The organism is Paenibacillus sp. PSB04 (assembly GCF_025809195.1).
GTDB lineage: Bacteria > Bacillota > Bacilli > Paenibacillales > Paenibacillaceae > Paenibacillus_AQ > Paenibacillus_AQ favisporus.
This window is the reverse complement of record NZ_CP081301.1, coordinates 5,206,938-5,668,310: the sequence shown is the minus strand read 5'-3', so window position 1 is coordinate 5,668,310 and position 461,373 is coordinate 5,206,938. Positions and strand designations below refer to the sequence as shown.

The following is a 461,373-nucleotide window of genomic DNA, read 5'->3' as shown; positions in this document are numbered from 1 at the left end:
GTCGAGAACCGGATGGACAAACCCGTCGTGCTGTATTACCAGTTCACCTATACGCTGACCGAGGTGCCGGAGGATGCGGCCTATTTGCACGCCCAATGGCGCCGGAGCAACCCCTTGCCGTACAAGCAGGACCATGTGCTTCTGGATGGCGTGAAGGGGAGTGGACAGTACGTCGGCACGTACATCGCCTGGCAGGTGAACAACACGGGGTGGTGGGGAGAAGGCGAGATCAAGTTCTATATGGACGGCGACCGCGATTTCCCGACGATTTGCGGCACCGGGACCGAAGACTATTTTGGCGGCGCCTGGAATTTTGAGCATCCACAGGGACAGTACGGTGCGTTTTCCACTGCCTATTTGGGCTTTCACCAGCAAATCAGACCGGACGGCCTGTACCGGAGCCAGCAGCGATTCGGGATGTACCGCTGGCATGTGATGGACCCGATCCGGTTTGAACAGGACTTGAAGGTAACGATCCAGGCGCTCGGATGGCGTTCCGGCGGCCGCTATTTGCCGCTGCAGGACGATATCGCCTCCGTCGCTTTCTGGTATCAATCCGAGCCGCACACCCCGCATCCGCCGCTGCCGGATAACGATGGCCTGGAGGTTATTTAATCCCCGCCCTTTCCGGTTAAAGTATGCATAATGCGGTTTACATTGGCCGAAAATGATGTTAATATGGTCAAAATCAAAACGGAACGAAAACGCGGTGAAGAGAAGAGTAGATGAACGGGCAGCCTTGCAGAGAGCTCCGGCAGCTGTGAAGGAGCAGGCCGCCTGTCATTGAAGCAAGCCTCCGAGCGGCGCATCGGAAGAGGGATCCTCATTCCTCGGATGGTGCGACAGGAGCTCCTGTTACAGAGCTAGGGTATAAACATGCGTGCATGCCGTACCCGAAGAGGCGGATGTAGCGATAGATCCGCGAACCGGGGTGGCACCGCGAAATACAATCTCGTCCCCAAGACGTCAGCGTCTTGGAGGCGGGATTTTTTTGTTTTCTTTTTGATTGATATAAGAGCAGGAGGGGACAGTTGATGGAAGGAAAGGTAAGGAAAGAAGAAGCCGTGGATTTTCTAACGAAAACCGTGATGGAGGATGTGGAGAACGAAACGTATTCTAGACCGATCGCGACCCGGTTTCCGCCGGAGCCGAACGGCTATTTGCACATCGGAAGCGCCTATGCAATTCACGTGAACGCAGCCATTGCCGAAGCATTCCACGGGAAGATGAATCTTCGCTTTGACGATACGAATCCGCTGAAGGAAGACGTAAAATACGTGGAGGCGATCCGGGAGGATGTCCGGTGGCTTGGTCTGGACCTGCCGGTGTACTTTGGCTCGGATTATTCGGATGAGATCTTCGAAGCGGCTTCGAAGCTCATCCGTAAAGGAAAGGCCTATGTCTGCGATTTGTCGGCGGAGGAAATGACGGAATACCGCGGAACGCTCACGGAGTCTGGAAGAAACAGTCCTTATCGCGAACGGACGGTGGAGGAGAATCTATCCCTGTTCCGTCAAATGAAGGAAGGCCGGTTCCCGGACGGCGCCAAGGTGCTGCGGGCCAAAATTGACATGTCTTCGCCCAACATCAACTTGAGGGACCCGGCCTTGTACCGCATCATCCACGCCGAGCATTACCGGACAGGGAGTGAGTGGTGCGTGTATCCGATGTATGATTTTGCCCATCCGATCCAGGATGCGATCGAAGGCATTACGCATTCGCTGTGCTCCGCGGAATTCAGGGATCACCGCCCCTTGTACGAATGGGTGCTGCGCGAGCTGGAAGTAACGGAACCCCCGAAGCAGCGGGAATTCGGACGTCTGAACGTTTCCGGAATGGTCACGAGCAAAAGGTACATCAGGGAGCTGGTCGAAGGCGGATTCGTTGACGGATGGGATGATCCCCGCCTTCCGACCTTGAAGGGACTGCGGCGAAGAGGCGTTACGCCGGAAGGCCTCCGGAGGTTCATGCAGGAAGTGGGCATGCTGAGGGGGAGCAGCACGATGGATGCCGCGATGCTCGACCACTTCATCCGCCAGGACTTAAAGGATAAGTCTGTCGCTGTGATGGCTGTGCTTGATCCGCTTAAAGTCGTCATCACGAATTATCCGAAGGATCAGGTGGAAATACTGCATCTCCACCACAGCGATGCCGATCCGGCGCTTGGCAGCAGGGATGTCCCCTTTTCCGGAGAATTGTATATCGAGCGGGACGATTTTATGGAACATCCGGTATCGGGCTTTCATCGCCTGTTTCCGGGAAGTGAGGTTCGATTGAAGGGGGCGTACTATTTAAAATGCCATCATGCCGTCAAGGATCCGGAGACCGGTGAAGTGATCGAGCTGCACTGCACGTACGATCCCGAGACGAAAAGCGGAACCGGGTTCAGCGGCAGAAAGGTGAAATCGACGATTCATTGGGTGTCCGCCGCACACGGTGTTCCCGCCGAGATCCGCTTGTACGGCAGCCTGCTGAAAGATGCCGCGTCCGTGGCGGAATCGGACAATGATTGGGCAGAGCTGGTGTCTCCCGATTCCCGAATCATTTACAGGCAAGCGATCATGGAGCCATGGATGAAAAAAGCTTCACCGGATGCCAGATACCAGTTTATCCGCCAAGGCTATTTCTGCCTGGATCACAAAGATCTGACCGGTCCGGTACCGGTATTTAACCGGATCGTTTCGCTGAAAGATTCATGGAAGAGGGAAGCATCGCGTTGACCTACGACGTAAGTAGGCCAGGTCATGTTCCCCGCGGTGAACGGGGTATGGCGCATTTTAGAAATGCTGCGTACGCTGCCGCAGAGAAATTCCTTGAAAACCAGAAGCACATGGAGGTCGTTACGATGAAAATCCAACAACTTACGATAAATACCCGGCATTTTGCGGAGATGAAGCAATTTTACGCCGGGAAGCTCGGTCTCCCAGTGGCCGAAGAACAGTCGGATAACGTCACCATTCAAGCCGGCGGCAGCCAGCTCATTCTTCAGAAGGCAGCAGTGCCCGGCGAAAAATCGATGTACCATATTGCTTTTACGATTCCGACGAATCAGCTCGAGTCTACCAAAAAATGGGCAGCTCAGCGTGGAATTACGCTGTTCCGCGATCAGGACGGGGATCAATTTCATTTCGGGAACTGGAATGCCGACGCCCTGTATTTTTACGATCCGGATGAGAATCTGATTGAATTCATTGCCCACCATTCGTTTGATAACGCCGAAAATGAAGACTTCACAAGCAGCCAGCTGCTGCGGATCAGTGAAATCGGGCTCCCTGTTGATGAAGTGGCCGCTGCCGTGGAACAGATTCAAACGACGCTGGGACTGTCCATGTGGAGCGGCGACGGCCGGCAATTTGCGGCGATAGGCGACGCCGAGGGCTTGTTGATCGTGGTAGACCGCGAACGGCCTTGGTTTCCGGACGGAAGAGCGCCGATTGTCAGCGGGACACGGGTTGTCATTCAGGCACAAGGCAGCGAGCAGCTTATGCTGCAGGCAGATCAGTACGACATTCAGTCCCGGGATGAATAATCCGCTGCGGCTGGTCCTCTATCGTAATGAGGCTCGGAGTCTGCGTGATATAATAAAGGAACTATTCGATATGTAAAAAGTCAGAAGGCAGGGAGTTATGGCCAACATTCACGAAATCGCCAGACGAGCCGGTGTTTCGGTATCCACGGTATCCCGGGTTCTCAACCAGCATCCGTACGTTTCCGCTGAGAAAAGAGCCGCCGTGCAGCGAGCCATCGACGAACTGGATTACACGCCAAACCGCAATGCGGTTGATTTGATCCGCGGCCGGACCCGCAGCATCGGCGTGATCATCCCGTACAACAACAACCCGGCTTTCGACCGGATGCTAAGCGGTGTATTGAACAAATCGGTTGAGGAAGATTACACCGTGACTGTGCTTCCAACCCGGTATGATCCGGAGAAAGAGCTGGAGTATTTGACCATGCTGAAAACTAAACTGCTCGACGGCATCATCATTACGTCCCGTGCCAACGATTGGTCGTCCATCGTCCCCTTTGCGGGATATGGTCACATCGTAGCCTGCGAGTATACGGAACTGGAGGAAATCGGCTGCGCCTACATTGACCGGTATGCCGCGACGCTCGAGGTGTTTTCCTTCCTGAAAAGCATGGGACACACAGAGGTTGCGTTCACGACGGCAAGAGGAGAGACCAGCATCAGCACCCGGCTGACGATTCAGGCTTACCGGGACGTTTTTGGGGAAGTCCCGACATGCCGGTGCCTGGATGGCTGCACCACATTGAAGGATGGTATGGATGCAGCCCGCCACTTTCTTGAAGGAAAAGTCCGGCCGACCGCCGTGTATGCCAACGGGGACGAGGTGGCAGCCGGAATCCACCAATTTGTTCTCTCTGCCGGGCTGCGTATTCCGGACGATATCGCCATCATCGGACAGGAAAATCAGCCGATTGGCCAAGTCCTTCAGCTTACCACGGTAGACCATCAGCTCTTCCGGGCAGGTGAGGAGGCTTTAAGGCTTGTGACCCGTAGTTCCAGGGAAAAGGTGCAGATTCCGTACCGGATCATATACCGTTCTTCATCCGGATAAAGCCAACAAAAAAGACCCGCAGGAGAACATCAGCGTTACTCCGGCGGGTCTATATTATGTGATTTTTATGTAATTTAATCCAAAAGGCTAAATTCTATGAAACATATTGAAATGTAAGTGCGTATATGATATTATAATGTGTACTCCAAAATTAATCACATTATTACCATTTATCGTATCACAACGATTGGTGATTGTCAATATTTTTTACACCTCAGAAAGCCGTATCAAGCGATACAGAGAGATTATTTTCAGGGGGAGGAACGTACAGGATGATGGAAGAACGTGAACGCGATGAAGTGATGAGAAATCAAGCCGAGTCGAATCAACAGGAGCAAGACCAGCCCTATGCTGACGTCGAGCTGCTGCCGACGGGCATGAAGAACGATGATTCTGTGCGTATGTACTTGAAGGGAATTGGCCGTGTCGGCCTGCTGAGCACGGAAGAAGAAATCAAACTGGCCAAGCGCGTCGCTGAAGGGGACGAGGAAGCCAAAAAAATTATGGTCGAGGCGAACCTGCGGCTGGTTGTCAGCATTGCCCGGAGATATGCGGGCCGCGGCATGCAGCTCTTGGATCTGATCCAGGAAGGCAACATGGGGCTCATCAAAGCCGTAGATAAATTCGATTACACGAAAGGCTTTAAGTTCAGCACCTATGCTACATGGTGGATCAGACAGGCGATTACGCGGGCCATAGCCGATCAGGGAAGAACGATCCGGATTCCGGTCCATATGATCGAAACGATTAACAAGCTGGCACGTATATCGCGGCAGTTGGTGCAGGAGCTTGGACGCGAACCCGAAGTGGAAGAAATCGCTGCTGCGATGGAGCTCAGCGTAGAGAAGGTCCGTGAAATTATGAAAATTTCGCAGGATCCGGTTTCGCTCGAAACCCCAATCGGGGACGAGCATGATTCCAAGCTGGGTGACTTTATTGAGGATCATGACGCCCCGGCACCGGTTGACTCTGCGGCGTTCACCTTCCTGAAGGAGCAGCTGGGCGATGTGCTCGACACGCTGACAGAGCGGGAAGAGAACGTGCTCCGTCTGCGCTTTGGCCTCGAAGACGGCCGCACGCGCACACTGGAAGAGGTCGGCAAGGTATTCGGCGTAACCCGTGAGCGCATCCGCCAAATTGAAGCGAAAGCGCTGCGGAAGCTGAGACACCCCAGCCGGAGCAAACGCTTGAAGGATTATATCGAGTAAACGATAGAGTCTAAGCGAATTCATTCGATTTGGAATTCATGAATCATTTCATATGTCATCATATTCATTTGAAAGCTGTCTGCAGGTCTAACTGCAGGCAGCTTTTCTCGTTTGGCCGTGGCTTGAAGGTCTGAAAACGATCGGCGCTGGTTACACTGATTTTCATAGAAGGAGGTTGGAAGATTGTGATCATCAGTATATTAATTGTGACCAATGTTTGCTGGCTGCTGCTCTATCTCCGGCAGAAAGGGATGATGATGCATTACCGATCCAGTGCGATCGATACGCTGACCACCCATAACGAGATGAAAGAAACGCTAAAAATCGGCTTATATCATCGATATAAAAAGGAACAGGGTGAAGACAAGGACGAAGGGTCCCTGGAATTTGAGGCGTTTGTCGCCGAAATGATGGAAGCGGTAAGGGGAGGACGGACCTATGTCACCCGAGCATCACGCAATTACGGAATCGATATCGAGGAGCACACCGACCATGGCTTGTACCTGGGGCTTGCCGTTTGTACTGACGACCGGAATCCGGTGGATTTCGGCCCCATTGCCGTGGTCCATTCCCAGATGGTGAAGCGCGGTGCCGTCGGCGGGTATGTAGCAACGACCGGGGAATTCACGGCGGGCGCGTACCAGTATGCCGATGAACTGAACATCGAGCTGTACAATGGAGACAGGCTGGTGGAGCTGTGGGTGGGAAGCGAAGCAGCCGAGGAAGAAGAACGGACGGAGTTCAGCCCGGCAACTTGACCGCTGCCCTTGATCTGACAGAAGGAAACAGTCGAGTGCATGCTGTTGATAAGACCGCCTACCCCAGGCGGTCTTTTTGCTGCTTGTGCCTAAATTCGTAAGGAGTCAAGCCGCATTCCTGCTTGAACAGCCTGGAAAAGTAAGAATCGTTGGCGTAGCCAACCTTTCCGGCGATCATATGAACAGGCATTTGTGATGTGGCGAGCCAATGCTTTGCCATCTGAATTCGGGTTTCGATAATGTAGTTGCCTAACGGCACACCCGTTTCCTTTTTAAACAACCGCGCCAAATAATCCGGATTGAGATAGACGGTTTCGGCAAGGCTGTTCCGCGTCAGATCTTCCCCGATATGCTTGCTGATATACAGCTTGATTTCCTCCACGACCGAGTTGGGCTTTTCCGCAAACGTCCGGTACGCCAGAGCAGTATCGACCAGATAGGCGATATACTGCTCCATATCTTCAATCGATTGGAGCGACTGCTGAAACAATTGATCGTTGGTACTCCCGGAATACAGCTTATGGGCCTGGATTTCCCGCTGCTTCAGAAAAGAGTAAATCATCTGCATCAAATCAAGCCGAAACTGCCGCAGTGCGGACACATTCAGCGCCTGCCGCCCTGTCAATTCATGCAGATACCGGCTTATCTCCGCACAAAATGCGGATGCGTCACCATCGCTCAGCAGTCTTTCCAGCAGCTCCAGGTCGGGCGGGATATAAGCCGCTTCGTCCACCGGCCGTTGATCGATACGGAAGACTTGATTACGGATGTTGATCATTTCTTCATTGAGGTGAATCAGCTGCCGGATCATAGGATGCACCGCCGCCAAGCTCTCAGTAAGTCCCAGATGACAGTATACATCGCACTTCAGGAACCGGTTGGCTTTGGGGATGAGGGAGGCGCATGTGTCTTCAATCTGACCGGTAGAAGGTTCGGCGCTCCATTGTAAAATGACAATCCAGTGGTTCCCCGTGTATTCCAGCACCGTTTCGACCTTGTACAAGGGACTCCGCAGCAGTTCGTTCAGCACGTTGAGCAGGGCGTAATCAAACAGGTCCTTGTCGTTTTTGCCAAGACTCCCGTCATGAGGAAACACCTTGATGATCAGGGGCGTAAACCGGTCGGACAGCTGATAAGGCAAATGCTGCTCCTCCATAACACGCTGAATGGCCTGGGGTTCCGAGGGAAAGCTTTTGCCCGTGATCAGTTTGCGCCAGAACAGCTCCAGCAGGCGGTTCTGGTTTTTTTTCCACAGCAGCCCCTCGCGCGCAGCCTCCTCAATCGACCGTTCCTCGCTCGCTTTGTTTGCCGCCTTGCGGATAATCAGGGCTAATTTGTCAAACTCGATCGGTTTGAGGAAATAGTCGAAGCTCTGCAGTTCGATCGCTTTCTGGGCGTAGTTGAAGTCCGCGTAATTCGTCAGGAATATCGCCTGCACCCGGTAGCGCTCCTCCCGGATCCAGGCCAGCAGCTCCAGGCCGCTGCCTTGCGGCATTTCAATATCGCATATGAGAATGTCTACGGCGTGCTGCTGCAAAATTTCCTTCGCCTGGGAAACGTTATAAGCCGTGTAGATTTGCTCAATGGAGAGTGCCTGCCAGTCGATTTTGCTTTCGAGCGCCGTTACGACAAAATAATCGTCATCCACCAGTAAAACGTTCATGCGATTCCTCCTTAATCAATGGCTTCCGGCGGGGATACGGGGATGATGATGGTTACTTCCGCTCCGCCTCCCTCGCGGTTAGAAAAGGAGACGCTCGCTTGACCCTTGTAGAGCAGCTCAAGGCGCTGTATCGTGTTCATCATACCGATCCGGTTGCCGTTCTCCGCGTTCAGCAGCCCACCATGCATGAGCTGTTCTAAAATGTCCGGAGGAAAGCCCGGTCCCGAATCCGATATGGTGATTTTGGCAAGATCATCCGGCATTTCCCTGCTGACCGATAACGTAATGTTCGCCTCGGTGACGCGTGATACGGCATATTTTACGGCATTTTCAATGAAGGTCTGCAGCACGAGCGGGGGAATGCGGATATCTCCGGTTTCTGCATCTTGGGAAATATGATAGGCGAAGGCGTTCCTGTACCGGTGACGCTGGATGTCGAGATAAATGCGGACATGTTCGATTTCATCCTGCAGCCGCACGAAGTTGTGCCCGTTCTGAAAGATGTAGCGAAAGTATTGGGTCGTCGACATGGCCATTCGCTCGATTTCGCCATACATTTGCATTTGGGCCATGCTGTACATGCTCGTCAGACAGTTGAGAAAAAAGTGCGGGTTGATCTGCAGCTTCATGTAATCCAGCTGGATCCGCTGCTTTTCCAGCTCCTGCTCATACATATCGATCTTGAATCTGCGGATTTGTCCGATCAGATGCTTGAACTGCTGGCTGGCCTGCTCCAGTTCGATAATCTTGCTGTTTTTAAAATCCAATGCGGCGCTCTCCTCGTTCCACCGGGCGAGCGTATCCGAGAAGCTTTGGATCGGCCGCAGCACCCGTTTGTTGAAATAGAGCATGACGATGCAGAGGACGATCGCGATCATCAGCGCCAGCAGAATGATGACCAGCTGGGCGATCATAATTTTTTCGAACGTACCGTATCTGGCGATCATTTGAACGCTGAATGAGGCGTCGGAGAACCGGCTGGTCACGGCGGCCCGGGAGTGGGCGAGGCCGAAGGGAGAAGGCTTGGCGGTATCCAGCGCCTGCGTCTCGTCCACGCGGATTGGTGTGGAAATATTGATCCCCTGTTCATCAACAAGAGAGACGGTGCCGTTCTTCCCCATGTCGATGCTCTGCAGCGGACGGATCAGTTCGTCTGCAGAGATCAGGCAGATCAAATAACGGTCATGATAAGGGACGATATTGACAATATAGTATTTATTCCGGACGAGGACCGGCGTCCAGCGGGAATAAAATTTGTCGTATACATCTTTGTCCTCGGAATAGGAAATGATCTGCCGCTTCAGTTCCAAATAATCGGGATACCCGATGCTTAGGGGAGCGCAGTTCAGGAAAAAATCTTTGTTTTTCAGATAGATGAAAAATTGATATGCCTGGCCGTAATTTCTCTGCAGCTCGGTAAATCGCTGATGAAGCTGGGTGTTGGACTTTAGAAATTCGGCCGAACCTGAAGCGTTCTCATCCATCGTCTCGATGATTTGGTCATTGGCCAGCGACCAGCCCATGTAGTGATTGATGTAGGCGAAATCATGGTTGATCCGGTTGATGTACAGATCTGCTGTGTCCCGCAGACTCCGGCCGGACTGCTGCTTGACGATGGAGATCGAAGCATAGCTGATCAAAAAATCGAGGACCAGCGCCGTAAATAAAATGATAATCAGCATGTTGACATAATGTTTGACCGGGTAAGGTTTGCCGGTACGGTGGATGATTAGCCGCATGAAAATTCTGTTCTGACGCCTCCTCTTATGAATGCGCTTTATTTTTCATTATATATAACCCCGGCCTGTAACAAAATGCGAAATACTGCGCATCCGCTCCAAAAGTCCGGAAAGTGACATCCTTACGTCCGGATCGGACGGTTGGCGTGGCTGCGCGGACAGACTTTTCCGTACCCGGGAGTCCGGATAACGGCGGCAAGAGGTCCGATTAAGCTCCTCAAGTCCATTTATAATGAGTCTTGTTCCGAAAGAAAGGAGAGAGGGGGGACCTGCGTTGAAATCAGAGTCATCCGGCTTCCGGCGAACCTGGGGAAGAATCGAAAGGAATTGGGGGCTGTACGTGCTGCTGCTGCCGGCGGCGATCCTGCTGCTGCTGTTCTCCTACAAGCCGATGTACGGCGTCCTCATTGCGTTCAAGGATTACAGTCCGGCGCTGGGCATTATGGGAAGTCCCTGGGCAGGGATGAAGTATTTCGAGAAATTTTTTCATTCCTACCAATTTAACGTCACGATCAAAAATACGCTGATCATCAGCCTGTACAGCATCGTGACCTTCCCGATCCCGATCGTATTGGCTTTGATGGTCAATCAGATGCGGGCGAACCGGTTTAAACGGTTTTTTCAAACCGTGACGTACATGCCTCATTTTATCTCTACCGTCGTCATGGTCGGCCTGATGCTGATCCTGCTGTCTCCGGGGAGCGGCCTGATCGGCAGCATCTTCCGGCTGTTCGGTGCGGAGGCACCCAATATCATGGGATCGGCCGGGATGTTCAGCAGCGTGTATGTCTGGTCGGATGTGTGGCAGCATGCGGGATGGGACAGCATTATCTACATTGCGGCGCTGTCAGCCGTAGATCCGAGCCTCTATGAAGCGGCAACCGTAGACGGGGCAAGCCGCTGGCAGAAAATCCGTTACATCGATATTCCGATGCTGATCCCGACGGCCGTCACCCTGTTTATTTTGCGGATGGGCGGGCTGCTGGGCGTCGGCTTTGAGAAGGTGTATCTGATGCAGAACAACTTGAACATCTCATCCAGCGAAGTCATTTCCACGTACGTGTACAAAATCGGTCTGCTCAGCAGCCAGTACAGCTTCTCATCGGCCATCAACCTGTTTAATACGCTGATCAACTTTGTGTTGCTGATCCTGGTAAACCAGATTTCCAAAAAGCTCAGCAGCAACAGTCTGTGGTAAGGGAGGGAATAACACCGTGGAAGCCATGCAGGCGGCAAGCACCGCCACCGGAAGGGCCGGCGGCCGGTCATCCGACCGCGTTCTGGAAGTTTTGCTCTACATCGTCGCGGTGCTGCTGCTGATCGTCCTCATCTATCCGCTGTATTTTATCGTCATCGCCTCCTTCAGCGACCCCTCGGCCGTGGGCAACGGCCAGGTATGGCTGTTTCCGCGAGGCTTTACACTCGACGGCTACAAAGAGCTGCTGAAGCATGAGAACATATGGATCGGATACCGCAATACCATTCTCTACACGGTTGTCGGCACAGCGGTCGGTCTGATCGTGAACGTATCGGCCGCTTATGCATTGTCCCGTAAAGACCTGGTCGGCCGTAAGGCGATTTCCCTATTTTTTATTTTCACGATGTTTTTTAGCGGCGGCTTGATTCCGACCTTCCTGACTATCCGGGATTTTCACATGTACAATACTTTCCTGGTAATGGTGCTGCCATTTTCGGTCGTCGTTTACGACATCATCGTAGCGCGGACCTTTTTCCAGACCAGCATTCCGGGGGACCTGTGGGAGGCGGCCCAGATCGACGGGTGCGGCAACTTGCGCTATTATGTCCTGGTCGTGCTGCCGCTGTCCAAGGCGGTCATCTCCGTGCTCGCTTTGTGGATCGCCGTCGGCTACTGGAACTCCTATTTTAATGCTTTGATTTATTTGAAAAATCCTAATTTGTATCCGCTGCAGTTAATTCTGAGAAACATCCTGATCACGAATCAAATGCAGTCGAGCCTCGGCAGCGGGGAAGCGGCCAATATCGCGCTGCGGCTGGCGAACATGATGCGATATTCGGTCATTATCGTATCGACCCTCCCGATTATGTGCCTGTACCCGTTCGTGCAAAAGTACTTCAACCAAGGGGTGATGATCGGAGCGGTCAAGGAATAAACGGCAAGGCCATTTAATAAATATTAGGGGGATTTCTGGAATGGGCAAAAAAAGAGCCGGTAAACTGTTGGTTACCTTGGGGCTGGTGTCCACGCTGCTGGTCGGTATGACGGCGTGCAGCGGCGGCGACTCCGGCGGCAAAACGGCCGAAAGCAGCGACAGCTTCAATCAAACAGGCCTTCCCATCGTGAAGGAGCCGATTACGCTGAACGTGCTGACCGTCCGGTGGGGAAATATGGGCGACACATTCACGAAGAACACCTGGCTGCAAAATTTGGAAAAAGAAACAAATATCAAGATCAACTGGCAGGTCATGTCTTCCAACGATTGGGGTGAGCAGAAATCGATCATGCTGGCCAGCGGCACGCTGCCGGATATTGTCTTTGGGGACATCGCTTTCTCTGACTCGGACATCGTGAATAATCTCAGCCTCTTCCAGCCGCTGGACGATTATATTGACAAGTACATGCCGAATTTGAAAGCGGCCATGGAGGAATCGCCGGAGCTGAAGAAGCTCAGCACTTTCCCGGACGGAAAAATGTACTCCCTGCCCGCAAGGCTGCCGTCCCGTCCGGTGACGCAGAATCAGCCGGTCATCAACAAAGCCTGGCTGGACCGCCTTGGTCTTCAGGTTCCCGGGACGATTGATGAGCTGCATCAAGTGCTGAAGGCTTTTAAAGAAAACGATCCGAACGGAAACGGTAAAAAGGACGAAATTCCGTACAGCGGATCCGGCGACATCAGCATGGACCTGCTCAATCCATTCGGCATTACGGACCTGAATGGTACCGGCATGATGATCAAAGACAGCAAACCGGTGTATTATCCGACGTCCGAAGAATACAAGGAAGCGATCAAGTGGGCGCATCAGCTGTTCTCGGAAGGACTGATCGACCAGGAGCTGTTTACCCAGGACAACACAATGCTGACGGCCAAGCAGCAAAATCCGGACGTATCGCTGGTCGGCTTCACCCATCAGTGGACGCCGGATGCGGTGTTCGGCAAATGGAAGGACGAATATGTCACCATTCCGACGATATCCGGACCGGACGGTAAGCGTTATCAAGTCGGCGATCCGAACGGGCTCAGCTACCGGCGTAACGAGCTGCTGATCACCACGACTTGCAAATATCCGGAAGCGGCAGCGCGCTGGGCAGACCAGTTCTATACGAACGAAGCCAGCATCCAAAACTTCTGGGGCGCCATCGACACCGTCATTAAGAAGAACGACGACGGCACCTATGCCCTGATGAATCCGCCGGCAGGGACCAGTGCGGATGCGTGGTATTGGGAGTCCTCCGTTCGTGATTTTGGCCCGAAATACGTGAGCCCGAGCTTTGAGAAAAATATTATCCTCGACCCGAGCAACGGGGACGGCCTCAAGCTGACCATCGACAAGCTGGGCAAGGATTACGTTACGACCCCGTTCCCGAATGTCATGTATACCGCTGAGGAATTTCAGGAGCTGCCAACGCTCACGACCGATATCGATACGTATGTGCGGACGACCCGCGCACAGTGGATTACAAAGGGCGGTATCGACGAGCAGTGGGACGCTTACATTAAAAAGCTGAATGAGATGGGTCTGGAACGGCTGGTGACGATCCGTACGGATGCCTATGAGCGTTATAACAGCGTAAAATAGCGCGCCGGACGCATCCAGACCGTCGGTATCGGCTTTTCGAAGGAGTGCTGAACATTATGAAAGTTACGGTCTGGAATGAGTTTCGTCATGAGCAGCGGCATGCCGCCGTCCGCGAGATTTATCCGGATGGCATCCATGGCACGATCGCCGGATTTCTGGAGAAAGCCGGATTGACCGTTGCAACGGCGACGCTGGATGAACCGGAGCACGGATTGACCGATGAGGTACTAGCGGAGACGGATGTGCTTGTCTGGTGGGGTCACCTTGCCCACCATGAAGTCCAGGATTCGGTCGTGGACAAAGTGTACCGCCGGGTCATGGACGGGATGGGTCTCATCGTGCTTCACTCCGGCCATGCCTCCAAAATATTCGGGCGGCTGCTCGGAACGCCGACAGGGCAGCTGAAATGGCGCGAAGCGGACGACAAGGAACGGATCTGGGTCATTAACCCGGGTCATCCCATTGCCGCCGGGCTTGGAGAGTATATTGAGCTGCCGAAAGAGGAGATGTACGGGGAGCACTTTAACATCCCGGCGCCCGATGAGCTGGTGTTCGTGTCCTGGTTTGAGGGCGGAGAAGTATTCCGCAGCGGAGCCGTATTCTATCGTGGCCGGGGCAAAATTTTCTACTTCCGTCCGGGTCATGAAACCTATCCGACTTATCATAACGAGGAAATTCAGCGGGTCATCACAAACGCCGTGCAGTGGGCTGTCCCCAGCGGGGCGGCGGCTCCGGTCTACGGCAACCGGGCGCCGCTGGAGCCTATCCAGGTTAAGGGATAAATTGCCCTGCATTACAACCGCACATATTGGCGGGAACCTTCCTCTTAGCCCGCTCCTCTCCCAGAATCAAATCATAGAATGTGATGTATTCCGATACGAAGGAGGGACTCGCACATGAGTGAAGTAGCTGGTGCTGGATACGGCGGCGGAATGTGGGGGAACAGCGTAGCTGCCATTCTCGTTTTGTTTATTCTCCTGGTCATTATCACCAAGGCATTTATCTATTAATCTCTCAAAGGGCTTAGCTATCAGCTAGGCCCTTTGCATTTGTACGGCGGCTGAAATGGAAGCCCGAAGAAAAGTGGGGTATACATAACAAGTGAGTCTGTGCGAACAACCCTGTGTTATTGCCTGATGTTTACATGATCTTCATTACGTAAATTTGCAAACGGATCGCAACTGTTTTCTTTGGACCAAGTGAAGTTTTGGCACCGGGGCCAATCCTATTCAGCTTTTTCTTTCCCTGGTTGGTGTCGTCCCCATGTACTTTTTATAGAGCTTCGTAAAATAATTCGGATTGTCAAGCCCTACAAGCGAAGCGATTTCCGTCACGGATTCGTTGGTTTCGGTCAGGAGCCGCCGGGCTTCCTTAACTCTGCAAATGTTAACGTATTCAACAAAAGTGCGGCCCGTCAGCCGCTTGAACAGCTTGCAGAAATAGTACGGATTCAGACTGACCTGCCTGGCCGCCTGCTCAACGGTCATTTTATCCGAAAAGTTCGATTCGATATGCCGGATCAGCTGTTTAAACCTCTCCCGGTTGGGAAAATAAGCGTTATGTGCCTCTGCTTCGAGCATGCTCGGATTATTCTCCCTGGCCAACAGCGTCAAGAAGAGATGCAGTCTGGATTTCACGGTCAGCTGGTAAGCCGGAGGCTTGGAGCTTAGTTCCCGAATGATCTCCTCCAAGTGGGCCAAATGACCGGGATGCCCTTCTTCAAAACAGCTTATTTTTACAGGGAACCGAAGCCTGCCTTCCAGATAGGGGGCGACGTATTGAATATGTATAGGATCATGCAGCCAGTCATTAAACAGGGAAGCATTGACGACAATGCAGTCATAATGGACGTCGTCTTCGGCGAGGGAGTAGCCTACGTGAAGGCTCCCGCCGGGAATGATGAGGACATCCCCTTCAGCTGCAGCATACGGGCGGCTGTCGATATGGAACACGGCGCTGCCGCGCTTCATGACAAGCAGCTCAAAATGCTCGTGCCAGTGCAGGTACAGAATACAGTGGCCGGCGCGGGCGGCAAGGCAGCGGTTTTGAAAAAGCTGGAACGGATAAGCGGTATTCTCCAGCGCGGTATCTTCCCATAGGTCCCTGGGATAGGTCATTTCCACACCCCCTCAAAATCAGACTAGTATTCAACAAGATCGGTTAGAGAAAACGGCGGTTCTCCCCGCTATAATGGTGATGTTACGAATACTATATGTCAATATAGGAGTGATCACAATATTGGATACCAATTTCATGCGTATCGGAACGCTGGTCGGCGGCTCTGACGCGGTTCGGGTGATCCCGCAGATCGTCAAGCACGGCTTTGAATCGTTTAATCTGACTTTTTGGCAAACCTCGGGGGGCACCGATCTGAAGGAGCTTGCTGCGCGAGTGAGAGAGCTGGCGGATGAACATGATTTTGTCATTTCGGCCATCAGTGTGTTCGGCAATCCTTTAACTGGAGAAGGCAACAATGAGGATACGCTGGCGACGTGGGAGCGGCTGATCGATCATGCCCATTTGTTCGGCACTGAAATTGTATCCGGTTTCACGGGCCGTTTAACGGGACGCCCCATTGACGAATCCATCCCGAAATTTGCAGAGGTATTTGGAGAGCTGGCCCGGCGGGCGGCAGGTCAAGGCGTCAAACTGGCATTTGAGAACTGCGACATGGACGGCACCTGGAAGACCGGGGACTGGAATATCGCCCATGGTCCGGCTGCTTGGGAAATGATGTTCAATGCTGTGCCGGCGGACAATCTCGGACTGGAATGGGAGCCGTGCCACCAAATGGTCAGCCTGATCGATCCGATCCCGCAGCTTCGCAAATGGGCCCCGAAAGTGTTCCATGTGCATGGAAAAGACGCCACGATCGCATGGGATGTCGTCAGAGAGCACGGCGTTCACGGTAATCAGCCGTTCGTCTGGCACCGGACGCCGGGATTCGGCGACAGCAACTGGGCGGACATCATCACCATTTTGCGGCAGAACGGATATCAGGGAACGATCGACATCGAAGGCTGGCATGACCCGGTTTACAGGGGCGAACTGGAGATGACAGGCCAGGTTCACGCATTGAATTATTTAAAACGGTGCCGGGGCGGGGAATTCATCCCGAATCCGGTGTAGGAGGACTAGCGGATGACTGCGAAGTACAAAGTCGTCGTCGCAGGCTGCGGCGGCATGGCGAATACCTGGGTCGATTACGCGGCCGGGCGGGAAGACACCGAGATCGTCGGATTGGTGGACATTAAAAAGGAAGCGGCGCTGGCGATGGCTGAGCGCAAGTCGCTGAACTGCCCGGTATTTACAGATGTCAAGGAAGCGATTCAGGCAACGGAAGCCAATCTCGTTTTTGACGTGACCATTCCTTCAAGCCATCATGGTGTGAGCGCGACGGCCCTGGAGCTGGGCTGCGGCGTATTTGCAGAGAAGCCGCTGGCTGAAACGATGGAGGACTGTCTGGACATTGTCCGGAGATCGGCGCGGACCGGGCGCACGCATGCCGTGATGCAGAATCGTCGTTACGACCCGCGCATCCGGGCCTTCCGCAAGCTGATTGCCGAGGGAACGATCGGACGGACGGGATTTATCGGGGCAGACTTCTTTATCGGCGCCCATTTCGGCGGCTTCCGGGAAGCGATGGCCAGCCCGCTGCTCCTGGACATGGCAATCCATACGTTTGATCAGGCCCGCCTCATTACGGGAGCGAACCCGGTCTCGGTATACTGTCACGAGTTTAATCCTCCGGGATCCTGGTATGAGGGGAATGCCATGGCCATCTGTATCTTTGAGATGTCCGACGGCACGGTGTTCAACTACCGCGGCTCCTGGTGCGCCGAGGGGATGCCGACATCCTGGGAAGCATCCTGGCGTGTCACCGGAGAAAAGGGGACGGCTGTTTGGGACGGGCACGGCGAACCTTATGCTGAAGTCGTAGCCGAAGGGGATCAGGACGGCAAGTTTATCCGCGAATATACGCGCGTGCCCGGCGTGCTTGACTCCATGCGCAACACGTTTCATCACGGCTGCCTGGACGAAATGTTCGCGGCGCTTGAAGCGGGGCGCAAGCCGGAAACGGACTGCAGCGACAACATCTACAGCATGGCCATGGTGCTGGCTGCGCTGGAAAGCGCCAAGACGGGCAGCAAGGTGCTGATCCGGGAAGTGATGCAGGCAGGCCCTGCGGTGCAGGCATAACCCGTTGAATCCAACTTATCAAGGCGGATGAATGTTTATCATCCATTTCGTTTGCTGTTGCATGACGTGACAAGGACTGCAGGCTTTTGCTGCAGTCCTCTTTTGCTGCGTCAAGTGTGGAGTAAGCCTCACCTTTACCGCTTTACTTTACTGAAAATTTAATGAGATTAATGATCCCTTTACATTCCAATGACATGGCGTAAATAAAAACTCACTACACTGAAGTATGCATACATCAGGATGCAGACAACATTTCATGAGTGAAGGAGAGACTTACCCATTGAAGAGGACTAGTAAGCTGCAGCGCAGCGTGTCCGCCGTGATGCTTGGCAGTATGCTGATCAGCGCAGCAGCACCCGTCAGCTATGCAGACGGCCTGGGCGATCAAACGGCACCTGTCGTTACGGCGGAGCCGGTGAACGATCCCACCGTCCCCGCAGCAGACAACAGCACGAACACGGAGACCACGCAGGAGGGTCAGCAGACGCAAAATGCGCTGCAGATCGCTCATCAGGCACCTGCTGAAGTTTCGGCCGATCAGGATTTCACGGTGAGCGCAGTCATCACAGGAACAGCCGCGGCTGGTTGGTCAGGCGTCGTGAATTATGCGGTGGACGGGAACACCGAAGCATCGGTACCGTTGGTACAGGTCGAGGGCAAGCAGGATACATACAACGCAATCATTCCAGCAGAAGCGCTAAAGGGCACGATTCTGAATTATTCGATAACACTGCTGGACGAGCAGTCCAAGGTGCTGCAGACAATCGCTTATAGCGCGCCTATTAAGGGCAGTGAAACAGAATCAGGCACAGGGCAGGATACGGTAGCGAATGTTTCCGCGGCCGGGCTTCCGCTGCTGATTACCGAGATGGTTCCGGATACAGCCAACGTGGCTGGTGTTTCAGCAGATGCTTACGAATATGTCGAAGTTTATAACAACACGGACCAGAACATCAATTTCAAGGACTATTCTTTCTTTTACAATAATAAAGACAACTGGACGCCGGTCAGCGGCGAGGATATGATCATTCCTGCGCACAGCCCGGCAGTATTCTGGATTATGAACGACAGCAACAAAGCCGAGACCGAGGAAGCGTTTAACGAAAATTACGGAACGAGACTGGTGGAGGGACAGAACCTGTTCCGGATCAACGGCGGCGGTGGCATGGCCAATGGCAGTGCCAGAACACTGTCTATTAAGGATAGCACAGGCAGCATCATTGTGACGGCATCTTATGAGGCCCAGCACGTCAAGATGAATCAGGGAATCCTGTTTCAGCACCCGGCGGAAGGCAGCGTGCAAATGGCGGTGATGCCTGCTTCCGGACAAGTCCCGGCGACACCGGGAACGGTGGACTCCGCACAGCTCGTTCCGGTCGAGGTGCCGGAAGGAAGCGAGACGGTCATCACCCATACGCCGCCAACGTCCGTCGAAGTGCAGGACCTCGAGATTCAGGCGCATGTCGAGAATCCGGGCAAGAACAGCGACGGCACTCCGGCTCCTGTGCAGCTGCTCTACAAAACGCCTGGCCAAACGAGATATACGGTGATCCCGATGGCGGACGCTCAAGGTACGGGCGACTATAAGGCGACCATTCCAGCCGCGGCGCTGGTTGAGTCCCAAATCGATTACCGCATCGCAGCCAACCAGACGGAGAAAGCATACTCCGCCAAGGTGAATCTGCCCGAATTTGACCCGGCTAAGGCACCTCCGCTGCTGGTCACGGAGCTTGTCCCGAATACTACGAACGTTTCCGGGACGTCGACAGACGCATATGAAGCGATTGAGGTGTACAACAATACGGACCAGCCGGTATCTTTTAAAAACTATAAGCTGTATTACCGCTACCCGGATAAAGGGGCGGCCGGTGATGTCGTATGGCCGTCGACGAAGGAGGACTTTGTCATCCCAGCCAAGGGAACGGTCGTTTTCTGGATCAAAAACAGCGCCAACCAGTCATACACGGCGGAACAATTCAACGATTTCTACAAAACGAATCTGGTAGAGAACCAAAACCTGTTTATGATTCAGAGCGACGGGATGTCCAATTCCGGGCGCCGCGCGATTGTCATTAAAACGAATACCGGCAAGGAAATTTCGGCGGCTTATTATGACGCGGATACCTTGTACGAGAACGGCACCAAAGGCGATGAAACCAAGGAAAATATGGGGCTGCATTATGCTTACCCACAGAACGGCAGCACGACGATGATCAAGGCAAGCACCGGGACACAAGCGGCATCGCCAGGATCGGTAGCGGCCTCTCAAGTTCCAAGCGAGCCGGTCCATCAGGAAGAGGACAACAATCCTCCGACGATCGAAGATGTAACGAAGGTTAAGGAAATCGAACAGTCGAAGAACCTCGAGCTGATCGCCGATGCGCAGGACGACAAGGAAGTCCGGTCCGTTCAGGTATACGTGCGCTCCGACAAGCAGAGCGATTATACATTGCATAATCTGTCCGAGGACTTCAACGATACGATGTACCACTACAAGCTGTCCTCTGCCGAATTGATCGGCCGAAAATACATCGAATATTATTTTGCTGCGTCGGACGGCGTAAACGAAACGAAAACCGATCCGGTCAAAGTAGACGTTACGGGTGGGCCGGATTCTTCTCCACTGCGGTTGAACGTGAAGGACCAACAGATCATTAAGGGGACAAGCACCATTAAAGGCACGGCCGAATCCCTAGGATCGGACAGACTGCAGCTGAGCATTGACGGCAAACCGGTTGCGGTTGGAAACACGTTCACCCAGCTTGAGCATGACGCTTACTTTGTTTTCGATGCGGTCAATGTCGACTACTACTTCAAAAATGCAGTGACGATGGGACCGGCAGAGCTCGGAGACAAATCGATCCTGTATACGTTCCTGGACCCGATCACAACGTATACGACGCTTTCGTTCCCGATCAGCGCCGATCGCCTCAAGGCGGACGAGGACAATATCATTTATGTTCGCGCCGGTTCCAAAACGGGCCCGTTTGACGACCGTCCGGAAGAGAACAAGGACGATTTTGAGATCAAGAACGTAAGGCTCGTGCTGGCGGACGGAACCGAAATCTGGGATCCGGCCTATAGCGTTAAGGATCAAGTGATCAAAATGGGGGATTCCGCCGCGAAAAACGAGTCTGTTGGGTTCAAGTTTAACCTGACTGCCGACCAGCTGAAGTCCAAGGCTTACGCCTGGAACACGCTCGAAGCGGCAGACGGCCCGCACGAAATCAAAGTGACGGACGGAACGGATGAATATAAGGCTACCGTCATCGTGGATAATACGCCTCCAGAGGTCAAGCCATCGATCGAAAACGGCAAGGAATACCGCGGCGAGTTTACGCTGGATGCCGAAATCGAGGACGCTTATGCGGGTGTGGACAAGGTTGACGTGAAGCTGGACGATCAGAGCATCAAGCTTCCGTATCAAACTTCGTCCGGATCGCTGAAAGGCGGAGAACATTCGCTGACCATACATGCGGTGGACAAAGCGGGCAATGAAACCACACGGACCGTAAAATTCATAGTGCCGGACGAGAATCCGCTGGCTCCGGAACTGGTCAGCCCGCAGCAAGGGCAGACGAACGTGGGAAGCAGCGCCAATCTGACCGTCAAGGTGCAGGACCCGAGCCAGGACCCGATGAATGTGCTCTTTTACAAGGGGTATAAATACGACGGCAGCCGGACGGAGGACTTTACAGGGTACTTGAACGCGTCGGTGACCGAGCCTCCGAAGGAAATGGCTCCTACAGGCGAAACGCAAATGAATCCGGGAGATTATGCCAAAATCAGTGCGGAAGACGGCAAATATTTGGTGAACGAGTCGGTAGACAAGTTCCCTTACCAGCGATTCGAAGTGAAGCTTGACCCATCCGTGAAAGCGACGGACCGCGTGGATATCCACTGGAAAGGAAAGTCGCTCGAAGGCCGCAAGGTCAGCCTGTATGCCTGGAGTCCTTCGCAGAGCAAATGGATCCAGCTTGATCATGTGATCGCCGGAACCGAAGACTTTGAGCTGAACGCAACTGTGCAGGCGGGAGATTACGCGTCCGGCCAAGCGATTGACGTCATGGTACAGGACGAAATCGCGGCGGCGGAGGGTGCGGCCGCAGGCACCAAGCCTTCGCCGGAGCAGGAAGATCCTTACGACTTCTCGTTCGTCTGGATGTCCGACACTCAGTACTATTCGCAGAGCTATCCAAAAATTTATCAGGATATCGTCAACTGGATCGCTGCCCAGAAGGAAAAGATGAAAATTCAATACGTCATTCACACGGGCGACGTCGTCGACAAGTCCTATGAGGAGTATCAGTGGGTCGAAGCCGACAAGGACATGAAGGTGCTGGAGGATGCCGGCATTCCTTACGGCGTACTGGCCGGTAACCACGACGTGGGCCATCAGGACAACGATTATACGAAGTTCAAAGAGTATTTTGGGGAAGACCGGTTCAAGAACAATTCGACGTTTGCCGGCTCCTATGACAACAACCGCGGTCATTACGACCTGGTATCTTCGAACGGAAACGACTTTATCATCGTCTACATGGGTTGGGGTCTCGGGGACGACGAAATCGAATGGATGAACGAAGTGGTGTCCAAGTATCCGGAACGCAAAGCGATCCTGTGCCTGCATGAGTACATGCTCGTATCGAATAACCGCGCACCGATTGCGGACCAAATTTTCGAAAAGGTCGTGAAGCCGAACAAGAACGTCATCGCAGCGCTGTCCGGGCATTATCACGACGCGGAGCTGAAGGTGGATGAGATTGATGACAACGGCGACGGCCTGCCGGACCGCAACGTCTATCAGATGCTCGCCGATTACCAGGGAGCGCCTGAGGGCGGGCTGGGTTACATCCGTCTTATGCAGTTCGATATGAAAAACAACAAGCTTCACATCAAAACGTATTCGCCATATTTGAACGATTATAACTACTATGATCCGCAGGAAAATCCGGGCAAAGACGAGTTTGACCTGGCCCTGGATCTCCAGCCGAAAACCAAGCAGGTTGCGACGGATTACATCAGCGTCAAAGTGTACACCGATAGCGAAATCGGAAGCAGCCGCGATGTGGCCAGCGGGTCCCAGGCATCTGCCTTATGGAACGGGCTGCCTGCGGACAGCTACCAGCAGTGGTATGTAAAAGCGGAAGACGCGCACAGCGGCAGCACGCTCTCCGATATTTGGGGCTTCTATACCGGGAAGAACAATTCCGGCAACCCTGGCGGCGGTAACGGAGGAAACAACGGAGGAAACAACGGGGGCGGCAGCGGAGGCAACGGTGGCGGAAATGGCGGCGGAACAACGCCGTCACAACCGGGTAACGGAAACGCCACTTCCCCTGAAACACCTTCTAATCCGGGAACAGGCGGCAATAAGGGAACCGTGGTGCTGAAGCCGGGCACGAACGGAAGCTATCAAGCCGATGTGAAGGCATTGGACCAAGCAATGACCGAAAGTACGAATGGCAAAATCGTCATCACGCTTGACGGAGCGAACGGCCAAGGACAACAGGCGGCTTCCTTGTCCCTGCCTTCAGCCAGCGTGGCCAAAGCCAAACAAAACGGTTTGTCGCTGATCGTTGCCGGACCTGACATGACGGTTACGGTGCCTGCGGCATCGTGGCCGGGCTCGCTGACCGATGCACAGCAGCTGGTACTGCGTATGGATGCGACGATGAACAGTACAGCCAGCCAAGCTGTACGAGATGCCATGGGATCCCGATCCGACTATAGTCTTGCCGGACCGGTATACACAGTTAAGCTGGTCAAGGTCAATGGTCAGGCGGAATCCGAGATCCAGAATCTGAGCGGCCCCGTGACGGTTGAGGGTAAGCTAACCCCTGAGCAGCTGCAAAAACTGGATACCGATTACGCTGGGGTTTATGAGCTGGGCAGCGGCCAGCCTAAATATCTTGGCGGGCATTTCAGCGGTGGAACGGTCAGCTTTACGGCAGATCACCTTGCTCCGTTCGCTGTGCTTGAGTATCATAAACAATTTGCGGATGTGAACGGCTCCTGGGCGGACGAATACATCGGCAAGCTGGCCGCCAAACATCTGGTCAACGGAATCGACGAGAACCGATTCGGGCCTAAGCTGAACGTCAGCCGTGCGGATTTCCTCACACTGGCGATGCGAATGATGGGCACCACTTCGCAAGCTTCGGGAAGTTCGGCCTTTACGGATGTCCCGGCGGACAGCTATTACGCCGGCGCGGTGGCTGAGGCAGCAAAACTCGGACTCATCCAAGGAAGCGGCGGCAAATTCAGACCTCAGGATCCGATCAGCCGCGAGGAAGCTGCGTCCATCGTGGTGAAGCTGGCCAAAGCGGTGAACTGGAGCGGCGAATCGGCTGCATCCAGCAGCTTTGCCGATATGCAAAACGTATCCGGATGGGCGAAGCAGGCTGTTACGGAAGCCGGTCAATTCGGTCTGATGAACGGTAAAGGCGGCGGCAAGTTCGATCCGCAGGGTCAAGTCACCCGCGCAGAAACAGCGAAAATGATGTACACGCTCATCGCGCAAAAATAGCATGTCTAAAAAGAGGGGGGAAGCGGCGGTTAAGCCTTCCTGCCTGCCGCAAGCCGGCGCCAGAAATTTTGGCGCCGGCTTGCGTGCGTTTCGATTCCGGCCTTGAAACCGGCGAACGTGCGTTCTATAATCAACACATACAATGAAATTGAAATTCCATAAAGTTTCGGGGCTGCCATGATATAATATTTTTAATTCATGATGTTAGTCTTGCAAATCTAGATAGGCTGGTTCGGATTTAGTTTGGAAATCACCGGTTAGGGATGGATATACGTGAACAATAACGAAAGAGGACCCATTGAATTTACGGAAATCGACCTGGGCGGAGATGCCGATGAAGGCATGCGCATTCCCGCCCGGGACCCCGCGGCCATCACTCCGTCGAAATCCATAACGTTTAGTATGGAGAGCCGGGAGCAGGCCTTTGCTGAGGAAGCGCTTGGAAGAGCGGATGAAGCTGGCGATCCGGCCCCATTTGTTCCATTTATGAGCTATTGGGCGACTTATCAGCAGATGACCGAGGCTCAGCGGAAATGGTATTTTTACTGGAGGAGCGAAGTGCGGCAGGGTCGTTATCATCAGACGGATCTGTCCTATGTCTTCATATACGTTTATGAGCTGATTCATCAAGTCGGATGGACCGATCCCAGGGAAGGATACAGGCTGCTGGATGAAATTTGGACGGCTTATCGGGACAAGTTCCCCAGGCTGGACCATTATTTAAAGGAATGGACCGCCGACTTTGTGCTTATTCACAAGCTTGATATTCCGTTGGTTCATATTACGCAAAAGGCGGGAAGCTTGCTGTCCCATGAGCTGATGGATTTGGAGCTCGTTCGTTTGTTCCAAGACAAACTGCTGCAGATTCCGATGGAATTGCTGCTTATTTTAAGCGATTATGATGTTCAGGACAGCAGGTTTTATGTGGAAGCGGGCCAAGAGGATTTAGATTATCATATTCCGCGGATCGTATCGCTGGCTGCCGGTTATTTGCGCGAAAAGGAAAACGATCAATGGAAGGAATTGTTTGCACCGGATATTCCGCCAAAAACGACTGAAAGGTATTTGTTCCACAGAGCGGTGTACGATGCCCGTTTGTATGGACGTCTACTTCCGGTGACCACCATTCCGATCCGCAACCATGCTCCACTGCGGAGCTGGGTGACGCAAATTATCCGGTACACGGAAAACAAGCTGCGGGAACACCGCGGATTTAAGGGACGTCTAAGAGGTGTAGAAATCGCACCATCGGTCGAGCGTCTAGTGGAGCTTTATCTGAAGCGTGAGCTGACCGGCCGCCAGGAGGAAAGACCGGCGATTGTGATCGATTCGGACAAGCTCGCTTCACTGCAGAAGGACACCGAATATGTCCGTAGCATGCTCACCGTTGAAGAACCGGGCACGACAGAGGAGAAAGACGAGGAAACGGTTGCCCCTGCAAATAAGTCGAGCGCCGTCCATTCGGATACGTCTGGTGAAGGTTCGATCAGCGATCCGGTCGTTGCTCTTCAATCTGAAGAGTCTAGGGAACCTGCAAGTGTTCCGGAGACGGATCCCCGGTTGGAGTTGGGGTCTGGCCAAGTATTGGATACAGATGTAAGCTCCGATCAGGAACCTGCCCCCATAACGGAAACGGATCACAGTCCGGAACTTCTGGCAGACGATAATCATGCAGCAAGTACTGATTCGGGGCCCTCAGAATCCGTCGAAGCGACGAATGCCGACTCGGTAGCTTGGGACACCTCCGAGCTGGATGAGGAATGGGTCCGCTTTGCGGAGATGCTGGCACCATACCAGTTGGAGGCGCTGCGTGTTTTGACAGGATCGACTCCGAATGCGGACTTAAACCAAGTGGCTGACCGTCACGGGACGATGCCCGGTTTGATCATCGATGAAATTAATGACTTGGCCATGGAGACGATCGGCGACCTGGTCATTGACGGGGACCGAATCGCCCAGGAATATATGGATTGCTTTGAGAACTTGAAAGGATGAAACGAATGAATGAAGTGAAGATACCCAAAAGGCTGACCACTGCGCTCGTGAATTCATTGACGGCGGGCGTCGTGCCCCGCGTAGGGCTGGAGCATGTCGCCGTGGGACGCCGGGCCGAAGTGGACGCCATTCTAAGGGATATGGACAACATCGCCGAAGGAGGAGCAGGCTTCAAATTTATTACCGGCCGTTACGGCAGCGGAAAAAGCTTTCTGCTCCAGACCTTCCGCAATTATGCCATGGACCGCGACTTTGTCGTGGCGGATGCCGATTTGTCTCCGGAAAGGCGGCTGGTTGGAACGAAAGGCCAGGGATTGGCCACGTACCGAGAGCTGATGTCCCATTTATCTACCCGCACGCGGCCGGACGGGGGAGCTTTGGAGGCTATCCTCCAGAAATGGATCGCCGGCCTGCAGCAGTCCGCGATGCAGGAGAAGGGACTCCGTCCGAATGACGCTGGACTCCATGAAGAGGTGGAGCAGCGGATTTTCACGGTGACTTCGCAGATGCAGAGCCTGGTGCACGGGTTTGATTTCGCCAAGGTCCTGTCCGTCTACTGGAACGGTTATAAGCTGGGGGACGACGACCGTAAGCAGGCGGCACTGCGCTGGCTTCGCGGTGAAATTCCGACGAAGACGGAAGCGCGGCGCGAGCTTGAGGTGGGCGTGATTATCGATGACGACAACTGGTACGATTACATGAAGCTGTGGGCGGAGTTTACGGCAAAAATCGGATATAAAGGACTGCTGCTCTTCATCGACGAAGCGGTCAATTTGTACAAAATTACGAACAGCGTTTCCCGGCAGAGCAACTATGAGAAGCTGCTGACGATGTTCAATGATACGATGCAGGGGAAAGCCGAGCATCTCGGCATCTTTATCGGGGGAACGCCCCAGTTTGTGGAAGATGAGCGCAGGGGACTCTTCAGCTACGAAGCGCTGCGCTCCCGCCTGATCGAAGGCCGGTATGCGGGAAGCGGCTTCGCCAATTACTCCGGACCGATCATTAAGCTGGAGATGCTGTCGAGTGAAGAAATTTTCATCCTGTTGGAAAAGCTGACGCGGATTCATGCCATGCATTATGGATATGAGCCTGGTGTCGGCAGCGGAGAAATTATTACGTTTATGGAAAATGCGGCCGGCCGGCTCGGAGCGGATCAGCTGCTGACCCCGCGCGAAGTGATCCGCGATTATATGGATCTGCTTCATACCCTGCATCAGAATCCGGGAATTACCTTTGAGCAGCTGGTCGGGGAGCGCAGCGTGAAGCCGGCGGATGCCGATCCGGACGAAGTCAGCGACTTTTTGGCGGAGTTCGAGCTATGAGCGGTAACCCGTTTTACAAGCTGGCCCCTTTCATTCAGGAGTATATTTACAAAAAAAGGTGGGAGACGCTCCGTCCGGCACAGGTCGAAGCGCTCAATATCTGCTTCGATACGCGCAATCATCTGCTGATCGCGGCCGGTACGGCTTCCGGCAAGACGGAGGCGGCCTTCTTTCCGGCCATGTCCGAGCTGCACGAGCGGCCGGCGAAATCTGTGGGGATTTTGTACATTGGACCACTCAAGGCGCTCATTAACGACCAGTTTGAGCGGATGAAGGACCTGCTGATCGAATCGCGGATCCCGGTATGGCATTGGCACGGCGACGTATCTCAGGCGGAGAAAACGAAGCTGATGCGAAATCCTTCGGGCATTCTGCAAATTACCCCCGAGTCGCTGGAAGGGCTGCTGATGAACCGTCCGAATGCGATCCCGGCGCTGTTTCAGGACCTCAGATACATCATTATTGATGAGGTTCATGCGTTTATGGGCGCAGACCGGGGGATTCAAGTGCTGAGCCAGATCACCAGGTTAGAGCGGATGGCGGGCTGCCGTCCTAGACGAGTGGGCTTATCCGCCACTTTGAGCGACTACGATTCGGCGACCGCCTGGCTCGGTGCGGGCAGTCCCGAGCAAGTATCCGTGGTCACATCGCCGGGCGGCCGCAAGCTGCGGCTTCGGGTCGACCATTTTTCGTTTCCCGATGCGAGGGACGAGGAGCAGGCGGAGCAGCTGCAAAACGCACGCAAAGCGTACTATGAGTATATTTACGAGACGACGCACCTGAAGAAAACGCTGATTTTTACGAACAGCCGGTCCGATGCCGAGCTGACGACGCTGGAAATGCGCAGGGTCGCGGCCAGACGCAGCCAGCCGGACGTCTTTTATGTGCATCACGGCAGCATTTCAGCTATGCTGCGGGAGGAAGCCGAGAGCGCGCTGAAGATCGGGCCGGGTCCGGCCGTGGCGGCGGCAACGCTGACGCTGGAGCTGGGCATTGACCTGGGAGAGCTGGAGCGGGTGGTACAGCTCGGCGCGCCGTACAGCGCCTCCAGCTTTGTCCAGCGGCTTGGTCGGTCCGGACGCAGGGGCGACTCCGCTTCGGAAATGCTGTTTGTCGTACAGGAGGAAGAAGATGAAGAAGCACCGCTTCCGGCCAGAATGCCCTGGACCCTGCTTCGGGCCATCGCGGTCATTGAACTCTATGTGCGCTATAAATGGGTGGAGCCTCATGATATCCGCCGGATGCCTGTCGGGACGCTGTACCATCAGACAATGAGCATGCTGAAGAGCATGGGGGAATGTGAACCCGCCGAATTGGCGCGTGCGGTCCTTACGCTTCCTTCGTTTACACATGTGACACCTGATGAGTTCAAAGTGTTTCTCAGCTACCTGATCCAGACCGACCACATTCAATGGACCGAAGAACAGACCCTCATCATCGGGCTGACGGGGGAGAAGATCGTGAATAACTACCGTTTTTATGCGGTGTTTAAGGATGACGAGGACCACGTCGTGTATAACGGCTCCGAGGAAATCGGCTCCATCACGACGGTACCGCCGCCCGGTTATTGCTTCTCCTTGGCCGGGAAGCTGTGGAAAGTGGTGGAGGTGGACACCAAGCACAAAGCTGTGTATGTGAAGGCGGCCAAAGGTAAGGTGGACACATTGTGGCTTGGATCGGGCGGCGACATTCACACGAAAGTGATGCGGAAAATGAGAGAAGTGCTTGCCGATTCCGCGATTTATCCGTACTTGTCGCCACAGGCGGTGAATCGTTTGGAGCGAGCCCGGCGCCTGGCTAGAGAAAGCGGACTGCTTCGCGATATCGTCATTCCGGCCGGCGGCGATTCGCTCTTTGTGCTGCCGTGGGTCGGCAGCAAGCAGTTCCGCACACTGGAACGGATGCTGAAGCACCACTTGGCGGATCGCCTCTCCCTGAGATCCATCGTGCCGATGGAGCCTTACTATATGGTCGTCGCCGGCAACAGCGATGCCGGGACGCTGATTCAGGAGATCGCGGCCGAATGTTCCCGGTGCGGCGAAGAACAGCTCCTCGCTCCGGAAGAAGCCCCGTACCTCGGCAAGTACGATGAATTTGTCGCTCCGGATCTGGTTCGCCGCGCGTTCGTCGTCGATGGGCTGGACCTCAAAGGGCTGAGAGAAGGAATATTGGGAGAGCCAGCGGAGTTTTCTTCCTAATGGATACGAACGGGGGGACAAGAATTGCCAGCTAACCAGGAGAATCATTTTTATCAACGTCTGCAGGCCGCTCATCAGATCCCGATCGGAATCATCGGGCCTAAACGTTTGGTTGAACAGATCCTGCGCGTGATCGAGACGTTTCCTTCTTTTGAAGCCGTTCCCCGGGTATTTGAGGATGCGGCGGAGGCGTCAATGCTGGCGGAACGGTTAGCCAGTGAGACGGAGGTGCTGCTCCTGTCCGACCCGTTGTCTCATAGGAAGGTCAAGGAAAACCCACGGGTAACCGTTCCAGCCCATTACGTACCGTTAACCGATGCGGGCCTCTATAAGGCGCTGTTCGCGGCGCATCAGCGCGGCCTGCTTGACCGGGGAATCTCGGTGGATACGCTCACCGAAACGATGGTTCGCAGAGCGTGCAGGGATTTAGGGATGACGGATGAACGGTGGAACGTGTATGACGGCCCGGTATATGCGTCGTCGGATAAGCTGATTGCATTCCATCAAGCCGGATTTGAGTCCGGCGGATGCTCCGTCGTTTTTACAGGACAGCAGGCAGTGGCTCAGCGCTTGGAGGAAAGGGGCATCCCTTCCGAGTGGCTGCTTCCCTCCGATCAAGACATCGTCGTCGCGCTCGAGCGGGCGCTTCTGTCAACGGAGACCCGGCGCAGCAAAGAGTCCCAAATCGTCGTCGGGATGATCAACGTCGACCATTTCGAACGCGCAGCCATGCAGCGGAGCAATGAGCATGAGGTCCAGAAGCTGAAGCTGGACATCCACCGCATGGTGCTCGACTATGTGGAATCGCTGGACGGATTTCTGGCCCACCAGGGCGGGGACGAATACCTATTTTTTACGACGCGGGGCATCTTCGAACGTGAAAGCGGCGGATACAAGACGATTCCGCTGGCCAAAGATGTGAATACGACGCACGGCATCTCGCTGAGCATCGGGATCGGCTTCGGCCGTTCGGCCAGTCTGGCCGGCACCCATGCCCGAACCGCGATGCGGAAGGCGAAGGAGGCAGGAGGGAATGCCTGTTTTATCGTCAGGGAGGACGAGACGCTGATCGGACCGCTCGAAATGGCCGATCCGGTCCGGGAGGTGCTGTCTTTCACCGATGCGGAGCTGATGAAGCATGCGGTGGATGCCGGCATGACCAGCGCGTATTTGAGCCGACTGCTTCATAACCGGGCCAAGTACGGCCAAACCGATTATAAGGTCCATGAGCTGGCGTCATTGCTCGGCATTACGGTACGGAGCGCGCATCGGCTGCTGCTGCAGTGGATCGATCATGGGCTGGTGGCCATTGCCGGCATGGAGAAGGTGCCGCGCGGGCGGCCGCGGCAAATATTCAGGTTTATCTGTTTGGACAGGACTTCGCCTGAAGCAGGAGACGCGCCTGATTGAATTTTTTCAGAAAATGGTTATGAGAACAATAAGCTTTCTCTAAACGAGAAAGAAGATTGAATGCCTAACGAACACCAGAACGATAAATGATGTTTATCTGCGGGGAATCTTTTAAAGAAGATTCTCCTTTTTTTTGGGGATGCCTGGGCATCGTGTTTGACGATATGAACGATCTTGTTAGCCGATTAATTGCGTTTTATATAGCTGCACAACTTGCGTTGCTACAGCTTCAATATCACTATCTAATTCTCCTAATACATAGAATTCCAATACTCCCATGGTTGCCGTTCCTAAAAACTTCAAAAAAATATGCTTATCAATAATCGGAAGCGAATCCTCATTAAGTTTTTTGTCTATCTCCGCCATAGTAAAAGACAATAGCTTTTTGCGAAATGTTGAGGCACCTTCACTTTTAAACAATGCTGCAAAAAATGGTTTATGCTGCTCAAAATAAGAAAACCATAATATCGAACCTTCGATAAGCCCGATGTCTTGTTTTTGATCACATATTACTCGCAATTGTGCTATATGGTCGTCCACAATTTTGTCTAACAGATCATATTTATCAATATAATGCAGGTAGAATGTTTTTCGGCCAATGTCAGCTTTTTCCGTAAGTTTTTTAACCGTAATCTCATCAAACCCTTCCTGAAGTAACATTTGCAAAAACGTCGATTGAATAGCTTGCCGAGACTTTAAAATTCTTCGATCTATTTTAACCATGCAGCAGTCCTCCTTGATGATAGTACACAATAAAAACAACTTGTGTATTAGCACGCATATTGCGCGATGTGGTCATTGAATCAACAGACCCCTTATTTTAAAGTAAATATACACGAGGTGATTAATACGCACAAGTGTATATTAAACATGAATAAAGGTGGTTTTAACGGTGACAGTCACCAAAAGGAATGTGAAATTTCATGCACATGGGCTGCAAATAGCCGCGATTTTAAATGTACCTGAACTTGCTGAAGACAAGAAACAAAATCCAGCTATAGTTTGCGTTCATCCGGGCAGCAGCTGTAAAGAACAAACGGCGGGCATTTATGCAGAGAAACTTGCTGAGCTTGGGTACGTAACGATTGTATTCGATGCATCCTATCAAGGAGAAAGCGATGGCGAGCCTCGTTATGCTGAATACCCGGCTTCACGTGTTGAGGATATCCGGTCTGCGGTTGATTACTTAACGACTCTGGATGATGTCGATGAAGATCGTATTGGCGTGTTAGGCATTTGTGCAGGAGGCGGGTATGCTGTAAATGCTTCGATGACAGAACGGCGCATCAAAGCTGTAGGCGCAGTTTCCGTTGCGAATATAGGTCGAGGATATCGTGAAAACGATCCAATCCAAATGTTAGAGCAGGTTGCCCTGCAACGTACGGCTGAAGCACGTGGAGCCGAGCCTCTGGTTGTTCAGTGGATTCCTAACAGTCATGCTGAAAGAGAAGAAGCGGGAATGACTGAACTGGATCTTGTACAAGCGGTTGATTACTATAGAACACCAAGAGGTCAGAGCCCTAACTCTCCAAACAAATTGAAATTCACCAGTGTAGATTCAATCATTGCCTTTGATGCTTTCCATTTGGCAGAAACTTTACTGACTCAACCTTTGCAAATCATTGTCGGTGGTGTACAAGGAGCGTTTGGATCATATAAGGATGGCCACGAGCTTTATAACCGAGCAGCTTCAGTGAAAAAAGATTTGTTCGTTATTGAAGGGGCAAGCCATTATGACCTGTACGACAGACCAGAGCCAGTGAATAAAGCCGTTGAAAAATTAGGTGCCTTCTATAAAGAAAATCTTTAGCAAACAGCTAAATATTCAGAACCTTAGCGGTACAGGCAATGAACCTGTATCGCTTTTATTTTGCGCCAAAATCCCGCTAATTTAAAGACAATTAAAAGATTTGTCTTTATATAGGCCGAGTCTTTATGATGAAGTGGAAAACGATTGAATGGGAGGAAGAACAAGGATGAAAAATGTAGCTGAATTGGAAGCACGGCTGGCCCAGCCGTCGGAAGCGCTCATTGCCGACCTCATGTCTGTCGAAGGGGATATTCTCGTGCTGGGCGTTGGTGGCAAAATGGGTCCGAGTCTGGCCAGACTGGCCGCGAATGCGATACGAATGGGGGGCATGAACAAGAAGGTCATCGGGGTATCGCGCTTCTCGAATGAAGAGACCCGCAAGGAACTGGAGGATGCCGGGGTGACTACGATTTCGTGCGATTTGCTGAATGATCAGGAGCTCCGGCAGCTGCCCGACGTGCCGAACGTCATTTTCATGGCCGGGCATAAATTCGGAACGACGGGAAGGGAGTATTTTACATGGGCGATGAACAGCTATTTGCCCGGCAGGGTCGCCGAGAAATACCGCGATTCCAGGATCGTTGTGTTTTCTTCCGGCAACGTGTATCCCTTCACCCCGGTCGCCAGCGGTGGAGCCAGTGAGCATACTCCACCGGAACCGGTCGGAGAATATGCGCAGTCCTGCCTCGGCAGGGAGCGGATCTTCGAGTATTTCTCACATCAGAATGGTACGCCGATGGCGATTTACCGGCTGAACTATGCGATCGACATGCGGTACGGCGTGTTGTTGGAGCTGGCGAAGTCCGTCAACGAAGGAAGGCCGGTCGATGTGACGATGGGCTACGCCAATGTCATTTGGCAGGGGGATGCGAACGAAATGGCGCTGCGCTGCCTGACCCAATGCGCCAACCCGCCGCAGATCATCAACGTGACGGGACCGGAAACGATGTCGATCCGCTGGGCGGCGGAAGAGTTGGCGCGCCGTTTAGGCAAAGAAGTGGTGTTTACGGGGACGGAGGCGGATACTGCGCTGCTCAGCAACGCGTCGAAGTCCCATCAGCTGTTCGGCTATCCGCGGGTATCCCTCCTGCAAATGATCGACTGGACCGCGGACTGGGTTCGGCAGGGCGGGGCGACATGGAGCAAACCTACGCATTTTCAGGAAAGAAAGGGGAAGTTCTGATATGAAAAATCCGGAGCATTCGCTAACCGCAGAGCAAATCGCAGCGCTGCACGACGGCCTGGTCATCCCGGCCCACCCGCTGGCACTGGATGAAAACCGGAAGCTGGATGAGCGGCATCAGCGGGCATTGACGCGTTACTATATAGATTCAGGCGCAGGAGGAATCGCCGTAGGCGTCCATTCCACCCAGTTTGAAATCCGGGACCCCGGCGTCGATTTGTTCGAGCCTGTCCTTCGGATGGCGGCCGAGGAGGTCCAGCGTGCACAGCTGCAGCGCCCCTTCATTTTGGTGGCTGGCATATGCGGTCCGACCGCCCAAGCGCTCAGGGAGGCGGAAACCGCGTGGAAGCTCGGCTATGATGCAGGTCTGCTCAGCATGGGAGGACTGGCGAATTGGAGCGAGGAAGAGCTGCTGCAGCGCACACGGGAAGTAGCTCAAAGGATACCCGTCATCGGCTTCTATCTCCAGCCCTCCGTGGGCGGGCGAATTTTCAGCTTTGACTTCTGGCGGGAATTCGCCGAAATTCCCAACGTTGTCGCCATCAAGATGGCGCCGTTTAACCGGTATCAAACCCTCGATGTTGCCAGGGCCGTCTGTTATTCCAGCCGCCGCGACGAAATCGCCCTGTACACAGGCAACGACGACAATATCATTGTTGATCTACTCACGACTTACCGGTTCCGGGTGGACGGTGAGCTCGTGGAGAAGAAGGTTGTCGGCGGACTTCTCGGCCATTGGGCGGTATGGACGCGGAAAGCCGTAGAGCTGCTGGAGGAAATCAAGCGGGCTCGCAGCGGAGGCACCATTTCGGAAGAATGGCTGAGACGGAATGTGGAGGTGACCGACACCAATGCTGCATTTTTCGATCCCGCCCACCAATTTGCCGGTTGTATTCCGGGCATTCACGAAGTGCTGCGGAGGCAGGGGCTGATGCGAGGGATCTGGTGCCTGAATCCGGAAGAGACGCTTTCTCCTGGGCAGGCGGAAGAAATCGACCGGATATATCGGGATTATCCCCATTTGAACGACGACGATTTTGTCCGCGGGCAGCTGAACCTGTGGCTGGAAACGAAATCCAATCACGCGTAGAAAATGATAAAAACCTGACATCCCGAAAGCGGAGAATTTGATATATTTCTACCGATTTAGCATTTTCCACACCGCTCAAAAGCTTGATGCAGCAGCATTTTTAGCCATTTCGGTGCTCGTGGTTCGGTAAATTCCAAGCCCAAGGAAATCACGCTGTTTACCGCAGGTGGAAGCGTTTTTATGATGGGATTACCGGTGAATCACGAACACCGAAAATCGTAACACCCCCAAGATGAGCCCCAAAACATGAAGGAGGAAAGAGTATGGCAAAGAAGTGGATCAGTATGGTTGCGGCAGTCACGATGCTCATCTTCGTACTCAGCGCTTGCAGCGGTGGAAGCAAAACTTCCAATGAAGGAGCAGCACCGGCAGCGGAACCTGCAACAACCGGAGGCGCCGGAGCCGGAAGCAGCACCGAGCAGTATGGCGACACCGGCGGATTAAAGCTGCCGCTGGTTGATAAGCCGACGACGATTAAATTTATGTTGTCGAGCAACTCGGCCAAAATCGGCGACGACAAGCTGATCGTCCAGGAGCTGGAGAAGCGTACGGGGATCAAGGTCGAGTTCCAAACGTATTCCCCGCAAACGTATCAGGACAAATTGAAGGTTGTGGTGGCCTCCGGCAAACTTCCGGACATTTTCATCGGGCTGAAGCCGGCTGAACTGAAAAAAATCGGCCAGCAAAAAGGCGTAGTCGCAATCAACGAATATGCCGACATGCTGCCGAACTTCTCCAAATTGTATTTGCAGGAAAACAACTGGGTCATTAAATCGTTTGGCGACGAAAAAGGCAACATTTATACGTGGCCGATCTACGATCTAAACCGGGATGTCAATCACGGCTTCCTGTACCGGAAAGACATTTTTGACAAGAACGGCATCAAGGAATGGACAAATACAGAAGAATTCTACCAGGCTCTGAAGAAGCTCAAGGAGATTTACCCGGATTCTTATCCGTATGCTTCCAAAGGATTGGCCAACATCTTCAGAGATTGGTCCTTCGGATGGGGCATCGGTAATGGCGACAACTATCCGGCGTATTACGACGAAAAGGACGGAACGTGGAAATATGCGACGGTTCAGCCGGAGCACAAGGATATGCTTGATTTTATGAAAAAGCTGTACAACGAAGGGCTGATGGATCCCGAGTTTCTGACGGATACGCAGGATTCCTGGACGACGAAAATGACGACCGACAAATCGTTTGTGACCTGGGATTGGATCGGCAGACTCGACTTGTTCTACAACCAGGTGAAGGACAAAAATCCGGATTATGATTTAAGATACGCCAACCCGGTCGGCCCAACGGGCCATGTCAGAACCCTTCCGAAAGTATCCGACTTCAGCATTGCGGTCGCCAACAACAAGAACAAGGAAGCGGCGCTTAAACTTCTCGATTACCTCACCAGTCCTTCGGGCGGCGAGCTGATGACCGTCGGTGTGGAGGGCGTCAACTTCGAATGGGGGCAGGACGGCCGTCCGGTGTATCCGGAACTCAAAGATCTCCCGCTTGTCGATATCGGTGTGCTGGAAGACCGCTATGGCATGTGGCTGGAAGGAGCTTACCTCAGACCGGATAAACGCAGCGTGTACTATAAGTTCTCCGAAAAAGAACAGGAAGCCCAGGACAAAATCATGAAAGAGGACAAGAGAGAACCGATGGATCCGATCCTGAACTTCACCGATGACGAAATTTCCACGATGGCGGAGCTGCAAACATCGCTTCAGAAAGCGGCAGAGGAATTCAACGCCAAATATATTCTGGATAAATCTTACGGCGACGCACAGTTCGAAAGTTTCAAGAAGCAAATCGCCAAGCAGGGCCTGGACGACCTGATGAAAATTTATAACGATGCCCAAAAACGTTACGACGCGGCGAAATAAATCAATGAGGATTTGAAGACTTATGAAGAAACCGAACAAGGGACGTTTGACCGAAACACTGAAGCACATCCGGCGGGACCGTGAACTGCTGCTGCTCTTTATCCCGTGTATTCTCTTTTATATCATTTTTCGCTACGGTCCCCTGTACGGCTTGATTATCGCCTTTAAGGATTACAGCGTATTCTCCGGCGTGATGGGCAGCGATTGGGTCGGCCTGAAGCATTTTGTTAAATTTTTCAGCAATCAGGACTTTTGGATGCTGTTCCGCAATACATTGCTGCTTGGATTTTACACGCTGATCTTCGGCTTCCCGTTTCCGATTCTGCTGGCGGTCCTGCTGAACGAGGTCCGGACCAAATGGTTTAAAAAATCGGTGCAGACGCTCAGTTATCTGCCGGCGTTTTTGTCAGTCGTCATAATCAGCAGCATGATCATCGATTTCCTGTCGCCGACGAACGGACTGCTGAACCAGCTGCTGGCTGCGTTCGGCTTTGAGAAAAAGTATTTTCTCGTCGATCCCGGCTGGTTCCGTCCGATCTATGTGATCTCCGAGATCTGGGGCACGATCGGCTACGAGTCGATCATCTACCTGGCCGCGATTGCGGGAATCAATCCGACGCTGTATGAAGCGGCCCGTGTAGACGGCGCATCCCGGTTTCACATGATCCGGCACATTACGATTCCAGGTCTCATGCCGACGATGCTCATTATGTTCATCCTGAAAACAGGCTCGATGATCCGAATCGGCTACGAAAAGGTACTGCTGCTGTACAATCCGATGACCTACAACGTGGCCGACGTCTTCTCGACATATGTGTACCGGAAAGGACTGCTCGAATCCAATTACAGCTATGCAGCCGCGGTCGGCATGTTTGAAGCGCTGGTGGCCATGACGATGCTCCTTGGTGCAAACGCAATCAGCCGGAAGATCGGAGGGAAAGGGCTATGGTAGGAGAACGCAAAATATCGGTCTTCAGCATCGTCAACGCCCTGATCCTGGCCTGCATCGCGGTTGCGACGCTCTATCCGGTGCTCTACATCACGGTCATTTCGTTCAGCGACACGGCTTCGGTCATTCAGGGCAAGGTATTCCTGTTTCCCAAAGGCTTTAATCTCGATGCCTACAAAGAAGTGCTGAGCAACAACACGATTCCCAGAGCTTATCTGAATTCCATTTACTATACGGCATTGGGTACCTTCATCAATCTGCTGTTTACGGCAGTGGCTGCGTATCCGTTGTCCCAGCCCAATTTCTTCGGGCGGAGGGTGTTCATGCTGGGGATCATTGTCACGATGTTTCTCAATCCCGGCATTATCCCCACATACATCGTCGTTCAGAAGCTGGGACTGACGGATACGGTCTGGTCGCTTGTGCTGCCAAACGCGATCTGGACGATGGAGCTGATCATACTGAAGAGCTTCTATGAAAATATGTCGTCGCAGATACGTGAGGCGGCCCTCATCGACGGCGCATCGGAGACGCGGATTCTGTTCAGTATCGTCATTCCACTTTCCAAGCCGGCGCTGGCATCGATCGGCCTGTTCTTTTTCATGGGCCACTGGAACAGCTTCTTCCTTCCGCTCATTTATTTGAACGACAAGGAGATGTATCCGCTTCAGGTGGTCCTGCGCGATATGCTCATTTTTAACAGCGAAAATGATGCCGGACTCGTGGACCGGGCGGCCCTCGCACCGCAGGCGGTCAAGAACGCCACAATCGTGCTGTCGATGATTCCGGTGCTGCTGATCTATCCTTTTGCCCAAAAGTATTTTGCCAAAGGGGTCATGTTAGGTTCCGAGAAGGGTTAAGCGGACGGATGTGGAATAGTTGTCATCATGAGAGGTGACGCCAATGAATCGGCTGCTTGCAAACCGGGGACTACTGCAAATCTTCTGCTCTCTGCTGTTAGTCATCATGATCATGTCTGCATCAAGCTATGTCGTTTACAAAAAATCCATTTCCGGCATCTATGACAAAGTTACGCAAAACAATCGGCTCGTCGTTAAAAATATCATTCAGGCGTTCGACAGCAGCTTTACGACGGTCAACAACCTGATTTTTACGATCCACGGACTGCCATTTGATCCGGTCAAATCCGGAGACGGCGGCCGCATGGATATGGCGCAGGTCTATAATTTGCAGGATAATCTGGCATCGCTGATTTCTTCTGTCGATTATATCGAAGATGTCATCGTTTTTTACGACAACCAGGATCTGGCCATTACGGCTAATGGAACGAGCGACATGAAGCTGCTCTTCCAGAACAAGTACAGGCACGATACGTACAATGCCTCGTACTGGCGCAGCTTTTCCAAATCCAAACGTCCGTTTACGGTATTTCCTTCTTCCGATTACATGATGCAGACGGAAGGGTCCAAACCGCAAAGCCGGCAGCTCATCGCCGTCATGGACGGCAACAAATACAAGCTGTCGGATAAAAACGTGATTATTCTGATCAATGCGGAAAAGCTGCTGCAGCATGTGAACATGTCCTCCATGATTCCGGGATCGTCCATGATCGTGCTGGACGGCGACCGGAAAATCGTGCTCAGCACGGAAAAAAACTGGGACCTGGTCGAAGTGCTGAACGACGTCTATTTTAACCAGTCTCAGGAAGACTCGCTGACCCGCGGTGACTTCGAGTATCATGTGTACCAGTCGGATTATAACGATTTCATTTACATTGATAAGATGCCTTATCAATTCCAGAATATCGATACCGTGGCCAGCGGCAGCCGGATCATTATGGTGATCGCCATTGTGAGCGCGGTGCTGCTGTCAGGGCTGCTCAGCGTCTATCTGTACCTGCCGGTCAAAGGCATTCTTCAGCTGTTCGGAGAGGGCCGCGTCAAAGGGAATGACTTTCGGAAAATCTACAGCGGCATCGTCAAAGTCCAGCGCGAGAACGAGGCGCTAAGGCAGCGGATGGAGAGAGCCGAGGCCGATATGTGCAGGAACGCGTTCTTCCGGGTGCTGGAAAGCCAACGCTCCAGCGACATCGCGCGGGATGTGCTCAAGTATGAGCCGTTTTTCTTCCGGGACCGCAGCTTTGTGATGGCATCCCTTGATTTGAGGCTTTCCCAGAAGGGGGATCGTTCTCATCCCGCGATGGAGCCCCGGCAAATGACTGAGCTGCTGCGCAAGGAACTTGGCAGCATGGCGGGTACGGGCTATACGGCAGTGTTTCACCAGCGGGAGATGCAGTTTCTTATCCTGCTGGGCATACCGCAAGGCGGCGACCGGCAGACGGTGATATCCGGCTGGGCTGCCTTCATTCAGGAAGCGAACCGCGATGTGCTGCCTGGATATGTGCTCCGTTCCTTTGTCAGCAAGGATTATGAGGCTCATGTCCCGAATCTTCTGTCCGCTTACCAGGACATCCTGAACGGGATGCTCTACCGGAACGTACAGGATGAGGCGCAGACCGTGATCGATACCGCGGCGGTACAGTATGTGGGTGACGTTTATTTTCCACTGGAGAAAATGGATCATTTGGCCCGCTGCCTGACGGCCGGACTGACCGAGGAGAGCATCCAAATCGTGACGGACATTATTCACGAAAATGCACGCCGGAACATTCATCATTACCATCTGGCTCATGTGGCCAAAAGCATGTTCCTCTATCTGATCAAGCCGGCCAAAGCTACGGCCGAAGGCGATCAGGAACTGATGCAGCTGGAGTCCCGGTTCATCCGGCGGGTCGAGCAGGCATATGATCACCGCGAAATCACGGAGGCGCTCCTGGAAGTGGTGAAGAAGGTTGCCGGCAGCCGCGGCGGCGAGCCGAAAAGCAAGCTGAATCCTGCCTTTATTTCGCAGTACATCGAACTTCATTATATGAACAACCTGTACCTCGACCATATGGCGGAGGTGCTGGATACGAGCCCGAAATACTTTTCGAACTATTTCAAGAAAACGTTCGGCATCAACTACGTCGAATACCTGAATAAGGTGCGGCTGGCGCACGCCCGCGAATTTCTGAAGAACACCGATTACAACATATCGGAAATCGGGGAAAAGACGGGGTACATGAACGCGTCAACCTTTACCACGACGTTCAAAAAATACTACGGCATCTCCCCCAGCGAATACCGGAAAATGGCGGGGGAGGGATAGAAGGAGCGAACCATCGTCATGAAAGCCGTTGCCGCATTACGAGGAAGCATTGTAGTCACGGATAGGGAAGACCTGCCTCTGGAGAGGGGGCATGTCCGGATCCGGACCGAATATTCGGCCATTAGTCCCGGCACGGAGCTGTCTTTTCTGAAAAAGGGCGGCGATCATCCGTCCCTGCTCGGGTACAGCGCGGCCGGCATCGTCGAGGAAATCGGCGAAGGCGTGACCGGCCTGCTGCCAGGTCAAAGGGTGGCCTGCTATGGAGCCCCTTACGTCCGGCATGCGGAACGTCTCACGGTTCCGTCCAATTTGGTGGCCGCGGTACCGGACCACGTCCTGCCGGAGGAAGCCGCTTTTGCGGGCCTTGGGGCGATAGCCATTCATGCCCTGCGGACGGCGGATCTGCGGTTCGGGGAGTCGGCGGTGGTCGTAGGACTTGGCATTCTGGGCCAGATCATTGCCCAAATCGCTTCAGCGGCTGCAGTTCGCGTCGCAGCGCTCGATTTGAACGCGCAGCGCGTACTGATGCTGCAGGAACAAGGAATCCGTCATGCGTATAACCGGCATGAACAGCTTGAGGAGCAGCTGCAGATCCTCACGGACGGCCATGGGGCGGACAGTGTCATCTTGTGCGCAGGGGGGCCGGGGGAGGAGCTGATCAACCGGTCGCTCACCTGGATTCGCGACCGCGGCAATATCGTGGTTGTCGGTGACTTGACCACTACGTTTTCCCGTGGTCAGATGTTCGGCAAGGAGGCGCAGGTGCTCATCTCCAGGGCCGGCGGACCCGGCAGATATGACAGCGGATATGAGAAGGATAACCGGGATTATCCGATCGGTTATGTGCGATGGACCGAGGGCAGAAACGTTGCGGAATATGTCCGCCTCCTCGCAGAAGGACGGATATCGGTACTGCCGCTCATATCGCACCGCTACCCGCTAGGTGAAGCGGAAGCGGCTTACGCCAACTATTTGAATCCTACGGATTGTCTGGGAACGATTCTCGAATACGAATCCTGAAGGAGGATGTGTGAATGCGAAAGTCATGGTTTGCACTATTGGCATGTGTTGTACTGTTAACAGGCTGGACTGGAATGGGAGGCAGCGGCACGGCAAATGCGGAAGACAGCCGTCTGTCGCAGAAAGTGTATGGCAGCCCGGAAGAGCTGCTGCCGCCGCTGAACTACACCGTTTCGATTTTTAACGGGACCGTAGGCTATGAAGAAGGACGGCCGGTCATGTATACCGTGTCTAAAGGGAAACCGGGCCAGCTGAATGTCATTGACCTGGAGGATTACAAGCTACTGCGCAGCATTCCGATCCCGCCCTCGGAGAGCTCATGGGCGCATACGGTTGCGCCGGACGGCACGCTGTACGTTGCGGCCGACGGCAGCGGGGCCAGGTTGTGGAAATATTCTCCGGTGACGCATACCGTTGAACAGGCCGCCTCCTTTGCCGGCGAATCGTGGCCAATCTGTATCACAACGGATGAGGCGGGCCGGGTATACGTCGGTACGTATCCTGGAGGCAAGGTGATTCAGTACGATCCAGCCACCGGACAAACGAAGGACTATGGCCGCGTGATCGGTAACATTGCCCAAGAATATGTCCGCTCCATCGCATATCAGGGCGGTAACATTTATGCGGGAACGGCGCATCATCAGATTGTCCGCGTTAATCTGGAAACCGGCGAGAAGACGGACATTGCCGCGTCACTGAATGTTCCGGAAGGGGACGATACGGTATACGATTTGGACACCATCGACAACCGCTACCTGTTCGCCCGTTATACGGATGGCAGTGGTGTGCCGGGTCCGGCGTACATCTATGATACACAAACCGGTTCCTGGCTCGATACGGTGCTGGACAACGTGACCGGATTGCACGAGACCGATTCCTTGGACGGTAAAATTTATTTTATGTCCGACAAAAAATTGAAGACCTTCGATCTTGCTACGCATGAAGTCAGCGAAACAGGAATGGAGTACAACAGCGGATTCCGGGGAGCCGACTGGGTAGAGTTTCCGAACAACCCCGACCTCCCGGGCAAAAATCTCGTCACCGTCCGCTATGACGGCGGAGTGGCGATCATGAACATCGAGACCAAGCAAGTGCACCTGATGCCATCCGTCGTTCCGGGTTTGCCGGGCGTGGTGAACCGGATCCAGTCTGCTCCGGACGGGAATCTGTTCGTCACCGGGGTACAAACGAGCCGGGGTTCGATTATCGACCCGAATACCCTGACTTCCTCGGCATTCTCCATTGGTCAGGCGGACAGCGTGTATCCGCTCGGCGATAAAATGTATATGGGCGTCTATCCTGAAGGAGCGCTGTTCGAATACGACATGACCAAGCCGCCGGGGACAGAAAACCCGAAGAAGACGTTCGTCCTGGAAAATGGGCAGGAACGCCTGGTGAATATGACATCGGGAGGCGGCAAGCTCTATATCGCGACCATCCCGGGTTACGGTACCCTTGGCGGATCGGTTACGGTATATGATCCCGCTACGGGGGACAGCCGCGTTCACCGCAACGTCGTGCAGGATCAAAGCGTCCTGAGCCTTGCCTATAAAGACGGCAAATTGTTCGGATCGACGACGATTCGCGGGGGACTCGGTTCGGAGCCATCGGCGGATGAAGCGAAAATATTCGTATGGGACACCCAGACCGAGCAGAAGATCACAGAATTCCCGCTGCGGATCGCCGGACTCGATAAACCGGTCTTCATCGGGGATTTGAGCGTAGGTCCGGACGGACTGATCTGGGGCGCGGCGTATGAATACGTATTTGCGCTGGATCCAAATACGTATCAGGTTGTAAAGAGCAAAAAGGTGCAGTCTGGCGTTAGCTATACGCAGTGGGCTCATCACACGATCCGCTGGTCGGAAGACGGCCTGATGTACGTTTTGTTCAACAACAAACTGACGGTCATTGATCCGCAAACGCTGGAATCGCGCACGATTACCAATGCCGCCCGGTTCGAGCTCGGCAAGGACGGCAACATCTACTTTACCGACAATGCCACGAATACGATCATGTACCGGATTGAGGTCGATGGGGAAATTGTCGAGCAGCCACCTGGCATTCCGCTTCCGGTTAAAAATCCGGGATTTGAGGATGCCATGAGCGGCACTGCGATCCCAGGATGGACGCCCTTGTTTGCAGCCAGTTCCGATTTGAGCTACGCGGTCAGCACGGACCGGAGCTCCACCGGCAGTGCCAGCCTGAAGCTGACGGATAATACCCGTACGGGATCCGTCGCCTTGCAGAGCGATAAGATCACCGTCGAACCAGGCAAGAAATACACGTCCAAAGTCCAGGTGTATATCGAGTCGGGACAGCCGGGAACGATGCTGCGCTTCTTTGACAGCAGCAATCAAACGCTGGCTACGCAGGAGATCCATCTGGACGAGAGCCGGCTGGCCCAGTGGCAGACCGTGACGCTGAACGGTACGGCTCCCGACAACGCGGCCTACGCCCGCTTGATCGCAGTGGTCAGCCGCTACAACATGGCGTCGGCATATTATGACGACTTCTCCCTGTCCGTTGAAGGGACGCCTGAACCGGTTGATCAGGCAGCGCCTGTGTCTGCGGCCGAGGTATCGCCCGCTGCAGGCGAGAGCGGCTGGCTGAACCGTGACGCATCCGTGCAAATCCAGGCGGAGGACGAGGGCAGCGGCGTGGCCGCCATAACTTATGCGGCCAGCGGAGCGGGTTCGCTTGAACCGGTTCGAGTAGAAGGAGCAACCGCGTCCTTCAACGTGACTGCCGAAGGAGTCACCACGGTGACCTATTCGGCCGAGGACCAGGCCGGCAACAAGGAGAAAGCGCGGGAGCTTACGGTCAAGATCGATAAAACGGCGCCTGAAATCACGTTTACCGGGGAAGCAGCCTATACGGTAGATCAGAAGGTGTCCATTCAGTGCGCGGCGTCCGACAGCTTATCCGGTGTCACATCGGAACCGTGCATCGGGACAGACCGACTCGCATATGAGCTGGAGCCCGGCATCAATGTGATCACGGCTTCGGCTAAAGATGCCGCAGGCAATGAAAGCACAAAGGAGTTTTCATTCGAAGTTAAGGCAACGTACGACAGTCTGGGCATGCTTGTGCGTTCGTTCCTGCCTACGGATGCCGACTTTGCCGAGTCGCTGAACGCGAAGCTGCTGGCGGCCAAGGCTTCGGCCGGACGTGATCAGGCTCAGGCGGTGCAGGGACAGCTGTCCGCGTTCGAGCAGGAGGTTACCGCCCAAAGCGGCAAGAAGCTGACGGCGGATCAGGCAGCGGTGCTGCTGAAGTGGGTGAAAACGCTGAAATAGAAAGATATCGAAAAGAATAGTCGTGTTAAGCGACGTCGAATGAGGAGTCTGCGAGCAAGCGCAGGCTCCTTTTCCTTTTCTGAACGATTCCGAATCTTTAGAACCGGTGAGGTTACCAGCGTTTGCAAAATCGGCAACTTTCACTAACGAAAAAGCGTTAAACAAGTAGTTCGATCCGGATCGGAAACCGGACAAAGATGATACATATTTGATACCAGGGGTAGGGAGATGAAATAGTTATGGATAAAAAGCGCCACTTTGGCACCTTTGCACGGTCTGCCGTGATGCTGACGATTTTGGGAGCCACGGTGATACCCAGCCCGCTTGTGGCGGCAGGGGATTTAGCAGTTCAGGATCAGGCTCTAAGCATTCAGAAACCATCCGCAACTGGGCAGGCGGCTCAGGTACCCGTCCAAAAGTCGGCGATCAAATGGCAATTTAGCTCTTCGTTTTATGATCAGGCAACCGGTTATTCCTACTACTACGCTACCACCGACCAAATGAGCAGTCGCACCATCTATCTGGATCCGAAGGGGGAGTGGCATGCGTTTGCAGAAGGCGTAACGATACATCGGGACTACACATTGGAAACACCGGTCGTGGACAGGACGAAATACGGCGATCCTATGGAAGGGCTCTACTCGACCGTATATGACCCATCCAAGGAGACTGCGACGAGAGGGGTATATTTTGCAGGCGGCTCGGACCTCCAGCATGGATTTCGTTATGTGAAAAACTATTACAAGCGGCAGGACGCGCAGGGAAAGGAGTATACTGCTTCCGATTTCAGCCTGCTCCTTCGAACCCGTTCCGGCGTGATCCGCGAGATCGAGCGCGTGCCTAACCGTTTGCGTTTTAAGGCGATGTCGGACGGAAATGCGCTTGCGGTTCAGTACAGCGTTCCTCATAAACCGGATGAAATATTGATCATCAACACGGAGACCGGGAAGAAGAAGCACTTGGCATATGGCCGACCAGAATACTATGACGCAAAAGGGGGGCGGCTTCTCATCACTCTCAATAAAACGGGAAATCCAAGCATCGTGTATACGCTAGCAGACGGTAAGCACCGCCCGGCGACGGAACAGGATTGGAAAGAGCTTAGAAGCATTAGCTTGGCTGAAGGCCGCCACCTTCCGTGGCCGGACCCTGCTACTGCGCCTCCAACTGGTTTGCAGCCACAGGATTTGCCGGTGACATCGGTCCAATCTCAAGATCAAATCTTGGTCCGAGCTGCGATTGGCGGTCGTGCGGTGAATTTACCCTTTGCTTTTGTCCAAAACGGCCGGACACTGTTCCCCGTTCGCGAATTGGCGGAGCAGACAGGCCTGGAGGTTAAGCAAACGAAAGTGTCTGGAAAAGCGGGGGACACATCTTTTACCTTGAAAGGACCTGGGGGGAGCGTAAGTTTAACGCCGACTGAACCTATGATGATCGGCGGCCAGCTCTTTATTGGCTCTGATATCTTGAAGCGGATTGGCCTGCCGGTGCAGGGGGTGAATTGGAACCCCTAATTAGATGACGGCGGATTTGGAAATTGGCTCATCTTTGGAACAAGGGGTTGATCATGGATCCATCTAATGGTTACTCAAACCGAAAACTAGGAATTACCTAGTGAAAGGAGAAAATCAACGGTGAACAAGAAGCACAAACGGAAGGCCACGTTGTTGTTTGCAGCGCTGCTGACTGCGGCGGGTACGGCGATGGTGCCAAGCCCCAGCGTACAGGCTGATGAGGCATCTGCGGCTGCAGTACAGGCGGATCGTGCACAGAGTAAAGGAGTTTCCAATTCCCAAGCAACTCAGACACCCGAACTCAAATGGGATTTCAGGGCTGAATTTTATGATAAGGGCACGGGGCGTGCCTATTACGATGCGTCCGCTTATGACGGTGAGCAATATTATAACCGCACCGTATTCCGCGATCCTAATGGAAAGTGGAATGCACTGGAAGAAGGAATATCCGTAACCTGGAGCTATGGTTTGAAGAAGCCGATTTTGATTGGCAAAGGTCTCGGTGATTATTTGAATGGGCTGTTTTCGACTGTATTTGATCCAGCCCAAGAGACAGGAACAACCGGAGTGTTTTTTATTGGCGGTAAGGATAACCGGAGCGGTCTGCATTATATCAAAAATTATGAGATAGGTCAGGACGCACAGCAGAATTGGTACTCCACTTCTTTTTTTAGTGTATTTTTGCGCACCGGAGACGGAGTGATTAAGGAAGTGGATGGTGCACCATTTCGTCCAGGATTTTTCTCGATGCCGGACGGACGTGTGCTCGCCGTTCAGTATAGCTCCTCAGCCAAAATGAATGAAATTTTGATCATAAATCCGGCAACGGGGATTAGGAAGCAGCTTGTCTACGCGAGCCTCGACTATTATGATGTCGAAGGTGGACGACTACTTGTCAGATATAATCAGCCGAATCGTCCGAGCGAAGTCATAACGCTGTCCAATGGAAAAGCACGCCAGGCAACGGAACAGGATTTTAAGGAATTTTCCAACCTGGCAGAAAAGAGCTACCAGGCACCTATACCAAACGCATCGACTAAGCCCCCTGCCGATTTACAACCACAAAACTTGCCGGTGACGCATATTCAAATTCATGACCAGATCACAGCCAGAGCCACCATTGGCGGTAAGGTGGTATATCTCAGTTTTGCCTTTATTCAAAACGGACGCACGATGATTCCGGCACGGGAGCTGATGGAGCAGGCGGGCCTGGAAGTGATACAGCAGAAGGTGGCTGGGAAGGTAAACAGCAGTTCTTTTACCCTAAAAGGTCCGGGAGGAACCGAGACGGTCACGGCTGCTGACAGCATGATGATCGGTGACCGGCTCTATGTTGGATCTAATGTTTTGAAGCGGATTGGGTTGCCGGTGCTGGGGATGAATTGGAATCCGTAAGCAAGATCGCGGCCCTATCATAAAAATAACGGCATGCTTTCCCGTGGTCTACATGGGAGGCATGCCGTTTTCATTACAATCGGTTGGATTTGCTTACAAAACAGTTGGTTTGATTACAGGGCAGTTGGCTTGGCTTCGCTGCCGTGCCGCTCCTGTCGGGAAGACCGGCTTACGTACAGAAGCAGCAGCGCGGTGACCACAATTAACGCCATGATCATCCCGATCACCCCGTTCCAGCCGAAGCCGGACAGGAAGAATCCGCCGGACCAGCCGACCAGACTGGACCCCGTGTAGTAGAAGAGCAGGTAAAGGGATGAAGCGTAAGCTTTATAGCGCATCGGTGCCGCTTTGCCCACCCAGCCGCTGGCAACGGTGTGTCCCGCGAAGAAGCCGCAAGCGAACAGAATCATGCCTGCGATCATAAAGACCACGTTGCCCGCCAGCATGAGCAGGGCACCGGCAAGAAGCATGCCCAGGCCGCTGGCAATCAAGCCGGCACGTGAATACCGGTCAGCCAGTTTACCGAACCAGACGGAGGACCAGGAGCCGATCAACTGGAAGACGAACAGGCAGCCGATCAACGTTTGACTCAGCTCATAAGGCGGCTGGGACAGCGGGAAGTCGATATAGTTAAACAGCGTAACGTACGCGCCAAGCAGCAGAAAACCGATCAGGTACAGGCACAGGAGCCGGGCGTTTGCAAATCCGTTCCGGAAGCCGTCGACCCAGTGGTGCAGCGAAATGCTGACCGGTTTGAAGTGGTTTGATCTGGGCAGGTAGAGCCAAAACATCACACTGCATAGAAGGCTGACCAAGCCTAGAACAAACATCGCAATATGCCAATTGAAAAAATCGGTGATCAGACTGATGATAACCCTTCCGGCAAAACCGCCTACCGCAGTGCCTGCCACATAGAATCCCATGACCTGCCCGATGCTGCGCGGTTCGATCTCCTCGTTGAGATAAGTCATGGCGATGGCCGGAAAGCCCGCAAGGCTGACGCCTTCGAGCAGCCTGGCAGCCAGCAGCAGATGAAAGTTAGTGCTGAACGAAGAAGCCATAGCCAGCACGGATGTAACGAACAGCGACACGCTCATGACGCCTCTGCGCCCCCAGGCATTGGACAGCAGGGAGACAAACAGCATGGTGACCGCTAATGTAATCGTTGAGAAAGAAATGATGAAGCTGGCACTGGAAGGAGATACGTGGAATTCCTTCGCAAACGTGCCGATCAAAGGCTGCGGGCTGTACAGGATCGCAAAGGTGACCAGACTGCCCAACAGCATGCTGACCAGTACCCGGAAATAGGCACGGGTACCGATTTGAATGTACTGCACGGCAAACGCCTCTCTTTGTTAAGTTCTGTGAACGACTCTTTCGGTGACGCCCCTAAGTATACGCCTGGTTCGCTTATGTTGTATAATGAATTAAAATTATCAAATTAATGCCTCTGAGTTATGAGGGTTTGGAAAGAGGGCTGGCAATCATGGAATGGCAGCAGCTGGAGTACTTCCGCGTCGTGGCCAGGCTGGAGCATTTCATTAAATCGGCGGAGCAGCTGGCTATTTCCCAGCCGGCGCTAAGCCGGTCGATGACGAAGCTGGAAAAAGAGCTTGGCGTACAGCTGTTTGACCGGCATGGCCGATCCGTTCAGCTGAATGAAACGGGAAAGCTGTTTTTGGCTAGGGTAGAGCGGGCTATGCAGGAGATTGAGGATGGGATCGAAGAGATCCGGCAGTTCCACGATCCGTTTGCTGGCAAGGTCTCGATTGCATTTTTGATGTCGTTCGGCGTTCACATGCTGCCGGATGTCATCGCAAGCTTCAACCGCAAATACCCGGACGTTGAATTCGCGCTGTATCAAAACCCGACGACGGTTATTCTGCCGCAGTTGCTTCGAAGCGAGGTGGACCTGTGCATTATCGGTCCGTTCGGCGAAGAGCCAGGTGTTGTCTGGCACAAGCTCGTTGAGGAAGAAATGTACGTCTACGTGCCTGCAGATCACCGGCTTGCAAAGCGTGAATTCATCCGGCTGGAAGAGGTAGCGGGCGAACCGTTTATATCGTTTAAGCCGGGTTATGGCGTCCGGACGCTGATGGAACGGTTTTGCGGTGAAGCCGGTTTTGAGCCGAACATCCGGTTTGAAGGCGATGATATTATGACGGCCGCAGGGCTTGTCTCCGCTGGACTTGGAGTTACGATCATCCCGGCTTTTTCAGGTATTGAACATGGAAAGGTCAGGCGGCTGCGCGTGACGGAGCCTTACTGCCGGAGGGAAATTGGACTGGCCTGGATCGCGGACCGGAAGCTTCCTCCTTCCGCCGACCTGTTTCGCTCATTTATTATCGAGTATTTTCGTGGCCAAGGCGAACTGTAGAATGCTCCTTTTCTGAGAAAAAAACAACAAGGTAGCAGATTGAAAGCCTGGATGTCCAGGCTTTTTCTCTTATCAATGCCCCTTTTTCAAGGAAACAAGACTGGGATTAGCCAAGGTCATTTTTTTATTTAAGTATTTACTTTATTAAGGAGATGGTTTATTATAACAACAGAGAGAGCTGAACCATCTTTTACCTGATGATCCTTAGGTTCACCAACTTAACAATCCAGATAACTACATGAACAAACGCTCAACACAGAGGCAGACCGCCGCAGGGCGGATTCGAGAAGAGGGAGGGGAGACAGCTTCATCTTATGGCAAATGATACGTTTTCCGCACTGGCAGATCCAACACGTCGCGGCATCCTCGAATTGCTGGCCGGGAATCCCGAACTATCCGCCACACAGATCTACGAACGTTTTGATGTAAGCCCGCAGGCCATTTCGCAGCATTTGAAGATCCTTCGGGAAACACAGCTCGTCCGGGTTGAGAAAAGGGCGCAGCAGCGCATCTACTCATTGAACATCGATCCGGTCAAAGAACTCGAGCATTGGGCACAAGCCATCCGGCAGCAGTGGGATGGAAGGCTCAATGCCATGGACCGCGTACTCGCTGAAGAGATGGCCAAACGAAAAGCCAATCAGGCGAATCATGAAAATAAAGGAGAATGAATAAATGAATCATCATGCCAGCAAGCAGGAGCTCGTCATTACCCGTGTGTTTGATTATCCGGTCGATTTGGTCTGGGATGCCTGGACGGATCCAAGTCTGGTCATGAAATGGTGGGGCCCTGCCCATTTCAGCTCACCATCGTGCAAGATCGATCTTCGCGAAGGGGGAAGCTACCTGTTCTGTATGCGGGCGCCGGAATCCTTCGGCGGACAGGATTATTACTCCGCGGGTGTGTACAAACGAATCGTTCCGCAGCAGCGCCTTGAATTTACGCAGATTCTGTCCGATGCGGAAGGAAACGCAGTTAAACCTTCCGATGTCGGCATGCCGGAGGACTTCCCGGCTGTGGTCGATTTCGTCATTGATTTCATCTCGAAGGGCGATCAAACCGAGCTGATCATTAGAGAGTCCAATTGGAGCCCGGGTCCAATGGCCGATAACGCGGTTACCGGCATGAACCAGTCTCTTGACAAACTTGCCGCAAGTTTGGCTTAACTATGTTTTTCACATATTCCGGAAACGGTATATAAAAGAAAAAAAACGCCCCAGATTCGTATCTGGAGCGTTTTTTTATGCTGCAGTGCCTTCTTGCGGCAAGCTGATGTTCATCAGCTTTCGCGAATCCAAACCGTCATTTCGCAAGGCTCCCGGTTGCCCCATAGCGTATATGGGACGGCCCGAAGGCGCTGCTGTTCCAGCTGCGGCCGCACCGTGCTGTAGAGATCGTTCGGCGCTTCCGCCGGCGTGCCGGTGCGAAGGCCATCCGCCTCGATTACGGCGACGCCGCCGCGCCATTCATCCGTGACGACCTGCAGCTCGGCATCTGCCGGCAGACTTAGAGAAGCGAGCGGGGCTCCATTGTCGGTCTCCTCCAGGCAGTAAACGAGCGGGCCGCGCTGCAGCGCAACCTTTCCGCTGCTGGCGCGCAGGTTCGGGTGGGCGTAGATTCGCCGCGGCTGCATATCAAGCTCAAGCTCAACTACGTCACCGGCCTGCCAGTCCCGGCGAATATAGGCATAGCCGTCACGCAGCTCATACTGGGCAGGCTGGCCATTCACGCGGACCGCGCTTTCAGCAGACCAGCCGGGAAGACGAAGTGCAATCGTGAAGTCACCCGCGCCGTCCGCTTCCTGCACTTTCAGGCGAACCTGGCCTTCCCAAGGCAAACGGCTTTCCATGTCCAGCTGAACGCTGCGGCCGGCCACCTCGTGGCTGATTTGGCTGCCAATATACAGATGCACAAAGAGTGCCTCGTCGCTCGCCGAATAAATGTATTGACCGAGTGAAGACAGGAGGCGTGACACGTTTGGCGGGCAGCAGGCGCAGCCGTACCATTTTTGCCGGACCGGCTTGATATGACGCTTGCCGGGATTGCCTTCGCTGGCCGCCGGCCACACTTCCATCGGGTTCACGTAAAAATAATGCTTGCCGTCGCCGGCAATTCCTGCGGTTACGGTGTTATACAGCGCACGCTCCATCACATCGGCGTATTCGCCCTTCACTTCATTCTGAAGCAGCCGCTGGGCAAAAAAGATCAGGCCGATCGATGCGCAGGTCTCACTGTAGTTTGTGTCGTTCGGCAGGTCGTAGTCAAACGTAAAAGCCTCACCGTGATGCGTGGATCCGATACTGCCTGTGACATACATTTGCTTTTGCACAATGTTGTCCCACAAGCGGCGGCAGGCTTCCAGCAAAGCGTTGTCTCCCTTAAGCAGAGCCAGGTCGGCCATGGCCGTATACATATAGACGGCTCTTACCGCATGGCCTGTCGCCACCTCGTGTTCCCGCACCGGCTTATGCGCCTGGTGGTAGGCAAGATTTACAGGCCCCTTCTGAACGACACCGGGTGCCCAGTGCGAAATCCGGCCCCGCCGTTCAAATTCCTCCGCAAAGAAATTCGGCTCCTGCCCGCGCTCATCGATCAAAAAGCCGGCTAGATTCAGGTATCTAACTTCGCCTGTAGCATGGTACAGCTTGACCAGGGCAAGCTCAATTTCCTGGTGACCGTCGTAACCCCGGATTTTGCCTTCTTCCGGCCCAAAACGGTCATCGATATGGTCGGCAATCTTGCGCGCAATGTCGAGAAGCTTGGTTTTTCCTGTTCCGTAAAAATAGGCGACCGCTGCTTCGATCAGGTGTCCGGCCGTATACATTTCGTGGCAGTCCATCAGATTGGTCCAGCGCTGGTCGAGCTTGTCAATCGTAAAGTATGTGTTCAGGTAACCATCTTCCTGCTGTGCGGCTCCGATCAGATCGATCGCTTCATCGGCGACTTTTTCCAGATCGGAGTCCGGGGATTGGGCGAGCGAATACCCGACCGCTTCCAGCCATTTATACAGGTCGGTGTCCTGAAACACGAATCCGGCAAAGCTTCCTTCCTCTAGTCCTGCGGCAATCCGGAAGTTGCGGATCGCATGGCTGGGTTCAGCATCGGGAACACGGTCATTCAGGGCTTCCCACTGGTAGGGAATCACGGTATGCTTGATAAGATCCACATGATTGGACCAATAGGAGTCGGTGATGCGGACGGATTTCAAATCAAGCGGCTGTGGATGGGTTGGCGCATTTTTGGTAGACAAGTTATCGTTCACTCCTAACATCATCATCTGCAGCTTTATCATATCGAATCAAGCCAAGGATTGTCGGTAGTGGAACGTGCATAAAAAGTGTCATTAGCCCACTAAATTGATTTTTACAGACGAGCAGGAGGATTGTCATGCTGCCTATTTATCTACAACAACCTTACAAGCTCCAGATGGGTGGACAATTTGTCAGCGATGAGGATTGGTCCCATATGGAACGGACCATTTCCGATTATGAGCTGATTATCGGTGTTGCGGGGGTGGTCTTTCTCGAAGCCGGCGGCCAGCTGTACGAAGTAAAGGCAGGGGACATGCTGCTGCTGCGCCCTGGGGAGAAGCATCGCGGATACAGGCTGTCTTCCCCCGGCGTTTCATTTTACTGGTTTCATTTTTTGCTTCCTCCCGAGACGGGCGGAGAGCCGGACGGGGCCATACCTCATTATGCACACTGCCCGGAACCGAGCCGCGTTCACATTTTGGCCAGGCAGCTTCTGCACGCGGCGAGCGGGGGATACCGGCTGAAGCAGGCGGGGGACTATTTTCTGACGTCGCTGCTGATTGAATTGGCGGAGCAGCTGCAGGATGCGGGCGCATCCGAAGCGATGGACCCCCGGCTGTCGGAGCTGCTGGAATGGACCCGGCTTCATGCCCTCGAGAGGCATATGTCCGTCGACCGGGTCGCGATGCACATGGGGTATAACCGCAACTATTTGTCGCGGATGTTCAAGCAGAGATTCGGTACGGGGCTCAGGGATTATATTCACCGGATCCGGCTGGAAGCGGCAAGGGAGCTGCTTGTGTCGAGCAAGCTGCATATCAAGGAAATTGCGGACAGGGTCGGCATCGAAGACGACAAGCAGTTTATTAAATGGTTCAAGCGTCTGTCCGGCGTTACTCCGACGGAGTACCGTAAGGCGTTTTCGGCAACGCGTCTGAACAAGACGTAGGGATCGATGACATCGGTCCCCTGGATGCCGGCCAATAGGGCTTCGCGGGGGAAATTGATTCTTCCGGACTCTGTTTTTTTGGGTAACACAAACGATTTGGCCCTTTTGGCCGTGTCTGCATCCGGATCATCCGTACGAATAGAGCTGCATGTAATGCTTTAGTACCTCCCAAAAATACATCCTGGGTAAGTCGAGACTCCCATTTGAATCGTGCTATCATTTTTTTAGACCGTTGTTTGTAAACTGCGAAACATCGTGAACGACGGCCTTCAGAAGAACCTGCATAAGTATATGCAGCAGAATTTGCACACGAATGCACGATACTTGAGGAAAGGATTTGAACTCGATGATCCAGGAAAAATACGCCAACATGCTGAACATGGCCGAGGTTTCGACCCCGGACCGAATGTTATATCCCTTTGATACCCTCCGCCAGCTTAGACTAGAAACGCCGGTGCGCTACGACAGCAGCCGAAACTGCTGGGACGTCTTCCGCTATGAAGATGTGCAGCGCATTTTGAAGGATCCGAAAACATTCTCCTCCGAGCGTGGAGCAGGCGCAGGCGGCTCCATTCTGTTTATGGATCCGCCCAAGCATAAGCAAATGCGCGACCTGGTCAGCAAAGCGTTTACGCCCAAGGCGATCCAAGAGCTGACCCCCCGCATCCAGTCCATCGCCGAGCAGCTGCTAGATTCGGTAACGGATGGATCTATGGATATTTCCAGCGAATTCGCCACTCCGCTGCCGGTCATCGTCATTGCCGAGCTGCTGGGTGCTCCGAAAGAAGACCGGAACAAGTTCAAGCACTGGTCCGATATTCTGGTGGAAAGTGCCGACGACCTCACGGATGAAGCATTCCAGCGGATTACCGACAAGCGGATGAAAGCGATGGGAGAGCTGTCCGAGTATTTTAAGGGAATTATGGCGCAGCGGGCTGCGGAGCCGCAGGAGGATCTCGTCACTGCACTGCTGAACGCTGAAATCGAAGGAGAGAAGCTGTCGGAAAGGGATATCATCAGCTTCTGCGTGCTGCTGCTGGCTGCAGGAAACGAGACGACGACGAACCTGATCACGAATGGCGTGCGCGTGCTGACCGAAAGACCAGAGCTGCAGGAGCAGCTGTATCAAGCGCCGGACCTCATACCTTCCTTTATTGAAGAAGTACTTCGCTATTACCCGCCGATCATCGCGATCGGTCGCAAAGCTGCGGAGACGGTACAAATCGGAGAGCATACGATTAAGCAGGGAGCACAGGTCATTTCCTGGGTTGGGGCCGCCAACCGCGACGAGTCCCGGTTCGACGACCCGGACGGCTTCCGTCTGAACCGCAAACCGAACCCGCATATGACGTTCGGCTTCGGTATCCACTTCTGTCTTGGGGCTCCACTGGCCAGGCTGGAAGGGAAAATTGCGTTTCAGGCCCTCCTCGACAGGTTCAAGGATCTACGCAGAGCGGCGGACGCTGAGCTCCAGCCGATTCAAAGCTCCTTTGTCTTCGGCGTCAAAAATTATCCGATTGAGATGAGCCGCAGATAGAGTCAGATATCCTTAGGAGTACTCCTGCATTGTTTCAGAGAGCATAACCGGCATGGGGAACTGACAGATTGCATTTTCGGGAGCTGTCCATATTTCTTGGAGGCTCCCGGATATGCTAGAATAGAAAATAGCAGCTTGTACATAAGCATGATGATCTAAGGCATCCCTTTTACTGCGATGGTTCCAGGAACAGCATTTGCAGGGAAGAACGGATGCTTTTTTGCGTAAGCCCGCCGGGATGATCATTTCGTTTTACCGAAGTATAAGGAGTTGAGCGCCCGTGGAAAGGCAAGTCGAAGAATTGTGGCACCAGGTCCTGTCCATGATTCAAAAGAAGATCAGCAAGCCCAGCTATGATACGTGGCTGAAATCGACGAAGGCCGTCAGTCTGCAGGATAACGTCCTGACGATCAGCACGCCCAACACGTTTACGCAGGAATGGCTGGAGAATCGGTATACCAAGCTCATTTTGACAGCGGTTCGCGAATGCATGGATGCTCAGCCGGAGCTTCATATCATTACCCAGGATGAGCTGGAGACCGAGAGAAGATCCGCATCACCCGAACCGGCTGCCCTCATAGAGGATAATATCCTGAATGATCCGGCTTTTGCCGCCATGCTGAACCCAAAATACACCTTCGACACGTTCGTCGTCGGACTCGGCAACCGTTTTGCCCATGCAGCTGCACTGGCTGTAGCGGAGGCGCCGGGCAAGGCGTATAACCCGCTGTTTTTGTACGGCGGCGTCGGCCTGGGAAAAACCCACTTGATGCAGGCGATCGGCCACTATGTGCTGGAGCACAATCCGCAGGCGAAGGTGCTCTATTTATCCTCCGAAAAGTTCACCAACCAGTTTATCAATGCCATCATGAACAACCGCGGCGAAGCTTTCCGTAACAAGTATCGCAACATCGACGTGCTTCTGATCGACGACATCCAGTTTATCGCCGGCAAGGAGCAGACACAGGAAGAATTTTTTCATACCTTCAACGCCCTGAAAGAAATGGGGAAGGCGATCATCATTTCCAGCGACCGTCCGCCCAAGGAAATCCCCACCCTGGAGGAACGGCTGCGTTCCCGCTTTGAATGGGGACTCATCACGGATATTCAGCCCCCGGATCTGGAGACCCGGATCGCTATTCTGCGCAAGAAGGCGAAGGCGGAGCATCTCGACATTCCGAATGAAGCGATGGTATACATCGCCAGCCATATTCATACGAACGTCCGTGAGCTCGAAGGGGCTCTCATCCGCGTCATCGCTTATTCCTCGCTTGTGAATCAGGACATCACCGTGCATATGACAGCCGAAGCATTAAAAAATATGATCTCGCAGTCGCGTCCCCAAATGATCTCGATCCAGGACATCCAGGAGCGGGTGGGAGATTATTATGGTTTGCGCATCGAGGATTTTAAAGCACGGAAACGGACAAGAGCAGTAGCCTTTCCCCGTCAAATCGCCATGTATCTGTCCAGGGAGCTGACCGATTACTCGCTGCCCAAAATCGGGGAAGCTTTTGGCGGCAGGGACCATACGACCGTCATCCACGCCCATGAAAAAATCGCCTCGGTTATTCGTGAGGACCAGGAAATTCATCAAATCGTAAGCCGGTTGTCCGAGAACATTAAAAGCCGCATCCAACCGCGCGTGTAGCCTGTTATTTTTTATACCCGTATAATCTGAACCTGTCTGCCTCAGACCCTCCTTGGTAAGATAACGGCATAAACCATCTACCAGGGAGGTTCTTTATATGAAATCCATCGTCATTGAAAGAGCAGGCGGAACTGAAGTGCTTAAGGTCAGGGAAATGCCGGATCTTGAGCCAAGATACGGGGAAATGATCGTGGACGTGGCGTATGCAGGCGTAGGGCTCGTGGATATTTTGATCCGCAAAGGCGGGTTTACGGAGCTGTTTCCGTTTCCGGTGATTCCGGGGCTTGAGGTGTCCGGATACGTCCGCTCAATCGGGGACGGCGTTGAAGGGTTCCGGATCGGCCAGCCGGTCGCTTCCATGAAGCTGCTTGAGCTTGGCGGATACGCTACACAGGCCAGAGTGACGCCGCAGCTTACGGTTCCGCTCGATTCGCTTGGAGGAGACCTCGATATGGCCGAAGCGGCAGCCTCCATCGTCAACTTGACGACTGCCTATTTCGCGGTCAAGCAGGTGAACCGGATGAGGCAGGGAGACACGGTGCTGGTTCACGCCGCCGCAGGCGGACTCGGCAGCTTTTTGGGGCAAATCGCCAAGCGGTTTGGCGCTGGGAAGGTGCTGGGGACGGTGGGTTCGCCGGATAAAATCAAGCTGGCCGCATCACTCGGATACGACGAACTGCTGCTGCGCTCCGATTTTGTGAACGAAGTGAAGCGGATCGCGGGAGTACAGGGGGTCGACGCCGTATTTGACCCGGTTGGGGGCGAGACGCGGGCACGCAGCCTGGAGCTCCTGAGACCGCTGGGGCAAATCGTCGCTCTGGGCAACGCCAGCGGCGGCGAGCTGGCGCATCAGAGCAACGAGATTTGGCTCGGCAACCAGAGCATCGCCGGCTTTAACTTGGGGGCGTATGCCATGTATGATCCGGTTGGCGTCGGGCAGGCGGCCAGGGAAGCGCTGCAGCTGCTCGCCATCAGAGAGGTCCGCTCGGAGGTGCACGGCATTTACCCGATGGAGGGCGCCTCCGAGGCGCATCGTCTGCTCGAAAGCGGCCAAACGACGGGCAAACTGGTGCTGCAGATGGGATGAGCCCCAGCTTTTTATATGAGCCTCTTGCCCGCTTGAATGCGGAGCGGAGGCTTTCTTTTACGGCGGGAGGGATGGTATCATTTGAATCGTGGAGTTTATGGAACGTTGTACATCTCGGAGGTGCTGCTAACATGATGCAAACCCGGAATCTGCTCGGGGAATTTTTGAAATCGCGCAGGGAAAAGCTTCAGCCGGCGGACGTCGGAATTAGCGGGGGATACGGCAGAAGAAGAACTCCCGGACTTCGCCGTGAAGAGGTGGCGGAAATCGCTAATGTCAGCACTACCTGGTACACCTGGCTGGAGCAGGGGAGAGACGTGGCTGCTTCCCGGGAAGTCATGGAGAACATCGCCAGGGCGCTGCTCCTGTCTCCTGACGAGAAGCTGCATGTCATGCGGCTGGCGGGATTCGGCGATCTTCCGGACTGGTCCGCGCCGGCTGCAGTTCCGCGATTGGAGCCGGGACTGCAGAAAATCATTGATCAGCTGCACTATCCCGCCATCTTGGTCAACCGCCGGACCGAAATTATGGCTTGGAACCGCCAGGCTCCCCGGCTGTTGTATGACTTTCTTGAAGATCCGGTCATGGGCCGCAACATGGTCTGGTCCATCTTTATGAATCCGTATTTACAGGAACGCGTCCTGAACTGGGAGGAGTTTTCCGCCTACAGCGCCGCCATTCTCCGCGCCTACCATGGTCAATCAAAGGGGGACCCGTGGTACGAGGCGTTTGCCCAAAAGTTGTCCGAAGTAAGCCCGGAATTTGCGGCACTCTGGGATTCACACGATGTTCGGGAGAAGCAGGTGCAGCCATTTGTGCTGAACCATCCGGACCTTGGTCCGTTATCCTTTGAAATCAACACGTTTGCCCATATTAATAGCAATGAAGACCTGCACTGCTGCGTCTATTCTCCGCTGGCCGGAACCGGAACTGAGGAGAAGCTGGATCTGGACGCACAAAAAACGCCGTAGCCGGACGACCGGCTGCGGCGTTTTTAAGTTGGCTACATGGTGTGAATCCGGGCGGCAGCTCCGATGCTCAAATGCTCTTGATCCAGCTGATGGCAGCGGGCTGTTACGGCAAAAGCACCGATTGAAAAAGCCAGTGCCGCCCACGGTAAATAAGCCAAACCGATGCTGTCGACGACCAAGCTGCCAAGCAGGGAGCCACAGGCGATGCCAAGGTTGGAGGCCACCGGCATCAGGGTCGAAGCGAAGTCCTTGGACCCGCCGGCCGATGCGTCGGCGAGATCGATTAGATACAGCTGAACGGCGGCGCTCAGGGCGTAGGAGAACAAGGCAATGAGCATCAGGCAGAGAACGGCTGCCCAGGTGAAGCTCAGGGTCAGGGCAAGGGCCAGCATCATCAGGCTCTGAACGATAAATACAATTTTGAGCTTGGACCTCGAATCCCCTTCGGCTACCTTGGCTCCGATCCAATTGCTCAGGATCGTCAGGCCGCCATAACCGAGCAGCACAGCGCTTGTCCACTGCTTTGGAATGCCGAGCACGTTCTCAAGAATCGGTGTGATATAAGTATAGACGATAAAGACCGAGCCCACGCCGAGCACCGGAATCAAGAAAGCCATCCGGATGCGGCGGTTTGCGAACAAGGCGAACTGCTGTTTCATGGAGCTGACGCTGACGGTATCGCTTTTCGGCAGAACCGAAGCGATGATGAACAGCGGAAGGATGCCCACCGCGGAGGTGACGATGAATGCCGCCCGCCATCCGAGCAGCTGGCCGATATAGGTGCCGACCGGCACGCCCAGGACGTTGGCGATCGAGAAGCCGCCGATGATCCATGCGACGGCGCCGGCTCGGCGGGATGCCTGGATGTGTTCGCTTGCCGCGGCAATGGACAGTGACAAGGTCAACCCGCACAAAATGGCTGTGATGACCCGGATCACAAACATCAGGGCAAAATTGCCGGCGAAAATCGTCAGGGCGTTCAGCACCAGCAGGGCCGCATAGCCCGACAAAATGGTCACATGCCGGGGGATGCGTCCCAAGAGGCTGACGGCAAACGGCGTGCCGACCGCATAAGCGATAGCGAAGCTGGATACGAGGATGCCGGCGGCCGCCAGGGATACGCCCAAACTGACGCTGATATCCTTCAGCAGACCGACGATAACGTATTCGGTCGTCCCCAGTACGAACGCCGCAAAGGTGAAGGCAAAGATCAGAATGGTTTCTTTTTTAGTTGTCATGGTTCTCTCTTCTCCTGGATGTCTGTTTTTTTCTTTGATCTTACAGGATGAAAGGCTTTTCAAGTCAATAAAAAAATTGTCGAATGGAGCGATAGGCTGAAGGAGCCTCGCTTAAAAGCATGCTATAATGAAAGGAAAAAGCAGGTGGACGGATTTGACGAATCATGCAACCAGACCCTGGCGCGCCGATAAGCTGTCGCGTTTAGGTTCCTCTATTTTTGCGGAGGTGGCCGCTTGGAAGAAAGAAGCCGAAATGGCCGGTCGTGACCTGATCGACCTAAGCATCGGCAGCCCGGATCTCGCTCCTACGGAGGCGGTGCGCCGGGTCCTAAGCGAAGCTGTGCTTGACGAAAAAAACTATACGTATCCCGGCTCGGCGGGAAGCGATGCGTTCCGGGAGAAATGTGCTGCATGGATGGAACATCGCTTCGATGTGCGCCTGGATCCGAAGGCGGAAGTGCTGTCCCTCATGGGTTCGCAGGACGGGCTGGCGCATTTGGCCCAGGCGATCTGCAATCCCGGCGACCTGGCAATCGTCCCGAATCCGGGATATCCGATTTATGCCGGTTCGCTGGCCATTGCAGGCGTGAAGCCTTATGAAATGCCGCTTCGGGAGGAGCTCGATTTCCTGCCTGATTTGGAGAGCATCCCGGACGAAATTTGGGAGCAGGCGGTATTTATCCTATTGAACTTCCCAGGTAATCCGATTGCGGCAACGGCGGACCGGCCATACTTTGAACGGCTTGTCGCTTTGGCTCGAAAATGGAACGTGCTGATCGTTCATGACCTAGCCTATTCGGAAATGGGCTTTGACGGTTACCGGCCGCCAAGCATTCTGGAAACTCCAGGTGCAATCGAAACGGCCGTCGAATTCCATTCGTTCTCCAAGAGCTTTAATATGGCGGGCTGCCGGATCGGCTTTCTGGCCGGGAACCGCGATGTTCTCGCTTCACTGCTGGAGCTGAAGAACAACATCGATTACGGCGTCTTCGGACCGATCCAGACGGCGGCGATCGCCGCGCTGGAGCAGGCGATGGACCCCTCTCAGTCCACTGCCGGGGTGGCCGGTTTGTACGAACGCCGCCGGGACGCACTGATCGATGCGCTCGAGCGGGAGGGCTGGGTCGTACCCAAGCCGAAGGCGACGATGTTTGCCTGGGCGAAGCTTCCGGCAGCTTTCCTGGAAAGCGCTGAGCCTTGGAGTTCCCGGCAGTTTGCCCGGGAGCTGTTGATCGCCACAGGGGTGGCCGTGATCCCCGGTGACGGTTTTGGTTCGGAAGGGGAAGGTTATGTGCGGATCGCCCTTGTTCAGGAGGAAGCGCGTCTTCGTGAAGCGGCCGCCCGGATCGGACAATTTATTACGATGCATGGAAACACGAAATAGCATGTGGCATGCCGGCCATGACAGAACAACCCTGCTCTTGTGAGCAGGGTGTATTTGTTTATTGATGTTAAACAAAAATTGATTTTTAATTCCTACTTGACAGGTGAGAATAATTGGTTTAATCTTACGTCAAGGAAATCGATTAGCATTCATTTAATGAATGATCATTATTTTAACATTAAACTAAATATCAGCCGATTGGTCCACCAAAGGCTCCTGTAATCCATACCGCTTCATGCGGTGATGGCATTCGGGGGCCTTTTTGTATATCAACAGGCACGTTGATGCGGATGACCGCTACTCCATGGGGAGAGCAATGGTGGTGGTTGATGAACGGTGAAAGGAGAGATATGGAAGAGAAGCAGTGGCTTCTGATGGAGGAAGCCGATTGGCATTTTCGCAGGCTGGTTCGGAGATTCGTCAAGGAACGTGACAAAGTATCGATTGAAGGCGTGTCCCTTCCCGGGATGCTCGTGCTGAACGCGATTCTGCATGAAGGCGAGCAGAAACTCGGGGATCTGGCCGAACGGCTGGATTTCACCACAGGCGCGGTGACCGCTGTTTGCGACAAGCTGGAGTCGCTCGGCTTCGCGCAGCGAAAGCGCCTGGAGACCGACCGCAGATCGGTTGTCCTGGACATTACAGATAAGGGCAGGGACATGCTGGAACGCAACCGGGACGCAGGTACATACATGATTGAACGCATCTTTGGAGGCTTTGCTGCCAAGGAACTAGAGGAACAAATCGTGAATTTCAAAAGACTCTACGAGCATTTGGAAGGCTTTGCCGACGCCGTGCTGAAGCAGGCGCATCCGCCGGGTAACGCCGAGGAGCCGCCTCCCGGCCACCGGAAGGCAGCGCAAAGACCGAACCGATTTATTTCATATTAAAATCATTGTGAGCAGGGAAGGGAGACAGATCATATGGGACATCCAACCATTTATCCGACAGGAACGACCGTTTACCAACCAGGAAAGGCATGGAGCGGTTTTACCATCTACCAGGCAGCTGATACCGGGGCACTGCTGATCGACATGAACGGCAGAGAGGTGCATTTGTGGAAGGGGCTGCGCGGTTTCCCGAACAAAATATTCCCTGGAGGCTACGTGCTGGGCAGCACTGCCGAGCGGGATCCTAAATATGGTTTTCAGGACGAAGCCAATTTGGTACAGGTCGATTGGGACGGCAATGTCGTCTGGAAATTCGACAGGTACGAATGGATCGAGGATCCGGGTCATCCCGCGCAGTGGATGGCACGCCAGCATCATGATTACCAGCGGGAAGGCAATCCGGTCGGATATTATGTGCCTGGAGCCGATCCGAAAGTCGGTTCAGGCAATACGATCATTCTCGCGCATAAAAACGTCAGCCGTCCCGAAATTTCGGACGTCGAGCTGCTGGACGACACGATCATCGAAGTGGATTGGGAGGGCAATGTCGTCTGGGAATGGGCCGTCAGCGATCACTTTGAAGAGCTTGGATTTGACGAAGCGGCGAAGGAGGCGCTGTACCGGGACCCGAATACCCGGGCGTTCGGCACCCATTCCGGAGACTGGATGCATATCAACTCTGTATCAGTGCTGGGTCCGAATAAGCACTATGATGCAGGCGACGAGCGCTTTCATCCGGACAATCTGATATGGGACGCGCGGGAATCCAACATTATCGCGATCATCGATAAACGGACCGGGAACATCGTATGGAAGCTCGGCCCGGACTATTCCGGTGAAGACACCAAACATATCGGCTGGATTATCGGTCAGCACCATGCGCATCTGATTCCGAAGGGACTGCCGGGAGAGGGCAATATACTGGTATTCGATAACGGAGGCTGGGGCGGCTATGGCAGTCCGAACCCCGAATCGCCGGATGGCGTGAAGGTGGCGCGCCGCGACCATTCCCGGATTCTGGAGATTCATCCGATAACGCTGGAGATCGAATGGCAGTACACGCCGACCGAAGCCGGATTCCAGGCGCCATTGGACTCTTACCGCTTTTATAGCCCTTATATCAGCTCGGCGCAGCGGCTGCCTAACGGCAATACGCTGATTACCGAAGGAGCGGACGGAAGAATTTTCGAAGTCACGCGGGAGCATGAACTGGTGTGGGAATACATCTCTCCTTATAAAAACTCCAGAAACGCGAATATGGTATACCGAGCTTACCGCGTACCTTATGCATGGATTCCGCAGCTGGAGAAGCCGGTGGAGACGGAAATCGCTCCGCTTGATGTAGCCGATTACCGGCTGCCGGGCGCGGCACCGCGTGGAGCCGTGACCGCAGTCGAAGTGGAGGGTACCGTATCCTATGGCGATGGGGCCTTCTGCGTAGCGACCACGGACGAAGTCGTCAGGAAGGAACGGGATCAAGATGAGTAGGCAAGTGTTTCGACGCATCAGCGTAATGACCGCAGCTGTCCTGCTGGTTTCTGTGCTGCTCACCGCATGCGGAACCGCCTCGGGAAAAGACAGCGGGCACCAGCTAAAGGTGAAAATCGCCGATATTTCCACCAACCCGATTTTCCGGGTCGCCGCGAAAAAAGGATTTTTCGAAAAACACGGCATTGATGCGGAGCTGGTCAACTTCGCCACGCCGGCCGAAGGGGTCAACGCCCTGTTTATCAAGCAGGTGGACATTGCCTTTGGGGCAGACTTCCCGCTGTTAAATGCCGTCAGCAAAGGCGACTATGCGATCTTCGCTTCCTCCGGAACGGCAACGGATCTGAGCGCAAGCGAATGGAAGATGTTCGCACGTAAAGAGATTGCCGGCCCCGCCGACCTGAAGGGCAAGAAACTGAGCTACTCGCGCGGAACGTTCATTCCTTATTTGTGGGACGTTTATTTGCAGCAAAACAGCATAGCCTTGAAAGACGTCACGCTGGTCGGGCAGGGAGGATTTGACGAAACGTATGTGGCGCTGAAAAAGGGCGAGATCGACGCGGCCTGGGTGTACGGCTCGGTACTGAACGACAAGTTCGCCGCGCTGTCCGAAGCGCATGAGCTGTCGGATATGTCCCAGACGCCGGTCCGGCTCGGCACAGGTCTGATCGCCGGCACCAAACTGATCCAGGATCACCCGGACGAATTGGTCGAACTGCTGAAGGCGCTTGACGAAACATCCGACTACGTCCAGGCACATCCGGACGAAACGGCTGACATTATGTATGACGAAGTGAAGCAGCCGAAAGAGGCCACTCTTAAGGATCTTCCGAAAAATCCGTGGAAGATCGGCTTCACCCAGCAGGCTTACGACGGGCTGGCCGGCCAGAAAAAATATATGGTGGATACCGGCATTATTGAAAAGGATTTTAACTTGAACGACAAGCTGAATTTGGACCTGGTGCGCAAAGCGTTCCCGGACCGCGTGATTGAGTTGAAATAAGGAGGCTGGGATGATGGGGGCAGTAACCAGACCAAACGAGATTTATATTGAGCGCTTGAATAAAAGCTATAGTCAACAGCAGACGGCAGGCGATCTGCATTATATTATCCAGGATGTCGACCTGGTCGTGAAGGGAGGAGAATTTTTCGTTCTCCTCGGCCCTAGCGGCTGCGGCAAGTCGACACTGCTCAGCCTGATCGCCGGGTTCGTGTCGAAAACCTCGGGGCATTTGCGGGTGGGAGAGAAAGAGGTGGATCGGCCTGGCCAGGATCGGGCTGTCGTCTTCCAGCAGGCCGATTCCTCGCTCTTCCCTTGGCTGACCGTCAGAGAGAACGTGGAGTTCGGCCTGCGGATGAAGCGCATTCCCGCCGCCCGCCGCAAGGAAATCTCCGATCGTTTTATCGGCATGGTTGGGCTCAAAGGGCATGAGAATAAATTTCCCCGTGAGCTCTCCGGCGGGATGAAGCAGCGGGTGCAATTGGCGCGGGTGCTGTCCAACGATCCCGGCATTCTGCTGATGGATGAGCCGTTCGGCGCGCTGGATGCGATGACCCGACGAACGATGCAGCGCGAACTGGTAAAGATCTGGCAGGAAACCGACAAGACGGTGATCTTCGTCACCCACGACATACAGGAAGCGCTCCTACTTGGCGGTAGGATCGGTATTATGTCCGCCGGACCCTCTTCACGGATTACCGATATTTACGATGTGCCGCTGGCGTACCCGAGAGATTTGGCCGCGCCGGAATTCCATGACCTGTACAACCGCATTCAGGCCCATTTTGACGAATAGAATCCGATCGGAGGAATCACCATGAGCAAGAAAATAAAGAAAGGACCGCTTCAAGTGCTGTTCTGGATCGCTTTGATCGTCATCTGGCAGCTGGTCTCGCTCGTATACGGGCCGGAGATTCTGCCGGGGCCGATTTACACGGCGAAAGGCGGATACGAGCTGCTGATGGACGGCACACTTCTGCAGTACATTGGCATCAGCGCCTATCGTGTCCTTCTCGGATGGACGCTCGGCAGTTTGGTGGCGGTGCCTATCGGGATTATCATCGGTAAGGTCGGATTCATCCGTACCTTCGCCGAGCCGTTTTTGAACTTTATCCGGTTTATTCCGCCGATCGCATTCATCACGCTGTTCCTGGTCTGGTTCGGCATCGGCGAGACGTCTAAAGTGATGCTGATCATGTACGCTACATTTTTTATCGTCATTCTGAATACGTTCACCGGCGTTCTCTCCGTCGAGGAGGATAAAATTCGTTCGGCCCGCAGCATGGGAGCCTCCGAATGGCAGATTGTCGTTCATGTCATCATCCCGGCAACGGTTCCGTACATCTTTACCGGCATCCGGCTGGCCATGGGCACATCCTTTATGGCCATCATCGGAGCCGAAATGATCGCCTCCAATGAGGGAGTCGGGTATCTGATCTGGAACTCCCGCCTGTTTTTCCGGACGGATTGGATTTTCGTAGGTCTGATTTGCTTAGGGCTCATGGGCTTCCTGACGGATCGGGCAGTTGGGCTGCTCGGACGCAGATTGCTAGCGAGATACGGTGTGGTAAGCACGACGTCTTTGAAGCGGTAGAAGACTGGACAGAGTAGCCATAGGACAAAGATTTTAAATATCATCGTAATACGAGGCGAACCGCAGCGGCGGTCCGTCTCTTTGGTTTATCACCGCTCAGCTTGGGGAAGAGAATTGCATTCCGCTTCATTATCCCCTATACTTCTTAGATAGTGATCAATTACTTACTAATCTGCGTTATGAAAAGGAGTTATGCGCCATGGCAAGAGATGCGTCTACTTCGGTCAACCGAAGAACAGATATTATATCGGCCGCCATCGAGGTTTTTGCCGAAACCGGCTATTACCGGGCCACCACGGCACAGGTTGCACAGCGGGCCCACATTTCGCAGCCTTATGTCTTTCGTTTTTTCTCAACGAAGGAAGCGCTGCTGCTTGCGGCTCTGGAAGTTTCCTGGTCCCGGATGATCGAGTCGTTTCAGCAAGTCGTGAAGTCGGCGTCGCCGGATCGGCTTGAAGCGGAGCTGATTACGGAATACGAGAAGATCATGGAGAACCACCGGAACGAGATTCTGCTGCAGATGCAGTCCCAAACGATTCAGGAAGAAGCGATCCAGGAAGCGATGAGAAACGGATTCCGGGAGGTTCGTCAAATCGTACTGCAGGCATTTCGCGAGGCAGGGATTCCACATCCCGAAGAAAGAACGATGCTCTTTTTGGCCAGAGGGATGCTGTGCAACGTAGCGGATGCGATCAGTCTGCCCGAATTAAAGGAAAGATAAGGGGACGTGAGAGAGGTCTCCTTATCGAAATGAATTTTTTTCATGATTAGTTATTGACCAATCACTAACTGAATGTTATGATGAATCCAAGTTAGTGATTGATCAATCACAAAACAAAACAGAGAGGACGATTTCATATGACGATAAACAAAGCGATGGTCGTTGGAGCCACAGGTGGAACGGGTGCAGCCATTACAGAGGAATTGGTAAAACGGGGAATCCCTACGATTGCGTTCGGAAGATCACGCCAAAAGCTGGAGCAGCTCGCCGGCAGATTGGGAAACCCGGTGCATTTGAAGCTAGCCATGGGAGATGCCATGCGGCCTGCGGAGATCATCGCGCAAGCTGGGAATGCAGACGTCATGTTTCATTGTGCGAACGTACCGTACCATGAGATGGCCAGCAAGCTGATCCCGCTTGGTGAATCCGTAATGGAGGCGGCGGAACAGCTCGCGATCAAAGTGGTTGCGATTGATGGGATCTATCCTTATGGAAGAAGGCAGTCCAACCCGGTCACCGAAGAACATCCGAAACAGCCGCATACGAAGAAAGGGAAGGTTCGTTTGGACTTTGAACACATGCTGCTTGGCAAGCGCTGGAAAAAAGCAAGGGTTATGATCGTCCGTCTGCCGGACTATTACGGGCCGACTGCCAATGAAGCTTCCTATCTGGGTTCAACGCTCGAAGCGATTGCGGCGGGCAAAATGGCCTTTTTCATCGGCAATATGACCGTTCCCCGCGAATATGTCTATTTGCCTGACGCCGCAGCCATGATTGCCGAAGTGGCGGGTCATGACGAAGCTTACGGTCAGAACTGGAACATTCCAGGAGGCGGGCTGATATCGGGATGGGAGATCGTCCGGATCGCGAGAGGGGCCTGTGGAAGCAGCAAACCGGTCATTCCGCTGAAAAAAATAGGGTTATCTCTGCTCGGATTAGGCGTGCCCGTGATGAAAGAGGTCGTCGAGATGCTATACCTGACCGAGGAACCGCTGACGCTGAGCGGAGCCAAGTACGAAAAGTGGATCGGGCCGATTATCGCAACACCGTTCGAGGAAGGCATCACCGCGACGGTCAAAGCACTGCAGCAGGCGAACACATCAGCATCGGTCCAGGCATCACAGACGGCTGACTCTAGAATAGTTTGAGTGTTTGTTATTGATTAATCACTAATTTTAAAACAAAGATTGATTTATTTCCAGATTAAAGGGTTTTATTTGTACAGATTGCAGGATATGCCGGATGGACCGCGAAACATTGGAAGGCAGCAAAAATTAGTGAACCACTATTCGACGACGGGAGAGGGGTACCGATGGACCATAACAAGTTTCATGGGATCTTTACCGCACTCGTAACACCGATGGATAAGCGTCTTGAAGTGGATACCGAATCACTGGAACGACTGGTGGAACACCAAATCGCGCAGGGAATTCAGGGATTCTATGTGGGCGGAAGCACGGCCGAAGGATTTATTCTGACCTCTGAGGAACGGATGAAGGTGCTGGAAACCGTCATTCATGCGGCCAAAGGGCGGGTGACGGTTCTGGCGCATGTTGGCTGTATCAGCACGCTTGAGAGCATCAAGCTGGCCCGGCATGCGGAATCAGCAGGCGCGGATGCGGTTTCCGCTGTCGTACCCTTTTATTATAAGGCGGGACCACAGGAAATCAGGGATCACTATCGGTCCATCATGTCGTCGGTCAGCCTTCCGATGATTATGTACCACTATCCGGGAGCAACCGGGGTGCAGCTGTCTTTGGATTTTTACGAGGACATGGCCCGCAGTGCCCAATGTATTGGCGTAAAATTTACATCCATGAACCTGTTCGAAATGCAGCAAATTCGCAGCCAATGCGGGGTAGATTGGATCATTTGGAACGGCCATGATGAGGTCTGTGCTGCAGGTTTTCTCATGGGCAGCGATGGTGCCATAGGCAGTACATTTAATATGATGCCGAAAATATTCACCCGTATGTATCAAGCCCGGTCTGCCAACGATTGGATGAACGTTAAAGCGCTGCAGGAACAGGCCAATTTGGTCATTGCCCATATGCTACGCTTCGATGTGATACCTTATGAAAAGCACATTTTGTATCTTCAAGGTGTCATTCGCTGTCCTGCGGTACGGCAGCCGCTGCAGCAGTTGACTGATGCACAAAAAGCAGAAATAGCTGAATTTTATGCATCGTCACCCGTTTTGGTTCAGACGGGAATATCCAGCTAACACTTGCGCAGATTAATGAATATATCATGACAGCCGCCTGAAAGGGCGGTTTTTTCGCGCTTGCCAAGAATGAATAGACACTTTGAACACTGACTCATCATGGACTAGAGATCCTCTCCACTCAAGCTGAGGACATATGTCCTATCCTATACCGCCGCGATTGCCTTTTAATAATGACAGAACGATACAGAGGGAGAGGACTTATGAAAGGCATTATATTTGCACTGCTGGGGGGCGCCTGCATTACGCTGCAGGGTGTCGCCAACTCGCGGATCAGCGGGGATATCGGGACGTGGCAGGCCGCGGCGGTAACCCAACTGACCGGCTGTATCCTCGCTTTGATCATCCTGCTGTTTGCACGGGACGGCAGCCGGGAGGGCTTTACAAGCGTCAAGCCGCTGTACCGCATCGGCGGGGCCTTGGGAGCAGTCATCATTTTCAGCGAAGTGACGTCGATTCAGACGATCGGAGTGACCTTTACGATTTCCGCATTATTAATCGCCCAGCTCTGCCTGACATTTATTGTCGATCTGAATGGCTGGTTCGGCATGAAAAAACGGAAGATCAGCCCCGCACAGTTTATCGGGATCGGGATGATGATTGCGGGCGTCGTCATTCTTAAATTTTGACATCGTTGCCGTACGCCATTATGATGGGCCTAAGTTAGAGGGGGACGTTCAAGATGAGAGAGATTCAGGACCGCGGGCTGCTGGCGGATTACTTGCGTCAATATGAGCTGGAGACGATATTTTACGAACCGTTTAGACCGCATTTATCGCTGTATTGCTTTGACCAGGGAGAATTCATCTGCTCGCAGGGAGCACCTGCGGAATATTTATATGTGCTCGTCAGCGGGAAAATTAAAATCTATACCACCTCACCCGAAGGGAAAACGCTGATCCTTAACTTTATGAAACCGCTGGAGATTATCGGGGATATCGAATATCTCAAGGAAACGGATACGGTCAATACCGTTGAAGCGGTCACGACCGTGCATATGATCGGCATCCACCACCGCTGGCTGCGGAAATTTGGACAGGATTACGCTCCTATGCTCCAGTTTCTGCTGGATATGATCACCAATAAGTTTTATATAAAATCCAATTTTCTAAGCCTTAATCTGATGTATCCGGTTGAAGTCCGGCTGGCCAGCTACTTGCTGTCGATCTCTTTCGACGATGCGGACACTTCCGGGCAGGAACAGCGGACAGCGATCAATCTGGTGGATGCGGCCAACTTAATCGGGACCAGCTATCGCCACGTCAACCGGGTAATCCAGAAGTTCTGCAAAGACGGACTCGTGGAGCGGGATAAAGGATATATCCGCGTAATAGACAGGAAAGGGCTTAGCGACTTGGCTGGACAAAATATTTATGAAGTCGTAACGAAAGGAGGAGCAAACTAATGATGCTTGGTCTTGTGTTATCGCTGATCGCCGGCTCCCTGGTGAGCCTGCAGAACATTTTTAACAGTAAAATGAATCAGCGGATCGGCTCCTGGGCCACAACCACGTGGGTGCTGTTCCTCGGGTTTGTCGCATCGTTCGGCATCGGCTTGGCGGTCGAAGGCAAGGGCATGCTGACACTCCAGCATATGCAGCCCTGGTACTGGTTCAGCGGCATGATCGGGGTAGGGGTTGTGTTCTGTCTGATGCAGAGCATGAAGCTGCTTGCGCCCACTTTTGCCATCGCCGTAGTCATGACGGCCCAGCTTGGGTTTGCGCTGATTTGGGACTCGCTTGGCTGGATGGGACTGGAGAAAGTTCCGCTGACTCCGAACAAAGTGATCGGCGTGCTCGTTATCGTGGCGGGAATCGTTGTTTTCAAAATCGGCGAAGGGCGGCTTCCAGCGGGAAAATCTGCTGCGGTTCAAAAAGAGACTGCCGCGTTCGAGCAAGGAAATAGATAAGGAGTGAAGTCGAATATGACGACCATGATTGATAAGGTTGCCTGGATTCAGATTCAGGACGGACGGGTACTCTCCGCACGTTCCAAAGGAAAGGACACGTATTATTTGCCTGGGGGAAAGAGGGAGCCCGGTGAAACCGATGAGCAGACGCTGATCCGTGAAATCAGGGAAGAGCTTACGGTTGCGATCGATCCGGAGACCCTTGCATTCGTGGGAACGTTTGAAGCTCAGGCACATGGCAAAGCGGAAAATGTGACGGTTCAAATGAGCTGCTACACCGGGGCCTATTCTGGCGAGCTCCGCCCATCGGCGGAAATCGAGGAGTTTGCCTGGCTGACCTATGCGGATCGCAGCCGCGTATCGCCGGTATGCCAGCGAATTTTTGACCATCTGCACGAGCGTCAATGGATCTGATCAAGTGTGCCGTGATAAGTAACGGATATTCACAGGAATACGCATTCCTGTCGGGTATCCGTTTTTGTTGTGCTACTGAAAGTTGCAGCAAATTTTTCAATGTAAAACTAATGGTTTACATTTGGTCCGATTTCATATAATCTAATACGGACAATGATTATCCGCTTTAGTCGGTAAAACCAATTTGTTCTGCTCAAATGGGATTGATGGAGACCACATTAATATTGGAGGTGATGACCTATGCATATGAAGACCGGCGTGGAGCAGTGCGTTTATGCGATTTTTCTGCTGAGCATGCTACCGGACAAGGCGGTTCTGCCCGGCGAGGCAATCAGCCAGCAGCTCGGCACTTCCCCGACGTATTTCCAGAAGCTTTTGCGTAAGCTGGTCAGCGCAGATCTGATCACCTCCGTGCCCGGGGTAAAAGGCGGGTTTAAATTGAAGAAAAAAACAGAAGATATCCGTATCTACGATATTTACATCGCCATTGAGGGGCAGCAGTCCCTTTATTCCTCCAGCGGCATTTTCCGGGATATGCTGGAGCTGCGGGACGATCCCGATCCGTGCTGCCTTCTGGCCAATTTGATGGAAGAAGCAGAATCCGCCTGGAAGACCGTACTTCAGCGGGAGACGGTAGCATCCATTTATGACGATGCACATCGGGAGCGTTACAGACAGAAGATTGAATCGCTAAAGGATTGGGTTCACGAAAAAATGGTCGTATAACTAACATACAAACGAGAAAAGAGGGAAAAGCATGATTTCGATTTTAAGCCGAATCAATGAGCTTGCCAAAAAGGAAAAAGAAGAAGGGCTCACCAACGCTGAGCGCGTGGAACAGCAATCGCTGCGCGAGGATTATCTCCGCGAAATCCGCGGGCAGGTGCTGGGCACGTTCTCCCGTTTGACGGTGGTTGACCCGCTGGGCAATGACGTTACGCCCGAGAAGGTCCGCAAAGTGAAGGCCGAGCAGGAGGAGACGGAAGAGGAAGCCCCCGGCGTTGTAAACCGGATTCGCCGCTATTTGGATTAACGGCCGGCGACAGAGCCTTACGCATCTGCACTTTTATCGATCAATATCATTCATTTGCATGACAACTTACGATTCCATTGTCCTACCGACATTCATATAAATTTGCAGGAAAGAAGCTGATACCTATGAGCAACCATGATACGAAAACGCTGGATCAGATCAAGTTTTCCGTTCTTGATTTGGCACCCATCGTCAGGGGTGGAACCGCGGCCGAATCATTTAAAAATACATTGAACCTGGCGCAGCACGCCGAACGCTGGGGTTATAACCGTTATTGGCTGGCTGAGCATCACAACATGCCGGGCATCGCCAGTTCGGCAACGTCCGTCGTCATCGGGTACGTAGCCGGAGGGACCCAGTCGATCCGCGTCGGTTCCGGAGGCATCATGCTGCCGAATCATGCGCCGCTGGTCATTGCGGAACAGTTTGGTACGCTGGAAGCCATGTATCCGGGGCGGATTGACCTTGGACTCGGACGCGCTCCGGGTTCCGACCAACTGACCGCGGAAGCGCTGCGCCGCGACCCGAGCAACGGGCATTATTTTCCGCAGCATGTTCAGGAACTGATGGCCTATTTCGACGAGAAGTCCAAATATAACCGCGTCCGGGCCATTCCGGGGGAAGGACAGCAAGTTCCGATCTGGCTGCTCGGCTCCAGCGATTTCAGCGCTGCTTTGGCTGCTAAGATGGGCCTGCCGTTCTCCTTCGCCAGTCATTTTTCGCCGGATCATACGCTGCAGGCGCTGGCTATTTACCGGAGACAGTTTCAGCCGTCTGCGGTGCTGGACAAACCTTACGCCATGGTTGGAGTAAACGTGTACGCGGCCGATACAACGGAAGAGGCGGAGTTTATCGCCACATCGCATCAGCAGCAGTTTCTCAGCCTGATCCGGAATACGCCCGGCCAACTCGCCCCGCCGGTTAAATCGCTGGAAGGCAACTGGAACGAGTTCGAGAAGGCGCATGTGATGAAACAGATCCGTTCATCGGTCATCGGCAATCCAGAAGAAGTCAAGCAGCAGCTGCAGGCCTTCCTGAATGAGACCCAGGCGGACGAAATGATCGTCAACTCGATGGTCTACGACCCGACGGCCCGCCTGCGTTCCTACGAAATCGTGGCCGAAGTCACCGGCATGAAAAAATGACAGTTTTGAGCGTTATCACAGTTGAGTAACGATCGAAAAGGGGAGAGACTGGCCTATACTACGGCCGGTCTTTTTTTGTTCTTTAGCTCTTTTATCCGCTTGCAGTGGCTGCTTGAACGTTTGAAGGTAACGGGCCGTATTTGGAAAAAGGGAAACGACAACCTTGTCCGGGTGGTGTATAGTTTTGGGAATGTTAGGTCTACACCATTTGAAGAAAGGATGAGTGCTATGCGATTTCCTTTTGATTATCCTGTCCGTGAAATCACCTACAAAGAGGTAAAAGACCGGAAGCTGCGTTTGTATGTGTCCGGACCGGACCTTGCAGCGGCAAACAGGCCGGTGATTTTGTTTTTCCAAGGGGGGAGCTTTCAGCCCAATCCGAAGTTCTCGCCGGCCCAATTTCAACACCAGGCTCATGCATTGGCATCTTTAGGCGTTGTTTCGATCTGCGTGGACTACAGGACAGGGCGGGATGCTGGATTTACCCCGCTGCAGGCGATTATGGATGTTAAATCGGCCGTGCGGTGGGTGCGGCAGCATGCAGAGGAGCTCGGTGTCGATCCGGAGAAGCTGGCCATGTGCGGAGCTTCGGCGGGCGGGTATATTTCCGTATCCTCCATCATGTTCGACCGCTTGAACGACGATGTGGACGATGTGAGCGTGAATGCCGTTCCCGATAAGCTTGTCATCTTTGCGGCCGGGATGGACGGGGTGGACATTATGTCCCGCCGATACCCCGAGCTGCTGCCTATTGCCCAGGAGATCTCTCCTATACATCATGTGCGGCGCTGCCTGCCGCAGACGCTCTGGATATGCGGAACCGGGGACGATTTGTATGAGCAGAACCGCGGCTTTGTTCGAGAAATGCAGGATGCCGGCAACCCGATTACGTTCAAAACTTATGATGGCATGGAGCATGGCTTTTTTAATTACGGCTGGCATAACAACACCTATTTTCATGAAACCAGGCAGGATATTGAGAGCTTTCTCCGCCCGTGGTTGGAGCATACTGCTGAATAAAAGCTTGAATAACGCTGAAGTTTGGCGCTCTGGCCAGAAACGAAAAACGGTCTGTCACCGGATTTTGTCATGCTGACAGCGGGTCAGAGTATCTGCGAATTGATTTGATGCCAGTCTTTACTTTTCGACCAGGATATATTACGATAACGTGGATAATGTTTATCCTCTTTGATGCAGGATAAAGAGATAGCGTTCAGGATGATGTTTAACCTGGAAGGGAAGGTAACCTCATGAAATTAAGTGTATTGGATCAAGCACCCGTTACGATAGGAAATACAGCGGAAGGAGCGCTTCACAAGGCGGAAGAATTGGCCGTTCTGGCCGACGAGCTGGGATACACCCGCATGTGGATGGCCGAACACCATGGGGCGCGCACGTTTGCGAGTTCGGCGCCTGAAGTGACCGCCGCCCGACTTGCGGCCAAAACGCAGTCCATTCGGATCGGCACCGGTGGTGTCATGATGATGCATTATTCCCCTTTGAAGCTGGCCGAGGTGTTCAAGACGCTGAGCGCATTCACGCCTGGCCGGATCGACTTCGGCGTCGGCCGGGCACCCGGCGGAGATACAAGCTCCATGTATGCCTTGTCGGAAGGGCGGCAGCTGATGCTGCACAATATGTATGAGAAACTGAAGACGACGCTGCAGCTGATGAATGATGAGGTTCCGGAAGATAGCCTGTACGCCAAAAACGCCGCATCCCCGGCTCACGTCACTCTGCCTGAGGCATGGCTGCTCGGATCAAGCGGCGACAGCGCGCTTAAGGCCGGAGAGATGGGTGTTGGGTATTCGTTTGCGCAATTTTTCAACGGAGCGATGAGCCGCGAAATTCTGGATATCTATAAAGACCAGTTTAAGCCTTCGGCTTTTATGGAGAAACCGCAGATCAGCGTGACCTATTTGGTGACCGCCGCTGAGACTAGGGAAGAGGCCGAATATGAAGCTCTGCCGCAGGATCTGTTTCGGCTTATGATGGCTAAAGGGCGGCAGATCACGCAGCTGCTCACTCCGGAAGAAGCGCATAATTACCCGTTAACCGAAATGGACCGGATGCTGATCCAGGACAACCGGAGGCTGCATTTGGTTGGCCCGGTTAAGGAAATTGCCGACCGCCTGAAGGAAGAGCAGGAGCTGTATGGATTTGATGAGGCCATGATCTGCAGCATCCCGCATTCCCAGGAAAAGCGGCTGCAGGTATATAAGCTGCTGGCACGCGAGCTTTTACAATAGTATATATGACGTAATAATAGCGTACTTACCTCTTGCGATAATGGAGGGGAGTACGCTTTTTTAGATTATTTATAGGACTTGGATACGATATTCATCCCGTCTATAGCTGCATTAAAAATTAATGATGTCATAAATATTGATAAATAGCTTATTATGACGTAATATATAAAACACAATAAAACGAAGCGGGAGGAGGCTTGGGTTTTCACTCAGCAGCACACGGCAGAATTACCGGATTAACGGGGCATGGAATAGGAGGAGAGGTAAAGAAATGGAACGTCATATTGCTATGGATATGGTAAGAGTGACAGAGGCAGCGGCGCTTGCCGCCGGACGCTGGACGGGAAGAGGGGACAAAAACAGCGCAGATCAGGCAGCAACGGCAGCGATCAGGAAGCAATTCCATTCGATGCCCATAGATGGAACGGTCGTGATTGGCGAGGGGGAAATGGACGAAGCTCCCATGCTCTATATCGGAGAACAAGTGGGGGACCGCCGGGGTCCGAAGGTCGACATCGCGGTGGATCCGCTTGAGGGGACCGAAACGGTAGCCAGCGGTTTGAACAATGCCATATCGGTCATCGCCGCCGCTCCGGCAGGCCAGCTTCTGCATGCGCCGGATATGTACATGGCCAAGCTGGCGGCAGGTCCGAAGCTGGCCGGCCGGCTGTCCCTCGATGATCCGATCGAAACGACGCTATCCAAAGCATCGGCCATACTGAACAAGCCGGTATCGGATATAACGGTATCGATTCTGGACCGGGAACGACATCAGGACATCATTGCCAAGCTCCGGACGATGGGGGCGCGGATCAAGCTGCTCAGCCACGGCGACGTCATGGGAGCGATTGAGGCGGCGATGGAGAGCGAAGTGGATCTGTATGTCGGCTCAGGTGGTGCGCCTGAGGGTGTATTGGCCGCCGCCGCCCTCCGCTGCCTCGGCGGGGAGATGCAGGGAAGACTGCTTCCGGCCGGCCCGCCGGATTTCGAGCGCTGCCTGCGGATGGGGATTCCGGATCCACACAAGCTGCTGACGATGGACGATCTCGTAGGTACAAAAGAAGTGCTGTTCGTTGCCACGGGCGTCACATCCGGATCATTCTTGAATGGCGTGCGGTACCTGCAGGAGGACAAAGCCGAAACCTATTCGGTCGTCATGCACTCGGCCAACAAGACGATCAGCTATCTGCGGACGATTCATGAGCTTCCGGTGCAGGAGGCGTTGGTTCAAGGGGCGGCAATGTAACGCTGGGTGCCTTGCAGTGAGCACCGGCATCGAACCAACAAGGACAGGCGGGAAGCCTGTCCTTGTTGGTTTTATTTTTTCTCAGCAGACAGAATGAGGAACATCGGCCGGCGGGTTTCGTCCTTCATGCCAGGGTGGTGCATCAATTTCGGGTCGGGAAGCGGCTCGCGAACCGCCGTGATGGCAAACCCGGTGCGAATTAAATCGTTGATGTAAGTGGAAAGGGTACGGTGATATTTAATGACATGGTCCGTTAAAAACGCCGTGTTGCGAACTCCTTCATCCTGATAGTGATCCACCGGCCAGTACAGCGGGCTGCCCTGGTCGTCCAGAATCCATTCCTGCTCGGGCCGGGATGTAAAAATAGGATGCTCCACCGAGAAGACGAAGGAGCCGCCCTGCTTTAAGCAGCTGTGTACTTTTTGGCATACGGCATCAAACGACTGCACGTAATGGAAAGCGAGTGAGCTGAGGACGACGTCGAAATGGCCGTCGGGAAAGTCGATATCTTCGATCGGTGCCTGCAGATAGGTGATTGCCCGATCATCTGTTTGTTCCCGTGCGGATTCCAGCATTTTAGCCGAAATGTCTACGCCGACCACCTCAGCTGCATGCTGTTCCCGCGCATACCGGCAGTGCCAGCCAAAGCCGCAGCCGAGGTCGAGAACCGATTTGCCCTGCAGATCCGGAAGCAGTGCTTTAAATTCATGCCATTCCCCTGTAGCCCCAAGCCCGCCGATGGACCGGGGCATCTCTTTATACGCCGCGAAAAAAGCGGAATCGTCATACTTGTTTTGTTTCATAACCGATGCACTCCTTTGTTTGGGATTATTAAACGTTTAATCTTGCTCTCTCTGATCCAATAACTATAAATTGGGCATGACTTCGGGGTCAAGATGATGCTGAGATTAAGGTCATGTTATAACCCGGCATCGACTGGGTATATTGAGAAGAAACAAGTCTTACAAAAGGTGGAAAAACCATGAGTTCTAACGCAACGGAGTCTTCCAATCTTTCAGCCCGGATCACGTATGCCAGCCGCAACCTCTGGTCGGGATTTCTGGCCGGCATCGGATTTATCGCTTTTGTGGATGAGGTCGTGTTTCATCAGCTGCTGCATTGGCATCATTTTTATGACAAATCCACGTCGGCCGTGGGGCTTGTGTCGGATGGCCTGTTTCATGCGCTCAATTGGTTCGCGACGATCGCCGGCATGTTTTTGGTATCGGATCTCCGGCGGAGAAACGCCATGTGGCCGAAACGCTGGTGGGGCGGCATGCTCCTCGGCGTCGGCGGATTTCAGCTGTATGACGGGACGATCCAGCACAAGTGGATGAGGATTCATCAGATCCGGTACGTTGATAACGTCTTCGTATACGACGTCGTTTGGAATGTCAGCGCTGCCGTCATTCTGATCATCGGCATCATGCTGATCGTTCAAACGGGCAGATTAGCGAAGCGGGAAACGGAGAGGGACGGTTAAATGAACATGACAGGACATCACGCAGGTCATCCTGTCGGAGGTCACCATAATGCCGGGAGTCTCCATGATGCGCTCTTCATCCTCTTATTTCTCGTGCTTATCGGCCTCTACGCCGTGGCAGTGAAAGCTGCGAATCGCCGCTCTGACAGATGGCCCGCCATGCGCACGATCTGCTGGATCCTTGGTGTCACTGCTGCGGCAGCAGCGTTAACGGGACCACTGGCGGCAAGGGCACATGACGATTTTTTCTATCATATGCTGGGGCATCTGCTGCTTGGCATGCTGTCCCCACTATTGATCGCATGCTCTGCTCCCGTGACCCTATTGTTGCGCAGCTTAACGATTTCACGGGCGCGCCGTTTATCAGCCTGGCTGAAAAGCCGGCCGATGCGTCTGTTGAGCCACCCGGTTACGGCATCTCTTCTGAACGTCGGAGGACTGTGGGTGCTGTATTATACCGGCTTGTACTCGGCGATGCAGCACCATCCGGTTCTTCATGTTTTGGTGCATGTACATATGTTTGTCGCAGGGTACATATACACCGCGGCGCTGCTCTGCATGGATCCCAGTCCTCACCGGACAGGATACGGATTTCGTGCAGGCATCCTCGTGTTATCACTGGCCGGACATGGAATCTTGGCCAAGGTTCTATATGCATATCCGCCGGGAGGCGTCCCCATAGCCCAGGCTGAATCGGGAGCACAGCTCATGTATTACGGGGGGGATGCCGTCGACCTGATCCTCATCTTTCTGTTTTGTCTGCAGTGGTACAAGTCGGCACGGCCTGGCAAAAGGCACAAGACCGCTTCGTCCCCGGCCGTTTCGTAAAATTGACTTTTTTAAAAAAAGGAAACTGACCATTTCTATAGGGTCAGTTTTGTTTTATGTTGGTAGATATACGAATAAGAAAGGTTGGAAGCGGCGATGACAGAAGCGGTCAATCTAATGCATAAAGTCGGACAAGGGATTACTCCGCAGCAATTTATGGAACGTATGCAGGTCAGAGAAATGGTTAACAGCGGGATACCGAATACCGTTGAAAGGTTTTATGACAAATATCATGGATTCCGTACGCTCGATTCGGCCAGGCGGAGTTTGTTTGCATCTTCAGGTGAGCGATTAGGCATTCGCTGCCTGATCTTATGCACGGACTGGTGTCCGGATGTCATGTGGAACGTCCCCGTGCTGTTTCGGATCATGGAGCAGTCCGGCATCCCGGTTGAAGCGCTGATCATGGAAGAACATCTGGATACGATGGATTTATTTCTGACGGACGGCGGAAGAGCCCAGCCTGTGGCGATATTTGTTGACTGGGGCGGCAACGTGCTCGGCAGGTGGGGGGCGCGCCCAGCCTACATTCAGCAAGTGATGGACGACTTTAAAGCCAGCCTACCGGACCGGCAGTCCCCTTCCTATCAAGAACAGCTGAACCAAGTTTACCGGGACATCGGAGCTCTTTACCTTGAAGGCGACCGGTACCAGGATGTCATTTTGCAAGAGCTGGACGTGCTGTTTCGTCGTTTTGTTCAAACACTTTAGAGATAGAAAGAAATTAGGTGCCGAACCAAGCCTTTTTTAAACGAAGGATACCTTCTTCCATAACCGGAAGCGGAAGGCCGGCAAAGCCCAAATAAACGACAGGAAGAGAGGCATCGGGCGGGTCAGCCCACATAGTGCGGAAATCATACACCCTGACCCGCTGCTGTTCAGCCCGCTGGATCAGCTCTTGAGCGGTACCATGGCGGCGGACGCTCAGCTGAAGGTGAAGCCCCGCATGCTGACCGGTAATATGGACTTGCTCACCCAAGTGAATGCGTATCAGGTCTATCAAATGATGATGCTTCTTGCGGTACAAGCTGCGTGTCTTCCGCAAATGTCTGTACCAGTGCCCCTCCCGCATGAACCGCTCCAGCGCCCACTGTTCCAGGCGCGAAGGTGCATGCAGCAGATCAGGGTGGAGGTTGGATAAGTTGAGCAAGAGTGCGGGAGGAACGACCATATAATTGATGCGGAGCGCAGGCGACAATGTCTTCGAGAAGGTACCGATATAGATAACCCTGCCTTTGTTATCAAGCCCTTGAAGGGAGGGGATCGGCTTTCCCTGATACCGGAATTCTCCGTCATAGTCATCCTCGATAATATAAGCGCCCGCCATTTCGGCCCATGCGAGCAGACGCACCCGCTGCGAATACGGCATGATGCTTCCTGTCGGGAACTGATGCGAAGGTGTGACATATACGGCCTGAAAAGGAACTTTTGCCAGCTTATCCACATGCAGCCCTTGGCCGCTAACCGGGACCGGAACCGCCTCCCAGCCGTATCCGTTCAATAGGTTCCTTACGAGATCGAAGCCAGGCTCTTCAAATGCCACCCGCCGTATCCCGTCCAGAAGTTTAACCAGAATTCCGATGCTGTACGACATGCCGCTGCCGATGATGACTTGATCCGGTGAACAGAGTACGCCTCTGGAATGAGCCAGATACTCCGAGATGGCAGCCCGCAGTCCCGGTTCGCCGCGGGAATCCCCATATCGACCCAGCTGTGCGGCCAATGGCTGTATGGCTTCTTTTAGCATTTTGTTCCATGTCCTGAGTGGAAACGAATCTCCATCCATATGGGTAGGGTTAAAATCGATCCAGTCCATGCCTTCTTCGCGTAAACACTCATGAAATCCTGGTACGGTATGCTTAAGCTGCATACGCCAAGCCGGAGACGTTGTCACGACATTTTGTATAAATTCAGGGTCGTCCACCACGTAAAAGCCCGACTTAGGTTTGTTGATGACATAGCCTTCGACCACCAGCATGTGATATGCGGTTTCGACAGGCGTCTTGCTGATATCGAGCTGCTGCTGAAGCGCCCGTACGGACGGCAGCCGGGTCCCAGCCGCAACTTTCCCTAAGCGGATTTCCTCGCGGATCAAATGATAGAGTTGAAGATATAACGGAGAGCCGGAATGCTCGGGTAGCAGAAGGTCAAACATGGGATACCGCCTTTGCGTAGGATTCGCTGATTCTTGTCCTCATCGTATCACATGAGGGTCTCAATCTGCAGCGATGGCTGCAATGCAAGTTGACGGATTTCTCGACCGTTATTTTGTTTGTAAATTCAGTGTATTTAGAAAAGGCTTCAGCTTGTTCACGACGTAGTGGCTGCCGCCGCGTGCATGTACATTTTCGATCAGTGCGGATATCAGGAAAGAAGATTGCTCCGCGTCAAAGGCGACTACAAATCCATTCTCCTCGCCCTGTTCGCCTTTTTTGGCTTTCAGCTCGGCTGTACCGGTTTTTGCCGCCAGCTTCAGCTCGGCAGAAGACAGCGCGTGAGCGGTGCCGCCGCTTCGGCTGACGACCTGCGTCAGTGCATCTTTGACCGTTCCGGCAACCTGTGGAGTAATGATTTGGATCGCTTGAGGAGATTCTTGATCTTCCTGCCGTAGAAAGAGGATAGGGGGGACAAGTTTGCCTTGCTGGGCGAAGGGAGTGAATGCGACCGCCACATGGATCGGGGACAACAGCATTTCTCCTTGTCCATAGGACGTATCCGCGAGCAGAACTTCCGAAGCCAGGTCCCGGTGGGAGGCGTTGGCATACTGGCTTGGCTTCAGGTTGATCATGTCCAGCCCCCAATTCTCGCCGAAGCCGAATTTGGATATGCCTTCGATAAATTTGCCGCTGCCCATTTCCAGCGCTTCTTGTGCAAAATAAATGTTGTCCGAATACACGAGGGCATCCACCATATTTACGGAGCTGACATCCTTCACCCGCGTGACATAGTACCCGCCCCAGCCCGCGTCTTTTTTCCAATGCAGCCCGTCAATGCGGCGGGTTTTATCCGCTTTGGTTATGCCTTCGGTCAGGCCGGCAGCGGCCGTCACCGCTTTAAACACCGAACCCGGCGCATACCGGGCCGCGAACCGGTTAAAGAAAGGAAGCTCCGGATCCTTGGAATAAGCGTCCCATTCCTGCTGTGACAGGCCGGTGACCATTTGGTTCGGGTCATACGAAGGGGTGCTGACCAGGGCCAGCAGATCTCCATGCTTCGGGTTCATCATTACCGCCGCGCCGGTATCGCCGGACAGCGTACGGTACAGGTCCTGCTGAAGTGCGGAGGCGACCGTAAGGCGGATGTTCTCGCCGTTCACCGCTGGCTTCTGGGCAACGATGCGTTTACGGTTCCCCTTCGCGTCGGTAATTTCGATCAATCCCCCTTTCCGTCCCCGCAGCTGCTTTTCCAGCGATTGCTCCAGTCCGGCCTTGCCAATCCAGTCCCCAGCAGCATAATAGCCGTCTTTATCGTTCTGCAAATCTTCCTGCGTCACCTGACGGACATAACCGGTGAGGTGGGCGGCGGCTTGGCCCAGCGGATAGTACCTCACTTCCTTCGGTCTGACCGAGACGCCCGGCAGTTTCTGGGACAGATCGGTATTGGGAACGTTGGCCATCGGAACAAAATAATCCGGTTTGACCCATTTCTGCGCCAGCTTTTTTTGGATGTATTCCACCGGAAGTTTGAAGTAGGCGGCGATGCTGGAGATCGTCTGATCCGGATGGTCGCCGAGCTCGGAAGGGGTAATCCCCCATTCGTATGCGGTGCCGCGGGTGGCCAGCGGGTTCCCGTCCCGGTCCGTGATTTCACCACGCTGAGGCGTCAATACGCGGACCCTTACTTTGTCGCCGGCGGACATCTCTGGTAGAATCAGAGAAGGATGCCACTCGATGGCCCAGACCTTATCGTGGTCTTGTTCAACCTGAACCAGCTTCATATGGTAATCCCCATCAACATCACCGATTGGGGTATGCCAGGTGGCGGTATAGTCCATGGAATAATGATGGTCCTCTTCAGACTGGAAGGCAGGCCCCTGCGTCACTTTAACGCCGGTAACGCCCATTCCGCTGAAGATCGATTGGTATTTATCGACGAACTGCTCGCGGCTCATTCCCGATTGCTCAAGGGATTCAGGCGTCATGAGGTCGTAGAGCCTGTCAAATTTCATTTCTTTCAGACTGTTGAAGTAAGACTGCAGCGTCTGTTCGGGACCGGGTTCATCCCGCCCCTGGATAAACACGTATATCGCCATGCCACTGGCAACCAGAAAAGCTAACAGCACGTATGTAAAAAATTGTTTTCGCTTCAATCGCTTCATTGCTATAAACCTCGCTTTTGAAATATAATTCACAAGTAAACATGGAAACGGGTATAGGCTAACTATAAAATCAGCCGGGTAGGCAAACAATGGAACAAATCTGACGAATTTATCATTGACGGGAGAAAGAGACAAAGGAAAGTGAGAGGTAGATATGCCGGACAAAATCAAAATCATGATTGATACCGCCGGCCAGAAAGGCCATGGATCGTTTATTTACTTGGAAGAAGGAGAAACCGTGACGGTTGGTAGACATACCGGCTCGGAACAAGGGATGCTCGAGATATACAACCTGCTGGTATCTAAACAGCACTGCCGGATCGCGTGGACCGAAGAGGGGCTCCTAGTCGAGGATTTGGGGAGCAAGAACGGGACCGAGCTGAACGGCCACCGCTTGGACCCCCATGAACCCGCTGCAGTGTCTCCGGGTGACCGCCTAACTTTGGTGAACGGACTGGTTGCTTTGGAGCTGGAGACGGTCATGGACCTGGAGGAAACGAGGGAGTATGTTTTTTCGGGGTGGCCTGAAGACGATGTGCGCTTGAATGACGATATGCAGAGCGTTCAGATTGATGAGGAGACGGTCCCGCTATCTAAGAAGGAATACCAGCTGTTTAAGCTGATGCACAGCCGGCTGGACCATTTTGTGACCCGGGACGAAATTATGAGATATGTATGGCCCGAGCGCTGTATCGATGATACTGAGCTGGTTGGCATTGACGAGGTCAATTCACTGATTTACCGGACGAACAAGAAACTGCAAGGATATTTCGTCATCAAGTCGGTGTACAAAAAAGGCGTCTATATGAAACGGGAGCATCAAGATGCGGATTCTGCGGTTAGCAGATGAAACGAGAGTAAATAGAGAAGCGGAAAGAACCCGCCCGATTTTTCGGGGGGTTCTTCTGCGTTTCAAGCTTATTTACGGGGGACATTCCTGCAGCTAGGATCGCTGCAAACCTTTCTGCTTGTTCAGCAGGATTACATTGTAAGTTACGTAGTAGGCGAACATGATCAGCATCAAGCCCGCAGACCAACTGCTGCCCATCACGGCCAGCCGGTCGGACATCTGTGCTCCTTGCTGAAAATAACCCGATTGGACCATATCGATAATTCTGTAGATCAGCCGGACAAAAAACAGCAGGGATACGGTACCGGCGATCCAGGCGCTGGAGCGGTACAGCACCTTGCCGTTGCGATGCTCAAACGCGGTCACCGTAGAGCTGTACCATGCCAGGGCGGTACCAAGTACAATCCCGGCGACATCGGAAACAAGACTGACGGGATGCATGGCTCCCTCAGCAAAAAAGATCAGTCCGACCAAACTCAGAATGATGGTCATCGTCCGGACCCGGCGATGTTTCAACTCCTGCCAGCCGAATGTGCGGCGGAAACGTAAATATATGCGGTATATAACAAATAAACCTAGTACGATCCAAATGAGCATTTGAACACTCATCTTCGATTGCCTCCTTCATCATTTAGCCTGTCATCATCATATCCCGTTTTCGCCCGATGATTCGACTACCCGGGGATGGATCTTCACGATCGCTCGCCTATATCTGCAGATAGAGATTTGCCGCCATCCGGCTTAAATGTTGGATTTTGTCCACGGACCGAGCTACAATGTTAGAAATTACGCAGACGCTAAAGGAGGAAGGCGGTCGGTGAAAAGCAACTTTTATGGCAGAATCCTGTCTATTGCGGCTGTCCTGCTCTTTCTGCTTGACCGGCAGGAGCTGTTTAGCGATCCTCCGGAGAAAATAATGCTGCATCTGATGATTTGGATAACCTTTTCGAGTATTCTTCTAATCAGGAGATCATGGTGGACGGTAACACGGGCAGTCCTAGCCGCTTCTTTGATTTCCGTGGAGTGTTTGATCGGGATCTTATGGTTTCATGAAATCAAGTTGCTGTATTTTCTGGTGATTCTGCTGTTCGCCTGGGTGATGCGGTTGACGGCTTCCAAAGCTTATGTCCCCTTGATTATCGCCATGGTCGTATCAGCCGGATTGTACATCCGTTTTGGTGAAAAGGATGTGTTTGACTTTCTCTCCTTTGTACTGCTTGGACTTGTCCTCTACTTCTTTATTCGCAGTCGTATGGAAAGAAGGCGCATCCACGAATTGAATGAGCGCCACTTGAAGGAGCTTCAAGAAGCTTATGAACAACTTCAGGACGCCTCTGCAACGGCAATGCAGTACGCTGTGCTGGAGGAGAGGGCCCGGATCGCCCGCGACATCCATGATGCGGTAGGTCACAGTCTGACGTCGCTTATCGTGCAGATGCAGGCACTGCGTTATATGATTAAGCAGGATCCGGTCCATGCAGGGGAGACACTGGAAGAGATGCTGTCTGTGGCCCGCCAAGGGCTGCAAAATATCCGCGAGTCTGTCCACGCTTTGGCAGGGGATCTATCTTTTTCCGGCATGACAGCACTGAAATCATTGCTTATCCGGATGGAAGCAACAGCATCCATTAGTTATAACTTTCAAGCGGATATCAATGATGAAGATCTGCCTGCGGAGACGTATGAAACGTTGTTCCGCGTGCTGCAGGAATCCGTCACGAACGTTATTCGTCATTCGAATGCGACGCAGGTGGAAGTGAATCTTTCAAGGGAAAACCATCAAATCACGATGATCATTCGAGACAATGGCACGCTGAATGGGGAACACGGCATCAACGAGGGCTTTGGCCTGAAAGTCATGAGGGATCGGCTGAAGGAGAAAGGCGGTAGCTTACAGTACCGCATTCCGGAAAGCGGCGGATTTGAAATCGTTGCGGCTCTGCCGGCTGAAGACCGGCCACGGCCTGAGGCAGAAAGAAGGGATAAGGATGAACGAAAACATTAAGGTTTTGCTGGCCGATGACCAGACGATGATCCGCCAGGGATTTGGGTATTTGATCGGGCTTCAGCCCGATATGACGCTGGTTGGTGAGGCGTCGGACGGGGGTGAAGCCGTTGAAATGGCCACTCGGCTTGGTCCGGACGTCATTTTAATGGATGTTCAGATGCCTGTCATGTCGGGAATTGAAGCGACTAGGGAAATTATGAGACGGCTGCCAAAGATGAAGATCGTTATCCTGACGACGTTTGATGACCAAGAGTACATCTACCAGGGAATTCGAGCAGGGGCAGTCGGCTACTTGCTGAAGGATGCAGAAGTGGAAGACATGCTGGGGGCCGTCCGGTCTGCGCATCGGGGGGAAGCGGTGTACAGAACGGCGTGGGCTGCGAGCGTCATGCTGCGCGTTGCATCCCCCGGGAAGTACTCGCAGCCCGATGAAGCGGGCATGAATCTGGCGGAGCCACTCACTGAACGGGAGCGTGAGATATTACAGGAGATGGCGTATGGTCTACGGAATGATGAGATTGCCCGTAAATTGGTCATTTCCGAAGGCACGGTCAAATCACATGTTCACCGGATCCTGCAAAAATTCGGCTGCCAAGACCGGACGCAGGTCGTGGTCATTGCGCTTCGCAGCGGTATGGTAAAATAAACAGCCAGCCTTCCCCTAGCGGGGAAAAGGCTGGCTGCTGTGTTGTTCAAAGAAGCTGCGGTACGCTTGCGTCGGATCTTCAAACCAATGGGCTATGCGGTCCGCCGTATTCTGGTCTGCTGCCGCTTGCATCAGAAGCTCGGCAATATGTCCCGGCAGCGGCTGGGTCATGGCGTTGGTCCATTCGGTCACGGCCTTGATATAAGGCTGCGTCCGGTTCCAATATTCGCTGCCGACCGACTCGTCCCAATCAGCATCCGCATGGGCCAGCAGCGTCTCGTACAGCTGCTCGGCAGCGTACGAAGCCGTATTGCAGCCCTGCCCGGTGATCGGGTCGGCAAGGAATACGCTGTCTCCGCATCCCAGGATGAGCGTGCCATTATGCATGACATACGGGCGGTGAACCGCAGGGGTGACGGCCGTGAGCAGATATGCGTTGTCGTCAATCAGCGCGAATTTGGCCGGATCGATCCGCCCGGCAATCTCCGAGAGGTGTTCCTCCACCACGCCAAGCATCCGCTCGGCAAAAGCATCCGGTCCCTTCACGCCGACAAAAGCATCCAGTGCTCCGCCCGGAACCGCTTCAATAAACAGTATTGTGGCCCGTCCGTTTGATGTAACGGCAGGAATCTCGAACATTTCACCGGTGCCGGGCATCACCGTAATGGAAATGCCTTCGGGCTCGACCGGACGTATACCGGAAAAATAACCGACAATGCATTTCCGCTGCGGCGTCCGGAAGGGCGTCAGGCTCTCATCGACGGGAAAAGAGGCGACCGGTCCCGATTTGCCGGCTGCGTCGATGATCAGGTCGAATGAGGCGGCGAGTGCATCCAGATCACCAGCCGAAATGCGTCCATGGCGGAACCGAACGCCATCTTTGGCCAAATCCTCCATGGCATCCGCAAACCGGATGCGCTGATCGGTAGAAGTGGCGATGCCCGTCAACTGCCCGGTAAACAGTTTTTGTCCGCCGAGCTGAAAGTGAATGGTCCGGATCTGCGGCGCATCGCTGTTCGCGGGCATGTGCACACGCCGCTCGCGCGCAAGTGTCGGCTGGAAATGAACCTGTGTCGAACGGACCCTTCCGCTGCGGACCTCATCAGGCTCTTCATGATGAAGCACCGTGACGTCAAAATCGTCCTTCAGCGCATAGGCCAGCTGCAGTCCGGCCGTTCCGCTTCCGATAATGCCGATTGTTCTCATGAGTGATCTCCTCCTTGATCTTGGGGACTATTTAAAAAGCATACCTTCGAGCCCGGATGGACCAACAGGGAACAATTGACTAATTTTAGCTCAGACGAAGCGGGATTTCTTTCACCCCGCGCACGATCATGCCGGGTCTCCATTCCAGATCCCCGATCTCTCCTTCAAGCGCAAAGTCGGGAAAACGCCGCAGCAGCGTATTGACCGCAATCTCTCCCTCCAGGCGGGCGAGCGGGGCGCCAAGGCACAGGTGTATTCCTTTGCCGAACGCCAGATGCGGGCTCTTGCCGCGGGTAATGTCAAACAGGTCCGGGTCCTCAAACTGGGCCGGATCCCGGTTGGCTGCATCGAGCGCGACGATCACGAGGTCGCCCCGCTGGAATAGCTGGCCCCTGAATTCCAGATCCTCGGACGCCCAGCGGGAGGTGCTGAATTCCACGGGGCCGTTGTACCGGAGCATTTCCTCAACGGCTCCCTGGATGAGTTCCGGCCGGTCCTGAAGGAGCTTGCGCTGCTCCGGATATTCGAGCAGGGCCAGCACGCCGTTGCCGATCAAATTGACCGTCGTCTCATGACCGGCGATGATCATTAGCGTGACCACCCCGTACAGCTCTTCCTCCTTTAACCGGTCCCCTTGGTTTTCCGCGATCACCAGCTCGCTGATCATGTCGTCACCTGGCTGCTCGCGGACCTTCGCGAACCATTCTTTTAGATATGCGATAAATTCGTTCATGTGACGGGTGACATCCTCGCCCATTTTCTGATTCGAGGCTTCAATAATAGAGTTCGACCACACCCGAAACTTGTCCTGATCCTCCGTGGGCACGCCCAAAATTTCACTGATGACGATGATCGGCAGCGGAAAAGCGTAATCGTCAATAAGGTTCAGACGATCCTTGCCGGAGACCGCATCCAGAAGCCTGTCCGCAATTTCCTGGATATGATCCCGCATGCTTTCGATTCGCTGAGGCGTGAAGCCCTTTTGCACCAGACCGCGAAGACGTTTGTGATCCGGCGGGTCGGAGAACAGCATGTTTTTGGAGAACACGCTTGGATGCTCCTGCCCGACGAATTTGGTCATGTCCTTGATGAACCTCGGATCTTTCAGCACGGCCGCCGCATCCTCGTAGGTGCTGATGAGCCAGCCGGTTTGCCCGTTCGGAAGCATGACTTTCACAACGGGATCGCTTTGACGCAGTTTCTCGTACACGGGGTAAGGATTGCGGGTAAAGTCGCTTGTAAACAACGCATTTTTCGGAGTTTCGCTTGCATGCATAGACAATGGACTCCTCTCGAAAAAATGATAGATTGCCCTTTCATTATAAAAGAATATGGGAACGATATCCAAAATCGCGTTTTAGCCTCTATATCAACCTATGCAGCCCTTCCTGTATTTCTTCGGATAACAACATCAAAATGGTAGTTTTTCGACAATGTTTCCCGCTTTTGTTCATTCGATTGGAGAATTCGTCATCAGCCGCATGAAAAAAGAACATCGTTTTGTATTTTCTGCTCATATCCGGTGGAACGCTGCTTCGATAGTCTGAAAGGGCAAGATTCACCACATATCAAATGGAGGTTGTAGGCATGAAAAAAATCGCAGCTGCGGGTCTGATCATCGCGATGCTGGGCAGTGTGCTGGCGGGCTGTTCATCCGGCGGCAAGAGCGGCGAAGATGCGGCAAAGGGGGCAAGTCCGGGAGGAGCGGCCGAATCGGCCACCTACCCATTAAAAACCGATGAGAAGCTGTCCTACTGGGGTGAGATCAACGGCAACCTGGTCGGAATCAAGGCGACGCATGACGAAATTCCTTTCTTTCAGAAATGGCAGGAAAAAACCGGGGTACCGCTCGAGTTCACCGCGCCGCCGACCGGCCAAGTTAAGGAAGCCTTCAACGTCATGCTGGCCTCGGGGGATTTGCCGGATATGATCGAATACAACTTTATCGGCGATTTTCCCGGCGGACCGGAAAAGGCGATCAAGGACGGTTACATTTTGAAGCTGAACGATCTGATCGACAAGTATGCTCCAAACCTGAAAAAGTACCTTCAGGAGCATCCCGACATCGACAAAATGGTCAAAACGGACAGCGGCAGCTATTACGCTTTCCCGTTCATCCGGGGCGACGAATACCTGCGCGTATTCCAGGGACCGATTATCCGGAAGGACTGGCTGGATGAGCTGGGTCTGCCGGTGCCGGAAACGATCGATGAATGGACGGCGACGCTGAGAGCCTTCAAAGAGAAAAAAGGGGCGGCCGCACCGTTTTCGGTAGTGAGCAAGCCGCGCTTTTTCAATGAATCCGGCAACGGCGCATTTATTGGTGCCTTCGGTGTGAACCGCGGGTTCTATCAGGAAGACGGGAAGGTCAAATTCGGCCCCGCTGAGCCCGGCTTTAAAGAGTATTTGAAACTGTTCCATGACTGGTATAAAGAAGGCTTGATCGACAAAAACATCGCGACGGCGGACACGAAGGCAGTCGACGGCAACATGGCATCCGGCGCTACCGGGGCCACGATCGGCAACGCCGGAGGAGGCATCGGCAAATGGCAGCCGCTCGTTGAGGCAAACGATCCGAAAGCCGTGCTTGTTGCGGCGCCTTATCCGGTGCTCAACAAAGGGGACAAGCCCAAATTCGGACAGCTGAACCAGGCCTACGCGTCCGAAGGAACGGTAGCGGTCACGACCGCAGCGAAAGATCCCGCGCTCGCGGTGCGTATGCTGGATTACGGGTACAGCGAGGAAGGACATATGTTCTTCAACTTCGGTGAGGAAGGCGTCAGCTACAACATGGAGAACGGCTATCCGAAATTTACCGATCTCTTGATGAAAAATCCGGACAAGCTCGCTCCCGCACAGGCGATATCCCTGTATGCTCGCAGCAGCTATAACGGGCCGTTCGTGCAGGATAAGCGTTACGCGGAGCAGTTCTTTGCGCTCCAGACGCAGCGGGATGCGGTGGAGGTTTGGAAAAACACCGATGCGGCGAAGTACAACCTGCCATCCATTACGCCGACGCCGGATGAAAGCTCCGAGTATGCCACCATCATGAATGATATCAACACGCTGGTGGATGAAATGACGATCAAGATCATTCTCGGCTCCGAGCCGGTCGATCAATATGACAGTTATGTCGCCAAGATGAAGTCGCTGGGATTGGACCGGGCGATCGAAATTCAAACGGCGGCGCTGCAGCGTTACAACAGCCGGTAAGCACAAGGGAAGGGGAGGGCTTGCTCTCCCCCTAATATAATCGAGGTGAACTTCAGGCATGGCAAATCGGCAATCGTTTCGAAGCCGGCTCGTTCGTGATTTTGTGCTCAACAAGTATTTATACATCATGATGCTGCCGGTGATCGCCTATTATTTGGTCTTTCATTATGCACCCATGTACGGGGCGCTGATCGCGTTCAAAGATTATTCGCCCATGAAGGGCATTCTGGGCAGCGACTGGGTCGGATTGAAGCATTTTCATGACTTTTTCGGCAGTTACTATTTTTGGAGAATTTTAAAAAATACGATCTTGATCAGCCTCTATACGCTGGTTTTTGAGTTTCCGGCGCCGATCATACTGGCACTCCTGATCAACGAAGTACGCAAGAAGAAATTCAAACGCGTCGTTCAGACGATCACGTATATGCCGTATTTTATTTCGCTCGTCGTCATTTGCGGCATCATCACCGATTTTACGAACGCGGATGGGCTCATCAACCGCCTGTTCATGTTCCTGGGCTATGATGGCCAGGCCATGCTGCAAAAGCCCGATCTGTTCCGGCCCATCTACGTGCTGTCTGAAATCTGGCAGCGGATCGGCTGGGAATCGATCATTTATATCGCTGCGCTCATGAGCATTGATCTGGAGCAGTACGAAGCGGCCCGGATCGACGGGGCCAGCCGTTTGAAGCAGATGCTGTACATTACGCTGCCCGGGCTGCTGCCGACCATTATGATCATGTTCATTCTCCGGATGGGGAACCTGCTCAACGTCGGGTTTGAAAAGATCATTCTTCTATATAACCCGGTTACGTACGAAACGGCGGACGTCATCTCCTCCTTCGTATACCGCAAGGGCCTGCTGGAGTTCGGCTGGAGCTACAGTTCCGCCGTCGGTTTGTTCAACTCGGTCATCAATCTCGTCCTCCTGATTACGGCCAACGCCATCAGCCGGAGGGTGAGCCAAAACAGCCTATGGTGAGGTGGTAAGCTTGAAAACAGAGAGCGGTTGGGGTGACCGCATATTCAATGTCATCAATTATGCCCTGATGATTTTTCTGGTCGTCGTGACCTTGTATCCGCTGGTGTATGTATTGTTCGCTTCGTTCAGCGATTCGGCCCGGCTGCTCGGCCACAAGGGCTTTCTGTGGCATCCGCTCGGCTTCAGCCTCGACGCCTATAAGAGCGTGCTGGACAACCCGGGCATCGGCATCGGCTTTCGCAATACACTGTTCATACTGGTATTCGGGGTAGCGGTTAATTTGCTGCTTACCTCGATGGGCGCTTATGTCCTTTCGCGCAAAAACGTGATGTGGAACAAGGTGTTCATGTTCATTATCGTGTTCACCATGTTCTTCAGCGGCGGTCTGATCCCGCTGTATCTCGTCGTCAAAGGCGTGGGACTGCTGGACACGCTGTGGTCCACGATCGTTCCGTTCGCCGTCAGCACGTTTAACCTGATCATCATGCGCACGGCCTTCATGGGCATTCCGGACAGCCTGGAGGAATCGGCCAAAATCGACGGCGCGAATCATTTCACCATTTTGTTCCGGATTATCATCCCGTTGTCCATGCCGGTCATCGCTGTCATGATTCTCTATTATGCGGTGGACAAGTGGAACGGATGGTTCTACGCGTCGGTGTTTATCAAAGACAGAAACCTGTTTCCCCTGCAGCTGGTGCTGCGTGAAATTCTGATCTCCAACTCGACCGACAGCATGTCATCGGGCGCTTCGGCGGGAGACCGGTTCCAAATCGGGGAAACGATCAAATACGCAACGATTATGGTGGCGACCGTGCCTATTCTGTGCGTGTATCCGTTCCTGCAGCGGTTTTTCGTGAAAGGAGTCATGGTCGGCTCGCTGAAGGGCTGATGCATGTAACTGCGAAACAGATGTTGTTCAGATCAAGGAGGTCTTCGCATGAAGGACTGTGAAACAGTTAAGCAGGAGATGTGGCGGCAGATCGTCCGCAAGGCGGGACAAATGCTGGAACGAATCGGAGACAAATCGCCGCATGCCGCAGGCCAAGACGGAAAATACGATGATATGCGGATCGATTGGTGGACTTCGGGCTTTTGGCCGGGGATGCTGTGGCTGATGTACGACATGACCGGTGAGGATAAATACCGGGAGGCTGCCTGGAACTGGGATGAACGGTTGTCGGAGCTGTGGCTCGCCCCTAATCATTATGATCATGACGTCGGTTTTCAGTTTTTGCCGACCGCGGTCATCAAGCATAAGCTGACCGGAGATGAAGACGCGGCAAGACGCGCGCTCCTTGCAGCCGGCTTCCTGGCAGGGCGCTTCAACCCTGCCGGCCGGTTCATCCGCGCTTGGAACGGCGACAAGACCGGCTGGTCGATCATCGATACGATGATGAATCTGTCGCTGTTGTTCTGGGCATCGGAAGAGAGCGGAGACCCGCGGTATGCACATATCGCAGGGCAGCATGCGGATACGGTCGTCCGCCATTTCGTCCGAGCGGACGGGTCCGTGCATCATATCATCCGGTTTGATGCCGAAACCGGCGAAGCCGCGGAAGCGATCGGCGGACAGGGCTTTGCGCCGGATTCGGCCTGGAGCAGGGGGGCGGCCTGGGCACTATACGGTCTAACGAATGCGTATCGTTATACGGACCGTCCGGATTACCTTGCGGCAGCCCAGCGGGTGGCGAACTTTTTTATCGCGCATCTGCCCGAGGATGCCGTGCCGTACTGGGATTTTCGTGCGGAAGCCGTGGAGGCCGAGGGCGGCATCGTGCGAGACAGCTCGGCCGGCGCCATCGCGGCGTCCGGATTGCTGGAGCTCGCGGAGGTGCTTGGCGATATCCGGGGAAGGGGATATCTTGATGCCGCGCAGCGGATTCTGCATTCCCTGTACACGGCGTACGGAACATGGAATGATCCGGATCATGAGGCCGTCCTGCTGCACGGAACCGGCCATAAGCCGGTATCACAAAACGTTGATGTATCTCTTATTTACGGCGACTACTTTTTTATTGAGGCGGCCGCCAAACTGAACGGATGGAAGCACCGGATCTTTTAAAAAGATACGTATAGCGAGTTGATGCCGGGTGCATGACCGCCTGTCCATTCATCCACATGAGCCTGGGTAGACCGTGAGGTCTCCCGAGGCTTTTTCGCGTTAATTCCGCATCCAGCCAGGGATATTACGCTTTTTATCAACCGGATTGCACTTTTTATCTATACGCATCCCAGGCGATATTCGATATAATGGGTGTCTAATCAATCGAGACAAACTATTGAAGTATGGGTGATGGTCTTTTGCTGAACATTCAAAACCTATGGCGGAAACGGGAGAGCATCATTGTCACCTGGCTCGTATCATACAGCGCGGTGCTGTTTGTTCCGATCGTCATCAGCCTGGTGATCTACGCCCAGGCCAGCCATGCGCTGAAGAGCGAAATCCACCGGGCCAACGATTCGCTCCTGAAGCAGATGAGGTACACGATCGATAATCAGATCGACCTGATGAAGCGGTTGAATATGGAAATGACATGGAGCCCGAATTTGCAGCATCTGATGTATTCCAGCATGCCGGCTCAGGAAGTGCCGTACACGGCATACCAGCTGGTGAATGAATTCAGGCTGTTTAAAACGTCGTATGCTTCCATTGACGAGTTTTACGTTGTTTCCAGACGGGACGGCTCGGTGTACAGGTCCGGCAATATCCGCGACTTGAAATCCGCCTTCTATACAATTCACCAAACCGGTGCGCTCACATTCGACGAATGGAAGAGCGAAGTATTGAATGGGGTAAGCAATTCCTTCATCGTGCTTCCTCATGCCAATGCGGCTGATGAACACACGTCAATCGCCTATATTACGCAGCTGCCGAAAGACATGAATGGGCGGAGCACAGGCAGCGTAGTGGTCATGTCCGATATCCGCCGGTTCCAGGAAGCGGTGGAGGGGATATCGGGCTTCAGCGGTGCGACGCTGCTCATTTTGAACCATAATAACGAGATTCTGATGTCCAACCATCCGAACTCGGAGGAGCTGTCGCCATTTCTGAATGGTAAGCGGATTCAAACGGATTCCGCGGAGGCTGGAACGTCAGAACTGTTCTCAATCAACTCCTCTGTCTCGGACCTGAAGTACGCCCTGATCATCCCGAGCGGAATCTATTGGGAAAAGGCGGAATATGTCCGTAATTTTACGTATGTCAGCATACTCGTAAGCCTGGCGGGTGCCGGCGTTCTGACCTGGTTTTTTATGCGCCGCAACTATTCGCCTGTACAGCAGCTGGTCGAGTCCCTCAAGGATGAGAACACCGACCGTGGTTATGCCGATGCGAACGAGTTCCGGTTCATCCAGAAAGTCGTCACCCGCACCCGCACTGAAAATGACGAGATTTCCATGCAGCTGCAGAAGCACCAGCAGGTACTGAGGTCTAACATGCTCAACCGGCTGCTGAAAGGCAAACCGGATACGCTGGTACCCTATGAGGAGGCATTTCGCTCATTTCAGATGAAGCAGGTATCCACGGAATTTGCCGTCATTCTGTTCGTGATCGAGAACGAAGACAAGCTGTATGAATTTTTGCCGGGCATCGACATGAATGAACGGAGTAAGCTGATCCATCTGATCATATCCAATGTCGTGGAAGAGCTGGCGCAAAAGCAGGGACATGCCGGGTATGTGGTCGAAACGGATGACATGATGGCCTGCCTTGTCAATTTGAAAGCGGATACTTCCGGTTGGGAGCACGATCTTCATGAGATCGCGGCCGAGGCGCAGCGCTTTCTGGAGCGGTATGATATGGAACTGACCATCTCACTGAGCGGACGCCATGCTTCCTGGATCGGCATCTCCGAGGCATACCGGGAGGCGGTCGACGCGATGGAATACAAAATGGTCCTCGGCAAAAAAGGGATCATCGCATACGAGGACATCCGTGCCGACAGCACAGCAGACATCGGTTACGGCTATTATTATCCGTTTCAAATCGAGCAGCAGCTGATTAATGTGATCAAGGCGGGGGACCTGGATGAAGCCGCATCGTGTATGAACGAGATCATTGAGAAAAATCTGGACAAGCCTGTCATGCCGCTCACACTGGCAAGATGCCTGATGTTCAATCTCGTCGGGACGATGATCAAGGCAATCAACGAGCTGGGCGAAGGGAGCGGCGGCATCACGCTTGCCGACAACCCGCGCTGGATCGACGATATTATGGCATGCGGCACGCTTCGGGAAATGCAGGAGAAGCTGCAGTCCCTCCTTCAGGAAGTGTGTGCCTACGCATCAGCTAAACGTTCGTCCCACGTATCCAGGGAGCGGGAGGATTCCCTGCGGAACCTGATTGAGGAAGTCCACCAGTATATCCAAGCGAATTACATGGACATGAACTTAAACGTCAACGCGATCGGCGAGCATTTTCAGTTGAAGGGGAGCTATCTGTCGAAGCTGTATAAGACCCAGACGGGCGAGGGCATACTGGACAGCATTCATAAATACCGGATAGAGCAGGCGAAACGGCTGATGCGGACCAAGCCCGAGTCGGTCAGCGAGATATCCAGGCAGATCGGGTACAACGACCCCGCGACCTTCATCCGGGTGTTCAAAAAATACGAAGGCATTACGCCAGGCAAGTACAAAGAAATTATTTGATGTTTTATTTTCGGGAGGTACCTATGAAGTGGAAAGGTAAAGGGAGAGCGGCGGTGTGGGGATGGCTGGCTTTCATGGTCCTGCTGATGGCGGTACTGCCGGCTTGCGACCGTGAGCGGATGACGCAGACGGCAAGTTCACTGCCGACTGCCGAAACAACGCTGATGGCGGGAGGAGGCCAAGGTTCGTCCGCCTCGGATGCCAAGCTGACCTATTGGGCTGAACTGAACGGCAACGCGGCGGGGATCAAGTCCACCTTTAACCAGGTGCCGTTCTTTCAGGAATGGCAGCGGAGAACCGGCGTCCAGCTGACGTTCATCCAGCCTCCGGCCAACCAGGCGAAGGAAGCGATCAGCGTGCTGCTGGCATCAGGCGATCTGCCGGATATGATGGAGTATGAATGGATCAATTATCCGGGGGGACCGGAGAAGGCGATCAACGACGGCTATATTATACGCCTGAACGAAGCCATCGATCAGTACGCCCCGAACTTGAAGCGGTACCTGAAGGCGCATCCCGATATCGATATGCAAATCCGTACAGCCGGAGGCAGCTACTACGCATTCCCGTTTATCCAGGGAGACGACAAGCTGCGGACTTACCAGGGACCGATTATCCGCAAGGATTGGCTGGATGAGCTGGGCCTGGACGTGCCTGTGACGATCGACGATTGGCATACGGTGCTCAAGGCGTTCAAGGAAAAGAAAGGCGCCGAAGCGCCGCTTACTTTCCTTGGCGTACCGAATCCACTGTTTGGCATCGAGGGCGGAGGGTTTATCGGCGCATTCGGAATTAAGAAAGGCTTTTACCAAGAGGAGGGAAAAGTCAAGTTCGGCCCGGTTGAGCCGGGGTATAAACAATTTCTGTCACTGTTCCGGCAGTGGTACGCGGAAGGGCTGATCGACCCGAACTTTGCTGCCGTGGACTCTGAAACGCAGGACACGAGCATGATCCTGAGCCGGAGCGGTGCTGGCATTTGGAATGCGGGCGCCGGCATCGGCACGTGGCTGCCTGTTATGAAAGCGCAGGATTCGTCGGTGGAGCTCGTCCCGGCGCCCTATCCGGTGCTTCAACGCGGGGACCGGCCCGAATTCGGGCAGCTGGCTCCGGCTGTCGGATCCAGCGGGGTGGCGATTTCCGCGAAGAGCAAGCATGTCGAAGAAGCGGTCAAGATGCTGGACTACGGGTACGGACCGGAAGGACATCTGCTCTTTAATTTCGGCATCGAAGGGGTCAGCTACCAGATGAAGAGCGGGTATCCTGTGTATACGGACGTCATTTTGCACAACCCGGATAAGCTGGCGCCGTCACAGGCGCTGGCGATGTACACCAGGGCAAGTTATTTCGGACCTTTCGTCCAGGATATCCGTTACATGGAACAGTATTATTCCCTTCCGGAGCAGAAGGAGGCGGTCCGGGTGTGGTCCGACACGGATGCGGCGCTTCATACGCTGCCTGCGCTTCCGACCACGGAGAAGGAGAGCACCGAGCTGGCGGTGATCATGCAGGAAGTCAACAAGGCCGTAACCGAAATGTCGCTGAAGATCATTATGGGCATGGAGCCGGTATCCGCTTTTGATGAATACGTGAAAAAAATCCGGCTGATGGATATCCAGCGTGCCATCGGTATTGAGCAGCAGGCGCTGGACCGTTATCGCGCATCCGTATCCAAAACAGGCGGGAACACCTCCGGTTGACCGTGGAACGGGCTGTCCCGAAACCTACGATTTTATGCCTTTCCTGATAGCCGGCAATTGCGCTGACAAGAACGAGTTAAAGGCAATATAGAACGGAAACACAATCATTTCGAACATTAATATCAAGCCGGTGACCGGAGCGGGATCATCTCCCGGATTCGTCAGCGGAAACAGCATGCTGAAGCCCCAAATCCACAGGATGAAATAAGGGAACCACAGAACGGCAGCGGCATAAGCGGATTTGCGGCCGGAAACGAGGCGCTTGCTCAGCCAATAGCAAAGGAATAGTGAGATAGCGAGCAGGGCCAGATTCGCCCAGCTCAATGCACTATAGATGCCAGTCCAATTCGTGATTCTCTCCAGCCTGTACACGTTGCCCAGACTTTCCGCATGGAGGAAAAAGAGGAAAGCGTAAATACAGCTCATCACATTCAATTTGAAAAAATAGCGCATGAAAGTTCATCTCCCATCAGTCCAGCGATTCGCTGGGCTTCATTGCGTTGACAGATAGGCAAGTTGTACCGGTACAGCTGTGATAAATTCGCATTGTCCCGGGAGATCGCTCCCTGTACCTTATTAGTAATGAATTTTTTGTAAGCGCACATAAATCAGCCCGTTTCTAATCAAGATTTCACATTCCGAAATGAGGAGAGAAGAATGTTTAACCTGCAAAAATACATGAGCAAACTGGGTATGACCTATCACATCGACATCATTCCCGATCTGAAGCTCCTGCGTGAACTGCAATATCGGCACGTCATGCATATTCCTTTTGAAAACCTAGATATCATGGATGGGGTCCCATTATCGATGAATCCGGACATTCTCTTCAACAAGATCATTGAAGGCCGGCGCGGAGGCGTATGCTACGAATTGAACGGGTTGTTTCACAGCCTTCTCAAAGCGCTTGGATTCAGCGTATCGATGGCTGCCTGTACCGTCAAGCAGGAGGAAGGTTGGTTTATCGACGGAACCCATGCCGTAAATGTCGTTCACCTTCCGGGTGGAGATTACCTCGTGGATGTTGGTTTTGGCGGCCGAAGCCCCCGAGTGCCGGTTCCGTTGAATGGCGAATGGACTGAGGACTGGGATGGAAAATGGCGCATACGTCCATATACAGAAGAGCAGGACCGATTTGTTTTGGAGAAGGAAACCCCAGAGGAGTGGGAGATGCTGTACCAGTTGGACAGGGAGCCGCGAGTGCTGGAAGATTTCAAAGCGGTGTTCGATATGACGCAGTACGGGCACGAATCGAAATTCAATAAAATACGGGTGGCAATGATTCAGACGGAGCAGGGACGCGTTACGCTGAGCGGAAACTCTTTAACCCGGGTAAACGGAGAGATGAAATCTAAAGAGGATGTCGAGCCGGAACAGATTGGGCAGGTGCTGCGTGAGCTGTTCCATATTGAATGGAAGGAATGACGGTTCATTATCAGCCGGTCTCGTGAGTAGCCTGTATTGAGGCCAAGAAGACTGACTACGTTCACGAAGGGGGCTGGCCGGCTCATCGATGAATTGGTGTAAGGCTTCGGGCGAATACTAGTTTGGTCAAGGTATTTTCGCTTGCAGAGGAGTCTTCGATTATGGACAGCAACAATCACGAGAAAAGTAAATGGGCGCTGCCTTTCCGAAAAAAATCCGGACCCCGGCTTCATAAGGACGATATCACGGTCGTGGACACCGGCAACGCCAAGAAGGCCGTCGTCGCCACCGCATTGGGAAATGCCATGGAATGGTTCGACTTCGGAATCTACTCTTATTTGGCCGTCATTATGGGCAAGGTGTTTTTCCCGGAGATGACGGGTTCCATCCAACTGATTTATACCTTTGCCACGTTTTCCATCGCCTTTCTCGTCAGGCCGTTCGGCGGTTTGTTTTTTGGGAGGCTGGGGGACAGGCTTGGCCGGAAAAAAGTGCTCACCATCACGTTGGTCATGATGGCGGTGTCTACGCTGTGCATCGGCCTCATCCCGAGCTACGCATCGATCGGCATTACCGCTTCGGTGCTGCTGCTGCTGGCCCGCCTGGTCCAGGGCTTCTCCACCGGGGGAGAGTATTCGGGCGCCATGACCTTCATTGCCGAATCCACGCCCGACAAGCGTCGCGGATTTATGGCGAGCGGTCTGGAAGTGGGCACCTTGGTTGGATACATTGCCGGATCCGGGTTGGTGACGCTGCTAAGCTACCTGCTCGGGCCCGACCGGATGCTGGCTTGGGGCTGGAGAATTCCTTTTTTTATCGCGGCTCCGATCGGCTTGGTCGGCCTGTACCTGCGGAATCATCTCGAAGAAACTCCAGCCTTTGAGGCGATGGAGAAAGCAGCCCAAGATGAAGGGAGGCAGAAGGTGCCTTTCCGGGAACTGCTAAAGGTTCAGTGGAGAGTCGTCCTGCTTTGCATCGTCATGGTGTGTTCCTTCAATGTCGTTGACTATATGGTATTGTCATACATGCCATCGCATCTTACCGCGGTGCTCGGTTACGGGGAAACGGAAGGGCTGCTGCTCATTCTTATTGTCATGTTTATCATGATCCCGATTGTGCTGTTCATGGGGTACTTCAGTGACCGGATCGGGAACAAACGCATCATCCAAGGCGGTCTGCTGGGGCTGATCGTGCTCTCGCTGCCGGCGTTTTGGTGGATCGGCAGCGGTAAGGGAGGGATGGTCTTTCTCGGTCTGCTGTGCCTCGCCGTGCTGCTGACCTGCTTTGAAGGCACCATGCCGTCCGTGCTTCCGGCTTTGTTTTTTACCAAGGTCCGATATGGGGCCCTGGCGATTACTTATAATATTTCAGCATCCCTGTTCGGCGGGACCACTCCGCTTGTCATGGCTTGGCTGATCAATCTGACCGGGGAGCCTCTGGTTCCGGCGTATTATTTGATCGCGGTGTCGCTTATCGGCTTCGTCATCGTGACCATGTGGTTCACCGAGACCTCGGGCCGGTCACTGCGCGGTTCTGCGCCGGCGGTGGAGAAGCCGCACGAAGTTCATGAGGTGCTTCAAGAGCCGGAGGAAGCGCTGTGGTGGCATGAGGAGCAGTCGGCCATCCACGATCAGCTGTCCGATTCAGATCCGACACGTTAAGGAAATAAGGATTTCGTTATGAAATATATAAATCTAAAAAAGGCGCTGGAACAAGGGTTCCGGCGTCTTTTTTGCTTCTTTTTCCAAATATTTTTGTGAAAGCCTTTTCAATTGTGTTTAAATATGTTATCGTTGAGGTAATCTAATTGTGTCTAAATTGTGAAAGCAATTTGTCGAAATTGTGAATCATCGCTGATCCATAGCGTATGATATAGCATCCAATGTTTTTAAGGAGGAATTCATCATGACCTTTTTACTGCTGAGTGTGTTTACCGCTGCATTGATCGGTGTGTTGTTCTTCGGGAAGAAGCACGAGGTGTTGATTGCCAACGTCATGAATACATTGCTGCTCACGGGTCTTGCGATTGCGTCCGGAATGCATTTGAGCTCTGGAGGCTTGTTCTATCTGATTCTGATTTTCTACTACGTGGTGCCGATGTATGCTGTCATTACGCTGTTTGGTGTCATGAAGAAGAACAACAAGAAGAAGCAGAAGGACGTATTTATCAGTTCCTTTGAGCCGTCCCTCCCCGATTTGCGTGGAGAACGCGCCTAATATCCAATAATAATTAACCGCTGGGACAACGAGGTTCCAGCGGTTGTTTTATTTTGTGCACTCTTGGCAGGCTCTAGGTCCAGTGAAAAGGTCGCTCCAAAGCTGCCGGAATTTTGGTAGCTGCGTTCCCTTTGGCGGCATTGATCTGGAACTGAGTCAGAAAAAGGCTTCCGCTCAAGTCCGCGCCGCGGATGTCTGCGTCCCGGAAGTCGGCGCCGATGAGATCCGTGATCCGGAGGTCTGCGTCCCGAAGGTCCGCCGCGATCAAATATGCGCCTCTAAAGCTCTGGAATTTGAGATCGGCGCCTTTCAGCTTGGCGCCGACCAGATCCGCCCCGCGTCCCTTCAGGTTCTTACGAGAAGACGGTCCCTTGTAACGTCGGCGTGCCTCCTCCCGAACGAGTTCACTGGTCTTAAGGAGCAGGAGGTTTACTTCGGCCCGGTGAGCGGGAATATCCAGCTTCAATATTTCCTCTGGCGGAAGTTCGGTGAGACGATGCGTTTCACGCAGCTGCGTTCGAAGCTCCTCGTGGATCAGGTGGGCATCTGCATGGCTTAGCGCTTCGCTTAAATAGGCCAGAAGCTCGTGCAGCTGACGCATGACGGGAAACACTTCGAACATTTGCTTCGCCGTCTCCGGCGCCTGGCGCCAGTCAATGCCGCAATAAGTAAACTGGGAAACTTTTTGTCCGGCCCCGAAACAGTCATAAACGGTACATCCGCGAAATCCCTTTTGGCGCAGGCTGTTATGAATACCGCAGCGGAAATCGGATTGCAGATGGCGGCAGGGCTCTCCTGCCTGCTTGTCCATGGCAAAGTCGGATGAGGCGGCAAAAGGGAGGGAAACGCAGCACAGGCCGAAGCATTTCTCACAGTCTGCCTTCAGGGCAGCTCGTCCGAAGTCTCCTAAGTCTTCAAAATGATATGGGTTTGGTTCACTCAATGTTGATATCTCCTTCATGTAAAATCAGTCCGGTTTTCTTTTTACCTATCGTTATCTTACAATAAATTGAAGCATTTATCGATGACGTGATGCTTATCAGCCTGAAGCTTTCGCCAGATTTATTGATACATGGAATCGAGCGGAGATTGGACAACTTATCATCGTGAACTAATTTATCCAGCGGGAGTGATGGAGAAATGAAGATTAGCGGAAATACGATACTCATTACCGGCGGCGGATCCGGAATCGGGCTGGCCTTGGCGGAGCGGTTCGTTCAGGCGGGTAACACCGTGATCATTTGCGGGCGCCGCGCAGACAAGCTTCAGGAGCTGAAGGAACGTTACCCGGATATCCATACGGTGGCATGTGACCTTTCTGTGGAGTCCCACCGGCTCGAATTGTTCCGAAAGGTGACGTCCGAGTTTCCGGGTTTGAACGTTCTCATCAATAATGCAGGCATTCAACAGCGGGTTCATTTGCTCGAAGCGGAGAAAGAGTGGGAGTATTACCGTCAGGAAATTTCAATTAATGTAGATGCGCCGATTCATTTAACGCTGTTGTTTATGCCTCACTTGTTAAAACAACCGGATCCGGTCATCATCAATGTCACCTCGGGGTTGTCCATTACGCCGGGAGCCTGGGTTCCGATTTACAGCTCTACCAAGGCCGCGCTCCATTCCTTTACCGTTAGTCTCCGGATTCAGCTGGCTCAATCGAACGCCAAGGTGATCGAAGTGCTGCCGCCTGCGGTCAACACCGATCTTGGCGGGGCGGGACTTCACACGTTCGGCGCGCCTCTTGACGAGTTTGCTGACTCGGTATTCAGGGATCTGCAAACCGGTAAAGAGGAGATTGGTTATGGCGGTACGGAAGAGAGGCTGCATCTGTCGGCGATACAGGCAAGAGAGACGGCAGCCCGGATGTACGATGGCTTCCGGTCAGGTACATAAACATCTTGCACAGGATGCAGAACAGGAAGAGGACCTGCTGACAGGATCAGCAGGTCCTCTTTGGGTTACATGTTTTCTTTTAAAAATTTGTCGTAGTCGTTTAATGCCCGGTCTAATTTCTGACTGGCCTTGATCAGCTCCGGATCGGTGAGACATCTGCATACGGACAGTTTATTCAATTCCAACCGAAGCTCTTCAATTTTACGAATAATTTTATCCATGGTTGAACAGCTCCTTAGAAATTTTGCATCCTCTTTGCGCTCGCAGCATGCCGCAACGACAGATGCGTCAACACTTTTTTCGATCCAGCACATGTTTTTTGAAAAAGAATGATACTACATTTTTCGCTAAATTCCCCTCAAATCCCTTCCGCGAAGCTGACATATTATCGAAATGTTACCCGATGATGAAATTTTTTTTTAGGTTCATAAAACCCTTCCGGCCTGGACAGCGAAATTCGATATCATTGGGTAAAATTTACATGGTATAAAGAACGAGTGTTCGCATATAATAAAAACATACGTTCTGTTAGGAGGGGCTGTCATGTCAGAAAAATATGTTGGGCAAACCGTGGAGATCGTTTATTTAGACCAGGCCGGTAACATTACACAGCGTAAAATCGAAGTGAAAGAGATGCGCGGGAACACTGTCAGGGCGGTATGCCTGAAGACAGGTGCCCCAAGAACCTTCCGGATGGATCGGATTCTGGCATGGCAGGTCGCAAGAACTGCCTAGGACCGGTTAGGACGGCGTCCTTGACGCAGCATTATTCGCGCGCACTGCTGCATCAATAAATTGATTCTTCGAAGAGAACAGAGCCAAAATAAAAAGCCTAACCCGGTATGGGCTAGGCTTTCTTTGTATATCATCCATGCCAGGGATATGATAAAGAACAAGTTCGCCGGCTTTCTGTCTCAGTCCTGGCATATCTTCCCGCTCTCGGCATACCATTAGGCAAAAGCAAAGAGAGAGGGAGGATACGGATGAACGAAATTGAACCGCAAAGTCCGGTACAGCTGGTCAGCACGCATCTGCCGGAAGGGGCTGAGCTGGTTACGATGAATACTCCAGCCGGACAACCTGCCGTGATTGCCGAGGATTTAACTGGGGATCGGGTCCCGGAGATTTCCGCCGTCTATCGGTTGAATGATGCGTTGTACTTACTTGTGCTCCAGTTTAGCGAAGGGGCATGGAGAACGATGGCCAGGATCCAAGGCCCAGGCTATGGAGTCACGCTCTTGACCGCTGCACCGGTAACCAAGCCTGGGCGGAACAACCTGCTCGTAGGCTGGCAGATCGGTTCCATTTGGTCGAAGCTGTCCGTGTATGAGTGGACGGAGTATGGTTTGAGTGATGTGGCGCCTGCAGAAATGAGCTACAGCTATATTGACGTGGCGGATTGGCCGGGCCCTGGAGGTCCAGACGGCAGATCCGAGCTCGCGCTCTGGATCCACGATACGGGCGAAGCCTACCGAACGGAGGTGCTGCGCTGGCGGGACGGGAGTTTTCACCCGGCAGAAGATGTATACCCCGCCTATTACCCTGAAGTAGCCCGCTACTATGAACGGATGACCGAATCCTATCCGGATTATCCGTTCTACTGGTACTATCTGGCCGAGGCGCAGTATCGGGCTGGGATCCCGCAGGCAGCACTGCATTCGGTTCGAAGAGCATTAGGATTTGCCCAGCCGTATCCTTCCCGGGAAACCCTTTTGACGCTGGAGAGGAAGATCCTGCAGCTGCCCCGCGTGGCGGAGTTGCTGCGGTTTTCGGACCGAACCGCCGAAGGGATTCGGTGGGGGTATATCAACTCGAGCGGTTCGATGGTACTTCCGGCCAGATACGAAGAGGCGGCGGAATTTCAGAAGAACGGCCTTGCCATTGTCCGGGAACGAGGAAAATACGGATTGATCGATCAAGCCGGGATGTGGGTCGTTCCCCCGGTGTATGATTCGATTTCACCGTTTTCGGAACACCGGGCCGTCGTCACGGGCGGCGGTGACTGCAAGCTGATCGATGAACAAGGTAAGGTGGTAACGAAATGCGGGTACTCGTATATCGCCGATATGCGGGAAGGCAGATCCGTATTTCTTGTAGAGGGCAATCAGGGTGAAACGGTACATATCGGCCGTTACGGCTATCTGGATTCCCAGGGATACGAGATCATCCCGGCAAGATATGAGGAAGCCGGCGATTTTGGCAGTGGAAGAGCCTGGGTCAAAATGAAGGAGGGTGCGTACGCACTAATCGGGCTGGACGGCCGCAATCTATACGAATATGAGTTTGAGTATGCCGGTCCTCCAGGCGGCGGATTGCTCGTTTGTCAGCAGCAGGCCTGCGGAAAATACGGCTATATCGATCTGCGCGGCCAAGTCCGTATACAGCCTGCTTTTACCTCGGCATCCCCCTTCCGCCGTCAGCGGGCGATCGTGAACATGGGGGAGGGCGGCACGAAGAGATACGGCGTCATCGATGAATCAGGTCAATTCGTCGTTCCACCTGTATATGACGAGATTCGTGATCTCGGTGAGGAAAGGCTGGCACTCGCACACGCCGTGAATCCGGAGCAGCCGTCCATCGGCTTGAACTATGCGATTGCGGATTGGGAGGGCAGGCTGCTTACAGACTTTGCGTATACCCGCGTGTCGGCCTATCAAGATGGTCTGGCATCGGTCACGGATGGGCAGAACACCTTCTTAATCGATTGTAGCGGTGCAGCCGCGCCCGGATATCCAAAGGTGGAAGGCAGCGGCAGCCTGACTTTGAAGGGAGACGGCCTAATTGAAGTCCAAGTTGACCGGCGGATGTCGTATGTAACTCGTGACGGAAGAACCATTTGGCGGGACCAGGATCCTCCCAAATGACTCAGCCCGCCAATCACTATAAACCTTGAATTCGACGAACCGCTGCCTTGAAGGCAAGCGGTTTTTTGGATTGGAAGGTTCAGGATCGGTTGGGAATAATTTTACATGAGACGGGGGATATTAACCGCAGTCTAACTAGTTATGGCAGGAGGGCAGGCTGTGACCTCATCCGAGCAAACGATCTATCCTTCACTTGACGGAAACATATCTTACATCCGGGACAAACTGTGTCACACCGACGATCTGAAGGTCAGGCACCTAACCTACCGTGGACAATCATCGGCGCTGATATATCTGGAATCTACGGTGGACCCAACCCTGATCGAGCGTAACGTCATCCGTCCGCTGCGGCAGGGAGGAGACGAGGACTTGTCCCAGCTGTTCCTGACGCTCCGGCTGGAAACCGAACACAAGCTGGATCAGGGCACACAATCCCTTTTGTCGGGCAATTGCTTGTTTTTCACCAAGGATAACATGAAGCGGTTCTACGTTTTGACCACGCCGGCCAAATACGAACGCAGCATTACGGAGCCGGAAAACGAAGGCATTATCCGCGGGGCACACAACGGTTTTATCGAGGATTTAACGGTCAATTTGTATCAGATCCGCCAGCAGATTAGCTCGACGGACCTGAAGGTGCATTATCACAATATAGGCAGTACAGCTCCCCGCAAAGTGGCGGTCATGTACATGAATAACCTGGCGGACCCAACCGTAATCAAAAAAGTGGAAGGCAGGCTGAAGGGCATCACGATCGATTCCGTCATTTCGACCGGCTTTATCCAAGAATTCATGGAGGATCAGCCGTTTTCGATCTTTCCCCAGTTTTTGAATACGGAACGGCCGGACCATACGGGCGCGTATTTGCTCGACGGGCATGTGGTCATTATGCTCGAAGGGGATCCGACGGCCTTGATCGTCCCGGTGAGCTTTTTCTGCTTTTATCAAACCCCTGACGATTACAGCAACCGTTGGATGATCGCATCGTTTGTGCGGTTTATCCGGCTGCTCAGCTTCATTACCGCCTTTCAGCTGCCGGCCTTCTATATCGCCATCGTGGCATTTCATTCGAACATTTTGCCCATTCAGCTGTTCTTTACCGTGCAGGGTTCATTGACCCGGGTACCATATCCCCCGCTCGTTGAAGCGATGCTGCTCGAGTTGATCTTCGAACTGCTGAGGGAGGCAGGGCTCCGGCTGCCAAGCCGAGTAGGGCAAACGATCGGCATTGTCGGGGGTCTGGTTATCGGGGATGCGATCGTCAAGGCGGGCTTCGTGTCGTACACGATGATTATCGTTGTGGCTTTGACCGCGATTTCGTCGTTTTTGATACCATCCAATGAAATGAGCTCGGCGATCCGGATATTGCGGTTCCCCCTGATGATATGCGCATCCATTTTCGGTTTAATCGGCATTGCTTTCGGACTGACGATCCTGTTCATTCATCTGTGCAAGCTGGAGTCGTTCGGGAAGCCTTACCTGTCGCCGCTGGCCCCATTGAAAATAAAGGGCTTCAAGGATGCGTTTCTTCGGTTTCCGATCTGGACGATCCGCGGCAGACATGGCGAGAAAAAGCATAACTAACATCAGTTGACACGGATCCGGGAGGGGTGGCCAAGGTGGAACAGGCTGAGAAAAAGATGTCCCCGAAACAGCTGTTTTTGTTCATTATCCAAGCCCAAATCGGAGTCGGCGTGCTTTCGATTCCCTATGACCTTAGTAAGACGGCAAAAGGCGGCGGGGGCATATCGGTTGTGATCGCCGGAGCGATTACCCAAATCATCATTTTGATGATGTGGACTCTTCTGCGCAAGTTTCCTGGGATGAACCTTTTTCAAATCTGTATCCGGTTTGGCGGACCGTTTATAGGCAGGCTGCTGATCGCATGCTACGTCGGATATTTTATTTTGCTGGGCAGCAATGTTTTGCTCAATGCCTACATGGTACTCCAGCGCTGGATTCTGCAATCCACCCCCAAGTGGGTGGTACTGCTCCTTTTCTGTATCATGACTTATTATCTGGCTAAAGAAAAGCTGACCGTATTGGCCCGGTTTTACAGTCTTTCGTCCATGCTGTTCATTCCGTTGATCATTTTTGTCAGCTATGGCTTAACGCAGGCAAGGATTGAATATATGCTCCCGTTAACCGAAGCAGGCCTGATCAACATCCTGAAAGGAACCAAGGATACGACCATCTCGATGTACGGGTTCGAAATGTTCATGATCATCTTTCCGTTCATTAATGCATCGGACGCCAAGAAATTGAAAATGATCAGCTTGTCGAATCTGTTCGTTACGCTGTTCTACGTGTTTGTCGTGTGTACCTGTCTCATGGTGTTTAACCAGACGCAGCTCGCGATGATCCCGGAACCTGTTATTTACCTGGTCAAATCGCTGAATTTTTATATCATCGACCGGGCGGACATTCTATTCTTGTCGATTTGGTCGATTACCTTGGTATGTTCCATCGCCAGCTACTTTTATGCGGCTGCCGATGGGCTTGCGGTCCTGTTTAGAAAAAAGAACCATCAAATGTTTGACCCCTTTGTTAGTGTAGCCTTTTTTTTAATTGCTCTTCTGCCGACCACGCCGATGGCGATCGACCGGATCAACAAGACTTCCGAATATGCCGCGTACGTGTTCATTGCGGGCGTTCCCTTCCTGCTAATGCTGTTCTCTTTATTTGTCAAAAAGAAAGCGGGTGGAGCGGTATGAAACGATGCCGCGGGGCACTTTTCTTGGTTATGCTGGGTCTGAGCACGGCGCTGCTGACTGGATGCTGGGACCGTGAATATTTGAAAGACTTGAATTTGGCCTACAGCGCAGGTTTTGATCTGACCAAGGATCATAAAATCAAGGAAACCGTTGAGCTGATCATTCCCCCTAAAACCGAACAGAGCGCCACGAGAAATGAAATCCATTCGGCTGTGGGCTTGTCAACACGCGGGGCGAGCAACATCCTCCGGGCTCGCGTAAGAGGGAATATGAGGGTGATCAAGAACAGCGTGCAGCTGATCGGCAGATCCTTGGCTGAAGAAGGGATTAAGGCACCCATGGACGTCAATTTCAGGGACCCTAAGAACCCTTCTTCCGACGTCCGCTTGATCGTGACGGAGAATGACGCCTCAGAGATTATCGGTATGAAAAAGGTAGGAGAGCTGCAAATCGGCGAATTCCTGTCGCAGAAAATCAGCAGCTTGGAGAGAATGAGCCTGTTCTACCCGCCGGAAACCGTGAATACGGTTTTCCGTTCCTTGACGGATCCAGGCCAGGATTTCGCTCTGCCCTACATCGGGGTACAAGGCTCCGAAATCGTTGCCAAAGGCGTTGCCTTGTTCCACGATCAGAGCTATAGTGGATCGTTAGGCAAGGATCAGTCGATCCTGCTGGTTCTGATGAAAGGAAAGTCGGGAGGAAATGCACGATTTACCAAAACCGTGAATCTGGATACAACCAAGCCGATTCGCGGATCGATCAGCTACAACGTCGGCAGTAAGAAAAGGAAGCGTGAGTTTCACGTAAGCGTCTCCCGTAACGGTGATGTTCACGTGACACTGAGCCTAAAGCTTCAAGCGGTCATCGAGGAATTCACCGGACCGCAGCTGCTGGATGATAAAGCCGTGACGCGAGTGAACAGGGAGCTATCGTCCATCATGACCGAGGAAGCCAAGGGAGTCGTGCGGGAGCTGCAAAAGGCGAACTGCGACATTTTTGGGGTAGGCCGGCAGCTGATGGCCTATCATCCCAAACTGTGGAAGCGGATCGATTGGAACAAGGAGTACCGTAACGTGCAGTTTCATACCCAGGTTCAGGTGTCCATTATCGATACCGGGGTCATTCAATAACAGCTGATGTCCATGCCGTACGGGATGCGGTAATGAACGATATTTTGCGGTCTGGCCGTCTGCGGCAGGCCGCTTTTTTTGCTTTTCCAATTCGCTGGAAATAGAATGTTGACTTGCGGAAACTCATATATATGTCATGGAAACCGTGATTCTGATGACCTGACAGTACGCAGGGTGGAGAGCCAATCTTATAGTGACCGGCAAAAAAATGTGGGATTAAATAACAAAAAAGGGTTTGCAAAGGTCCGGTGCGGTGTTATAATCCGATCAAGGAAAGCGGTTACCCTAAATGATTCATTGAATTGATATCGTGAGAACAAGGTGGAATGTCCATGAGTAAACAACTGAATATCGGCGTGATCGGAGCAGGGAGGATCGGCAGGCTGCATACCGAAAATCTGCTCAAGCATCCTCAGGTTAATGTGAAAGCGATTGCAGATCTGCAGATCGATCATGCCAGGGCATGGGGCAATGGGCTGGGGATCCCTTTGCTGACCCAGGATGCGGAACAGATCATCAGTGATCCGGGCATCGATGCCGTTTTTATTTGCACGTCGACCAATACCCATATTGACATGATCGAGCGTTCCGCCAAGGCGGGCAAACACATTTTCTGCGAAAAGCCGATTTCCTTCGATGTCCGGGGAACCCGCCTTGCGCTGCAAGCCGCTTCCGACAGCGGCGTCAAATTTCAGCTTGGCTTCAACCGCAGGTTTGACCCGAATTTTCGCAGAGTCAGGGAGATTGTCGCTTCCGGCCAGATCGGAGATCCCCATCTGATCAAGATCACTTCCCGCGACCCCAGCCCCCCTCCGCATGACTATATCAAGGTATCCGGCGGGCTGTTTATGGACATGGCGATTCACGATTTTGACATGGCCCGGTTTTTGAGCGGCAGCGAAGTGGATGAGGTGTATGTCCAAGGGGCAGTCCTGGTGGATCCGGTCATCGGAGAGCTCGGAGACGTGGACACGGCGGTCATCATGCTGAGATTCCGGAACGGTGCTATCGGTGTCATCGACAACTCGAGGCAGGCTGCTTACGGGTACGATCAGCGCGTTGAAGTGTTCGGCTCGCTGGGCCAGGTCAATGTGCAGAACGATTTTCCGAACTCGGCGGAAATCAGCACGGCCGGCGGCGTGTTTCGGGATAAGCCGAAGCATTTTTTCCTGGAGCGTTATGAAGCGGCGTATCGGCTTGAAATCGAGAGCTTTATCAATGCGATCTTGAACAATGAGGACGTACCTGTCAGCGGAGAGGACGGGTATGAGGCGGAACTGCTGGCGGATGCAGCCAGGAAGTCATGGCTGGAGAAGAGACCTGTCAGCTTGTCCGAGTATTCGATGTCTACATCATGAGGTTTTTGTTTGTCTTTAGGGTAAGCGATTAACCTAATGAAATATTCTGTGAAAGGATGGTTATGAATGGGCGTACTTCGATTAACGATGGCTCAGGCCTTGCTCCGCTTCCTGGACCAGCAGTATGTGCAGCTGGACGGAAAGGAGCACAAGTTCGTTAAGGGAGTCATGGGTATTTTCGGTCACGGCAACGTACTGGGCATCGGCGAAGCATTGGAGCGGGAGCCGGGCAGCCTCAAATTCATCCAGGGAAAAAATGAGCAGGGCATGACGCATGCCGCCGTTGCGTACGCGAAGCAGAAGAACCGGCTGGAAATCTTCGCCTGTACTTCCTCCATTGGCCCGGGGGCGCTGAATATGGTCACGGCCGCCGCGACGGCGACGGTCAACCGGATACCCGTGCTGCTGCTTCCAGGAGATATTTTCGCCTGCCGGCAGCCGGACCCGGTCCTGCAGCAGCTGGAGCATCCGATGGATTATACCGTGTCCGTCAACGATGCCTTCAAGCCGGTCAGCCGGTACTGGGACCGGATTACGCGTCCCGAACAGCTGATGAGCTCGATGATCCAGGCGATGCGTGTACTGACTGACCCTGCCGAAACCGGCGCGGTCACCATCTGCCTGCCGCAGGACGTGCAGACAGAGGCGTACGATTATCCTGAGGATTTTTTCCGCAAAAGAGTGCATTACCTTGACCGCAAGCCGGCAAGCCAGGCAGCGATCGAGCGGGCTGCGGAGCTGATTTCGCGCAAGCAAAAGCCGATACTGATCGCCGGCGGCGGCGTTCATTATTCCTTGGCCTATGAAGAGCTGCGGCAGTTCGCGGAAGCGTTCGGCATTCCGGTGGCCGAGACCCAGGCAGGGAAGAGCGCAATCCCATGGGACCATCCGCTGAATATGGGAGCGATCGGCGCGACCGGATCCCTTGCCGCGAACCGGCTTGCCAGAGAAGCGGATGCCGTCATTTGCGTGGGCACCCGGCTGGGTGATTTTCCGACCGCGTCCAAAACCGCTTTTACGAGTCCCGAAGCAGAATTCATTCATATCAATGTGAGCGGTTTTGACGCGTCGAAGCTGAATGCGTGCCAGGTGGTGGCAGATGCTGGAGCGGGGTTAAAAGAATTGACTTCCGCACTTCAGGCAAGGAGCTACAAGTCTGCTCATAACGAATCAGAGCTTGCCAAACTGAAAGCCGAATGGACCCGGGAGGTCGACAGGCTGTACGGCTTGGAGTCGGAAGAAGGCTTGGCGCAAACCCGCGTGCTCGGTGAGCTGAACCGTTCCATGGCAAACGAAGTGATCGTTGCGGCGTCCGGGAGTCTTCCCGGCGATTTACACCGGCTGTGGAGATCGGAAGCGCCCAAATCCTATCACATGGAATACGGCTTTTCCTGTATGGGGTACGAAATTGCCGGGGCCTTCGGCGTGAAGCTCGCCGAGCCGGACAAGGAAGTCTATGCGCTCGTCGGCGACGGAAGCTACCTCATGCTTCATTCGGAGATTTTAACCAGCATTCAGGAAGGCGCAAAGGTGAACGTGATCCTGCTGGACAATCACGGATACCAGTGCATACACAGCCTGCAGCGTGAAAACGGGAGCGACGGCTTCGGCAACGAATTCCGTCTGCGCAGCCCGGAAACGGGGCGCCTGACGGGGGACTACGTGCCGGTCGACTATGCGGCCCATGCGCGAAGCATGGGAATCAAGGCATTTTCCGCCACCCGTGTGGATGAGCTGAAGGAAGCCCTCCGGCAGGCCGGGGAGGAGAAGGGCTCTACCCTGATCGAAATCAAGGTGCTGCCGGGCACCCAGTCGGGCGGATACGAATCCTGGTGGAGGGTGGATGTTCCGGAAGTGTCGACGAGCGATAAGGTGCGGGCTGCGAGGGAAACGATGAACGAACATGTACAGCAGGCGCTGAAAATCTAAGTCCAAAGGGAGGTAACGACGTAGATGACGGATATCCGATCGATTAAATTGGGCATTTCACCAATCAATTGGGTTAATGAAGATGTGCTTGAACTGGGCGACCATTATACGTTCGACGACTTGATGCGGGATTTCACGCAGCTGGGGTTCACCGGAACGGAAAACAGCCGAAAATTCCCGAAGGACGCCGCCGTTCTCAAGAAGGCTTTGGCTGAGCATGGACTCCAGATGGCTTCACAGTGGAAGGGCGTCTTGTTCTCCGAGCCGCGCCGCAGGGCGTCCGAGCTGGAATCGTACCGGCAGCATGTTGAATTTTTAAAGTCGATGGGCAGCCGCCATGTCGTCACCTGCGAGCTTGGGGGTTCGATCATCGGCGACCCGAGAAGACCGAAAGGCGTCCAGGACGTGCATCCCCTGACGGACGAGGAATGGAACTACATGGTCGAGGGGCTGCATCAAGCCGGTGAAATCTGCAAACGAAACGGGATGAAGCTCGTCTACCACTATCACATTGGAACGGTGGTCGAACGGCCGGATGAAATTCAAAGGCTGATGGAGACGACGGATCCCGAGCTGGTTCATTTGCTGCTGGATACGGGGCATGCCTATTACGGCGGATCCGACCCGCTGGAGCTGTATGAACACTATGCGGATCGCGTTGCCTACGTTCATCTGAAGGATGTCCGAAACGATGTGCTGGAGCGGGTGAAAAGGGAGAGGATCCCTTTTCAGCAAGCGGTAATCCAGGGCGTGTTTACCGTACCTGGCGACGGATGCATCGACTTTGCGCCGATTTTCCGCAGCTTCGTACGGCATGGTTATGACGACTGGATGATTCTGGAGGCGGAGCAGGATCCCGGCCAAGCGAATCCTTACGAATATGCCAGCAAGTCCAAGCAATATCTCGCTCAAATTGTTCAGGAATTGAACGCCTGAAAGGAGGAAGGAATATGTCCAAGCTTATCGTTCCCGGCGGACAGCCGGACGAGAACGGCAGATTGCTCAGCATCACGCCCGAATCGGCGGGGTGGGAGTACGTAGGCTTTGAAGCGTACCGGCTGGAACCCGGTCAAACGATCGAGCAGGAGACGGGAGACCGTGAAGTCTGCCTCGTGCTGCTCAGCGGGCTGGCGAATGTGGAAGCAGGCGGACAAAGCTATGAGCGGATCGGCCGCCGGATGAGCGTGTTTGAGCCGCTTGCCCCTTATGCGGTATACGTTCCTGCGCATGACCGTTTCCGGCTGGAAGCCGTTACCTTAACGGAGGTGGCCGTGTGCAGCGCTCCTGGCCAAGGGCGGCTCGAAGCAAGGCTCATCCCGCCGGAGAAGATCGGGGTGGAGCAGCGGGGCTCCGGTTATACGGAGCGGACCGTCCGCAATATTTTGCCGGAGCAGGAGGAAGCGGAAAGTCTGCTCGTCGTGGAAGTCTTTACGCCGGCCGGGCACTGGTCCAGCTATCCGCCGCATAAGCATGACCAACTCGATCTCCCGCATGAGTCTCTGCTGGAAGAAACCTATTATCACAAGGTGTCCCCGGGTCAGGGTTTTGCCCTGCAGCGCGTATATACCGACGACCTGTCGCTGAATGAAACGCTGGCCGTGAAGAGCGGGGACGCCGTCCTCGTTCCCCGCGGTTACCATCCGGTATCGGCGCCTCCCGGGTACGACGTGTATTACCTCAACGTCATGGCCGGGCCGGTGCGCACCTGGAAGTTCCATAACGACCCTCAGCATGAATGGCTGATGACCCCTGGACAGGAGGTGCCAAAGCGTTGACCACGATTTCATTTCCAGACCATCGTTCCCTGGACTTTATCGGGCTGGGCCGGCTGTGCATCGATCTGAACGCCAACGAAATCCATCGCCCGATGGAGGACACGGTCACCTTTACCAAATATGTCGGCGGCTCCCCGGCCAACATTACGATAGCCATGGCGAAGCTGGGGCTGCGTACCGGTTTCATCGGCAGGGTGTCCGACGACGCCCACGGCCGTTTCATCACCCGGTACCTGCAGGACGCAGGCATCGACACCACACACGTTATCGTCGACCGGTCGGGCAGCGTCACGGGACTCACGTTTACGGAAATCAAGTCGCCGACGGACTGCAGCATCCTGATGTACCGGGATAACGTAGCGGACCTCAAACTGGAGCCTGGCGACGTAAGCGAGGATTATATCCAAAGTGCCAGAGCGCTGCTCATTTCAGGTACAGCCCTTGCAAAGAGCCCGTCCAGAGAAGCGGCTTTTAAAGCGATGGAACTGGCCATAAGACACGGAGTCGTCATTGTTTTTGATATCGATTACCGTCCGTATACATGGACCTCGGCCGATGAGATCGGCACGTATTACCGTCTGGCCGCCGAGAAATCGGATATTATTATGGGCGGACGCGAAGAGTTCGACCTGATCGAAGCGCTGGACGGCCCGCTTATGCAGGACGATGAAGCCACCGCGAAGCAGTGGTTCAAGCACCGGGCCAAGCTGGTGGTCGTCAAACGGGGCGGCGATGGGTCGACGGCATTTTCGGCGGACGGACAGAAGCACATAGGTGCCGTTTTTCCGGCACAGGTAGTGAAAACCTTTGGCGCAGGGGACTCCTTTGCTGGTGCCTTTATTTACGGCCTGATGCAGGGATGGAGTATCGACCGGTGCCAGCGGTTCGGCAGTGCCTCAGCATCGATCGTGGTCTCCAGCCACAGCTGCTCCGATGCGATGCCGACAGCCTCGCAAATCCAGGAGCGGATCGACCGCTTTGTGCAGCAAGGAATCTGACCAAACGATGGAGGTATCTACATGACGGATCAAGTGCAAGATCAAGTGCAGCAGCTTCACAACTACGTCGGGGGCCGGTGGGTTCCTTCGAACGGAGGAAGATCGGAGCCGGTCTATAATCCGGCCACCGGGGAAGAGATCGCCCGCGTTCCCTTATCCACCCTGGACGATCTGAACCGCGCCGTTTCCTCGGCAGCGGAGGCGTTTCCGTCCTGGAGCGGCACCCCGGTGCCGCGCCGGGCACGGATCATGTTCAAGTTCCAGCAGCTCTTGACGGAACACTGGGAAGAGCTTGCCCGGATGATTACGCTGGAAAACGGCAAGAGCTACCAGGAAGCATATGGCGAGGTGCTGCGCGGTATCGAATGTGTAGAGTTCGCCGCCGGCGCTCCGACGCTGCTGATGGGCAGCAACCTGCCTGATATTGCCTCGGGACTGGAGTCGGCCATGTACCGTTATCCGATCGGCGTCGTCGGCGGCATCACGCCGTTTAACTTTCCGATGATGGTGCCGAGCTGGATGTTCCCGCTAGCGATCGTATGCGGCAACACCTTCGTGCTGAAGCCGTCCGAACGGACACCGCTGCTCGCGAACCGGCTGGCGGAGCTGCTCCAGGAAGCCGGGCTCCCGGATGGCGTGTTCAACATCGTTCACGGTGCGCACGACGTCGTTAACGGCCTGCTTGAGCACAAAGACGTCAAGGCGATTTCGTTTGTCGGATCCCAGCCTGTGGCCGAGTACGTGTACAAGACGGCAGCAGCTCACGGTAAACGGGTACAAGCGCTCGGCGGTGCAAAAAATCATTCCATCGTCATGCCGGATGCCGATCTCAAGCTGGCGGTCAAAGAGATCACAAGCGCGGCTTTCGGCTCCGCAGGCGAACGCTGCATGGCCTGTTCGGTCGTCGTGACCGTCGGCGATATCGCCGATGAGCTGGTGAGCGGACTTGCCGAAGCCGCCAAGAATCTCCCCGTAGGCGACGGTATGGAACCGGATGCCTTCCTGGGACCCGTGATCCGGGACGCCCATAAGAACCGGACCATTGGATATATTGAGAAGGGAGTACAGGAGGGGGCGCAGCTTGTACTGGACGGCAGGGATCATGCCTTGGCCAACGCAGAAGGTTATTTTCTTGGCCCGACCATCTTTGACCACGCAGCTCCCGGTATGAACATTTGGACGGACGAAATCTTTGCGCCTGTACTTCAGGTCGTTCGGGTAAACAGCCTTCAGGAAGCCGTAGCGGTTGCCAACAAGTCCGAGTTTGCCAATGGGGCCTGTATCTACACGGACAGCGCCAAAGCGATTCGAGAGTTTAGGGAATCGATCGACGCCGGCATGCTCGGGGTCAATGTAGGCGTACCGGCACCCATGGCATTTTTCCCGTTCTCCGGCTACAAAAAATCCTTTTACGGAGACCTTCACGCCAACGGCAAAGACGGGGTGGAATTCTACACCCGAAAGAAAATGGTTGTGGCCCGCTATTGATCACGGAGCAAATTGCCACAGACTGGAACTTTCCCTATACTTAGAGTACAGAGCAGCGTTAAGGAAGGGGGGACGAGGGTGGCGACGATATACGATATCGCCCGGGAAGCCGGCGTGTCCATTGCCACGGTATCCAAGGTCATCAACCAGACCGGCCGGATCAGCGACAAGACAAGAAAGCATGTGCAGGACGTGATGAAACGGATTGACTACCAGCCGAGCGTAGTCGCATCCGCATTGACCAAGAAAAGGACGTATTCGCTCGGGCTCCTGATCCCGGATATCGCGAACCCGTTTTTTGCCGAGCTGGCCCGCAGCATTGAAGATCATGCCCACGAGCTTGGATACAGCCTGGTCATTTGCAGCACCGACAACGACTTGACCCGGGAAGAAAGGTACATCAACGTTCTCCGGCAAAAGAGCGCCGACGGGATCATCATCGCCACTGGCGCCCGCAACGACGCCATGATGAAGCAGCTGATGAAATACAAGCTTCCGGTTGCCGTCATCGCGCGGGAAATGCCGCTGCTTGCAGTGGATACAGTGCTCGTGGACGATTACTTAGGCGGCTATCTGGCTGCGTCTCACTTGACTGGGCTCGGACACCGGAACATTGCCGTGATTGCGGAGGACTTGGCTGTGATGAGCTCGAAGGAACGGGTTCGCGGTTACCGGAAAGCCCTTGAAGAAGCAGGGATTCCCTATGACGAGAATTTGGTGGCGGTCAGTCCGTTTCATGTAGAGGGAGGAAAGGCGACAGCCAAGGAGCTGCTCAGTGGGTCCAACCCGCCAAGCGCCATCTTCGGATGCAACGATCTGCTGGCGATCGGAGTCGTGCAGGCTGCCCGGGAGCTTGGCCTGCGCGTACCTGAGGATGTTTCGGTCGTTGGCTTTGACAACACGGTGCTGGCGACGATTATCGATCCGCCGCTCACTTCGGTGGCCCAGCCCGTTCAGCAAATGGGAAAAGAAATCGTCCAGCTGATCACTGGAGAAATCGACGGAAGCAAGCCCTCCAAGCAGCGCCTGGTTCTGCTGCCGGAACTCGTGGTTCGTGGAACAACCAGCGCCGTGTAACGGCGCTTTTTTTGTTGTTGAATCCCCTTTGTGCTCGCGATGATCCCATCGCATTTCCCCGACTAAGGAGGCAGTTCCAACCATTTTACAAACATAGACATTTTATTACAAAAATAATGATTGCGCTTTCATACCGGAGTAGATTATAATTTCCTCAAGGTAAAGCGCTTACCTCACATTTCCAGTCCCAGGTTGCGACACAGTTCCTAGGGGGAGAGTCCAAAGCCCGTTTCGCTTCAAGTTTATGTTACTAAGCTTTAAGAAGAAGAGAAGAGTCTTAATATGGTATCGATACCATATGCACTGAATAACGATTTAGATATCGATGCCAACAATCGTATCGTGATTGGATTTGCTCTTGGTTTTAGCCGAAGAAATGTAATATTTTACAAAAAGTGCAACCGTTTTTGATTTACTCTTCATCTTGAGAGACTATATTCCAATTAAAGCCGAGATGAAAAGCCATTCTTATAGTAAAAAGGGGGGATTGAGCCTTAGGATAACAGATATGCAGTGATCATGACATCGGTTAAGAGTGATGGGCGGCATCCAAGACACCGCTTCGGTTCATCAGCAATCATCCACAAAAAAGAAGGTGATCCCAGTCCATGCAAACCCAGGTGAAAACAGCAGCTGTACCTGGAAAGACACCCGGCAAACGATGGAAAAACATTCTTCTGCATAAATACCTCTACATCATGCTGCTTCCTTGCCTCGCTTTTTTTATCATATTTTCCTACATACCGATGGTCGGCCTGATCTTAGCCTTCAAGGAATACAAGTTCAATACGGGAATCCTCGGAAGCCCGTGGGTCGGTCTGAAGTACTTTGAGCGTTTTTTCAATGATTATCAGAGCGCAATGCTCATCAAGAACACCTTGATCATCTCCTGCATGAAGCTGTTTATCGGCCTGCCTTTTCCGATCCTTCTTGCCTTGATGTTCAACGAGATCCGCAACCGTTATTTTCGCAGCATCGCCCAGAGTATCGCCTATCTCCCGCATTTTTTGTCCTGGGTCGTGGTCGTGGGGCTTGCTCAACGCCTGCTAGCTCCGGATAACGGATTGCTCAACCAGATCGTGTCTTATTTCGGCGGGGACGGAAGCACCTTTTATATGATGGAACCGAATTATTTCTATTCCATTATGTTCGGCAGCCATTTATGGAAGACCATCGGATGGGACTCCATTATCTATCTGGCGGCGATCGCCGGCGTCAACCCGGATATGTACGAGGCGGCCAAAATCGACGGGGCGAACAAGTGGAAGGAGCATTGGTACATCACACTCCCTTCCATCCGTCCAACGATTCTCATTTTGTTCATTCTATCACTGGGTAATATTTTGTCCGCCGGATTCGATCAGCTGTACCTCCTGAGAACCCCGGGAAACATGCAGCTCTCTGAAATTTTGGATACTTATGTCATTCGCATCGGTCTTCAGGGCGGCCAATACGGATATGCAACGGCCGTGGGATTAATGCAGGGCTTGATAGGATTAATCCTTGTCGTTACTGCCAACCGTATCTCAAGAAGAGTTTCTGACACATCAGTATGGTAGCGATACCATATACTTTGCAACAGCATTCTTGCATCCATGATTGCCATCTATGATTACATCCATGATTGCATCCATGTAAAGACAGGGGAAAGGCCATTAACCAATGATTTGAAAAGAGGGATGCCGAAATGCTGAAAGGGAAAACGTGGTTCAAAATGTTGTCCATGCCGCTGATCGCCTCCATGCTTCTAGTTGGGTGCAGCGGAAATGATTCAAGCGGTCCAAACAGCGAACCGACGGCGGCTAATCAGGATGCGGGTACGGCTAATCACCCTGCGACCTGGATTGCGGACCGCAAAGTAAAAGGGCTGGTCTTTATGGGGACGGATGACTACACGGAGGATATGAATGCTGAGATCAAAGCCAAGCTGAAGGAGATGACAGGCATCGACCTGGAAATCGAAATCATGGTGGCGGACCATTCCATCGACGGACTCATTGCAGGGCTGGCGTCGAACGACCTGCCCGATTTTATAACGTTCTATCTTAACAACAGCGGCCGGCCCGAAATGCAGGTCGTGCTGAAAGCGGCAAGAGAGCAAATGTTTACGGACCTCACGCCGCTGATGAAGGACACGAAGATCTACAGCAAATATCTGCAGGACGACTACCTACCGCTTGATACGAAGTATGGGGTCATGTTCCGGCCGGAGTTCGGCGGATCGTCCTATTTCGTCCACATGAACATCGCCAGACAAGGCGGGTACTCGACGCGTAAATATGCCGGCGGTCCTTATATCCGCAAGGATATTGCCGACGCTCTGCACGTGGATCCGCGCACGATTGATTCGACCCAGAAGCTGTATGAGCTGGCGCAAAAGATCAAGGCAGGCGGGTTCAAGGACAAGAACGGCAAGGACGTCGTTCCGATCGGTCCTTCTTACTGGGGAGGCAAGGAGGTCGGTGCCTTGTTTAACGACCTGGAGTGGGGCAGCGCCGACCAGCGGATCAATAAGGATGCAGGAGGTAACATTTTGCATGAAAGTCAGACCGAATATGCATTAAAAAAAGTTGAGTATGTGCAAAAGCTCCTGAGCGAGAAACTGCTGCATCCCGAATTTTTCACGATGGACGAAAGCCGGGCGACGGAAGGCGCCCTGAATGGAACGTGGGGAATTATCGGAGATATGCATAATTATCAGGAATTTAACCGCGATATGCATTACCTGCCGCTGGGACCGATCAATTACGTTGACCGTCCGTACCAAATGCAGGTCGATTATAAATCCGGATACTCGGCCTGGGCGATTCCGGGAACGACCAAAGATCCGGAAGACATCATGAAGCTGGCTGACTTCCTGGCAAGCCGGGAAGGAAAGCTGCTGTGGCAGTACGGGATTGAAGGAAGGGATTACACCCTGGATGCCAAGGGGAACCCTCTGGCCAACAAAGATATTTTGGATTTGAAGCAAAACAATCCCGAGGAAGCGAAGAAGCTTGGCTTTGCGGGTGTCGGCAACTATTGGGGTGAGCTGCTGGGATCGACGGATATTGACCGGATGGCCGACTTCGGGGAAATGGAGTACGGCGACGCGGTTGCTCCGGAAGTGAATGCGGGGGCGCTGAAAATCGCCGATTACTGGGGCTGGGATGACAAACGCAAACAAGCGAATGTTGTGGACGGCTACACACCTTTATCTTTCATCGGAGAATTTGATCAGGGAACCGAGCTGAAGGCGGCGTTCGAAAATTATGACGACAGTCTGATTCGGGCGTATTATGCAAAAAACCTGGATGAGGCGAAGAAGATCCTGGACTCCGCTTCCAAGCAGCTGGATGCCTCCGGACTGCAGGCGTTCCTTGATCTGCTGAAGCAGAAAAATGCCGACGCTAAAACGCATTTGAAATTCTAAATGGGAGGATCATGCGGATGAAGCCATTTTACCGGACGCCGCTGGGTGAAAGAGTATATATCTTCGTAATCTACCTGCTGATCACGCTGCTGTGCCTGTCCATCGTCCTGCCGTTTTTGAACATATTGGCGCTCTCCTTCAACGCAGGGAAGGATGCGGAGCGCGGCGGGATTTACTTCTGGCCCCGGGTATGGTCGATCCAAAATTTCAAGGAGGTGTTCGCCTCCTCGAATATCGTAACGGCTTTCGGCATCTCGCTGTTTCGAACCGTGGTCGGCACGGTCGCGAGCGTATTTCTGACCGCGATGGGCGCCTATGCGCTGAAGAGCAGAACGATGCCCGGAGTACGCTTCTTCACGCTGCTGATCTTCTTTACGATGCTGTTCAGCGGGGGAATGATCCCGTATTATATGCTGCTGAAATCGCTGCATTTGACCAATACGATCTGGGTATATATTATCCCTAGCTTGTACAGCGCCTGGAACCTGATCATCATGCGGACGTTCTTTCAGCAAATTCATCCCAGCCTGGAAGAGTCTGCGCGGATGGACGGCTACAATGACTTCGCCATCTTTATGCGGATCATCATGCCGCTCAGCAAGCCGGTGATCGCCGTCATCGCGCTGTTCAACGCCGTCGGTCACTGGAACGACTGGTTTACGGGCGCTTTTTATGTCCGTTCGGCAAAATTGCGGCCGCTATCGACACTGCTGCAAGAGATGCTCACGCGGGCGGAAGCGATGCGCAGCAAGCTGGAATCCGCCGCAGGCATGAACCAATATGATGCGCTGGAGAAAATGCAGGTAACGGGCGATTCCATGAAGATGGCCACGATTATCATTGTCGTAGCGCCGATCATCATCATCTATCCGTTTATTCAAAAGTATTTCGCCCAAGGCGTCATGATCGGTTCGATTAAGGAATAATTGCAGAACGATGATCAACTGGGGAGGATTTGGCATGCGCATCGAAAACCCTTATGATAAAAGAGGAACGTGGCTTCGCGGGAGTTTTCATAATCATACCAACAACAGCGACGGCTGGTTTCCGCTGGAAACGGTATATCGGATGTACGCCGATTATGATTTTCTAGCGATTTCGGATCATGACAAAATGACTGATTTGGCTGGAGAATGCGGCATCCCCACGGTTTTTGAAGCGATCGAGGTCAGCAGCCGCCAGCCTCACATGCTTCTCGTTGCACCTCCACGTTCCATAATGGAGGGCTACAGCAGTGAGTTTTCGATAGGAAATTACCAAAGGCTTGCTGATGCGACCTTGGATAATGGCGGAATCTGCGTTCTCGTGCACCCGAACCGGTATTTTTCGAATTACTGGAACCTGGAGGACATGCTGCGGATGGAGCGGGTGACCGGAATCGAGGTTTACAACGGGGACGGGAACATCGAATACGATATCGCGTTTGATAAATGGGATGCGATGCTTTCGGCTGGACGGCGGGTATGGGGCTTCGGAAACGACGATTCCCATGTGTACGGACAAGAGAAGCAGGCCTGGAACATCGTGCTTGCCGAAGAAAATTCGCAGCAGTCCATTCTCAGCGCGATCCGGAGCGGCAGTTTTTATGTCTCCACTGGTTTTGGTTTTGAATCGATTCAGACCGAAGATCGTCAGATCTGCATCCGCCTGAAGTCGAACAAACTGCTGGACCGGATGTATAAATACGTGACCTTGTTTGGGAAAGACTGCAGGGTGCTGCATGAGGAAACGGGACGGATTACGGAAGTGACTTATTCGTGTATGGGAGACGAAGGGTATGTCCGCGTCAGCGCCTATATTGAAGGAGGCTATGCGGCGTTCTCTCAACCCTTGTTCATTAATCAGCGTTAGGGATGAGATGGGTATGAGCGTTAAAATCAAGGATGTTGCCAAACGGGCCGGTGTCTCTACGACAACGGTCTCCCGTGTTTTAAACGGAGAAAAATACGTCAGGGAAGAACTGAAGGACCGCGTCAACCAGGCCATTGAAGACCTGGGTTATGCGCCAAGCCATATTGCCAGAAGCCTGGTCAGGAACAAAACCAATCTGCTGGGGGTCATCGTGCCGGATCTGACCTCCAGCTTTTATTCGACCATTCTGAGCTCCATCGAGCAGACCGCTGCTTCCAATCATTATAATCTGCTCGTCTGCAATATCAGCGAGGACATTTACAAGGAGTTCAAATACCTGAACATTTTCAAGGAAATGCGCGTGGAAGGCATCATTATCATGCACGAGAAGATCAATGAGGATATCCGGAATTTTATCGAGAAATTAAAAATTCCCGTCATCTTCTCCAGCGTGAAGCCGATGGACCAATCCTTCGTATCGGTCATCGTGGACGATTATGCCGCAGCGTATGACGCAACGACATATTTAATCGGACTCGGGCATAAGCAGATTGCTTTTATCGGCGGGGACATGCGGGATATGACTTCCGGCCAAAACCGGTACAGCGGGTACCGGAATGCTTTGGCGGACCATGGAATTAGATTTGTCCATGAACTGGTCCGTTTCGGCGATTACAAGGTGAACAGCGGCTATGCACTGATGGGTGAGTTCCTTCGTTACAAAACTAAACCGACGGCGGTCTTTGCCGTCAGCGACGATATGGCGATCGGGGCGGTCAACTGCATCATCGATCACGGCCTGAAGGTTCCTGAGGATATTTCGGTGATCGGCTTTGACGGAAGCCAGATGACGGAGCTCGTCCGGCCGCGGATCACGTCTATGGAGCAGCCCATTCAGCGAATGGGCGAGGTGACGGTCGAAACGCTGCTTCAGTTCATTGCAGGAGAAAAGCGAACAGCGGAAGATATCATTTTGGGTCATCGGTTAGCGGTGCGCGACAGCTGCAGACCTCTGTGAAGATTGTGAATCCCCATGAACCGGGATGCTTTGAAGCTGTCCATCTCTTTGGTTAGCCTTTATAATAGTAAAAGACTCGTTTGTCATTTCGATGAAAAAAGGAGTGTTAACGTGAAAGACGACGCAATCATCCATTCGGTCATCTTTTCGCTCAAGCATGAGAAGGGTTCGTCCGCTGAACAGCGATTTCTGGAGGACGGCAGGGCTGCGCTCAGCTCGATTCCTACGGTAAAGGAATTTCAAGTATTCCGGGAAATCAGCCCCAAGAATACTTATGACTTTGGTTTTTCCATGAAGTTTGACAGCCGGGCAGATTATGAAGCCTATAACGCTCATCCGCAGCACGTGGCTTTTGTGAGGGACCGTTGGGATCAGGAAGTGAGCCAGTTCCTCGAAATCGATTATGCCGGATATGAGCATTGAGGTTAGATTTTCGAAAGGACGAGGATGGTGCAAGCTTTGAATATTCAAATTCGAACAGGCCGGAGAGATGAGATGGAAGAGATCATGCAATTGATCTCCAGATGCGTTCAGGTCATGCAAGAAGGCGGCAGCGACCAATGGGACGACGAGTATCCGAACCGGGATGTCATCGGGGAAGATCTGAGCCGGGGGACGCTGTTCGCAGCGGAAGGCGACGGACGGATTCTTGGTATCATGGTGCTGGATCAACATCAAGATGAGCAGTATGACAAGATACCTTGGACGGAGACGGAAGGGCCGCATCTGATGATGCACCGGATCGCTGTGGATCCAATGGCCCAGGGACAAGGAATCGCTCGTAAGCTGGTTGCTTTTGCGGAACACTTTGCCCAAGAGAATGGATACAAGAGCATCCGGCTTGATACATACGCCAAAAACGCGCCGGCCCTCAAGCTGTACCGGGGCCTCGGCTACGATCAGCGGGGCGAAGTGAACTATCCGGGACGGGAAGCGGGCTTTCCGGCTTTTGAAAAAGTGTTTGTATAGTCTTCGGCAAGGTAATCCGATACCAGCATAAAAGAAAAAATCCCCTTGTCTCCGTTAGGTGGAGACTAAGGGGATTTTTGTTCTGTTTATATGCCGATCAAGCTCTAAACTCCGCCGGGCGCTCGGGGCTGGCTTCCGCGAGCGCTTGGCGAAGGCTGTCGGCGTCGTGCTCGCGGTAGCTTGGCGTACCCGGCTGCTGGCGCCAGGACTCATCCAGTCCCCCGGCGTCGATGGCGTCAAAGCCAAGTTCTTCAATCAGGTCAAGCACGACCTGCTTAGAGGCGGGATCGTCTCCAGCCACCGGCAGCGCCAAACGTCCAGGGCTGCCCTTCGGCAGGCCGCGTTCCAGCAGATTTTGGGCGGATATGCCGTTAAAAGCTTTGTTCACCGGGCGCTTCAGATGCTGTTCCACCCAGCGGCTCTCCGGCAGGCCTGCTTCAATTTCTGCAATGAGACCGTCGCGCTGGCGAGGGTAATAGTTCCCCGTATCGATAATCGCGGCATTCGGTGCGGTATGGTCGAGGATTCCGGCAGGAAGGTCAGGAATGTTTTTCTGTGGAATCGTCACAATGACCACTTCTGCGCCCTGCGCCACTTCCGTGACTTCCTTGGGCGCGGCTCCCGTTTCTTCGGCAAGTGCAGCCAAGGTTTGTGGGCCTCTCGAATTGGCGATGGACACCTCATGTCCGAGTTTGGTCAGGCGGCGGGCGAGATTTCCGCCGATATTTCCGGCACCGATAATCGCAATTTTCATTTATTCCGACTTCCTTTCCCGAATTAGTTGTATATCTTCAAATAAACTGTAACAAAAATAGTTATCGATGTAAAGCGCTGCAAACTATTTTTTTCCAAATTAGTGATCCTGCTGCGGGTAGAGCTTTTGCATGGTATCCAGGAAGCCTCGGAGAAGAGGAGAGATGGGGTCCTTTTTCCATACAAAAGACATCCTGTATGCGGATTGGCTAACTCCAAGTACTGGCTTATATGCGAGATCGGTGCGCAAATGCCGGGCAGATTCATGAATCAGGGCAATGCCGAGACCCGATGAAACGAGCGACAACAACGTATGCATTTCGTCGGCCGTTTGAACAATGGCTGGACTGAATCCTGCCTCCATGCATACTTGAATCATGGTATCGTAATAAACCTTTCCTACTTCCCGGTTGGTAGAAATAAACGATTCCCTGCTTAATTCGCCGATATGCACAGTATGGCGGTTACCCAAAGGATGTTCGGGAGGGAATGCGACCCAGAAAGGCTCGCTCCGGATAGAGTAGGACATAAGAAGCGGCTCGTTCACGGGAATGCCCGTAATACCGATGCTTAGCGTGCCATCCAACAGAGCTTCGATTTGGGAAGATGAATGTAAATGGCATGGTGTGATTTGGACTTCGGGATATTTTTGACGGTACGCCGAAATGACCTGAGGAAGAATGTCCCAAGTTGCGGATTCCACGAATCCGATCCTGAGTTCTCCGATCATCCCCGAAAATGCGCGGCTAACCTTATCCACGGCACGATCCGCGTGGTGGAGCAAGTTTCTGGCTTCCTCATAAAATAAACTTCCGGCCGCTGTCAGCGAAACACTTCGTTTGGTACGGATAAACAAGGCCCCGCCTAGCTCCTGTTCGAGCTGGCGAATCTGCTGACTAAGTGCAGGCTGGGCGATTCCCACCCGATCGGCTGCACGTCCGAAGTGCAGTTCCTCGGCCAAAGTGACGAAATATTTGAGCTGCCGCAGTTCCATAACGATCCTCCAAGTCCCTTTTTTAATAAGTAAAACTTATTACAGAAATATAAAAACGATATTTCGCTTATGATCGGATTGATATTACAATAGAATTCATCCAATGTCACACACATGGCGAAGGGAAAGGTGATCAAGATGACTCCAATGAAACGTACAGCGATCGTAACTGGCGGAAGTAGTGGAATCGGATTCTCGATTGCTCAACGACTCATACAAGAAGAAATCGGTGTCATGATCCTTGGGAGACACGAAACTTCCCTGAGGGAAGCATGTAAGCGGCTTGGCGAAGGCGCTTCATGGGTACAAGCGGATGTACGCTGCCGTGAAGATGTACAGCGGGCCGTCGAGGAGGTAGTCCACCAAAACGGACGTTTAGATATCGTGATTAACAATGCGGGATTCATGGGTGAGGCCGTTTCTACCGGAGTGCCTCTTGAAGATTCCGAACGGTTCTGGGATGACATTATTGGCGTGAACTTGAAGGGGGCATTTTTGATGACGGCTGCCGCAGCGCCATATTTGGCAAGTCCGGGCGGCAGGATCGTCAATATCAGCTCGATCGGGGCGTTTACAGGTGGAAGCGGCCCCGGGTCCCTGGCATACGCCGCCTCGAAATCCGGGCTCCATGGCCTTACGTACGCTGCAGCCCGAGAGCTGAGCGTCAAAGGGATAACGGTGAATGCCGTGGCTCCAGGCTTGATTACGGATACCGGTTTTGGCCACCGTGAGGATAAACTGCAGCAGCTGATCCCGAATATTCCCGCCGGGCGTCCGGGGACGCCGGACGAGGTAGCTGCCGCGGTCTTATACTTGATTTCGCCGGATGCATCTTATGTCACTGGAGAAATTCTGAACGTCAATGGCGGATGGCTTTTTGGGAGATGACATCTTTCATGCCGGATATGGCCAACACATACGCACGCTAGCGCCCTATATCAGGGCGCTTTTTTTAATATCAGAAAGTATAAACTCCAGAGCCATGGCTTCCTGATATTGCAAGAAAAACTTCCTTTAGACGCGGTCTGTCTTCTGTGAAGGTACGTCGATAGACGTTTTTTTTATAATATCAGAATGTATAAATTCCAGAGCCATGGCTCCCTGATATTGCAAGAAAAACTTCCTTTAGACGCGGTCTGTCTTCTGTGAAGGTACGTCGATAGACGTTTTTTTTATAATATCAGAATGTATAAACTCCAGAGCCATGGCTTCCTGATATTGCAAGAAAAACTTCCTTTAGACGCGGTCTGTCTTCTGTGAAGGTACGTCGATAGACGTTTTTCTTATTTTGTGAAAAATCGGTAATTTCTGAATCAGGTCCACTTAATGGGAAAAGCTACCCATGATCAGGTTCCAGGAAGGAAAACTTAATCTTGGAAAATTACAGATTAAACAAATGCAGTCTCAGCTGACCGGAGTGAACTTAGCCCGTATGTTTCCCCTGCATGTCATCCTTACCGGGTCTGCAAAAGCCTGATATATCAAGGGGTTAGGCAGGATTCATAAAGTTTTGTCATCAGGGCTCCTGACAATATAGCGTTTTCATTTTATTGAGTGTCAGGTTGATGTCGGCTAGGATGGATATAGGACGAACGACGTATTGCAAAATACCGTTCGACAAAAGTTTACAAGGAGGTTATCCTCATGGCCCAATCCACATCTTCCTCCGCATCCGGTGCCGCCCGGGTCGGAGTTCAAAAATTCGGGCGCTTCCTGAGCGGCATGGTCATGCCGAACATCGGAGCGTTCATCGCGTGGGGCTTGATCACGGCACTGTTCATACCGACCGGCTGGATCCCGAACGAGTATCTCGCGAAGCTGGTCGACCCGATGATCAAGTACCTGCTCCCGCTGCTGATCGGATACACCGGCGGTACGATGGTGCACAAGCAGCGCGGCGGCGTGATCGGCGCCCTGGTCACGATGGGCGTCATTATCGGAACCGACATTCCGATGTTCCTCGGCGCGATGGCCGTCGGTCCAGGAGCTGCCTGGGTGCTCAAACAGTTTGACAGAGCCGTCGAAGGCAAAATCAAGTCCGGTTTCGAAATGCTGGTCAACAACTTCTCGCTCGGCATTATCGGCGGCGTGCTCGTCCTGATCGCTTATTCGATCGTGGGACGCATCATCGAAGCCGTCACCAACGTGCTTTCCTCCGGCGTTGAGTTTCTCGTTCACCACCACCTGATTCCGCTCGTCAACATTTTGATCGAGCCGGCGAAGGTGCTGTTCCTGAACAATGCTATCAATCACGGGGTGTTGAGCCCGATCGCGATTGAACAAGCGCAGACCGCAGGCAAATCCATCCTGTTCATGCTTGAATCGAACCCGGGTCCCGGACTCGGCATCCTGCTTGCTTACATGATCGTAGGCCGGGGATCCGCCCGTCAATCCGCACCGGGTGCGGCGATCATTCACTTCTTTGGCGGGATTCATGAAATTTACTTCCCGTACATTCTGATGAACCCACGCCTCATTCTGGCGGCAATGGCCGGCGGCGTGACAGGCACATTTACGTTCTCGCTGCTGAACGCGGGACTCGTTGGCCCGCCATCTCCGGGCAGCATCATCGCTTACCTGGCCATGGCGCCGCGGGGAGAAATCCTACCCGTACTGAGCGGGGTCATCACCGCTGCGATCGTATCCTTCGTCGTGGCTGCGCTTCTGCTGAAAACCAGCAAGAAGACGGAAGAAGACCAGGACGATCTTGAAGAAGCAACGAAACGTATGAAAGACATGAAAGCTGCGGGAACTCCGGCTGCTGCGGCGGCCGCTGCGGCAGAAGGGGCGAAAGAAGCAACGGCTCATTCGGCGGCAAGCACGGCTGAAGGGCAGAAGAGCAAAGACGAGGTTCACAAAATCGTCTTCGCCTGCGACGCCGGCATGGGCTCCAGCGCCATGGGCGCTTCCATCCTTCGCAAGAAGATGAAAGCCGCCGGATCGCCGATCGAGGTCACGAACACGGCGATCAGCGACATTCCGTCCGACGCGGATATCGTTGTCACGCATAAAACGTTGACAGACCGTGCTCGCGGCGTAGCGCCGCAAGCAGAGCATATTTCCATCGACAACTTCCTGAAGAGTCCGGAATATGACGAGCTTGTCGAACGCTTGAAATAACTATAAAAACGCTTGAGGCGAATGGATGCGGGCATATGGGCCGGCATCCAAGCGCCTTTTGCGGTCGTTATGGAGGCTAAGGGGCATGGAATTGTCACACCGTGTAAGACAGATCTTGGATTTGCTGCTGCGCAGCCCTTCGGAGAGTACGGTTGCCGAAATCGCCAGCAGCATTCGGGTCAGCCCGCGGACGGTGCACAGGGAGCTGGACACGGTCGAGAGCTATCTGCATCGGCACGGGATTACGCTTCACCGGAAAGCCGGTTCCGGCCTCAGTGTAGAAGGTGACCCTTCTCAGATGGAACAAGTCCGCTCGGAGCTGCTCATGCCCGCCGAGATCGAATATTCGGCGGATGAGCGGCAGGTATACCTCCTTGCCCGGCTGCTTGGTTCGCGGGAACCGGTGAAGCTGTTTACGCTTGCCCACGAGATGAAGGTCACGGTACCGACTGTAGGAGCAGATCTGGACGATTTGACCGACTGGATCGGCAAACAAGGCTTGCTGCTGATCCGCCGGCGAGGCTATGGAGTGGAAATTACCGGCTCGGAGCCTCTGATCCGCGAGGCGATTCGTACGCTCGTCCGCTTCCGGCTGGATGACTTGTCGCTTATCGGGTACTCGGAGCAGAATCCGCATCATCCTGTGGATGCCCGAATCGCCTCAATGGCCGGGGCGGACCGCATTTCGGTAATCGAAGAAACCTTATGGAAGTGGGAGGAGCGGCATCAGGAAGAATCCTTCAGTGAGGAAGCCTATACCGATCTGCTGATCCGGTTGTCCATCGCGGCAGCCCGAATTCGCAAGGGCATCACGGTCACTGAAGCGGAAGCCGACCGCCTCATCAATCTGCGGCGGTTTGACCGGCCATCCGCTATGCCGGCTCAAGACCATAAATTAAAGTCTGCCAAACTTTTATGCGATGAGCTGGGTCAAGTTCTGAAAATGGAATATCCGCTTGCTGAAGTGAGGTATACCGCAGAACTTCTTGAAAGAGCTCTGGCTCATTCGACAGGAATGCTGCCGGCGGACGATTTGGAGCTTGCCGGGACCGTCCGGTCGCTCATCCGTAAAATGAGGGAACTGGATGCGAACGACTACACCGCTGACCGCTCCCTTCGGGACGGTTTGTTCATGCATCTGAAAGCTGCGATGGAACGAATCACAGCAGGGCAGCGGATCCGGAATCCGCTGCTGGATACGATCCGCAAGGACTATGCCGAGCTGTTCGGCCGGGTCCGGCAGGCAGCTGACGCCGTTTTTCCTTCCGTCCGCATCCCGGACGAGGAGATCGCTTTTCTGGTGATGCATTTTGGAGCCGCGCGGGAGCGGATCGGCCAGATCCCTCAGCATATGCGAGCGGTGATCGTATGCACGAGCGGGATCGGTTCTTCGAAAATGCTGGCAGTTCGGCTGCGTAAAGAATTTCCGCAGCTCCAAATCGTCGAACAGGCTTCATGGTATGAGGCCGCAAGGATACCGAGAACGGACTATGATTTGATCATCAGTACCGTCGACTTGCCGCTGCCGGAGGAACAATATTTGAAGCTGAGCCCGCTGCTTACCCCATCTGAAGCGGAGAAGCTCCGGGATTATATCCGGCACCGCGGCGTGAAGCCCCTGCCGGACGCGTTATCAGCGGATGCCGAGCCGCTGCCGGGATTACTGGAGGATTTGGCACCTGAGCTGAGAGATTGGCCTGCCGGACGCCGGGAAGCGGCCGGCACAGCCGATATTGACGGCTTGCGTTCATTGCACCAAACCCTCCAGCAAAGCATTGAGCTCCTGGAAGCTTTTCGCGTGCTGCCGCTGCGGATCGAAGGGCAGCCGAGCCTTGATCAATGGCTGCTTGCCGCCTGCTCAGCGCCGGTGCTCAGGGACGTGATTCTGGATCCGGAAGCAGTCGCAGCTCTGCTGCTGCAGCGGGAACAGCACGGGACCCAGCTGATTCCCGGCACGGAGCTGGCGCTGTTTCATACGCGCAGCGATGCGGTGAAACGGCCGGCATTGATGCTCTTTGAACTGGATCAGCGGCTTAGGCTGGATGACTCAGGTGACGTTGAGCTGTCGCGCTTTTTGCTGATGCTGGCTCCGCGGCAGCTCGAGCGGGAAACCCTGGAGGTGCTGAGCGAAATCAGCGCAACACTGCTGGACACGGATATGATTGAAGCCCTTGCGGAGGGGGATGAAGGGCGCATCAGGGAACTAATGTCCGCCCATCTCCGCGCATACTTAAAAAACAAATTGGAAAGAGAGTGATCATCATGAGTATTTTATCCGCAGATCAAATTCGAGTGAACGTTAAAGTATCCGACAAGTATGAGGCCATTCGCCTTGCCGGACAAATGCTGGTTGATGCCGGACATGTGGAACAGGAATATGTCGATAAGATGATTGAACGCGAAAACGCCTTGTCCACTTATATGGGCGCAGGCTTGGCCATTCCCCATGGGACCAACGAAGCCAAAGGAATGATCAAGTCGACCGGACTGGCCGTGCTGCAAATTCCGGATGGGGTCGATTTTGGCGGGGATGAGCCGGCGGTACTCGTCGTCGGGATTGCCGCCCAGAACGGTGAGCATATGGACATTTTGACCAGCGTCGCCATGGTTTGCTCGGATGAGGACAGCATGGAAGGCATCCGTACGGCGAAGACCGCCGAGGAAATTTTGAGCATCTTTGAAAGCGGGATGGAAGAATGAAGGCTCTACATTTCGGCGCAGGCAATATCGGAAGGGGATTTATCGGCTTGCTGCTGTCGCAGTCGGGTTACGAGGTTGTATTTTCCGATGTGAACGAGTCGTTGGTGCAAACGATCCAGCAGCGCGGTTCTTACACGGTTACCATTGCCGACGAGAGCGGGAAGCAAATCCTGGTAGAGGGCGTGAACGCCATTGACGGCCGGGATCCCGCAGCGGTGGCAGAAGCAGTGGCTTCCGCCGATATGGTTACGACGGCTGTAGGAGTGAACATTCTGAAACATATCGCCCCGGGGATTGCAGCTGGTTTGAAGCTTCGGATGGAACGCGGAGCAGCTCCGCTGCATGTCATTGCCTGCGAGAACGCCATCGGCGCAAGCACCCAGCTGAGAGAACATGTCATGGGCCATTTGTCGCTCGAAGAGCAGCAAAAAGCGGCTTCTTTTGCAGCCTTCCCGGATTCTGCGGTAGACCGTATCGTGCCGCTGCAGCATCATGAGGATCCGCTAGCTGTCACGGTGGAGCCGTTCTACGAATGGGTGATCAATCGATCCCAAATGTTCTCCGGCTCCCAGGAAATCCAAGGTGTTCATTACGTTGACGACTTGATTCCGTATATTGAGCGCAAGCTTTTCACAGTAAATACCGGTCACTGCAGCGCGGCTTATGCCGGATACCGGAAAGGGTATTCGACCATCCAGGAAGCGATGAAGGACGAGGAAGTCGCCGGGCTGGTTACCGGTGCCCTTCAGGAAACGGGAAGCATGCTCGTGCGTGCTTACGGCTTTGATCCTGCGGAGCATGAGAACTATATCCGCACGATCATGGACCGCTTCCGTAATCCGTATTTGAGCGACGAGGTTGTCCGGGTCGGCCGGTCGCCGATCCGTAAGCTGTCCCCGGATGACCGCTTGGTCCGGCCGGCGCTTCGTGCCTGGGAGCAGGGCGGTGCTTTCGAGCATTTGACCGAGGTTATGGCGCTGGCTCTAAAATTCGACTTCGCGGAAGATCCGGAGGCCGTCAAGCTGCAGGGCATGATCGCGGATCAAGGCGTCCGCCAGGCTTTTGCCGAAGTAAGCGGTCTGGATCCAGACCATATGCTGACCGAGAAAGTGTTGAAGGCCTACAATCATCAATAATCGATCGAAACTAGCATGTTCACGATAGATGAATTCCAACGTAAAATAAGGAGGTATGGCCCATGAGCCAACTGCTGACCGGCGTGCCCGCATCACCGGGCATCGCCATTGCCAAAGCGTACCGGCTGGAAGCGGAGGAGTCCATCCCGCAGCAGAGAAAGGTCGACGATCCTGCTGCTGAGCAACAGCGTCTTCGCAGCGCCGTGGATGCGGCCAAGGCTGATATCGACCGGATCCGGGAAACGACGCTGGAGCGGCTTGGACCGCAGAAGGCCGAGATTTTTGAAGCTCACCTGTTTCTATTGGACGACCCGGACCTGATCGACACGACACTGGACCAGATTGAGAGCGACGGCGTCAACGCGGAATATGCCCTGTACGAAATGGCTTCCAGCATCATCGAAGCGCTGCAGTCCATGGATAACGAGATGCTGCGGGAACGCGCGGCAGACGTTAAGGATATCACGGGACGGGTCATCAGCAAGCTGGAGGGACGGGAGCACAGCGCGCTGTCCGAGCTGAGCGCCGAAACGATTCTGATTGCCAAAGACTTGACCCCGTCGGATACGGCCCAGTTAAATCTGGAATTCGTCCGGGGCTTCGTCACGGAGATCGGAAGCCGGACGTCGCATTCCGCCATCATGGCCCGCTCCCTGGAGCTGGCTGCCGTCGTCGGGACCGGTGCGGATGCTTCTGCGATTCGGACGGGGGATATGATCATCCTTGACGCTACGGCCGGGCAGGTCATCGTCAATCCGTCGGAGGAGCAGCTCCGCGAATATTCCGCTCGTAAGGCAGAATATGAAGAGTATAAGACCCGCATGCGCAGCTATGTGGACCGGCCGTCGGTCACCGCTGACGGCGTTCAAGTGGAGCTGGCCAGCAATATCGGCGGCATTGACGATCTGGAGAAGGTACTGGCGAACGGGGCGGACGGCATTGGCTTGTTCCGTACCGAATTTCTGTATATGGGACGCAGCTCGTTCCCTTCCGAAGAAGAGCAGTATTCCGTCTACAAGCATGTATTGGAGAAAATGAACGGCAAGCGCGTCGTCATCCGTACACTGGATATCGGCGGCGATAAAGAGCTGCCTTACCTGCAGCTGCCGAAAGAGATGAATCCGTTTCTGGGCCAGCGGGCCATCCGTTTATGCCTGGATAAGGAGGATTTGTTCCGCACCCAGCTTCGGGCGCTGCTCCGGGCCAGCATGCACGGCAAGCTAGCCATTATGTTCCCGATGATCGCCGTCCTGGGCGAGCTTCGTGAGGCGAAGCGGATTCTGGCGGAAGAACGCGCCAAGCTCGAGCAGGAGGGCACGAAGGTGTCCGATACGCTTGAAGTCGGCATTATGATCGAAATTCCCGCTGCAGCGATCGCCGCCGATGTGTTGGCGAAGGAAGTGGACTTTTTCAGCATAGGCACGAACGACCTGATTCAGTACACGATGGCGGCGGACCGGATGAACGAATCGGTCGCTTATCTGTATCAGCCACATCATCCGTCGATTCTCCGTCTGGTGCAGCTTGTGATCCAGGCAGCTAACCGCCACGGCAAATGGGCCGGCATGTGCGGCGAAATGGCCGGAGATTCGGCAGCGATTCCGCTTCTTCTCGGCCTCGGACTGTATGAATTCAGCATGAGCGCCTCGTCCGTACTCCCGGCCAGAGAGCTGATTTCCCGCTTGTCCAGAGAGGAATGGGCAGGTTTGGCCGAGCAGGCGATCGGCATGAGCACCCAGCAAGAGGTGCTTGATTTTGTCAACCAACAACTAAGGAGTGAAGCATAAGCTATGGTATCCCAAACTTTTACCGTCATCCACCCGCAAGGTTTTCATGCCCGCCCTTCGAAACTGTTCGTAGAGAAGGCAAATACGTTTCCTTGTAAAGTTACACTGTTCAAAGGCGAGAAAAAAGCCAACGGCAAAAGCTCCCTCGGGCTGTTGACCCTGGGCATTGCCGCCGGCGATGAAATCCGGCTGGAAGCCGACGGTGAGCAGGAAGAGCAGGCGCTGCAGGAGCTGGGCCAAATGCTCACCAAAATTTACGAAGAATAGTCTGAAGCAGCAAAAACCATCCAAAGCCTCAGGGAGAAATCCCTGTTGGACTGGATGGTTTTTTTGTAGGGGAGCAGCCGGTCACAACTTAAGCTGCATGTTATATAAATGCGCATAGGTGCCGCCCAGTGCCAAAAGCTCTTCATGCGTTCCCTGTTCCGCAATCCCGTCATCGGTCAGCACGATGATCCGCTGTGCATTCCGGACCGTAGACAGCCGGTGGGCGATCACCAACGTCGTACGATTGTCGGACAGCCTCTCCAGCGACGACTGAACCGCCTGCTCGCTGTCATTGTCAAGGGAACTGGTGGCTTCGTCAAAGATGATCACGGGCGGATTTTTGAGAAACACGCGCGCAATGCTGAGCCGCTGCTTCTGACCGCCGGATAACTTGATTCCGCGCTGGCCGATGTCGGTATCATAGCCGTCCGGCAGCCCCATAATGAAATCATGCGCATGGGCCTTTTTCGCCGCCTCGATGACTTCCTCGCGGGTCGCCTCCACGTTGCCGTAACGGATATTATCCATAACTGTGCCAGCAAATAAATAGATATCCTGCTGGACGATGCCAATGTTCCGCCGGAGGGAGCGCAAAGTCAATCCGCGGATGTCTTTGCCATCCAGAAGAATGGTTCCTCCGCTGACTTCATAAAACCGGGGGATCAAGGAGCACAGCGTCGTTTTCCCGACGCCGGACGGACCGACGATGGCTACGTATTCGCCGGCTTCGATGGTAAGAGACAGATCGGTCAGCACTTCCCGGTGATCGTCTTTATACTTGAAGGAGACCTGCTGGAATTCCACCTTGCCTTCGGCATGGCCGAGATCTGCCGCCCCTGGCGCGTCGCAGATATCCGGCTCTACCTCCAAGATCTCCATGAACCGGTCAAACCCCGTCATACCTTCCTGATACAGCCTTGCGAAATTCACCATCCGCTGAATGGGCTCGATCAGAATGCCTATGCATAAAAAGAAGGTCAGCAAGTCCGGAAGCTGCATCGACGAGTGGAGGATAGCGGCACCGCCGAAGACGATAACGCCCACGGTAATCAGTTGTGTAAAGCCGATCATTCCGCCGGAGAAAATGGCTTCGCTCATGTACCCGTCGCTCCGGCTCTGGAGGAAGCGGGCATTGGCCCGGGCGAATTTGCGGATCTCCACGTGCTCGTTCGTAAACGATTTGACCACACGGATACCGGCGAGGGAGTCTTCCACCTGCTCGTTGATGTCCCCGATCCGGTCCCGGCTGATTCGCAGAGCCGCATTCATTTTCCGGTTAAAATAAAACGCGTACGCAGCCATCACCGGCAAAAATAGAAAGACAATTAAGGTCAGCTTAACGTCGATCGCGATCAAAATGATAAACGCACCGGTAAATTTCAAGATCGAGATGAGCAGGTCCTCCGGTCCGTGATGGTACAGCTCGGCAAGGGATAAAATATCGTTTGTGGTCCGGGTCATCAGCTGCCCGGTTTTTTGTTCGTCGTAAAAACGGAACGAAAGCTTCTGCAGATGCTCGAACAGTTCGCTTCGCATGTCACCTTCCATCATCGCACCCATCATGTGGCCTTTGTAATCCACGAACACCTCGCAGGCAATATGGAGAATGACCAATGCGAGCATCCCTGCACCGACCTCATAGATTTGGGACAGCGAGTCAGAATGAGCACCGTCAAGCAGCTCGGAGGTAATGTAGCGGACGCCGAGCGGAAGAACAAGCGTAATCGCCGACAAAATAAAAGCGCATGCCATATCGGCGGCAAACAGTCCCTTGTAGGGTCTATAGTAGGAAATGAATTTTTTGATTCTGGAATTCAATTGGATTCCTCCCGTAATGCAGGAGGGTTAAAGTATAGTCGCCCTCCCGTTTGTAGGTAAGACGGCGATTTTTTTCATAGAAAACACCCTTTCCATAAGAATTACTTTCATCATATCCGAACAGATTTCCATTTAGGAGTAAAATTTGCCTATATCTAAAAATTACTGCGGTGTGGGTACGTTTTATTAACGGCTTATGGGATTGATTCATGAAGGATGGGGCGGGTAATGAAATAAAACGCACTTTCTTATAAAAAGATGCGGGCTCCTGTGCAGGCAGTCCTCTTTGTGTTACGAAAGGAGCTGATTTATTATCCGGCATCATCTCATGGAGTTTGAGCAGCTTAAGACGGATGAACATCATTGGCATTGGGTGGTCAAGTTCCGGCACCACCGGCTTGTGGTCCATGAACCCGGCAAGGTTCTGCGGATCGCGAGCGACATCATCATTTCGCTGTGCTACATCAGCGGCAGCATGCTGTTTTTTCAGGAGTCGACGCAAACGGCAGGCGTGTGGCTGTTCATCATGGGCAGCTGCCAAATGCTTGTCCGCAGCGTGCTGCGCATTCTGGGCAAAATCGATTGGAAACAGCGCTAAGTCATTACGCAAAAAAGAGGTCTGGCTGCCATGTGAATCCAGGTCCTTGGGCGATGGACCCCGATAATGATCATTCTGACGCAAGTTAAAAAGCCGCAATGCTGCGGCTTTTTCTCTGTTCAGGGAAAGCATGGGCTGTGTCACAGAAGTAAATTCATCTAAACACTTCGGACGTTCTGAATGACAATGTTGCTGTGGGGCAGCGACGGAATATCGCTGAAGCTGTAGCTTAAATCCTGCTGTGGCACGTCATAGCTCATCCGGTTGGCCAAGAAGTCGAGGCTCTCCTTCATGATTTCCAGGGTTAGCCATTCACCGGCGCACCGGTGCCCTGTATCATGATCTCCTCCGCCTTGAGGAATAAACCTGAAAGGGGATCCTCTCCAATGTTGAAATCGATCCGGCATAAACTTCTCCGGCTTGTCCCACAAGTCCGGGTGGTGATTGGTGCCGTACAGGTCCAGCATGGTTAACGTCCCTTGCTCAAACCGATAACCGTTCCAGACAAAATCCTCTGCCACCCGTGCTGCCGTCACGGGGAAGAAAGGATAGAAGCGGCGGACCTCCTGGATAAAGTGGCCAAGCCGCACTTCATCCGATCCGGCCAGCTTTTCCCGCTCTTCAGGCTGCTGAATGACGGCCAGTGCGGTAAAGGCGATGTAAATGGAAACGGCGACGATCGGACGAATAATGTTCAGCATTTCCACGGCGGCAATTTTTAAGTCAAGCAGCTGGCCATTCAGATCCCGGTGAAAAGAGATGACGGCCAGTGCCGAATGTTCCGGCGCTGTGAAACGGTTGGCGCGCACGTCCTCAATCAGGCCGCTGATCCAGGACTCCGCCTTGGTTCTGGCGTTCCGGCCTTTCATATAAGTGATTCCAATGGAGGCGGGAGATTCGAACAACGCGCCGATCCAGCTCGTCTTCTCTCGTACCTCTTCCGGTTCAAGCGGAACTCCAGCCCATTCGCAGGCAACCCGGCATAACAATTCTTTGGCTTCCTCGTAAATCTCGACTTCTTTCCGCGTTTCAAAGTTTTTCGCTGCAATCTCCCAATATTTTCGGGTCAGCCCCCGCATTCGCTGCATCGCTTCGTCGGACATGAAAGACATGAACATCGCTTTCCGGTGGCGATGGGCTTCGCCGTCCAGCGTTTGAACCCCGTTTTCACCGAACAGCGTTTTGATCACGCGTTTGGGTGCTGCACCGAACCGGATAAATTTGTTCTCGTCATAAAACAGCCTGGCGGCTTCTTCCCCGCGCATGCAAATGGCCCGTTCGCCAAGCAAACGCGTCTCGAATACATCCGATTGAAATCCGAGGGTTCGGTTTGTGATGTACAAATAGCCTTCTTTAAGAAAAGCTAAACTATGATCCAAGCCTTCTTCTGCCGGCATCGGTCTGTTTTCTTCCAACATGAGTGCAACCTCCTTTTACTAATAAACCGCATCATATATACTTACCCGAACTGTACTCGATTGATCGTACCCGGCATGGACATGAGAAGGATCTGGATAAACAGGGGTACGAATCAAAGTATTCCCATTCACTCCGAAGGATAACAGGCAGCTGCAAACCAAGATGCTTTGGAGGAAGCGGCCAAGGACCCCCGAATGTTCCGGAATCCTGGGTCGTTCTGAGGGGGTTTTTGGAGGAGGATATGTAGAGAACCTTGTCGAATTACACCTAACTAGTAAATAACTTCCATGAAGGCAGGAATTCTTCCTGGGTCAGCGATTGGATGGTAGAAATAAGGGGGCAGGGGATGATATGGCTGGAAGGAAACTGATTATGGGTATCGACGGAGGGGGCTCCAATACCAGAGTGATCATCGCAAGTCCGGAAGGAAACATCGCCGCGTACATCGAGGATCAGAAAGCGGCATCGCAGCATCGGGATAACCAGGCTACGGATAATGTCAAGACGGCGATCCGCAAAGCTCTTTCCGTTGCGGGGTGTTCTCCCGGGGAAATTTGCGGCATGGCCGCAGGCATCGCCGGTTACGACCGGGATCAGGATTTAGAATGGGTGAAGGAACTGACTCATTTACCGGAAATGACATGCCCCAAGTGGCACGTAAACGATGCGGTCGCCGCCCATTATGGTGCGTTGATGGCAAAGCCAGGCATCGTGGTGATTTCCGGTACAGGCTCAATTATTTTCGGTATCAATGAAGAAGGGCAATACTTACGTAATTACGACTATCATCACTATGCCGCAAGCGCAGCCAGGTTTCTGGCCTATGACGCCGTTTATGAAGCAATTGCCGGACATACGGACGATACTGACGGGCGTCTGGTTCATGATATGCTCTCGCATTGGAATGCAGCCGACCTTGGGGAACTTGCACTCCTGGGCAGGAATGGTTTCCATGATGACCGCCGCGAAAGGGACCGGGTATTTGGAGCCTTTGCTCCTTATGTTACGGAGGCGGCAGCGGCAGGCAGTTCATTAGCCCAAGCGGTTTGCGACCGGTCCATTCACCAGATCGTGGTCGGCATCCGCTTGCTCGGACGGCATTTTCAGGCCGAAACGCTGCGGGTTGCGTGCATCGGGAGCGTGGCGAACAGCACTTATTTTCAAGGAAAACTTAAGCGTATCTCCACAGATGATCCGGGAAGGCCATTCGGTTTGATGGAGCCGCATTTTCCTCCCGTTGTAGGCTCGTTCTTGTATGCCATGGAGAAGCTGGGACTTCCGGTTACGGACAGCGTCCTCAGCAGGCTTGAGGACACAATGAGCGTAAAAAATAGGGCCATCGTAGAATCATAATGCTCGTTCCCTATCGAGTTTACAATTTCTGGCGTATGAATGAGGAAATTTGAAAAAACTGGCGAAAGTATCCCGTGTATTGGCTTTCATGGCGGATATTCATTCACTTCCGCGTGTAATCGCTATTGAAAGCCAGGGAGGAATTCGTTATTAGTATTAATAGCAGCCTATTTAGGTGAGTGCTAATAATCAGAAACGGGAGGGGGTTATATTTATATGACCATTCTGTTCGATGATGCGGCACTTGATCCCGCCGAGGGGCAAAAGGTCATAGTGGACGGGCTTTAGCGAATAGGGGCTGAAGACCAGACAACTCCAAAACAGAAGTCGTTGATGAATGAATTTTTTACGCTCATGGTGCCATGATCGAGAAAAGGTTCGCCATGCGCCGGCTTCTTTTTTTATGACCGAAAACCGAACTGGAGGGTGATCAACCGATGAAAGCGTTGCTGTTGGCCGGGGGTCTGGGCACACGCCTGCGGCCGTTAACTGAACAAATGCCGAAACCGATGGCGCCAGTAGGAAATCGTCCCTGGATCGAACACTTGGTAAGGCAGCTTAGAGATCAAGGGGTGAGGGAATTTGTCCTGGCGCTCAAGCATTACCCGGACCTGATTCGAAACCATTTGGGAGACGGCAAAAAATGGGGGGTCTCCATCGAGTATGTTATAGAGAGCGAGACGCTGGGTACTGCCGGCGCCATTAAAAACGCGGAATCGCTCCTTGGCGACTGCTTCCTGGTGTTTAACGCCGATATCGTACAGCATATGAATATTAAACCGCTCATTCAATATCATCAGGAACGGCAGGCGACCGTTACCATCGGGCTGACCGAGGTAGAGGATCCCAGTTCTTTTGGCGTTGTAGACATCTCGGAAACAGGCCGCATAGCCCGGTTTGTGGAAAAACCGAAATCGGGGGAAGCACCTTCGAAACTGATCAATGCCGGAATCTATGTCATGAACAAAGAAGCCTTGAGCTACATACCGGCAGGTCGCGAGGTATCGATCGAAAGGGAAACCTTCCCTCTACTCATTGAAGCAGGGGAAGGCGTGTGTGGCTTCACGATGACCGGATATTGGCTCGATATGGGCACCCGGGAACGTTATCGGCAGGTGCATTGGGACCTTCTGGATCGCAAATTGAAGCTGCCTCTGCCGGGTAAAGAGAAGACTTCGGGAATCTGGACAGGAAACAGCTGCCGGATCGGCGACGGTGCCCTTTTGATCCCGCCAGTCGTGATCGGAAACCGCGTGCAAATCGGCGATAAAGCCATCATCGGACCGTATACGGTCATCGGGGACGACTGCCGGATTGCCAATAACACCCGGTTATCGGAGACGATTCTGTGGGACGGCTGTCACGTAAGGGAAGGAGCACAGCTGTACCAATGCGTATTCGGATTCGGCTCGGAAATCGGATCCCGGCACATCCTTTACGAAGCTTTTGCACACCGCATCAAAGAGGAGGAGGAGATTACCGTATGAATCGGATCGCTTATATAGGCACTTATGTGCCTCAAAAATGCGGGATTGCCACCTATACGCATCACTTGCGGCAAAGCGTGAACGGAGCCAGAGGCTGGAAGGGACAAGATGAGGTTTACGCCGTCAAGCCGGCGTTTAGTTTGCTGGGAGACACAGATCCGATGATCCATGAAGTCGAGAAGGAGGACCGCAAAGCATACCGAAAGCTTGCCGAGCGGTTGAACCGGAGCGACGTCTCCGTCGTTTCGCTTCAGCACGAATTCGGAATTTTCGGCGGGGAAGCCGGCGAGTATGTGCTTGATTTGGTCGATCATCTCGATAAGCCGCTGGCCGTTACCTTTCATACCGTATTTGAACATCCGGAAGAGCCGTATTTAAGCATTCAGAAACGGATTGCCCAGCGGAGCGATCTTATATTGGTTATGAACCGGCTGGCTGCCGGCTATCTCCACCGATCGATGGGTGTGCCGATGGATAAAATCCGCTGCGTGCATCATGGAACACCGGAGCCTGCAGCCGGTTTACGCGAACGGACGCGGCAATCCATGGGCTGGGACGGACGTAAGGTCATGATGTCCTTTGGCCTTCTCAGCCGGGGGAAAGGTTTTGAGTTGATCCTTCGTGCTCTTCCGGATGTCGTTCGAAAAGTTCCGAACGCCTTGTATGCCATCGTGGGGCAGACGCATCCTGAAGTGCGCAAATGGGAAGGCGAGGCATATCGGCAGGAGCTCGAATTACTTGCCCGTGAGCTGGGAATGGATGGCCATGTCGTCATGATCGACAGGTTCGTGGAAGAGAACGAACTGGCCGGGCTGTTATCGGCCGCCGACCTGTACGTTACGCCTTATCCGGGCATGCAGCAAATTACGAGCGGAACGCTCGCTTATGCGGTCGGTTTGGGCCGGCCGGTTCTGACGACGCCGTATGCCTATGCCAAGGACTTGCTGGGGGATTATCCGGAGCTGCTGATTCCTTTTGATGATACGCAGGGATGGTCGGAGCAAATGGGAGCTATTCTTTCCGAAGAGGAAACGGCGAAAAGATGGGAACGGGAAATGGGGCGGATTGGAGCGGACATGCATTGGTCCAAGGTCGGTCAGCTCCATCTGGAGCTGTTCAACGGATTGGCTGCTTCCGTTCCGGAAATCATGAAAGCGAACTGAGGGAGGGGGACCCTTGAACAATTACCGCATCTGTCCTAGACATTTGGAAAGAATGACTGATGATACAGGTTTGCTCGAGCATGCCTTAGGTTCGGTTCCCCGGAGACAGGAAGGATATACAACAGACGACAATGCCCGTGCCCTTTGGGCTTGTTCGGTTATTCAGCGCATGGATCCGGATGCCAGCGAACGCTGGCTGAAGCTGGCAGACATCTACCTGGCTTTTCTGCTGTGGCTTCAAAAAGAGGACGGAACGTTCCATAACAATGTTGCTTATGACCGTTCTCCAGAAGCGGAAACGGCATCGGATGACTGCCACGGCCGCGCCGTATGGGCTACGGTGAATGCATGGGCAGAGCTGCCGGATGAGGGAAGCAGGTGGGCTGCCGAAACGATCCTGCTCCGGTCGACCGCTGCCGCGCAGCAGCTGCAGTTCCCACGGGGATGGGCGTATACGCTTGCAGCCTACTCCCGGCTCTGGACAGTGGAGGAATGCTATCCGCTCCAAATGACAAGGCCGGAGCTGCTCGAGAAGCTTCAGGCATGGACGCTGATCGAGCGTTTAGAGGGAAATTTGATGGACCTCTACTCCACGTCGGCTGAGCCGGGCTGGCACTGGTTCGAGCCGCAGATGACCTACGGAAACGGCGTACTTCCATGGGCACTCTATTCCTCTTATCAAGCCACGGGACGCGAAACCGTCCGGCGGGTGGCCAAGGAATCCCTGGATTTTCTGGCCGAACAAATGACGGCAAAGGAAGGATGGATCCGGCCGATCGGGAACCGGGGCTGGGCCGACCGCGGCCACCGCAGCCGGTGGGATCAGCAGCCGCTCGAAGTAATGAAGCTGGCTTTGGCCGCCAGGGAGGCATATCGTGTGGAAGGCAGTCAGGAATATAAGGAGCTTATCCGTCGCTGCAGGGAGTGGTTTCACGGTGAAAATGACTGCCACCGGCCGCTCGCCGATCCTTCAGACGGCAGCTGCTGCGACGGACTGACGCCGAACGGGCCGAACCGGAACAAAGGGGCGGAATCCACGATTTCTTTTTTGCTGACAGAGTATATGTATGCCGAGTTGAATTCTGGTCAAATCGATTTAGAAAAGCGTGTCGAGGTGCTGGAAATTTAACGAACAAGGTAATCATGCCGAAGTGAAGCAGGGATATGCGAATGTTTCATATGAAGCGTCAGCTGTGATAGGTCACGGCTGGCGCTTTTTTGCGGTTGGGATGACTGTTTTCGTATTCCGCTTGTTCGCAGAGGGCGTAACTTTTTTAAAGTTCTCGAAAGAAAAATATTGAAATCCAGGAAAAGGTCCATTACAATAAAAACAGCTCAACTACCATACTAGTTATACTAGTATTCCAATTTACTTCTGAACTGCCTCACCATTTTTATTCCGGTCTATTGTTTTTCTAGGTTCAAAAAAGCTTTGGAGAACAGATGTATTGAATTTTTTGAAGGTTAGTTGTAAGCGCTTTAAGAAAGGGGAGGTCTTTTTCAAAGTTCGACGACCGCACTTGAGCCACACGAATTGTAAGCGGTTTATCCGTTTGCCCGGACCGGGATGAATGTTCATATGTGAAATGGTTGCGCGAGACATCAGACGGATTGGTACGAGAAGTGCAAAAATAACAGCGACATGTTCTGCGCGGATTGGAGTGATCTGAAGAATGGAAACGAAGGCCGCAAGCTCCGTCTTGCCCCAGGAGAGAGCCGTCAAAAAACAGAAGCAGCGTTCTGTAGGAAGGCTTTTTCGCAAAGATTGGCAGTTGTATTCGCTCTTGGTATTACCGGTCATTTACCTGCTCATTTTCAAATACGGGCCGATGATCGGCAACGTCATCGCTTTCCGACGTTTTGTTCCCGGGGGGAGCATCTATGGAGAGAAATGGGTAGGGTTTCACTACTTCCAGATGTTTATCCAGGATCCGAACTTTTGGAAGGTATTTACGAACACGCTGATTCTCGGCGCTTTGACCCTGCTGTTCACGTTCCCGATTCCGATTATCTTTGCGTTACTGCTTAATGAAGTAAAGAACAAGAAATTCAAGAAATTCGTTCAAACCGCCTCTTACATGCCGCACTTTCTGTCGATCGTCATCGTGGCCGGCATGATTCTGCAGATGACTTCGGCGAGCGGGTCGATCAATGCTCTCATCCGTTTCTTCGGCGGAGACGGTATTAATTTCATGCAGCGGGCCGAGTGGTTCCGGGCGATTTACGTGACCTCCGAGGTATGGCAGGGCATGGGCTGGGGAGCGATTCTGTATCTGGCCGCACTGACGACGATTGACGAGTCCCTGTACGAAGCTGCGAAAATTGACGGCGCCAACCGGTGGAAGCAGACGCTGCACGTGACGATCCCAGGGATCCTGCCGACCATCGTCACTCTGCTGATCCTGAACATGGGCAGCTTCCTGGCCATCGGTTTTGAAAAGATACTGCTCCTCTACAATCCGGTCATCTACGAAACGTCCGACGTCATTTCTACATATTTGTACCGGGTCGGTCTGCAATCCAGCAGCTTCAGCTACGCCACGGCTATCGGACTGTTCGAATCGATCATCGGGCTCATTCTGGTGTTCTCAGTCAATGCGATTTCCAGAAAAGTAACGGAAAGAAGCCTATGGTAAGGAGGTGCCTCAAGTGAAAGATTCCGTTTCTTATAAAGTGTTCAAAGTCGTCAACACGATCATTTTGCTGCTGATTGTCTTCATTACGGTATTTCCTTTCATTAACGTACTTGCCCAGTCCTTCAGCAGCGAGGCTTATATCAATGCGGGGAAGGTCAACCTGATTCCGAGAGGCTTCAATATCGACACGTACCGGACGGTGGCCAAGGACGCGATGTTCTGGACGAACTACAAAAACACCGTCGTGTATACGGTGGTCGGAACGGCCATTTCGATGTTCATGACGACGATCTTTGCCTACGCCTTGTCCAAGAAAAGGCTGATGGGACGCAAATTTTTGACGATGTTCGCGGTGTTCACCATGTTCTTTAACGGCGGGCTGATCCCGAACTATGTGCTCATTAACAGCCTTGGCTTTGCCAATTCGATCTGGGCGATCGTCGTTCCGGGTGCCATCAGCATCTACAACATGCTGATCATGAAATCATTCTTCGAGAATATGCCGGAGGAGCTGGAAGAAGCGGCTTCGATCGACGGTTTGAATACGTACGGGATTCTGTTCCGCATTATTCTTCCGCTCAGTAAGGCGATCATGGCCACGATGATGCTGTTCTATGCGGTGGGACATTGGAACTCATGGTTTTCCGCTTTCCTGTACATGGACCAGAAGGAACTGTTCCCGGTCACCGTATACTTGCGGAACCTCATTGCCGGGGCAACAGGTGGCGCTTCTGCGGGAGCGACGTCAGCGGATAACCTGACCCAAATCTCTGCGAACATTAAATCGGTCACGATGGTTCTGACGATTCTGCCAATTCTGCTGATTTACCCTTTTGTCCAGAAGTACTTTGTATCGGGTGTTATGCTGGGTTCCGTGAAAGGATAAATCCGGTCCGGATCGCCGCATTCATTTCATAGCTTTACATTTCTTTGCAGTTCCGACATTCATTCATGGGGGGAGTAAACAAATGTTCAAGCGTTCTCGTAAAAAATGGGGAATGACGCTGATGGCCGCAGTAATGAGCCTGTCCGTGGCTGCCTGCAGCAACAATCTTGGCAGCAGCGGCGGAGGCGGAGAAGCCAAGGACCAATCCAAAGGCGCGATGGAAAATTACGGTGTTAACGTTTCTTTCAAGGCAACCGAGCCGTTTAACCTGCCGATTCTTTTCAGCGACCAGCCGGCCTACCCTTACAAGAAGGACTGGATGCTGTTCCAGGAAATCACGAAAAGAACGGGCGTCACGCTTCAGCCAACCATCGTTCCGATGAGCGATTACAGCCAGAAGCGCTCGCTGTTGATCAGCTCGGGAGACGCTCCGCTGGTCATTCCGAAAACGTATCCCGGGGAAGAGGCTTCCTTTGTGTCATCCGGTGCGATTCTGCCGGTAAGCGATTACATTGATATGATGCCGAATTTTAAGGATAAAGTCGAAAAGTGGGGCATGGAAAAGGAGCTGGACGGACTCCGGCAGGAGGACGGTAAATACTATGTGCTCCCTGGCATGCATGAAGAGGTATGGCCGGATTATACGCTGCTTGTGCGGACCGACATTTTTGAGAAGAACAACATTCCGATTCCTGCGACCTGGGATGAGCTGTATACCGCTCTCAAGAAACTGAAGGAAATTTATCCGGACTCGATTCCGTTCTCCGACCGGTTCCAGTTCAACAGTACGCTGAACATTGCGGCTACCGGATTCGGAACGAAGGCTGGCTGGGGCTTCGGCAACGGACTCACTTACAAAGCGGACAAGGACGAGTTCGTGTACACGTCCACGACGCCGGAATACAAAAATATGCTGACGTATTTTAACAAGCTTGTATCCGAAGGCCTGCTGGACAAAGAAAGCTTTACGCAAACGGACGATCAGGCGACTCAGAAGTTCGTATCCGGTAAATCGTTTGTGATCAACGGCAACTCCCAGACCGTCGTGCTGCATCGTACGGACATGAACAAATCGCTCGGAGAGGGCAAATTCTCCATCGCCAAAATTACGGTGCCAGGAGGACCTGCAGGTCAGCTGATGTCAGGCTCCCGTCTGGAGAACGGCGTGATGATTCTGGCCAAAGCCAAGGAAAACCCGAACTTTAAGGCGATCCTTCAGTTCATTGACTGGCTCTACTACAGTGACGAAGGCGAAGAGTTTGCCAAGTGGGGTGTTGAAGGGGTAACGTATACCAAAGAGAACGGCGTCCGGAAGCTGGTCGACGATATCAACTATAACGGCCTGAACCCGAAAGGAACGAAGGACCTGCGTATCGATTATGGCTTCTCCGGAGGGGTGTTCGCCTACGGCGGTACAACGGAGCTGCTGCAATCGATGTTCAGCGACGAAGAGAAAAAGTTCCAGGAAGATATGAAAAAGACGAAAACCGTCGTACCGGCCGAGCCGCCGATCCCGTATTCCGTAGAAGACCGCGAGCAGGCTACCCTGCTGAGCACGCCGCTGAAAGACTACTCGGATCAAAACACGCTTAAATTTATCCTCGGCGAGCGACCGTTGTCCCAGTTCGACGCATTCGTGAACGAGCTCAAGGGACAGGGTCTGGATAATTATGTTAAGCTTGCCAACAAGACGTATAAAGCTTATAAAGAGAAGAAGTAGGTCGGTAAGTCGTCATAAACACGAACTTATCTGAAGTTACACGAATCGGGTTGCCGTTTCGCCAGCGAAATGGCAGCCTGTTTTCAACTCACCGGGCGTTATGCCGTAATAGCATGACATCCACCACGAACATCCATGCTTTTCATAGTCCGAAGGAGTGAATGGTTTGCGTGTTACTGCTCAGGAGGTTGTAACGTATTTAACGGAACCCGCCGGGGATTTGGAATCCCGGATCGACCGGATCATCGCCGGAACTCCCGAAGCGGAGGTCCGCGGAATCGGGGTTGCTTTCATCGCTTCCCATGATGTTGTCCTTGAGGCCATCCGGCTTGGGGTGAACCTGCTGGTTACGCACGAAGGGACTTTTTACAGTCATCAGGAAGAGCAGGGCTTCGCTCCGGAGGATCCCGTTCATGCGGCAAAGCGGAAGCTGATCGAATCGGATGATATGATCATTTACCGGTTTCACGATCATCCGCACAGTTATCGGCCGGATATCATCACGGCGGGACTGATCGAAGCATTGGGATGGGAGGATGATGAGCACCGGGATCTCGGAACGGCTTCCGTTGTGCGGCTGCCGCAGAGCCGTAGGTTATCCGACATCGCCGAGCATGTCAAACAGAAGCTGAATCTGCCGTACCTGCGTGCCGTCGGCGATCCCGAAACGGTCTGCGGGCTAATCGGAGTTGCTGTCGGGTACAGGGGAGGTGGACAGCACGCGATCCCGTTATTCGAGCAAGAACGTCTGGATTTGATGATCATCGGTGAAGGGCCGGAATGGGAAACGCTCGAATATGTCCGGGATGCAGCCGCGCAGGGACGAGCCAAAGCGCTGCTGATGCTGGGTCATGCAGCCAGCGAGGAACCGGGGATGAAGCTGATCAGCGAACGGCTTGCCGGCAGATTTCCTGGACTTCCGGTCCACTTTATTCCAACCGGTTCGATGATTGAAATCCTGTAAGTGTCCGCAGCGTTGTCCGACTAAATTATTTACTAAAAAAAGAATGTTTGGCAGTCATTTCGACCTTCGCGTGTTGTGAAATGAAAGCAAGGAGAAAGAGGTAACCGTAATGTCGACAGAGCAGAAAATCAAGGGTTCCACCAGGGCTTATTCCTATAACCTGCTGAGGGAAAGAATTCTTCATTTGGAGCTCGAACCCGGCACCAAAATTTCGGAGAAGGAAATCGCGGACGAGCTGAACGTCAGCAGAACGCCCGTCAGGGAAGCGTTTATGAAGCTGGCGGAAGAAGAACTGCTGGACATCATCCCGCAGAGCGGCACCATTGTGTCCCGCATTAACCTGAAGCATGTGGAGGAAGGCCGGTTTATCCGCGAGAAGCTGGAAAAAGAAATCGTGGCGCTTGCCTGCGACCAATTGGATAAAGACGCCCGGTTCAAGATTGAAGCGAACATTGCCATGCAGGATGTTTGTGCCGGGCAGAACAATTTCTACAGGCTGTTTGAGCTGGATGAAGAGTACCATCAGATCCTGTTTGACGCCACCGGCAAACAGCGGACGTGGAAAATGCTGCAGCAGCTGAACATTCATTTTAACAGGCTGCGGCTGCTCCGGCTCTCCAAAGACTCCAACTGGGAAAATATTATTCGTCAACATAAGGAAATCTACCAGCTGATCATTCAGCAGGATAAAGAACACGCGATGAAGGTGATGGAGCAGCATCTCCGCCTTGTCGTCGTGGAGCAGGACTTTTTAAAAGAGAAATATCCGCATTATTTTATATAAAGATCATCGGGAGGGACGAGAAGCTCATGGCGCAAGAGGCAAGGCTTCCATACTCGTCAGCCGATCAGGGCTGGCTCAGCTATACGAATAATGAATCACTCGCCGGGATGAAGGAACTGACCCAAATCGCGGTATATGGCAATTCGGATGTAATCGATTCCGCGCTCGCCGAACTCACGCACGGCATTCGTGAAATGACAGGCACCCTTCCTGCCATCGTGTCAGACCCGGATCGGCAGGTGCCGAACCTGATCCGGCTTGCTTTACTTGAGAAGATCGGTGTACCGGAAGAATGGATGGATGCAGCACGAATCAAGGATCTGGGGGAAGAAGGGTATGCCATCCGGCGTCATCCCGAGAACGGCGGCGGTTCGTTGTATGTGATGGCGAATACGGACAGGGGCCTCTTGTACAGCACATTTCATCTGCTGCGGATTCTGCGGACCGGACAGGAACTGGAGCAACTGGATGTGACGGACAGACCGCGGAATCCGCTGCGCATGATGAACCATTGGGACAATATGGACGGTTCCATTGAGCGGGGGTATGCCGGCAGATCGATCTTTTTTCAAGATAACCGATTTGTTGAGGATGACGCCCGTATCCGGGACTATGCCAGGCTGATGGCATCCATCGGCATCAACGGCATCGCGATAAACAACGTCAATGTCCACCGGACGGAAACGCAGCTGATTACACGGCAGTTTCTGCCGGACGTGGCGAACGTGGCCGGGTTCTTCCGCCGTTACGGCATCCGACTGTTTCTCAGCGTCAACTATGCAAGCCCGATGGAGCTTGGCGGACTGGACACGGCCGATCCGCTGGATTCCCGGGTGGGCGATTGGTGGAAGGAAAAAGCAAAAGAAATATACGAATATATTCCCGATTTCGGCGGATTTGTCGTAAAAGCGGATTCGGAGCATCGTCCGGGCCCGTTTACATATGACCGTACGCATGCGGACGGTTCGAACATGCTGGCGGAAGCGCTGGAGCCGTTCGGCGGGCTCGTCATTTGGAGATGCTTCGTGTACAACTGCCTTCAGGATTGGAGAGACCGGTCAACGGACCGGGCACGCGCAGCTTACGACCATTTTAAGCCTCTCGATGAGCAGTTCAAACCTAACGTCATTCTCCAAATCAAAAACGGTCCGATGGACTTTCAGGTCCGTGAAGCGGTATCCCCGCTCCTTGGAGCCATGCCCGGCACGAATCAGATGCTGGAGTTTCAAATCACGCAGGAGTATACGGGACAGCAGAAGCATCTGTGCTATCTTGTTCCCCAGTGGAAAGAAATTCTGGATTTTGATACGTTCGCCCAAGGCCAGGGCACCGAGGTCAAGAAAGTGGTCTCCGGGGGATCTATCCTTATCGAGCCTGCGGGATCGCCGCCGTCATCAACGTGGGAGACGACCACAATTGGACCGGGCATACGCTGGCGCAGGCCAACCTTTACGGGTACGGCCGCCTTGCCTGGAATCCGGATCTGACCGAAGAGGATATCACGGGCGAATGGATTTCTTTGACTTTTGGTGATGATTCCTTGGTGTTCGAGGAAGTGAAGCGCATGCTTGCAGACTCCTGGCATGTTTACGAGAGCTACACCTCACCGCTTGGCGTCGGCTGGATGGTCAACCCGGGGCATCACTATGGACCGAATGTCGACGGGTACGAGTATTCGGTGTGGGGGACGTATCATTTTGCCGATTGTCACGGCATCGGCGTAAACCGGACGGTCAAGGACGGAACCGGCTTTGTCTCCCAATATTTCCCCGAAAATGCACAGCGGTATGAATCGCTGGAATCGTGCCCGGATGAGCTGCTGCTGTTCTTCCATCACGTTCCGTACAGCCATGTGCTTCATTCCGGCAAGACGGTAATCCAGCATATTTATGACACCCATTTCGACGGTGTGGAGGGTGTGGAGCAGCTGATCGGGCGTTGGAGCAAGCTGGAAGGTCATATCGATGAATGGCGCTACCGGAATGTCTGGGAGCGGCTGCATATTCAATTGGAGCATGCCAAAGAATGGCGGGATGTCATCAATACGTACTTTTACCGGAAATCCGGTATACCGGATGCAGCCGGCCGAACCATCTATTAGTCATTCAACGATCATATCCCTTACGAGGAGAGCAGGAGGTAGGCTCATGACAGAACTGACAATGGAAGCGGGAACCCGAAGCAGGAAGATGAGCTCGTTGAATACGGGCTGGTTGTTCGCCCTGGGAAACTACGCAGGCGCCCAGCAGCCGGATTTTAAAGATCAGGAGTGGCGTAAGCTGCAGGTTCCGCATGACTGGAGCATCGAGCAACAGGTGGATCCCGCCATGGCATTCGGCGGCATGCAGGCTTATCTGCCGCGATGGAACGTGGGATGGTACAGAAAGCACTTCCATATCAAGTCGCCATCCAACAAGGAGCGCGTCTATATTCAGTTTGATGGGGTTCATCATAACAGCGAAGTATGGATCAACGGTCATTTCGCCGGAAAACGGCCATACGGATATGTCAGCTTCCAATACGATCTGACCCCTTATATCAAGTGGGATCAAGACAATGTGATCGCGGTCAAGGTGGACAATACGCCGATGCCATCCGACCGGTGGTATTCGGGCTCGGGTATTTACCGCAACGTATGGATGATTCGGACGGATGAGCTGCATGTTGCAGCGTGGGGAACTTTCATAACAACACCGGAGATCCACCCGGATAAAGCAACGGTCCAGGCGCAAATCCGGGTTAACCATCATGGCGAAGAGCCTGCGGATTGTACGGTTATTACCGAATTCGTGGACAGCCGGGGTGTAGTCTTGGGGAAATGTGAGTCTCCGGTGACCGTATCTCCTTCCGAGGAGGTTACGGTCGATCAGGAAACGGTGATCCCCTCTCCGCATTTGTGGTCGCCGGACCAGCCGGACATGTATTATGCCCGGACAACGATTGTTCGGGATGGATCTGAAACCGATGAATATATAACGCCGTTTGGCATCCGTGAAGTCGTTCTGGACCCGAACCGGGGCCTCATTCTCAACGGGGTGCCTTTGAAGCTGAAGGGCGTGTGCATCCACCACGATCTGGGCTGCCTGGGTGCAGCCTACAATAATCAGGCCATGAAGCGCAGGCTGGAGAGGCTGAAGGAAATGGGCTGCAATGCGATTCGCTTTGCCCATAACCCGATGGCTCCGGAGCTGCTTGATCTATGCGACCGCATGGGCTTTCTGGTCATTGATGAAGCGTTCGACAAGTGGAAATCGCTGTATTATGAGCACCTGTATGATGATTGGTGGGAGAAGGATCTGGAGGCGATGCTGATCCGGGACCGGAACCATCCAAGCATTTTCCTGTGGAGCGTCGGCAATGAGGTCGAAAACCAGGGACAGCCATCCATGCTGGTTATGCTGAAGCAGCTTACCGACTACTGCCGCAAGCTGGATCCAACACGCCCTGTCACCTGCGCGCTCGAACCGCATAACGTGCCGATCAGCCTGCGCGAAGGCCCGATTGAAGACAAGGTCCTGCATACGAAAAAGATGGCGGAGCTGGTCGATATTCTGGGGCTTAATTATCAGGAGCAGTGGTATGAGCATTACCGGGAAGCGATGCCGGATACGCTGATCGTCGGCACTGAGACGTTCCCCTACTACCGGGGGGAAGGCAACCGCGTAAAGGGCTACCTTCCGGTCAATCCTTGGTTTGATGTCGAGAAGCATGACTATGTTATCGGGCAATTCGTCTGGGCCGGGATTGATTATCTGGGAGAGGCTTCATACCCGTACAAAGGCTGGGCATCTGGACTGATCGATACCTGCGGCTTCCGCAAACCGATTTCTTATTTGCAGCAAAGTTTCTGGTCGGAAGAGCCGATGGTTCATATCGCCGTGTTCGATCCGGCACAAGAGGATGCCGGCGCGCAGTGGACGCTGCATTGGAAATCACCTGGGCTCGCGAGCCACTGGACCTTTCCCGAGCAGGCGGGCAGATTGATGAGGCTTGTTACGTTCACCAATTGCGAGAGCGTGGAGCTGATCATGAACAACGAATCGTACGGCGTGCGGAAGCTGACGGATTACCCGAACCGCCTCATGGAATGGCATGTGCCCTACCATGCCGGCACCATTCGTGCGGTCGGCCGTAACGGCGATGCGATAGTATCCGAGTATGAGATGAAAACGGCAGGGGCGCCGCATCGGATCGTGCTGGACACCGACCGCTCCCTGCTGAGGGCGGACGCCCGTGATATCGCACATATCGAAGTCAGCGTCGTGGATGAGCAGGGGATCGTCGTTCCGAATTCGGACTTCGAGTTAAGCTTCGACATTCAAGGTAAAGGTGAGATCATTGGCGCTGATAACGGGGATCTGCGCGACCACGAGCCCTATAAGAGCAGCCGCAGGGAAACCCGCGGGGGCCGATGCCTCCTAGTCGTTCAGGCGGGACTGGAGGCCGGCGAAGTGGTGATCCGCGCAGCTGGGGACGGTTTGGCAGAGGGTGAACTGCGGATTAAGGTGGAAGAATAGGCCTATGAAAAGGGCAGCAAAGGACGATGAAATTCGTTCTTTGCTGCCCTTTATTCTGTTAAACCGGTCTCATCGCCGTTTCACCGGTTCGGGCAGATTTCCGTAGCAGCCGCAGCTCGGAAAATTTTAGGGATACGCTCGACACAGTATGGGTTTTGAAGAAATCCATAGTATTGCGGATGCTTATGTATATGGCTGGGGGATCCCGGTTGCGGTACACTATTCCATTATAAATTAAGGTATCGGGAAGGATACTTTTTTTGATTGGGATCTGGTAAGATTGTGCAGTGCAGCCCGATTATGTATATGTATCTGGCGATTCGGCAATATGTTGATTCCCCGAGAAGTGACCGAAAGGATACCCTATTGCCATGATAGGTAACCTGAAAGAGAATAGGCCGGAATCCGTTTTTTTTGCCATCAAGATGTCAATGGTCTTGCTGAATGGGTGAGCCTGTTTTGGACCCGCAAGCATGGGGAAGTGGGCAGTGACATATATGTTAAAGTCCGAATCATAGCATATGCCGAATAGCTTATCCAAGAGCTTGGATATTGTAAAAAAGGAGGGGAATAGAAGGTCAGAAAGTAAGTGTAATACTTTTGCGAACATGGCATGGAGGTCTGTGATTCTGGCACGGAGGTGGATGGGTTAGCACCCAACCCATGAAAATAATATACATACTCATGTTTGTTTCTTTATGGTCTTTAGGCCTGTTTTTTTTGGCCAACCGCACCCGCTCGACGGTATGGATCGGCTTGACTATACTGCTTGGCGGATCTGCCAGCTTCGCATTTGCGTTGCATCTGTCTATCATCCCCTACATTCCAGCCGATTGGTTATCCCCCGGGCTGAGTTACTTTCTTTATTGGCTTACGGTAGCCGCCATGCATATTTATTTTTACGTTCTGCCGTACGTTTACTGTATGGGAGGGTTATGGCTGAATGAGAGCGTTACCGGTTTTGTTAAAAAGGTGCTGACGCTTGCGCTGCTGCCTGGTCCATGGCTGCTGATGGCGGACCATTGGGCCCATGAACCTTGGAATCAGTTTGAAGTCGCCCGTTTTCGATGGTGGGACGGACTCTATATCGCCGCCGGAAGCTTTGGCTACATCCTTGCCTATTTTAAGGAGAAGAGCGAAGCAGCGAGACGCAGACAGTGGCGGACATTCGTGCTGCCGCTGGCAATGCTGTGGGCGTATACGAGCGATTACATCGGCTTTGAGCATTTGGAGTTGGGCTGGTGGTCGTTTCACTTGGAGAGCAATGGAATGTGGGAGGCCAACTTTATCATGATCTTGGGGACGGTGGGGTTTATTATTTTTTATATCGCCAGATCCGGGTTTCTCGGCATCAAGCTGCGAATCGAACGGGAGCGCATTGACTATTCCATCCGGACGCTGACCATGGGCGTCTCCATCCTGAACCATTCCATCAAGAACGAAATCCAGAAAATCGATTATTTGGCCGAGAAAAGCCGGGTTCAGCTGGAATCGGGACAATCGGATAAGGCGGCGCATACGATCGCACAGGTTCATGGCTTAACCGCCCATTTACTGCACATGGTCAACCGGATCAAGGATAAAGCGGAGGACGTCGTCCTGCATGAGGGGGAGCACGATATCCGGCAGCTGATCGATTCCGTCGTCGCGTCCGCCGGCTCGCTGATCGAGCGCCGTCCGGCCACGATAACCTCGCGTTACGACGCAGAAGGGCGGCTATACTGCGATTCGGTTCACGTCGCGGAGACGCTATCCAACCTGATCCGCAACGCGCTTGACGCGCTGCCTGCCTCCGGTGGAGGCATTGAACTCCATACGGCTACCACCAGACGGGAGTTCCGGATTACCGTACAGGATAACGGCGCAGGCATTCCTCCCGAACATCTGGCCAAAATATTCGAGCCGTTCTTTACGACCAAAAAGCATGCTCTGAACTACGGGCTCGGTCTGTCCTATTGCACGAGTGTCATGTCTAAACACGGCGGGAAGTTATCCGTTGCCGCAAGCGAACCCGGGAAGGGAACGACGATCGTTCTCCATTTTCCTTACGACAGGTTCAAGCCATTGTCGCCTGCATTCAAACGGCAAGCGGATTCCCGGAAGCTCGACCAGGTCAATCCATTTTGAAATGGGTCAGCTTGTTTTTGATGCTGCGCAGCTGGGACTTGATCGTATTCGTCGATTTGTGCAGCTTCTCGGAAATTTCCCGCTTGCTTAATCCGTTCTTCCTCAGATCAAACACTTCTCTCTCCATGGGCGTCAGCTCCATGAGCTGAACCTCGCTCCGCATGATCCGGGCGGCATCGGAATGGATCGCTGCCCGGCCATGATGCGCTTCCCTAATCGCGTGAACGATATCCTGATAACTCGATTTATTAATATAATTCAGCGCGCCGAGCCTGAAAGATTTCATGACGACTTCCGCTTCCGTAATGGAGGTGAGCATGATGATCTTCACGGGCTCATTTCCGGGCAGGCGCAAAATAAGCTCGGCCGCTTCCAGCCCGTCCAGGTTGTTGCCGGTCAGATTGATGTCCATCAGGACGATGTCGATCCTTGATTTTGCAGCGGTCTCGACAGCCTCTTCTTTGGTTGCGCAGGCGGCAATCATCTCAATATCAGGCTCATCGGACAAATCGCTGCTGATGTGATCCCGCCAAAAAGGATCGTCCTCGACCAGCATCACTCGAATCCGCTCCATTTCAAACCCCCTTACAGAAGATTACAGTTGCATAAAGTATAGCAGAACCTACGAGTCCGCAGGAGGATGAATTCTTCTCACCCCCAGGTGAAGAAAGTTCATCCTGTTCGTCATGCGCTCCTTCCGCCTATAATCCGAAATGCAGCGGGTCGGAGAACCCGTGCAGAAGCTGACTGAAGGAAGTGGGGAACGGATGATTTGATAATGGAATTATGCTCGGTAAAGGATACACTGCGCTATGCTTTGTGTCCGGTCCGGCCCGGAAGAGGTGAAAACATGTGTCGGTAAGCGACAGCATCAACCGAATGTCGGCGCTGATTCTGGCCAAATTTCCGGGAGCGGGGATCCACCGGTATCAGGAGCCTGCCGCAGCATCGCCGGGCGATTTTACCGTTTTGTTCAAACAGGAAACGAGGAAAGCGGTGAACCGGGACCACACGCTGGTCGATCGGGAGTATGTGATCCAGGGGTTTGGCGGTGATGCGGAGCAGGCGGTACAGGCAATGGAAGCCTTAAGCAAGTTTTTGATGAATGAATATCCTGCCGCTCCCCCGGAAGCTGGACCATCCCAGTTTAGAATCGACACGATGACGCTGACCGCGCCCGAAAAGCTGGATAACGGGGTGTTTCGGTGCCCTGGAACGATACAAATCCAGTCACGGGAAACTGTGGCCGGCCCGATGTTCGAGAAAGTAAGACGCGTCGAAGTACGCACAAACAATTTATAGGAAGGTGGCATGTAGAAAATGGGTGGAGCATGGGATCCGATCAGTTTACCGGTTAGGCCGGGGCTGTACATTAACTTTGTGGAGGCGGCTGCCGCACAAATCAAAGGAGGGGCTCGCGGAACGGTCGCCCTTCCGTTGTTCCAATATGCAGGAGCCGAAGCGGGTAAATTTTACACAATTGAGAAAGAGGCTGAAGCCATTCAGCTGTTCGGTGCGGAAGCGGTGGGCCCCATCCGGCTGATTTTGCAGGGTGGTGCCAAAGAAGTATTGGTATATACGGTGCCTCCGGTAGAGGGCAACGTCACGCCGGCTGTATACACATCCATTCGGGACGTCTTTGGATCACGGCCGTTTAACGTATTTGTGTATCCGGATGAAGTTCCTGCCGAAGAGCGCAAAGCCACCCAGCTGTGGTGTAAGGACAACCGTGAAGACGAAGGCAAGCATTTTATGACCGTGTTCGGCGGGTCACTCGAAGATGATCTGGATCCGGCTGTGGGAAACAAGCGCAGCACGGACCTCGCCGACGAATACGCGGTGAACTTGATTACGGGCGTAGAGATTGGCGGAACAGCGTACAGCTCGGCCCGCTATGCCCCATACATTGCCGGACTGATCGCCGGAACAGGCATCAACAAATCGATAACATATACGCCGGTCATGGCGGCGGATGTCGTTAAACGCCTTAAAAACAGCGAAATCAATGCGTCACTGCAGAAGGGTTCGCTCGTTCTTGTCCACGACGGGGAGAAAGTAAAGGTCGAGCAGGGGCTCGTAACAGGCAAGAAAAAGATCCGGGCCATGCGCGCACGCCAGGCGATTTCGACCGATATTCCGAAAGCGGCGGCGGAGGCTTATATCGGCAGGCTCGATAATAACGCGGACGGTCAGGCTGCGCTAATCTCCGCCGTGAAAGCCTATCTGGAACGACTGGAACTGAACAACGTGCTGACCGATATCGTCGTTACCCTGGATCCGGACCGCAAGTCTGAAGGAGACAGCGTATTTCTTCTGATCGGCTTTACGGAAATTGACAGTATGGAGCGGATATTCTTAACGATTAAGGTGTAGACAACGATAAATGCCTAATATAACTGGGAGGGATTATTGTGCTGGATTCGACCCGCGTAATTAACGGGACTTATGGATATGTGTACCATGATGGAACTTGGCTGACCAACATCAAATCGGCCGAGGCAAACGTCGAAATTACGAAGGAAGAGATTAAAAGGGCAGGAACCCGCTGGACAGCGCACAAGGTGACCGGACTTAGCGGAACAGGTACCATCTCCGGTTACAAGGTGACTTCCGAGTTCGTCGAACGGATTGGCAAGATCGCTGATGACAGCAAGGGCACATTCATTACCGAGCTGATTCTGAAGCTGGAGGATCCCGAATCGTATGGAGCATACCGTGTTCGGCTCAAAGGCGTGACATTCGATAAAATTCCCCTGATGCATTTTGAAGTCGGAGCCATCGTGGAGGAGGAGCTTCCCTTTAATTTCACAGGCTATGAGCTTCTTGACAAAATAACAGCTGAGTAAAACCTGCTCGGAATGCGGTGGAGACACGAAGCCGGAAGGGACCTGGCGAAGAGGCGGGCACATCTACTCGCCGCAGGGCTCTCCGCTTCACCCGCTGCGGAAACATATACAACGATATATAAAGGAGATGTATGAACCATGACGATAACGGATAACCGACAAATCAGTGTGCTGCAGGCGCTGCTCAGCGCGGACAGCAAGCCGAAGCGCGACATCCCGATGAAAAGGCTCGGGGTGGACTTCCAAATCCAGGCGCTGGACGGGAAAACGATCCATAAAATCCAGGAACAATGCACGCATTATACCGGCAAAGGAGCAAAACGGGAAAAAGTACTCGACGAGGAACAGTTCGGCGCCCTGGTGATTCAACGGGCCTGTCTAATCCCGGACTGGAGCGCCAGAGAGCTTATCGACAAATACGGGTCGCCAACGGAAGCCATTTTGGGAGTACTGCTGGCCGGCGAGATTGCAAAGCTGTCCTCCGAAATTCTGGAGATCAGCGGTTTTGACAGTGACGAAGACGAAATAAAAAACTGATTAAGGCGGGCGGCGAGGCTTTTCTGCTGCATCTGATCTTTCAGCGGCATCATCTTCCGCCTGACGTGGTATTCAACAAGGATGAAGGGACGAAGCGGTTTATGTATGCTTCGATGATGCTGCAGCTGGAGGAAGAGGAGAAGATACGGCGAGAAGAAGCGAGGGCTGCCCGCAGGAAAACGCCGTAGGACCTTAGACGGTCTACACGGCAGGCAGGGAGGTGAGGAAGATTGGCTTCGTCTTCGAACAACAACGGAGGCGGCGTTCAGATATCGGGTAAAAGCATGAACAGCCTCAAGCAATATAACAAAATGATGAAACAGCTGCAGACGACGACGATCAGCCTGGAGCAGTTTAACGGAATCGCCCAAATGAGCGAGGAAATGTGGAAGGCAGGCGATTTGAGCGCTCAGGTCACGAGGCAGCTGTTTGCGGTCAAAATGGCGGCCGGCGACGCGGTCACGACGGTGACGAAAGGGGTCTCCGGAGCGGCCTCGACGATCTACAGCGGAATTTCCGGGGCATTCTCGAAAATTGGCCAGGGTGTGTCCAAGGGAATCTCGGTTGGTGCCAGGACGGCAGCCAAACCGTTTGCTGCGGTCTGGAGTAAGGTAAAAGCGATGAAAGCAGCAGCCGATCAGAAGGAAGCGGATGAAGATGCCGCTGCGGAAAGGGCGAATTATTTGTACGGCACGCCGATTCCGAAGAAGAAAGGGATCAAGCGGCTGCAGAAGATCGTCGGATCAAGCCCGATCCAGGATTCGGAGAAGCAGATGAAGATGCTCTCTGCGGTCACGGGTACAGCCAGCAGCATGCTCGGTGCTCTAAAAGATAAATCTTTCGAAGCGGCCAAGGTGTTCAGTACCGCCATGGGCACGCTGCGCGCTTCCTCAGGTGCGGGACCCGGTCAAATCCAGGGGCTGACGGAATCGCTGAAGAAAGTCGGCGGTCAGGTGCCGCAGAACCTGAACGAGGTCGCAAAAGTGATGGGAACCCTCAGCGGAAAGGCAAAAATGTCGGGCTCTCAGCTGGAAGCCATGTCCAAAGCGGTGCTTGACGCCTCCAGGTTAGCCGGTGCGGGCAGCGGGGAAGCGGCGGAATCGGCAGCCAAAGTGATGGACATTTGGGGCAAAAAAGCGAACGAGGGAACCGGAATGATGGACCAGTTCTACGCGGCCAGCCGAGCAAGCGGCGTGGGAATGGGCGACTTAATGAAAAACATGACCCAGATCGGTGCACCGCTCCAGTCGATGGGCCTCGGATTTGAACAGTCGATGGCTCTTCTCGCCCAGTGGCAGGCCCAAGGCCTTACGCCCATACAGGATGCTTTGAAGAAGGATCTCCCCAACGGGGGGATTGCGAAGATCGCAAGCGACATCAAGGATGCTGCGACGGCGGCGGATGCGGCTAGCATCGCCACCAAATATTTCGGCGAAAAGGTGAGTTCCAATCTGGTCACGGCCCTAAGGGGCGGGCAAGTCGAGTTTGCGGGTGTCATAGCCGCGATGAATTCGGCCAATGGAGCCATCCAACAGCAATCCGGTCAGGTGAAGACGTTCGGTGATCAATGGGATCAGCTTCAGAACCGGATTACGATTGCCCTGGCTCCGCTCGGGGAGGCACTTCTTCCATTTGGTGAAGCGATGGCTTCCGTCATCGAAGTGCTTGCCAGAGATTCGGATATCGTGCTGGCCACCATCGGTTCGATGGCAGCTCTGCTTCTTGGCGTGTTCGCCCCTGCATTGTGGGCTTCGGCAGTGGCCGGGTGGGCACTAGTCGCGCCGTTCCTGCCGATCATCGCTGCGGTCCTGCTCGTCGGCGCTGCCGTCGCGGGGCTAGCGTACCTGTTCAAATACCATATGGATGCGATCATGGAGTCCGTCACAAAAGTAGCCAATGCCATCGGGTCGTTTTTTGGTTTTGGAGATGAGGAGAAAAAAGTCTCCATCGATGTAAACCGGAAAAGCGCGGGGCAGATCACCGCAAACGGCGGACCTGTTCCGGGACATTATCATGGTATGGATTATGTGCCATATGACGGAATGATCGCTAGGCTTCATAAAGGGGAACGAATTATGACGGCCAGCGACAACCGTGAATTTACCGGCGGATCTGCCGGAAGCGGGTCGATATCTATCACAGGCAACACTTTTCATGTTCGCCAAGAGTCGGACATCGATGCGATTGCGCGGGCACTTGCCAGGGAAATCAAAGCGGCAGGAGGTTTGATGGCGTAATGGCCTCATTGGAATTTTGGCTGAAAACGATGGATGAGACGGAATGGCTGCAGCTGCCTGTAAATCCTGAGCAAATATCGGTCAAAACCTCGCATGGTTATGAGGATGTCCAGGTCACGCAGCTGGGGGAATATACGGTCATCGGTGAGGCGCTGCTTAAAGAATATTCGCTTTCGTCCTTTTTTCCGCGCGATTACCACCCCGGGTTCTGCGAGTACGAAGATATTCGGGATCCTTGGGAAACGGTGGAGATGATCGAGAAATGGATCAAAAGCAGGCGCCCTGTACGGCTGGATATAACGGGGACGAAAATCAAAGGGCTGGTTACCATCCGTTCCTTCCAGTACACGGAACGAGCGGGTAATCCAGGGGATGTTTTTTACGAGCTGGAGTTAAAAGAGTATGCCGAAGTCCGGTTCCGTCAGGTTGAAACCACCGGTTCGGGTAAAGCAACGATCATTTCTGGAGAACAGCGTCCAGATGCCAGAGTCAGACCGGCAGCGTACGTTGTGGTTCCCGGCGATACCCTGTGGAAAATATCCCAAAGAACGCTGGGAAACGGGGATCGGTGGAGAGAAATTTATGCGGCAAATGAAACGGTAATTGGAAAAAATCCAAACCGGATTGTCCCAGGCCAGAAGCTGGTGATTCCATCATGAGCTGGAGCGTGGAGTACCAAGATGACCAACAGAACGTTCATTTGGACCCGATCGTCAAATCGGTCAGCTGGTCCGGCGATATTAAGCAGGCTGCCCGCAAGCTGGTTGTGGAGCTGTCCAACACCGGTGATCAGCGGGAGATATACATGACCTATAAGAAGGGCGGCGAGCTTCGCCTGATCTGGGATGAGAAGCTGGAATTGTTCCGGGGTGTGCTGTTTGCGGATCAGCTCAACTCTAAAGGACAGATGACGCTGACAGCGTATGATGAGAACATTTACCTGACCAAAAGCAAGGATACCAAAATATTTCGGAACATGACCGCTTCCTCTGTGATCAAGAAACTGTGCGGCGAATTTTCAATTTCTACCGGTGAAATCCAGGATACCGGTTATGTAATCCCTAAGCTCGTGTTCCGCGACAAAACGTTGTTTGAGATGATGGTCATGTCGCTGACCGAGTCCCAGAAGCAAAACGGGGAGTGGTATCATCTGACTTCACGGGAGGGCAAACTCCAGCTGCTTGCCCGTAAAGAGCAGTCGGTCAAATGGGTGCTGGAAAACGGGGTAAATGTGCTGGACGCGAGTTATTCCCAATCCATCGAAGACACAAAGACCCAAATTAAAGTGGCTGGAGGGGATGCAGCCAAAAAAGAAATATCGGCAGCAGCCAAGGATGGGGAATTAATACGGAGGTTCGGTGTCATGCAGCACTTGGATAAGCCCGAACAAAGCATGACCAAATCCCAAATGGAGCAGCGGGCGAAGCAGCTCCTTGCCGATTTGGGCACCATTGAGGACCAGGCCCGGATCGATTGTCTGGGTATCCCTGAGGTTATTTCGGGTTCCTGCGTATATGTAAAGGAAAGCGTCACCGGCATCCTGGGAGGCTATTACGTATCTGCGGACGATCATCGGTTCGAACGGGGCAACCATACGATGTCGCTCACGCTGTCGGCGACGGACGACATCCCCAAGATGGAATACAAGGAAGCGAAGGGAGGCTAAACGATGGAACGAATCGAAGGATCGGGAGCCAGCCAGCTTGTGCAGCTGATTCGTGCGATCGGATACAATTCCGATATGTCCATTGAACTTGCGACCGTGACGGCTGCGCCTCCCGAGCTCAAAATCAAAGTTGATCACATGAATATCGAGCTGGAAAAAGATGATCTCATCGTGGCCCAGTCTCTAACCAAATATAAGCGAAAAGTGAATCTGAAGAGTGAAAGCAAGACGAAAGTGTCCGCAACGAACATGAATCCGGAGGTGCCTCCTTTCAACTTCGATCCTGGCGCCGTGTTTGTGGGCCAAGGCAAGATATCGTTTACCGGAATAAATGTGTCGTCCGCCGATTTCTCCACCGAGGAAGCCGAGCTGGAATTTATCGACGAACTGGAGGAAGGCGACCGCGTGGTCGTGGCAGGGATACAGCAAGGACAAATTTATATTATTTTGGACCGGGCGGTGATGTACTGATGGCACTATCACCATTGCGCAACCGCGAGGAGCGATTTGTTGAAGTGAAGCATCTCTCCGCACCGTCGCGGACTTATAGCCTTGATTTTGATACAGGAGAGGTCGGAGGGCGGATCATCGACGGGCAGGAGGCGCTTCGACAATGGATCCGGAAGGCCATTCTCACGGCCAGGTACCGATATCTTATTTACGACAGTCAGTACGGCTGCGAGCTTGAAAGTTTGCTGGGCCAGGATATTTCCCATCAGCTGCTGAAGAGCGAAATTACGAGAGTAATTACCGAGGCGATTTTGGCGGATGACCGCGTCACATCGGTGGAGCAGTTTGCCATCGTGCGTGACGGTGACCGGTTGTTTGTGACATTTACCGTATGGACCAGTGAAGGGATCTTAGAACAAGAGGTGACGATCTGATATGTATGAACAGCAGACGAAAGGGGCCATCTTGCAGCGGATGCTGGATGCTTCGCCTGCCGATCTCGACAAGCGCCAAGGTTCGGTAACGTATGACCTGCTGTCGCCAGCGGCCATCGAGCTGGCGCATGCCTATATTGAACTCGACAATGTGCTGAAGTTTGGCTTTGCCGGCCCGCAGCAGCCCTCCGAGTTTCTAGATCTCCGGGCCGCCGAATTTGGCCTGGCTCGCCGTCCGAGCGTAAAGGCGGAAGGAGAGCTTCGCTTTAAAGGTGACGACCATATCGTGATTCCGCGGGGAACTGCCGTCTCGACGGAAGACGAGGATCCGGTAGTGTTCGTCACGGTCGAAGAGGCGACCATCAAGCAGGGGAGCGCTGTCGTGAAAGCCGCCGCGGCCATGGGAGGCAGGCATGGGAACGTGGCTGCTGGCAGGATTTCGCTAGTACGAGGCAACTTATCTGGAGTTCTGACGGTGACCAATATACAGCCTTTTGTCAATGGGGCTGACAAGGAGCCGGACGAATCGCTTCTTGGACGGTATTTCGACCGCGTCAGAAGGCCGGCGACGAGCGGTAATGCGTGGCATTATCGGGAATGGGCTCTCGAAGTTCCAGGCGTGGGCGACGTCAAAGTATTCCCGGTATGGAACGGGGGCGGGACGGTCAAACTGTCCGTTTTGTCCGACGACAAACGCGCCCCAGTCCCCACCATTATTGAGCGTGTGCGTGCGGCCGTGGAAGAACGGCGTCCGGTTGGGGCTCAGGTCACGGTGACTCCTGCGGTGGAGGTGAAGATTGATGTGTCGGCGGCGATCAAGCTGATGCCGGGTGCGGTGCTTGAAGACGTTAAAACCAAATTTCAGCGGCAGTTGGCGGCATTTTTGGCGGGTCTTGCTTTTCACCAAACGCTGGTTCCCTATAACCGGGTGTTTGGTCTGCTGCTGGACGTTGAAGAAATATTGGATTTCAGCCAGCTAACAATCAATGGTACTTCCGGGAATCTGGAACTCGCCGAAGAGCAGGTTGCTGTGGCAGGGACGGTGAATTTCGTTGTTGCGTAACATTTCGTCGGATATGCTGGAGTATCTCCCCAAGTATTATTCGGATTCCCGGATCGTTGGTAATCTGACCGGCCGTGAAGCGGATGAAGTGAACCGCCTGCATGAAGGCATTCAAGACGTCCTTAAACAATTTTTTATTGATACGGCCACATGGGGGCTGGATACATGGGAGAACATTTGCGGCATTCCGCATACGCCGGGCAAACCCGACGATCAACGGCGATCCGTCATCAAGACGAAGCTGCGCGGTGCCGGAACAGTCACTCTGGCTGTCATTCGCAGCGTCGTCGACTCGTTTGAAAACGGAGAAGTCGACATCCAGGAAAACTTCGGAGGTTATGAAGTTGTCGTCACCTTTATCGGCAAGCGCGGCGTGCCGCCGAATTTGAATGACGTCCAGAAGGCGCTGCGGGAGATCGTCCCGGCGCATCTGCACCTGAACTTCCAGTTTACCTACTTGAGGTGGGAGGAACTGGATGCCGCAGATTTAACCTGGGAGGAGCTAGAAGCGCTTGGAATGACATGGGACGAACTGGAGGTCTGGAAGCCGGATCATCCAGGAACAGAGCTTGAAATGTAAGGGGGAGTAGACATGGCAAAACTGCCAAGCGGACTGCAGACTTACGAGCCTTCTGATACGGTCAGGAGGATCGCGCAAAATGAAAATATTGAAGCGACCGATGCGCTGTTTCACGGAACAGGCGGGCACCGGCATACGGGAAAAGCAGGGGATGCGCCGCTCATCGGCGCCGAAGGCATCGCCGGCGGCGCTGTCACAGGTGATAAGATCGCATCCACAGCTGTCACTGGAGACAAAGTGGCACGCTACACATTGTGCCGCAGGCATCTGGAATCCGGCCGGATCAGCAGGAATGCTGCCAAATACAAGCCGGTTACCGTAACTGCCGGACAGCTCAGCGGGCTGCCGACGGTGCCGTATTTCCAATCCGGCGAACATTTTTGGGCTTTGTATTCAGCCTATAACAAGTTTCCTCAATCCATGACAGTGATGCTGGGCGACGAATATTCGGATATCGAAGGCGTTTCTTTTGAAAAGGGTTGGAACGCGGATCCCGTCAGCTTCTATATCGAAACCAGCAGCGACAACACCAATTGGAGAAAGGTTTACACCTATTCGCGCAGCGTAACGGACGAATTCCCAAGGTATCATCCCTTTGATCAAGCGTCAGCCGGTTCTTACATCCGGTTAACGGTGACCGCTCCAGACAGCTCGGGCAATACGATTATCGCCGGTTTCGGTGTGCTCAGCAGGGCTTGTCCGGAGAGCAGTCCCGATTTTAAAGTCGAGAATGGTGTTTTGAAATTTCATGACGGATCGGGGTGGAAGGGCGTGGGAATTAAAAGCGTACAGCGCGGAACGACGAATATTTCTTTTTTCTATCCGAATGGAAACGGCTCATTGGTTAAAGAAGTGACCATTACGGCAGTTAATCCGCAAAAAAGCTTTGTTAATATCACCACAACCGGCTTGTCGCATTGGTCTCAAACCTCGCCGATGATGGACGGCTCGGTATGTGCAACCCTTGTGGGAAATAACAAGGTCAAATTTAATTTCATGGACGGATTTTACGAGGCATATGCGGAAATTTCCTGGGAGGTGATCGAATTTGCCTAATTACTACGCGGAATTGGATGGGGATGGCAAGGTGTTTGCGGTTAGCGAACTGGCTGGCGTTGTGGATTCTCCGCTTATGATCCCGATTACTTTCGAGCAATATCAAGATCGGCGGCTCCTGTTTACCCGCTTCGTCGAAGGCAAGTTCAAAGGAGCCTTTGCGCGGATCGAGGCGGATAAATCCTCCATTGCGGCAACAGGTGAAGATACCCTGTCTGCCCAGATCATCATAACCGATTGGGAGGGGAACGTGCAGGACCAATACAATGAAGTGATCCAGGTGGAGCTGAACGGGGTGCTGCAGTCCGTGAAAACAGAAAAAGGCGTGGCTCATATCACGGTTACCAGTGATGAGCCCGGCGCGTTCGTTTTAAAGACACACGGATTGGACCGAAATGCGGAGCTGAAGGTGGTGGTTGCCGATGCCGGCTAAGAAGGCAGTGTCTTCAAAAACCCATTTTCACATTCCGAAGGACCCGCTTCGGGTCAAGTCGGAAGAGATACAAGCCCGCCATGAAGGGAGAAGCCAGCGCAGTCTGAAGAAAGTGGAAGTCACCAACGACATGCTATACGAATTGTTAACGGATATTTTGGAGAAACAGTCCATACTGGAACAACGGTTGGAGCAGTATATGAGGGGAAAGCCGTTGAACTGATTCTGACCTCTATCTCTCCGCACAGAGCGGCGGATAGAGGTCTTTGTTATGTAGTGAAGGCCTTCCGGTGAATGCAATCCATATTTCGATGATGACCGAAGGGTTTCCGGTTTATCATGGAGTCAGGTTGATCAAAAAGTGAAAGAGAAAGGATGGGTGAATGGTGGATATTGAGCAGCACATCCGCAAAGCACTGGATTTCAGACAGTTTCATAAGCAGACCTTCGTTTTGCCCAACGCTTGGGATGCGGCAAGCGCCAAGGTCTTCGAGCAGTGCGGATTCAAGGCCGTAGGAACGACCAGCGCAGGCATTGCCGCCGCCCATGGTTACACGGACCGGAGCATGCCGTTTGACACGATGTTGGCCGCGGTCCGGGAGATCGTTCAGGCCGTGAGCATCCCGGTTTCCATAGATATGGAAGACGGGTATGGATCGACGCCGGAAGAAGTCGCGAATTCGGTTAGACAAGTGATCGAATCAGGCGCAGTAGGGATCAACCTGGAAGACAGCAAGATGAATCCCCGAGACGGGCTGTATGACATTTCCGAGCAGCAGCAGAAAATAGCCGCCATCCGGCAGTCCATCAACCGGTTGGGCATCCCGGTGTTTCTTAACGCCCGGACGGATCTTTATTGGATTCGAAAGGGAACGCCGGCCGACATGCTGGAGGAAACGCTTAAACGAACTCAGGCTTACAGGGAAGCGGGGGCCGACGGCGTCTTTGTGCCCGGCGTTACAGATATTGCTGCGATCCGCATCCTTCGGAAAGAAATCGGTGGTCCGGTCAACCTGCTGGTCGGCGCCGGCATGCCGTCCTTTCATGAGCTGCAGTCGATGGGGATTGAACGGATCAGCACCGGCTCCGGCCCTTTCCGCGCCGTGATTTCGCTGCTCCACCGGATCGGCGCCGACATGCTGGAACACGGCTCGTTTGAGCGAATGACATCGAATGTCCTCACGTATGATGATTTATTGCAGCTCTAACGATGACGGGCATGTTCCTTAAAATACTCGGCTGCAAACTGCTGAAGATGTTGAACGCTATAGCGGATTTCACCGGGTTCCAGATGACCGTAGCCAAGCAGCAGCTTGTCGGTGTGCCTTCCTCTCCGTATGCAGTGATGCTCCACGGGGACCGTGCGTATCCCGCTCCGGCGTGCATGATTCCGAAACGAATCATCGAATGCCATGCCGGCAAACTCGACGGCCAAATGCAGCCCTGCCGCATCGCCCCAAGGACGCCATTGCTCCCCAAAACAGTCCGCCAGCGCATCGAGGAGAACCTGGCGCCGTTCTCTGTACAGCTTCTTCATCCTTGCGATATGCCGGTCGAATTTGCGGGTACGCAAAAACTCGGCCAGCGCCGCCTGTTCAAATGGCGGATTTTGCACGTCCGTATAGGTGCGCAGCCTTCTCCAGCGGCTTTGCAGCTCGCGGGGAACTAGAACATACCCGATCCGGAGCGCAGGAAACAGAACTTTACTGAACGTGCCGATATAAATGACCCGGTCCGGGGCCATCGCATACAGTGGTGCTGCCGGTTCCCCGTAATATCTGTATTCGCTGTCATAGTCGTCCTCAATGACATAGCTGCCGCAGCGGCGCGCAAAGCGGATCAGCTCGGCTCGCCTGGCTGCAGGCAAAATACCCCCAAGAGGAAATTGATGGGACGGTGTAACGTATATCGGCCCGCGGTGATCCAGGGATAAGGCATTGGTCTCAATCCCATGGGCATCGACGGGAACCGGCGTCACCTTGTAACCTTTTTGAATAAAAGTCTGGATCATCTCAATATTACAGGGATCCTCGGCCAATATTTCCGGATGGTCCGTATGGAGCAGGTCGGCAACCAAGTGAAGCGCCTGCGTGGCGCCAGCGGTAATATAAATATCACCGGCGTCAACGGTCAGTCCTTTGCTGCGCAAAAGCCAGGCGGCAATCTCTTCGCGCAGCTGTACCAGGCCTTGAGGGCCGCCATATCCCAGAAGTTCCACCGGCATTTCGCCCAAGGCCTTCTGGAATACCCTCTGCCAAGCGTAACGCGGAAACTCGCGAAGATCCGGCTGGCCTGTTTTGAAGTCCGCCCGAAAGGAAGGAACAGGGATCGCTTCTTGATGCTGCTGGAATGCGCTCTGCTTCGCTTGATCCAGTATTAACCCTCCAACAACCCGGGTAGGCGCCCCCTGGCGGCTTTCCGCGTACCCTTCGGCGATCAGCATGTCATACGCTTCATTCACGGTATTCCGTGATACGGCCAGCGACTGGGCCAATTCACGGGTCGAAGGGAGGGGGGAGCCCTCCTTCAGAATCCCGTTTATCATTTGATCCCTCAGCCTCTGATAAATCTGACGTTTCAATGAAATGTCCAAGCTCCGGTCCAACTCGATTCCCCACATGGCATCCTCCAACTGGTTGGTATCATTTCGGGATGAACTGGTCCTTTTCCGTACCAGTTTGTTCCACTATGATTGTAACAGCCTTTGGGAAACGAAACTACTGAACCGGGGATGATGCTGATAATGGAACGAATCAAAGGATATGTGTATCTGCTATGCGCATTTGGGCTTGCCGGCACCTCTGTCGTGGCGGCTTCGTTTGTAAACGGTAAGCTTGGAGCGTTTACGATTACTTCCATGGGCCTTTTGTTCTCGCTGGTTTGCCTGCTGCCGTTCTGTATGGGGCAGCTGCTGAGAACGATCCGGGCCCTGTCTGCCAGGCAGTGGCTGCTGCTGTTCTGCCAGGCGATGTTCGGCGTCCTGCTGTTCCGCATGTTTTTGCTTTACGGTCTTACCCGTACAAGCTCGGTGGAGGCAGGAATATTAACCGGCGCGACCCCCGCGATTACGGTATTGTTGGCCATGCTGTTCCTGCGCGAAAAGATGAGAGCCGCCCATTTACTAGGCGTCGCCGGCACGGTCTGCGGCATATTGCTGATCCAGGGCGTGTTTATGCCGGAAAGCCGTTTCAGCAATGAACATATGGTTGGAAACATTCTGGTCCTGGGTGCCGCCGGCTGCGAGTCGCTGTTCAACGTTCTGTCCCGCGCAGCGGCAGTCCAAAGCAGCGGGAAACACGAAGCTATACATCCTGTCGTGCAGACGACGCTCGTCTCCGCGATGGCATGGCTGATCAGCCTGGTCCCCTGTTTGGCGGAGCAGCCTTTAGCGGCTCTCTCCGGAATGGGATGGCAGGGGTGGCTGGCTCTTGTCTGGTATGGTCCTGTGGTGACCGCCCTGGCGTTTATTTGCTGGTATGCCGGCATCCGGCACTGCAGAGCTTCGACCGCGGCCGCCTTTTCGGGCATGATGCCGTTCACTTCCCTGACACTCTCCGTGTGGCTGCTGCACGAACAGGCCGGATGGCCGCAGTGGGCAGGGGGCCTGCTTGTCATTGCCGGCATGGTTCTGATAGGCATGGATTGGGAATCCAAGCTTGTAAGGCAGACCCAGATGCCTGCAGGTATACCTAAAAAAAGCGGGACATAAATTCATCAATGGCCGTCGTGTCTTCATAGCTGCCGATAATGACGAACAGCAGGAATGGAACGGCGATGACCGCGATCAGCAGGCCTTTGCCGAAATAGAGGAGAAATCTGGTCAGCATATTCATTTTCGATCACTCCTTCAAAATTTTGATTGCGCAGGGATGAAAAAAGACCCTGATCAGAATCGCTTCTGATAAGAGTCGGAGCCGCTGCGGCCCGTAGATCCGCAAGGTTCTGGTTCATTCTTCTGGTTCAGTATATGACTGAAAATAGGGAGTAAGAACAGCAGCCCCGCCGCCGGAATCCTGCACGTGGCATATGAAAAGATGATTGACAGTTTAAAACCCGGATGATATGTTTACCGGCAAAACCGAAGAAATCAGGAGGCTGAAGCATTCATGTCCTTTGATCCTCTATATCATCCGTATCCTTCCTACCGGCTGCCGGTTTACGCGAATAAAGGCATGGTGGCCACTTCGCAGGCGCTTGCCTCAGCGGCAGGCTTGGACATACTGAAGCGCGGGGGCAACGCCATCGATGCGGCGATCGCTACCGCTGCAGCGCTCACGGTAGTGGAGCCGTGCTCGAACGGAATCGGCGGTGACGCCTTTGCCCTCGTATGGACGAAAGGCCAGCTGCACGGGCTGAACAGCAGCGGCCCGGCGCCGGCCTCGATCTCGATCGAGGCTGTGAAAGCGCTTGGGCATCACGAGATGCCGCGCTACGGCGCGATTCCGGTGACCGTGCCGGGCACGCCGGCCGCCTGGGCGGAGCTATCGCGCAAGTTCGGCCGGCTGCCGCTGGCCGAGTCGCTGGAGCCGGCCATCCGCTATGCGGAGGACGGCTACCCGGTATCGCCAACGGCCGCAGCCAACTGGCACGCCGCTTTCCGGCGCTACAGCACGCTCGAAGGCGAAGAATTTGCGCCGTGGCTGAGCGTGTTTGCGCCGGGGGGCAGGCCGCCTGCGGCCGGCGAGATGTGGCGCTCGCCCGACCATGCGCGGACGCTCCGCCTGATCGGCTCGACGGAAGCGGAAGCGTTCTACCGCGGGGAGCTGGCCGAGCGGATCGCCGGATTTATATCCCAATCCGGCGGCTTTTTGAGCGAAGAAGATCTGGCTGCCTTCAAGCCGGAGTGGGTGAAGCCGATGTCGGTACCGTACCGCGGCTACGACATTTGGGAGATCCCACCGAACGGGCAAGGCTTGATCGCCTTGATTGCGCTCAATATTTTAAAGGGATTTCCGGCGGCATCCCAGGAATCGGCCGAATCATATCACCGTCAGATCGAAGCGATGAAGCTGGCGTTTGCAGACGGTGCCCGTTACATAACGGATGCTGCGCATATGTCCGTCGATCCGCATGTATTATTGACGGAAGAGTACGGGGAGCTGAGAAGAGGGCTGATCGGCGCCGAGGCGATGGTTCCGGCGGCAGGCGAGCCGCGCGCAAGCGGAACGGTGTACTTAGCAGCAGCAGATGGAGAAGGCAACATGGTTTCTTTTATTCAGAGCAACTATACCGGCTTCGGATCAGGGATCGTTGTTCCCGGTACGGGAATCGCCCTGCAAAACCGCGGGCTGGAATTTTCGCTGGAGGAGGATCATGCCAACCGCCTGGTGCCGGGAAAACGGACGTACCACACGATCATCCCGGGTTTTATCACCAAAGGAGAACAGCCGGTGGGGCCTTTTGGCGTAATGGGCGGGTATATGCAGCCACAGGGACATGTTCAGGTGGCGATGAACCTGATTGATTACGGCCTTCATCCGCAGGCAGCGCTCGATGCCCCTAGATGGCAATGGGTAAAGGGCAAGACGGTGACGGTCGAGCCTCACTTTCCGATGCATATGGTCAGACGTCTCCAGCGTATGGGACATGACGTTCAGGTTGCACACGACTTCGGCTCGTTTGGGCGAGGGCAGGTCATCTGGAGAGATCCGGATACCGGGGTGCTGTGCGGAGGAACCGACCCCCGTACTGATGGGGGCGTTGCCGTCTGGTAATACATTTCAGCATTTAGTTCGGCCGACCTCGGACCATATAGAAAGGGATACGAAGCTCGCCAATCTGGATGTTGGCGGGCTTTTTCCCTTTGACCGATCGTTACGCCATGGCGTTCACGGCTTGACCGTACCTAGAGCAATATCATGCAATCCTTACGGGTGAGCCATCGGTTACCCTTACAGAGAAACCAAGAAGGAGGTGACGGCATGCCGGACGAAATTCGAACCGTTTATTATGACGCCGGCCTGCAGGTCGAGGCATACCGATTTGTGGGTGTCAAACAAAAATTTCCCCCTCATTTTCACGACTATTACGTGATCGGATTTATAGAAGGCGGGCAGCGCTATTTGGAATGCCGGCAGCGGGAATATATTATCAATCCTGGCGATATCATCATTTTTAATCCGCGTGATGTTCATGCCTGCGAGCAAGTGGACGGCCGTGCCCTAGATTACCGCTGCATAAATGTCCAGTCTCCGCGGATGATGGAAATCGCGCAGGAAATTACGGGCCGAAGCTATTTGCCGGCGTTTGCGCAAACCGTTCTGTACCAGAGCGAGCTTGCTCCTTCGCTAAGGGAACTTCATGCCATGATCTGTGAGGGAGAGTCTGATTTTATCAAGGAAGAACAGTTCTTTTTGCTGATGGGACAGCTGATTCATGAATATACGGATGTCTCGGCCTGCGAAGCTTATGAGGGGGGAGCGGGCTTTCAGGATGTGTGTGATTACATGGAGACGAACTTCGCAGGGGCCATTTCACTGGATGACTTAAGCGCTTTGGCAGGGCTCAGCAAGTACCACTTTTTACGCTCGTTTACCCGGGAACGGGGCATATCGCCATACAGCTACCTGGAGACGGTGCGGATCGGACACGCCAAGAAACTGCTGGAACAGGGAACGCCTCCGGCAGATACGGCACTGCTGACCGGGTTCAGCGATCAAAGCCATTTCAGCAACTTTTTCAAGCGATTTATCGGGCTAACGCCGCGCCAGTATATGCGAATTTTCGGGAATGAACGGCAGATGGAGCCTGTCCTGCCAACTAAGGGGGCCAAAGGCGTATGAAGCTGTCCGAAAGCCGGAACGCTGGCCATATGACCGCCTTGTTGACGATTCTGATTTGGGGGACGACGTTCATATCGACCAAAGTGCTTCTGGACGATTTTGAACCCTTCGACATTTTGCTGCTGCGTTTCGCAATCGGATATGTGGCACTGCTCGCCGTTCACCCCCGAATGGTTCCATTCCGGCGGATCCGGGAAGAGCTGCTGTTTGCGGGGGCGGGCCTTTGCGGGGTAACCTTGTATTTTTTGCTGGAAAATGTGGCGTTAACCTATACGCTAGCCTCCAACGTCGGCATCATCGTATCGGTTGCCCCTTTTGTCACCGCTGTAACGTCCAGGCTTATCTTAAAAGAAGGGAGGCTGGATGGGCTGTTTTTCGTGGGCTTCGCGGTGGCCATGAGTGGAGTGGTGCTGCTCACGCTGCAAGGAAGCGCTGTGCTGAAGCTGAATCCGATCGGGGACTCCCTGGCAGCACTGGCATGCGTGTTTTGGGGAATCTATTCGATCCTCACGCGCAAAATAAGCCGGCTTGGGTATCACACCATTGCTTGTACGCGGCGGATCTTTTTCTATGGGCTTCTGTTTATGCTTCCGGTCTTGCTTACTGAGGGTCTGCCCGGTAACCTCGAGCGTTTGTCCGATGGCGCTAATATTGCCAATCTGCTATTTCTTGGGCTGGGTGCATCGGCGGTATGCTTTGTCACCTGGAACTGGAGCGTTGGTGTACTTGGGCCCGTACAGACCAGTGTATATATTTATCTCGTGCCGGTCATCACCGTGGCAGCGGCGGCCTTGATTCTCCACGAGGAGATCACAGCAGCTGCAGTCTGGGGCGCATTGTTAACCATCGCCGGACTGGTTCTTTCCGAACGAAGGGGGATACAAACGAAAGGCAGGTTGGACAAAGAAGCATCGAACTAGTCACTGTTAAACAGATTCCTTAAAAAATGAATTGCCACCTCCGAAGTGTCATGCTATATTGATAATGATTCTCAATATCAAATACATAGGGGTGGATTCAGTTGTTTAAATTTATAAGACCATACACGCTGATGGTCTATGTGTTAGGAATAGCCCTGCTGCTGGCAGCTTGCGGCGGGAACGGATCCAATGCAGGGTCGGGGACGTCGGGAAGCGGAGGTGAGGCCGCTGGAACTGCTTCAGCAGGATCATCGTCTGACACGACTTCATCCCAAGCCGGGGGGAATGAGTCTTCCGGAACGGGTAAAACGGTTACGTTCCAAGCGGGCAACGGCGATGTCCAGGTACCCGAGCATCCGCAGCGGATCGTCGATTTGACGAATTTCTATACAGGGTACTTTCTGGCGCTAGGCGTCAAGCCGGTCGGCGTGTTGGAAGGCGCTATGGAGAATCCGTATTTCGAGGGCATGCTGGACGGCGTCGAAAGCGTCGGCAGCGAGCCATCGCCCGAGAAAATTCTGTCGCTGAAACCGGATCTGATCATCACCTATACCGGGACGGACGGAATCGATCAGCTGGAGCAGATTGCACCGGTTGTCGCCATCGAATACGGTAAAAAGAATTACAAGGATCAGATGATCGACTTCGGAAAACTGACCGGTAAAGAAGCAGAAGCGAAGGCTTGGGTCGAGCAGTGGGAAAACAAGATCAATGAACTGAAGCCCAAGATTCAGGAAGCGGTAGGCAGCAAAACGGTGTCCATCCTGAACCCTTATGCCAAAGGGCTGTACGTGTTTGGACATAACTTCGGCCGCGGCGGAGAAATCATATATGACGAATTCGGCTTGAAGGCGCCGCCGGAAGCACAGAAGGAAGCGATTGACAGCGGGACCGGCTGGGCCACAATCTCTATGGAGAAGCTCCCGGAATTTGCCGGAGATATCATTTTCACTTGTCCGTGGTCTGGAGACACAAGCGATCCGAACATCGTCTATGACAATCCGGTATGGAAAAGCTTGCCCGCGGTTAAAGCAGGTCATGTATTTCAGCTGAATCCGAAGGCGGACACGTACAACGACCCGGTATCATTGGAAGCTCAGCTAAAGTTCATATCGAACAGTCTGCTGTCCGTTAAATAAAGTATGGATAAAGCTCTGCAGCTGCGGGTAAACAAGCCGCCTGTGGAGCTTATTTTGGTTAGAACAAGAGCGATCGTTATAGCTTGCGGCTATAACTAGATATAGTTATTTCCAGTTATACGGCAGCAGACGTCACGTGTTATCTTTTTGGTAACAATTTGCAAAGGGGTAACGAAGATGGCATACAGCAGCAGTTTGGGATATCCGCGCATCGGCGCAAACCGGGAATGGAAGAAGGCGCTGGAGGCGTTTTGGTCCGGAAAAATCGAAGAATCGGAGCTGCACGCGCAGCTGCAGGACATTCGTTTGAATCATCTGAGCAAACAGCGGGACAAAGGAATCGATCTGATCCCGGTCAATGATTTCAGCTATTATGATCATGTGTTGGACACAGCAGCCATGTTCGGGATGATTCCGGATCGTTTTGAATACAACGGCGGGCCCGTTCCCGTATCCGTCTACTTTGCGATGGCGAGAGGAAACAAAGACGCCACTGCCTGCGAAATGACCAAATGGTTCAATACGAACTACCATTACATCGTGCCGGAACTGGACGGCATCACGCCGGTCCTAACCGAGAACAAACCGCTTGCGGCTTACCGTGAAGCCAAGGACAAGCTTGGCATCGAAGGAAAACCGGTCATCGTCGGACCGCTCACTTTCCTGAAGCTGTCCAAAGGGTATGCCGCATCGGAAACGGACGCCTGGCTTGATCGTCTGCTGCCGCTGTACGCGCAGGTTCTGAAGGAGCTGGAACAGGAAGGCGTCAACTGGGTGCAGGTGGATGAGCCGATTCTCGTAACGAAGCTAAGCGATACAGACGTCAGCCGGCTGCAGAAGATTTACCAAACGCTCAAAGCTGCGGCGCCAGGCGTCAGAATCATGCTGCAGACCTATTTTGAAGCAGTCGAACGTTATCAAGAGGTTACACAGCTGCCGGTCGACGGTATCGGGCTGGATCTGGTCCACGGAGGGGCAGGGAATCGGCAATCTATCCGTGACTTCGGGTTTCCGCAGGATAAAGTGCTTGGAGCGGGTGTCATCGATGGACGCGGCATTTGGAAAGCATCCATGCGCGAAAAGCTCGATCTGCTGAACGAGATCGCGGCGACCGTGCCGTCTGAACGGCTGGTGATTCAGTCCTCCTGCAGCCTGCTGCACGTACCCGTCACGGTTCAGGCAGAAACGAAGCTTCAGCCCGAACTTCTGGGTGCGCTGGCTTTTGCCGATGAGAAGCTGGAAGAAATCGTGCTGCTGAGCAAGGCCGTTCAATCCGGAGCATCGGTGATTTCTGCTGAGCTGGAAAAGAGTGAAGCGGCGGTAACCGCGCTCAAGCGTTCCGGCGAACGCAACCGCACCGATATCCAGCAGGCGGTGGCCGCTGTCAGCGCGGAGCCTGCGCAGCGTGAGGCTGCTTTTGCGAAGCGCCTCGACGTGCAGCAGGAACGGTGGCAGCTGCCTATTCTGCCAACGACGACTATCGGCAGCTTCCCGCAGTCGGCGGAAGTGCGCAAGGCACGCCAGCTGTGGCGCAAAGGCGAATGGAACGCCGAGCAGTACACGAATTTTATCCGGGAACAAATCGATCTCTGGATACAGCTGCAGGAGGAAATCGGACTTGATGTGCTCGTTCACGGCGAATTTGAACGGACGGACATGGTCGAATTTTTCGGGGAAAAGCTGGCGGGATTTGCCTTTACGCAGAACGGCTGGGTTCAATCCTACGGCTCCCGCTGCGTCAAACCGCCGATTATTTTCGGCGACGTCGCTTGGGAGAAGCCGATGACGGTCAAGGAGACCGCGTATGCCCAATCCAAGACGAAGCTGCCGGTCAAGGGCATGCTCACCGGGCCGATCACCATAATGAACTGGTCATTCGTCCGCGATGACATCAGCCGCGAGCAAATCGCCTACCAATTGGCTTATGCATTACGGCAAGAGGTCGAGGCGCTGGAGAGTGCGGGGATTGGCATGATCCAGGTGGATGAGCCGGCCGTTCGTGAAGGGCTCCCTCTGAAGGAACAGGACCAGAAAGGCTATCTCGAATGGGCGGTGAAGGCGTTCCGGCTGACCACGTGCACGGTGCAGAATTCGACGCAAATCCATACCCATATGTGCTATTGCGAATTCCATGACATGATCGATTCCATCATTGACATGGACGCGGACGTCATCTCCATTGAAACCTCGCGGAGCCACGGGGAGCTTATTCAGAGCTTCGAAGAGAATACCTACCCGCTGGGTATCGGCCTCGGCGTTTATGACATTCATAGTCCCCGCGTTCCGGACGTAGAGGAGATGACCCGGATGATCGACCGGGCTCTGCGGGTGCTGGATCCGAAGCTCTTCTGGATCAACCCGGACTGCGGACTCAAAACCCGGGGAATCGGAGAGACCGTAGCCTCGCTCCGGAACATGGTTGAAGCTACGCGCCTTGCCCGTGAAAAATACGCTTTGCAGGTGTAAATTGATATAACCCAAAATGCGTTAATCGCCTTTGTTGCTGCGAAGCCAATAGGCTGGGTAAAGCCGGCTATGAATCTACCGCTGTTTTCATCCATTTTTATAGACTTGCCCTCACTTCTCTGATCCTATCGCATCTATTGATAGAGAAGGGAGGTGAGCAAGGATGCCAATTGTAACACCATACCAGAACAGCCTGCGGTATACGTCCACGATCGGTTCGGGGACCGGAACAGGGGCTGCGTTCACCGTGGCCGCTACGGCATTTACGAATGATGCAGGCACGGCGGCCACGGCTTTTCCTGGAGCGTATAAATATTACAATCTTTTTATCAACGGAATGCTCCAGACGGCGGACACGTCCTCGGTCACGACGACCGCCATCACCATTCCAGGAGGTGATGCACTGGACGGAGGAACTCCTCTCGTCGTTCAGTTCGTCGTCTCCTAACGGTTATCACGATGCAAGTGCAGTGCAATGAATCGTCCGGATCCTTCCGGGCGGTTTTTTGCATCCATCCGTTATCCCCTTTCATGATATATTAATAGAATACTGAAGCCGGTTTGGGGGTTGACATATGGGGAAATTGGAGATCAGAAGACCAAAGGCAGCGGATGTCGAGGCAATACATACGTTTTTTAGGCTGGTTATCACGGATACGTTTGAGAAGGAAGGCATAGCCGACCTGCACGATGATATCGAACATGAAATCGCCTCTAAGCATGATTACCTCAGACAGGATTTGGAATCGCAAGGCCGCCAGCGTTATTTTCTCATCGCATGGTTGGAAGGCAAGATCGCCGGAACGATCGAGTATGGGCCTTCCAGCTCCCTGATTGATGAATCCACCGGCCATGCGCTAAGGGATGTGATCGAAGTCGGGACCGTTCTGGTTCACCCCGAGCTCCATGGCCAGGGTATCGGCAGCACGCTCTGGAGCACCATGCTGCTCACGCTGCAGGCAAAAGGCATCTCGCAATTCTGCCTGGACAGCGGGTATCGGAACGCCCAGCGGATCTGGACCCGGAAATTTGGCGAGGCGGACTATGTACTGGACAACCATTGGGGAGAGGGGCAGCATCATATGATCTGGTCCCGAAAAGTCGAGGATATATCCATCTCGTTCAAAATATAATATCGCTGAATCGCTGCAAGTTTTTTGGGATCGCTCCATCAAGCCGGTTTCCGGCCTGAAGGGAGCGGTCTTTTTTTGAGCTATTTAGAATGCGTGGCCGGATATTTTTTAGCTATAAGCATTTTCTACCCGTTCCGGATGTCCGGTACAGGGATACAATAAGTTTACAAATCATACAGGAGGCGGTACGCATGCGGCAACGCTATATCGACACGAAACCGAAAGGATCCAATCAAATGAAACCTGTGAGGTTAGAGCGATATGAACGATACGATAAATATTGGAGTTTTGGCCCATGTTGACGCCGGCAAAACGACTTTGACGGAGCAAATTTTGTATCAGGCGGGGGTAATCGAGGAGGCGGGATCGGTCGACCAAGGCAGTACGATCACCGACTCTTTGGACATGGAACGGAGAAGGGGGATCACCATCAAAGCGGCAGCCGTGTCGTTTATGCTGGGCGATCTGAAGGTGAATGTAATTGATACACCGGGGCATGCGGACTTCATCTCCGAAGTCGAACATTCCCTTGGCGTTCTGGACGGCGTGATTCTGGTCGTATCCGCGGTTGAGGGAGTTCAGGCACAGACACGGGTGCTGATGCAGACACTCAAGGAGCACGGAATCCCGGTTATTTTCTTTATTAATAAAATCGATCGGCTGGCTGCGGATTTCATTCGGGTGCGGGATTTAGTCCGCAAGCTGCTGGATGAACGCATATGTGAGGTGTCAGTTGCCCAGCAAGAGGGAACCGAGTCTGTTCAAGTGGTTCCGGCGGATCCCGGAGGTTCCGGCTGGATCGAAGTGCTGGCTTTGGGCAGCGAAGCGCTGATGGAGGATTTCGCAAATAATGAGGTTATAACTGAAGAGCGGCTGAGGCAAGAGCTGGGCAGACAAAGCCGGCAGGGACTTGCGTTTCCGCTGTTTGCCGGATCGGCGGCGAGAGGTTTGGGGGTTCGGGAGCTGCTCTCCGGGCTGGCCCGTTATTTTCCTGTCCAAGCATCGCAGGCGCTGTCCGCTCTGCCGCTGTCAGGATTGGTCTTCAAAGTGGTTGTCCAGGCGGGCGGGGAACGGCTCGTTTTTGTCCGATTGTTTGGCGGACAGCTGCAGACCCGGGCTGATGTGACGGTCATGACGCAGGATGGCCTGTCGGAACGGATTAAAATCAAGCAGCTGTACGGGCTGAAAGATGGCGAAAGGAAACCGGTTCAACAGGTCGATGCCGGGGATATCGCGATTTTTGGCAGCGAGCAGGTGAAGGTAGGGGACGTGATCGGCTGCGTGTCAGAGAGCATGAAGGTATTTCGTTTTCAGAAGCCTCCAATTCAAGTGCAGGTATCCGCCGTCCGGCCGGAAGATGGACACCCGCTTCATCAGGCGCTGAGCGAACTGACCGTGGAAGACCCGTTTTTGCAGTATGTATACGACTCTCAAACCCACGAAAATATCATCCACGTCTTCGGCAAGGTACAGCAGGAAGTGCTGCTGGAAACGCTGAGAGAGAGGTATGCGATTGAGGCTGCTTTCTCGGCACCGCAAGTGATCTGCATCGAAAAACCGGTATCTTCCGGGGAGGCTGCGGAAAGCATTGGTGAGCCGGACAACCCGTTCTGGGCAACGGTCGGCTTCCGCGTTGATCCGGGCCCAGTAGATTCCGGTCTGGTATACCGCCTGGAGGTTGAACTGGGATCGCTTCCGCTGTCTTTTCAAAAGGCGATCCGGGAAACCGTAACGGAGGTCCTCCAGGAAGGGCTGTACGGGTGGGGCGTTACCGATATCGCGGTTACCCTGACCCACAGCGGTTACAGCAGTCCCGTATCTACGGCAAAGGATTTCCGCCTGCTGACACCGCTTGTTCTGATGAAAGCGCTGGAAAGAGCAGGGACCCAGGTGTACGAACCGGTCAGCGAGCTGCAGATCAGCCTTCCCGAATCGAGCATCAGCAAAGTGCTGTTTCGGGTCACGGCGCTGGACGGGACGTTTGAAGAACCGAAGTTCGATCACGGCAGCGTATATGTCACGGGAACGATTCCGGTGCGAAATGCCGACATCTTAAAAACCGAGCTGCACGGACTCACAGGGGGAGAAGGCGTGATGTCGGTTAAGCCGGGCGGATACATCACTGCTGCCTCGCCGATCCCCGTCAATCAACGGAGGCAGCTGAATCCGCTCCAGCGCGGTGAATACATGCTGCATATCAACAAAATAAAATAAATGGTACATCCACAATCCGAGGTTCCGGGCGAACGTCGGATTGTTGGCATGCCCGCAAGCCGTCATGCAAGATCTGATTCTGAACGCCGAATATGACACATATCGTTAGATGGCACCACGTTTCATCTGCGGTATATTAGCCGAAACCATCCATTTTGTGTAGAGAGGTGAACTGGTTTGAAAGGAAAAGCATTCAAAGCGCTCATGAGCTGCCTTCTGCTCCTTGGACTGCTGCCCTGGAGCGCATCGGCAGAGACGGTACCCGAATCCGTGATTTACGGCGGCGGTCCGTTCTATGCAGGGGGAACCGACACGATGAACACGCTGAAAGCTTCCGGTTTCACGACGGTCATGCTGTGGACTATCCATGTCAACAGCAACGGGGATCTGGTGTATAACGATCAACCGGTGGTATCTAACGGCACCTATGTCGGCAAAGCATCATGGCCTGCCGAGCTGGCTTCGCTCAAGCAGGCGCCCACCTCGGTGAAGCGCCTTGAGATTAGCGTTGGTTCATGGGGCGTGAGCGATTTCCAGAACATCAAAAATCTCGTCGCCACTCAAGGGACGGGAACCGGAAGCATTTTGTACAAAAACTTTGCTGCGCTCAAGTCGGCGCTTGGGGTTGATGCGGTGAGCTTTGACAACGAGGACTTATACGACGTTAATTCGGCGGTCGCCTTTGGCAAGATGCTGTCCGGGATGGGCTTGAAGATCACGCTGTGTCCTTATACCAACGTCAGCTATTGGCAGAGCGTCAAATCCCAACTGGGATCCAGCGTGGACCGTGTGTATTTGCAGGTATACGACGGAGGAGCGGGGAATGATCCGGCAGCCTGGAGCAGCCAGCTCGGAATGACGGTAATGCCGGGATTGGACAGCAAAACGTCCAGCGGCGGCAACACCCCGGCTCAAGTCAACAGCCGGATGAGCGCGTGGAAGTCGTCGGCGGGCATCCAGGGAGGTTTTATCTGGTATTATGACGCCATTTTGAACAATCCGGGCGGAGGGTCGGCGGCGGACTACGCGGCGGCGATCAACAGTGCGCTGAGCGCACCCGCTAACGGATCGTTGACGACGGGCGGCACGGTATCCGCCAGCGCAATGGGGAGCCCATCCGGCGAAGAGAAGGAGAAGGCGTTTGACGGGAGCAGCTCAACGAAATGGCTGATTTTTACGAATGCGGGATGGATTCAGTATCAATTCGGCGGGGGGGCATCCCATATCGCCACTTCCTACTCGGTAACGTCAGCTAATGATTTTCCAGCAAGGGATCCGAAGAATTGGTCACTTCAGGGATCGAATAACGGCACGAGCTGGACGACGCTGGATACCCGTACAGGCCAAACCTTTGCAAGCCGCTTCCTGACGAAAACGTATACCTTTAGCAACACGACCGCTTATTCGTATTACCGGCTCAACGTGACGGCGAACAATGGTGGCGCGGAGCTGCAGATCGCCGAAATTGGCCTGTATCCGTAAACCGCTAACCTCGCGTGAACCGTTCAACACCGTCAGCTCTCGTTTAGAGGCTGGCGGTGCTTTGCCGTCAATCGCGTTTGATTTTGCCCAGCTCATCCGTTAACCTGTCCAGCTTACGATTTAATGCTTCCAGCTTCTTATCGTAATGGCGGTAGGTTAAATAACCGAGCACCGCTTTGAACAGAAAAAAGACGACCGCGGCGATGACGATCAAAAAGTAATTGTGGGCGAGCTGCCTGATCCAGCTGTTAATCGCATGCATATCCATGGGCCAGCTTCCTTTGTCCTTGTAATGAGTATATATCAGCTTTTTCCATATCGGAGCTATTATATCCGCTTATCATCGAGCGTTTAGAAAATAAGCTGCTGACAGAAGTAATAGCTTCAGTTTCAAAAGTGCCGCCTTTCTGTGAAATCGTGACAGGACGGCCGTCAAGTTGTCGTTATATTGCATTGTTCGGATGCGCTTTCATTTCTATAATGGGGATGACATAAAATACTGCTGAGATGAAGCCGGCAAGCCGTATGGAAGTATCCTTACTGTACCGTATTTTATTGAGGAGGCTGTGTACATGAGCAAAGTTCGCGTAGGCATCATCGGCACGGGAGGCATCGCCGCTTGGCATGCCAGACAACTGCTGGAACTACCGGAGGTTCAAATTACAGCTTTGACGGACACAAGTGACAAAAATCGGAATGCATTTGTGGAAAAATTCGAGCTTCGCGAAGCCCGCCAGTACTCGAATTACGAGGACATGCTGGCACAGGCAGAGCTGGACGCGGTCGTGATCTGTTCACCGCACACCCAGCATTTTCAGCAGGCGCAGGATGTGCTCAACAGCGGTCTGCATGTTCTGATCGAGAAGCCGATGACCTGCTCTTCGGCCGAGGCCGAGCTGCTGATTCATACCGCCGAGCAGGCGGGGAAAATTTTGCAGGTATCGTATCAACGCCACTTTCAACCCGAGTTCCTGTACATAAGGGATGCCATTGCGAGCGGCGTCATCGGCAAGGTTACCTCGGTTACCGCTTCGCTGTATCAGGAATGGAGACAGGGGACGCCCGGTTCCTGGCGGCAAGACCCGGCGCTCTCCGGGGGCGGCTTCCTGATGGATTCCGGCAGCCACATTATCGACGTGCTGCTCTGGACCACCGGGCTGACGCCGGTAGACGTCAAACCGCAGCTGCATATGCATGGTGCACCGGTCGAGATCGATACCTTTACCTCGATCCGGTTTGCGGAAGGAGCTGTGGCTGGATTGAATCTGGTCGGCTATGCACCTTGCTGGCATGAAACCTTTGTGTTCTGCGGCGAGGACGGCGGTATCTTCTATGACAACGGAAAAATCACGCTGCGGCGGCTGAAGCAGGAACCGATCGTCCCTGATCTGCCGGAGCAGACGACGAATCAGGACAAAAGCTTCATCGACGCGATTTTGGGACGGCATGAAGTATTGGTGCCTGGAGAATTCGCCCTGAAGGTTGTTAAGCTGTCCGAGATGATCTACCAGGCGGCAGGCTATGTCCCGCAGGCCGCATCGATAACAGAGGAGGAAAACGTCTAATGAGCAATCCTATCGGAATGCGGATACCACCCAAAATCGGTGCGGAAGGTATCCGGCAAACGGCTCTGTGGGCAGCAGAAGCCGGACTCGATATTCTGGATGTTCCGCAGCTGACTCCGGAAGTAAAGCAGGCGTGCGAGGAGGCCGGCATCGGGATCGGATCGGTCGATGCCCAGCAGACGGCAAAGCTTCTCAGCCGCGACGACTCTGTAAGAGAGGCGGCTGTGACCTCAGTAAAACAGCAAATGGAAGGAATTTCGGAACTCGGCGGCAGCGTCATGTTTATGTGTCTCGTCCCGGAAGACCATACGCTCCCACGCAGGGAGGGCTTCGCTATCTGGAAGGATACGTTTCCGGAACTGGTCCGCCATGCCGAGGAGAAGGGCGTTTATATGGCGATCGAGGGCTGGCCCGGCCCGGCGCCGTATTATCCGACGCTGGGATGTACGCCGGAAATGTGGAGAGCGATGTTCGAAGCGATCCCTTCGCGGCATTTCGGGCTCAACTATGATCCTTCCCACCTGGTCCGGCTGGGCATTGATTATCTCCGCGCTTTAAGCGAATTCGGTGACCGAGTCGTTCACTGCCACGGCAAGGATACGGAAATTTTGCACGATGAACTGTACGAGTGCGGCGTCATCCCCGCAACCTTTGGGGAGAAGTATGGCTTCTCCGAAGGGTCATGGCGCTATACGATCCCTGGGCATGGTGAAGTGGAATGGAGCAAGGTTGCCGTAAGGCTTGACCGGCTTGGTTATCAGGGAGCGGTAAGTATCGAGCTCGAAGATCACCGGTTCTGGGGATCGATCGAGGCGGAGCGGCAGGGGATCGTGAAAGCTGCCGAACATTTGGCTCAGTATTTTAAATGATTTGGACCGGCATATATATATGGCTGTCTTGAATGAAAGGCATCCAGGGGATTCAATCCCGTCATCATCCCGCCATCTCGTATGGCGGGATGATTATTTTTCTGTATCCTTGCCCTTATTTCCTGTGGTAACATCGGGATAACAATGACCGGACCGCGACGGCTCCGGCTAACCACACATGATTTGGAGCCTGCAACCTTATGGGAACACCTTACTCCGCTGTCCTGACTCTGATCGTATCCGCCGGTGTGTTAAATCTTCTGATGGGTTTATATGCCTTGTCGGGAAGGTCCAAGCTCACCATGGTGAGAACCTTTTTTGCGTTCAGCCTTTTGGCAGCCATTTATACGTTCGGGTCCGCGCTTGAACTTGCCAGCGGTTCGCTCGAAGAAATCAAGTTCTGGATCAAGTTCGAATACTTGGGCATGCCGTTTCTGCCTCCGCTGAATCTGCTCATCATTATGTCCTATCTCGGTATGGAGCGTTATTTGGGAAGGCGCCTCAAGATAACCATGTTCATCATTCCCGCGGTCACACTGCTGCTGGTCATGACGAACGATTGGCATCACCTCTATTACCGCGACATTGTCCTGCGGGCAGGCGGGTCCAGCCTTAAGGCGGACGTGGTGGGGGGTCCCTGGTATATTATTCAAGGTGCTTACACGTTCGGCTGCATGATCGGCGGTGTCGTGCTTCTGCTGAGGCACTGGCGGAGAATGCCTTCTTACCGCTTTCAGCTCGGCACGATGCTGATCGGCCTGGTGCTGCCGCTAGCCGGAGACTTTCTTTACCTGGGCGGTCTAACCCCTGAAGGGATGGATCCGATCCCGGTGATCATGACGGTGACTTCAGCGCTTTACTTATGGGCGCTTGTGTCCAAAGGATTATTTCACGTCGCTCCGATTGCCCGGGACAAGCTGTTTGCCAGCATGCGTGACGGGGTGCTGGTACTCGACAGGGACAACCGGCTGGTCGATTACAACCCTGCCGCCGGCGCCATGATTCCAGAGCTCGGCGTCTCGTCCATCGGGGAGCCGCTGGAAGGGCTGTGGGAAAAGCACGCCGGTGGACCGCTGCTTCATTACGATCCGGATACGGATAGCGGTTCAGCAGCGGATATTCAGGAATTGAACTGGCATATTGGAGAGAGGGACTTCAACTATCAAATCCGGACGTCTGTCATCCGCAATCAGGGCGGGCAGCCGGCCGGACGGCTGATCGTGCTGATCGATGTCACCGAGAAAGCGCGTCTTCAGGAAGAGCTTTGCCAGCTGGCTTACTATGACGGGTTGACGCGGATTTACAATCGTGCCCATTTTATGAAGCTGGCCAGCGGCCTGCTGTACGACTGCCTGAAACAGGAGGAGCCAATGTCGCTGCTGCTGTTCGACATCGATCACTTCAAGCGGATCAACGATGAGTTCGGGCATGATACGGGCGATGACGCCCTGATGCACATCGTCGCGGTATGCCGTGAGCAGCTGCGACCCGAGGATGTGTTTGGCAGGTACGGGGGCGAGGAGTTTGTGGTCGCCCTTCCGGGGCTCAGCCCGGTAGAGGCTGCCGGAGCAGCGGAGCGCATACGCGCCAGCCTTGCCCTGCAGCCGCTTGAGACAGCGGGCGGCCCACTGTCGATGACGGCAAGCTTTGGTGCCGCCGGCTTGCCTGCGGCGGGCTTGGCGAGAATGGAAGCAGCGGCGAGCGCGGAGGCGGGCGAGACTGGCCCGTCGTCAGCTTGGGTCCGTGATGGAGGTCTTACAGCGGGGATGGAAGTCACATCCGCGGGAGTGCTCCCTATAGGAGGAGGCAATTGGCCGGATGCCGAGCTGCGGCGGCTGCTGAAGCTGGCCGACCGGGCGCTGTACGATGCCAAGCGGGCCGGAAGAGACACGGTGCGGATTGCCGCGGAAACGTCCTGAACAATATGGAATGAAGGAAGCCAGCCCCTTGGGGACTGGCTTTATTTGTGTATATGCATAGTGTATATGAATATTACATTGTTACACTAATCAATCTTCCGTTCCGGCGGCCGTCCTTGTTATGGAGGCGTGTGACTGCCGGTATTCCCTTGGCGTCATGCCGGTAATCTTCTTGAAGAGCCCGTTGAAAAACGCGATGTCCGTATACCCTACGGCGCCTGAGATATCGTGAATCCGGCGGTGACTTGACCGGAGCAGGCGGCAAGCCTCCTGAATCCGGATCCGCTGCAGATACTTGATTGGTGTGAGTCCGGTATGTTTGACGAACAGCCTCTGAAACTGCCGCTCCCCAATCCCGAGCTCACCGGCTAGCTCCTCTACGGTAAACGGACGGCTGTAATGGCCATGAAGCATAGACAGCACATGGTCCATACCTACGGTAGGCGGCGGTGCCCCTTCCACCGTGGCTTCGTGAATCCGGATGATGCAGATCATCAGCTGAAGCATGCCTGCGTACAAGGCGGTTTCCCTTCCGGTACGTTCCACCGAATACTCACGATAGAGCCGTTCAAACCAGCCTTTGGCTTCGCCGTCACGGTCGCGGTAGTGCATGATTTCGTTAAAAGCCAGAAGCCTTCCGAGCTCATCGCCTCCAGGCACCATTTCCAAAATTTTGGTGGCATTCTCCATGGAAGTCAGGCAGTTATACACGATCAGCTGACGGTCTTTGGCCGTTGACCCCGGCCTGAACACATGCGAAGCGCCGATCGGAATGACGAACAGGTCCCCCGCAGATACGGGCATGACCTCATCGCCTGTATGGTGATACCCGGTTCCTTCACTGACATAACTCATTTCCAGAAAATCATGGTGATGTTCGGTTAACTCATAGGACTCGGCGTTGCGGTTTACGAAAATCGAGAAGTCATCCCAATTGTTGAAATACTCCCTGCCGCTCAGCAGCCTTACCGTACGCTTAGGCATGATGATTATCCTCGCTATGTCGGAATTACCGGGTAAAATGTCGCTTTCACCTAAATTACCCGGGGTGTTAATCATTTTATGATAAATAGGAGGATAGAACAAGATCTGGTCATGGAACGCTGGAAATGTTGCGCGAAAAGGTGTATGGAAGCAGCCGAAAGGCTGGCGGCAGAATCTTTTCCTGATATGGCAGTGTGATTCGAAAGCGTTTCCATGAAAGGGGACGAACTTGGTACAGAAAGGGGATGGAGGTATGGATGCTCATATCGCCGTTGACATCGGGGCATCAAGCGGGCGCCTCGTTCTCGGAAGGCTGAAGCATTCCAAGCTGGTGCTGGAGGAAATCCACCGATTCGACAACGGCTTCCGTGAGCTGGACGGCTCTCTGTATTGGGATATCGAGCATTTGCTGGAGCAAATCGTTGCGGGGCTGCAGGCAGCCAAAAAGGCCGGCGTCGATTCCTGTACTTTGGGGATCGATACCTGGGCGGTGGATTATGCACTGGTCGACCGGGAAGGCAGGAGGCTTAGGGAAGTCTATGCGTACCGTGACCGGCGGACGGATTCGGCCCCGGCGGAGCTGGAAAAGCTGATTTCCCGCGAAGCCCTGTATGAGAAGACAGGCATCCAGCAGCTGACGTTCAACACGATCTACCAGCTGTTTGCACATGACCGGGAAGAACGGGCACGGGTAGACCAGGTTCTGCTCGTACCGGATTATTTGTATTTCCGTCTGTCAGGTAGGCGGATCAACGAAGTGACCAACGCGTCCACCACCCAGCTGCTGAACTTGCAGAGCCGGGATTATGATGCAGAGCTGTTGTCCATTCTCGGGATGCGGCGGGAACAGTTTGCCGCGCTGACCGAGCCGGGAACCCCCCTTGGAGGGCTGGACCCGGCACTTCAGCAGCGGTACGATTTGCCGTTGTGCAGCCTCGTCGTTGCGGCAACCCATGATACCGCTTCCGCGGTGCTTGGAGTGCCCGCCCGTGAGGGGAGTTCCTGGGCCTTCTTGAGCAGCGGTACATGGTCCCTTCTGGGCGTGGAGCGGGATCAGCCCCTGAACACGAAGGAAACGATGGCAGCGAACTACACCAATGAATGGGGCGCTTACGGAACATATCGTTTTTTGAAAAATATTACGGGCCTCTGGTTAATACAGGAAGTCCGCCGGCAGAGCGGAGACCGGTACAGCTTTGCTGAGCTGGTTCAAATGGCGGAGCAAAGCGAGCCTTACCGCAGTCTGATCGACTGCAATGACGACCGGTTTCTAAATCCGCCGGATATGGCGGAGGAAATCCGCCGCTTTTGCAGGGACACCGGGCAGAAGGTTCCGGAGTCGGTGGCCCAGGTGGCACGCTGCATCTTCGACAGCTTGGCTCTAAGCTACGGCACGTACTTGGATGAGCTGGAATCGTTGACCGGAGAACCCGTCGAAGTCCTGCACATTGTAGGCGGCGGAGCGAAAAACGAACTGCTCTGCCAGCTGACGGCGGACGCCACCGGCCGGGAGGTCTGCGCAGGCCCCGTCGAATCCACGGCGCTCGGCAACCTGATGGTCCAAATGATCCAAACTGGAGTGTTCAGGGATATCCATGAAGCCAGAAGAACCGTTGCCGAATCTTTTGAAGTGACCCGCTATAAACCGGGCCCGCTCGTGGCCGGCGTGAAGGAACGCTGGAATAGGATCGTGAAGAAATGATCATATACCAAATCCAATTTTCGGGAGGCAAGTAACATGGATCAACAAATTCAGAAGAGCTATGAGGATGCCAAAACGCTTTATGCCCAGCATGGGATCGACGTCGACCAGGCGCTGGAAAAGCTGGCGCAAATTAAAATTTCGCTCCACTGCTGGCAGGGTGACGATGTGCGAGGTTTTCTGTTCAGAGACGCGGAGCTTAGCGGAGGAATTGCGGTAACCGGCAGTTATCCGGGACGCGCCGCCACACCGGATCAGCTGAGAGACGATCTGGAGAAAGCCTTGTCCTTGATCCCCGGCAAGCATAAAGTAAACCTCCATGCGATATATGCGGACACTGAAGAGAAGGTTGATCTTGACGAGCTCGAGCCCCGCCATTTTCAGCGTTGGGTCGATTGGGCCAAAGATCAGGGACTCGGTCTGGATTTCAATCCTACGTATTTCTCCCATCCGAAAGCGGCCGACGGTTTTACACTCAGCCATGCGGATGAGGAAATCCGCCAGTTCTGGATCCGCCACGGCAAGGCATCCCGCAGGATTGCCGAGCATTTCGGCCGCGAGCTGGGTCAGCCCTGCGTGACCAATAGCTGGGTACCTGACGGGTACAAGGATACGCCGGTCGACCGCCTGTCACCGCGCCAGCGGCTGCGCGATTCGCTTGACGAGATTTTCAGCGAAGAGATCGATCCGTCGTATAACATCGACGCGGTGGAGAGTAAGTTGTTTGGTTTGGGCTCCGAGAGCTACGTTGTGGGTTCGCACGAATTTTATATGGGCTACGCGCTGTCCCGGGGAAAATCGGTCTGCCTCGATGCCGGGCATTTTCATCCGACTGAAGTGATCAGCAACAAGCTGACGTCCATCCTGATGTTCAGCGAACATTTGCTGCTGCATGTCAGCCGTCCCGTGCGCTGGGACAGCGACCATGTCGTAACGATGGATGATGAGCTGCTCGAAATCGCCCGCGAGCTGGTCCGGGGTGATTTGCTGCCGAGAACGAGCATTGGCCTGGATTTCTTTGACGGCAGCATCAATCATATTGCAGCATGGGTCATCGGCACCCGCAATACGATCAAAGCGCTCCTCCGGGCCATGCTGGAACCGGTGGATGAGCTGAAAAGGATCGAGCTTGCAGGCGATTTCACCTCACGGCTGGCTTTGACCGAGGAGTTCAAATCCTACCCTTTCGGGGCCGTGTGGGATTACTACTGCGCTTCGCAGGGCGTGCCTGTGCGTGAGCAGTGGCTGCATGAAGTGAAACGCTATGAGGAGCAAGTGTTATCCGCTAGATACAGCTTGGTTCAGAACTCTTAATTTCTGGCAGAGCTTAGAATGAAGTGCTTTAAAACAGTAGCGACGCCGCATCCGGCGTCGTTTTTTTATAATATCAGAAAGTATAAACTCCAAGGCGATGGCTTCCTGATATTGCAAGAAAAATTACCTTTAAACGCGGTCTGTCTTCTTTGAAAGTACGTCGATAGACGTTTTTTTACGTCGGCAATAACCGTATCGTTTGGCTTGGCAGGGCAGAATTATTTTCGAATCATACATCTCGCTAAGTTTAGTCCATGCAAGCGGCTGGACCGATTTAATGGGCTGTCCGCGCACGGGCTAATTCGTTCTATATCTGTTTTCAGCTGAATGAAAAGACGTGAATTTGTTCTATGGGATGCATCAATTTGTGTATGACACGGGGGTTGAGCCTCGTGCTACGATAACCGTGCGCATGAGGGTTCTGACAATTTGAAAGCGCTTCACATTGTGGGCAGGATAGAGTCTCATGCTTCAGGCATATGAAGGGGTTACTTTACCTAAAGGAGGCTGAAGATATGAAAAAAGGAAGACCGTGGAAAACCGGAGCTGCAGCGTTGATGCTGGCTATGCTCCTGCCGTCCGGGATGGGCAGCGCTGACGCGGCATTGACCGAGGTGCCATATGCCATGGATTCAAGCAACCAAGCGGGTTGGTGGACGCCCCTCGAAACGTATGGAACGGGATTGGAGTACGCCTACATGGCGTATAACGCGCCGGGAAGCGCCGAGTCAACGCATAAAGTATATATCGCCAGGCGGGACGGGAATGGGGGATGGTCCAATATTCCAGTCATGAACGGGAGCTCGGTTGCAGAATACAGCGATGATTTGGGACATAATCAGCCCTCGATCGCGCGGGACGGGAGCGGCAGGTTTCACGTGTTCGCTTCGATGCACCACGAAGCATGGCATTATTTCCGGTCCGACACGGTAGGGGGCGCGCCGCAAAACCATTCCGCCGATATGCCAACGCCTTCCACGTTTAAAGGCACCTATCCCGTCTTGACCACGGCACCGAACGGAGACGTATACCTGTTGATCCGGTCCGGCGAAGACGCCGCCGGCTACCGGTCAGGGCAGCTGTTCCGGTGGGATAACGCGGCTTCCACATGGTCCAAGGTGGCCGTGATCGGCTCGTCCTTGAACAAATCGTTCTACCCTGATGATCTTGTTTTTGATGCGAACGGCGACCTTCACATTTTGTTCGAGTGGTCCGCATTTGCAGCCAGTCCGCTGCGGCATGAATTGACTTACGTCAAATACAGCCCATCGACAGGCAGCTTCACCAAGGCCGACGGAAGCGCCGTTTCTCTGCCGCTGACGCCGGGAACCGCCGATATCATCCAGCCGCTCTCCCCGACCGAAGCGTATGTTCAGACGGGAAGTGACCCCGGTGGCCCCGGTGTGCAGAGCGCCAAACTGGCCGTCGATTCGTCCGGCAATCCCGTCGCAGCCTACCGCTACCGGGAGGAAGGCAGTACGACCTTTTCCGTGAAGTATGCATCCTATGGAGTCAACGGCTGGAACCTGCAAACCGTGTATAACGCTTCCGAGACCAAGGCAGCCATTGATATTACATGGGCCGGCTCGGTGCCGCGGGTGTACTACGCCAAGAGCAGCGGTACGGACCGCGCATTTATGGCCGCACCGACGGGCGGGGGCTGGAGCCAAACGTCCATCGCGCCAGGCAAGCCGATCGAGCGGCTTAGCGTGGAGCGCAATGAAAACGGCGTCGATATTATGTACCTTGTGGACGTCTCGAACCGCAAGCTGTATTACGGTAGAAACTGAGCCTGCGATCTTGCTGAAAGCAAGATCAAATTATACGTATAAATCTCCTGAAGGACCGCATAAGGGTGCGGTTCTTTTTTCGTTAACAGGCAGGACCAACAGCGGCGTGTCAATAGAACGATTTGATGCTTTTTTTCAGGGCTGCACACTACAAATTTACGCTCTTGAACAAACCTTGTTATCTAGGGACATCGTGTGAGATATAATGGGAGCACCAAGTGTAAAAAAGGAGTTCTCGTTATGCGGAAATGGCTCGGTTACCTCATTCCCCACAAGCTGAAATACCGGTTGTTTGCCCTGTTTGCGCTCGTCATTTTGCTTCCGTTCAGCGTGCTGAATTTGTACAATTACCAGAAAATCGAATCGCTTGTCCAAAATAAAATCAGCGAGCAGAGCCACGAGCAGCTGGACAATCTGCACCGGTCACTCGAGGATCAGCTCAGCATTGCGTTCAAGACGCTGATTTTCCTGGAACAGGACACCGAGGTGAGGCGCATTCTGCAGAAGCCGGAGGAACGGTCGGTCCTGGATAACAAAGAGATCATGGAGGACAAGTTCAAAGGGCTCAACAACAGCTTTTTCCTGTACAATCCGTCCGTTTATTTCACGCTTCTCGACAACAGCGGCCATGTGTATACATCCTATCCGCCGAATACTTCCCTGAATTACAGCCAGATTGCATCTAACGCATCTTTTAAGGCGCTTAAGGAATCCAAGTCCTCTTATCTCTGGGTGTCCGACGACGCCAATTACGTGTCACGTGACATCAGTAAGAGCCCGAGCCTGCTGTCTTTGTACGCCGAACTGCGCGACCGGAGCAACAAGGCCTACGGCTTGGCACGCATCAGCATCGATTTTTCCTTTTGGTTTCAATCCATGCTGCAAAAATCCGAAAGCGATCAAGCCTACTTTATCATGACCCGTACCGGTGAGGTGATCGCAAGGTCGATTCCCGATTCGTCATTGTCTGCCGCAGCCGTCAAAGAAATCGCAGACATGCCGCAGAGCGGTCATTGGACGGATCAGCAGTCCGACACGCTGGTGAATTACAGCTATTTGTCTTCCCTGGATTGGTATTTGGTGGATCGAATACCGCTTCATCTGCTGTTCCGGGAAATCGAAACGCTGAAGAAGCAATACTTTGTAACCTTTTATGCCATTACCGCCGCGTTTATTGCGGTAGCGTTCATGATTGCCCATGCGTTTACAAGGCCGTTGTCGCATATGCAGATCAAGATGAAGGAGGCGGTCCGCAAGGATCTGCGGATCCGGCTGCCTGAGAAGCGGTACAAGGGAGAAATTTTGGAACTGACCCGGACGTTTAACACGATGATGGTCGATATGAATGGTTTGGTCCAGCGGCTGAGAGCCGAAGAACGGCAGAAGGATGCGGTGCATTTTCAGATGCTGCTGGCGCAGATGAACCCCCATTTCCTGCTGAATACGCTGAATACGATCAAGTGGATCGGCCTGCGGAGCGGTAGCGAAGAAACCGTCGAGATCTGCCTGTCGCTCGGAAAGCTGCTCGAGACGAGCCTCAACTCCGACGTGGACCTGATTCATCTCCGGGATGAAATCGAGCTTACGCGCGCCTTTCTTTATATTCAGCAGGTGCGATATGGGAACCGCTTTCAAGTGGAGTTCAGCTATGATGAGGAGCTGGTGTATGCGCTGGTGCCGAAGCTGAGCCTGCAGCCCTTGGTGGACAATGCAATCAAGCACGGCATCGGCAATATGGCCGAAGGCGGACGGATTCTGATCCGGATGGGGCGCAGCCCGCTGCTGCAGGACCGGCTCACTCTGGAAGTCGAAGACAATGGCATCGGCATCGATCAGTCCAGCAAAAATCAGGGCGAAGCCCGCAAGCGTCCGAGCATCGGATTGCAAAATGTGAGGGAGCGGCTTCGCCTTTTGTTCAAGGACAAAGGGGAGCTTGAGGTCATCCCGCTTGAGCAGGGTACGCTGTGCCGGATGCACCTGCCCGTGCTGCTGTCCGAGCCCTACGAGAATACGCGTCAATCGATATCATGAACGATCTAAATGGAACTAAAATGTTGATCCGGCTGATTTCTTGGAATGTGCAACTGTTCTAAGTCTGAGCTGTGACTTTCTTTGGTTCCTTCTATCTAGCTGTTAAGGAGTGAACGCGCATGTGGAAAGTGCTGCTGGTTGAAGACGAAACCTTCGTGAGGGAGTCGGTCAAGGAGATCATCCGGTGGGAGGAGATGGGCTTTACGCTTGCGGGCGAGGCGAGCAATGGGTTGGAAGCGTTACCGATAATCAAGAACGACCCGCCGGATCTGGTGCTGTGCGATATCGTCATGCCGCAGATGGACGGCCTTGAACTTCTGCAGGAAACGCGGAAAGCCGGCATCGGGTCCAAGTTCGTCATGCTGACCTGCATCGGGGACTTTGAATCCATGCGCCGAGCGATGGAATACGGGGCCTCCAACTATATTTTGAAGCTGTCCATGAGTGTGAAGGATCTTCGGGAGACGCTGTCCAAAGTGAGCAGGGAGCTGTCTGCCCGGCAGCCGCAAGTCGAACGTCCGGTTCGACAGCCGGCGGCCCGGGAGAAGATTACGCACCCGGAAGTGAACAAAATTATGGAGTATATCGAACAAAACTACGATCAGGACATTACGCTCAAATCGCTCGCCCGTTATGTCATGATGGGGGAAAACTACGTCAGCGCCTTGTTTAAAAAGAAAACCGGGGAGACCTTGATCCACTATCTGCACCGGACGAGGGTCGAGAAGGCCATCGAATACTTGACGACGACGGACCTTCCGGTCAATCGGATCTGCCAGAACGTTGGTTTTATGAACGACAACTATTTTATTAAAATTTTTAAACGGATGACGGGGATGACCCCGAGCCAATACCGGATGAAGCAATAGAACAAAATGCATATTCAGTATCGGTCACGAGCCGCCGAACTGCGTATTTCTGTTCCATGGGAATCATGATTCTGTTACTTACGGCGGGGCCCGCCGCTTTGCTATCCTTGAGCTGCAACAAACAATTCATTTTGATACGGGGGGCTTCAATTGAGAAAAAAAGGTTGGCTTGCGGGATTCGTATCGCTGGCGCTGATCGCGGGCGTGGTATCGGGCTGCTCCGGCGGCGGCAGTAAGGGGGATGCCGAGGGGGCGGCGGGCAGTGCAAAAGCCGCTTCGTCCGCTTCAGGCGGCGCCGTCAAACTGAAAATGTGGGGCGGGGTTCCGCCGGAGGCCGGTCCGCAAGAGGTGGTGGATGCCTGGAATAAGGATCACCCGGATATTCAAGTGGAGTATGTGCGCTTTGTCAATGACGATGAAGGCAACTTGAAGCTGGATACGGCGATTATGACCGGACAGGATGTCGATCTCTTCGTCAACTATTCCGCTTCCCAGGCGTCAAAACGGGTAGCTTCGGGGGCTGCGGCTGATCTGAGCGCCTTCACGGACTATAATATCGATGAGAAAATGGGGCCCGAAGCGGCCGGCTGGAAGATCGACGGCAAATATTATGGCGTACCGACGACAAAAAGCTCCTTTTTCGTCGCGCTGAACAAGGATGCCTTGGATGCAGCCAACCTCCCGGTTCCGAAGGACTGGACCTGGGATGAGATGAGGGAATACGCCAAGAAGCTGAAGAAAGGCGAAGGCTACGGTTTTATCCAGAATACCGAGCCGTTTGTCGATCCGATCGACTCCGTGCTTGCCAAAGAAGGCTATACCAAGGCGGACGGCAGTTCCAATCTGGATCATCCGCTTGTGCGCAAATGGCTGGAAAGCTTGTATGGCATGATGAAGGATGACAAGACGACGCCTCCGCTCGGCGAGCAGCTGACGTCCAAAATGCCGGTCGAGCAAATGTTCCTCAGCGGTGAAGTGCCGATGCTGAACATCGGGGCCTGGCTGCTCCGCAGCTCCAACAACTTTACCGATTATCCGCGCGATTTCAAAATTGCGTTTGCACCGGTACCGCGGCTGGAAGAAGACGCCGCAAACTACGTGACCCGCGGCGGACTGGGCGATTATATATCGATTAACGCCAAGTCCAAGTATCAGAAGGAAGCGTGGGAGTTCCTGAAATGGTACGCGGACGGCGGTATGGCACCGATGGCAGCGGGCGGGCGTCTGCCTGCATCCAAGGATGCGGATCAGGATACGGCGCTGAAGAGCATGCTGGGAGACAAGGGGGACACCTACGATCAGGAATCCTTGATGTACGTCATGTTTGACAACAAGACGCCGACCTTCGTCCGGACTGTTCCGCAGGAGGTTATGGATCTGCGCTCGCAGGAATATGAGAAGTACTTCCTGGGGTCCCAGGACCTGGACGCGACGGTGGCGGCCATGGTGAAACGCCATGACGAATATTTAAAATCCAATCCGCAGCAGTGACCTATTGCCTCGAAGGTGGTACGCTATTTGAACACAAGGGATGGCCAAGTCTATTGGCTGTCCCTTGCGCATTCTGGATACTTGGATCAAAGCAAAAAAAGTGCCGAGGCAAGGGAGAACAAAAACGGCGAACAACAGCGATCGGTGGAAACTTCATGCAATTGCCCCTACATGGATCCGATTTCCCGATTATCGATAGAACGATTTGATGAACAAGCGCAGCGAGTCGTCCTCGAGGCGCTTTTTTTTGCATCATTTTGTGATATGAAGACGATGGTTTTGTTCCTTCTGCGAAACGTCCCGGCTTGCTAGACTGAGGACATCAAAAATATGAAAGTAGGCGAAACGCATGAACAACCATTGGATGAGAAGGCAGCGCAGGCTGGGTTACGTCTTCATCGGGCCCAGCATGATCGGCGTGCTGCTGTTCTTTCTCATACCGGCCGCATACTCTCTGGGTTTGGTCTTCACGGATTACAAATTCATGAATCCCAAGGTCGGGTTCGTCGGTCTCGATAATGTAACCCGGATGCTGCACGACAAGCTGTTTTACCTGTCCTTGAAGAACACCGTACTGTTCCTCGTGGCGGTGCCGGTGTCCATCGCGCTCGGCTTTGTCGTCGCGGTCATCCTGAACCAGCGGATCTACTTGAAAAAGCTTCTGCGCGCCCTGTACTTTATGCCGTACATTACGAGCGGGGTGGCCGTCGCGTTTGTGTGGATGCTGCTGTTCCAGCCGAAACAGGGGCCGATCAACGGATTTCTCCGAGGCATCGGCATGGATCATCCTCCCGGATGGCTGTCGACGACCACCTCCTCCATGTTTGCGATCGACATCATTTGGATCTGGTTTCTGATGGGGTATAACATGATCATTTATTTAGCGGCACTGCAGGAGGTATCGCCGGAGCTGCTGGAAGCCGCGAAGATCGACGGCGCCCGGCCGGGACAGCTGCTCCGCAAAATCATCTGGCCGCTCGTCAGCCCCACCACGTTTTTGCTGCTGGTGACCGGAATGATCATGACGATCAAGACGTTCGGCATTATTCAGGCGACAACGCAGGGCGGCCCCGGGAACAGCACGACCATCTTGTCCCTGTACGTCTACCAGAACGCCTTCCGGTACTACGACATGGGCTACGCCGCTACGATATCGTGGGCGCTGTTCATCATCATCCTGATCATTACGGTGATCCAATGGATCGGCCAAAAACGATGGGTTCATTACTAAGAGAAAGAGAGGCCTGAAGCATCATGGAACTCCAAAAACGACTGCTGGCCGGCACGCCGGGCAGGCTGCTGGTGACGCTGATCATGCTGGCGCTGGCCATCGTGATGGTTATGCCTTTTCTGTGGATGATCAGCACGTCTTTGAAAACACCGACCGAAGTATTCAAATACCCGATTGAGTGGATTCCCGCGCATCCGACATGGGAACACCACCTCAAGGTGTGGACCGGACCGAAAAGCTTCGGTACTTACTACCTGAATTCGCTAAAAATCGCCCTGATCGGCATGGCGGGCGCCACGTTCCTGTCCGCGTTTGCGGCTTACGGTTTTGCCCGGATCGAATTCAAGGGAAGGAACGCGCTGTTCATGCTATATTTATCCATGATGATGATTCCCCCGCAGGTCCTGTTCGTGCCCAAGTTCATCATGTTTGAATGGGCCGGCATTTATAATACGCATCTCGCACTGATTCTGCCCGGCCTGTTTACGATTTTCGGTGTATTCATGCTGCGCCAGTTCTTCCTGTCCATTCCCCATGAGATTTCCGAGTCGGCTTTTATCGACGGGGCGGGGCATTTCCGGATCTTCTTCCGGCTCATACTGCCTCTCGCCAAACCGGCGCTGGCTACCTTGGCCATTATCGATTTCTCCTGGCAGTGGAACGATTACGAGAACGCGCTGGTCTTTTTGATCGACGAGCGGCTGTACACCATTCCGCTTGGACTTCAGAACTTTATCCTGGAAAATACGGTGGACTACAACGGCATGATGGCCGCGGCGTCTGCAGGCATTATCCCGATGATCGTCGTGTTTGCGATCGGCCAGCGCTACATTATTCAAGGGTTGACCAACTCTGCGGTGAAAGGGTGAGAGGATGAAAACCGAGACGATACGAAGCGACGTAACCGTCATTGGCGGCGGGCTGGCCGGCGTATGTGCCGCTATTGCGGCGGCAAGGCTCGGCAGCCAGGTCGTGCTTGTGAACAACCGCCCGGTACTCGGCGGCAATTCAAGCAGTGAGGTGCGGGTGTGGGTGTGCGGGGCGACCGCGCACGGCATTAACCGGTACGCTAGGGAGACCGGCATCATGGGCGAACTGTTCGTCGAGAACCAGTACCGCAATCCGGAAGGCAATCCGTACCTGTGGGATTTGGTGATCCTGGAAGCGGTGCGGGCGGAGCCGAACATTACGCTGCTGCTGAACACCGATGTGCATGAAGTTGAGGCGGACGGTCCGGAGGAGAACCGGACGATCCGGTCGGTGACCGGCTGGATGATGGGCTCCGAGCGGCGCATCCGCATGGAAAGCCCGGTCTTTCTCGATTGTACCGGCGACGGTCTCGTCGGCTTTATGGCGGGCGCCCGCTGCCGGATCGGCCGGGAAGCCTCCCGTGAATACGGGGAAGCGTGGGCGCCGGAGGAGGCGGACGGTATCACCTTGGGCAGTACGCTGTTGTTTTACACGAAGGACGCGGGTCATCCCGTCCGGTTCGTACCGCCTTCTTTCGCCAAGGACATTACGCAGACGCCGATTCCGATCAAGCGGGTCATCCGCAGCGGCGACTCGGGCTGCCATTACTGGTGGATCGAGTGGGGAGGCGAACTGGACACGGTCCATGACAACGAGGTCATCCGGGATGAACTATGGTCGGTTATCTATGGGATCTGGGATTATATTAAAAATTCAGGGCGGTTTGATGCCGACGCCATGACGCTGGAATGGGTCGGTTCCATTCCGGGAAAAAGGGAATATCGCCGCTTTGTCGGCGACTATGTGCTGAACCAGAATGACATCATCGCGCAGGAACCGTTCCCTGACCGCATCGCCTTCGGCGGCTGGTCCATCGATCTGCACCCGCCGCAGGGGATGTATGCCGAAGCCAGCGGCTCCAAGCATATGCACGCGGACAGCATCTACCATATTCCGTTCCGCAGCCTGTATTCGGCGAACGTCTCCAACCTGCTGTTCGCCGGCCGCAACATCAGCGCTTCCCACGTGGCTTTTGGCACAACGCGCGTCATGGCTACATGCGCGGTGATGGGGGAAGCGGCCGGAACCGCCGCTGCGCTCTGCGCGGCGAAGGGCGTGCCGCCGCGGGCCATTTACCGCTCGCATCTGCACGAGCTGCAGCAGACGCTGCTGCGCCAGGACGCGGCAGTCATCGGCCTGCGGCATGAAGACGACCGCGACCTCGCCCGCCAGGCGAAGGTATCGGCCTCGTCGGTCCGCGGCAGCATCGGCGTCACCAAACCGCATTCAGCCTACCGGCTGGAGCGGGATGCCGCAATTTTGTTTCCGGTGGAGCCGGCGATGCAGGGACTGGAGCTGCTCGTAGACGCGAGCGGGGATACACAGCTGACCGTGGAGTTGTGGGACACCGGCCGTCCGGAAAACTACGTGCCCGGCACAAAGGTGGCTGAAGCCGAAGCAGCTGTTTCCAAGGGTGAAGCGCAGTGGATATCCCTTCCGCTGGCTTGGGCACCGGACACGCCGCAGAATGCTTTTGTCATCATCCGCGGGAATCCGGACATCAGCCTGTACCGGGCGGCTGAACCCCTTACCGGCGTTCTCGCATTTGAGAAGGGGGCGGTGCCTAACGCTTCAGCTGATTTGGAGGACCATGACGAGAATCAGCCCGTCGTGGCCTGGAGCATGAAGGCGCTGGTCCGGCAGCCGTTCTGCTTCAAGGTTCTGGGTAAGACCGCTGCCTATTCGCCGGCCAAGGCGATTGGCGGATACAAGCGGCCGTTCGGCGGACCCAATCTGTGGGCGTCGGATCCGATTGGGCCGGAAGACGAGGCATGGCTGCAGTTGACATGGGAGAGTGAAATCACGCTGCAGGAGGTGCGGCTGACATGGAACGATGACGTCAATGAAGACCTGATTAATCTGCATCATCACCGTACACCGTTCGAAATCATCCCTGAACTGGTCAAGTCATACCGGATCGAGGCATGCATCCGTGGGGAATGGGGCACGATCGCCAGTGTTCAGAATAATCGACGAAGAAGCAATCGGATCGCTTTGAATGAGCGTATCTCCGCCGACGTGCTGCGCCTCGTGATCGAAGAAACGAACGGTGCCCCTGCCGCCGAACTCGTGGAGATTCGGGTATATTGATTGGAAGGTCAACGGAACCCATCGTCACAAAAGTACGGTTTGAGGCAGCCATCCACCAAGATGGCTGCCTTTTCGAGTTAGCGCAAGCTAGATAGTTGGTCCTATGTCGAACCGCAGTATGAGACGATGTTCCCTTTTTGTTGGAAAACTGAACCAAATTCGGGGTGATGAACGTAGTACCGAATAGTCCAACAAAAGGAGGTTCATTCATGAAAAAAAGGATGGCATGGCTTCTGGCCGCCGCACTGACATTGACCCCGCTGGTTCCGACCGCAGCGATGGCGTCTGGCACGGAAGCGACGGTTCCAGCCGCCAAAGGGCTTAAACAAATCGCCGCAGAGAAAGCGGAACTGCTCACGAAGCAGTACGGGACGATCAGCGTGCAGTACGCGCTCATCGACCAAGGGAAGATTCAAGTTTCCGGCCAAACCGGAACGAATGATCAAGGGGGCAAGGTTCCGCTAACGAGCGGCACGATGTACGGCATCGGCTCAACGAGTAAAATGTTTACGACCGCCGCCGTCATGAAACTGGTTGACGAGGGGAAAATCAACCTGGATACCCCGCTTGTACAGTACATACCGGAATTCAAAATGAAGGATGAGCGTTACAAGCAAATTACCCCGCGCATGCTGCTGAACCATTCCTCCGGGATTCAAGGTTCCAGCCTGAATAATGCGTTTTTGTTTGAAGACTCGGACCCTTATGCGCACGACACTCTGCTTGAGCAGCTGTCCAAACAAAGCTTAAAGGCCGATCCGGGCGCTTTCTCGGTGTATTGCAACGACGGCTTTACGCTGGCAGAGATCTTGGTGGAACGTGTAAGCGGGATGAAATTTACTGCCTTCGTTCATCAATATTTCACCGGACCGCTGGACATGAAGAATACCAAAACTTCGCAGGATATGGTGGATCCTTCCCAAACGGCAGGTCTCTATTATCCGGGCATTCAGCAGCAGCTGCCGAACGAAACGGTGAACGTGATCGGAACGGGAGGCATTTATTCCACAGCGGAGGATTTGGCGCGGTTCTCGCAAATCTTTACCGGACAACAGCAGGGCATCCTGTCCGCCAAGTCGGTGGAAGCTATGGGTCAGCCTGAATACAAAAAAGGATTGTGGCCAAAAGATGCGGACAATTCCTTTGATTACGGCCTGGGCTGGGACAGCGTTAGGCTGTATCCGTTTAACGACTATGGCATCAAAGCAATGGTTAAAGGCGGGGACACGATTCTGTACCACGCTTCGCTGATCGCCCTTCCGGAACAGAATATGGCTGCGGCTGTCGTATCATCAGGCGGAAGCAGCTCGACGAACCAGCTCCTTGCGACACAAATCCTGCTGGAAGCGCTGAAAGAAAAAGGGACGATCAAAGAGATTAAGCCGGACAAATCGTTCGGTAAACCGGTTCCGTCCAGCATGCCGGAAGATCTGAAGAAGGAAGCCGGATATTACGGCTCGACCAATCAACTGGTCAAGGTTGATTTGAAGGATGGAATGATGTCCGTCACAGTTCCGAATGTACCTGAGTATCCTGCGGAGAAATATGTGTACACTTCGGACGGAACGTTCGTGAACGAAGCGGGTACCGCGAAAGTCAGCATTGTGAAGGAAAAGAATGGCTTGACTTACCTATGGGTCCAGGAATACAGCAGCGTTCCTGAGCTTGGGCAAATCGCGTTGTCCCATTATCTGGCTCAAAAGCTGGACAGCAACCCGCTGACGAAAGACGCGGCCAAAGCTTGGGATCAGCGTGAAGGTAAAACCTATTATCCGGTGAACGAAAAATACACGTCGGTCATGTATTTGATGAAGCCTACGCTGGAGATCAAGCGGGCCCAAGATTTCCAAGGGTATTTGAACGACAAAAAAATTACCGGACCGAATACGGCAGCCAGCGTTCTTCAGGTTCCGGGCATGGGCGGCCGGGACACGTCGGAATACAGCTTCTATAAAAAAGACGGGGCCGAATACCTGGAAGCCGCGGGCAGCGTGTTCGTCAGCGAAGATCTGGTGAAGCCGCTGTACCATGGCAAACAATCGACCGTCAGCATCAAGGCCGATGGTTATGCAAGATGGTTCACGGTTCCGAAGCAAGCCGCCGGAAAAACGATGACGGTGAAGCTTCCGGTTGAAGGAGGATTCGTCGTTTATGACGCCGAAGGCAAGCTCGTAAATATGAGTGAAGTCAGCGGATCTAACCAAGTTGTCCTGCCTAAGGACGGAACCGTTGTTTTCGCAGGAGACGCCGGATCTTCGTTCAACGTCAAAATCGATAAAAAGTAAGGTATAATACGTAACCTGCTATCATCATTCATCATTTCAAAGCCATTGAATGCAGAACCACCGCATCCTTCATCTACTTAGGGGCGGTGGTTTTATATTACAGAGGGAGCGAAATCCTGGCTGTAACCAACGAGCTGCCATTCACTTGGATTACCCGGCTCAAATACAGTAGAATAAGTAAAACCTAAGCTCGCAGGGGGCGGTCGAACAATGAACAACAGTGAAGAGTGGAAGCAGGCCGAACATGCTCTATCCCGAATCGAAGTGTTGAAACAAGGCAGCAACGAGCCGGTGGCGATAACCGGTGAATCGGAGGATTTAGTCTGTATCGGCATCGGAACCGACGCGGCTGTGTTTGTATACGAACCGCTTCCAGCGTATGCATATAAGCTATACACGGAAGCTGCGCTTCCAAAGAAGCAGGCGGAAATTCATGTCTACAGCCGGCTGGAAGACAGTCCGTTTTTTCCTGTGTTTTACGGGTCAGGAGAACGCTATGTCGTCATCAGCCGGGAAGAAGGTATGACTCTGTATGATTGCCTCCTGTATGGGATCCCGGTGCCAAGGCAGGTCATCGACGACGTGGATGCCGCTCGTGTATTTGTAAGGAGCAAAGGGCTTAACCCAAGGGACATTCATCTGAAAAATGTGCTGCTTCAGGACGGGCGCGGGAAAGTCATTGACGTGTCTGAATATGTTCAGAGCGGAAACGATAAGCGGTGGGAGCATCTGGAATGGGCGTATGACAACGTGTATCCGCTGCTGGAAGGCAAAAGGATTCCCTTATGGCTGATTGAAGCCGTGAAGACGGCTTATAACCATCTCGATCCGTTGAACATTAATTTACAGGAATTTTCCGAACGCATACGAAAGCTTTTTATAAAAAATTAATTGGCCGGCCTCTTGACCCTCACATTAGTGTCAGGGTTTACAATAAAGACCAACCGGGCAGGAAGGAGGAGATGGGGCCTTGAACATTGGAGAATTGGCGGAGCGGACCGGTGTTAGCATTCGCTCCCTTCGTTACTACGAACAAAAGGGGCTGCTTACGCCGCTGCGAAAGGAGAACGGGTACAGGGAATATACCCCGTTTGCGGTCGAGCAGGTGCAGGCCATTCAGCTGTATTTGAACCTTGGATTGTCTACAGACGAAATATCCGGAATCTTGCAGTGTGTCTTGCAGAATAAAGAAGCCTTTTGTAAAGATGTGCTGCCGATCTACCAGCAAAAGCTTCAGGAGATCGATAAACAGATTCAGGTGCTGACCAGCATCCGGGCCAATTTGACCGAGCGCATCGATTCCATCCTGCTCGAACGATCCCTATCCGGTCAGGAGGAAGGTTAAATGAGTATTCAAGCGGTTAACGATACGACGTTTGCGTCGCAAATAAGAGCCCAGGGAACCACATTGGTGGAATTTGGAGCGGTATGGTGCCCTCCCTGCAAGAAGCTGCTCCCCATGCTGGATGAATTGTCTGAAGAGATGGGGGATCAGGTGCATTTTTTGAAGGTGGACTGCGATGAGTCTCCTGCTACCGCCAGCCAATATCAGGTGATGTCCGTTCCGACGGTCATCGTGTTCCGCGATGGTGAGGCTGTCGAGAAGCTGGTTGGTCTTCGGCCGAAGAGCGTTTACGAGCAGGTTGTATCCAAGCATAGCTGACATGGGGATTAAGCTGTAAGCGAAGCTGGACGATTTTCCCGGTAAGAAGGGTGGATTGTCGCCTTCACGGTGAGATTTGATAAATAGTATGAAGTCATCAATAGACGGCGGTTCCGGAAGCATGGTTCACATGTTGGCCGGGCGCCGTCTTTGTCTGTTTGGAGGAAGGAATAAGAAAACACAAACCGATCGATAAAAACGACATGTTAAACGGTGAAGAGCCTTGTTATTATGTAAGCGATTTCAAAACAAGAAAGGTGGGATATAATTTGACGGGTTGGAGGAAAAAGGTCAGCGCAAGTCTGATCGTATTGATGATCTGCTCCCAAGCGGCAATGGCCGGGGGGAAGCAGGCAGTTGACGCTGCTGCAGACGGGGACGTGAACTTGGCGGTTGGCAGTACGGCGACGGCAAGCTCGGGCAGCGCAGCGAACGCGGTGGACGGCAAAGGCGAAACCGTATGGCAGCCATTAGCCGCCGACAGAAAGGATGATATGAACGTGTGGCTTTCCATCGACTTGGGTAAGGAGGAAACCTTCAACAAGGTGATGTTCAACCTGAACCGGGCAGACAATCTGAAGGATTACCGGCTGCTCTATTCGAACGACCAGACCAATTGGAATGAAGCATTCAGCAAAAACAAAGATTTAAGCGCATCGGAAACCGCCAGCTTTGAGGCGGTCAGCGCACGGTATTTGAAGCTGAGCCTGAATCTCAGCAAAGACCTGAACGTGCAGCTGTCCGAGCTGTCCGTGTATAACAGTTCGGAGGCACCGGCACCGGCGGACCTTCAGCGGATCTATTTTACCGATGCGGCCGGAAAGGAATACCCGAACAACAGCGAAATCCGGCTGAACAAAGGAGAAGAAGCAGCGCTGTTTTTGAAAGGTGAACTGAAATCCGGCAGCTTCGTGGATTTAAGTGAAGTGGCGAAAACCTTTAAATCTTCCACCATGGACGTGTCCGTATCCCCTTCGGGAACCGTGACGGCGAACCAGATCGGGGCTTCGCTGATGCAGGCGGTCGTACATACAACGGAAGATTTGAAGACAAGCGACCTATGGGTGGTCGTTGATGATCCCGCAGCTTTTCAAGGTGAAGCCTATGTCGTCAACTCCAAGCTGACGCATCCGCGGATGAAGACGGAAATCGGACAGCCGGCCGTTATCGAACCGCAGGACGTTTATCCGACCGTGTCCCTGACGCCTACCGTAAACGGAAATGTCACAGGCGAATTGATTTATAACGGAAACGAGACAGTTGATGCCTTGCCAAAGACAGCGTTGACTAAAGGAGAAGCGGTGGAATGGACGCCTGTAGGGAAAGCGGACCGGCAAGGGTCCTATCAGCTGCGGTTGACGATTGAACAGAGCGGCAAGGAACCGGTGTACGAATCATATTATTTTACCGTACTTGATCCCAAAAGCGTTCCTGCGGGACAAAGCCAAATCGCTTTCCGGGGTAAAGACGGGAAAATGGTATACGTCGGCGATTACCGCGGCAACCAAATTCTCGACTTCTCGAATGCCGGCTATATGGGCGGCGGTGTAAAGATACCGAACGTGCATGTAAAAGCCACCGTATCTCCGGGAGAGGGAGATGATACCGCACGCATCCAGGCGGCGATCGACGAGGTGGCCCGGCTTCCGCTCGGAAAGGATGGGTTCCGCGGCACGGTCCTGCTGAAAAAAGGCAGATATGACGTCGGCGGCACACTGACCGTAAAAGCCAGCGGAATCGTGCTGCGGGGTATGGGTCAGGACGAAAACGGGACGCTTATTTATGGCACCGGGGCCAATCCGCGCAATTTGATCGAAATCGGGGAGAATGTCGGCCTTACTTTGGACAGTGGATCTAAGCAGACGATCTCCGATCTGTACGTGCCATCGGGTGCGCGAACCTTTCATGTGGAAGACGCCAGTGCCTATCATGTAGGCGACCAAATCGTCGTCCGCCGGATCGGGGATAAAAACTGGATTCATGCGATCGGCATGGATTACATTTACAATCGTCCGGGCGGCACGGCAACCCAGTGGTCTCCGTTCAACCTGGATTTTGACCGGGTCATCACGGCCGTCGTCGGCAATTCGATTACGGTCGATGCGCCGCTGGCAAGCGCGATCGAGCGCCAGTGGGGCGGCGGTGAAATCTACAAATACACGGATGAGGCACGCATTCAGCAGGTAGGCGTCGAAAATATGCGGGTGGATTCGGACTTCGATCCGAGCGTCACCGATACCGTCATGGATAACGATACGACCGACCCGTATTATGCGGACGAGAAGCATGCCGAGCGCTTTGTCGTGTTTAACAGTGTTAAAAACGGCTGGGTCCGGGATGTGACGGGGTATCATCTGTCGTACTCTCTCGTTCAGATGAGCCGCAACTCCAAATGGATCACCGTTCAGGACAGTAAGATGTACGACATGGTCAGCATCATCACCGGCGGCCGCCGGTACGTGATCCATCAGATGGGCCAGCTGAATTTTGTGCAACGGATCTACACGGAGACCGCGCGGCATGCGTTTGTCGTTGACAGCAGGGTGCAGGGGCCAAACGTGTTTCTGGATGGTGAGGCGGTCAAGAATTATAACACCAGCGAACCGCATCACCGTTGGTCCGTAGGCGGACTGTTCGACAACATCAAGGCTCCGATTTCCATCCGGGACAGAGCTTGGCTCGGCAGCGGCCATGGCTGGGCCGGGGCCAACTATGTGAGCTGGAACACGGAAGGAGAGCTCACCTCCCAACAGCCGCCGACAGCACAGAACTATGCCATCGGACATGTCGGCGAGAAGGTGCCCGGACTGGTTCCGAGCGACTATGATCCCCGTCCGCGCAGCGACGGATACTGGGACAATTACGGCCAGCATGTGACCGTTGAGAGCCTGTATAAGCAGCAGCTGCAGGAGCGGCTGGGCAAAAAAGCGCTGAACAACATACAAAAGTAACCAACAGCTAGTTCCGACTGAGTAGCATCCACAATTTGTTGAATGATGCCAGACGATGAAGCCATGATTCCCATCCTATTCTCTTTTGAGTACGGCGGGCGGAATCATGGTTCTTTTTTATGTAAGCATAAAAAAACACAACCGCCAGGAATCTATGCCATGGAGAGACAGGCGGATCAGGAGTAGCATGGAGGCTGGAATCACGCAGTGAACGGAATAAATCTGAAAGATGCTGTTCAATAAAAGGAGGCCAAATTATGAAAGCGCTTCTCGTTGGGTTGGGAGGTTTTGGAGGCGGCTGGTACCGGAAGCTCCGGTCCCAGTATGCGGATATAGAACTCGCCGTTGCAGATACAGACTCTGGTAAAAGGAAGGCGGTAGAGGCAGATGGAATCCCTTTTTACGAAAATGTGCGGGAAGCCATCGAGAGGGAGCGGCCAGATCTATTGATCAACGTTACCCCAAGGGAGGTTCACAAGCGCATTAACGAGCTGGCGTTCGATCATAAACTGCCGGTATTTTGCGAAAAACCGATCGCTGACAATTATGAGGATGCCGCCGCGATGGTGCAGCGTGCTGAACAGGAGCAAATTCCGTTTATGATCGCGGAAAACTACCGGACTTTTCCAGCGGTCCGGAAGCTGAAGCAGCTCCTGGACGAAGGGGCGATCGGTGAGCTGCGGTCTATGGAATGCGATTTTTTCAGGCAGCGCCAAAAAATAACGCTGGAACGGGACGAGGTGCTGGAAGAAGTCATCATTCACCATTTTGACCTGCTGCGGTATTTGTCCGGCCGCGAAGTGAGCAGGCTGTATGCTTCACGCAGGCATGTGTTTCATATTGTTATGGACCTGCAGGCCGGAATCCAGGCCTCGTTTCGCTGTTCCTTGACCAGCCAGGGGCGGGAAACGCAGTGGGCCGGCGATTGGCGGATCGAGGGATCGCTGGGCAGCTTGACCTTTGCGGGCGGCGTGCTCGAGCTCGTGACGGCGGATGGCGTCCGGCGGATGGAGGATTTTAGTGATGTAGACGCCCCGGGACCGTTCACCGAGTTTTTGCGGTCACTGGAGGAGCACCGCCCGGGTGAAACGAATGCCAGGGATTATTTAAAAAATCAGGCTTTGGCGGATTACACGAGAAGGTCTCTCAGGACAGGTGTCCCTGTGGATCCTTCGGACAGCTGGGGATATGGGCCGGCCGTCATCCGCAATTTTCTTCGGGCCGAACTTACAGCCTCCGTGAGCCATGGGGGGGAAGGCTTGGTGCATGGCAGCAAGCTGTTAGGGAGCGGCGATTTCGATACGCCGCTGAAATTTTTGCATTACACGGTCATCCCGCCGGGGTCATCCATCGGCCTCCATGGTCATCGTGAGGATGAAGAACTGTATATTCTGCTTGAAGGTAGCGGGTTGATGACGGTGAACGGAAGAACGTACCGGGTGGAAGCCGGGGACATCGTCCTGAACAAGCCTTGGTGGAGGCACGGCCTACGGAATGACGGGGATGTGCCGATGAAAGCGATCATTTTTGAGGTGGGTATACCCAAATAGATGTGTCTGCAGCAAAAGCCGGAGGATGAGGAGAGGTGAAGCATGTGGTCAAACAGGATGTCAGCTTGCAAGAGCATACGTCTGCAACTACGAAGGACCTTCGATTATGGTACACCCGGCCGGCAGCCGGGTGGAACGAAGCGCTTCCCATAGGGAACGGGCGGCTGGGTGCAATGGTGTTCGGCACGCCGGGGTTGGAAAAAGTCCAGCTCAATGAGGATTCGATTTGGTACGGCGGTCCGGGACGGGCGGCCAATCCCCGGTCCCAGCCCTATTTGGCTGAGATCCGGACGCTGCTTAAGGAAGGAAAGCAGGCAGAGGCGGAGCACTTGGCGAGAATGGCGATGACGGCTTCCCCTAAATATGAGCAGCCATACCAGCCTCTAGGGGATCTGATGATCAAATTCCTTGATCAGGAAGGGCCTGCGGAAGACTACGAGCGGCAGCTGGATTTGGAGCAAGCCGTTGTGGACGTTCGATACCGGCACAAGGGCGTCCGGTATCGGCGGAGCTATTTCGCCACCGAACCGGATGGGGTTCTGGTCATCCGATTGACCGCGGACCAGCCGGGACAGCTTACGCTGGCCGTCAATCTCATGCGCCGTCCGCTCGATTATGGCTGCCGGACCGACCCTTCGGGAGCCATCGTCATGGACGGGGAATGCGGAACGGACGGCGTCCGGTTTAGTGCAGCCTTTCGTGCCGTAATTCAGGGAGGACGGCAGCGGGTTATCGGTGATTACCTTTCGATCGAAGGAGCGGATGCCGTGACCCTGCTGTTGGCGGCGCACAGCACGTTTCGGGTGAAGCAGCCGGCAGAGGTTTGCCTGAAGCAGCTGGAGCAGGCGGCGGCCAAACCGTTTGAAACGCTGCTGAAACGGCATATAGACGAGTACGCGTCCCGGTTCGGCCGCTTTGCGATCGATCTGACGCCGGACGGGAATCCGCTTGCCGCACTTCCTACAGACCAGCGGCTGCTCCAGCTGCAGAATGCGTTGGGACATGAAAGCGGCGAAGGAAACAGAAACGATTTGCTGCCTAATGAAGCGGAGATTGAAGATCCCGGTCTGGCGGCCCTCTACGTTCAATATGGGCGCTATTTGCTGATATCCTGCTCCCGGCCGGGCACCTTAGCGGCCAATCTGCAGGGGATTTGGAACGACAGTTATACCCCGCCGTGGGAATCCAAGTATACGATCAACATCAACGTCCAAATGAATTACTGGCCGGCTGAAGTGCTCCATTTACCCGAGTGCCATGAACCGTTGTTCGATCTGATCGACCGGATGCTGCCTAACGGACGGGCTACCGCTCGCGAGATGTACGGCTGCCGGGGCTTTACTGCCCATCACAACACGAATCTGTGGGCTGAAACCCGGCCGGAAGGGATTTTAATGACCTGCACGGTGTGGCCGATGGGCGCCGCGTGGCTGTGCCTCCATTTATGGGAGCACTACCGTTTCGGAGGTGATCCGGCTTTTCTTGCCGAACGGGCATACCCGGCGATGAAGGAAGCGGCGCTATTTCTTCTCGATTACATGATCGAGGAGGACGGTTATCGGGTTACGGGACCGTCGGTATCTCCGGAGAACCGGTTTCTTCTCCCGGACGGCGGCAGCGGCAGCCTGTGCATCGGTCCGGCGATGGATTCACAAATCGCGCTGACGCTGCTGTCCGCCTGCTTGGAAGCGTCGGCGATCATCGGCGAGGTGGATCAGGCGTTTCTCGGCGAGTTGCGGGAGACGATCGAACACATTCCGCGCCCGGCTGTTGGTAAACACGGGCAAATTATGGAATGGCTGCGCGATGATGAGGAGGCCGACCCCGGACACCGGCATATTTCGCAGCTGTTCGCCCTGCATCCGGGTGAGCTGATTGATGTTCGGCGCACGCCGGAGCTGGCGGCCGCTGCCGAGCGGACGCTCGCGCGGCGCCTCGCCGCAGGCGGCGGCCATACGGGCTGGAGCCGGGCCTGGATCGTCAATTTCTATGCCCGGCTTGGTATGGGGGAGGAGGCTTACGGGCATCTGATGAAGCTGTTTGCAGTTTCCACGTATCCGAATTTGCTGGACTGCCATCCGCCTTTTCAAATCGACGGCAATTTTGGCGGAGCTGCGGGAGCGGCGGAAATGCTGCTGCAATCCCATGCGGGGGAAATCCGGCTGCTGCCGGCCCTGCCAAAGGCGTGGCGCTCGGGCCGTGTTGAAGGCCTTCGGGCAAGAGGGGGGTATACCGTAGGTCTGTCTTGGAGTAGAGGGACGCTTGACGAGGTGACGATCCGCTCTTCCAAGGCGGGTTTGTGCCGCCTGTGGTCTCCCGTCCCCTTGGAGCTGGCGGTTGCCGGTCACTTGGAAGCCGGTACCTCAGACGATAAGTCCCACGATGACCCTTCCGGTTTTGAATATGTGATCACCATGGCAGCTGGGGAAAGCTGCGGCATTCGGGCGCGCAAAGGATGAACGCGACCGTAATAAAACACAAGTGAAGCGACAAATCCCCATTCCGAGGGTCCGGACAAAAAGATTAACATTAGCGATGAAGCGATCTATACAAAAAGGAGCGATATTTATGCCAGAACAAGCGCCAGCCGCCATCTCAGCCTCCAGTCCGGCCTTGCCCGCACCAAAAAGGCGGATGAGCAATCTGCGCAAATACAAGGCGCTGTACCTGATCTCACTGCCTGGAATCATTTATTTTATCGTGTTTAAATACCTGCCCCTGCTGGGGTCCGTCATGGCGTTTCAAAACTACAACATCTTCAAGGGATTTACAGGCAGCCCATGGGTCGGACTCGACCAGTTCCGCCGGATGTTCACTTACCCGGAGTTTCTGCGGATTCTGGAAAATACGGTTCTGATCGGATTTTATGACCTGATTTTTGCCTTTCCGGTTCCGATTATCTTTGCGCTGCTCCTGAACGAACTGAGGAAAGTCGTGTACAAGCGGATTCTCCAAACCGTCGTCTATCTGCCGCACTTCCTCTCCTGGGTCATTATCGGAGGGATCATGATCGGCATATTATCGCCGACGACTGGAATCGTGAACCAGGTATTGAACGCGTTCGGACTCAAATCGATTTACTTTCTGGGCGAGGATTCGTATATCCGGAGCATCCTGGTCGGAACGGGGATCTGGAAAGACAGCGGCTGGGGCACAATCGTGTATTTGGCCGCACTGGCCAGCGTCAATCCTGAGCTGTATGAAGCCGCCCGCATCGACGGTGCCAGCCGCTGGAGACAAACCCTGTCGATCACGATCCCGGCCATCCTGCCGACCATCACCATTATGTTCCTGCTCCATATCGGCAATTTCCTTGATTTCGGCTTCGAACGCGTATTCGTCTTCGTCAATTCGCTGAATGAAAGCAAGGGCGACATCCTCGACACCTACATTTACCGGGTCGGCCTCATTGATCAGCAGTACAGCTACACGACGGCGATCGGCCTCTTCAAATCGGTGGTCGGACTGGTGCTTGTTATGATCGGGAATACGCTGAGCAAGCGGGCTTCGGGCGAAGGACTATACTAGAAAGGAGAAGGATGGCACAATGAAAAACAAAGGCAGCTTATTTGACGGATTTAACTATATTTTCTTGACGCTGGTCGGATGCTTGATGGTGTTCCCTCTTCTCCATGTGCTCGCCAAGTCGTTCAGCAGCAGCCAGGCGATCAATGCGGGCAAGGTTAAGCTGATCCCGGTCGATTGGACGCTGACAAACTACCATGTAATTTTGGGTGACAGCTCCATCTGGCGTGCGTTCATGGTAAGCGTATTCATCACGGTCGTCGGGACGCTGATCAACTTGATCCTGACCGCATCTCTGGCGTATCCGTTGTCCAGACCCGAGTATTCGATGCGCAAAGTCGTGCTGATTTTTATACTGATTACGATGATCTTTCAGGCGCCGCTGATCCCTAACTACATGGTGATCAAAAACCTGCATCTGATTGACTCGTTATGGGCCTTGATCATTCCGTCGGCGATCAGCGCGTACAACCTGTTCATCATGCGCTCCTTCTTCGTCGCCCTTCCGTCGGAGCTGATTGACAGCGCCCGGATCGACGGGGCAGGAGAGCTGCGCACGATGTGGAGCGTCATTCTTCCGCTGTCCAAACCGGCCATGGCAACCATGGGGCTGTTCTATGCGGTATCCCACTGGAATTCGTATTCGTCGGCACTGTATTTTATCAACAACCGGGCGCTTTACCCGCTGCAGCTTCGCCTCCGGGAGATCGTTCTGAGCAATGACCTCGGTCAGGCCGGCAACCTGCTTGAAAATGTGAACCAAATCTCTCCGGCTGGCGTGCAAATGGCGGTCATCGTCGTTTCCGTCGTACCGATCATTATCGTGTACCCGTTCCTGCAGAAGTACTTTATCAAAGGGATGCTGATCGGGTCGATCAAGGCCTGATACTATCTTTTTACAGCTAGAAAAGTATACGTTTTCATAGATGTGAAATGTGATAAGATATTAAACATCAGTGTTATGCTATTAGCGCGGCGCTCAAGTATAGGCTGGCAGACAAGGGGTTGGACTGGTGAGTGAATTTGGCTTTTCGCGCAGCTAAAAACAGGAGAGCGAAGCCGAGTCAAACAGGAGTCAAATGGATGCAGGGAGGAGAGACGGCATGAAAAGAGCAGCTTATTTCGTTCTGGCAGCAGCCGTTATTCTCCTGTTCTGTTATCTGGCTGGAAGTGAGGACCGATTAGCCTCTCCTTCGCCGCAGCCGGCTCAGGAAGGTGTGAAAGAATCCTCTCCGCAGCCGACGGCCTTCAGCTTGGCGATATCCAACGGTGCCAGCCCTTATGCGGTGAATATGGCGGATCCATCCGAGGACCGCTGGGTCAAACAATTGGAAGCGCTGACAAATACGAAGCTGTTCATCTCTTTGATCTCGCTGAAAGATTTCGACCGGCGCATGCCGGTTATTCTTGCAGGAGATACCTATCCGGATGTCGTGCAGATGATCGGCGGGGCAAGCTCGGCTGCCATGGCCGGATCGGTCCAGGCGGGACTGTTCCTTCCGCTGGACGACTGGATCAAGACTTATGCTCCGAATTTGTGGAAAGCGGTGCCGCCGGAAGCCTGGAAGGAAACCAGCTTTGAGGGGCATATTTATGGAATTCCGGCCTGGCTCGGCAATCCGTCGCGCCGGGCAACGTATATCCGATCGGACCTGCTGGCACAAACGGGCCTTAACATACCGAGAACCGTAGACGAATTTCTGGACGTGCTCCGCGCCTTCAAGAAGCTGGGAGTCGAAATTCCCTATGAGATGCGGGAGAACTTCAAGTATGCAGACGTCATTTTTGGCGCCTACGACGTGCTGGGTTACCAGTTCGAAGTCCGAAACGGTGAGGTGGTTCCGAAATTTTTGGATGAAAAGCATATGATGAAGGCGCTGCAGGTATACCGGACGATGCTGATGGAGGGACTCATCCCGGAGGATTTTGCGACAGTCTCGTCAACCGAATATACCCATGACATCGAAGCAGGCCGAGTGGGAAGCTGGACGGCGAACGCCGCCGGATTGCTGGACTTCCGCACCAAGCTCAGGGCATCGGTTCCCGGGGCGCAAATCGATATCATCCCCTCACCGGAAGGACCGGAAGGGACGAAAGGCTACGGCTTGTACAGCTCCGTCATCAATTCGTTCTACATTAATAAGCATGTGCCCAAGGAAAAATTGATCGGTATTCTCCAATTTTTTGATTGGATGGTCTCGGACGAGGCTCAGCGTTTTTTTTCGTTCGGGATCGAGGGCGACACCTATACGGAAGACCATGGGACGATCGCGTATCATTTTCCGAAAACGAGGGAGGAGCAGGACGAGGAGACCTTCCGCGAACTGCTGTGGCTGACGCATGATCTGACGATCAACCGGGCCAGAACGGAACTGGTGCCGGGCGGGAAGGATCTGCTTCATGCTTTGGACGTGACGCTGCCGAAGGAAGGGCTGGGAAGTATCGTCTTTGTTCCCGAGCTGGAGTCCTTCAGCGCTTATCCCGATCTTGCTTCGGAGCGGCCGAACCAGGCGCCGCCCGTGATCGTTGACCATATGGTCAAAATGATTTACGGCAAGGAACCGATCTCGGATTGGCCGAAGGTCGTCCGGGAGTACCGGGAACGCGGCGGAAATGCAATTATTCAGGAAGCGACGGCGAGGTACCGGGCCAAGCAGGGGGTGCTGATCCAGCACAACCGATAGGGATGCGACATTTCTTTCTCTTGTCGATAATGCAGCTGCGCTTTTTCTATCCGCTCTAGGAAGGGGTTTGATACAAGTGCGAGTTTTAATTGTGGAAGATGAGCCTGTCATTCAAAAAGGATTGGTGAAGATGGTTCAGCGTTATCCGGCTTCCTTCTCCGCGATTTATACCGCCGATGACGGGGAGACCGCTTTCGAGACGATCCGGAATCTGGAACCGCACCTGGTGCTGACGGATTTGCGGATGAAGCGGATGGACGGACTGGAGCTGTGCGAACGGATACACCGGGAATTCAGTCATGTCCAGGTTGTCGTCATATCCGGTTATAATGACTTTCAGTATGCACAGCGGGCCATGGCGTACGGGGTCAAGCGCTATTTGTTGAAGCCGGTGACCCAGCAGGACGTACACGATACGCTGAAGGAGCTGATATCAGGGATGACCGGCAGCATTATTCCTGTGCAAAAATATGTGGAGTGGGCGCATCAGCTCGAGCAGAGCATCTGGCTGCTGCAGCGGGACGAAACGATTCGCATCATCGAAGAGGGCGAACGGTCGGGCTTGTTCGATGGGCTGAATGTGATCAACATGGAAGCGGTGCTGAGCGACTGCCTTGGCATGATCACAGAACGGCTGGAGAGCCGCGGCTGGAAGCCGCGTTCCGGATGCCGGGGAACACAAGGCGCGTCGAATACGAAGAAGGAAGTCATGATCGCTTTTACCGCCAGTATGGACCGGATTCTCGAAGAGCTTCAGCTGACACGGAAAGGCAATTTCAAGGATCCGATCGAAGAGGCCAAAGCCTTTATCGACCAGCATCTGTCGGAGGACATCACACTGGAGGAAGTGGCCAAGCGGGTGGGGCTCGCCAGGACCTATTTCAGCGCTCTTTTCAAGAAAATGACAGGGGAGACCTTCGTGCATTACCGGATCAAAAAACGGATGGAAGAAGCGCGCAGGCTGCTTGCCGTACCGACCCTGACGATCACCGATATCGCGGTCAAGGTGGGGTACGAGGATTATCCCCATTTTACGAAGACCTTTAAAAATTTCGTCGGCGTATCCCCGTCGGAGTACCGGTCTTCCTTTGGCATTGAATGATGAGAGTATCCCTGAGACTGAAGCTGCTTTTGTATTTTACCATCGTGATTCTTCTTTCCCTGTCTGCGGTTGGCATCGCCTTCTACAGCATTTCAGCCAAGCAGCTGCAAAAAAGCGCAAAGAGCCAAATGGTCCAAATCGTGGACAATGCCGTACACCATACCAATCTGTATTTGTCGTCTTATCAGCGGTCGATGGTGGCGCTGCTGACCGATCTCAGGGTCAAACGGTACATCGATCTGCCGGCTGACCGGGAGGAGTACGAAAATTACCGCTACATGACCGATATCCGGGATGCGATCGTGGATCCGGTGTGGATCCGCAATCCCGAGATCGAAGCACTATACATCATCGGTTATTCCGGGAATGCGCTCTATTATTATAACGGCGGATCGGAACCATCCTTTAAGCCGGAAGATACTGCCAAACAGATCCGATATTTTAAGGAGAACACGGATGAAAGCGGCCGGTTGACCATTATGAATTACAGCATTTTGGGCGAAAAGACGCCGATGATGACGCTGATCCGCCGCATCCGCGGACTTCGTTCCACGGACATGAAAGGTTTTGTGGGGATCGAGGTCAAGGCGGAGGAGCTGTCCACCCTGTGGAAGGGGATTGATCTGGGGAAGGACAGCTATTTTTTCATTGTCGACGGCGAAGGAAGGATTCAATACCACAACGATCAGACGAAGGTAGGATCGATCGTTCCGGCCAGCCTGGGCAAGCAAATCAGCGAGGCAGGCACCGAGATGTTCCGCAGTTCGTCGGAGGGAATGGACCGGGTATATATCAGCCGCAAAGCCGAATACTCCGGGTGGAATCTGGTGGTGTCCATTCCGTACAGCCAGCTGCAAAAACCGCTTAACACGATACGCAGCTCCATTATCGTCGTTGCGGTCATTACGTTCCTGACGGCGTTGTTCCTGGCGAGCCGGTTCGGCAAGTCGATTACTACCCCGATCCGGACGCTGATGAAGGGGATGAGCCAGACGGAAAAGGGAAACTGGAAGTTCATTCCGCTTCCGAAGCACCGGGACGAAATTACCGAGCTGATGATCCGCTACAACCTGATGGTGAACCGCTTATCGGAGATGGTCGATACGGTGTATCGTGCGGAGCTGAGGAACAAGGAAATGCAGGCCGAACGGCAGAAGGCCGAGTTCCAGTCGCTCCAGCTGCAGATCAACCCGCATTTCCTGTACAATACACTGGAAACGGTCGTATGTTACGCGGTTATTCAGGACTCGGACGAAATTACGGAAATCGTCGGGGCTCTGTCTTATATGCTGCACTATTCGGTACGGACCAATCTGGAAGAGATCACGGTAGCGAATGAGCTCAAGCACGTCATGTACTTCATGGTCATTATCAATCACCGGATCGGCCGGACGTTCGAGATTGATGTGCGGGTAAGGCCGGAGCTGCTTCTGCGGAAGATGGTCCGACTCACGCTTCAGCCGCTGGTGGAAAATGTGTTCCAGCATGCTTTCAGGCAAGGGGTGGAGGATCATCATACGATCATCATTGATGCCGGTGAAGAGGGAGATTCCTTCTGGGTCAGCGTTCAAGACAACGGTTGCGGCATGGCCCCAGAGCGGCTTGAGGAGCTTCGCGCCAAGCTGAGCGAGAACCGGCTTGCCGACGAGGAGGACCGGGGCAGCGCGGGCGGGATCGGCGTACCCAATGTGCACCGGCGGATTCAGCTGGTGTTCGGCGAGGACTACGGCGTAACTGTGGAAAGCAGCCCCGAGTGGGGAACCCGGATGATCATGCGGATGCCGATTTCAGGCGTCAAAGAACTGAGCAGCCCAGCGGGGCAAGAGGCAGCCGCGTCTATGCAGACCCTGCCCATGGCGGGCAGCGGCTAGGCGCAAACAAAGAAGAAAGTTAAGCAAATCCTGTATTCCGGAGCATGGAATACGGGATTTTTTTATGGTCAGACAGCCGTAAAAAACCGCAAAAAAACACATCACGACAATAATCCGCCCCATGGGAGCTTCTCTGGTTAAGCCTTATGATGGGGACAGCAGCAAAGAGAATACCTTTTGCACTTTGCATGAAGAGAGGGGATTATAAGATGAAAAAATGGGTCAGTCTGATCCTCGCGGCGTCGCTTGTCACGGGTCTGACCGCAGGCTGTGGAAACAAAAGCGCCTCGAGCGGCAGTGACGATGCGGCCGACGCATCGAAACCGGTGAAATTCAGCATTTCTTTAACCACAAGTGGAAACGCTTACGCGGAAGGCTCCAAGGACATCAACAACGAGAAATGGGTCAAGGAGGTCGAGAAGAGAGCCAACGTGGATTTGGACATCAGGCTGATTCCCTTGAAAGACTTCGATGCGAAGATGGCCGTCATGTTCGCCGGCGGCGATATTCCGGACGTCGTGCAAAACGTCGGCGGGGCAACGGATAAGTCTATGGCCGGTTCGGTTCAGGCCGGTGTGTTTATGCCGCTGGATGACTTGCTGAAAGAGTATGCTCCGAACTTGATGAAAGCCGTTCCGAAGGAAGCGTGGGACGAGGTGAGCTACAAGGGGAAAATCTACGGCGTGCCAACCTGGCTCAGCAACCCTTCCCGCCGCGCCACTTATATCCGGACCGACCTGCTGGAAAAAACGGGCCTGCCGGCGCCCCAAACGATGGACGATTTCCTCAACGTCCTGCGTGCGTTTAAAAAACTGGGCCTCAGCGCGCCGTATCAGATGAGGGAGAATTTTAAATACGCGGACATCGTATTTGGTGCGTATGACGCCCTGGGCTATCAGTTTACCGAAATGAACGGCCAGGTCGTACCGAAGTTTTTTAACGCTGAAAATATGGAAAAGGCGCTGACCGTCTACAAAACGATGTATGACGAAGGCCTGATCCAGAAAGATTTCGCGACGATCCAGGCGCCTCAGTACAGCGAAAATATCGAAGCAGGCAATGCCGGCATGTGGACGGCCAACGCCGCCAGCCTTCTCGATTTCCGCACGAAGATCGGTGCGGCGGTTCCCGGCGCCAAGGTCGATATCATCCCGTCACCGATAGGGGACAACGGCCAGAAGGGTTATGGATTGTACAGCTCGGTTAACACCTCGCTCTATATCAACAGCAAGGTCAGCAAAGAGAAAGCGGCCCGGATCATCCAGATGTTCGAGTGGATGCAGACGCCGGAAGCGAAAAACTTCTACAGCTTTGGCATCGAAGGCGAGGATTACACGGTGAAAGACGGAAAAATCGATTACAAGCTGCCGGAAGGCAAAGCCGCTCAGGACGAAGCCGGATTCCGCTCACTGCTTCGCTGGGTCGGTGACGGAACGATTAACCGTGAACGGACGGAGTTGCTCCCAGGCGGACAAGACGTGCTGAAGGCGCTCGATGATACGCTGGCCAAAGAAGGCGTGGGCGGGATCGGATTTGTGCCGGACCTGGAATCCTTCAGCCAGTTCCCTGACTTGGCTTCCAAGCGTCCGGACCAGGCGCCGAAGCTCATCATCGACCACATGGTCAAAATGATCTACGGCAAAGAGCCGATCAGCGATTTTCCTAAAGTCATCGAGGAGTATAAGCAAAAGGGCGGCGATGAGATCGTCAAAGAAGCCACGGAGCGTTACAACAACAAAGACGGAATTATCGATCAGCAAAGCCGCAAATAGGTTGATTTTGGGGAAGCCTTTCACGCGAAGGGCTTCCTCCTGTTAGGAGGGGAATAAATGGTCAGGAAAACCGGAGACGGGAGAAATAAGCTGAAGCTTTTGACCCCTTCATCCTGGTGGGGAGCCAAGTGGAGGGAGGCGCTTCCGGCAGGCAACGGAATAACCGGAGCAGCCGTGTATGGCGGCGTCCATTTGGAAACGGTTATGCTGACGCACGGCGGCTTGTGGTGGCAGAGCCGCACGCCGGATCTGCCTGACGTGAGCGGCCGGCTTGGAGAGATGCGCCGGTTGATGATGGAGGGGAAAGAGGCGCTGGCCGAAAATGTATTGGTCGACGGTTTGAAGGAGCAAGGCTACGATCCGGTCATGGCCGTTCCGCTGCCGCTTGGCGATCTGAACTTGAGCATGGACGTAAGTGAAGGCTTTAAAGACTACAGCCGGGAACTGGACATGGGAACCGGTGAAGTAACAGTACGCTGGAAAGACGGGCATACCCGTTATGAGCGGGCGTTGTTTGTATCCCGGGCGGACGATTGGATCGTCTATGAGCTGCGGTCGTCAGGGCCAGGCCCGATTTCGGCGAAGATCGCCCTTGACCTGCATCATCGCGGGGATGTCAGGCGTCCCCCTGGCAGACCTGACGCTCCATTGCCGACTGGAAGCGAATCAGGGTCCGACGGTGAGTTCATATGGTATGCCGCATGCCATGACGAAGGCAGCGATTTCGGTGCCGTCGCCCGGGTGGTCACGATCGATGGCAGGATAAGCAGCATGTTCAATGAGTCCGTTCTTGAAGGCGCCACGCAGGCATTGATCTTGGTTAAACTGTTCGTTCATGAGCCGCGTCAAGCGGCTTGGACACGGTTGAAACACGAGCTGGCCGCAGAACATCGGTCTTACACCGAACTGCTGCAGCCTCACATTGAGGAGCATGAACGATTGTTTCAGCGGATGACGCTGAATCTGGATGCTCCCGGACGAGAGGCTACGAACGAAGAGCTGCTGCTGCAAGCCTACCGCGGCGAAGCCCCGCTGGCCATGCTGGAGAAGATGTGGGCCTATGGGCGTTATCTTTTGATTTCAAGCTCGCGCGAAGGCGGGGACCCCTGCCATTTATACGGCTTATGGTGCGGGGAATATCGCGGCTTCTGGGCGTTCCATATGGCCAACGAGAACTTGCAGATGATGTATTGGCAGGCGCTCGCGGGGCACATGCCCGAGCTGCTGCTGCCCATATTCGATTACGTGGAGCGGCAGATGGACGATTATCGCCTCAACGCGCGCTGCATCTATGGCTGCAGGGGCATCTGGATCCCTGCGCCGACCGCGCCGGACTCCGGCCTGCTGAAGACGATCGCGCCCCACATTATCCACTGGACCGGGGCGGCGGGCTGGATCGCACAGCACTATTATGATTATTACCTGTACACGGGCGACAGGGAATTTTTAAGAAACCGGGCCCTGCCGTTCCTGCGGGAGGCCGCTTTGTTCTATGAAGACTTCCTGATTACCGGGGACGATGGTCTGTACATCAGCTGCCCATCCAATTCGCCGGAGAACCGGCCGGGTAACGAAGCGGGTGGACCCAAGGGAACGGCAATGAACGCGACGATGGATTTTGCCATCGCCAAGGAAGTGCTGACCCGGCTGGTTGAGGGTGCCGCTAAGGAAGGAATGTATGCTGAAGAAGTCGATGGCTGGAAAGACATGGTCGCCAAAATCCCGGCGTATCAGGTTAATGCAGACGGAGCAGTCCGTGAATGGATGCATCCTGCCTATGAGGATCAATACCATCACCGGCATCAGTCACACCTTTATCCGGTGTTTCCGGGCAAAGAGGTAACGCGGGAGACCGATCCCGGTCTGTTCGCAGCCTTCGAGACCGCGTTAAGAAAGAGGCTGGTCGTTGGATTAAAGGAACAGACGGGATGGTCACTTGCTCATATGTCCAATTTGTACGCCCGCATGGGCGAAGCGGATAAGGCGCTGGAGTGCTTGGATCTGCTGGCCAGATCTGCCGTGATCAATAATTTCTTCACGCTTCACAACGATTGGCGCGGCATGGGCATCGGCCTGGATATGGAGTGGGCTCCGTTTCAGATTGATGCGAATATGGGTATGACGGCTGCGCTTCAGGAAATGCTGCTGTACTCCGATCCCAACATGATCCGAATCCTCCCAGCCCTGCCGAAGCGATTCCTCTCCGGAAGCGCCGCTGGAATGCTGGCGTGTGGAGGCTACGAGCTAGACATCGCCTGGGACAGAAAGAATGGCACGCTTGATGTTCGGCTCCAATCTTTGCGGGCTGGAGGCTCCGTTACCCTCGTGCTCCCCGAAACTTGCAGCGGCTTCCGGGACGGGGGCAGACTGCCTGAGAATCGGCAAATCCACATCTTGCTTGAACAGGGAGAATCCCTAACCTTGCAGTTGACGTTCAGCTAATGAGAGGGGAGAGACAAGGATCATGAATATATCTTCATTATTAGAAGAAATTATGCGTCTGCCTGTGATCGATACGCATACGCATTTGATAGGCGATAAGCTGTGCGCGGCCGACTTTTGGGAGATCGCCGATTATTTCTGGTTGAACCAAGAACTGCAGACGGCGGGATATCCGAAGGATGCGGCACACCTGCCGGTTCCGGAGCGGGCGGAAGCCTTCGTCAAAGCTTACGAGGCTACGCGTAATACGATGATGAACCGTGCTTTTACGGCGATCATGGGGGATATATACGGAATCACCATCCATGACACGGCGTCTGTGCTTCAGGCGGACGAAGCTGTACGCACGCAGAGAAATACTCTAGGCTGGGCTCAAAGCGTGGCCGACCGGCTGCATGTGAAGCGGTTTGTTGTGAACCGCCCTGAACATGCCGTATTTGACGGTATGCGGGACGATGCCCTTCTGTTGCCCCGGATCGACGGATGGTTGCCGGAGCTTGCCGCCGGCATCGTCTCCTTCGCAGCCAATGAACGCCAAGACCGTTTCGCGGAGGCGAAAGCGTTCATTTCCGAGCAATTGAAGTCCTATCATGAGATGGGCTGTCCGGGGATCATGACGACGCTTCCCCATTATGAGGCTGCGGCGCATGAGGATTATAAGCTTGAAACCGCGGGGCGGACCGATGAGGTCATGATGCTGCTGCTCCATGAAATCTGCTCCGGCCTGCAGGAGCGGGGCATGTTCCTTCAGCTGTTCCTTGGCGTGGAACGAAGATGGGGGAGCAGTTCGGCCGCCCCTGTGAACGATCCGCTCCGGATCGTAAAGCTGTATGGCTTGTTTGAGCGTTACAACATCCCGTTTGAGCTGGTGGTTGCATCGGAACTGAACAATTTGGACGTCGTACAGGCGGCCTGGAATTTTGCCAATGTTCACGTAGGCGGCATGTGGTGGTATAACTTCCGTGCCAGCACATACACGCAGAGCATGCAGTACCGGCTCGAGGCGTTATCCCCGCTCAAAAGCTCGCTGATCGTCTCGGATGCGCGCTGCATCGAATGGACGTACGGCAAGCTGCTGATCGTGAAGCAGCTGCTTGCCCGTTTTCTGGATGAACAGATCAAGGATGAATGGCTGAGCCGTGAGGATGCGCTGGCACTGGCAGCTGAATGGCTGCATGGCAGCGCGGCAAAACGGTACGGGTTGGCGGAATCGACGGTCTGATCGTGAAACCGGGACCGCTGAATTGTGAATGACGCGTGCCATTTGGCAAAGACAGATGGTCGAGAAACTTAATGATGAACGGAGGGAGAACGTGACATTTTCACTGTTTGACCGGATGCTGCCTGCCCCCATGGAAGGGGGCTTCCGGATGGAAGGCTGGTGGGTATGGTGCGGGTCGGTCGTTCGCGGAGAGGACGGACGCTTTCATATGTTTGCGTCCCGGTGGCCGAAGTGGATGCCGATGCACCCGGGCTGGCTGCTCCGTTCGGAAATCGTCCGAGCCTCGTCCGATACCCCGGAAGGGCCCTATACCTACGAAGAAACCGTGTTCCCAGCGCGGGGAGCGGAGTATTGGGACGGAAGGAGCACCCATAACCCGCACATCATCCGGTATGGAGACAAATATTTGCTGTATTACATGGGATCGACGCATCCCTTCCCTGAGCCGCGGCCAGGAGAGACGGTGGAGGCGGACGACTGCCGCGTCATTGCGGCAAGGGCGAACAAGCGTGTCGGCCTGGCCGTCGCCGACAGCGTCTATGGGCCGTGGAAGCGCCTCGATACGCCGATTCTGCCGACGAGGCCGGGCAAGTTCGACAGCTTCCTGACCTCGAATCCGGCGCCATGTATCCGGGAGGATGGCTCCGTGCTGCTGGTTTATAAAGCCCGGCGATATGAGGGCACAGCCCATGGGCAAATGACGCTGGGTGCGGCAGAGGCAGCAGGATATGAAGGGCCTTATCACGTAATCCAGGATGCGCCGCTGTTTCCACCGGAAAAGTTTCATATCGAAGACCCGTTCATTTGGCGCACGGCGGAAGGGTATGCCATGATCGCGAAAGACATGGATGGGAAGCTGTGCGGAGAGAAGCACGGCGGCATTCTGGCACTTTCTCCGGATGGCGGGGACTGGAGGCTCGCAGACCAGCCCAAATCCTATTCCCGACGCGTCCGATGGGAGGACGGATCGGAGCGTTGGATGGGCAGCTTCGAACGGCCCTTCCTGCTGTTTCAGGATGGACAGCCGACGCATCTGTTCGCCGCGGTTGCGGACGGACCAGGGGGCTTCCGGCAAGCCGAACATACCTGGAACATGGTTATTCCGCTGCGGACTTCACCTTGAATTTAGAATGGAACAATCAATTACAGGAGGAGATTATATGGGAGAAACCGTATCGAAACAAATGGGTAGCGAAGGGAGCTCGGCGCTTATTTCGGAATCCGTTCAGCTGTGGGCGGAAGGGGCTTGGCAGCAAATCGTAAACAAAGTGGAGCGCACCAGCCAGCGGATTGGCGTCAGTTTTCCGCATGCATCCGTTAACGGGGTCTATGACAACATGCGCCCGTCCTGGTGGACCGCCGGCTTTTGGCCGGGGATCTTGTGGCAGATTGCCGAAGACGGGCACCATCCAGGGCTGCAGGGGATTGCCGAGCTGATCGAGGAGAAGCTGGACGAACCGCTGTATTCGCTCGCTGTGCATCATGATGCCGGATTTATATGGACACTTTCGGCCGTGGCCGACTACCGGATTACCGGCAGCGAGCGATCCAAACACCGTGGGCTGATGGCCGCCGCCCAGCTGGCAAGCCGCTTTAATGTAAAAGGCAGCTTCATCCGCGCCTGGCATGACCTGGAGCAGGTGAACCGGGCAGGCTGGTCCATCATCGACACGGTGATGAATCTGCCGCTGCTGTATTGGGCCTCTGAAGTAACGGAGGATCCCCGGTTCCGCCATATCGCCGCGGCGCATGCAGATACGGTGCTGGCGCATTTTCTGCGTCCGGACGGATCCAGTTACCATATCCTCGAATTTGATCCCGAGTCGGGTGAACGAATCGGTGCCATGTCCGGTCAGGGGTATGCGGAAGAATCCGCCTGGTCCAGAGGCAGCGCCTGGACCATCTACGGACTCACCCTGTCTTATATTTACACGGGAGAAGAACGCTTTTTGACTGGCGCCAAGCGGGCCGCCCATTTTTTCCTGGCGAATCTACCGGAGGACCATGTGCCGCACTGGGATTTCCGGGCGCCTGAAGAAGGGGGCAAGCCGCGGGATACTTCGGCCGGGGCCTGCGCGGCATGCGGGCTGATCGAGATGTCCCGTCTCGTACCCGAGGCGGAAGCGCGGCTGTATCTCCGTTCTGCGGAACGCATCGTGCGCTCTCTGCATGAACATTACGGGACATGGGATATGCCGGGGGAAGAAGGCCTGATCCTGTCCGGCACATCCAATCTGCCGGGTGGAGTGCATATCGATACACCGCTGATTTACGGCGATTATTTCTTTGTTGAGGCGGTATCCAAGCTGCGCGGCTCAGCGCTGAGATTGTGGTAATGTGTATCAGCGCTGAGGCAGTAATTCAGCGCGAAAGGAGACATGATGAATGAAACGACAATCCGAACAACTGGCCCAACAGACAGCAGCAGGGTCCGCGCCGGAGAACCTGCTCGATGATCCTTTTCCTATAGAGACAGTCCCTGATGGCCCTCAGTCTGAAGTGCAAAATCACCGGATGGAATGGTGGAGGGAAGCCCGGCTGGGCCTGTTCATCCATTGGGGACCCTACGCGCGGCCGGCAGGCGAGTGGAAAGGGGAGGAGATCCAAGCTTCCTACAGTGAGCACATCATGCTGCGCGCAAAGATTCCGGCCGCCGAATATGAAGAGATGGCCGCAGGCTGGAATCCTTCATCTTTTGACGCGCTGAAGTGGGTGCGTACCGCCAAAAGGGCCGGCTTGAAATATATCATTTTCACGGCCAAGCATCATGACGGATTCGCCATGTATGATTCGCATGTGTCCAATTACTCCATCGTCCAGCATGCCGCTTTTCAAAGAGATCCGCTCCGGAAGCTGGCGGAAGCATGCGAGCAGGAAGAAATGGTGCTGGGTATTTACTACTCGCACGCTATGGACTGGCATGATCCCGATTCCCAGGGGAACACCTGGGACTACCCCGGCAATATCGGTGCTTATGACGACGTGGAGAGCTGGGTGCACGATCCGGATAAGCGAAGCCGCTTTGAGCGTTATCTGAATAATAAATCACTACCACAGGTTCGCGAGCTGCTGACGGATTACGGGAAGGTCGGCTTGATGTGGTTCGACTGCGGCGGCAAGCTGACCCGCGAGCAGGGGGAGCAGTTTCTGGACGCCGTATACTCGCTTCAGCCGGACTGCCTGGTGAACAGCCGGGTGTGGAAGGCTCCCCTCGGGGATTACTCGAACACGTCCGATAATCAGCTGACCACGCGGACTTTGCGCCAGGACTGGGAGAACATCATCACGCTAAACGATTCATGGGGGTACAAAAAATCGGATCGCAACTGGAAATCTCCCGCATCCATCATCCGGCAGATGATTGATGTCGTCAGCAAAAACGGCAATTTGGTCATCAATATCGGACCGACAGAGACGGGAGAGTGGGATCCGGTATCCGAATCGATTTTGCTGGAAATCGGCGGTTGGTTAGATACATACGGAGACAGTATTTACGGAGCGGGGGCATCCCCGACAGCAAAGCCGTCCTGGGGCAGGTGCACCGTGAAAGGAAACATGCTGTATCTGCATGTCTTCGACCGGCCAACGGACCGGAAGCTGGTCGTTCCCGGCCTGAAGACAGACGTTCTGCGGGCCTATACGCTGGAAGACGGCAGGGAACTGAAATTGACCCGATTATCGGAACAGGATTTAGAGATTGAGCTGCCTGAATCGGTGCTTTCCGAAGCGAACGAATTTTCCAAACCACAAGTCATCGCCGTCCTCTGTTCCGGTCCAGTCGATGGCAATCCGGTGGGACTATTGGACTCACGGGAAGGCAGCATCCTTGAATTAGGCGTATTCGATGCCGAAATATCCGGAGCCGGACTGAAGTATGATACCGGGAAAAAGGGCCGTGACAACCTCCTGGATTGGACAGACGAAAGTGCCGGGGCGGTCTGGTCTGTCCGGACCTTGGGAGCCGCAGATTTCGACGTGCGCATCGAATATGGCAGCGGTGACGCAGAGGGAGGAGGCGGGACCTACCTGGTGACCACTGGAGACCAGTCACTGCGTGCTCAGGTGCAGCCGACCGGCGGACCGTATGACTTCCGTGAGTTTTACGTAGGGAAACTGCATTTTCCGGAAGCAGGGGAGTATTTGATCCGTCTTCAGGCGGAAAGAATTACGGGCCAATATTTAATGCAGCCCAGATGCTTGAAGCTGCAGCGTTAATCCGAACCGGATTGTGTTGAATTACGGAAAAGGAACCATTGCCTCCTGCAAGCAGCAGGCAGCGGTTCCTTTTTTCTTGACTAGGCTTCCTTATACCGCAAGAGAAACTGCCGCTTTAAGCGGTCTGTCTTCCTAGAATGTACTTCGGTCGGTGTTTCTCTCAAGATCCTCCCGTCTGTTTTCCTTTCCGGGAAAAAAGCTTCTTCATTAGGACAACGGCTGCCAAAGCAAGGGGAATCCAGATTTGGAATACCGGAAAGTCGTACATCAGGTTTCGCGTGAATCCGATCCAGGTATGGTAAATAAAATTGGGCGCGGCAAAAGAAATGGTATAAATAAACGCACCGACGATGACTGTTAATTTTTTGTGGCTCATCTTTACCAGATAGGAAAGGCCGATGACCGCCCCCAAGTAAAATGCCGTCATTTTCACAAAGATGCCGATATAAATCAGCAAAATAATGACCGGATCGAGCCGTTCGAGAAAATCAGCGATTTCGATCAAGCGGACCGATCTGAGCATGGGGAGGGTGGTAATGCTTAAGATTTGGGGGCTCAATATCGTTAAATTCAACAAGTTGAAGATCAACAGCAGGATTCCCACGAACAGGTAGGAAAAGATCGACAGCTTGGACAGGTTTTTTTTGTTGTTCAAATGCTTCCAAAACGCAAGAAACACGACAACCTCGCCAAACGGGAAGCTGATGACTTTCGGAATGGCTTCCCTGATCACAGGCATGATGCCATGCTCGAGCACCGGCTGAAGCCGCTCCAGATGAATATTTTTAGAGACGATGAACATCAAGAAAATCAGGAAATAGCCCAAGATGGTAAAGGGGAGCAGAAATTCGACGACGCGGAAAAAAACTTCCGTTCCCTTGGAAATCGCATAGGCGGACAGCAGAATCATGATCAGCATAAGGAGGGCCAGCGGCGTTTTGGGAAGAAAGGAAATGTTGATAATGTCCCCAAACTCCCTGGTGTTTCTCATGGATTCATAGGAAAAATAGAAAATATAAGCGATGGTGACGATCGTTCCCAAAATACGACCCAGATGTTGGTTCAGGATTTCAAAGAGATTGCGGTCCTCGTTCCCCTTTTGGATGAAAAGGTAAACCAGGAGCAGCAGCAGTCCGGCCAGCATCGCGACAATGACGACCAGCCAGGCGTCCTGCTTGGCTCCCACGCCCAATTCGTATAATGGGGAAGTTCCGATCAAAAACAGGATCATCATCGCAATCAGCTCGTATTTGTCTATTTTCTGCAAGTTGGGGGCACTCCTTTCGCTAGAATTTTTGGTCTTTGAGCAAGCTGGAGTACGGCTTGGTAATCATGTTCGTATGCTCAATGTTAATCTTGACCTGCACGCGCAGGCTGATTTCCTCAATGGGACGCTTCGTTTTCATCAGTTTTCTCCAAGTAGAGGGATCTTTACGGTGTATCGCGTTCATGAATCCGGCCAGATCCACGTTCATTTCCTGCAGATGGCTCCAGGTCTCCATGATTTCGCCGCCGATTTGTTTACTTATCGTACGTTCTATGTCCCGAATGACCCCCGGATTCTTTAAGTCCAGATTGCAGCCGGATTCGTCGATCGCTCCCGTTGCTTGAATCTTGGCGAGAATGATCGATTTTCCATGGATGACCTTCGGCTCCAGTTTGGTGGACGATTTCAGCACTCGATAGCTGAGCAGCTGATTTTCTTGGCCTTTTGCGCTGCACGGAAACACAACCATCATGCTGCTGACACGATTGGAAAGCCATGCGACAGATCGGCTATCTTTTTGATCGATCCATCCCACCAGCTTGTCCTTACGGAATACGCCCAGCTCCCCGAGCTTAATGACCGCATCATTTCGCGTCGATTTCAGGGCATCGAGGGAGGACTGCTTGCTCAGATCTCCGGATACCTCGAGCTCGGGCGCCATGGCGCTTTCATCCGGGCTGGCTATCATTCTGGCGAAATCGATGAGCCGCATGTTTTGAGCCTGGGACAGATTTTTCTGGCTTTGATCGATGATCCGCTGGATGGCGTTGCCGGATATTTTCTCCAAAGGGATCAGCACTTCCAGCAAATTGGAAGCTTTGCCCTTGGTCAAGAGGACGGACATGGTCTCCCTGCTCTCGAACGGACGAAGGAAAAAATCAAGAATTTCTCCGACACCTTCTTTCCGTGCCACATCTTCGCTAAGAATAAGGACGGAGTTATGGGCGAAAAAAAGCTTCCTTGATGTTTCCAGGCTGGCATTCTGCATCGCCTCGGCAATAGAGCGCCCCTTGGTTGAGAAAATGGTCGTCGGAGACTGGCTTCCTGCACTGCCGCCGCCTGTCTGGGTGGCAATCGACTGCGGAATGACGACCTGGAACGAAATTTCCCATTTCCCGTTGCTCCGGTCGATGGACGTCGCCGAAATGATGCTCAGCGTATTCAATTCCTGGCTGTCCCAGCATCCGCCCGTCAGCAGCGCGACCGACAGCGAGAGAATCATAAGGCCCAGTCTCCGGAGCATCTTTTCCACCTCTTTGTTTGACCTGGATGTATACAGCTATTGTTCATCTTTCGATGGCGACGGCTTTTGGATTGATTTTTGGCGTTTGATATTTTTTTGACTGATTAAGGTTGGACGTTTAAGCATGGCCCACCAAGGCACACGTACCAACGCATCCTTTTGGTCGGAAGGAGAGAAGGGCGCAAGCGGAATCAAATAAGGGATTCCGAAGGACCGCAGCCCTGATAAATGGATAAGCATCGCCATTAATCCTGCAATGATCCCGAACAATCCCAGCGTAGCCGCAAGCAGCATGAATCCGAAACGAAGCAGCCTAGCCGAATTGGATAAGCTGACTGATGGAGCGACGAAGCCGGCAATGGCGGTAAAAGCCACGATAATAACCATCGCGGCGGATACCAAACCTGCCTGAACTGCCGCTTGCCCCAGCACGAGCGCACCGACGATCGAAATCGCGGACCCGATCGCCCTTGGCATCCGCACCCCGGCTTCCCGCAAAACTTCGAAAGTGATTTCCATGGCAAGCGCTTCGACAAAGGCCGGAAAGGGGACGCCTTCCCGCTGGGCCGCGAGGCTGATAAGCAGGGTTGTCGGCAGCATCTGCTGATGAAATGTTGTGATCGCGATGTACATCGAGGGCAGGAGCATGGAAAACACAAATGCGATAATACGCATCAACCGTAGAAATGTCGCGATATCGAATTTTTGATAATAATCCTCGCTGGACTGGAACAGCTTAAAAATCGTAATGGGGGCAATGAGCACAAAGGGGCTCCCGTCTACGAGAATGGCTACTTTTCCTTCCAAAATAGCTCCGGCAATGGCGTCAGGACGTTCTGAATTCGTAAGGGTCGGAAAAGGCGTAAAGGTGGCGTCCTGGATAAATTCCTCGATATATCCGCTCTCCAGAACGCTGTCGATGTCAATCCGGTCAAGCCTTCTTAAAATTTCCTGCACCACGTCTTCACTAGCGATACCATGAATGTACATCACGGCTACGTCCGTTTGGGTTACGCGGCCGATCGTTCGGTCGACGATCCATAGATTCGGATTTTTGATTTTACGGCGGATTAATGACGTATTGATCCGAAGGTTCTCCGTAAAGCCTTCCCTTGGTCCTCGGATGACGGTTTGAGACTGGGGTTCGTCTACACCGCGCTGTTCCCCACCGGCAGAGGATGCTGATATTCCCTTGGCTGTGCCATCTACCAAAATGACTGTATTGCCGGCAAGAATGGCGTCAAACAGTTTCTTCATGGTATCGATGTCCGTGACTTGGCCAATGGCTAAAAACCGGTGTTTGATCCAGCCCAGCACCTGTTTTGGCGGGTCCAGCGAACAATCCGCATCCGCCTGGATTTGCGTCAAAGATTTCAAAATGGAATTGTTGATAATCTGCTCATCGGCCAAACCGTCGGTGTAGATGACGGCGACGTGGACAGGTTTCCCCAGGGCCTGGTCCAACCGACGGATGATGATATCGGAACTGTCGCCCGTCATTTCCTTGATCATTTGGACGTTAACATCCAAGTATTTGGAAAGAGGCGTTTCAGGCCTATTAAATTCCGATGGCTGCTCATTTTTGTCTTGATTTTGGTTGGAATCACCGCTGGAATCATGTTTGGATTTGAAAAAAGGCCGCATCCTAATCCTCACCTTGAAATTTATATTCTGCTTCATCGTTGCCTTTTTCGGAGGAACTTAAACTAGGGGCATCGAAAGAGGATTGCTCTTCAGAAAACGTGCCGGAAAAAGCAAAACAGACGGCTGGCGGCCGTCTGTCGCGATTTATAAACAAGCAATAGACTGAAGGGAAATCATTACCTTTCGGCGTCCGCAACTTGCGGGTCGCTGCGCAGCGGGAACCAGCCGGGAATACTCATCATGAGGTTCCACAGCGGTTCGGGAATCGATAACTCCTGCAGGTCCAGAGGGGAGATGGACGTTCGGATCTGCTGTTCACGGCCTTCCAATACCAACTGTACCCAATCCGGTTCCATGATGAGTTCGCGTCCCAGGGCGATGAGCGGGATGCCGGAGGACAGCGCCTCCAGCGCATCATCGGGCGTGTAAATGCTGCCGACGCCAATGATGGGGATACGCGAGCCGACGCGCTCCTGAAGAATTGCCAATCGTGACCGGCTGTCCTGAATCCCCCTTCGCGGCACGGAACGGAAGCTGGTCAACGATACATGAAGGTAATCGACCCCGGTGCCCGACAATGCATCGACGAACGAGAGGGTATCGGCCATCGTAATGCCTGGCGTTCCCGCCTCTTCAGGCGAAAACCGGAAGCCGACCAGGAAAGGTTTATTAGACTCTTTACGAACGGTCCGAAGGACCTCGCGAATAATGGCTAAGGCCAGCGTCATTCGATTCCCCAGGCTCCCTCCATAACGGTCCGTGCGTCGGTTCGTCATCGGGGATAAAAATTGATGCAGCAAATTCCCGTTGCCGCCGTGAATTTCCACCCCGTCAAATCCGGCGTCAACCGCTCTTCGGGCCGCTTCTGCATAAGCATGAATGATGCCTTCCATTTCCTGCTCGGCGAGACTGCGCGGGACGGGGGCTCCTTCCCGGTCTTCAGGGATGTTTCCGGCGCTGACATAATCGCCTGTCTTGGAGCCTTGTCTGCCTGCGTGAAAAATTTGCAGCACGGCCTTGGCTCCGTTCCCCTGGATCGTCGAGGCAAGCCGGCGGAGTCCGGGAATGAGGGCGTCGTTGTCGGCGCCGGGCGCACCAGTCATTCCTCCTTGCTGCATGACATATGTTGCCGCTGTGATGACCATGGCAGCGCCATGAGAACGGCGTTTGTAGTATTGAATTTCCTGTTCGGAAATGGAGCCGTCCGCATTGGAACTCATATGGGTCATCGGAGACATCACGATCCGGTTTTTTAAAGAAATGTTGGCTGACGGAAAATGAAATGGATCAAAAAGGGGGGAATACGATTTTTTCATGGGGTGACAACTCCTTCGTAACGATTCTTTTATTGAACTTGTTATGATTATAAGAGGAGAAGCAACATCCCGTAAGAACGCAAAATCTATGGATATAATCCAAGTACCTGGACCAACTAACATAAAGTAAGCTTGATTTATCATCATGTTCTGCATATAATGGACATTACAGGTCCATAATAAATGCGCTGTTATGGTTTGCTGCTTGAAAAGGAGGAATCCAGCATGCAATTTTCAAAAAGTACTGCATACGGTTTACACGCCTTGATGCTGCTGGCGAAATCGGAACGGGGCCGCAACGTGGGCATTAAAGAACTGTCCTCGTCCCTGGGCGCTTCCGAGAGCTATTTATCCAAAATTATGTCCAAGCTGCGGCAGGATGGGCTTGTTCGCGCAGTTACCGGTGTGAACGGCGGCTATGAGCTTGCCCGGGCCGCCAGTGAAATTACTTTTCTGGATGTGGTTCAGGTTCTCGAAGGACGTCAGCACTTGTATGAATGCTTCCACGGAAGCAACCATCCGCTGCCAGCCCTGGAAGCTGCGGGGGACGAACCGGAAACGCCGGAATTTGCTTTCGGCGAAGGATGCCCGGTCAAACAAGTGATGGATGCCGCGGAACAGCAGATGAACCGTTATCTCCAGCAGCATACGATTCAATCAGCACTGAACCAGGCGGGCTCATGTGATGTCCATGCAGCAGGCAAGAAGTAATAAACTTCTTGCGCGTTTATTATGGATAAAAAGGATCTATAAAGGGAGGAATTAAAATGTCAGAAGTATTGTTGGATGCGGTTATTATCGGAGGCGGGCCAGCCGGCATGAGTGCGGCGCTTGCGCTGGGCAGATCAAGACGTTCCGCGGTGGTCATTGACGAAGGTCGCCCGCGCAATCGGGTAACCCATGAGATGCATAACTTCCTGTCTCGGGACGGTATCGCTCCCGCGGAGTTCCGTCGGATCGCCAGAGAACAAATCAGTCAGTACCCTGCAATCAAGTTTGTTCAAGGGAAGACGGAATCCGTGGAAGGAAGTGACGGCGACTTCCGGATCCGCACGGTTGACGGAAAGGTGTACCGCAGCAAGAAGCTGTTGTTTGCAACCGGCAAACGAGACCTGCCTCTGGATATTTCCGGGTTGGACGAGGTATACGGTAAAACCGCGTTTGTCTGCCCTTATTGTGACGGCTGGGAACTGCAGGACCAGCAGCTCGTGATGATTGCCAAGGGCGAAGGAGCGATGCATTTATCCAAAGTGCTGATGGGATGGTCTGCGAATTTAACGTTATGCACGAACGGCCCGGATGAATTGAATGCGGAGCAGAGTGAAGAGCTGGAGCGCCACGGCATTACCGTTAAGGACTCGCCGATTCACAAGATTGAGTCTGAAGAAGGCAACGTAAAGCAGGTTGTCCTGGAGAACGGCGAATCCGTTGCCTGCACCGGGATTTTCTTTGCGCCGAAACTGGCCGCTGCCACTGACCTGCCGCAGTCGCTGGGCTGCGAAGTGTCGGAATCCGGAAGCATTGTGGCCGATCGGATCGGCAAGACCAATATCCCCGGTGTATTCAGTGCCGGAGATGCCGCTTCTGATATGTATCAAGCCATTGCTGCGGCTTCCATGGGCGCGTTGGCAGGCATGGGCATCAATGCCGAACTGTTGGATGAGGCATGGAAATCGGTTCGCTGAATCGCAGCCGATGGATCCATTCTTTTGCCAGGTTTGTGAAATCGGAATTTTTTTGCGAAAAAAGGTTTACGTCTGGCGTAACTTCCGATATTATAAGCGTAATGTAAGAACCGTTAATTTGAAATGCGATGAAGAGAAGAGTAGGTAAAGGAAGCATTTCCCAGAGAGCTCCGTCCGCTGAAAAGGAGCATTGAGTCCTTTATTGAATAAAGCCTCTGAGCAGCACGCCGGAACCCGATGTTCAATGAGAGGATGGTGTGCCAGGAGCTCCTGTTACAGAGCTAGAGTATATCTATCAGTTGACTGATGCCGTACTCGAAGAGGCTAAAATGGCGACATTTTAGCGAATCTGGGGTGGTACCACGAGTATGATATCTCGTCCCTAAGACGGCAGTCTTGGGGGTGGGATTTTTTATTTTTTCGTCATGATCCTGTAAATATCGCTGCACACAGGCGGATGGGCACACCAATTCAAACGGTTTGAATAGTGTCTAATAGACGGTTTAACGAGCCACGCCTGTCACCATAGTATTTGTTTAGCAGACAACTTCTCATACTCTACTTCGAAAGGATTGGAATCACTCATGTCACAAAAACTTAAAGTCGGTATTGTCGGTGGAACCGGTATGGTTGGCCAGCGTTTCGTACAGCTCTTGGATCAGCATCCTTGGTTCCAGGTGACCGCGATTGCGGCAAGCAGCAGTTCCGCCGGTAAAACCTATGAAGAATCGGTGCAGGGAAGATGGAAACTGGCAACACCGATTCCCGAGGACGTCAAGCAAATTGTCGTTCAGGACGCTTCGAAGGTCGAAGAGGTTGCTTCGGGAGTTGACTTTGTTTTCTGCGCCGTAGATATGAAGAAGGACGAAATCAAAGCGCTTGAAGAAGCGTATGCCAAAACGGGTACGCCTGTTATATCAAACAACTCCGCACATCGGTGGACGCCTGACGTGCCTATGGTGATTCCGGAAATCAATCCAGGTCACATCGGCGTCATTGAAGCGCAAAGACAGCGGCTCGGTACCAAAACCGGGTTTATCGCAGTCAAACCGAACTGCTCGATTCAGAGTTATGTGCCGCAGCTGAACGCGCTGCTTGATTTTAAACCGACTCAGGTGGTTGCGTCGACTTACCAGGCGATCTCCGGCGCAGGCAAAAACTTTACGGACTGGCCGGAAATGCTGGATAATGTTATTCCTTACATCGGCGGTGAGGAAGAGAAGAGCGAGCAGGAGCCGCTGCGCATTTGGGGCAGCATCGACAACGGGCAAATCGTGAAGGCGTCCTCTCCGATCATCACGACCCAGTGCATCCGCGTTCCTGTGACAGACGGGCATTTGGCGACCGTGTTCGTCTCTTTTGAGAAAAAGACGTCGAAGGAAGAAATTATTGAGCGCTGGCGCGCGTATCAAGGAAGACCGCAGGAATTGGGCCTTCCAAGCGCACCGAAGCAGTTCATTACGTATTTTGAGGAAGAAAACCGGCCGCAGACGAAGCTGGATCGCGATATTGAACGCGGCATGGGCGTTTCGGCAGGCAGACTGCGCGAGGATTCCATTTATGATTTCAAATTCGTGGGTCTTTCGCATAATACGCTGCGCGGCGCCGCAGGCGGGGCTGTGCTGATTGCTGAACTGCTGAAGGAAGAAGGATATATTCAAGCCAAGTAACAAGTACAAGGGATCGGAGCGGTGTATCCGGTCCCTTTCTATTTGTTTTCACGAAATTTAGGACAAGTTCTCACAATCCCTGACCGTATCTGTCAGTCATTATCGTCTATACTGATGATAGCTGAGAGTGAATGAATCACATGTACGAGTTGTGATGAAGGGGAGGACAAGAATGGAAAAATACGCTATGTTCGGCAAACTGACGGCAAAGCCGGGGCAGCGCGATGAGCTCGCGAGAATGATGCTGGAATCCAGCGGGACGCTTGAGGATATGGAAGGCTGCATCTATTATATCCTGCATGAAGCGGAGGACAATCCGGACGATCTTTGGATTACGGAACTATGGGAAAGCAAGGAAGCTCACGCGGCCTCGTTGAAGAATGAGAAGGTGCTTGAGCTCATCGGACGCTGCAGGCATCTCATTGCTGAAGCCGGCGGCATCAAGGTCCGGCCGATCGGAGGCAAAGGATTCTGATTTCTGATACAAAACATGTATAACAGCAAACCGCGGATGCCGCGGTTTTTTTGTTTCCGGGGAGCGCGATGCATAACACCGCATGCCCCCGTACATAGTATAAGCGAACTCTACTCAACATTTGGAGGCATTACACAACATGAACGTTCAAAGAGCGCAGGAAATCGCGTCCTCGCCAGTCATGGCAAACGTACTGCTGGATGGAACCCCCATCTATATACAGCATGTGGACGAGCTGAGCGAAACCGCACGTGTCTATCCGCTCGACAATCCGGAAGCTGAGCGGGAAGTACCTCTGTATTCGTTAGAGGAGCAGGATCATTTTCTGGGATAAAAAGGAGAGAATTGCGATGAAAGAAGTGCCAAAACAAAATGAAAAAGAGGCAGATCGGCTGAACGACTATGACGTCACCGATGATGTGGTTCGCGAAGTGCCGGCTACGACCGATGCCAGTGATGCCGTCGCGGCCATGACTTCGCATATTAATAAGTATGATGTGCCCGATGAGCTGGAGGAAAAATAACGACAAAGCTCTTAAAGCGTACAGGCGAGCCTGTGCGCTTTATTGTTGTTCCCGATCGAATGTATTCACTTTTTACGCAAGAATAGCAAGCGAGAATAAATCCGGCTCATGATGATTTGATAGAATCAGCATGATAACGAGTGTTTCTGATCACATTTCAAAAGGGAGAGATGGACGATGAATCAATGGGGAGCCAAAAACATCGATGTCATCACGTTGTTTGTGGAAGATCTTCCGGAGGCCAAATCATTCTATGAGCGGGTATTCGGCCTTTCCTCCGTCTACGAGGACGACAACTCTGCAGTTTATAACTTCGGGAACATGAGCGTCAATCTGCTGAAAATAACCGAAGCGGACGAGCTTACGCATCCGGCTCCAGTGGCAGACCGCGGGGCGGGAGCGAGGTTTGTGTTCACGATCCGTGTTGATGACGTGGATGCGTTGTGTACAGAGCTGAATTCAGCCGGCGTTGCGCTGCTGAACGGTCCGATGGACCGCCCATGGGGAATCCGTACGGCAAGTTTCCAGGATCCGGGCGGACACATCTGGGAAATCGCGCAGGAGCTGCGTTGATTCCTCTGGATATGGATTGCAGGGAGCTGGGAATGACGAATAAAGCTCAGAGATGATGATATGCTGAACCTCATACGCTGAACCCAATGGGTCGGCGTTTTTTTCATTGACTAACCGTTCAACCAATAGTAATATGATGATAATATCAGGTAAATGATGGATGGAGGGATCCGGGATGGATTTGTATTATGAGATTCATGGCAGTGGAAAACCCGTCATTTTTATACACAGCGGCGGGACGGACAGCAGGCTGTGGTCATTCCTGGCGCCATTAGTCGCCAAAGAATACCAGACTATTACTTATGACGGCCGGGGTGCAGGCAAATCTCCTTCTCCCAAGGAACCGGCGAACTACGTTGAGGACTTGCGCGAGCTGATGGATGACCTTCACCTGGATACCGCCGTCCTCATCGGCCATTCAGGAGGCGGCCAAATCGCCACTGACTTCAGCCTTCAATACCCGAATCGTGTTTCGGGCTTGGTGCTCATCGGCCCATCATTGACGGGCTATAAGCCATCACCGGAGTTTGAGCGCTGGATGAGTGAGGTGAACGCGGCCGCCCCCGATGCCGATAAAATCATGGAGCTTGCGTTCAGCGCTCCGCTGTACCGGATCGTGATGTCCAGTCCGCAGCGCCGCTTGATGATTGACATGTTCAGGCATCACCTGGCCAAAACAGCCGAGTGGGGGAGCTTCGAATCCGTTTGGCCGCAGCCTCCAGCCATCGGCCGATTGGAAGACCTTCACATAAGAACCCTGTTTATGATCGGCGATAATGAGATCCCGGATAATGAACGCGTCGCAGAGCTGTTCCGGAGCTTGCCGAATGTTCGTTATGTCCAAATTCCGGGGGCGGACCATATGATGCCCTTAACCCATCCGGAGATGATGTACAGCTATATTGCCGAGTTTTTGGAGGAGAGACGTTAAATGCCGCGCACCCAGGAAGAGAATGAACGAATACGTCAGCAGGCCAAGGCGAAGATCCGGGAAGCAGCCATTGACCTTTTTATGAAAAAAGGTTACCATGCCACCTCGATCGATGACGTCTCCAAACACGCCGGCGTGTCCAAAGGGCTTCTATACAACTACTACAAAGGGAAAGAAGAATTGCTCAGTGCCATGGTCGAAGCCAGAATCGGGGAATTGATACAGGTCATGGAGAAGGCAGAGGCATTGGAGACGCCGGCAGAGCAGCTGAAACATATCGTAGAAGGGGCCGTCGATAATGTGCGGCGTTCTCCCGAGGTGTTCCGGTTCTACCTGCACCTGCAGACCCAGCCGGAAGCCGATGAAACCGTCGCCAAATACGGCAAGCTCCTGATTGAGGAAAGTGCCCGTCAGTTTCAAATCCAGTGCCGCATGTTCGAAAAACTGGGAGCGTCCGACCCGGTGGCGAGGTCATTGTACTTTTCCTCCGCACTGCAGGGAATCATGCTCATGATCTCGACTTATCCGGAGCAATTTCCGGTTGAGGCTATGAAGCGGCAAATCATCGAGGATTTCTGCCAAGTTTAGCGCCAAATGTAAGAAGGCAATCACCCGCTTTTTATAAATCGAAATGAACAGGGACAGCTGCTGATGCAGCTGTTTTTTGCTGATCGAGGTCGAGTCTTAGGAGGGGCGTTTAAACAATAAAGTTTATTGATATAAGTGGTAACTATCGGACAAAACGAGTAGAAATACTTCATGAAAGCTTTTTTGCCAGCAGAGGTGTTTTTCTCTATCAATCTATTGACTTCTACGTTTAATGACCATATAATCAACTAAAGTGACCCGACGTGTAAGGAGACCTGACATGGTAATTATCGATGAGGTGTACCGCAATATCAGTTTTGATATGCCGGAACAGGAATTATTCATTTTACTTGAACGCGTTAAAGCGAAGAAAGAAGAAGACGTAGAAGAGTTGAAAAACAAAATCGATAAATACGAGCAGAAACGCCGGGCGGAAGAGGCGTTGTATCAATCCATGTCCCCGATCCGGCGCTTGTTTACAGGGCGGCCAGCCAGCCATCATCAGGCAGTTGAGTATATGGTCCATGTCAAAGAACGGTTCAAGAAAATCGACGCGATAAAGCGCAGTATTCGGGAACTGGATCAGGTGCTTGATAAGCTGCGTTTACCGATAAGGGATTCGAACGAGGTATTTCTGTCTCCTGAGCTGATCCGGGAAATCAGACTGCTTCAGGAAATGGAGGCTTCACAGGAATGAATTTAACGCTTGAATCTTTAGGTACGGGAATGGATACCGTATGGGTCGTTCTCAGCGCCGCTATGATTCTGTTGATGGAGGGCGGGTTTGCCCTGCTTGAGGCAGGATTTGTACGCTACAAGAACAGCGTCAACATTATTATGAAGGTGTTCGCCGATATCACGATCGGCACCTTGGTTTTTTATGTATTCGGATTTGCGCTCATGTACGGAAAGGACGCCGGAGGAATCATCGGGACGAGCGGATTTGTCCTTGGGGGCGATTTATCCCACCTCCAGCTGCCGGTATCGCTGGATACGTATTGGCTGTTCCAAGCGGCCTTCACCATCGCCGTCATTTCGATCGTTTCGGGTGCTGTGGCCGAGCGGATCAATTTTAGAGCCTATTTGCTGTATATTGTCCTGATGACGGGTCTGATCTATCCGATCGGCGGCCACTGGGCCTGGGGCGGCGGATGGCTGACGAAGCTCGGCATGCAGGATTTTGCCGGCTCTGCCGTCATTCACGCGCTCGGCGGCTTCTCGGCCCTGGCGGCTGCGCTGATCGTGGGTCCCCGGAAAGGGAAATTCAATAAAGCGGGTGCCAGCACGATCTCCCTGCCCAGCAACCTGCCACTCGCTTCGGTAGGGGCTTTCCTTCTCTGGTTTGGCTGGTTTGGCTTCAATGCGGGCAGCACGCTCAGTGCAACCGATGTCCGCATCGGACATATTGCGCTGACAACGATGCTGTCTGCCGCATCCGGCGGAGCGGTCACACTGGTGTATACGCTGTTCCGCTACCAGCGCTCCGACGCACCATCCGTGATTAACGGCTCCTTGGCAGGTCTGGTCGGAATTACGGCCGGATGCGCTTTTGTCAGCGACAGCGCTGCCATCCTGATCGGTGCGATCTCGGGACTGCTTATGATGGCGGCAACGAGCTGGCTGGAGGGACGCCGGATTGACGATCCCGTCGGCGCCTTCCCGGTCCACGCCGTATCCGGTGCGTGGGGAACCCTTGCCGTTGGTCTGTTCGCGACAGACGGCGGCCTCTTTTACAGCGGCAGCTGGCATTTGCTTGGCGTTCAGGCGCTCGGACTGGCTGCGCTGGCGGCATGGGGATTTGTCCTTACTTGGGTCGGCCTTAAGCTGATTGGTCTCCTCGTCCCTGTTCGTTCCAGCGAGGAGGAAGAGGAAATCGGCCTCGACATCAGTTATCACGGCATTATGGCAGCGGACCGGTCCCACGAGTTTATCGATCATGAAGTCCGCTATTCAATGAGCGAAGAACATCGGAATGTATAGCTGTTTGTAATGTTCAAAAGGAACACTTCGAATCACCTTCGAAGTGTTCCTTTTTATTTTGCAGCATTTTATTTAGATTCCGGCATTGCGTCTAAGCACCGCACCGCTATATCCCAAGTTAGCAATCAGTAAGAAACGGAAGGTGATCCGCTGTGATACGCTGATCTGGAAGAGTTAACAATCCACAGGGAAAGGAAGTATTCAAGATGGGCGTATTGAAACCTTTTATTTACTCGGAAGATGCAAGAAGTCAGGCGGATTTCTATATCCGTTCGCTTGGCGGTAATCTGGAATCCGTTATCACTCATGGGGAGTCGATGGGAGTCCAGAATGACTTGCAGGATAAAGTGATTCATATGTGCTTATCGGTCGCCGGAGGCAACTATATTTTTATGTCGGACTCCATGGAATCGAATCTTCAAGGCAACAATATGTCGCTGAATATCGACTACCCTTCGTCGGAGGAAGCCCGCGAGGCATTCTCGAAGCTTGCCGACGGAGGTCACGTCATCTATCCGTTTGAACAGCAGCCGTTCGGGTTGTACCTGGGCGAACTTACGGACCGGTTTGGTGTCCGTTGGATGATTACTGCACCGTCCGTATCTACCCGGTCCTAATCGTTCCACAATTCAATAGGCCATATCCGGAACCCCGCTTGAACCTTAAGGTTTAAGCAGGGGTTATTTTGTTGTTCCGGCAAATTCCCGCCAATGGGTGCTTCTGTTATTTCAATGAGCGGTGCTTTCTATCGGGCTGTCGTAGAGTTATGCCTGTAATGCGAAGGAGTCAGGCCGACAATCTGTTTGAATTTCCGGTGAAAATGAGGCATACTGTCAAACCCGCAGGCCGGGGCGATGCTGCTGATGCTGTCGTCGGTGTGAAGCAGCAGCTCTTTAGCCCGGATCACCCGTTTGACGTTGATGTAATCCGTTACGCTCATCCCGGTCAACTGTTTGAACACGCGGCTGAAATGGGCGGAGCTCACGGAAGCGAGCCGGCTTAAAGAGCTTAGGCTGATCTGCTCGCAGTAATGCCCATCGATATACAGTAAGCTTTGCCGCATCCAGTTCGGACCAACGAACGGGCTGCGAGAGCCGCTGCTCCCATCACTTTGTTCCCGGTGGATCAGCAGCAATAGGTACTGAACGTACAGTACGATCGAGTGGCGGTAGCCCGGGGGTTGACCACTCAGCTCGGACTGAATGGCGGCCAGCTTGTCTTCGAGCTGCGACTCCAGCGCGGCGGGGCATTCCAGTTTATAAGCATGGTTCGAACTGCAGCTGTCAAAGCACTGTAAGTAAGAAAAGGTTTCTCCCAAAGAAGACTGCCGGACGAGTTCGGGACTAAAAAACACGGCAGTGGATGTGACCGGATCGTCTTTGTCCGGGAACGCCTGGTGGATCGTGCTGCCAGGGATAATAAACAGATCCCCGCGGCGCATTTCGTAAATTGTCCGGTCGATAAAAAAGGAGCCCATACCTGAGTGGACATACACCAGCTCATGCCAATCGTGAAGGTGATGCGGCAGCTCCAGCTGCGCCGTCTTGCGGTCGCGGTAATTGAATGAGAAAGGAAATTCCGGCTGCGCGTCAAATTGTTTGCGAATGGGATTCATAGCGTTGCCCCTTGAGTGTATTGGGAACCATCAGCCGAACCCTCACCTTCCGTAAACGATTCATAACAGAAGAGGAGGGTCAGCAAATGGGTTCGTTGTTTTGAAGATATCAAAATCGGATATGATTGTGCAAGATTTCGTTCTTTTAGAACCGATCCATAGTTGTTATATTGAGAAAAGAACATCGGTTTACATGAATGGAGGGAATTGCAATGCGAATAGACGCTCACCAGCATTACTGGAGTATCGCCCGGGACGACTATGGCTGGATTACGCCGTCCATTCCTGTCCTGTACCGGGATTATCAGCCGTCGGATCTGCTTCCGCATCTGGCAGAACATCATCTCGACGGAACGATCCTCGTGCAGGCTGCACCAACGTATGAAGAAACCGATTATATTCTTGAACTCGCGGCACACGATGATCGGGTTCTGGGCGTGGTCGGATATATGGATCTCGCGGATGATGATCACAAGGGCCATTTTGAGCGCTTCGCGCAGCATCCCAAATTCGTCGGCTTCCGCCTCATGATCCAGGATATGGAGGATGCAGATGCGATCCTGGAACCTTCATACGCAGCTTCGCTCAAACACTATGCGAGCCTTGGCGTTCCGGTCGATCTGCTCGTCCGGTCCGATCAATTGGATACGCTGGTCCGGCTGATCGAGCAAATTCCGGATCTGCATGCGGTGATCGACCATCTGGCGAAACCGCGAATCGCAGCAGGGGAAATGGAGCCTTGGGCCGGATACATGAAAAGGCTGGCGTCTTACCCGAACCTGTACTGCAAGCTGTCCGGCATGGTGACCGAGGCGGACCATGACGGCTGGAAGCCGGATCAGCTTACGCCTTATGTCCGTCATGTTCTGGACTGTTTTGGCGCAGACCGGGTGATGTTCGGCAGCGACTGGCCGGTATGCCTGATGGCTTCGAGCTACGACGGTGTCGTGGATGCTCTTATGAAGACGCTTCCACCGACTTGGGGGGCAGATGAGAGTTTGAAATTGTTCGGGGGCAACGCCGCAGCATTTTACCGGCTGAAGAATGAGGCAAGATGACACGCATCGCTGCGGGGGAAATGACTGAATAGAAGGGTTGGGTGAAACCGAAATGAAATACCGGAAACTAGGAAAAACGGGTCTGGAAGTATCGGCGCTCAGTTTTGGCGCCTCCTCGTTAGGCTCCGTATTCCGCGACACGGATGAGCAGGAGAGCCTGCGAACCGTCCACGAGGCGATTGACAGTGGGATCAATTACATTGACGTCTCGCCTTATTACGGATTGACTAAAGCCGAAACGGTACTCGGCAAGGCGCTTAAGGACATTCCGCGCGACCGGTACCTGCTGTCAACCAAGGCCGGACGCTACGGGGAGCACGAATTCGATTTTTCCCATAACCGGATTGTGACGAGTCTGGATGAAAGCCTGAAGCGACTGAACGTGGATGAAGTGGATATTCTGTTCCTCCATGATATCGAGTTCGTCCCGGCGCAAATGATCCTGGAGGAAGCCATACCTGCGCTTGAAAAGCTCAAGCAGTCGGGCAAAATCCGGTTTGCCGGCATATGCGGACTGCCGCTATCGCTGTTTGAAACGCTGCTGCCGCAAATCGATGTCGACGCGATCATTTCCTACTGCCATTATTCGCTGAATGACACCAGTCTGCTGGACTTGCTGCCGCTTCTTGAGGAAAGGAATACGGGACTCGTTAACGCCTCACCTATCTCCATGGGACTGCTGAGCACCCGGGGAACGCCTGCCTGGCATCCGGCCGATCCGGAAATCAAGGAGGCCTGTTTGAAGGCGGCACAGTTCTGCGCGGACCAAGGGGAGGATATCGCGAAGCTCGCGGTGCAGTTTTCCACTTCAAATGATCGCATTCCCACCACGCTGGTCAGCACAGCCAATCCGGAAAATATCCGCAGGAATGCTTCCTGGGTGGAGGAGCCGGTGGATGAACGTCTGCTAAGCGAAGTGCTCGCCATTTTGGAACCTGTGCATAACCGGACCTGGACCAGCGGAAGGCCCGAATATAACACAAAAATAGGGGAGGCGTGAGATGAAAGGCATCATATGTTCAGCCGTCGGCCGATTTGACATGGCGCTGGATCTGCCGGAGCCCGTGATGGAGCCGGGGCATGCGGTGGTCGAGATCAAGCGGGTCGGGATTTGCGGAACCGATCTGCACGCATTCCGCGGCAACCAGCCGTTTTTTACTTATCCGAGAATCCTTGGCCATGAGCTGGCAGGTATCATTAAGGAAATCGGCCCTAACCGTGATGGGCTTGAAGCCGGCGATCAGGTGAGCATCATCCCTTATTTGCACTGCGGGACATGCATTGCCTGCCGAAGCGGGAAGACCAACTGCTGTACGGATATGCAGGTCCTTGGCGTTCATACGGACGGCGGCATGCGTGAGCGGATTGCCGTTCCGTTGACCCACTTGATTCGCACGAACGGGCTGACGCTGGACCAGACCGCGGTCATTGAACCGCTGGCCATAGGTGCCCATGCCGTGCGTAGATCGGGGCTGGCGGCCGGAGAGACGGCGCTCGTCATCGGGGGCGGGCCGATTGGGCTCGGGGTCATGGCCTTTGCAAAGGCCAGCGGTGCCCATGTGCTCGCGATGGATGTGAATGACGAACGCCTGGCTTTCTGCAAGCAATGGATTGAGGCGGATGCGCTTGTTAACGCATTGCAGAATCCCGATGAACAAATTGCGGCGGCCTGCGGCGGGGAGCTGCCTTCGGTCGTGTTTGACGCTACGGGGAACGCACAGTCGATGACTGACGCGTTCCGTTATACCGCCCATGGCGGAAGATTGGTCTATGTCGGATTGGTCAAAGCGGATATCCGGTTCCACGATCCGGAATTCCATAAACGGGAGCTGACGCTGCTGGCCAGCCGCAACGCAACGCGCGAAGACTTCATGCACGTGCTGCATACGATCCGGTCCGGCGGGATCGACGTCGCTCCATACGTCACGCACCGGTCCGCGTTTGACGATATGATTGAACAATTTAACCATTGGCTGGACCCGGCTGCCAAGGTCATCAAAGCGATGTTAGATATGTAGGCTTATAGCTGGATGGAGTATTAAAGAGAACGGCCGTCTTTAAAGACGGTCGTTTTTCTCAACTTAGCGGTGCTTGGAAGGAACAAGCCGCAGGCGGCTGACTCATTCGATATCCATGAAAGGTCAGGTGGTTCCATGAAACAGGTGTGGCTGAACATTTCGCCGGTATTTCGCAGATTCCTTATGTCTTATCTGATCGTGCTGATGATCCCGCTGATTGCGGGATATGTGTCTTACCGGACATCGATCGATGTAGCGGAGCAAAGTTCCCTGAAGACCAGCATCATGACGCTTCAGCAGAGCAAGGATCTGATGGAGCGCAGGCTCGCGGAAGTACAGGGTTTTACCAAACAGCTCGCCATTAATCAGGATTTAGCCAGGCTCATGACTTCGCATTCGGAAGAGCAGAATTACGATGTATACGGTCTGTGGAAAATGATGCGGGATATCGCAAGCTACAGCCAAACCAACGACTTCCTTTCGAATTTTTACATCTACCTCCGCAACAGCCATCTGGTGCTTACGCCAAGCACGGTCTATTACCGGCCGGAGCTGTTCTACGAATCGAACCATTATGAGGGCATGACCTTTGAGACTTGGAAAAAGAACTTTCTCGAGAAGAGCAACCTCAGCATGGTCGTTCCCCAGCACGATTACGTGATGAAGACACATCAGCAAACGGTGGTTACCTTCGTGCAAGCCCTGCCCCTGAACAGCTTCGATACACCTCTCGCCTCCGTCGTGGTACTGATCGATACGAAGAAAATGTCCACATACCTATCAGGGATAACCAATCAATATGGAGGTTGGGCATTCGTCAGGAACCATGATGGGGAAACAGTCCTGTCTGAGGGGATCACTGGCAGCGACATAGCCAAAATCCGAAATATTCCTTCAGGTAAACCCGGCGATATCAGCCGTGCGGCGGATGACATGCTGCTCATATCCATCAGGGATGAATTAAGCGGCTGGGTCTACACGGCCGGTGTCCCAAAATCCGCCCTCATGATCAACGCGAACCGAATCAAGAACATCACCGGATTACTTACCGCGATTTCATTGATTTTAGGACTTGTCATCGGACTTATGCTAGCATACCGGAGCAGCGCTCCGATCAACAATCTGATAAATTCACTCAAGAAACAGCTTGGATTGGAACTCGGTACAGGGATCCAAGATTACGATTTTATCGCGGGAAACATTTCAAGCCTGATCGCGAGCAACAGACAGCTGGAACAAGAGCTCCACAACCAGGTGCCGTTGATCCGCGACGCTTTCATCAAACGGCTGTTGGTCGGAGAATTTTACAACGAAGAAGAGTTGGCCGCTGCTTCCGCACAAGCGGGTGTGAACATTAAGGGTGAAGCAGGTTACGCCGGCCTGGCTAAAATCAACACCTATGGCGGTTCAGACAGCCGCGAATCGCTTGCGGAGTCCAGTGTGGCCCGCCTTATTGTGCGTCAGTCCCTCGTGGAGGCCGAGCCCGATATGCTGGTAACGGATTGGGGTCAGGACAAGCTTGCCTTTTTGCTGCTGCGCACAAGCAAGCTGGCCCCGGATGAGGCTTTGGTGATACAAAGGCTGCAGGATCTGGCGGGCACGCTGTTCAGCCATTATCACATGCCAGTCCAGTTCGGAATGGGGAGGCCCTTCGAGGCGCTGGCGGATGTCGGGCGTTCGTTCGGCGAAGCGGCGGAGGCTCTGGACTATGCGGCATTCACCGATGAGGGCGGCGTCATTCGGTATGAGGATTCAAGCAGGGACGCGTCGCTATTTTATTATCCGATCGAAACGGAAACGCGGCTGCTGAACACGATCAAGTCAGGAGATGGCAGGGAAGCGATGCGGATCCTCGAACACATTGCCGTACGGAATTTTCAGGAGAGGGAGCTGTCCCGTGAAATGACAGAGCAGTTGATCGGCGAACTTAAGGGGACGATGCTCAAGCTGCTGGATCAAAAGGCGGGAGATGATCCCGAGTTCACAGAGAATCTCCAGTGCCGGATCGCTCAAATCCAGCCGTTTGAAGGGATTGACAAGCTTCTCGGGCAAATGGGCGAAATGATAGGCCTCTATTGTTCGATGATCGAGGAGAAAAAGAACGCCCTGCATCATCAGACGGTACGGCAGGTGAAGGATTATCTTGAATCTGCGTACGGGGATGCGGACTTGACGCTGTACCACATCGCCAAGCAGGTTGGAAGGCCGGAAAAGTATGTCTCCACGGTATTCAAGGAAAGCGAGGGGGAGCATTGGTTCGATTACCTGGAGCGGCTGCGCATCGATAAAGCGTCCGAGCTGCTGCTGAACCGGGCTTTAAAAATCGACGATATTGCCGAAAGGGTCGGCTATAACAGCGCACATTCATTCCGGCGGGCATTCAAGCGGGTCCGGGGGATCTCCCCAAGCATGTTCCGGGAGGCGGCCGAATTAGGGGACGCTCGTTGATCAAGTACCGATAGAATGCGCTTTCATCGAAATATGTACGCTTTATCGCGGATTGTACGGTCGGGTTGTGGATGCATTCGCTGCAATTGTACCTTTACGGTCGTGGCGCGGAGATTTTACCATGAATTCTGTAAGCGCTACCATTACAAACGGCTCCGGAGTCGTAACGTGAAGGGGGAATATGCTTGTGAAGGCTGTATCGGTTCAGCCGCAGACGGAGACCCGGGAGAGGAGCACTTCCAAAAATTATTGGAAGGAAGCCAAGAAAAGTCTGAGGAAGCACTGGCAGCTGTATTTACTGGTGATACCGCCGGTCCTGTTCTTTATTCTTTTCAAATACCTCCCGATGGCGAACGCGGTGCTTGCATTCAAGAATTACCAGGTGACCAAGGGAATATGGGGAAGCCCCTGGGTGGGGACGAAGTACTTCGACATGCTGTTTAATAATCCGCAATTCTGGACGCTGATCAAGAACACGTTGTTTCTGTCTCTGTATCAGCTGGCAGCCACTTTTCCGATCCCGATCATTCTGGCGCTGCTGCTCAATGAGGTGCGAAGCCTCCGTTTCAAAAAAGCGGTACAGCTGATTACGTATGCGCCGTTTTTTATTTCGACCGTCGTCATGGTCTCCATTATTATGATCTTTCTGGCACCGCGGCTCGGACTGCTGAACGTGATTCTAAATGCAATGGGTATGGAATCCACGAATTTTCTCGGCGACCCGACGAAGTTCAGATCCGTTTACGTATGGTCGGAAGTGTGGCAAACCACCGGATACTCATGTGTCATTTATTTGGCGGCATTGGCTGGCGTGGACCCGTCGCTCTATGAAGCGGCCAAAGTGGACGGGGCTTCCAGACTGCAGAAAATCATCCATGTGGACATTCCGGGCATTCTGCCGGCCGCCGTCATCATCCTGATCCTAAGCGTCGGCAATATTATGTCGCTGGGCTTTGAGAAAGTATATCTCATGCAGAACCCGCTAAACCTGCAATCTTCAGAAATCATATCCACGTATGTTTACAAAATCGGTTTGCTGAACGCCAATTACAGCTTTGCCACAGCCGTGGGCTTGTTCAATTCGGTGATCAACCTGATTCTGCTCGTGGCGGTCAATGCCGTCTCGCGCCGGATATCCGAGAACAGCCTGTGGTAATTCCAATGAACAAGGAGGGGAGGCTATGGCTGCTGTACAGACGACCGCTTCCATATCGACAAGGGGAAAAATCCGCGAATCGGCGGGGGACCGCGTTTTCCTCGGTATCACCTACATCCTGCTCAGTTTAATCCTTGTTGCCGTACTTTACCCGCTCATCTATATTGTCAGCTCATCGATCAGCAGCCCGCAGGCGGTTGCATCCGGCAAAGTTTGGCTGTGGCCGGTCGATATCTCTTTTGCCGGGTATAAAACGGTCTTCAGCAACGACCAGATACTGGTCGGCTACGGAAACTCGCTGTTCTATACCTGCTGCGGGACCTTGATCAGCGTCGTCCTAACGGTGGCAATCGCCTATCCGTTATCGAAAAAGACGTTTTTTGGACGCAATGTGCTTATGATGTTCATCACGTTCACCTTTCTGTTTTCCGGGGGCTTGATTCCGACGTATCTCGTCGTCAAAGGCCTGCATCTGATCGATACAAGGTGGGCGCTGCTGCTGCCGAATGCGATCTTCGTGTTCCAGGTCATTATTGCCCGCACTTTTTTTAAAGCGTCCATTCCGGAAGAGCTGAACGATGCCGCCGAAATCGACGGCTGTAGCGACATCCGCTTTTTACTCAGCGTCGTCATTCCGCTGTCCAAGCCGATCCTGGCCGTGCTGACGCTGGTGTATGCGGTCGCGCAGTGGAACGCCTTTTTCGACGCGCTGATCTATCTGAAGTCGCAGCATTTGTATCCGCTCCAGCTAACGCTGCGCAGCATTCTGATTCAAAATTTCTCCGGCGGCAATATGGACGCAAGCGAGCAGGTCAAGCGGCAGGAGCTTGCCTATTTGATGAAATATTCTCTCATCGTGGTCGCAAGTCTGCCTGTGCTGATCCTGTATCCCTTTATTCAGCGGTATTTCGTTCAAGGGATGCTGATCGGTTCGATTAAGGGCTAAACCGCATAACAGTGGATGACTTAGCAGGGGAGCTTTTCAATTTTTGATGAAAAAGGGGCGTGTCGTGTTCATGAAGAAACGTGTTTACCGAGGCTGGTTCAGCTTGATTGCACTGGTGCTGGTTCTTGCAGGCTGTTCCGGGGGGGCATCACCGAATGATTCGGGAGCGGAGGGCGGATCTGCGAGTACAGGCGGGGAAACCGGAACCGTTCCGATCAGCGTGTTCGTCAATACCGACGGCAACATTGACTATAAAACAAACCTGTTCACCAAAGTGCTGGAGAAAAAAGCAAACGTCAAGCTGCAGTTTACCGAGGTACCTTATGACGGCGCGGCGGAGAAACGCCAAATTTCCCTCGCCAGCGGCGACTACCCTGATTTGTACATGCTGATCCCGTGGGTCGACAAGTTCTCCCAATCGGATCTGGTGAAGTTCGGGCAGCAGGGCGTGATCCTTCCCCTGAACGATTTGATCGATCAATATGCTCCCAATATCAAGAAGGCGCTGGACGACCACCCGGATTACAAATCGATGTCCATCGCTCCGGACGGCAACATCTACGGGCTGACCATGCTGAACGAATGTTTTCACTGCTCTTACCCCAACAAAATGTGGGTTAACACCAGTTGGCTGAAGAAGCTCAATTTGGAGGTCCCTAAAACGACGGAAGATTTCAAGAAGGTGCTGGAAGCCTTCAAGACCAAGGATCCAAACGGCAACGGTAAAGCCGACGAGGTTCCTCTGAGCGGTTCCATCGAAAATTTTGGCGTGCACATTCTGCCTTTTCTAATGAACGGCTTTATCTATGATGACGATAAATACTATCTGACGGTGAATGGCGATAAAGTAGACATCGCAGCCAACAAGCCGGAATGGAAGGAAGGACTTGCCTATGCCAGGTCGCTGTATGCCGAAGGCTTGATTGACCCGGGCGCATTCACACAGAACGCCGACGCGTTCAAGCTGATCGGCAACAATACCGCAACCGAGCTTCTGGGTGCGGGAGCATCGATGCATCCGGCGATATTTACGGATACCGGGGAAGGCAACAAGTACAGCTCCCATTACGACGCCATTCCGCCGCTGCAGGGGCCACATGCCGCATATGCTACGTTCAATTACCCGGTCGATCCTGGCGCTACTTTCGTCCTGACCAACAAGGCAAGCAAAGAAGTACAAATCGCCGCCATCAAAATGCTGGATTACATTTATACCGAAGAGGGACAGCTGCTGGGCAACTACGGCGAGGAGGGCAAGGATTGGGTGAAGCCGAAAGACGGAGACGTGCCATTGAACGAAAAAGCGAAACCGATCTTCAAGACGCTGGAGCAGCCGGCAGGCTCCGAGCCGCGAAACAGTGCGTGGGGAGCCACCGCCCAGTACAACCATACCCGGGAATTCCGCGATGGCTGGATTCAGGAAACCGATATTTATAAAAATTCGGGTTATGAGCGCAGATTGCAGGAAGCGACCTACCTGTACGAGAATAAACAACCTAAGGAGGTCTATCCCAATTGGTCGGTCTGGATCGATCCAGCGGCTGCCGATGAGCAAAGCATGCTTCAGCAAAATATAAAGGACTACGTGGATCAAAATGCCCTGCAGTTTGTCACCGGCGCCAAGAACCTGGACAAAGACTGGGATGCCTACGTCAAAGGGTTGGACGCATTAAATCTGAAGCGGTATTTGGAAATCATGCAGCAGGCTTATGACACGACCAAAAAAGCAGAATAATACGAACCTTTTTATTGAACCGGAGGGGAAGCATGAAACTTCAATATGACAAACCTGCTACAGTATGGACGGAAGCGCTTCCGATCGGCAACGGCCGGATTGGCGCCATGGTGTTCGGAGGCGTGGCCGAAGAGCGGATCCAGCTGAACGAAGACACGCTGTGGTCGGGATATCCGCGGGACACGAATAATCCGGAGGCTTTGAAGGTATTGCCCCGCGTGCGTGAGCTGATCCGCAGCGGGCAATACGAGGAAGCCGACCGTGCGGCGAAAGGGATGACGGGTGCCTACAGCCAGTCCTATCTTCCGCTCGGAGATCTGCATATCGAGTTGGAGCAGGAGGGAGAAGCTTCGTTCACGGGTTACAAAAGAGAGCTGGATCTCGCTGAGGGCATTACTCGTGTTGAATACACGGTTGGCGGCGTGGTGTATACGAGGGAGATGTTCGTATCCCATCCGGACCAGGTGCTGGTCGTCCGTCTGACTTCCAGCGAGGCAGGGAAGCTGAATTTTCGGGCAGCGCTCAGCAGTCCGCTGCGCAGCGTGACGGAGGCGCAGGACGGCACCTTAGTCCTCCGGGGTACCGCGCCGGAACAGGTCTGGCCTAATTATTACCGCAGCGATGATCCCATTATTTACGGCGACCCGGATAAGACGGAAGCGGTGCGTTTTCAAGGACGCCTGGCGGCTGTAACGGAGGGAGGCAGCGAAGCGGTCAGCGAAACGGACATCCGCGTTCAAGACGCGACGGCGGTTACCCTTTATTTCAGCGCTGCGACGAGTTTTAGCGGCTTTGATAAACTGCCCGGAAGCCAAGGCAAAGATGAGAAATGGGCCGCCAAGGACGATTTGGACAGAGCTATTCAAGGCAATTATGAGGGCCAGCGCCAAACGCATATTGCCGATCACCGCTCGCTGTTCGACCGGGTCCAGTTGTCGCTTGGGGCAAGCAAGGCAGGAGAAGAACTATCTACAGAGGACCGGATTGTCCGCTATGGAGCCGGCGATCCGGGGCTGGTGGAACTGCTGTTTCATTATGGCCGATACCTGATGATCGCTAGTTCTCGGCCCGGCACCCAGCCGGCGAATCTGCAGGGAATTTGGAACCAGGAGATGCGTCCGCCTTGGAGCAGCAACTGGACGCTGAATATCAATGCAGAAATGAATTACTGGCCGGCCGAAACGGCGAATCTGTCCGAGCTGCATGAGCCGCTGCTTCGCTTTATCGGCGACTTGGCCCAGAACGGCGGGAAAACGGCCCAGACTCACTATGGTGCCCGCGGCTGGACCGCCCACCACAATTCGGACATTTGGGCGATGTCCAATCCCGTAGGCGATTACGGGCATGGCGATCCGGTATGGTGCATGTGGCCGATGGGCGGTGTCTGGCTGTGCCAGCACTTGTGGGAGCATTTTGCATTCAGCCGCGACGAGAAGTATTTACGGGAACATGCTTACCCGGTAATGAAGGAAGCGGCTCTGTTCTGCCTGGATTGGCTGCAGGACGACGGCAGCGGCCGCCTGATCACTTCGCCGTCGACCTCGCCGGAGCATAAATTCAGAACGCCGGCGGGCGGTCTGGCTGCGGTCAGCGAAGCATCGACGATGGATCTGATGCTGATCTGGGACCTGCTCACCAATCTAATTGAAGCGTCCGAGACGCTGGAAGAAGACGAAGCGCTGTGCCAGGAGTGGCTGGAGGCCAGGGAGCGTCTCCTGCCGCTGCAGGTCGGGAAGTACGGACAGCTTCAGGAATGGTCCAAGGATTTCGAAGACGAGGATGTCCACCACCGTCACGCGTCCCATATGTTCGGCGTATATCCGGGCCGGCAGCTCACCAAGCGGCAGTCGCCGGATTTATTCGAGGCCGCCCGCCGTTCCCTGGAACGGCGGGGCGACGACGGAACAGGCTGGAGTCTTGGCTGGAAGGTCGCCCTGTGGGCCCGGTTCGGCGAAGGCGACCGTTCGCTTGCTCTGCTCTCCAACCTGCTGCGCCTCGTCCGCGAAGATGAACCGGATAATTATCACCATGGCGGGGTGTATGCGAATTTGTTCGACGCCCATCCGCCGTTCCAAATTGACGGCAATTTTGCGGCGACGGCCGGCATTGCTGAAATGCTGCTTCAGTCGCATCAGGGATATTTGGAATTCCTTCCGGCTCTGCCTGCTTCCTGGCCGAACGGATTTGTGAAGGGCCTTCGCGCACGCGGAGGGTTCGAGGTCAGCCTGGAATGGAAAGAGGGAAGGCTTGCGGAGGCTGAGATTGTCTCCCATGCCGGATCGTCCCTGTCAATCTATTCGCTGAATCCGCTGACGATCTTGGCGGATGAAAACAGCATTCCTGTTCAACAGACTGGAGAGAACTTGTACTCATTCCCTACGACTGCGGGTATGACGTACCGCTTATTGCTTGAGCCATCCGTTCAACAAGGAAGGCTCTGATTGTTGAAGCCCTGCCGAAGGTTCGGCAGGGCATTTTCATTTGGCATGGGGATGGTCACGCGAGGGTCACGTTCGTTAGAACGTCTGGAGAGCCAGTCTGCTTCATTCCCTGCGCCGAAAACCGGCGCGGTAGCTGCGGGCAGACATCCGCGTGACCGACTTGAATACTTTTTCAAAATGCGAAAAGTTCTCGAACCCCACGTCCTCCGACACCCGAATGATGCGTTCATCGGTTTCGCGCAGCAGACGCTGGGCCTCCTTGATCCGGGTAATGCCGATATATTCGATCAGGCCAAAACCGGTATACTTCTTGAACGACCGGCTCAGATGGCTGGGGCTCAAGTAGAACCGTTCACTCAGGCCGCTCAGCGTCAAGGATTCCCGGTAATGCTCCGAGATGTAGCTGGCGATGTCGTTCATACGGGCTGCAGCGGGAGAGACCGAGTCTTCGGGGACCCCTTGCTTGTATGCTGCGGACTGCCTGGCCGCAAACAGCAATGCCTGTCCCGCAGCATGCCGGACGGCCATTCGGTAACCGGGAGCCTCTTCCTGAATCTCCCGCAGCATTTCATAGAGCAGCTGTTCGATCCGAAGCTTGTCCTGATCCGGCAGATGCACCACGCGGTGGGGACCGTGAAACGGAGCAAGCAGCAGCTCGGTCTCATCCTGCTGGAGCGGCTCGAAATACGAATCGTTGACATAAATGACGAGGCGTTCATGGTTCGGCACACCGGTGTCCGAGGTTTTATGCACTTCATTCCCCGGGATGAACACCAAATCTCCGGATCGGACCCGATACACCCGGTCCTTAATGAAGTAAAAGCGTTCGCCGCCAAACAAATAATACAGCTCGTAATGTTTGTGCATATGATCCTCCGACATGGAAAAGTGTCCTTTGCGGCGGTTATATTCAACAGAAAAGGGATCGGACGCGTCTCCGTACCGCAGTTCCTGGTGTAAAGCCATAATCGTTCCTCCACAAGCGCAATAAATGCGGGGTTTTCATCATTCTAGCATAAAATGCGGGGACAATAAGCGAATTTTGCAGTAATCTGCAAATAAACAGGTTCATAGAAGGAGAGGGAATGATATGGCCAAAAAAACATATGTGCAGGTCGGAGCAGGCGGAAGAGCGGAATTTTTTTACGGTGCGATTGCCCAGCGTTTCCGGGATTCGGCGGAGCTGCTCGCTTTTTGCGACGTGAACCAGACTCGCATGGATTATGCCAACAAGCTGCTGACGGAGAAGTACGATTATGACGCGGTACGAACGTATAAAACCGAAGCTTTTGACGAGATGATCCGGACCGAAAAGCCGGACTTCGTCATCGTAACCAGCGTGGACCGTACGCACCACCGCTATATTATCCGGGCGATGGAGCTCGGCTGCGACGTGATCACGGAAAAGCCGATGACGGTCGACGCGGCCAAATGCCAGGACATTCTCGACGCGGTGGAAAGAACAGGACGTAACGTGCGGGTTACCTTCAACTACCGTTATGCGCCTCATCATACGAAAGCCCGGGAGCTGATTGCAGACGGAACCATCGGGGATGTGACGTCGGTACACTTCGAGTGGCTGCTTAATACGCAGCATGGCGCGGATTATTTCCGCAGATGGCATCGGGACAAGCGCAACAGCGGCGGTCTGCTCGTACATAAGTCGACCCACCATTTCGACCTGGTTAATTTCTGGATCGGATCCGAGCCGGAAACCGTCTATGCGATGGGAAACCTGCTGTTTTACGGACGGGAAAATGCCGAGAAGCGCGGAATCACCAAGTTTTATGACCGGGCGACAGGCCATCCGAACGCCAAGGACGATCCGTTTGCACTGTCGCTCGACAGCAACGCACATCTGAAATCGATGTACCTCGACGCGGAGTGGGAGGACGGCTACCGCCGGGATCAAAGCGTATTTGGCGACGGGATTTCGATCGAGGATACGATGAGCGTTATGGTCCGGTACAAAAATAAAGCGCAGCTGACCTATTCGCTGAATGCTTACATGCCGTGGGAAGGATACCGGATCGCCTTTAACGGCACCAAGGGCCGGATCGAAATGACGGTAATCGAGCAGTCCTATGTCAATTCCGGCGGAGACAAAGCGCTGGAAGGAGCAGTCAAGGGGGTCAATATCCTGGTATTCCCCATGTTCGGCGAGCCTTACAAGGCGCACTTCGAGGAAGGGGCCGGCGGGCACGGCGGCGGCGATCCTGTGCTGCTGAACGATATTTTCGGCGTGCCTGTGGAAGATAAATTCCATCGGGCGGCGAACCATATTGACGGCGCACGATCGATCCTGACGGGCATTGCCGCCAATCAATCGATCTCCACCGGACTTCCGGTGAAAGTCGACGATCTGGTAAGGTTTTAAGGGGCAAAGTAACATGCGCCACGGATAAGGATCGAGGCCACCTGAGCGGCAGCCATGGTGGCCTTTGGCTTCCCGATGTGGTAAGAGTTACAAAGACACTGACCAGTATAGATCAGTGTCTTTGTCATTTTCGCCAATGGTCCGGGGACTTACTGCTGCCGGAAATGGAGTGCAGGAAAGGCATGGCACACAGGGTTGAACCTGATTTGGTATGATGTGTTCATCAGTATCGCGAAAGCGCTGTCAAATTAACGGGAGGAAGGTTCGTCATGTTCTACTCGCTCAGAAGCAGGCTGATCTTATTTTTTGTGTTGTTGTTCGTTTTGTCGTTCAGTGCATTGTCTCTTCTCATTTTTAACGAATCACGAACGATTATCCGTTCCTATATTGAATCGTCCGCGCTCGAGAAAATGAATGAATACGGTTCCTACATCGACATGGTGCAGACGCAAATTTACGACTTGGCTTCCCTGATCTTTAACAGCGACCAGACCGATACCTGGGATAACATCGCATCGGACACGTCGGCAACGGAAGGGGATAAGATGCTTGCCCATATCCAGATGAGCAAGTTTCTGACGCAGACGACCAACAGTTATACCAGCATCTCATCGGTCGCGCTGTACCGCAGGGAAGGCTTGTGGGTCAGTATGGATAACCAGGTCATCAAGGAAATCTCCTTTCTGGATCAGTCCTGGTACAAGCAGTTTCGGGACAAGACGGTCCGCTGGGTGCCGGCGCACACCGACGATGTGGAATTGAAAATCCGCCGCAGCGACCATCCGGTCGTCAGCATGCTGATGCCGATCGGGGCATTTGAACCGAAGCAGGCGAAAACGCTTCTGAAGGTCAACGTAAGCGCCGATTATTTTCTGGAACCGCTGAGCAGGATCCATTTGGGCGAGAGCGGGACGATGTATTTAATCGATCAGCATGGGAGTCCGCTCCTGACCCAAGCGGATTATGAAACGAGCGCCAATCTTGCCAAGAACGAGGTCGCCAGGGCGCAGGCAGGGCGAAGCAAGCAGGGCGTCGTCTATTTCAAGAACAACCAGGGTGAAGCGCAAATCCTCGTTTACAAAAAGCTGGCTCAAAACGGTTGGATGCTTGTTGGCATCGTCCCGGAGAGCGATCTGTACGCTCCGCTGCTTAAGCTGCGCAACAGTATTATGGTGCTGGCGGCGGCGCTGCTGCTGATCTCGCTCTTCGTCGCCTTCTGGCTGTCGAACGGGATTACGCGGCCCCTGTCAAGGCTCGTCTCCGCCATGCGGCATGTGCAGCGGGGGGATTTTGACAGCGCGGAGAGCCGGCTGCCTCTGGAAGGCACCGTCCGAAATGAGGTCGGGTTTGCCACAGCGACATTCCGCAACATGATCGGCAGGCTGCGGCAGCATATCAAAACCGAATTCGAACTGAAGCTGCTCCGGCAGCAGGCCGAATATAAGGCGCTGCTGATGCAGATTAATCCTCATTTTTTGTTCAATACGCTGGAGCTGCTCAGCAGCCTGGCGATGCAGAGGCGTACGGACGATACCGTAAAGGTTATCGAGTCGCTCGGAAAAATGCTGCGCTTCGGCTTGCGGATCAGCGACGATTTGGTCGCCTTGAAAGAGGAGCTGAAATACGTTCATGATTATGCTTCCATTCTGCGCATCCGCTTCGGGGACCGGCTCTGGCTGTCCGTGGAAGAGGACGGCCTGCCGGAGCAAGCCGCATGTGTCAAGTTTGTCCTTCAGCCTCTGCTCGAGAACGCCGTAAAATACAGTTTCGCGCATCGGACTGAAGCGCGTGTATCCGTCAGGGTGTACCGAAGGGACAGCCATGTGGTCATGTCCGTCACGGACAACGGGCCCGGAATGACGGAGGAACAGATCCGCGAGGTGCTGGAAGAAGCAGCGGCCGCCCGCCCGGACCAAATTCTGGCCAGCCGGGAACGGCAGATCGGACTCGGGAATGTACTTGCGAGGTGCCGGCTGTACTATGGCTCGTTGTTCGAGGCTCATCTGGATTCAAAGCCCGGTGGGGGAATGCGAATTGAACTGATGTTACCGATTAGGGAGGTGTATAACGATGTATCGCTTATTGATCGTGGATGACGAACCGGAGATCCGCCAAGGTCTGCGGCTCAAGGTGGATGTAGACGGTCTTGGCATTGCGCTGGCCGGCGAAGCGTCGAACGGGGCGGAGGCGCTGTCCCTTCTGGAGAACGGTGATATCGAGATCGTCCTTACCGACATGAACATGCCGCTCATGGGTGGTGTGCAGTTTATGGAAGTGTGCAGGGAACGCTGCCCGAACGTCAGGGTCATCGTCATTACCGGCTATGAGGATTTTCAGTACGCTCGGGCTGCACTCCGCTTCCAGGCGAGCGAATACCTGCTGAAGCCGGTCGCCCGCGATGAGCTGAATTCCGTCCTGAAAAACGTCACCGCCGAGCTGAACCGGGAACGGGATAAAGCGCAGCTAGAGGCCAAAACGCAGTGGGAGCTGTCGCAATATTACAGGGAGATGAAGGAGCAATTTATCCTTCGGCTCGTCCACTGGGAAACCGGGTCGGAGAGCAAAGTTACGGACCACGCCCGTAGATTCGGGCTTGGCGGTTGGGATGAGCGTCAAGTGCGCTTTATGACCCTCGGCCTGAAGGTGATGGATATCGGACATGCGCCGGATCGGGCACCCGATCAATTCCTTCTCCCGCTGGAAATGATCTGCCGTGAAAAGGCAGAAGACGCAGCTGGAAAATGCGAGGCGTTCCGGGACGGGCATTATCCGGGGCTGATTCATGTGGTCACCGCGGAGTCCGTGGACTGGCTGTACTCTTTTGCAGATCACCTCCGGTCAGAAGTGAAGCGTATGCTTGGGTTTGAGCTGGGCTTCGGTATCGGCCAATCCGTAGCAGGCTTCAAGGCTTGGAAGGACGGCTACCTCTCATCGCTTGTGGCCTGGAACTATGCTGACAGCCGTTTGCCGGCCGAGACCCGTCTCCAATCCATCGACAAAACGTCCATAAGCGCGGATGAAATCAAAGTCATCGAACGGTACCTGGCCAAAGGTGAATATGCTGCGTTTGATCAGGCCGTCCGCCCCATTCTCCGACTGGCTTTTACAGGGCCTGCTGCCAGTAGGGTAAAAGTCATTTTTCAGTTGTACCTGGCTCTGGAGTCGGCAGCGAGCGATTTGCTCATCAGGATCGAGAGTACAGAACAACTGTGGCTCCGGCCGGAGTTGGCCTATTCATTGGATTCGGTGGATAAGGCGTACTCGTACCTTGCAGGGATCGCCCGGAAAATCGCCAGACAGCGCGAAGAAGGCGCTGCCGATGCCGATGTCAACCTGATTGAATCCGTCCGCCGCTATATTGATGACCACTATGCATCAGACTTGAACTTGAGCGATATGGCTGCCCGTTTTAACTATCATCCTTCTTATTTCTCGGAATTGTTCAAGAAACGGGTCGGGCGAACCTTCATTCAGTACTTGACCGATGTGCGGATGACGCAGGCGATCCGGCTGCTGGAGGAGACCCAGCTCAGCCTGTGGGATATAGCCGAACTTACGGGCTTCAGCAATGCCAGCTACTTCAGCTCGAAATTCAAAAAGATATACGGCATTTCTCCTTCCGATTTCCGCGAGAGATGACCGAGAGAGTTACCTGAAAAAATTGATAGCGAAGTGCCGAAGAAATAGAATTCAGCGCGTGCCGCATCTTGCTTATGATGTTCTTACCAACATCAGAAGGAGGATTCGCGATGCGAACATCACGCAGGCTGCCGATCCATTCGCACAACCGTACGGCGTACGCTTTTTTGCTGCCATGGCTTATCGGCTTTTTTTGCCTCACGCTCGGACCGATGCTCGGCTCGCTGTATTTGTCGCTGACCAAATACAACTTGCTGCGTCCACCCGAATGGATCGGTTTCGCCAATTTCAAGCAGATCTTTACGAATGACGCGACGTTTACGCATTCGCTGCAGCTGACATTCGTGTACGTGCTGCTGTCCGTTCCGCTCCGTATCATTTTTGCGCTGGTCGTGGCGCTGGCACTGAACAAGGGGATTCGTGGGCTGGGCATCTACCGGACCGTCTATTACATTCCGTCCCTTCTCGGAGGAAGTGTTGCCATCTCCATCGTTTGGCGGCAAATCTTTGACAGCGAAGGCGTTATGAATGCGTTCCTTGGGTGGTTCGGCCTGGAAGGGCCAGCATGGATCGCCAACCCCGATTATCTGATTTATCCGATCGTCACGCTGTCGGTTTGGCAGTTCGGCTCGGCGATGGTCATCTTTTTAGCAGGCCTGAAGCAGGTGCCGGCCGATCTGTATGAAGCGTCCCAAGTAGATGGCGCCGGGAAAATACGCCAGTTTTTCAGCATATCGCTGCCGATGCTGACGCCTGTTCTCTTTTTTAATCTGATCATGAGCATTATCAATTCGTTTCAGGCGTTTACGCCGGCTTACGTCATCGGCGACGGTCACGGAGGACCGCTGGATGCCTCGATGTTCTACACGTTATACCTGTATTTGAAAGGCTTCTCCTATTTCGATATGGGATATGCATCGGCGCTGGCCTGGATCATGCTGCTCATTATTGCCGTCTTTACGGGCATTATCTTTGCCACGTCGCGCTTCTGGGTGTTCTACGGCGACGGGAAAGAGGGGAGATAAGCCATGCTGACGATGAAAGGAACTTACTCAAAGGCCATCAGGCATGTGCTGATCCTCCTGGTCGGACTGGCTATGCTGTATCCCGTATTGTGGCTGCTCAGCAGCTCCTTTAAGCCAAATCAAGCGATTTTTACCGATACCGGTTTATGGTCGCACAGCTTTACGTTCGATAATTACAAAAATGGTTGGAAGGGCTTTCAAGGCGTATCCTTCAGCCGCTTTTTCGGCAACTCGGCGCTCATCTCCATCCTCTGCGTGCTGGGTAACATCGTGACCTGCTCGCTTGCGGCTTACGCCTTTGCCCGGCTGGAATTCAAGCTGAAAAAAATATGGTTTGCACTGATGCTGGTGACGATCATGCTGCCTTATCATGTGACGCTTGTGCCGCAGTATATCATTTTCAGCAAGTTAGGCTGGATTAACACGTTTGCACCGCTGATCCTGCCCAAATGGCTGGCTCACGACTCTTTCTTTATCCTGCTGATGGTTCAGTTCATTCGCGGCATCCCGCGCGAGCTGGACGAGAGCGCGACGATCGACGGCTGCGGCCAGGGCAAGCTGTACCTGCGGATCATTCTGCCCCTGTTAACCCCGGCGCTGATCTCAACTGCGATCTTTACGTTTATCTGGACGTGGGACGATTTCTTCAGCCAGATGATTTACATCAGCGATATCAAGCTGTTTACCGTGCAGCTCGGCATCCGGGCGCTGTACGATCCATCGGGCTCATCCGATTGGGGGGCACTGCTCGCCATTTCCGTGCTGTCGCTGCTCCCGATCACGCTGATTTTTCTGATGTTCCAGCGGTACTTCCTGGAAGGCATCGCGACGACAGGGCTGAAATAACCCCTGCGCAGTTCTGAAGACACCGAATGAGGAGAGCAGCAGTCTGCGACAGGAATGACAATTGTGCAAACGCTTCATAAAACTTATAGCGATGAAGGAGAAATGGAACATGAAAAAAAGATGGTTCATCTCTGTGCTGTCGGCCATGACCGTGATGCTGTCGGCATGCGGCAGTTCGGGCGGCCCGGCTGCTTCCAGCGGATCCGGCGGGGAAGCGAATTCCGGAGGCGACCAGGTCGAGCTCAGGATGATGTGGTGGGGGGACCAGGCTCGGGCGGATTTGACGAATAAGGCGCTTGAGCTGTTCGAGCAGAAGCATCCGGATATTAAAGTCGTGGGCGAGTTCTCGCCGCAGGACGGTTATTTTGACAAGCTGAACACGCAGCTGGCTTCGGGAACAGCTCCGGACGTTTTTTTTCTGGGAGGCAATGTGGTGGACTACGCCAACAAGGGCGTTCTGCTGGATCTCCGACCTTATAAAGGCAATGAGCTGAAGCTTGACGATATGGACACGACGATGGTGCAGTACGGAACGATCAACGGCAAGCTGGTTCATATTTCAGCAGGCGCCAATGCCCGCGGCATCGTTATCAACAAGACGCTTTTTGAGAAAGCCGGCATCGAAGTGCCGCAGGATGGCTGGAACTGGGAAGATTACGCCCGGATCAGCAAGGAAATTTCCGACAAGCTGGGCAAAGGCTACTATGGGACTTACAATTTCACAACCGACGGCATGGACATTTATTTGAAGCAGAACGGCAAGCAGCTGTATGACATGACAAACAACAAGCTTGGTTTTGAGGAAGCCGATATTCTGCCATGGTTCCAGTACTGGGATCAAACGTCGAAGGCAGGAGGCGTAGTCACGCCTGAGCTTCAGGTCTCCAATCCGGCGAATGATGCGAGCAAGTCTCTGATCATCAAAGGAAAAGTAGCAATGACCCTGCTTCCGTCCAATATGCTGGCCTCGTACCAAAGCCTGACCCAAGATGAATTGACGATGGTGCAGGTACCGCGCGGTCCGAAAGGAACCGGCGTGGTGTTCGAATCCAGCCAGGGCATGTCCGGCTACGCGAAGACCCAGCATCCGAAGGAAGTGGCCGAGCTGATGGACTTTTGGATTAACGATCCGGAGGCTGTGAAAATACTCGGCAGCAACCGGGGCGTTCCAGTGACGGAGGAAGGCCGCAAGACGCTGGAGGCCGAGGCCAGCACTGCCGACAAGATCGTCTATGACTTCACGAGCCGCGTGTCCGAAGCGAACAAGAAGGAGCCTTTTGCGATCAGCTACAACCCACCGGGGAACGCCGAGTTTATCAAGCTTGCGGATAATACGGTCCAGCTGATCGGCTTCGGGAAAGAAGGCGTGGAAAAAGCGGTGTCTGATTTCTATGCGGGAACAGTAAAAATTTTCCAAAGCAATCAATAAGTATTCGGCAGTATCCGGCATATCTGGCGATGACGCCGATCCCATAATCAATGGCCCCGAAAGGTCATCCGCTGCGGCAGAGACTTGGCGGGGCTTTTTTCTGATAGAAGAAACACGGAAAGCGAGGAGAATGATCGTGGATGAGAAGGCGCTGTTAGAAAAATTAAGGGCGGTGAACGTGGAACATCGGATTGGAGAGCCCGGGAAAGCGCCGGACTTAGATGTTGCTGCCGAGTGGAAGCGGAGCGGTGTCCGGTTTGCCGCATCCGAAGGCAAGCTTGAAAGTGTCTATTACAAGGCGGTTCGCAGGCTGCTTGACTGCATCGCTATTGTTGGCGGCGTACCGATGCTGCAGGAAGGAGGGATATATCTTGGCTGCTGGCTCGAAAGCACCGGCACGATCAACGCGGAGCTGCTGTCACGTTTCCTGCCGAGCGTGGCGCAATCGACGTTCCGCTCCTTTGCGCTGCACCAGCGGGCCGATGGTCTGCTCCCTTACAAAATTACGGGCGACGGGCCGGCTTACCGTCAAATCCAGCTTGTTACCCCGCTTGCCCGCAGCGTCTGGAATCATTATTTGCTGCAAGGGCGGGACCATGCGTTTCTGCGGATGATGTACCAGGCGATGGAACGCTATGATGTCTGGTTGGCTGCTCAACGTAATACCCGGGGGACCGGCTGTGTCGAGGCATTTTCGGCCTTCGATACGGGCCATGATCTGTCGCCGCGCTTCTGGCATGTGCCGGACACGCCACACCATGGCGATCCGAGCCGGTTCGATTCCGATTCGCCGGTTTTACCGTTTCTGGCGCCGGACCTTACGGCGAACGTATATTGTCAGCGTTTGTATTTGGCCAAAATCGCCGAGGAGCTGGGCTTGCTTGGCGAGGGGTGGATTTCCAAAGCTAAGCAGAGCGCTGACAGCCTCTTCGGGTACTGTTTTGACGAGGAAGACGCCTTTTTCTACGACCGTGACCGTCAGAACCGATTTGTCCGTGTTCAGTCCGATGTTCTGCTGCGCGTACTCGCCTGTGAAGTCGGTGACCGTGAATTTTTTGATGCGATGCTGTCGCGTTACTTGCTGAATACGCGCAAGTTTTTTGCCAAATATCCGTTTACCTCCATTGCGATGGATGATCCGCGGTTCGACCCGTTCTCCAGCTACAACAGCTGGGCGGGGCCGTCCAACTTTCTCAGCCTGATCCGGGCACCGCATGCCTTTGAGCACCATCACCGGCATGTCGAGCTGACATGGGCCATGCAGCCGATCTTGTGTTCATTGGCCAGGGCCGAGCGTTTCGCGCAGACCATCAGTCCCTGGACAGGGGAAGAGGGCTTTACCGAAGCCTATTCGCCTGCCATCTTGTGCCTGCTCGACTACGTGGAACGGCTTAGCGGAATCCTGCCTAGACCCGATGGGGAAGTCTGGTTTACAGGGCTTCTCCCGTCTGCGATGGATCATGGAGAGGAGGTCGCCGGCGAGACGGCTTATGCACGATCCATAGACAGGGTGCTCTATGAGCTGGTCAATCTGCGTGACAAATCGGTCATTTACCGGGAGGGTCAAGCTTATATGAAATTCCCTTCCGGCGTCCGGGTCGTTACGGACCGGGAGGGAAGCCTGCGGGGTATTCTTGGAATGAGTGTGCGGACGGTTGATGGCCGATTGGAATGGGAAGGCCGGAGCATCCCTTTTTCGGTCAAAGGTAATGAGTATCTCAAGTACGGCGATGGAGAACTGAAACAAGCCAGAGATGTTGGCATCATTTATCCGACATATTCTTAAGGAGGTCTTGCCATGAAAAGGAAAGAGATTCAGATTCGGGACCCGTTTGTATTACCCCTCCCAGAGGAAGGCAGATATTATTTATACGGGAGTACGGATGCTAACATTTGGGGGCGTGGAACCGGATTCGACGCCTATATCAGCAACGATCTGGAGGATTGGGACGGGCCGTACCCTGTATTCAGGCCCGGAGCCGATTTTTATTCCGATACGAATTTTTGGGCGCCTGAGGTTTATGCATTGCACGATAAATTCTATATGTTCGCCACGTTTCGCCGGCGCGACAACGGGCGTCTTGGCACGTCAGTTCTGTCGTCACCCGGTCCGCTGGGGCCATTCATGCCTCACAGCAGCGGCCCTGTCACTCCGGAAGCCTGGAGTTCACTGGATGGGAGCCTATTTATGGACCCAGAAGGGCAGCCATGGATGATCTTCTGCCACGAATGGCAGCAGGTCGGGGACGGTGAAGTGTGTGCGATGCGATTGAGCAGCGATTTATCCGAGCCGGCCGGAGAACCAATCACGCTGTTTCGGGCATCTGAAGCGCCGTGGACGACGCCCTACGAGTCGCCGCGATATAAGGAAACGGTCAATTATGTCACGGACGGCCCCTTTTTGTTCCGCGGTGAATCCGGTCATGTATACATGCTGTGGGCCAGCTTTATCGACAACTGGTATGCGCTGGGTGTTGCGCGCTCGGCGACAGGGGGCGTCACCGGACCATGGATACATCAGCCGGAAGCACTGTATCGGAATGACGGAGGACATGGCATGGTATTCCGGACGTTTGACGGTAAGCTTGTATTGACCCTCCATGCTCCCAACCGTACACCTGACGAGCGCCCGTTATTTCTGCGGATTGAGGAAGCAGAGGGATTCATTCAGCATCGCTGAAAATTGATGAATTCAATCATATGAAAGAAAGACTCCGCCAGTCATACTGGCAGAGTCTTTATGAATGAACCCATTGAACGCGTTTGACGGTCCAAAAGGGGACGGTGACAGGTTTACGGTCATTAGAAACGATAACGAATGTCCGGGGGTCGTCGGTTCTATGGCAAACTCCGGTATAGAACTCTCCGCTCACCAGATGAATCGTAATTTCTGTATTCGTTTCAGCTGCAGAAAGAATCATTTCCTTATTCAAATTGGAATGGTCACCCCCATACACAATCGTTAATCAACTATAATTAAACAGAATTCCAGAAATTAATCAAGATTTTTGTCGAATTATTAGAAAATCTTTGTACAATGTACATTCAACGGAGCCAGACCGCATTTAGCAGGTGTTTTTCTGGCGAATTTTGCGATCAGAGGCAGCAAGTCCCCGGGTACATGTACTTTCATATATTTTAAAAAAGAGCCGACTACTTCCTATCAAGGGAGCAGCAGCTCATAAGAAATTACTTCACTTCGGCAATCTTGTTGAACAGATCGCGGAATACGGCATCCCGGTTCACATGGTAAATATAACGGATCTGATGCCGCGTAGGGTCATTCACCCAACGGAAATCTTCTGAAATTCGCGGGCTGGGAACCAAAATGCTGGGGCAGGCTTCCGGAACAGCCAGCCAGGCGATGACAGAGATGTCCCAAATGACGCGGGAATACGCGTAATGATCCGGCGAACAATTCCGGTACGTGTCATAGAGATATTGTCCCACTACTCCCTTATGCTTCATATGGGTTTCCAGTTCCGAGAGGGTCGTCAGGAGATGAGATGCCGTTCCCATGCATGGGACGAGAACAAGAGGGACACCGCAGCCGAGCAGCAGCCTTGAGCCATGCAGATCCTGCGCGAGGTTGAACTCGCGCGTATCCGGCCAATGCAGCGAATGGCCGCCCAGCCATACGACGACGATCCGGTTGATAATCTCCGGTTCCAGCAGAATGGCCGAGGCCACATTCGTGATGGCTCCGATCGCAACGACATACAGCGGATCGTCCGGTGAAGAGGCCAGAGCCCGTTGGACCAAATCCCGTGCCGCATCGCTGTCCACAGGCACATCAGCGCCGGGAAGATAGCTCGCTGATCCCCGGTGAACGGGGATATCCTCCCGCTGGGCAAGCTGCCGGATTTTCAAGATCTCCTGGTAGCTTTTTTCCATGCCGTCCAACGGGCTTTCCGACAGTTCGTTGTAAAAAGGCGCGGCATACAAGGCCTCAACAGTAACGCTGGTGCCTGATTTCATGGCATAGATGACAGCGAACTGATCATCGATTTCGTTAAAGGTATCCGTATCCAAAACGATTCTTACCGGTCTTCCGGGATGCTGCAGCCGCCTGATTCGCTCATCGTCTGTGATCTGAGGAAATGTGGTCACGCTTTACGTCCTCCTATTCTCCACTGCATGATTTGGACTTCCAGCTTTAACCTCAATATATCACAGAAACGGTGGGGCAAGCCGGTTAAATGCAGCTAAATTTTCAGCTCTTTAGGTGACGGATCATCCCCGGAACTTACAAGTGTGTAAGATAGGTGTAAGTGAAATCAATAGGTGGCAAGCCGGTTCACATGTATACTTTGATTAAATAAGGAAAGGGAAAGTGAAGGTGAACCGTAATGGAAGACAAACAAGAAAACCATCTATTAAATATCGCACTCTACGTCATGCTGTTTATCATTCTGATTTCCTGCTTCGGGCGGCTGATCGATCACTCGGTCAACTTTGCTGAGAATGCTCTAGGTATGCTGGTACGAATCATGGAACGTATTTTATCCTTTTGAGTCCTAGAGGTTGAATCATTTGATTCAATAATCTATAGCTGCGATCCGTCGCAGCTTTTTTGTGCAGATCATTTTAAGGTGGAATAGGGATTGGGGAAATAGAAAACGGGGTCAGCAGGGCACGACATCTCCGTTAAAAAAAGGGTAAGCCATTAGGCTTACCCTTTTTGAAGATGATTCGAGTTATACCCGGAACTTGCTGATGATTTGCGACAGGTTGCGCGCCATCGTCAGAAGCTGCTCGGAAGAGCTCGCGATTTCTTCCATCGATGCGAGCTGCTCCTCGGAAGAAGCCGCAACGCGCTGTGTTTGCATGGCGGAGGAGGTGGTGATGCGCTCCAGCTCTTCCAGCGAAGCCGCAATTTCCTCGCTGCCCGCGGACATCTGCTCCGAGGCAGCAGATACTTCCTGGACCTGGGCGGACACTTCGCGGATGGCCTGCACGATGGCGCGGAAACTGTCGCCGGCCTGCAGCGCGATCTGCGTACCCATGCGGGCCTCGTCGGAAGAACGCTGGAGGGAAGCTACCGCCTCATTCGTCCGGTCTCCGATGCCTTCGAGGATTTCTTTCACCTGCTCGGACGAATTTTTCGACTGCTCTGCCAGCTTGCGGATTTGCTGGGCGACCACGGCAAATCCGCGGCCGTGCTCGCCAGCCCGGGCCGCTTCGATGGAAGCGTTAAGGGCCAGAAGGTTCGTCTGGTTGGCCACATCCGCAATGAGGGCCAGAATTCCCCCGATTTGCCGGCTCAGCTCTTCCAGCTCCCGCATGGTTCCAACGGAATCAGACAAATTGTTCTCAATTGTCTGCATCTGCTCCAGTGATTTCTTCATGACGGATTCGCCTTCAACTGCGCGCTCGGTCGTATTCGCAGCAAGATCCGAGACAACGCTGGAGGACTCGGCGATACGCTGGATGCCCACGGCCATTTCGGACATAGCCCGCTGGCTTTCCGTCGAGCTATGAAGCTGCGTCTCCGAATCAGCGGCGACCTGGCTGATCGCTTCGGTAATTTCGTTAGTGGCCTGCGCCGTTTGCTGGGCACTTTCCTGCATCAGCTTGGCTTCATCGGTAACTTCGCGGGAAGTATGCTGAACATTGCCAGCCAGCTCACGCAAGCTCGAAACCATACTATTAAACGCATCTGCTGCTTGGCCGATCTCGTTTCTGCTTTTGACCGGGATACTGACGGTCAAATCGCCTTCGGCAGCCAATTGGGACACTTCCGCCAGTCGGCGAAGGGGTTTAAGGGCATATCGGACTGCTACCGATACAATAATGATGGCTGCGACGAGGAACGCGGCTCCAACTGCCAGGCTTGTCCAAAGAATTTCGGAGAGGCGCGCCTGAATTCCGTCATAGTCGAAATCGATGCCGAAGACCGAGACGATGTTCCCTTGTTCATCTGTCACGGCTGAAAGATAGGTCACCCAGGTCCCCAACTCATCGTCGTAAGGAACGGTTACGGCCGAGCCTTCTTTTATCGTCTGATCAAAAGCATGTTCAAAATAAGCAGGCATCACGTATTCCGTTCCCGGCTGCAGCATTTGATCATCCGGGCCCTGCAAATTCATAACGGCTCTGTTACCGTTGCGTTCCATTTTTTCTGTAGTCAGAATATAGGCGTTGCCAATGCCTTGGTCTTTGCTAACCATCGCCTTCAGCTGACTGCGAATGACCTGAAAAGGCTCCGTATCCGTCGGCTCATGATTAGCTACCGCTTTGGCAATCTGCTTCACTTGGCTTATATTGGTATCCAGCTGGGACTCAAGAACGCTTCCGAGCCCTTCAAACCGTTCCTGGAACAGACTTTTCTGCTCATTATAGGAGATCCACGTTTGAGCGCTGATCACGACGACGAACAGAACGGCCAGCAGCAGCGTGCTCAGCGCCATTAAACTCCGGAATCTAAATATCTTCTTTGATTTCACGTTTGTGCACCCTCTCGGATTGGAATAACCAATATATCGGTACCATGCACTCGTTTATTTAGTGGAGAAACCGGGGGGGGACAGAGGTAATATATTCCACCCAGGAGGCGGTTCAGCATTCCGGATTTCTGACCTTTGTCATGACTTCGAAACGGCTGAAGGAGGATATCCTTTGATCGACTTAAATACGTTGCTGAAATACGATATATCATGGAATCCGCAGCGGTCCGCAACCTGGGTCACGGTGAAGCCTCCGGTGGATAAGAGCATTTCCGCTTGATTAATCCGGATCTGGTTCACATATTCCTTGAAGGAATATCCTGTGACTTGTTTGAACAATTTGCCGAAATAAACGGGGTTCAGGTTGACGATATCCGCCATCCCACTTAAATGCAGATCCTCCGGATAATGGTCGATAATATATTCGAGCACCTTGTTGACGCGTGGATCAACAGGATGATGTCCGGCGCTGCGGTAGGTATTGGTGATGAGGACATGATGGACGATAAGCATAAACAGCGCTCTTGCATGCATGATATAGCCCGGATGCTTGCGCATCCAAACCTGGGTGAACTGTTTGATGTAACCCAGGATTTCGCTCGTGATGAGGTTTTTCGTAACGGTCTGAAGTGGAAGCGCTTCCGATCTGCCGGGAGCAAGCCATTTGAAGTTGAATGCGTAAGAGTGCATGGGACAGTCCGTAAAGGTGTAAGCTTCGCGAACGCTGCCTACGGGTATGTAAATCACATCCCCGGCTTCCACCGTATATTTAACGCCATTAATAAAATAATTGGATTTCCCTTCGACAACAAACGTCAAATCCTGAAAATTGATCGTCTGGCGAATAATTTCCCATTGTGGGAAACAGCGCCTGTCCACGAAGAAAACAACGTCTGGAACGAGATTTTGCAGCCTTTTCAAATCCATGCGGAATCCCCCTTGTTCCGTTTTATCCACATTCGGACGGCATGATGAAAACTATATTTAATAATTACAAATAATATTTAGTTGCTCTATGGATTCTAAAAATGGTTTACTTTTATAATAAGCATAGTTGTAATAAAGAAATTCAGTCATCATTAGTTTTTGCAAACCGGATTATAGGCTGATGAATGTGAAAATTCCTGTTTACTTGTTACAAACTTTATTATAGTTTAGTGGAGCATACTTGAGTACCATATCATGAATGGTGCGTTCGATTCAAACTGTTTTTGTAAGCGATTACCGAATCATTTAGCTCTCAGGCTTGCTGTGGTTGCTTGCCGGGATTGTCATGTTCAGAAAACGTTTTTGGTGAGACAGCGTCAATAAATTTTTTATGGATAAGGGGTTCGCATGACAAAGGATACGATGCTACAGGAACTATTAAACTTGGAAGCCCATCTGAAAGAAATCACCCATGGCCTTCGGCAGATTGACGGCACGTGGAGTGACCATTTTGACCCGGCTGATCCGGACGATATGTATCTGTGTTCGACATTCGCAAAATTGGAAGACGAGCTATCCGCCGTCCGCCGCCTGATTCAAGGTATTGGGGCACGCGTGATTGCCCAAGGTGCCTTGATAAAGATCGCTGATGGACAGTATACAGTCGGAAACACGGGTATCATGTTAACTGCAGGTTCTGCCGTCGAGGTCTTGTTCCGCAGTTCGGAGCAGGATGCCGAATGGATTGAAAGCGGTGTCGAATTATGCGGTGAGGAGTATGCATTAACGGGTTTTCCCAGACTTGACTTAGAGGGTCTAACGGTAAGGGTCAAACAGTATCCCTCCGAATAGAGATCGCTGCGGTGTATAACACGCTCACGTTTGTCACGAGAAGATCGGATGTGCTAGAATGGCAGCAGCTTTAAGCACTGGGAATGAGGGGGCAGCCTGAGTGGAAGTTATGTTAACTCAAGTAAACACCGAAGAGGAGATTGCGGCACTGGCTGATCTGGCCTATGGGATTTGGCACGAATACTTTATCCGCATCATCACACGGGATCAAATCAAGTACATGGTCGACAAATTTCAATCGGTTCCCGCGATAACCGACCAAATTCAACATCAAGGATACGAGTATTTCTTTATCAATGTTGACGGGGCCCATGCTGGATATACCGGAGTCAAGCAGGAAGAGGGCAAGCTGTTCCTGAGCAAATTGTACATTGCCAAGGAGTACAGGGGGCATGGGTACGCAAGCCGGGCTATGGAGTTTCTGACAACTCTATGCAAAGACCGGTGCTTAAGCGCCATCTGGCTTACCGTGAACCGGCATAACGACTCGACGATTGCGGTCTATGAGAAAAAAGGGTTTAAAACCGTGCGCACGCAAGTGGCCGATATCGGAAACGGTTTTGTCATGGACGATAATGTGATGGAAAAGCCGATCGTGTAAAACGAATGAAAGCACCCTGCGGGGTGCTTTTTTGCTGTTCACAGCGTCTTGATATACCAGGCGTCACAGGCAAAATGTTCGGTCGCGCTCAGCGGCTTGTCCATCGGAACAAACCCGTGCTTGAGATAAAATTTGTTGGCCGCCGTCATGTTGTGGAATGTTTCCAGGTAGCACTGCTCGTAATGCTCTTTGGCAAAATCGAGCGCAACCCGCAGCAGCTCCGCCGCGATCCCCGTTCCCCTGGCTTCTTGGCAGGCGTACATTTTCTGCAGTTCGCAAATGTGCGGGAAACCTGGCACAGGTCCAATGCCGCATCCGGCGGCAATACGGCCCTCATCTTCGGCCACCCAATATTTTGATCCTTCAGGGCGATATACGTGATAAAAGTTACCTAAATCGGGATCGGCCCAGGCGGTTCCGGGCTTGTTCGCACCAAACTCAATCAAGCATGTCCGGATTAGCTGCTCGACCGGCTTATTATCTTTTTCCTCGATTTCTCGGATGATCATGATGACAACCTCCATTACTGAAAACCAATCTACCGTACTATCATACGACCTAACCTGAGATTTTGTATACCCCGCTAAAAAGAGTGGATCAGAATTTTGAATTAGCAATTGAATTTATTAATCCCTACTTGTTGAATCGGATTTAGAATGATAAAGTGCTGTCATATATCCAAGTAAACGGGTAGGAAAATATCAATTTGGCTTGTCGCATCATTTGATTTCTAAAGGGAGGCAGAGCATATGGCGGAGACTTTGCTAAACATCACGGCGCTGAGTAAAAGCTTTGAAACAGCCAAAGGACGTGTTGAAGCATTGCACAAAGTGGATTTGAACATCCGGGAAGGAGAGTTCATTACGGTCATCGGTCCGAGCGGCTGCGGGAAAAGCACGCTGCTGCGCATCATCGCCGGGCTGGACGGACAGTATTCCGGCACCATTACACTTGGCGGCCAGAACATTACGGGACCGGGAATCGACAAAGGATTTATTTTTCAGGAGCATCGTCTATTTCCTTGGCTGACGGTGGAAAAAAATATTGCCGCGGATCTGTCACTGCGTGATCCCGAGGTTAGGCGCAAGGTCGATGAACTCATCGAACTGGTCAAACTTAGGGGCTTTGAAAAAGCCTATCCCAAAGAGCTGTCCGGAGGCATGGCCCAACGGGTGGCAATCGCAAGGGCGCTGCTGCGTAATCCCCGGGTGCTGCTGCTGGATGAACCGTTTGGCGCATTGGACGCGTTCACCAGGGCGCATATGCAGGATGTGCTGCTGGACATTTGGCGCAGAAATCAGACGACGATGATTTTTGTCACCCATGACATTGATGAAGCCGTATTTCTGGCCAACCGGGTCGTCATTCTCAAGCCGCGGCCGGGTCAAATCAAGAGCATCGTGCCGATCGATCTTCCCTATCCCCGGAAGAAAACGACTTCATCCTTTCAAGAGCTTCGGCTCCGCGTGCTTAAGCTGCTGGATTCCCTGGATGAATTAGAGCTTACGGATGGGGCAGGTATATAAAAATCTTGTACTCATGTCAGGAAGGCAGGTGATTGTATGAGTCACGAAATTTCAGCAGCAGGGCCATCCCTTAGAGCGGGCCTCGGAAGGTGGAAGCTTCTCGGGCTGGGACTGATTCTGCCGGGAGCCGTCCTTGTTTTGTGGCAGATCTTCGGACAGCTGGGGTATATATCCGATTTGTTGTTCCCGACGCCTCTCGTGATTCTGAAGGCCTTTGCCGGTCTCGCTCAATCCGGTGATTTATGGGATCATTTCCGGATCAGCGCCGTACGGGCACTTGCAGGATTTGCGCTCGGGGGGAGCTTGGGACTCTTGTTCGGAATACTGGTCGGTCTGTTTGCGAAAGTCGAAAAGATGTTTGATCCTACGCTTCAAATGATCCGCATGATTCCGAGCCTTGCTGTCGTGCCGCTGTTTATTCTTTGGTTCGGAATTGGCGAGGAATCCAAAATTCTGTTGATCGCCAAAGGGGCCTTCTTCCCACTCTATATCAATACTTATCTCGGTATCCGTAATGTGGATAACAAATGGTTCGAAGTGACCCGTGTGCTCGGGTACAGCCGCATCCAGCAGATCAGAAGGCTGGTGATCCCGGCAGCGCTTCCTAACATCCTCCTGGGAACCCGGTTATCGATCGGGTTATCGTGGCTGGGACTGGTGGTAGCCGAATTAATTGCTTCGACATCCGGGGTCGGTTATATGATGTCCGATGCCCGCCAGTTTGCCGATACGCCGGTCGTTTTCGTAGGCATTATCGTGTTTGCGGCCGCGGGACTCATTACGGATTATATCGTTCGGCTGGGGGAGCGCAGGTTGTTAAGGTGGAAGGAAAGCTATTCCAGGTAAGGAGGTATTCAAATGAGCCTGCAAAGCGAAATGCCGATTCCCCAAACAACGGTTAAACAAGATCTTGGTATCCATTCACCTCCACACTCAAATCCCGCGGGTGGGGAGGATGCAGTTAAGGTTACAGCGGATATCGTACAAATGAACAGGCAGCCGAGGAGCTCCAAGAGATGGTGGGCCGATCTGTTATGGGCAGCTATTATACCGGTTGTGGTGGTGGTGTTGTGGCAATGGGCAGGCGGCGCAGGCTGGATATCGCCCGAATTCATGCCGACGCCGTGGGTCATTCTGAAATCGTTGATTCATCTCATTGCCTCGGGTGATCTTGCCTACCAGATTGGAGTGAGTATACAGCGTACGCTCCTCGGATTTGCGATCGGAGGCCTGCTTGGACTGGTGTTCGGATGTTTTACCGGTATGTTCCGCAAGGCGGAGTATCTGCTCGATCCCAGCATCCAGGTGCTGCGGCTGGTTCCACATTTGGCCATCGCACCCTTGATCATATTGTGGTTTGGCTTTGGCGAAACCTCCAAGATTGCCATCATCATTTCCGGTTCTTTTTTTCCCATGTATATCAATACATACGCTGGGATTCGCCAAGTGGACGGTAAATGGTTCGAAGTGGGCAGGGTGCTCGAATTCAAGCCGTATCAACGGTTCACGCGGCTGATTGTTCCCGGGGCGCTGCCGAGCATCCTGCTTGGCGTCAGATTGTCACTGGCTGTATCGTGGATCAGCCTTGTCGTTGCGGAACTCGTAGGTTCTACGGCCGGGATCGGATTTATGATCAATGAAGCCAAGCAAAACTCGGATACCCCGGTTATTTTTGTCGGCATTCTGATCTTCGCGGTTGTAGGCAAGCTGATCGATTCGCTGGTTCGCCTGCTGGAGCGCAGGTGGCTTCATTGGCGTGATTCCTATCGTGGTTAAATCCAATTCCGAAAAATAGGAGGCGTGGCAAATGGCAATTCAGGAACAGGCGCAGCATTTGAAAACGGACGTATTGGTGATCGGCGGGGGACCGGCGGGTACTTGGGCCGCCGTAACGGCAGCCGCCAAGGGAGCCAGAGTGGTGCTTGCCGATAAAGGGTATTGCGGATCCAGCGGGGCAACGGCGCCTTCAGGCACGGGAGTGTGGTATGTGAAGCCGGATGAACGGCTGAGGGAAGAAGCCAAAGCCAGCCGCTATGACATGGGCGGAAGACTGGCGGAACACCGCTGGATGAACCGGGTGCTCGACCGCACCTATGCCAATATGAACCAGTTGGCAGGCTGGGGGTACCCGTTCCCGCTGGATGACGAGGGAAATCAGCACCGGCGCAGCCTGCAGGGGCCTGAATATATGCGCCTCATGCGCAAGGTCGTCAGGAAGGCGGGCGTGACGATTCTGGACCACAGCCCGGCGCTGGAGCTGCTGGCCGACGAGCATGGCGTGGGAGGTGCTGCAGGAGTCAATACGCAGACGGGTATCCCGTGGACGGTGGAGGCCGGAGCGGTTGTGATCGCCACAGGCGGCTGCGCCTTTCTCAGCAAAGCGCTCGGCTGCAACGTCCTCACAGGCGACGGATATCTAATGGCCGCTGAGGCCGGGGCAAATCTGTCCGGCATGGAATTTTCCAACGCTTACGCGATTTGCCCGACGTTCTCGTCCGTGACGAAGACGGCTTATTACAGCTATGCCAGCTTCTATTATGAAGACGGCACGATTGTTGAAGGAGCCGGTTCCAAGCGGGGGCGTTCCGTGATTGCTCGTAATCTTTTGGAAGGCCGGCAGGTCTTTGCCGTCCTGGATCAGGCGCCAGAGCACTTGAAGCCGCTGCTCCGGGTGGGCCAGACCAACTTCTTCTTGCCGTTCGACCGCCGCGGCATCGATCCGTTTACGGACCCGTTCCCGGTTACGCTTCGCCTGGAAGGGACGGTCCGTGGGACCGGCGGCATCCGGCTGGCGGATGAGCTCTGCGCAACCGATGTGCCAGGGCTCTATGCTGCAGGCGATGCCGCTACCCGGGAGCTGATTTGCGGCGGGTTTACCGGGGGAGGGAGCCACAATGCAGCTTGGGCTATGTCCTCCGGCTCCTTCGCCGGAGAAGGTGCGGCGGCCTACGTCAAGAAGCTGGGTGCCCAGGATGGAAGCCGCAATTTAGAGCGAAAGTCCACCCAGCCGATCGTGGAGGAAGGCAAAGGCAGCGTTAAACCAAGCCGGGCAGCGGAATGGGTGCAGGCCGTTCAGGATGAGGTCAAACCTTATGACCGCAACCTGTTCCGGACCGGTGAGGTGATGACCCAGTCTTTGAACAGGCTGAACGGCTTATGGAACGAGCAGCGGGAACAGGCTATTGAGCACACGGTGGATGGCGTCAAAGCAAGGGAAGCGGCCGCCATGACGGCAACGGCCCGTTGGATGTACACATCCGCCTTGGCCCGGACAGAATCCAGGGGCATGCATAAGCGCAGCGATTTTGCCGGGATGGACGACAATCAGCACTACCGCCTGATCACTGGCGGATTGGACCAATTGTGGGTTCGTCCGGAACAAGTCCGTAAGGAGGTCGTCGTCCATTGATTGAAGTTATCAGTGAAAGCAAATGCATTGCCTGCAATCAATGCGTGTCTGTATGTCCTACCAACGTATTCGATCGCGTTGCTGACGGGATTCCCGTGATCGCCCGGCAAAGCGATTGCCAGACCTGTTTTATGTGCGAGCTGTACTGCCCTGTCGACGCCTTGTATGTCGCCCCGGAATCCGAGTCGGTCATCGGTGTCACGGAAAGCGAGCTGTCAGAACAAGGCCTAATGGGAGGATACCGGGAGAAGGTTGGCTGGGGGAAAGGCCGCAAGCCTGTCGCCAGTCACGAATATATGTATCAGCTGTCGAAGCGGAGCGGATTTTAATTATCGACTGAAGTGGGGGAGCCAATCATGAAGACAACGCATCATAAAAACACCAAACACGGCCGCTTTTGGAAGTCAGCTGTCATTCTTGCAGGTCTGCTAGCCGTCATCGTGGTTCAGGGCTGCTCGCCGTCCAAGCGCACCGGGGATGCTGCCGAAGCTGCCGCAGATAAGCCGACGGTGCTCAATTATGGCTACATCGGGATCAATAAATTAAATGTGCCGTCAAGCGGAGCTGAAGGCTGGGGATTCCATAAAGGGATTATTCAGGAGGAGCTGAAGAAGCATGGGATTACGCAGGTGAACCTGACCGGCTTCCCTAACGGACCCGACCAAACGGAATCATTAGTCAGCGGCCGGCTGGACGCGGGCAGCCTTGGCGATACACCGGCGATCATCGCTTACGCCTCCGGTGCGAAAACACGTTTGATTTCCCAGCCAGCGACCTATTCCATCGGCTACTTGTTTGCCAAAAAAGGCGGAGCTAAGTCCATCAAAGATTTGGAAGGCAAAACGATTGCCATTCAAAAGGGATCTTTTATGCACCGCTATGTCGTCGGCTTGCTCAAGCAGGAGGGCGTAAAGGATTATAAGCTGGTTCACATGCTGATTCCCGATGCGCAGGCTGCTTTGGCAAGGGGGGATGTCGACGCGTTGACCAACAACGGCGTGCAGGCGATGAAGCAGATTGACGAAGGTTATCCGCTGCTTGACGATGCCACCAAACATCCCGATCTGATCGGTACGAGTGCTACCGTCGTGTCGGACGCTTTTCTGGCCAAATTCCCCGACTTTCCGAAAATATGGAACGAAGCGCGCAAAAAGGCGCTGGATGACTTAAAGCAGCACGAAGACGAGTACTACCAATTTGTCGCGGATGCGCAGGGAACGACTCCGGAAGTTATCAAGAAGATCAGCCCGATCAGCGAGATCAAGGATACACCGTTTACCGATGACGGCTTAAAGCTGATCGAAGGAACGAAAGATTTTCTGGTTCAAGAGAAGCTTGCGAAAAAAGATTTTGATCTAAACGACTGGGTGCTGAAATAACCACGTTCAGGACGACAAGGGGGATTGCAGCGGATGGCACCCAAAATGGATATTCAATTAACCACGGATGTACTGGTTCTTGGTGGCGGGCCAGCTGGCGCTTGGGCGGCATGGAGAGCCGCGTCCAAGGGAGCGAGGGTTGTGCTTGCGGATAAAGGCTTCTTGGGCAGCAGCGGTGCGACGGCACCTGGAGGAACAACCCTGCTGGTGATTCCTCCCGTTGCCGAGCTGCGGGAAGATGCCGTGCAGAGCAGGCTCAAGGCAGGCGGCTACCTGTCGGAGAATGCCTGGATTCACCGGGTTCTGGATGAGGTGGAGACCTATTTGGAGAAAGTCGGAGAATGGGGATATCCCTTTCCGAAAGATCATAACGGGAATCCGCTCCGCACGCATTTGCACGGCCCCGAATATATGAAGCTGATGCGCCGGGCGGTCCGGCAGGCCGGTGTGCGTATATTGGATCAGTCCCCTGCGCTGGAGCTGCTGCACGATGCGAATGGCGTCGGGGGAGCAAGAGGCGTGAACCGGCTGACGGGCCAAGAATGGGAAGTACGCTCCAATGCGGTCGTTCTGGCTACCGGCGGCTGCGCGTTTCTGAGCAATGGATTGGGCTGCAACGTACTTACCGGCGAGGGATTGCTTATGGCCGCCGAAACGGGAGCCGAGCTTTCCGGGATGGAATTCAGCAGCCAATATGCGCCGAGCGCCGCCTTTGGCAGTGTGACCCGGGGAAGAATGCTGGCTTGGTCTACGCTCTATGATCAAGAAGGACGCGTGATCGGCCGGGGAGACCGCGCCTTCGGCAGTCTGCAGCAGCATCTCCTGAAAGGACCGGTGTACGCCTCGATCAATTTGGCCGACACAGAGGAGAAGCGGCGGTTTCTTCGTCACGCGCATCCGATCTTCTTTATGCCGCTTGAGCGCGCGGGCATCGATCCGTTCCGGGATAAGTTTCCGCTCACGCTCCGGTACGAAGGGACGATGCGCGGGACGGGCGGGCTGCGGCTCACTGGGAACGACTGCCGCACGAGCGTTCCGGGTTTATACGCAGCAGGCGATGCCGCCTCGCGGGAGAAAGTAACGGGCGCCATTTCAGGCGGAGGAGCGTATAACGCTTCCTGGGCGATATGCAGCGGAAACTGGGCGGGCGAAGGTGCTGCGGAGTATGCATTTTCCCAATCCAAGGATGCTTGTAAGCGGGATCTGACGCCTGCAGGACGATACGGTTTGGTGCAGCACTCCGACGCCGACCGGCTGATGGACGTCCCGCAAATCATCTCGGCCGTTCAGCGCGAGGTGCTCCCCTTGTCGATTAACTTTTTTCGCAGCGAACCGGTCATCAGGGCGTCTCTCGACCGTTTGCATGGGCTTGTTCCTTTTTTGCATGACAGCGTATCTGACGATCACCGTCATCGTGTCCGTGCCCGGGAAGCGGCAGGCATGGTGGCTACGGCGAGATGGATGTACTCGGCCGCCCTTGCGCGCAAAGAGAGCCGCGGGCTGCATGCCTTTGCGGAATACCCCCAGCTGGATCCCCGTCAGACCCACCGCCTTCTGGTGTCGGGAGTCGACAGGATTCATATCCGGGCGGAAAAAGTCCCTCATGCGTCCGAACTCACGCCGAAGGAGGGGATGGTCTTATGATCGAGCTGGTCAGCGGGGAGCGGTGCATCGGTTGTTCCATCTGCGTAAAGGTCTGTCCAACCAACGTGTTTGATATGCAGGATGGACAGCTTGTGATCGCGAGGCAGGAAGACTGCCAGACATGCTTTATGTGCGAAGCGTATTGTCCAGTTGATGCTTTGTATGTAGCGCCTTATGCGGACCGATCCGTGGAGGTCAGCGAAGAGGCGTTGCTGCACCAGGGAATGCTCGGCAGCTGGAGGGCAGAAATCGGATGGACCACGGGCAGTGAAACGACGATGGCCGCCCGGGATACTACGCCGTTTTTTGAACAATTTACGAAAACCCACCGGCCAAAAGAAGGCTAATCGACCAAAGGAAAGCTAATGTCACGTACTGAAGCATATGGATGTGTAAAGCCACCCTGATTTCAAACAAGGGTGGCTTTTTTGGCGTCCTGATCGGCTGCCGCGGATGGATGAGTGAGTTACCACTTTGTATTAGAGTCCTCGGTTTTCACTCAATTGTTGAGGTTTTAAATATGTCTTGGATACAAGGTAACACACAATCGCAAATTTTATCCTCATCATATATTGCGCTATAGAGTAAAATAAATTACTATACAAAGTAAGGAGGTGCTAAAAAATGGATGAGGAGTTACAGCTTAACGTTCCGCTGCTGCGCCGACGCGTACCCAATCTAACGACGGCGGCACGGGAGGCTGGTCTAAGAGCGGCGACGGTTTCCAATCTGTGTACAGGGAAAATCCCCGTCGGCCGCGCTGAAGTAAGGACGTTGGTGGCTCTTGCTTCTTTGGCGGGATGCAGTCTTGATGAACTCATTATTAGAGGGAGTGGTGTTCGTATGATCGAGACAGGTGTAAAAGCGTTGGATTTGCTCGCCCCGGTAGTTCGCGGGGGGACGGTTGGATTTGTGGCAAGGCCGAACATGGGGCAGCTCGTTATGCTCGCAGAGCTGATGCTCCGCATGAAGAAACGGGGATTCGCAACCGTGTTCTGGGACCCGCAATCGGATATTTCTGGCGTCGAGCTGGTTCAGGAGCAATCCGAGTTTTCCCATTCGGCCAAAGAGGACGTTTATCAGCAAATTGTGGAGCTGCGCGGGGAAAAAGATATACTCCTCGGCGTTGATCGGAGCAAAGTTTTATCCGGCGAGTTGCTATCCTTGAGAGATCGTCTTAAAGAGGTTGGAGCCCGGCCCATCACGATCGCCCTTGTAGATATTAAGTGTGAAGCGGCTGACGACGATAATGCGTATGGACCTTTGGACACCCTATGGAGATTTGACACCGATCTAATCAGCAGAGGCATTTATCCGGCTATTGATCCGATCGGGTCGACCTCGACCGTTCTGGAGGGAGCGCATCTGGATGCCGTACATCTGACCACCCAGCAAGCGGCACGGAAACTGCTCCGCCGTTACAGAGAACTGAGATCGCTGGTAACCGCACTGGGCGCGGAAAAAATTTCCGATAGTGATTTACAGCTGTACCAACGTGGTGAAAGGCTCGAAGCTTATCTTGCACAGCCTTTCTACGTATCCGAGCCCTATACTAAGAAACCGGGTGAATGGTTGACGCTTTATGATACACTGGCTGATGTAAAACGAATCTTGGACGGCGAAATGGATACAACCGAGCCTTCCGAATTGTTTTTTAAAGGGCGGCTGGAAGTCACCAGCTGAAGCGCGATGATTGAGATCTGGTAAACGGTTGCATGGGGCCGGTCCGGCAGACCGGCTCTTACCTACCGTATCGAATGGTTATCGAAAGAGGTGAACGGCTTGATTCGGGGCATCATACTCGAAGGCTTATCCACAACAGGGAAAACATCCGTATTATCTGCAATAAAAAGAGTACATAGTTTAAGTTCGCATGCCGAGCGAACGATGATCGCGCTAAGTGAACATTATTCGCAAATCCTGCATTCCGATCACGGCGTGCTGAGGTCCTTGGATCAAAATGAACACATCCAGCTGTTGAATCAGCATATCGCTTATCTTGAACAGCTGCACGGTTGGATTGAATCTCTGGGTCAAACGAAACCGTCTAACGGAATTTTTTTCATCTTGGAGAGATTTCATCTTAATCATCGTGCGGCATTCGCAGATCATACTAAAATCGAAGCTTTGGAACAGCGATTGCTGAGTCTCAATGCAAAATGCGTTCTTTTGACCTTGTCTCCGGAAGCTGTTCCGACCCGATTTGTTGAAAGCCGAGGTGATGCCTGGCGGTCCTATGTCATGGCGAATCATCCGTCTGCAGACGAAGCTTGCTGCAAGTTTGTTGAGGATCAGGAAAGGCTGCGCACATGTATGAAACAATCGCTCATTCCTGCAATGGAAATCAACACCGGCAAAGCAGTGTGGGATGATTATGCGAATCAAATTTTGAAGGCGTTGGACGAATAAGCACAATAATACACACCAGGTGAAACAAGCTACAGGCTGCCGAACAACGGCGGCCTGTTTGGGTTATAAAGGGAGTCATTCCTGAACAAAAGGAGATGTGGTGCTTCGCAACGAAGTAATATTATGGAAACGGTATAAAATCGTGGCAGAGAATGGATTTACCAAAGGAGAGAATCGACAATGAAGAAAAAAATAATGATTATATTCGGCACTCGGCCTGAAGCGACGAAAATGTGCCCGGTGATTCAAGAATTGCGCCATCATCATGAATGGTTTGAGACGAAGGTGGTTGTTACCGGCCAGCACCGAGAACAATTATCTCAAGCTCTTTCACATTTTAATATTCAACCCGATGTCGACTTGGCTTTGATGAAAGAAAATCAATCACTGGCTTACTTAACTTCGGCTGCGATTGTTGGCCTCGACAACATCATAAATGAGGACAAGCCTGACATGATACTGGTTCATGGCGATACGCAAACCGCCATGTGTGGCAGTTTGGCAGCGTTCTTTCATAAAATACCGGTTGGGCATGTCGAAGCAGGCTTACGTTCTCATCAAAAATATTCGCCTTGGCCCGAAGAAGTAAATCGCAGAATTGTCGATGTTATTACAGATTTACTATTTGCGCCGACATCTGTTAGCAAAAACAATTTGAATAGAGAGGGTTATGATTTCGAACATATTTTTATTACCGGTCAAACTGCCGTCGATGCAGCAATTCAAACCAACAAAGCTGATTATAAATTTCATAATGAACAATTAATCGATCTTGTCCAACTTCAAGGAAGATTGATTACTGTAACGGCTCACCGCCGTGAAAATTATGGAGAACCTATGCAGCAAATGTTCAAGGCGATCCGCCGTGTGGCTGATGAACACCCAGATGTTCATATCGTTTATCCGGTTCATTTGAGTCCATATGTCCAAGATACCGCATTTTCTATGCTGTCCGGTCATGATCGGATCCATTTGCTTGATCCCATTGAATACCCTGATATGATCAATCTGTTATCCCGTTCTCATCTTATATTAAGTGATTCAGGCGGACTTCAAGAAGAAACACCCGTTTTTAATAAGCCGTTGATCCTGATGCGAGATACTACAGAACGGCCAGAGGCTGTTGCGGCGAATGCCGTTTACCTGTCCGGAACCCAAGAGGATTCTATTTTTAACATAGCCAATAAACTATTAACGGACCCGGATCTCTATCAACAGATGGCAAATGCGAGAAACCCATTTGGTGACGGGCTCGCCTCCAAAAGAATCGTACATATTATTGCCCATCATTTCGGATTAACTGACGACCTGCCAAATGAATTCGAGGAGTAAGCCTGATGACTCAATGCTATTATATCGCTTCAAGCCGTGGGCTTCCTACCGGCTCCTTCGGTAAGAACAAAACGGTAATGACCATTCGGGATTATATTGAAAAAGTGAACCCTTCGGCGAAAGATCAGATTGTTATGCAAGCGCTACTGGAAAAGGACCCGGAGGGGGATCAGCTGATGGATATCTTTGAAACGGAATTAGATGCAGCCGGCTTGTATGTAGCGGGTCCTATGAAATCAGTAGACGCTACGTGCCCGTTCCGGCAGCCATACATTTATCAGGTAGACCCTGATGGAGGATCTTTCGAAATGAATGACGAGAAGAAGCTGTCTTCGCCTGAATACTACCAATGCAGTAGAAAATGCATAACCGAGCTGTTCGAGTATATGGGACGTCATTTAGAGATTGGTGAAGAGCTGGAGCTGTACTCATGCACGGATTACGGATTTGATCGATCCTGGGACTTGCCTAACCAAGATGATCTTATAATTGATTTGTCCACTTTCCAATTGGGGGACAATTTTGAGTGGAAAGAGCGCCAACTGATACGAGTAAGAAAGTAAAGTGTTTGACGAAAAGAACATGCCAATCTGTCCTCCATCCACTGGGATATGGTGCTGAATCAGTGCGGGGAGTGGGGCGGGGGCCGGCTTTGGTTTGATGACGTCTTGGTCCGGGAGAACGGACGATTTGTATTGGATGAGCTGCAGGGTTTAAATCGTGAATAAGGCGGGATAAAGAAATGGATAAAACAAATCTGGCGAAGTCGTATGATATCGATTCACACCGAAGAGCAAACGCGCATCCGGCGGATTGGAAGGTGATCGAGAGGGACAGGTTTCTTACCCGCCTGCAGGATTTAGGTCAAAGGAAACTTCTGGAAATCGGTGCCGGAACAGGGATAGACAGCCTTTACTTTAAAGATCATGGTCTAAAGGTAACCAGCATTGATTTATCCAGTGAAATGGTGCGTTACTGCAGAGAAAGGGGGCTGCAGGCGTATGTAATGGATTTCTATCATCTAACATTTGAGGACGATTCGTTTGATGCTGTCTACGCCTTAAACTGTCTGCTGCATGTGCCTAAAAATGAATTAGGCGGCGTGCTGTCGGAAATCAAACGAGTGATGAAGCCTGATGGATTATTTTATATGGGATTATATGGAGGTACAGATTCCGAGGGGGTTTGGGAAAACGACTGGTGTGAGCCAAAACGATTTTTCGCCTCGTATTCAGATCGTTCCATCCGAGCGCTAACGGGGCAATATTTTAAGGAAATCAGCTTTCAAACCGTTCCTTTAAAAGAGGGTGAGCCCTATTTTCAGGGACTCCTGTTACAGAAATAATAATGATATCCATAGCGGGCAGTACCTCGGTTCGCAAACATGAAGACACGGAGGTTTCAAATGGTCACAGCGGATATTTTGTCCAAAGCGGCCGCATCGTTTGACTTTGATGTGAATACGCTGGAGTTTGTTAGCCATTCAACGAATGAGGTTTACCGGTTTTCGAAAAACAATGAATTTTATTTCCTGCGGATATCGGTTAAGCCTCTCGCCTACGCAGAAAAAACCCACGCCGAATTGGAATGGGTTCACGATTTGGTACACCATGGCGTAAACGCCTCTCTGCCGATTTTAACGAAGGATCAACAGTTGGCCGCCTTGTATGAAGAAGACGGGCAATGTTTTATTGCTGCTGTTTTTCGCATGGCACCGGGAAAATTCTTCGATAAAGGCAACCGTCACTTATGGGGGACAGACATCTATCATGCATGGGGAGAAACCATGGGGAAGATGCACAAGCAATCGAAGTCCTATATACCTGTGGTGAAGGGCAGGCATAGAGATCATTGGATCAAGAGCGAGTTCAGCAATCCGAATTTGCAGCATGGGAAGTACAGGGTGCTTCTCGATAAATTACAAAGCCTTGAAGATCAAATCGATTCGCTCCCTCGGGAGGAAAATGCTTATGGGCTGATTCACAATGACTTTCATCCCTACAATTTCATGATCGACGGGGATACGATTACCGTATTTGATTTTGACGACTGCATTTATGGCTGGTATGCACTGGACATTGCCATTGCGGCAGCACATGCGGTTTGGTGGGGGTCCCCTGGAGAAGACCGGAAATCAAAAAATGAATTTGCCCGGAGATTTTTGGATGATTTTCTTGCAGGTTACTTCAAGTATCATCCGTTGGACTCTCATTGGATTCAGCGGATTCCCATGTTTATGGATTACCGAAATATATGTTCCTTCTTCTGGTGGCTGCAGGATTGGGATGGTGATGAAAGTAAACTGAATGATTTTCAGAAGAATGCAATAACAGAGGCGGTGAAAATCATCGCGGATGGCCGCTCCTTTGACGGCTGTGAGATTGAAAAGTAGCTTTACCACTTTCAAAGCTCAGGGCCGGGCTCCTGAATGACCTTCACTGCATGGAAAGGGGAATACGCATGAATCGGAAGCACAGCATCTTTGCTGCTGCGTGTACGGGGATCGCTCTGTTGTTGTTCTTTATTGTGATGATGTACAACAATCCCCAAACCAGAGGCCGAGTATCTCTTGAAAAGCAATTGAACACGATCATTGCAAACCACGCTGTTGATCAAATCAAGTCCCTTTCGCAAAATGAACAGACATATCAGTTTATGGCACGCCTAAGCCCGACGATTCAATGCAAGAGAACATCCGACATCCAAGGGATGGATCGTGATTCGCAATATTATTATGTGACAACCCTAGACGACAGAAAAGTTGACGTGTACGTCCGTAAAGGCGACTGGAAGGTCACGGGTATTCATTTGCAGTAAACCTTTGGATTCAGAATCAGCGATAGATCGGCCACCTTCAGGTACAAGTTTGAACGATAAGCAAAAGCCGGAGATTCCCGTTGAAGGAATTCCGGCTTTGTTTTGCTACCTTGATTACTGTTTAGGCCGTGAGCTCCTTCAAAATCTGTTTCGGCAGAATCCCCGATTCCTGGTAAACGAGCTTGCCATCTTTGAATATAAGGGTGGTCGGTATGCTCATAATCTGAAATTGGGAAGAGGTCACCGGGTTCTCGTCTACATTCACTTTAATCACGTTAACCGAACCGCTTATTTCCCTTTCAAAATCCTCCAGAATGGGAGCAAATATTTTACAAGGACCGCACCATGATGCCCAAAAATTCACGACCGTTACGCCTGCTGTCTGCATCATATTTTTAAACGTCGCGTCTGTTGCATGCTGGATCGCCATCGTTATCTTCCTTTCAATTCTTAATTTCCCTACTCAAATCTCTCTGGTATACATGTTCTGATCCTGCAGTCGAATCAGTACCTTGCCAAAACGTCCGCCCTGTTGGAAGGATACTTGTCCAGACGGATATGCCTGGTCCAGATAGTCTGCAACGATTGTTTGGTTGCGCTCATCGACAGGAAGACCATGTCTGCGAAGCCAGCTCATCATCTCCTGCAGCGCTTCTTCCTTCGACATCTCCACCGTTTTCGTTTCCCGGGTGACCAGGGACTCATAGGAATAGCCTTTGAGATACAGCAGATGGAGCAAATATCCCATTTCCGCTGGTTTGGACTTGTAAGGTTTGCCCGTGACGAGTGGCCAAATTTCGTTGACCAGACTATGTTCTGCGGAAGAAACAGGCAGACTGATATAGCAGAATTTACGGGCACATTGGAGCACTTTCTCTACGCTCTCCCAGTCGCGAATGACCGGGCACATCGAAACGAAGACGAGATCGAAAGCCTGGCTCAAGCCATTGGCTTGAACGTCGATTTCCTCAAACGGTACGGGGATAATCTTCATTTGGCCTTTATCTAACTTGGCTATGTTTTCCTTCAGCAATTCAACTTGTGGAGGAGAGGACTCGACGGCCGTTACACGGGCTCCCCGCTCTGCAAACGGCACCGAAAATACGCCCGATGCGGCGCCGATGTCCAGCACAGAGGCATTCTTAAATGATACCCCTTGTCCCTCAATCCAGTTCAGGATCCGATTCGTTCGTTTTCTTCCCTCCGGGCTAAATGACTGCTCATGGAAAGCCTTGGCTTTATGATCAAAGTCTCGAGAAGGGTCGATGCCGGCCTGTTTGGACCTGTTTATATAGGTGTCGGGATCTTCTTTCCACGCGTTTTCCCAGCTGGCTTCATTAAAAAAATCGCTCATGATCTTTTAAACCTCCATAGATCTGTTATATCCATAATTGAAACAAAAAAATAAGTTTGCCTGTATGTTTAAAACATTAAGGCTCTTGCTTGACCGAAACCATCGTAAACCTCACACCAAAGCACCTATAGAGAAGAGGGGTGGTTCAAGTGAGATCCTCCTTTCTGTTCGGTAATATTATAGACCTGCAATATCCATAATAAAATATACTCCAAGGATTTGCAATGCCTACTTCAGAAAAACTCATTGTATAGCTGTTCATATCCCTTCATAATTTTGATACGAGAGACTAAGATCTTAATTAAAGAACGTTAATGTTTGACAAAGGAGGAGTCATTCGATGTACAAGGCTATAGTCAATGATGATACATACATTTCGATTCTGGAAGACAGGCATGCTAACGAGCTTTATCATTTAATTGACAGCAGTCGTGAATCTATACGGCAGTGGCTGCAGTTTCCTGATCTTACGCATAAAGTCGAGGACACAAGAGCCTTTATAAGCAGGTCATTAAAAAGATTCGCCAATAACGATGGGTACTGGGCTGGGATATGGTATAAGGAACAGATTGCAGGGTCCATAGGTTTTCTAGGGATCGATTGGGAAGCGGGTCGAACAGAAATAGGCTACTGGCTAGGCTCCCCATTTGAGGGGAAGGGGTTAATGACTTCTGCATGCAGAACGTTTGTCGCTCATGCGTTCCATGATCTGCGGCTTCGTAAAGTCGAGATCGGCGCAGCGGTAGGCAATATCAGGAGCCGAGCGATTCCGGAACGATTGGGCTTCACGCAGGAAGGGATTATCCGGAATTACGAACGTTTACATGACCAATATTTAGACAGGGTCATTTACGGTCTTACACAACAGGAGTGGTTAGACCAGCCATGTCCTAATTGACCGCCTGATCTTCGGTAACCTCCAAAACGAATGTTACCAAACAACTGAAACGTAAAATGGTAAAATCAACCTGTTAGTGAAGAGTTACAGATCATAAAAAGAGAGGTTTGTGAATGACACTGATTGAAGTCCGCCATTTTACGAAAGAAGATTTTCAGATGCTGGGAGATTTGTATGCTGCCGTAACTTTAAGGGGAGAAACGGTGTTCTGGTGGGTTGGAGACGAAGCCAATTGGCCGAATGTGTTCATTGCAGTGGAGGGAGAACGAATGATCGGAAAAGGGCAGGTCAGCGTCATTTCGGAAATCCCGGCTGGCAGCCCGCAGGACCATAAGCACCAAATTTATCTCAACTTGAAGACGCGTCCGGAAAGGGAGAATGATTATCATCTCTATGATCTGCTATACGAACCTTTGCTGAACAGGGCATACGAGTTGAAAGCAGCCCTGCCCCCGGCTCACCAGACGTTGGTTGGGATCGGTAACCAGTCCACGGAAGTGAACAACACCCAATATTTTATATCGAAAGGATTCAGCTACAGTAAAAGTCTGTATACCATGCAGCGACATCTGGTTGGAGAAATGGATCAATTTGCTCTTTCCGCACCATATCGCTGTATCCAGTGGGACATGCCGTCGGAAGCCGGCATCCATGAATACTTGGCAGCAGACATGGAAATTTGGCCGGGGGCTCCAATTGGGATGGAGCGGCTCATGGAAAACCGGAAGAATCAAGCTTGGACTTCTTTTGTCGTCCGGGAGAATGATACGCTGGTCGGCAGCGTGATGGCATGGGTGGATGCAGAGGGGGATGGCGTCATCGAGGATGTTTTTGTCAGAGAACCTTGGCGACAACAGGGCATTGCCAAGCATTTGCTGCACCAGGCGCTGACCTACCTCAAAAAGATCGGATGTGAGTGTGCCGTACTGCAGGTTGAAACGGCCAATTCATCGGCTTTATCCTTGTATCATGCCGTGGGGTTCAAAGAGGTATCGGAGGAAGTACGGTATGAGCGGGACTTGTAACCATTAAAAAAACTATCAGGCAGTCGGATCGTTTTGTCGACCGGCTGCCTGTTTCGTCATTAGGATGCTTGATTTTTATTTATTCATCGTATCATGCAAGCCGGGCTGTGGGGCGAACCACCAGCTCGTTCACATCGACGTCCGCCGGCTGCTCGATCGCATAGGCGATGGCTCGGGCAATTGCGGAAGCAGGAAGAGCGTTACGCCGGTACGTTTTCATAAATTCCCTTGCCCCGTCATCCGTAATGCTCTCAGCGAGCTCGGATTCCGTTACGCCGGGAGAAACGAGCGTTACCCGGATGTTTGCATCAATTTCCTGCCGCAAACCTTCCGTGATGGCGCGAACAGCGTATTTGGTTGCACAGTATACCGCCGCCGTTGGCGTGACCGAATAAGCCCCGATGGAAGCCACGTTAATCATATGGCCGAATTGCTGCTCCTTCATTACGGGGAGACCGGCGGCAATACCGTGCAGAACCCCGCGGATATTGACGTCGATCATCCGGTTCCATTCGTCGATTTTCAAAGCTTCCAACGGTGATAGCGGCATCACGCCGGCATTGTTCACGATGACATCGACCCGTCCGAACCGGCTTTGAGCCAAGCGGATGATGGACTGCATTTGCTCGATACTCGTCACATCAAGCTGTTGATATAAAGCGGATCCTCCGTCTGCCTCAATGAGGGAAGCCAGTGCTTCCAGTCTTTCTACGCGTCTGGCCCCCATGACGACATGGGCACCCCGGCTGGCGAGAAGCTTCGCTGTAGCTTCGCCGATCCCGCTGCTTGCACCTGTAATCACAACGACTTTTCCATTGATTTCGGACATTGAACATTTCTCCTTTGGATTTGATTTATGCTAAGTTGCTCGATTCGAACTCTTGTGATGAAAAAGGGGCATCTCCCCGCTAATTTTCACGATAGAGAATCATGCCGGCGTGGTAGAGCACCGAATCGCGGAAGTCGCCGTCCGCTGTAAACCCTGTATCATCCACATATTCGATATGGTCGCCTACAATGGTATACCTGCCTTGATAAGCGCTCTTCCGATCACCGCGCGCTTCGTCATACCTCCCGTTCGGCAGCAGCTCATGCCGGATGTAACCGTCCTTTGTCACCCACATGCCGACATACGGATGGGATTGTTCGTTTTGCGTAGTCATTGAATATTCTCCTTTCCTTTGCGAAAGCCGGATCGAATCCTGACATGTCATCGTTTTCTACAGTTATGTGATCCGGACCATGTTTCGCATTTCTTACATGTTCATTATCGTTCCTTCGGAAAGAGAGACGGTAGCCGGATCATACAAGATGATTGCCTAATCCTCCAGATGCGGATAAAGTTAAGCTAATCATATAGATCAAAGGGGGAAGAAGAGGATGGATGAATGGTTCGAGAAACAAAGAAAAGAACTGCTCCGGATCATCGAGAAGTTCACACCGGAAGACGGTACGCATGAGACGGAAGTTCCCGGTTTGCGCTTCATTCGCTCTTCCCGGTTATCTGAACCGGTATATTCTGTCTATGAGCCATCCCTTTGCGTCGTAGCGCAGGGTTCCAAGGTGGTTATGCTGGGACAAGAGGTGTATCAGTATGACCCGAGCAGTTACCTAACCGCCTCAGTCCAATTACCGATTACTGGGCAAGTGATGGAGGCATCGAATGAAACGCCGTATTTAAGCCTGCAAGTCCTTTTTGATATGAACCAAATTCTTGATGTGATTCAAGCATCTGATGATGCTATCCGAGTTGGGAATGAGACCAGCCGGGGGTTGAAGGTAAGCCAGCTCAACGATACGCTTCTGGATGCCGTGCTGCGGCTTGTGAAACTGGTTGAAACACCGCGTGATATTCCGGTGCTTGCGCCTTATGCCATGCGGGAAATCATTTACCGGGTGCTTCAGAACGAGCACAGCGCATCTCTGGTGCAATTTGCCGTGATCGGAAGCCACGCTCAGCGAATCGCGGGGGTGGTTGAGAAGATTAACCGCGATTTTGCCCTGCCTCTTCGCGTAGAAGAATTGGCTGCGGAGGCCCGTATGAGCACTTCGTCTTTGTACGATTATTTCAAGGAAGTCACCGGGATGAGCCCGATCCAGTACCAAAAGCAGATCCGGTTGCAAGAGGCGCGCCGGCTGCTCTTCTCCGAATCGATCGATGCGGCGGAAGCTGCGTTTCAGGTCGGATACGAGAGTCCGTCGCATTTTAGCAGGGAATATGCCCGGATGTTTGGGATGCCGCCAGTCCGGGACCTACGCCGATTGCGGAGCACGATGGTTGACGAAATGACAATTTCGGCGGAAATCAAATGAAAGGAAAATGAATTTATGGATTTAAAGTTGTGCCTTATTCCTTATGAAGATAAGACACTGCTGTACAATCTCATACAGCTATACCGCTACGACAGCAGTGAGTTTGATGGGCATGTGCTGAACAGGCACGGTCAATACTTATACAAATACATTGATCATCAATGGACAGATGAATATCGGAGGCCCTTCATGGTCTCTGTGAACGGGGAAATCGCAGGATTTGTTCTGGTCAGTCTGGATGTACCGCAGGAGTATATGAAATTGAGCAAGGCTGAGAAAACAAATGTAATCAGCGATTTTTTTATCATGAGAAAATACAGGCGGAGAGGGGTAGGTAAAAAAACTGCCTATACCCTATTCGGGGAGTTCAAAGGGACATGGGAGATCAGGCAAACGGTTGGCAACAAGCCGGCGTATGCTTTTTGGAAACATGTGATTTCAGAGTATGCACATCACGATCGTTATTGCGAAGAATTTCTTCAAAACGAGCAGTGGCATGGTCCGGTCTTTGTCTTTAATTCTGATACAGACGAGTCCGATGAAATACAGTGACATGAGGTATAAGGTACTCAAAATAACAAGTTGTTGGCTTGCAGATCGTAAGGGTTTAACAATATTTTTATCATCATGTTGATATATCGGGAATTATCGATATAATAAAACTCATGAAACGACTTGAACCCACTGAAGTGTTTAAAGCATTGTCCAATGAAGCGCGTTTGCAAATTTTAGAGTGGTTGAAAGATCCTCAGGCCCATTTTGGCCCACAGGGAGAGGTGGAACTGATCGAAGTTGGGGTTTGCGTAAGCCAAATTACAGCCAAGCTGAACATGACTCAATCGACCACATCCCAGTATTTGTCCGTGCTGCAGCGGGCAGGTCTGATCCATGCAACCCGAATTGGTAAGTGGACCTATTACAAAAGGGATGAAGAAGCGATTCAGGCCATCGCCTCGTACATCCAGAAAGACCTGTAATGATAGAGACTGGATTCAATTCAATGAATTCAGTTTTTCTATACAAAATAAATCGATAATTCGAGATATGTAAATATCGATTTTATTTTTTATCCAATACATCGACATATCTCGAATTATAATTATATGTTAAGGAGATGTTTTCAATGACCAACCCTTCGATTTTGACCAACGATACGCATTCCAGCCAAACGAACCGATCCTCAAGGACCGCCACACTTGTGATTGTTGCTCATCCCGATTTGGAGCATTCCCGGATCAACAGGCGGCTGGCGGAAGAGTTGGTATTGCGGGGCAATGTGACCGTACATCGGCTCTATGAAGCCTATCCGGACGAAAAGATCGATATTGCAAGCGAGCAGGCGCTGCTTCTGGCGCACGACCGAATCGTGCTTCAATTTCCTTTTTTCTGGTACAGCTCGCCTTCCCTGCTGAAGAAATGGATGGATGAAGTGTTCGAGTTTGGATGGGCCCATGGACCAGGCGGGGTCAAGTTGAATGGAAAAGAGCTGATCATCGCCATCTCTTCCGGAGGTTCTCCGAGCATGTACCAATCCGGCGGCTTTCACAATTACTCTTATGGCGAGCTGCTCCGTCCATTCCAACAGACGGCAAACCTGACCGGGATGATCTATCGGTCGCCGTTTGTTATTGGCCGAATCCGCGAAGTCAGCGATGAGCAGCTGGAGAAGTATGCCGCAGAATACGCGGACTATGTAGAAGGCGAGAAAGCCTTATCAGGCACAACAAGTGCTTAACACGGTAAAAGATTAGTTCTCACGCATAAGTTAAAGCCCCTTCCAGGCGCCAAGCGCTGCTGTGAAGGGGCTTCTTCCGTTTAGCTGGTAGAACTTCCGCTATGAGGCACATTTTCGCGCGAATGCAATCCGTTTTACAAGGAAGCCGGCTATTGTACCGCTTTTTGCTGGCTCGTAATCGTCCCAAGGTGGATAGCCTCGTGCATCAAGGCGAAGTTGAACAACTCGGCAGCGGTCGTGAATTCGAAGGGTCCCAGCACGAACGGGGATTTCAGATCCTGCTGAAGCATATCCGGCGTAATCTCCGAAATCTGGGACAGCTGATTGGCAAGCTGCTGCACCAATTCTTCTTGGGATGGCGGAGCAATCGTCCAGTCGGCCGGCTTTGTACCGCTGTTGAACAACGTTTCGTAGGATGCCGGAATAGTCGACGCTGAACCGAAGCACAGCTGCTGATATCGATCGAGCCAAAATACGATATGCCCAACGTTCCAGCGGATCGTATTTCTGAAGCCTGCCGGCGTAATATCGAAGAGTGACTCCGGTATTCCCTGAACTTGACCGATCACCAGTTGATGCAGCACCTTGCCTGTATTCACGATAGATTGTGTACTCATTTGTAATTCCTCCTTAGTGGTTTGTGGGATGGTTTATTTCGTTCTTGTTACCAAGTTTACCGGTCCAGACCATAAGCAACAATCACGAAATTCCGATGGTATGAATCGTTTTCACTAATGGATCTTTCATCTTATGGGAAATCCTTCCGTCCTCCGTTATACTGGATATAGAACTTAACATGGCAGCATACGAAACAATGGGAAGGAGACGTCCATGGAACTTCGACAGCTTGAATACTTTGCAGCGATATGTAAAGAAATGCATTTCTCCCGGGCCGCCGAGAATCTCTGCACGACACAGTCGAATTTGAGCCAGCAAATCAAGTTTCTGGAAAAGGAGCTGGGGATGCCTCTGTTTGACCGAATCGGCAAAAAGATTGCTTTAACCGATGCCGGCCGGATCCTGCTCGAACAGAGCCAGCTGATCTTTGAGAGGGTGGATTACATTCAGGGGGCCATCTCGGATCTTAAAAAAGTGGAGGGCGGCAAGCTGGACATCGGCATACTGCCAGGGGATGGGGACCTGCTGTTTGACGCGCTGCTGCTTGATTTTCACCGGGCTTACCCCAAGCTGTCCATTTCGGTCAGCGAAACGACGAACGTATATGAAGAGGTTTTGGCCGGGAACAGAGACTTGGGCGTCACGACGATGCCTGAGCGGCCCGACGATCGTATGGCCATCATCCCACTGTTTCATGAGGAGTTTGCGCTTGCCGTCCGATCGGATCATCCCGCTGCCCGATTAAAGGCCATCCCCTTTGAACAGCTGAAGGAGCTGGATATGGTCACCTTCGGCCCCGATCACCAGATCACGAAGCTGATTCGGGCCTGCTGCCAGGAAAAAGGTATGGAGCTGCATCACCCTATGGTGACCTCGACGCTATCGACGCTTCTCTCCATGGTAGAGCAGGGAATTGGAGCATGCATTCTTCCCCGGTTGCTGCTCGACAACCTTGGCCGGGAACAAATCACCGCAGTCACGCTTCTGCATCCAACACCGAGCCAGGAGATCTGCATCATTTACCGGACGGATAAATATCTGGGTAAGGCAGGCCGCATATTCATTGAGGCATTACAAGCTTACATAGAACGTGTAATTGAAAGCGCAAACCGTTCGCTTGGGTAAACGGGTCATGAAATGAAGTGGAGGGAAGGGAAGTCAATGGAAGCCTTTCAGGATCAACTACAACCGGATTTTACAGGGATCAAGCTTGTGTTGATTTACGTTCTGAATGTGATGACCATGAACAAAATTCCTTGGATACGCAAAACGCTGGCGGCTATGAAATTAAAGATGGATCAACAGAAGCGAATTCATATATACCGGTAAACGATTGTCACTATGATTACAAAAGAGGAGAGACGACATATGCGCATCCAACTGGACCGTTTTCCTAACGGTGTGAACAAGGCGGTGACGCTCAGCTTTGACGACGGGCGGGACCATGACCGCAAATTAGTCAGTCTGCTAAACGACTATGGCCTCAAGGGGACGTTTCATCTGAACAGCGGGAATCTCGGCAAAGCAGGATATATCGACAAAACGGAAGTCGCGACATTGTTTCAGGGGCATGAGGTTTCGGTTCATACGGTGGACCATCCCTTTCTGGAACAGACGCCGCCGGATCAAGTGTTGGAGCAGGTGGTGGAAGACCGCAAGGCATTGGAGGGGCTCGTCAGCTATCCGGTCAAAGGGATGAGCTATCCGTTTGGCACCTACAGCGATCAGGTTGTGAACATATTACGGTCCATCGGTATCGAATACGCCCGTACAGTGAACAGTCATGGAGGCTTTCATAAGCCGGACGACTGGCTCCGCTGGCATCCGACCTGCCATCATAAACAAATGGTCGAATACGCCGATCAATGGATTGATATGCAGCAACGATATTCGAGAATGTCGCTTTTTTACGTCTGGGGCCACAGCTATGAATTCGATAACGACAATAACTGGGATTTGGTAGAGAGGTTCGGTGAGATGATCGGCGGCAAGGACGACATTTGGTACGCAACCAATGCGGAAATTTACGCCTACTGCAAGGCCGTGGAAGGACTCCGGTACTCAGCCGATTCACACCTCATTCATAATCCGTCGGCCCAATCGGTATGGGTCAGCGTAGATGGGGATCCGATCGAAGTCCGATCCGGAGAAATCGTACGTTTATAAACTGACCATATGAGTCCTGCCCTTTATACGAGGAAGCCGTTAAGTGCGGCTTTCTTTTTTTGTTGCCACTCCAGGTTCGCCTGAATTGTAGTTTCGTAACAAATTCCATGTCCATCGTAACTTATTCATACTGGCAGCATCCCGCACACGATTAAGATAGACTTGGATTCACCATTAAGCGAGATCGTCTAAAGCTTTTTCATCACACACGCAGGGAGTGCAGGCCAGTGAAAAAAGCAGTGGAATTTCGAAACATCAACATGCGCGAGCATGTCTCACGGGCGGATTTGCATTACCGTCATACCGTGGAGCGAAGTGAGGGCGGACTTCCGCTCGGAAACGGCCGGATGGGCAGTCTCATTTGGACTTCCCCTTCGGCACTCAAGTTTCAAATCAACCGGGCCGATGTGTATGCGAACGACAGCCGTACCAACAGCTTCAACCAGCGGCACTCGGATTATGCTTACGGCTGCGGCTTTGTCGATATCGATCTGGTGGATTATGGCGAGGATGTATTTAATGACAAAGGAATTCGTCAGCATCTAAGTCTGTATGACGCGACGGCATCGATATCGGGGATTGGAGTGGCGGCGGAGGCCTTTGCTGCGTCCGGGCATGATGTGTTCGGCGTCCGGATCCATGATCGCCGGCCGGCGCCTCAGGTGGTTAACATTAAGCTCAAAATGCTGCGCCCTGCAGAGGTCGTGACCAAAAACCACTCGGCCGTATCACGCCTCATAATAAGGGACGGCATGATGGTGCTTCATCAGCAATTCCGCGAAGGAGACTATTTCTGCGCTTCAGCGGTCGTTATTGCGATAACGGGAAGGGACGCGCAGGTAAGGATGAACGACGAGTACGGCGGCCGGAAGCCAGTCGGCGCTTATCGGGAAAGTCTGGTGATCGGGCAGCCGAATGAGACGGAAATGCGCCTGTGTGTTCAACCGGGAAACGGCAGTTTTGACATCTTTATGAGCAGTGCAGCCAGCTTTGATGAACAGGAAGATGTCATCGGGGAAGCGATCCGAACGGTGCGGCATGCCATGCAGTCGGGATATGACGCACTGCTGGCGGAGCATCGCAAGTGGTGGCATTCCTTTTGGGACAAATCGTATATCCGCCTTCATAGCGAGGACGAACGTGCCGAATTCGTCGAGCAGCATTACACGTATTACGTATACCTGATGGCATCCAATTCGCGTGGTTCACAATTTCCTCCGAATTTCGGCGGCATGCTGCTCAGCCCGCGCGGAGATCTTCGGCACTGGGGGGCCATGCATTGGTGGAACAACATGAATTTGTATTATAACGCCGTACTGCCAACCGGGCATGATGAACTGTTCCATCCGTATTTCAACATGTATTCAGCCATGTACGATTCGTGTGCAGCCGCAGCAAGGCAGCAGTGGGGAAGCCAAGGCATTTATATCCCGGAAGTCCTGTCCTTTGATGGCTTGGAGGAGCTGCCGGAAGACATTGCCGAGGAAATGAGGGACCTCTATTTGCTTCGCAAGCCGTGGGAGCAGATGTCCGACCGGTTTCGCGAATATGCTTACTCCAAGCGGCCGCATGAGAGCCGCTGGAACTGGAAGTATCACGAAAAATATGTGGACGGCAGGTTTACGTACAAGGAACGAGGTTATGGCCCCTTTGGATTCACGACGCACATGTTCGCCACCCAGGTCGGAATTGCTTACCACTACTGGTTGTACTATGAGTTCACCAAGGATGAAGAATGGCTGCGTGAGCGCGCCTATCCGATTATCCGGGGCGTCGCCGAGTTTTTCCGCCACTACCCCAACCTGCGGAAGGATGAGGACGGACTGTATCACATGTATCACACGACCAGCGACGAAAAATATTACGGCGGCAAAGACACGATGGATTCGATGGCGGGCATGCATACGATCTTTCCGATCGTCCTCCGGGCTTCGGACCTACTCGGATTGGATCGCGATATACGGCCGGCGTGGCAGGAGCTGTACGAGCATTTGGCCCCGCTTCCGCGAAGCGACCAAGCAGACGCCGTCCTGAAAACGGGAGAAGGGGAAGCGGCCGTATGGGTCGGCGCACTCGGTCCGGTGTTGGATCAGAAGAGCCATATCGACGTGAAGCCAGCCTATTTCGGCAGCTTATGTTCCCTCGAGACCGCCGGGAGTAACCCAGACATGTTTAAGACGACTATGGCGACGATTCGGTACCAGGAGGAGCTTCTCGATCACGACTGGAGCCGTGCTGCCTCTGAAATGTCGGGGATGGCACGCGTCTTGGCCAATATGGGGCTTGCCGAGCCTTTTAAGCAGGTCGTGCTGGCCCAGTTGGAATGTGTCAACGCGGAGCGGGATTACTGTTATTTCAACGATACAGGCCGAATCAAATCGTTTGAAAACCGCTTAACCGTCAGGGAAGGGGTGAACTGCATCAGCATTCAGCGTCTTGGGAACGCTGCAGCTGCGCTGCAATCGGCGCTGTGCCAAAGCCAGCCAGCGGGCCCAGGCCAGGATTCGGTTATCCGTCTGTTCCCTGCATGTCCTGTGGATTGGGACGCTGAATTTTCGCTATGGTGTCCTGGTGGATTTAACGTCAAATCGGCTGTTCGGGGTGGCGATATACAATATGTAACGATCACGTCCTCCCTGGGAGGAACATGCCGGATCCGGAATCCATGGGGAGAAGGCGAAGTACGCCTGCAGATGGTAGGAGGCGAGGTCCACATGCTGGAAGGTTCACTGCTCCAGTTTGAGACGGAGTCAGGTGATGAATTCAAACTGTATCCGAATCGATAAATGAGTTGGAAAAGGCCGATTCACAGCGATGTGAATCGGCCTTTTTGGATGTGCTGCTGTTACTTTTACGATCGAAGGTTCATAGGTTCATGAATTTCATTACGCCGGGACAAGCATTCCCATCGTGTGGATCGGGCCTGACAAGCCTTATGCTCCGGTAATTCTCGGCATCGGCATGGACTCTTTGCCGAGCTCCGCCCAGGCATATTTTAGCAGTAGTTCGGTTTTGAGCGGCGCATGCTCCGGATCGTCCCATAAATTGTTCAGCTCTCCGGGGTCTTCCTGCAGATCGAAGATTTCACCGTAGGTCTGATTGAAATAGACCGTGATTTTATAGCGCTCGTCGACGTAAGTTTTTTGGTGGATGGTGGTCGGTTCATGCCTGAACTCGCAGATAGCATGATCCCGCGCCTGCACGGCTTCGCCGAGCCATACCTTCTTCTGGTCGATGCCCGTCATCGCATAAGGAACCGGCAGATCGCACAGGGACAAGAAGGTCGGAGCCAGGTCCACCAAAGATTGAATGGCGCTGCTCCGCTTGCCGGCCGGCACTTCACCGGGATACCGGACGATAAACGGCAGCTTGATCAAGTCCTCGTAATGAAACCCGCCCTTGGCCTGCAGACCGTGCTGTCCGAAGAAATGCCCGTGATCCGTCGTAAAGACGACGATCGTGTTATCGGCCATTCCCAGTTCCTCCAGCTTATCGAGAATATGCCCGATGTACTTATCCATCATGCTGATCATGCCGTAATAGACGGCGACCAGCTTTTTCTTATCATACTCCGTCAATCGCTTCCTGCTGCCGTACTCGTAATAATGATGCGAACGGTAACCGTGAATGCCATGTCCCGTTTCCTGCAGGTTTGTGAAGTCGGGTTGCTCTTCCTGCGTTTTGGCAAAATGCGGCGGATTGCGGTCATGCTCGCCCGGAATCATCTCGGGAATGGTGAGCTGCTCGGGATCGTACATCGTATCCCATGGCTCGGGAACGAGGTATTCTGGGTGCGGGTCGAAGAAGCTGGACCACAGGAAAAAGCTTTCGTCGTTTTCATGATATTGTTCCAGTAAAGCATTGGTCCGTTCGGCGATCCAGGTATTGTAATGGTACTCTTCGGGAATCGGCCATTTATACGTTTGATCCCGGTCCATGGTACCTGTAGGCGGCAGGAAATAGTCTCTCCAGTTATGGCAGCCTTTCTCTTCCATCCACAGCGCATAATGCTGCCCGACATGGGCTTCATTGGTGTGATTCCGCGCCAGCTCCACGTGCTCAAAACCGTAGAACCCATCTTTGTAATTTTTCCAAAACTCCAAATCCTGAAGAATGGGATAGGCTTCAAGCGACGGAAATTCCTCGGTCGACGTAAGCGGCTGAAAATGTGCTTTGCCGATCAGTCCGGTCCGGTAACCGGCTTGCTTGAAATCTTCGCCTACCGTATGGCGGTCCTCCAGCAATTTGGTGCCGAGCGTCCACGCTCCATGCTGGCTCGGGTACATGCCGGTAATGATCGAGGCACGGCTCGGCGTGCAGGTCGGATTGGGGCAATACGCCCGGTCGAATGTGGTTCCTTCCCGGACAAGCCGGTCCAGATTCGGGGTATGTATTTCAGGATTAAAGGCGCCAATCGTATTCCAGTGCTGCTGATCGCTGGTAATTAACAAAATATTAGGTTTCTTCATCCGTCAACCTCCTCGAACTGATTATATGTAAAGGGGTGCCCAAAGAGAATGGCGTATTGTATGATAGATTTATCATTTTGTCAGTTCATGTAAGGATGATGGGGAGGATGAGAACGCATGCTGCAGGAGTATGATCACGAATTCGCGGAGTTTTTATATTACACGCCGACCAGGATCGACAAAGATACCCCGTTCTGGCTGGTCAGGGCGGGTCAGAGTACAGCAAAGCCGGGATACCGGATCGGTCCGCGCAGAATTGAATGCTACAGTATTCATTTTGTCAGGGCAGGCAGCCTGATGGTTGAATATGAGGGGCACACGTACAGGCTCCAGACAGGGGATGCCTTTTGCATGTATCCGAACCGTACCTATATGTATTACAAGCCGGACGACGATCATTCTCTGCAGTTAACATGGCTGGCCATGGATGGACCCGGCATGGAACCGATGCTGAATCTGGCAGGTTTTCATCCGGATGTACCCTGCTCCAGAGGGCTGTGGAGTCCAGAGGTAGCGAACTTGATCCGGCGTCTGTTTGCGGAGTGGAAGGATGGTAAGACAGATCAGGTCGTCGCCGCCCTGAACCTGAAAGGACTGCTGTACCAGGCGTTATCTCAGATGATCGCAAGCTCTAAAGCACAGGACGAGCCCAAGCGTCCAGGTGCAACAACGATAAAAAAAAGCAAGGCATCCCAGTGGACCGAGTACATCGAATGGCATGCCGCCGAGGGGATCACCGTACAGCAAGTAGCCGAATATGCCGGCCTGAACCGTACCTATTTTTCGACACAGTTTACGAGGTTTGTAGGCATGACCCCGGCCGAGTATATTGCCAAGGTCAAGATGGACAAGGCCAAGCAAATGCTGTCCGGGACGTCGGCTGCGGTTACGGAGATCGCTTACTCCCTTGGGTATCCGACCCTGTTTGCATTTACCCGTGCTTTTAAAAACTACTGTTCGATGTCCCCGTCAGCGTACCGGAAGCAGCACTGAATCTAAAAACGGATGATGCGTTAAAGGACGCCATTGTGTTGGCGTCCTTTTGATTTTGCTTACCTTGAAAGATGTGCATCCGACTAATGAACCACCTCGATAAATCTCGTCGCCGCCGCCGATATCGGCATGTTTCGCATTACCATAAGGCCCACCTTGGAAGGGGGGATCTCCACATCCAGCTCAATTTCAAAGAGAGAGCCTTCCTTCAGCTCCTTGGCTACGAATTCGCGCGTGACATACGAAATGCCCAGCCCACGCTTGGCGAATTCGATCAGCAAATCGACGCTTCCCACCTCGATGTCGGGTTTCAGCTCGTGTCCGTATTTTTCAAACAGCTCTGTAATGGCCATTCGCACCCGGCTGTTCCGTGAGAACAGAATCACGGGATATTCCATCAGCTGTTCCATGGACAGCGCCTGCCCCTTCAGCTCCGCATACCGTTCGCCCGCCACAAAGCAGTCCTGCAGCTCAATGCTTTCCGTTACCTCCAGCTGCGAGTCGAAGATCGGCATCCTTACAACGCCAAGGTCAATCCGCCCCTCCTTTAGATAGGAGATCACTTCCGGTGTCGTTCCGTGATTCAGGTGCAGCTTGATTCCCGGATATTTGACGTGAAAATCCTCGAGAAAAGGAAGCAGGTAGTGCTTGAACAACGAATCGCTTCCGCCGATCCGCAGCTCGCCGCTGTCCAAATTTTTGAGTGCTACCATTTTTTCTTCAGCGAGTGTAATGAGAATTTGCGATTGCTCTATATAGGAAAACAAAATTTTGCCTTCCTGCGTCAGGCTTACACCTTTGGAGTTGCGGTAAAACAACGTAACGCCGATCCGCTCCTCCAGCTGCTTGATGGCATGGCTGACGCTGGGCTGAGTCAGGTACAGCGCCTTGGCAGCCTGTGTTAAACTTCCCGTCTTTGCGGCCCAATAAAACACTTTATACAACTCGTAATTGTTAGTCATAGATATGGTCTATATCTCCTCAGAAATATATTGATTACATGTATGGCACATATTTGTATTATAGTGAATCCAAGACACAGAAACCAGAGCTTTTTCGACAGAATGAGAAGTGGAAGTCGCGGAGCTTTGAAAGGAAGGAGCAATTGAGATGAATCCTACAACTTTTGTATTGTTTGGAGCGACTGGCGATTTGGCCAAGCGCAAAATATACCCTGCTCTGTATCATTTATATATTCATGGAAAGCTTCCGGAAGCTTTCTCTGTAATCGGCCTCGGCCGTAAAGAAATGACGGATGAGACGTTCAAGGCTCACGTCAAGCAGTCGCTGTACGATTTTTACCGGCTGAATGTGAAAGAGGATGACTCCCTGCAGTCCTTCCTGGGACTCTTTGGCTTCAACATCCTGCACATCGATAACACGGATCACTTCGTCCGGTTAAAAGATCGGGTGGAAGCCTGGGAGCAAGGAATCGGCGGAACATCGAACCGCTTGTTCTACTTGTCCGTTGCGCCGAATTTCTTCGGCACTATCGCCTCCCAAATCGAAAACAGCGGCCTTGGCAGCGTAACGGGCTGGAAGCGCCTCGTGATCGAGAAGCCGTTCGGCCATGACGTCGCTTCGGCCCGCGAGCTGAACGACCAGCTGAGCCAAGCTTTTGCGGAAGAAGAAATTTACCGGATCGACCATTACCTCGGCAAATCTATGGTGCAGCGGCTTGAAGCATTGAAGCAGGCGAATCCTGTGATTCAGGCGCTGTGGACGAACCGCTTTATCGCTAATGTCCAAATTACGGCTGACGAGACCGTAGGCGTTGAGGAACGCGCTGGATACTACGACAAAGCCGGCGCCCTGCGGGATATGTTCCAGAACCACATGATGCAGCTGCTCATGATGCTGACCATTCACGCGCCGCACAACATGGCTTCGGCGGAGAACGTCCAGCTCAAGAAGAAGCAGGTGCTTGAAGCACTGGATCCGCTGCAAAAGCAGGATGTGCTTACCAACATCGTGCGCGGACAATACACAGCCGGATCCATTCAAGGCAAACCGGTTCCCGCATACACAGCTGAGCCCGGCATTTCCGAAGGTTCGATGAACGATACGTTTATCGCTGCCAAGCTGCACATCGATAATTACTACTGGCGCGGCGTTCCGTTCTACATCCGGACAGGTAAACGTCTGGCCTCGAAGAGCACGCGCATCGTGATCGAATTCAAGGAACCGCTCACCACGGCGACGCAAGCAGAGCAGGCAACCGTACCGAACCTGCTGGTCATCGAGATCGGGCCGAAAGAAGGCATCACGCTTCAGCTGAATGCGAAGGACCCGGATCATCCGACCGGCTTTAAACCGGTATACATCGATATGTATCCGGACCGCAAAGAAGCCCAGGAAGCGTACGAAACGCTGATTCACGATGCACTGAACGGAGATTCGACGTTCTTCGTCCATTGGGATGAGGTCGACCTGTCCTGGCAGTGGGTGCAGCCGATCCTGGAAGCCTTCGCCGCTAATGAGGTGCCGCTGCATCCTTATGCTGCCGGTTCGCACGGTCCGGAAGCAGCCCATGAGCTGCTTGCCGCAGACGGATTCCACTGGTGGTTCGACGAGGAAGACGAAGCCGGAAAGGCTGCTTCCGAGCCGCTTGTCGAGCAAGTTACCGCCAGCTGATTTTGGGTTCTATGCTCGGTTTACCGAGCCAATCATATATTGAACATTCACAGGAGGTTGTAAGATGAAATTTTTTATTGATACCGCCAATCTGCAGGATATTCAATCCGCCTACAAAATCGGGGTTCTCTCCGGAGTCACCACGAACCCGTCCCTGGTTGCCAAGGAAGGCGTGAAATTCGAAGACCGGATCGCCGAGATTTGCCAGGCTGTGCCGGAAGTGGAGTCCGTGTCGGCGGAAGTGACGCCGGATGCGGAAACCGCTGAGGAAATGATTGCCCAGGCGAACGAGCTGATCAAGATCAACAACAACGATGAGAAAATCACGATCAAGCTGCCGATGACTCTCGCGGGTCTTGAAGCCTGCCGTTATTTGTCCCAAAAAGGGGTCAAAACGAACGTGACCCTGATCTTTACCGTGAACCAGGCGCTGCTGGCCGCCCGTGCCGGAGCAACCTACGTATCGCCGTTCCTGGGTCGTCTGGACGATATTTCTGAAGACGGCGTCCTTCTGGTGGACAAAATTGCGCAGCTGTTCCGCACGCATAACCTGGATACGCAAATTATCGCAGCCTCGGTACGCCACCCGGACCACGTCACCCGCGTCGCCATGGCCGGCGCGCACATTGCGACCGTTCCGTTCGGCGTGATTGCACAAATCGCCAAGCACCCGTTGACGGACCAAGGTTTGGTTAAATTTGCGGCCGACTGGAAAAGCAGCGTCAAGTAAAAAGAGAGAGATCTGGAGGAGAGAGAAACGATGAGCAAACAGCAAATCGGTGTGGCCGGTCTTGCCGTCATGGGCAAAAACCTGGCTTTGAATATGGAAAGCAAAGGCTTCGCGGTCGCTTTATATAACCGTTCGCCGGAAAAAACGAAAGAACTGCTCGCCGAAGCCGAAGGAAAAAACTTTGTCGGTACATTCAGCATCGAGGAGTTTGTGCAGTCACTGGAAACCCCGCGCAAAATCATGATGATGGTTAAAGCCGGCGGACCGACGGACGCGCTGATCGAGCAGCTCGTTCCGCATCTGGAAGAAGGAGACATCCTGATTGACGGCGGGAACGCCTTCTTCCCGGACACCGAGCGCAGATACCGGGAGCTTCAGGCGAAGGGCATCCGCTTTATCGGGGCCGGGGTATCCGGCGGCGAAGAAGGAGCCCTGAAAGGACCGGCGATTATGCCTGGCGGCCAGAAGGACGCCTACGAGCTCGTTGAACCGATTCTTACGGCGATTTCGGCCAAAGTCAACGGAGATCCTTGCTCGACGTACATCGGCGAAGGCGGATCCGGCCATTACGTGAAAATGGTCCATAACGGCATCGAGTATGGCGACATGCAGCTGATCGGCGAAGCTTATCACCTGCTGAAGGATGTGCTGGGACTCGGCACGGAAGAGCTGCACGACATTTTCACCGAGTGGAACCGCGGCGAGCTGGACAGCTACCTGATCGAAATTACCGCTGATATTTTCTCCAAGAAAGATCCGGACACCGGCAAACCGATGGTTGACGTCATTCTGGATGCGGCGGGGCAGAAGGGAACAGGGAAATGGACGAGCCAAAGCTCGCTGGATCTCGGCGTGCCGCTGTCTATCGTGACCGAATCGGTATTTGCCCGCTTCTTGTCCGCAATGAAGGAAGAACGCGTGGAGGCAAGCAAAATCCTCAAAGGGCCGCACACCGCTCCGTATGAAGGGGATGAGAGGGAGTTCGTGGAAGCCGTACGCAAGGCGCTGTACGCCAGCAAAATCAGTTCGTACGCCCAAGGCTTCGCCCAGCTCCGTGCTGCCTCCGAAGAGTTTAACTGGAATCTGAACTTCGGCAGCATCGCAATGATTTTCCGAGGCGGCTGCATCATCCGCGCCCGCTTCCTGGAAAACATCAAGCAGGCCTACGATAAAAATCCGGAGCTGAAAAACCTGCTTCTGGACGATTACTTCGGCTGGGTCGTTACCAACTACCAGGATGCTTGGAGAAACGTTGTGTCCGTCGCCATGCAGCGCGGCATTCCGGTTCCGGCCTTCGCTTCCGCACTGGCTTACTACGACAGCTACCGTACGGACCGTCTGCCGGCCAACCTGCTGCAAGCGCAGCGCGACTACTTTGGCGCGCATACGTTCCAGCGTGTCGACAAAGAAGGCACCTTCCATTTCCAATGGATCGAGTCCGAAGAATAATCGGTTATGGTCAATAAGAAAGCGTCCCGATGCGAGAGCATCGGAACGCTTTTTTTGTTCAAAGGAGCGGAACCCTATTCATCGAGTGAACCTGTATCATACACGACTTGCCCTTGAGCGTTATATCCGGTGAATCGCATTGGCGGGTTTTGCGGTTCATCCAAGAGCACATACCAGTATACGGTGCCGTTGGATGAATGGATCAACTGGGCTTCGGTTTTTACTTTTCGTGTCTCCACGACGATGCTCCGAATGTCCTTGTTATTGACAGTCCCGACAAACATGGGGCTAAGCTCATTCAGGTTGCAGTAACTCCAGTCGATATCCTGGTCAGGATGGATATCCGTGTACGTGCCGACGATCCAAGTCCAACTTTGACGGTTGTGCTTCAAAAGGCCGACGTTATATTGATTGTCATTACTATAGAACACCACCGTATGCTTATTGTCTGGATCAAAGGTTTTTAAAATGTCGTCATAAGGGATGTTGGATTTGTGCATCGCTTCTTCGATTGTGGATGGGGAATTTGAACAGCCCGTAATCAGTAAGAAACATAACAGTATGATGCATCTGATTTTCATTCGTCACGTCCTTAACCCGAGATAACAGTGAACACGCATTTTTCACTTCAGTAGTAAAACGCAGTATTTCGCAGTTTAGTTGGAGCGAGAATTACATATTTTTAGGAATTCGATTCCTTTAAGCCGATCAACTCCACGATAGATGAAATTGCCCTCGCTGCTGCCGGAGAGCACTTCTTAAAAGAAACCGCGGCCAGAGCGATGGACCTCGAAGCTTCCGGGGCAAGCGGCCTGGCCACGAGCCCAGAAGGAGCTGAGGCAAGAATCGTTTCCGGCAGGATGCTGATGCCAAGTCCGCTACGCACCATTGCCATAATGGCATGATCGTCCTCAAGTTCAAATCGCACACGGGGAACCGCTGCATGACCGTCAAACCACGCCCTTACATCGGTATCGCAGCCTTTCGCAGGCATAATAAACGGTTCATCCGCAATCTCCTCCAGTGATATCGTGGATTTTACGCTGTGTTTATGATCAGCCGGCATAACGCACACCATCCGATCCTGTATGAGCATTGTGGTCTCAAGGCCATGCGAAGATGGCAAATTCACGAATCCAAAGTCTGCAGTCCCATCGGCAATCCAGCGCTCGATATCGTGATAATGCCCGTCGAGCAGCCGGATTTCGATCTGCGGGTACTTCTGCTGGAAACGGTGAAGAATATCCGGCAGCCAATGGATCGATACGCTGGTAAACGTTCCGATCGTGACTGTTCCCCGCATCAGCCCCTTGATCTGATCCGCCTCCTGCAGCATGTTTTCATGCAGTTGGAGCATTTCCTTCATATATCCCCACAACCGTTCTCCGTCATGGGACAGCCGGACGCCAGACCGGCCCCGGGCAAGGATTTGGATGCCCAATTCCTGCTCCAGGCTGATGATGGCACGGCTCACCGCCGATTGTGTTAAACTCAGCTGTTCCGCCGCTTTGGTCAGGTTTCCGGTTTCGACGACTTTTCCGATAATTTCGTACTTCGCCAAGGTCATTTTCAAACACTCCCGCCATGAAAAATAATCATTACAACCATTTTAAACATTCATTTTATTTATTGTAAGTGGCTCGGTATAATGCAAATAGAATGATGGATAAGGGGAGAACAGGGATGGGAGCTATAGCAAATACGCCGCAGCCGCCGTATTATGCGGTCATTTTTACTTCGGAAATGTCTGATGGAGAGAACAGAGGGTACGGGAAAATGGGGGACAAGATGGTCGAGCTCGCTTCGAAGCAGCCGGGTTTTCTCGGAGTCGAAAGCGTTCGGGGAACGGATGGGGTCGGAATTACCGTCTCGTATTGGGAGTCGCTTGAGGCGATCAAGGCCTGGAAAGAGAATTCCTTGCACAGGGTAGCTCAGGATAAAGGGAAAAGCGAGTGGTACGCAAAGTTCGGTCTGCGGGTGAGTAAGGTCGAGAGGGACGATTTTATGAATATGTAAGCTGTAATTAACCCCGTCTGAATGGAAGTCCCCATTTCGCGAAACACTCATAACTAAAATGTATGATTACGCGGTAAAAATATATTTTTAATATGCAGCGGATGAACATACAATGAATTTAATTAATCGGCAGAGTACGAATGGGGGGATTCAAATGGGGAAACAATTTCCGGCTATGCTGCCTGAGCATATGGACTTTATCCGGAAGCAGCATATGTTTTTCGTTGGTACAGCGCCATTGTCACAGGAAGGACACGTCAACTTGTCGCCAAAAGGTTATGACACGTTCCGGATCTTGTCCGAGAACCGGGTCGCGTACCTGGATTTGACCGGAAGCGGCAATGAAACGAGTGCCCACCTGGAAGAAAACGGCCGGATCACGATCATGTTCTGCGCGTTTGAAGGGCCGGCGAACATTATGCGCCTGTACGGAACCGGGACGGTGATTTTACCGGAGAGCAGGGAGTGGGAGACATTATACCCTTTGTTTGATCCGATGCCCGGAGCCAGACAGATCATCACGATCGATGTGCATAAAGTGCAGACGTCCTGCGGTTATGCGGTTCCCTTCATGACCTATGAAAAGGAAAGGGATACGCTGAATCGGTGGGCAGAGCATAAAGGCGAACAAGGGCTTCACGACTACTGGCAGGAGAAAAACAGGAGCACGATCGACGGAATGCCGACTCCTTTAGGCAGACGGCTGGGGTTATAGGCAAGTAAAAAAACGAGAAATCAAATTACCGATAACGCAAAACAAGCCGCGATGGATCCGGGCTTGTTTTTTTGTATAGGCAGCGTCCTTGTATCCGGGCTTGTGAAAAGGGAGTGGGAGCGAGCATCAGTTAGATTTTCATACCCGTAATCAATCAGCAAGGTCGTCTCCGGAGGGCAAGCTAAGCACAGGAACGTTCAGAAAACGGGAAATCGCCAGTGCGCAGGCACCCATGACGCAGGATTTCCGCCCCATGCCCGACAGTGTGATCTCCCGGTAATGGCTGATTTGGGAGTGGAGCTGATGATGGATCCTCTGCAGTGCATCGGGAACCATTCGCAGAAGCTCACTGTCGATGACGACAACGTCCGGATTGTACATATTGATGACATTGTTCAGCCCGATCGACAGGTAATAGACGAATTGATTCAGCGCGTCAAGCACTTGTTCATCGCCATCGGCAATGCGCCGGCTGATCCACTCCATATCCGAGGCGTCACCAGGTTCGGCCGCAAGGATGTTCCGGAGCACGCTTGTCTCCGAAGCATACTTCTCCCAGCAGCCGCGGTTGCCGCAAGCGCAGGGCTCTCCGCCGGGAACGACGATCATATGGCCGATTTCCCCGGCAAAGCCTTCATGGCCGCGAAAAAACTTGCCGTCCATGATCATGCCGAGCCCAATGCCGGAATACAGCGTTACGCATAGCAGGTTGTCGGTTGTATGGTGAGCGTATGCCCGCTCGGCAAAAGCGCTGAGGTTCGCGTTATTTTCCAAATGGACAGCTGTACCGACTGCACGTTCCAGATCCTGCTTCAGGTCAACGTCCTGCCATTGGAACCGGGGCACGAACTTGATGGTCTCTTCATTGGAGACGAGTCCGTGGATCGCCAATACGATGCCGACCATCCCGTAGCGGCTGCCTGCACATCGGCTTTGATAACGTCTGATCGCCGAGGCCAGCAGCTGTACGATATCCTCATAGGCTTCCGATTGAATTGGAATGATTTCCGTTGTGACCGGATGGCCAGTTAAATCGGATAGCATAAATGTCGCATGTCCTGCGTCCAGGTCAATGCCGAGCGCATATCCTGCCTGGGCGTTCAGGGAGAGCATAATCGGTTTGCGTCCGACGGGGTTGTGCTCCAGCTCGGTTTCGACGACCAGTTCTTCTTCCAGCAAATCCGCGACCTGCGCGGAGATTGTCGCCCGGGTCAAGGCCGTAATCTTGGACAGATCCGCTCTGGAAATTTTTCCTTCCTTCATAATTTCCCGTATAATCAACGCCCGGTTGATCTTTTTAATATAAGAGGCGTCTCCGGTTACCATTTGTTTCCTCCCATTTTAGAACGTCATGAAAATTCAGCATAAACCATATTGTAGCACGAACCCGCCTCGCCCGCTCAGAAATTACCCGATTGACAAAGGCGTGGGGAGTTGGTACAGTACGAATATATTTTGTAAGTTTAATAAACAAATTAAAAATTGTAAAGGGTTTCATACCAATTATCGATCCCTGGAGAGGAGAACAGGATGAGCCAATTTCTCGATTCGGAATTTTTGCTGGATACCCCTGCAGCAGTTCGGTTATATGAAAAGGCGGCTGCCGATTTACCGATCTTTGATTTTCACTGCCATTTGGACCCGAAGGAAGTATGGGAGAACAAGCCATGGGCCAATATTACGCAGCTGTGGCTGGGAGGCGACCATTATAAGTGGCGTACGATGCGGATGCACGGCATCGGTGAGCAGCTGATTACAGGCGATGCGGAGGATTGGGATAAATTTATGGCCTGGGCGGAGACGGTTCCTCACCTGATCGGCAACCCGCTGTACCATTGGACGCATTTGGAGCTCAAGAACGTGTTCGGCATCGAACAAATCCTGAGCCCAGCCACGGCCCGCGATATATGGGAGGCATGCAACGCCAAGCTGCAGCAGCCCGATTTTCTGCCGAGGGCGCTGATTGCCAGAGCCCGGGTGAAGTTTATCGGCACGACCGACGATCCGCTGTCCCCGCTGGAATATCATGAGCGGCTGGCTGCCGATGACAGCTTTCAAACCATCATCGCGCCGACGTTCAGACCGGATGGAGCATTAAATATCGAGCGCCCCACTTACACCGAATGGATACATAAGCTCGGGGAGATTACAGGCCAAACCATCGGTTCCCTGGATGCCTTCCTGAATGCGCTTCAACGGCGCGTGGATTACTTCGATGAGCATGGCGGTCGTGCGTCCGACCATGATATCCCGTACCTTGATTTTGCAGAAGTCACAAAGGAAGAAATCGTTCCTATTTTTAATAAAAGATTGAACGGTGAAGAATTGTCAGGCGCTGAGATTAACGCATATCGCTCTTTCCTGCTGAAGGAGCTCGGCAAAATGTACGCCGGCAAGCAGTGGGTCATGCAGCTGCATATGGGCGCGCTCCGCAACACCAATACAAAGATGAAAAACCGCATCGGTGCCGATACCGGTTTTGACTCAGTTGGTGAAACGAACCTTGCGCAGGGTCTGGCTCGCTTCCTTGATGCTTTGGATCAGGAAGACGCCCTGCCGAGAACGGTGCTGTTCAATCTGAATCCGAAAGACAACGCTGTCCTGGCCGCGATGACGGGCAACTTTTATGAGGAAGGTGTGCCGGGTAAAGTCCAGTTTGGGTCTGGCTGGTGGTTCAACGATCATATAGATGGTATGGAAAAGCAGATGAAGGACCTGGCGAATGTTGGTCTGCTCAGTCATTTTATCGGCATGCTGACCGATTCGCGCAGTTTCCTGTCCTATGCCCGGCACGAATATTTCCGGCGCATTCTTTGCAATCTTCTTGGAGCTTGGGTGGAGAAGGGGCTCGTGCCGAATGATATGGAGGCTCTGGAACGGATGGTTCGAAACATCGGTTACGGCAACGCCGAAGCCTATTTCATGAAACGATAACGGGGGAGGGGAAAGCGCATGGGTATTTTGCAGGAGCTTCTGAAGGATATTCCGATTCCGAAAATGGCCAAGGTCAACGTGCGGTTCAACGATGAACAGATCGTGGACCTGGGCGGCGACCTTGGGGCCAAGCTGCGTCAGCCGCACATTATGGAGAAGGTCAAGCCCGGCATGGAAATCGCCATCGCTGTCGGCAGCCGGGGTCTTGACCGCATCGTGGAGCTAACCGCCGTGACCGTCAAAGCATTAAAGGAAGCGGGGGCTAAGCCGTTTATTGTGCCAAGCATGGGAAGTCACGGAGGTGCCACGGCGGAAGGGCAGCGGGAAGTACTGGCGCATCTGGGCGTCACGGAAGAGAGCGCCGGCTGCGAAATCCGCTCCTCGATGGAAGTCGTTCAGCTCGGTGCGCTGCCGAACGGCCTTCCGGTGTATTTGGATAAATACGCCGCCGCCGCGGACGGCATCGTCGTCATTAACCGCATTAAGCCGCATACGGCTTTTCGGGGACCGGTAGAGAGCGGCATCATGAAAATGATCAGCATCGGCCTTGGCAAGCAGAAAGGGGCGGAGGCCTGCCACCAGCTAGGGTTTAAATATATGGCCGAGAACGTTCCGGCCATGGCCAAAATGATCATGGAGAAGAAACCGGTCCTGTTCGGGGTAGCGACCATCGAAAATGCGTTCGACAAGGTTGCAGTCGTTGAGGTGCTTACGCCGGAGGAGATTACCGACAAGGAACCGCAGCTGCAGCTTCAGGCGAAGGAACTGCTGCCGAAGCTGTTTTTTGACCAGCTGGAAGTGCTGATCATTGACGAGATCGGCAAAAACATCAGCGGCGACGGCATGGATCCGAACATCACGGGCCGATATCCGACGCCGTATGCGCACGGAGGGCCGGATGTCAACAAAATGGTCGTCCTGGATTTGACGCCGCAAACCGAAGGGAATGCAAACGGGGTGGGCACGGCGGACTTTACGACGCAGCGGCTTGTCGACAAGATGGATTTGGAGGTTACTTACGCCAACGGGCTGACATCCACCGTCGTCGCCCCGACGAAGATCGCCACGACGCTGCCGAATGACAAGGAAGCGATTCAGGCGGCGGTGAAAACGAGCAATGTGCTGGATTTTAACCAGGCGAAAATCGTCAGGATCAAAAATACGCTCGTTCTGAGCCAAATCGAGGTGTCCGAAGCGCTGTTTGAATATGTGAAGCAGCACCCGCAAATGGAGCTGGCCTCGGAGCCGTATGATCTGCCTTTTGACGAGCACGGAAATTTACCGAAAACGGAGGAGAGTCACTAGATGACGACGAGTTTGTTTGATTTAACGGGAAAAACGGCGGTAGCGGTCGGCGGCAACAGCGTGCTCGGCTCGGCGATTGCCGAGGGCATTGCCGAACACGGGGCCAAGGTGGCAATCGTCGGGCGGAACCTGGACAAAGCGGAGGAAGTCGTAAGCGTCATCCGGAGCCAAGGCGGGGAAGCGAAAGCATTTCAGGCGGATGTGGGCTCGCGCGAGTCTCTGGTCCAAGCGGCCGCGGACATCGAAGCATGGTCTGGCGGATGGGACATTCTGCTTAACGCTCCGGGTACGAACAGCACCACTCCCTTTTTCGAGCTGGAGATGGAAGAATGGGACCGCATTATGGACGTGAATTTGAAGGGCATCGTGCTTACCTGCCAAATTTTCGCCAAACGCATGGTCGAGCAGAATCGGAAGGGGAGCATCATCAACATCTCGTCGGTGTCCTCAACGACGCCGCTCTCCAAAGTGTTTACGTATTCGGTGTCCAAAGCCGGATTGAACAGCGTCACCCAATTCCTGGCACGAGAGCTTGCGCCGGAGGGAATCCGCGTGAACGCGATCATTCCGGGATTTTTCCCGGCTGTGCAGAACCAGAAAATATTAAGCCCGGAACGGGTCGAATCGATCATGCGGCATACGCCGATGAATCGCTTCGGTACGCCGGATGAATTAAAAGGGGCGGCGATCCTGCTTGCTTCGGATCAGGCGTCGAGCTTTATCACCGGCTCGATGATCCGGGTGGATGGCGGGTTCGGCAGTATGACGATTTAATGGCCATACGGGAAGGAGGCAGGACAATGCTAACCGAAAAATACGAGAAACTGCAGTCCATCCTGCGGGAACTAAACTCAGTTGTCGTGGCATTTTCAGGAGGGGTGGACAGCACCTTTTTGCTTAAGGCGGCTGTCGATACGCTCGGCCCGGATCAAGTACTGGCAGTGACCGCGGATTCGGAAACGTATCCGTCGACCGAGCTTGCAGAGGCGAGGGAGCTGGCCGAATGGATCGGAGCGCGGCATCAGGTCATTGAAACCTCCGAGCTGGCGATTCCCGGATATGCCGAAAACACGAAAAACCGCTGTTATTTTTGCAAAAGCAGTCTTTTCGACCATTTGGTTCCCGTGCTGACGGAGCAATCCTATAAAAATATCGTTTACGGCGTCATTGCCGACGACATGAATGAGTTTCGGCCCGGCATGCAGGCGGCAAAGGAAAGGGGCATTCGCGGACCGCTGCTGGAAGCCGGATTGTATAAGGAAGAAATCCGCGAGCTGTCCAGAGGCTACGGCCTGCCCACTTGGGATAAGCCTTCTTTTGCCTGCTTGTCCTCGAGAATCGCTTATGGGGAACGGATTACCAAGGAGAAGCTGAGCAAGGTCGAAAAAGCGGAGGCCTATTTGAAATCGCTCGGCATCCGTCAGGTACGGGTACGCACGCACCAGGACACGGCGCGGATCGAAGTGGAACCGAAGGATATGCAGACTGTTCTGGAGCAGCACTCACAAATTTCCGGCAGGCTGCAGGAGTACGGATACAAGTACGTAACGCTTGACCTGGTGGGCTATCAGAGCGGAAGCATGAACAAGGTGTTGGCATAACGAAAGCTCTGGAAGGGGATGAGAACTTTGTTGGACGACGTTCTGGAGCAAGTACGCAGCGGGGCCTTGAGCGTGGCGGAAGCCAAAGCGCGGCTGGCGGCATTTGAGGATCTCGGCTTTGCCAAGGTTGACCACCAGCGCAGTAAACGGCAGGGTTTCCCTGAGATCGTCTATGGGGAAGGCAAAACGGCGGATCATATCATTTCGATCGCCTGCGCCCTGCAAGCCCGTGGCAGCAGCGTCCTGGTCACACGCGTGGACAAGGAAAAAGCCGAGAGGGTGCTGCGGGCGTGTCCGGATTACAGTTATCACGAGACGGCAAGGGCCTTGTACTGGAAAAAGGAGCAGATGCCCGCTGATGATTCGCAAGGGTATGTTGCCGTGATTGCGGCGGGAACCTCGGATTTGCGCGTGGCGGAGGAGGCAGCCGTGACGGCTGAAGTGCTAGGCAGCACAGTCCACCGGATATATGATGTGGGTGTTGCGGGGATCCACCGCTTGCTCAGCCATTTGGAGGAAATCCAGCAGGCGACGGTTTCTGTCGTGGTGGCCGGGATGGAAGGGGCGCTCCCCAGCGTCGTGGGCGGCCTGGTCTCCCACCCGGTCATCGCAGTACCGACCAGCGTCGGGTATGGGGCTCATTTTCAAGGCTTGTCGGCGCTGCTTACGATGCTGAATTCGTGCGCCTCAGGCATCAGCGTGGTGAACATCGACAACGGATTCGGCGGAGGTTATAACGCCGCGCTGATTCATCAGCTTGTACATAGAGGGGGAACACGAACTTGAAAACGCTATACCTTGACTGCTTTTCCGGCATCAGCGGAGATATGTTCATCGGTGCGCTGCTGGATGCCGGCGGTGATGCGCAGCGGATGCAGACGGAGCTGCAGAAATTAAACATCGAAGAAGAATATGCGCTGCAGTGGAGCAAGGTGAACAAGAACGGGATCACCGCGACCAAATTTGACGTGCTTTTGCAAGAAGTGCATGAGAAAGATCACGATGATCATCATCACATGCATGAACATTCCCAAGCGAATCTTGAGGCAGAGGAAGGTTCAGGCGAATCTCTCCACGAGCATGAAGCGCATCTTCACAGCCATAGCCACAAGCATGATCACGACCACAGTCACGAACATCATCATGGACATGAGCACAGTCACAATCATGTACACGATAACCATCACGACCACGTGCATGATCATCATGCCCATGACCACCATCTTCATGCCCACCATCCTCACGACCATGCACATCACCATCACAGCCATAATCATTCGCATAGTCACAGCCATCATCATCGGGCATACAAGGATATCGTCCAAATGATTGAAGCGGCCGGTTTTGAGGAGCCGGTACGCGACACGGCGCTCCGTATTTTCAAGATCATTGGGGAGGCTGAGGGAAAAATACATGGCGTTCCGTTAGACGACGTTCATTTTCACGAAGTAGGCGCAGTAGACTCCATCGTCGATATTGTCGGCGCCTCGATTTTAATTCATCAAATGGGTATCGAAGCGATCCATTCCTCGCCCGTGCCCGTTGGTATGGGCAAAATCCGGATCGACCACGGCATTTACCCGGTGCCTGCGCCTGCGACGCTGGAGATTCTGAAGGGCGTGCCGCTGGAAGCGTCGGATGTCCGCTTTGAGCTGACGACACCGACGGGTGCGGCGATCGTATCGGTGCTGGCGCAGCAGTACGGGCCCATTCCGTCTATCAAGGTGACCGCCGTCGGTTACGGAGCAGGGACCAAAACGTTTGCCGACCGGCCGAACGTGCTGCGTGTCATCGTGGGCGAATAATGCTCTTGATCCGAAAGGAGTTTGTCTTATGAAATCCGAGCTGCCCCCAAATCATGAACATGTCGATCATGACATGGTGAAGATGGAAGTCAACTACGACGACATTTCGGGTGAATGGCTGGGCTACGTGATGGACCTTCTGCTCGAAAACGGTGCAAACGACGTGTTCTATACGCCCATTTACATGAAGAAAAACCGGCCGGGTACGATGCTTCAGCTGCTATGCACCAAAGAAAAGATCGACCGGATGAAAGAAATCATTTTTCGCGAGACAACCACGCTTGGCATCCGGTATTATCCGCTCACGGTGCACCGTCTGGAACGAACATTTACTCAGGTCCCAACAGAATGGGGAGCCGTTACCGTAAAATTAGGTATTCATCACGGGGAGACCGTTCAATGCGCTCCGGAGTTTGAGGACTGCAAACGAATAGCCCAAGAGAACAGGATCCCGATCAAGTCTGTTTACGAGCAAGTATGGAAATCCGTCGGACTCCTGCCTAGTAATTCGTGATGTTTTAGAATTACCTTTTATTGTCAAAAACCCCATACGTTCTCTAGCATTTCCGCATAGCTTAGTAGAGAACTGGACATGAAAGCTTCCCGAAAGGGAAGTTTTCGTTTGTCTGACTAAGAAAGGAGAATGAATGATGGGGAGAAAAACGATTCAGGAAATTCAATCCGGGTACAAAACAGGCTCTTGGACGACGCTGGACATTACGAAGCATTATTTGAAACGGATTAAAAAGAAAGATCCTGTACTCAATTCATATATTACGGTAGCCAAGGATCGGGCCACGGGAGAAGCCAAGCGGCTCGAAGCCAAATCCTCATCGGGAGAGCAGACCGGTCTCCTGTACGGAATTCCGCTTTCCTATAAGGATAATATCGATACGAAAGGTATCCGCACCACTTACGGCTCCTCGATTGACGCTAATCACATTCCAGACGAGAACGCTGCTATCGTCCAGCGGCTGCTGCTGCAGGATTCGATCCTGCTGGGAAAAAACAATCTGCATGAATATGCCCTTGGTGTCACCTCAAATAACCCGCATTATGGACCTGTGCACAATCCATGGAATCATGAGTACACGCCGGGAGGCTCCAGCGGCGGATCGGCTGCGGCGGTAGCCGCTGATTTGACGGCAGCTTCCATCGGGACCGATACGGGCGGCTCCGTTCGGATTCCGGCGGCATCCTGTGGCGTTGTCGGGTTAAAACCTACGTATAACAAAGTACCTACTGAGGGCGTATTTTACGTTTCTTGGACTCTGGATCATGTTGGGCCGATCACGGCCAATATGACCGACTTGGCAGTCTTGTTCAGTGCCATGACGAAGCAGTCCTACCTGCCATATCTGAATCAAGACATCCGGGGGCTTCGTGTCGGCGTGCCGACCAGCTATTTTAACGAACACATCGACCCGGAAACCTATGCATTGTATCTTCAATCACTGGAGGCGCTGGAGTCGCTCGGTGCCATTCTCATTGATACGGACGTCTCCTTTGTGGAGGGGAACAGCGAGGTTTCGTTGACCATCGCCGCTTCGGAGGCCGGTTATGTCCACAAAAGCCGGATGGAATGCTGCTTATCGCAATACGGAGCGGATGCCAGAGCCTTTTTGGAATCGTCCCGGGATATCACCTCGCTGCAGTATATCGAAGCGCTTAAGACAAAAGAAATGTATATGAACATGTTCGATAAATTGTTCCGCGAACGCATTGATGTGCTGGCCACACCGACGATCCCGATCCCTGCGCGGAAAATCGGCGTGGACGAAGTCCATTTTGGCGATTATACGGAAAGTGTCTTTGACGCGATGACCCGTTATACGGGCCTGTTCAACATGGTGGAGGTTCCGGCTCTGTCCATTCCTTGCGGGCTGACAATCGAAGGGCTTCCCGTCGGACTGCAGCTTGTGGCCCGTAAGGAGCGGGAAGATCTGCTGATTCGCGCCGGATACGCTTATGAGCAGGACCAGCTGAAGGAATTCTACCGTCTCCGGGATCAAATCTGCGCAGGATACTAATCAAGCACTTGAGGGAACACTGTCTGCACTGCCGTGCAGCGGTGTTCCTTTCTTAAGAGATCAGAAAGTATAAGATTCGGAGCCTCCGCTTCCGGATCTCGCAAGAAAAACTTCAGCTAAACGCGGTCTTTCTTCTTAGAAGGTACGTCGATAGACGTTTTTCTTATTTTCTGTTCATCCATAATTCCGGAAATATTAGAAATCTCTCGTTTACCGAATTTTTCAAGCTGTTCTGACCATACTAAAAATGTATATTGATGTAATTCTAAGAAGCCAGACCACTTTTAGCTGAAATTTTTAGTGCGATATAAGGGAGTCGATCCAACGAAGCCAACACTGTTCTTATATCTAACTAAAACTGTATCGATGAAATTTCAAAGTAGCCAGACCGCGTTTAGAGGAAGTTTTTAGTGCGATATAAGGATGCCGAGTCTCTGATGCCTACACATTCTTATATCTAACTAAAACTGTATCGATGAAACTTCAAAGTAGCCAGACCACGTTTAGTGGAAATTTTTATTGCGATATAAGGAAGCAGGCTCTTCGATGCTATTTCTTCCTTATATCTAACTAAAAAACTGTATCGATGAAATTTCAAAGAAGCCAGACCACGTTTAGCGGAAATTTTTAGTGCGATATAAGGAAGCCGAGTCTCTGATGCCTACACATTCTTATATCTAACTAAAACTGTATCGAAGAAACTTCAAAGTAGCCAGAACGAGTTTAGCGGAATTTTTATTGCGATACTAAAAAAAGTATATTTTGCCACCAGTATGGACTTTTGCCGGTTGGGGGTGTGGACATGCAAACCAATGAAGATGTGATCTTCTCAGCTCGTTTACAAGAAAATATCTCTCATCTGAAAGAGCGGTATGCGGATTGCTTTGATGTCGTGTTCCACGATTTCAGCTGCGGCCAAACTCCTGCGGTCATCGTCTACTTTATGGGTTTGACCGACAGCGACATGATTAACCGTTACATTCTCGAACCCACTCTGAAACAGTTGTCAGAAGATGGGGGCAACACCTTAGAGGATTTTTGCAAGTGCTTGCCGGTGTCCTCCTATACCCTGATCCAAACGATGGAACAGGCGGTGATCGAGATTGGTGACGGCAATGTCGTCCTGCTCATGGATGGGGAAGAAAGGGCTATCTCTCTGTACCTGGCAAAGTGGGAGCAGCGCTCGATCACGGAACCCGAGGCGGAATCCGTCGTCAGAGGCCCGCGTGAAGGGTTTATCGAGACGCTGATGGTCAATGTGTCCATGATCCGCCGCAAGCTGAAGTCGCCCGATTTGAAGATGAAGTCGATCCGGATCGGACGTTTTTCCCAGACCGAAGTTGTCGTCGCTTTCGTCAGCGGTATCATAGAATCTTCGCTGGTTACTGAAATCGAAAGCCGTCTTTCCCGCATCAACATCGACGGGATTTTGGAAAGCGGGATGATTGAAGAGCTCATCGAGGATAATCCATATTCGCCCTTTCCGCAATTACAGACGACGGAGCGGCCGGACGTGGTGGCAGCCAATCTTCTTGAGGGCAGAGCGGCCATACTCGTAGAAGGAACTCCCATTGCCTTGATTGCTCCAGCAACGATTTTTACCTTTCTGCAATCGCCGGAAGATCATTATCAGCGTTATTACATCGGCACAGCCATCCGCTGGCTGCGTTATTTTTTCGCGTTTATTGCTCTCATCGGGCCTTCATTCTATGTCGCTATCGTTACCTATCATCAGGAAATGATTCCAACGACGCTGCTGCTTAATATGACCAAATCGAGGGAGCAAATCCCTTTCCCGGCTTTGGTTGAAGCGCTGCTGATGGAAATTACGTTCGAAGCTTTAAGGGAAGCCGGGGTTCGACTTCCCAAACAGATTGGTGCTGCAGTCAGTATCGTCGGAGCGCTGGTCATCGGTCAGGCGGCCATAGCGGCCGGCCTCGTCTCTTCGCCGATGGTTATGGTCGTTGCGCTCACTGGGATCGCCTCGTTTCTGATCCCCCATTTCGCCTTTGGCATCACGGTCCGGCTGCTTCGTTTTCCGATGATGCTGCTGGCAGGTTTTCTGGGCTTTTTCGGACTGATGATGGGGATCACCTTAATTTTGACCCATCTGTTCGCGCTTCGTTCTTTTGGCGTTCCTTATGTTTCGTTGTCAACAGCCACCAATCTCAGCCAGCTGAAGGACATCCTGGTCCGCGTCCCAACTTGGAAAATGAATACAAGACCGCGAATCGGCGTTTGGAACAGGTATCGCCAGGGTGCTAACCAGCGTCCGGAACCCGGAAGGGGAGGCCGAAGAAAATGAAAAGCGCAAGACTTGCCGCTGCGTTTTTTCTGTTTACGATCATCCCGCTCGTTACAGGGTGCTGGGACCGCACCGAGGTGAACGATCTGGCTTTAATTATGGGAGCTGGGATGGATGCTGCGCCAAACGGGAAAGTAGAGCTGTCCGTTCAAGTCTACACGCCCAACCAGTCCAGCATGAGCAGCGACGGCGAGATGACGAGCAGTGGCAACCAAGGAGACATGGTTATCGTGAAAAGCGCAGTCGGGACGGATTTGGCGGATGCGGCCCAGCGGCTGCAGGAGGAAATGCCCCGCAAAGTCTTTTGGGGCCACAGCGAAGTATTTATCGTGGGGGAGGAGCTCGCCAAGAGGGGGATCATGGATCAGGTCGATTTTCTCTTTCGCCATCCCCAGCCGAGGGAGCATGCTTATTTTTTTATCAGCCAAGGAAGGGCTAAGAGTATTTTGAGCATAAACACGCGAATGGAGCGGGACAGCGCGGAAACCCTTCGCGAATTGACCGTTCTAGCCGGAGGCATGGGAGTTACGCTTAAAGATTTGGGAGGAATGCTGGCAGGTCGGTCGAAAGCAATTATCGTTCCACTCATCGGGAAAAAGGAGGAATCTGGACAAAGTAATGCTTACCCGTACATTAACGGGGCGGCGGTTTTAATGAAGGGGAAAATGGCGGGTCAATATCAAGGAGAAGTCAAGCGATACGTTCAGATCATCCGTAACGAGCTGGAATCAACGACGGTAACATTTCCTGTACAGGAAAGTAAAGGCGATGATGGGGGTATCATGTCCGTCCGGCTGATCAAATGCCATACGAAGCTGATTCCGTTGATTCGCAGAAATCAATGGAGTGTTATGATCCGGATTGAAGGTGAAGCAAGTGTGCTTCAGAATGAAACCCATGTCAATGTGATGCTGCCCCAAGAAATGCCCCGATTGGAACAGCAGCTGAACAAGGAAATCGAGTCCAAGGTGAAAGAGACGTTTCGGCAGATCCAGGATGAGACTGGCGCCGATGTTTTCGGAACGGCCGATGCGTTTTGGCAAAAGTATCCTACACGTTGGACCAAGGAACAGGCCCGATGGGATGAAATATTCCCGGAAATCAGCGTTTACTCCCATTCCAGTGTACATATTATTTCGCCTGGTTTTTCCGGTAAAACCTTTAAATGAGGGATAAGCGATGATTGTTCTCAAACTGCTCGGCATTACGCTGCTCTTTGTGGCCGTGTTTATATATGATTTTTCGAGTGTGGAGCCGAACAAGAAAAAGGAACGGGCAGCCATTGCCGTCATTACCTTCGCCGGGTGGGTAGTAGCGGTCATGCTGTTATTTGCTCCCGGCTTGCCCGGTCCGACCGAATGGATTAATCAAGTGACCAAACCGATCTGGGTTATCTTTTATCCCGAAGGTTAGGAAGGGGACGGCGGAATGGATAAGGAGAAAGTTTCGAATCTTCAACTGTGTTTGATGATGTACCTGATGATCGGCGGGACCTCCATACTCGTCGTGCCTTCTTTTACCGCGATGTATGCCAAGCAGGATATGTGGATTTCGCCGGTCATTGGCTCTTTCTTCGGTTTCTTCAGCGTGACGGTCGCTTGGCTGCTGTATCGGAGAAATCCGGGGCTTACGATGATCGAGCAGACGCAGCACCTTTTTGGGAAGTGGGCCGGAAGCATTCTGGGCATCGTTTTCCTCTTATTCCAAATCGACGCGATCGGCTTGATTACCCGGGAATACGCCGAATTCATCGTACAGGCGTTTCTGCCCAAAACTCCGCTGGTCATGATTATCGGGTGTATTGTATTGACATGTTCATTTGCCGTCCGGTCCGGCGTGGAAGTGATTGGACGATTCGCGCAAATATTCGGTCCGATTTTTTTGTGCTTTGTCCTGGCGATTTTTCTGTTTCTTCTGCCGGAATATCGCTTTTCCAACATGCTCCCCATTCTGGGGACCGGAATCAAGCCTTCGCTAAAAGGCTCTTTAGAGCCTTCGGTTTGGTTTATGGAATTCATCTTTATTTCATCGGTCTACCCGTCCGTCCGAAAAGGAGACAACGGCCTCAAGGGTGGGCTGTTTGCCGTATTTCTAATGATGATCACGATGGTCATCACGAATTTTACTTGTTTGTTTTTGTTTGGGGAATCGACTGCCAATCTCACCTTCCCGTTCCTGTCTGCTTCGCGCTTTGTGAATATCGCTGATTTCTTTTCGCATGTGGAAGCCATCGTGATGGCGCTGTGGATCCTCGGGGGCTTTGCGCAAATTTCGATGTGGTATTACACGCTTGCTTTGGGAACTGCCCAATGGTTAAAGATGACGGATTTCCGTCTACTGGTATTTCCGGTTGGGCTGCTGATCGGTGTGTTCAGTATCTGGGTGGCTAAAAATTTCCAGCAGATGCTTCATTATTTTCCCACTGGGGGAACGGGCAGTTCCATCATCGCTTTGCTGCTGCTGCCGATCCTTATACTCCTGGTCAGCCTAGTCCGCGGCAGCGGAGCTCGGAAATAAACTATTTTTTCAGTCCTTCGCAAAGAAATGTCGATCCGGGAATATCTCTCTCGTCGTCTTATATAGGCAGCGTTATAATGCTGTATATGACGATGAGGAGATGAAGTTATGAAGTATTTGTGTTTGGGTTACCTGGAACCGGATCTGATGGATGTCAGACCCCAGGAAGAAATCGAGGGGGTAATGCGGGAGTGCAAGCCCCATCTTGAACAGTTGTATCACAGCGGGAAGGTGCTTCTCGACGCCGGCCTGGACAAGGCCTCGACGACCCTGCAGCGCAAGAACGGAAAGCTGAGAATGATGGATGGCCCATTTACCGAATCAAAGGAGCTGATTGGCAGCGCATTTCTGATCGAAGCTGAGGATCTTGAAGATGCGGTCCGTGTGGCATCTCTTCATCCGGCCGTTCAGGTGAGCGCGGGCGAATCGTTTGGCTGGCGCATCGAAATTCGCCCGGTACATCATTTTGAATTGTTCATTCCAGAGGGATAACTTTCGATTTCATTTATTTGCTTAACTTCACTTTTACAAAAACGGCGCCCGCGACCGAAACCGCCGCCAAAACCGCTGCAAACAGCGAGGCACCCAGGGAGATGCTGGTCATATCGATCACAAATCCTGTTCCGATCGGCAGCAGTGCGGCAGGTACATAACCTCCGATATTCAGTACCGCGTTGGCTTCGGCGCGGCGGTGTGCCGGAACATGCAGGCTGATCAGCGTCAGGCCTCCGAGCTGCCCTAATCCCTGTCCTGCACCGGCAAATACAGCGGCTATAACCAGCAACACGGGTGCCGACTCAATGACAGCAGCAACCAGGCATATCATGGACAAAAGGGTTGCCGCACTTCCCAGGAGAAACAGGCTGCGAACAGGCAGCCTTTTGACAGCGAATTGAATTCCCGTCGCCGCCAAGAACATGATACAGGCCGTACCTCCAGCTACCAAGGGACTGGTCACATGAAGCAGTTTGGACAGTAGTGACGGACCCAGCGACAGCACAAAGGAAGTCGAGGTAATGCCTGGAGCAAACGCGGATATTCCTAAAGCTAAATGCAGGCGGTTTTGCTTAGGAATTGTTGGGAAGCGCAGTTTCCATCCTTCGCGTGCAGGGTGCTGCCGGGAGGGGAGGCGGGCTGCCACCATGAAGGCTGTTGCCAAAATGATCAATTGAGTGGTAAACACCGTGACAACATGATGCGTAAGAAATTGGGCCATCATTCCGGCCAGCAAAGGCCCCAGCCCGGCTCCGAGGACCATGGCCACGGAGGCGGCAAGGGATGCCAGCTGTTTTTTACTGTGTCCGCCAGTGTCCACTACAGCAGCCATGCCTGCGGAGACGATGACGCCGACGGCTATGCCTGTTAGCAACCGCGCCGCCAGCAGCATGCCGACAGAATCGGCCGAAGCAAACAGCACACAAGCCGCCACCGCTGCTAATAGACCCGGATACAGTACGGCCTTGCGTCCGAAGCGGTCCGATAATTGGCCGGCCGCGAGCAGCGTGCCGAGCAGACCCAGAATATAGGCGGCAAAAATAACCGTCAACGTTCCATTCGAAAATCCCATCGCCGTCTGCCACTCCACATACAACGGCGTTGCTGAATTAGACAGCATAAATACGGCGGTTACGATCCAGGCGGTAATCCAGATGCGGCGTGTTGATACGCGGGAATCCTCCGATGCCTGAGGAATTTCCACGTTTTTTGCATGATCGATCAAGGTAATCTCCTCCTTTTCAACCAACCCTTTGAATGTGTGCAGGGCATCCGTGTTGTCATGCATTTAGAATACGTTATAATAGTTCATAACTGAAATACACATTAGTAATAGAGGAGATAACCATTAGGTTATGATGTTGAGTGATGAATTTAAACTTGAACCATCTGAATGTCTTTGTGGCAGCCGCTGAGAAAATGAACATTACCGAAGCGGCGAAAGCGTTGTTTATATCCCAACCGGCTGTGAGCAAAACGATTAAACAGCTGGAAGATGCGCTGCAAGTGAGGCTGTTTGTCAGGGATAAGCAGAAGGGGATCATGCTGACCGATGTCGGCAGGGAGATTCTGATATTGGCCAGGCAGATGCAGTCCATTGAAAATCGTATTTTCCAGGCAGCCAGCCGGGAGAACCAGCTGTTAACCGGAAAAGTCAAAATCGGCTCGTTTCCTGCGGCGTCGACCCTGTTGCTCCCGGAGGCGATCTCCAGGTTCCGGGCCAAGTACCCACAAGTTCAAATCGAGCTGAGTGAGGGGGTATCCGACCAGATCAAGGAATGGGTTACCGACCGTACCGTGGAAATCGGGCTCGTCGCTTCTCCGTTTGCGGGCTTTGAGCATCATAGCCTGGTTCAGGATCACATGGTGGCCGTCATTCCGGACGATCATGAGCTGCACAATTCAGAGATTGTGGATCTCGGAAAATATGAGCAAGACATGATTTATTGTAAAGGCGGACATGAGGCGGCGTTGAACAGTGCAGTACAACAGCACCATTTTAATCTCGAAAGCAGCTTGACCGTCCAAACCGCCGAAACCTTGATCCAGATGGTCCGCAGACGACTCGGGATCGGTCTTGTTTTCGATTTTACGCTGTCTTCCGTGTCCCATGAACTGATCGTAAAGCCCATTACGCCGGTCATCACCAGGGAGATCGGGATCATCGCGCTCTCATTTGCGGAGATTTCACCAGCGTCCACGGAGTTTGTTCGAATGATGAAAGAATCATGAAACAAGCCGCTTCCGGCATCTCCGGGGCGGCTTGTTTGTTGATCTATATTCAATGGGTAGCTGGGCTGGACGATAACTCCTTAACGGCTGCTCTGACGATTCTCAACAGATTTCATGCGGTTTTGTTCGTCGGGCGCGCGGTCATGGCCGAATTCCTGGCCGGCTTCCATTTCAGTGTGTCCCGACTGGCTGCGGGCGAATTCAGTGAATTCCGCCTTCTGCTCATCTTGCTCATGCTTTTGTTTCAGTATCTTTTTCGGATCTTGGGTTGTCATGGGGAAAGCCTCCTCGAATTCAAATTCACTTTCTTATTATTACCCGCCTCGATGTTTGGCAAACTTATGCTTCACTTATGCTTCATATGTGTAATGATGGGGCATAGATTTTGCTATATGAAAAAAGTAAGCGAAACAAAGGTTTTAAATATTTTGCATATGGAGTAGGGCGTGTTAGCATGTCGTTGAGTAGGAAAAAGGGGATTTGATCTATGATTCGTCTCTTTTTGTGTATCGTTTGCATACTTTGGCTCAGCTCATGCGACATCATGCCGGGCTCTTCAAGAGAACAAGCGAAGGAACAATTGTCATCAACGGGGGTGGAAACGGTGACTCAACAATTCATACAAGCGGCGGAAGTAGGTGATCTTGAGGCGGTACAGAACCTGCTTCAGGACGGAATCGAAATGAACGCACAGGATGAGCGGGGCAGAACGGCCGTCATGGCTGCGACGTACAACCATCAGACGGAGATGGTCCGGCTGCTGATCAGCAAAGGGGCGGACATCAACATCAGGGATCATCTGCTCAACAATGTATTTCTGTATGCCGGAGCTGAGGGAATGCTGGATATCGTTCAACTGGCGATCGACGCTGATGCAGATACCAAACTGACCAACCGCTATGGCGGGACGGCGCTGATCCCCGCTTCTGAACGGGGCCATGTCGAAGTGGTCCGGGAGCTGTTGACCCGCACCGATATCGATGTCAATCATATCAACCGCCTGCACTGGACGGCTTTGCTGGAAGCGGTCATTTTGGGAAACGGCGGGGAGAAGCATCAGCAAATCGTCCGGCTGCTGGTTGATCATGGCGCGGATCGGGAGATTGCGGATGCGGAAGGCATCACTCCGCTGCAGCATGCCCAAAGCAAAGGTTATCACGAAATCGCCGCAATACTGGAACGAGCAGGTTCGTAACTTTCAGCATATCCGCTAAAATAATGCATGTGATAATCCATGCGCTAAAGAGCGAACGGTCAGGACCGTTCGCTTTTTCTGTACCTATCAAAGACGGAGGTGAGCAAATGTCCATCCGCATCAAGCTTTTATTATCCTATACCGGCATGCTGCTCATCAGTCTGTTGGTCTTTGCCATGACGGCGAGCCTGTTTACGATCGCGGCGACGGGCGACGTGCACAGCCTGCGCGATTTTTACAAAGTCCACTATCAGCTCAATCCGCTGACGGAACAAGAAGAATCTATTTTTTTGGAATTGAAGTATCTTGCCAAAAATGAGCCGGATCGATTGCAGGATCAGCAGCTGCTGAAGGATTTCGATTTCAAGCTCAAAACGGTCAGAGCCGGGCTGTATGTACGCCGTGAGAGCGGACGCATCTACCAGTCGTATACGTTCAACCAGCCTGAGTTGGAACGGCATCTTCCGCCTTATGACCTGAACAACAACCAAATTCGCAGTACGTTTAATATCGGTGAGCGTTTTTATGCGTACGCCAAATACGACTTCCATTACTCGGACGGCCAGAAAGGCAGTGTGTTCGTCATCCGCGAGAGGAGTCCGTTTGGCGAAGTCACGAGAAAGCTTCTCCCGGCATTCGTCATTAGTTTGGCAGGCATTATCGTGATATTCAATGCGCTGCTCTTCCGCTGGATTACACGCAGCGTTGTTAAGCCGCTGGACCGGCTTCGTCACTCGGCAGAGCACATTCAGAGGGGCAATCTACAGTTTTCGCTTGAACCGAATACAAAGGATGAGATCGGACAGCTGAATGCAGCTTTTGAAAACATGCGGAAAAGGCTTCAGGAGTCGGTTCAGCTGCGGCTGGAGGATGAGGCGAACCGGAAGGAGCTCATCTCGAACATTTCACATGACCTGCGGACACCGATCACCAATATTAAAGGCTATATTGAAGGCATTCGTGATGGAGTGGCGGATACACCCGAAAAAATGAACAAGTATGTCAACATCATTTATTCCAAAGCGGTTGACCTGGACAAGCTCGTGGATGAGCTGTTCCTGTACTCCAAGCTGGATCTGAAACAGGTGCCGTTCACGCTTGTGGCGGTTGATATCGTCGACTTTCTGGACGACTGCATCGAGGAGCAGCGATACGTTCTGGAAGAGAAGGGAGTGGTCATCGGATGGGCTCATCGGCCCATTCCGCCGGTCAACGTATTTGCCGACCTGGAAAAAATAAAGCGTACCGTGCTTAATATGATCGGGAACGCTCAGAACTACATGGATAAAGAACATAAGAACATTCATATTTCCGTTCATCCCGGACGGGAATGGGTAACTGTCGAAATCAGCGATAACGGGACGGGGATTCCGCAAGAAGCACTGCCGCATATTTTCGAACGATTCTACCGCGCCGAAGCTTCGCGGAATTCTTCAACCGGAGGCAGTGGTCTGGGACTGGCCATAGCCAGCCAAATCATTGAGGGGCACGGGGGCAGGATCTGGGTGGAAAGCGAGGTAGGTGTGGGTACACGCGTGTTCTTCACGCTGCGGCGTACCACATACGAAGGAGGGGAAGGCAGAGATGGCCGGCAGCATTCTGATTATTGAAGACGAAACCACTATCGCGCAGTTGGAACGGGATTATTTTGAATTGAACGGATTTCATGTGGATTTGTGCCATCATGGAGACGAAGGACTGCAGCTTGCTCTTGAAACGGATTACCATCTTATCATTGTCGACCTGCAGCTGCCGGGATTGGACGGTTTTGAATTATGCAGCAGGATCAGGCAGGCAAAGGAAGTTCCGATCCTGATCGTCTCCGCCAAAAATGAAGAAATCGATAAAATACGCGCATTTAACCTGGGGGCCGACGATTATATTACGAAGCCGTTCAGCCCGAGTGAACTGGTAGCCAGGGCAAAGGCGCATTTGACCCGGTATGAACGGCTCATGAGCAGGCATGAAGCGGTCCACAAAACCGAAATCCATATCCGCGGCCTGGTCATTGACCAGGCGGCACGCCGGGTGTACGTCCGCAATAAGGAGGTTATATTTACTTCCCGTGAATTCAGCCTGCTCGAATTTTTGGCCAGTCATCCGAACCGGGTATTCAGCAAAAGCGAGCTGTTTGAACGGATTTGGGGCATGGACTCGAACGGGGATATCGCGACCGTCACCGTACACGTACGGAGACTGCGGGAGAAGATGGAGGTCGATCCGTCCAACCCGCAGTATATCGAAACGGTATGGGGAGCGGGATACCGGTTCACCGTCTAACCGATTTAATAAATTGTTAATATAAAGTTTCGATTTTGTTTATGCCGGGTTTCTTGGCCGTTTATCCGTCTCGTTTACGATAGGGACATGACAAACACCAATCCATCTATGGGATTGAAGGAGGAACCATCGATGAATAAACATGCTAACAAACTGGCCGGCTTGATGCTGGCCGCAGCTTTGGGAACAGCCGCCTTGCCTATCGGTGCCGTGCATGCCGCAGACGATTCAAGGGCGCTCGGAGAAGGAGATATCAGCCAAGCAGTCCGTCAGTTATCGCAGCTTCATATTATGCAGGGGTACGAGGACGGTTCACTCGCCTTAGAACAGCCAGTCACACGTGCGGAGCTGGCCAAATTGCTTACCCTGACGTTTAGTCTGCAAGGTGCAGATCAGGCACAGCAGGGATTCACAGATGTCAATCCGCAGGCATGGTATTCGAAATATGCCGCTGAAGCGGCAGCACAAGGGATCATGCCAGCAAATGATGGCCGTTTCGAGCCCCGGGGAACCGTAACGAAAACGGAACTTGTACAGATTGTAACTAAAGCACTGAAGCGGGATGCGAAATCCGTGGAATACTGGGCTGAAAGCCTTGATCCAGGCAGCGGTCCGGTCACTCGCGGAGAAACTGCGTATTTACTGAATATGGCGCAGCGGGCGATCCCGTCGGACAAAGCTAAAATCACCAGCATCCGTTCCTTAAATGCGATTACGCTGATCGTGACGTTCGATGCGCCATTAACGGCGGACAACGAGGCATTTACGAAAGCGAAAGAAGACTTTGCCTTCACCGGCGGTCTTACGTTAACCAATCTTCCGCGGCTGAAAACGGGTTCCATCGCTACTTATATTGTACCAACCTCCGTTCAGCAGCAGGGTGTCCAATACTCCCTGACCTACAGAGGAACACACGCGGGGACTTTTACCGGGAATGCAGACAAGCTGAACATGACCGAGGCCAGACAGGTAACCAATGATACGTTTGAGCTGGAATCCCTACAGGCGAACGGTGTGGTAGACTACGGATATGTCATTTCCGCGTACAGCACCGGCCGGGGAGCGGCAGCCTTCGTCCTCGACGAAAACAACCGCGCCAATGGCAAAACCTATCAGATCATTTCCTCCGGACAAGCCAGGGAGGTAACGATCACGCCGGAGGGCGGACAACCGATGGTCGCTAAATATGTACCATTCACGCAGTCGACCGATGGCAGACAGGAACCGAAATTCCGCCTGCCTGAGGGCAAAACCCTGACTCCGGGCGTCACCTATACCGTGACTTCGGATTGGGCGCAGATGGAACGCCCATCTTTCGTGGCGCAGAGCATCGCACCGCTTGACATCGTCGGTGCCGAAGCCGTGAGCGAGACTTCCATTACGGTTACGCTGTCGGAAGACCCGGGAGACGAGCTGTTCTCGGGCCGCAGTGTCGAGCTGACGGATGCGGAAGGGCATAAGCTGACCGCCGCCTATAAATACTCCAGCCGCAAAGGGGCCGTGGGTATCTTCGATCTTGCACCAGACAGCAAACTTGTGAAAGGCACGACCTACACCGTCACGCCAGTGGGTGAATGGGCCGGTTCTTCCCGGACTCCATTGACAGCGAATTAAATCTTATACGCTTTTTGCTCGTTTCGGCTGCCGGATGTCCGGCAGCTTTTTACTTTTCTTTAACGCTTAAGTTTAATAGGATCACTGCTAGTTATGAACACAGATAACGAGCAAAGGGTTAGTCAGTTGACACATGATAATCCTGTAACTATAATAGTTACATAACTGATTTGTTACTAATATGGTTACAATTAAGATCATAATGGGACAATAAGATCATAACGTTACAATGGAGGAATCAGGATGAAATTATTAGTTACCGGTGCCACAGGGAAGCTGGGCAGAAAAGTAGTGGAGACCCTTTTGCAGACTGTCCCTGCCAGTCAATTGGCGGTCAGCGTGCGCAACCCGGACAAGGCTGAAGATCTTCGGGCCCGGGGTATTGACGTCCGCCATGGTGATTTTGACGTGCCGGAAACGTTGGATAAGGCCTTTGCCGGGATTGACCGGCTGCTGATCATTTCCGCGGATGGAGACAACGAAACCCGGATTCGGCAGCACACGAATGCGGTGGAAGCTGCCGCACGAGCCAAAGTTGGTTTCATCGCCTACACGAGCTTGGGAAATGCAGCTGAGAGCAAGCTGTTTCTTGCGCCACCTCATCAAGCAGCAGAGCAAGCGATTTTGAAGACGGGCATTCCGTATTCGTTCCTGCGGAACAACTGGTACCTGGAGAATGAGATTCCGAGCGTTCAGGGGGTTCTAGCCGGAGCACCATGGGTGACGTCCGCAGAATCCGGCAAGGTAGGCTGGGCGCTGCAGCAGGAGTATGCCGAAGCAGCTGCAGCTGTTTTAGCGGGGGAAGGTCATGAGAACACCGTGTACGAGCTGTCAGGCAAACTGCTGACACAAGCGGAACTGGTGACTGCGCTGGGCGATGTGCTGGGTAAAGAGGTACCGCTCCAGCAGGTCGACGACGAACAATATGCTGACATCATGAAACAAGCAGGGGTTCCGGAGTTTGCCCTCCCGATCGTTGTAGGCATTCAGCAGGGGATTCGTGAGGGGCAGCTTGAGATCGAAAGCCAGGATTTTGAGAAGCTGCTTGGCCGTCCTTTAACGCCTATAACAAAAGCACTGGATCAGATCGTAAGCGGGCTTAAATAAGTGAGCTTTGATCGTTGGCCTAGATCTTGATATGGCATGAAGAAAGCTGCAGAACCAACAGGTCTTTTATGACCCGGTCTGCAGCTTTTTTACTGGTGTGAAATCTAGTGGCCTCACTCGTGTTTATCTCTCTTAGTTTTCGTCTGTTTCATCGGGAAAGCTTCTTCTTTGGAAACGCGAATCTGGTCCGGCGGAAAGTGTTTTTTGAAGTATTTCAATACCCGATAATGGATATCTTTGTCGTACCAAGGCGTTATTCCGTGCTCCTCGAAAAGAGCTGGCATACCGAGTCTGGCTGAACGCTTACCAAGCATACCGTCTCCTATCAGTAATGTATCGATCCATACGTAATCTGCAATTCCGCTTAAAGTCTTGGGGAAATCAGGTGTGAACGGCAGTACCGGCGAGATGGAGGCCTGCGTTCGGATTCCTGCTTCACGAATTTCCTGCAAAGCACTAAGACGGAGGCGAATACCAGGTGCCTGAGGGGCAAAAATCCGCTTCATATCCTCCCGGTCGGTCTCCACGGTCATGGATACCAGCAGTTCACATTTGTCCTTAAGCTGAGTCAACAAGTCAATGTCCCGTGTGATGAGCGGTCCGCGCGTTTGAATTTGCAGCGAATCCGGTGGATAGCTGATCATTTCCTCGAGAATTCCCCGGGTTATGCCCGCTTTGCGTTCAATAGGCTGATAAGGATCGGTGGCGGATGACATAAAGATATGAACGGGTTTGTTTTTCTTCCGCAGCTTTAATATCTCCTTTCGGTAATTTTCCGCCGCGTTCGTTTTGACCTCCAGCCAGGTTCCCCAGGGCATGTCTTTAAATTTCTGGATGGGCATTTCCCTTACATAACAGTATTTGCAGGCAAAGGCACAGCCGCTGTATGAATTTAACGAGTGGGTGAACCCCACATCCAAGTATCCTTTTACTTCGGTGAGGATGGTTTTGGCCGTGATTTCCTTCGTTTCGATGTTCATATCCACAGCTCCTTTCTCATATTGTAACCGATGTGGCGGAGATTTAGGGAGAGAACTCGTTATAGTTAACATAACAAATATTACGTAACCTCCACATGTTCATGTAAAATTGGCAGAGCTGCATTTGCAAAATATTTTACACCTGCCCCATCTTTTTCGGGTAAATAAGCCATCATCTGTCTTGTTTATTTCGTATCCTGAGCGTGTCTTCTCATTTGATTCGACGAGACGATAATACTGCCAATAAGGAGAAATAATGATGAGAGTAGATATTGATTTCGGGAAGCCCCATACAGCTGCTTGGGATGCCAACACGATCTGCGGAAGGGCATTTGAAGCGTTTCGTACCGCATTTGAATACGGTGAAACGTCGGATTTTCTCGCGCTTGTGACTGACGATTTCCGTTTTTCCGTACCCTTGCCGTATGACGATTGGAAAGAGCCGCAGTTCGGAAGGCAGCGGTTCATTGAGTTGGTCCAATTTGAAAGGGAAGTGCTGCAAGTAACGTTAACCCCGCAGTTTCAGCTCTTTGATTCTCAGTACGGAGTGGTCGTTTTTCGAGCAGAAGGCCTGCTCAGTAACCAACCTTATCACAACGTACTTACCGTCGTGTTTGAATTTGAAGACGAACGGATTAGGTCCTTCCATGAATTTGTCGGGATGCCGCTGAAAAACTACTGAGAGCTGAATCCCTGATCGGAATGGCCGGCGTTTGTCGCAGTAAGCCTCGCAGGGCCTCAAGACCCGTTACGAGGAAATCCGTGGCGAGAATCATAGATCGGCCATGCCGGTCTTGATGAACCGGGCGATCCGGATAGTGTCTGAAGGCGTGTAACGAATAAGCTTTAATATGTTTTGAAAAGTCCGGCATGCGCCGGGTTTTTTTGCATTATTACAGATGTTCGGTTGCGGCAATTCATGTTTGAAGAAGCAGGATATTCGGGGGTGGCCGATGAAATCGTACGACGTATCCATTAAAATCGGTGTCAGCAACGGTATAATGGTTATAGCGTGTTGGAGTGTTTTAAGAAAGGATGAGATCTCATGAAGAAAATCATGAACAGACCCGAGACGCTCGTATCGGAAATGTGCAGCGGTCTCGTATTGGCCCACCCTGAGCTTGAGTTTATCCGGAAATACAACATCATCAAGAAAAAAGTGATCCAGCAGGATAAGGTGACGCTGATCAGCGGCGGCGGCAGCGGCCACGAACCGGCACATGCGGGTTTCGTCGGCAAAGGAATGCTGGATGTGGCCGTCTGCGGCGACGTGTTTGCTTCCCCGTCCCAGATTCAGGTGTACCAGGCGATCCGCTCTTCTGCGAGCAAGAAGGGGACGCTGCTGATTATTAAAAACTATAGCGGTGACATCATGAACTTTAAAAATGCGGCCCATCTCGCTGCCGAAGACGGCATTCAAGTCGACTACGTGAAGGTGGATGACGATATCGCCGTTGAAGACAGCTTGTATACCGTCGGCAAAAGAGGCGTTGCCGGAACGGTGCTCGTACATAAAATCGCAGGAGCCGCAGCGGAAGCGGGCTTACCGCTGGAAGAAGTCAAGCAGGCCGCCCAGAATGCAGTCGATAACGTGAAAAGCATCGGGTTTGCGCTCACGTCCTGTACAGTGCCGGCCAAAGGCAGTCCGACGTTTGAGATCGGTGATCAGGAAATGGAATACGGCGTCGGCATCCATGGCGAGCCCGGCATCCGGCGGGAGAAGCTGATCACGGCTGACGAACTGGCTTCCCGAATGGTTGCCGAGCTGCTGGAAAGCTTGCGTATCACCGACAGTGCACCCGCGGAGGTGGCTGTCCTGGTAAACGGATTCGGCGGCACGCCGCTGCAGGAGCTGTACCTGCTGAACCATGCGGTCATACGTGAGCTTGCCGCACGGAACGTCACTGTGTATAAAGTATTCGTGGGCAACTATATGACAAGTATTGATATGGCCGGCGCGTCGTTGTCGATCATGAAGCTGAATCCCCAGCTGAAGCAGCTGCTCAGCGAGGATTGCGAGACGCCGGCGCTGACCGTCCGCGGACCATTCGAGCCGGTACAGTACGTACCAGATGAAGGGGCCGTCCGACACCCGGCATCCATCGGCGCCACTACCGATGAAGCGCATGGAGTCATACACAACAATAAGCTTACACTGGAAAACCTGGTTTATCTGGTTGATCGCATGAGCGGCGTCATTATCGAAAACGAAATTCCGTTCTGCGATTTGGATGCTCATGCCGGTGACGGTGACTTTGGGATGAGCGTGGCCAAAGGGTTTAAGCAGCTCAAATCCGAGTGGGAGGAACTCACCTCCCAGGCGCAAGATATCGGAGGATTTCTTGATGCCTGCTCTCTAATCATTATGGAGCATTGCGGCGGTGCCTCCGGTCCGATCTGGGGTTCGGCCTTCCGGGCGGCAGGTAAATTTGCGGGGAACCGGAGCGAGCTGTCCGTTACGGACATCGCCGGTATGATGAATGCTGCCGTGAAGGGAATCCAGGATACGGGTGAGCGTTCCTTTGGACGGGGTGCCGTTGTGGGTGACAAAACGCTGATCGATGCGCTTGTCCCCTATGCTGAAGCCTGGGCGAAGGCGGCTGAGCAGGGCACTGATCTGATCGGCGCAGGCCTGTCCGCAGCAGAGGCAGCCGTTGAGGGGGCCAAGCAAACCGAGAACATTGCGGCCCGGATGGGGAGAGCCGGAACGGTTGGCGACCGGAGTATCGGTTACCCGGATGCGGGAGCCTACGCATTAGGCGTGATTTTTACGGAACTCGCGCATTCCCTTAAACCTTTCGATCAGTGAGATTCTAAGAACGCTCAAAGGGGGCATGAAATTTTGAATGATGGCCTTAGTAACAAACCCTCCGCCCGTGATCTAATGGAATATCATGCGGAGGCTATGTTTACCCATGACCGCAGCGGACGCCTGCATCTGGTCAATGAACCTTGGCCTGGTTCAGACCCGGCTCCACGATTGTTTCTGGGAAGAACCACGGAGGGAGGGAGCGTTTGGCGTTTCCGTCACGACGTTCCTGACCAACTGGTGAAACAGCTGGAGAGATGGTGTGCCGAAGAGGCTGGGGTCGTTGACTTTCAAGACAGGCCGAAACATGAGAAGGATTATTGGAACCTGCTGCAAGGTAAAAAGATGACGATGGGGCCTTGCTTTTCTATTGAAAATGAAACGAGAGAGCCATCCGTGGATGTGCAGCGAATCACGCCGGAAAATGTAAGGCAGCTTGCGCGGGAAGGATTCGAATGGCTCGCTGACGAGATCAGCTATGCGCAGCCCTGCGTTGCGGTGGTACAGGAGGGCCGAGCCGTCTCCGTGTGCCGCAGCGTCCGCATCGGCACGAAGGCACATGAAGCCGGGCTGGAAACGTTAGAACAATTCCGTGGCAGGGGATACGCTGCTGCAGCGACGGCGGGATGGTCTGAAGCCGTCCGGGAGCTCGACTGTATTCCGCTATACAGCACCTCATACGATAATCTATCTTCTCAGCGCGTCGCGGGGAAAATGGGACTTTCTTTCTATGGCGTGAATTTTTCGATTTATTAATAAACGTGATCAGGGCGTTAGTTGTTTCGCGGACACGATTGTGGAATTCAAGAAGATCGATGAACTGAAGAGAGCGTGTTTGGACTTGTTCCAAACACGCTCTTATACTCTCAAGGCGATTTCCGGTTAGCTGGCCATCAAGTTCAAAGCAGCGTGTATCCGTTACTTGGAGCTTTGCTCCAGCAGCGAACGGAGGTCTGCATTGGTTCCTAACAGCCGAAGAATCATCGTGACGGCTTCGGCCCGGGTAACGGGTTCATTAGGGGCAAAACGGGTCTCGTCTCTGCCTTCGAGAAGTCCGGCTGCTGCGGCTTGTCCGATGATATCCTTAGCCCAATATGAATCGGCAATATCCGTAAAATGGCGTGCTTCACCGGTGGCCAGTTCAGATAAATCCGCCAGATTGGCCATCATTTGAGCCATTTCGGCCCGGGTCAGGCTGCGCCCGGCTTGGAAAAGCCCGCCTGCATTGCCCTTGACAATTCCATTGGAAGCCAGAATGCCTATGGACTCTGCCGCCCAATGATCATGCATATCCCTGAAGGTAACGACCTCATTCCCTTGCCGAAGCGCGAAAGCTCTAACAAGCAGTTCACTGATTTCCGCCCGACTAATCGGAAGGTCCGGCTTGAAGCTTCCGTCATCGTATCCGTTGACCAATCCAAGCCGGGAAGCCACCGCGATGTCTTTTGCCGCCCAATGCGTGTATGTATCGGCAAATCTCTCCGGATGGTTCATCGTCAGGGCGTGGCGGAACGAGGCAGCAATATCCTCTGCCCGGATAAACTTCCGGAATGAAGATTCCGGCATTTCCGGTATTGGCGTAGGAGTTGAAGTCGGTGTAGGCGTCGGTACAGGGGCCGGACTTGGTGCAGATGGTGTATCTGCCGGTTGGGAAGGGATAGAAACGACCGGCTTGGCTGTAACCGTTAGGTTCAGTGATTCACTCTTGCCCCCGTAGACGGCTGTGATCACAGTCGTGCCCGCACTCTTACCGGTTATCTCGCCGTTGGTAACCTCGGCAACCGCTGGATCGGCAGTAGTCCATACTGCTGACTTTGTAACGTCAGTTTCAGACTGATTCGAATACAGAGCTTTCAACAAGACCGATGAACTATGGCCAACCTCCATATGTAAGCTGCTTGCGCTGACGCTCAAGCGTGTCAAGCCCTGAACTGTTAAGCCTTTATCGGCTTGATTGCTTTCGTCGTTGCCGTCGCTTACCACAAAGCGGATGGTTCGATTTGATGGCTCCGATGCATTTTCAGAGCTGATGTAAGTTACGCTTCTAAAAGCTGACTCCCACTCAGAAACAGTGGCTGTTCCATTTTCTGAGGTCAGAGTCAACATACCAGAAACGGGATCGAAGCGGCCGATGATGTTGCCCATCGTCGCTCCATCGTTGGTGAACTGGAGCTCTTCCTTACCGGCATGATACGGGCTGACGATAGACACGCGGCCGGAAGCCAAAGTCTGATTATCGGGATCCGAGATGGACAGTGCTGGATCGACAGGGACGGTCCCGGCTGTATAGGAGGTTAAACCGGCGCTTGTTGTCACAACGGGCGGCTGTTTGGACACCTTTACCGTCTTGGTGGCGGAATTGCTGTTTGCGATTCCGTCGCTCACCGTGAACGAAATGGTTCTTATCGAGCTTGTATACGGACCTGTGGATGTATTGGAGTAAGTCACCGCTCGCAGCGCTTGCTGCCACTGGGCAATCGTGGCCGTTGCTCCGGATGAAGTCAGAGTCAATGTCCCTGTCGCTGCATTATAGCTCCCTGTAATGTTACCCATTGTCGAGCCGTCGTTTATAAAGGCAAGTGTATCTTCTTTTGAAAAAAAGTTTCCCGAAATCGTGACCGTGGCCGTTGACATCGTCTTGTTATCCAAGTCTGAAAGGGTAAGGCCGGAATCGATGGCAACGGGGATCCCTTTGAAGGTAGAGGTGCCACCCGTTGTTGTCAAAATCGGCGCCTGGTTGACCGCTGTCACCGTCACCGTTTTGTCTGCGGGATTGCTTGAAACGGTACCGTCATTCACCGTAAATGTGATGATGCGATTCGCCGTATCGGGGGTGATGGCCGTATTCGAGTATGTCACTGCTCGCAGGGCTTGCTGCCACTGGGTAATCGTAGCTGATGCTCCGGAAGAGGTCAGAGTCAACGTTCCGTTAAATGAATCGTAGCTTCCGAAGATATTTCCATATTGGGTCGCACTGTTATTCACAAACATAAGCAGGTCCTCGCCGGATTGCAGCCCGGATGTAATTCGAACCTGAGCCGAGGACAAAGTGGGGGTATCAGACTTCATGATGGAAATATTCGAATCCACGGTGACGGGAGTGGCTATTGTATTATTCCCTGCTCTAAAGCTGGTTGTTCCGTCACTGGTGGCAATTTGCGGCTGTGTGCTGGCATTCGTCATTTGGTTGGTATTTGGGGATGAATCATCTGCCGCACCTCCTTCGCTAACGATGGCAGCAGGTTGAGGGTCGTCCGCAGCGGATGCGGATTCGGGAAGAACCGAAGAGGTTACCATTTGAAATGCCCAGATCAGGGTAATGATTGCCGCGTACTTCGAGCGGTTGTTCATAAAATTCCTCCTATTTGCGTCATGAAATAAATCGTGCTGTTTCTATATAGATTGAACTAAAGCTGAGCATCGTGCCTTCTGTTAGCCGCCTGTAAACTTCATTTTCGATAGTTCATTCTATTTAGCTATAGAATATATCGGATTTCGCGAAGCCGGAGAGTATAGTTCGAAAAAAAATAGGGCCCACACACTCGCAGGGACTACGAGTAACAATCTATAAATTCAGCTGGACGTATGATAATCTTTTGGTTAGAAGGCATTCATCCCAATTCAAAGAGGTATAATCCATGACAAACGAAGAACTGGAGCGGCTGGCACAAAGGTTTGGCATTAAGGGAGCATCATTCGATTTTCTCCGGCATAACGAAAACGAAACATACAAGGTAAATGCGGGCGACGGCCGCAAATATGTTCTGCGAATCCATCAGCCTTTCCAAGAAGGGATGACCGGTAAGCAGCACACCTATGAAGGACTGCTGGGTGAACTGCATATGCTGGAGGAGCTATCCCATAACAGCGGCTTTAAAGTCCAGACCCCGATCCGTAATACGGAAGGGAGCTTGATCACCGTGATGGAGCATAATGGGCGTCAGCTGAATTGCTCCATGCTCTCATGGTTAGAGGGGAGGGACCTCAATAAAACGGATGTCAGCCAACCCGGATTGGTACGCAGGCTCGGCAGCCAAATCGGCGAGCTGCACACTTTTTTTCGCTGTTACCGTCACGAAACGTTGGAGAACCGGCCCAGCCAGGGGATGGATTACAATCGTTGGTTGGCGGAAACGGTCCGGAAAGGACTCAACCTAGGCCTGTTTACAGGATCCGATGTCGACATCATTGATGAAACCTTGCGGGAAATCAACAAGCTTTTAGCTGCGTCAGCTGAGACTCCTTCCGGCAGGCTAAATCTCGTTCATGGAGATCTGGGATTAGGGAACGTAATTATTTCACCCGAAGGGATCATGAGCTTTATCGATTTTGGTTTTTTCGGACAAGGCTACGAGCTGCTTGACGTGGCGATGGGGGCCATGATGGTGCCGCCCGAACACAGGGACGTGCTGTTGGATGGGTATTATGAAGCGATAGGACGCAGCATTAGCCCAGACGATAGGGTCTTGCTGGATGGCTTTGCGCTCGTGGCAATCATCGGATATTATGCATTTCAAATGCCGAATGAAGCGGTTCATGGGTGGATGCGGGAGAGGATGCCGCGCTTGTGCGCAGAATATTGCAAGCCGTTCCTGCAGGGTGAGCGGATCTTTTCCAAAGTGTAAGCTGTGAGCGGAAGCCGGAAGCCCAATGGGGCTTCTCTTTTTGTTGTTTAAGCCTGTTTTTTAGATGCAGACAGAGCGGGGAACAATGGGAACTAATCGGAGAGAAAAGTTTTGTATTGTTTTGTTCATATGCCGTTCATCTCCTTTTGATATATTGATCGTTATGAATGTTGTATAAAGTGGGGGAGTTTTGATGAGACAACTGCTGATTGTGGACGATGACAGCCATATCCGTGAATTGCTGAGGTTCGTCATGACGAGAGAGGGCTATCAAGTCTATGAAGCCGAGAACGGTATGGAAGCAGCCAAAATGATGGATAGGCATGACATTGACCTCGCCGTCGTGGATATCATGATGCCATATATGGACGGGTACGAGCTGTGCGAATATATTCGGGAAAATTACGATATTCCCATCGTTATGCTGACGGCAAAGGATCAGCTAACCGACAAGGAAGAGGCTTACTCCCGGGGAACAGATGATTACCTGACCAAGCCGTTTGAACCGGAGGAACTCGTATTTCGCGTCAAGGCGCTGTTCCGCCGCTATCAGCGCACCTCAAGCGATACGCTTTATTTGAACCGAATTGTGATCGACCGGAACAACGTGGAGGTCACCGATGGTCAGAGCGTCTTTTTGCTGCCGATGAAGGAATTTGAGCTGCTCTCGCAGCTTGCCCAGTATCCGGGAAGGCTGTTTTCGCGGGACGAGCTGATCCGGCTGGTATGGGGAGCCGATTACGAGGGGGATGACCGAACGGTAGATGTCCATATCAAGCGGCTTCGTCAGCGGTTTGCGGACTATACAGACGATTTCTCCATTCAAACAGTAAGGGGCATCGGGTACAAATTAGAGGTGCCCAAACGATGAAATCGCTGTACTCGCGTGTGTTTCTTATCACCCTCATTGTGATTGTTGTCAGCAGCACGCTCGGCTTTTTGGCTTCCAATATGTATTACCATGTCAAACTCAAACCGTTCAACGACGAGAAGCTCGTCGGAATCGCCAGCCAAATGAAGCAGTTCTTGGAGAATGAGCCTGCGGACGTCGATGCCTACCTGCAGAATGCGGCAGCGCTTGGATATCAGATTTATTTGACGGACGGGGACAAGGATGACCGCTATTACGGCCGCAGTTTTCGCAAAATGGACTTGAGTGAAAGTACCATATCGGGGGTTCTGCAGGGAGACATCTATCACGGGGTAGCCCAATTCCCGAACAAGCCTTTTATCTCCGGGTTCTTCGATAACCGGTTAAGCAATACGGTCGGGGTACCCGTCGCGGCAGGCGGCCGTCAATTCGCTTTGTTTATGCATCCTGACGTCATTTTGCAATTTGGGGAGCTGCGGATTTTTTTCGCTTTGGTCGGGATCTTGACGGTAGCCATCAGCGTCGTCTTGTTTTTGATCAGCACACGCTATCTCGTTAAGCCGGTGACCCGATTGTCGGAGGCAACGAAGCGTATCGCGCAGGGGAATTACAATATCGTGCTGCCGACCAAACGGAGGGACGAAATCGGCAGGCTCGCCGAGCATTTTATGGTCATGAGCCGGGAGCTGGAACGTACGGACGCGGCCAGACAGCAGTTTGTGTCCAACGTCTCGCACGAAATCCAGTCGCCGCTGACGTCGATTCAGGGGTTTGCCAAACTGCTTGGCGGGTCCCGTCTATCTTCTGAGGAATCTGCGCACTATGCATCTATCATCGAACAGGAAAGCCGCCATCTTTCGATGCTCAGCAAGCAGCTGCTCTTGCTGTCATCCCTGGAACAGGGACAGGTTGCAGTTAACCGGAAAACATTTTCCCTGCGGGATCAGGTTCGTCAGGCGGTTCAGATGCTCCAGTGGCGTATCGAGGAGAAAGAGCTTCTGCTGAAAATATCTATACCCGAATCCATAACGTTAACCGGGGACGACGTGCTCCTTATTCAGGTGTGGATGAACCTGATCGGAAACGCTGCCCAACACATTCCTGCGGGGAGGACCATCACCGTTCATGCCGAACAAACGCAGGCCGACATCAAGGTGGTAATCCGGGATACGGGCGACGGCATTGCCGCAGAGCATTTGTCCTTCTTGTTCGACCGTTTCTATCGCGCAGACCGGGCGCATGAACGGGGTTCCGGAAGCACAGGCCTTGGACTGGCCATTGTCAAAAGGATCGTGCAGCTTCACGAAGGCCACATCGAGGTAACCAGTTCACCCGAAGGAACCAGCTTTACCGTTACGCTGCCTGTGTTGTAATTTGCCATTCATGCGCCGTTCACATTCGCTTCCTATACTGGACTCATTCCAAAGGAGGGAAGCAGGATGTACTTAGCATTACGGGAAATCAGATTCGCCAAGGCCCGGTATACGTTGATTGCAGCCATCATGCTGCTGATTTCGTTTCTCGTGCTGTTCGTCACGGGTCTGGCCCAGGGCTTGGCCTATGATAATGCAGCATCGATCCAAAATATGCCCGCCACCCATTTCGTGCTGGAGCAAGGATCCGATCATCGCTTTACCCGATCACAGATCAGTGGAGAGAAGCTCGAACAGACCCGGTCCGTCGTGGGCGAAACGAATGCGGAGCCGCTGGGGGTGCAAATGACGAGCGTCGTTCTTTCCGGTGACATTCAAAAAATCGACGTTGCGCTGTTAGCCGTAAATCCCAAAGGATGGCTGGCACCGGATCTAACTATGGGGGCTGCGGAGAAACAGGAAACAGGCGGTGTCGTCGTGGATGAGAAGCTGGCGGAGCACGGCGTCAGATTAGGATCCATCCTGGTCGATCAAGCTTCGGGAACCCGGTGGACCGTAACCGGTTTTGTCAAAAATGAGTCGTTCAGCCACGCCCCGGCCGTGTTCTTGAGCAAGGAGGAGTGGATGGGGCTTCATTCGCCATCGTCTGCGCAATCAGGTTCCGGCAGTGCCGAAGGGCAGGCCTCATATAACGCGGTTGCGGTTAAAGCAACGGAGGTTCAGGTCTCTAAGCTTCAAAGTGCGGTTCCGAACACAGAGATCATTAAGAAGGCGGATGCTGTGTCGGCGATTCCCGGATACAAAGAGGAACAGGGTTCGCTTCTGATGATGATCGCGTTCCTGTTTGTTATCTCGGCGTTCGTGCTGGCTGTCTTCTTTTACGTCATCACGATTCAAAAAACGAGCCAATTCGGTATCCTCAAAGCGATAGGCACGCGCACTTCGTATCTGGCCGGAAGCGTGACGCTTCAAGTACTGCTCTTATCCGTTTTCAGCTTAGCGGTCAGCATTTTTTTGGTGAAAGTGTTAGAAATGGCGCTTCCCGGGACGATGCCGTTTCAGTTAGGGGCAGACATGCTGGCGCTTACCTGCGCTGCGTTTATCGCGATGTCCTTGGCCGGCTCGCTGTTTTCGGTGTGGAAGGTAGCCCGCATCGAAGCATTGGACGCAATAGGGAGGGCAGCAGCATGAACAATCGCTTGGAACTGCACGACATCACACGCACTTTTGCAGACGGTGGATTTCAGAGGACGATCCTGGACCGTCTCAACCTGAAGGTGGCGGAGGGGGAGCTGGTCGCCGTCATGGGACCGTCGGGCTCCGGTAAGAGCACATTTTTATCGATCGCTGGGGCGCTGCTGGAGCCAACCGGAGGAGACGTTTTGATAGACGGCAAGTCCATCATTGGCCAGAACAAACAAGCCCTTTCAGAGCTGCGCCTGCGGAAGATGGGTTTTATTTTTCAGAATGCCAATCTGATACCGTATCTCAAGGTGGAGGAGCAGCTGATGCTCGTGGCTAAGCTGGCGGGAAGCAGCAAGGAGGCTTGCGCGGCGAGAGCTGACGAACTGCTTCAGAAGATGGGGCTGACGCATCGGAAAAATGCTTATCCGCATAAGCTTTCCGGGGGTGAACGGCAGCGGGTGGCGATCGCCAGGGCGCTGATGAATGACCCCGCCGTATTGTTCGCCGATGAGCCGACAGCAAGCCTGGATGCTTCGCGCGGGTTGGAAGTTGTCGCCATGATTGCGAAGCAGGTCAAGGAGCAGCGGAAAAGCGCGGTGATGGTTACGCATGACGACAGGGTGCTCCCATATTGCGACCGGGTATTTTATCTGGAAAAAGGAAAGCTGACGGAGCATTCGGTGTGACATTCGATAAATAAGGTAAAATATACGATATAAGCCTGGGATCTACCCGAACAGCGGCGAAGGTCTAAATGGAACAAACGGCAATCCCCAACTCAGTTTATGAGGAGATTGCCGTTTTTTGTTTTATAAAGTTTTTGTAAAATATCACTGCGCCTTACGTCTGTATCCCTCCAAGCCGAGCCGAACGTATTGCTCTTCCGGCGCATCGTGGGCAGTCATCAGTTCCAGCATGTAACCGATTAATTTCTGCTCGATGTCCTCATCCCGGAACGGATGCTTCTGCCCGGGATCCTTCTCCATATCGAACAGCATCGTGCCGAATCCATGGTAACGTTCCAACGATTCCGAGGGGATTTTCATCTGGGACACACCTTTGGTAAATGCAAACGGAGGTGCCAGCTCGATGTTTTGCAGCTCCTCGACCGAAAAGCGTGTGCGCATATGCGTTGGCATGAGCGTGTAGTTGTAGAGCGGACCATTCTCTGGGCCTGCTGGGGCACGCATGTATACGTACCGTCCGTCCGTACAGTTCACATGGCCACCGTGCAAGCCGAATAACGCGGCCTGGCGCACCGGCGTATCCAGCGCAATGGTGTCTCGGAGGGGGCGCCCGGTCATATCCCCAGGGATTTCAACATCAAAGAACTCCAGCAGGGTTGGCGCTAAATCGATCGTCTGCACCAGGCTTTGTCTGCGCTCCCCATGAACGCCCGAACGCGGATCCCAAATATAGAGCGGTGTATGGGCCACCTCGTTGTAAAAAGGCTGGATGCATTTGGCCCACCAATCATGCTCGCCCAGCAGAAATCCGTGGTCCGTGTTCACGATCAGCATCGTATCCTGCCACATGGCGTTCTGATCCATTAAGTCGAGCACCTGACCGAGGTAGTGATCGCACATCGAGAGCAGGGCGGCATATTCATACCGCAAATGCTCCACTTCTTCCTGGGACTGCCGGACCTCTTCATACGGCGGCCAGTCGAAATGCTTGCCTTCATATGCATGAGGGTACAGCTTTCGAAACCGTTCCGGAGCCCGAAACGGCTCATGGGGGTCAAAGGTCTCGAGCTGCAGAAACCAGCGGTCCTGATCCGCATTCGCCCGGATAAATTCCAAACCCGCCTCAAAGGTTAACGCTTGCGGATAACGTTCTTCTTCCTTGGCAAACTCGCGGTTAATCCAGTCCTGGCGGAACATGCCCGTCAGCGGACGGTCGACGGCTTGCGGCGGAATGACCGGGTCCTTCAGCCGGCCTTTCCAGGCGTCGCCTTCCTGACCGCGGATGAACTCGTAGGTCGTATAGCGGCTGTGGTACGTCGCCCCGCCATCCTCCCAATAATGCTGATGATCCGTGACCAGATGCGTATGTACACCTTCGTTTTTCAAAATTTCCGGCATGGAATCGTCGTATGGCTCAAGCGGCCCCCAGCTCCGATGCAGGAAATTGTAGCGCCCGGTATGCAGCTCCCGGCGTGCAGGCACGCATGGCATGCTGCCGACAAAGCTGCGGTCAAAAACCGCCGTCCGCTCTTCCAATCGGCGAAAGTTGGGAAGATGCGTCCAATCGCAGCCATAGGAAGGAAGCATGCGCCGGTTTAACGTATCAAACATGACCATAATGGCCTTCATTCCATCATCCCTTTCTTGGACCAGGTCCTCTTTCATAGATCTATGTTAAAATAAACGAAAGATGATCCAGTAGAAAAGAACGATGATTTTCTCATAAAAAACGAACAACATGGCATTGTCATACCGAACCCGAGGTGGCTGTTGAAAAATGTTCCCTGATCCGATTGGAATCGTTCATGAACCCTACAAAGTGGTTCTGCAGTTTGCGTTTGAATGGATCCGCAGCCCGGAATGGAACGCTCCGGGGTACCGCAACCCCGGCGTTACACTGTGGTATATTCTGGCCGGCCGCCGCAGGCTGCTCGCTGGAGCACAAGCCTTTGACCTGCAGCCGGGAGAAGTAGTCCTGATTCCGCCAAACACCACTTTTATGACGGAAGGAGGGGAGGGGGAAGGAGGAGCGATCCATTATTTGTCAGCCAGTGTGTCAGCCTACATGCATGGGGTCGAGTGGTCCGAATTGTACGGGCTGCCTCCCCGCTTCCGGATTCAAAACATTGAGGATGGGCAAAGGCTTAAGGACAGCTGGTATAATCTTGTTCGTGCCTGGCAGCCGCGTGATTTGGAGAAGGCTTCCAGCAGAGGAGACGGTATGCTATCCATCTCCCAGGCCGCAAGGCAACTGCAGACACAGGCAGTCTGCCTGAACTGGTATGCCGAAATGTTCCGCGTTCTGGAGCCGCATCTGATGACCCCGGAACCGGTCATCGACGAGAGGGTGCGCGAAGTTTGCGCTTTTATTCAAAGATCGTATGCAGCTCCCATTAGACTTGGAGATTTGGCCAAGGTAGCCAATACGAGCGAGGGCCATCTGCGTCTTCTGTTCCGCACACATTTAATGGTGTCTCCTTACCAATACTTGCTGCAGGTAAGAATCGGGAAAGCGCAGGAACTGCTGCTTGCCACAAACAGGCCGCTTGCGGATATCGCCGCTGAAGTCGGGTTCGAGGAGTACAGCCACTTCTTGGCCACCTTCCGCAAAATCGTCGGCATGTCCCCTTCATACTACCGGAAGAACAATTCGTTGTATCAATAAAACGCTTACCGTTACAGTATCCATCTATGTTACAATGAAGCATATTGGTATTTATACAATGGTCAATTCAAGCACTTGGGAGAGGGGCTTTGCATATGTCGAAAATTTTAACACGGGCTGAAGTGCCGGTGGAAACCACCTGGAACCTGGATGATATCTTTGCTTCCAAAGAAGCATGGGAACAAGAATTAACTGATATTCAGCGGGATATCGGCACGGTGACGAAATATGAAGGCGAACTAAGTCAAGGCGCTGACACTTTGCTGGCCTGCCTGCAGGCCCAAGAAGAGCTTTCCGGCAGAATGAGCCGGGCAGGAGCGTACGCCTACCTGCATCAGTCCGGCGACAGCATCAATCCGGAGAATCAGACGAACGCTTCGAAAGCTCGCGATCTTGCGTCGCAGGTCAGCTCGGCGTTGTCTTTTATCAAATCCGAAATCATTGTGCTTCCGGACGGTACGATTGACCAGTACATAGCAGACCAGCCCGAACTGAAGGAATTCGAGCGCAGCCTTCGCCTGCTCCTACAAACGAAACCCCACCGCTTGACGGCGGAAACGGAGAAGGTGCTGGCCTCGCTGGGCGAGGTATTGGATGCCCCTTACCGGATTTATGAACGGAGCAAGCTGGCCGATATGACCTTCAAGCAGGCGGTGAACGGCCAAGGGGAAGAAGTACCGGTCTCGTTTGCCCTGTACGAGAATAAGTACTGCGAATCGCCTGATACGAAACTGCGCCGCAACTCGTTTAAAGCGTTCAGCGACACGCTGCACAAATACCGGAATACGTTTGCCGAGGCATACGGCACCGAAGTCAAGCGACAGGTCATTGAATCCCGTCTGCGCGGTTACGAGTCCGTGACTGATATGCTTTTGCAGCCACAGCAGGTCACCAAGGAGATGTACAATAACGTCCTGGATATTTTGCAGGAGGAGCTGGCGCCGCATATGCGCAGATATGCTGCTCTGAAGAAAAAGGTGCTCCAGTTGGATGAGATGACGTTTGCCGACCTGAAAGCGCCGCTCGATCCCGATTACAACCCGGAAATATCCTTTCAGGAAGCCGGTGAACTGATCAAGGAAGCTCTGGCTATCCTCGGACCGGAGTACGGGGAAATCGTATCGGATGCTTTCCGCAACCGCTGGGTGGATTACGCGGACAACGCCGGCAAACGCACGGGGGCTTTCTGCTCGTCGATTCCGGGCGTTCACTCGTACATTCTGATCAGCTGGTCCGACAGCATGCGCGGGGCGTTTACGCTCGCTCACGAAGTAGGGCATGCCGGCCATTTGATGCTCGCAGGGAAATACCAGCGGCTGACGAATGCCCGTCCGTCCCTGTATTTTATCGAGGCACCATCGACGATGAACGAGCTCTTGCTGGCGGATCATTTGCTTACGCGGTCCAATGAACCTAGAATGCGCCGCTGGGTGATTTCGCAGCTGCTCGGTACGTACTTCCATAACTTTGTGACGCATTTACTGGAAGGCGAGCTTCAGCGTAGAGTTTACGATCTGGCCATGAAGAATGTGCCAATCACTGCGGTAACCTTGTGCGAGCTGAAAGGCGATATCCTGTCATCGTTCTGGGGAGCGGACGTGGTCATCGACGAAGAAGCCAAGTTAACTTGGATGCGCCAGCCGCATTATTATATGAGCTTGTATCCTTACACCTATGCAGCCGGCCTCTCTGCATCTACTGCTGTTGCCAAGCTGATCCGGGAGGAAGGACAACCTGCAGTGGACCGCTGGCTCGAAGTGTTAAAAGCCGGTGGCTCTATGAGCCCACTGGAACTGATGAAACTGGCCGGGGTGGATATGTCTCAGCCCGATCCGATCCGGAGTGCGGCCGCTTATGTCGGTTCCCTGATCGATGAGCTTGAAAGTTTGTATTGATTTTTTTCATGAAAGAGACGAAAGGTCCGGATTTACCGGACCTTTCTTTTTTTTAGATCGAGATGGTTTGAGAATCGTACTACTTTTGCTGGATGTGTGGAATAACGGCTATGTGAAGCTAATATTGTACATTTTCAAAAACGGAATACTTTCCCCCGGACTCTTGCACCCGCAAGAGTTTTTGTCGTTCCAGGTAACGTACGTGTGCTGCGGTTTCCCCAAGCGCAAACCGTGCGCTGTCGTTGTCAAAAACTTTGGAGAACAGCCTCATGCTAATGTCATATATCGTAGTACCAGCGCTTCCAGCCTCATGTACAATGCCCAGGACATGATCGAGCCGCTCCTTATGGTGGGCGATCACCGATTCAAAATAGTCCGTTTGCGGCTGAAACACCGGTCCGTGTCCGGGCAGAACGGTGCGAACCATCCGTCTTTGCAGCGCGTTCAATGTCTCGAAATATGACTCAAGCGGATTCCCCTCATCCTCTTCGAACTGATAGGTGATGTTGGGCGTGATTTTCTGCAGCAGCAGATCCCCGCCAATCAGCGCCTGCCTCTCCGCATTCCAAAACCCCACGCTGCCCTCGGCATGACCGCCGCCAAGTACGATTTCATACAGCTCCCCGGCGAGCACGAGCGAGTCACCTTCGAGCAGGTTTACCCTTGTACCCGTAATTGGGGAAATTTGATGGAGCAGCCGCGAGTCCAGCTCAGCTACATCCTGAGCTAGCGTCTCCGGCATGCCGCTTTTTAAATAAAAATGGAGATTTCGCACCCCCTGCTCTTTGCTGAAATAACGCTCGGCCAAGGTAAACGTTTCGGGACTTGCGATAACGTCGGCTTCCGTCCAGCGCTGCATCTTACCGGCAAACCCATAATGGTCAGGATGGAAATGCGTGATGTAAATATTGCGGATATCAGAGGGCTTTACATTGAGTTGATGCAGCGTCTGCACCCATGATTTCTCGGTAACTAAGGTGTCCAGCCCGGGATCGATGACGCTCCAAAAAGACCCGTCCTGAACGAGATAGCTGTTCACGTGATTGAGTCGAAAGGGAAGCGGGATGCGAATCTGATAGATTTGCTTCAGCGGCGTCTCCATGAATTGATCTCCTCTTTGTCGAAGTTTAGTGAGAACTATAGATCAATGTCGAGCCCTGCGTCAATGACATATAGATTTTATTTGATTTTTTATAGAAAAGTTCAATTAGACTTTTAATTCCTACCGGTTTAGTATGAATAAAAATGTTTCACAGGCAAACAAAAAGGAGGTGAACCTCAAATGGCCGCCGTTTTAACTCGAGAAGCAATTGAGCCGGTTCTGACCGGTACGAAGTTTCATCAATTTCTGGGCATCCGGCTCGAAGAAGTGAACGAGCAGTCCGTTACGATCCGGCTGCCCTATAACGAGCTTTTTTATACCTCCGCCGACGGATATATCCACGGGGGGATTCTTGCCACTGTCATCGACATCGCCGGATATTTTGCCGTGTTCAGCCAGCTGAATCAGCCGGTACCGACGGTCGATCTCAAAATTGACTACTTGCGTCCCGGGAGGGCGGGGGATCTGCTGTTTACCGCTTCCGTAGTCAAGCTGGGGAGGACCGTCAGCATCGCCGACATCGTGGCTGCCGATACAACCGGTAAAGCGATAGCTATCGGAAGAGGATTGTTTAGCTCAAAACAAGAGTAAGAAGCCAACAATATTCAGAATACAAAGGTGGAGCAGCGATGAACTCTTACAATTTTGCAGAAATCATTCGTTCCTCGGCAGCCCGTGCTCCTTTAAGTCCTGCGATCATTGCCCAAGGGAGAACGATAAACTACGGTGAGCTTCAAAGCCGTACAAACCAGGCGGGCAATTTGTTTACCGGACTTGGTGTTGAGCCCGGAGACCGGGTGGCCGTGCTATTCATCAATGACTTCAGGTTTTTGGAAATCTGCTTCGGACTGATGACCATAGGAGCGGTTCCGGTGCCGATGAATTCGAAGCTGGGCGCAGATACGCTTGCTTATATTTACAGGGATAGCGGCAGCCGCTTGCTGGTCTACCACTCATCAATAGGGGACAAGGCAAAGATCATTCATCAGGAGGCTGATGTCGCGGCAAGCGTCATCTGCACGACGGAATCACATCTGGACAATCTCGGGCTGAATTCATTGGTGTATGATGAAATACTATCGTCACAGGATACCCAGTTGGACCTGTATCCGACCCGCGGAGGCGATTTATGCCTGCTTCCGTACACTTCCGGATCTACGGGAAATCCCAAAGGGTGCCGCCTCACTCACAGCGGTCAGCTGTGGAACGTAACGTCGATTGCCGAAATCCGCGACTTGCAGCAGGAAGACCGGATCGTGATATCCCTGCCTCTTTATCATAAGAATGCCATGCTGTCCATGAAGGCGGTGTTTTATTCCGGGTCATCTGCCGTTATCCTACCGGCGCCTGAGCCAGCGGCTATTTTTCATGCGATCGGGACGCATCGGGCCACTTATATTTCCGGCGTTCCAGCCCTGTACCGCATGCTTGTGACTCACTTGAAAGAGTCATCCGCTTCTTATGATCTCAGCTCACTGAAGTATGCGATATGCGGGTCGTCCGATACGCCGGTTGAACTCCTGGAGGACATCAAGCAGTGGATGGGCATCGAGGTGTATGAAGGTTACGGCCTTACCGAAGGAGGACCGGTTGTGCTGGAATCGCGTAAAGGTCTGCACAAGCCGGGATCGGCCGGCTTTCCGCTGCCGGGATGTTCGATTCGGATCGTGAATGCGACAGAAGCAGATGTCCCGGAAGGTACGATAGGCGAATTATGGGTGAGTAACCCCGGCGTAGCGGACGGCTATTGGAATCTGCCGGACGTGACGCGCAAACGGATTACCTCAGACGGCTGGCTCAAAACAGGAGATATGGCGTGGCAGGACGATGAGGGTTATGTCTACATTGTTGGACGCAAGGACGACATGATCAACGTAGGCGGCGAGAACGTCTATCCGAAGGAAGTCGAAAACATCCTGCTCCAGCACCCGCATGTCGAGGATGCCTGTGTTCTTCCGGTCCCTCACGAACTCAAGGGTGAGGTGCCCGCAGCATTTGTCGTATTGAATCATCCCACCGATCGTGAGGAAATCAAGCGCTTCTTCATCGAGCGGGGACCGGCCTATGCGCATCCTCGCGAGATTTACGAATTGGACGCTTTTCCGCTGACCGGTCCGGGGAAAGTGGATCGGACGCGGCTCAAACAAATGTTGGCCGAACAATTACAAAAAGGAGTGGGCAAATCGATATGAAAGCAGCGCTGATTCTTGAACATGGAGATCGAAACAATGTGGTGGTGGGGGATTATCCGAAACCGGAAGCCGGTCATGGAGAAGTTCTAGTCAGAGTTAAGGCGGTATCCCTGAACCATTTGGATATATTCGTCAGGAGAGGGATTCCAGGAAGAAAACTGGAGCTACCCCATATTTCAGGTGGAGATGTCGCCGGCGTCGTCGAAGAGATCGGATCCGGGGTCACGAACGTTAATCCCGGTGACCGGGTCCTGATCGATCCGCATATCCCGGGCAAAGGGGCACTCGGTGAGGATACGACGGGTGGACTGGCGGAATACGTAAAGGTTCCGGCAATCAATTTGATTCCTCTACCGGAAGACATCTCCTTTGACGAGGCGGCTGCACTTCCGATCGCTTATGGAACGGCCTGGCGGATGCTGATTACGCAGGGCAGGCTTCAGGCCAACGAAACGATTGTCATCTTGGGGGCTAGCGGCGGCGTAGGGAATGCCGCGGTGCTTATCGCTAAGCTGGCAGGGGCACGCATTATTGCGGCAGCCGGATCGGACAGCAAGGCGGAGAAGTTGAAGGAGCTTGGAGCGGATCATGTGATCAATTACAGCAAAACCGATTTTTCCAAGGAAGTATGGGCTTTGACGGACAAGCAAGGCGCGGATATTGTCGTGGACTATACCGGCAAAGCCACCTGGCCGCAGAGCATCAAAGCGACGCGCAAAGGAGGACGGATTCTGACCTGCGGAGCGACGACGGGATTCGAGGCCGTTACGGACCTCCGGTACGTATGGGTCCGTGAGATTTCGATCATCGGCTCCAACGGCTGGGGAGAGGGAGATCTGCATACGCTGCTGGATTTGGTAAGCCGTAAAAAACTGAAGCCGGTCATCGACCGCGTACTGCCGCTGGAAGAGATCAGGGAAGCGCACCGTTTGATCGAAGAACGGGAATTTTTCGGCAAGATTATCATTCATCCTTAAACAAGCCAAGGAGGAGCGAACCATGGGAGTCCAATTAACGTTTGATCATGCCGTACATTTTGTGAATAAACCTGAGCAAGCGCCGGAAGAACTTGCAGGGCTGGGGATTCATACGGTGAACGGCGGGAGGCACGAATCGGTAGGAACGTACAACGCGCTAACGTATTTTGATCTTCGCTATATCGAATGGATCGGCATTTTTGACCCGAAGCTGCTGCCTCCCCACCAGGATACCCAACGTTATGGGCTCGTGGATACGCTGGCAGGTGACGGTTATGTCGAAGGGCTCAGCCGGATCGCGCTGCGGACGGAGCAAATTGATGAGTTGGCGGAGCAGCTGGCCGCCGAGGGTAATCAGGTGATCGGTCCTGTAGATTGTTCCCGCAGAAGGCCGGACGGAAAACTGCTGGAATGGAAGCTGTTGTTCGCAGGATTGCCTGACGAAGGGCTGCCGCTGCCATTCTTCATCCAATGGAACGATTCCGATGAAGACAGAAGGGCCGAACTGACGGCAAACGGCACCATTACGGATCATGCCCGGGGTCCCATAACTCTGGATTATGTGGCGTTTACGGTTCGCGACTTGGGAAAGACGGTCAGCCGTTGGGAGAAATGGCTCCACTTTGAGGCCGGGGAAGCCGTCTATGATGACTATTGGAAGGGCAAGAAACAAGTCATTTCTCTGGGTTCGTTCCAACTGGTTTTTCTGGAGCCCGATCAAGAGGGACCCGCAAGGGAGTACTTGCAATCAAGGGGAGAGCGTCCGTTTCTTGTCGGACTGAACAGCGGTCAGGAGGGCTCACCAGAGCAGTACGTCAACATTCACGGTTCATTCTATCATTTGAAGTAGTCGTAGGGGACGCCTGAAGGAAAGGAGAGGCATCGCATGGCGTTACGTACCAAAAAAGACACTAAAGCGAAAAACCTATGGATCCGATTTGTTCAAATCGCATTTATTGCCGCACTGCTGGCGGGCATGCAGCTGGCGGTGTCCAAGGAGTGGGTGAGCCGGGTATTCTTGGCTTCCCCTTCCCAGATCGTACAGGAGTTCGTATATATGCTCAAAGAAAACACACTTTGGCCGCATTTGTCCGTTTCCCTGCAAGAGGTTGCGGTAGGGTATCTCATTTCGGCGGTGGCGGGCATCGGGCTTGGAGTGCTGTTCGTCTCATTCCCGTTATTGGAAAAGCTGATCGACCCGCTGATGGCGGCGATCATGGCCATTCCAAAGACGGCTATCATGCCGCTGCTCATTGTATGGTTCGGCATCGGCTTCAAGAGCAAGGTCGTCCTGGTCATTCTTTTCTGTTTTTTTAACATTTTATATAACACCGTTACGGGTTCCAAGCAGACCCGAACGGAGCATTTGAAGCTGGCCAAAGTGTTTAAGGCGAGCCGGGCGCAAACGGTATTCAAGGTTTTGCTGCCTTCGGCGCTTCCTTCCATTTTCAACGGGCTGCGTGTGACGGCGGCGACGGCGATCACCGGCGTCGTATTTGCCGAGATGGCAGCAGCGAAGAATGGGCTTGGTTTCCTGCTTAATGAGTCTCAGGCTGTGCTGAATACGCCAAGATTATATTTAGTCATCATTGTGGTGACGGTGTTATCCGTTCTGTTCGTCGGGCTGATCAACCTGATCGAGAGATTGGTATGCCGCCGGTGGATGCCGAGCCGGATCGCCTGATTATAAAATTATACATTGTACAAAGGGTGGGAAAGAGGAACATGTACTCAAATCAATGGTTACGCAAATCAATTAGCGGTGTTATCTCATTGTCCCTGGTTTTCACGCTCGCCGCTTGCGGCTCGTCTTCCAAGGATGCTCCCGCTTCCTCCAGCTCCACTGGTTCTTACGAAGCTGGAAGCGGCACGGAGGCAGCTTCAAGTACACTGGACAATACAACTGTGGATATCGCTTCAGGGGTTCCGCCATGGAAAGGGCGGGATAACAAGGAAGTCACCCTTACGGCCGGTTTTTCCAAAGGGATGACCGGAATTGCCAATCAGTTTGCCATTGACAAAGGCTGGTATGAGGATGCCGGCATTCATTTGAACTTTGTCGATACGATTAACCCGGTTGCGGCTTTCGGTGCCGGAGAGGTCGACATCGCCGACGGGGATCCCGGAACCTATATCCCTGCCATTGTGAACGGGGTGAAAATTAAAGTCGTCAGCAATATGTGGAGAAGCCGCGGGGCTTACTGGATTATCGCCAAGCCCGAAATCAAGACGTTTGCCGACTTGAAAGGCAAGAAAATTGGTTCTGCGCAGCCGATCGGAGGTATGCCGCTCACCTTGATGGAGGTGCTCTCGCAGAACGGCATCGACCCGAAAAAGGATGTTCAGCTTGTGCCGAACGGCGTGTATCAATCCGCTTACGCGACGTTTGAGTCGGGTGAGGTCGATGCCACGATTATTCACCAGCCGTTCGCAACGATGGCGGAGCAAGCCGGCAAGGGGAATGTGCTGGCCAAGACTTGGGAGTTTATGCCGAAATACCAAACCGGCGTGCTGGTAGCCAGCGAGAAGCTGATCAATGAGCAGCCAGAAGTAGTGGAACGCGTGCTCGAAGTGTATTTCTATGCCAACGAATACGCCAAAACGCATCTGGATGAATTCCTGCCTTGGGCAGCCAAGTATTTGAACCTTGATGAGAAGACGGCACGTACTGCAATCGAATCGGAAATCGTCCTCTGGGAGAACGATCCGATCGTCGATAAAAACCGCCTGCAAGTGACCGAGGATCTGCTGAATCAATACGGCATGCAGCGGGACAAAATCTCGGTCGACGGCACATTCGACAACACGTTTGCGGAGCGCGTCGCCAAAAGGCTGAAGCTGGGGAAATACAAGGCGAACAATTAAATGGGGAAGCGGGAAAGGAGCTGATGTCATGCCGACAATCGAGCTTCGGCATATTACCAAGGAATACGAAAATATCGATGAAGAGCAAACCTATGCGCTGCACGACATTAACCTGACGGTGCAGGACGGGGAATTTGTGTGCGTGCTTGGTCCAAGCGGTTGCGGAAAAAGCACGCTCCTGGAAATTACCGCGGGTCTGCTATCCCAGACGAGCGGAGAGGTGCTGCTGGATCAGGTTCCGCAAGCCGGAACCAGCCGCGACATCGGCGTCGTGTTTCAGGATTCCGCGTTGTTCCCTTGGCGGAGCATCCGCCGCAATATCGAATTCGGCTTGGAGATTGCCGGCGTCAGCCGCGAGGAGCGGCGCGCCAAAGTTCAAAAGACGATCGAGCTTGTAGGCTTGACTGGTTTCGAGGAGAAGTATCCACATCAGCTCTCCGGGGGCATGAGGCAGCGCGCCGGGCTTGCCCGGACGCTGGTAGCCGATCCGCGGGTTATCCTTATGGACGAGCCTTTCAGCGCGGTGGACCATTTGACACGGTTGACCTTGCAGGATGAAATGATACGTATTTGGGAGAAAGAGAAGAAGACGATCTTTTTTATTACGCATGATGTAGCTGAAGCCGTCTATTTGGCGACAAGAATTGTCCTTCTCAGTCCGCGTCCCGGCCGCATCCAGCAAATCTTCGACGTTCCGTTCGATCGGCCTCGTAACCGGAACGATATGGAGCTCTTGAGTATTGTGGAAAAGATTTATATGGCGATCAACAACCCGGTCCAGAGCCATGACACCGAGTATTTTATTTAACCGAATCAAAGGGACTAAAGACCGGATGATATGGGGGATTTCGATGAGAGTCATCATTACGGGGGGCAGCCGGGGGATCGGACTTGCGATTGCCCGGCAGCTGTCCATCGCCGGTCATGAACTGCTGCTGGTGGGGCGGAACGGGGAATCATTGGCCGAAGCGCGAACCTCGCTTGGTGGGAATGCACTGGTTTTCACGGCAGACCAGACGAGCGAGGAAACACCGGATCGGCTCATTATATATATGAAGGAACATCAATTCCAACCGGACGTTCTCGTCTTAAACGCTGCCGCTTTCTTCGATGACACCCGTTCTGTTATAGAACCCAAGGGTGAAGAGCTGGAACGCATCCTTCTGGCCAATGTCGTATCCAACTACAATTGGGTGCGAACTTTGCTTCCGCTTATCCGCCAAGGTGAATACCCACGCATTCTGGTCATCGGGTCGACGGCCGGATTGCGGGCGGATACTTCGCTGTACGGCATTTCCAAAGCGGCGCTCCGAAATTACGCGGTCGGTCTGCGGGAGGAGCTGAAGCCTGCCGGAGTCGGTGTGACGCTAATCCATCCCGGCGGTACCTTTACCGAGCGGCGCGTTCCCAATGAGCGAACAGCCCCGGACCGACTGCTGGAAGGCAGCGACATCGGTTTGCTGGTTGCAGCCATCTTGTCTTTAAGTCCGCAGGCGGTCGTCGAAGAGCTAACGGTCCGACCGATGCTGGGCGACACTTTTTAGACGATACTAGCTGGCATTGGAAAAGGTTCATTTCATAATTTCACGATGGGTCCTTGCGTTTGGTTGACGGATTTTGGAAGAATGGATAAGATGAGGTGAATGTTTCTGACGAACACAACAATTTAGAGGAGCGTTTGTATTGGATCAGTTTCATATTCAAGTGGACCTGGCCTTGGGACGGATGTTTGAAATTTATAATCTCCTGAATAAAAAACCAAAAGAATATGTGTCCGGCATGCTGCTGTATTATTCGGAAATCCATATGATTGAAGCCATTGGAAGGCATCAGGACTCCAATCTGACGGAGCTTGCCGGCATATTGAACATCACCAAGGGAACCGCCTCCAAGACGATCGCCAAATTGGGCTCAAAGGGACTCATCTGCAAGTTCCAGCGAGAGGATAACAAGAAAGAGGTCCATTTCCGGCTGACGGAGCTTGGACAGCTTGCATTCGAAGGCCATTACCGGTATCACGAGTCCCGAAGCTCGGATATCGACCGGGACTTCGACAGTTATTCCCCGGACGAGCAGAAGCTGATATTGCACTTTATTGAGCGCTATACCGAAGAATTAAGCCGGTACCTTGAAGAATGACAATGTATACTACATCATCGGAGTTAGAAGGAGGAATTCGTATGGCCAATCCCGGTATAACGAATACCGGTTCCGCTGCGAAGCTGCAGGATCGCTTGGTGGACATCCGCCGCAATCTGCATCTGGAACCCGAATTATCCAATGAAGAGTTCGAAACGACGCGCAAAATCAAAGCGTGGCTGAAGGAAGCCAATATTGAAATTCTGGATTTACCCAACCTTAAGACGGGGGTCATCGCCCAAATCGGCACTGGCAGGGAACCGATCATGGCCTTGCGGGCGGATATCGACGCGCTGCCGATCGATGAAGAGACGGACGTTCCGTTCCGATCCAAGTTTGCAGGAAAAATGCATGCTTGCGGCCACGATTTTCATACAACCGTCGCCTTGGGAGCCGCCTATCTGTTGAAGGAAAAGGAGCAAGAGCTTCAAGGAACCGTACGGATCATTTTCCAGCCGGCCGAAGAAACTGGACACGGAGCTAAAGACGTGGTGGACTCCGGTGGGTTGGAGGGCGTATCGGCGATCTTCGGCCTTCACAATTCGCCGGAGCTTGCGGTAGGGGAACTGGGCACATGCGAAGGCGCCATCACCGCCGGCGTTGACCGGTTCGAAATCGTCATTAACGGAATCGGTGCCCATGCGGCAACGCCTGAGAAAGGGACCGATGCGATCGTCGCCGCCTCCCAAATCATCCTGGCTCTGCAAACGATCACCAGCCGCCGGGTCAGTGCACTCGATGCCGTCGTGGTCAGCGTCACCCGAATCTCTGGTGGGAACACATGGAACGTCCTTCCTGGGACAGTGGAGCTCGAAGGAACGGTAAGAACGCTCGATGTGGAGGTTCAGAAACGCATTCCGGACACGATCCGGCAAATTATTGACGGAATCGGAGCATCGGCAGGGGTGTCGGCCGAGCTGAAATGGTATCCCGGACCGCTAGCCACGATCAACGACGCATATTGGGCCAAGTTCGCCAGCGATGCGGCGGAGGAATCCGGCTATGTCACCAAAGTGCTTGGACCAAGCATGGGAGGGGAGGATTTCTCCTACTATCTCCAGCACATCCCAGGCGCATTTGTATATGTAGGGTCTAACTCGCCCTATGCGCTGCATCATCCGAAGTTTAATCCGGAAGAGGACGCGCTGCTCCCGGCTGCGGAATATTACAGCCATCTGGCGGTACGCTGCCTCAACGAATTGAATACTCGATAAGCCGCGATCTTCGCGGCTTTTTTATTTCCCGGTTTGTTCCATTTGCTTCTGCATGCTCGATTTGCTCACGACAACTAGGCAAATGAGTGAAGACCGATCGATCCTTAAGCCATGACAAGCCGACTGCGAATGTTTAAAATGGATGGTAATCGACGATAGTAAGCCACACGCAGAGGAGATTTATATGAATGATCGATAACATCTTGTCATTTACGAATTTAAGCAAAACGATATCCTCGGTCTCTAATCAAATCATTTTTTCGAAAATCGCCGGCACCGTCCCCGCAGGGGAGAAAATTGTATTCGTCGGGCCGTCCGGCCAAGGCAAAAGCACCCTGCTGCGCATTCTTGGCCTGCTCGATGAAGCGGACAGCGGGGAAATGCTTCTGCTCGGAAAGCCACTGCATGAGTGGAATCCACAAGCCTGGCGGATGAACGTCTGCTACGTCAGTCAAACGCCCGTCATGCTTGAGGGTTCCATCGAAGATAATCTGCGTACGGTGAGCAGGCTGCATCATACGGAATATGATCCAGCCTATGCGGCTCATCTGATGTCAAGCGTTGGGCTTGGAGATATGGGCTTGTCCAAAGAAGCTTCCACCCTTTCGGGCGGTGAAAAGCAGCGGGTGGCTCTAGTGCGGTCCTTATTGCTGCGCCCCAAGCTTTTGCTGCTGGATGAGATCACTTCCTCGCTCGATGATGTCAGTAAATATGCGGTTGAGCGTTTGATTACGGACATCAATCGGCAGGAGGGAACGGGCTATGCCTGGATATCCCATGATCGCGACCAAGCGGCACGGATCGGGGAAAGGGTATGGTCGCTCTCCAATGGGACTTTGTCCGAGGGAGGAATATCATGTCTTTGATCGCACTGGCTTCTACGCTTGTATTTATTGCGGTATCCGTCGGCATATCCATATGGCAAAAGCTCGGACTGGAACGGGATATTCTATATGGAACGATTCGCTCCGCGATACAGCTGCTCGCTGTCGGGTTTGTTCTTCAATACATATTTGGCACACAACATCTGTTGCTCGTTGCATTGATCCTGGTCGTTATGATTGCGGTAGCTACCTGGAATGCGGGCAAGCGCGGAAAAGGGCTCAAGCGCATCTATTTGTACGTAGGTTTGACCATTACGATTACGGAAGTAGTTACGATGGGGTTGCTGCTCGCTCTAAGCATTATCCCGCTCACAGCACGTTATGTTATCCCGATCAGCGGCATGACTATCGGCAACGCCATGGTCGTGTCCAGTTTGTTTTTGAACCAAATGAAGCGGGAAGCGGTGACCTCGAGGGGAGAAGTCGAAACGCTGCTGTCCCTCGGCGCGAGCCCGCGGCAGGCGATCCATCGCATGCTGAACCGCTCGGCGCGTTCCAGCATGATCCCGACGATCGACGGGATGAAGACCGTCGGGATCGTCCAACTGCCCGGCATGATGACGGGCATGATCGTGGCCGGCGCCAGTCCGCTGGAGGCGGTCCGTTATCAAATTTTGATCATGTTTGCGTTCGCTTCGTCGGCGGCGCTCACCAGCATTTTGCTGGCATTGATGAGCTATCGGTTATGGTTCGGTAAGCTGGGCCAATTTATGCGTTCGGATACATAAGTCGTTGCTATGTTGATTTGGATCCTATAAAAGGTGATATCAAGCGGTACTTTGTTTCTACTTTGCAGGCATGGGCTTGGATAAAATTGCTTGAGGAGGATATTGGACATTCTCATCATTTTTTAATTTCTATCGCCTATAACTGTTTGTGAAAGGTAAAGCACTAATCCGCATGAATTTCACTTATCCAATACGACTTCTAGGGAGGGTCTTTATGAACAACAACACGAACCTCAACAGAAAGAGCCGTATCGTCAAAACTTTTATGGGAATCGGCGTGTGCCTCTCCGTTGCTTTTTCCGGAAGCATGCTGCTGCCGGCCCATCCGGTTCACGCAGCCTCGGTATCTGACAGCTCCGTGGCGGATCGGGTCATCGCGACAGGCAAACAATTTCTAGGCGTTCGTTATCAGTTTGGGGCACCATCCGGCCGAACGGATGGATTCGATTGTTCTTCATTCACGCAATATGTGTTCAAGCAAAACGGCATCGATCTGCCACGCTCATCAAGAGAGCAATCGCAGGTAGGCACGCCGGTGTCCAAGGATCAATTACAGCCAGGGGACTTGGTTTTCTCTGATACGAATCATGACGGCGACATCAATCACGTTAGCATTTATATAGGCAACGGACAACTGCTGCATACCTACAGAGTTGGTATTGGCGTGACGGTGTCCGATTTTGCAGGAAGCACCTGGGATCATACCTTTGTAACCGCTCGTCGCGTCATTTCCGACAATGGACAGACTTCCGGCGGGCAGACAGCAAGCAGTCAGGCTTCAAATGAACAGAGCAGTAACGGACAGAATGCAGGCAGCCAAGAATAAAAAGCATTCAAGGCAGGGTCTCTTGTGAGGCTCTGCTTTTTGTATACAGAAAATGTTAGGAAGGATTATCATTTGTTTACAATTCCAAGGTATGATCAAACTAGTACTGATTGTTGATTGCAACAGTGCCTATCTTCTCATCATTTTCTCATGAAATTCCAATATACTTGTCTTCGCAGCAGTAACCTGGAGGAGATATCAATGAAACGGATACTTATTATAGAAGACGAAAAGAGCCTGGTGCGTTTCATCCAGCTCGAACTCGAGCATGAGCAATTCTTTGTGAAGGCCGCCTATGACGGATCCAGTGGACTTCAGCTCGCTTTGGCGGAGGAATGGGATATGATCCTGCTGGACATCATGCTGCCTCATTTGGACGGAGTAGAGGTGTGCCGCAGGCTCCGGAATGCGAAAAGTACCCCGGTCATCATGCTCACGGCGAGAGACGGTCTCGAAGACCGGGTGCAGGGCCTTGACAGCGGTGCCGATGACTATATCGCCAAACCTTTTGACATCGAGGAGCTTCTGGCCCGCATGCGCGCGATTTTCCGCAGGATTGAGCTTCAGGATCAACCGAACCGGGCAGTTCTGACATTCAGGGACATAACGGTGGATCTGGATGCCAGAGTAGCTACCCGGGGCGGTACCCCCATCGAGCTGACGAAGCGTGAATTCGATCTGTTGGCCGTGTTTATGAAGCATCCAAACCTGGTCCAGACCAGGGATATGCTGCTGGACTTGGTATGGGGCTACGATTCGCAGGTGGAGACGAATGTGGTTGATGTGTATGTCCGGTATTTGCGAAATAAATTAGATTCTGCCGGAGAAGAAAGCGTCATTCAAACCGTACGCGGCATGGGATACGTGATGCGGACATGAGGCGAATAACTGATTGGCTCAAGCGGCTGCCTGTCATATGGAAGCTGATGATTGGCGCTACACTGCTCATTTTTCTGCTGTTCGCTACGTACAATTTTGCCCAGTACCTGGTATTGAAGCACTGGATGCTGAAGCAGGAACGGGACGCGCTTCACGTCATGATGTCGCAGGTCCAGGGCTATTTGCAAGAACAGCAGGCAACGAAGGAATCGCTGGAATCACCGGAAGCGAGCTCTTTCATTCGCAATATTCTCGGTAAAAATCAAATGATCCGCCTGATTGACGATAAAGGGGCGAATCTGCTGCTCGTCACGAACCATTTTAATCCGAAGTGGATCACCCCGCTTCCGAGTACGACCAGCTCATTGCAGGATGCGTGGCATGGAGAGGATCACATTCTCATTTACCGGACACCCTTTGCGATCAAGAACGAATCGGGAACGGTCGAAATGGCGACGAATCTCGAAACTTTCGACCATTTTAACGCGACGCTGCTGTGGGTCATGGTCATCGGGGGCTTTCTGGCCGTATGCATCAGCGCTGCCAGCGGCTGGGCGATCGCGAAGCAGTTTTTGCGGCCGGTTAAGGCGCTTGCTGTTACCATCCAAAATGTGAAGCAAAACGGGCTTCAGGAACGCGTCGGAAACATCGGAAACGGGGATGAATTATCACAGTTGGCCAGCCTGTTCAACGAGCTGATGGACCAGCTGGAAGTGTCATTCCGCCAGCAAAAGCAGTTCGTGGACGATGCTTCGCATGAGCTGCGCACGCCCATCACCATTCTGGAAGGTCACTTGAACATGCTGAACCGATGGGGGAAAAAGGATCCGGCCATCCTGGAGGAGTCGCTGAATGCGTCGCTTCAGGAAGTTCGAAGACTGAAGGGGCTCGTACAAGGGCTCCTGGCACTGTCCAGGTCAGATTCAGCGGCATTGACCGATCAGATCGAACGGATCCGGATCGAACCGTTTATGGCCCAAACCATTCAGCGGATGGAGGATTTGTATCCGGAATTCGCTTTTCGCATGAAAGCAGAGGGTACCGGTAAAATGGTGAGGATCAACCCGCTTCACCTGGAGCAGATGCTGTTGATCGTCATTGAAAATGCAGTCAAGTATTCAGCGGAACATAAAGAAATCGACATTCGCTGCTATGAAGAAAACAAACGGGTATGCATATCGATTCAAGATTATGGGATCGGCATACCGACGGCCGAGATCCAGCATGTTTTCGACCGGTTTTACCGCGTAGACCGGGCCCGCAGCAGGGAGATTGGAGGAACGGGCCTGGGCCTTGCGATCGCCAAAAATCTCATTTCGCATTATCAAGGCGAGATCGTCATGACGAGCGTCGAAGACGAAGGAACACGGGTAACCTTGTCGTTCCCGGCGGTATCCTCCTAAGCCGATGCCATTGATGGGTTGATTCTCATTAAATTTTCATATTCCTGCGTTAAGCTGATCTCTACGGATCGTTATCAGATCAGAACAAGCAGAAGGAGTATGAGAATGAGTATGGGCCAAATCGATTATCAACTATTTCATGTCATTAACGAGTGGGGAAGATCCGTTTCCTCCCTGAATCCTGTTATGCGTATCCTGGCTGAACGAGCGTTTTATTTGTTTTTTGCCGGACTGCTGGTTTATTGGTTCACCCGTAAGGAGAGCAACCGGAGAATGGTGGTGGAGTCCGTCGTCTCCGCTGCCATCGGGCTTGGAATCAGTTGGGTGATCGGCCACATATTTTACCGGAACCGCCCGTTTGTCGCCCATTCGGTGCTCCAGTTGATCCCGCATCCTGCTAATGCATCATTTCCAAGTGATCACTCTATTGGAGCATTTGCCATTGCCGCGATTTTCGTGATATATCGCCGAAGAGAAGGGGTCATCTGGCTGATCTTGGCTGCGTGTATTGCGTTCTCCAGGGTATGGACGGGTGTACATTATCCGTTCGACGTATTGGGTGGGGCGTTGATCGGTATCATTGTAGCAGCAGGGGTGCACCATCTTGCGGCTCGCTTCACGTTCGTATCCCGTTCATTTAAAGCGGGTCTCGGGTGGTATGAAAAATACGAATCAAAGATTTTGCCCCGGCATGTGAACAAAGAAGATCAACTGCCAGCAGGGAAGTGAAAAGTTAATGCATATGCGTAAATTTACAATACTGTTTGTTCTCCTCAGTATTTTGTGTTCTTGTGCCGGGCCCAAGGGAACCGGGCAAGCGGAGGCTGGGGAAAGAGTATCAAAGCCCCAGACGATGAAACCCGTTGGTCAAAATGCAGTTCAAAGCGGAAGAACGGCAAAGGTTCCCGATCATGTCGTCATCGTCGTGGAGGAGAACCATTCCCGCCAAAACATCATCGGGAATCGGGCGGCACCCTATATGAACAGCCTGGCTAAACAAGGGGCGTATTTCACGGATTCGTATGCCAATGCGCATCCAAGCCAGCCGAATTATTTAATCCTGTTTTCCGGGTCCGACCAAGGCGTTCACAATGATTCCTGCGGACATACGTTTACCGCGCTCAATCTGGCAAGCGAGCTGTTCAAACACAAGCTTACTTTTGCCGGATACTCGGAAGGTTTGCCTTCTGTCGGATCGACCGTGTGCACCAACAAGCAGTACGGAAGAAAACATAGTCCCTGGGTGAACTTCACAAACGTTCCAAAATCGGCAAACCGGAGATTCACAGATTTCCCGGCTGATTACACCCAGCTTCCGACCGTTTCCTATGTGATCCCTAACCTGGATCATGATATGCATGACGGAACGATCCAGTCGGCAGACAAGTGGCTTAAACAGAATATAGGCCCTTATGTCGAATGGGCGAAAAGCCACAACAGCATCCTGATTTTAACCTGGGACGAAGACGATTACGGCAGCCGGAATCATATCCCGACGATTATCGCGGGGGATCATGTTCGTCAAGCCGTATTCGATCAGAAGATCACCCATTTAAATGTCCTGCGGACACTGGAAGACCTGTACGGTTTGTCACATCTTGGCCGTACATCAGGCAGCGAACCGATCCGAAATCTGTGGAAACCGTCCTAAATGAAATTGAAGCCATGGAATTTGAATATAGATGGGGAGTGAGAGGCATGTATGAGCAGCTTCAGGATATGGATTTGTTTTTGCAGTCCATGCATGAGTTGGAAACACGTATCCGCCATATGATTCAACGGTCCGGCCTTTCCGAGAAAGAGCAGCAGTTTATTTTGGACCATATATTGGTCATCCCCGGCAAGGATTTTTCGTATCAGCGTAACTACGGTTAACTCTTGGCAGATCATCCTGACCGGATCAGGCATCAACTTGTGTCGCCTGGCAATCCGATGAGACCAAAGGGAGGGAACAAGCATGTCTAACCGTCGCCCGCGTATTTTGATTTTGACAGCCGGCTTTGGAGACGGCCATCTTCAGGTATCTTCGGCGTTATTGCACTATTTTCATGCGCAGCAGGTCAACCAGGTGCAAATCATTGACCTCATGAAGGAAGCTCATCCGGTACTCAATTCCTTGTTCTCGAAAGTGTATCAAATGAGCACATTTACGTCCCAATTGGGTTTCGATTATTATGGCTGGAGCTATTACATGACCAGGGATTCCAATCCATCCGGGCCGGTGATGCGGTACCTGAACGGACTCGTGAAAGGCAAAATGCTGGAGACCATCAGCCGTTTCCGGCCCGATGCGATCATCAATACATTCCCTTTCGGCGTCATTTCGGAGCGAGAATGCGTTCACGCCGCGCGTACATTTACTGTCATTACCGATTATGCCCTGCATTCCCGCTGGATTCATCCCGATACATTCGCGTATTACGTGGCTACTAACGAGATTAAGAACCAAATGGTCCAAAGCTATGACGCCGCAGCGGAGAAAATCAGCGTTACCGGTATCCCTGTGAGGCCCCAATTCTATACAGCAGCCGTTGAAGCCCCGCTGCGCCGTGCTGCACAAGGAACGGCCAAGGGGAAACGTATTTTGATTATGGCAGGTACATTTACGGTGTTCCAGCAGCTGGTGGAGCTCATTCATTTGCTGGTTGGCCAGGAAGTTTGCGAAATTACAGTCGTATGCGGACGCAAACAGCAAGCCTATGAAAAATTGACGACACTGTTTTCGGGTCAGCTGCAGGTGAATATTGTTGGATACGTCAAAAACATTCATGATCTGATGGCCGCGTCCTCCTGCATCGTAACGAAGGCTGGAGGCATAACTTTGTCCGAAGCCGTCATTCTGAAGCTGCCGATTTTTATTCTGAGTCCGTATGGCGGTCAGGAGAGGGAAAACGCCCGCTATTTTAAAACCAACGGCATGGCCCAGATTTCATCCAATGTCCACCAGCTCGCGGAGCAGCTCCGGGATTTTCTCGGGGCGCCAACGATAGCTGATCGGATCCGCGGAAAAATGGCAGAATTTCATAAAGGAGCGGCAGGCGAGCTGATCGTGAACGATATTTTGAAGACGCTGCAAAACTATCAAGATGCAAACCATGATTATGAGCTGATGCTTCGTCCCTAAACGATGAAGCATAGGATGAAATGGATTGGAATGCTGCTCCTGACCACCTTGGGGATATATACCGTTTATGTGCTGCAAACAGGGGATGCGGAATCAATTGTCGCGTGGATACGCCGCTATCGTTTCATTGGCTTCGTCGCTGTGTTTCTGTTTCAAACCCTGCTAAATATGCTTCCGCTGCCAGGCGAAATCACCGCCGTGATGGTTCTGGAAATCTACGGGCCATATTGGGGAGGTCTCTGCTTGTGGACTTCAGGGATCATCGGAGCTTTTGGGGGATATTGGCTTGCCTGGTCTTTCTCTTCTTATTTTGCAGGTACGCGGGTTGAACCGTATCTTGCCAAAATGGAGGATTGGCTGAGAGCCAGTGAATTTAAAGGCCTTCTGATCGCACGGTTCGTTCCCTTCATCCCCTATCATGCCGTCAACTATGCCGCCGGGCTGTTAAAGGTTAATTTATTTCGTTACATGATGACGACGGCGATCGGTGTGTTTCCGCATACTGTGGCCATGAGCGCACTGTACGCCGGTGTACGGACAGGTTCACTGCTCTGGGCTGTGATCGGCTGCATGGTCTTCATGCTCCTTGCCGGTTTGTCATGGTATGTAAAGAAGCGGACGTCCGGTAAGTCCCGAAAAAGCAGGGTGACGGCTGAGTAATGTAGACAATGAGAGAGCAGCCAAGGAACGGTTGCCGTTTATTGGGATCAATGCAAAATAGCTTAGCGAATCATAGGATGACAGGTAACTCCAACCAAGCCCGGCGGATTTTTCGTTGGGGTTGGTTATTTCGGCTTGGAGCCTGCGGTTTGACCAGAAGTGAAGGTCTTTTTATACTGCGTATTATTCAAGATCGGATCGGCGCATGTTAAAAGCGTGAAATGAAGGGGAAATATAAAGAGGGTGGCTGCTATAAAGCAGATGAAGTAAAAGTTATATGACTAAATAAGTTATAGCGGTTATGTGTAGAGGGAGCTGGAAGTACGTATGCTGACGAATTTGCTGGAGCACTATGGTTACGCATTGATCTATTTATTTTTGTGCCTGGAAATGCTTGCTCTGCCTCTTCCCGGTGAAATGATGATGAGTTATACCGGTTTGTTTGTGTTTGAAGGCAAATTGAACTGGCTGCTGAGCATGGCCTCGGCCGGAGCCGGCGTCTTGACCGGCGTGACTTTATCTTATTGGATCGGATACCGGCTTGGACGCCCATTTATTTCGCGCCATGGCAGCAAGGTTCATCTCACCGAAGAGAGGATGGATCAAATTACGGGCTGGTTTGAGCGCTACGGGGACAAGCTTCTGTTTGCCGCATATTTTATACCGGGGGTCCGTCACATTACCGGTTACTTTTGCGGCGTAACGCGTATGCCCTTCCGGCGTTATGCGCTATTTGCCTACACCGGCGCGCTTTTCTGGGTAGGCCTGTTCATTTCGCTTGGTAAAGTGCTCGGCCCGAAATGGGAAGCCTATCACTCTACGGTCAATCGTTACATGGTTATTTTCGGGATCGGTTCGGCACTGGTCACAGCGGCTATTTATGTCTACCGCAAGTATAAACATCAAGTGATCGAGCGATTGATGGATTTGCTGGCAAGCGGCGTGCGGCATTTTCAGTCGTTCGGAAAGGTCCGTCTATTGCTGCTGTCCTCGTTTGCTGCATTTGTATTGTTTTTTTCGTTAATGCTCGGCGTCATTCAAGATTTTTTGTCGCATGAGTACGGACAATTCGACCAAATTGCCTCTTATTTAGTATCGGTTCTGTTCGGTCCAGAGTGGGCGGGCTGGATGCACGTATTTGCGAGGTTCGGGACTTTGGATTTGTATGGGCCGGTTCTATGCCTGACAGGCTTGTGGATCGTGCTCCACAGTCGGGACCGCAGGCTGGACTTGACGTTCCTGGTATGGGTCGTGGCCGGCGGAGAGCTCTTGGACAGGGTGCTTCGCCTGTTGTTCCATCGTCCTGGCCCGGTGGCAGCTGGCGTGCAGCTGTTCAATACTTTTCCGAGCGAGGAGACGTTAGTTACGCTGACAGTATGCGGTTTTTCGGCCTTTTTACTGCTGCGGCATTATCACTTCCGTTACGTCCGGATCCCCATCGTTGTGGCGGTGATCCTGATCTGTTTGGCCGTCGGGGTCAGCCGGGTATATTTTCACGTGCAGTTCCCAAGCGATGTGTTTGCCGGATACATTTTTGGCGGTGTCTGGGTCAGTCTGCATGTGATGCTGCTGGAAATTATGCGTAAATTTAAGGAGTCGGAACTCGGGACGGCCCCAGGAAAAGGCAGCGGCAGCAAAGATGCTTAATGCGTGTGGTTATTTCACGGCGACCAGCAGTGCGCCGATTGCGATCAGCACGACGCCGGCCGAGTTCAGCCAGGATAATTTTTCGCCGAGGAACAGAAAGGCCAGAATGACGGCGATCACGACGCTTAACTTGTCGATGGGGCCTACCTGCGACACCTTGCCGTACTTGAGGGCCAAAAAATAGAACAGCCACGACGTTGCACCTGCCACTCCGCTGAGCACGATGAAGCTGAGTGCTTTTTTTTGTGCCAAAATGCTTCCCAGTTGGCCGAACTTTCCTTGTACGGCAATGACGCCGAGCAGAAATAAGGCCATGATGACGGCTCGAATCGCCGTGGCGGCGTTGGCATCGATGTTTTGCAGACCGATTTTCCCGAAAATGGACACCAGCGCAGCCGCCGCGGCTGAAAGCAGCGCGTAAATAAGCCATGCAGCCATAAGCATCCCCCTTTTTTCATAAATGACTTTTCAACAGCGGCAAAGATTCCCTATTATAGTATTGTTCATCACGGGCTCAAATCATGAATGATTTTACAAAATATCCATTCCCCGAATCCCTGGCACGTTTTTCGGCGTAAAGAGGGATATGGACGAAAGGAAATAGATGAAAAGAGGTGAACTGCCATGGAGAATCATACCAAGCTTTTTCCTGACCATATCAAATTTCGCTATCCGTGGCGTTCCTATCAAAAGCGGATACTGGACCGGTTGGACGAGCATTTGCGCAATCGGCACCTGCATCTTGTTGCGCCTCCCGGATCCGGCAAAACCGTTCTGGGCCTGGAAGTCATGCTGCGCATCAACCGGCCGACGATCATTTTGGCACCGACTTTGACGATCAAGGAGCAGTGGGCAAACCGCTTCACGGAGCTTTTTTTGGATACAGACATACGCCCGGATTGGTTGTCGACTTCCATTCATCATCCGGCCATGGTCACAATTACAACATATCAGGCCTTACATACTGTTCTCACCGCCGCCGGTAAAAAGGATGAGGAGCAGGGAGACAAGCAGTCTACTGTTCTACGTGACCACGGGATGAAAACTGCGGTCGATGATACGGAAGATGCTGCAACTGAACGTGAATCGGCTCCGGAGGAGCAGGAGATTCCAGAAGACACGGATGAGGCGGAAAAGGAAGACGAGGTGGGCCAGCCTTCAGCAGCGATGGAGATCATTGAAAAGCTGAAGAAGCTGGGACTGCACACCGTCATTTTTGATGAAGCCCATCATTTGCGCGTGTCCTGGTGGAGAAGCGCGGTTCAGCTGTGCGGCATGCTGGAGCGGCCGACCAAAATTGCGCTGACAGCAACGCCGCCGTATGACGTGAATCCCAACGAGTGGCAGCGGTATATCGAGCTGTGCGGGCCGATTGATGAGGAGATCAGCGTGCCGGAGCTTGTCCGTCATGGTGAATTATGCCCGCATCAGGATTACATCATGCTGACCCCGCCTGAGGAGAAGGAAGCGGCGCAGCTCCGCGAGTTTCGCATGTATGCGGCCAGGCTGCGGGGCGAGCTCATCCGGGACAAGTTCATGACCGAGCTGATCGCCGGCCACCCTTGGATCACGAACGCGGAATCCCATATGGAAGAGATATTATCTTCCCCTGGTTATTACTCCAGCATGGTCATTTTCTTACGGGCGGCGAATCAGTCGGTATGGCGTGATGCAGTCAGGCTGCTGGGGCTTAAAGGAGCAGATACGCCTAATCTAAGCGACGAATGGCTGGAGGAGCTGTTGAACGGGGTATTGTTTAAAGATGCCCATGTGGATTCAGATCGGCCTGAGCTGAAGGAACTTCGCAGACGGCTCAGCCAACTTGGCATGATTGAGCGGCGCAAGCTGTACTTGCGGTCCACTCCGGCACTGGACAAAATGCTGATTCACAGCGTTTCGAAGCTGAAGCAAATCGGGCATATCCTCGATTATGAGAGATCGGTCCTTGGCGAAGGCCTGCGCATGGTCATCCTGACCGATTATATCCGGAAGGAAGACATGCCTAAGCAAGCGGGGGATGAACAGCCAATTCAGCGCCTCGGGGTGGTCCCGATATTCGAAACCATCCGCAGACGGCTTAGAGAAAAAGAACCGAGTGGTCGAGAGCTCCCCATCGGCGTTCTGACCGGCTCCCTTGTGATCCTGCCAGTCGCTGCGGCGGCATGGGTGCGGGAGACGGCCGGTCAGCGCGGTATTACGCTCACGGAGCGGCCGCTCGCCTACGATTCCGACTACGTGACGATCGATGTGCGCGATTCGAATCGTTCCGTTATCGTCGAATGGGTCACAGAGCTCTTTGACCAAGGCGGTGTCCGCGTACTCGTTGGTACGGCTGCGCTGCTGGGCGAAGGATGGGATGCGCCGGGGATCAATTCGATGATCATGGCCTCCTACGTAGGCTCATTTATGCTGTCCAATCAGATGCGGGGCCGTGCGATCCGTTCGCAGCGCGGAAATCCGGACAAAACCGGAGCGATCTGGCATTTGGCCTGCGTCGATACGGAGCTTGCGGATGGAGGAGAAGATATGGCGTCTCTTACCAGACGTTTCCGCTCGTTGGTGGGCTTGTCCATTACGAATGAGACGATCGAATCCGGCATGGAGCGAATGGGATTGGGGCAGGGACAGTTAGCGGAAAAGGATATTGAGCTGTACAACGCACAAACATTGGAAAGGGCAAAGGAGCGGCATTTGCTTAAGGAGCACTGGGCATCAGCTGTTGCCCTGCAGGGTTCGATGACCGAGGAGTTGAAGGCGGAAGGCAAGAGCTTTCCAAGGCCGGTGGTTTATCCCTATACGATCAAAGCAGTTCTTATTTTTGCGCTGGTGCTCGGTTTGGAGACCTTTTTTGATGCGGCCTCATCGCCTCAAATGCTGCATTCGGATGCACCGGGATGGTTCAAATTCAGCATCGCAGCCGTCTTGGCGGCCGTCTGTGCCAGCCCCTGGATCTACAAGGCTGCAAAAATGACGATCAAGCACCAGTCGCTGGATCGAAGCATTCGTGAAGTCGGATTAGCCGTATACACCGTGCTGTATGAAATGAAGCTGGTCCAACCCGCTCCGAGCATTCATCTGATTGGAAGTCATGAGGAAGGTGGTACCGTCGTATGCTGGCTGAGGGATGGGAGTACGCATGAAAAGACGCTGTTTCTCAATGCTCTGCAGCAGCTGCTCGATCCGATCGACAATCCCCGCTATTTAGTCTATCGCACATCGCGGAGGTGGTTTGGCCGGTCGCATGATTATCATGCCGTCCCGGAGGAGATCGGACGCCGCAAGGACATTGCCGAGCGTTTTGCCGTTCTGTGGCGCAAGCATATCGGACCGGCTGAGCTGGTCTATACCCGGACTCCCGAGGGTCGCAGGAAGCTGCTTGATGCGAGAGCGAAGTCCCTGACGTCGATGTTTGTCCGCAAATCCGAGCGGGTCAGCGCTTGGCGGTAAGGCGAGAACCATCACATGCGGCACTGTAGCTGGTGAATTATTTGCGAGGAAATTTCTCAGGGCAGCAACCAACAGCTGATTTCCGGCGTTTATTGATTAGGCACTCATTCTTTTTATAACGGGAGGATCCTATCTGATGCGCTTCAAACTACGATGGAATTCATTTCTGCCGGCTGCTTTTCTGGCCGCCGCTGCTGCATTTGCAATTACACTGCCTGTTAGCGCCGACAATTCCGCGGCAACCAAAGCGGCGGCCAATACTGGCATTAACTTGACGATGAACGGTAAAGCTGCAAATCCGAAAACACTCCCTTTCCTGGACAAAGGTACGGTTTATCTGCCGGTCCGGGATATGGGAGAAGTGCTCGGTACCCTGGTCTCTTGGAACGTTCAGGCCAAAATGGTAACCATGAGGTATCCAAAGCTCACCGTGAAACTGCCTTTTGGCTCGAAAAGCGCTAACGTCAATGGACAGCATGTCGCCCTGTCCTCGCCACTTCGAATGGTCGACGGGCGGGTGTATGCTCCGCTGCGCTTTTTCTCCGAGGCTATGGGAACGGAAGTGAAGTGGGAGAAGTCCACTCAAACCGTACATATGACGAAATCGGACGATTACATGAGATTAACGCCCTATGCGATTTGGTTGAATCAGGTTACCCATGACCTGTATCTAACCAAAGATGAACAAACTGATGTAACCTCGATCGGTAAACTGGATGCTGAATTTAAAGGGACCGTTACGACCGATGGAGCGGTTCGAAATGGGAAAAATACGGTGCTAACCTTTGTGGACAAGTATGCTAACCCTCAGCCCCATTATGATGTCTACGCCCTACTTATCCGCAATAACCGAATCGTCGAGCAGAAGCATGCGGCTTATGACCGCCGGTACGAACCGAATACGTCATACTATCAGGTATATGATCCTAAAGGCTGGATCGAATATGCGGTGCTGACGGACGGAAAGATCGTGTGGGTATATAACGACGAAGGGAAGATCGTTGCCACGCATGATTTGTCGGAGCTGACCAAGCAGGAAGACGTGTTCGGCGTTCAGGCCGTTGGCACGGATTATTTGGTGGTCCGGCCGAGCCGCACGGGATTGCTGACGCTGGTCGATCTGAAGGATAACACGACCACAGTACTCGCCGACAAGCTTTTAACGGGAAAAGATTTGGCATACGCCCGTGACAACCAGACGCCGTATCCTGGAGATACGCTGAGCTTCGCCGGGGATATGGGGCATGGAATTGTAGATTTTGCTTATCTCAGTCCGTTCCAAAAGAACGCCAGCTCCGAGCGATTAACTTATGAACGGCCTTCTTATGCCGAAGAACGGAAGGCACTGCCTAAAGAACGCAGCTTTCAGGAGATGGCCGCTTCATGCGCCGTCGACACTGTGAAGTCTGTTCATATGCAGGATGGTGACATCACGTACAAACCGCTGATCGCAGCGAACAAGCAGGATCAGGAGGGGATTCGTACCGTTTGCCGGATGCTTAAAAAAATTACTGCCGAAGGCTCGGAAGTGACGCTGCCAAGGATATTTCCCGAAACGTTTTTCCACGGTATGTCGGTAGAGTTCACTGCCGGGGATTCCGTCAGCATTTACAGAGCTGAAGGAACCAAGCTGGCTATGGGTTCAGAATTGGGAGGGAAAACAATTTTTCTGGAGGATGCCGAAATGGTCAAGACTTTCGAGCGCTTAAAAGTAAGTTCCAATAATTAGGTCAGTCTTGGAACCGCCTATTTTGTCTAACTGCTTCCTGACCGAAACATTTGAACAGGCCGACGCAGAAGTCGGCTTGTTTTTTATTATTTTGGCAACATAACCCTTGACACAAAAAACCAACCCAGGTATATTATTAATTAACAAAATGTTAATTGTAAATCGAAACAGGAAAGGCGCAGGCAAATATGTCCAACGAACAAGCACTTCAGCAATACGATGTCCGAAAGTACCGCACACCTGACGGCTATACGTCCGACATCGCGGTCTTTACAATCCGTTCGGAGAAGACGGAAGCATTTAAACCGCCGGTTATGGAGCTGCAAATCATGCTCATCAAACGGAGTATGACGGACAGTGAGGGCCGCCCCAACATCGAAGCAGGGAAGTGGGCGCTGCCGGGCGGCTTTGTCGAACCAACAGAATCCGCGTTTCAAACGGCGGAGCGGGAACTGAAAGAAGAGACTGGGGTCGAGCATATTCATCTGGAACATTTTGGTGTATACGATACGCCGGGCCGGGACCCGCGGGGCTGGATCATATCGAACGCGCATTATGCGATCGTGCCTGAACACCATCTGTCCCAGAGAGCAGCCAATGATGACGCGAGCGAGGTTGAGCTGTTTCCGGTCGACGACGTCCTGTCGCTGGACTTGGCGTTTGACCATGAAGTCATCATCCAGGACGCCATTGCCGTCATCCGGCGGAAGCTGCTGGAGACGACGGCGGCCAAGGATTTTCTGCCTGAAGAGTTCACCTATTCGGAGCTGCAGAGCGTACTGCTCACCGTAACGAAAGATTCGGCGATTGCCCTGGATGCGGCTTTTGCCAGAAAGATCAAGTCCCTCCCGTTTATCCAGGAGGTGGCCGGCAAGAAGACGAGCCGAACGTCAAAGAAACCGACGCAGCTGTACCGCTTTATAGATGCGGATATCAGCAGCTCCATATATCACAGCAAGAAGTAAATCCATTGTGCGAAATAAAGATCTTATTTTTTTTGAAATCTGATTTAACATTTGGTTAATTGTTATTTTACAAAAGGAGGACCAACGAATGAATCAGCAACCGAATCCGGATACCAATCTTCATGCAGATGACAGCCTTGCGCTGCATACGGATAAATATCAGATCAATATGACGCAGTCCTACTGGCAGGATGGAATTCATGAACGACGGGCAATATTCGAGGTTTATTTTCGTAAAATCCCGTTTCACCACGGTTATGCCGTTTTCGCCGGACTGGAACGGGTGGTGCGCTATCTGCAGCAATTTCGTTTTACAGAATCCGATCTGTCCTACCTGAATGAAGATGGATACAGCGACGAATTTTTAAAATATCTCTCCGGGATCCGCTTCACGGGAACGGTGAAGTCAATGAGGGAGGGGGAGCTGGCGTTCGCCAATGAACCGCTGATGCGGATTGAGGCACCGCTGGCGGAAGCTCAGTTAATCGAGACGGCTGTGCTGAATATCGTCAACTATCAGACTTTGATCGCGACGAAGGCTTCCCGCATGAAGCAGGTTACCGGAAACGACGTCACGATGGAGTTCGGATCCAGACGGGCCCAGGAAATGGGTGCAGCCATATGGGGAACACGCGCGGCGTACATCGGAGGGTTTGATGCGACATCAAACGTGCGGGCCGGCAAGCTGTTCGGCATTCCGACTGCAGGAACGCATGCCCATGCGATGGTTCAGGCTTACAGGGATGAATATACCGCTTTCTGTAAGTATGCAGAGTCCCACCGGGACTGCGTTTTCCTTGTCGATACGTATGACACGTTGAAATCCGGGGTACCGAACGCGATTAAGGCGGCCAAAGCGTACGGCGATCGGATCACCTTCAAAGGCATACGTTTGGATAGCGGCGATCTGGCTTATTTATCTAAAGAGGCCAGAAAAATGCTCGACGATGCCGGTTTTCCGCAAGCCCGAATTTATGCCTCCAACGATCTCGATGAACAGACGATCATGAGCCTGAAAGCACAGGGGGCGCAGATCGATGTGTGGGGTGTCGGAACCAAGCTCATTACCGCTTACGATCAGCCCGCACTGGGAGCCGTTTACAAGCTGATTTCCATTGAGAACGAAACTGGTGATATGGTCGACACCATTAAAATCAGCTCGAATCCCGAAAAGATTACAACCCCGGGCAGAAAGCGGGTTTATCGCATCATCAATCGCAGCAACGGTAAGTCGGAAGGTGATTATATTGCGCTGGAGCATGAAGAACCACAGAAAGAGACGCGTCTCAAAATGTTCCATCCGGTGCATACGTATATTGCCAAGTTCGTGACCGGTTTTGAGGCAAGGGAGCTCCATCATCTGGTTTTTGACAGCGGAGAGCTGGTGTATGAACTGCCAGACTTGAAAGACATCAGAGCGTTTGCGCGTGATAACCTACAGGTGCTTTGGGAGGAATACCAGCGGATCTTGAATCCGGCAGAGTATCCGGTGAACCTGAGCCAGGCATGCTGGGATAACAAAATGAGGCTGATCGACGAAATTCAGCGGGACATCCAGCGGCAGCTGCAGCCTTAAGGAGGGGAACATGGCGAAAATCGGAATATACGGATCCTCGTTCGATCCTATTACCAACGTACATCTGTGGACGGCCAGCACCGTGGCCCACCGCTGCCGGCTGGACCGGGTGATCTTCCTGCCCTGTTCAAGCAAAAGGCCGGATAAATCGCTGCATGCCAGCGACGAGCACCGGTGGAACATGATTCAACTTGCGATAGATGGCAATGATAAATTTGTCGCTGACGATTATGAAATGAAGCAAGCAGGATGGGAAATTGCCACCTATCTGACGCTGAAGCATTATAAGGAGGCTTTCCCGGACGACGACATTTACTTTATCATGGGAGCGGATCTGCTGCTTGATATCGGGGAAGGGAAATGGAAAAAATCAGAGGAGCTCATCCAGGAAAACAAGTTCATCGTGATGGCTCGGGACGGGATTAACATGCTGGCGGCCATCAGCAAATCGCCGATTTTGCGGAATGCCGACGACGGACAGACGTTTCATTTGATCGACAAAGGGCTCGCGATGGAAATCAGCTCGACGTATATCCGGGATGAATTTCAACGAGGCGGTGAGCCGCGTTATCTGGTTCCCGACAACTGCTATGCTTATATGTGCCAACATAAACTGTACCGATAGAAGGGAGTCATTGATATGAAAAACCAACAACAAATTATTCAAGAACTTCATGTAAAGCCTGAAATTAAGCCGGAGGAGGAAATTCGCAGACGAATCGGTTTCCTCAAGGATTACTGCAAAAAGGCAGGGGCCAAAGGGTTCGTGCTCGGCATCAGCGGCGGGCAGGACTCGACCCTGGCAGGACGCCTTGCCCAGCTTGCGGTCCAGGAGCTGCGTTCGGAAGGATATGAGGCCAAATTTTACGCGGTTCGGCTCCCTTTCGGCATTCAGAAGGATGAGGACGATGCGCAGAAGGCGCTGGATTTTATCAAGCCGGACGAGAGCTATGATTTCAACATTATGAATGCCGTCAACGCTTTCGCCCTTACGTATTCTGAATCTACCGGAAACGGGCTTCCCGATTACCATAAAGGAAACGTCAAAGCGAGAATGCGGATGATCGCCCAGTACGCCATCGCCGGTGAGCGGCAGTGTTTGGTGATCGGGACGGACCATGCCGCCGAAGCGCTCACCGGATTTTTCACGAAATTCGGTGACGGAGGAGCGGATATTCTGCCGCTGACGGGGCTGACCAAAGAGCAGGGCCGTCAGCTGCTTAAAGCTTTGGACGCCGAAGCGAGGTTGTATCTGAAGACGCCTACGGCCGATCTGCTGGACAACAAGCCGCAGCAGCCGGATGAAACCGAGCTGGGCATGGAATACGAAGTGATCGACCAGTATTTGACCGGGCAGCAGGTTGACCCGCAGGAACAGCTCAAGATTGAGCAGCGTTATGACCGTTCGCAGCATAAACGTGAGCTGCCCGTGACTCCTTTTGATGAATGGTGGAAATAAGGCAAGGCGCCGGCTTTAGCCGGTGCTTTTTTACGTTAAATCGTTTTCTACCGTAAATCCGGTTTGTGCGGCTGCTATAATAAATGAAAAGAGTCGAATGAGGTGAGCCGGCATGGATATTCAGTCCATAATCCATCGAATAACACAGGATCTTGGTCAGGTTGATGGGGTCAGGGCCATCGTACTTGGTGGTTCCAGAGCCAGAGGGACGCATCATCCCGGATCCGATATCGATATCGGCATCTATTATGATTCAAGGGAAGGATTGGACATCAAAGAACTCCGTCGGATCGCTGCTGTCCTCGATGATGACGGCCGAACGGACCTGATCACGGAGATTGGCGGATGGGGACCTTGGATCAATGGCGGGGGCTGGCTGCACGTCGAACAAATCCCCGTTGATTTTTTGTACCGCGATATCCGCAAAGTCTCCATGGTGATAGAAGAATGCCTCGAGGGAAACGTCACGATTGATTATCAGCCAGGCCATCCTCACGGCTTTATTAACGCCATTTACATGGCGGAAGTCGCGTTGTGCCAAGTGCTATGGGATCCTGCGGACATCATTACCGCACTGAAGTCCAAGACGTCGCCTTTCCCAGCCGTATATCGGCAAGCGGTCATCGGCAAGTTTTTGTGGGAAGCCGAATTTTCGCTTGACATCGGGATGAAAGGGGTCGCCAAGAAAGACATCTCTTATGTGAGCGGATGCTGCTTCAGGGCGGTATCCTGCTTGAACCAGGTGCTGTTCGCCATAAATCATCAGTATTGCATGAACGAAAAGGGAGCGACAGCCATCGCCGACGCTTTCGAAATCGTACCGCCAGCCTATGCAGAGCGGGTCCATCAAATATTCACCTTGGTATCGGCAAATGCTGGACGGTTACAGGAGGCGCTTGATATTCTGCGCAAGCTGGTGCAGGAAACCAATAGGCTGGTCACCACGGGGGATTGAAGCAAGTGAGGGAAAGCAAGCATGCAGGAAAATATCAAAAAAGCTGCCGGGAATTCGGCAGCTTTTTTTGCATTTATTTGGATTGACTATACAATTATCTTAAAGTCTTGAGGGCTCCGCTCCAAGCCACGACTTGATCCAGCATCGCATTGACATTGTCCAGATGAAGGGCTTGCGGTTTAAAGACCGATCCGTTTTCAAAATCGGTGAACAGAGACAGCGTTGGATGAACGCGAACGTCGGCAACCAACAGTTCTCCCAGGATACCGCGGAGATGTTCCGCTGCGCGGGCGCCGCCGGTAGAGCCGTAGCTCACGATGCCTGCTGCCTTGTTGTTCCACGCTTCACGGGCGAAGTCAATCGCATTTTTCAGCGCGCCGGTAATGCTGTGGTTGTATTCCTGAACGATGAACACGAAGCCGTCCAGTTCTCCGAGCTTCTGGTTCCAGGCAGCGATGCCAGGTTCGGATCCATCTGTCGTTCCGAGGAAAGGCAGATTATAATCGCTGATATCCACGATTTCGTAGTTAGCGTCACCGCGTTGGTCGGCAATCTCCTTGATCCATTGTCCTACTTGCGGGCTTACCCGGCCTTGACGCGTGCTTCCCAAAATAATACCGATGTTCAATTTGCTCATTGTAACTTCCTCCTTGGCTGCTGTGCCAAATAATTTTTTGAAAAACGACATGTTTGCACCACCTGAATCATCTATGATGTATTTGGATTATGAACCGACTGCAGTCTGAATTCATCAGTAAGTTACTTTACGTAAGTTATTATATTTTTTAAATTTAATATTGTCAACATAAAAACTTTATTTAAGTAACTAAGGTGCTAACCTCTGGAAAAAGGAAGCATGTACTGCAGCGTGGAAGTAAACAAAAGCATAGCAAGTAAGATAGAGAGCGAGAGGTGAAATCATGTGATGAAGGCTATTACCGATTTTCAAATTCCAAACGTTCCATGGCATCGGTTGACGACGGCCTATGGGAGAGGCACGGACATTCCCCGGTTCATTAAAGAAAAACAGTACGCTTCCCTAGCGGGATTGATCGAACATCAAGGGACCTTGTGGCAGGTGACCCCATGGACCATTCTTGAACTGATGGAGAAACTAAGAACAGAGGAACCGGTACAGGTTTCCATCGAAGAGATCGATTTATTCCTTGCTGTAGCTTCTGCATTAGCAGATCAGGATATTCAAGAAGTGGGCTCGATAAAATCCTTGAAAGAGCTGCTGGATGACAAGTACCTCTGGCCCGAGCAAGAAGACGGAGACGAGGAGGAGTGGGAGGAAGAAGAACCTCGCGGCTACGAGCCGGATCCTTTTTACGGATATTATTATTTCAGCGGTGTGCTGCTAAAACAGGGTGAAGCGGAGTTCATCCGGATCATGAACGGAAACGAGGACCTTGCTCCCAGGATCAGAGAGCTGTTGGCTTTGCTTAAGCATATCGCCGCTGAATGAAATTTAGCTACAATTATCGTTAGGCAATTACGCTATGAAAAAAGCACACACCGCATTTAGCGGCGTGTGCTTACAGCGCATGAACAGCCTGTTACTTGCCTTGTATGCTCAGCTCGGCAAGAGTCGGATTCCAATCGACCTGGCATCCCAGCTGTTTGAACAGGGAGGCTGGCACCATGACGGCGCCGTTTATCATACTTACCGGGCCGGACAATGCCATGGACCGCCCCTGTGTGGCGGCTTCGGCCGAGCCGGGACGGAAAGTCACCGTAGTTTGGCCGTATTGCAACCTGTAAGTGGTCCCTTCCTGAGTTGTAGAGGCCTCGAGAGAGCCTCCGAGCTCCTTCGCTATGCTTTTTACAGGGACAATGATCGAGTTATTCTTGTTGATCGCCGGGAAGGAGGCGGGGAGCAGGCTGCCGTTGATCCGAATGGTGATCGGCCGCTGAATGGGAACCGGTGCGTATTCCATGCCGTCACCCGCATTACGCGCGACGCCAACCTCGTTCCAATTGTTCGCCCCCCAGCCGAATACCTGGCCTTTGGCATCAACGGCCAAACGATGGGTATCCCCGGCCGATGCCGATACGATCCGCTGCAGTCCTTTGACTTTAACGGCCGATCGGCCCGGTTTGCCGTCGTACATCCACACTTCGCCTTGCCGGCTCACCAGCAACATATAACCGATGGAAGCATACACATTTTGAACCTGAAGGGACGGCTGAATGCTCACTGGCTTTACATACAGCTTTTCTGTGCCGGAAGAAGCTTGGATAGACGACCATTTCCAAACCTTGCCGGATCTGTCTACTCCATAAGCGTCATAGGCATGCTGCGTGGAAATTTGCTTCAATGCCGGCAAACCCTGTATTCGGACCGGTACGGAGAAGTGAAGCTGATTGTCTGAAGTGTTCACCGTAAACCTCCAGACAGATCCGGCGGAATCCAGCGCACAGATATAATCGGAAGCTGACTGCAGCTGGACGATATTTTTCAAGCCCTTAACTGAAATCGGCTGGCTCGAATCGCCGCTCTTCTGATCTTTCATCCACGCTTTAACGGACCCATCGCTTCCGAGACCAAAGCTGTATTTTTGCAGTGTCGTTACTTGCGAGATTCCGGATAAACCCCGGAGTGCTCGCGGAACCTGGGTTTCCCGGACGTAGCCCGGTCGTGATCCCCATTCCCATACCGTACCGTCGCGTGCGACGCCCAATTGGTAACCATACCCGTCGGTAGCTATCGAGTTCAATGGTGGCAGTGTGTTGAGACGAACAGGTGCCACCATGCTGGAAACGGCCGTAGTATCGGGAATCCCGAGTTCGCCCAATAAGTTTCTTCCCCAGGTCCACACCGAGCCGTCTGCCCGGAGTCCGACCGAATAATAATTCCCGGCTGCTACCTGAACGAAAGCCGTTCCCAAAGCGGCGGTGCTGGAAGCTGACGCGGCTGGTGACTCTGCAGAGCTGGAAACCGATAACCGTGCTGCAGAATCCATTCGATCTCCCGGTTGAGTGGATGCTGCCGCAAGCGAATGGGGTGATACCGCCGTCACAACCACTGCAGATAGCAGCACCCCTTGCATGAAGTGGGAATATTTCATGATCATCCTCCGTGTTCTTTTACTTGAATCTACTAATCAAGACGCAAGCATCATGCGGGAAGTTGCGCGGCCCAAGCATAATCTTAATCGGACAAGCTCAGTGCCCGGCCAACCGTTGCCCCGGCCGCTCTCTCCGCTTTATAATTCTATTTAGTAGAATCTAGAGACAGGAGGCGGATATGATCGATCAGCAGGAGTATGGAAAATACGTGCTTGGATTGATGGATGAAGAAGAGGCTGAAGAAACTGTAGGGCCCATTGAAGAAGAGATGTTTTACAGCTATTTTCAAATCTATATGCCCAGCGGAAAAGGGGTGGAAGCTACGTTCGCACCCTTGGAAGACGGTGATATCTTTTTACAACGCATCCTCCCGATCTATGAAATGCTGGATCCGCAGGACTTTCAAGGGGAATGGGTGCCCGGGTATTTTAACGGAAAATCCGATCATGTATCCGAAGAGGAGCTCAGGGAACTCGGCAAAAGGCATATCCTCGGTTTGAAGCAGCTGATGGACGATCATGCCGAGCTGGAGGAAGCGGTTGAGGCATCGGCGTATCTCGGAACGGTCTCCGAAATAGTCATCGTATCCGGCAGCGAATTCGAAAAATTCCGAGAGGAATATGATCCCGTCGTACACGAATCGTTGTTTGAACTGGTGAGTGAGCATACGGATGATCAGGAACCTGTTCAAATATTGAGCGAGGCTTATTATTCCATTGCCTGTGACTACTGGATTTCGTACTACCTTCAATGGCACCGATACCGGCTTAAAGGAGACCCGCTTGCTCCGTATTTCGAGCTGTACAAGCTCGGATATTCGGCGATTTTTGCGAACGGTAAGCTGTATATCGGTAAGCCATAGAAGTTGAAGCTGTCGACGCAACGGAATCTGATGAAAAAGGCGCCCATCCAAGATGGCCGCCTTTTTGTGTTTCATACAGTAATGATCAGTTTGATGTGCCGCGTACCTTGCCTTTCTTGTTCAGCAGCGGATAAAACAGAATGCCGCTGACGATCAACACAATGCCCAGCAGGAAGGTTTTCAAATCCGCCGTTCCCGCGATGATGACCCAAAGCGAATACAATGCCGCAAGCCCCGCGATCATGCCCTCGGTTACCCGTTCTTTACGAGCCGTAAAGGTTTCTCCGGTCCAAATCAGCTTAATATGATAGAGTGAAGCAATCAAATAAGGGACCAGATAGGCAAGCGTGGCAATGTAAATGATAAAATCGAACGCCGCCGAGATCGAGCCGGAGATCGTCGACAGCAGCAGAACCTGACCGACCGCGTTCGAAATCCATAGCGACGTCTTCGGCATGCCCTTTCCGTTTTCCTTGGAAAAGGAAGGGAGAAACACGCCCAGCTTGGCGGCCTGAAACGGCACCTCGGCGCTCAGCAGCACCCAGCCGATCGTCGATCCAAGCAGGCTGATCAAGCCCAGCGCAGCGAGGAGCTTGCCGCCGATCGGGCCGATTACCGCTGTGATGCCGTCCACCAGCGGATTCTGGGAAGCCATCAGCTGATGCTGTGTCAGCAGTCCCATCGTCAGGATGCTGATGCCCACATACAGGACGATGGAGATGAGCAGCCCGGCAATGGTTGCGCGGCGGATGTCCTGCTTGCGGCGGGCGCGGGCGGCAAAGACCATGGCGGATTCGACGCCGATAAAAGCCCACAGCGTTCCAACGGCAGCAGCATTGACCTGGGACAGCAGGCTGAGCGTTTCGCCGCTGTCATTGGTCCGTGGAGCCAGGAAGGGGCCGATGTTGCTTTTTTGAAAAGCGAATAATGCAATGATAATAAACAAGGCAAAGCCAACTACTTTGGTAGCCGTCGCGATAAAATTCAATCGGCCCGCGCCGTTCATGCCTTTCATGCAGATGGCATGCGTGCCCCACAGCAGAAGCGAGCAGACGATAAATGTCAGCACATTGCCGGCCTTTAACGTGAATATTCCGGTATCCACCCACACCTTATCGCTGGTCAACACGGGAAAAAAGGTGGACAGGTAACTGGCGAACGTCGTAATCACCGCCACAAACCCGGCTATATTGCCTACCCAGTACCCCCAAGTGGACATGAAGCCGGCCAGGCGGGAGCCATGTGAGCCTTCCCGGAACAGCTCCTTCGCATAAATTTGCGGCCCGCCGCTCAGCTCCGGCTTACGGACAGCCAGGCTTCCGAAAACCAGCGCCAGCATAAGAACCCCGAGCCCAGTCGCCAACCAGGCCAGAATGACGCCCGCAGGGCTGGCCGCTTCGGACAGCGAGCGGGGCAGCATAAAAATTCCGGAACCGACCATATTCCCCACGACGAGAGCGGTCAAAATCCAGAATCCCAGTTTGTGTCTGGTCATGATGTCAAACTCCTTTTGAATGAATATTGCATCGACTTGTTGAAAAAACACTGACAAGTATTAATCATACACTTTCTTCTGGTAAAGCACCAGAGTAAAATTTAGGGGAGCCAATTTTATGACGTTACGCCTTCTGTAGGTTTCGCTTGTCCATTCGGCGGGGAAGAATAAAGAAGATAGAACAAAGATGGAACAACTTTGCACAAGGAGCGTGGGAATGTTGAGAGAAATCCGTGAAGCAGGTCAAGGGTTCGTGATGGTAGAGGGTGATCGGGCGGTGGCGGAAATCACTTTTCAGCCCGTAGACGACAGAACCATCGTCATAGATCATACGTATGTGTCCGAAGAGCTGCGAGGACAGCGGATCGGGGATGAACTGGTCAAAGCAGTGGTGGATATGGCCCGGAAGGAAGGCAAGAAGATTATTCCCGCCTGCTCATTTGCCCATGTTCAATTCAAGCGGCATAAAGAGTATAAGGATGTGTGGCAGCAGGAAGAACGCTGATCGAACAATAAGAAATGAGGTGGGAGCTGTGAAACGAAAAATACTCGTTACCGGTGCAGCCGGACGGATCGGAAGCTGTGTAGCGGATGGACTCCGGTCGACAGGCAAGTATGAAGTGGTCGCAACAGATATTCGTCCCGATCCGGAGCACGGAGTCGGCAAGCTGGACATCACGGATGGAGAGGCTGTGGCGGCAGCGCTGGAGGGCATCGATACGGTGCTTCATTTTGGCTGGGCTAAAGACGAAGACGATTTCCTCGGGAAGGTGCTTCCGATTAACGTGACAGGTGCTTATCACATTTATGAAGGCGCCCGTAAAGGCGGCGTATCGAGGGTTATTTTCGCCAGTTCCAATCATGCCACCGGCTTTTATAAAGTAGGAGAGCATATCAAGCCCGAGGATCACCGGCCCGACAGCTTTTATGGGCTCAGCAAAAGCTATATCGAGCTGCTGGGCCGTTACTATTCTGATAAGTATGGAGTTTCCTCCGTGAACATCCGGATCGGCAATTTTCCGGGCGACGACCGTCCGCACTCGGACCGTACTGCTCATATTTGGATCTCCCGGCGCGATATGGTGCAGTTGGCCGAATGCTGCATTGAGGCAGATCCATCCCTTAAGTTTTTGACCATGTACGGAACCTCAGCGAATGACGACAATTATTATGATATTGGATATCTGCGCGAAAAAATCGGCTATGTGCCAAAGGACAACGCGGCGGACGTGCTGGCACGGCAGGGGCTGGACGAAGACGACATCAAGCAGGAGGAAGGAGTATACCAAGGCGGTCCAGGGGTAAAGAAGGAATAGGCATAGAAATAATGCTTCTGAATATGTCCCCGAGAAAAGAGGGAATTGCTTTTATAAAAAGTTGCGAAGGAGTTATGTCGTCTGCAGGCGGTGTAGCTCCTTTTCTTGTTGACTTTGATCAATGAGCTCGGCACAAAAAGCTTGCATCGGAACATAAGAAAAACGTCTATCGACGTACCTTCAAAGAAGACAGACCGCATTTAGCCGAAGTTTTTCTTGCGATTATAGAATGGTTCAGCTTCGCTGAAATTTATAAATTCTATAATCTTAAAAAAACTCCGCCAGACGGAACGTTATCCCGTGAAAGGCGGAGTTAGAAAGTAAACAAAAATAGAGTTGCCAAAATGAAAGCAACATGGTAAATTTAAATATGCGTCATGCGATCCCTATTGATTTAATCAGTATTTCCTAATTATATCTTACACCATAGCGTCGGTTCCGTCAACCCCCATTTTTCAGAAGCTCACAATCATTTGTGTAAAGGAGTGTTTCTTCATGAGTCAAGAACTTCAACAGGAGCAGCAGCGGGTGGATCAGGTGATTGGCATCATCCAAGATCAGATCAACGAATATGAGGAAGCAACGGCCCGCCGCCGGCAAGAGGTTGTGGACATCCGTAAGCATTTCTGGGAAGACGTTACGGTGAACACGGACAACTTTGACGATTTTCTAGAAACGATTATCAGCTTAAGGCAGCAGTCCGAGGTTCTCTCCTTAAGCCAGGGAAGCCACCGCCAGTCCTCCAAGCGGCTGTTCCAGCTTCAGCGCATGCAGGATGTGCCGTATTTCGGGCGGATTGATTTTGCCGAAGAGGGAATGAACGAGACAGAGCGCGTGTACATCGGCGTTTCTTCACTCACGGATGCTACTGGTGAAAAGTTCCTGATTTATGACTGGAGAGCCCCGGTCTCAAGCATGTATTACGACTGCACACCGGGTCCGGCTGAATACATCACGCCCGGCGGGCCGATTCAGGGCACGCTGGAGCAAAAATGGCAGTACATCATCCGCAGCGGAGTTATTCAGTCGATGTTTGATACCCGGCTCACCATCGGTGACGAGATTCTCCAGCAGGTGCTCGGTCAATCCGCAGACACGCACATGCGAAGCATCGTGGCGACGATTCAGCAGGAACAGAACCGGATTATCCGCCATGACAGCGCACGTCTGCTCATTGTTCAGGGGGCGGCCGGGAGCGGCAAGACGTCGGCGGCACTGCAGCGGATCGCTTATTTGCTGTACAAATACCGGAACCGTTTGACGGCGGACCAAATGCTTTTATTTTCGCCAAACGCCATGTTCAAGAGTTATGTCTCCAGCGTGCTGCCAGAGCTTGGGGAAGAGAATATGCAGCAGGTCACGTTTCAGGAGTACCTGAATCACCGGCTGAGCGGCTTCTTCGACGTTGAAGATCCTTACACGCAGCTGGAATACGTCCTTACGGCTTCGGAAGACCCGGACTATCGGGTGCGGATGGCGGGTATCCGCTTTAAGGCGACAAAGGCGTTTTTTGATCGGATCCAATCCTGCCGCCAGGCGCTGGAACAATCCGGAATGGTATTCAAGGATATATCCTTTAAAGGCAAAACGCTCGTTTCCGCCGAGGAAATTCTGGAGAGATTTTACAGTGAGCACACGACGCTTCGCTTTAACAACAGACTGGAAAAGTTGTCGGATTGGTTGAAGGAGCTGGTCAAAGAAGCGGAGAAGGCCGAGAGAAGAAAGCCTTGGGTGCAGGACGCCGTTGAGCTGGTCGACAATGATGAATACCAGCAGGCTTATGCGCATCTTCGAAAAAAACACGGGTTAACCGAAGAATCGGAAGAGGATGTGGATCTGGAACTTGTCCGTAAGGAGCTCGCGCGCCGGATCGTTAGCAGGAAATTCAAACGTATTCGGCAACAAATTAAAGATTTGGGCTTTATCGATACGCCGGCCATCTATAAGCAAATGCTGGTTTCCCATCCGGCTGACGGCGAGGTTGAAGGAGCAGAACTTCCTTCCGAATGGAACGAAATCAGCGAAATGACGTCCCAACAGATGGACCAAGGGAAGCTTTTATATGAGGACGCGACACCTTATTTGCTGTTAAAAGAGCTGATCGAAGGCTTCCAGACCAATGTTTCGATCCGGCATGTCCTCGTGGATGAGGCGCAGGATTATTCGCCGTTTCAATTCGAATTTATAAAAAGGCTGTTCCCGGCGGCGAAAATGACGGTGCTTGGCGACTTCAACCAGGCAGTCTTCGCGCACGCCGACGGTACGGATGATTTCGGCATGCTGGCCGAATTGTACGGAGAGGAACAAACCGATGCCATTATTTTGAACCGAAGCTACCGGTCCACCAGACCGATCGTCGAATTTACACGGGCGCTTATCCCGAATGGGGAAGAGATCATTCCTTTTGACCGGAACGGAAGCCGCCCCGTACTCACGAGAGCTGCCGACGCGGAGCAATTACATCAGTCCATTCGGCAAAAAGTCAAACAATTCCGGGAACAGGGGCACCGGACTGTTGCGATTATTTGCAAATCCGCAGCCCAAAGCGCATCCGTATTTGAATCCCTTCACGATCTGGAGGATATCAAGCTCGTTACCAGCGGTTCGATCGAATATAAACAGGGGATCGTCGTCATTCCGGTATATTTAGCCAAAGGAATCGAGTTCGATGCAGTGATCGTCTATAACGCTTCGGACGAAGAATACGGAGAAGAGAGCTTGCGTCGGCTGTTCTATACCGCCTGTACCCGGGCCATGCATGAACTGCAACTGTACAGCATCGGGAAACCGAGCCGTTTTGTTCAAGAGGCAGCTTCATGGATTGCGGAAGATTCGATTTCATGAATTGAAAACCATCCCCATTTCATGTATCGTCAATCACAATGAGAGACGCTGCATGTGGGGAGGACCATATCATGACGGGTAAGATCGTTGTCGTATTAAAAGCTGTAATCATCCATCAAGGCCGTATCCTGATCCTCAAACGTTCCGGTTCAGACGAAGTAGGCGCGGGAGGCTGGGAAACGGCCGGTGGGAATCTGGAGTTTGGCGAGGATTTGGATAGCGCTTTGATTCGCGAAATTAAAGAAGAAGCGGGGATTCACGCAAGTATCGATCGATTGCTGTTTGCAACGACATTTTTTACGGATCCGGGGAGGCAAATTGTGCTTTTATCTTATCTGTGCAGAACCGACGAACCGCGTGTAACCCTGTCGCATGAGCACGACGAGTATAGATGGGCTACGAAGTCGGAGCTCGTTCAATATTTGCCTGAGGAGATCATCAGCGACTTTACGAACCATGGCGTCTTTGCGCTCCCTGAACTGATTTAATTCCGTATCAGTGCGTAGGCTAACGATCTTTATTGCATTTTATCCACTCTACGCCGCTTTAGGAGCGATTTGAAAATTTCACAGTTAGATGACGGCCGCAAAATCATTACGGTGCAAATGAAAAGAAATCTGGGCTGAGTTCAAACAAATTTATCGGAAGCGGCGGTTTGACAAGGCATATAAAGAGAAAGCCCGCTTTGCAGCGGGCTCGTTATGCTCTCAGCTCTCAGTTTATCGAATCTTTTATTTAGTTCTGCTTCTCGGCTGCCAGAATCATTCCCGAATATTCCAGAGCCTCGATTCGGTAAGTGCCGCCACTCTCTATGACAATTTGCTTGTACCCGAGCTCGTATTCCTTACCGTCCTCTGTTCGTACGCGGTCCCCGCCACGTCTAGGATCCCATATTTCGACGACGTTCACGGTTTTGACCACTGGCCCCTGAACGATATCTGCTGTTACTCTCCCCAGCATAACTAAAGGGAATAACGATAGGAAGAATATAAAAATGGCTAATAGCAAGTCTGCTCTTCGCGTAACCGGTTGCCGTTTGCCGTACCGAAGCACCACGTATGTAAAAATATAGCTGAAAAATATCAATGCCGCGCTGTATCCGGCGATTCCAATCCACAAAAATTGGCGGACATGACCATCATACTTCACCCCGACAATAGCCAGTTCTACCAGGCATAGCAATAGCAGGACGATCCGCAGGATGTTTCTTTTCTTTTGGTACCAGACCCTTGGTGGAGAAACTAGAGCTCCCAACTCCTTCATGGGCATCTCCTTTCGTCATTCGATCATATTTGGACTTATCAAAGCCGACACCTGCAAGCAGGACGCAGCACATACCGGCATCATTCAAAAAATAATGGAAGATCCTGCAAATTGCAAGCCAAATATCAGGGAACAGGAAAAGTGTATGAATCATCAAGCACACAGGTGCACGCTGCTGAAACCCGATCTAGTGCGGCTCCGTAATGTTACAAGGACAACATTTTTGAGCTCACAGGGGGAACGAGCGCGTGGCCAGGCATTCGAAAAGTCAAACAAAGCACAGCAGCACAAAGACTCATCAAGGGGATCGCAAAGGTAAATCCAAGCGGAAAGGGAAACCGGCCGGAAGCCGGGCTTCCCGTCTTTGGCTGGGTTTATTAAAATTCCTGGGCTTTTTCATATTAGCCGGCTTACTGCTGCTGTATTGGGACTCGGCCAGGTTGGCCTCATTAATCTCACATGCGGCTCCGGTTCAGCAGCTGACAGCAGACACGAACGGGATCGTCCGGATCGAAGGAGAAGCTGAGGGGGAGACCGCTGCAGCGGATCAAGGCAAGTTACGGCAGCGTTACCTGCTCCTTCAAAAGGAAAAGTTTAATTGGCATTGCAGCAAAAGCGGATGTAACTATATGTGGAATGAAGACGCCGTCCCGCAAGTATGGGGGATTTTAAGCATTCAAGGCGTTAAAGTGGAGAGTGAACGTTTCAAATTCTACTCCGGCTGGCTGCCTCTGGATTTCGAAACAGTAGAAACGAGCCAACTCCCCTTTGTCCATGAGGGGGAAACATCCCGCCCGCTGCTTGTGGAGAGCCCTAAGGAAACGGCCTACGGTTATCACGCGCTTAGTCCAGGGCAAAGGATCACGGTGATCGGCCGTGCCGTTAACGGACATCTGGAGCCCATTCATCTGCCCGGCGAGGGAGAAGAACAGCGTATGATTTTGATTGGAAGCAGTGTAGAGGAAATGCTCTCCAGTGAAAAGGAAACGCAAACCGGGGTTCTCATCGCTACCGGATTCGTCATGCTGTTTTTGGTCCCTGTGATCGTCGGGTGGATCCGAAAATTGTTCAAGAGGCTTCAGACTCTGCAAAGCAAATAGTCTTTATTTACGTAACGTCAACGAACATCGTAGCCGACCAATTGCAAATCGAAAAGCAAGTTCATCTGAACAGGTTAAAAGTCCGCGGAAACCGCGGACTTTTTCGTTTGCTCAGAATGGTTAAGCGATTGGAGTTTGCAGTTCTCTCGGGGCATTGGCACGTCTATAATCCACAGCGTCCCGGACCCGGGAATCGGGCCGGTCAACATCCTCTTTTCACAATTAAGATTCACTAAAGCTTGTTCTCTTAAGCTATTCATACGCAAGGGACAAGGTATAACATACACAACCAAAACGGATGCGGGAAAGGAGGTGAGTTCCTTGAAAAAAACTTCGTTACTTACCGGTATTGTCATCGGATCGGTTTCTGTCCTTCTCCTTGTGCTGCTTATCAAATGGAGCCTCTTTATCGGGCATGATGTTCCGGGAAAAACCTGGCACGGTCTTGTCGAACAGGGGCATCATGGGTATCCGGGATTTACGAGACCAGGAGGGCGCTCGGAAGTGGGAATGAACTCGGTGTGGACGGCACTGCTTCAGACGGCTCTGATGATCGGCGGGATGCTCCTCTTCCTGAAAAGCAGGGGAGGGCTGAAATGGGCCGGAGCCATCCTGGCTGCCCTGGGTACACTCAGCTTATTTACCCCGCTGTGGGGCACGATCATTCTGATCGCCGTTTTCCTGCTGTATAAAAGGATTGTCAGCCAGCGTAAATTGCTTTCCGATCCGGGCTTTTCCGACGTGACGCCGTTATCATATGAGCAAAGTTCTAGCCGAGGACAATTCCTGGATGAATGGGAACGCAGACAACATAAGGAGGATTAATATATGGGAATTTTTACGAGAATCAAAGATATAGCCGTAGCAGACGTGCACCGTCTCTTGGATCAGGTCGAAGATCCCGTCAGCATGGCCAAACATTATATCAGACAGCTTGAAGACCAGATCGATCAAGCACGCGGGGCGCTGCAAACCCAGATTGCCGCGGAGCAGCGGTATGATCTGCTGCTGGCATCAACTGCTGAAATCGTCAGAAAGCGGGAGCGCCAAGCTCAGCTAGCCGTCGAACGCAATGAAGACGATATCGCGGCGATGGCCATTCAAGAGAAGCTGCATCACGCCAAGCTGGAGCAGACCTATACGGAGCAGCGTGATACGGTCAGAAAACAGGCCCAATCGCTTCGCGGTGAAATTCAACGGCTGCAGGACGTGCACAAAGAGCTAACGGACAAGCTGGCATTTTTGCTAGTACGTGCCAATGCGGTGAATACGATGCGGGATACGGCAAGAACCGCTCCTGTCTCCGATATCAGCAAAATCTCCCGCGGTTTTGAGCGCATGGAGCAGAAGCTGATGCACGTAGAAGCAGGGACGCTGGCTTATCAAGCGGCTGACAAATTAACGGATTGGTCGCGTCAGCAAGAAGTTCAGGAAGAACTGGCCAGACTGAAGTCAGCCAAACAAAGCTCTTAATCCTGGAAGTGAAAGGTGTATGGTGAACCCCTGTTTCTTAGAGAAGCGGGGGTTTGCCTTTTTATAGGAAACGGATTTCCAGTAACGAAAGTGTCATTGCTTCCTTCCCGTGATATGGTAATCTCATTGAAGGGGATTCATTTCCATTGGGGACCGAAATCCACGGCATAAGGAGGAGAAACATGAGTTTGCTGTCATTTTTTAAAAGATTGCTGGGTTCCGGTTCGGCTTCCGGGGATAACTCAAAAGAAGGGAATAAGGGTCACGGGTTTGATACACCCATACCACCATACATAGGCATCAATAAAGAGATACAAGGTTTATCCGATCTCGTCATACGATTGGAGAACGCGCTGGGAATGGACTATATGGAGCACGTAAAGCAGCGGGTTATGGAGCGCCATCCCATCAGCCAAACCCAGTATCAATGGATGCTTCTGGAAGTGAAGAGGTTCTTTCTCATGTGCGCGATTCTCAAGCAGGTTCCCATGTTCAGTAAAGATGCCGACCTGATCTGGCATGAAATGCTGATGTTTACCCGCGATTATGATCGCTTCTGCACCACGTTCGCAGGACGGTTTATTCATCATCAACCTAACGTGGCCTACACGAATAATAAAAAATTGCCGGAAGAAGAGAGGGCACGGTATGATTTGATCTACAGCATGCTGTTTCACATTTATCCGGCAAACGAGGCACTTCTGAATCCGTTTTTCCAATTTAAAATCGACGAAGAGTTCTTTCAAACCTTCGACAATCTAAACGATCAAGAGATCCGCAGCCGATATTTTCAGAGCAGTTCCGATGCCGCAATCGAAGCCATTCAACTGGCCATCATCGGCTCGATCCGAAAACATTATCGTGACGTCAAGTCAGCAAAACCCGGCACATTGAGGGCAAGCCGTCCTTTGCCTCCCAGAAGCGGCCGAGGTCAATCCAGTGGCATCCGCCGAAGTGAGGAGAACGGGGTGACGGTAGATCCGTTCAGCTCCATTCTGTTTCTGACGGCCATGGATACGGATCCGTGGAATGATGACGACCCTTCGGGCGATTGGAATCCTTCTGACAGCGATCCTTCGACAAATCCTGGGGTGGACGATTCAGGCCTATCTCCGGACAGTGACAGCCCTAGCGGCGATGATTCCGGCAATTCTTCTTGCAGTTCGTCCAGCGATTCTTCCTGCAGCTCGTCCTCATGCAGCTCCTCATCCTGCAGTTCCTGTGGAGGGGGAGGAGACTAGGAAACCTGTACATCTTTACCTTCAAAAAATTCATCTGCTTTCTGCAGGTGGATTTTTTTGTCATTTATATTGACCAGCAGGTCAGCATCCTGTATGATTTTACTAACCAATTGGTCAGCATACTCAAAAAGAGGTGATGAGACTGCCGATACAGCTCTACGAACAGGAGAAAATTTTGCAAGCCTGCTTAACTGTGTTTGCCCGCAACGGCTACAAGAACACTTCAACGGAAATGCTGGCGGCTGCTGCCGGGATCTCCAAAGCTTTGATCTTTCACCATTTCACAAGTAAGAAGAAACTGTATCTTAGCTTAGTGGACCACTGCTTTGAGAAGGTCCGAACGCGTATCCATTTTGATGAGCGGACTACGGAACATGCTGATTTTTTTACAGCCATCACGGAGTTAAGCCGTGCGAAACTCGGCTATTTTCGCGAGCATCCGGATGAATGGAAGTTGGTATATGAGGCATTTTATGCCACACCGGATGGCTTGAAGGAGGAAATCGAGGATAAGTACGGCCAGGTGAGCGAAGCCCGGAATGCGCTGTTGGCACAGCTTTTTGACAAGGTTCCCCTTCGCGAAGGCGTAAATCAAAAGTATGCATTCGAGCTCGTCATGTCTGTAACCAGACATTTCGAAACGAAGTTTCTGGATGAGACGAAGGGGATGAGCCATATTGACGAAGCCTATACCCGCAGCATTATGGAGGAATTGGAAGCTTTTTGTGACATGATCCGATACGGTATGGAAAACTAAAGTGAAGAGGTGAGCGGCCGTGAAAGACATCACCAGCAGTGATTTGGTGGCACCGGAAACGATGCGTGATTTCAACGCGTTTTACCAAAAACTGGTCAATCGACAGGAAAGACTTTACCGGCTTGACGACTTTTTTGGCATGGGCAAAGCTTGGATAGCTTTTCGGTATGAGGATGTCTCAGCGATTTTGAAAGATCCCCGGTTCCTTTCGGACCGGCGAAAGTTCGCTTCACAGCAACAATCTTCACCTGAGAAAAGCTCCGTCAATGAATTGCTCGAATGGTTCAAAAGCATGCCTAATATGCTCATGGTGGATCCACCCGATCATACCCGGCTCCGGCGTTTGGTCTCCAAAGCATTTACGCCCCGAATGATCGAGGATCTGCGCCCGCGCATCCAACAAATCGCCGACGAGCTGCTGGATAAGGTGGTCAGCCGGGGCAAGATGGAACTCATTTCTGAATTTGCTTATCCGCTGCCTATCATCGTCATCTCGGAGATGCTGGGAATCCCCGGCCATCATCAGGCGCGATTTCGCGAGTGGACCTACAAGCTGGCTGAAGGCGCGCTGAACCCCGGCCAAGCAAACTTGGTTCAAGAAGCCCTACAGGAGTTTATTGATTACATTCAATCTTTGATTTCCGAGAAGAGGGTGCGGCCCGGTAACGATGTAATCAGCGGTTTGCTGCAGGCATATGACGAGGGCGATAAACTTAACGAGAACGAGCTGCTCTCTACCATTTGGCTGCTCATTACAGCAGGACATGAAACGACCGTGAATCTGATCGGCAACGGAACCCTGGCACTGCTTCAGCATCCAGAACAAATGCAGCTGCTACGTGAGGATCCGACCCTTCTGCCGGGTGCGGTTGAAGAGCTGCTCCGGTATGCGGGGCCGGTTATGATTACGGGCCGGGTTGCAGATGAAGATATCGAGATCCATGGTACACTCATTCGAAAAGGCGAGATGGTTATGGTTTCGCTGGCCGGAGCGGATATGGATGCAAGCCGATTTGACGGGCCAGAGCGGCTGGACATCACAAGACAAGAAACTGATCATTTGGCGTTTGGCAGAGGAATCCATCTTTGCTTGGGAGCACCCCTTGCCCGCATGGAGGGACAAATCGCGTTCGGCTCCCTATTGCGGCGCTTTCCCAACCTGCGTCTCGACGTGAAACCGGAAGACCTGGCATATCACTACAGTACGCTCCGATCATTGGTGAGCCTTCCCGTCAGCTTTTAAAGCTTCTTCATATTCATGTTAGAGGAAAAGTCCGCGAAATGCGGACTTTTTCTTTTGCTTCCAATTCATTGATCAACTCGCCTGGAGACAGGCGAGTTTTTATTTGTGACCGCAGCTCATAAAGGTTCTCTCCGTTTTGTTGCACCTTCTATCAATTTAAGGTTGCTGTAAGGTTGGGATTAACATGCTGAAAGGTTCGGGATTTAACCTAAGTGATGTAGGCGATAAGGAATGAATACAACCCAATTGAAGGAGACACTCATGAAAACGATACTGCAAGCGGAGAACGTCAATAAAACCTTTGGCACCAAAGGAAACCAATATACGGCACTGCACCATATCAGCCTTAGCATCGAAGAGGGCGAATATGTCGGCATCATGGGACCATCCGGTGCGGGGAAATCCACCCTGTTGAACATTTTTTCGACGATCGACACGCCGACTTCCGGGGAAATCATCATTGATGGGCACAACATCGTGACTATGAATGAAGAAAAGCTGTCCGATTTCCGTCGGAATAGGCTCGGCTTTATTTTTCAGGACTATAACCTGCTCGATACACTCACGGTCAAGGAAAACATTCTGCTCCCGCTGGCCCTGTCCAAAGTATCGGCAGCAGAGATCGAACAGCGGGTTAACGAGATTGCCGACACGTTTGGAATCCGTGAAATCCTTGATAAGTACCCGTACCATATCTCGGGCGGACAAAAGCAGCGGGCAGCGGCTTCCCGGGCGATCGTGGCCAATCCGAGCCTGATTTTGGCGGACGAGCCGACCGGCGCGCTCGATTCGAAGTCGGCCACCCGCCTTCTGGAAAGCTTGAGCCGGCTGAATCAGGCAAATCGATCCACCATTATGATGGTTACGCATGATGCGAATGCGGCGAGCTACTGCAAGCGGGTCATTTTCATCAACGACGGCCGGCTGTTCATGGAACTCCGGAAGGATAGTCTCTCGCGAAAACAGTTTTTTGGTCAAATACTCGAGGTTCTGGCGACGCTTGGAGGTGAGGAAGATGACATTGTTTAATATCGCCGGCAAAAATATCCGGAATAACTTCAAACATTATTTTCTGTATTTTGCATCAATGATTTTCAGCATCGTTATTTATTTTACGTTTGTGTCGTTGAAGTATGATCATACCATTCAATCGGCATCGGAAGGGTCAGATAAAATCAACTCGGCGTTCAGCGGAGCGGCTGTCGTCCTGATCATCTTCGTCGCCATCTTTATCTGGTATTCGAATTCGTTTTTTACGCGTAAGCGCAAAAAGGAGGTCGGACTGTACTCATTACTCGGCGTCCGAAAAAAGCAGATCGGCCGCATGCTCTTTTATGAAAATTTCCTGATGGGTGTGTTGGCACTGCTGGTCGGCATCGCGCTTGGAGCCGTGCTCAGCCGTTTTTTTGTCATGCTTCTGATGAACGTGATGGGTTACGATGCCATGCCGAACTTTGCCATTTCCCCGGCAGCCGTCCTGAACACGATTACCGTGTTCTTAATCATTACGCTGATCACTTCGGTGCAAGGCTACCGCCTGATTTACCGGTTCAAGCTGATTGAGTTGTTCCGGGCGGACCAGGAGCGGGAGAAGGAACCTCGGTCATCGGTGTGGATTGCTCTTCTATCAGTCTTGCTTGTTGGTTTCGGCTACTGGCTTGCGCTGCAAAACATGCTGACGTCACAGGCATGGAAAACGATTGGTGTGCTGGTGACCCCGCTGGTTATTCTGGTCTCGGTTATTCTCGGCACGTATCTGCTGTTTAACACATTGACCGTTACACTGCTGAAGCTGGCCCGCAAACGGAAAAGAAGCTATTGGCGGGGGTTGAACCTGATTGGAACTTCCCAGCTTTTGTACCGGATGAAAGGGAATGCACGCACGCTGACGATCATCGCCGTGCTGAGCGCAACGACGCTGACGGCGGTCGGAACAGCATACAGCTTGTATTACAATAACCGGATCAATGTGGCGCTGGCGAACCCGAACAGCTACATGTTTATTGGAGGGGACAAAGCGACAGATAACAAAGCAGATCAGGCGATCGAACAAGCTCCGGGTCACAAAGTGATCTATCATGAGTCCATTCCATTGCTTGAAGTGGATGCCGACACAACGGGACTGGGGCAAACAGACGGCTCCAATGATCAGACGTTTACGGTGATGTCGAACCACACCTTCAACAAGCTGGCCAAGCTGCAAGGACGGGACGAAGTGCTCAGCCTTCAAGGCAGCGATGCTGCGGCTCTGGAGCCCGGGTATATGAAGGGGATTTCACCGGCATACGAAGGTTCTACCATTGTGCTGACTGGAAAGGGAATCCATGAACAGATCCATTTTACCGAATTGAAAACGTACAGCGTGCTGAACCTCGGGACCGTCTATTCCACCTTGGTCGTCAGCGACGATTTGTTCGCGTCGCTTCAGCACAAAGCCAAATCCTTGACCGTCCAAGCATACGAGATCACGCATCAGGACAAGGCCAAGGAACTGACCAAGCAGCTGAGCAGCATTCTGCCCGAGACCGCCGGCTTGGCGAGTTTCTTTAATGATTATGCACGGGGAATGGAGTCAACCGGACTGATGATCTTTATGGGCGGATTCCTTGGGCTCGTATTCCTGGCGGCGACAGGCAGCATTATTTACTTCAAGCAGCTGACGGAAGCAAGCAGCGACAAAGCCCGGTATTTGATTTTGCATAAAATCGGCGTTAAAAAAAGCGAAATCCGCAAATCGGTCGCCAAGCAGGTGCTGTTTGTATTCGCGCTGCCCCTTGCGGCCGGCATTGCCCACTGCGCCGTGGCCTTATCGGCTTTATCGAACCTGATGATGACCAGCCTGGTTGTTCCCGTCGTCAGCTGCATGGGCATTTATATTTGCATTTATCTCGTTTATTATTTCCTGACCGTCAACAGCTACTACAAAATCGTTACGAATGTAAAGTGAGGAGTGGATTGAAGTGAAAAAAGGACTTATCTCAATAGCGGTTATTTTGATCGTTCTGGTCGGATTCGTCGTATTTATCCAAAACGTGAATTTGAACCGCCTCGGTGCGCAGCAGTATTATGTGCAGATTAACCAAGACGGAAAACGAATGGAAGACAAAACGGACAATGGTGAGAAATATGTCTATTACGAATACAACTTGGATGGCTTTGATCCAAGCGGGAAACAAAAAGCTCTGACTTTTACGGCACATAAGGAACTGCGCAGGGACGCTTATTTGCGGATTTATGTAAAAGGGGATGGGGTCAGTTCCTATCAAGAAGTGAAGGCCGATGAGCTGCCGGAAGGAGCAAAGCAGAAGCTGGACGGTGCAGGGAACTAATCTCTCTGCGTGAATCACGATTTATTCAGTAAAACTTACTAAAGGGAGAGAATCCGATGTATCGCACAACTTTAAAAACCGTATCCCAAAAAGCGCTGGCGTATTCGCTGGCTTTGACGCTGGCAGCTTGTCCAACAATCGCAGGCTCTTCCCATGTGCTGGCCGCCCCGGCGGTACCAACGCTCCTATCCACTGAATCTGCACAGGTTCAGGCTCCGGTTCAGTACCGGATCGACGCGCGGCTGGATGAGAAAAAGATGCGCATTACGGGGAGCGAATCGGTCACCTACCGGAACTTGTCCAAAGATACGCTCCAGGAGATCGTATTCCACACATTTGCCGACGCAAACCGGTCCACAGCGACCCAAACGTCGATGTTTGAGCGCAACAATGAGGAGATCCGGAAAGAGAATCCGCAGAAGAAGGCGGAAGACTTTCTGGGCGGGATTGACATCCGGAGCGCTGCAGTAAACGGCCAATCCGCGGAGTTTACGAACAGCAACCAGGCTTTGACCGTTCGGCTGAAGCAGGGTTTGAAGCCAGGCGAATCGGTGACAATTCAAATCGTCTTTGACGTCAAAATCCCGTACGGGATGCAGCGCCTGTCGTATTACAAAGATATCGTGAACGCCGCGCATTGGTTCCCGGCCGCTTCGGTCTATGACGAAAGCAAGCATCAATGGGACAAGACGCCGTACAGCAAAACCTTCGAAACCGATTATTATGACATCTCGGATTTTGAAGTACATTTGAATGTACCCGAATCTTATCAAATCCTGATGCCAGGGACCATCACTTCACAGGAAGTTCCCGAGGAGCCGGGACGGAAAATAGTTAGCTCGACAGCGGATCATACCCGGGAGCTCGTCTTTTTTGCCAGCCCGAATTACAAGGTGGAGAGCGTGACGCGCGACGGCCTGACCGTTGAATATTATTATTTCGATAATATGCCGGACAAGAAAAAACTCGTGGATGAGTACATCGACGCTGCTTTCGAGGCGATCCGTTTTTTTAACGACAAATACGGCAAGTACCCTTATCCGGAATTCCGAATTGCGGAATCCTATGTAGAGGGGGTTGCTGTCGAATTCTCCCGGGTCATCCAAATGGGGCAAATCGCGGAGAACAGCGATCCGGCGCATAATGACGTATTCGTGCATGAAATCGCCCATCAATGGTTCCATGCCCTGATCGGCAACAATTCGGAGAAAGAGTCGTTTTTGGATGAAGGATTTGCGGATTTCTCCAAAGTATATTTTGCGGAAAAACGAGGCGATGTCCTGGGCGGATTCCAATCGATCCAAATCGATGACTTGTCGTCCATAGATAAGCCGATTGCTTCAACCAATGCAGATGCGGGGGACGAAGAGAATCCGGTCTTTTACGGAAAAGGACGTCAGGCGATCTACCAGCTGTACCGTATGGTGGGCGAGGAGAAATTCGATGCGTTCATGAGGGAATACTTCAAGCGCTATGAATATAAAAACGCGACCATCGACGGTCTGCTGCAGACGATTCAGGATACGCTCGGTACGGAAGCGCGGAAAGAAATGGACAGCGCGCTGCATGACCCGAATTTTACATTAAAACCTGAATACCGGTTGTCCGAGTCGGAAGAAGCCGCGTATTGGCATGAGCAGTTCAAGAGCATCTATCACTCGTCCCTGACCCAGATTCCCGATCTTGAGGAGGAAACGATGAGCCGCATCGTGGATAAGGCACTTCAGGGCGAACCTCTTACGATCGTGTTGAGCGACCGGGCCGACGACAGCGCACACAACCAGGAGCAATCAATGCTGGAGCAGCTGCAGGGTTCCCTTCAATTGATGGGAATTCATGCCGACGTCATTACAGAGCGTCAAATACTCAAGAAGCAAATGGAGAAGGAGCTGGCCGCCAGCAACATTATCGCCATCGGCAGCGCCGGGTCGAACGGCTTGATCCAGGCGCTGAAGCCCGGTATCATGATAAACGCAAAGTCGATCAGTCTGAACTGGACGAGCTTGATGGGACAAAAAGCAGCTTCAGGCGCTTATATCGTCAAGCATCCTTACAACCAAAACCGCCTGCTGCTGCACTTTTTCTGGAACGGTAAGGCGCTCAGCGAACCGGCTATGAAGGTTTTTCCTGCTCAGATGTTAAATGCACTCAGCTTCAGCACGGATTACTACCAATATTATGTTATGAATGCGTCAGGCAAAATCACGTCAGACCGAAAAACCGCCAATCCGTTGGCTAAGTTTTTCGCGCAGGAATAAGACGGGCAGCGTTTCAAATGAGGACGTGGACTTGAAAATAGAGTTATAGTAGATGTCAGGGTGGAAATGATGAAGAAAGGAGGTACTGATCGTATGCCGCAAAGTCAGAAAGTGCTGATCGTCGATGATGAAGAAGATATCGTCAAGCTTTTGAAAACCGTTCTTCTGAAGGAAGGCTTCGAGCATGTATTTGCCGCTTTTTCCGCGAAAGAGGGTTGGCAGCAATTTCAGGACCAGCGCCCTGACGTCGTCATCCTGGATATTATGCTGCCGGACGGAGAAGGCTATGACGTCTGCAAGCAAATCCGCAGCGTTTCGAACGTACCGATTTTCTTCCTATCGGCCAAGACGGAGGAAATCGATAAAATACTCGGGTTTGCCATCGGAGGCGACGACTACATCACCAAACCGTTCAGTCCGAAGGAAGTAGCATACCGGATCAAAGCCCGCTTTCGGAGGCAGGAGGCTGCCTCTGAAGATGTGGACAAAGCGCATATTGTGCAAGCAGGCCCCTTTGTGTTTGACGAGCAAAAGATCGAACTGAAGAAAAACGGTGAAATCATCGAACTGAAGCCGAAAGAGCTGGGATTGTTCACCCACTTGCTGAAACACCCGAACCAAATTATCAGCAAAGAAAGCCTGTATGACCAGGTATGGGGCGAAGATTCTTTCGGCTACGACAATACCGTGATGGTCCACATTAGGAGACTCCGGGAAAAAATCGAAGACGATCCCTCCAATCCGCAGTATTTGGTCACAGTGAAGGGTCTGGGGTACAAGCTGGCGCTGGAGGGCGCGAAGCGATGAAATGGAGGCTCACCGGAAGATACCTGGTATCTGTAGTTCTCATCGTCGTGATTGTCATTTTCATGAACATCGTCGTTGTGACCGGTCTTTATTTAAACCAGTTTGCCTTTCCCCATTTTTCTTTTCAAAGCAAACAGAATAATCCGGATTTGATTACCCGGTCGTTCGGCAAAGAAGTGATCCTCTCCGATTCGGGGATGACGATTACAGCTGAAGGGAAGGAGCTTCTTGACCGTAACCAGGCCTGGATCCAAGTTTTGGATGAGAACGGTCAGGAGGTCTACGGTTACCATGTCCCCCGGATGCAAGGACCAAATATACGCCGATGGATATGGTTCAGACCTACAAGTATATAGAAAAAGAGCTCATGTCGACCGTTTTTGTGGGGGAAAAGCAGGGCAAACAGCAGCGCTACAGCTACTTAATCGGTTTTAAAAATACTTATCTGGAGCGTAACGTCTTAACGTACGATATTCGCTCCGTGGTGCATTTTTTCAAAATCGGAAGCTTGGCCGTCATGGGGGTCGACGGATTTATTGCGCTGTGCATCGCTTATCTGTTCAGCAAAAAACTGACCCGGCCGCTTCATAGGCTGATCGATGGAATCAAGCAGCTCGCCCACAAAAAATATGGGGTTCATTACGAGCCCCAAGGGGTTTACAAAGACGTGTTCCATCATGTCAACCTGCTGAGCGCGGAGCTGGAAGCCAGCGAGGCCGAACGCAAAAAACTGGACCGCATGAAGGAAGAGTGGATCGCGAATATCACGCATGACATCAAAACGCCGCTGGCTTCGATCCAAGGATACGCCGAAATGATGAGGGACAAGGATTATGAGTTTACGACCGGAGAAATGCGCGATTACGCGGAAATCATCGAACAGAAATCCCACTACTTGAAAGATGTCATTGAAGATTTAAACTTGTCCACCCGTCTTAAAAACAAAAATATTACGCTTAATCTGAATAGCGTCAATCTGGTCAGCCTGGTGCGCAGCGTAATTATCGACGTGCTGAATGATCCCCGATACAGTGGCAGGAACATCGATTTCAGCTACAACGAAGAGACCATTCAGGCAAAAGTGGACGACCTCCTCATTCGCAGGGCCGTCAGCAATTTAATATACAACGCGATGGTTCACAATGCAGAGGATACGGTCATTGAGGTTGGGGTTGAGAAAACGGCGGATTCGGTGGCGATGATCATAGAGGATCATGGGAAAGGCATCCGCAAAGAGGAATTGGACCGGATTTTTGACCGCTATTACCGAGGGACCCATACGGGCGAGAAGCATAAAGGTTCAGGACTGGGGATGGCCATCGCGCATGATATCGTGAAAGCACATGGGGGAGAGATCCGCGTCACCAGCGAGGTCCATCAAGGAACGAAGATCGAGATTAGACTTCATTCGCTTCCAGAAGTTCACAAATCCGATGAGATCCTATAAGATAAAGATTCCTATATCATTTGATAGATGATAAAGAATCAAGATTCATGGGAGGCAGAGTTTGAAGTTGGCTGAATGGATGACGAGTCTAGGCGATTATCCGATGATACGTATTCCAGAGGGAGACGTTGCGCTTAGGGATGACAGGGTTAAAAGATCATGGAATGTCAAGCTGGATGCCTTTTTCATGGCACCCGTCCCGGTAACGAATGCATTCTACGACGCCGTGCTGCAGCATAAAACCCGCACGCACGGACGTTCGCAAGCACCAGTCACAGGGGTATCATGGTACGAAGCAGTCTCATTCTGTAATACGCTGTCCCGGCAAGCGGGACTGGAGCCTTGTTATGAGATTGCCGATGAGGGCGAGCGTGTCGTCTGGAATCGGGAAGCGGACGGCTATCGTCTGCCTACAGAGGCCGAATGGCAGCATGCATGTAAAGCAGGCTCTCAAGGCTACAGGTACGGCGAATTAGAAGAAGTCGCCTGGTTCAAGGAGAATTCCGATGGCATGACGCATGAAGTCAGAGGCAAACTGCCGAATGCGTGGGGGCTATACGACATGCTGGGAAATGTGTGGGAATGGTGCTGGGATCTGTATGACGAAGAGGTATATGGATCCTATCGCATATTCAGGGGAGGAAGCTGGGCGGAAGAAGCAAGGGGCTGCGGAGCGACATGCCGCCGGCGCAGCCATCCGACGTTTCAAATCGATGATCTCGGATTTCGCCTGGCCCGCTCGATTTACTCCTATAACGGAGATGGGCATCGGTCATTCGGATAAGCTGCCTATCCTATTTAAATCCTAAGAGAAGGACCACCCGCTAAGGGTGGTCCTTCTTCTGTTACCGGCGGCCGTGAAAGGTCCGCCGTAAATCTTGAACCCACAGCTCCGGCACTTCCCACGGTATAAAGTGGCCTCCTTCTTCGTGGGCAGTAATATTGACGTGGTTATACCATGCTGCGCGGTCAGTCTTGAGAAAATGCTCCACGCGTTGATCGGTCGTCACCCCCGGCGGATTTTCGTATCCCACGAAAGTGATGCCGGTCGGTGCTTCAATAACAGGCTGGCGTGAATGGGAGGGCTCCCAAGGATACCGGTTGTTATTGGCATATACGCGCATAGACGTTTCGATGGCGTTATTGACCCAGAAAATCGTGGCGTGCGTCAGCAGGTCATCCTTGGAGAACACCTGTTCAATGCTGCCTTTGTTGTCGCTCCACTTGATCCAGCGTTCAAGAATCCAGGCCAGCATGCCGACAGGTGAATCGCTGAGCCCGTAAGCGAGTGTGCCGGGATCCAGAACGTGCACGGCAAGATGCGAAGCAAAGCGGCGGTCCAGCTCTAACAATTGATTCCGGATCTCCTCAGGCAGGTCTTCCGGAATCGGACGTCCGCCGGCATAATCCCAGGCACGCTCCCCGTTAAAGAAGTCCAATTTGAGTGCCGAACCGATATGTATACCATACAGCTCTGCTCCGTATTTATGCCCGAGCTGACCGGTGATCAGCGCGCCGACATCGCATCCAGCAGCAGCATACTTCTCGTATCCGAGCATGTCCGTCATGAGGGTGTGCCACAGATCGGCCATCTTCCAGAAGTTCATGTCCGGATGGTCGGGAAGCGGAGCAGAGAAGCCGAAGCCCGGCAGCGAAGGGACGATGACATCAAAAGCATCAGCGGGGTCACCTCCATGCGCCCCCGGGTCAGCGAGCGGATCCACCACCTTGGACCAATGCCAGAACGTCCATGGCCAGCCATGGGACAAAATGAGGGGAACCGGGTTTGGCCCCACTCCGGGCTTGCGCATAAAATGGACAGGCACACCGTTGACTTGGACTTGATAATGCTCATAGGCGTTGATCGCCTGCTCGGATTTACGCCAGTCGAATTCGTGAATCCAGTAGTCGACGAGCGCTTTCAGTTCATCGCGGCGAACGCCGTAGTAACCGTCTTCGTTCCCTGCATCCAGGGGCCATCTGACGGAGGTAAGACGACGGTTCAGATCGTTCAGTACCTCTTCGGAAACATGGATGGGACTTGCTTTAAACGGAAATTCGGCATGGGACATAGTGATCCTCCTCTGACGTGATTTGGAGCCGACGAAAAGGTGAACGTTTCAAGCGAGAAAAATCCGCTAAGCTTCGCCAGCAATTTCGACCAGCCGTCTCAATGCCGGGATGGCGTCAGCTATCGCCTGTCTCTCTTCCGGCGTGAGATGATCCGCAAAACCGGCAATCCGACCGATCCGTTCCAGGCGCCGGGAATCGATCACGTTAGCTCCCTGGGGGGTAATATGCACGAGAACAGCGCGGCCGTCATGCGGATCGGATCTTCGTTCCACGAGCCCGTCCCTCTCCAGCTTGATTACAATTTGCGTGATCGCCGACTGGGTTACCTGCTCCGTGGCAGTCAGTTCTGTCAGGCGCATCGGACTGTTGTGGGTTAGCGTGTGCAGGACCGACAGGGCGGTGAAGCTGAGTTTTTCAATGGACGGCAGTCGAATATTAATCCTGGTCAGATTTTCGATCACTTGAACAAAATCGGCGACATCCAATTCTTTGGATAGATGTTTAGGTTTCATGTCACTAATATATTAGAAACTTATATAAATGTCTAATATAAATTGGGAATGGATGAGAATTGGAGGTGAATGATTTTTGTGGAATCGCATCATAATAGCAGGATGAAAGCAGGATCTGCTCCAAACACCAAGATGAAACGAGTGATGAGGCTTGAGATGGACATCCGCGGCATGCCTCCTGTTCATGCTGCTGCATAATCCGACCGCAGATCAAGAACAGGCACAGGACAAGCTTACGGTCACCCATGAAGGAAAAACCATCTCCGTGCTCAATCGCGACGCGCACAGCTTAGGGGTGTTTCCTTTACTGGACAAGGAACAATATAATGCGTGGGTCAACGAACTGGACCGGAAAACCTATAAGGAAGCGCACAACGCCAGTTTTGACGCCGGGGGGCGCATTGTCGAGGGGAAGAACGGATACAAGCTCGACCGCAGGGCTTTTTTAATGAAATATTATGCGTATCTGTACGAAACGAGCGGGCCGGCCACGATTGAGGTTCCGACGTACCCGGTATATCCGAAGGTCGATACGGAACTGCTCGCGTCTTTGCGTTCGAAGCAAATCGGTTATTATATTACTTACTACAACTCCGGCAACCGAGACCGCTCGCATAATATTGCTCTGGCGGCCGAAGCGATTGACGGTACGGTCATCTTTCCTGGTGAACGGTTCTCATTTAACCGGGTGGTCGGCATACGAACGACCGGCAGAGGATACCGCCGGGCTGCCGTCATTGTGCGGGGCGAATTATCTGAAGGCGTAGGAGGCGGCATCTGTCAGGTATCCTCCACCTTGTTTAATGCCGCCGATCGCGCAGGGCTGAAGATCGTTCAGCGATATTCCCACAGCCGTCACGTTCCCTATGTGCCATCGGGCAGAGATGCAACCGTAAGCTGGGGCGGACCGGATTTTGTTTTTGATAACGCGTACAACCAGCCGGTCCTTCTTCGCGCGTTTGCGGGCGGCGGCAGCATGGCTGTGTCCATTTTGTCGTCTGACGTGATCGAATACTTCCCGAAAAAGGTCCCCAGCATATCTCATCAACTGCCGGAAGAGGTGCGCGACATCACCGCAAGCCAAAGCCCCGGCCATCATAAGAAAAATTAGACCACAGGCTTGCTTGAAGCAGCTTTCACAGTCCAAACAAGGAACAAATTAATTCCTTAAGCTGTGCAGCGCACGGGCAAATCCGGCGATGCCTTGTCCAATGCATTCCGATTTTGCACGCGCAAACGTAAACCGGACGAATCCGGCATCCGAACCGTACACGCTGCCAGGCACGAATACGACGCCGTTCCGGATCGCTGCTTCCAGCAGCTTTGCGTCATTGACTGGCTCGGACAGCTTGCACCACAAATGATGCCCCCCTTTGGGAATATGAAATTGAATCTCTCCCGGCAGTTCCTTCCGCAGCGCTTCGATCAGAAGATCGCGCTTATACATCAGATTTGTCCGCAGGCGGCCGAGATGAGGCTCAAAAAAGTCCGATTCCAAAAACTGCGCCGCCACCTGCTGGGGAATGACGCTAAGTCCAAAATCCATCTGCTGCCTGGCATCCGCCAGTCTCAGCACGACGGAATTCGGAGCAACCATCCAACCGATCCGCAGTCCCGAAGCGGCGATTTTGGAGAAGGATCCGATGTAAATGACAGAGCCGGACGTATCTATTGATTTTAAAGGCATGCGTGGTAAGCCTTCGTAATCGGTTAGGCTGTAAGGATCGTCTTCGATGATCGGCAGTCCGAGCTCGCTTGCGGTTTGCAGGAGCTGGTGGCGCCGTTCGTCGGCAAGCAGCGTACCGGTAGGATTTTGAAAATTCGGATTCGTAAATATCATCTTGATGCGGTGTTTTTTGTACAGTCCACGAATTTCTTCCGGCCTCATGCCGTCCTGATCAACGGGGAGCCGGAAGATCCGCAGTCCCGCCGACTGGAACATCGGCAGCGAATAATAATAGGATGGATCCTCTATAGCAACGGCGTCGCCAGGGGACAGCAGGCATTGCGTAATTAAAAATAAGGACTGCTGAGACCCGGATGTAATCAGGATGGATGATTCCGTCGCCTGAACACCGCGGTATTCGGCCAAATATCGAACCAGAGCTTGCCGGAGCGGGATATATCCCTGCGGGTTGTCGTATCCCAAATACGATGCGTACTGATGGCTGCTCATGATTTCGCTGATTTCGCTTGTCGGGGCCAGATCGGCCGCAAGTTCTCCACTTGCAAAATCGACCAGGGAGGAATCCAGGCTCAGAGCTTCCCGAATTCTCCGGAGAAACGGAAGGTTCGGAAGAAAGCTCCCGCCTTGGGCATACCTGTTCCAGTTTGGTGTATGTTTTGGCGAAGCACCCCACTTAAATTGGCTCACCCGAGTTCCGCTGCCGGAACGGCTTTCGATGATCCCGAGCGAACGGAGTTCCGCAAAAGCTTGTACGACCGTGCTCCGGTTTACGCCGATCTGCTCAGCCAATTTCCTTTCTGAAGGGAGCAGGCTGCCGGGCGGAAATTCCCCAAACGAAATTCGCCGCTCGATGTGGTCGGCGATTTGCTGATATAATGGTTTTTTACTTTCTCGGTCAAGACCCCACATACGTTTTCACTTCCTCGAACAACAATTACGACACATTTTTATCATCCTTTCCAATATATCTTATTTGCTTAACGATTTCCGTCTTTTTCTCACTGAAAGTTTTGCGTTTTCATGAACACGGCCCGTTTCATTTAGTGAAATGGATGGTCAGGGAACGATTGCAATGGCTGGTGTGTTCACGTCCGATGGTGATTATAATGAAACTGCAACAAATCTACTTGACGGGCGGGTGAACAGCATGGTCTGGCTGATGGTTTTTGCCGTGATCGTATTAATATGGGGACTCTTCGCAACGATGAGAATTGGACAATCCCAAAGCAATAAAGAACAAAATCCACAATACTTCCAAGATACGGGCAAAAAATGGTTTAGGCTTCTAGGCTTCTACGTAATTAGCATCGTTGCGGCAGCTATCATGATTGTGATTTTGATCAAGTGAATAAACAGAGGTAAATGATGAGTTAATTGTAAAAAAATATAAATAAAGGTTGTTAATGTTATCCAAAACGGATATACTAGCAATGTAAGCGCTTGCTTTAGTAGATTGAGACTTCTAGATTTCCCTGCCGCTGTCCCATTCCATGCATAAAGCGAGGTGATTAACGTCCCAAAGGCGGGCTCTTTAATGATGCAGGTCGAATTTTCCTTATAGTGTCTGTGACGTTTTCCCAATTTGATGAGGAGGGAACAAGATGCTGAAAAAAGGATTATGCGGAATCATCATGGTCAGTCTTTTGATTGCTTTATTTCCTGTCAAACAGGTGAGTGCGGCTCCAAACTGGAAGCTGGTGTGGAGCGATGAATTTGACGGAACCGCACTGAACCGTTCCAATTGGACTCCGGAGATCGGCACGGGCAGCGGCGGATGGGGAAACAACGAGCTTCAATACTATACGGACCGGTCGCAGAATTTGCAGGTTACCGGAGGAAATCTGGTGATTACGGCGAGAAAAGAATCATACGGCGGAATGAACTATACTTCGGCACGTATCAAAACGCAAAACCTGAAATCCTTTACCTATGGCAAAATAGAGGCTAGGATCAAGCTGCCTTCCGGACAAGGGCTGTGGCCGGCGTTCTGGATGCTGGGCAGCAACATCAGCACGGTCGGATGGCCGTACAGCGGGGAAACGGACATCATGGAGCGGGTTAATAACAACCCTTATGTTAACGGCACGGTTCACTGGGATGCGGGAGGGCATGCGGAATACGGAAGAGTTTCGGGTAACCTCGATTTTTCCCAATACCATGTGTACAGCGTCGAATGGGATTCGAAGTATATCCGCTGGTTCGTTGACGGACAGCAGTTCAATGAATTTTATATTGAGAATGGCACCGGAAATACCGAGGAATTTCAGCGGCCGTTCTTTCTGCTCCTGAACTTGGCGGTCGGCGGCAACTGGCCAGGGGCTCCGAATGATTCGACGCCGTTTCCAGCTCAAATGCTCGTGGACTACGTCCGTGTATATCAGGACAATGGCCAGTCCAGCGCAATCAGCAACGGAGTTTATACATTGGCCTCCAAGGCGAGTGGAAAAGTAATGGATGTCATTGACGTGTCCATGGCCAGCGGAGCCAAAATCCAGCAGTGGACGAATTATACCGCCAGCAACCAGCAATTCCGGATCGAAAGCACGGGTGACGGTTATTACAAGCTTACTGCCGTGCACAGCGGCAAAGTATTGGATGTGCCGAATTCGTCAACAGCAGCCGGCGTCCAGCTGCAGCAGTGGGATGATAACGGGACGAACGCGCAAAGGTGGAGCATTGTCGATGTAGGCGGAGGGTATTATAAGCTGGTCTCCAAAGCAAACGGACTTGTCGTTGACGTGTCCGGTTCATCCACGGCGGATGGCGCGGCCGTTCAGCAGTGGACGGATAACGGAACGGACGCCCAGAAATGGGCCTTGACCAAAATCAATTAAGGCACAAACAAGCAGTCCACATATGGGCTGCTTGTTTGTGTATACGAGTCTGAAGCGGAACAAATGCTAAGGTCTTGGCAATCGATGAGAAACTCCGGTGGCTGGGCGTGCTATAATTTGAGAAGACCATGAATGAACTGTCATCTACTATTTTCAAATTAAAGGAGAGTTACGGCAAATGATCAACAAGCTCGGTCAAGTGATGCTGTACGTCAACAACCAGGATCAGGCGGTACAATTTTGGACGGAGAAATTAGGTTTTCGTGTCATTTCTGAAGAAAACAATGAACACATGAGATGGATCGAAGTCGCCCCGGCCAAGGATGCAGGTTCCAGCATCATACTGCATGATAAAGAGGCTGTCGCGAAGATGTCCGAGGGCTTAAATCTCGGCACGCCTTCTTTAATGTTTTTCACAGAGGACGTGGATGCGTTGTATCGCGATTTGACCGATAAACAGATCACCGTCGGTGAAATCGTTGAGCTGCCTACCGGCAGGGTGTTTAACTTTGCGGATGACGAAGCGAATTACTTTGCGGTCATGGAAAAAAAATAACGGCCGCTCACGGGCGGAAGAAGGGGCGATGGTAACGATCCGTCGCTCTTTTCGCAAGAAGGGAGTATGCAACGCAAGCCCTGAACAAGGAGGATTTCAGATGTTCAATCCATTTGAAGTAGCCGAGCTTATGGTCCAACATATCTCAACGAATTTTCCAGACGACGTCTCTCTGATCGGATATTATGGATCACGCGTTCAAGGAACGGCGACGGAGCGTTCCGATCTCGATTTTTTCTTTATACCGGCGAACGCGGAAGGTTTCCGTCATAGTTTGCAGTTTGTAGTGAACGGGATCAGCTTTGATTTTTGGCCGATCAGCTGGGAACGTGCGGAGAGAATCGCCGCTTTCGAAGAACTGAATGTATCGATCATCGCGGATTGCAAGCTACTGTATGTGCGGTCCGAAGAAGATCATGGGCGGTTTCTCCAGCTTCGCAGCAAAATTGCTGACCAAGCCCGGGCACGCTTGGAATGGCTCCATAAAGCCGAATCGAGGCTGAAGGAAGCTTATATACACCTTTACAACTTAAGCAAAATGAGCTCTGTGGATGATCTGGTTTCTTTTCGCTATGAAGCCCAAGAGATCCTGATCTTAAACCTTGAGAGCCTTTCATTAATTAATCATACATACTACACCAAAGGCTGGGGCAAAAACAGGGAGCAAATCCGAAACTTCCCTGTACAACCGGACACATTGGAGCAGACGATGGAGACGATTCTGTCTTCCTGTTCGGGATTTCAAATCCGGGAAGCCTGCGAACGATTGACCAAGGATACGCTTCGTCTCATTTTGCAGCATAAAGAGAAAGACGTCAGCGGTCCAGATTATCCTGGCCGGATGAAGGGCTTCTATGAAGAAGTAAAAGGAATTATGGATAAGGTGGTGAGCGCTTGTGAATCAAGCGACTACCATACAGCCTATTTCTGGGCGGTCGGCGTGCAGAAAGAAGTATCCCGTTTTCTCTATTTCACCGAGAAAGGGTATTGGCCGTCGCCTTTGTGCGCCGGGGAGGAAGAGTTAACCTTGTATAAGGAGCTTGGCTTTCCAGATTTAATCGGAATACTGAATCAGGAAGATTTCATCCCCCTGAAAGTGGCGGTTGAACAGCTTGATTCGCAGCTGGAGCAGCATCTTCAGAGCCGCGGAGTACAAATCAACCGGTTTCGGAACGCCGAAGAATTCAGCGATTTCCTGCTGTCGCTGCGTTGATCGCTGAGGCTGAATGCTTCATGTCCATATTCCGCAGGTGCCCATGATCACGAAAATATAACGTACATATTCCGCAGTGATTCCAATTCGTATGACTGGAAATGATGATAGCATAGAGGACGGCTGCTGCTGCTGAGAGTCTCCTTCTCATCGTGTCGATTCGTAAATAAGTGCAGGAAGGTTTGTCAGTTTAAGGCGGCGAAGAATACAAAAGGCAAGTCGTGCAGCAAGTTAAAATGAAGATCATACAATGAGCCATAACAAGCCAAGGGGAGAATGGAAGACATGATGGAACAGCTGAAAGCTTGGGCCAAACAATTAAAAAGGCAGGTATTTGTACTCTATTACGCCTATCGGGACAAACGTTCGCCATGGTATGCAAAGTTGTTTTCCATGTGCGTCGTTGCCTATGCATTCAGCCCCATAGATTTAATACCGGACTTCATACCCGTCATTGGCTATGCGGACGATTTGGTTTTGATACCGCTGGGAGTATTGGCTGCTATAAAAATGATGCCTGGTGAGGTCATTGAGGATGCCAAAAAGAAAGCGGATGCTCGCATGAACCAAGGGAAACCGGTGAATTGGACTGCGGGTGTCCTGATTATTTTGTTATGGGCTGCTGTACTGGCAGCGGTATTAACTTACCTGTACAACCGTTTGAAGTAATCCGCTGATTCACAGCAGGGCCTTTCGGCTGGATCCGGATCGCCCGCCCAATCGGCCTGCTTAAACCATGGCCTTTCCCCCGTATTTATGAATCCTGCAGCTTCTCCCGATACTCGGATGGCGTACAGTTGTACACCTTGCGGAACTGGCGGGCGTAATAGTTCTGGTCCCGAAAGCCGCTTTCGAGCGCTACCTGGGAAATGGACAGGTTTGGATAGCGAAGCAGCGTGCAGGAATAGTCCAGACGCTTGCGTATGACGTAATCCATCGGTGTGGTGTGATAGTTGCGCGTAAAGACGCGCTGAAACTGGCGGGTGGAGAGGTAGGCTTTGTCGGCCATCGCTTGCAGGGTGATCGGCTGGAGAAAGTGTTCTTCAATGTAAGTGACGGCTTCACCGATCCGCAGCGCCTTGTTGTCTTCATGTCCGCTACCGATCTGATAATAGCGGGAGAGCAGGCCGACCAGAGCGGTAAAATAAGAGCGAATCATCAGACGATAGCCCTGCGGCTGCAGCTCATACTCGGTTAAAATCAGGTCAAGCAGCTTTGTCGCTTCCTGCAGCTGCGCTTCGTTCAGCGTAAGCATGCCCTTGAAGTTCATTTCCTTGCGGTAAAATGGTTCGATGTAGAAGAGCGCTTGGAAGCCTGGAAGCAGCCTAAGCTCGGACAGCTGCAGAAGCTGCTCGGGCTGGAACATGACGTTGATGTATTCAATCCCGTCGACGTTTTTGTATCCATGGGATACGCCGCTGTGAATCAAGAATACCTGGCCGGCTGTAACGGAGTATTCCCTCCCTTCAATGATATGAATGGCGCTGCCCTGCAAAATGACGACGAGTTCGGAAAAATCGTGGCTATGTACAAAATATTCGTGCGTTAGCGGACATTTCTGGATGCGGAACGTAAATCCCGGTTCGAGTCCGATGTCCGTGGCAAACAGTCTGGTCATCATGTCCATATTATGCTAAACAATGTCGGCATCGTCAAGGCGAAGAACGGCGTACCGCGCTACCATTAAGTTTACGGGCCGACGCATGGCAGATCGAAATGTGATCGGCTTATAGAATGTCAATGGGGAGGTACCTATGGATTTATGGTGGAATGAAAGGACGAATCAGCCCGAGAAGCCGGTTATTCTTTTTCTGGGGGACAGCATTACGGCCAGCGGTCATTATATCCGGTATACCGAAGCTTGGCTCCGTCAGCACCGGCCGACGATGGAGATGAAGCTGGTTTCATGCGGTGTGCCCAGCGAAACCGTGTCGGGACTCAGTGAGGCGGCACACCCGTTTCCGCGCCCTTGCGTGCACGATCGGCTTCGGAACGCGCTGGATACGGTATCGCCCGGGATCGTGGCCGCCTGTTACGGTATGAACGACGGGATTTACCATCCTTACTCCGAGGATCGTTTTGCTGCCTATCAAGAGGGGGTATTTCGTCTAGTTGAACGCAGCAGAGGGGCTGGAGCCAAGGTGGTGCTCATGACGCCACCGCCGTTTGACCCACTCTCAATGAACGCCGAGCTTCTGCCCGAAAGCGCACCGGATTTCAGCTATCTCGCACCATTCCAGGAATATGACCGCGTCCTCGAGCAATATTCCGCATGGCTTCTGTCAGCGGGTGATTTGGCCGACCAGATCATCGACTTGCGCAGTCCGCTGCTGGACCATATAAAGGAACACAGAGCACTGGATCCTGCTTATCGTTCGGGGGACGGTATTCATCCGAACCGTGCCGGGCACTGGGTTATGGCGCGTACGCTTCTCAAGGAAATGTTCGGCGCGGCACCCGGTGTTATTCCCGATGTGGATGCGATTTCGAAATCGCTTGCGGAAGAAACGGATTGACACCTAAAAATCAACCGGATTATAGTTAGGTCACTCCAACAATTGGGAGGGAGAGAGGTACGATGAACTTGCTGCAAATGCTGCGAACGCGGAAATATTTACAGCGGATCTTGCTCAGCTTTATGCTCGTAGTCGCCACACTGGCGGTGGCCTCCCTATTTATGAACGCCTTCGCACGCGACAAAGTGCTCAGCCTTCAGAACGAAGCCGACCGCAAGCTGCTGACCCAAATCAACTATAACATCGAAAACATGAACGGCATCGTCAAGGACCTGGCGGTATCCATGTACAACGATGAAGAGCTGATCGCACTGAAATCCGGAGCGGATTACAAGCAGAGCATTCTGAAGATCGAGCGGCTGAATCAGACCGTCGCAGCGTCTCCGTATCTCCACGCTGCTGTTTTTTACAACGGGGCGCAGCACCGGTTTTTCTCATCGCTCAATCATGATATGGACAACAGGCTGCTGTATCAAAGGCTGGGGGATTATATGTCGTCCCGCAGCGACCTGCCGAAGCTCCAGTTGATTCCGATGGATCTGGACGGCGGAAATGAAGGGATCGACGTATTCGCCTTCTTCATTTATGACGGCCCCTCCTTAGGTTCCGTAAATGATAATGTCCTGATTTTGACCGTCAAGCCGGGATGGATGCTGGATAACGTGAAAGCGCTTAATCGTGTCGCGGAGCGGGAGAACGACATGCTGTTCGTGACTGACAGTGACGGGCGCATGCTGATCTCCAACGACCGGTCGCTGCCGGAGGGGCTGAGCGTCAAAAAGGATTTGCTTCCGCGAATCCAATCTACCGGGAGTTCGCTGGATTCTTTTATCTATAAGCACGGTTCGCATAAATACAAGGTGACGTATTTGAGCAAAGGATTGAACAACTGGCAAATCGTCAGCCTCCAGAATTATAACGACGTGCTCGGCAGCGTCCGGCAGATGAAATGGACGGAGATGGCCGTGACGCTGTCCGTTGCGGTCCTGGCTGTGCTGCTGTCCGTGTTTTTTTCGCTTCGGCTGTATAAACCGGTCGGGCAACTCCTGACGCTCGTTCCGCCGCAGCGGCGCGATGCTCCCCCTGCGAAGGATGAGCTGTCGGTCATTGCCGCCAACGTTACGGAAATGATCGGAAAGCTGAAAGGGCTCGAGCAGGAGAGGGCATCCCAGTGGAACATCGCCAAGGTCTATCACCTGCGCAGCCTGATCGGTCTCAGCGAAGGCGTACACGAACTGGAGTTTCGGCGGATCAGGGAGCAGTACGGGCTCGATATCGCGTATCCATCAAGACTCCGGCTGGCTCTGGTCCAGATTGACGACGTACAGAGCCTTGCCCGCGGCCAGGGATCGCAAGCAGAATCGCTGCTGTATTTCGCCATAGCCAATATTGGTCAGGAACTGCTCCACAAACACGGATCCTGCGAAGCCGCAGATATGAAAAGCGGTCATCTCGTCTTTATCGTCGGCGGCGAATCCAGGGATCTAGCCATGCTTGCCGACCGCTTTCGGGAGCTTCAGCACACCATCCTTCAATATTATCGGGTTACCTTCACGGTAACGCTCAGCGACCCGTTTGAAGACTACCGCGAAATCACGGCGCATTATAATCTGGCTGTCCGCCACGCCAATTACCGCATGGTTTTTGGCAAAGGTGCGGTGCTAGAGCCGGAACGGGTCCGAAGCTGCGAGGCAAACGATACGTTCCGCATTCCGCAGGAATTGGAGCGGCGCCTGACGGAAGGATTAAAGAGCGGCGATCTGGAAGAGACGGAGCAGGCGATCCGGAGCTGGAGAGAGCTGATCGGCGGATTCAGCTTCGAGAATATGTACTCTGCACTGCTGCATCTGGCGGTTACGCTCAGCAATACGCTGGGAGAGATGAACCATCACAATCTGAACCCGGTATCGGTCAACGTTCAGGCCATCAACCGGCGCATTCTCGAGAAAGAAACGTTGGATGAAATCGAAACGGTGCTGCTTGAGGTCGTCCGCGAGGTATTCGAACAGCGGCGGAACGGGCGCGAAGACAAAAACAGGCTGCTTGCCGATACCGTGAAAGAAATTATCGACAAGCATTTTGCCGATCCGGATCTCAACGTGCAGCGGATCGCCGACATGCTGAAGATGAGCTCGGTCTACATCGGGCAGGTGTTCAAGGCACAGGAAGGAACGACGGTCGTCGATCAGATTAATGCCACCCGCCTGGCCCGTGCCCGAACATATTTGGAGCAGCAGGAGCTGACCGTAGCGGAAATTATGGAAAAGGTGGGCTTCGGCAACGAAAGCTATTTTTACCGCTTGTTCAAACGCCGATACGGAACCACACCCAAGGAGTACCGCCTGAAATCAGCCATAGAGAGAAGCATATGAACCTGATGAAGACCCGCACGGGAGAACCGTTTCCCTGGCGGGTCTTTTGCATGTCCAAGAGCGGCTGCAGGCCTGTAAATACAGGAATCCGGCATCTATACAGCCCGCCAGTACAGTGATCCTGCAATTGTACAGTACGCAGCAGGAGGGGTTTTACGTTATCGTTAGACGTGCAAAGCCTGACACCAGGCAGAGCGCAAAGGAGGAAAGGGGCTTACGATATGTTGAATAAGGTTTCTCTGGCGGGTGACGCAGAAAACAGACGGGTGGCGCCAGAACCCGGACAAACCGGATTGCTACCCTCGCCGGACGTGCCGCCAAAGCAGCGCAAGCAAAAATCGATCATCCGGAAGGAGCTGCGCCATTTCCGTAACAACCGGGAGCTGTTCCTGCTCTCATTGCCGGGAATATTGTATAAGCTGATATTCGCCTATATTCCGATGGTGGGGCTCATCATCGCCTTCAAAAATTATCGGTACGATCTGGGCATCTTCGGCAGCAAATGGGTGGGACTCGATAATTTCCGGTATTTGTTTTCTACTGATACGGCTTGGCGGATTACGCGCAACACGGTGCTGTACAATGCCGCCTACATCTTGGTGACCACCGTGGCTGCACTGCTGCTTGCGATCCTGATGAACGAAATCAAGCAGAAATGGAGCAAGTTCTATCAGACCGCCTTGTTTCTGCCGCATTTCCTGTCCTGGGTTCTGGTCGGTTACGTCGCGTATGCTTTTTTGAACCATGCGGACGGGCTGATCAACCGGACGCTGCAAGCGTTTGGGATGGATCCGGTCAGCTGGTATCAGAACGCGGCGCCATGGCCGGTCATTCTCATTCTGGTTCATTTATGGAAGGCCGTAGGTTTCAATACACTCATCTATTTCGCGGGAATTTTGGGGATCAACGGAGAATATTACGAAGCGGCGCGGATCGACGGGGCGACCAAGTGGCAGATGGCCCGCAAGATCACCATTCCGCTGCTGTCGCCGCTCGTCATCATACTGCTGATTTTGTCCATCGGCAACATGTTCCGCGGTGATTTCGGTCTGCACTACTTCATTCCGAACAACTCAGGTTTCCTGTATGGATCCACCGATATTATCGATACTTACGTGTACCGCGCGCTGCGGGAAATCGGGAACGTGAGCATGTCGGCGGCAACGGGCTTTTACCAATCGGTTGTCGGTTTCGTACTGGTACTGCTGGCTAACGGCATTGTGCGCAAAATCAATCCCGACCATTCTTTATGGTAAGGAGGTGACGTAAAGGTGACAAAAACATTGGAACTGTCGAAAGTATTAATCAACCTGCTGTTTATCATCCTGTCCGTCTTAGTCGTGCTGCCGTTTCTGCTCGTCATCGCCGTATCGCTTACGGATGAGAAGGCATTGTCCCGGGACGGCTATCAATTCATCCCCAAATCGTTCAGCCTGGAGGCGTACCGCTATCTGCTGGATGCCCCGGACGTGATGATCCAGGCATACGGGGTTACGATCACCGTCACGGTGATCGGATCGCTCGTCGGCCTGCTGCTGACCGCGATGACCGCTTACGTCATTTCCCGGCCGGATTACCGCTACAACCGGATGACGACCTTTTACGTATTTTTCACGATGCTGTTCAGCGGAGGACTCGTTCCTTCCTATATTCTAATGACCCAGTACCTGCATCTCAAAGACAGCCTGCTCGCACTCATTTTGCCTGTGCTGCTGTCGCCGTTCAACATCATGGTCATGAAAGGTTTCATGTCTAAGATACCGCTTGAGATCATCGAATCGGCGAAAATGGATGGGGCGAGGGAATTCCGGATTTTCTTCCGCATCATTCTCCCTTTGTCCACGCCGGCATTGGCAACCCTGGGCCTGCTGATCTCGTTCTCTTATTGGAACGACTGGTTTAACGCGATGCTGTACATCGACGATCCGGGTAAGGTACCGCTGCAGCTGCTGCTGGTCCGGACGCTGAACAGCATTGAATTTCTCACGACGAATACCGAGTTTGCGACGCAGCTGGGTATCGACCTGGCGAGCTTCCCGAACAATTCCGCCCGGATGGCGATCGCCGTGCTGGCCGGCGGACCGATGCTGATCATCTTCCCGTTCTTCCAGCGGTTTTTCGTGAAAGGGCTTACGGTTGGCTCCCTCAAGGGTTAACATACACGCAAGCGATTATAAAAACAGGAGGTCACACAGATGAAGAAAAAGTGGTTTGGCGTGCTGGCGTTTATCCTGCTGGCCGCGACCGTCTTTGCCGGATGCGGCGGAGGAAAAAGCGCGGACGGCGGCGGAGAATCGGCCGGATCAACGGATGTGAAGAACGAAAGCGGATTGAAACCCGTCGAGCTGACCTGGTATTATCCGCTGTCCCAGCTCCAGCCCGATCAGCAGAAAGTGCAGGACGAAATCAACAAAATCGTCAAAGAAAAGATCAACGCTACCGTCAAGCTGATGCCGGTTTCTATCGGCGACTACGTGCAGAAAATGAACACCGTGCTGGCAGCAGGCGAGAAGTTCGACATTCTCTGGACCGGCTACATGCTGAAGCCGGAGGAGCTGGTACGCAAAGGAGCCATACAGCCGCTTGACGATCTGCTGAATCAATACGCGCCGGAGCTGAAATCCGATGTGCCGCAGGTGATGTGGGACGGCCTGTCCGTCGACGGCAAGATTTACGGCATCCCCAACCAGCAGATCAACGGTTCCCGCTACGGATTTATCGTGCTGAAGGAGCTTGCCGACAAGTATAAACTGGACACCACGAAGATTAAAAAGATCGAGGACATTGAACCGTTCCTGAAGCAGATCAAGGACAATGAACCGGATATGATCCCGTTCGGTATCTTCGGCACTGATTTTATCAATCCGCAGGTGCATGACGACAAATATTGGATTGTGCCGGGGCTCGATGACCACTTCTACATCAAGACGGATGACCCGACCTATACGCTTCAACGTTATCCGGAAGAAGAGCTGAACAATTTCCGCCTGGCCAGCAAATGGTACAAGGAAGGTTACATTTACAAGGATGCGGCGACCGTGAAATCGGGCGACTTCAAAGGCAAGATCGCGGTGGATTACCATATCGTCCTGAAACCGGGCGTCGAAGCTGAAGTCAAGGCGAGAAACGGCGGACACGATGTGGTCATCATCCCGCTCAGCAACTGGTTCTCCAACGGGTATTCGGCGACCACCAACCAATCGATCAGCCGCACTTCGCCGAATCCGGACCGGGCCATGATGCTGCTGAATCTCGTGAACACCGACAAGGAGCTGTACAATCTGCTCTGCAACGGCCTGGAAGGCGTTCATTACGAGAAGCAGTCCGGCGAATACATTAGCGCACTCCCGGATTCCCGATATAAACCGAATATGGACTGGGTGTTCGGCAGCGTATTCAATTCTTATCTGAAGGAAGGCCAGCCGGAGAACGTCTGGGAGGAAACGAAGAAGATCAACGAAACAGCCGAAATCAATCCGGTCGGGGCGTTCAAATTCAATTCGGAGCCGGTCAGCACGGAGATCGCCAACCTGAACGCGGTATGGGGCGAATACAAACGCGGACTTGTGACCGGGACGCTTGATTTTGACGAAACCTGGCCGGTGCTCTACGGCAAGCTGAAGGAAGCGGGCGAGGATAAGTATGTGGAGGAGGTGAAGAAACAGTTTGAACAATTCCTGAAAGACAAGGGGTTGAAAAAGTAAGAAGTTCATTTAAAGGCAGAGAAGCGCAAGCGGCGCACGGATAACGGGGAGAAACCTGCTGTCATGGGCGGCTTCAATAGAAGCATACAACGGGACCGGGGCCGGCCCTAATCCATGCTGAAAGGAAAGAGAAGCCATGGCAAAAAAACGGTTGCTCGCGGTTCTCGCAGCCATCGTGCTGATCACGTTTACCCCGTCTCCGCCGCCAGCTGCAGCGGAAGAAGCTGCCGCCAAACCAACGGGAAAATCGCTGTATGTAGCCACAAATGGCAGCGACACGAATAATGGATCCCAAAACCATCCGTTTAAAACGCTGGAGAAGGCAAGGGATGCCATCCGGAAGCTGAAAGCGAAAGATGGCCTGCCCGCCGGCGGCGTGACGGTGTATCTGCGTGAGGGGCGGTACGAACGATCAGGCAGCTTTGATTTGAACGAGCAGGACTCCGGCGAAGCCGGGAAGCCGATTAAGTATACAGCTTATCCGGGAGAGAAGGTGACTTTGTCCGGATCGAAACGCATTGAAAAATCCGCCTTCACACCGGTCACCGATCTAGCGATTCTTAACCGGATCATCAGTCCCGAGGCAAGACCAAAAGTGCTGGTGGCCGACTTGGCAGGCCAGGGGATTACCGATTACGGCGAGCAAAGCCGCCACGGCTACTATCTTGCCAACGATCTGAGCAAAGTTCCGCCGATGGAGCTGTACGTCAACGGGCAGGGAATGACTTTAGCGAGATGGCCGAACCAAGGGACGGTACAGATGGATGAAATCATCGATCCGGGTCCGACGCGGAAAGATCCGAACGGGGAGGTACATACGCGCGGAGGAACCTTTTCCTATTCGTATGACCGGCCCCAGTACTGGACCCAGGCGGACGATATTTGGCTGGACGGAATATTCGGCTACAGCTGGGAATGGTCCTACAACAAAATCGCCTCCATTGACACAGCCGCCAAAACCATCACCCTCCGCTACGGAGAGATGAGCGGCCTGCTCAAAAACTGGTATCCGGATTTTCATTTTGCGCAAAACCTGCTGGAAGAAATCGATATGCCGGGCGAGTATTACATCGACCGCCAGGCGGGAAAGCTGTACTTTTTGCCGAACGCCGAATTTACAGCGGCGAATCCGACGATAGAGGTTACGATGCTGAAAACGCCGATGATCAATGCGCTGAACGCTTCGTACATCGACTTTTCCGAGCTGGTCATGGAAGATGGACGCGACTCGGCAGCGGTGATTATGGGAGGCAGCCACGTGCGTATTCTGAACAGCGAAATCCGCAACTTCACGAACAGCGGCGTGCTGGTCAATACGCAAAGCCGGTTCTACTACAATGATTTTCAGGGCGTGCCGGGAACGGATCATGCCATCGTCAGCACGCATATCCACCATATCGGCGGGACCGCGGTCACGCTGACGGGCGGCGACAAAACGACCCTGCAGCCGGGAAACAATGTCGTTGAAAATTCGCACATTCATGATTTTGCTTATTACCATAAAGCTTACAATCCGGGCGTTCTTCTCTCCGGGGTCGGCAACCGCATGGCACATAACGAGCTGCATGACGCGCCTCATCCTGGCGTGCTGATCTTCGGCAACGACCATGTCGTGGAGTACAACAACATATACGATGTGTGCAAAACCTTCTCGGACCTCGGGGCTATTTACATGAACGCGGGCGAAACTCCGCAGCAGCGGGGGACCGTCATCCGCAGAAACTATTTTCACAATATTGGAGAAAGCAAGGCCGGCGTGGAGGGCGTCTATCCCGACAACTTCACTATGGGGCTTCAGATCGACGAAAACATTTTCTACAAAATGGGCAACTCGGCGATCAAGAACAACGGCGGCGCACATATTTTGTCCCGCAACAATATTTTCGTAGACAGTAAAGTTCCGTATGATTACGCGGACATCTACCTCGGGGATCAGCCGGACAATCAAATCCCGAAAAACTACATGCCAAAATGGCAGGCGCTCTTCGCCGCCAACAACGACTTTGTAGGCACGCCTTATTTGACCAAGTATCCAGAGCTGGCCAACTTCTTTACAGAAAACCGTTATTATCCCGATACGAACACGTTCCAGGGCAATGTCATCTACAACCCGACCATTCCACGCAGCACGACGACCAATGCCAACGGAGCGTATGACAAATTCGGGCTGGTTCAGTATGCCAATAACTTCGTTACGACGGAGGATCCGGGCTTTGTGGATCTGGCGAACGGAGATTTGTCCCTGCGGCCGGATGCGGCTGTATTCAGCGCCATACCCGGCTTTCCCAACATCCCGTTTGGAGAAATCGGCATTAACGGCAGAGCCGGCACCAGCACAGGTCAGGACAGCCATCCTGTCCAGGGGGTTGCCGTGTACAACGACGATGTGATGGTTGACCGCTGGAAAACGGTCAAACTGCAAACCGCGGTCCTGCCGTGGAACGCAGATCATCCGGCACTGTCTTTCACATCCGCCGATCCGGGAATCGCAACCGTCGATAACGCCGGAGTTATTACCGGACAGTCTGTCGGCCAAACCGAGATCACTGTGGCAACTGTGGAAAATCCGCAGCTGACAGCATCAGTGAAAGTAACCGTGGAAGCCGGCGACGGCATTATGGACTACACCGATTTCGAATCCGGCGCAAATGGATGGCCGGTGGACGCCAACCGGAGCATCGTGAAAGTGGATGAAAACCGCTGGTACAAGTTACTTAACGGCGCATCCGCGCTGAGCAGCAAAAAGTTCTCCGATTATGAGCTGACCTTCAAGCTGAAGACGCCGGCGACCATCGGCGAAAACGCAACGCTGTATATTTTTGACCGCCAGGCGGGCAGCGGTTCTAGCCGTATCGGATATAAAACCCGGGCGAACGGAACATCGTCATGGCTGCTGTACAACTCGGCGTGGTCCGTGCTGAAGGAAGTCAAGATGCCTGATCATGATTTAAAGCCGGGCACGGAATATGCCGTCAAAATGCTCGTCAAGGGCGGCGACATCAGCGTGTACGTGAACGGCGGGCTCCGGCTGAAAGGCACCGATCCGGGCCATAACGCGGAGGGTCAAGTCGGGTTCTACGTTAACAACGTCAGCGACATGATGTTCGATGACATCCAGTTCAAGGCGCTGACTACAGATCTGGCTGGCATGATCCCGGCGGATAACCAGATTCGGCTGGCTGCCGGAGAGAGCAAGCAGCTCCAGCTGACATTTGATCCCGCGGATACACCGGATACGGATGTGACCTGGCAATCCGCGAATCCTGCGGTGGCCGAAGTGAACGATATGGGCGTCGTGAGCGCCGTGTACGAGGGCGAAACAGTCATCACGGCCGTATCCAAGGTAAACCCGCTGATCAAGGCGGATATCGCGGTCACCGTCTCGAACGTCATGCATGAGACCGATTTTGAAACCGGAGGAAACGGCTGGCCTGTCGATCCCAATCGCAGCATTGCAGCCGATCCGGACGGGAACCGCCGCTATAAAATCTTAAACGGCGCCACCGGCCTGCTCGACCGAAACTTCTCATCCTACCAGCTTGAATTCAAGCTGAAGACGCCTGCGGTTATGCCAAATGACGGAGTGCTGTACATTTTTGACCGCCAGGATGCCACTGCATCGACGCGAATCGGCTACAAAACAAGAGCCGACGGCACGTCGGCATGGATGCTGTACGACACCGCCTGGCAGAAGATCAAGGAAGAGACGCTGCCCGCGCAAGACCTGCAGCCGGATACGGAATATGACGTCAAGGCGGTCGTCAAAGACGGCGACATCCAGCTCTATGTGAACGGGGAACTGAGGCTGTCCGGCACCGATCCGGGACATAAACCTTCCGGCAAAGTCGGTTTCTATGTGAGCGGATTCGATTACATGCTGTTCGACGACATCCGTTTCTCGGTAGTGCCTTAAAGTTTACTGGTGTTTAAGGGTTTCTTCGGCGCTCTCTCCCTGCATGGAGGGGGCGCTTTTACAATTCCTGGTACGGTGCAGCAATCAAGAGGTTCAATTCAAATCTATTCAAGGACAACACGGTATACCTTCCATGGCAAAATCGTGCTAACTGTGAGCAGCGCAAAATTCATGGATAAGCGCGATTCTCGGATACCTAAAGATTTTTAGCACGGCAAAACCCAAAACCACCTCAAGGAGGGACAACATGATTCGATGTTTATTTCGAGCCGTCTGGAACGGAGAAGGCAGTCCGCGCTCTTTTTTTCGGGCCCAGGAAAGAGAGCATTCGCTTGCCGATGCGATGGAGCGGCTTCAGGTCGCCAATCTAAGCCTATTTGCCGATCAAGAACAGCTGTTTCTATATTATGAATGTATGGACACGCCGGTTCTCCCGGAAAGCTTGCTGGCTGAAACCGGAGAGCGGCTGGCTGAATGGCCGGGAGGCGCACCGGGAAGACGTTGGGTACCGATGACTGATATTTTTCATTACCAGCACCCTGTGTCGAATTCGCAGTGGGCCCGAGTCCATAAGGAACGCACACCATACGGAAGGATCGCTCTGCTAAAGCCGGAGCAAACGGCAAGCTATGTATATTATCACTACCAATACCAGGAGGAAAAGCCGGGGGACGGCGATAAGTACGGCATGATCGGCATGCACGAGAACGTTTTGTTTTTCTATTCGGAGCTGCCGGAGACGATCACGCCCGTGCTCTATGAGGGTCGATTGAAAACGTCGTTGAAGCCCGAAAACTGGGCCGAGGTGATGGAGCCCCATTTTATCCAGTGGGAGGGGGCTCCGGACGGGCAGGACATTTGGCGCAAGCTGATGCTTGTGCTAGAAGTGCGCTGCCCGGCCGAAAGAAGAGGTGCACAACATGCGTAACTCGCTATGTCTGAACGGAGATTGGGATTTCATGCCGCTGTACGATCAGCCCCAATCCCGCAAGCTGCCGGAGAACATTGTATACGATCAGCACAAAGTTCAGGTCCCATCCAGCTGGAGAAGGACCTACAAGCAGGGCACCGGCCGGTCGTTCGGGAACATTCCCGAATACGGATACGTTCCGATGGACCTGTACGATTATCCGAAGGAATGGGACGCCGCCGAGGCGGGCGTGCTGCACCGGAGCTTCCGGCTTCCGGACCACATGGCCGGCCAGCGGATTGTGCTGCGCCTGGACGGCATCATGCAGAAGGCCGTTATCTATTTGGACCGGGAGGAAATCGCCGTATGGGAGGACGGCTACCTGCCGCTCAGGCTGGATATTACGTCCCGGGTGCAGGCGGATCATGAGCACCACCTGCACGTCGTTTGCGGGAGCTTTGACCGCGTGACCCTTCCGTCCGGATCGCAAAAAGTGACCGGCCTTACCGGTTCCTGGTTCGGCACCGTATGCCGCGGCATTTGGCAGGATGTTTACTTGGAGAGCTATCCGGAATTATCTCTGGAAGACGTCACCATCCGCACGTCTGTCAGGGATGGGAAACTGGAAGTGCATGCGATTGCCGGAGGAGCTTCCACCGAGATAGAGCACAATTCGCGAGAGATGGAGCAGAATACGGCTCAGGTCAGGCTTGTCGTACGGGAGCTTGGCGTGTTGAGCGGGAATGAGCATCATGTGGAGCATGCCCAAGCATCCGCGACTCATCCGGCTCCAAACCCGGTTCTTGCAGCGAGTGCAGCGGCCGTTCCTGATGACGATGCCGTTATTCAGCTGCCAAGGCTGTGCGAAAACGAGCGGTACGGGACGGCATACCGCTCCTCCTTCATACTGGATTGGACGGACGCCCATCAGTGGAGTCCGGATTCCCCATTCCTCTATCGGGCGGAGCTTGAACTGCTAGTGGATGAGCGGGTCATCGACCGCCGTCATATTACGTTCGGGTTCCGGGAGTTTTGGTGCGAAGGACCTCAGTTTGTCCTGAACGGCATTCCGATCAATCTGCGCGGAGATTCCTGGCATTTTCAAGGCGGGGTGCAGCAGACGGAAGCCTACATACGGAACTGGTACCGGATGTGCCGCTCCGTCGGCGTAAACAGCATCCGGCTGCATGCCGAGCCGTACCCTGAGGACTACGTGCGCATCGCCGATGAAGAAGGCATGCTCATCGTGGATGAAACCGCGATATACGGCTCGGGCAAATCGATGCAGGCCGACCATCCGGCTTACCTGGATAACAGCCGGAACCATGTCCGCCGCCTTGTGCAGCGGGACAAAAACCACCCGTCCGTCATTTTGTGGAGCGTACAGAATGAGATGCGCTGGGTCGACGGGCGCGACGGTTTCAAAACGCATATTCCCGGCCTGATGGCCGCCATCCGCGAGCTGGATCCGACGCGGCCGATTCTTGCTGAAGGAGACAACCGTCTTCTGTCGAAAGAAGATACGGAGGTGGAGAGCCGCCATTACAATATCGATGGCACGATCGGCCAATGGGACCGCGACGTTCCGCTGACGTTCGGAGAGCATGGCGGGTGGTGGTACATCTGCCCGCAGAACAGCAGTATGTATGTCGGACTGCGAGCCTACTGTGGGACAGATGAGAGCACGGCCGGACTTGCCGAGAAGGAGCGGCTGTTTGTGGAATACGCCCGGCGCCAAGGCGTATCCGGCATTTCGACCTTTAACTTTGCGCATTATTTCATGCGGGCTATGCCTGACCGCGACGTGATTTTACCGGTAACAGGTCCCGGCGAACTTTGCCAGCCCGGCGTCAAGCCGAAGCGGATCCCCGCTTATTCACTGACCTTGAACAACGGTCTGCTGCCTGAAGAGTATCCGGCTTATTCTCCAAATCCGGCCTTTGCCATCATGGCCAGAGCTTTCAAGCCGGCCACCATCATCGCGGCCGAATACAACCGCTGTTTTTACGATGATGCGCCGGTTCACCGCAGCTTCGACGTGTACAACGATACGCTTGCCGTGCAGGACGTCCGGGTGGAATGCAAGATTAGGCAGGGAGGGAGGCTGGTTCACGAGCAAAGCTTTGACTTCCGCCAAGCTCCGGCTGAGCACCAAAACATCTCGCTGCGATGGACCCCGGAATCTGTGGATGCAGAAGAACGGGCTGAGCTGACCGCGCAGCTGATGCATGACGGGCAGCTTGTGCATGAACTGCGTATCGAATACAGATTGGTTTCCGGCAGGCTGCGCAGCGAAGCGGTGGAAGTCGGCCGGGAAGCTTTCTTTTGGGGTCCGGCCGGCGAATATGACATGATCTGCAGGATGATCCCAGAATGCGCAGCAATAGAGCGGGAAAGCTTGGCCGGACTGCCGGCGGACAGCTTACTCATCATCGGCACCTATGCCGAGGATGCGGACGGCGGGCTGGAAGCGCAGCTGAAGGCATTCGTGGAACGCGGCGGCCGTCTCATTCTGCTGGAGCAAAATCAGCTGTCGCTCGGCAAGCTGACGCTGTCACGGAGGCCTTTCATCCGTGCCCATGCTGGCAGCTACAGCCATCCGGTTCTGAAGGGAATCGGCGACGAGGATTTAATGTTCTGGCATGAGGAGCTGCGGGAAGAAGGACCGCTGCCAATCATCCAGGCGGCCTTTGAAAAGCCGGTCATCGGCGACTTTACGCTGCTGCTCGAATGCGGTGCAGGCGATTTTGGAGACGGTGGAGACTTGTGGTCACCGCTGCTGGAATACCGCAGCGGCACAGGTATGTTTATCGCGAGCCAGCTCGATCTGATGGCGAACGTCACGCGCGTTCCGCAGGCCTGCCTGCTGCTGCGGAACCTGCTCGCCTACGCCGGGCGCGCCGATGACGCGGGCGCAGGCGAAACCGCCCGCACGGCCGCGCTGGTGCGCGCCGGCGGAGCGGCCGCAACTTTCCTCGACAAGCTGCGGCTGAACTACACGGCGCTTGGCGAAGCAGCGCCGCTTCTCGCGCTGGCGGGCGCAGCCGCCGCGCCAGGGATGCCGGCGCAGGGCATCGCCCCGGCGCCGGACGCAGGCGGGCATGGCCGGCATGCCGCCATGCCGCCCGGGCAGGGCTTCGGCCTGCTGGTGGCCGAAGCCTGCCTGCTTGAGGCGCCGGGCGCGGCCGAGGCCGTCCGGCGCCACGCCGAAGCCGGCGGACGCGTGCTCGTCCTGCCGGCGGAGGGCCCGCAGCAGGCGGCGCTGGCGCGCCTGCTGGACCGCCCCGTGCGGGTGGCTCCGCACGAGGCGTATCACTTGGCGGCGGATGACGGCGCCGCCATGCGCGGCATCAGCCCGGTTGACCTGTTCGGCTACGACAAGGTATTCTTGTCGCCGCGCGACGTGGTCAACCGGGTGCTGGCCAGCCACAAGATCGAAGCACCCGGCACGGAGGTGCTGTGCCGCAGCGTCGAAGGCACCGCCTGGAAGGACTACTTCGTGAACGGCTACACGGCGGAGTACAGCCGTTTGGCGCTGGTGGAACTGAATCGCGCTAAGATCGTGCCCGCAGGGGCATTCGTGATCGAAGCCAAGATTGGCGGGGGAAGCGTGGTATGCTCTCAGCTGCTGCCCGATCCCGGCAGCGACAAGGCGCTGCGCCTGTATTCGCGCCTGCTCGCCAATCTTGGTGCTGCCTTCGATGACGGCTTGCTTACGAGCGAGAAGGGAGATGCACAGTGGGCCGTGGAAGCCGTGATGGCCCTGCCTTGTCCACCGCATGTCGATTACGAAGCGATGAAAGCTTATCACACGGACCCCGAATTTTCTTTGAACAATTTGGGCGAAGGCTTGTACGGATGGATGCAGAAGAAGGAACGGCGCCCGGATGACGGCATGCTTCGCATAGCGGACGCTCGAGACACGCCATGGTTCCTTAGCTGTTTCATCCTGGTGCCCGGGAAGGATAACGACGTGCGGCAGGGGAAGCTGCGGATCAACACCGAGGCGTGGTTCGAGATTTATATAAACGGGGAAAAGGTCTCGAAGCCTGAGCAGGAAATCATCCTGAAGGGCGGGCTGAACCGGCTCATCGCCATCGTTCGCGGGACACAAGGGGACCTTCTCTTCGGCATGACCTTCCTGAATCGGGACGGTACGTACATGAAGGATCTGGCATTCCGCCTGACGCTGGACGAAGTCGAGCCGAAATAGGCAGGTACGCAGGTGTGCTGCCGATTAGGTTTAACTGCATCTTTATAGGGAGCTTCATCCCATAGTTCCAACACAGAGACCCTAATTCATCATTTTTCAGGAGGTTGTTATGAACTGGAGCGCAACGATCGAGCAAACGCTGTTAACTACGAAAGCCAACATCGCCCGCTTTCAAGGCCAATTTCCGCATGTCAGCCACGGAGATGGCAAATATCAGCTGGTGAATCATACCGATTGGACGGAAGGCTTCTGGGCCGGGATTTTATGGTTGAGTTACGAATACAGTAAAGATCCGGATATCCACGATGCAGCAGTCCAAAGCGTCCGTTCTTTTCAGGAGAGGCTGCAGCAGGAGAGCCACTTGCAGCACCACGATATCGGCTTCCTGTATTCTCTGTCCGCCATGGCAGGCTGGATTGTCGAGCAGAATGAAGATGCCCGGCAAACCGCCTTACAGGCAGCCGACCTGCTCTTAAAACGATGGAGACCGTCCGCGCAAATCATTCAGGCGTGGGGTCCGGAAGGAGACCCGGAAAACGGCGGGCGTATCATCATCGACTGCCTGATGAATCTTCCGCTTCTGTATTGGGCGTCCGAGCAGACCGGGGACCCTCACTATGCCGCGATCGCCCGCATTCATGCGGACAAGAGCCGGAGATTTCTCGTACGGGGGGACGGATCATCCTACCATACGTTCTACTTCGATCCGCAAACGGGTGATTCGATCCGCGGGGGTACGCATCAGGGCTTCAGGGACGGTTCCACTTGGTCCCGCGGGCAGGCTTGGGGCATTTACGGTTTTGCACTTGCCTATCGTTATTTGAGGGAGCCGTATTTTTTGGATACAGCCAAGCAGCTGGCCCGGTATTTCATGGATCACGTACCGGAGGATCTTGTGGCTTATTGGGATTTTGACGCCCCGCAGCAGCCGGGTGAACCGAGGGACAGCTCAGCTTCGGCCATTGCGGCATGCGGAATGCTGGAGCTGGCGCAGCATCTGGACGAATCGGATCCCGAGCGAGCATCTTTTCAGGAATTCGCGGAGCAATCCGTCATTTCCATGGCAAACAGTTACTTTACGGCCGGCAGCACGGAGGAAGAGGGGTTCCTGCGGCATGGCTCCTACTTTGTCAGAGGGGGAATTTCGCCGGATGATTTCGTCATTTGGGGCGATTATTTTTTCCTTGAAGCACTGATGCGTCTGGATGGTCGCTCGCCCGGGTATTGGTACGAAAGGTCGCTCTAAACGCTGGGTCGAAGTCAATGTAAACGTTAATAGAGTATGATCTAAGATGGCGGCCATTGTGCCGCCTTTTGCCATTGTTCATGCTGTTTCCTGTTTCCGCTGAACGACAAAAGTTCGCTGAGATAGACTGCTGAGCACAAAAAGAAGGGACACGTTAAAGAACGTATCCCCCTCTCGTCTACCAAGCTCAGACGTATGGCATACCCGAAATGATCCTCGAAATGATTCCTTGTTCAGTCTTAGCCTTTTCCTTTCATACCGATGTGCCCCGCAACCCTTTCACCCAGCTCCGGAGATGCTTCGTACAAGTAACTTAATACGATCCGCTGCGTTTCATGGGATATTCCTTTTAAATCAGCTGCTAGGTTATCCACCAAGTGCTCCTGCTGTACTGGTGAAATGGCGCGGTAAAACTCCCCGGCCTGGGTGAAATTATCCGGTTTGGAGATGTCGGTCCGTTCGAGCTTGCCCTCCACGTATCTGCCATTTCCGCTGGTCACCAGGGAAGCCGGAGACCAATTCTCCTGGTGATTGATCGGTATGCTGCGAAAACTAGGGCCTAACCGCCGACGCTGGGAATCCCAGTAAATGTTGGCGCGGCCCTGCAGCATTTTATCATCCGACAGCTCGGCACCCTCCAGCAGATTGGACGGGGAAAAGGCAATCTTTTCGACCTGTCCCATATAATTGTCCGTATTGCGGTTCAATACGAGGCGGCCGACCGGACGAAGAGGGTACTGCTGCTGGTCCCATACCTTGGTATCATCCAACGGGTCGAACGGAAGATGCGCCGCATCATCGGGATTCATCAGCTGCACATACAGCCCGTACTCCACGGTCTTGCCTGCGGCAATGGTATCGTACAGATCCTGGCCGGCAATATCCGGGTTCTCACCCGCCAGCCGGGCTGCTTCCTGCCGATCGATATACTGCTCGCCGGCTAATGGCATCCAGTGGTACTTTACATAAAAACGCATGCCCTTTGCATTTTTCCATACGTAAGTGCTCACGCTGTGACCCTTGATATGACGGAGACTCTTCACCGTGCCCACGTCCGAGTAGAGCCAAACGAGGAAATGGGTGGATTCCGGCGCCCTGGCTACAAAGCTCCAGAAGCGTTCGGGATCGATCAAATTGTTCTTCGGCGAGGGGAGAAAGGCCTTGATTGATTCCGGAAACCGGACGGCATCTCGAACCAAAAAGACGGGGATATGATTGCATAACAAATCAAATACCCCCTGTTCCGTGTAAAACTTGGTGGAAAACCCGCGCACATTGCGCGAAGTATCCGGTGTGCCTTTATTGCTGACCGCGAGGGAAAAGCGAACCGTGACGGGAACCTGCTGACCGGGCGTCTGCAAAAAGCTGAGCATCGTATAGTCGGTCATGGAATGCACTGTCTCAAAATAACCGAATGCGCCAAAGCCTTTCACGTGGACGGGACGCTCAATGATTTTGCTATGTACAAAGGTTTCCAGCGTTTCATGCAAAATGTTATCCTGTTCCAGGACAGGCCCGCGTTCGCCAACCGTCTGCGAGTGCATCGCGGCCGGCAGATCCTCTGCCCATGGTAAGGACTGGTTAACGCTATGCGGCCTGTCGTTCCCCTGATTTGGAACCGCTGAATTGGGTTCACGGTTCGCTGTATTGCCAGCCTGAGGGGCAGCACCGTTGTGATGGGAATCGTTCATTCCTTAACCTCCATATTCATGACTTCTCTCCTATATGGTTTATGCGGACTATCAATGAAAATATGAGTGGACATCCATATGTCACTGCAGGTTTCGCGGCGCTGTGTATCGAAATATAGTCGCTTATAGGTTAGCTGGAATGTCATAAATAAGCCTCTCAAAAGAAACTTTATAAATTATTATCAAGGGTGGGGAATGAAATAACATGATGATATCTTATGAGACCGGTACAAATACATTTCAGTTTAGGGCTGCTTGCATTATCCTCCATAGAGATAAGATACTGATGCAAAGAGCAGAACATAATCAATAGTGGTTTATACCCGGCGGCAGAGTGGAATTCGGTGAAGCCGCAGAGGAAACGATAGAACGTGAAATGATGGAAGAATATGGGGCGCCAATCTATGACCGTGAGCTTTTCTGGATAATCGAAAATTTATAGACTTTCCGGATCGTAAGGTTCACGAGCTGGGGATGTTTTTTCTTGTGAATTTGCCAAGAGATCATTCCATATATCATCATGTTGAAGAATTTCAAGGCATGGAAGAGGGATTTGTCAACCGGTGGATCGATATCGATGAACTTGATCAGTATACCGTCATTCCTGAATTTGTTGCTTCGGAAATCAGACATTTAGATCATACGACAGGGGTCAAACATATTAAAAATAGAGCCGTCAGATAGATCGGAGGGAGAATATATTATGATCCGTGAAGCGGAATCCCAGGATCGGGAACAACTGAGTAACTTGTACACAATGCTGGTGCCGAACAGCAAGAAAATGAATGTGCTGGAAGAGCAGATCGAGAAAATCAGAATGGATCCCGCCAATTTTCTGCTGGTCTATGAAGAGGAAGGGGCATTGCTGGGAACGCTTACGCTGAACATCTGTCTTCAAGCCATGCATGGGACCCGGCCCTATGGATTGATCGAGAACATCGTCGTTCATGAGGACCACCGCAGCAACAATATCGGCCAATCCCTTCTGAAATATGCCGAAGAATATTGCAGATCGCTGCATTGTCACAAAATCATGCTGCTCAGCCATTCCAAACGAGTCCGGGCCCATCAATTTTTTGAACGCGAAGGATATGACGGCTCAGTCAGCAAAGGCTTTAAAAAATATTTGTAACCGTACATTCAGGAAAACCTAAAGATCAGCACGAATTTCCTCTGTAAGAGAAGTGTTCGCTATAATGGGGTAACAGGCATCAAGAAAGGAATGTAATTATGAAGAAATATATCATCATCGGATCAGGCATCCTGGGAGCATCGACGGCCTATCAGCTGGCAAAAATGGGAGCGGATGTCCTTCTCATCGACCGCAAAGATCCAGGACAGGCGACGGATGCCGCCGCGGGCATCATTTGCCCATGGCTGTCGCAGCGCCGCAATCAGGCCTGGTACAGGCTCGCCAAGGCAGGGGCGGCCTTTTATCCAGGGTTAATCAAGGAACTGGAAGGAGAAGGCGAGACCGAGACGGGCTATGCGCAGGTCGGTGCCCTCAGCGTTCATCAGGACCCGGAGAAAATCCGGAAGATGGAGGAGCGGGCTTTGCAGCGCAAAGCGGATGCACCGGAAATCGGCGGTATTACCCGGCTTTCAGAAGAAGAAACCCATCAATGCTTTCCGCTGCTGGAGAGAGGCTATCAATCGGTACGGATCAGCGGCGCCGCCCGGGTCGACGGCCGTGCCCTGCGCGACGCTTTGATTCGGTCTGCCCAGAGGCACGGGGCTGCTGTGATTCACGGGGATGCGAAGCTTCTGGTGGATGGGAACCGGGCAAGCGGAGTATCGGTCGGACCCGACGAATATGCAGCGGACCGCACGATCGTCTGTGCAGGGGCGTGGGCCGGACAGCTTCTGCAGCCGCTCGGTGTCCGCTTTAACGTCCGTTACCAAAAGGCGCAAATCATGCACCTCCAGCTCGAAAATCATGAGGATACAGGCACATGGCCAGTTGTCATGCCGCCTTCGGATCAATACTTGCTTGCTTTCGAGAAGCAGAAGATTGTGATCGGGGCAACGCATGAAAATGACGTGGAAGGATACGATACAAGAACAACAGCGGGTGGTATGCAGGAAATCTTGAATAAAGGATTAGCCTTGGCGCCCGGATTGGCGGACGGCACCTTTCAGGAGGTCAGGGTCGGATTCCGTCCGTTTACCTCCGACTTTTTGCCGGTACTTGGTGCCGTTCCGGGCTGGAGCGGCCTGCTCGCGGCGAACGGGCTCGGTGCATCCGGCTTGACGATGGGGCCTTTTATCGGCTATCAGTTAGCTAAGCTGGCGCAAGGCGTGGAGCTTGATATCGACATACACGATTACGATATCCGCAAAGCCATAGATGAGGGTTCGTTAACCGAATCGTAACCCGAACGTAACCCTTCATGGATCGCCATTCTTCTACAATAGAAATGACATTGATACATATAAATACGTCTCCAATGGCGTATATAAAGGAGAATGATCCATGAAGAAACGTTTGAAGGTGTTCATTGCGGCGAGTTCGGCATTTGTCATTCTGTCGGGCTCTGCGCTGGCGGTGTCGGCCGGGCCGCGGATTTTTATTAATGGGGCGGAATTCGCCAACACTTTTATGAAATTGAAAATCGAAAACGGAACCGCCATGGTCTCGCTGCGGGCCATCGTGGAGCAGCTGAAAGGCGAAGTGGAGTACAAGAGCGACGGCATTCATGTGTCATTGCCCGAGGCGAGCAAGCTGGCTCAGCAGGTGAACGGCTTCATGAACGCCCTGCAGGCCGATACGCCGGAGGATGCCGCCAATACCTGGATCCGCGGCGTTCAGAAACGCAGCGGGCCAATGCAGTACGCTGTGATGACTCCCGCGCTGCAGGCCAAAACCAAACAGCAGTTTGAGGACAATTTCTGGGTTACCGGGGGCTCCAGCCCTCATATGGGCACGATCACCAACATGACTACCAAGACGTTATCGGACGGCAAAGTGCAAATCTCCTTTGATTACCCTTTGGTGACATCCGCAGGCGTGGAAGGCATGGGCAAAGCAATGCTCACGATTGAGAAGGGTACTGGACCTGCTGATGACCAATGGGCGATCTCGTCCATTTGGCTGAAAGATCCCGGAGATACCGGGCTCATGATCGGCTCGAATTAGGGATTATTCGAAAGCTCGCTTGATAGCGGGCTTTTTTTCTTGGTTTATCGTTTGCCCGGCAACCAATAAACATCGTCAATTTCCCATTACACTGCATAAAATCCGGCTATTTTTCCCATCGTAAGAACATATTCAAACATGTCGGATTCTTAAGCGGGAGGCAAAAGATGGCGGAGCAGCAGGAACGGGGGCATTGGCTGGCACTCATCAAAAAGGGAAACAAATCATCGGCGATCGCGATGCTCGGCAATGCGGTCATCGCTGCAGCCAAAGGGGTGGGGGCCGCTTTGAGCGGCAGCGGGGCGATGTTTGCATCGGCGATGCACTCGCTTGCGGACTGTGTAAACCAAGGGTTTGTGTTTGCCGGTAGCGTGCTTGCGGAAAGAAAGCCCAACCGTAAATTTCCGACCGGATTCGGCCGGGTAATCAACATTTTCTGCATGGTCGCCGTCATTGTGGTGACGATTATGGCTTATGAAACGATTCGGGAAGGATGGCATTTGATTCATCATCCAGCCAAAGCGGGCGGTGCTTTTTGGATTAACGTGGGTGCGCTTATCCTGAACCTGGTGATCGATGGCGCGATTTTATTTAAGGTGATGAAGGAAATTGCTCGAGAAGCAAGGATTGAGGCCTCCGGGATCTCACTCATCCCTATGTCCTTCAAGCATGTATCACGCTCAGCACCTCCGACGCGGCTGGTCTTTTATGAGGATTTGGTAGCGGTCACCGGTGCGTTTCTGGCTCTTGTCGCTGTTGTTGTCACGACATTTACAGCCTTTAAAGCACTGGACGGCATCGTGACCGTCATCATCGGTGTGCTGATGGTGGCCGTCGCTTTTCGTGTAGGCTATGATAATATGGTCGGACTAATTGGTGTGGCTGCGCCGCGCGACGTGGCGGAGAAGGTGTCTTCCATCATTTTGTCCGATCAGGACGTCACCGACATCAACGGTCTGCGGATTATTCAGGAAGGCCGGTACTATCATGTGGATACGATGATCGAACTTCGGAGCGGCCTGTCTCTTGCCGATGCCGATGATATTAAGTTCCGCGTTCAGGACCAGCTCAGCTCGGATCCGGATATATCGGATGTCGTACTGGGCATCATCGAGGATAATGGTGTGAAAAATTGGACGCCGGAGCATCTGAATGAGTTTTCGTAATCGCTAGAATGAAGATATTTTGAAAAGTCCGCAGCATGCGGGCTTTTTTGTGTAGGGCTGCACGAATCCGGATGGATGGTTGGGTGTCAAATGCGCCATATCTTGTGGCTTAAATGTCTAGATCATGCTATTTTCCTGACTTGATCATCAAGGTTTGACTGCAGGCAACCGTTTAGAATATGGACAGAGCCGGTTGAACTCAGAACAAATTGGCGTAACCGCTCTCATAGAGTCACATGTGGAATCATCACGATTAGGAGCTGAGTATCGATGCAGTATACCAACCCCGTCATTCCCGGGTTTCATCCGGATCCCAGCATCTGCCGGGTCGGTGACGATTATTATCTGGTCACCAGCACATTCGAGTATTTTCCGGGGGTGCCTATTTTTCACAGCAAAGATTTGGTGCATTGGCGGCAAATCGGGCATTGCCTGACGAACGAGCAGCAGCTGCCGCTGGCGGGTGCAGGCAGCTCAGGCGGCATTTACGCGCCAACCCTCCGCTACCATGACGGTTTGTTTTATATGACAACGACCAATGTTAGCGGGATCGGGAATTTTTATGTGACCAGTGTTGAAGCAGCTGGACCTTGGTCCGATCCGATACCCGTTGCGCAGGGCGGGATCGATCCATCCTTGTTTTTCGATGAGGACGGCCGTGTGTATTTCCAGTCGACCCGAATGGGAGATGAGGGAGACGGGATTTATCAATGTGAGATCGATAAGGAAACCGGTGAGATGCTCACAGAAAGCCGGTTGGTCTGGCAGGGAACTGGAGGGGCGCATCCCGAGGCGCCGCATCTCTACAAAATCGGGGATTATTATTACTTGATGATCGCCGAAGGCGGGACGGAGTTCGGACATATGGTGACGATCGCCAGAAGCACCGATCCTTACGGACCTTATGATTCTTGCCCGCATAATCCGATTTTGTCGAACCGGAGCATAAAGAGCACCATCCATGCGACAGGTCATGCCGATCTGGTACAAGCTCATGATGGAAGCTGGTGGGCGGTTTGTTTGGGAATCCGGCCACCGTCCTATCCGATGCGCCACCACCTGGGCCGGGAAGTGATGCTTGCGCCGGTAACCTGGACGACGGACGGTTGGCCGGTCATCGGAGCAGGCGGACACATCGAACCCGTTATGGACTCGCCGAATTTGCCTGCCGTCCGCTGGGACGAGAAGCCGGCAAGGGATGACTTTGACGCCTCACAGCTTCAGCTGGAGTGGACCTTTTTGCGTAATCCCGCTCCTGGTAGCTGGTCCTTGGAGCGGCGGCCTGGGCACCTGGAACTTCGCGGAAATCGGACGAGGCTTTCCGACACCGGCTCTCCGGCGTTTGTTGGCCGCCGTTTGTGCCATTTTACCTGCAATATTTCGGCAGCCATGGAATATGAACCAGCCGGCGACGGGGAAGAAGCCGGGTTAACGGTTTATATGAATGAGAAGTATCACTATGATCTTGCCGTTACGTCAAGAAATGGAGTCAAGAAGATACGGCTTCGGCGCACCGTCGGATCTTTATGCGTGGAGGAAGAACATGCTTGTCCAGCAGGGCCGCTGGAACTGAAGATCGAGGTACAGCCTGACAAATTCGTGTTTTATTACGGGCAGCCGGGAGCAGAACTGACGGAAATCGGCTGGGGGGAGACCCACCTGCTTTCCACGGAAGTGGCCGGGGGATTCACCGGGGTATTCGTGGCGATGTACGCGGTATCTGCCTATGAGGAGCCTGCTCCCGCGTCGTTCGATTGGTTCGAGTACGATCCGGTTGGCTGACGCTGGTGCTCCAGCCCTTACGGCTGCACGCTTTTCCGGAATGCTTTGGGCGTCATGCCGTAAGTTTTTCTAAACTGGCGTGTCAAATAATTGCTGTCGTTATAGCCGCATTCGTATGAGATTTCGGTGATCGAAAGGTTCGTCTGCTTGAGCAGGATGCATGCCCGTTCCAGGCGAAGCCGTTGAAGATACGCCATCGGCGACGTCTGATAATATGCCCGAAAGATCCGGTTCAGGTGCCGTACGGAAATCCGGGACTTATCCGCGATTTCTTCCAGGGTCACCGGTTCGAGATAGTGGTCTTCAATATAGGATACTGCATTTGCCAAATGCATCAGATTGCTTTCGACGCCCTGATCCTGGTGCTCATACAGCCTGGACAAGTATACGGCAAGCTCCATAAACCGTGACGCCAGCATCGTTTGATAACCTTGGTGCCGAAGGTGGTATTCGTCAATCATATCGGAAATGACCGAAGCCACATGTTCGAGATTGGACAGCGGAATATTGAGTTTACTTTCATAAGGATGCAGATGGCGATAAAGCGGTTCCAAAATAAAAAGCGCCTGAAATCCTTGAGATGCCCTTAAATCCGGTCCGGCATATTTCAGCATATCGGGCTTGAACATGATGTTGCAAATTTTAAAATCGTACGGATCCTTGTAGGCATGCTGCGTGGCGCCATTAATAACAAACGCGTTGCCTTTTTTGATAAAAGAAGCCTCGTTGTTGACGATATGCGTAGCATGTCCGTTCAGTACGATCACCAGCTCGCAAAAGTCGATGTGCTTATGCAGTTGCATGTCTTCGTCATGACCTCCATACTGGATGAAAAACGGAAACTGCTCGTCGGTCGTAAACCAGTTTAAATACACGTTGATGCTCATGGAGGATCCCACCCGAAAAAGTATGGTTTGATGTCTATATCATCCTATAATTGCGACTTAAAAATCAAGGTTTGCTTGTAGATTACGAATTACAATGGCTATTAACCAAACCGGAAACCGGTAGAGGAGGGATGTTTTTCGAGGATATTTCCGAAAACGTTTTTACTGCACGCACAAACGGAAGGATAACCGGGAGAGCTAACATCAATCAGCTATGCTAAACCCAAAAATGCAAACGCATTCTTAACAGAAATAAGGGGGAACATGACCATGACAGGTACAGTTGGGAAAAAATTCGGGCTGCTTCTTCTTGCCGGCATGCTGTTCATTTCGGCAGGGTGCAGCAGTTCAGGGGATGGCAAGCCAGCCGATTCGGCCGGCAGCACGCAGGACTCCAAAGCGGACGATACGAGCCCCATCACATTTTCGTTTTTTGGGGCGGACGCGAGCTCGAACTGGAACAAAATGCAGGATGAGGTTGGCCAAGAGATCACCAAAAGGACAGGGGTGACCCTGGATGCGGAGTTCGCCGTATCCGGCGCGGGAGCGGATAAAATATCGCTTATGGCGGCGAGCGGTGATTACCCGGATCTGATTTACGGCAAAGGCGATGTCGATAAATTGGTGGAAGCCGGGGCTATGATCGACTTGACCGATTTGATCGACAAGTATGCACCGAATCTGAAAAAGGTATACGGTAAGTATATGAACCGCCTGCCATACAGCAACGACGACAAATCTATCTATGTCATACCAAGTAACGCGGCTGTTGATCAGCAGGACTTTGACGCCGGCAGCGGCTTTGAAATCCAAAATGCGGTGCTGAAGGAACTGGGTTACCCGAAAGTCAGAACCGTCAAGGATTTTGAAAACGTTCTCCAGCAGTACAAGGATAAGCATCCCACCATTGACGGCAAGCCGACCATTCCGTTAACTTTGGACGCCGATGACTGGAGAATCATGATCACGGTCACGAACCCCGCAGTGTATGCTACCGGACTCAAGGACGACGGTGAATACTACATTAATCCGGACACCTTTGAAGCCAAGCTGCACTATAAGCGGCCGGAGGAGAAGGAATACTTCCGCTGGCTGAACCATATGTACAATGTTGGGCTGCTGGATAAAGAAACGTTTGTCCAAAAGAGCGATCAGTATAAGTCCAAAATCGCCAGCGGCCGCGTCCTCGGCCTGATTGACGCCAAATGGGGATATGCGGAAGCGGAGAATGCCCTGAAGTCCAGCGGGAAGGCGGAGCGCACCTACGCCCATTTTCCGGTGACCATGTCGGAAGAGTACAAGGATCATAACTTCCAGGATACCGGATTTATGTCCGGCTGGGGCGTTGGCATTACGACCGCGTGCAAAGATCCTGTACGGGCGATCAAGTTCCTCGACTTCCTTGCATCCGATGAAGGCCAGGTCCTGATCAACTGGGGGATTGAAGGCAAGCACTATAATGTGGTGGATGGCAAACGGGTCATTCCCCAAGAAGTGCTGGATAAGAAAGTGAATGATAACGCCAACTTTACGAAAACCACCGGGATCGGCTTGTACGGAAACATGTCGGCTCACTACGGAGACGGTGTCAAGGACGCCACAGGAAACTATTACACGACGAATTTTCCGGAACAAATTATCGCCTCATACACCAAGCCGGAAAAGGAAACGCTTGAGGCATACGGAGCAACCACCTGGAAAGACCTGTTCCCATCGAGCAAGGAATTTCCGGTCAAGCCGTGGGGTGCTGCCTGGAATATTGCAGCTCCGCAGGACGGTAATTATAACGTGATTTACCAGAAAACGCAGGATATTATCCGCAAACGGATTCCGGAAGCCGTGTTGGCAAAACCTGAGCAGTTCGACGCGATCTTTGACGGTATGCTGAAGGAGCTCGACGACGCGGGCGCCGTGGAGATGGAAAAGCAATACACAGAGCTGGTCAAAGCGAGAGTGGAGCTGTGGAGCGGTAAATAAACGGCGCACGCCAAAGAAGATGCACGAAGGAGCTTCATGCTTCCTCGGTGCATCTTCTTTTCTTTTAATAGATTACATATCTGCAATTAACATCTTACATATTTGCGTTTAAAACCAAGCTGCTGCTTGTCCACCGCTTTTTGAATGTTTTCCGAAGCATTTAGGATGCTGCTTTTTTTATGATCGCGTTTCATTTCTACCGGACCGACTGCTTTTGCAGTCTCGACCGCTTTATCATGGAGCGGCAAATAGGATACGGCAACCGTGTATATAAAATTGTTCATCGCCGATTTTGTGCGTTCCGGAGATTCGTGGATTGTCTTTGTCACCAATTCCAGCATATCGGCGAGTTTGCTTTCGTCAAATTGAGTGTCCGGCCGGCTGCCTAGAAGCCAGCAATAACAGCTCCAGCCCGCCGACATTTTCAGCTCCTCACCGCTTGCGATCCATTGATCGGCGACTTGTTGCGCAATATCGGTTTCCGCCAAGGTTACCGCCACCACGTAATCGGACAGCATATAAAAATAGGCCCCCTGAATCCAACGCTCAAAATCCGCTTCGGTCATCGCTTTCGGATCGGCAATGATGCCGGCAAAGTACATGGCGTCATAATTTCCTGTGGCGTACAGCTGCTCAGCCAACGATTGATCGATTTTGATCTTCTTGGCCATAGGTTTCATGGCACCTGTCGCTACGCCAAAAAGGGGTTCGTGTGCTCCATTGGACATATACTGCTTCTTGAGCCGTTCCTTGCCGAGAGCTTCGAGCTCCTGCATGACCTGTTCAAAATCCATGCTTTGACACCGCCTTCTTCAAATTGTTGCCGTATTTATTTTCCGCTTTTGCCGTTCCAAACGAACAGCGAACAGCACTCCACATGGCTCGTCTGAGGAAACATGTCCACGGGCTGGGCCCACTGGAGCTCATAACCGCCGTCGATCAGCACCTTGCTGTCCTTGGCCAACGTGGAAGGATTACAGGATACATACACGAAACGGTTGGGCTTCGTTTTCAGAACGGTTTCCAGGAAGCGGCGGTCCAGTCCGGTTCGCGGCGGGTCGGCGACGATGACGTCCGGGCGAAGTCCCGCTTTGACCCATCGCGGGAGCAAATCCTCCGCTTCGCCTACATGGAAGCTGGCGTTATGACGGCCGTTGCGCTCGGCATTCCGGTTGGCATCCTCTACAGCTTCTGCGATCGTCTCGATACCACGGACTTCCTTGGCGTGCGGGGCCAGCCAGAGTCCGATCGTGCCGGTGCCGCAGTAAGCATCAATGACCGTCTCGCGGCCGGTCAGACCGGCGGCTGCCCGGACCGATTCGTACAACTTCACGGTCTGCTGCGGATTGAGCTGAAAGAACGCTCGCGGCGAAAGGGAGAATTCCAAATCGCTCAAGGATTCCTGCATGGATTCGGCCCCCCATATGGTGATGGTCCGGTCGCCGAAGATCAGCGAGGTCCGCTTCGGATTGACGTTCAGGGCGATTCCTGCCAATCCGTCGATAGACAATCTGAGCAGACGGATGAGATCGTCCTGACGCGGCAGGCTGCTGTTTGCGCAAACCAACGTCACCTGCAGCTGGTCGGATTGAAAGCCGTGACGCACCACGATCGTACGCACGCCATCTTTACTGCCGTTTTCTTTGGCCAGCGGGATGCGCAGTTCTTCCAGCACGGATTTCACTTTCTCTACGGCCTCATTCACCTTTGGATGCTGGATTGGACAGCCGCTGATATCCACGATGCTGTGGCTGTCGGCTTCATACAGCCCCGCTATGATTTCGCCGTTCCGGCGTTCCACTTGCAGCTGGGCTTTGTTGCGGTATCCCCAAGGGTGGTCCATGCCCAGGATCGGCTTCAGCTTGAGCTGGTCGATACCGGCATACCGGTTGAACGCTTCGCGGACAATGTCCGTTTTGGCCTGCAGCTGTCCTTCATACGAGATATGCTGAATCTGGCAGCCGCCGCATACGCCGAAAACCGGGCAAGGAGGTTCGATCCGGTGGGGAGATCGTCTCTCCACCTCTGTAAGCTGCGCTTTGATAAACTTAGGCTGCACTTCGGTTACCTCGGCCTTGACGACTTCACCGGACAGCGCTCCGTCGATAAAAACCGCCTTCCGCCGATAATAACCTACGCCTTCACCGTTAATGCCCAAACGTTTGATGGTCACGACGATGCGGTCGCCGGTCCGAAGCTCATCGGCATGATCGCGGGCAGAGCCAGGCGTCTGCTTCATCGGCTCATTTTTGCGGAAGCCTTTGCGAGCAGCTGTATCCTTTCGATATAAATGAGTCCCTGCTTGGGACTGTCGTTTGTTATTGGGATGTTTTCGTTCATTCATGTTCGTTCTACACTCCATCGCTTGTTCTTCGTTTCACTATACCACGCGGCAAGGTACGAATGCCATGTTCCGACGCCGGGTTCTGCATTTTCCGTGACATTTCCTGTTGGTCAGCGTTTATATGTTAAAAAGCAGCAGAGGTGACCTGTTTCATATGAAAAAGCTGAAATTATTATTATGGATCACGATGGCCACAACGGGATTGGAAATGATGGGATTTGCGATGAATGAATCTGCACAAGCCGCGGCAGGACCACCGTCGGTAGCAGTTCAACATGCAGAATGGAACCAAGGACATCTCCTCGTCCCGGTCCGGCCTCTAATCGAACCGTTGGGAGCCCGTTTAGAATGGTTTCCTGAAGAAAAGGAATTGGTTATCCGCAAAAACGACCTTACCATTCGGCTGGCTGCAAATTTCAAGCGGGCCATCGTGGAGACCCCATCAAGAGGAGAATTTCCTGAATATCCTGACCTGCCGCATCGCGAGTATGCCGATATGGGAGCTCCCGTCCAAGTGCTGAATGGAAGTGTCTATGTTCCGTTAAAATTTGTCGCAGCAGCATTGGGAGCTACAGTTGAGTGGGATGGGCCGTCCAAGCTTGCCACGGCGAAGCTGGAAGGAATCCGGATCCAAATTAAACCGTCACCATCTCCTGTTTCTATGCCGGGTACCCAAAAACTGACCTCCGCCCGCATGAAGATGTTGTCGGATAAATTAAACGAAGTCCAAAACCCGGACGCTAAATACGTGAGCGCACACTACAAACCCTATTTTACCGATCGCTTCATCCGTACGCTGATTCATGATCGAGGGCTGCAGGCAGCCGGCCGCTATAAAGATCCGGATACACTCCCCGAATATGCCGGCAAAACTGCCGCCACGTTTACACAATCGGCTCCGTTAGGGAACGGGCTGACGGGAGAGGATCAATACATTGAGGATCGGGCCGTTACGCTCATCTGGATAGGAGGGGCTTGGAAGGTGGAGCGCGTCGACATCCGCATAAGAACATTGACGACGGGCTTTGTCGAATACGTACCGATGAACTAGGAACATACGAATCTTTCCTCAGCGTGATCTAACGGACAGGCTTTCTATGAATTCTATATGAAAACGCCTCTAATTATCCGGGTATCTCCTGAAACCGATATGGCTTAAAATACGCCTGAAGGAGATGATAACGATGCCAGCACAGACCGACTATCCATTTCAGAATACATCCTTACCTCTAGAAGAACGAGTGAGAGACCTGGTCTCCCGATTTACACTGGAAGAAAAAGTGGAGCTGATGGTTCAATATCAAGCTGCCGTCGAGCGGCTCGGTGTGAAAGCGTATAAACACGGTACGGAAGCAGCCCACGGCATGGCGTGGCTGGGAGAAGCGACCGGATTTCCGCAGCCGATCGGCCTTGGCTGTACGTGGGACACGGAACTCATGAAACGAATCGGCAGCGTCATCGGTGACGAGGCCAGAGGGTTCTACCGCCGTAATCCCGAAGTGAACGGATTGACCCTCTGGGCTCCGACCGTCGATTTGGAACGCGACCCGCGCTGGGGCAGAACAGAAGAAGCCTATGGAGAAGACCCGATCCTGACCGGGAAATTGGCCTCCGCGCTCATTCAGGGCATTCAAGGCGACCATCCTGTATACTTGAAAGCGGTTGCCACTTTGAAGCACTTTATTGCGAATAATAACGAAGTTGGCCGGGGTGACGCTTCGGTCAGCATTGATCCGCGCAACATGAGGGAATATTATTTGAAAGCGTTTGAGATTCCGTTCAAGGAAGGCGGCGCCCAGTCCATGATGACGGCTTACAACGCCATCAACGGCGTGCCGGCGAACCTGAGTCCTGACGTCAAAGCCATCGTTAAGGACGAGTGGGGCATGGACGGTTTTGTTGTAAGCGATGCCTTCGACGTGACCGGTACCGTCCGCGATCATGGATACCTGGATACGTATAAGGAGGCCGTCGCCCGCTCCGTTAAAGAAGGCGGGATTGACAGCATCACGGACGATTCGGCTGTGATCAAGGATGCGCTGCGTGAAGCGCTGCGTGAGGGACTGCTGGCAGAGAGCGATCTTGACGCCGCACTGACGAATACCTTCCGCGTCCGCTTCCGGCTCGGCGAATTCGATCCTGAAGAGGGCAACCCATATGCTGCGATCGACGAATCCGTAATCCTGCGGCCAGAGCATGCGGAGCTGTCCCGGGAGGCCGCCCGTAAGGCAATGGTGCTGCTGAAGAATGACCGTGGGCTTCTTCCGCTCAATGCAGACAAGTTGAACAAAGTGGCCGTGATTGGGCCGCTCGCCGGAATGGTGTACCGGGATTGGTACAGCGGTTCGCTCCCTTATGCCGTCACGCCGCTTCAGGGCATCCAAGAGAAGCTTTCCGGGGCAGGAACGAACGGCAAGACAAGTTACAGCGGGGGAACGGACCGGATTCGGCTTAAATCCAAAAAGACGGGGCGGTATGTGCGAATTCAGGCCGGAGAAGAGGCCGCGCTGGCTGCAACGACCGAAAATGCTATGGATGCGTCTGTGTTTGAAATGACGGATTGGGGCTGGGGAAGCCACACCTTGATCTCTGAAGACAATGGCCGCTACCTGACAACTGATGATAAGATCGTTAAAGCGTCGTCCGAACAAATTTGGGAGTGGTTCACCAAAGAAGTCTTCCTTATCCATCCTGCCGAACATGAGCAAGGGTGCGTAACCTTCTCAACATGGAACGGTACACCGGTGACGGTGCATGCCGAATCAGGTCAGCTGCTGGTTGGCGACGGCCAAGCCGCGGAGACCGCGAATGAGATCAACGTTGCAGGTGCTGCCGAGGTATCCGGTGAGGATGCCCCGATCGTCCATGCCGATCTGTTCGAGCTGGAAATCGTCACGGACAAGCTTCAGACTGCCAAAGAAGCAGCAGCGGAAGCGGACCTGGCGGTTGTGTTCGTCGGCAATCATCCGCTGATTAACGGCAAGGAGACGATCGACCGCCCGGACATTACGCTTCCGGAATCGCAGGAGAAGCTGATTCAGGAGGTTTATGCAGCCAATCCGAACACGGTGGTCGTCATCGTAGGCAGTTACCCGTACGCGCTAAACTGGGTGGACGCGAATGTACCGTCCGTCCTGTACACGTCCCATGCCGGCCAGGAACTGGGCCATGCTTTGGCAGACGTGCTGTTCGGGGACACCAACCCGGCGGGACGACTGAATATGACGTGGTATAAATCCGTCGACCAGCTGCCGGAATTTATGGACTATGATGTCATTAAGCACGGCAGAACGTACCAATACTTCGAGGGCGAGGCTCTGTATCCGTTTGGACACGGCTTGTCCTACGCCAGCTTCCGGTACGATGGGCTGCAGCTTGAGAAGGAAAAGCTTACGGCAGGCACGGATCAAACGGTTCGTCTGACATGCAGGGTAACCAACATCGGTGAAGTGGCAGGGGAGGAAGTGGTGCAGCTGTACGGCCGGGCAAATCAGTCCCGCGTCAAGCGTCCGCGCAAGCAGCTGCTTGGATTCCGCAGAGTGATGCTTCAGCCGGGCGAGACAGCCGATGTGTCCTTTGAAGTTCCGCTCGATCAGCTGGCGATCTGGGATGTCACCCGCGAGCGCTACTGCATCGAGACCGGCACCTATATGATGATGGCCGGCGCTTCTTCGGAGAACCTGCCGCTGACAGCCGAGCTGGTTGTAGACGGGGAGACCATTCCGCCGCGTGACCTGACGCAATCAACGAAAGCCATCAATTACGACGATTACGAAGGCGTTCTGATTGGTGAGTGTACGGAAGGCGGCAGCGCCGTGATCGTGAAGGATCAATCCGGATGGATCACTTTCCGTGATGCCAAGTTCGAGGACGGTGCGGATACGCTGCGGATCCGGGCGGCCGGAGCGGCGGATGCCGTTGTTGAAGTGCGGCTGGATCATCCTGAAGGGCTGCCTGTGGGCCGGATCACTCTAACTTCAGGCGACTTACAGACATGGCAGGATTATTCCTGCAAGCTTAGCGGAATACACGGAAGTCAGAATGTGTATTTTATTTTGAAAGGGAACCTGGCAATTAGCCAATTCCAATTCGCTTAATCGAAGAGCATCTCATTTTATAATGCAGGATGCCCTATATATATTGGGTAATGTTTTTAACCCGCCTTCAATTGAAGGCGGGTTAAAGTGTTTGATTTAGACAGAATTAGCACGGTTTACATCGCTCTCGAGTACTGTTCCGGTCCATTTTGTTTCCTTTTCCAGGATCTGAGCAATGGGTTGGCCGCCGCATCAAAGTCACGGAGCATGACATCAAGACAATCCTTGAAAGCTTGTTTATCAGGCCATTCAGTGTTATTCCGTTATCGGTAACGATTAGAACTTTCTGTTCAAAGCGCAATATGCCGATGGGAATGACATTTGAGCTTAGTAGGCAGTCATTTTCGTCAAGAAGTCTCATATTTCCGTTTGTCTTTGGTTAATGTTTCCATGCTATAATCGAATCGCCTATTACAAGCGGATGGGGCGGTATGATTTGATCAGAAAAAGAGGGGATTCACCGTGTTAGCGAACAAATCCGGACGATTTCATCGGCTGCAGTGGAAATTGACCTTATTTTATATCCTTACAACGATTGTCGTCATGATTCTGCTCGAGATGATTGCCGTTTTGGGTTATTATGCTTTTGTGAATCTCAATACGAACAAAGTCCTTGCCATGCAGGTTGGGACCGTTGCCCAAAATGCTGCTTCAAGCATCAGCGGGCCTTATATCAACCAAAACAAGCTCGATCAAGCTCTACGGGAGTGGCCGGCCGAATTCGGTGCTGAATTCCAAGGTTATTCGGCCGTGGTTGACCCAGACGGCGAGATTCTGGCCTTCTCAGGTGATTCTATGCCTGACAGCCGAATGCTTCACATACCTGATAAAGTCCGGCTGAACATCCAGTCAACCTTTGCACTAGTGCCCACAGCGGCCAAGACATTAAGGACTTATACAGCTAAGGTCCAAGATACGGTATATATCGTAGCGCCGATTGCTAATAACGTGGAAGTTCGGGCGGTTCTTGTGGTCAAGGCGAGCCATATCCATCTGGCATCCCAAACCTTCAGCCAGTTTATTCCGAATGCGGCTAGTTTCTTCGGGATCAGTCTGTTGGGATTTCTGGTTGGTGCCACAATTGTCGGTATTGCATTCGGCATTGTAACATCTCGGAGTCTTGTCCGCCGGATTCAGAAATTTCTCACATCGGCGAACCGCTGGAGTGAAGGTGATTTCTCCGTGTTTGTACAGGACCATTCCGGTGACGAGTTGGGACAACTGGGTCACAGGCTAAATCATATGGCCGGACAGCTCCAACAGCTGCTGCGGACACGGCAGGATTTGGCGGCGGTCGAAGAGCGCAATCGTTTGGCACGGGAGCTGCACGACAGCATCAAGCAGCAAATGTTTGCAGTCTCTATTTGGGTAAATACCGGAAGATCCTTGATTGAACAGGATAAAGAAACTGCCAAATCGCATTTGGCGGAAGCGGAAAAGCTGATTGGCCATATGCAGAGGGAGCTGAATGCTCTTATATTGGCACTGCGACCGATTGCATTGGAAGGTAAAGATCTGCCCAAGGCTCTCTCGGAGTATGTACGGGCTTGGCAGGGGCAGACAGGCATTGCGGCTGCATTTGAATCATTTGGCGACGATATGGCGCTACCGGCCATCGAGGAAGCATTCTACAGGATTGCGCAGGAAGCCTTATCTAATGCGGCCCGTCACAGCGGGGCCAGAGAAGTGACGGTTCGTTTGGAGTGCAGCGATTCCATAACGCTCATGATTCGGGATAACGGCCGCGGTTTTGATGAACTGCACATCCGTCCCGGCGTCGGGCTTTCATCCATGAGAGAGCGTATGGCAGCCCTGGGCGGAAAGCTAGATATTTGGAGTCAACCTGGCAAAGGTACCTTGATAACAGCACAGTGCTATACCCGTGAAAACCAAAAGGAAATAAGCTGAGTTTACTGGTAATGATAGATTTCTAATGTGGGAGTGAGCCGTAGTGACAGAATTGGAACAGATCACCATTCTGATTGTTGATGATCACGCGATTGTAAGGCAGGGATTGCACGCATTATTCAAAATACAGCCGGATTGCCTTGTCGTTGGGGAGGCGGATTCAGGAGAACAAGCCGTTCGGATAGCCGAGGAACTGGTGCCCGATATCGTGCTTATGGATTTGGTCATGCCCGGCATCGGGGGCGTAGAAGCAACCCAGAGGGTAAAGCAGGTCAGTCCAAGATCGCAGATCATTGTATTGACCTCATTTCACGATGATCAGCATATTTTTCCTGCCCTTCGGGCTGGTGCGGTCTCTTATGTTCTGAAGGATATCGAACCAGGCCAATTGGTCGAGACCGTACGAAGATCCGTTCGCGGAGAATCGATGATGCATCCGCAGGTGGCCGCTCGCGTAGTTCAGGGAATTCGCGAATCACGGCATGAGGATGCCAACCCTTTTGCCGAGTTGAGTGATCGTGAGCTTGAGGTGCTTCGCCTGATCGCCGAAGGACTGTCAAATGCCGAAATTGCCGAGAAGCTCATTATCAGCGAAAAAACGGTGAAGGGCCACGTAAGCAATATTTTAAGCAAACTCCATATGCTGGATCGGACCAAAGCTGCCGTATTTGCCTGGCAGAAAGGGTTGATGGAGCCGAATTAGGCCACTGAACGAACTTTAAGTCCTGCCGCTAAACAGATCTCCAGACGGGTGTCTAAACGGTCCTCAAGAAGCGTTTCAAACCATGTACCCTAATGTATCATTTTTAACGAAGCCGAAGCTTGCAGATCTTCGCTTCTGCAAATAATACATGATAAGGGTGAGTGCGATGA

General features: G+C 52.9%; 395 protein-coding genes, 2 pseudogenes and 2 other annotated features (2 of these 399 running past the window's edge). Of the genes and pseudogenes, 333 read left to right on the top strand and 64 right to left on the bottom strand.

Annotated features, from left to right (window positions below):
• From K2F33_RS26070 to K2F33_RS26045, 6 genes are all read left to right on the top strand, one after another.
• A protein-coding gene (locus K2F33_RS26070; RefSeq protein ID WP_263879633.1) for a glycoside hydrolase family 172 protein crosses the window boundary here: on the top strand, positions 1-615 show its 3' portion. It extends 468 nt beyond the left edge of the window; the window shows 615 of its 1,083 coding nt (coding positions 469-1,083); the start codon falls outside the window, past its left edge; it ends in the stop codon at positions 613-615.
• An 85-nt stretch (positions 616-700) separates the two neighbouring features.
• Positions 701-963: a binding site (T-box leader), on the top strand.
• 71 nt (positions 964-1,034) lie between these two features.
• The gene (locus tag K2F33_RS26065; protein ID WP_263879630.1) at positions 1,035-2,720 is read left to right on the top strand and encodes a glutamine--tRNA ligase/YqeY domain fusion protein; all 1,686 of its coding nucleotides are present in this window, start codon (positions 1,035-1,037) and stop codon (positions 2,718-2,720) included.
• A gap of 125 nt (positions 2,721-2,845) precedes the next feature.
• Positions 2,846-3,529 (top strand): VOC family protein, encoded by a 684-nt coding sequence (locus tag K2F33_RS26060; RefSeq protein ID WP_263879627.1) that lies wholly within the window; start codon positions 2,846-2,848, stop codon positions 3,527-3,529.
• A 97-nt stretch (positions 3,530-3,626) separates the two neighbouring features.
• Positions 3,627-4,580 (top strand): LacI family DNA-binding transcriptional regulator, encoded by a 954-nt coding sequence (locus tag K2F33_RS26055; protein ID WP_263879625.1) that lies wholly within the window; start codon positions 3,627-3,629, stop codon positions 4,578-4,580.
• Positions 4,581-4,882: 302 nt separating this feature from the next.
• A complete protein-coding gene (gene rpoD, locus K2F33_RS26050; protein ID WP_240913186.1) occupies positions 4,883-5,788 on the top strand; it encodes an RNA polymerase sigma factor RpoD in 906 nt (301 codons plus the stop codon).
• 185 nt (positions 5,789-5,973) lie between these two features.
• Positions 5,974-6,546: a restriction endonuclease gene (locus K2F33_RS26045; protein ID WP_263879622.1), complete on the top strand. Its 573-nt coding sequence runs from the start codon at positions 5,974-5,976 to the stop codon at positions 6,544-6,546.
• A gap of 58 nt (positions 6,547-6,604) precedes the next feature.
• Here the strand turns inward: K2F33_RS26045 and K2F33_RS26040 are convergent, their stop codons facing one another.
• On the bottom strand, positions 6,605-8,209 hold the full coding sequence (locus K2F33_RS26040) for a response regulator (protein ID WP_263879620.1): 1,605 nt from the start codon (positions 8,207-8,209) through the stop codon (positions 6,605-6,607).
• A gap of 11 nt (positions 8,210-8,220) precedes the next feature.
• Positions 8,221-9,948, bottom strand: coding sequence for a sensor histidine kinase (locus K2F33_RS26035; protein WP_263879618.1), 1,728 nt, complete (start codon positions 9,946-9,948; stop codon positions 8,221-8,223).
• A gap of 232 nt (positions 9,949-10,180) precedes the next feature.
• Here K2F33_RS26035 and K2F33_RS26030 point away from each other — a divergent pair, with 232 nt between their 5' ends.
• The 5 genes from K2F33_RS26030 to yjcZ all read left to right on the top strand — a co-directional run bounded on the left by K2F33_RS26030 (position 10,181) and on the right by yjcZ (position 14,735).
• Positions 10,181-11,146: an ABC transporter permease gene (locus K2F33_RS26030; RefSeq protein ID WP_145020630.1), complete on the top strand. Its 966-nt coding sequence runs from the start codon at positions 10,181-10,183 to the stop codon at positions 11,144-11,146.
• 25 nt (positions 11,147-11,171) lie between these two features.
• Positions 11,172-12,080: a carbohydrate ABC transporter permease gene (locus tag K2F33_RS26025; protein ID WP_076169386.1), complete on the top strand. Its 909-nt coding sequence runs from the start codon at positions 11,172-11,174 to the stop codon at positions 12,078-12,080.
• 40 nt (positions 12,081-12,120) lie between these two features.
• The gene (locus K2F33_RS26020) at positions 12,121-13,725 is read left to right on the top strand and encodes an extracellular solute-binding protein (RefSeq protein WP_263879615.1); all 1,605 of its coding nucleotides are present in this window, start codon (positions 12,121-12,123) and stop codon (positions 13,723-13,725) included.
• A 53-nt stretch (positions 13,726-13,778) separates the two neighbouring features.
• Positions 13,779-14,507 carry a ThuA domain-containing protein gene (locus K2F33_RS26015; RefSeq protein ID WP_263882450.1) on the top strand — a complete coding sequence of 243 codons (729 nt, stop codon included), beginning with the start codon at positions 13,779-13,781 and terminating at the stop codon, positions 14,505-14,507.
• Positions 14,508-14,621: 114 nt separating this feature from the next.
• Positions 14,622-14,735 (top strand): sporulation protein YjcZ, encoded by a 114-nt coding sequence (gene yjcZ, locus K2F33_RS26010; RefSeq protein ID WP_084203718.1) that lies wholly within the window; start codon positions 14,622-14,624, stop codon positions 14,733-14,735.
• 219 nt (positions 14,736-14,954) lie between these two features.
• Here the strand turns inward: yjcZ and K2F33_RS26005 are convergent, their stop codons facing one another.
• Complete coding sequence (locus tag K2F33_RS26005; protein ID WP_263879612.1) at positions 14,955-15,842, bottom strand: helix-turn-helix domain-containing protein; 888 nt, start codon at positions 15,840-15,842, stop codon at positions 14,955-14,957.
• 136 nt (positions 15,843-15,978) lie between these two features.
• Here K2F33_RS26005 and K2F33_RS26000 point away from each other — a divergent pair, with 136 nt between their 5' ends.
• From K2F33_RS26000 to K2F33_RS25970, 7 genes are all read left to right on the top strand, one after another.
• Positions 15,979-16,854 carry a sugar phosphate isomerase/epimerase family protein gene (locus K2F33_RS26000; RefSeq protein WP_263882449.1) on the top strand — a complete coding sequence of 292 codons (876 nt, stop codon included), beginning with the start codon at positions 15,979-15,981 and terminating at the stop codon, positions 16,852-16,854.
• A gap of 12 nt (positions 16,855-16,866) precedes the next feature.
• Complete coding sequence (locus K2F33_RS25995; RefSeq protein WP_263879610.1) at positions 16,867-17,925, top strand: Gfo/Idh/MocA family protein; 1,059 nt, start codon at positions 16,867-16,869, stop codon at positions 17,923-17,925.
• Between the two features lie 280 nt (positions 17,926-18,205).
• Positions 18,206-24,454: an S-layer homology domain-containing protein gene (locus K2F33_RS25990; protein ID WP_263879608.1), complete on the top strand. Its 6,249-nt coding sequence runs from the start codon at positions 18,206-18,208 to the stop codon at positions 24,452-24,454.
• Between the two features lie 273 nt (positions 24,455-24,727).
• On the top strand, positions 24,728-26,449 hold the full coding sequence (locus tag K2F33_RS25985; RefSeq protein WP_263879605.1) for a TerB N-terminal domain-containing protein: 1,722 nt from the start codon (positions 24,728-24,730) through the stop codon (positions 26,447-26,449).
• A 5-nt stretch (positions 26,450-26,454) separates the two neighbouring features.
• Positions 26,455-27,774, top strand: a complete 1,320-nt coding sequence (locus tag K2F33_RS25980; protein WP_263879603.1) for an ATP-binding protein — start codon at positions 26,455-26,457, stop codon at positions 27,772-27,774.
• Complete coding sequence (locus K2F33_RS25975) at positions 27,771-29,972, top strand: DEAD/DEAH box helicase (RefSeq protein ID WP_263879601.1); 2,202 nt, start codon at positions 27,771-27,773, stop codon at positions 29,970-29,972. The genes K2F33_RS25980 and K2F33_RS25975 overlap by 4 nt, the downstream gene beginning before the upstream one ends.
• 24 nt (positions 29,973-29,996) lie before the next feature.
• Positions 29,997-31,382, top strand: a complete 1,386-nt coding sequence (locus K2F33_RS25970) for a hypothetical protein (protein WP_263879599.1) — start codon at positions 29,997-29,999, stop codon at positions 31,380-31,382.
• 177 nt (positions 31,383-31,559) lie between these two features.
• On the opposite strand, the gene K2F33_RS25965 is transcribed toward K2F33_RS25970, so the two are convergent.
• Positions 31,560-32,105, bottom strand: coding sequence for a TetR/AcrR family transcriptional regulator (locus tag K2F33_RS25965; RefSeq protein ID WP_263879597.1), 546 nt, complete (start codon positions 32,103-32,105; stop codon positions 31,560-31,562).
• Between the two features lie 169 nt (positions 32,106-32,274).
• Between K2F33_RS25965 and K2F33_RS25960 the strand changes: the two genes are divergently transcribed.
• The 11 genes from K2F33_RS25960 to K2F33_RS25910 all read left to right on the top strand — a co-directional run bounded on the left by K2F33_RS25960 (position 32,275) and on the right by K2F33_RS25910 (position 48,696).
• Positions 32,275-33,192, top strand: coding sequence for an alpha/beta hydrolase (locus K2F33_RS25960; RefSeq protein ID WP_263879596.1), 918 nt, complete (start codon positions 32,275-32,277; stop codon positions 33,190-33,192).
• A 166-nt stretch (positions 33,193-33,358) separates the two neighbouring features.
• Complete coding sequence (locus tag K2F33_RS25955) at positions 33,359-34,375, top strand: NAD-dependent epimerase/dehydratase family protein (protein WP_263879594.1); 1,017 nt, start codon at positions 33,359-33,361, stop codon at positions 34,373-34,375.
• Position 34,376: 1 nt separating this feature from the next.
• Positions 34,377-35,465, top strand: a complete 1,089-nt coding sequence (locus K2F33_RS25950; RefSeq protein ID WP_263879593.1) for a dihydrodipicolinate synthase family protein — start codon at positions 34,377-34,379, stop codon at positions 35,463-35,465.
• A gap of 263 nt (positions 35,466-35,728) precedes the next feature.
• On the top strand, positions 35,729-37,351 hold the full coding sequence (locus tag K2F33_RS25945; protein WP_263879591.1) for an extracellular solute-binding protein: 1,623 nt from the start codon (positions 35,729-35,731) through the stop codon (positions 37,349-37,351).
• 22 nt (positions 37,352-37,373) lie between these two features.
• Positions 37,374-38,303, top strand: a complete 930-nt coding sequence (locus K2F33_RS25940; RefSeq protein ID WP_263879588.1) for an ABC transporter permease — start codon at positions 37,374-37,376, stop codon at positions 38,301-38,303.
• Positions 38,297-39,160, top strand: a complete 864-nt coding sequence (locus tag K2F33_RS25935) for a carbohydrate ABC transporter permease (RefSeq protein WP_145134176.1) — start codon at positions 38,297-38,299, stop codon at positions 39,158-39,160. The genes K2F33_RS25940 and K2F33_RS25935 overlap by 7 nt, the downstream gene beginning before the upstream one ends.
• Positions 39,161-39,203: 43 nt before the next feature.
• Positions 39,204-41,468, top strand: coding sequence for a helix-turn-helix transcriptional regulator (locus K2F33_RS25930; protein ID WP_263879586.1), 2,265 nt, complete (start codon positions 39,204-39,206; stop codon positions 41,466-41,468).
• Positions 41,469-41,486: 18 nt separating this feature from the next.
• Positions 41,487-42,488: a zinc-dependent alcohol dehydrogenase gene (locus K2F33_RS25925; protein ID WP_263879583.1), complete on the top strand. Its 1,002-nt coding sequence runs from the start codon at positions 41,487-41,489 to the stop codon at positions 42,486-42,488.
• A gap of 14 nt (positions 42,489-42,502) precedes the next feature.
• Positions 42,503-45,787: an OmpL47-type beta-barrel domain-containing protein gene (locus K2F33_RS25920; protein WP_263879580.1), complete on the top strand. Its 3,285-nt coding sequence runs from the start codon at positions 42,503-42,505 to the stop codon at positions 45,785-45,787.
• 239 nt (positions 45,788-46,026) lie between these two features.
• Positions 46,027-47,301 carry a hypothetical protein gene (locus tag K2F33_RS25915; protein WP_263879578.1) on the top strand — a complete coding sequence of 425 codons (1,275 nt, stop codon included), beginning with the start codon at positions 46,027-46,029 and terminating at the stop codon, positions 47,299-47,301.
• A gap of 120 nt (positions 47,302-47,421) precedes the next feature.
• Positions 47,422-48,696: a hypothetical protein gene (locus K2F33_RS25910; protein WP_263879576.1), complete on the top strand. Its 1,275-nt coding sequence runs from the start codon at positions 47,422-47,424 to the stop codon at positions 48,694-48,696.
• Positions 48,697-48,809: 113 nt separating this feature from the next.
• On the opposite strand, the gene K2F33_RS25905 is transcribed toward K2F33_RS25910, so the two are convergent.
• On the bottom strand, positions 48,810-50,033 hold the full coding sequence (locus tag K2F33_RS25905; protein WP_244879245.1) for an MFS transporter: 1,224 nt from the start codon (positions 50,031-50,033) through the stop codon (positions 48,810-48,812).
• Positions 50,034-50,182: 149 nt separating this feature from the next.
• Between K2F33_RS25905 and K2F33_RS25900 the strand changes: the two genes are divergently transcribed.
• From K2F33_RS25900 to K2F33_RS25890, 3 genes are all read left to right on the top strand, one after another.
• Positions 50,183-51,073 carry a LysR family transcriptional regulator gene (locus tag K2F33_RS25900; RefSeq protein ID WP_244879246.1) on the top strand — a complete coding sequence of 297 codons (891 nt, stop codon included), beginning with the start codon at positions 50,183-50,185 and terminating at the stop codon, positions 51,071-51,073.
• A 314-nt stretch (positions 51,074-51,387) separates the two neighbouring features.
• On the top strand, positions 51,388-51,744 hold the full coding sequence (locus K2F33_RS25895) for an ArsR/SmtB family transcription factor (protein ID WP_076166780.1): 357 nt from the start codon (positions 51,388-51,390) through the stop codon (positions 51,742-51,744).
• 4 nt (positions 51,745-51,748) lie between these two features.
• The gene (locus K2F33_RS25890; RefSeq protein ID WP_089546990.1) at positions 51,749-52,240 is read left to right on the top strand and encodes an SRPBCC family protein; all 492 of its coding nucleotides are present in this window, start codon (positions 51,749-51,751) and stop codon (positions 52,238-52,240) included.
• A gap of 113 nt (positions 52,241-52,353) precedes the next feature.
• Here K2F33_RS25890 and K2F33_RS25885 read toward each other — a convergent pair whose 3' ends face one another.
• Positions 52,354-54,345: a glycoside hydrolase family 127 protein gene (locus K2F33_RS25885; RefSeq protein ID WP_412974021.1), complete on the bottom strand. Its 1,992-nt coding sequence runs from the start codon at positions 54,343-54,345 to the stop codon at positions 52,354-52,356.
• A 116-nt stretch (positions 54,346-54,461) separates the two neighbouring features.
• On the opposite strand from K2F33_RS25885, the gene K2F33_RS25880 reads away from it, so the two are divergent.
• The 5 genes from K2F33_RS25880 (at position 54,462) to K2F33_RS25860 (ending at position 60,520) form a co-directional block, all read left to right on the top strand.
• A complete protein-coding gene (locus K2F33_RS25880; RefSeq protein ID WP_076166771.1) occupies positions 54,462-55,274 on the top strand; it encodes a helix-turn-helix domain-containing protein in 813 nt (270 codons plus the stop codon).
• A gap of 346 nt (positions 55,275-55,620) precedes the next feature.
• Positions 55,621-56,811 (top strand): cytochrome P450, encoded by a 1,191-nt coding sequence (locus tag K2F33_RS25875; RefSeq protein ID WP_263879566.1) that lies wholly within the window; start codon positions 55,621-55,623, stop codon positions 56,809-56,811.
• A gap of 322 nt (positions 56,812-57,133) precedes the next feature.
• Positions 57,134-58,462: a chromosomal replication initiator protein DnaA gene (dnaA, locus tag K2F33_RS25870; RefSeq protein ID WP_234489287.1), complete on the top strand. Its 1,329-nt coding sequence runs from the start codon at positions 57,134-57,136 to the stop codon at positions 58,460-58,462.
• A 97-nt stretch (positions 58,463-58,559) separates the two neighbouring features.
• Positions 58,560-59,549 carry a quinone oxidoreductase family protein gene (locus tag K2F33_RS25865; protein ID WP_263879565.1) on the top strand — a complete coding sequence of 330 codons (990 nt, stop codon included), beginning with the start codon at positions 58,560-58,562 and terminating at the stop codon, positions 59,547-59,549.
• A gap of 131 nt (positions 59,550-59,680) precedes the next feature.
• Positions 59,681-60,520 carry a helix-turn-helix transcriptional regulator gene (locus K2F33_RS25860; RefSeq protein ID WP_263879562.1) on the top strand — a complete coding sequence of 280 codons (840 nt, stop codon included), beginning with the start codon at positions 59,681-59,683 and terminating at the stop codon, positions 60,518-60,520.
• 32 nt (positions 60,521-60,552) lie between these two features.
• On the opposite strand, the gene K2F33_RS25855 is transcribed toward K2F33_RS25860, so the two are convergent.
• Positions 60,553-61,758, bottom strand: coding sequence for an MFS transporter (locus K2F33_RS25855; RefSeq protein ID WP_263879560.1), 1,206 nt, complete (start codon positions 61,756-61,758; stop codon positions 60,553-60,555).
• Positions 61,759-61,885: 127 nt separating this feature from the next.
• On the opposite strand from K2F33_RS25855, the gene K2F33_RS25850 reads away from it, so the two are divergent.
• The 19 genes from K2F33_RS25850 to glpX all read left to right on the top strand — a co-directional run bounded on the left by K2F33_RS25850 (position 61,886) and on the right by glpX (position 79,054).
• Positions 61,886-63,142: an aminotransferase class I/II-fold pyridoxal phosphate-dependent enzyme gene (locus K2F33_RS25850; RefSeq protein ID WP_263879558.1), complete on the top strand. Its 1,257-nt coding sequence runs from the start codon at positions 61,886-61,888 to the stop codon at positions 63,140-63,142.
• A 350-nt stretch (positions 63,143-63,492) separates the two neighbouring features.
• The gene (locus K2F33_RS25845) at positions 63,493-64,032 is read left to right on the top strand and encodes a MarR family winged helix-turn-helix transcriptional regulator (protein WP_412974020.1); all 540 of its coding nucleotides are present in this window, start codon (positions 63,493-63,495) and stop codon (positions 64,030-64,032) included.
• 33 nt (positions 64,033-64,065) lie between these two features.
• On the top strand, positions 64,066-65,520 hold the full coding sequence (locus K2F33_RS25840) for an aryl-sulfate sulfotransferase (RefSeq protein ID WP_263879554.1): 1,455 nt from the start codon (positions 64,066-64,068) through the stop codon (positions 65,518-65,520).
• Positions 65,521-65,545: 25 nt separating this feature from the next.
• The gene (locus tag K2F33_RS25835; protein WP_412974019.1) at positions 65,546-66,523 is read left to right on the top strand and encodes an ABC transporter substrate-binding protein; all 978 of its coding nucleotides are present in this window, start codon (positions 65,546-65,548) and stop codon (positions 66,521-66,523) included.
• Positions 66,524-66,536: 13 nt separating this feature from the next.
• A complete protein-coding gene (locus tag K2F33_RS25830) occupies positions 66,537-67,316 on the top strand; it encodes an ABC transporter ATP-binding protein (protein ID WP_263882448.1) in 780 nt (259 codons plus the stop codon).
• A gap of 21 nt (positions 67,317-67,337) precedes the next feature.
• The gene (locus K2F33_RS25825) at positions 67,338-68,114 is read left to right on the top strand and encodes an ABC transporter permease (protein ID WP_076166739.1); all 777 of its coding nucleotides are present in this window, start codon (positions 67,338-67,340) and stop codon (positions 68,112-68,114) included.
• A gap of 199 nt (positions 68,115-68,313) precedes the next feature.
• The gene (locus K2F33_RS25820; protein ID WP_076166735.1) at positions 68,314-68,835 is read left to right on the top strand and encodes a TetR/AcrR family transcriptional regulator; all 522 of its coding nucleotides are present in this window, start codon (positions 68,314-68,316) and stop codon (positions 68,833-68,835) included.
• 137 nt (positions 68,836-68,972) lie between these two features.
• Positions 68,973-69,983: an NAD-dependent epimerase/dehydratase family protein gene (locus tag K2F33_RS25815; RefSeq protein WP_263879549.1), complete on the top strand. Its 1,011-nt coding sequence runs from the start codon at positions 68,973-68,975 to the stop codon at positions 69,981-69,983.
• Positions 69,984-70,147: 164 nt separating this feature from the next.
• Positions 70,148-71,059 (top strand): N-acetylneuraminate lyase, encoded by a 912-nt coding sequence (locus tag K2F33_RS25810; RefSeq protein WP_263879547.1) that lies wholly within the window; start codon positions 70,148-70,150, stop codon positions 71,057-71,059.
• A gap of 203 nt (positions 71,060-71,262) precedes the next feature.
• Positions 71,263-71,688, top strand: a complete 426-nt coding sequence (locus tag K2F33_RS25805) for a DMT family transporter (protein WP_076166721.1) — start codon at positions 71,263-71,265, stop codon at positions 71,686-71,688.
• 53 nt (positions 71,689-71,741) lie between these two features.
• Positions 71,742-72,464, top strand: a complete 723-nt coding sequence (locus K2F33_RS25800; RefSeq protein ID WP_263879545.1) for a Crp/Fnr family transcriptional regulator — start codon at positions 71,742-71,744, stop codon at positions 72,462-72,464.
• Positions 72,464-72,967 carry a DMT family transporter gene (locus K2F33_RS25795; protein ID WP_076166713.1) on the top strand — a complete coding sequence of 168 codons (504 nt, stop codon included), beginning with the start codon at positions 72,464-72,466 and terminating at the stop codon, positions 72,965-72,967. The genes K2F33_RS25800 and K2F33_RS25795 overlap by 1 nt, the downstream gene beginning before the upstream one ends.
• Positions 72,968-72,982: 15 nt before the next feature.
• The gene (locus K2F33_RS25790; RefSeq protein ID WP_076166708.1) at positions 72,983-73,381 is read left to right on the top strand and encodes an NUDIX hydrolase; all 399 of its coding nucleotides are present in this window, start codon (positions 72,983-72,985) and stop codon (positions 73,379-73,381) included.
• Positions 73,382-73,621: 240 nt separating this feature from the next.
• Complete coding sequence (locus K2F33_RS25785; protein ID WP_089547005.1) at positions 73,622-74,107, top strand: RrF2 family transcriptional regulator; 486 nt, start codon at positions 73,622-73,624, stop codon at positions 74,105-74,107.
• A gap of 31 nt (positions 74,108-74,138) precedes the next feature.
• The gene (locus tag K2F33_RS25780; RefSeq protein WP_076166701.1) at positions 74,139-74,414 is read left to right on the top strand and encodes a DUF896 domain-containing protein; all 276 of its coding nucleotides are present in this window, start codon (positions 74,139-74,141) and stop codon (positions 74,412-74,414) included.
• A gap of 125 nt (positions 74,415-74,539) precedes the next feature.
• Positions 74,540-75,559: an LLM class flavin-dependent oxidoreductase gene (locus tag K2F33_RS25775; protein WP_263879540.1), complete on the top strand. Its 1,020-nt coding sequence runs from the start codon at positions 74,540-74,542 to the stop codon at positions 75,557-75,559.
• Positions 75,560-75,787: 228 nt separating this feature from the next.
• A complete protein-coding gene (locus K2F33_RS25770) occupies positions 75,788-76,579 on the top strand; it encodes an alpha/beta hydrolase (RefSeq protein ID WP_263879538.1) in 792 nt (263 codons plus the stop codon).
• Positions 76,580-76,809: 230 nt separating this feature from the next.
• Positions 76,810-77,808 (top strand): LLM class flavin-dependent oxidoreductase, encoded by a 999-nt coding sequence (locus K2F33_RS25765; protein WP_089547008.1) that lies wholly within the window; start codon positions 76,810-76,812, stop codon positions 77,806-77,808.
• Positions 77,809-78,079: 271 nt separating this feature from the next.
• Positions 78,080-79,054 carry a class II fructose-bisphosphatase gene (gene glpX, locus K2F33_RS25760; RefSeq protein WP_263879533.1) on the top strand — a complete coding sequence of 325 codons (975 nt, stop codon included), beginning with the start codon at positions 78,080-78,082 and terminating at the stop codon, positions 79,052-79,054.
• 71 nt (positions 79,055-79,125) lie between these two features.
• On the opposite strand, the gene K2F33_RS25755 is transcribed toward glpX, so the two are convergent.
• Positions 79,126-79,857, bottom strand: a complete 732-nt coding sequence (locus tag K2F33_RS25755; RefSeq protein WP_263879531.1) for a class I SAM-dependent methyltransferase — start codon at positions 79,855-79,857, stop codon at positions 79,126-79,128.
• 179 nt (positions 79,858-80,036) lie between these two features.
• Between K2F33_RS25755 and K2F33_RS25750 the strand changes: the two genes are divergently transcribed.
• The 3 genes from K2F33_RS25750 to K2F33_RS25740 all read left to right on the top strand — a co-directional run bounded on the left by K2F33_RS25750 (position 80,037) and on the right by K2F33_RS25740 (position 82,076).
• The gene (locus K2F33_RS25750) at positions 80,037-80,537 is read left to right on the top strand and encodes a DUF2243 domain-containing protein (protein ID WP_089547011.1); all 501 of its coding nucleotides are present in this window, start codon (positions 80,037-80,039) and stop codon (positions 80,535-80,537) included.
• Positions 80,538-81,365 (top strand): cytochrome c oxidase assembly protein, encoded by an 828-nt coding sequence (locus tag K2F33_RS25745; RefSeq protein ID WP_263879528.1) that lies wholly within the window; start codon positions 80,538-80,540, stop codon positions 81,363-81,365. It abuts the gene before it with no gap.
• A gap of 96 nt (positions 81,366-81,461) precedes the next feature.
• Entirely contained in the window at positions 81,462-82,076 is a 615-nt protein-coding gene (locus K2F33_RS25740) for a thioredoxin family protein (protein ID WP_089547012.1), read from the top strand.
• 13 nt (positions 82,077-82,089) lie between these two features.
• Here K2F33_RS25740 and K2F33_RS25735 read toward each other — a convergent pair whose 3' ends face one another.
• Both K2F33_RS25735 and K2F33_RS25730 read right to left on the bottom strand, forming a co-directional pair.
• Entirely contained in the window at positions 82,090-83,520 is a 1,431-nt protein-coding gene (locus tag K2F33_RS25735; protein WP_263879524.1) for a MocR-like pyridoxine biosynthesis transcription factor PdxR, read from the bottom strand.
• A gap of 108 nt (positions 83,521-83,628) precedes the next feature.
• A complete protein-coding gene (locus tag K2F33_RS25730; protein ID WP_263879522.1) occupies positions 83,629-85,683 on the bottom strand; it encodes a penicillin-binding protein PBP4(5) in 2,055 nt (684 codons plus the stop codon).
• 154 nt (positions 85,684-85,837) lie between these two features.
• Between K2F33_RS25730 and K2F33_RS25725 the strand changes: the two genes are divergently transcribed.
• Entirely contained in the window at positions 85,838-86,533 is a 696-nt protein-coding gene (locus tag K2F33_RS25725) for an FHA domain-containing protein (RefSeq protein WP_263879520.1), read from the top strand.
• A 93-nt stretch (positions 86,534-86,626) separates the two neighbouring features.
• Here the strand turns inward: K2F33_RS25725 and K2F33_RS25720 are convergent, their stop codons facing one another.
• The gene (locus tag K2F33_RS25720) at positions 86,627-87,142 is read right to left on the bottom strand and encodes a CcdC protein domain-containing protein (RefSeq protein WP_263879518.1); all 516 of its coding nucleotides are present in this window, start codon (positions 87,140-87,142) and stop codon (positions 86,627-86,629) included.
• A gap of 208 nt (positions 87,143-87,350) precedes the next feature.
• On the opposite strand from K2F33_RS25720, the gene K2F33_RS25715 reads away from it, so the two are divergent.
• Both K2F33_RS25715 and K2F33_RS25710 read left to right on the top strand, forming a co-directional pair.
• Positions 87,351-88,538: a sensor histidine kinase gene (locus K2F33_RS25715; RefSeq protein WP_167372830.1), complete on the top strand. Its 1,188-nt coding sequence runs from the start codon at positions 87,351-87,353 to the stop codon at positions 88,536-88,538.
• Positions 88,522-89,187 carry a response regulator gene (locus tag K2F33_RS25710; RefSeq protein ID WP_263879515.1) on the top strand — a complete coding sequence of 222 codons (666 nt, stop codon included), beginning with the start codon at positions 88,522-88,524 and terminating at the stop codon, positions 89,185-89,187. The genes K2F33_RS25715 and K2F33_RS25710 overlap by 17 nt, the downstream gene beginning before the upstream one ends.
• A 15-nt stretch (positions 89,188-89,202) precedes the next feature.
• Here the strand turns inward: K2F33_RS25710 and K2F33_RS25705 are convergent, their stop codons facing one another.
• Positions 89,203-90,393, bottom strand: coding sequence for a styrene monooxygenase/indole monooxygenase family protein (locus tag K2F33_RS25705; RefSeq protein WP_263879513.1), 1,191 nt, complete (start codon positions 90,391-90,393; stop codon positions 89,203-89,205).
• 85 nt (positions 90,394-90,478) lie between these two features.
• Positions 90,479-91,669, bottom strand: a complete 1,191-nt coding sequence (locus K2F33_RS25700) for a cytochrome P450 family protein (protein ID WP_263879511.1) — start codon at positions 91,667-91,669, stop codon at positions 90,479-90,481.
• A gap of 311 nt (positions 91,670-91,980) precedes the next feature.
• Between K2F33_RS25700 and K2F33_RS25695 the strand changes: the two genes are divergently transcribed.
• The 6 genes from K2F33_RS25695 (at position 91,981) to K2F33_RS25670 (ending at position 100,938) form a co-directional block, all read left to right on the top strand.
• Positions 91,981-93,606: an extracellular solute-binding protein gene (locus tag K2F33_RS25695; protein ID WP_145134101.1), complete on the top strand. Its 1,626-nt coding sequence runs from the start codon at positions 91,981-91,983 to the stop codon at positions 93,604-93,606.
• Positions 93,607-93,664: 58 nt separating this feature from the next.
• Complete coding sequence (locus K2F33_RS25690) at positions 93,665-94,588, top strand: ABC transporter permease (RefSeq protein WP_076166645.1); 924 nt, start codon at positions 93,665-93,667, stop codon at positions 94,586-94,588.
• 67 nt (positions 94,589-94,655) lie between these two features.
• Positions 94,656-95,480 (top strand): carbohydrate ABC transporter permease, encoded by an 825-nt coding sequence (locus K2F33_RS25685; protein WP_412974018.1) that lies wholly within the window; start codon positions 94,656-94,658, stop codon positions 95,478-95,480.
• 48 nt (positions 95,481-95,528) lie between these two features.
• Positions 95,529-96,653, top strand: a complete 1,125-nt coding sequence (locus K2F33_RS25680; protein WP_089547022.1) for a glycoside hydrolase family 88 protein — start codon at positions 95,529-95,531, stop codon at positions 96,651-96,653.
• A 239-nt stretch (positions 96,654-96,892) separates the two neighbouring features.
• Positions 96,893-99,241, top strand: coding sequence for a helix-turn-helix domain-containing protein (locus tag K2F33_RS25675; protein ID WP_263879504.1), 2,349 nt, complete (start codon positions 96,893-96,895; stop codon positions 99,239-99,241).
• 23 nt (positions 99,242-99,264) lie between these two features.
• Entirely contained in the window at positions 99,265-100,938 is a 1,674-nt protein-coding gene (locus K2F33_RS25670) for an extracellular solute-binding protein (protein WP_318671275.1), read from the top strand.
• Positions 100,939-100,962: 24 nt separating this feature from the next.
• Here K2F33_RS25670 and K2F33_RS25665 read toward each other — a convergent pair whose 3' ends face one another.
• Entirely contained in the window at positions 100,963-101,391 is a 429-nt protein-coding gene (locus tag K2F33_RS25665) for a hypothetical protein (protein WP_263879503.1), read from the bottom strand.
• A gap of 204 nt (positions 101,392-101,595) precedes the next feature.
• On the opposite strand from K2F33_RS25665, the gene K2F33_RS25660 reads away from it, so the two are divergent.
• The 3 genes from K2F33_RS25660 to K2F33_RS25650 all read left to right on the top strand — a co-directional run bounded on the left by K2F33_RS25660 (position 101,596) and on the right by K2F33_RS25650 (position 104,580).
• Entirely contained in the window at positions 101,596-102,363 is a 768-nt protein-coding gene (locus K2F33_RS25660) for an arylamine N-acetyltransferase family protein (protein WP_263879501.1), read from the top strand.
• A gap of 161 nt (positions 102,364-102,524) precedes the next feature.
• Positions 102,525-104,024 (top strand): glycine betaine/L-proline transporter ProP, encoded by a 1,500-nt coding sequence (gene proP, locus K2F33_RS25655; protein ID WP_076166626.1) that lies wholly within the window; start codon positions 102,525-102,527, stop codon positions 104,022-104,024.
• A 244-nt stretch (positions 104,025-104,268) separates the two neighbouring features.
• Entirely contained in the window at positions 104,269-104,580 is a 312-nt protein-coding gene (locus K2F33_RS25650; protein WP_076166622.1) for a hypothetical protein, read from the top strand.
• Between the two features lie 73 nt (positions 104,581-104,653).
• Here the strand turns inward: K2F33_RS25650 and K2F33_RS25645 are convergent, their stop codons facing one another.
• Positions 104,654-105,523: a pentapeptide repeat-containing protein gene (locus K2F33_RS25645; protein WP_263879498.1), complete on the bottom strand. Its 870-nt coding sequence runs from the start codon at positions 105,521-105,523 to the stop codon at positions 104,654-104,656.
• 197 nt (positions 105,524-105,720) lie between these two features.
• Here K2F33_RS25645 and K2F33_RS25640 point away from each other — a divergent pair, with 197 nt between their 5' ends.
• A complete protein-coding gene (locus K2F33_RS25640) occupies positions 105,721-106,473 on the top strand; it encodes an SDR family oxidoreductase (RefSeq protein ID WP_263879496.1) in 753 nt (250 codons plus the stop codon).
• A gap of 65 nt (positions 106,474-106,538) precedes the next feature.
• On the opposite strand, the gene K2F33_RS25635 is transcribed toward K2F33_RS25640, so the two are convergent.
• On the bottom strand, positions 106,539-106,694 hold the full coding sequence (locus K2F33_RS25635) for an aspartyl-phosphate phosphatase Spo0E family protein (RefSeq protein WP_076166611.1): 156 nt from the start codon (positions 106,692-106,694) through the stop codon (positions 106,539-106,541).
• Between the two features lie 322 nt (positions 106,695-107,016).
• Between K2F33_RS25635 and K2F33_RS25630 the strand changes: the two genes are divergently transcribed.
• From K2F33_RS25630 to K2F33_RS25540, 19 genes are all read left to right on the top strand, one after another.
• Positions 107,017-107,208 (top strand): hypothetical protein, encoded by a 192-nt coding sequence (locus tag K2F33_RS25630; protein ID WP_089547029.1) that lies wholly within the window; start codon positions 107,017-107,019, stop codon positions 107,206-107,208.
• A gap of 248 nt (positions 107,209-107,456) precedes the next feature.
• The gene (locus tag K2F33_RS25625; protein WP_263879493.1) at positions 107,457-109,337 is read left to right on the top strand and encodes a WG repeat-containing protein; all 1,881 of its coding nucleotides are present in this window, start codon (positions 107,457-107,459) and stop codon (positions 109,335-109,337) included.
• A gap of 159 nt (positions 109,338-109,496) precedes the next feature.
• Positions 109,497-110,921: a spore germination protein gene (locus K2F33_RS25620; RefSeq protein ID WP_263879491.1), complete on the top strand. Its 1,425-nt coding sequence runs from the start codon at positions 109,497-109,499 to the stop codon at positions 110,919-110,921.
• A gap of 35 nt (positions 110,922-110,956) precedes the next feature.
• A complete protein-coding gene (locus K2F33_RS25615; protein WP_263879490.1) occupies positions 110,957-112,051 on the top strand; it encodes a GerAB/ArcD/ProY family transporter in 1,095 nt (364 codons plus the stop codon).
• On the top strand, positions 112,048-113,181 hold the full coding sequence (locus K2F33_RS25610) for a Ger(x)C family spore germination protein (protein ID WP_263879488.1): 1,134 nt from the start codon (positions 112,048-112,050) through the stop codon (positions 113,179-113,181). Before K2F33_RS25615 ends, K2F33_RS25610 begins: the two co-directional genes overlap by 4 nt.
• 332 nt (positions 113,182-113,513) lie before the next feature.
• Positions 113,514-114,539, top strand: coding sequence for an inositol 2-dehydrogenase (gene iolG / locus K2F33_RS25605; RefSeq protein ID WP_263879485.1), 1,026 nt, complete (start codon positions 113,514-113,516; stop codon positions 114,537-114,539).
• A gap of 66 nt (positions 114,540-114,605) precedes the next feature.
• A complete protein-coding gene (gene iolD, locus K2F33_RS25600) occupies positions 114,606-116,468 on the top strand; it encodes a 3D-(3,5/4)-trihydroxycyclohexane-1,2-dione acylhydrolase (decyclizing) (protein WP_263879481.1) in 1,863 nt (620 codons plus the stop codon).
• A gap of 24 nt (positions 116,469-116,492) precedes the next feature.
• Positions 116,493-117,404 carry a myo-inosose-2 dehydratase gene (gene iolE, locus K2F33_RS25595; RefSeq protein ID WP_263879479.1) on the top strand — a complete coding sequence of 304 codons (912 nt, stop codon included), beginning with the start codon at positions 116,493-116,495 and terminating at the stop codon, positions 117,402-117,404.
• Positions 117,405-117,418: 14 nt separating this feature from the next.
• Complete coding sequence (gene iolB, locus K2F33_RS25590) at positions 117,419-118,243, top strand: 5-deoxy-glucuronate isomerase (RefSeq protein WP_089547037.1); 825 nt, start codon at positions 117,419-117,421, stop codon at positions 118,241-118,243.
• Positions 118,240-119,241 (top strand): 5-dehydro-2-deoxygluconokinase, encoded by a 1,002-nt coding sequence (iolC, locus tag K2F33_RS25585; protein WP_244879252.1) that lies wholly within the window; start codon positions 118,240-118,242, stop codon positions 119,239-119,241. Before iolB ends, iolC begins: the two co-directional genes overlap by 4 nt.
• Positions 119,242-119,262: 21 nt before the next feature.
• Complete coding sequence (locus tag K2F33_RS25580) at positions 119,263-120,729, top strand: CoA-acylating methylmalonate-semialdehyde dehydrogenase (protein ID WP_263879473.1); 1,467 nt, start codon at positions 119,263-119,265, stop codon at positions 120,727-120,729.
• 78 nt (positions 120,730-120,807) lie between these two features.
• Positions 120,808-121,806: a LacI family DNA-binding transcriptional regulator gene (locus K2F33_RS25575; RefSeq protein ID WP_152403917.1), complete on the top strand. Its 999-nt coding sequence runs from the start codon at positions 120,808-120,810 to the stop codon at positions 121,804-121,806.
• A 608-nt stretch (positions 121,807-122,414) separates the two neighbouring features.
• Positions 122,415-123,365, top strand: coding sequence for an ABC transporter permease (locus K2F33_RS25570; RefSeq protein WP_076166569.1), 951 nt, complete (start codon positions 122,415-122,417; stop codon positions 123,363-123,365).
• A gap of 128 nt (positions 123,366-123,493) precedes the next feature.
• Complete coding sequence (locus tag K2F33_RS25565) at positions 123,494-125,218, top strand: type 2 periplasmic-binding domain-containing protein (protein ID WP_263879468.1); 1,725 nt, start codon at positions 123,494-123,496, stop codon at positions 125,216-125,218.
• Between the two features lie 17 nt (positions 125,219-125,235).
• Positions 125,236-126,144 (top strand): carbohydrate ABC transporter permease, encoded by a 909-nt coding sequence (locus K2F33_RS25560; RefSeq protein ID WP_144025341.1) that lies wholly within the window; start codon positions 125,236-125,238, stop codon positions 126,142-126,144.
• Positions 126,145-126,178: 34 nt separating this feature from the next.
• A complete protein-coding gene (locus K2F33_RS25555) occupies positions 126,179-127,069 on the top strand; it encodes a CehA/McbA family metallohydrolase domain-containing protein (protein WP_263879464.1) in 891 nt (296 codons plus the stop codon).
• A 13-nt stretch (positions 127,070-127,082) separates the two neighbouring features.
• On the top strand, positions 127,083-128,087 hold the full coding sequence (locus K2F33_RS25550) for a LacI family DNA-binding transcriptional regulator (RefSeq protein ID WP_263879461.1): 1,005 nt from the start codon (positions 127,083-127,085) through the stop codon (positions 128,085-128,087).
• Between the two features lie 111 nt (positions 128,088-128,198).
• Complete coding sequence (locus K2F33_RS25545) at positions 128,199-128,510, top strand: Dabb family protein (RefSeq protein WP_089547045.1); 312 nt, start codon at positions 128,199-128,201, stop codon at positions 128,508-128,510.
• 36 nt (positions 128,511-128,546) lie between these two features.
• Complete coding sequence (locus K2F33_RS25540) at positions 128,547-129,056, top strand: GNAT family N-acetyltransferase (protein WP_089547046.1); 510 nt, start codon at positions 128,547-128,549, stop codon at positions 129,054-129,056.
• 97 nt (positions 129,057-129,153) lie between these two features.
• Here the strand turns inward: K2F33_RS25540 and K2F33_RS25535 are convergent, their stop codons facing one another.
• Together K2F33_RS25535 and K2F33_RS25530 are read right to left on the bottom strand one after the other, a co-directional pair.
• Complete coding sequence (locus K2F33_RS25535; RefSeq protein ID WP_089547047.1) at positions 129,154-129,810, bottom strand: NADPH-dependent F420 reductase; 657 nt, start codon at positions 129,808-129,810, stop codon at positions 129,154-129,156.
• 99 nt (positions 129,811-129,909) lie between these two features.
• On the bottom strand, positions 129,910-130,803 hold the full coding sequence (locus K2F33_RS25530) for a LysR family transcriptional regulator (protein ID WP_263879458.1): 894 nt from the start codon (positions 130,801-130,803) through the stop codon (positions 129,910-129,912).
• Between the two features lie 147 nt (positions 130,804-130,950).
• Here K2F33_RS25530 and K2F33_RS25525 point away from each other — a divergent pair, with 147 nt between their 5' ends.
• From K2F33_RS25525 to K2F33_RS25495, 7 genes are all read left to right on the top strand, one after another.
• Positions 130,951-131,691: an SDR family NAD(P)-dependent oxidoreductase gene (locus tag K2F33_RS25525; RefSeq protein WP_263879456.1), complete on the top strand. Its 741-nt coding sequence runs from the start codon at positions 130,951-130,953 to the stop codon at positions 131,689-131,691.
• A gap of 756 nt (positions 131,692-132,447) precedes the next feature.
• Positions 132,448-133,923: a PTS mannitol transporter subunit IIBC gene (locus K2F33_RS25520; RefSeq protein ID WP_263879454.1), complete on the top strand. Its 1,476-nt coding sequence runs from the start codon at positions 132,448-132,450 to the stop codon at positions 133,921-133,923.
• Positions 133,924-134,008: 85 nt separating this feature from the next.
• The gene (locus K2F33_RS25515) at positions 134,009-136,180 is read left to right on the top strand and encodes a BglG family transcription antiterminator (RefSeq protein ID WP_263879452.1); all 2,172 of its coding nucleotides are present in this window, start codon (positions 134,009-134,011) and stop codon (positions 136,178-136,180) included.
• 5 nt (positions 136,181-136,185) lie between these two features.
• A complete protein-coding gene (locus K2F33_RS25510; protein WP_076166532.1) occupies positions 136,186-136,623 on the top strand; it encodes a PTS mannitol transporter subunit IIA in 438 nt (145 codons plus the stop codon).
• The gene (locus K2F33_RS25505; protein ID WP_212968723.1) at positions 136,620-137,759 is read left to right on the top strand and encodes a mannitol-1-phosphate 5-dehydrogenase; all 1,140 of its coding nucleotides are present in this window, start codon (positions 136,620-136,622) and stop codon (positions 137,757-137,759) included. Before K2F33_RS25510 ends, K2F33_RS25505 begins: the two co-directional genes overlap by 4 nt.
• A gap of 62 nt (positions 137,760-137,821) precedes the next feature.
• On the top strand, positions 137,822-139,546 hold the full coding sequence (gene ptsP, locus K2F33_RS25500) for a phosphoenolpyruvate--protein phosphotransferase (RefSeq protein WP_263879449.1): 1,725 nt from the start codon (positions 137,822-137,824) through the stop codon (positions 139,544-139,546).
• Positions 139,547-139,549: 3 nt separating this feature from the next.
• Positions 139,550-139,813: an HPr family phosphocarrier protein gene (locus K2F33_RS25495; protein WP_076166519.1), complete on the top strand. Its 264-nt coding sequence runs from the start codon at positions 139,550-139,552 to the stop codon at positions 139,811-139,813.
• Positions 139,814-139,894: 81 nt separating this feature from the next.
• Here K2F33_RS25495 and K2F33_RS25490 read toward each other — a convergent pair whose 3' ends face one another.
• Complete coding sequence (locus K2F33_RS25490; RefSeq protein WP_212968721.1) at positions 139,895-141,631, bottom strand: ABC transporter ATP-binding protein; 1,737 nt, start codon at positions 141,629-141,631, stop codon at positions 139,895-139,897.
• 328 nt (positions 141,632-141,959) lie between these two features.
• Here K2F33_RS25490 and K2F33_RS25485 point away from each other — a divergent pair, with 328 nt between their 5' ends.
• The gene (locus tag K2F33_RS25485) at positions 141,960-142,229 is read left to right on the top strand and encodes a YrhK family protein (RefSeq protein WP_076166513.1); all 270 of its coding nucleotides are present in this window, start codon (positions 141,960-141,962) and stop codon (positions 142,227-142,229) included.
• A 158-nt stretch (positions 142,230-142,387) separates the two neighbouring features.
• On the opposite strand, the gene K2F33_RS25480 is transcribed toward K2F33_RS25485, so the two are convergent.
• Positions 142,388-143,644, bottom strand: a complete 1,257-nt coding sequence (locus K2F33_RS25480) for a CYP152 family fatty-acid peroxygenase CypC (RefSeq protein WP_412974017.1) — start codon at positions 143,642-143,644, stop codon at positions 142,388-142,390.
• Between the two features lie 355 nt (positions 143,645-143,999).
• Here K2F33_RS25480 and K2F33_RS25475 point away from each other — a divergent pair, with 355 nt between their 5' ends.
• The 12 genes and pseudogenes from K2F33_RS25475 (at position 144,000) to K2F33_RS25420 (ending at position 161,285) form a co-directional block, all read left to right on the top strand.
• Positions 144,000-145,001, top strand: a complete 1,002-nt coding sequence (locus K2F33_RS25475) for a BadF/BadG/BcrA/BcrD ATPase family protein (RefSeq protein ID WP_263879442.1) — start codon at positions 144,000-144,002, stop codon at positions 144,999-145,001.
• A gap of 437 nt (positions 145,002-145,438) precedes the next feature.
• On the top strand, positions 145,439-146,488 hold the full coding sequence (locus tag K2F33_RS25470; RefSeq protein ID WP_263879440.1) for a nucleotidyltransferase family protein: 1,050 nt from the start codon (positions 145,439-145,441) through the stop codon (positions 146,486-146,488).
• Positions 146,485-147,651 (top strand): glycosyltransferase family 4 protein, encoded by a 1,167-nt coding sequence (locus K2F33_RS25465; protein ID WP_263879438.1) that lies wholly within the window; start codon positions 146,485-146,487, stop codon positions 147,649-147,651. Before K2F33_RS25470 ends, K2F33_RS25465 begins: the two co-directional genes overlap by 4 nt.
• A 13-nt stretch (positions 147,652-147,664) precedes the next feature.
• Positions 147,665-148,780: a glycosyl transferase gene (locus K2F33_RS25460; RefSeq protein ID WP_412973945.1), complete on the top strand. Its 1,116-nt coding sequence runs from the start codon at positions 147,665-147,667 to the stop codon at positions 148,778-148,780.
• A 544-nt stretch (positions 148,781-149,324) separates the two neighbouring features.
• Positions 149,325-150,287, top strand: a complete 963-nt coding sequence (locus tag K2F33_RS25455) for an ABC transporter permease (protein WP_263879436.1) — start codon at positions 149,325-149,327, stop codon at positions 150,285-150,287.
• A gap of 13 nt (positions 150,288-150,300) precedes the next feature.
• Positions 150,301-151,173 (top strand): carbohydrate ABC transporter permease, encoded by an 873-nt coding sequence (locus K2F33_RS25450; protein WP_145020338.1) that lies wholly within the window; start codon positions 150,301-150,303, stop codon positions 151,171-151,173.
• 82 nt (positions 151,174-151,255) lie between these two features.
• Positions 151,256-152,893 (top strand): ABC transporter substrate-binding protein, encoded by a 1,638-nt coding sequence (locus K2F33_RS25445; RefSeq protein WP_212983574.1) that lies wholly within the window; start codon positions 151,256-151,258, stop codon positions 152,891-152,893.
• Between the two features lie 166 nt (positions 152,894-153,059).
• Positions 153,060-153,857, top strand: coding sequence for a Nif3-like dinuclear metal center hexameric protein (locus K2F33_RS25440; protein ID WP_263879432.1), 798 nt, complete (start codon positions 153,060-153,062; stop codon positions 153,855-153,857).
• Between the two features lie 109 nt (positions 153,858-153,966).
• Positions 153,967-154,641 carry a GntR family transcriptional regulator gene (locus K2F33_RS25435; RefSeq protein ID WP_076166482.1) on the top strand — a complete coding sequence of 225 codons (675 nt, stop codon included), beginning with the start codon at positions 153,967-153,969 and terminating at the stop codon, positions 154,639-154,641.
• A gap of 107 nt (positions 154,642-154,748) precedes the next feature.
• Positions 154,749-156,742, top strand: a pseudogene (locus K2F33_RS25430) (alpha-glucuronidase family glycosyl hydrolase).
• Positions 156,743-156,788: 46 nt separating this feature from the next.
• Positions 156,789-159,158, top strand: coding sequence for a glycoside hydrolase family 2 TIM barrel-domain containing protein (locus K2F33_RS25425; protein WP_263879430.1), 2,370 nt, complete (start codon positions 156,789-156,791; stop codon positions 159,156-159,158).
• Between the two features lie 720 nt (positions 159,159-159,878).
• Complete coding sequence (locus tag K2F33_RS25420) at positions 159,879-161,285, top strand: sensor histidine kinase (RefSeq protein WP_263879428.1); 1,407 nt, start codon at positions 159,879-159,881, stop codon at positions 161,283-161,285.
• Here the strand turns inward: K2F33_RS25420 and K2F33_RS25415 are convergent.
• Entirely contained in the window at positions 161,272-161,859 is a 588-nt protein-coding gene (locus K2F33_RS25415; protein ID WP_089547068.1) for a response regulator transcription factor, read from the bottom strand. The genes K2F33_RS25420 and K2F33_RS25415 overlap by 14 nt on opposite strands.
• Positions 161,860-162,137: 278 nt before the next feature.
• Here K2F33_RS25415 and K2F33_RS25410 point away from each other — a divergent pair, with 278 nt between their 5' ends.
• The 15 genes from K2F33_RS25410 (at position 162,138) to K2F33_RS25340 (ending at position 173,795) form a co-directional block, all read left to right on the top strand.
• Positions 162,138-162,587, top strand: a complete 450-nt coding sequence (locus K2F33_RS25410; protein WP_263879425.1) for a hypothetical protein — start codon at positions 162,138-162,140, stop codon at positions 162,585-162,587.
• An 18-nt stretch (positions 162,588-162,605) separates the two neighbouring features.
• Positions 162,606-163,658 (top strand): phage tail sheath subtilisin-like domain-containing protein, encoded by a 1,053-nt coding sequence (locus tag K2F33_RS25405; protein ID WP_076166449.1) that lies wholly within the window; start codon positions 162,606-162,608, stop codon positions 163,656-163,658.
• Between the two features lie 38 nt (positions 163,659-163,696).
• Complete coding sequence (locus K2F33_RS25400) at positions 163,697-164,131, top strand: phage tail tube protein (RefSeq protein WP_318671264.1); 435 nt, start codon at positions 163,697-163,699, stop codon at positions 164,129-164,131.
• 138 nt (positions 164,132-164,269) lie between these two features.
• Positions 164,270-164,668 (top strand): phage tail assembly chaperone, encoded by a 399-nt coding sequence (locus K2F33_RS25395; RefSeq protein ID WP_084203702.1) that lies wholly within the window; start codon positions 164,270-164,272, stop codon positions 164,666-164,668.
• Between the two features lie 230 nt (positions 164,669-164,898).
• Entirely contained in the window at positions 164,899-166,905 is a 2,007-nt protein-coding gene (locus tag K2F33_RS25390) for a phage tail tape measure protein (protein WP_263879423.1), read from the top strand.
• Entirely contained in the window at positions 166,905-167,564 is a 660-nt protein-coding gene (locus tag K2F33_RS25385) for a LysM peptidoglycan-binding domain-containing protein (protein ID WP_263879420.1), read from the top strand. Before K2F33_RS25390 ends, K2F33_RS25385 begins: the two co-directional genes overlap by 1 nt.
• The gene (locus tag K2F33_RS25380) at positions 167,561-168,571 is read left to right on the top strand and encodes an XkdQ/YqbQ family protein (protein ID WP_263879418.1); all 1,011 of its coding nucleotides are present in this window, start codon (positions 167,561-167,563) and stop codon (positions 168,569-168,571) included. The genes K2F33_RS25385 and K2F33_RS25380 overlap by 4 nt, the downstream gene beginning before the upstream one ends.
• 3 nt (positions 168,572-168,574) lie before the next feature.
• Complete coding sequence (locus K2F33_RS25375; protein ID WP_263879417.1) at positions 168,575-169,042, top strand: DUF2577 family protein; 468 nt, start codon at positions 168,575-168,577, stop codon at positions 169,040-169,042.
• Positions 169,042-169,455, top strand: a complete 414-nt coding sequence (locus K2F33_RS25370; protein WP_076166426.1) for a DUF2634 domain-containing protein — start codon at positions 169,042-169,044, stop codon at positions 169,453-169,455. Before K2F33_RS25375 ends, K2F33_RS25370 begins: the two co-directional genes overlap by 1 nt.
• Before the next feature lies 1 nt (position 169,456).
• On the top strand, positions 169,457-170,518 hold the full coding sequence (locus K2F33_RS25365; protein ID WP_263879414.1) for a baseplate J/gp47 family protein: 1,062 nt from the start codon (positions 169,457-169,459) through the stop codon (positions 170,516-170,518).
• On the top strand, positions 170,508-171,098 hold the full coding sequence (locus K2F33_RS25360) for a putative phage tail protein (protein WP_244879256.1): 591 nt from the start codon (positions 170,508-170,510) through the stop codon (positions 171,096-171,098). The genes K2F33_RS25365 and K2F33_RS25360 overlap by 11 nt, the downstream gene beginning before the upstream one ends.
• Before the next feature lie 12 nt (positions 171,099-171,110).
• Positions 171,111-172,154 carry a discoidin domain-containing protein gene (locus K2F33_RS25355; RefSeq protein WP_263879411.1) on the top strand — a complete coding sequence of 348 codons (1,044 nt, stop codon included), beginning with the start codon at positions 171,111-171,113 and terminating at the stop codon, positions 172,152-172,154.
• Positions 172,147-172,587 (top strand): hypothetical protein, encoded by a 441-nt coding sequence (locus tag K2F33_RS25350; protein WP_263879409.1) that lies wholly within the window; start codon positions 172,147-172,149, stop codon positions 172,585-172,587. Before K2F33_RS25355 ends, K2F33_RS25350 begins: the two co-directional genes overlap by 8 nt.
• Positions 172,577-172,810: a hypothetical protein gene (locus K2F33_RS25345; RefSeq protein ID WP_076166411.1), complete on the top strand. Its 234-nt coding sequence runs from the start codon at positions 172,577-172,579 to the stop codon at positions 172,808-172,810. Before K2F33_RS25350 ends, K2F33_RS25345 begins: the two co-directional genes overlap by 11 nt.
• Before the next feature lie 160 nt (positions 172,811-172,970).
• Positions 172,971-173,795, top strand: coding sequence for an isocitrate lyase/PEP mutase family protein (locus tag K2F33_RS25340; protein ID WP_263879407.1), 825 nt, complete (start codon positions 172,971-172,973; stop codon positions 173,793-173,795).
• Here K2F33_RS25340 and K2F33_RS25335 read toward each other — a convergent pair.
• Positions 173,792-175,207: a MocR-like pyridoxine biosynthesis transcription factor PdxR gene (locus K2F33_RS25335; protein WP_263879405.1), complete on the bottom strand. Its 1,416-nt coding sequence runs from the start codon at positions 175,205-175,207 to the stop codon at positions 173,792-173,794. The two genes, K2F33_RS25340 and K2F33_RS25335, sit on opposite strands and share 4 nt — an antisense overlap.
• 123 nt (positions 175,208-175,330) lie before the next feature.
• Here K2F33_RS25335 and K2F33_RS25330 point away from each other — a divergent pair, with 123 nt between their 5' ends.
• The gene (locus tag K2F33_RS25330) at positions 175,331-176,296 is read left to right on the top strand and encodes a DMT family transporter (RefSeq protein WP_263879404.1); all 966 of its coding nucleotides are present in this window, start codon (positions 175,331-175,333) and stop codon (positions 176,294-176,296) included.
• On the opposite strand, the gene K2F33_RS25325 is transcribed toward K2F33_RS25330, so the two are convergent.
• Positions 176,277-176,420, bottom strand: a complete 144-nt coding sequence (locus K2F33_RS25325; protein WP_163873822.1) for a hypothetical protein — start codon at positions 176,418-176,420, stop codon at positions 176,277-176,279. The genes K2F33_RS25330 and K2F33_RS25325 overlap by 20 nt on opposite strands.
• A 273-nt stretch (positions 176,421-176,693) precedes the next feature.
• Between K2F33_RS25325 and K2F33_RS25320 the strand changes: the two genes are divergently transcribed.
• The 9 genes from K2F33_RS25320 (at position 176,694) to K2F33_RS25280 (ending at position 188,723) form a co-directional block, all read left to right on the top strand.
• Positions 176,694-178,301 (top strand): gamma-glutamyltransferase family protein, encoded by a 1,608-nt coding sequence (locus K2F33_RS25320; protein WP_263879401.1) that lies wholly within the window; start codon positions 176,694-176,696, stop codon positions 178,299-178,301.
• A 207-nt stretch (positions 178,302-178,508) separates the two neighbouring features.
• Positions 178,509-179,369: an AraC family ligand binding domain-containing protein gene (locus K2F33_RS25315; protein WP_263879399.1), complete on the top strand. Its 861-nt coding sequence runs from the start codon at positions 178,509-178,511 to the stop codon at positions 179,367-179,369.
• A complete protein-coding gene (locus K2F33_RS25310; protein ID WP_263879398.1) occupies positions 179,366-180,289 on the top strand; it encodes a DMT family transporter in 924 nt (307 codons plus the stop codon). Before K2F33_RS25315 ends, K2F33_RS25310 begins: the two co-directional genes overlap by 4 nt.
• A gap of 101 nt (positions 180,290-180,390) precedes the next feature.
• Entirely contained in the window at positions 180,391-181,428 is a 1,038-nt protein-coding gene (locus K2F33_RS25305) for an iron-hydroxamate ABC transporter substrate-binding protein (protein WP_263879397.1), read from the top strand.
• Between the two features lie 177 nt (positions 181,429-181,605).
• A complete protein-coding gene (metE, locus tag K2F33_RS25300; protein ID WP_263879395.1) occupies positions 181,606-183,894 on the top strand; it encodes a 5-methyltetrahydropteroyltriglutamate--homocysteine S-methyltransferase in 2,289 nt (762 codons plus the stop codon).
• Between the two features lie 163 nt (positions 183,895-184,057).
• Positions 184,058-184,342 (top strand): DUF4183 domain-containing protein, encoded by a 285-nt coding sequence (locus K2F33_RS25295; RefSeq protein WP_076166384.1) that lies wholly within the window; start codon positions 184,058-184,060, stop codon positions 184,340-184,342.
• A 127-nt stretch (positions 184,343-184,469) separates the two neighbouring features.
• Positions 184,470-185,027 carry a GNAT family N-acetyltransferase gene (locus tag K2F33_RS25290; RefSeq protein WP_212983594.1) on the top strand — a complete coding sequence of 186 codons (558 nt, stop codon included), beginning with the start codon at positions 184,470-184,472 and terminating at the stop codon, positions 185,025-185,027.
• A gap of 261 nt (positions 185,028-185,288) precedes the next feature.
• Entirely contained in the window at positions 185,289-187,241 is a 1,953-nt protein-coding gene (locus tag K2F33_RS25285; RefSeq protein ID WP_263879391.1) for an elongation factor G, read from the top strand.
• Positions 187,242-187,418: 177 nt separating this feature from the next.
• Positions 187,419-188,723 (top strand): discoidin domain-containing protein, encoded by a 1,305-nt coding sequence (locus K2F33_RS25280; RefSeq protein ID WP_263879388.1) that lies wholly within the window; start codon positions 187,419-187,421, stop codon positions 188,721-188,723.
• A gap of 67 nt (positions 188,724-188,790) precedes the next feature.
• Here K2F33_RS25280 and K2F33_RS25275 read toward each other — a convergent pair whose 3' ends face one another.
• Positions 188,791-188,991: a hypothetical protein gene (locus K2F33_RS25275; protein ID WP_244364767.1), complete on the bottom strand. Its 201-nt coding sequence runs from the start codon at positions 188,989-188,991 to the stop codon at positions 188,791-188,793.
• Positions 188,992-189,295: 304 nt separating this feature from the next.
• Between K2F33_RS25275 and K2F33_RS25270 the strand changes: the two genes are divergently transcribed.
• The 3 genes from K2F33_RS25270 (at position 189,296) to K2F33_RS25260 (ending at position 193,076) form a co-directional block, all read left to right on the top strand.
• Positions 189,296-190,288: a Gfo/Idh/MocA family protein gene (locus K2F33_RS25270; RefSeq protein ID WP_263879385.1), complete on the top strand. Its 993-nt coding sequence runs from the start codon at positions 189,296-189,298 to the stop codon at positions 190,286-190,288.
• The gene (locus K2F33_RS25265; RefSeq protein WP_076166370.1) at positions 190,288-191,157 is read left to right on the top strand and encodes a sugar phosphate isomerase/epimerase family protein; all 870 of its coding nucleotides are present in this window, start codon (positions 190,288-190,290) and stop codon (positions 191,155-191,157) included. Before K2F33_RS25270 ends, K2F33_RS25265 begins: the two co-directional genes overlap by 1 nt.
• Before the next feature lie 200 nt (positions 191,158-191,357).
• On the top strand, positions 191,358-193,076 hold the full coding sequence (locus K2F33_RS25260) for a histidine kinase N-terminal 7TM domain-containing diguanylate cyclase (protein WP_263879382.1): 1,719 nt from the start codon (positions 191,358-191,360) through the stop codon (positions 193,074-193,076).
• A 90-nt stretch (positions 193,077-193,166) separates the two neighbouring features.
• On the opposite strand, the gene K2F33_RS25255 is transcribed toward K2F33_RS25260, so the two are convergent.
• Positions 193,167-194,060 carry an AraC family transcriptional regulator gene (locus K2F33_RS25255; protein WP_076166361.1) on the bottom strand — a complete coding sequence of 298 codons (894 nt, stop codon included), beginning with the start codon at positions 194,058-194,060 and terminating at the stop codon, positions 193,167-193,169.
• Between the two features lie 253 nt (positions 194,061-194,313).
• Here K2F33_RS25255 and rhaB point away from each other — a divergent pair, with 253 nt between their 5' ends.
• The 27 genes from rhaB (at position 194,314) to K2F33_RS25120 (ending at position 234,890) form a co-directional block, all read left to right on the top strand.
• Positions 194,314-195,762 carry a rhamnulokinase gene (rhaB, locus tag K2F33_RS25250; protein WP_212968695.1) on the top strand — a complete coding sequence of 483 codons (1,449 nt, stop codon included), beginning with the start codon at positions 194,314-194,316 and terminating at the stop codon, positions 195,760-195,762.
• Positions 195,763-195,798: 36 nt separating this feature from the next.
• Positions 195,799-197,076 carry an L-rhamnose isomerase gene (gene rhaA, locus K2F33_RS25245; protein WP_212968694.1) on the top strand — a complete coding sequence of 426 codons (1,278 nt, stop codon included), beginning with the start codon at positions 195,799-195,801 and terminating at the stop codon, positions 197,074-197,076.
• A 515-nt stretch (positions 197,077-197,591) separates the two neighbouring features.
• Entirely contained in the window at positions 197,592-198,866 is a 1,275-nt protein-coding gene (locus K2F33_RS25240; protein ID WP_263879377.1) for a BNR repeat-containing protein, read from the top strand.
• A gap of 240 nt (positions 198,867-199,106) precedes the next feature.
• Entirely contained in the window at positions 199,107-200,897 is a 1,791-nt protein-coding gene (locus K2F33_RS25235; RefSeq protein ID WP_263879375.1) for a sensor histidine kinase, read from the top strand.
• A 119-nt stretch (positions 200,898-201,016) separates the two neighbouring features.
• Positions 201,017-201,766 carry a response regulator gene (locus tag K2F33_RS25230; protein WP_263879371.1) on the top strand — a complete coding sequence of 250 codons (750 nt, stop codon included), beginning with the start codon at positions 201,017-201,019 and terminating at the stop codon, positions 201,764-201,766.
• 150 nt (positions 201,767-201,916) lie between these two features.
• A complete protein-coding gene (locus tag K2F33_RS25225; protein WP_116230719.1) occupies positions 201,917-203,257 on the top strand; it encodes an extracellular solute-binding protein in 1,341 nt (446 codons plus the stop codon).
• 349 nt (positions 203,258-203,606) lie between these two features.
• Positions 203,607-204,488, top strand: coding sequence for a carbohydrate ABC transporter permease (locus K2F33_RS25220; RefSeq protein WP_263879368.1), 882 nt, complete (start codon positions 203,607-203,609; stop codon positions 204,486-204,488).
• 23 nt (positions 204,489-204,511) lie between these two features.
• Positions 204,512-205,357, top strand: a complete 846-nt coding sequence (locus tag K2F33_RS25215) for a carbohydrate ABC transporter permease (protein WP_076166330.1) — start codon at positions 204,512-204,514, stop codon at positions 205,355-205,357.
• A gap of 4 nt (positions 205,358-205,361) precedes the next feature.
• Positions 205,362-207,608, top strand: a complete 2,247-nt coding sequence (locus K2F33_RS25210; RefSeq protein ID WP_263879365.1) for an FAD-dependent oxidoreductase — start codon at positions 205,362-205,364, stop codon at positions 207,606-207,608.
• Positions 207,609-207,817: 209 nt separating this feature from the next.
• The gene (locus tag K2F33_RS25205) at positions 207,818-209,893 is read left to right on the top strand and encodes a serine hydrolase domain-containing protein (RefSeq protein WP_263879363.1); all 2,076 of its coding nucleotides are present in this window, start codon (positions 207,818-207,820) and stop codon (positions 209,891-209,893) included.
• A gap of 210 nt (positions 209,894-210,103) precedes the next feature.
• Positions 210,104-210,784 carry a serine/threonine protein kinase gene (locus K2F33_RS25200; RefSeq protein WP_076166325.1) on the top strand — a complete coding sequence of 227 codons (681 nt, stop codon included), beginning with the start codon at positions 210,104-210,106 and terminating at the stop codon, positions 210,782-210,784.
• 79 nt (positions 210,785-210,863) lie between these two features.
• On the top strand, positions 210,864-211,238 hold the full coding sequence (locus tag K2F33_RS25195; protein WP_076166323.1) for a MerR family transcriptional regulator: 375 nt from the start codon (positions 210,864-210,866) through the stop codon (positions 211,236-211,238).
• Positions 211,239-211,556, top strand: a complete 318-nt coding sequence (trxA, locus tag K2F33_RS25190) for a thioredoxin (protein WP_192714358.1) — start codon at positions 211,239-211,241, stop codon at positions 211,554-211,556. It abuts the gene before it with no gap.
• 269 nt (positions 211,557-211,825) lie between these two features.
• Positions 211,826-214,507, top strand: coding sequence for a discoidin domain-containing protein (locus tag K2F33_RS25185; protein ID WP_263879358.1), 2,682 nt, complete (start codon positions 211,826-211,828; stop codon positions 214,505-214,507).
• Positions 214,508-214,764: 257 nt separating this feature from the next.
• A complete protein-coding gene (locus tag K2F33_RS25180; RefSeq protein WP_263879357.1) occupies positions 214,765-216,057 on the top strand; it encodes a cupin domain-containing protein in 1,293 nt (430 codons plus the stop codon).
• Positions 216,058-216,101: 44 nt separating this feature from the next.
• Positions 216,102-218,516 carry a glycoside hydrolase family 95 protein gene (locus K2F33_RS25175; protein ID WP_263879354.1) on the top strand — a complete coding sequence of 805 codons (2,415 nt, stop codon included), beginning with the start codon at positions 216,102-216,104 and terminating at the stop codon, positions 218,514-218,516.
• 109 nt (positions 218,517-218,625) lie between these two features.
• Positions 218,626-219,585: an ABC transporter permease gene (locus K2F33_RS25170; protein ID WP_084203699.1), complete on the top strand. Its 960-nt coding sequence runs from the start codon at positions 218,626-218,628 to the stop codon at positions 219,583-219,585.
• A gap of 19 nt (positions 219,586-219,604) precedes the next feature.
• Positions 219,605-220,468: a carbohydrate ABC transporter permease gene (locus K2F33_RS25165; protein ID WP_076166310.1), complete on the top strand. Its 864-nt coding sequence runs from the start codon at positions 219,605-219,607 to the stop codon at positions 220,466-220,468.
• Between the two features lie 217 nt (positions 220,469-220,685).
• Positions 220,686-222,266 (top strand): extracellular solute-binding protein, encoded by a 1,581-nt coding sequence (locus tag K2F33_RS25160; protein ID WP_089547098.1) that lies wholly within the window; start codon positions 220,686-220,688, stop codon positions 222,264-222,266.
• 76 nt (positions 222,267-222,342) lie between these two features.
• Positions 222,343-223,368, top strand: coding sequence for a response regulator transcription factor (locus K2F33_RS25155; RefSeq protein ID WP_212968681.1), 1,026 nt, complete (start codon positions 222,343-222,345; stop codon positions 223,366-223,368).
• Complete coding sequence (locus K2F33_RS25150) at positions 223,365-225,239, top strand: cache domain-containing sensor histidine kinase (protein ID WP_089547100.1); 1,875 nt, start codon at positions 223,365-223,367, stop codon at positions 225,237-225,239. Before K2F33_RS25155 ends, K2F33_RS25150 begins: the two co-directional genes overlap by 4 nt.
• Before the next feature lie 209 nt (positions 225,240-225,448).
• Entirely contained in the window at positions 225,449-227,011 is a 1,563-nt protein-coding gene (locus tag K2F33_RS25145) for an extracellular solute-binding protein (protein ID WP_076166298.1), read from the top strand.
• Between the two features lie 57 nt (positions 227,012-227,068).
• Complete coding sequence (locus tag K2F33_RS25140; RefSeq protein WP_263879352.1) at positions 227,069-229,453, top strand: glycosyl hydrolase family 95 catalytic domain-containing protein; 2,385 nt, start codon at positions 227,069-227,071, stop codon at positions 229,451-229,453.
• Between the two features lie 22 nt (positions 229,454-229,475).
• Positions 229,476-230,675, top strand: coding sequence for a glucuronate isomerase (locus K2F33_RS25135; protein WP_263879351.1), 1,200 nt, complete (start codon positions 229,476-229,478; stop codon positions 230,673-230,675).
• 91 nt (positions 230,676-230,766) lie between these two features.
• Positions 230,767-231,798 carry a glycoside hydrolase family protein gene (locus K2F33_RS25130; protein ID WP_263879350.1) on the top strand — a complete coding sequence of 344 codons (1,032 nt, stop codon included), beginning with the start codon at positions 230,767-230,769 and terminating at the stop codon, positions 231,796-231,798.
• Between the two features lie 37 nt (positions 231,799-231,835).
• Entirely contained in the window at positions 231,836-233,011 is a 1,176-nt protein-coding gene (locus tag K2F33_RS25125; protein ID WP_263879349.1) for a glycoside hydrolase family 88 protein, read from the top strand.
• A gap of 49 nt (positions 233,012-233,060) precedes the next feature.
• Positions 233,061-234,890, top strand: a complete 1,830-nt coding sequence (locus K2F33_RS25120; RefSeq protein WP_263879348.1) for an alpha-L-fucosidase — start codon at positions 233,061-233,063, stop codon at positions 234,888-234,890.
• A gap of 160 nt (positions 234,891-235,050) precedes the next feature.
• On the opposite strand, the gene K2F33_RS25115 is transcribed toward K2F33_RS25120, so the two are convergent.
• From K2F33_RS25115 to K2F33_RS25100, 4 genes are all read right to left on the bottom strand, one after another.
• Positions 235,051-236,157 (bottom strand): GerAB/ArcD/ProY family transporter, encoded by a 1,107-nt coding sequence (locus K2F33_RS25115; RefSeq protein WP_263879346.1) that lies wholly within the window; start codon positions 236,155-236,157, stop codon positions 235,051-235,053.
• A gap of 19 nt (positions 236,158-236,176) precedes the next feature.
• On the bottom strand, positions 236,177-237,400 hold the full coding sequence (locus tag K2F33_RS25110) for a Ger(x)C family spore germination protein (RefSeq protein WP_076166282.1): 1,224 nt from the start codon (positions 237,398-237,400) through the stop codon (positions 236,177-236,179).
• A gap of 36 nt (positions 237,401-237,436) precedes the next feature.
• The gene (locus tag K2F33_RS25105; protein WP_412973944.1) at positions 237,437-239,044 is read right to left on the bottom strand and encodes a spore germination protein; all 1,608 of its coding nucleotides are present in this window, start codon (positions 239,042-239,044) and stop codon (positions 237,437-237,439) included.
• Positions 239,045-239,220: 176 nt separating this feature from the next.
• Positions 239,221-240,360: an NADH-dependent flavin oxidoreductase gene (locus tag K2F33_RS25100; protein ID WP_263879343.1), complete on the bottom strand. Its 1,140-nt coding sequence runs from the start codon at positions 240,358-240,360 to the stop codon at positions 239,221-239,223.
• Positions 240,361-240,585: 225 nt separating this feature from the next.
• Here K2F33_RS25100 and K2F33_RS25095 point away from each other — a divergent pair, with 225 nt between their 5' ends.
• The 12 genes from K2F33_RS25095 to K2F33_RS25040 all read left to right on the top strand — a co-directional run bounded on the left by K2F33_RS25095 (position 240,586) and on the right by K2F33_RS25040 (position 249,403).
• Positions 240,586-241,071, top strand: a complete 486-nt coding sequence (locus tag K2F33_RS25095; RefSeq protein ID WP_089547108.1) for an RrF2 family transcriptional regulator — start codon at positions 240,586-240,588, stop codon at positions 241,069-241,071.
• Positions 241,072-241,127: 56 nt separating this feature from the next.
• Positions 241,128-242,045, top strand: a complete 918-nt coding sequence (locus tag K2F33_RS25090; RefSeq protein WP_263879339.1) for an NAD(P)/FAD-dependent oxidoreductase — start codon at positions 241,128-241,130, stop codon at positions 242,043-242,045.
• A 119-nt stretch (positions 242,046-242,164) separates the two neighbouring features.
• Positions 242,165-242,432: a binding site (T-box leader), on the top strand.
• Between the two features lie 197 nt (positions 242,433-242,629).
• A complete protein-coding gene (gene asd / locus K2F33_RS25085) occupies positions 242,630-243,715 on the top strand; it encodes an aspartate-semialdehyde dehydrogenase (RefSeq protein ID WP_076166265.1) in 1,086 nt (361 codons plus the stop codon).
• Between the two features lie 172 nt (positions 243,716-243,887).
• Positions 243,888-244,190 carry a putative quinol monooxygenase gene (locus tag K2F33_RS25080; protein ID WP_076166262.1) on the top strand — a complete coding sequence of 101 codons (303 nt, stop codon included), beginning with the start codon at positions 243,888-243,890 and terminating at the stop codon, positions 244,188-244,190.
• 139 nt (positions 244,191-244,329) lie between these two features.
• Positions 244,330-244,524 (top strand): small acid-soluble spore protein H, encoded by a 195-nt coding sequence (locus K2F33_RS25075; protein WP_076166259.1) that lies wholly within the window; start codon positions 244,330-244,332, stop codon positions 244,522-244,524.
• A 16-nt stretch (positions 244,525-244,540) separates the two neighbouring features.
• Positions 244,541-244,714 carry a hypothetical protein gene (locus K2F33_RS25070; protein WP_167372827.1) on the top strand — a complete coding sequence of 58 codons (174 nt, stop codon included), beginning with the start codon at positions 244,541-244,543 and terminating at the stop codon, positions 244,712-244,714.
• A 177-nt stretch (positions 244,715-244,891) separates the two neighbouring features.
• Positions 244,892-245,287, top strand: a complete 396-nt coding sequence (locus tag K2F33_RS25065) for a VOC family protein (protein WP_263879328.1) — start codon at positions 244,892-244,894, stop codon at positions 245,285-245,287.
• 175 nt (positions 245,288-245,462) lie between these two features.
• The gene (locus K2F33_RS25060; RefSeq protein WP_263879326.1) at positions 245,463-246,218 is read left to right on the top strand and encodes an alpha/beta fold hydrolase; all 756 of its coding nucleotides are present in this window, start codon (positions 245,463-245,465) and stop codon (positions 246,216-246,218) included.
• Complete coding sequence (locus tag K2F33_RS25055) at positions 246,219-246,806, top strand: TetR/AcrR family transcriptional regulator (RefSeq protein ID WP_263879324.1); 588 nt, start codon at positions 246,219-246,221, stop codon at positions 246,804-246,806.
• Between the two features lie 280 nt (positions 246,807-247,086).
• Positions 247,087-247,503, top strand: a complete 417-nt coding sequence (locus tag K2F33_RS25050) for a hypothetical protein (RefSeq protein ID WP_076166245.1) — start codon at positions 247,087-247,089, stop codon at positions 247,501-247,503.
• On the top strand, positions 247,500-248,786 hold the full coding sequence (locus K2F33_RS25045) for an ammonium transporter (protein ID WP_263879322.1): 1,287 nt from the start codon (positions 247,500-247,502) through the stop codon (positions 248,784-248,786). Before K2F33_RS25050 ends, K2F33_RS25045 begins: the two co-directional genes overlap by 4 nt.
• A 206-nt stretch (positions 248,787-248,992) precedes the next feature.
• Positions 248,993-249,403 carry a VOC family protein gene (locus K2F33_RS25040; RefSeq protein ID WP_076166239.1) on the top strand — a complete coding sequence of 137 codons (411 nt, stop codon included), beginning with the start codon at positions 248,993-248,995 and terminating at the stop codon, positions 249,401-249,403.
• Between the two features lie 128 nt (positions 249,404-249,531).
• Here K2F33_RS25040 and K2F33_RS25035 read toward each other — a convergent pair whose 3' ends face one another.
• The gene (locus K2F33_RS25035; RefSeq protein ID WP_263879318.1) at positions 249,532-250,401 is read right to left on the bottom strand and encodes an AraC family transcriptional regulator; all 870 of its coding nucleotides are present in this window, start codon (positions 250,399-250,401) and stop codon (positions 249,532-249,534) included.
• Positions 250,402-250,613: 212 nt separating this feature from the next.
• On the opposite strand from K2F33_RS25035, the gene K2F33_RS25030 reads away from it, so the two are divergent.
• From K2F33_RS25030 to K2F33_RS24995, 8 genes are all read left to right on the top strand, one after another.
• On the top strand, positions 250,614-251,459 hold the full coding sequence (locus tag K2F33_RS25030; RefSeq protein WP_263879316.1) for an amidohydrolase family protein: 846 nt from the start codon (positions 250,614-250,616) through the stop codon (positions 251,457-251,459).
• Between the two features lie 52 nt (positions 251,460-251,511).
• Positions 251,512-252,459: an aldo/keto reductase gene (locus K2F33_RS25025; protein WP_263879314.1), complete on the top strand. Its 948-nt coding sequence runs from the start codon at positions 251,512-251,514 to the stop codon at positions 252,457-252,459.
• Position 252,460: 1 nt separating this feature from the next.
• A complete protein-coding gene (locus K2F33_RS25020) occupies positions 252,461-253,477 on the top strand; it encodes a zinc-binding alcohol dehydrogenase family protein (RefSeq protein WP_263879313.1) in 1,017 nt (338 codons plus the stop codon).
• Positions 253,478-253,612: 135 nt separating this feature from the next.
• Positions 253,613-255,925 (top strand): helix-turn-helix domain-containing protein, encoded by a 2,313-nt coding sequence (locus tag K2F33_RS25015; protein ID WP_263879312.1) that lies wholly within the window; start codon positions 253,613-253,615, stop codon positions 255,923-255,925.
• Positions 255,926-256,226: 301 nt separating this feature from the next.
• Positions 256,227-257,081: an ABC transporter permease gene (locus K2F33_RS25010; protein ID WP_076169336.1), complete on the top strand. Its 855-nt coding sequence runs from the start codon at positions 256,227-256,229 to the stop codon at positions 257,079-257,081.
• 25 nt (positions 257,082-257,106) lie between these two features.
• Complete coding sequence (locus tag K2F33_RS25005; protein WP_263879309.1) at positions 257,107-258,027, top strand: carbohydrate ABC transporter permease; 921 nt, start codon at positions 257,107-257,109, stop codon at positions 258,025-258,027.
• A gap of 70 nt (positions 258,028-258,097) precedes the next feature.
• The gene (locus tag K2F33_RS25000) at positions 258,098-259,762 is read left to right on the top strand and encodes an ABC transporter substrate-binding protein (protein WP_212983629.1); all 1,665 of its coding nucleotides are present in this window, start codon (positions 258,098-258,100) and stop codon (positions 259,760-259,762) included.
• 32 nt (positions 259,763-259,794) lie between these two features.
• Positions 259,795-262,203 carry a glycoside hydrolase family 95 protein gene (locus K2F33_RS24995; protein WP_263879306.1) on the top strand — a complete coding sequence of 803 codons (2,409 nt, stop codon included), beginning with the start codon at positions 259,795-259,797 and terminating at the stop codon, positions 262,201-262,203.
• Positions 262,204-262,305: 102 nt separating this feature from the next.
• Here the strand turns inward: K2F33_RS24995 and K2F33_RS24990 are convergent, their stop codons facing one another.
• Positions 262,306-263,169: a helix-turn-helix domain-containing protein gene (locus K2F33_RS24990; protein WP_263879304.1), complete on the bottom strand. Its 864-nt coding sequence runs from the start codon at positions 263,167-263,169 to the stop codon at positions 262,306-262,308.
• A 124-nt stretch (positions 263,170-263,293) separates the two neighbouring features.
• Between K2F33_RS24990 and K2F33_RS24985 the strand changes: the two genes are divergently transcribed.
• From K2F33_RS24985 to K2F33_RS24950, 8 genes are all read left to right on the top strand, one after another.
• Entirely contained in the window at positions 263,294-264,580 is a 1,287-nt protein-coding gene (locus tag K2F33_RS24985) for a Gfo/Idh/MocA family oxidoreductase (RefSeq protein WP_263879302.1), read from the top strand.
• A gap of 269 nt (positions 264,581-264,849) precedes the next feature.
• The gene (locus tag K2F33_RS24980; protein WP_263879300.1) at positions 264,850-266,676 is read left to right on the top strand and encodes a cache domain-containing sensor histidine kinase; all 1,827 of its coding nucleotides are present in this window, start codon (positions 264,850-264,852) and stop codon (positions 266,674-266,676) included.
• Positions 266,651-268,219, top strand: coding sequence for a helix-turn-helix domain-containing protein (locus tag K2F33_RS24975; protein WP_263879298.1), 1,569 nt, complete (start codon positions 266,651-266,653; stop codon positions 268,217-268,219). Before K2F33_RS24980 ends, K2F33_RS24975 begins: the two co-directional genes overlap by 26 nt.
• A 110-nt stretch (positions 268,220-268,329) precedes the next feature.
• Entirely contained in the window at positions 268,330-269,244 is a 915-nt protein-coding gene (locus tag K2F33_RS24970) for a carbohydrate ABC transporter permease (RefSeq protein WP_076166202.1), read from the top strand.
• 12 nt (positions 269,245-269,256) lie between these two features.
• Positions 269,257-270,090: a carbohydrate ABC transporter permease gene (locus K2F33_RS24965; protein WP_373309589.1), complete on the top strand. Its 834-nt coding sequence runs from the start codon at positions 269,257-269,259 to the stop codon at positions 270,088-270,090.
• Between the two features lie 109 nt (positions 270,091-270,199).
• Positions 270,200-271,519 carry an ABC transporter substrate-binding protein gene (locus K2F33_RS24960; RefSeq protein WP_263879294.1) on the top strand — a complete coding sequence of 440 codons (1,320 nt, stop codon included), beginning with the start codon at positions 270,200-270,202 and terminating at the stop codon, positions 271,517-271,519.
• Positions 271,520-271,655: 136 nt separating this feature from the next.
• The gene (locus K2F33_RS24955; protein WP_412973943.1) at positions 271,656-273,305 is read left to right on the top strand and encodes an MGH1-like glycoside hydrolase domain-containing protein; all 1,650 of its coding nucleotides are present in this window, start codon (positions 271,656-271,658) and stop codon (positions 273,303-273,305) included.
• A gap of 12 nt (positions 273,306-273,317) precedes the next feature.
• Complete coding sequence (locus K2F33_RS24950) at positions 273,318-274,199, top strand: glycoside hydrolase family 43 protein (RefSeq protein ID WP_263879292.1); 882 nt, start codon at positions 273,318-273,320, stop codon at positions 274,197-274,199.
• Positions 274,200-274,708: 509 nt separating this feature from the next.
• Here the strand turns inward: K2F33_RS24950 and K2F33_RS24945 are convergent.
• On the bottom strand, positions 274,709-275,629 hold the full coding sequence (locus K2F33_RS24945) for a nucleoside hydrolase (protein WP_263879290.1): 921 nt from the start codon (positions 275,627-275,629) through the stop codon (positions 274,709-274,711).
• 239 nt (positions 275,630-275,868) lie between these two features.
• Here K2F33_RS24945 and K2F33_RS24940 point away from each other — a divergent pair, with 239 nt between their 5' ends.
• Positions 275,869-276,033, top strand: a complete 165-nt coding sequence (locus tag K2F33_RS24940; protein WP_179231957.1) for a hypothetical protein — start codon at positions 275,869-275,871, stop codon at positions 276,031-276,033.
• Positions 276,034-276,216: 183 nt separating this feature from the next.
• Here K2F33_RS24940 and K2F33_RS24935 read toward each other — a convergent pair whose 3' ends face one another.
• Together K2F33_RS24935 and K2F33_RS24930 are read right to left on the bottom strand one after the other, a co-directional pair.
• Positions 276,217-277,965 carry a methyl-accepting chemotaxis protein gene (locus tag K2F33_RS24935; protein WP_263879287.1) on the bottom strand — a complete coding sequence of 583 codons (1,749 nt, stop codon included), beginning with the start codon at positions 277,963-277,965 and terminating at the stop codon, positions 276,217-276,219.
• A gap of 138 nt (positions 277,966-278,103) precedes the next feature.
• Complete coding sequence (locus tag K2F33_RS24930) at positions 278,104-278,892, bottom strand: AraC family transcriptional regulator (RefSeq protein ID WP_179231958.1); 789 nt, start codon at positions 278,890-278,892, stop codon at positions 278,104-278,106.
• A 408-nt stretch (positions 278,893-279,300) separates the two neighbouring features.
• On the opposite strand from K2F33_RS24930, the gene K2F33_RS24925 reads away from it, so the two are divergent.
• Positions 279,301-279,744, top strand: a complete 444-nt coding sequence (locus tag K2F33_RS24925; protein ID WP_263879286.1) for a DUF5348 domain-containing protein — start codon at positions 279,301-279,303, stop codon at positions 279,742-279,744.
• A gap of 109 nt (positions 279,745-279,853) precedes the next feature.
• Positions 279,854-280,345, top strand: coding sequence for a GNAT family N-acetyltransferase (locus K2F33_RS24920; protein WP_318672624.1), 492 nt, complete (start codon positions 279,854-279,856; stop codon positions 280,343-280,345).
• 38 nt (positions 280,346-280,383) lie between these two features.
• On the opposite strand, the gene K2F33_RS24915 is transcribed toward K2F33_RS24920, so the two are convergent.
• Positions 280,384-280,854: a GNAT family N-acetyltransferase gene (locus tag K2F33_RS24915; RefSeq protein ID WP_076166176.1), complete on the bottom strand. Its 471-nt coding sequence runs from the start codon at positions 280,852-280,854 to the stop codon at positions 280,384-280,386.
• Between the two features lie 240 nt (positions 280,855-281,094).
• Here K2F33_RS24915 and K2F33_RS24910 point away from each other — a divergent pair, with 240 nt between their 5' ends.
• The 16 genes and pseudogenes from K2F33_RS24910 (at position 281,095) to K2F33_RS24835 (ending at position 294,861) form a co-directional block, all read left to right on the top strand.
• Positions 281,095-281,871, top strand: a complete 777-nt coding sequence (locus tag K2F33_RS24910; RefSeq protein WP_076166172.1) for an ABC transporter ATP-binding protein — start codon at positions 281,095-281,097, stop codon at positions 281,869-281,871.
• 36 nt (positions 281,872-281,907) lie between these two features.
• Positions 281,908-282,717: an ABC transporter permease gene (locus K2F33_RS24905; protein WP_076166169.1), complete on the top strand. Its 810-nt coding sequence runs from the start codon at positions 281,908-281,910 to the stop codon at positions 282,715-282,717.
• 12 nt (positions 282,718-282,729) lie between these two features.
• A complete protein-coding gene (locus K2F33_RS24900; protein WP_263879280.1) occupies positions 282,730-283,647 on the top strand; it encodes an ABC transporter permease in 918 nt (305 codons plus the stop codon).
• Between the two features lie 31 nt (positions 283,648-283,678).
• A complete protein-coding gene (locus K2F33_RS24895) occupies positions 283,679-285,280 on the top strand; it encodes an FAD-dependent oxidoreductase (RefSeq protein ID WP_263879278.1) in 1,602 nt (533 codons plus the stop codon).
• Positions 285,277-285,609: a 4Fe-4S dicluster domain-containing protein gene (locus K2F33_RS24890; RefSeq protein WP_076166160.1), complete on the top strand. Its 333-nt coding sequence runs from the start codon at positions 285,277-285,279 to the stop codon at positions 285,607-285,609. The genes K2F33_RS24895 and K2F33_RS24890 overlap by 4 nt, the downstream gene beginning before the upstream one ends.
• 27 nt (positions 285,610-285,636) lie before the next feature.
• Positions 285,637-286,659, top strand: coding sequence for an ABC transporter substrate-binding protein (locus K2F33_RS24885; protein ID WP_089547129.1), 1,023 nt, complete (start codon positions 285,637-285,639; stop codon positions 286,657-286,659).
• Positions 286,660-286,692: 33 nt separating this feature from the next.
• Entirely contained in the window at positions 286,693-288,303 is a 1,611-nt protein-coding gene (locus tag K2F33_RS24880; RefSeq protein ID WP_263879273.1) for an FAD-binding protein, read from the top strand.
• Positions 288,300-288,650 (top strand): 4Fe-4S binding protein, encoded by a 351-nt coding sequence (locus K2F33_RS24875; RefSeq protein ID WP_089547131.1) that lies wholly within the window; start codon positions 288,300-288,302, stop codon positions 288,648-288,650. The genes K2F33_RS24880 and K2F33_RS24875 overlap by 4 nt, the downstream gene beginning before the upstream one ends.
• A gap of 277 nt (positions 288,651-288,927) precedes the next feature.
• Positions 288,928-289,986 (top strand): ATP synthase beta subunit C-terminal domain-containing protein, encoded by a 1,059-nt coding sequence (locus K2F33_RS24870; protein WP_263879270.1) that lies wholly within the window; start codon positions 288,928-288,930, stop codon positions 289,984-289,986.
• Between the two features lie 99 nt (positions 289,987-290,085).
• Positions 290,086-290,712: a hypothetical protein gene (locus K2F33_RS24865; RefSeq protein WP_212983647.1), complete on the top strand. Its 627-nt coding sequence runs from the start codon at positions 290,086-290,088 to the stop codon at positions 290,710-290,712.
• A gap of 180 nt (positions 290,713-290,892) precedes the next feature.
• A complete protein-coding gene (wecB, locus tag K2F33_RS24860) occupies positions 290,893-292,044 on the top strand; it encodes a non-hydrolyzing UDP-N-acetylglucosamine 2-epimerase (RefSeq protein ID WP_263879269.1) in 1,152 nt (383 codons plus the stop codon).
• A 5-nt stretch (positions 292,045-292,049) separates the two neighbouring features.
• Positions 292,050-292,607 (top strand): hypothetical protein, encoded by a 558-nt coding sequence (locus tag K2F33_RS24855; protein WP_263879268.1) that lies wholly within the window; start codon positions 292,050-292,052, stop codon positions 292,605-292,607.
• A 15-nt stretch (positions 292,608-292,622) separates the two neighbouring features.
• A pseudogene (locus K2F33_RS24850) lies at positions 292,623-292,772 on the top strand (aminopeptidase); the annotation flags it as partial.
• A gap of 14 nt (positions 292,773-292,786) precedes the next feature.
• The gene (locus K2F33_RS24845; RefSeq protein ID WP_263879267.1) at positions 292,787-293,389 is read left to right on the top strand and encodes a class I SAM-dependent methyltransferase; all 603 of its coding nucleotides are present in this window, start codon (positions 292,787-292,789) and stop codon (positions 293,387-293,389) included.
• Positions 293,390-293,449: 60 nt separating this feature from the next.
• Complete coding sequence (locus tag K2F33_RS24840; RefSeq protein ID WP_263879266.1) at positions 293,450-294,436, top strand: phosphotransferase enzyme family protein; 987 nt, start codon at positions 293,450-293,452, stop codon at positions 294,434-294,436.
• Between the two features lie 68 nt (positions 294,437-294,504).
• The gene (locus K2F33_RS24835; protein WP_263879265.1) at positions 294,505-294,861 is read left to right on the top strand and encodes a hypothetical protein; all 357 of its coding nucleotides are present in this window, start codon (positions 294,505-294,507) and stop codon (positions 294,859-294,861) included.
• A 121-nt stretch (positions 294,862-294,982) separates the two neighbouring features.
• On the opposite strand, the gene trxA (K2F33_RS24830) is transcribed toward K2F33_RS24835, so the two are convergent.
• Entirely contained in the window at positions 294,983-295,291 is a 309-nt protein-coding gene (gene trxA, locus K2F33_RS24830; protein WP_263879263.1) for a thioredoxin, read from the bottom strand.
• 33 nt (positions 295,292-295,324) lie between these two features.
• The gene (locus K2F33_RS24825) at positions 295,325-296,215 is read right to left on the bottom strand and encodes a class I SAM-dependent methyltransferase (protein WP_263879261.1); all 891 of its coding nucleotides are present in this window, start codon (positions 296,213-296,215) and stop codon (positions 295,325-295,327) included.
• A 340-nt stretch (positions 296,216-296,555) separates the two neighbouring features.
• Between K2F33_RS24825 and K2F33_RS24820 the strand changes: the two genes are divergently transcribed.
• Together K2F33_RS24820 and K2F33_RS24815 are read left to right on the top strand one after the other, a co-directional pair.
• Positions 296,556-297,113, top strand: coding sequence for a GNAT family N-acetyltransferase (locus K2F33_RS24820; protein ID WP_263879259.1), 558 nt, complete (start codon positions 296,556-296,558; stop codon positions 297,111-297,113).
• 113 nt (positions 297,114-297,226) lie between these two features.
• On the top strand, positions 297,227-298,138 hold the full coding sequence (locus K2F33_RS24815; RefSeq protein WP_263879257.1) for a GNAT family N-acetyltransferase: 912 nt from the start codon (positions 297,227-297,229) through the stop codon (positions 298,136-298,138).
• A gap of 91 nt (positions 298,139-298,229) precedes the next feature.
• Here K2F33_RS24815 and K2F33_RS24810 read toward each other — a convergent pair whose 3' ends face one another.
• Positions 298,230-298,967: an SDR family oxidoreductase gene (locus K2F33_RS24810; protein WP_263879255.1), complete on the bottom strand. Its 738-nt coding sequence runs from the start codon at positions 298,965-298,967 to the stop codon at positions 298,230-298,232.
• Positions 298,968-299,046: 79 nt separating this feature from the next.
• Positions 299,047-299,301, bottom strand: coding sequence for an Atu4866 domain-containing protein (locus tag K2F33_RS24805; protein ID WP_263879254.1), 255 nt, complete (start codon positions 299,299-299,301; stop codon positions 299,047-299,049).
• Positions 299,302-299,518: 217 nt separating this feature from the next.
• On the opposite strand from K2F33_RS24805, the gene K2F33_RS24800 reads away from it, so the two are divergent.
• From K2F33_RS24800 to K2F33_RS24785, 4 genes are all read left to right on the top strand, one after another.
• Complete coding sequence (locus K2F33_RS24800) at positions 299,519-300,451, top strand: AraC family transcriptional regulator (RefSeq protein ID WP_263879253.1); 933 nt, start codon at positions 299,519-299,521, stop codon at positions 300,449-300,451.
• A gap of 15 nt (positions 300,452-300,466) precedes the next feature.
• A complete protein-coding gene (locus K2F33_RS24795) occupies positions 300,467-301,003 on the top strand; it encodes a GNAT family N-acetyltransferase (RefSeq protein WP_263879251.1) in 537 nt (178 codons plus the stop codon).
• 113 nt (positions 301,004-301,116) lie between these two features.
• Complete coding sequence (locus tag K2F33_RS24790; protein ID WP_263879248.1) at positions 301,117-301,428, top strand: ArsR/SmtB family transcription factor; 312 nt, start codon at positions 301,117-301,119, stop codon at positions 301,426-301,428.
• Positions 301,429-301,574: 146 nt separating this feature from the next.
• On the top strand, positions 301,575-302,186 hold the full coding sequence (locus K2F33_RS24785; protein ID WP_263879246.1) for an NAD(P)H-dependent oxidoreductase: 612 nt from the start codon (positions 301,575-301,577) through the stop codon (positions 302,184-302,186).
• 149 nt (positions 302,187-302,335) lie between these two features.
• Here K2F33_RS24785 and K2F33_RS24780 read toward each other — a convergent pair whose 3' ends face one another.
• Positions 302,336-302,803 carry a DinB family protein gene (locus tag K2F33_RS24780; protein WP_076166093.1) on the bottom strand — a complete coding sequence of 156 codons (468 nt, stop codon included), beginning with the start codon at positions 302,801-302,803 and terminating at the stop codon, positions 302,336-302,338.
• A 214-nt stretch (positions 302,804-303,017) separates the two neighbouring features.
• Between K2F33_RS24780 and K2F33_RS24775 the strand changes: the two genes are divergently transcribed.
• From K2F33_RS24775 to K2F33_RS24765, 3 genes are all read left to right on the top strand, one after another.
• Positions 303,018-303,929: a LysR family transcriptional regulator gene (locus K2F33_RS24775; RefSeq protein WP_076166088.1), complete on the top strand. Its 912-nt coding sequence runs from the start codon at positions 303,018-303,020 to the stop codon at positions 303,927-303,929.
• Between the two features lie 243 nt (positions 303,930-304,172).
• Entirely contained in the window at positions 304,173-304,970 is a 798-nt protein-coding gene (locus K2F33_RS24770) for a polysaccharide deacetylase family protein (RefSeq protein WP_263879243.1), read from the top strand.
• 227 nt (positions 304,971-305,197) lie between these two features.
• The gene (locus K2F33_RS24765) at positions 305,198-307,756 is read left to right on the top strand and encodes a glycosyl hydrolase family 95 catalytic domain-containing protein (protein ID WP_263879242.1); all 2,559 of its coding nucleotides are present in this window, start codon (positions 305,198-305,200) and stop codon (positions 307,754-307,756) included.
• 147 nt (positions 307,757-307,903) lie between these two features.
• Here K2F33_RS24765 and K2F33_RS24760 read toward each other — a convergent pair whose 3' ends face one another.
• Complete coding sequence (locus K2F33_RS24760) at positions 307,904-309,439, bottom strand: sulfatase family protein (protein WP_263879240.1); 1,536 nt, start codon at positions 309,437-309,439, stop codon at positions 307,904-307,906.
• A gap of 117 nt (positions 309,440-309,556) precedes the next feature.
• Here K2F33_RS24760 and K2F33_RS24755 point away from each other — a divergent pair, with 117 nt between their 5' ends.
• Entirely contained in the window at positions 309,557-310,432 is an 876-nt protein-coding gene (locus tag K2F33_RS24755) for an AraC family transcriptional regulator (RefSeq protein WP_263879238.1), read from the top strand.
• A gap of 83 nt (positions 310,433-310,515) precedes the next feature.
• On the opposite strand, the gene K2F33_RS24750 is transcribed toward K2F33_RS24755, so the two are convergent.
• Complete coding sequence (locus tag K2F33_RS24750; protein WP_145020048.1) at positions 310,516-311,394, bottom strand: LysR family transcriptional regulator; 879 nt, start codon at positions 311,392-311,394, stop codon at positions 310,516-310,518.
• Between the two features lie 148 nt (positions 311,395-311,542).
• On the opposite strand from K2F33_RS24750, the gene zwf reads away from it, so the two are divergent.
• From zwf to gndA, 3 genes are all read left to right on the top strand, one after another.
• Positions 311,543-313,066 (top strand): glucose-6-phosphate dehydrogenase, encoded by a 1,524-nt coding sequence (gene zwf / locus K2F33_RS24745; protein WP_263879235.1) that lies wholly within the window; start codon positions 311,543-311,545, stop codon positions 313,064-313,066.
• Between the two features lie 64 nt (positions 313,067-313,130).
• On the top strand, positions 313,131-313,796 hold the full coding sequence (fsa, locus tag K2F33_RS24740; protein ID WP_076166067.1) for a fructose-6-phosphate aldolase: 666 nt from the start codon (positions 313,131-313,133) through the stop codon (positions 313,794-313,796).
• A gap of 30 nt (positions 313,797-313,826) precedes the next feature.
• Positions 313,827-315,245, top strand: coding sequence for an NADP-dependent phosphogluconate dehydrogenase (gndA, locus tag K2F33_RS24735; RefSeq protein ID WP_212968621.1), 1,419 nt, complete (start codon positions 313,827-313,829; stop codon positions 315,243-315,245).
• Between the two features lie 74 nt (positions 315,246-315,319).
• Here gndA and K2F33_RS24730 read toward each other — a convergent pair whose 3' ends face one another.
• Positions 315,320-315,745 (bottom strand): hypothetical protein, encoded by a 426-nt coding sequence (locus tag K2F33_RS24730; RefSeq protein ID WP_263879231.1) that lies wholly within the window; start codon positions 315,743-315,745, stop codon positions 315,320-315,322.
• A 182-nt stretch (positions 315,746-315,927) separates the two neighbouring features.
• Positions 315,928-316,812, bottom strand: a complete 885-nt coding sequence (locus tag K2F33_RS24725) for a LysR family transcriptional regulator (RefSeq protein ID WP_263879229.1) — start codon at positions 316,810-316,812, stop codon at positions 315,928-315,930.
• Positions 316,813-316,928: 116 nt separating this feature from the next.
• Here K2F33_RS24725 and K2F33_RS24720 point away from each other — a divergent pair, with 116 nt between their 5' ends.
• Together K2F33_RS24720 and K2F33_RS24715 are read left to right on the top strand one after the other, a co-directional pair.
• Positions 316,929-317,261, top strand: a complete 333-nt coding sequence (locus K2F33_RS24720) for an antibiotic biosynthesis monooxygenase family protein (protein ID WP_263879227.1) — start codon at positions 316,929-316,931, stop codon at positions 317,259-317,261.
• A gap of 154 nt (positions 317,262-317,415) precedes the next feature.
• A complete protein-coding gene (locus K2F33_RS24715; RefSeq protein ID WP_076166047.1) occupies positions 317,416-317,976 on the top strand; it encodes a pyridoxamine 5'-phosphate oxidase family protein in 561 nt (186 codons plus the stop codon).
• A gap of 150 nt (positions 317,977-318,126) precedes the next feature.
• On the opposite strand, the gene K2F33_RS24710 is transcribed toward K2F33_RS24715, so the two are convergent.
• Positions 318,127-319,302 (bottom strand): ROK family protein, encoded by a 1,176-nt coding sequence (locus tag K2F33_RS24710; RefSeq protein WP_263879224.1) that lies wholly within the window; start codon positions 319,300-319,302, stop codon positions 318,127-318,129.
• A gap of 204 nt (positions 319,303-319,506) precedes the next feature.
• On the opposite strand from K2F33_RS24710, the gene uxaC reads away from it, so the two are divergent.
• The 13 genes from uxaC to K2F33_RS24645 all read left to right on the top strand — a co-directional run bounded on the left by uxaC (position 319,507) and on the right by K2F33_RS24645 (position 332,965).
• Positions 319,507-320,910 (top strand): glucuronate isomerase, encoded by a 1,404-nt coding sequence (gene uxaC / locus K2F33_RS24705; protein ID WP_263879222.1) that lies wholly within the window; start codon positions 319,507-319,509, stop codon positions 320,908-320,910.
• Between the two features lie 18 nt (positions 320,911-320,928).
• On the top strand, positions 320,929-322,215 hold the full coding sequence (locus tag K2F33_RS24700; RefSeq protein WP_263879220.1) for a nickel pincer cofactor-dependent isomerase, group 22: 1,287 nt from the start codon (positions 320,929-320,931) through the stop codon (positions 322,213-322,215).
• Positions 322,216-322,989: an SDR family oxidoreductase gene (locus K2F33_RS24695; protein WP_263879219.1), complete on the top strand. Its 774-nt coding sequence runs from the start codon at positions 322,216-322,218 to the stop codon at positions 322,987-322,989.
• Positions 322,990-323,015: 26 nt separating this feature from the next.
• Complete coding sequence (gene larE / locus K2F33_RS24690; protein WP_152404169.1) at positions 323,016-323,816, top strand: ATP-dependent sacrificial sulfur transferase LarE; 801 nt, start codon at positions 323,016-323,018, stop codon at positions 323,814-323,816.
• An 18-nt stretch (positions 323,817-323,834) separates the two neighbouring features.
• The gene (gene larB / locus K2F33_RS24685) at positions 323,835-324,602 is read left to right on the top strand and encodes a nickel pincer cofactor biosynthesis protein LarB (protein WP_412973942.1); all 768 of its coding nucleotides are present in this window, start codon (positions 323,835-323,837) and stop codon (positions 324,600-324,602) included.
• Entirely contained in the window at positions 324,599-325,621 is a 1,023-nt protein-coding gene (locus K2F33_RS24680; protein ID WP_263879215.1) for a nickel pincer cofactor biosynthesis protein LarC, read from the top strand. The genes larB and K2F33_RS24680 overlap by 4 nt, the downstream gene beginning before the upstream one ends.
• Before the next feature lie 28 nt (positions 325,622-325,649).
• The gene (gene larC / locus K2F33_RS24675) at positions 325,650-326,135 is read left to right on the top strand and encodes a nickel pincer cofactor biosynthesis protein LarC2 (protein WP_089547161.1); all 486 of its coding nucleotides are present in this window, start codon (positions 325,650-325,652) and stop codon (positions 326,133-326,135) included.
• 133 nt (positions 326,136-326,268) lie between these two features.
• Complete coding sequence (locus K2F33_RS24670) at positions 326,269-327,651, top strand: amidase (protein ID WP_263879211.1); 1,383 nt, start codon at positions 326,269-326,271, stop codon at positions 327,649-327,651.
• Between the two features lie 802 nt (positions 327,652-328,453).
• Positions 328,454-329,956, top strand: coding sequence for a spore germination protein (locus K2F33_RS24665; RefSeq protein WP_263879209.1), 1,503 nt, complete (start codon positions 328,454-328,456; stop codon positions 329,954-329,956).
• Positions 329,953-331,125 (top strand): Ger(x)C family spore germination protein, encoded by a 1,173-nt coding sequence (locus K2F33_RS24660; protein WP_263879207.1) that lies wholly within the window; start codon positions 329,953-329,955, stop codon positions 331,123-331,125. Before K2F33_RS24665 ends, K2F33_RS24660 begins: the two co-directional genes overlap by 4 nt.
• Positions 331,126-331,135: 10 nt before the next feature.
• Entirely contained in the window at positions 331,136-331,369 is a 234-nt protein-coding gene (locus K2F33_RS24655; RefSeq protein WP_089547164.1) for a hypothetical protein, read from the top strand.
• A gap of 15 nt (positions 331,370-331,384) precedes the next feature.
• Positions 331,385-332,473, top strand: a complete 1,089-nt coding sequence (locus tag K2F33_RS24650) for a GerAB/ArcD/ProY family transporter (RefSeq protein ID WP_263879204.1) — start codon at positions 331,385-331,387, stop codon at positions 332,471-332,473.
• Positions 332,474-332,581: 108 nt separating this feature from the next.
• Positions 332,582-332,965 carry a YciI family protein gene (locus K2F33_RS24645; RefSeq protein ID WP_263879202.1) on the top strand — a complete coding sequence of 128 codons (384 nt, stop codon included), beginning with the start codon at positions 332,582-332,584 and terminating at the stop codon, positions 332,963-332,965.
• 13 nt (positions 332,966-332,978) lie between these two features.
• On the opposite strand, the gene K2F33_RS24640 is transcribed toward K2F33_RS24645, so the two are convergent.
• The gene (locus K2F33_RS24640) at positions 332,979-334,193 is read right to left on the bottom strand and encodes an MFS transporter (protein ID WP_263879200.1); all 1,215 of its coding nucleotides are present in this window, start codon (positions 334,191-334,193) and stop codon (positions 332,979-332,981) included.
• A gap of 143 nt (positions 334,194-334,336) precedes the next feature.
• Here K2F33_RS24640 and K2F33_RS24635 point away from each other — a divergent pair, with 143 nt between their 5' ends.
• On the top strand, positions 334,337-335,200 hold the full coding sequence (locus K2F33_RS24635) for a LysR family transcriptional regulator (RefSeq protein ID WP_089547168.1): 864 nt from the start codon (positions 334,337-334,339) through the stop codon (positions 335,198-335,200).
• Between the two features lie 80 nt (positions 335,201-335,280).
• On the opposite strand, the gene K2F33_RS24630 is transcribed toward K2F33_RS24635, so the two are convergent.
• Entirely contained in the window at positions 335,281-335,475 is a 195-nt protein-coding gene (locus K2F33_RS24630) for a hypothetical protein (protein ID WP_105443075.1), read from the bottom strand.
• Positions 335,476-335,804: 329 nt separating this feature from the next.
• On the opposite strand from K2F33_RS24630, the gene K2F33_RS24625 reads away from it, so the two are divergent.
• The 5 genes from K2F33_RS24625 (at position 335,805) to K2F33_RS24605 (ending at position 341,396) form a co-directional block, all read left to right on the top strand.
• Positions 335,805-336,395 carry an ankyrin repeat domain-containing protein gene (locus tag K2F33_RS24625; protein ID WP_263879196.1) on the top strand — a complete coding sequence of 197 codons (591 nt, stop codon included), beginning with the start codon at positions 335,805-335,807 and terminating at the stop codon, positions 336,393-336,395.
• Positions 336,396-336,502: 107 nt separating this feature from the next.
• Positions 336,503-338,005: a sensor histidine kinase gene (locus K2F33_RS24620; protein WP_263879194.1), complete on the top strand. Its 1,503-nt coding sequence runs from the start codon at positions 336,503-336,505 to the stop codon at positions 338,003-338,005.
• Positions 337,980-338,675, top strand: coding sequence for a response regulator transcription factor (locus K2F33_RS24615; RefSeq protein ID WP_263879190.1), 696 nt, complete (start codon positions 337,980-337,982; stop codon positions 338,673-338,675). The genes K2F33_RS24620 and K2F33_RS24615 overlap by 26 nt, the downstream gene beginning before the upstream one ends.
• A gap of 132 nt (positions 338,676-338,807) precedes the next feature.
• Positions 338,808-340,289 (top strand): S-layer homology domain-containing protein, encoded by a 1,482-nt coding sequence (locus K2F33_RS24610; protein ID WP_263879188.1) that lies wholly within the window; start codon positions 338,808-338,810, stop codon positions 340,287-340,289.
• A gap of 243 nt (positions 340,290-340,532) precedes the next feature.
• On the top strand, positions 340,533-341,396 hold the full coding sequence (locus K2F33_RS24605) for an SDR family oxidoreductase (RefSeq protein ID WP_263879187.1): 864 nt from the start codon (positions 340,533-340,535) through the stop codon (positions 341,394-341,396).
• Positions 341,397-341,509: 113 nt separating this feature from the next.
• On the opposite strand, the gene K2F33_RS24600 is transcribed toward K2F33_RS24605, so the two are convergent.
• The gene (locus K2F33_RS24600) at positions 341,510-342,376 is read right to left on the bottom strand and encodes an SPL family radical SAM protein (RefSeq protein ID WP_263879184.1); all 867 of its coding nucleotides are present in this window, start codon (positions 342,374-342,376) and stop codon (positions 341,510-341,512) included.
• 256 nt (positions 342,377-342,632) lie between these two features.
• Between K2F33_RS24600 and K2F33_RS24595 the strand changes: the two genes are divergently transcribed.
• The 3 genes from K2F33_RS24595 (at position 342,633) to K2F33_RS24585 (ending at position 345,941) form a co-directional block, all read left to right on the top strand.
• Positions 342,633-343,058, top strand: a complete 426-nt coding sequence (locus K2F33_RS24595) for a nuclear transport factor 2 family protein (protein ID WP_263879181.1) — start codon at positions 342,633-342,635, stop codon at positions 343,056-343,058.
• 363 nt (positions 343,059-343,421) lie between these two features.
• Positions 343,422-345,185: a dihydroxyacetone kinase subunit DhaK gene (dhaK, locus tag K2F33_RS24590; RefSeq protein ID WP_263879178.1), complete on the top strand. Its 1,764-nt coding sequence runs from the start codon at positions 343,422-343,424 to the stop codon at positions 345,183-345,185.
• 96 nt (positions 345,186-345,281) lie between these two features.
• Positions 345,282-345,941 (top strand): GNAT family N-acetyltransferase, encoded by a 660-nt coding sequence (locus K2F33_RS24585; RefSeq protein WP_263879175.1) that lies wholly within the window; start codon positions 345,282-345,284, stop codon positions 345,939-345,941.
• Positions 345,942-346,103: 162 nt separating this feature from the next.
• On the opposite strand, the gene K2F33_RS24580 is transcribed toward K2F33_RS24585, so the two are convergent.
• Positions 346,104-348,536, bottom strand: coding sequence for an S-layer homology domain-containing protein (locus K2F33_RS24580; protein WP_263879173.1), 2,433 nt, complete (start codon positions 348,534-348,536; stop codon positions 346,104-346,106).
• Positions 348,537-348,823: 287 nt separating this feature from the next.
• Between K2F33_RS24580 and K2F33_RS24575 the strand changes: the two genes are divergently transcribed.
• The 5 genes from K2F33_RS24575 to K2F33_RS24555 all read left to right on the top strand — a co-directional run bounded on the left by K2F33_RS24575 (position 348,824) and on the right by K2F33_RS24555 (position 353,925).
• Positions 348,824-349,810 carry a phosphotransferase enzyme family protein gene (locus K2F33_RS24575; protein WP_263879171.1) on the top strand — a complete coding sequence of 329 codons (987 nt, stop codon included), beginning with the start codon at positions 348,824-348,826 and terminating at the stop codon, positions 349,808-349,810.
• Between the two features lie 193 nt (positions 349,811-350,003).
• On the top strand, positions 350,004-350,681 hold the full coding sequence (locus K2F33_RS24570) for a response regulator transcription factor (RefSeq protein ID WP_076165949.1): 678 nt from the start codon (positions 350,004-350,006) through the stop codon (positions 350,679-350,681).
• Positions 350,678-352,054: a sensor histidine kinase gene (locus tag K2F33_RS24565; RefSeq protein ID WP_263879168.1), complete on the top strand. Its 1,377-nt coding sequence runs from the start codon at positions 350,678-350,680 to the stop codon at positions 352,052-352,054. The genes K2F33_RS24570 and K2F33_RS24565 overlap by 4 nt, the downstream gene beginning before the upstream one ends.
• 66 nt (positions 352,055-352,120) lie before the next feature.
• Complete coding sequence (locus tag K2F33_RS24560) at positions 352,121-353,245, top strand: ABC transporter permease (RefSeq protein WP_263879166.1); 1,125 nt, start codon at positions 352,121-352,123, stop codon at positions 353,243-353,245.
• Positions 353,242-353,925 carry an ABC transporter ATP-binding protein gene (locus tag K2F33_RS24555; protein WP_263879163.1) on the top strand — a complete coding sequence of 228 codons (684 nt, stop codon included), beginning with the start codon at positions 353,242-353,244 and terminating at the stop codon, positions 353,923-353,925. Before K2F33_RS24560 ends, K2F33_RS24555 begins: the two co-directional genes overlap by 4 nt.
• Before the next feature lie 144 nt (positions 353,926-354,069).
• Here K2F33_RS24555 and K2F33_RS24550 read toward each other — a convergent pair whose 3' ends face one another.
• Complete coding sequence (locus tag K2F33_RS24550; protein WP_263879161.1) at positions 354,070-355,554, bottom strand: sulfatase; 1,485 nt, start codon at positions 355,552-355,554, stop codon at positions 354,070-354,072.
• 148 nt (positions 355,555-355,702) lie between these two features.
• On the opposite strand from K2F33_RS24550, the gene K2F33_RS24545 reads away from it, so the two are divergent.
• Entirely contained in the window at positions 355,703-356,590 is an 888-nt protein-coding gene (locus K2F33_RS24545) for an AraC family transcriptional regulator (RefSeq protein WP_263879159.1), read from the top strand.
• Between the two features lie 95 nt (positions 356,591-356,685).
• Complete coding sequence (gene pepF, locus K2F33_RS24540) at positions 356,686-358,485, top strand: oligoendopeptidase F (RefSeq protein WP_263879158.1); 1,800 nt, start codon at positions 356,686-356,688, stop codon at positions 358,483-358,485.
• A gap of 118 nt (positions 358,486-358,603) precedes the next feature.
• Here pepF and K2F33_RS24535 read toward each other — a convergent pair whose 3' ends face one another.
• Positions 358,604-359,587, bottom strand: coding sequence for an MBL fold metallo-hydrolase (locus tag K2F33_RS24535; RefSeq protein ID WP_263879156.1), 984 nt, complete (start codon positions 359,585-359,587; stop codon positions 358,604-358,606).
• Positions 359,588-359,767: 180 nt separating this feature from the next.
• Here K2F33_RS24535 and K2F33_RS24530 point away from each other — a divergent pair, with 180 nt between their 5' ends.
• The 21 genes from K2F33_RS24530 to K2F33_RS24430 all read left to right on the top strand — a co-directional run bounded on the left by K2F33_RS24530 (position 359,768) and on the right by K2F33_RS24430 (position 379,125).
• On the top strand, positions 359,768-360,178 hold the full coding sequence (locus K2F33_RS24530; RefSeq protein WP_076165921.1) for a PaaI family thioesterase: 411 nt from the start codon (positions 359,768-359,770) through the stop codon (positions 360,176-360,178).
• A 38-nt stretch (positions 360,179-360,216) separates the two neighbouring features.
• Positions 360,217-361,779 carry a class I adenylate-forming enzyme family protein gene (locus K2F33_RS24525; protein ID WP_263879153.1) on the top strand — a complete coding sequence of 521 codons (1,563 nt, stop codon included), beginning with the start codon at positions 360,217-360,219 and terminating at the stop codon, positions 361,777-361,779.
• A complete protein-coding gene (locus K2F33_RS24520) occupies positions 361,776-362,756 on the top strand; it encodes a zinc-binding dehydrogenase (protein WP_076165914.1) in 981 nt (326 codons plus the stop codon). The genes K2F33_RS24525 and K2F33_RS24520 overlap by 4 nt, the downstream gene beginning before the upstream one ends.
• A gap of 22 nt (positions 362,757-362,778) precedes the next feature.
• Entirely contained in the window at positions 362,779-363,606 is an 828-nt protein-coding gene (locus tag K2F33_RS24515; RefSeq protein WP_263879150.1) for a VOC family protein, read from the top strand.
• Positions 363,607-363,642: 36 nt separating this feature from the next.
• Positions 363,643-364,440, top strand: coding sequence for an ABC transporter permease (locus tag K2F33_RS24510; RefSeq protein WP_089547187.1), 798 nt, complete (start codon positions 363,643-363,645; stop codon positions 364,438-364,440).
• Between the two features lie 89 nt (positions 364,441-364,529).
• Positions 364,530-365,621: an ABC transporter substrate-binding protein gene (locus K2F33_RS24505; protein ID WP_263879147.1), complete on the top strand. Its 1,092-nt coding sequence runs from the start codon at positions 364,530-364,532 to the stop codon at positions 365,619-365,621.
• Between the two features lie 28 nt (positions 365,622-365,649).
• Positions 365,650-366,429: an ABC transporter ATP-binding protein gene (locus K2F33_RS24500; RefSeq protein WP_263879145.1), complete on the top strand. Its 780-nt coding sequence runs from the start codon at positions 365,650-365,652 to the stop codon at positions 366,427-366,429.
• A 43-nt stretch (positions 366,430-366,472) separates the two neighbouring features.
• Positions 366,473-367,165, top strand: a complete 693-nt coding sequence (locus K2F33_RS24495) for an SDR family oxidoreductase (protein ID WP_263879143.1) — start codon at positions 366,473-366,475, stop codon at positions 367,163-367,165.
• 139 nt (positions 367,166-367,304) lie between these two features.
• Positions 367,305-367,760 (top strand): MarR family winged helix-turn-helix transcriptional regulator, encoded by a 456-nt coding sequence (locus K2F33_RS24490; protein WP_145133775.1) that lies wholly within the window; start codon positions 367,305-367,307, stop codon positions 367,758-367,760.
• 41 nt (positions 367,761-367,801) lie between these two features.
• A complete protein-coding gene (locus K2F33_RS24485; protein WP_263879141.1) occupies positions 367,802-368,974 on the top strand; it encodes an amidohydrolase in 1,173 nt (390 codons plus the stop codon).
• Positions 368,975-369,162: 188 nt separating this feature from the next.
• Positions 369,163-369,840, top strand: a complete 678-nt coding sequence (locus K2F33_RS24480; RefSeq protein ID WP_076165889.1) for an ABC transporter ATP-binding protein — start codon at positions 369,163-369,165, stop codon at positions 369,838-369,840.
• A complete protein-coding gene (locus K2F33_RS24475; protein ID WP_263879138.1) occupies positions 369,831-370,586 on the top strand; it encodes an ABC transporter permease in 756 nt (251 codons plus the stop codon). The genes K2F33_RS24480 and K2F33_RS24475 overlap by 10 nt, the downstream gene beginning before the upstream one ends.
• 214 nt (positions 370,587-370,800) lie before the next feature.
• A complete protein-coding gene (locus K2F33_RS24470) occupies positions 370,801-371,412 on the top strand; it encodes a C40 family peptidase (RefSeq protein ID WP_263879135.1) in 612 nt (203 codons plus the stop codon).
• Positions 371,413-371,613: 201 nt separating this feature from the next.
• Positions 371,614-372,291, top strand: coding sequence for a response regulator transcription factor (locus tag K2F33_RS24465; protein WP_145133766.1), 678 nt, complete (start codon positions 371,614-371,616; stop codon positions 372,289-372,291).
• The gene (locus K2F33_RS24460) at positions 372,288-373,694 is read left to right on the top strand and encodes a HAMP domain-containing sensor histidine kinase (protein WP_263879133.1); all 1,407 of its coding nucleotides are present in this window, start codon (positions 372,288-372,290) and stop codon (positions 373,692-373,694) included. The genes K2F33_RS24465 and K2F33_RS24460 overlap by 4 nt, the downstream gene beginning before the upstream one ends.
• Before the next feature lie 105 nt (positions 373,695-373,799).
• Positions 373,800-374,423 (top strand): undecaprenyl-diphosphatase, encoded by a 624-nt coding sequence (locus K2F33_RS24455; protein ID WP_263879132.1) that lies wholly within the window; start codon positions 373,800-373,802, stop codon positions 374,421-374,423.
• A 124-nt stretch (positions 374,424-374,547) separates the two neighbouring features.
• Complete coding sequence (locus K2F33_RS24450) at positions 374,548-375,345, top strand: alkaline phosphatase family protein (protein ID WP_263879131.1); 798 nt, start codon at positions 374,548-374,550, stop codon at positions 375,343-375,345.
• A gap of 47 nt (positions 375,346-375,392) precedes the next feature.
• Complete coding sequence (locus K2F33_RS24445; RefSeq protein WP_263879130.1) at positions 375,393-375,569, top strand: hypothetical protein; 177 nt, start codon at positions 375,393-375,395, stop codon at positions 375,567-375,569.
• 82 nt (positions 375,570-375,651) lie between these two features.
• A complete protein-coding gene (locus K2F33_RS24440; protein ID WP_263879128.1) occupies positions 375,652-376,818 on the top strand; it encodes an MGDG synthase family glycosyltransferase in 1,167 nt (388 codons plus the stop codon).
• Positions 376,819-376,833: 15 nt separating this feature from the next.
• Positions 376,834-377,478, top strand: a complete 645-nt coding sequence (locus tag K2F33_RS24435; protein ID WP_263879125.1) for a TVP38/TMEM64 family protein — start codon at positions 376,834-376,836, stop codon at positions 377,476-377,478.
• Between the two features lie 327 nt (positions 377,479-377,805).
• Positions 377,806-379,125 (top strand): bifunctional DedA family/phosphatase PAP2 family protein, encoded by a 1,320-nt coding sequence (locus K2F33_RS24430; protein ID WP_263879123.1) that lies wholly within the window; start codon positions 377,806-377,808, stop codon positions 379,123-379,125.
• Between the two features lie 9 nt (positions 379,126-379,134).
• On the opposite strand, the gene K2F33_RS24425 is transcribed toward K2F33_RS24430, so the two are convergent.
• Entirely contained in the window at positions 379,135-379,563 is a 429-nt protein-coding gene (locus tag K2F33_RS24425) for an EamA family transporter (RefSeq protein ID WP_076165864.1), read from the bottom strand.
• 186 nt (positions 379,564-379,749) lie between these two features.
• Between K2F33_RS24425 and K2F33_RS24420 the strand changes: the two genes are divergently transcribed.
• From K2F33_RS24420 to K2F33_RS24390, 7 genes are all read left to right on the top strand, one after another.
• Entirely contained in the window at positions 379,750-382,572 is a 2,823-nt protein-coding gene (locus K2F33_RS24420; protein ID WP_263879121.1) for a DEAD/DEAH box helicase family protein, read from the top strand.
• 136 nt (positions 382,573-382,708) lie between these two features.
• Positions 382,709-384,301, top strand: a complete 1,593-nt coding sequence (locus tag K2F33_RS24415; RefSeq protein ID WP_263879119.1) for a copper amine oxidase N-terminal domain-containing protein — start codon at positions 382,709-382,711, stop codon at positions 384,299-384,301.
• A gap of 188 nt (positions 384,302-384,489) precedes the next feature.
• Positions 384,490-385,266, top strand: a complete 777-nt coding sequence (locus K2F33_RS24410; RefSeq protein ID WP_263879116.1) for an NUDIX hydrolase — start codon at positions 384,490-384,492, stop codon at positions 385,264-385,266.
• Positions 385,267-385,354: 88 nt separating this feature from the next.
• Entirely contained in the window at positions 385,355-386,842 is a 1,488-nt protein-coding gene (locus K2F33_RS24405) for a nicotinate phosphoribosyltransferase (RefSeq protein WP_263879114.1), read from the top strand.
• A 10-nt stretch (positions 386,843-386,852) separates the two neighbouring features.
• Positions 386,853-387,467 carry a nicotinate (nicotinamide) nucleotide adenylyltransferase gene (gene nadD, locus K2F33_RS24400; RefSeq protein ID WP_076165843.1) on the top strand — a complete coding sequence of 205 codons (615 nt, stop codon included), beginning with the start codon at positions 386,853-386,855 and terminating at the stop codon, positions 387,465-387,467.
• A gap of 15 nt (positions 387,468-387,482) precedes the next feature.
• Positions 387,483-388,301, top strand: coding sequence for an ammonia-dependent NAD(+) synthetase (gene nadE, locus K2F33_RS24395; RefSeq protein WP_263879111.1), 819 nt, complete (start codon positions 387,483-387,485; stop codon positions 388,299-388,301).
• 112 nt (positions 388,302-388,413) lie between these two features.
• Complete coding sequence (locus tag K2F33_RS24390) at positions 388,414-389,256, top strand: nucleotidyltransferase domain-containing protein (protein ID WP_076165835.1); 843 nt, start codon at positions 388,414-388,416, stop codon at positions 389,254-389,256.
• 94 nt (positions 389,257-389,350) lie between these two features.
• On the opposite strand, the gene K2F33_RS24385 is transcribed toward K2F33_RS24390, so the two are convergent.
• The gene (locus K2F33_RS24385) at positions 389,351-389,944 is read right to left on the bottom strand and encodes an NADPH-dependent FMN reductase (RefSeq protein ID WP_076165832.1); all 594 of its coding nucleotides are present in this window, start codon (positions 389,942-389,944) and stop codon (positions 389,351-389,353) included.
• A 237-nt stretch (positions 389,945-390,181) separates the two neighbouring features.
• On the opposite strand from K2F33_RS24385, the gene K2F33_RS24380 reads away from it, so the two are divergent.
• Positions 390,182-390,724 (top strand): hypothetical protein, encoded by a 543-nt coding sequence (locus K2F33_RS24380; RefSeq protein WP_263879107.1) that lies wholly within the window; start codon positions 390,182-390,184, stop codon positions 390,722-390,724.
• A gap of 91 nt (positions 390,725-390,815) precedes the next feature.
• Here K2F33_RS24380 and K2F33_RS24375 read toward each other — a convergent pair whose 3' ends face one another.
• Complete coding sequence (locus tag K2F33_RS24375; protein WP_263879105.1) at positions 390,816-392,327, bottom strand: stalk domain-containing protein; 1,512 nt, start codon at positions 392,325-392,327, stop codon at positions 390,816-390,818.
• A gap of 179 nt (positions 392,328-392,506) precedes the next feature.
• Between K2F33_RS24375 and K2F33_RS24370 the strand changes: the two genes are divergently transcribed.
• Positions 392,507-393,190 (top strand): hypothetical protein, encoded by a 684-nt coding sequence (locus K2F33_RS24370; protein WP_263879103.1) that lies wholly within the window; start codon positions 392,507-392,509, stop codon positions 393,188-393,190.
• Positions 393,191-393,275: 85 nt separating this feature from the next.
• Here the strand turns inward: K2F33_RS24370 and K2F33_RS24365 are convergent, their stop codons facing one another.
• Complete coding sequence (locus tag K2F33_RS24365) at positions 393,276-394,685, bottom strand: amino acid permease (RefSeq protein ID WP_263879101.1); 1,410 nt, start codon at positions 394,683-394,685, stop codon at positions 393,276-393,278.
• 220 nt (positions 394,686-394,905) lie between these two features.
• Here K2F33_RS24365 and K2F33_RS24360 point away from each other — a divergent pair, with 220 nt between their 5' ends.
• From K2F33_RS24360 to K2F33_RS24345, 4 genes are all read left to right on the top strand, one after another.
• Complete coding sequence (locus K2F33_RS24360; RefSeq protein WP_263882442.1) at positions 394,906-395,190, top strand: GNAT family N-acetyltransferase; 285 nt, start codon at positions 394,906-394,908, stop codon at positions 395,188-395,190.
• A gap of 28 nt (positions 395,191-395,218) precedes the next feature.
• The gene (locus tag K2F33_RS24355) at positions 395,219-396,001 is read left to right on the top strand and encodes an NAD-dependent epimerase/dehydratase family protein (protein ID WP_076165817.1); all 783 of its coding nucleotides are present in this window, start codon (positions 395,219-395,221) and stop codon (positions 395,999-396,001) included.
• 495 nt (positions 396,002-396,496) lie between these two features.
• A complete protein-coding gene (gene helD, locus K2F33_RS24350; protein ID WP_263879098.1) occupies positions 396,497-398,845 on the top strand; it encodes an RNA polymerase recycling motor HelD in 2,349 nt (782 codons plus the stop codon).
• A gap of 71 nt (positions 398,846-398,916) precedes the next feature.
• Entirely contained in the window at positions 398,917-399,333 is a 417-nt protein-coding gene (locus K2F33_RS24345; protein WP_212968567.1) for an NUDIX hydrolase, read from the top strand.
• Positions 399,334-399,580: 247 nt separating this feature from the next.
• On the opposite strand, the gene K2F33_RS24340 is transcribed toward K2F33_RS24345, so the two are convergent.
• Positions 399,581-400,108 carry a hypothetical protein gene (locus K2F33_RS24340; RefSeq protein ID WP_212983705.1) on the bottom strand — a complete coding sequence of 176 codons (528 nt, stop codon included), beginning with the start codon at positions 400,106-400,108 and terminating at the stop codon, positions 399,581-399,583.
• A gap of 248 nt (positions 400,109-400,356) precedes the next feature.
• Between K2F33_RS24340 and K2F33_RS24335 the strand changes: the two genes are divergently transcribed.
• From K2F33_RS24335 to K2F33_RS24275, 14 genes are all read left to right on the top strand, one after another.
• Complete coding sequence (locus K2F33_RS24335) at positions 400,357-401,208, top strand: hypothetical protein (protein ID WP_263879094.1); 852 nt, start codon at positions 400,357-400,359, stop codon at positions 401,206-401,208.
• Between the two features lie 321 nt (positions 401,209-401,529).
• Positions 401,530-402,033 (top strand): hypothetical protein, encoded by a 504-nt coding sequence (locus tag K2F33_RS24330; protein WP_263879078.1) that lies wholly within the window; start codon positions 401,530-401,532, stop codon positions 402,031-402,033.
• Positions 402,034-402,036: 3 nt separating this feature from the next.
• Complete coding sequence (locus K2F33_RS24325) at positions 402,037-402,681, top strand: PspA/IM30 family protein (protein ID WP_263879076.1); 645 nt, start codon at positions 402,037-402,039, stop codon at positions 402,679-402,681.
• A gap of 182 nt (positions 402,682-402,863) precedes the next feature.
• Positions 402,864-403,922 (top strand): glycine-rich domain-containing protein, encoded by a 1,059-nt coding sequence (locus tag K2F33_RS24320; RefSeq protein ID WP_263879074.1) that lies wholly within the window; start codon positions 402,864-402,866, stop codon positions 403,920-403,922.
• Positions 403,923-404,058: 136 nt separating this feature from the next.
• Positions 404,059-404,679: a TetR/AcrR family transcriptional regulator gene (locus K2F33_RS24315; protein ID WP_263879072.1), complete on the top strand. Its 621-nt coding sequence runs from the start codon at positions 404,059-404,061 to the stop codon at positions 404,677-404,679.
• Positions 404,680-404,698: 19 nt separating this feature from the next.
• Positions 404,699-405,922, top strand: a complete 1,224-nt coding sequence (locus K2F33_RS24310) for a cytochrome P450 family protein (protein WP_263879069.1) — start codon at positions 404,699-404,701, stop codon at positions 405,920-405,922.
• 261 nt (positions 405,923-406,183) lie between these two features.
• A complete protein-coding gene (locus K2F33_RS24305; RefSeq protein WP_263879067.1) occupies positions 406,184-406,951 on the top strand; it encodes an ABC transporter ATP-binding protein in 768 nt (255 codons plus the stop codon).
• Positions 406,938-408,869 carry an ABC transporter permease gene (locus K2F33_RS24300; protein ID WP_263879065.1) on the top strand — a complete coding sequence of 644 codons (1,932 nt, stop codon included), beginning with the start codon at positions 406,938-406,940 and terminating at the stop codon, positions 408,867-408,869. Before K2F33_RS24305 ends, K2F33_RS24300 begins: the two co-directional genes overlap by 14 nt.
• Positions 408,870-408,882: 13 nt before the next feature.
• Entirely contained in the window at positions 408,883-409,251 is a 369-nt protein-coding gene (locus K2F33_RS24295; protein ID WP_076165784.1) for a YxeA family protein, read from the top strand.
• Positions 409,252-409,307: 56 nt separating this feature from the next.
• Positions 409,308-411,509 carry a M1 family metallopeptidase gene (locus tag K2F33_RS24290; RefSeq protein WP_263879062.1) on the top strand — a complete coding sequence of 734 codons (2,202 nt, stop codon included), beginning with the start codon at positions 409,308-409,310 and terminating at the stop codon, positions 411,507-411,509.
• Positions 411,510-411,602: 93 nt separating this feature from the next.
• On the top strand, positions 411,603-412,316 hold the full coding sequence (locus K2F33_RS24285) for a response regulator transcription factor (RefSeq protein ID WP_089547226.1): 714 nt from the start codon (positions 411,603-411,605) through the stop codon (positions 412,314-412,316).
• Positions 412,313-412,672 carry a hypothetical protein gene (locus K2F33_RS33660; RefSeq protein ID WP_318671214.1) on the top strand — a complete coding sequence of 120 codons (360 nt, stop codon included), beginning with the start codon at positions 412,313-412,315 and terminating at the stop codon, positions 412,670-412,672. The genes K2F33_RS24285 and K2F33_RS33660 overlap by 4 nt, the downstream gene beginning before the upstream one ends.
• Positions 412,642-413,763 (top strand): sensor histidine kinase, encoded by a 1,122-nt coding sequence (locus tag K2F33_RS24280; RefSeq protein WP_318671213.1) that lies wholly within the window; start codon positions 412,642-412,644, stop codon positions 413,761-413,763. The genes K2F33_RS33660 and K2F33_RS24280 overlap by 31 nt, the downstream gene beginning before the upstream one ends.
• A 103-nt stretch (positions 413,764-413,866) precedes the next feature.
• Positions 413,867-414,547 (top strand): formylglycine-generating enzyme family protein, encoded by a 681-nt coding sequence (locus tag K2F33_RS24275; protein ID WP_412974016.1) that lies wholly within the window; start codon positions 413,867-413,869, stop codon positions 414,545-414,547.
• A 61-nt stretch (positions 414,548-414,608) separates the two neighbouring features.
• Here the strand turns inward: K2F33_RS24275 and K2F33_RS24270 are convergent, their stop codons facing one another.
• Together K2F33_RS24270 and K2F33_RS24265 are read right to left on the bottom strand one after the other, a co-directional pair.
• Positions 414,609-415,835, bottom strand: a complete 1,227-nt coding sequence (locus K2F33_RS24270; RefSeq protein WP_263879060.1) for an epoxide hydrolase family protein — start codon at positions 415,833-415,835, stop codon at positions 414,609-414,611.
• 66 nt (positions 415,836-415,901) lie between these two features.
• On the bottom strand, positions 415,902-416,348 hold the full coding sequence (locus tag K2F33_RS24265) for a MarR family winged helix-turn-helix transcriptional regulator (RefSeq protein ID WP_212983717.1): 447 nt from the start codon (positions 416,346-416,348) through the stop codon (positions 415,902-415,904).
• A 184-nt stretch (positions 416,349-416,532) separates the two neighbouring features.
• Here K2F33_RS24265 and K2F33_RS24260 point away from each other — a divergent pair, with 184 nt between their 5' ends.
• The gene (locus tag K2F33_RS24260; protein ID WP_145022967.1) at positions 416,533-417,459 is read left to right on the top strand and encodes a VanW family protein; all 927 of its coding nucleotides are present in this window, start codon (positions 416,533-416,535) and stop codon (positions 417,457-417,459) included.
• Positions 417,460-417,507: 48 nt separating this feature from the next.
• On the opposite strand, the gene K2F33_RS24255 is transcribed toward K2F33_RS24260, so the two are convergent.
• Entirely contained in the window at positions 417,508-418,944 is a 1,437-nt protein-coding gene (locus K2F33_RS24255; protein WP_263879057.1) for a MocR-like pyridoxine biosynthesis transcription factor PdxR, read from the bottom strand.
• Between the two features lie 163 nt (positions 418,945-419,107).
• Between K2F33_RS24255 and K2F33_RS24250 the strand changes: the two genes are divergently transcribed.
• The 5 genes from K2F33_RS24250 (at position 419,108) to K2F33_RS24230 (ending at position 423,307) form a co-directional block, all read left to right on the top strand.
• A complete protein-coding gene (locus K2F33_RS24250) occupies positions 419,108-419,383 on the top strand; it encodes a hypothetical protein (protein WP_152404348.1) in 276 nt (91 codons plus the stop codon).
• Between the two features lie 253 nt (positions 419,384-419,636).
• Positions 419,637-420,869 carry an RICIN domain-containing protein gene (locus K2F33_RS24245; RefSeq protein WP_263879055.1) on the top strand — a complete coding sequence of 411 codons (1,233 nt, stop codon included), beginning with the start codon at positions 419,637-419,639 and terminating at the stop codon, positions 420,867-420,869.
• Between the two features lie 178 nt (positions 420,870-421,047).
• On the top strand, positions 421,048-421,425 hold the full coding sequence (locus K2F33_RS24240; RefSeq protein WP_263879054.1) for a VOC family protein: 378 nt from the start codon (positions 421,048-421,050) through the stop codon (positions 421,423-421,425).
• A gap of 100 nt (positions 421,426-421,525) precedes the next feature.
• Complete coding sequence (locus K2F33_RS24235; RefSeq protein ID WP_263879052.1) at positions 421,526-422,638, top strand: nucleotidyltransferase domain-containing protein; 1,113 nt, start codon at positions 421,526-421,528, stop codon at positions 422,636-422,638.
• A 285-nt stretch (positions 422,639-422,923) separates the two neighbouring features.
• Positions 422,924-423,307, top strand: coding sequence for a YkvA family protein (locus K2F33_RS24230; RefSeq protein ID WP_263879051.1), 384 nt, complete (start codon positions 422,924-422,926; stop codon positions 423,305-423,307).
• A gap of 85 nt (positions 423,308-423,392) precedes the next feature.
• Here K2F33_RS24230 and K2F33_RS24225 read toward each other — a convergent pair whose 3' ends face one another.
• Complete coding sequence (locus K2F33_RS24225) at positions 423,393-424,259, bottom strand: helix-turn-helix domain-containing protein (protein WP_167372820.1); 867 nt, start codon at positions 424,257-424,259, stop codon at positions 423,393-423,395.
• A gap of 133 nt (positions 424,260-424,392) precedes the next feature.
• Between K2F33_RS24225 and K2F33_RS24220 the strand changes: the two genes are divergently transcribed.
• The 9 genes from K2F33_RS24220 (at position 424,393) to K2F33_RS24180 (ending at position 441,512) form a co-directional block, all read left to right on the top strand.
• Positions 424,393-425,154 carry an SGNH/GDSL hydrolase family protein gene (locus K2F33_RS24220; RefSeq protein ID WP_263879047.1) on the top strand — a complete coding sequence of 254 codons (762 nt, stop codon included), beginning with the start codon at positions 424,393-424,395 and terminating at the stop codon, positions 425,152-425,154.
• Positions 425,155-425,216: 62 nt separating this feature from the next.
• Positions 425,217-427,526 (top strand): helix-turn-helix domain-containing protein, encoded by a 2,310-nt coding sequence (locus tag K2F33_RS24215; protein WP_263879046.1) that lies wholly within the window; start codon positions 425,217-425,219, stop codon positions 427,524-427,526.
• Between the two features lie 221 nt (positions 427,527-427,747).
• Complete coding sequence (locus tag K2F33_RS24210) at positions 427,748-428,782, top strand: ABC transporter permease (protein WP_076165735.1); 1,035 nt, start codon at positions 427,748-427,750, stop codon at positions 428,780-428,782.
• Between the two features lie 15 nt (positions 428,783-428,797).
• Entirely contained in the window at positions 428,798-429,682 is an 885-nt protein-coding gene (locus tag K2F33_RS24205; RefSeq protein ID WP_089547239.1) for a carbohydrate ABC transporter permease, read from the top strand.
• A gap of 39 nt (positions 429,683-429,721) precedes the next feature.
• Positions 429,722-431,230, top strand: coding sequence for an ABC transporter substrate-binding protein (locus K2F33_RS24200; protein WP_263879042.1), 1,509 nt, complete (start codon positions 429,722-429,724; stop codon positions 431,228-431,230).
• 136 nt (positions 431,231-431,366) lie between these two features.
• On the top strand, positions 431,367-435,143 hold the full coding sequence (locus tag K2F33_RS24195; RefSeq protein ID WP_263879040.1) for an Ig-like domain-containing protein: 3,777 nt from the start codon (positions 431,367-431,369) through the stop codon (positions 435,141-435,143).
• A 247-nt stretch (positions 435,144-435,390) separates the two neighbouring features.
• The gene (locus K2F33_RS24190) at positions 435,391-436,071 is read left to right on the top strand and encodes a hypothetical protein (protein WP_263879037.1); all 681 of its coding nucleotides are present in this window, start codon (positions 435,391-435,393) and stop codon (positions 436,069-436,071) included.
• Complete coding sequence (locus K2F33_RS24185; protein ID WP_263879029.1) at positions 436,064-440,266, top strand: glycoside hydrolase family 2 protein; 4,203 nt, start codon at positions 436,064-436,066, stop codon at positions 440,264-440,266. The genes K2F33_RS24190 and K2F33_RS24185 overlap by 8 nt, the downstream gene beginning before the upstream one ends.
• A 109-nt stretch (positions 440,267-440,375) precedes the next feature.
• Positions 440,376-441,512 (top strand): glycoside hydrolase family 88 protein, encoded by a 1,137-nt coding sequence (locus K2F33_RS24180; RefSeq protein WP_212983728.1) that lies wholly within the window; start codon positions 440,376-440,378, stop codon positions 441,510-441,512.
• Positions 441,513-441,751: 239 nt separating this feature from the next.
• Here the strand turns inward: K2F33_RS24180 and K2F33_RS24175 are convergent, their stop codons facing one another.
• Complete coding sequence (locus K2F33_RS24175) at positions 441,752-443,056, bottom strand: catalase (RefSeq protein ID WP_116231685.1); 1,305 nt, start codon at positions 443,054-443,056, stop codon at positions 441,752-441,754.
• A gap of 466 nt (positions 443,057-443,522) precedes the next feature.
• Between K2F33_RS24175 and K2F33_RS33745 the strand changes: the two genes are divergently transcribed.
• The 7 genes from K2F33_RS33745 (at position 443,523) to K2F33_RS24145 (ending at position 449,287) form a co-directional block, all read left to right on the top strand.
• Positions 443,523-443,645 (top strand): NUDIX domain-containing protein, encoded by a 123-nt coding sequence (locus K2F33_RS33745; protein ID WP_412974015.1) that lies wholly within the window; start codon positions 443,523-443,525, stop codon positions 443,643-443,645.
• Between the two features lie 44 nt (positions 443,646-443,689).
• Positions 443,690-443,887, top strand: a complete 198-nt coding sequence (locus K2F33_RS24170) for a hypothetical protein (RefSeq protein WP_263879026.1) — start codon at positions 443,690-443,692, stop codon at positions 443,885-443,887.
• Positions 443,888-443,906: 19 nt separating this feature from the next.
• Complete coding sequence (locus K2F33_RS24165; protein ID WP_263879024.1) at positions 443,907-444,335, top strand: GNAT family N-acetyltransferase; 429 nt, start codon at positions 443,907-443,909, stop codon at positions 444,333-444,335.
• A gap of 98 nt (positions 444,336-444,433) precedes the next feature.
• Positions 444,434-445,576 carry an NAD(P)/FAD-dependent oxidoreductase gene (locus tag K2F33_RS24160; protein ID WP_263879022.1) on the top strand — a complete coding sequence of 381 codons (1,143 nt, stop codon included), beginning with the start codon at positions 444,434-444,436 and terminating at the stop codon, positions 445,574-445,576.
• 100 nt (positions 445,577-445,676) lie between these two features.
• Complete coding sequence (locus K2F33_RS24155) at positions 445,677-446,339, top strand: hypothetical protein (protein ID WP_263879020.1); 663 nt, start codon at positions 445,677-445,679, stop codon at positions 446,337-446,339.
• 167 nt (positions 446,340-446,506) lie between these two features.
• Positions 446,507-447,505 carry a cation diffusion facilitator family transporter gene (locus K2F33_RS24150; protein ID WP_263879018.1) on the top strand — a complete coding sequence of 333 codons (999 nt, stop codon included), beginning with the start codon at positions 446,507-446,509 and terminating at the stop codon, positions 447,503-447,505.
• Positions 447,506-447,775: 270 nt separating this feature from the next.
• The gene (locus K2F33_RS24145; RefSeq protein ID WP_263879016.1) at positions 447,776-449,287 is read left to right on the top strand and encodes a glycoside hydrolase family 43 protein; all 1,512 of its coding nucleotides are present in this window, start codon (positions 447,776-447,778) and stop codon (positions 449,285-449,287) included.
• A gap of 17 nt (positions 449,288-449,304) precedes the next feature.
• Here K2F33_RS24145 and K2F33_RS24140 read toward each other — a convergent pair whose 3' ends face one another.
• A complete protein-coding gene (locus K2F33_RS24140; RefSeq protein WP_263879015.1) occupies positions 449,305-450,174 on the bottom strand; it encodes an AraC family transcriptional regulator in 870 nt (289 codons plus the stop codon).
• A gap of 270 nt (positions 450,175-450,444) precedes the next feature.
• Between K2F33_RS24140 and K2F33_RS24135 the strand changes: the two genes are divergently transcribed.
• Complete coding sequence (locus K2F33_RS24135) at positions 450,445-452,151, top strand: ABC transporter substrate-binding protein (RefSeq protein WP_263879013.1); 1,707 nt, start codon at positions 450,445-450,447, stop codon at positions 452,149-452,151.
• Positions 452,152-452,237: 86 nt separating this feature from the next.
• Here K2F33_RS24135 and K2F33_RS24130 read toward each other — a convergent pair whose 3' ends face one another.
• Both K2F33_RS24130 and rlmD read right to left on the bottom strand, forming a co-directional pair.
• Positions 452,238-452,945 (bottom strand): DNA alkylation repair protein, encoded by a 708-nt coding sequence (locus K2F33_RS24130; RefSeq protein WP_145133657.1) that lies wholly within the window; start codon positions 452,943-452,945, stop codon positions 452,238-452,240.
• A 35-nt stretch (positions 452,946-452,980) separates the two neighbouring features.
• The gene (gene rlmD / locus K2F33_RS24125; RefSeq protein ID WP_263882440.1) at positions 452,981-454,390 is read right to left on the bottom strand and encodes a 23S rRNA (uracil(1939)-C(5))-methyltransferase RlmD; all 1,410 of its coding nucleotides are present in this window, start codon (positions 454,388-454,390) and stop codon (positions 452,981-452,983) included.
• 259 nt (positions 454,391-454,649) lie between these two features.
• Here rlmD and K2F33_RS24120 point away from each other — a divergent pair, with 259 nt between their 5' ends.
• The 5 genes from K2F33_RS24120 to K2F33_RS24100 form a co-directional block, all read left to right on the top strand.
• Entirely contained in the window at positions 454,650-455,546 is an 897-nt protein-coding gene (locus K2F33_RS24120; protein WP_263879010.1) for a stalk domain-containing protein, read from the top strand.
• A gap of 133 nt (positions 455,547-455,679) precedes the next feature.
• Complete coding sequence (locus K2F33_RS24115; protein WP_263879008.1) at positions 455,680-458,592, top strand: glycoside hydrolase family 3 protein; 2,913 nt, start codon at positions 455,680-455,682, stop codon at positions 458,590-458,592.
• A 462-nt stretch (positions 458,593-459,054) separates the two neighbouring features.
• Positions 459,055-460,500 carry a sensor histidine kinase gene (locus K2F33_RS24110; protein ID WP_263879006.1) on the top strand — a complete coding sequence of 482 codons (1,446 nt, stop codon included), beginning with the start codon at positions 459,055-459,057 and terminating at the stop codon, positions 460,498-460,500.
• A gap of 43 nt (positions 460,501-460,543) precedes the next feature.
• Positions 460,544-461,203, top strand: a complete 660-nt coding sequence (locus K2F33_RS24105) for a response regulator (RefSeq protein ID WP_263879004.1) — start codon at positions 460,544-460,546, stop codon at positions 461,201-461,203.
• 166 nt (positions 461,204-461,369) lie between these two features.
• Positions 461,370-461,373, top strand: the start of a protein-coding gene (locus K2F33_RS24100) for a hypothetical protein (protein WP_263879002.1). 1,055 nt of this gene lie beyond the right edge of the window; 4 of the gene's 1,059 nt are visible here — the first part of the coding sequence; the start codon lies at positions 461,370-461,372; the stop codon falls past the right edge of the window.

What these genes read in the sequence shown, in the direction of transcription:
- K2F33_RS26065 (WP_263879630.1), top strand. Translation starts at nt 1,035, where the DNA reads ATGGAAGGAAAGGTAAGGAAAGAAGAAGCCGTGGATTTTCTAACGAAA.
- K2F33_RS26060 (WP_263879627.1), top strand. Translation starts at nt 2,846, where the DNA reads ATGAAAATCCAACAACTTACGATAAATACCCGGCATTTTGCGGAGATG.
- K2F33_RS26055 (WP_263879625.1), top strand. Translation starts at nt 3,627, where the DNA reads ATGGCCAACATTCACGAAATCGCCAGACGAGCCGGTGTTTCGGTATCC.
- rpoD (WP_240913186.1), top strand. Translation starts at nt 4,883, where the DNA reads ATGAGAAATCAAGCCGAGTCGAATCAACAGGAGCAAGACCAGCCCTAT.
- K2F33_RS26040 (WP_263879620.1), bottom strand. Translation starts at nt 8,209, where the DNA reads ATGAACGTTTTACTGGTGGATGACGATTATTTTGTCGTAACGGCGCTC.
- K2F33_RS26035 (WP_263879618.1), bottom strand. Translation starts at nt 9,948, where the DNA reads ATGCGGCTAATCATCCACCGTACCGGCAAACCTTACCCGGTCAAACAT.
- K2F33_RS26030 (WP_145020630.1), top strand. Translation starts at nt 10,181, where the DNA reads ATGAGTCTTGTTCCGAAAGAAAGGAGAGAGGGGGGACCTGCGTTGAAA.
- K2F33_RS26025 (WP_076169386.1), top strand. Translation starts at nt 11,172, where the DNA reads ATGCAGGCGGCAAGCACCGCCACCGGAAGGGCCGGCGGCCGGTCATCC.
- K2F33_RS26020 (WP_263879615.1), top strand. Translation starts at nt 12,121, where the DNA reads ATGGGCAAAAAAAGAGCCGGTAAACTGTTGGTTACCTTGGGGCTGGTG.
- yjcZ (WP_084203718.1), top strand. Translation starts at nt 14,622, where the DNA reads ATGAGTGAAGTAGCTGGTGCTGGATACGGCGGCGGAATGTGGGGGAAC.
- K2F33_RS26005 (WP_263879612.1), bottom strand. Translation starts at nt 15,842, where the DNA reads ATGACCTATCCCAGGGACCTATGGGAAGATACCGCGCTGGAGAATACC.
- K2F33_RS26000 (WP_263882449.1), top strand. Translation starts at nt 15,979, where the DNA reads ATGCGTATCGGAACGCTGGTCGGCGGCTCTGACGCGGTTCGGGTGATC.
- K2F33_RS25995 (WP_263879610.1), top strand. Translation starts at nt 16,867, where the DNA reads ATGACTGCGAAGTACAAAGTCGTCGTCGCAGGCTGCGGCGGCATGGCG.
- K2F33_RS25980 (WP_263879603.1), top strand. Translation starts at nt 26,455, where the DNA reads ATGAATGAAGTGAAGATACCCAAAAGGCTGACCACTGCGCTCGTGAAT.
- K2F33_RS25975 (WP_263879601.1), top strand. Translation starts at nt 27,771, where the DNA reads ATGAGCGGTAACCCGTTTTACAAGCTGGCCCCTTTCATTCAGGAGTAT.
- K2F33_RS25965 (WP_263879597.1), bottom strand. Translation starts at nt 32,105, where the DNA reads ATGGTTAAAATAGATCGAAGAATTTTAAAGTCTCGGCAAGCTATTCAA.
- K2F33_RS25955 (WP_263879594.1), top strand. Translation starts at nt 33,359, where the DNA reads ATGAAAAATGTAGCTGAATTGGAAGCACGGCTGGCCCAGCCGTCGGAA.
- K2F33_RS25950 (WP_263879593.1), top strand. Translation starts at nt 34,377, where the DNA reads ATGAAAAATCCGGAGCATTCGCTAACCGCAGAGCAAATCGCAGCGCTG.
- K2F33_RS25945 (WP_263879591.1), top strand. Translation starts at nt 35,729, where the DNA reads ATGGCAAAGAAGTGGATCAGTATGGTTGCGGCAGTCACGATGCTCATC.
- K2F33_RS25940 (WP_263879588.1), top strand. Translation starts at nt 37,374, where the DNA reads ATGAAGAAACCGAACAAGGGACGTTTGACCGAAACACTGAAGCACATC.
- K2F33_RS25935 (WP_145134176.1), top strand. Translation starts at nt 38,297, where the DNA reads ATGGTAGGAGAACGCAAAATATCGGTCTTCAGCATCGTCAACGCCCTG.
- K2F33_RS25930 (WP_263879586.1), top strand. Translation starts at nt 39,204, where the DNA reads ATGAATCGGCTGCTTGCAAACCGGGGACTACTGCAAATCTTCTGCTCT.
- K2F33_RS25925 (WP_263879583.1), top strand. Translation starts at nt 41,487, where the DNA reads ATGAAAGCCGTTGCCGCATTACGAGGAAGCATTGTAGTCACGGATAGG.
- K2F33_RS25920 (WP_263879580.1), top strand. Translation starts at nt 42,503, where the DNA reads ATGCGAAAGTCATGGTTTGCACTATTGGCATGTGTTGTACTGTTAACA.
- K2F33_RS25915 (WP_263879578.1), top strand. Translation starts at nt 46,027, where the DNA reads ATGGATAAAAAGCGCCACTTTGGCACCTTTGCACGGTCTGCCGTGATG.
- K2F33_RS25900 (WP_244879246.1), top strand. Translation starts at nt 50,183, where the DNA reads ATGGAATGGCAGCAGCTGGAGTACTTCCGCGTCGTGGCCAGGCTGGAG.
- K2F33_RS25895 (WP_076166780.1), top strand. Translation starts at nt 51,388, where the DNA reads ATGGCAAATGATACGTTTTCCGCACTGGCAGATCCAACACGTCGCGGC.
- K2F33_RS25890 (WP_089546990.1), top strand. Translation starts at nt 51,749, where the DNA reads ATGAATCATCATGCCAGCAAGCAGGAGCTCGTCATTACCCGTGTGTTT.
- K2F33_RS25885 (WP_412974021.1), bottom strand. Translation starts at nt 54,345, where the DNA reads ATGTTAGGAGTGAACGATAACTTGTCTACCAAAAATGCGCCAACCCAT.
- K2F33_RS25880 (WP_076166771.1), top strand. Translation starts at nt 54,462, where the DNA reads ATGCTGCCTATTTATCTACAACAACCTTACAAGCTCCAGATGGGTGGA.
- K2F33_RS25875 (WP_263879566.1), top strand. Translation starts at nt 55,621, where the DNA reads ATGATCCAGGAAAAATACGCCAACATGCTGAACATGGCCGAGGTTTCG.
- dnaA (WP_234489287.1), top strand. Translation starts at nt 57,134, where the DNA reads ATGATTCAAAAGAAGATCAGCAAGCCCAGCTATGATACGTGGCTGAAA.
- K2F33_RS25865 (WP_263879565.1), top strand. Translation starts at nt 58,560, where the DNA reads ATGAAATCCATCGTCATTGAAAGAGCAGGCGGAACTGAAGTGCTTAAG.
- K2F33_RS25860 (WP_263879562.1), top strand. Translation starts at nt 59,681, where the DNA reads ATGATGCAAACCCGGAATCTGCTCGGGGAATTTTTGAAATCGCGCAGG.
- K2F33_RS25855 (WP_263879560.1), bottom strand. Translation starts at nt 61,758, where the DNA reads ATGACAACTAAAAAAGAAACCATTCTGATCTTTGCCTTCACCTTTGCG.
- K2F33_RS25850 (WP_263879558.1), top strand. Translation starts at nt 61,886, where the DNA reads ATGAAAGGAAAAAGCAGGTGGACGGATTTGACGAATCATGCAACCAGA.
- K2F33_RS25845 (WP_412974020.1), top strand. Translation starts at nt 63,493, where the DNA reads ATGGAAGAGAAGCAGTGGCTTCTGATGGAGGAAGCCGATTGGCATTTT.
- K2F33_RS25840 (WP_263879554.1), top strand. Translation starts at nt 64,066, where the DNA reads ATGGGACATCCAACCATTTATCCGACAGGAACGACCGTTTACCAACCA.
- K2F33_RS25835 (WP_412974019.1), top strand. Translation starts at nt 65,546, where the DNA reads ATGACCGCAGCTGTCCTGCTGGTTTCTGTGCTGCTCACCGCATGCGGA.
- K2F33_RS25830 (WP_263882448.1), top strand. Translation starts at nt 66,537, where the DNA reads ATGGGGGCAGTAACCAGACCAAACGAGATTTATATTGAGCGCTTGAAT.
- K2F33_RS25825 (WP_076166739.1), top strand. Translation starts at nt 67,338, where the DNA reads ATGAGCAAGAAAATAAAGAAAGGACCGCTTCAAGTGCTGTTCTGGATC.
- K2F33_RS25820 (WP_076166735.1), top strand. Translation starts at nt 68,314, where the DNA reads ATGGCAAGAGATGCGTCTACTTCGGTCAACCGAAGAACAGATATTATA.
- K2F33_RS25815 (WP_263879549.1), top strand. Translation starts at nt 68,973, where the DNA reads ATGACGATAAACAAAGCGATGGTCGTTGGAGCCACAGGTGGAACGGGT.
- K2F33_RS25810 (WP_263879547.1), top strand. Translation starts at nt 70,148, where the DNA reads ATGGACCATAACAAGTTTCATGGGATCTTTACCGCACTCGTAACACCG.
- K2F33_RS25805 (WP_076166721.1), top strand. Translation starts at nt 71,263, where the DNA reads ATGAAAGGCATTATATTTGCACTGCTGGGGGGCGCCTGCATTACGCTG.
- K2F33_RS25800 (WP_263879545.1), top strand. Translation starts at nt 71,742, where the DNA reads ATGAGAGAGATTCAGGACCGCGGGCTGCTGGCGGATTACTTGCGTCAA.
- K2F33_RS25795 (WP_076166713.1), top strand. Translation starts at nt 72,464, where the DNA reads ATGATGCTTGGTCTTGTGTTATCGCTGATCGCCGGCTCCCTGGTGAGC.
- K2F33_RS25790 (WP_076166708.1), top strand. Translation starts at nt 72,983, where the DNA reads ATGACGACCATGATTGATAAGGTTGCCTGGATTCAGATTCAGGACGGA.
- K2F33_RS25785 (WP_089547005.1), top strand. Translation starts at nt 73,622, where the DNA reads ATGCATATGAAGACCGGCGTGGAGCAGTGCGTTTATGCGATTTTTCTG.
- K2F33_RS25780 (WP_076166701.1), top strand. Translation starts at nt 74,139, where the DNA reads ATGATTTCGATTTTAAGCCGAATCAATGAGCTTGCCAAAAAGGAAAAA.
- K2F33_RS25775 (WP_263879540.1), top strand. Translation starts at nt 74,540, where the DNA reads ATGAGCAACCATGATACGAAAACGCTGGATCAGATCAAGTTTTCCGTT.
- K2F33_RS25770 (WP_263879538.1), top strand. Translation starts at nt 75,788, where the DNA reads ATGCGATTTCCTTTTGATTATCCTGTCCGTGAAATCACCTACAAAGAG.
- K2F33_RS25765 (WP_089547008.1), top strand. Translation starts at nt 76,810, where the DNA reads ATGAAATTAAGTGTATTGGATCAAGCACCCGTTACGATAGGAAATACA.
- glpX (WP_263879533.1), top strand. Translation starts at nt 78,080, where the DNA reads ATGGAACGTCATATTGCTATGGATATGGTAAGAGTGACAGAGGCAGCG.
- K2F33_RS25755 (WP_263879531.1), bottom strand. Translation starts at nt 79,857, where the DNA reads ATGAAACAAAACAAGTATGACGATTCCGCTTTTTTCGCGGCGTATAAA.
- K2F33_RS25750 (WP_089547011.1), top strand. Translation starts at nt 80,037, where the DNA reads ATGAGTTCTAACGCAACGGAGTCTTCCAATCTTTCAGCCCGGATCACG.
- K2F33_RS25745 (WP_263879528.1), top strand. Translation starts at nt 80,538, where the DNA reads ATGAACATGACAGGACATCACGCAGGTCATCCTGTCGGAGGTCACCAT.
- K2F33_RS25740 (WP_089547012.1), top strand. Translation starts at nt 81,462, where the DNA reads ATGACAGAAGCGGTCAATCTAATGCATAAAGTCGGACAAGGGATTACT.
- K2F33_RS25735 (WP_263879524.1), bottom strand. Translation starts at nt 83,520, where the DNA reads ATGTTTGACCTTCTGCTACCCGAGCATTCCGGCTCTCCGTTATATCTT.
- K2F33_RS25730 (WP_263879522.1), bottom strand. Translation starts at nt 85,683, where the DNA reads ATGAAGCGATTGAAGCGAAAACAATTTTTTACATACGTGCTGTTAGCT.
- K2F33_RS25725 (WP_263879520.1), top strand. Translation starts at nt 85,838, where the DNA reads ATGCCGGACAAAATCAAAATCATGATTGATACCGCCGGCCAGAAAGGC.
- K2F33_RS25720 (WP_263879518.1), bottom strand. Translation starts at nt 87,142, where the DNA reads ATGAGTGTTCAAATGCTCATTTGGATCGTACTAGGTTTATTTGTTATA.
- K2F33_RS25710 (WP_263879515.1), top strand. Translation starts at nt 88,522, where the DNA reads ATGAACGAAAACATTAAGGTTTTGCTGGCCGATGACCAGACGATGATC.
- K2F33_RS25705 (WP_263879513.1), bottom strand. Translation starts at nt 90,393, where the DNA reads ATGAGAACAATCGGCATTATCGGAAGCGGAACGGCCGGACTGCAGCTG.
- K2F33_RS25700 (WP_263879511.1), bottom strand. Translation starts at nt 91,669, where the DNA reads ATGCATGCAAGCGAAACTCCGAAAAATGCGTTGTTTACAAGCGACTTT.
- K2F33_RS25695 (WP_145134101.1), top strand. Translation starts at nt 91,981, where the DNA reads ATGAAAAAAATCGCAGCTGCGGGTCTGATCATCGCGATGCTGGGCAGT.
- K2F33_RS25690 (WP_076166645.1), top strand. Translation starts at nt 93,665, where the DNA reads ATGGCAAATCGGCAATCGTTTCGAAGCCGGCTCGTTCGTGATTTTGTG.
- K2F33_RS25685 (WP_412974018.1), top strand. Translation starts at nt 94,656, where the DNA reads ATGATTTTTCTGGTCGTCGTGACCTTGTATCCGCTGGTGTATGTATTG.
- K2F33_RS25680 (WP_089547022.1), top strand. Translation starts at nt 95,529, where the DNA reads ATGAAGGACTGTGAAACAGTTAAGCAGGAGATGTGGCGGCAGATCGTC.
- K2F33_RS25670 (WP_318671275.1), top strand. Translation starts at nt 99,265, where the DNA reads ATGAAGTGGAAAGGTAAAGGGAGAGCGGCGGTGTGGGGATGGCTGGCT.
- K2F33_RS25665 (WP_263879503.1), bottom strand. Translation starts at nt 101,391, where the DNA reads ATGCGCTATTTTTTCAAATTGAATGTGATGAGCTGTATTTACGCTTTC.
- K2F33_RS25660 (WP_263879501.1), top strand. Translation starts at nt 101,596, where the DNA reads ATGTTTAACCTGCAAAAATACATGAGCAAACTGGGTATGACCTATCAC.
- proP (WP_076166626.1), top strand. Translation starts at nt 102,525, where the DNA reads ATGGACAGCAACAATCACGAGAAAAGTAAATGGGCGCTGCCTTTCCGA.
- K2F33_RS25650 (WP_076166622.1), top strand. Translation starts at nt 104,269, where the DNA reads ATGACCTTTTTACTGCTGAGTGTGTTTACCGCTGCATTGATCGGTGTG.
- K2F33_RS25640 (WP_263879496.1), top strand. Translation starts at nt 105,721, where the DNA reads ATGAAGATTAGCGGAAATACGATACTCATTACCGGCGGCGGATCCGGA.
- K2F33_RS25635 (WP_076166611.1), bottom strand. Translation starts at nt 106,694, where the DNA reads ATGGATAAAATTATTCGTAAAATTGAAGAGCTTCGGTTGGAATTGAAT.
- K2F33_RS25630 (WP_089547029.1), top strand. Translation starts at nt 107,017, where the DNA reads ATGTCAGAAAAATATGTTGGGCAAACCGTGGAGATCGTTTATTTAGAC.
- K2F33_RS25625 (WP_263879493.1), top strand. Translation starts at nt 107,457, where the DNA reads ATGAACGAAATTGAACCGCAAAGTCCGGTACAGCTGGTCAGCACGCAT.
- K2F33_RS25610 (WP_263879488.1), top strand. Translation starts at nt 112,048, where the DNA reads ATGAAACGATGCCGCGGGGCACTTTTCTTGGTTATGCTGGGTCTGAGC.
- iolG (WP_263879485.1), top strand. Translation starts at nt 113,514, where the DNA reads ATGAGTAAACAACTGAATATCGGCGTGATCGGAGCAGGGAGGATCGGC.
- iolD (WP_263879481.1), top strand. Translation starts at nt 114,606, where the DNA reads ATGGGCGTACTTCGATTAACGATGGCTCAGGCCTTGCTCCGCTTCCTG.
- iolE (WP_263879479.1), top strand. Translation starts at nt 116,493, where the DNA reads ATGACGGATATCCGATCGATTAAATTGGGCATTTCACCAATCAATTGG.
- iolB (WP_089547037.1), top strand. Translation starts at nt 117,419, where the DNA reads ATGTCCAAGCTTATCGTTCCCGGCGGACAGCCGGACGAGAACGGCAGA.
- K2F33_RS25580 (WP_263879473.1), top strand. Translation starts at nt 119,263, where the DNA reads ATGACGGATCAAGTGCAAGATCAAGTGCAGCAGCTTCACAACTACGTC.
- K2F33_RS25570 (WP_076166569.1), top strand. Translation starts at nt 122,415, where the DNA reads ATGCAAACCCAGGTGAAAACAGCAGCTGTACCTGGAAAGACACCCGGC.
- K2F33_RS25565 (WP_263879468.1), top strand. Translation starts at nt 123,494, where the DNA reads ATGCTGAAAGGGAAAACGTGGTTCAAAATGTTGTCCATGCCGCTGATC.
- K2F33_RS25560 (WP_144025341.1), top strand. Translation starts at nt 125,236, where the DNA reads ATGAAGCCATTTTACCGGACGCCGCTGGGTGAAAGAGTATATATCTTC.
- K2F33_RS25555 (WP_263879464.1), top strand. Translation starts at nt 126,179, where the DNA reads ATGCGCATCGAAAACCCTTATGATAAAAGAGGAACGTGGCTTCGCGGG.
- K2F33_RS25550 (WP_263879461.1), top strand. Translation starts at nt 127,083, where the DNA reads ATGAGCGTTAAAATCAAGGATGTTGCCAAACGGGCCGGTGTCTCTACG.
- K2F33_RS25535 (WP_089547047.1), bottom strand. Translation starts at nt 129,810, where the DNA reads ATGAAAATTGCGATTATCGGTGCCGGAAATATCGGCGGAAATCTCGCC.
- K2F33_RS25530 (WP_263879458.1), bottom strand. Translation starts at nt 130,803, where the DNA reads ATGGAACTGCGGCAGCTCAAATATTTCGTCACTTTGGCCGAGGAACTG.
- K2F33_RS25525 (WP_263879456.1), top strand. Translation starts at nt 130,951, where the DNA reads ATGAAACGTACAGCGATCGTAACTGGCGGAAGTAGTGGAATCGGATTC.
- K2F33_RS25520 (WP_263879454.1), top strand. Translation starts at nt 132,448, where the DNA reads ATGGCCCAATCCACATCTTCCTCCGCATCCGGTGCCGCCCGGGTCGGA.
- K2F33_RS25515 (WP_263879452.1), top strand. Translation starts at nt 134,009, where the DNA reads ATGGAATTGTCACACCGTGTAAGACAGATCTTGGATTTGCTGCTGCGC.
- K2F33_RS25510 (WP_076166532.1), top strand. Translation starts at nt 136,186, where the DNA reads ATGAGTATTTTATCCGCAGATCAAATTCGAGTGAACGTTAAAGTATCC.
- K2F33_RS25505 (WP_212968723.1), top strand. Translation starts at nt 136,620, where the DNA reads ATGAAGGCTCTACATTTCGGCGCAGGCAATATCGGAAGGGGATTTATC.
- ptsP (WP_263879449.1), top strand. Translation starts at nt 137,822, where the DNA reads ATGAGCCAACTGCTGACCGGCGTGCCCGCATCACCGGGCATCGCCATT.
- K2F33_RS25495 (WP_076166519.1), top strand. Translation starts at nt 139,550, where the DNA reads ATGGTATCCCAAACTTTTACCGTCATCCACCCGCAAGGTTTTCATGCC.
- K2F33_RS25485 (WP_076166513.1), top strand. Translation starts at nt 141,960, where the DNA reads ATGGAGTTTGAGCAGCTTAAGACGGATGAACATCATTGGCATTGGGTG.
- K2F33_RS25475 (WP_263879442.1), top strand. Translation starts at nt 144,000, where the DNA reads ATGGCTGGAAGGAAACTGATTATGGGTATCGACGGAGGGGGCTCCAAT.
- K2F33_RS25470 (WP_263879440.1), top strand. Translation starts at nt 145,439, where the DNA reads ATGAAAGCGTTGCTGTTGGCCGGGGGTCTGGGCACACGCCTGCGGCCG.
- K2F33_RS25465 (WP_263879438.1), top strand. Translation starts at nt 146,485, where the DNA reads ATGAATCGGATCGCTTATATAGGCACTTATGTGCCTCAAAAATGCGGG.
- K2F33_RS25455 (WP_263879436.1), top strand. Translation starts at nt 149,325, where the DNA reads ATGGAAACGAAGGCCGCAAGCTCCGTCTTGCCCCAGGAGAGAGCCGTC.
- K2F33_RS25445 (WP_212983574.1), top strand. Translation starts at nt 151,256, where the DNA reads ATGTTCAAGCGTTCTCGTAAAAAATGGGGAATGACGCTGATGGCCGCA.
- K2F33_RS25435 (WP_076166482.1), top strand. Translation starts at nt 153,967, where the DNA reads ATGTCGACAGAGCAGAAAATCAAGGGTTCCACCAGGGCTTATTCCTAT.
- K2F33_RS25425 (WP_263879430.1), top strand. Translation starts at nt 156,789, where the DNA reads ATGACAGAACTGACAATGGAAGCGGGAACCCGAAGCAGGAAGATGAGC.
- K2F33_RS25415 (WP_089547068.1), bottom strand. Translation starts at nt 161,859, where the DNA reads ATGGAGCGGATTCGAGTGATGCTGGTCGAGGACGATCCTTTTTGGCGG.
- K2F33_RS25405 (WP_076166449.1), top strand. Translation starts at nt 162,606, where the DNA reads ATGGGTGGAGCATGGGATCCGATCAGTTTACCGGTTAGGCCGGGGCTG.
- K2F33_RS25395 (WP_084203702.1), top strand. Translation starts at nt 164,270, where the DNA reads ATGACGATAACGGATAACCGACAAATCAGTGTGCTGCAGGCGCTGCTC.
- K2F33_RS25385 (WP_263879420.1), top strand. Translation starts at nt 166,905, where the DNA reads ATGGCCTCATTGGAATTTTGGCTGAAAACGATGGATGAGACGGAATGG.
- K2F33_RS25380 (WP_263879418.1), top strand. Translation starts at nt 167,561, where the DNA reads ATGAGCTGGAGCGTGGAGTACCAAGATGACCAACAGAACGTTCATTTG.
- K2F33_RS25375 (WP_263879417.1), top strand. Translation starts at nt 168,575, where the DNA reads ATGGAACGAATCGAAGGATCGGGAGCCAGCCAGCTTGTGCAGCTGATT.
- K2F33_RS25370 (WP_076166426.1), top strand. Translation starts at nt 169,042, where the DNA reads ATGGCACTATCACCATTGCGCAACCGCGAGGAGCGATTTGTTGAAGTG.
- K2F33_RS25365 (WP_263879414.1), top strand. Translation starts at nt 169,457, where the DNA reads ATGTATGAACAGCAGACGAAAGGGGCCATCTTGCAGCGGATGCTGGAT.
- K2F33_RS25355 (WP_263879411.1), top strand. Translation starts at nt 171,111, where the DNA reads ATGGCAAAACTGCCAAGCGGACTGCAGACTTACGAGCCTTCTGATACG.
- K2F33_RS25345 (WP_076166411.1), top strand. Translation starts at nt 172,577, where the DNA reads ATGCCGGCTAAGAAGGCAGTGTCTTCAAAAACCCATTTTCACATTCCG.
- K2F33_RS25340 (WP_263879407.1), top strand. Translation starts at nt 172,971, where the DNA reads ATGGTGGATATTGAGCAGCACATCCGCAAAGCACTGGATTTCAGACAG.
- K2F33_RS25335 (WP_263879405.1), bottom strand. Translation starts at nt 175,207, where the DNA reads ATGTGGGGAATCGAGTTGGACCGGAGCTTGGACATTTCATTGAAACGT.
- K2F33_RS25330 (WP_263879404.1), top strand. Translation starts at nt 175,331, where the DNA reads ATGGAACGAATCAAAGGATATGTGTATCTGCTATGCGCATTTGGGCTT.
- K2F33_RS25325 (WP_163873822.1), bottom strand. Translation starts at nt 176,420, where the DNA reads ATGAATATGCTGACCAGATTTCTCCTCTATTTCGGCAAAGGCCTGCTG.
- K2F33_RS25320 (WP_263879401.1), top strand. Translation starts at nt 176,694, where the DNA reads ATGTCCTTTGATCCTCTATATCATCCGTATCCTTCCTACCGGCTGCCG.
- K2F33_RS25315 (WP_263879399.1), top strand. Translation starts at nt 178,509, where the DNA reads ATGCCGGACGAAATTCGAACCGTTTATTATGACGCCGGCCTGCAGGTC.
- K2F33_RS25310 (WP_263879398.1), top strand. Translation starts at nt 179,366, where the DNA reads ATGAAGCTGTCCGAAAGCCGGAACGCTGGCCATATGACCGCCTTGTTG.
- metE (WP_263879395.1), top strand. Translation starts at nt 181,606, where the DNA reads ATGGCATACAGCAGCAGTTTGGGATATCCGCGCATCGGCGCAAACCGG.
- K2F33_RS25295 (WP_076166384.1), top strand. Translation starts at nt 184,058, where the DNA reads ATGCCAATTGTAACACCATACCAGAACAGCCTGCGGTATACGTCCACG.
- K2F33_RS25290 (WP_212983594.1), top strand. Translation starts at nt 184,470, where the DNA reads ATGGGGAAATTGGAGATCAGAAGACCAAAGGCAGCGGATGTCGAGGCA.
- K2F33_RS25285 (WP_263879391.1), top strand. Translation starts at nt 185,289, where the DNA reads ATGAACGATACGATAAATATTGGAGTTTTGGCCCATGTTGACGCCGGC.
- K2F33_RS25275 (WP_244364767.1), bottom strand. Translation starts at nt 188,991, where the DNA reads ATGGATATGCATGCGATTAACAGCTGGATCAGGCAGCTCGCCCACAAT.
- K2F33_RS25270 (WP_263879385.1), top strand. Translation starts at nt 189,296, where the DNA reads ATGAGCAAAGTTCGCGTAGGCATCATCGGCACGGGAGGCATCGCCGCT.
- K2F33_RS25265 (WP_076166370.1), top strand. Translation starts at nt 190,288, where the DNA reads ATGAGCAATCCTATCGGAATGCGGATACCACCCAAAATCGGTGCGGAA.
- K2F33_RS25260 (WP_263879382.1), top strand. Translation starts at nt 191,358, where the DNA reads ATGGGAACACCTTACTCCGCTGTCCTGACTCTGATCGTATCCGCCGGT.
- K2F33_RS25255 (WP_076166361.1), bottom strand. Translation starts at nt 194,060, where the DNA reads ATGCCTAAGCGTACGGTAAGGCTGCTGAGCGGCAGGGAGTATTTCAAC.
- rhaB (WP_212968695.1), top strand. Translation starts at nt 194,314, where the DNA reads ATGGATGCTCATATCGCCGTTGACATCGGGGCATCAAGCGGGCGCCTC.
- rhaA (WP_212968694.1), top strand. Translation starts at nt 195,799, where the DNA reads ATGGATCAACAAATTCAGAAGAGCTATGAGGATGCCAAAACGCTTTAT.
- K2F33_RS25240 (WP_263879377.1), top strand. Translation starts at nt 197,592, where the DNA reads ATGAAAAAAGGAAGACCGTGGAAAACCGGAGCTGCAGCGTTGATGCTG.
- K2F33_RS25235 (WP_263879375.1), top strand. Translation starts at nt 199,107, where the DNA reads ATGCGGAAATGGCTCGGTTACCTCATTCCCCACAAGCTGAAATACCGG.
- K2F33_RS25230 (WP_263879371.1), top strand. Translation starts at nt 201,017, where the DNA reads ATGTGGAAAGTGCTGCTGGTTGAAGACGAAACCTTCGTGAGGGAGTCG.
- K2F33_RS25220 (WP_263879368.1), top strand. Translation starts at nt 203,607, where the DNA reads ATGAACAACCATTGGATGAGAAGGCAGCGCAGGCTGGGTTACGTCTTC.
- K2F33_RS25215 (WP_076166330.1), top strand. Translation starts at nt 204,512, where the DNA reads ATGGAACTCCAAAAACGACTGCTGGCCGGCACGCCGGGCAGGCTGCTG.
- K2F33_RS25210 (WP_263879365.1), top strand. Translation starts at nt 205,362, where the DNA reads ATGAAAACCGAGACGATACGAAGCGACGTAACCGTCATTGGCGGCGGG.
- K2F33_RS25205 (WP_263879363.1), top strand. Translation starts at nt 207,818, where the DNA reads ATGAAAAAAAGGATGGCATGGCTTCTGGCCGCCGCACTGACATTGACC.
- K2F33_RS25200 (WP_076166325.1), top strand. Translation starts at nt 210,104, where the DNA reads ATGAACAACAGTGAAGAGTGGAAGCAGGCCGAACATGCTCTATCCCGA.
- trxA (WP_192714358.1), top strand. Translation starts at nt 211,239, where the DNA reads ATGAGTATTCAAGCGGTTAACGATACGACGTTTGCGTCGCAAATAAGA.
- K2F33_RS25180 (WP_263879357.1), top strand. Translation starts at nt 214,765, where the DNA reads ATGAAAGCGCTTCTCGTTGGGTTGGGAGGTTTTGGAGGCGGCTGGTAC.
- K2F33_RS25170 (WP_084203699.1), top strand. Translation starts at nt 218,626, where the DNA reads ATGCCAGAACAAGCGCCAGCCGCCATCTCAGCCTCCAGTCCGGCCTTG.
- K2F33_RS25165 (WP_076166310.1), top strand. Translation starts at nt 219,605, where the DNA reads ATGAAAAACAAAGGCAGCTTATTTGACGGATTTAACTATATTTTCTTG.
- K2F33_RS25160 (WP_089547098.1), top strand. Translation starts at nt 220,686, where the DNA reads ATGAAAAGAGCAGCTTATTTCGTTCTGGCAGCAGCCGTTATTCTCCTG.
- K2F33_RS25150 (WP_089547100.1), top strand. Translation starts at nt 223,365, where the DNA reads ATGATGAGAGTATCCCTGAGACTGAAGCTGCTTTTGTATTTTACCATC.
- K2F33_RS25145 (WP_076166298.1), top strand. Translation starts at nt 225,449, where the DNA reads ATGAAAAAATGGGTCAGTCTGATCCTCGCGGCGTCGCTTGTCACGGGT.
- K2F33_RS25140 (WP_263879352.1), top strand. Translation starts at nt 227,069, where the DNA reads ATGGTCAGGAAAACCGGAGACGGGAGAAATAAGCTGAAGCTTTTGACC.
- K2F33_RS25135 (WP_263879351.1), top strand. Translation starts at nt 229,476, where the DNA reads ATGAATATATCTTCATTATTAGAAGAAATTATGCGTCTGCCTGTGATC.
- K2F33_RS25125 (WP_263879349.1), top strand. Translation starts at nt 231,836, where the DNA reads ATGGGAGAAACCGTATCGAAACAAATGGGTAGCGAAGGGAGCTCGGCG.
- K2F33_RS25120 (WP_263879348.1), top strand. Translation starts at nt 233,061, where the DNA reads ATGAAACGACAATCCGAACAACTGGCCCAACAGACAGCAGCAGGGTCC.
- K2F33_RS25110 (WP_076166282.1), bottom strand. Translation starts at nt 237,400, where the DNA reads ATGCTCCGGAGACTGGGCCTTATGATTCTCTCGCTGTCGGTCGCGCTG.
- K2F33_RS25105 (WP_412973944.1), bottom strand. Translation starts at nt 239,044, where the DNA reads ATGCGGCCTTTTTTCAAATCCAAACATGATTCCAGCGGTGATTCCAAC.
- K2F33_RS25100 (WP_263879343.1), bottom strand. Translation starts at nt 240,360, where the DNA reads ATGAAAAAATCGTATTCCCCCCTTTTTGATCCATTTCATTTTCCGTCA.
- K2F33_RS25095 (WP_089547108.1), top strand. Translation starts at nt 240,586, where the DNA reads ATGCAATTTTCAAAAAGTACTGCATACGGTTTACACGCCTTGATGCTG.
- K2F33_RS25090 (WP_263879339.1), top strand. Translation starts at nt 241,128, where the DNA reads ATGTCAGAAGTATTGTTGGATGCGGTTATTATCGGAGGCGGGCCAGCC.
- asd (WP_076166265.1), top strand. Translation starts at nt 242,630, where the DNA reads ATGTCACAAAAACTTAAAGTCGGTATTGTCGGTGGAACCGGTATGGTT.
- K2F33_RS25080 (WP_076166262.1), top strand. Translation starts at nt 243,888, where the DNA reads ATGGAAAAATACGCTATGTTCGGCAAACTGACGGCAAAGCCGGGGCAG.
- K2F33_RS25075 (WP_076166259.1), top strand. Translation starts at nt 244,330, where the DNA reads ATGAACGTTCAAAGAGCGCAGGAAATCGCGTCCTCGCCAGTCATGGCA.
- K2F33_RS25070 (WP_167372827.1), top strand. Translation starts at nt 244,541, where the DNA reads ATGAAAGAAGTGCCAAAACAAAATGAAAAAGAGGCAGATCGGCTGAAC.
- K2F33_RS25065 (WP_263879328.1), top strand. Translation starts at nt 244,892, where the DNA reads ATGAATCAATGGGGAGCCAAAAACATCGATGTCATCACGTTGTTTGTG.
- K2F33_RS25060 (WP_263879326.1), top strand. Translation starts at nt 245,463, where the DNA reads ATGGATTTGTATTATGAGATTCATGGCAGTGGAAAACCCGTCATTTTT.
- K2F33_RS25055 (WP_263879324.1), top strand. Translation starts at nt 246,219, where the DNA reads ATGCCGCGCACCCAGGAAGAGAATGAACGAATACGTCAGCAGGCCAAG.
- K2F33_RS25050 (WP_076166245.1), top strand. Translation starts at nt 247,087, where the DNA reads ATGGTAATTATCGATGAGGTGTACCGCAATATCAGTTTTGATATGCCG.
- K2F33_RS25045 (WP_263879322.1), top strand. Translation starts at nt 247,500, where the DNA reads ATGAATTTAACGCTTGAATCTTTAGGTACGGGAATGGATACCGTATGG.
- K2F33_RS25040 (WP_076166239.1), top strand. Translation starts at nt 248,993, where the DNA reads ATGGGCGTATTGAAACCTTTTATTTACTCGGAAGATGCAAGAAGTCAG.
- K2F33_RS25035 (WP_263879318.1), bottom strand. Translation starts at nt 250,401, where the DNA reads ATGAATCCCATTCGCAAACAATTTGACGCGCAGCCGGAATTTCCTTTC.
- K2F33_RS25030 (WP_263879316.1), top strand. Translation starts at nt 250,614, where the DNA reads ATGCGAATAGACGCTCACCAGCATTACTGGAGTATCGCCCGGGACGAC.
- K2F33_RS25025 (WP_263879314.1), top strand. Translation starts at nt 251,512, where the DNA reads ATGAAATACCGGAAACTAGGAAAAACGGGTCTGGAAGTATCGGCGCTC.
- K2F33_RS25020 (WP_263879313.1), top strand. Translation starts at nt 252,461, where the DNA reads ATGAAAGGCATCATATGTTCAGCCGTCGGCCGATTTGACATGGCGCTG.
- K2F33_RS25015 (WP_263879312.1), top strand. Translation starts at nt 253,613, where the DNA reads ATGAAACAGGTGTGGCTGAACATTTCGCCGGTATTTCGCAGATTCCTT.
- K2F33_RS25005 (WP_263879309.1), top strand. Translation starts at nt 257,107, where the DNA reads ATGGCTGCTGTACAGACGACCGCTTCCATATCGACAAGGGGAAAAATC.
- K2F33_RS25000 (WP_212983629.1), top strand. Translation starts at nt 258,098, where the DNA reads ATGAAGAAACGTGTTTACCGAGGCTGGTTCAGCTTGATTGCACTGGTG.
- K2F33_RS24995 (WP_263879306.1), top strand. Translation starts at nt 259,795, where the DNA reads ATGAAACTTCAATATGACAAACCTGCTACAGTATGGACGGAAGCGCTT.
- K2F33_RS24990 (WP_263879304.1), bottom strand. Translation starts at nt 263,169, where the DNA reads ATGGCTTTACACCAGGAACTGCGGTACGGAGACGCGTCCGATCCCTTT.
- K2F33_RS24985 (WP_263879302.1), top strand. Translation starts at nt 263,294, where the DNA reads ATGGCCAAAAAAACATATGTGCAGGTCGGAGCAGGCGGAAGAGCGGAA.
- K2F33_RS24980 (WP_263879300.1), top strand. Translation starts at nt 264,850, where the DNA reads ATGTTCTACTCGCTCAGAAGCAGGCTGATCTTATTTTTTGTGTTGTTG.
- K2F33_RS24975 (WP_263879298.1), top strand. Translation starts at nt 266,651, where the DNA reads ATGTATCGCTTATTGATCGTGGATGACGAACCGGAGATCCGCCAAGGT.
- K2F33_RS24970 (WP_076166202.1), top strand. Translation starts at nt 268,330, where the DNA reads ATGCGAACATCACGCAGGCTGCCGATCCATTCGCACAACCGTACGGCG.
- K2F33_RS24965 (WP_373309589.1), top strand. Translation starts at nt 269,257, where the DNA reads ATGAAAGGAACTTACTCAAAGGCCATCAGGCATGTGCTGATCCTCCTG.
- K2F33_RS24960 (WP_263879294.1), top strand. Translation starts at nt 270,200, where the DNA reads ATGAAAAAAAGATGGTTCATCTCTGTGCTGTCGGCCATGACCGTGATG.
- K2F33_RS24950 (WP_263879292.1), top strand. Translation starts at nt 273,318, where the DNA reads ATGAAAAGGAAAGAGATTCAGATTCGGGACCCGTTTGTATTACCCCTC.
- K2F33_RS24940 (WP_179231957.1), top strand. Translation starts at nt 275,869, where the DNA reads ATGGAAGACAAACAAGAAAACCATCTATTAAATATCGCACTCTACGTC.
- K2F33_RS24930 (WP_179231958.1), bottom strand. Translation starts at nt 278,892, where the DNA reads ATGGATTTGAAAAGGCTGCAAAATCTCGTTCCAGACGTTGTTTTCTTC.
- K2F33_RS24925 (WP_263879286.1), top strand. Translation starts at nt 279,301, where the DNA reads ATGACAAAGGATACGATGCTACAGGAACTATTAAACTTGGAAGCCCAT.
- K2F33_RS24920 (WP_318672624.1), top strand. Translation starts at nt 279,854, where the DNA reads ATGTTAACTCAAGTAAACACCGAAGAGGAGATTGCGGCACTGGCTGAT.
- K2F33_RS24915 (WP_076166176.1), bottom strand. Translation starts at nt 280,854, where the DNA reads ATGATCATCCGAGAAATCGAGGAAAAAGATAATAAGCCGGTCGAGCAG.
- K2F33_RS24910 (WP_076166172.1), top strand. Translation starts at nt 281,095, where the DNA reads ATGGCGGAGACTTTGCTAAACATCACGGCGCTGAGTAAAAGCTTTGAA.
- K2F33_RS24905 (WP_076166169.1), top strand. Translation starts at nt 281,908, where the DNA reads ATGAGTCACGAAATTTCAGCAGCAGGGCCATCCCTTAGAGCGGGCCTC.
- K2F33_RS24900 (WP_263879280.1), top strand. Translation starts at nt 282,730, where the DNA reads ATGAGCCTGCAAAGCGAAATGCCGATTCCCCAAACAACGGTTAAACAA.
- K2F33_RS24895 (WP_263879278.1), top strand. Translation starts at nt 283,679, where the DNA reads ATGGCAATTCAGGAACAGGCGCAGCATTTGAAAACGGACGTATTGGTG.
- K2F33_RS24885 (WP_089547129.1), top strand. Translation starts at nt 285,637, where the DNA reads ATGAAGACAACGCATCATAAAAACACCAAACACGGCCGCTTTTGGAAG.
- K2F33_RS24880 (WP_263879273.1), top strand. Translation starts at nt 286,693, where the DNA reads ATGGCACCCAAAATGGATATTCAATTAACCACGGATGTACTGGTTCTT.
- K2F33_RS24875 (WP_089547131.1), top strand. Translation starts at nt 288,300, where the DNA reads ATGATCGAGCTGGTCAGCGGGGAGCGGTGCATCGGTTGTTCCATCTGC.
- K2F33_RS24870 (WP_263879270.1), top strand. Translation starts at nt 288,928, where the DNA reads ATGGATGAGGAGTTACAGCTTAACGTTCCGCTGCTGCGCCGACGCGTA.
- wecB (WP_263879269.1), top strand. Translation starts at nt 290,893, where the DNA reads ATGAAGAAAAAAATAATGATTATATTCGGCACTCGGCCTGAAGCGACG.
- K2F33_RS24855 (WP_263879268.1), top strand. Translation starts at nt 292,050, where the DNA reads ATGACTCAATGCTATTATATCGCTTCAAGCCGTGGGCTTCCTACCGGC.
- K2F33_RS24845 (WP_263879267.1), top strand. Translation starts at nt 292,787, where the DNA reads ATGGATAAAACAAATCTGGCGAAGTCGTATGATATCGATTCACACCGA.
- K2F33_RS24840 (WP_263879266.1), top strand. Translation starts at nt 293,450, where the DNA reads ATGGTCACAGCGGATATTTTGTCCAAAGCGGCCGCATCGTTTGACTTT.
- K2F33_RS24835 (WP_263879265.1), top strand. Translation starts at nt 294,505, where the DNA reads ATGAATCGGAAGCACAGCATCTTTGCTGCTGCGTGTACGGGGATCGCT.
- trxA (WP_263879263.1), bottom strand. Translation starts at nt 295,291, where the DNA reads ATGGCGATCCAGCATGCAACAGACGCGACGTTTAAAAATATGATGCAG.
- K2F33_RS24825 (WP_263879261.1), bottom strand. Translation starts at nt 296,215, where the DNA reads ATGAGCGATTTTTTTAATGAAGCCAGCTGGGAAAACGCGTGGAAAGAA.
- K2F33_RS24820 (WP_263879259.1), top strand. Translation starts at nt 296,556, where the DNA reads ATGTACAAGGCTATAGTCAATGATGATACATACATTTCGATTCTGGAA.
- K2F33_RS24815 (WP_263879257.1), top strand. Translation starts at nt 297,227, where the DNA reads ATGACACTGATTGAAGTCCGCCATTTTACGAAAGAAGATTTTCAGATG.
- K2F33_RS24810 (WP_263879255.1), bottom strand. Translation starts at nt 298,967, where the DNA reads ATGTCCGAAATCAATGGAAAAGTCGTTGTGATTACAGGTGCAAGCAGC.
- K2F33_RS24805 (WP_263879254.1), bottom strand. Translation starts at nt 299,301, where the DNA reads ATGACTACGCAAAACGAACAATCCCATCCGTATGTCGGCATGTGGGTG.
- K2F33_RS24800 (WP_263879253.1), top strand. Translation starts at nt 299,519, where the DNA reads ATGGATGAATGGTTCGAGAAACAAAGAAAAGAACTGCTCCGGATCATC.
- K2F33_RS24795 (WP_263879251.1), top strand. Translation starts at nt 300,467, where the DNA reads ATGGATTTAAAGTTGTGCCTTATTCCTTATGAAGATAAGACACTGCTG.
- K2F33_RS24790 (WP_263879248.1), top strand. Translation starts at nt 301,117, where the DNA reads ATGAAACGACTTGAACCCACTGAAGTGTTTAAAGCATTGTCCAATGAA.
- K2F33_RS24785 (WP_263879246.1), top strand. Translation starts at nt 301,575, where the DNA reads ATGACCAACCCTTCGATTTTGACCAACGATACGCATTCCAGCCAAACG.
- K2F33_RS24780 (WP_076166093.1), bottom strand. Translation starts at nt 302,803, where the DNA reads ATGAGTACACAATCTATCGTGAATACAGGCAAGGTGCTGCATCAACTG.
- K2F33_RS24775 (WP_076166088.1), top strand. Translation starts at nt 303,018, where the DNA reads ATGGAACTTCGACAGCTTGAATACTTTGCAGCGATATGTAAAGAAATG.
- K2F33_RS24770 (WP_263879243.1), top strand. Translation starts at nt 304,173, where the DNA reads ATGCGCATCCAACTGGACCGTTTTCCTAACGGTGTGAACAAGGCGGTG.
- K2F33_RS24760 (WP_263879240.1), bottom strand. Translation starts at nt 309,439, where the DNA reads ATGAAGAAACCTAATATTTTGTTAATTACCAGCGATCAGCAGCACTGG.
- K2F33_RS24755 (WP_263879238.1), top strand. Translation starts at nt 309,557, where the DNA reads ATGCTGCAGGAGTATGATCACGAATTCGCGGAGTTTTTATATTACACG.
- K2F33_RS24750 (WP_145020048.1), bottom strand. Translation starts at nt 311,394, where the DNA reads ATGACTAACAATTACGAGTTGTATAAAGTGTTTTATTGGGCCGCAAAG.
- zwf (WP_263879235.1), top strand. Translation starts at nt 311,543, where the DNA reads ATGAATCCTACAACTTTTGTATTGTTTGGAGCGACTGGCGATTTGGCC.
- fsa (WP_076166067.1), top strand. Translation starts at nt 313,131, where the DNA reads ATGAAATTTTTTATTGATACCGCCAATCTGCAGGATATTCAATCCGCC.
- gndA (WP_212968621.1), top strand. Translation starts at nt 313,827, where the DNA reads ATGAGCAAACAGCAAATCGGTGTGGCCGGTCTTGCCGTCATGGGCAAA.
- K2F33_RS24730 (WP_263879231.1), bottom strand. Translation starts at nt 315,745, where the DNA reads ATGCACAAATCCAACATCCCTTATGACGACATTTTAAAAACCTTTGAT.
- K2F33_RS24725 (WP_263879229.1), bottom strand. Translation starts at nt 316,812, where the DNA reads ATGACCTTGGCGAAGTACGAAATTATCGGAAAAGTCGTCGAAACCGGA.
- K2F33_RS24720 (WP_263879227.1), top strand. Translation starts at nt 316,929, where the DNA reads ATGGGAGCTATAGCAAATACGCCGCAGCCGCCGTATTATGCGGTCATT.
- K2F33_RS24715 (WP_076166047.1), top strand. Translation starts at nt 317,416, where the DNA reads ATGGGGAAACAATTTCCGGCTATGCTGCCTGAGCATATGGACTTTATC.
- K2F33_RS24710 (WP_263879224.1), bottom strand. Translation starts at nt 319,302, where the DNA reads ATGGTAACCGGAGACGCCTCTTATATTAAAAAGATCAACCGGGCGTTG.
- uxaC (WP_263879222.1), top strand. Translation starts at nt 319,507, where the DNA reads ATGAGCCAATTTCTCGATTCGGAATTTTTGCTGGATACCCCTGCAGCA.
- K2F33_RS24700 (WP_263879220.1), top strand. Translation starts at nt 320,929, where the DNA reads ATGGGTATTTTGCAGGAGCTTCTGAAGGATATTCCGATTCCGAAAATG.
- K2F33_RS24695 (WP_263879219.1), top strand. Translation starts at nt 322,216, where the DNA reads ATGACGACGAGTTTGTTTGATTTAACGGGAAAAACGGCGGTAGCGGTC.
- larE (WP_152404169.1), top strand. Translation starts at nt 323,016, where the DNA reads ATGCTAACCGAAAAATACGAGAAACTGCAGTCCATCCTGCGGGAACTA.
- larB (WP_412973942.1), top strand. Translation starts at nt 323,835, where the DNA reads ATGAGAACTTTGTTGGACGACGTTCTGGAGCAAGTACGCAGCGGGGCC.
- larC (WP_089547161.1), top strand. Translation starts at nt 325,650, where the DNA reads ATGAAATCCGAGCTGCCCCCAAATCATGAACATGTCGATCATGACATG.
- K2F33_RS24670 (WP_263879211.1), top strand. Translation starts at nt 326,269, where the DNA reads ATGATGGGGAGAAAAACGATTCAGGAAATTCAATCCGGGTACAAAACA.
- K2F33_RS24665 (WP_263879209.1), top strand. Translation starts at nt 328,454, where the DNA reads ATGCAAACCAATGAAGATGTGATCTTCTCAGCTCGTTTACAAGAAAAT.
- K2F33_RS24660 (WP_263879207.1), top strand. Translation starts at nt 329,953, where the DNA reads ATGAAAAGCGCAAGACTTGCCGCTGCGTTTTTTCTGTTTACGATCATC.
- K2F33_RS24655 (WP_089547164.1), top strand. Translation starts at nt 331,136, where the DNA reads ATGATTGTTCTCAAACTGCTCGGCATTACGCTGCTCTTTGTGGCCGTG.
- K2F33_RS24650 (WP_263879204.1), top strand. Translation starts at nt 331,385, where the DNA reads ATGGATAAGGAGAAAGTTTCGAATCTTCAACTGTGTTTGATGATGTAC.
- K2F33_RS24645 (WP_263879202.1), top strand. Translation starts at nt 332,582, where the DNA reads ATGAAGTATTTGTGTTTGGGTTACCTGGAACCGGATCTGATGGATGTC.
- K2F33_RS24635 (WP_089547168.1), top strand. Translation starts at nt 334,337, where the DNA reads ATGAATTTAAACTTGAACCATCTGAATGTCTTTGTGGCAGCCGCTGAG.
- K2F33_RS24630 (WP_105443075.1), bottom strand. Translation starts at nt 335,475, where the DNA reads ATGACAACCCAAGATCCGAAAAAGATACTGAAACAAAAGCATGAGCAA.
- K2F33_RS24620 (WP_263879194.1), top strand. Translation starts at nt 336,503, where the DNA reads ATGTCCATCCGCATCAAGCTTTTATTATCCTATACCGGCATGCTGCTC.
- K2F33_RS24615 (WP_263879190.1), top strand. Translation starts at nt 337,980, where the DNA reads ATGGCCGGCAGCATTCTGATTATTGAAGACGAAACCACTATCGCGCAG.
- K2F33_RS24610 (WP_263879188.1), top strand. Translation starts at nt 338,808, where the DNA reads ATGAATAAACATGCTAACAAACTGGCCGGCTTGATGCTGGCCGCAGCT.
- K2F33_RS24605 (WP_263879187.1), top strand. Translation starts at nt 340,533, where the DNA reads ATGAAATTATTAGTTACCGGTGCCACAGGGAAGCTGGGCAGAAAAGTA.
- K2F33_RS24600 (WP_263879184.1), bottom strand. Translation starts at nt 342,376, where the DNA reads ATGAACATCGAAACGAAGGAAATCACGGCCAAAACCATCCTCACCGAA.
- K2F33_RS24595 (WP_263879181.1), top strand. Translation starts at nt 342,633, where the DNA reads ATGATGAGAGTAGATATTGATTTCGGGAAGCCCCATACAGCTGCTTGG.
- dhaK (WP_263879178.1), top strand. Translation starts at nt 343,422, where the DNA reads ATGAAGAAAATCATGAACAGACCCGAGACGCTCGTATCGGAAATGTGC.
- K2F33_RS24585 (WP_263879175.1), top strand. Translation starts at nt 345,282, where the DNA reads ATGTTTACCCATGACCGCAGCGGACGCCTGCATCTGGTCAATGAACCT.
- K2F33_RS24580 (WP_263879173.1), bottom strand. Translation starts at nt 348,536, where the DNA reads ATGAACAACCGCTCGAAGTACGCGGCAATCATTACCCTGATCTGGGCA.
- K2F33_RS24575 (WP_263879171.1), top strand. Translation starts at nt 348,824, where the DNA reads ATGACAAACGAAGAACTGGAGCGGCTGGCACAAAGGTTTGGCATTAAG.
- K2F33_RS24570 (WP_076165949.1), top strand. Translation starts at nt 350,004, where the DNA reads ATGAGACAACTGCTGATTGTGGACGATGACAGCCATATCCGTGAATTG.
- K2F33_RS24565 (WP_263879168.1), top strand. Translation starts at nt 350,678, where the DNA reads ATGAAATCGCTGTACTCGCGTGTGTTTCTTATCACCCTCATTGTGATT.
- K2F33_RS24560 (WP_263879166.1), top strand. Translation starts at nt 352,121, where the DNA reads ATGTACTTAGCATTACGGGAAATCAGATTCGCCAAGGCCCGGTATACG.
- K2F33_RS24555 (WP_263879163.1), top strand. Translation starts at nt 353,242, where the DNA reads ATGAACAATCGCTTGGAACTGCACGACATCACACGCACTTTTGCAGAC.
- K2F33_RS24550 (WP_263879161.1), bottom strand. Translation starts at nt 355,554, where the DNA reads ATGAAGGCCATTATGGTCATGTTTGATACGTTAAACCGGCGCATGCTT.
- K2F33_RS24545 (WP_263879159.1), top strand. Translation starts at nt 355,703, where the DNA reads ATGTTCCCTGATCCGATTGGAATCGTTCATGAACCCTACAAAGTGGTT.
- pepF (WP_263879158.1), top strand. Translation starts at nt 356,686, where the DNA reads ATGTCGAAAATTTTAACACGGGCTGAAGTGCCGGTGGAAACCACCTGG.
- K2F33_RS24535 (WP_263879156.1), bottom strand. Translation starts at nt 359,587, where the DNA reads ATGGAGACGCCGCTGAAGCAAATCTATCAGATTCGCATCCCGCTTCCC.
- K2F33_RS24530 (WP_076165921.1), top strand. Translation starts at nt 359,768, where the DNA reads ATGGCCGCCGTTTTAACTCGAGAAGCAATTGAGCCGGTTCTGACCGGT.
- K2F33_RS24525 (WP_263879153.1), top strand. Translation starts at nt 360,217, where the DNA reads ATGAACTCTTACAATTTTGCAGAAATCATTCGTTCCTCGGCAGCCCGT.
- K2F33_RS24520 (WP_076165914.1), top strand. Translation starts at nt 361,776, where the DNA reads ATGAAAGCAGCGCTGATTCTTGAACATGGAGATCGAAACAATGTGGTG.
- K2F33_RS24515 (WP_263879150.1), top strand. Translation starts at nt 362,779, where the DNA reads ATGGGAGTCCAATTAACGTTTGATCATGCCGTACATTTTGTGAATAAA.
- K2F33_RS24510 (WP_089547187.1), top strand. Translation starts at nt 363,643, where the DNA reads ATGGCGTTACGTACCAAAAAAGACACTAAAGCGAAAAACCTATGGATC.
- K2F33_RS24500 (WP_263879145.1), top strand. Translation starts at nt 365,650, where the DNA reads ATGCCGACAATCGAGCTTCGGCATATTACCAAGGAATACGAAAATATC.
- K2F33_RS24495 (WP_263879143.1), top strand. Translation starts at nt 366,473, where the DNA reads ATGAGAGTCATCATTACGGGGGGCAGCCGGGGGATCGGACTTGCGATT.
- K2F33_RS24485 (WP_263879141.1), top strand. Translation starts at nt 367,802, where the DNA reads ATGGCCAATCCCGGTATAACGAATACCGGTTCCGCTGCGAAGCTGCAG.
- K2F33_RS24480 (WP_076165889.1), top strand. Translation starts at nt 369,163, where the DNA reads ATGATCGATAACATCTTGTCATTTACGAATTTAAGCAAAACGATATCC.
- K2F33_RS24475 (WP_263879138.1), top strand. Translation starts at nt 369,831, where the DNA reads ATGTCTTTGATCGCACTGGCTTCTACGCTTGTATTTATTGCGGTATCC.
- K2F33_RS24470 (WP_263879135.1), top strand. Translation starts at nt 370,801, where the DNA reads ATGAACAACAACACGAACCTCAACAGAAAGAGCCGTATCGTCAAAACT.
- K2F33_RS24465 (WP_145133766.1), top strand. Translation starts at nt 371,614, where the DNA reads ATGAAACGGATACTTATTATAGAAGACGAAAAGAGCCTGGTGCGTTTC.
- K2F33_RS24460 (WP_263879133.1), top strand. Translation starts at nt 372,288, where the DNA reads ATGAGGCGAATAACTGATTGGCTCAAGCGGCTGCCTGTCATATGGAAG.
- K2F33_RS24455 (WP_263879132.1), top strand. Translation starts at nt 373,800, where the DNA reads ATGAGTATGGGCCAAATCGATTATCAACTATTTCATGTCATTAACGAG.
- K2F33_RS24450 (WP_263879131.1), top strand. Translation starts at nt 374,548, where the DNA reads ATGAAACCCGTTGGTCAAAATGCAGTTCAAAGCGGAAGAACGGCAAAG.
- K2F33_RS24445 (WP_263879130.1), top strand. Translation starts at nt 375,393, where the DNA reads ATGTATGAGCAGCTTCAGGATATGGATTTGTTTTTGCAGTCCATGCAT.
- K2F33_RS24440 (WP_263879128.1), top strand. Translation starts at nt 375,652, where the DNA reads ATGTCTAACCGTCGCCCGCGTATTTTGATTTTGACAGCCGGCTTTGGA.
- K2F33_RS24435 (WP_263879125.1), top strand. Translation starts at nt 376,834, where the DNA reads ATGAAATGGATTGGAATGCTGCTCCTGACCACCTTGGGGATATATACC.
- K2F33_RS24430 (WP_263879123.1), top strand. Translation starts at nt 377,806, where the DNA reads ATGCTGACGAATTTGCTGGAGCACTATGGTTACGCATTGATCTATTTA.
- K2F33_RS24425 (WP_076165864.1), bottom strand. Translation starts at nt 379,563, where the DNA reads ATGGCTGCATGGCTTATTTACGCGCTGCTTTCAGCCGCGGCGGCTGCG.
- K2F33_RS24420 (WP_263879121.1), top strand. Translation starts at nt 379,750, where the DNA reads ATGGAGAATCATACCAAGCTTTTTCCTGACCATATCAAATTTCGCTAT.
- K2F33_RS24415 (WP_263879119.1), top strand. Translation starts at nt 382,709, where the DNA reads ATGCGCTTCAAACTACGATGGAATTCATTTCTGCCGGCTGCTTTTCTG.
- K2F33_RS24410 (WP_263879116.1), top strand. Translation starts at nt 384,490, where the DNA reads ATGTCCAACGAACAAGCACTTCAGCAATACGATGTCCGAAAGTACCGC.
- K2F33_RS24405 (WP_263879114.1), top strand. Translation starts at nt 385,355, where the DNA reads ATGAATCAGCAACCGAATCCGGATACCAATCTTCATGCAGATGACAGC.
- nadD (WP_076165843.1), top strand. Translation starts at nt 386,853, where the DNA reads ATGGCGAAAATCGGAATATACGGATCCTCGTTCGATCCTATTACCAAC.
- nadE (WP_263879111.1), top strand. Translation starts at nt 387,483, where the DNA reads ATGAAAAACCAACAACAAATTATTCAAGAACTTCATGTAAAGCCTGAA.
- K2F33_RS24390 (WP_076165835.1), top strand. Translation starts at nt 388,414, where the DNA reads ATGGATATTCAGTCCATAATCCATCGAATAACACAGGATCTTGGTCAG.
- K2F33_RS24385 (WP_076165832.1), bottom strand. Translation starts at nt 389,944, where the DNA reads ATGTCGTTTTTCAAAAAATTATTTGGCACAGCAGCCAAGGAGGAAGTT.
- K2F33_RS24380 (WP_263879107.1), top strand. Translation starts at nt 390,182, where the DNA reads ATGAAGGCTATTACCGATTTTCAAATTCCAAACGTTCCATGGCATCGG.
- K2F33_RS24375 (WP_263879105.1), bottom strand. Translation starts at nt 392,327, where the DNA reads ATGAAATATTCCCACTTCATGCAAGGGGTGCTGCTATCTGCAGTGGTT.
- K2F33_RS24370 (WP_263879103.1), top strand. Translation starts at nt 392,507, where the DNA reads ATGATCGATCAGCAGGAGTATGGAAAATACGTGCTTGGATTGATGGAT.
- K2F33_RS24365 (WP_263879101.1), bottom strand. Translation starts at nt 394,685, where the DNA reads ATGACCAGACACAAACTGGGATTCTGGATTTTGACCGCTCTCGTCGTG.
- helD (WP_263879098.1), top strand. Translation starts at nt 396,497, where the DNA reads ATGAGTCAAGAACTTCAACAGGAGCAGCAGCGGGTGGATCAGGTGATT.
- K2F33_RS24345 (WP_212968567.1), top strand. Translation starts at nt 398,917, where the DNA reads ATGACGGGTAAGATCGTTGTCGTATTAAAAGCTGTAATCATCCATCAA.
- K2F33_RS24340 (WP_212983705.1), bottom strand. Translation starts at nt 400,108, where the DNA reads ATGAAGGAGTTGGGAGCTCTAGTTTCTCCACCAAGGGTCTGGTACCAA.
- K2F33_RS24325 (WP_263879076.1), top strand. Translation starts at nt 402,037, where the DNA reads ATGGGAATTTTTACGAGAATCAAAGATATAGCCGTAGCAGACGTGCAC.
- K2F33_RS24320 (WP_263879074.1), top strand. Translation starts at nt 402,864, where the DNA reads ATGAGTTTGCTGTCATTTTTTAAAAGATTGCTGGGTTCCGGTTCGGCT.
- K2F33_RS24315 (WP_263879072.1), top strand. Translation starts at nt 404,059, where the DNA reads ATGAGACTGCCGATACAGCTCTACGAACAGGAGAAAATTTTGCAAGCC.
- K2F33_RS24305 (WP_263879067.1), top strand. Translation starts at nt 406,184, where the DNA reads ATGAAAACGATACTGCAAGCGGAGAACGTCAATAAAACCTTTGGCACC.
- K2F33_RS24300 (WP_263879065.1), top strand. Translation starts at nt 406,938, where the DNA reads ATGACATTGTTTAATATCGCCGGCAAAAATATCCGGAATAACTTCAAA.
- K2F33_RS24290 (WP_263879062.1), top strand. Translation starts at nt 409,308, where the DNA reads ATGTATCGCACAACTTTAAAAACCGTATCCCAAAAAGCGCTGGCGTAT.
- K2F33_RS24285 (WP_089547226.1), top strand. Translation starts at nt 411,603, where the DNA reads ATGCCGCAAAGTCAGAAAGTGCTGATCGTCGATGATGAAGAAGATATC.
- K2F33_RS33660 (WP_318671214.1), top strand. Translation starts at nt 412,313, where the DNA reads ATGAAATGGAGGCTCACCGGAAGATACCTGGTATCTGTAGTTCTCATC.
- K2F33_RS24280 (WP_318671213.1), top strand. Translation starts at nt 412,642, where the DNA reads ATGGATATGGTTCAGACCTACAAGTATATAGAAAAAGAGCTCATGTCG.
- K2F33_RS24275 (WP_412974016.1), top strand. Translation starts at nt 413,867, where the DNA reads ATGATACGTATTCCAGAGGGAGACGTTGCGCTTAGGGATGACAGGGTT.
- K2F33_RS24270 (WP_263879060.1), bottom strand. Translation starts at nt 415,835, where the DNA reads ATGTCCCATGCCGAATTTCCGTTTAAAGCAAGTCCCATCCATGTTTCC.
- K2F33_RS24265 (WP_212983717.1), bottom strand. Translation starts at nt 416,348, where the DNA reads ATGAAACCTAAACATCTATCCAAAGAATTGGATGTCGCCGATTTTGTT.
- K2F33_RS24260 (WP_145022967.1), top strand. Translation starts at nt 416,533, where the DNA reads ATGCTGCTGCATAATCCGACCGCAGATCAAGAACAGGCACAGGACAAG.
- K2F33_RS24255 (WP_263879057.1), bottom strand. Translation starts at nt 418,944, where the DNA reads ATGTGGGGTCTTGACCGAGAAAGTAAAAAACCATTATATCAGCAAATC.
- K2F33_RS24250 (WP_152404348.1), top strand. Translation starts at nt 419,108, where the DNA reads ATGGCTGGTGTGTTCACGTCCGATGGTGATTATAATGAAACTGCAACA.
- K2F33_RS24245 (WP_263879055.1), top strand. Translation starts at nt 419,637, where the DNA reads ATGCTGAAAAAAGGATTATGCGGAATCATCATGGTCAGTCTTTTGATT.
- K2F33_RS24240 (WP_263879054.1), top strand. Translation starts at nt 421,048, where the DNA reads ATGATCAACAAGCTCGGTCAAGTGATGCTGTACGTCAACAACCAGGAT.
- K2F33_RS24235 (WP_263879052.1), top strand. Translation starts at nt 421,526, where the DNA reads ATGTTCAATCCATTTGAAGTAGCCGAGCTTATGGTCCAACATATCTCA.
- K2F33_RS24230 (WP_263879051.1), top strand. Translation starts at nt 422,924, where the DNA reads ATGATGGAACAGCTGAAAGCTTGGGCCAAACAATTAAAAAGGCAGGTA.
- K2F33_RS24225 (WP_167372820.1), bottom strand. Translation starts at nt 424,259, where the DNA reads ATGATGACCAGACTGTTTGCCACGGACATCGGACTCGAACCGGGATTT.
- K2F33_RS24220 (WP_263879047.1), top strand. Translation starts at nt 424,393, where the DNA reads ATGGATTTATGGTGGAATGAAAGGACGAATCAGCCCGAGAAGCCGGTT.
- K2F33_RS24215 (WP_263879046.1), top strand. Translation starts at nt 425,217, where the DNA reads ATGAACTTGCTGCAAATGCTGCGAACGCGGAAATATTTACAGCGGATC.
- K2F33_RS24210 (WP_076165735.1), top strand. Translation starts at nt 427,748, where the DNA reads ATGTTGAATAAGGTTTCTCTGGCGGGTGACGCAGAAAACAGACGGGTG.
- K2F33_RS24200 (WP_263879042.1), top strand. Translation starts at nt 429,722, where the DNA reads ATGAAGAAAAAGTGGTTTGGCGTGCTGGCGTTTATCCTGCTGGCCGCG.
- K2F33_RS24195 (WP_263879040.1), top strand. Translation starts at nt 431,367, where the DNA reads ATGGCAAAAAAACGGTTGCTCGCGGTTCTCGCAGCCATCGTGCTGATC.
- K2F33_RS24190 (WP_263879037.1), top strand. Translation starts at nt 435,391, where the DNA reads ATGATTCGATGTTTATTTCGAGCCGTCTGGAACGGAGAAGGCAGTCCG.
- K2F33_RS24185 (WP_263879029.1), top strand. Translation starts at nt 436,064, where the DNA reads ATGCGTAACTCGCTATGTCTGAACGGAGATTGGGATTTCATGCCGCTG.
- K2F33_RS24180 (WP_212983728.1), top strand. Translation starts at nt 440,376, where the DNA reads ATGAACTGGAGCGCAACGATCGAGCAAACGCTGTTAACTACGAAAGCC.
- K2F33_RS24175 (WP_116231685.1), bottom strand. Translation starts at nt 443,056, where the DNA reads ATGCACTCGCAGACGGTTGGCGAACGCGGGCCTGTCCTGGAACAGGAT.
- K2F33_RS24165 (WP_263879024.1), top strand. Translation starts at nt 443,907, where the DNA reads ATGATCCGTGAAGCGGAATCCCAGGATCGGGAACAACTGAGTAACTTG.
- K2F33_RS24160 (WP_263879022.1), top strand. Translation starts at nt 444,434, where the DNA reads ATGAAGAAATATATCATCATCGGATCAGGCATCCTGGGAGCATCGACG.
- K2F33_RS24155 (WP_263879020.1), top strand. Translation starts at nt 445,677, where the DNA reads ATGAAGAAACGTTTGAAGGTGTTCATTGCGGCGAGTTCGGCATTTGTC.
- K2F33_RS24150 (WP_263879018.1), top strand. Translation starts at nt 446,507, where the DNA reads ATGGCGGAGCAGCAGGAACGGGGGCATTGGCTGGCACTCATCAAAAAG.
- K2F33_RS24145 (WP_263879016.1), top strand. Translation starts at nt 447,776, where the DNA reads ATGCAGTATACCAACCCCGTCATTCCCGGGTTTCATCCGGATCCCAGC.
- K2F33_RS24140 (WP_263879015.1), bottom strand. Translation starts at nt 450,174, where the DNA reads ATGAGCATCAACGTGTATTTAAACTGGTTTACGACCGACGAGCAGTTT.
- K2F33_RS24135 (WP_263879013.1), top strand. Translation starts at nt 450,445, where the DNA reads ATGACAGGTACAGTTGGGAAAAAATTCGGGCTGCTTCTTCTTGCCGGC.
- K2F33_RS24130 (WP_145133657.1), bottom strand. Translation starts at nt 452,945, where the DNA reads ATGGATTTTGAACAGGTCATGCAGGAGCTCGAAGCTCTCGGCAAGGAA.
- rlmD (WP_263882440.1), bottom strand. Translation starts at nt 454,390, where the DNA reads ATGAAGCAGACGCCTGGCTCTGCCCGCGATCATGCCGATGAGCTTCGG.
- K2F33_RS24120 (WP_263879010.1), top strand. Translation starts at nt 454,650, where the DNA reads ATGAAAAAGCTGAAATTATTATTATGGATCACGATGGCCACAACGGGA.
- K2F33_RS24115 (WP_263879008.1), top strand. Translation starts at nt 455,680, where the DNA reads ATGCCAGCACAGACCGACTATCCATTTCAGAATACATCCTTACCTCTA.